Source organism: Granulosicoccus antarcticus IMCC3135, from assembly GCF_002215215.1.
GTDB classification, from domain to species: domain Bacteria; phylum Pseudomonadota; class Gammaproteobacteria; order Granulosicoccales; family Granulosicoccaceae; genus Granulosicoccus; species Granulosicoccus antarcticus.
On sequence record NZ_CP018632.1, the window covers coordinates 1,082,059 to 1,417,500 of the forward strand.

Genomic DNA, 335,442 nt, shown 5'->3' on the forward strand with positions numbered 1-335,442 from the left:
TCGGCCCCCAGACCGGGAACCACGTTCAGTGCGCCAGCTGGTAGTCCCGCCTCACGTGCAATATCGGCAAAGGCCAAGGCTGTCAGGCAGGCCTCTTCGGCAGGCTTGAGCACCGCGGCATTGCCCATGGCCAATGCCGCGCCAACGGAACGACCAATGATCTGCATGGGGTAGTTCCAGGGAATGATATGGCCTGTGACTCCGTGCGGTTCGCGCAAGGTATAGACGGTATAGCCATCCAGGTAGGGAAGGGTTGCCCCATGTACCTTGTCGGCGGCACCGCCGTAGAATTCCATATAACGTGCCAGAGCGACGACATCAGCTCTGGCCTGGCTCAATGGTTTGCCAACATCGAGAGATTCCAGTCGTGCCAGAATGTCCACCATCTCCAGCACTCGTTGACCGATTCGGGAGAGGATACGGCCACGCTCGACGGCGCTCATGCGGCCCCACTCTCCCTGCAGGGCAGTTTGTGCCTGCGTGACGGCAAGGTCGATGTCGGCAGACGTGCCACGGGCGATCTGGCAAATCTGTTTGCCATCAGAGGGGTTGTTCAACGCCAGCTGTCCACCCTCCACAGGTCGTACCCACTCGTTGGCGATGAAGCAAAGCGCCGGGTCGAACCACAGGTCATCAATAGCCATAGGAAATCCTGTCAGGAGTATCTGTTGTTATTAATTTTTGTTGACCACAGAGATATGCGGGTAGGGAATCTCCAGGGATTCTCTCGTACAGGCTTCTATGCAGGCATTTTGTATGAGGCGTTCGATTTTTCTGTATGACTTTGCGGCGCGACTGTCGCAAGTCACAAAAATCCAGTAATCAATCGAGGAGGCGTTCGCCTCTTTGAGTTCGACGCGAGTATCTTTCACGAATTCGTTCAGATCGGTCTGGCTCAGGGATTCGCGTACCGCATCGCGCAGTATCTTTGGGACATGGGTGTGACTGATGTCTTGATGCCGGTAGTCGATTCCGAAGAGGCCGGTTACGCCGAAGGTTGCACCGCGCGACAAGTTGATCATGCTCATGGTGTAGTAGTCGGCCGTTGGTATGCTGACAGTCTGGCCGCCGCGGTATTTCAGTTCGACAGTGTCCGGGTTCTGACCGGTCACTTCAAGCAGTTCGGTGCCATCAAGCAAGATCGTATCGCCACGCGAGCTGGGGAACCAGGGGTTCTTGCCGGAGGGGCGAGATGTCATGCCATGAAACTCGGCCAGCGGAATACGCAGCACGCCATGCAATTCCGGATTGCGTAGAACGGTATACATGTTTATCGATTCGACCCGCCAGGGCAATCCGCGGAATCTGATACGTTCAGATTCTCTCATGGGACCGACATTCAACAGCAGCCGGGCCTCTGAGATGTACTGAGGCAGGAGTTGTCGTATACCCAGTGCCAGGCCAACGATGAGTAGAATCAGCAGACCCAGAAGTAGTACATCGCCACGTTCGTAGAAAACCACAAAAACAGCAATAAGGATCAACAGAAAGGTCAGGGCGTGAACGCTGTATGCGGCCAGCCGGTAACGGGTTCGACTCTCGTGCTCGGTATTGTCGGACAGCGCTGCGCGATACCCGCGTAGCAGAAAACGGATTCCGAAATAGACGGCCGAAGCCACGCTGATGGCAATCAACAGTGTCAGGCCGCGTCCAGTGGCGAACTGTTTGATGGATTCGAAAATTGACTGTGATAGTGTCTTGTCACCCTGAAGCTCAACGATCTGATAGCGCGCAATTTCCATATTGCTTTGCGAGTCGCTCAATCTGTCTTCCCACAGTTTCTTCAGTCCATTGAGAGAATTGGCCAGTTGTTGCTGAGGATTTTGTTGCAGCAACGGTGACAGATTAACCAGTGCGGCGGTGGCAACATCTGCTTCTCTCTGATGCAGGTCAATCTGATCATTGAGTTCCTTGAGCCTGCGCGGTTTTTCAGTCAGCTCTTTCAGGCTTTCCAGGACAGGCTGTGCAATCAGCGCTATATCCTTGCGCCAGTCACCATCATCTGTCGATGTTTCATCAACAAACAGTCCGGTGTCGATGCCGCCGATTGCAAGATTTTCCAACGTGACTCTCAACTGCTGGATGTCCTTGGTCATCTCATCAGCCTGAAGGCTCAGGTCCTTCTTGTCCTGCTCATTTGCGGTTGTGATTTTCTCGCCAAGGGCGCGGCGTTCCTGCAGTTTTTGTGTCAACACGTTCTGGGTGTAGGCCAGACGCTCGAGTTTGGAGGGCGAGCTCGAATTCGATGAGCTTGCAAGCGTCGGGTCAACCGCCTCCGGTGTGACGGATTGCTGTGCCCAGGCTGGCATTAGCAGCATGTAGAGCACGAGTGCGATCAGTGATGAAGATCTGGGCAAGCACTGAGTCATGGGGCAACTCTTGATGTAACGTTCATCGGTATGGCAAAGCGGCTTTTGTGCCGCATTGCCATGCCGGGCCCAGACTGCCGAGTATTACTGGCCTCTGACGTAGATGGGAAAAGCGGTGTTGATGCCGCCCTGGTTCGAGGTGTAACCCTGGATGGTAAAGCCCAGGCCGGAAGGGCCTTCGAAGGGTTGTGCCTTGGGATTGTCACTGTTGGCATAAGCATTGACGATGGCTTGTAAAACCTCGTTGCGTGAAAGAGAGTCGGGAAAAAAGCTGGAAAATTTCCCCTTCCATTGTGCACCGTCCTGAATTTCGATGGAGGCAGTATAGACACCTGCCCGGTTGGGCTTGTCACGGATGGATTTCACACGCGCTGAGGCAGGGTCCTGACCACCAGGCCTGGAATGAAATCCTACAGGTTTACCACTGCGATTGATTTCTCCGGCAAATATATGCCATTGATTGACGTTGGGATCGGTCTGGCTCCACTTGGGATAATCCGGCTCGCTGTGAGCGCTGCTCTGCTTTTGATGACTAGCGGATTGGCCAGAGTTTGAATTCTGCTGAGTCTGGTTCGTGCTGCTACTGATCGAGCCGCCACGAGACAATGAATTCAGATCAATGCCAAACTGATCCAGATTGACACCCAGTGCGAGCAGAATTACTGCAACAATGGGAATGTATCTTTTATATTTGTTCACAATAACTCGTCCAGATCCGATGTCGATAAACTAATCTATTAAGATTAACAAGTTGATGACTTGCTGGCTTGCTTTCATGGAATCTGGTCCAATTGATCACATTCACAGGCGATCACAGAGAAAATATGCATAGGTGCCTGAAAACGTTGTTAATTGCGTTGTTCACACTGACACAGTTTGTGCCAGCTGTGCCGAGCGCGCATGCCCATGATGCCGCGCTGCCGCACCAGCACGACGGCGTTTCCACTATGCAATTGACGCAATTCGTGCCAGAACGTACTGGAACCGGACTGCTCTATGCGCAGGGCGATGATGTGCGAGTCGACGTGGATCCGCCGTTGATTGAGCACGATGTTGTTGATGAGTCCGAGGCAGATATCCGCCAGACGTTTGTCGCAACAGTGGTAGATGATCAGGAACTCGACAGTGTGAATCTCTACTACCGCTTTGTGGGAGAGAGCAGCTATTCACGCTTTATCATGACGCAGGTCTCTTATTCATCAACCTATATAGCGCAGATACCCACTGATCCGAATAGTTATACGGCCATGGAATATTACATCCAGGCGCGTGACGCTAGCGGTAATCGAACCGTACGTGGTTACACGTTCAGCCCTTTGGTGCGCAATATTGTGCCACCTGTTGCGAGTTCGGAAAGTGTGGAAGCCATCGTTGATTCAAGCAGTACGGAGCAGGAGACGACAGGTCGACAGATTCCTAAATCTATCTATGTTGTTGGGGGGCTACTGGTACTGGGCTTGATTGCCAGCGCTGCAAGCTCATCCGGTGGTGGTTCTGGTGGCGGCGACGAGCAATGTGATGCAGGTAGTTGCCGACTGACTGTAACGTTGAACCCTCCCTTTTAAACGAGTGAAACCGGATTCGAATACAGTGCAGATGAACAAGGAAGGCAGCGCGCCAGGGTTGAAAATTGCCATCAGTAACACAACTGCTGTGATGCCGTCGCTGTTCGCGGCGGCGGGCGCAGGTAGAAGAGTTATGCGACTGGCGGCCTGTCTGGCAGTCCCCGTAGTGTTGCTGGGTGCCTGTAATACGGGATCCTCTGATGGGGAAGGTGGACTGAATCTCAATGAGTCCAGTGGTCTGACGCTCAGCAAGCCGGGTTTCCTGATCAGCAGGGCAATAGACGAGTCTCTGGTCGAAGCACGAGTCAGTGTCGATGTTGATGGCATCAATTACCCGGCTACGCAGTTGTCAGCGTCAACCAATGGTTCCGCGTGGAAAGGCGAGTTATTTGTCCCTGAGGGCAGTGATGCCAACCTCATGGTGAATTGGGTTGAGACCGGTGTCGAGGGTCTGCCAGCCGAGCTCAATAGTGAGTTGCTGCTAGCCAGCTACGAAAGGCTGATTCCTGCAGTAAGTGAGAACCAGTCGATCACGCTGGATGCCGATGCCTATGTCGTTGCGTCAACTGAAGAGAACCCACGCCCTGATCTGGACATCGACGCTGATGGATTTGGTAATCTACAGGAGCGACTGGAAGGTACGGACCCCAATGATCTGGCTGAAGGTCCGCCCGAAGTGGTGATCTTCTATACCGACCAAACGCCTGTCATTGATGGCAGCTTTGATCCGCTATGGAATAACGCACAATACTTCGACACGAACTCCAGTGATCTGCTGATCAATAATGTGCTGATAGACAATGACGTCATACAGCCGGGCGAGCCCGACAGGAGTTATCGTTGGGCTGGTATGCACGATGGGCAATTTCTGTATTTAATGGTTTTTTCGGAACTTGACGGCGCACAGACACCGTTCGGTGATTCCTTCGAGCTTTTTAATGATGATGCGATCGATATCTTCCTCGATGGGAATAACAGCAAAGGTGCCAGCTACGATGGCATTGACGACTATCACGCAATCATCAGCCTGCTGTCTACGCTCGGAGAGGATAGCGCCAACAGCTCGGATTCGCCAAACACCCGGTTCGATCTGGGTGGTCAGTCCGCACCTATCGATGTGTCAGCTTTCGAATTTGCCACCTGTATCTGCCAGTCGACGGGTGAGCAACAGATTTATGAAGTCAGTATCGATTTGCAGCGGGCGGGCATTACGGTGGGGGAGTCTTTCGGTCTGGATATACAACTGAATAATGATGTCGACGGTGGTATGCGAGATGCCAAATGGGCTTGGCACAACGACACGGGTGAGGATAATACCTGGCGTTTCCCGATCCGCATGGGGACCGCGCGTCTTGAGCCTGAGCCACTGTAATCGTTCGTAACACCACACCACTGCCTGTCGGACTGCTGGCGGCCTATGGCAGTCTGGCTTTCCCGTTGGCGGCAGCGTTCATTGCGTTGCAGGTTATCGTACCGACCTACTATGCGCAGTCAACGGGGCTGAGTCTCAGCATCATCGGTGCACTAGTGCTATTGGCACGATTGGCCGATACAGTGACCGATCCACTTGTCGGCTACTGGTCAGATCAGGCCTCGAGTCGCTTTGGCCGGCGCAAGATATTTATCGTGCTTGCGGCACCGCTGATTGCCGTGTCAGTGTGGTTTCTGTTCAATCCACCCGCTCAGGTGGGTGGTGGCTACCTGCTGTTCTGGACCATTATCATCTATCTTGGCGGAACCTTGTCCGTGGTGCCAGCCAGTGCCTGGGCGGCAGAGCTTTCAGATGATTACAACCAGCGTAGTGTAGTGACAGGGGTGAGGGTGGCCTTCGGTCTGGCCGGCACCCTGGCAGCCTTGCTGGTGCCAGCTATATTTGGTTCGGATGATGGTCAGGACTTGGCCTCGGTGTTATCGCTCATTACCTGGCTGGTGTTGATCACCTTGTGTATTTCCACGCTTTGGGCTGCATGGAGGGTGCCTGATGTTGCCACGACCCATTTGCCCGAGCACTCGATAAGTGCCGCCTGGCAATTGATGAAAACAGCTAATCCCTTTCGGCAACTATTGGTCAGTTTTCTATTCAATGCCGTGGCCAATGCCATGCCTGCCACCCTGTTTCTGTTGTACGTGACTCATGTACTACAAGTGCCGGCACAGGCGGGAGTCTTTCTGTTTCTGTATTTTGTTGCAGCCGCTGCGGCTGTGCCATTCTGGTTGGCAATGTCCAGGCGCTTCGGTAAGCATCGCACCTGGTCGATCGCCATGATGCTGGCCTGTCTGTTCTTCGTCTGGACACCATTTCTGGGTGAGCAAAGCGTCTTCTGGTTTTATGTGATTGTTGCCGCGACCGGTTTTACCACGGGCGCTGATCTGTCCTTGCCCAGTGCCATCAATGCAGATGTCATTGAATGGGATGCGCTGGAGTCGGGCTATCGTCGTCCCGGTTTGTTCTTTGCCTTGTGGGGTACAGCTTCGAAGCTGTCTTACGCCCTGGCGATCGGTCTTGTATTTCCCTTGCTGGATCTGGCAGGTTTCAGCGCTACGCAGCCCAATGATGATGTGTCACTGTTATGGCTGGCGGTCTTGTATGGCGGCCCCTGCATTCTTTTCAAGCTGATAGCGGTCTGGGTCATGCGCGGTTACCCGATTAGCGCATCCGTACATGCCGACATTCTGGCAAAGCTGGCAGCCTCAGGCAGTCAGGCACATGGTGCGCCTGCTGCCCGATAGCTGGACTTTTTATTGGGCCGGTGGGGCGTCCGGGTCTTCGCTGGGAGCAAACAGATCCATGATGTCATCAGCGGTCAGGTTCTGCATGGCAGCACCTTCAGTCTGGTTGACAGTCTGATCGGCAAGCAGCTTCTTGTGCTGCTGCATAGCCATGATCTTCTCTTCAACCGTATTGCTTGCAACCAGTTTGTAGATGAATACCGGCTTGGTCTGACCAATACGATGCGCTCGGTCACTGGCCTGATTTTCCACGGCAGGATTCCACCACGGATCATAGTGAATCACGGTATCGGCGGCGGTCAGGTTAAGACCGGTACCACCTGCCTTGAGACTGATCAGGAACAGTGGGATATCGCCATGCTGGAACGAGTCGATAACCTCATCACGCTTGCGCGTACGGCCGGTCAGTTTTGCGTAGCGAATGCTGCGTTTTTCAAGTTCTGATTCGATAATGCCCAGCATTTCAGTGAACTGCGAGAACAGCAATATCTTCTTGCCCTCGGCGATCAGCTCTTCGAGCATGGACATCAGTAGTTCGGTTTTGGCCGACTCTTGAATGCCGCGAGCACTGTCCAGTTTTACCAGTGCCGGGTGACAGCAAGTCTGACGCAGTTTCAGCAGTGCATCGAGCATTTCGATATGGCTGCGTGCCAGTCCACGTTCGGCCAATAGTGCTCGAACGCGTTGTTCCATGCTGACGCGAATGCTTTCGTAGAGCCGCGCCTGGCGTGGTTCCAGCGTGACTTCGCGGATGATCTCGGTTTTCGGCGGTAGTTCGGTTGCCACCTGTTCCTTGCGTCGACGCAACAGGAATGGGCGTATCAGAGCTCCCAGTCGTTGCTGTCTTTCCAGGCTGCCGTGATTCTCGATCGGTGTGCGGAAGTAACGGTTGAAGTGCTTGCGTGTGCCCAGAAAGCCTGGCATCAGAAAATCGAATTGCGACCAGAGTTCACCCAGATGGTTTTCCAGTGGCGTACCTGTCAGGCAAATGCGCCGTTCGATGGTCAGGGTCTTCAGTGCTTGTGTGACCTTGGCCGTCGGGTTCTTGATGGCCTGAGCCTCATCCAGTACGATGCAGCCGAATTTCTGATCGGATAGCAGTTCGATATCACGGGTGACTAACGCATAACTGGTGATGACGATATCCACCGGGTTCGCGATCAGATCATCAAGTTTACGGGTGGTGCCGTGCCAGATCAGGGTTTTCAGATTGGGTGTGAACTTGGCAGCTTCACGCTTCCAGTTACCCAGCAGACTGGTGGGAGCTACGATCAGGGTCGGCTGTGTCATACGCCCATGGTCCCGCTCATTTTGCAGGTGGCCGAGTGTCTGTACTGTCTTGCCCAGTCCCATGTCATCGGCCAGAATGCCGTTGAAACCGTATTCACCCAGAAAACCGAGCCAGGCTATGCCTTCGAGCTGGTAGGGGCGTAGTGTGGCATGCACATTGACCGGCTTTTCCTGTTGATGGATACCTTCGAAGTTACGCAGTCGTTCGGCCAGATCAAAGATATGCTCGGCATGGTTCCAGGCGACTGATACGCCTTGCTGCTGCCAATGGCTTTCCAGGGTATCCAGTGTGGCTGCCCTTTGTCGAGGCAGGCGCAGGTGTACCTTGCCAGTCGGGTCGTCGTACAGCTCCATCAGGGTTTCTGCGACGGGGGCAAAGACCTCTGGCGAGACCTCCAGCCATTGACCGTCCTCAGCCTGCAGCAGAATTGAACTGTCGCGCGAGTCGCCTTGTAGCCAGTCGATAACCAGCGGCAGTAGATCGAACTGCTGGTCGCCATGCTTGAGCTTGAGCGCCATGTCAAACCAGTTCGAGGTGGTTTCACTGACGGTAGCTTCAATTTGTGTGACGGATTTGAAGCTCAGATCGAATGGTTCACGAATCTGGATAGTCCAGCCACGATTGGTCAGCTCAGGGCGCTCATCGAGTAGCTCACGCCAGCTGTGGGCAATACGCTGCACTTCCAGCGCACGCGGTTTGCGATCGGCGCGAGAATAGAACTCGTTGTCGCTGGTCTGCGCTGATTCAAATTCGGGAAACTGCTTGCCAAAGTCCACCGAATAGCGAATTTCGGCAGCCAGATCCCGTTTCAGTACCAGTGGCTTGCCATCCTGTGTCTTGCCTTCCAGAGTCGCATCCGCTTCCATGGCGTCAAAAGGCAGCAGGTAGTCGGCGTAACGGAATTTAATGGAGGCGTAGAAGTCGCGAATATCAGGGCTGTCGTCGCGTGACTGCAAAACCAGCACGGGCTGAGGCGCCTCGTCGATACGCACAAAATTGGGAGGACTGGGCAGAGGCAGGCTGCTGTCAGGAAGGCGTGAGGCCAGATAGTTGCTGACGGCCTGGGCATGCGCCTTGGGTAACGGTGGTGCTTCGACAAATTGTGACAACAGGTTCACAGGCGGTGCATTGTCGAGCAGACCCGCTTTCGAATTGCCGATATCGATGTACCAGGGCGGATCGCTGGGCACCAGTATCCACTCGTCAACTTCGGGAATCCGGGTTGTCAATGAGAAACATTCCTTGTCATCCAGCTCCCAGTCAAAGGTGAGCGTACGGGTGGCGTTACGCGCCAGGGCAGTTTCTCGTTCAGGACCCCAGAAGCAGCGTCCGCAATCGATCAGCTTGTTCATCAGCAGATGGCCGATGTCGCCTTCGACGGTTAATTCGCGGTAGGAAAAGTCACTTTGCCGGCCAATGGCCAGTTCCAGTATGGAGCGATCACTATGCAGCACCCAGTCCGGGTGATAGTAATGCCCGTTATAGCGATAGGGTGATTCCTTGCCGTAGCCGCCGCGCTTGAGCAGGCGGCTTTGCAGAATCTGCAAAGTGATGCCATTCTCGTTTTGAGAAAGTGCTGTGCTATCCAGCTGATAGAACAGTAGTGGCTCGCCCGGTTCATGATGTTCGTGCAGCGGTGCTGACTTGCGACCTTGCTCTACCAGCTTCTGCAGCCAGCGATTGACTGCACGCAGGGCCTGGTCATCGGGTGTAGGGGCGGCGGTCTGGCGTTCTATCCAGCTGAGGATAGTGGCAGCCACATGTTTACAGTTGTAGCGTGCTGTACACGAGCACTCACCATCGAAACGATGTGGTGCAATGGTTATGCGAGCGTGATAGGGCTCGGATTGGCTACCCTGAACGGTGCCGGAAAGCACACTGCTCTCGGGTATCCACTCTATCTCCTGTACAGCGCCACTGGCTTTGTACACTTGACCACGGGAAGTCGCCACTGAACCACAAAGTTCAATGACGTCGTCGAAATTTAAAATACGAGGCTGATTGTTCACCGGAGGATTGTACCCGCTACAGGCAATTGGTTTATGCTCAAGCGGCACCTTTTAGAAGACTTCGTGATGAAAAAAATGAATAAGACCCATGCCATGCCATGGCTGACATCGGCAATGAGTCCTGTGAAAAGCGTTGGCAGCACATTAATTGCCACCGTTGTCTATGCAAGCTTCGCAGCAACTCCGGCCTTTGCGGCCGAACCTGATAGCTGCAAGAGCGTTCGATTCTCTGATGTCGGCTGGACCGACATCACGGCCACCACAGCTCTGGCATCCACTGTACTGGAGGCCATCGGCTATGAGCCTGAAGCGCAGGTACTTAGTGTACCCGTAACCTATACATCCTTGAAGAATGGCGATATTGATGTGTTTCTGGGTAACTGGATGCCAACGATGGAAGCTGATATAGCTCCCTACCGTGAAGAAGGTTCGGTAGATGTCGTACGCACCAATCTGGAAGGTGCCAAATACACTCTGGCTGTAAACAGTGCTGCAGCCGAGCTGGGTATCAAGAATTTTGCCGATATTGCCTCCCATGCCGACGCGCTGGATGAGAGCATCTACGGAATTGAACCGGGCAACGATGGTAACCGACTCATTCAGGACATGCTGGATAAAGATGCATTTAATCTGAAAGAATTCAAGGTTGTTGAGTCCAGCGAGCAGGGCATGCTGGCTCAGGTGGCACGTGCTACCAAGCGTGACAACCCGGTTGTCTTCCTGGGTTGGGAGCCACATCCGATGAATGCCAATTTTGATCTTACCTATCTGGAAGGTGGTGATGATTTCTTCGGACCGAATCTGGGCGGTGCAACGGTTGATACCAATGTACGTGGAGGATATGTAGAAGAATGTGCCAACGTGGGTCAGTTGCTGAAGAATCTGTCGTTTACGCTGGCGATGGAAAACGAGGTGATGGCGGCTATTCTTGATGATGGACAGGAGCCTATGGATGCGGCCAAAGCCTGGCTGAGCGCCAATCCGGAGTCACTTGCAGGCTGGCTTGAGGGTGTCAATACGGTTGATGGCGAGCCGGCACTGGACGCAGCACAGGTAGCGCTGGGTCTGTAAGCAAATGCCGATCGCACTCGATAACGTCAGTCAGAAGGTTGCTTGAACATGGAATGGCTGACTGATACCAAAGTTCCGATCGGCAAACTGATAGCCCGATTCGTTGATTTTCTCAATGATCACGCATCGGGTTTCTTCGATGCCATTTCAGAGTCTCTGGAGTGGTTGATCGAAGGTTCGACCGACCTGCTGGTGGCGGTGCCACCACTGGTTCTGATTGCGCTGATCACCGCACTGGCCTGGTGGCTTCACCGGCGCCGCGGTTTGACGATCTTCACCGCGCTGTCCTTATTGCTGGTCATCAACCTGGGTCTGTGGGAAGAGACCGTGCAAACCCTGGTGCTGGTGCTCTACGCCACCATGTTCTGCATGCTGATAGGCGTGCCGCTGGGAATTCATGCGGCACACCACCCGCGCCTGAATGCCATGTTGCGACCTGTTCTGGACTTGATGCAGACAATCCCGACATTTGTATACCTGATTCCCACGCTCATTCTGTTTGGTCTGGGGGTGGTTCCGGGATTGATTTCCACCATCGTATTTGCTCTGGCGGCCCCTGTTCGCCTGACCAGCCTGGGGATTTCTGAAGTGCCCAAGAGTTTGCTGGAAGCGGGTGAGTCGTTTGGCTGTACACGGATGCAGCAGTTGTGGCGCATCGAATTGCCTCATGCCATGCCAACGATACTGGCCGGTCTGACTCAATGCATCATGCTCTCGCTATCCATGGTGGTTATCGCCGCACTGGTCGGCGCTGATGGCCTGGGTAAACCGGTTGTCCGGGCGCTCAATACCGTCAATATCGAAAAAGGCTTCGAAGCCGGTCTCGCTATCGTGATTGTGGCCATTCTGCTTGATCGTCTGTGCCGTCAACGACCGCAGACGCCATGAGTGTCAGCACTTCAACTCAGGCTGCATGGCTTGAAATATCCTTGATCGAGACAATCGCATGCCCATGACATCACAAACAGCAATCAGCATGAAGCAGGTTGATGTGCTGTTTGGGCCTGCCAAACAGCAGCCCCAGGCGTTGCAGTTGCTCGACAATGGCAAAAGTCGTGAGGAAATTCTGGAGCAAACAGGCATTGTGCTGGGTGTGGCAGATGCCTCTCTGGACGTGCCCGCCGGCTCCATCTCGGTTCTGATGGGCTTGTCCGGTTCGGGCAAGTCCTCATTGCTACGTTGTGTCAACGGTCTGAATACGGTGACACGAGGAGTGCTTGAAGTGACTACGCGCGACGGTGTTGTCAATGTTTCAACCTGTAAGGGGCGAGAATTGCGACAGTTGCGCAGGAATAACCTGGCGATGGTGTTTCAGCAATTCGCCTTGCTGCCCTGGGCATCGGTGCGGGAAAACATCGGCTTCGGCTTGTCGGTGCGCGGCGAATCCGATGCAGCCATTCGGCAGCAAGTCGATGCTCAGCTGGAACTGGTCAGTTTGCAGGCCTGGGCTGACAAACCCATTCACACCTTGTCAGGCGGAATGCAGCAACGGGTAGGGCTGGCCCGTGCCTTCGCCACCGATGCTGATATTCTTTTGATGGATGAACCATTCTCGGCACTGGATCCTCTGATACGAGAGCATCTGCAGGATGAGCTACTGGAACTGCAGAGCCGTTTGAAGAAAACCATTCTATTCGTCAGTCATGACCTGGACGAGGCTCTGAAGCTTGGGAATCAGATCAGCATCATGGATGGTGGTCGCATTGTGCAGACAGGTACTGCCAACGATATCGTCTTCAGTTCCAAGACCGATTACGTCAGTCGCTTTGTTGCCAATATCAATCCATTGTCGGTACTCACAGCTGATGCCATCATGCAACCACTGGAGCAGGTGGGCGACCATTTCGAGCATGCCGAGTCGGGCATGATCATTCGACAAGAGGCTGACGGGAAAACCCGCGTCAGCTATCGCGGCGTGGAATGTGAGGTGCGAACCATTGATGAGTTGTCAGAGCAGGAGCAGGCCCCAGAGGAGCTTGCCGAGCAGAGGCCGCAGACGGTTCACGGTGTTCGCCCTGAAATGATGGTCAATTCCTTGTTGAAACTGGCTGCTGGCAGCGAATATCCGATCCTGGTGCAGAATGGCGATGGGATTTCATGTGGACTGATTCGCGATTCTGACATCTTGATGGCTCTGCACAGTCGTTAAATCTGCGTGGTTTCTCACGTTATGTTCAGGTTGTTGTGGCGCGGTTCTCGCTAATGAGCCTGTGGACGTCGTATTACAGGCAAAGCTGAATTTCTGGTAATCCGGAAGGGGCTAACCTGCGCGGTAAATGAGCCGATATCTCTTTCAAGTCATCGTAAGAGATACCCTCCATGAAACAATCCATCGTCCGACTCAGTGCGGTACTCCTCGTCGCCGGCTCCTTGGGCGCCTGCGGCAGTAACGCACCCAAACCTGCATCCGAACTTGCATTGGCAAGCTCTGCTCTCAAAAACGCTGAGACCTCGGGGGCGCGTGAATATGCTCCCATCGAACTGCGCATTGCTCGTGAAAAGCAGGCAGCCGCAGACAAGGCGGTGTCCAAAGAGCGTTATGGCAAGGCCCGGCAACTGAGTTCCGAAGCCCTTGCTGATGCCGAGCTGGCACGCGCCACGGCTGATGCCGAGAAGTCTCGCCTCGCGCTCAAGGAGGCGCAGGACAACATCAAGATGATTCGCGAAGAAGCTGTTCGCACTTCAACCCGCACAGGTAAATGATCATGAAAAAAATACCTTTCCGACCATTGGTAACTGCTGCGCTGGTGTCGATGGCGATGACTGCTTGTAGCAGCGCACCTAAACAGAATGACTCTCTTAATCAGGCTCGTGCGGCCTATGAGAAGGCATCACAGGATGTCACACTGGTACGTCATGCACCGGAAGAACTCGATAAAGCCCGAGATGCTCTGGACGTGGCAGAAAGGCGCTGGAAACAGGATGAGAAGCCGGCAGATGTTGAGCATTTCTCCTACCTGGCCAGTCAGCGGGTGCGTATCGCCGAACAGATCGCCAAGAGTAACGAGATGGATCGCGAGTTGTCGGACATGGCGCTGGAGCGTCGCAGTGTGACACTGGACTTGCGTGAAGCCGAGCTGTCAAAGGTCAAGCTGGAAGCCAAGGCACTACAGGATCAGATGAAGAACCTGAAGGCCGAAAAAACTGAACGCGGCATGGTGCTGACCTTGGGCGATGTGTTGTTCGAGGTGAATGAGGCCACGATGGCCCCGGGTGCCGGTCGTAACATTGCCAAGATCGCCTCATTCATGCGCAGCTATCCGGAACGGGTTGCTGTCATCGAAGGCCACACTGACAGCATGGGCGATGATGAGTACAACCTGAGTCTGTCTCGTGATCGCGCATTCTCCATTCGACGGGCACTGATCAATGAAGGTATTTCACCATCACGAATCACGACGCAAGGATTTGGTGAAGCTCTGCCGGTTGCCAGTAATACTAATTCTGCAGGCCGTCAGAAAAACCGCCGTGTTGAAATCATATTCCCGGATATGCCAACTCAGGTCAGTGAGTTCGAAGAGTAATCTGAAAGGTTCAAGATGACTCGCGTGCGGCAAGATTTATTGCCGCACGTACTCCATCGCGACACCATCAGAGCCGACCATAACGATACGGTTTGCGGAGAGTTCGTAGATATTGGCTTGTCCTGACAGATTCTTCTTCTGACTGAATGCCTTGCCAAGCAGGCTCGCCATCGGGTTCGAGCCATCACTGATCACTTTCATTTCCAGGCCCTCGTGCGTGATCCTGTCTTCCTCCAGTTGCCAGCGACCGCTCATCTCGAAGGTCATGCCTCCCAGTGCTTTGGCCGACTCACCTTCTGGCGTAATCTGGCCTGTCAAGGTGCCGTCAGAGCGATACTCGATTGTTCTGCTCTGAGGTTCGGCTTGCGGGTAGGGGTTCAGATCGGACATTGTCCACAGGCCCACCAGCTGCGATGGATTCGCTGAGCTCACTGTGTCGGCACCGGTGTAGGCAGGGCGTTCAGAAGGCTTTAATGAGGCACAGCTGGCCATTACCATCGTGCTGGCTAATACCGCGACTAATGAACTTTTCCTGATCATGATGGCTTCCAGTGAAAGATGTGTGGGCGTCATATGTGTTGTCAGTAAGTTCTGTGCCAGGCGGCTACAACACAAAGACTGATTATCGGGTTCCTGCCTGTAGGGCACAACTCGACGTAAGTACAGTGGCGATGCTCAGCCACCCAGATCCGGTAATGCCTCGAGAAAGCGATTGATCGAGGCTGCGACGGGTTCGGGCGTGTCCATGTGTAGATGATGATGGCCAGGCAGCTTGGTACTCTGGCGCATCTGTAGACAGTTCAGGCGCTCTTCGGTATCGGCGCGGCTCGCCAGAAAGCCATCGTCTGCAATGATTGTCAATGTCTTGCAGGCAACAGCGCTCAATATGGCTTGCACCTGCGCCTGTGTCTGATATTGCGATGAGGCGTAGCGCCAGCGCGGATCAAAACGCCAGCGATAACCCTCTTCAGTCTGCATCAGCTGTCGGTCAATGATGAGCTTGGCTGAATGGGGGTGCATCTTCGCTGCACTCAAGCGCGCTTTGATGGCGCTCTCCTTGTTGGGAAAAACACGTGAGGTGAATCGTTGCGGCCGACGCCGATCCTGCAGGGCGCGCACCATGCGTACCGGTAACTGGTCTGCCTCTTCGCTCAAGGGGCCGCTGCTATCCACCAGGGTCAGGCTCTGGACGATGTCAGGGTTGGCAACCGATAAAAGAGTTGCAATGGTGCCGCCCAGTGAGTGTCCGACCAGGTGGCAATCAGTCCAGCCCAGGGCTTCGATGACCGCTGTCAGTTGATAGCTCATCTCGTGCAGTGAATAGCCTTGCGGCAAGGCATCGCTGTAGCCATGCCCCGGAAGATCTATCGCTACCAGGTCAAAAGCTGGCAGGTAGGGCATTAAAGGTACGAAGCTGTTGGCATTATCCAGCCAGCCGTGGATGCACAACATTCGTGGTGCCGCTTCGGCAGCAGGGTCGCGTTGACGAATGGCAGCAACAATCGACCCGTCGACCGGCAGAGTGATCGATTCCAGTTGTGGTCTCATGAATGTTCTGTGGGTTCGTCCAGTTGGTATTCGAAGATCACGACTTCGGGTTCGTCCGGATTGCGCTTGCTGGTAAAGCCAAGTGATCTCATGAGCGCCTGCATGGGACTATTCGAACGCAGTACATCACCATGCAGATTCTGCAAGCCCTGGGCTCTTGCATGCTCGATCATGAGCCTCATCAAAGCGGAGGCCAGGCCATAGCCTTTCCAGTCTTCACTAATGGATATGGCAAATTCTCCACCCAGTCGGTCATTGCTGATCATGTATCGACAGGCACCGGCGACTTTGTCTGCACGGTCGGTGGCAACAAAGGCCATTTGCCGGTCGTAATCCAGCTTGGTGAACTGTGCAACCATGCGCGGCGACAACTCGTTGAGAGCATGCATGAAGCGGAAGTAGCGAGATTCTGGCGACATGTCGCGTACCAGTGTCCGAATGGACTCGGCGTCCTCGGGACGGATGGGACGCAGTTGTACCGGAGTATTGTTTTTCAGATTGACGTGGCGTACCCATTGCCATGGGTAGGGGTGAATGGCCAGATGAGAGTAGCGCTTTCGATTCTGGTTTCGTTCAAGCACCACTTGCACATCCATGGCCATGGCGCCATCCTCACTGACGACCAGCGGATTGATATCCACTGAAAATACATCCGGAAGCTCGCAGACCAGCTCGGATAGCTGACGTAATACACGTCCAACGGGACGTTGGTTGACAGCCTCACTGTGCCGGAAGGCCCCCATGTGTACCTGCACTTCGCGGCACTTGAGCAGATCATCGATCAGATAGCGATTCAAGGGCGGCAGCTGCACGGCACGCTGGCTGACAAGGGCGGTCAGATCGCCGCCGACGCCGATCGATATCGCGGGTCCGAAAGTCGGGTCGCGTGTGACGGACAGTGCAAGAAAACGCGAGTTCTTCGGTGCATACATGGGTTCCAGCTGGACCCCTCTGAAGTGGGCCTCGGGCCGTCGTTCCAGCAGCCGTGCCTCGATAGCATGCCAGGCCGTGGCCACTGCTTCAGGGGTCGCAATGTCCAGCTGTGTCTCGATGACCGAAGCCTTGTAGCTGATATTGGGTGAGACCAGTTTCATGGCGACCGGGTAGCCGATCGTGGCCGCCTTCTCGAGCGCCTCGCTTAGCGATTCAGCCCGCAGTGTCTGTAGTACCGGAATGTCCAGATACTCCAGAAGAGTACGAGTCTTGACCGGGCCAAGAACACGTGCACCCGCCTTGAGTTCTGTGTTGATCAGTGCACGAGCGGGTCCCAATGATGAGCGGGTGCTGCGTGAGGCCGGGTTGGGCAGTTGCAGTAATAGCTGCTGGCTGACAAAGTAGCGGTTCAGGAAGTCAAAGCCATCGATTGAGCCTTCCGGTGTACGAAAGCTGGGAATGCCGGCCAGTGCCAGCAAGTCTCGTGATTCATGCACACTGGCATCACCCATCCAACAGGCCAGCAATGGTTTCTTGCTGGGTAATAGTTGTTTGAGACTCTCGGCAATGGCTTTTGGATCATTGCGCCAGTCCGGGACGAAAATCACCAGAATGGCGTCGATGTCGTCAAGGCCCTGTAACGTCTCGATAGTGCGAGTGTAATAGTCGGCAAGCCGGGAAGGCTTGCGAATCACGATGGGATTGGAGCCAGTGAATCGACCTTTCAGCTTCTTGTCCAGGATGCCCCGTGTTTGCTTGTCAAGCAATGGCGTCTGAAACTGCTTCAGGTTCATGCGATCCAGTGCAATCATGGCAGGTGCCGAGGCATTGCTGACAATGGCGAGTCGGTTGCCTTTGACGCGAATGCCGGTTGCCAATGTTCTGGCCGCCGCAAACAGATTGTGGAAAGTGCGAATACGCACCACACCTGCACGGCTCAAGGCTGCCTGAAAAACGCTCTCTGAGGAATACACTTCACCGGTTCGGGTCAGAGCATCACAGTAACGCACCCTTTCCTGAGCCGAACTCATAAGGACGACGGGCTTGAGACGGGCGGTAGCGCTCAGTGCACTCAGCATACTGCGACTGCTTTTGACCCGGTCAACGTAGACGATGACGGCCTTGGTTTGCCAGTCATCTGCCAGCAGGTCCAGCAGGTCAGATAAAGATATGTCGATCTCATCACCGGAAGACAGCAGTGCTGAGAAACCCACGCCACTGGTCTCGGCCCAGTCCAGCATGGCGGCGCCCAACGAGGCAGACTGAGAGACGATCGCTAATGAGCCCTTTTCAATGCGGTTTTGACTGTACGTGGCATTCAGGCCGATATGTGGCCTGATGAGACCCGCACAGCAAGGACCCATCAGGCGAATGCCAAGACGCTTGGCGTAGGTTTGCAGGGCTGCGTTGTCCTGTGCACCTGACATGACCAGAGCGACCTGAATGCCCTTGCGTGCACATTGCCTCAAGGTGTGCTTTACCAGGCGAACCGGTGTGATGATGATCGCCAGATCAGGCACATCGGGCAAGGAGGCGATGGTTCTGTAGCAGCTGGCGTCAAGAATCGTCTTGTAACGCGGATTGACCAGAAACAGTGTGCCTTTGTAACTGCCTTGCAGCAGGTTACGGGTCACTTTGTAGCCGGGCGACTCCTCGCGAGCGCTGGCACCCACAACAACAAGTGAGGCGGGATTGAGAATTTTGTCAAGATGTAATGTCGACATGTATCAGATAGTACCTTGGCCAGGGTGGACAGGCGGGCACAGGTGTCATTGCACATGTGTCATGTAGTAAGCTCCCATGCTAACGATGTTTTGATTCGAACGTCTGAAATTAAAGACACTTGTATCTCATATAGGAGGCCCAATGCCTACAGCTCTGATCTCGCACCCCGTCTCTGTGCTTCATGAAATCAGTCCGGATCATCCCGAGTGCCCGCAGCGCATTGATGTCATTAGTGACCAGCTGAAAAAGCAGGATGTTTATGATTATCTGATTCACTTTGATGCTCCCAAGGCGAGCAGCGAGCAATTGTTACTGGCGCACGGTGAAGCCTATGTTGATCATATTCATGACTCAGCTCCGAGCAGCGGAACGGTTGAACTTGACGGTGATACGGCCATGAACGCCCATACGCTGGATGCCAGTTTGCGCGGGGCCGGCTCTGGGGTGGTAGCAGTAGACAAGGTGATGAGTGGTGCTGTGAACAATGCCTTTTGCCTGATTCGCCCGCCCGGCCATCATGCGGAGCGCAACCGGGCCATGGGGTTCTGCCTGTTCGGCAATATTGCCATTGCTGCCCGGCATGCCATCCGCGAGTACGGTCTGGAGCGTGTGGCTATCGTTGACTTTGACGTGCATCATGGCAACGGTACCGAAGATATCGTTGATGGAGATCCGAACATCCTGTTCTGTTCCTCCTTCCAGCATCCGTTCTATCCGGGCGGCTTTCGCGACAACGTCTCCAATCAGCGTGTCAATACGCCATTGCTGGCGGGCTGTAACAGCGCAGATTTTCGCGGTGCGATCAGCAATAGTTGGCTACCGGCGCTGGAGGCTTTCAAGCCCGATATGCTGTTTATCAGCGCAGGCTTCGATGCCCATCTGGAAGATCCCATGGCTAACGTCTGCCTGCTGGATCCAGATTATGTCTGGATCACGCAGAAGCTGATGGATGTGGCGGATCGGCACTGTAACGGGCGGATCGTATCCATGTTGGAAGGTGGTTATTCCTTGCCGGCGTTAAGCCGATGCGCCACGGCACACATCAGGGGGCTGGCTGGACTTTGATCTTTGGCAAGTCCGCCAGCTTGTAAGCCCTGGCTCAGGCAGCAAACTGTTTTTGCATGGCGTTGGCAAATCGCTCCAGCTCATTGGCTGGCAGTCGATTGATACCAGCGGCCGCTTTGCGACCACCGCCCGTTTCGAACTGACGGCATAGTTCATCAGCACCGGTCCGGTTGTTCAGTGGTGCTCGGACGCTGACCAGGTAGCTACCATCGTCCAGCTCACTGAGTAGTGCATGAGCACGGCTGGGGTTGGCCTGAGCCAGCTCATTGGCATAGACGCCGCTGATTCGACGGGCAAAAGGCTCGTTGGGCAAAATGAAAATGGCGTTATTTGCATCGCTGCGCTCAGGACTGATGGACACAGCGCGGGTGTGATCACTGGCAAATCCTTCAGACAGTGTCGTGAAGGCCGTATCTTCATTGATGAATGTGAACGGGCTTTGGTGTGGTTGCAATCGTTGATACAGCTCAGCGGGTGGAAAGAACAAATCGTCCAGTGTTGAGCCGTAGCCATTGTAGTTGAGCAGCGTACCGAGCGATTTCAGTTGCTCAAGCTCGTTTGCCGTCAATGTCAGTGGGGCTGCCACCTGTTCGGCGGTGCTCAACAGATTGTCGCCGAAAGCGGCGGTAACGGCCCAGGGCAGAAAAGCGCCATTGAGCAATTCATTGACGATCAGACCGGTGCAGGTTTCTGCATCCGTATTGATATGTACCGTCAGATTCTCATGCTCCGGGATATCGCCTGGAAAATGGTGATCGGCATACCGGACAATGGCACCATCATTCAGGACGTTGATCAGGGCGTCCCGATTCTTGTCCAGTGAAATATCCAGAATGGTGACCGCATCACCCGCTTGTGCCTTGACCTGCTTGACCAGATCGATATCGCGTTTGACACCGGTGATCAGAGTGCTTTGGCAAGGTTCGGCCAGCCGGAGTTGGTGCAGCGCGCATAAACCATCTGCATCGCCGTTGAAAACATCGATAGTTGCCATGTTTTGAATAGTCCTAAAGATCAGTTAGTTCGGTTGATACAGTCACGAACCAACGCGGGTCCATGGTAGATGAGTCCGGAATAGAGTTGCACCAGGTCAGCACCCAGCGACAATTTCTCCTGCGCATCATTGCCACAGCTGACGCCACCGACGCCAATCAGAGCAGTTTTACCGGCCAGTCGCTGTGCTACCGCCTGTAGTCGCTCGTTGGCCAGTGGCTTGATCGGTGCTCCACTGAGGCCACCGGCCTCGCGAGCGTAGAGGTGGTGTTCTACCGGTGCCCGGTCACTGGTAGTATTGCCGGCGATGACGCCGTCAAGCTCATGTGCCAGTACGGCCTGACAGAACCCATCCAGCTCGACATCACTCATGTCCGGGGCAATTTTCACCAGCACAGGAACATATTTTCCATGCGCGGTGGCCAGTCGCGATTGCGTCTGCTTCAATTCCTCCAGCAGGCGGGTCAGGCGCTCTCCATGCTGGAGGTCGCGCAGGCCAACCGTATTGGGTGATGAAATGTTCACCGTAATATAGTCGGCATGCGGATAGACGCGTTCCAGACAATAGGTGTAATCATTGTTGGCATCATTGAGCGATGTCACGGCATTCTTGCCGATGTTGATGCCGAGTCGACCGGTGTAGCGACGTTTTTCGACCTGGGCTACCAGATGATCGACGCCCTTGTTGTTGAAGCCGAAGCGATTGATCAGTGCCCCATGCTGGGTCAGTCTGAAGATGCGTGGTTTGGGGTTACCCGGTTGCGGCTTGGGCGTGATAGTGCCGATTTCTATATGCCCGAAGCCGATAGCGCCGAGTGCGTCGATGTAGTCACCATTCTTGTCCAGGCCTGCGGCCAGGCCAATGCGGTTGTCGAATGTCTGGCCCAGACAGTGAACCGCTGAGCTGGCTGTCGCATAGCGAGAGGCCAGACGCGGCTGCACAGCAGCATGGCTCATCATGCGCAGAGCCAGGTCATGGGCCTTTTCGGGGTCCATTTCAAAAAGGATGGCGCGTCCCAGGCTGAATAGCAGGTCGCGCGGGGACTGAGAGTAGGCGTTATTTTCCACGGATAGGGTCGCGGTGAGTGTTGGGGATTTTGGGTATGCTACACGTTCGAAAACACCCCCGCCTGCCATGAAGCTCTACCCCGACAAACTTGAAGCACATTTAAGCAAGACACTGGCACCTGTGTACCTGCTGCACGGCGATGAGCCGTTACAGCTTATGGAGATTGGCGACCGTTTACGGGTGCGGGCAAAAGAGTCCGGATTTGACGAACGCCAGGTCATCGCCATCGCTGATGATTCGGATTGGTCCACGTTTCGAGAGGCCGCTGACAGTTTCTCCTTGTTCGCCGAGCAGCGGCTGATTGAGCTGCGGCTGCCGACCGGCAAGCCCGGGCGTATCGGTGGCGAGGTATTGCAAAAGTACTGCAGCAATCCACCTGCAGATATTCTGTTACTGATCACCAGCAGCAAGCTGGATCGCAATGGCACCAATAGTGCCTGGTTCAAGGCGATCGACAAGGTCGGAGTCTCTTTGGCAGTGTGGCCTGTTCCTGCGGCCCAGCTGGGTGCATGGCTGACGCAGCGACTGGCAGCCAAAGGGTTATATGCGGATGCCGATGCACTGGAACTGATTGCGGACAGGGTTGAAGGTAATCTGCTGGCCGCACGACAGGAGGTTGAACGTCTGGCCCTGTTGTATCCCGCAGGTGAGCTGAGTAGTGATCAGATTCTGGCTGCGGTCAGTGACAGCTCCCGTTATTCCATTGGTGATCTGTCGCTTGCGGCATTGCACGGCGAAAGCGTGCGTGCGCTGCGTATACTGGCAGGGTTACATGATGAGGCTGTCAGCGAAGTGCTGGTACTGTGGTCGCTGGTCAACGAGATTCGAGCCGGAGCGCGCGCGGCTGAGTCAATCGAGGCAGGTGCCAGCGAAGATGCGGCCTTGAAGTCAGCGGGCGTCTGGCAGAGCCGGACGGCCCCACTGAAGAAAGCGCTGACGCGTCATACAGCCAGTTCCTGGTTGTCCATGTTGTCGGCATGTACACATATCGATCGACAGATCAAGGGCCAGGCTTCCGGGTCACACTGGGATTCACTGGCTGCATTAACGACAGAGCTCGCCGGTCATGGCGAGATTCCCCTGAGAAAAAACTCCGGTATTCCAGTATGAACAAGATAGATGTCGTAGAGCTTCTGGCCACCAGCCCGACCGGGCAAACCGTCACAGTGCAAGGCTGGGTTCGCAGCCGTCGCGACTCCAAGGCGGGCTTATCCTTCATTGCCCTGTATGACGGGACCTGCTTTGATACCTTGCAGGTCATAGCGGGCAAGACGCTGGACAACTATCAGAGTGATGTCCAGCGCCTGTCCTCCGGCTTTGCTGTACAGATCACAGGCACGCTGGTGGCATCAGAGGGGCAGGGGCAGTCGGTAGAGGTCCAGGCCACCCAGGTCACCATCGTGGGTGAGGTGGATGATCCGGAGCAATATCCGATAGCCAAGAAGCGTCATACGTTCGAGTATCTTCGTCAGGTGGCGCATCTGCGGCCCAGAACCAACGCTTTTGGTGCCATCAGCCGTGTGCGATCGACACTTGCCAGCTCTATCCATCGTTATTTCAGCGAACGCAGGTTTCAGTGGGTCAATACACCGTTGATTACCACCAGTGACTGTGAGGGGGCCGGTGAGCTGTTCCGCGTCAGCACGCTTGATGCCCTGAACCCGCCTAAAAATGATGCAGGCAAGGTGGATTTTGACAAGGATTTTTTTGCCAGAGAAGCCTATCTCACCGTGTCCGGGCAGCTCAATGCTGAAAGTTATGCGCTCGCCTTGAGCAAGGTCTACACCTTCGGGCCTACCTTTCGGGCAGAGAACTCGAACACCAGTCGACACCTGGCAGAGTTCTGGATGGTGGAGCCGGAAATGGCTTTCGCCGATCTGGATGACAATGCGGCATTGGCCGAAGACTTCCTGACCTACCTGTTCAAGGCGGTACTGGAAGAGCGTGAAGATGACATGGCATTCTTTGCCCAGCGGATCGACAAGGATGCATTGACACGTTTGCAGCATGTGGCCGAATCAAGCTTTGAGCGAATGGACTACAGTGAGGCGATAGTGCTGCTGGAGAAGAGTGGAAAATCTTTTGAATATCCGGTCAGTTGGGGGCTGGACTTGCAGTCCGAGCATGAACGCTGGCTTGCCGAAGAGCATGTCGGACGCCCCATCATCCTGCAGAACTATCCCAAGGAAATCAAGGCGTTCTATATGCGTGAAAACGATGATGGTAAAACGGTTGCCGCAATGGATGTGTTGGCACCGGGTATTGGCGAGATCATCGGCGGTAGTCAGCGTGAAGAACGATTGTCGGTACTGGATGCCAAGTTGGCAGCTCGTGGGCTAACCGAGGAGCTTGACTGGTATCGTGATTTGCGTCGCTATGGCAGCGCGCCTCATTCAGGTTTTGGCATGGGTTTCGAACGGGTGCTGAACTACATCACCGGAATGGAAAATATTCGTGACGCGATCCCGTTTCCACGAGTTCCGCGAAGTGCGCCATTCTGATCCGCGCTAGTATCAAGGGCTCGTGAAGCAATAAGCTGTTCTTTCACCAGCCAGTTAGCGGTGTCCGTCGCCAGGTTCTGGGCAGGCGGGCACTGTATGAATTACGAGTGCTCCGGGTAGCTTGGCTTGTAAGCCCTGACAGGCTTGATTATTCTTTTCAGGCGCCAGGGAGAAGCACACAGTGAACAAGCGACCAATCCGGACTATTCCGATCTTGCCAGGACTTCGACGGGTGCAGGGTTTTACCCTGGTCGAAGTGGCCATCGTTCTGGTTATCATCGGTTTGATCATGGGAGGTGTCTTCAAGGGACAGGCCTTGATCGATAGCGCAAGAGTGCGTTCCATGCACTCTGAGCTGACCGGAATCCAGACGGCCTGGCTGTCATTCCGGGAACGCTACCGTTCAATCCCCGGTGATTTTGCCCGTGCGGATACCCAGATTGACAGTGCCGCAACGCCGGGTAATGGCGATGGCAGGGTCACAGACTCTGCTGAGCGGGCGGGTGTCTGGCAGCAGCTGGCGCTGGCCGGTTTCATAAGCGGTCACTATGATGGTTCGCCGGCATCGGTTGGCACACTCAGCGATACGGTCTGTCTTACTAGTACCTGTCCCAGGAATCCGTTCAACGGTTACTACAAGATCAGTCACAGCGCGTTGGCACTGGATGTCGAGACGCCGGCACACGAACTGTTTACAGGCAGCCAGGTTCCGGTAAGCATTCTGTCGCAGCTCGATGCCAGGCTTGACGATGGCAATCCACAAACCGGACGCTTTCGCGTGCATCGGACCTTTGCGGCAGCCTGCACACGTAATGGCCAATGGGATCTGGCATCGGCGAACGTAAATTGTGCGGCAGTGTTGCGCGATTAGATAAAACGAATCTTCAGTATTTGACGTTCCTGATTAATGCTGTAGCATCGGAGGTGTTAAGCAGTATCATCATCAATAGTGCGGCGTTGTATTTTGACCCATGCACTTGACTGGAGGCGTCCCGCTGTGGCAGACACTGTAACGATTGGTATTGAAGAAGAATATCTGCTGGTGAATCCGCAATCGCGTGAATTGGCGAAGCACCAGGCGGCAGGTTTCATGGATCGCTGCAAGGCTCTGCTGGGCGATCGGGTCATGCACGAGATGTTACAGAGCCAGATAGAAATAGGCACTGGCGTGTGTAGCAACATGGCGCAGGCACGTTCTGAACTGGTGGAATTACGTCAAGGTGTGGCCTCTGTTGCCCGCGACTTCGATCTTTGCATCATTGCCGCATCCACCCATCCCTGGTCGCTGTGGAGTGAGCAGGAACCGGTCGACATGGAACGCTATCGCATCATGGGTGTCGAGCAGGCCAGTATTGCCAGACGCATGGCCATTTGCGGCATGCACGTGCACGCGGGCATTCCCGATAAGGACCTGCGCATTGATCTGATGAATCAGGTCAGCTACTTCATGCCGCATTTACTGGCTTTGAGTGGGTCTTCGCCCTTTTGGGAAGGTATTGATACTGGTCTCAAATCCATGCGACCGACCATTGCCGGGCATTTACCGCGTTCAGGTTTGCCGGAAAAATTTGACAACTGGAACGACTGGCTCGAAATGATCGATGACATGACCGCCTGCGGCATGATCAACGACCCTTCACGCATCTGGTGGGATTTGCGCCCCAGCGTGCGTCATCCGACACTCGAGATACGCATCTGTGATGTGTGTACCTGGGTTGAGGACGCCGTATCGGTGGCTGCAATCTATCAATCACTCTTGACCTTTCTGACGCACCTCAAGTCCAGTAATCAGCGATGGCGTCAGTACCGACGCATTCTGATACTTGAAAACAAGTGGCGTGCCCAGCGCTATGGTGTGGATGCAATGCTGGGTGACTTCGGCAAACGCGAGGCTGTCGCTTTCCCTGAGTTGATCGATGAATTGGTAGAGCTGCTGCGACCCCATGCCGAAACCCTTGATTGCGTCAAAGAGGTGGAGCACGCTCGCGAGATCGCTCGGCGTGGTGCCAGTTCGGATCAGCAATTGCGCGTCTATAATGAGATGCTTGCCAAGGGCTCCTCGGACAGAGAGGCTCAGGTGGCAGTTGTCGACTGGCTGATTGCCGAATCCGTCCCGCCTGTCGATACTCACCGGCCTGTTGCACAAAAAGAGCGACAGGCTGAAATCAGTTAACCAACTTCAATAGAATCCATCGCCTGTGTCCAACTCCTTGTTGCCTGACGGCGAACCCCACCCGGCTGTGAGTGAGCTGCTGGCCCAGCCGCTCACACCGGAACGCCTGCAGCAGTTCACCGTCACGCAAACTTTTCCGTTGGCGGCCCCGGGCTGTGCAACGTTTGTCTGGGTGGGCGATGCCAGTCAGGTGACTCTGTTGCGCTGGATTCATGGCGGCGTCGATCGGGCAGCATTCGAACAGGTCCCGAATACACCATTGTGGTTACTGAACCTGCCGGTCAAGGATGGTGGAAGGTTTGAATACAAGCTGGGAGTCGAGCGCGATGGCAATGAGGAGTGGTTGATCGATCCGCTGAATCAGGCCCGCGCAGGTGACCCTTTTGGTGAGAACTCGGTCTGTCGTACCTACGGTTATTCACAGCCTGAATGGAGCAAGCCTCAAGGCGCAGAGGCCGGTACGATCATACCGTTTCCGGTTGAGAGTACGGTCTTCGAACAAACCCGTAACGAGCAGATTTATCTGCCGGCCCAGCATGATCCTGACACCGCCTATCGCTTGCTGGTCATACACGATGGTGCTGATTTCATTACCTATGCAGATCTTGCCACCTCACTGGACAATCTGATTGCCTCGGGTACCATCCCTCCTGTCATTGTGGCTCTGGTGCAGACACACGACAGGCTGTCCGAGTATGCACGTGGCCATCGCCATGCCCGATATCTGGTCTACGATCTGTTGCCACAACTTGAAAGTAGTTTCCGCTTATCCGAGCGCAGTGAGGATCGTGTGCTGCTCGGTGCCAGTCTCGGTGCAGTTGTTTCTCTGGCGACGATATTTCGTTATCCGGGTGTGTTCGGCGGGGCAGTCTTGCAGTCCGGCTCATTTATTCTTGATGAAAAGAAACTCGAGGGACGTCAACATCCGGTGTTCGAGCGAGTGGCACGTCTGGTCAGAGCGGTCAGACGTTCACCTGGCAAGCCAGAATTGCGAGCCTTTGTATCCACGGGCGAGCTGGAAGGACTGGCTTCTGAAAACGAGGCGCTTGCAAAACTCTTGCAAGAAATCGGCGTAAGTGTTTTATTTAAAAGTGCCTGGGATGGACATCACTGGCACAACTGGCGCGACCAGTTACGAGATGGATTGGTGTGGGTGCTAAAGCACTGACTTACTGACAACACAGGGAGTTGAGATGACAGAACGTACTGTAAAAATCGGATTGTCACTGGGTGCCGATATTTGTTGGCCCATCTGTTATGAGACTCTGTTGAATGATCTGAAGCTGGATATTCGTCATGGTGGTGAGCGGCTGAGCTTCGCCTCGGAACGGGTGACCATCGAACCGTTCAATCTGCAGCAGCCGGTATCCTACGATGTGGTTGTCGATCGTCTGACACACTGGTATTCCACCAGCCGGGAATGGATCAAGAAGGGCATCCTGTTGGATGATCTCTACGTATACAACAATCCCTGGTCGCTTCAGTCAAACGAAAAACATACCTCATACGCAGCCATGATGCGTCTGGGCATGCCAGTACCAGAAACCTGGATGATGCCACCCAAGGCTTACGAAGAGTCAGAGGATCTGCAGGAAACCCTGAGAAAATACGCTCGCATGTTTTCAATGGAAGACATCGGCAACGAACTGGGCTATCCGTTTTTCATGAAGCCCTATCACGGCGGTGGCTGGAAGGGCGTCTCCAAGATAGACAATCTTGATGAGTTCAATCGCGCTTATGATGAAAGCGGTAAGGAGGTCATGAATCTGCAGTCCGCGGTTCTGCCACATGACTGGTTTGTTCGCTGTGTCGGCCTGGGGCCGCAGATGCGAAAAGTCAACTATGACCCATCGGCTGCACTACACGATCGCTATCGTGCGGATATCAATTTTCTGGACGCTGACGATTCTTCTGTACTGGAAGACATGACAGTGACCATCAACAGTTTTTTTGGCTGGGATTTCAACTCCTGTGAAGCCCTGCGTCGCGATGGTATCTGGCACCCGATAGATTTTGCCAATGCCTGCCCGGATAGTCAGGTGACATCCTTGCATTATCACTTTCCCTGGCTGATCAAGGCCAACCTGAGATGGTCTGTTTTTTGTGCAGCAACGGGTCGTTCGATGCGCAAGAATCTTGACTGGGATCCCTACTTTGCCATTGCCGATAAGGATATATCGCAACGAGAGAAGCTTTCCGCTTACGCCAAATTATCCCATGAACGATTCGAAACGGAGCGGTTCCGCGAGTTCTGTCAGACCCATCTGTCCCACCTGGATGAGTTGGCCTATGACTTTTTCGCCTCCGATGTCATGAAGGATGCCATTCACCAGAAAGTCTCAGCGCTGTTCCCGAGTCATGAAATAGAGGAGTTCACTGAGCTGTTCTGGCAGCGTATCCAGGATTGGCGTGCGGCGGAAGGCAGTCAGGGTGATCCCGATGGTTTCTAGGATTTCAGGCTCATGAAAAAAGTCACTCGTTGGTATTCATCCCGTCTCGAAGAGGAAATAACGCTTGCTCGCTGGGGACACTGGGGGCAGCCGGTCGTGCTGTTTCCCACTGCTGGGGGGGATGCGGAAGAGGTGGAGCGCATGCATCTCATCGAAGCCGTTCAGCCGTTGATCGATGCGGGGCGCATCAAGGTGTACTCCTTCGATAGCGTGGCGGGGCGTGCTCTGGCAGAACAGGCAGGCTCGGTTGAGCACCGCTGCTGGCTACTCAAGCAGACAGGCGAGTATCTGGTGCATGAAGTGGTGCCGGCCATCGCCGAAGATTGTGGAGGAAACTGGCAGGAGCTGATCACCGCCGGTGCCTCTATTGGTGCCTTCAACGCGGTCGCCATGTTGTGCCGTTATCCCGCTATCTTTCGTGCAGCGATTGGCATGAGTGGCACCTACGACCTTGAAAAACTGATGGGATTCAAGGGCAATGCAGACTACTACCTGTCAACGCCACTGCAGTTTCTGCCCAACCTTGAGCCCGGGGATATGCTCGAGACCTTGCGCACGCGTCTGGTCTTGCTGCCGTTCGGTCAGGGGCTGTGGGAGAGTGCGGATGAGTCCTGGCAGATGGCCAATACTCTGGGTGCCTGTGGCATACCTAATCGTGCCGATGCGTGGAGCCATGAGCATCATCATGACTGGGCGACATGGCGTGAGATGTTGCCTCTCTATCTGGATGAGCTAGTGGATTGATTTACCTTGGCAGTAATACCTGAATTCAAAAGCAGGGCTTGTACCCAGCCCTGCTTCAACCGGATTGTCCGAACTGGAAGACGTATACACATGAACGTGATATTCATCGAACCTGGCTTTCCCGCTAATCAGCGACAGTTTGTGCGTGCACTGGCACAGATGGGTGCCCATGTCATTGGCATTGGCGAACGGCCCTATGAGTGGATGGACGAGGAGACGCGCTCCTGGTTGGGCTCTTATCAACAGATAGAATCCGTTACCGATGAAGCCGCTCTGGAGTGGGCGGTACGACAGGCGCAGGAAGTCCAGTGGGTGGACCGCCTGGAAGCGGTCGTCGAGGCGCATGTTCTGCCAGCAGCCCATGTGCGCGAACGTTGCGGTATTCCGGGCACCTCGGCGCGCACCGCCTATTTGTGTCGCGACAAAGTCGCCATGAAAGATGTGCTGCGTGAGGCGGGTATCGCCATGGCGGCATCCGCGGGTTTGAACAGCATCCGTGAAGCTATCGAATTTGCCGGTGCTGTTGGTTACCCGATCATCATCAAGCCCAGAGATGCGGCGGGTGCCGCAGGGACTTATCGAGCCAATGATGAAGAGGAATTGCTGCATATAGCGCAGCTGTGCGGACTGGCTGACGGCGCCGCTGTGGCTGTCGAGGAGTTTGTTGAAGGGCATGAAGGTTTCTATGACACGCTGACCGTGAACGGCGAGGTCGGCCACGAGTTCATCAGCCATTACTACCCCAACGTGCTGGAAGCCATGCGGGCACGCTGGATATCGCCACAGATCATTTCCACCAATCGGATTGATGATCCGGGTTACGAAGAGATCAAAGCCATGGGCAGGCGCGTCATTGAGGCCCTTGGACTGCAGACCTCTGCAACCCATATGGAGTGGTTCTACGGGCCGAAGGGCCTGCGCTTCTCGGAAATAGGTTGCCGTCCCCCCGGTGTGGGTCAATGGGAAAGCTATTGCTCGGGTAATGAATTTGATCTGTACCGGGAGTGGGCCATTGCGGTCTGTCACTCGCGTACCGACCAGCAGGCGTCACGACGCTACAGTTGCGGCATCATTGCACTACGACCCGATCGCGACGGCAACATCTTCAGCTATGAGGGGGTTGAAGATATCTTCAAACAATATGGCGAAAATATCGTCGAACAGTATTTTCCTGAGCCTGGCACGCCGACTCAAAGTGTTGAGGCCGGATATATGGCCAATGCCTGGTTACGGGTGCGGCATGAAGACTACGACCAGCTACGCCATATCCTCAATGATATTGGCGAGCGGGTCCAGGTTCGTGCTGGCTGATACAGACAGCCCCATGTTTAAAGTGCTCGATTTGGCTGGTTAATCCGTAGTCGGTTCACCAGCCAGAATTCGGCAGATTAATCGATTTCCAGTTCCTTGATCTTGCGGGTCAGTGTGTTGCGACCCCAGCCAATCAGACGTGCAGCTTCCTGGCGACGATCCTGTGTCTTGTTCAGTGCACATTGAATGAGGATACGCTCGACAGCTGGCTGCGCGATGCCCAGCAGGTCGCTGTGGCCGTCATGCAGTTGTCGATTGGCCCACTGACGCAGGCCGCTTTCCCAATCCACATCACGCTGCGAGGGTGAGTCCTGCACCTGGGCTGGCATATCTTCGGCTGTCAGCTCGGTGGTGCTGGCCATGACTGTCAGCCAGTGAGCGGTATTCTGTAGCTGGCGAACATTACCCGGCCAGCTCAATGAGCTGACATAGGCTTCGAAGGCTGGTGTCATGACTTTCGCCTCTTCCCCCAACTCTTCTGCCGCCTTGGCCAGAAAATGCTTGAGCAGACGCGGAATATCTTCGCGACGATCGCGCAGCGGTGGTGCCTCGATGCGGATAACGTTCAGGCGATGGAACAAATCTTCGCGAAAGCGCTTGTCCTCGACGAGCTGCTCCAGATCCTGATGAGTGGCAGCAATGATTCTGACATCCACGGTAATGGGTGTATGGCCACCGACACGATAGAACTGACCGTCGGCCAGTACTCGCAGCAGTCGGGTTTGCAATGTGGCTGGCATGTCGCCGATCTCATCGAGGAAGAGGGTGCCACCGTCCGATTGTTCGAAACGACCGATGCGTGTGCTCTGAGCTCCGGTAAAAGCGCCTTTCTCATGACCGAACAATTCTGATTCCATCAGATCGTGCGGAATGGCTGCCATGTTCAATGCCACAAAGGGCTGTTCGGAACGAGGGCTGTGGCGGTGCAAAGCGTGTGCAATCAGCTCCTTGCCGGTGCCGCTCTCACCATTGATCAATACGGTTATCTTGGAGCGCGACAGGCGCCCGATCGCCTTGAAGACATCCTGCATGGCAGGTGCATCACCGATCAGCTCCGGTGGCTCATCGGGTTTTTGAACGACTTTGACCTTGGCGGCAGCACCGCTGATCTGGTTGCGGTGTTCTTTCTGGGAGTTGCAGGCACGGCGCACCTGCTCAATGACGTTGTCCACATCAAAGGGCTTGGGTATGTATTCGAAAGCGCCGCGTTCGAAGGCTGCAACCGTACTGTCCAGATCCGAAAATGCGGTCATGATCAGTACCGGTAATTCCGGGTGTGTGCGTTTCATCTGGTCCAGCAGGGACAGACCGTCCGAACCTGGCATGCGGATGTCACTGATGACTGCATCAGGGGCTAGTGCATTACCGCGCATGGCATCCAATGCCTCGTCAGCAGACTCGAAGACATTAACCTGCATGCCAGCCTGCTTAAGGGTTTTTTCCAGTACCCAGCGGATCGATTGGTCATCATCTATGACCCAGACGTATTCGTCGCTCATGCGATCTCCATTGGAATTAGAACAGTGAAAATGGTGTTGCCCGGTTCGCTGGTGCATTCGATCAGGCCGCCGAGCTGGTTCATCGTCGATTGCGCGATGGATAAACCGAGTCCGGTGCCGTGGTCGGTGCCAGTAACCATGGGGAAGAAAATTTGATCAATGAGTGCTTCTGGCACGCCGTGGCCATTGTCGATAATCTGGATGCAGGCAACCAGTGCGTGGCGCGTGCCTCCGATCGTGAAATTACTGATGATGCGTGAACGAAAGACGATCTTGCCGGCGGCATCAATGGCCTGCAGAGCGTTGCCTGCAATATTCAGAATGACTTGCACCAGGCGGTCTCGATCGGTCAGACATTCAGGAATGCTTGGGTCGTAGTCGAAGCGCACCTGGACGCCTTCCGGGGCGCCTGCAATGACAATCTTGCGTACGTGTTCGAGTACCTCATGCAGATTAACGACATCGCGGCGGGGGCGAGTCGTGGGTCCTAGCATGCGATCTATCAGGCCTTGCAGCCGATCTGCCTCACGAATGATGATTTTCGTGTATTCGCTGAGTTCGGGATCGGGTAATTGTCGATCCAGAAGCTGGGCTGCACCACGTAGTCCACCCAGCGGGTTCTTGATTTCGTGAGCCAGGCCGCGCAGCAGAGAACGCGCGTGCTCCTGTTGTGCTTTCATCGCCTCGTCTCGAGCGATGCGCAACGGACGATCAACCGTATTGATTTCAATAATGAGTCCGACCCGCTTCTCATTGAGGCGATACGGGGACAAGGACAGATCAACCACTTGCGGATCGCGCCCATGCGGTTCAACCGAAACCTGTCGGTCAGTAAAAGGCTGGCCGCTGAGCAAGGCATCACGGATGCGTGCAAACAGGGAGTCCGGGATGGTTAGTGCGCGAGTCAGTCGCTGGTTGGTTACGCGTCGCGCACTCACACCCAGCAGTTGCTCTGCGGAACTATTCAGATAGCGAATTCGCATTGCATCGTCTATCGCTATCACAGCACTGGCCAGCGAGTCGAGCAGGTTGATTTCGGTTGCCGTTGAGGGCACAGGATAAATGGTCACGTCTACAATCTGCAATTTACGCACCCCTTGGGAGCGGTTAGAATTGCGTGACCAGATAAATTTTAAGTCAATTTATTCAACAACTTAAAAGGTGGTGGCTTTCATCAAGCAATAATGATCCGCACCATTTCAGTGCTGTTGCATTCAGTATTGCACTAAATTGGTGCTATTTGGTTAATTCACACCACCTGCAACATGCTGCTTGACGAAAATTTCGACAAGTTCAGATTCGGCAATGATCGAGCCGCTCTCATCAACCAGCTGTACCTGAATTTGATGCGCTCCTCGAATCGGGGCATCAATAGGCATGCGATGGCGATTGCCAGTCACCACCAATATCCCGTCAACCCGGATATTTGCCGTGATTCCTGTTGGTAGTGATTTTGCCGGTGAGGTATTGAACTGTACCCAGATCGGATCCTTGGGATCATTGAAGGTTTGCTGGTGCGTCGGCTGATCAATAACCACGTTTTCGATAATCGCTGACGGTTGTACTCCAGATGTCGGCGCGCCAGCCGTGGTCGGTTTTGTTGCCACCGCATCCATCACGTTCAGCGGGGGTGGCTTGATGATGGTGGCATCGGCTGCCGGCTGATCAGTAAAGATCGTAGAGCCATCCTCGGCGATGCTCTTGTAGATCGGACTTTCTTCAGCAAAGCTCAGGCCCGTGAACACTGCCAGCAGGCTCAGCGAAAGGAGTGATACTGCCCTTGCCAAGGGCGCTGTGTGTCTGCGAGTCGTTGTTTTCATGTGCGGAAGTGTGCATTTTCCACACCATCTGCAACGCTTGAGCTCTGGGCAAGTGTTTGCTCTCAGAGGGCGTCTTGCACCCCGATGAATGGTTCATTGACCCTGATCAAGGGCGGGGCATTCGTCCATATAGGCATGGTTTTTTCCTGAGACATCGTTCACGGTATAGCGATTCTCGCCACAGCTGCTCAGATATTGAGGGCCGATGGGGACCTTGCCCGCGCCCCCGGGTAAATCGAGCATGTAGTTGGGTTGGCAGAGTCCGGATAGCGGTCCACGCAGTTCGCGCATCAGGTTCTGGCCCTGTTCGATCGAGGTTCTGAAATGACTGGTGCCCCTGGCAAGATCGCCATGGTGCAGGTAATAAGGCTTGACCCGATTCACCAGCAGTTTTCTGAAGAGCCGGGTCAGAACATCAACATTGTCATTCACGTTTCTGAGCAACACCGATTGGCTCAGCAGGGGGATGCCGGCATCGGCCAGCAGGGCCAGTTTTTCACACACCTGTGGGGTCAGCTCATCAGGGTGATTGATGTGCAGAATCAGATAGGTTGCCGGGTGCAGCTTGAGTGCCTTGAGAAGGTCGTCATTGATCTTGTCAGGCGCCACGGAGGGCACCCGCGTATGAAACCGGATGATACCGATATGCTCCATATCGCTTATCTGGCGAATGATGTCTGCGAGCCTGCGCGGCGACAGGGTCAGTGGGTCCCCGCCACTGAAGATCACTTCCCACAGTTTCTTGTCGGATCTGATGTAATCCAGAGCATTGTCAATCTGCGGCGGCGTCAGACCTGCATTGCCTGAGCCGACATTTTCACGTCTGAAGCAATACCTGCAATAGACCGCGCATGTCTGAACCACGTTCAGCAGCACTCTGTCCTCATACCGATGAATGATGCCGGGTACGGGGGAGTGGGCCTGATCGCCGATTGGGTCGCTTGATTCTCCAGGGGTTTCCAGAAGCTCGGCGACTGAGGGCACGAACTGGTTGAAAACACCTGGGTTGTCGGCGTTGGCAATGGTATCCATGACCTGTGGCGTTATGCCGACCGAGAACTTCTTGATGACCTGGCTGATCTGATCGCTTTGTTCATGTGCTATGACGTTGTGAGCCAGCAAGCCTTTTACGTCACGTACTGATTGTTTTGACACTACCCTTTGAATTCAGTTATCAACTAGCGGTGGAGTCTAACAACTGAGCGGTGTTATTGAGATTTTGAATGTCGTGTATTGGGTGTTATGTCATTATCGACATCGACTATCCGATAAGGCAAACAAGCATGAATTTACCCGTACCTGATGCAGACTTCATTGAGCGCCTGCTCGCCGTTATTGAGGATGACATCCTGCCAATGACTACGGTTGGTGTGGCCAGTGGTAACAAGGTGTTTGGTGCCGCGCTACTGCACAAGGACAGTCATGAGCTGTTGCTGGCAGAAACCAATTACGAGATCGGCAGCCCTCTGCATCACGGCGAAATGCACGCGCTGAAGAAATTCTACGAGCTACCCGAAGCAACCCGACCTTCCACCGACTCGCTGATTTTTCTGACAACCCACGAACCCTGCAGTTTGTGTCTGTCAGCTATTACCTGGTGCGGTTTTGACAACTTCTACTATCTGTTCAGTCATGAGGATTCCCGGGACGCCTTTGCCATTCCGCACGATCTGAAAATTCTCAAAGAAGTGTTCAATGTTGAGCCAGGAGCTTATCAACGCAAGAATGCTTTCTGGGATAGCTTTGCCATTCGTGAATTGATTGATTCCACTGAGGAGCCCGCTCGCGCATCCTTGCTGGCACGAGTCGAGCGAATAGTCCAGCAGTATGCAGATCTGTCTACCGACTATCAGTCGAGTAAACACGACAACCACATACCGCTCAGCTAGGAGCCTGAAGCAGCTCCTGAGTGGAGCTGCCGCTGCCGTAGTAGGATTGCCCACGGGACAGTTTTAATGAAGACAGCCCCGTTGGAGCAACCAACTTGTCCCGCGGGTGTGCAGTTACAGGCCGCAATCTGCAGCCACGAATGGCAAGACACTGTCGATGCTGTCGTCAGCCATGAAACAATCGCCCACACCGATACTGATGGAGTCGGTGATTGGCGCACCGTCGTTGTCATCCACAACAGACATGAGTAGTGGACCGCCCAGCAAGACTTGCGAGATTCCATTGTCTTGCACGGTTAAAGCCGTGCCTGTAGGGGCCTCTGCTGATAGTGAGTTGACAGAGCCTGCCGAGAGGAGAAAATCAAGGTTGTCGTTCAGTGTAATGGTGCCGGTATTTCCCTCGATAGAGAAGCCAAAGGTTCCCATCACTAGCTTTATCAGTTCCTCTGAATCGACAGTCAGGGTCAATGGACCATTACCGATTCCGACATTACTGACAAGCAGGCTATCACCGTCATTGCTGACATCCATGCGGGCCGTCAGTCCTGCAAAGGCCAGTACTGAGGTGCTCAACCCATCTGCGTCATCGTCGGAAGAGAATGCAGCGTTCAATGCACCAATGTCGAATTCTATGCTGGCGCTAGTGGTTGCGGTATCTGAAGAGACGCTGAGCAATGTTGAGGGTTGCAGTGAGATGTTGGTGCCATCATTACCAATGATACTCAGCGCTTCTGTAACACTGATAGAGAACGTGCCGGATTCAGCATTCACGGCGTCGTTGTTTACCGTGGCTGAAAAACGCAGAGCACCTTGCATGCTTGGCATCGAGCCACTTCCACCATCAAGCTGTTCGACATGATTCAACAATGTCTCCACAGCCGGCAGTTTTATTTCGTAATTGGTGCTTACAGGCGAGTAGCCGATAAGCAGGAGTTCTTGCTGAGCAAAGTTAACGGTGATCAGACCACTATCTTCAGTCGCTGCATCTACCTCGACCAGTAGGTTGCTGACCAGCGATTGGCAATCGGCCAGATCATTTGCTGTCGAGGACTCATCCAGTAGTTCTTCTTCACAAAAAGAGGCATCGTCAGGATCAATTGTGATGTGATTACCTGTTCGATCCACTTCAGCTAGCGGCTTGTCGAGTCCAAGCAAGGATTCGATAAAGCTGGCGATGTCATCTTCCACATTGGTGTTCAAGACCTCATCGGTGGAGATAGATTCTTCATCAGGTTTGGAGGACATCAGTGATACCAGTGACTCCAGAGGAGAGGTATCCAGCAAGAGCCCCACTGAGGATGAAGAGTCTCCGACACGTTGCATCCCTGTTACGTTCTTGCCCAGACTGACGCTGGTGCCTGTTGCGGCCTTGCGCAACAACTGAGATGTTTCAATATCGTCGGCAGGTGTACCACTACCACCCTCAACGACCAGAGGGCTGTTGCCGCCAGAAGCATTGTCGCCACTACCGCCTCCACAGCTCGCCAGAAAAAGCGTCGAGACGCAGATAGCAGCGGTGGAGAGATTACATTGACGCAATACTGCAGGGATTCGGGATTTCATGATTTTGTCCTTAAAAAGATGAGTAGCCAACGGGCACGTTATACACCGGAATAGCTTTGAAAGCCATTTACGGTTGAAACAGACAAATGAAAAGCTGTATATTTCAGCCATTGCCGCCCATAGACGGGCAACCCATTGTCAGTGAAAGGAGTCAAATCATGCTTGTTCTATCTCGCCATATCGATGAATCCATCCAGATTGGTGATCAGATTACCGTCACCGTCGTTGATATCAAGGGCAAGCAAGCCCGGATCGGTATCAGCGCTCCTGATGATGTGGAAGTGCATCGGGAGGAGGTCTATGAGCGTATACAGGCCGATCTGGACATATCCGAGGAAGGCGAATCTGACACTCCTTCAGAGTCATAATCAGCTTTCACTCCCTGTCTGTCTATTGTCGATTCTGCCGCTGCTCAGGGTGAAAGCTCACTCGCCCTCAGAATGAGGTGGGAAAATGAGTCTCGGGAGTAAAGTAACAGTGTCGCTCAAGAAGAATTATTTCAATCCGGTTGCGAGAGACAAGTGAAGAGGTACCGTTATTTCCACAGCAGGAGATAACTGTTCAAGTGTCTTGATCAGACGATTAATCAGTGTTTGATCTGCAAGTCAGGCTCGACACAGGCAAGTTCCTGCATGTTCATTCCACAATGATGGAGAGGAATATGAAAGCTACAAAAACACTCGCAGCCGCATTTGTAATCATCAGCATGGGTAGTGCTGTGGCGGGCTCACACGAAGAGCCGGGCGGCTTGTTTCGACAGTCCATGATGGCTGATGATTTGATGGCGTCCAGACTGATTGGCATGCGTGTACATGCTGGCGAGACGGACGTTTCAGCAGATGCTTCAGTGAGCGACAATTCTGAACTGGAGGACGTCGGTGAAATCAACGATCTGATCGTGAAACGTGATGGCACGGTAGAGGCGGTGCTGGTTGATATTGGCGGTTTTCTGGGCATGGGTGAGCGGCAGGTTGCCATTGGCATGTCATCGCTGGAATTCCGCGACGATCAGGAAACAGATGAGGTTGGAGACTTTCTTCTGGTCATTCCTGCCTCGCAGGAAATGCTGGAGTCCGCACCCGAGTATGACGTGAGCAGTATGGATGCAATATCAGTGGCGAATAACGATCTACAGCCACCCGCTGAGGTCATGCAGTCAGTTGATGTGGTGCCAATGGATAGTTCGCCACGTGCAACGGGCGTAACCGAGGCCATTACGATGGGAGAATATGTGCCGATTCCCATTGAGCTTGTAACGGGTGAACAGTTGACCGGAGCGCGCGTTTATACCGGATCGGATGACGATATTGGAGAGGTCTCAGGGCTGCTTCTGGATGGAGATACGGTCAGTCGGGTTGTTATCGATGTAGGCGGGTTTCTCGGCATCGGCGAAAAGCCGGTGGCACTGGACATGGCAGACCTTGAAGTCATGCAATATCCGAATGAGGGAGAAGTGCGGGTCAGAGTGCAGATGGACAAGGAGCAGCTGGAGGCCTTGCCAGAGTACGAGTAAGAGTTGCCATGCGTAGTTTGACGGTTGCTCGAACCAGGCACAGCTTGTCTGGGTGATCGAGTTTGAACGCCAGTAGTAGAGCCATGAGAATAGCGGGCAGGGATGCCTGCTTTTATGGCACTGGGATCGTTTGCTGAGCGCGTGTACAATCGAATTTTGAGTCTGGGCACTTGCGCGCAGCGTAGCTGGCTTGACCTTGGTCCGTGAGGCACTGCTATGAATCTCGAACGGGTAGTTTTCGGTTTTTTCACGATCCTGGCCCTGACTTTCAATCTGATCTTTGTCATGGGTGAGATTGATAATCCGAGCCATCATGATGTCTGGGTGCTGACCATCGCCATCCTTGTCAATCTGATCGCGACGGGACTGAAGCTGGGTGATCGTTCGCAGATTGGAGCATTGTTGCTGGCCGCCAGTCTGGTGGCTGACTTGTTGCTGATAACAGCGCGCATCTTCTGGATTGTCGCCGAGAGCGATTCAGCAACCGGGCCCACTGCTCAGGCAACGGTGAACATCGTATCGCTGGCGGCCGGCGCACTGGCTGCGAATGTCGTCTCAGCAGTCATTCTGGTCGGCGACGCGTTAATGTCGCGGCGCTAGGCGAACTATCGTGACAACGACCTCGGATCTTGATCGGGTCACCATGGTAGTGCTGCGCCACTTGCGCAAGCCCGTATTCGCACTGATTATCGTCTACGCCATCGGTATCACCGGTATGGCACTGATTCCGGGTACCGGAGCAGATGGTGAGCCGGAGAGCATGAGTCTTTTTCACGCCTTCTATTTTTTCACCTACACAGCGACAACGACCGGGTTTGGCGAGATTCCGCACGTTTTTAACGATGTGCAACGATTATGGGCAATTTTCTGTTTGTATATAGGTGCGATCGCCTGGTTGTACGCAATCGGCTCCATTATCGGATTGGTGCAGAATCCGCACTTCACCCGCGCAGTGGACGAGCAACGCTTTGCCCGCAAGGTGCGCCAGATGACAGATCCCTTCGTCATCATCTGCGGGTTCGGCGATACGGGTAGCTTGTTGGCGCGAGGGCTCAGCGATCACCATCTACAAGCAACTGTGCTCGATCGTGACCCCGAACGTATCAAGGCATTTGTGGTGCGAGACTACCGGGTCAAGATGCGTGGCCTGTGCGCGCATCCGGATGTTCCCCGGCATCTGATCGATGCAGGTGTGACGCAGGACAAGTGCAAAGCCGTTGTGGCGCTCACCAACGAGGAGGACACCAACCGGCAAATTACCATTGTGTCGAAGTTGCTGAATCCTGCGGTGAGGGTCATATCGCGCTCGACCTCCGAACGGCACTGCAAACATCTTAATTCGCTGAATGATGTGCAAGTGGTTAACCCGTTTGCGGTGTTCGCCGAGTTGCTTGATATGGCGATCGTGGCCCCGCGGCTACATAACCTGAACAGCTGGCTTGTGGGTGTACCTGGCACGCGTCTGGGTCATCCTCTGAAGGTGCCTTGCGGTATCTGGATACTGTGTGGATATGGCCGCATGGGAAAGGAGTTACATCGGCGGCTCGTGCACCACGGGATTCAGGTAGTCATCATCGATCCTGATGCCAAGGTCTGTGAACCAGCCGGACGCATCGTTCGCGGGTTTGCCGACTTTGACACCCTGCGCGAAGCGGGCGTTGAACAGGCGGCCGGTATCGTCGCTGGCACGGACAACGATTCTGACAATCTGGGCATACTTGTCTGTGTGCGGCATCTGAACTCGCAGGCATTTATGGTGGTTCGTCAGAATCAGCACGAAAATCAGCTCGCTTTTGATGCAGGAAGAGCAGACTTGATTCTGCAGTCCAGTCTCACCACGGCAAGACGAATTCTGAAGTCGCTGATCTCCCCATTGATTCAGGAGATGATCGAGCACCTGTACGACCAGGAGCAGAAGACGGAAGAGGTTGTCAATCGCTTGCAAGCAACGATGGGTGAACAGGCGCCGCACCTCTTTCGAATCGGGATAACGCCCGAAGAGGCATCAGCTGTCATGGAATATATGGAAGAGGGGAAGCCATTACTACTCAGCGACCTGATACGTGATCCCAATAACCTTGAGGGTACTTTGCCCTGCGTTCCGCTGGTCATACGACGCGGTGAAGAGATTCGCATGTTGCCGGACGACAATGAAGCGATTATCCACGGGGACGGAGTTCTATTGTGCGGAACCGAGCGCAGTGAAAGAATATTGCGTGCGACACTGAATAATCCCTACACCTTGCACTACTTGACGACAGGTGTAGAGCTACCGCGCGGATTTGTTTTTCAGTGGATTGAGGGGCGAAGGAAAAGAGGCGGTTAGGAAGTGCAGTGTGAGGCCTTTTGTAACTGAGAACATTGCCATCCGTTTTCGAGACCCTACGTAAAAAAGCCCCGCAATGCGGGGCCTTTCTGTCAGGCAGCGTGGTGAACCTTTCTAGATCCCCGCTGTTCTCACTCCCACTTGCATTGGTACCCCGGTGTTGCCAGAGGCATCAACGCTCGTCACGGTGTACTGATAGCTGGTGTCTGGCTGTAGGCCACTGTCAAAGAAGCTTCGTGCATCACGGGTTTCAATCAGTTCTTCGTTGCGCCAGATCTGGTAGCTGACGGCAGGGGTGCCTGATGCCGGTGGTTCCCAGAATACCTCGATGGCTGAGCTTGAATAGACCAGGCCGGACAGCGAGTTCACCGCACCAGGTCCTGTGTTATTGGCCGAGTCATCGAAGGCGCGACGAGTCATCAGTTCAAGGGATGTCGATCCACTTCGGCGACCATCTTGCTGAATGGCGGTGAGGGTATAGTAGTAACGAGTATCGGCTTGCAACTCGTCATCAAAAAAACTACGACCATCAGTGCTCGCGACCAGTTCACCATCGCGAACTACTTCGAAGCTGACCGGTGCAGGAGATAATTCTGATGCGGACCAGAAGAGCTCCAGCGCACTGGATGAGTAGACTTCACCGGTCAAGGTATCCAGACCCGGGCCGACGCGCGGATCCGTATTGATTTCCTGGCTTTCCGAAACCACCAGAGTACTGCCTGAGTAGGCATCTAAGGTATACCTATAGCTTGTGCCTGCTTGCAGGCTGTCATCAAAATAACTCCCCGCATCTGCTGAGAGTAATAGAACACCGTCGCGATAAACTTCGTAACGATCGAAGCTATCACTGCGATCCCAGAAAAGCTCGGCAGCCGTTTCCGAATACACCTCGCTGCTCAAGCTGAGAGTGTTCTCATCGGCCTCACCGACCAGCATGCGGGCGACAATCGGTTCGTGATCGCTACCGACAGTGGATGTAAACAGATCAGGGAAGTCGACGTTGACGTGTACATAATCCAGGGAGACGGATGTCATCAGCGCAGAACTGACGAATATATGATCCAGGGCCTGGGAGTTGCCTTCGAAAATATAGGAGTAGGGATCGCTACTGCTGGTATCGATCAGGTTGAACAGGATGCGTTCCTCATCATCAAAGAGCAATACTTCGGATAATTCATCGGTGAATTCAAAAGTATTCAAATCACCGAGAATAACCACATTTGCCTGCGGGTCTGCCGCCAGTTTGGCTATCGTCAGTTGTTTCATTGCCAAAGACTGCGCCGCACGATTTTCTTCACCAGCCTGAATGAAGGGTTGTGGGCCGCCAAAGATCGGACTGGAACCAAAGCGCGAAGAAAAATGGTTATTGAAAACCGTGACCTGTTCACCGTTGAACTCGAATACAGCTTCCAAAGGGTCGCGGGAGGTGTCAAAGGCGGTGGGAGTCGAAACACCTCGTTGTGTCAGAACATCGCGATTCAAGCCTTCATGACTGACCAGTGATACGCGTGCCGGATTGTAGAGAAAGGCATTACGGATGTTGCCAAGTGAGGCACCGCCAAAGGTGTCGGGCTCTTCTCGATTGTCATCGGTGGTTTCCAGCAAAGGATCGACCGTCAGCCAGGCATATTCGACACCACTCGCAGTCACGATGTCAGCAACCAGACGCTCGAGGGTGACAGTGGCGTCCAGAACTCCGGCACAATCCGAGCTGTCATCACGGGGGCAGTCGCCACTATCGCCGTTGCTATCCTGCACTTCTTGCAAGCCGATGATATCGGGCAACTGCATATTGTCTGTAATCTGCGCGGCGATTAGCGAGCGTTGCTCATCATCTGCGTCCATACCACTGAGGTTCAGCACGTTGTAGCTGGCAATGCTCAACACGTTTTGCTTGTTATTGGGTGCGATTGTCGTGGGACTGAGGTTGCCCGGTGTTAGTGTGATCGGCCCGACCGCGATCACCTCGAAATTGCCAAAGCTGTAGCTCATGACGCCCGTGACAGTGTCCAAGGTATCGCCGACGGTAATCTCCGGGTAATCCGTGCTGCCAAACAGCGTGCTGTCGAATTGGATCTGGACTCGTTCCGGATTCTGATCGCCCCGGTTGTTCAGGTCCGGTTGCAGACGAATGCCGCCGCGTGATGTTCTGGCATCAGCAGGCGTGGCAGATAAGCCGTTGTCAGTCAGGACGAAGACTTCGGCGCTGAAACTGCCGAATTGCTTGATTCCAGAGATAGCCACAGGGTTGGCGACACTGACGCGCATGCCTTCCAGTGATTCATAAAAATCGATAGCATCGATGTCGGGATTGAAGGGGGTCGCTGCGGCATCGGCGGCGTCCTGCAGATTGATTGCGTCAATGATTTCGCTTTCACTGATCACAACTTCCGCAGGCGGCATGCGTCCCTCAAGGCCAATGAGTACCGGCTCTGGCAAGGTTACATCCGGCATCGATTCTAAAATCTCTGAATCGATCAGGGAGGTGGTGGACAGGTTTCCGGTTGCCGCACCACCGCTGATGAATTCAGAGACAGTGGCAGATAATCGGACCTGTGTACCGACGTCTGGTTTGTCGTCGAACTGGGAGACAAAAATGCCATCGGAGGTTGAATCGTCGCCGTCACCATCGGCATCTTGCAGGTAATAGCCGCTGAAGGCGACGGCGGTTACGACGCCGCAGGTTTCAACAACTTGTCCATCATAGGTAGAGACATGGGAGGCGCCCTGAATGGTATAGAGCGCAGTGGTATCGGTACATTCCAGTTCTGCATGCGCAAGGGATGCCTGTAGGCAGGCTCCCAAGGCAAGAAACGGAATGAAGTAATGGCTACGTTGCATGGCGTTGGCTCCTGGCTGGTAGGTAGAGTCATGTTAACCCGTCCGAAGCCGGTAGCTTAAGAATATGCAATGACACCATGACTAAGAACTGCTCAAGCAAGAACGTTGTCTACCCGCTGTACAAACCAATACGGGCGACCCCGAAGAGCCGCCCGTCCAGGCACCTTGATTGAACGTGTCTAGCCAATCAGACCATTATCGTCACGCTTGACGGCAACGATCGATGAACGTGGCAATGAGCCGCCTTCAGGAAAATTACCACCGGGATGCTGGATGCCGACAAACATGGTACGTCTGTCTGCTGACCAGGTCAGGCCGGTGACTTCACTTCCGTTAGGGCCGGTGAGAAAACGTGCAATCTCGCCAGTCACCGGATCGCCGACCAGCATCTGATTGTTACCCATGCCCGCGTATTCTTCTTCGTTACTGTCATCACCGTCCGTCTGAATCCACAGCAGACCATTGCTGTCAAAAGACATGCCGTCAGGTGAATTGAACAGATTGCCTGCTGTGATGTTCTCTGAGCCGGCATATTCGTTGTTGTAGACACCCGGGTTGCCGGCCATGACGTACAGGTCCCAGTCAAAGCTCTGGCTGGCATGATCGTCATTGTGGGGGCGCCAGCGCACGATCTGACCGTAGTTGTTGGAATCGCGAGGGTTAGGCCCATTGGTGGATGTGTCGTCGCCACCTTCATTGGGTTTGACACCACGATTCTTGTTATTAGTCAGGCAGCAATAAGCTTCGATGGCATTCGGGTTGACCGAGATCCACTCAGGTCGGTCCATGGTGGTTGCACCGACTGCTGAAGAGGCCTGGCGGGCGAAAATCAGCAGTTCGGCCAGTTCCATCCCTGTGCTCTCAGGTGTCAGAGCCAACCATTCGCCGGTCTGATCGTCGTTGAATTTTGCAACGAACAAAGTGCCTTCATCAAGCAAGCCTTCGGTACTGCCACCCGCACTGTAAGTGCCATTGGAAACAAAGCGATAAAGATATTCGCCACGCTCGTCATCACCCATGTAGACAACAACACGGCCATCGGGTGCCAGTACGCATTCGGCGTTCTCGTGTTTGAATCGACCCAAACCGGTGTGTTTTACCGGTACCGCTTCGGGGTTGCTGGGATCCAGCTCCACGACCCAGCCTACACGGTGTGGCTCATTGGGGTTCTTGGAGGTATCAAAACGCTCATCCCACTTGTGGTAATCGTAGCCCCAGCCTTCAGCACCGATGCCATAGCGAGAATAGCCAGCAGCGACTTGCTCGGATTCTGGCGCTTGTTCTGCCACGGTGGAACCGAAGTAGCCATTGAAGTTTTCTTCGCAAGTCAGGTAAGTGCCCCAGGGAGTCTTGCCTGAACCGCAGTTATTCATCGTACCCAGTGACTCAGTACCACTGGCATCTGCTGTGGTCTTCATCAGTTCGTGTCCGGCTGCGGGGCCGGCAATTTTCATCGGTGAATTGTGCGTGATGCGGCGGTTGAAAGGACTGTCCTTGACGATTGCCCAGCCATTATCGCTTTCAGCAATTTCGACAACCGATAGTCCTTGCAGGTTCTGCAGTTTCAGGACATCGTCAGCATTGGCCGGTACGCCTTCCTGTGCGGCTGGCAAGTTGATGTCATTGTTGGTGTATTCGTGATTGATAACCAGCAATTGGTGGCCCCGGTAAACGAAGCTTTCCATGCCATCTGTGTTTTCACCGAATACTCGGTCCGAGTTTTCCAGCGCACCGCCTTCAGCGATCTCGTATCCATCAGCATCGGAGAAAAGAGGGTCTCCCCAGCTGGTCATGACTTTCCATTGATAGCCTTCAGGGACGTGTATTGTGCCGTCAGTCTGGATGTCAATTGCCTTGAAGGGAAAGCGTGAGGTTTTTGCGTGATCATCAGCGCGAGCCAATGACGAGGCCAGCAAGCCCGGTCCCATGACGGCGGCTGCGGAGCCAAAAGCCAGAGCACCGCTGAGAAAACCGCGACGTGTCAATGTAGCTTCAAGTACACGATCAAAATCCGACTCGGAGGGACGTGGGAAGTTGACTTCATCCCAATCATCAGCAGAAAGCCGGCTGGTTTGCGTATCTTTCATAATTCATCTCAAAAATCAGGGAAGGGCGTTAGCACAATCGGCCAGCCGGTATGACTGCTCGAATCAAGCTATAAACTGACGGTGCAGATCTTCCTCCCAAGATATGACAATAATGTGACGCCAGTGCTACAAGCGTCGGGTGATAGCTAGCGACTGGGCTGACTGAACGTTGTCATGGGTACCATGCTTTAGAACAGGTCTCGTCTGCTGAGACAATTTCCGGGATGAGGCACACTCAACGGGGAATAGCAGCAAAAGGCTAGGTCAATCGCATGAAGCAAGTTACTCGCGCGCAAGGGCAAGTTACCTTCCACCTGCCGAACTCGGCGGCAGAGCCTGTAGACCTGACTGTGACGCCCAGAGGCGGCGGGACACGCGCAGCACCCAGCAGTCAGCCTGATGATGCGGAGTTCGCTGCGATTATTGATGCACTGGTCAATCCGGATGCACAGACTCGCTCTGAAGTCTCGCCAGGCAGCGGTACAAGAGGCGGTGGCACGCGATCTCCCGATCCTCGCAATACTCGACCCAATCCTGGTATTACGGTGCTAGATGCGTTTGCCATAGATATTGGCGAAGTGCCATCACGTAGCCGTGGAGCACGCGGCGCTGGAGCGGCTGAGTCCATCGAGATTGATGTGGCACTCCAGGCCGGTGAGGGGGCCGTGGTATTGCTTGAGCAAGATGGCACTTACGAATGGCGTTTTCCTAAGGCATCAGAGCCGACTCCGAGTCCGCGTGGGGATTCTCGTCGTGGTGGTGTGAGAGATCCGATCGATACCCAGCGACATTTGCGTTTTACGATCGACGTTCGTGATGATGCACCGCCGGCACCCGTTTCTCGCGGTGCGAGTAGAGCGCGCGGTAGAATTACTTCGTTCATCAAGGGAAAGATCAAAGGCTTTGTCCTGAAGTTTGTGGTGCGCAAGGTAGTCGGTGCAATCTCGAAACGGCTTGAGTCGGGCGTGCTGGAAGGGCCTGTGGTACTTACCTCAATCGATGCGCAAAACGGCTGGTTACTCAAAGACAGCTTTGCAGGAATACCACTACCGACAGATCGGCCTGCGCGTATTCTGCTATTCGTACACGGTACTTTCAGCAGCACGGTGGGCAGTTTTGCAGCTTTAACGCGTCATCCTGATGGTCTGGAATTTCTGCAATCAGCGTTCGCCGACTATGACGCGGTGCTCGGGTACGATCATTACACGTTGTCAGAGACCCCCGACCAGAATGCCGAAGCCATCAACGGTGCCTTGCGCGAATTACTGGACCACACACCTTCATTGAGTATCGATGCTATCGCCTTCAGTCGCGGTGGACTGGTCTTGCGTTATCTCACTGAACAGGTGGCACCGCTGGATGACCAAGGCATGCAGTTTAATCGTCTGGTGTTTGTCGGGTGTACCAATGCCGGAACCGAACTTGCGAACGAGGAGAACTGGAATGATCTGGTTGATTTCTATACCAATATGGTCGCAGGTTCCACACGTCTGCTTGGTTTTGCGCCTGGCGCTGCATTGCCCACGCGCATTCTGCGTGGTGCCGTGCAGGCGATCGGTAGCATGGTCACCTATATAGCCGAAGATGCCGTGGCCAACAAATCGGTACCGGGTGTCGCCGCTATGGAGCCTGCCGGAGAGTTTGTACAGGCGATCAATCGACCGCCGATCAGTCGACTTACACCTGCAGCGCGTGAGTTCTATGCGATTGGCTCCAGCTTTGAACCGGATCGCGATACTGCCAATGGCGCACTGGGAAAGCGATTGATCGCAAAAGCTGCCGATGGCCTGGTTGACCGATTGATGGGTAAGGACAATGACTTGGTCGTGAATACCGATTCAATGTTTGTGATTGATCCGGTTGCGGATGCGCGCCTGAATGAAAAGCGCATCTTCGATGACAATGGGCAGATCTATCACACGGTGTACTTTGCACAACCCATGGTGGCCAGTGCCTTGAGCAGCTGGCTCGCTAATGCTGACAGTACCGGTCGTGGCAGTCGTGCTATTGCCAGCCGTTCAGCAGCCTTATCAGCGCCTCGGGACTGGTGGGCGAGTGTGGTTGAATCCGATATTGCGATATTGTCGGTGGGTACTGCCGGCAAGCAGGCGATGCAACAACTGAAGCCGCTAGACAGTAAACATGTGGTGTTGCAGCGTGTCCATAAGGGCAAGGTGCTCTCTTATGGCTTGCCACGCCAGACATTGATTGATCGCATCAAGCAGTATCACGATACTTCGCATTCATTGGACGAGATCCTGTACCTGCGAGAGTATCAATCCAGGGGCATTGATGAATCTACTGCCATTGCCACGGGTAATGCGCGTAGTTTGAGAAAGCTTGCCCGGCAAGGCGCCAGCGATGGGTATCTGGCTGTGATTACCGATGGTCGTAAGGTCTTGGGCGTGGTACCTCAGATAATACTCTCAGCACCGGAAGTCATCGTTGCTGTCGCAGAAGTTTCGCGTACATCAGTTGAAAAGCGAAAAAAGGCTAAACGACATAAGCCTCGCGGTAGCCGTGGTGGTCGGGCGGACGCTCCAGTTCCAGTAGCGCCCATTGTCGCGCCTATTACAACGGCCCCGGTTGATGAGGTGCTGTGTCATGTGCATGCCTCGATGGCTGACAAGGCCGCGCTTGAGCAGCCCACCACGGTGGAGGTGTGGCTAAGTCGGGAAGAGATTGAAGAAGCCATGGGGCTGGATAGTAGCGTCAAGGTCAAGAACGATCGACCATTGATTGTTGAAGTGCTTGCACGCAAGCATTGTGAGGTCGATGGCGAATCACGCGCTGATGTGCCGGTGCCTTCGATTGATCAGGCACAGCCAACCCGCTTGTATTTTGATGTGATTCCCAAGGCTGTTGGTATTGGTGAAGTCGATGTACTGGTGCGACAGGGTAATTACGCCATGGTCAGCCTGCGTTTGAAGCCCCAGTTTGTTAAGACATTGAAGAAGCGTGGCAGTGTGGAACGTTCCACGGTGCAGGCAGTTGTGCAAGCGGATGATGGGCGCAAGCAGGCTGTGAATGTGTTGCAGATTTTCGAGACTCAGAACGGCAACAAACCGACGTTGACGTTCTGGCTGACTCTGGGGGCACTGGGCAAACGTATCACCGATCAAAGCGAACCGTTCAAGAACTCCACAGGTAAAGAGAAATACATAAACGATATGTATGTTCGTCTGGAGGAGTTTCAGGCTATCGATGATAATGACTACGATGCTTTCATTGGTCGTTTGCACGCGTGTGGCCTGACCTTGTTCGAAGAGCTTGTGCCTGAAAAGATTCAGTCATTGTTGTGGAAGCATCGCGATGAAATCGATCACATTCAGGTGATGTCCAGTGAGGTGCAGATTCCCTGGGAGTTGGCTGCATTGAAGCAGCCGGGCAAGAAAGCCAAGTCCGACTCCCCCTTTCTGGCCGAGATGGGCCTTGTGCGCTGGTTGGACCACACTTCCGAGAATCGCCTGCCAGCACGACAACTACGATTGCGCGATGGCCGGTTCGGCCATGTGACTCCAAAATACCCACCCCGTTCAGGCTATGCGTTGCCCGGTGCGCAAGATGAGGCAAATTTACTGGTAGAAAAGTTTGGTGCTGTTGCTTGCCTCACCACCAGTATCAAGGTTCAGGAACTACTGCAAAGCCCCGGCGATTACGATGTACTTCACTTTGCCTGCCATGGCCTGGCCGACACTGGTGCCATCTGGAATTCTGGCCTGATGATGAAAGGTTCGATGAGTAATGGACAATATCGGCCAGACTCCCTGCAGTGGGATCAGGTAAAGAACTATGCGGACCTGCGCGAGACTGGCCAGCCCGGGCCTGTGGTGTTTATCAATGCCTGCCAGACCGGCCGGTCCGGCGATACCATCACGAGCACCGGTGGCTTTGCACAAGCATTTCTGGATAGTGGGGCGGACATGTTCATCGCTGCGCAATGGGCGATAGGTGATTATTCAGCCACCACGTTTTCGACCACGCTGTACGATCAATTGCTGAACAAGAACAAGACGGTCGTTCAGGCCGTGGCAGCGGCTCGCAAGGCGGCGAGGAATAAAAAGGAGCTTACCTGGTTGTCCTACGTGGTATATGCGGATCCGTATGCGAAGGTCGTTCGTGAGTAGTTCTTGATGATTGGTGGCAAGGTTGGTACTCAGGTATCCATATCAAGGCGTATCAGTAGTGGCCTTGGAGAAGGCGCCATCGCTTGAGATTTGGCTGTGTACCTTTTACAAGGTACGACATTGCCAACCTTGTAAACCAGTAACAAGCACCCAGAATTGCCGCATATAGCCCCTTATTACATTCATTGGCGGACTTGAACGGGAGCTGCCAAACCGGAGGACGAATTATGAAAGCTGCCATCATCAATGCCTATGAAGCGCCAATCGAGATAGCTGAAGTCGACAAGCCAGCGCTGAAAGATGACTCGGTTCTGATCAAGGTGCATGCCTCGAGCCTCAACCCTATCGACGACATTCTTCGCTCAGGAGTGATGAAGGAGATGATGCCTCTCTCGTTCCCTCACATCATGGGCTACGACGTGTCGGGCGAAGTGATTGAAGTCGGCTCAGGTGTCACCCGGTTCTCTGTCGGCGACGCTGTCTTCGCACGTCCCAATCAGGACGACGCCGGTGCCATTGCACAAATAGCCTGCATCAAAGAGGCTGAGCTAGCGATTAAGCCGTCGAACATCAGCCACGCCGAGGCCGCCTCTGTGCCGCTGGCAGGCCTGACGGCATGGCAGGCTCTGTTCACCAAAGGCAACCTCAAGAAAGGTGACAAGGTGCTGATACATGCAGGCTCCGGCGGCGTTGGAACGTTCGCTATCCAGATCGCAAAGAACGCAGGCGCTTTTGTGGCAACTACCTGCAGTGCACGCAATGCAGACCTTGTCAAAAAGCTGGGCGCTGATGTCGTTATCGATTACAAGACTCAGGCGTTCGAGGATGAGATTTCCGACTATGACCTAGTGTTCGATATGATGGGGGGCGAGACAATGGAACGTTCGTTCAAGGTATTGAAGAAAGGCGGAGCACTGATATCGATCAAGGGCGAGGATACCAACGAGCTTGCCGCTCAACATGACGTTCGCTTCGAATCCTTCTTTATGGAGCCTGACGGTGCAATGCTGGCAGAGCTTGGCGCTCTGATTGAAAACGGTATCGTTTCTCCTGTCATCGGTAATACCTTTCCCATGGAACAGACGGGCGAGGCCTACCAGGCACTGGCAGAAGGCCATGCAGTGGGGAAAATCGTAGTCACCGTTGCCTAGTCGCGGATTGGAAAATATCTCGGCCGGTATAAAAGCTGGCCAAAAAAAAGCCCCGCCAGAGCGGGGCTTTTTTTGTTATGCGTTACGACTGCTGATTAGCAGCTGTAGTACATCTCTTAGTCATCGTGATAATAAACTAAAATATAATCAATGGCTTGCGATGGCATTAAAGTCGTTATTAGTCAAATTATTAGAATTTGATGTGGGTGTGTAGTTTTTTCCTGCCCCCGAATCGTGAAACTGACTGGCATTCGTGAGCTGGTTCGCGGAGATGCAGCGGCGCGGTTCATTGCATTCGCCATCCGTAAGGTGCAGTTCCCGCACGGTCATTTTTCACGTGCCTATCACTGGTGGTGTTTCAGTATTCGGAATTAGCACACAGTTTTTTTAAAATCCTGTTTCTTCTACATTCAAGTGATCGTCAACTTGTTGGCAGCTCCAATGAATACTTTATTGGAGAATAAAATTTATGAATGCGCCAACAAAACTGAAGCTGTTGATGGACCGGGTCTTCGCACCGGGTTGTTTGGTGGCTAAAAGTCACTTTAAAAAGGTATCCCAAAGGGTCGATCAAAACAGCGGTGATCAGATCGTGATGATCGAATTCAGATTTAAGGTAGACGGGGCTTCACCGTCCGTTCAGAAAACCAAGATTCCTGAATCAAGCGCAAGCTACCCGATGCTTGCCAGTCTCACAGCGTCAGGTGAGACTGACTAAGCGAAACGTTAAAATTAACTCTGCCAAGATTGGTCTGGTCATGTGCATGACAATAGCCATCACTTGACCGTAAGTTGACCCCATAGAAAAACCATGGCCCTTCGGAAATACTATTTCAAATTGTAGCTAACCCATACTGTTATCTTGTTCATAGAACTCATACAACCTTACAGACCAACTGGTTTCATACCCGCACAAATTTTTATTTTATGCACTGATTATCTTGACTTATAGACGCGCTTAATTTTACTACGGGAAGCCAAAACCGCACCCTGCCGTTTTTAAGTACAGCAGCAACTTCAAAATTCAATTGTCAACATATGCGTCCTTTACAAAACTCATAGGGCGAATTGGAAACCTCCCATCACCCATGTTTAGTCCGGTCCAAGACTTCAAGATAATCACATCCCACTTGCAAGCAAGCTGTCCATTTCACTGTTGTTGTTCACAACAGACAGTAGGGGGAACCCAACTGCTTCCTCCGTATTCTTGACTAAGCTGGCGTGGAGGATGCCTCTGTTTGCTTCTACCGATACATCAGTGTAGATCGTCCGAGCTACAAACACAGATTTCCGTGTCTGTACTATTTAGTTCGCCAGCAAGTTGCCGTTCGCGTTTTCAGTCCTGACACTCCAATGAGTGAGATTTATTCCTGTCAGCCATAATTTCACGTATTGGTCGAGTGACTGGAAGCGACTGGGATGAGTTATTAGTGAACAATATAAGCATAAAATAACATTATATTTTATATTGATTCTATTTCGTCATTAATGGTGTGGCATCGCTCTATTGTAGGTTTGAAACATTGGCTATCAAGCTGAAAGTGCTAACTGAATGATCAGGGATTTCACTGCATGTGGCAATCGTCACAACAAATCGTTCTAAGCCGTGAACTACCGATCAGTCGTGATTTATTCATGTCCATATCATGTAGAGCATGAAAAGAACAAAGCATCGTGCATCAGACACTGTCCACATCAAAGGTATCTCTCTCCGACCCAAGCCACCGAACGGAATCTACGTCGGACAGTTTACTGTCAACGGTGAGAACTTTACGGTTTCTTGCTCGTCATCAGATTTGCATGAAGCCTTCCTTAACGCTGACAGAAAACGAGAAATCAAACGTGGACAGCTTGCAGGTGTTGGTCGCAAGAAAACGATCACCGTCGATTCCCTATGCGACGAATTCATACATTTTCGTTCTCTGGGAAAGCCTGATACTGTGAAAATGTTCAGGTCAATGTGCAACCGAATTCGCGGATACGTGCAAGACCACCTCACTGGCGAGAAGCAAACTGTTGATAGGAACGGTAACGCTGTTCCTGAACTCGTTGGTGGAGGTGACTATATACATCTGCTTACACAGAGCGAGTTTGATAGCTTTGTCAGAAAGATGCAAACTGTCTTCGCTGTTGGCACTCTCAGAACATTCTTGACACGCGTGAATACCATGTATGCCTATGCGCGTGAAGAGGGCTATGCGGTGCCAGACGTAAATTTCAAGAAACACAACAAAACGTTGGCGGAACCAGACTTGAAATCTCGCCCGTTTACTGATGATGAAGCAGACCAAATTCTTGATTGGCTAAAACATAGCAAGAGAAGCAAGCACAACTACTTCAAGTTATTAATTCTCCTCGAACAAGGTTTCCGTATAGGTGAAGCCTGCAATTTGAAAATTGCTGATTGCGATACGAGTAGCGGTTACTTCACTGTGACAAGGCTGAAGAAGAAAAAAGCAGTGGTTACCAAGCACACCATGACACAACGATGTGCCATGGAGATTCAACAATATGTTCGTTCTTTGCCGAAAGATCGGGTGTATCTTTTCCAGTCCAGAACTGGTGGGCCGGTCAAGCCACAATCAGACTGGTTCAGAGCTGCCGCTATAGCTTGCGATCTTAATCCACAGCATTTGGAAAAGCTGGTCTGTCACTCAGCAAGGTCGAAGTACGTGATGGACCAGCTTGAGAACAACGTGACACTCTTTAAAATTCAGCAAAGTGTTGGACACGAAAGTTCCCGCACGACCGATTTCTACAATCGGTTGGTTGCTCATGATTCAAGTCGTGAAGCTGCTGTGCTGAAAGATAGGCTTTACCAAGAACGATTGCAGCACAAGCAACAAATCCGCATGGACGTTAGGCGACATGTTGAGAAATTGTCGGAAATATAGCTGTCACTCGGTTCAAACCCAAAGGCTCAGACTGTATGCTTTTTGAAGTGTCCGGGCGGAATTTCTTGTATGGGTCAGATTGAGAAATGGCTGGGCTTGCTAAAAAGTCGCAATAAGGTAGAAAATTGCAAGTCGCAAGGTGTCGCGCCTAGGAACTTGCGGAAACCATGCGTAACGCGTTCGAAGTGTCGAAGAATGGACGGAGGAGGCATGTTGCCAACAACTTAAGGCATCATTTTTGCCATTCTGATATCATATCTTGCTAAACCGAACACGACGAGATCAACAAAAGAGCGATAGTTGCAATGTTTGGCAATGCTTGTGCATGGTACTTTTTCCAAGCTAAACTTCAGACACTTAAGCCTAAGAATGAGAAGTGAGTTTTTAAATGGAAATCAATCACTTATTTCGAATTTTGGATCGATTGGGGAAAGCTATTCGAGTGAGGATATTGAGTCTGGGCGTAGTAAATTGCCTACATTAACACCTGTCGGGCGTAAATTAACCAAAGGCTACTAACTTGATGTTCCGCATCAGCAATGCAGAAAAGCTTGCCTCTGACATCCGCGAGATTCTCGTGCTCAGTGATGAACAGTTGAGCTCACTCGCCTTATCACTCAACAATGATGACTCCAAGATACTGTCGAGAGCTGATTTGCGTAAGCATCTTCAAACGCAGTTGACAGGTGAGCACGAGTTATTAGGGCAGGTTTTAGAATCTTTTTTGATTAAAACTGCCAAACTCGTTTCAGATGTTGTATCAAAAGACAGCCAATTCAGTGCATCACTAATTAAAGATGTAATTGAGCGGGAGTTTGAAGCAAGCAAGAACAACGATTTGGTTGAGAGATTCCTTGCTACATGGCCAACGTTGGAAGCAATGATGTGTTCCGATGTGGTTCGACTTGTAGAGAAATCTATTAGACTAACGTTTGATCAATCGGATATCTTGACAGATGCAAGAATAATTACAGATATCAGACCAGTTTACGATGATGACCGAGAAATCATTGAGAGGGCACTAATAGTCCAAACAATGAGAATTGATTACTATAACAGTGGTCGTAAAAAAACTCTCAGTCTGGCGTTAGATAATGCTGATCTAATGCGATTGAAAGAATGTGTGGAGAAAGCCATGTCAAAGGCTGTTAGTGCTAAGGCCTTGATTGAAACGGAAGCTAAAATTTCAGTGTTGTTACCCGGGGAGTCTAATAATGGTGAGTCTGAATGAATGCTGAAATTAACGCCGATGAATTCGACTACAGAAGTAGTAGAAGTAACTTCTATGGCTATGAAACTGTGGGTGAAAATTTCTCGCTCAGGATTGAAGAAAGTAGTTTCATAGAGGAAAAAACTCGTCCGCGTCAGAAAGATAACTCTAAGTCAAAAAAGAAGTCTCTTGAGCGTAGTGAGTTTATTGTGCGGGAGCGACAAAAGATGGTTGCGTTACTGCGTATCTTCAGAGACCTGTCGTCAGTTTTCCGGTTCGGCGGAATCATTGTATTTGCGCTGAGCTTGATTCAGGAAAGCTATATGTTCGCACTGGTCGGTCTCTTTTCGACAATAGGTTTCTCTCTCTTCTACAGTCAGAGTAAGCAATTCATTGTAGGCAATAAATCTTTGTCGACCTGAGCTTACGGCTGTGCGATGAAAGGATCAAATTGTTTTTATCTGATTACGGGCTTGGTACTACTGGTGGTCGTATCATGGTTGCTTGTTCCATGGTTTGGAGCAGAAGCCTTTGCGAGCACATTTTCCTCATTCCCTGCAAAGTACTATCTTGCAATTCAGACCGCGTTGCTAATTGCTTTCGGATTACTGTTCCTATACGTAACCTTCGTACCTCCAGAGGCTTTGTATTTTGCTTATCGCCGTTCTGGGAGTTTCATGGCTTTGGGGGCTGTAGCTCTCATTAACCCAGCTTCTTGCGTTGCAGTCCGACTTGCCGACTCCTCTGGCAATACTCTGAACATTGGTTCACTCGATGATAAATCTAGAATCGGGCTCAGCATCGTGTGCCTTATACTGTCAGGATTTTTTGGTTTCTTGTACTTTATTGAACGTCGATTCGTTGACATGGAAGAAAGGTCAGCTTAAGTGCAATTGCCATCGGATCTCAATGGGGAATTTAGTGCGAACTGCTCAATGTAAAGTCTTCATGTATTAATGTAATGTTGAAGTTTTCTTGCTTCTCGAAGTTCATCATTCATTTCCGAAGTTATCCCGTCAGGCTATGTATGGAATTGCTGGTGTTAGTCGCTGTGATTGCCGATCAATAACTCTAAGGTGATTGGTCCTGCGCACGTTTGAGCCACTGAAAGAGTCTTAACTACGGTCCTGCCCTTCCCACTCCCCCAATCACTCCGTCAGAGGGTCCTAAAGCGTTTGAGGGTCATGAAGCCTCGATACCAACTGGTTCTCGCCCAGCGAATCGCAAGTACGAGAACCAGTTTTCAATTTCCCCGTCAGTTATTAGAAAAGTTATTAGATTATTAGTCGCTATTAGATTGAATCAATGACTTACGAAACAGCACGATTCACAATACTTAATAAAAACAATAACTTATCAGCACGAATAGTACATATCAAACTCAACCGGATGCGTAGACATACGGATGCGAGTCACTTCTTCCATCTTCAGCTTGATGTAAGCATCGATCTGGTCGTCAGTGAATACACCACCGGCAGTCAGGAAGCCACGATCGGCGTCCAGAGCGTCCAGAGCTTCGTCCAGTGAAGAACAAACCTGTGGAATGGCAGCTGCTTCTTCTGGAGGCAGGTCATACAGATCTTTGTCTGCAGCGTCGCCAGGGTGGATCTTGTTCTGGATGCCGTCGAGGCCAGCCATCATCAGAGCTGCGAAGACCAGGTACGGGTTACCAGTTGGATCAGGGTAACGAACTTCAACACGACGACCCTTAGGGTTGTTTACAAACGGGATACGGATGGAAGCAGAGCGGTTACGAGCAGAGTATGCCAGCATGACTGGAGCTTCAAAACCAGGTACCAGACGCTTGTAGCTGTTGGTAGAGGCGTTGGCGAAAGCGTTGATCGCACGAGAGTGCTTGATGATACCGCCGATGTAGAACAGAGCAGTTTCAGACAGGCCACCATAGAGTTCACCAGAGAACAGGTTCTTGCCATCCTTGAACAGAGACTGATGCACGTGCATGCCGCTGCCGTTGTCGCCAACGATAGGCTTAGGCATGAAAGTAGCTGTCTTGCCGTATTGATGAGCAACATTCAGAACAACGTATTTCAGGACCTGAGTCTGGTCAGCACGCTTGACGAGTGTGTCGAATTTAGTACCGATCTCACACTGTCCAGCTGTACCCACTTCGTGGTGGTGTACTTCAGGAGTAACACCCATCTGCTCCATAACCTGACACATGGTAGAACGCAGGTCATGCAGTGAATCGACAGGAGGAACCGGAAAGTAGCCGCCTTTGACGCTTGGACGATGGCCCGTGTTGCCGCCTTCCATTTTCTTGTTGGTGTTCCAGGCTGCTTCATCGGAATCGATGGCGTAGCTCATGCCTTTCATGTCCGTTGACCAGCGAACGTCATCGAATACGAAAAATTCTGGCTCAGGACCGAAGTAAGCTGTATCGGCTATACCGGTGGAGTTCAGGTAGGCTTCTGCGCGTTGAGCAACAGAGCGTGGATCGCGCTCGTAGCCTTCCATGGTGTCAGGCTCAACGATATCGCAACGGATAATCAGTGTTGCGTCTTCCATGAAGGGATCCATCATGGCAGTGGATGCATCGGGCATCAGCAGCATGTCTGAGGCATTGATGCCTTTCCAGCCAGCAATTGAAGAGCCATCAAACGGTTGGCCGTCTTCGAAGAGATCTTCTTCGAACATGGCAACAGGAATAGTCGTGTGATGCTCTTTACCGCGTGGATCGGTGAAGCGAAAATCGACGAACTTTACGTCGTTATCCGTGATGAGTTTGCTGACGTCACTCGCAGACATGTGTAGTTTTCCTTTTAGAAAAAATTATTGTGTTTGGCCACGCGTACGTGGCGCGTGCTCCCGCACTAAGAGTGCAGGGTACGTACCAACAGCGAAGGTAAGATAAATCTTAACAATTTCAACAAGATAAATATTTTCTTGGTACCTGTTACGCATCTATATGGTGCAAGCCTTACAATTATGCACCGTAATGGGGCGTTATTATGGGGCATAGTGCGTAACCAATTCGTTCTGTCGTGCAAAGCCTTTTTCCGACACGGCATTCTACCGTATCGTCGCGCCTCGCTGGATTAAGTACACTGGCACACTTTTTACGACAAGAGCTGAACAGATCATGAGTGAAGCTGCCGTGCAGCCGGATGTAAAGACATTTCAGGGCATGATTGCCGTACTGCAAAACTACTGGGCCGCCCAGGGTTGCCTGGTGCAGCAGTCCTACGACATGGAAATGGGTGCGGGGACGTTTCATCCATCAACATTTCTGCGCGCCATCGGGCCTGAGCCCTGGTATGCCTGTCATACGCAATCGTCAAGACGGCCGACAGACGGTCGCTATGGAGACAACCCGAATCGCTTGCAGCACTACTACCAGTTTCAGGTGGTCATGAAACCCTCTCCTGAGGGCATGCAGGACCTCTACCTGGGTTCGCTCAAGGCTTTGGGCTTTGATGTGCTGGAACACGATATCCGTTTCGTCGAGGACAACTGGGAGTCGCCAACACTGGGCGCCTGGGGCTTGGGCTGGGAAGTCTGGTTGAACGGTATGGAGGTCACTCAGTACACCTATTTCCAGCAGTGCGGTGGTATTGCCTGCAAGCCGGTTCTGGGAGAGTTGGCTTATGGAATCGAGCGTCTTGCCATGTATATCCAGGGAGTTGAGAGTGTTTACGATCTTGTCTGGGGGCACACGCTCGACGGTCCTGTCAGCTATGGCGATGTTTTTCATCAGAATGAGGTGGAGCAATCGGCTTACAACTTCGAACACGCTGATGTTGATGCACTTTTTTTGCAGTTTGATCAATGCGAAAAGGACTGTGCCCGTCTGTGTGAACTCGAGTTGCCATTGCCAGCCTACGAGCAGGTGCTGCGTGCCTCACATTCGTTCAATCTGCTGGATGCGCGACACGCCATTTCCGTTACCGAACGACAGCGTTACATCCTGCGGGTGCGAACTCTTTCCAGGCAGGTGGCCGAAGCATGGCTCAACAAGCGCGAAGCGCTGGACTTTCCGTTATTGAAATCGGCTGATGCAAGTGCAGCACAAGAGGATGCGGACAATGTCTGACCTGATCATCGAACTGGGTTGTGAAGAGCTACCAGCCGCATCAGTCGAACCCATGGCGCAACATCTGGGAGCGGTGCTGAAGGCAGCGCTGCAAGCTAGTGATCTGTGTGCCGGGGAGCCTGAAATTTTCGCAACCCCCAGACGGATCGCTGCACGGTTTACCCAGGTTGGTGAACGCCAGCCGGACACAGAAGTGGAGCGACGTGGACCTGCCAAGGCTGCGGCCTTCAAAGATGACAAGCCGACCAAGGCGCTGGAAGGTTTCATGCGCTCAGCCGGAGTGACTCTTGAGCAGTTGGCTACGATCGAAACGCCCAAGGGCGAATGGGTTGTTGCCAGACAGACTCAGCCCGGAAAATCACTGACTGAAGTCTTGCTCGAGACCCTGCCCGAGGCCATCAAGACCATGCCCATGCCGCGTCGCATGCGTTGGGGAGCGAGTCCACAGGAATTTTTGCGACCCGTTGTCTGGTTGCTGGCAATGCATGGCGAATCTGTGCTGCCACTGGAGGTGCTTGGACTCAAGGCTGGTAATCAGACTCTGGGTCATCGCTTCCATGCGCCCGATGCCATCACGCTGGCATCACCGTCAAACTATGAATCGGCGCTTGAAACGGCCTATGTCATGGCCGATTCGGTGAAGCGGCGTGCACGCATCGTAGAACAGGTAAAAAGTGTGGCTGCCACCATCGGTGGCACACCAGTGATGGATGATGAGCTGGTGGATGAGGTCAATGCACTGGTGGAATGGCCGGTAGCACTGGCTGGACGTTTTGAGGCCAACTTTCTGGAGATTCCCAAGGAAGCGCTGATTCAGACCATGCAGGAAAACCAGCGCTACTTTGCTCTGCTGGATGATCAGGGTGCGCTCATGCCTGCCTTCATTACCATTGCCAACCTGGAGTCCAATGATCCGGAAACTGTTGTGGATGGTAACGAACGGGTTATCCGGCCGCGCTTTGCCGACACCATGTTTTTCTGGTCGCAAGACAAAAAGCAACCGCTTGCGGCGCACCAGCCGCAATTGTCACGACTGATGTTTCAGGAGAAGCTGGGTAGCGTGGCAGACAAAGTTCTGCGTATGGAAAAACTGGGCGGTTGGCTGGCCAGTGAACTCCTGATGGAGGCTGCCGATGTCAAGCTTGCGGTCACCTTGTGCAAGTGCGATCTGAACACAGAGATTGTCAAGGAATTACCTAAAATGCAGGGTATCTGTGGACGCTATTACGCTACGCGTGATGGTCATCCCGCGTCCGTATGCGAAGCGATGGAGCAGCACTACTTCCCCAATAAGGCAGGTGGACCGTTGCCTGAAGGCGTGGTATCGCAGCTCGTGTCTCTGGCCGACAAGACCGATACGCTGGCCGGTATTTTCGGACTGGGCATGAAGCCAACCGGCGCCAAGGACCCCTTCGGTCTGAGACGTGCCTCGTTGGGTATCGTACGTATTCTGGTGGAACAGAAACTCGATCTGGACCTGAATGAAATACTGCAACAAGCGTTGGATAACTATGGGGAGCGACTGCAAGCACCTGATCGCGAGGCCATGCTGGCTTACGTTATCGAACGCATGCGCGGCTATCTGGTGGATAAGGGGTATGCGGCTGATGCCATTGATGCCGTGCTTGCAAAAGGTCTGACGCGTCCACTGGATATCGTGGCTCGCCTGGAAGCCATGCAGCAGTTTCGCTCAAGTGATGCCGCGGCCTCGTTGGCAGCCGCCAGCAAGCGTATTGGCAACATACTCAAGAAAGTGGAAACAGCGGTGCCGGATGAGGTTAACAAGGCCTTGCTGCATGAGCCGGCTGAAGCTGCCTTGTATGCAGAAGTTGACCGAGTCAAGCCTGTCATTACCCAGCATATGCAAGGTCGTGATTATCAAGCTTCGATGCGCGAAACTGCCAGTCTGCGCGAAACGGTTGATGCTTTTTTCGATGGCGTCATGGTGATGGATGAAAACGTCGAGCTTCGTGATAATCGTCTGGCTCTGCTCAGGCAGGTCAACGAGTTGTGCTGCAGTACAGCTGAGTTGAGTCTGCTGCAGCCTGCTGAGGTAGAAACCGCAACAGCTTCATCAGGCCAGTCGTGATGAAGCTCATCGTGCTGGATCGCGACGGGGTTATCAATGAGTACCTGGAAAAGCCCGTCGCGCATCCAGACGAGTGGGTGCCCTTGCCCGGCAGTCTGGAAGCGATTGCCCGCCTTCATCAGGGAGGCTGGCATGTTGCCGTGGCCACCAATCAAAGCGGTATCAGTCGTGGTCTGCTGACGCTGGAGACCTTGCACGCCATTCATCAACGCATGCATGAGAAGGTTAACAAGGCGGGGGGCAAGATCGATGTCATCGCCTTTTGTCCGCATAATGATTCAGAACAGTGTGATTGTCGCAAGCCTGCCCCCGGCATGCTGTACACCATCAGTGAGCGCCTGGATATCGATCTGAGCACCGTGGTCGTTGTCGGGGATTCATTGCGTGATATGCAGGCAGCCATGGCAACGGCGGCCACCCCGATCATGGTGCGAACCGGCAAGGGGCAGAAAACACTGGATAACAATAAAGGTCTGGAGCACATTCCAGCCTACGATGATCTGGCTAGCTACGTGGATGCCTTGTTGGCGCCTAAAGAGGAGGAATAGCGTGTATCGATTCTGGTTGATGGTGCGAAGTGTTGTGTTCTGGATCTGGCAGATTGTTGTGACGCTGGTGCTCGGAGGTCCGGTACTGATTTTTGGTCTGTTCTCTTTTCGCATGGGCAATGCCCTGGCGATCCTGTGGAACAGAAGCAATGTATGGGGACTGCGCGTTATTTGCGGCGTCTCCTGGGAGCTGGATGGTCTGGAGAATATTCCGGATAAACCCTGCGTTGTCATGGCCAAGCATCAATCCACTTGGGAAGCCTATTTTCTGCCTACCTTGTTCTACCCGGGCGTGTACGTTGCCAAACGCTCTCTGTTGTGGATTCCCATCTTTGGCTGGGCCCTGTATGTTCTGAAATTCATCATGATTGATCGTGCCAGTGGGCGTTCGGCGATTCATCAGATGTGTACTCAGGCAAAGGATCGTCTGGCTCGACGCCGCTGGATCATTGTCTTCCCGGAAGGTACTCGTCGCCCCGTGGGTGCAGAGCCCGAATACCGGGTCGGTGGTGCCATGATTGCGAGAAACGTGCCTGCCGATGTGTTGCCGGTGGCTCTCAATGCCGGTGAGTTCTGGCCGCGCATGGGCTTCATCAAGTGGCCCGGCACCATTACCGTCAGCATCGGCCCGGTAATCTCCAGTGAGGGCAAGAAAGCTTCACAGATTCTGGCTGAGACTGAAAAGTGGATCGAAGGCCGGATGGCAGAAATTACGGTTGTGGATCGTTTCCCTTACTAGAGCAAGCCTCCAGGGGCCTGTTGAACCGTGACCGGCAGTGGGCCAGACTATTTCTGGCCTGGTTTCTGGCGATTACCCGCCGTCAGAGGCAGTCGGAACAGGGCAATGGCGTTGTCAGTCGTTGCTGCAGCCAGGGTCTCCGGATCCTCCTGCCGCAGCGCACTGATGGCCTGCCAGATATCCACCAGAAAAGCTGGCTGATTGAGCAGCCCCTGGTGTCTGGCATCGGTCTGGTCCGGGGCGTCTGTTTCCAATAAAAGACAATCCAGTGGTAGTTGAGCCACCAGTTTGCGCAGGCGACTTGCCCGATCATAGGTGACAGCGCCACCGAAGCTCAGCTTGTAACCCAGATCGATCAGTTTGCCAGCCTGTTGTGCCGAGCCGTTATAGCTGTGGATCATGCCGCAGAAATGGCCTGAGGCACGAATCATATTGATGACCTGCTCAACCGCTTTTCTTGCATGGATCACGACAGGTAGATCAAACTCGCGTGCCAGGCTCAGTTGTGCTTCGAACAATTGCTGCTGTTGCACCTTGTCTGCATCGACAATCTGATAGTCGAGGCCACATTCTCCGACCGCCACCGGATGTTCCCGCTCAAGCCAGCGCTTCAACTCGTCGATGTGTAGTGGCTTGTGTTCTTCTGGAAAGCAGGGGTGCAGGCCATAGCAGGGGTAAAGATCGCTATGTGCGTCACATAACGCCTTGACCCGCGGCCACAGCGGTTGCGAGATCCCCGGTACTATCTGCGCGATGATATTGGCAGCGCGTGCAGACTGCATGATAGTGGCCTGATCGGGTTGCAGGCGATCGTCGTCAGTGTGCACATGACTGTCTATGAGCGAGGGGGCCAGTTGACGTTGCATGACGATTCGGGATCAATTTCTGAGGCGAGAAACGTGCAACAATCTAACACGTAGATTTTTACATTGCGCCCATTGTTCAGGGGGTGTACTCAAGATTCAGGAGGCTGGCCATGCGCTGGAGACAAGGTAGACGTAGTACCAACGTAGAAGATCGTCGTGGATCGGGGTCAGGCAAACGTCGCATGCCCGGTGGTGGCGGTATGAAGATCGGTGGTGGTGCCGGCATCATTGTGCTGCTGATCGGCATGTATTTCGGTGTTGATCTGTCTGGACTGGTCGGCACGGGTGGCTCGACGACCGGCTTGTCTCAGACGGCACCACAATCAAGCGGACAGTCTCCTGCCAACGATGAGGCCACGGAATTCGTCAAGACCATGCTGGCCTATAACGAGGATGTCTGGACCCCGCTTTTCAAGCAGTTCGGTAAGACTTATCAGCCGCCCAAACTGGTAATTTTCGACGGCGGCGTCAATTCTGCCTGTGGTTACACATCCTCTGCTGCCGGGCCTTTCTATTGTCCTGGTGACTACCAGGTGTACATCGATCTGAATTTCTTTCGTGAATTGCAGAAAATGGGTGCCGGTGGCGACTTTGCTCAGGCCTATGTTCTCGCTCACGAAGTCGGTCATCACGTGCAGAACCTGTTGGGTGTTTCCATGGCGGTACAAAAGCGTCAGCGTAGCGTGAGCAAGATCGAATCCAACAAGCTGTCCGTACTGACTGAGCTGCAGGCAGACTGCTATGCTGGCGTCTGGGCACATCACGCACACAAGAACAATAGTCAGTTACTGGAGCCGGGTGACCTGGAAGAGGGCATGAATGCGGCAGCAAAGATTGGCGATGATGCCCTGATGAGTGCTGCTGGTGCCAAAGTGCGGCCCGATGCCTTCACGCATGGTTCTTCCAAGCAAAGGCAGGAATGGCTGTATGTCGGTTTGAATACCGGCGATCCCAATCAATGCAACACACTTAGCTGAAGGTTTTTCGTTATGCGTATGGATCGTCAGCAGTTTCTGGACTGGCAACAAAAAAGAGTGACCTTGCTTGGCATGTCAGGTGTGGGCAAGACACGCCTGGCCAATATGCTGCGCAGTGATGACTGGTTTCATTATTCGGTGGACTACCGTATCGGTACGCGCTATCTGGATGAGCCGATTCTGGACAACATCAAGAAGCAGGCGATGCAGGTGCCGTTTCTGCGGGACTTGCTGCGATCTGACTCCATCTACATCAGCAATAACATCACGGTAGACAATCTCAAGCCTCTGTCCACCTTTCTGGGCATGCTGGGCAATCCCGACCTGGGTGGCCTGGCTCTGTCGGATTTCAAGCGACGTCAGGCCTTGCATCTCAAAGCCGAAATTGCGGCCATGGAAGATGTACAGTCTTTTGCCGAGAAGGCGAAGGTCATCTATGGCTATGATCATTTTCTCAATGATGCGAGCGGCAGTTTTTGCGAAATCGATGACAAGCAGGTAATCCAGTCTGTTGCCGACAATACGCTCATGATCTACATCCAGACGAGCCCGGAGGATGAGACCTTTCTGATCGAGCGAGCCGCCAGAAATCCGAAGCCTCTGTATTATCGTGAGGAGTTTCTGGATGAGCAGTTGTCCGAGTTCTATACGGAACACGGTTTGGAGTACGCCACCCAGATAGATCCCTCCGATTTTGTTCGCTGGGTGTTTCCACGGTTGTTCCAGACACGTGTGCCACGTTATGAGGCCATTGCAAAGGAGCACGGTTACGTGATCTCTGCACGCGATGCCTTTGAAGTGCAGAATGCTGAAGAATTCCTGTCGCTTATTGGCGACGCACTGACGGTTTAAAGCCATGCCACTCGTCGCCCATAACGATCTGCCCAGCTTCGAACGATTACGTGAAGAAGGCTATCGCATACTGTCTCCGGAAAGAGCGCGAGAACAGAACATCCGTGCGTTGCACATCGGTCTACTGAACATGATGCCCGATGCCGCACTGGAGGCAACCGAGCGGCAGTTCTTCCGGCTTGTCGGTTCCAGTAACCCGATTTCACAGTTCTGTATACATCCATTCACCCTGGACGAGATTCCACGGGGTGAGGCTGCCAAACAACATATCAGCCGTTATTACGAGCCCTTTGCGAAAATACAGGAACTCGGGCTGGATGCTTTGATCATCAGTGGGGCCAATGTCACCAATGCCGATCTGAGCGAGGAGATATTCTGGAATCCGTTGCTCAAGGTGATCGACTGGGCCGATGCGAACGTCACCTCTACCTTGTGTTCTTGTCTGGCTTCACATGCTGTACTGCTGGCACGCTACAACATTCGCAGACGCAGCCTGCCCAAGAAGTGCTGGGGAGTTTTCGAGCACGATGTTGTCAGAAAGGATCACCCATTGGTACAGGACATCAATACTCGTCTGTTTGTGCCGCATTCTCGCTTTAACGAAATCACGGAGCAGCAACTTACAGAGGCTGGTCTGCATGTACTGATCAGTGGTGAGGAGCCGGGTGTGCAACTGGCTGTCAGCCCGGATGGCTTTCGCAGTCTCTTCATGCAGGGGCATCCAGAGTACGACAGTGTCAGCCTGCTCAAGGAATACAAGCGTGACGTTGGAGGCTTTGTCAGCGGGCAGTTGCCAGCCTATCCTCCCATTCCCCGTCATTATTTCGATCGGTACAACAAGGCCCTGTTCGATGAGTACAAAGAGCGTGTCCATCAGATGATATTGGCCAGGGCGGAGTCTGGAATCACGTCTGAATCCGCTCCCCAACATGCTACTCCGCGGTTTCCTGAAAATCTGGCGCTCGATCGTCTGACCAATACCTGGCACGATAGCGGCGAGGCACTCGTCGGCAACTGGATAGGACTGGTGTATCAGGTGACAAACCGGCTACGTGAATTACCGTTCATGGACGGTGTTGATCCCGATGATCCGCTCGGTTGGCTGGCCGGTGATGTGTCGCGCCTCACGTAATGGAGGGCTAGTCTGTACTAATTCGTGTGCATAGCCGACAAATGACAGGAGAATCCTGAACCAGTTGTCTGCCATGTTAGTGGGTCGTATTGGAAGTACCTGTCGGCGTAGATTGATTACGCGCTCCACACTTATGGCAATCCTGTCGTTGGGCATGGCGTCGGTCGCCGGTTCTGTTGGAGCCGTTGAAGCGCCGGCCCTGGGGTTTTCCTCATCGCTTGCTGCGGCGTTGCCAGCGGCGGTGCTGCCACCTGAACAACTGCCGAAAAGTGGTTTCGCCTTTGCCCCCGTGCCAGACTGGGTTCGACCAGTCTTAGCGTTTGATCCGGAGCTGCCGGCTGACACTGAGGTGGTGCAGGGATATCAGGGGCGGCTGAGGGATTTTCAGTACAACGGCATCAAAGTGGGGCAGAGCAGTTATTTTACGGCGTTGGAATACCGTCTGACCAATCGCTACGGTGTGGAGAATCACTCGAGTATCGAAATATCGTTTGATCCCAGCTATGAGCGTCTGTTTGTGCATGAGCTCTGGATAAAGCGGGGTGATGAACGGGTAGACAAGTTGTCTACAGCACGTTTTGATCTGTTGCGTACGGAGGCGGATCGTGCCGAGCTTATCTACGATGGAACCCGGACGCTTGCCATTGTGCTGGATGATGTTCGCAGTGGCGACACCGTACGCTACTCCTATTCGGTTGCTGGCGAGAATCCAATCTATGAAGGTCATCGCGAATTTCGTGTAAACACTGAGGTGTCGACACCGTTGGCTCGGCAGTCTGTACGAATACTGACAAGCTCTGACCGGCCGTTCAATCGACGTGTACGTGGTGATGATTGGCCCGTGCAGATTACGGAAGAGGCTGGCATTCAGGAACTGTTGCTGGAACAACGTGATGTGCCTGAATTCAGCATTGAGGATGACGTTCCTAACTGGCACTACAATCGTGGCACCATGGTCTTCAGTGATATGCAGGACTGGCGATCGGTGGTGGAATGGGCTGCACCCATGTACAAGCTGGAGGAGCAGGCTAGTGCGCAGATTGCAACCATTGCCAGCGTTATTCGTGCCTCCAGTGATGATCGAGATGAGCAGATTGGGGCCGCCTTGCGTTGGGTGCAAGACGAGATTCGTTATTTTGGTGTCGAGCTGGGAAAGAACTCGCACTGGCCTTCACGGCCAGCTGAGACGCTGGAGCGGCGCTTTGGTGATTGCAAGGATAAGGCACTGCTGCTGATCACCCTGCTCAAGGAATTGGGGGTTGAGGCTCAGGCAGCCTTGGTGAATACCGATCGCGGGCTGGAGTCAGCCAGTTACCCTTATCGTCTGCATGCGTTCAATCATGTCATTGTGCATTTGCTAGTCGACGGGCAAGTACATTTCATTGACCCGACGCTGAGTTATCAGGCTGGAGCACTGGGGCAGTTGCGTGAGCCCGACTATGGGCGGGCACTGGTTCTGGCTGCAGGCACAACGGGTCTGGTCGAGATGTCGACTTCGCAAGTGCGGTACCGCATGTCGATCAACAAGAAAGTCGAGTTGCTGGAATCATCGCCCGACAATGCCGTAGCGAAGCTGTCTGATACTGGCAGTGAAAATGGGGCAGGGAAGGTGCCTGCCAATATGTCAGCGTCTCTGCAAGTGACCACCATGAAGCAAGGTGGCTGGGCTGAGAATGTACGGCATTCTCTGGAGTCTGATGGGGTTCGACAATTGGCCAGAGCCTACGAGTCCTATTACGCGGACTATTTTGATCGCATCAGCGCCACTGATCAACCTGAATTCATCGAAGCTGAAGGCGATGGTGTGGTTATCGAAGAGTCATACCGAATCCCAGACTTCTGGGTCAGTGATGGTGAGGTGGAGCGCTACCGGTGGATCCATGCAGATGAAATCATGAGTTATCTGGATTTGCCGGCTCGAACCAGTGGACGGCAACAGCCCTACGGAATCGTACATCCCATCATTATTGAAGAATCGTGGGATGTGACTCTGCCTTATGGCATGCGCCTGGAGGATCTGAACGATTCGGTGGAAACGCCCTGGATGCGGTTTTCCAAGCAAGCAACAGTCAACGAACAAGGCACTCATGTCAATGTCAAATTCAGGTATCAAACCCTGAGCAATGAGGTGGCAGCCGTTGATCTGGTCGATTACGCCGCCGCTGTCACTCGTATCGATGATCTGGCTTCGTTCTATATCGAAGATGAACCACCTGCCGTGGCTGCCGCTATCAAGGTTGCTGGATACGAGGTAAGCAAGGCCGGCATGTTTTACTGGTGGATGCTGGCGCCAGGACTTGCGATACTGTTACTGAGAATTTTCAGAGCACGAGCCATTGCCTAGTCAACCAGTCATGTCAAGATTCAGAAAAGCTCTGGCCTGGTTTGCGGCAAATGCCATTCTGATCTTTGCCCGATTGGTGACCGCTGTTCATGCCAAATGGCTGGGTAGTGAGCCACGCGATATTCAACGGGTTTATTTTGCCAATCACTGTAGCCACGGCGATTTCGTGTTGCTCTGGACGGTTCTGCCACCCGCCTTGCGACGCAGAACCCGGCCGGTGGCTGGTGCGGACTACTGGCTACGATCCTCATTACGCCGGTTTATCGGTTGTGATGTCTTTCACTCGGTACTCATTGAAAGAAATGTTGCTAATCGGGATAGTAATCCGGTCGCGCAGATGGTTGAGGCTCTGGACAATGGTGATTCACTGATTGTCTTTCCCGAGGGCACTCGCAATACCGGAGAGAGTCGTTTGCTGCCGTTCAAGAGTGGTCTGTTTCACCTGGCGAGTGCACGTGCTGATGTGCAACTGGTTCCTGTGTGGATCAATAATCTGAATCGAGTCCTGCCCAAGGGCGAGATCATTCCTGTTCCCTTGATCTGCAGTGTCTCTTTCGGGCCACCATTGGAGCTTGTTGGCGGTGAAAGTAAAAACGAATTTCTGGCGCGTGCCGAAGGCTCGCTGCTGGCCCTTGCCGCGGCAGAGTCTGGTGTCAATGGAGGTCAGTCATGAGCGATTCCACCTCTGATCTTCTCAAGTTGCTCGTCGGCGTTGCCGCGGTTCTGATTATCGCTACGCTGATCGGGCAATGGCTTGCCATGCGCCAACGCGCTACGCAAAATACGGGGCGTGCTGCTGATGAGGAGTCAGCCATTGCCAAAGTTTCGGTCATCGATAATCTGAATGCGCGCATCAATGCCTGGTGGGCCATGGTTGTCTTGATGGGATTGGCGTTTTTAGGTGGCAAGGCCGGTGTTATCGTACTGTTCGGATTCTGTTCCTTCGCCGCATTGCGCGAATTCATCACATTGACGCAAACCCGGCGTGATGATCACTGGGCCTTGGCGGCGGCTTTCTTTGTCGTATTGCCGGTGCAATATGGACTCATCTGGTATGAATGGTATGGGCTCTATTCGATCTTCATTCCAGTCTATGCCTTCCTGTTGCTACCCATGTTGGCAGCCTTGCGAGGTAGTACCGAACAGTATCTGGTGAGAGTGGCGGAGACGCAGTGGGCACTCATGATTTGTGTGTTCTGTGCTTCCCATGTACCGGCTTTGCTGACACTGGATATACCCGGATTTGAAGGGCGTGGCGTGCTGCTTATTGCCTATCTGGTGGTGGTGGTGCAGATCAGCGATGTCTTGCAATATGTCTGGGGCAAGCTGATGGGTAAAACCCGGATAGCGCCGGCGTTGTCTCCTTCTAAAACGGTTGAAGGCGCCGTGGGTGGCATTCTGAGTGCCACACTTATTGGTGCGCTGCTGTGGTGGATTACACCATTCACACCCTTGCAATCTGCCGCCATGGCTTTTGTCAGCACTCTCATGGGATTCATGGGCGGGCTGGTCTTGTCGGCGATCAAACGTGATCGTGGTGTCAAGGATTGGGGCCACCTGATTGCGGGTCATGGTGGATTTATTGATCGTATGGATTCAGTTTTGTTTGCCGCCCCGGTTTTCTTTCACCTTGTACGTTATGGATGGGATGTCTCTTGAATGAGTTATCGCCTGGAGACAATTCTGTGCAGAATCCGCCCGATGAAAACCCATTGAATGACCGCCGTCCTCTGACGAGTCGCTCTACGGTCTGGGCTGTAAAACTTTCTGCCGCGTTGGCGAAAAGATCAATTACACCGAATCAGATTTCCATGTTGAGTATGGTGTTTGCAGCTGTCGCACTGGGAGCTCTGGTGCTGTCGGTGTCCGTGAATGCACGCGTGCTGGCAGGGCTATGGCTGATCGTGGCAGCCATTGGCTGTCAGTTGCGCCTGCTATGCAACCTGATGGACGGCATGGTGGCTATTGAGGCGGGGAAGAAAACATTGGATGGTGCATTCTGGAATGAGTTTCCGGATCGTGTGGCCGATGTTCTGATTCTGGTGGGCCTGGGTCTGGCGGCAGGCTCAGTCTCGTTAGGCTGGGCGGCGGCGGCATTAGCAGTATTTACCGCCTACGTCCGCGAGCTGGGCAAGGGTATCGATGGTGTTGTCGATTTTCAGGGGCCTATGGCAAAACCGCATCGCATGGCTCTGGTCACCGGAGCTCTGCTGATCGCTGCAGTCTGCAGTTTTGTGTCAGAGTCATTGGCACACTCTGTAGCAACTATTCTGCAAGTGGCTCTCTGGATTCTGTGTGCCGGTACGATACTGACGCTGTATCGACGCAGTAATACGTTGCTCAAGCGCTTGCAGTAGAGCGGGGTGGTCAAACCGCCCTGAGACAGAACGGCAACTACTTTTTCCTGAATGTGCCCAACTCGCAGAGTTGGTAACCCAGGGGATAGCTTGGTCGCCGACGCTGAGTGATCAGTCGTGGACGACGACGTGCAGGCAGTATGCGAAGCAGTCGTGCTCTGAGCCGCAGAGCTGTCAGCAGTAGTCTTTCAAGCCAGGGAGGTGGTTCCGCAAATCCCATGGCAGATCGAAGTGGTGCGTCGCACAGGGCGTGGACCGCCGGGCGGCCCAGAGGCACAAGCTTTTTCGGCAAATACATCGAGAGCAGAAGGTCGCGTGTCAGCGATCCGATTTCTGCATTGGTTTGGGCGTAGCAAAAATTGTCAGCTTCGTAGTCTCGATTGAACGTATCAAATGCCGTAAAGTCTTCAGGGATATCCCTGATTTTCATTTTTTCACCCAAAGCCCGGTAGTAATGGATGCAGGCGGTTATTTCTGTTTGAGTCATGGTGCGCTTTCCGAAACGTTCCAGCCAGCGAACAGGCTCCACTACAAACGTCGACAAGACATACAACATGTCGTTATTCGAGATTCGGAAGCGACCGTGCATGTCGTTGATTCGTGCGATAGCCGCCGCACCGCGCTCACTGTCCTGGCCGTTCTCACTGACCTCTGAAAGCAATAGTTCTGTGTCGTCGTATCGTTTGCGGGTGTGCTTGCGAAACTCGCCTGTCCAGGATAGAAGCCCCGAAATTGAAGGGGCTGCGTAGGTACGAAAAAGCGCAAATTCCAGCGCTTTTTCGATATCCCAGGAAAACTCATAGGCACTGAGAAGGAAGTAGATTCGCTCGTAGTCGAGCGTCGGATCCAGAGTCTCGATTTCATCGGACCATCGCGACATGATCAAAACCTCCGGACGTCGATGTTGTAGCGTGATGCAAGCTGCGACACTATCGTGACTGGCCGCAGCTCATGAAACTGTCAAGACAGATCCCTGCTATGTGCACACTCTCCGCGTATATAAGTCTTGCTGATGGCGCGGTCATCTCCCAGCATGAACAGTGCAAACAGTTTTTCTTCCAGTGACTGAGCTGCATTGATGCGTCGTTTCATCAACGGTGTACTGTCCCAGTCGAGCACGACAAAATCGGCTTCCTTGTTGATTGCAAAGTTGCCGACATGGTCATCAATATACAGAGCTTTGGCACTGCCCAGAGTGGCCAGGTACAAAGCACGATACGGGGACAGTGACTGGCCCGCCATCTGCGACACCTTGTAGGCTTCACTGAGTGTTTGCAACATGCTGAAGCTGGTGCCAGCACCGACATCGGTACCCAGACCCACTCGTGCTCCTACTGACTGGGCCGCTGACAGGTCAAACAAGCCACTGCCCAGAAACAGGTTTGATGTTGGGCAGAAAGCCATCGCGGCACCGCTGGCAGCAAGCCGTTTGCGGTCTTGAGAATCCAGGTGAATACAGTGTGCCAATACAGAACGATCTCGTAACAGACCATAGCGGTCATAGACATCGAGATAGCTACGGCATTGGGGAAACAGTTCGGCAACCCACTCGACTTCCTTGGTGTTCTCGGCAACATGGGTGTGGATGAAGGTGTCTGGATGCTCGGCCGCCAGCTGTCCTGCTCGCTGTAGCTGAAGCTCTGAAGAGGTGGGGGCAAAACGTGGTGTGATCGCATATTGCAAACGATCCTGGCCGTGCCAGCGCTCAATCAAAGCCTTGCTGTCTGTATAGGCCGACTCAGGGGTGTCGCGCAGGTTCTCCGGACAGTTTCTGTCCATCAACACTTTGCCGGCGATAAGGCGCATGTCGTGTCCGCGGGCAGCGTTGAAGATGGCGTCAACGGACTGGGTGTGAACGGTGCCCAGAACCAGGGCACTGGTGGTGCCGTTTCGCAGCAGTTCGTTGACGAAGAATTCAGCGGTATCCGCCGCATAGTGTTCGTCTGCAAATTTGGCTTCGGTGGGGAAGGTGTAAGTGTTCAGCCATTCGAGCAGTTGCGAGCCATAGGAGGCAATCATGTCCGTCTGTGGGTAATGAACGTGCGTATCGATGAAACCGGGCACGATCAGTTTGCCGCGATAGTCGTGTATCGGAACCTCACTGGGCAGTGTGGGTAGCAGGTCCTCGGCACTGCCGATCTTTTCAATGCGACCATTGGCGACCAGCATGATGCCGTCCTCCAGATAATCGACAGCACCGGCATCGTTTTCGCCAGGATCACTGACGCAGTGCAGCAGGGAGGCTCGGAAGGCCTGAACGGGGGTCAATGAATTAGTCATGGAATTAAGCCGATGCAAATGCGGGACGTTTGGCAAACTCAGGTTTGGCCAGAATCCTCGAACAATGTGTAGATTGAGCCGATGTTGTGCTGTCTGATGCTCGCAGGAGCAACAGTTCAGCTGACACGGCAATAGCGATTTCGCCAGGGTGTTTGCCGGACAAGCCTGGCATGCCGATAGGGCAGGTCAGGCGCTCGATGCCAGCTGCCGACATTCCACGTGTTTCAAAGCGGCGGATGAAATTGCGCCGCTTGCTGGCCGATCCGATCAGTCCGCAATAGGCCAGATCGTCTCGTTGCAAGGCACGTTCACAGATCGCCTCATCCAGAGCATGATTGTGCGTCATGATGAGCACATAGCTGCCCGCCGGGATATCGTTCACGTCCATATCTGGCTGATCGCTGACCAGAGGATGAACATTGGCTGGCAAGGTGCCTGGAAACTGATCGTCGCGACTGTCTATCCAGTGGATTTTGCAGGGCAGGCCGCTGAGTACATTGACGATGGCCTGGCCGACATGTCCGGCACCAAACAGATGGATGGTAAAGGCGTCGGGTACCAGGGTCTCTACCAGTAGCGGCATGGGGTGAAAAGCCGGGCTGATATCGGTGTCTGTCTCTGAGTTTTCAGCGTTGGTGCTTATTTGCAATTGACTGACATCGACCCTATCGACCAGGTTGTCGTGACTGGAGACAAGCTGTTGTCTGGCGTACTCGATGGCCGATTGCTGGACGCCGACAAGTTCACCGCTTGTTTCCTGTTCACTGACTACCAGGCGCCGGATGGATGAGATATGACCGGGGTTCTGCGTATCCGGCAGTAACTGTGTCAGCATGACCACCGCTTGCTTTTGCCGTTGCTGGGTCAATACAAAGCTGAGCCACGGTTGCTGGTCTGCCTGCAGACGTTCGAACAACAGATGGACGAGGCCACCGCAACACTGACCCAGGGATGCGCCTAAGGGAAATCGTTCCGTGAATGTTTCTGCCCGGTCGGTATTGGCCAGTTGCTTACGGGCAATGTCGATAGCGCGAAATTCCAGATGTCCACCGCCAATCGTGCCATGACAGTGGTGTTCACTGACGACCATTCGGGTGCCTGCTTCCCGGGGGATCGATCCCCGGGTTGCAACGACCGTTATCAGAACGCAGGCAGTGTCATTATCTGCCAGCGCTGAGACCTGTGTGAGCCAGTCACTCATGACTACGCAGACCCGGTCGGTGACATGCCGTTTTCCCGGGCTTGCACCTGCGTGGCTTCGATGGCGTCAAGTATGGCCTCCGGGGTGGCGGGAGCATTCAGGGGCGGGTTCACGCGGTAGTCAGCCAGGCTTGCAATAGCGTCACGGATAGCGAAGAAAACGGAGAAAGGCAAGAGCAAGGGCGGTTCGCCCACAGCCTTGGAACGCAGGACCGTTTTCTCGACGTTCTTATTATCAAACAGGCGGGTCGTAAAGTGATCTGGACAGTCGTTACTTGCCGGTATCTTGTAGGTTGATGGTGCATGCGTTGTCAGCTTGCCCTTGTCATTCCAGCGCAACTCTTCACTGGTCAGCCAACCCATGCCTTGAATGAAGGCACCTTCTATCTGACCGATGTCGATAGCAGGATTGATGGGATTGCCGACATCGTGCAGCAGGTCGGCACGCAGTAGTTTCCACTCACCGGTCAGGGTATCAACCAGCACCTCGGATACCGATGCCCCGTAGGCGAAATAGTAGAAAGGTCTGCCGGTCATGGTGTCCTTGTCCCAATGCAGGTCGGGTGTGGCATAAAAGCCATCAGACCATAGCTGTACTCGGTTCAGATAGGCTTCGAGCACCAATTGGGTAAAGGGGATCTCGGTGTCGTTTATCCTGACGCAGTCGTTGGCGAAAACCACCTCATCGCTTTGGCCACCATGAACACTGACGATAAAGTCTGCCAGCCGTGTGCGAATCTTGCGGGCAGCATCTTCAGCAGCCTTGCCATTCAGATCGGTGCCGGTGGAGGCCGCCGTTGCAGAGGTGTTCGCCACTTTACTGGTATCCACCGCCGTTGAACGTACATTCGATATGCTGATCCCCAGCTCACCGGCTACCACCTGTGCCACCTTGGTGTTCAGTCCCTGGCCCATCTCTGTACCACCGTGATTGACCAGTACCGAGCCATCGGTGTACACATGAACAAGGGCACCAGCCTGGTTGAAATGAACTACATTGAAGGAGATGCCAAACTTGAGTGGTGTCAGCGCGAGGCCTTTCTTGAGTACCGGGCTTGTTGTATTGAATGCCTGACAAGCCTTGCGCCGTGAGGCGTACTCACTACTGGTTTCCAGCTCGTCGACCAGTTCGTGGATGACATTGTCGACAACTACCTGACCATACGGTGTCGTATTACGATCCTGTGTGCCGTAGAAGTTGGCCTTGCGAACATCCAGTGGCTCCTTGCCCAGATCGCGTGCAATGTTATCGATGATGTATTCGATGGCAATGGCGCCCTGGGGGCCGCCAAAGCCACGAAAGGCGGTGTTGGATTGTGTGTTGGTCTTGCCACAGAATGCCTGAATATCCACTTCATCCAGATAATAGGCATTGTCGAAATGACAGACGGCGCGTGTGGCTACCGGTTGTGACAGGTCGGCGGAGAATCCGGCCTGCGAAATCAGTTCTATGCTGGCAGCCAGAATACGACCGTTGTCGTCATATCCCACGGCATAGTCATAATGAAAGCCGTGGCGTTTGCCGCTGATCATCATGTCATCATCACGATCAAGGCGCAGTTTGACCGGACGCTTCAATTTGCTTGCACCCAGGGCCGCAACGCAGCAGAACAATGCTGACTGAGATTCCTTGCCGCCAAACCCACCGCCCATTCGACGCATTTCCACCACGACCTGATGTGAACGCAGCTTGAGCAGTTTGCATAGCAGTGTCTGCATTTCCGTGGGATGCTGCGTAGAGCAATGCACACGAAAACCGTTGTCCTCGGTTGGCAGGACATACGATATCTGACCTTCCAGATAAAAATGTTCCTGACCACCGACATCCATTTTGCCGCGTAGTGAATGCGGTGCATCGGTGATGGTGGCTTGTGCATTACCACGGGCCAGACGCATTGGGGGGACCACGTAGGATTGCTGCCGGTGCGCCTCTTCAGCTGTCAGGATCGCCGGCAACTCCTCATAGTCGATTGTTGCCTTGCGTGCCGCACGGCGTGCCTGTTCATAGGTTTCTGCGAAGACGGCGAAAACAGGTTGGCCAATGAATTGGACCAGCCCATCAGCCAGTACCGGGTCATCGTGAATGATCGGGCCGCAATCGTTCTCTCCCGGAATATCGGCGGCAGTAAGGACTGCAATGACGCCGGCAGAATCGCGGACAGCTTGCAGATCCATGGACAGGATTCTGGCGTGTGCTCTCTCGCTGGTACCCAGCGCGGCGTGCACGGTTCCGGCAACTTCGGGAATATCGTCAATATAGGTCGCCTCTCCCGATACATGCAGATGGGCGGATTCGTGTGGCGTTGACAGGCCAGCGGCTGACGGGGATTGCGGGCTCATACAGCCTCCTGGGTGCGGGCAAAAACACTGGTCTGATTCTCTGTCAATGGCGCATCGATCCGGGTTTCCAGAAAGAAGCGCTGCAGCAGGTTGACAGAGGTGCGTGAACGATAGGATGCACTGGCGCGCATATCGCTCATGGGGGCAAAATCTGTCAGTAAGGCAGATTGGGCATTTGCCAGTGTTGTCGTGTTCCAGTCATGGCCTGTCAGCGCCGCTTCACAGGCTGTGGCGCGACACGCCGTGGCGGCCATGCCACCAAAGGCGAGCCGTGCCGAAGTAATCTTCGTACCTTCGAGTGTGATGGCGAATGCTGCGCAGACTGCTGAGATATCGGAGTCAAAACGTTTGGAGAGTTTGTAGGTTCTGAACTGTTGATTTGTGGCGGGCAACGGGATGCTGATGGCCTCGATCAGTTCATCGTCTTGCATCGATTTCTTCATATACCCCACATACAGCTCTTCCAGCGGCAGACTGCGCTGTGCGTTCTGACTGACCAGATGCACTTGCGCGCCCAGTGCGATCAGCCAGGGCATGGAGTCACCGATAGGCGAGCCGTTGGCCACATTGCCGCCCAAGGTGCCTGAATTGCGCACCGGCACCGAAGCAAAACGCTTCCACATCTCATGCATCTGTGGGTAATGTCGCGTCACTTCTGCGTAAGCATCAGTCAGGGAGACGCCGGCGCCAATACGAATATCATTCGAACCTGTCTCAAGCTTGTTGAGTTCAGTGACATCGCCAAGATAGATGATATCGCCCAGCGGACGGAACAGCTTGTTGACCCACAGCCCGACATCCGTGCCGCCAGCCAGCAGGGTCGCGGCAGGTTTACTGGCGCGCAGGGTACAGGCTTGTTGAAGTGTGCGAGGGGCATCGTAGCTGTGTTCATCGTGCATCAGGTGAACAGCGTCCGCACTGACATTCTCACGCAAGGTCTCGGTCACACTCTGTCGTGGAAAGTTGACGCGAGGCATCTGGAACATCTTGCTGCCAGCATCGAGGATGGGCTTGTAGCCAGTACAGCGACAAAGATTGCCGGACAGGTGGTCAGCCAGTTCCTGTCGGCCCGGAGCTGTCTCCTGATTCTCGTACTCGTTGTACTTGTCCCACAGTGACATGACAAAACCTGGTGTGCAAAAGCCGCACTGTGAGCCATGACAGTCGACCATGGCCTGCTGGGCCGGGTGTAGATCTCCATTATTCTGTCGAAGATACTCGACGGTAAACAAAGCCTTGCCATGCAGCGTTGGCAGAAACAGAATGCAGGCGTTGACGGTGCGTGTCTGCAGCTGGTTGTCGACAAGTTCGCCGATGACGACGGTACAGGCACCGCAGTCACCTTCTGCGCAGCCTTCCTTGGTGCCAACATTGCCGCTGTCTTCGCGCAGGAAGCTCAGTACAGATCGAGTCGGGTTCGGGTTCTCGACGACTACGGGTTCGCCATTGAGCAGAAACGAAATAGAGTGTTTGTTCATTGCCATATCAGCCTCGGAAACGATAGCGATATTCATGATGATGCCCGGCATCGAGCCGTTCCAACATGAACATTCTGGCGTCGTGCTGTTGCACGGAGCACCGTAGAGTTGTTATTCATCACGCCCATTCATCAGCATAGCTGCCCAGCCGGTCCAGCAACAGTGTTAGCAGAAACTGGAAGACGTCGGATTTGCGATGACTGGTGGATACGCACAGACACAGCTGCTGGTGCAGTGGTTCTGGATTGCACAGAGGGATCATGACCAGCTCTCCTGTCTGCAGCCGTTTTTCGATACCGACCGGGGTCTGAAAGCCGATGCCCATTTGCTGGTTGATCATGGTATGTAGAAATTCAACTGAATTGGAGGTCGTCAGTACGTTGGGTTCGATGCTCAGTTGCTGCAGCATTTCATCCAGAATTCGTCGCAGTGGCCAGGACTGGTCCGGCAGTATCAGGGGATACTCGGCGCATTCCATGATGGACAACTGTTTGCGTTTTGCAAAAGGATGAGCCTGGCTGACGATGGCACCGACCGGCAGTTGCCGACGCATGAGCATGTCTGTACCGGCATTCGGTTCTGCATCGAAAATGATGGCCACATCGGCTGCGTGTTCATGCAGTAGGCGGTTCAGGTCGTGGCCACCGGCGGCCTTGAACGAGGAGCCGGCTTGTGGGTAGCTGGCATGAAGTTGTACCAGAACCGGTGGTAGAAACTCGGCAATGACCGACTCCTGACCCGCAATGGTCAGCGGTGCACGAGTTTGTCCGGCCAGTGTGGCAATTTCATCGAGGCAGCGATCTGCCTCAGAGAGTGTGCGATTTACATGCTCTGCCAGTATCCGACCGGCCGGTGACAAGGTCATGCCACTGGCTGTACGGTGAAACAGGCTGATCCCCAGCTCTTCCTCGACTTTGAGAATCTGCCTGTTAACCGCTGATGAAGATATATGCAGATGCCTGGCTGCCATGCGCACCGATCCGCAATTGGCTACTTCACGGAAGTATTTGAGAAACGGTGCGTGCATGGGTATCGACAGGTTCTAGGAGCCTTGGGTATCGGTAATGTTCGAAGCATTGCTGGCATCCCCAGACTGCAGTCTATCGTCAAGTTCCGTCAACTCTGATTCTTCTCGTTCCAGAGGGTAGCGTGAGGCCAGCCAGAGAACGGCAGCCAGAATCACATAGCCCCAGGCAATCGGGTTGTCCAGTACTGGCCAATGCAGGGCGGAATCGTGAATGATGCCGAAGGATGTCATGACGGCTGCAATGATTGCCACGATCTGCGCCTGGCGGACCTTGCCGTCAACCAGGAATGCCGTAAATGCTCCCCAAAGCATGCCACTGACGATGGCGCCATTGGCCAGAGCCGACTGGCCGACGACATGTGCTCCCTGCGTCATCATGGCACCCACGAAGGATTCATCCAGCAGGTTGGGAACGTTTTCCAGTCCCATGTCGCGTAGCGCATTGGCAACCGAACCCCATTTCACCACGATGATGCTGGAGACATGTGGAATAAAGGCAATGGCGATGGCGATGTGATGCTTCGGTTCACACGATCGAAACGACTCGGCAATGATGGAAATACCCACGAAGACCAGAATAGGTGCGACGGCTGCAGGTGGGATGAGATTACCGAGAAAAGCGACCAGGCCGAACAACGCGCCAACCATGAAGACAATGCCGACACCCAGCGCATAGCCTGAGCGTGCCTTCATGCGTTTGTAGGCAGGGTGGCCGATGTAGACCGTCGTGGGGAAGGGCGAGCCGAACAGGCCGCCCACCATGGTGCCGATACCATCCGTCAATTGGCAGACTCCTACCGGGTACTTGTCGCCGGCAGCTTCTGCCGATTCGACATTGTTCATGGTTTCGATAAAGTTGTAGATCTGTACCGGAATTAGTATGGCGAATAGTTCCGGGTTGGCCAGCAGGTAGTTAACCCCCACCATCAGATCACCGACATAGGGGACGGGGATGTAGATTCCGACGCCATCAAAGCTGAATGTGGATTCTCCGATGGCCAATGCGACAACCGTGGCGGCGATGAGCGCGGCAAGGCCTGATGGCAAGCCGAATGGCAGTTTGAAACGCCCGACCATGCCCCACAGAACCAAGGCTAAGGAGGTGAAGCCAACCAGTGGACTTTCATAGATGCGTGCCATGGCCACGGTGGCTATAAAGACCAGAGAGATGCCGGACAAAGTGCCGAGCATGCCGGCGCGTGGTGTCACGCGTTGCAGCCAGGGGCCGATTGCAGCTCCGGATATCTCTACCAGACCACCGATGACGCCAGCAGCGATACCTACCTGCCAGGCCAGCAAGGGATCATTGGTGCTCCAGTAAATAGGGCCGATGACAGCAAACAGATAGACAAACATCACGGGTGTACTGATGCCGTAGGGCAGGGCCGTGACATCGGTGCGGTTCTCGCGCTTGGCCAGTCGCTGTGCCATCCAGACGTAAACACCGATACCGATCATGATCGAGATGGCAGCTCCGGGGAGGATGCGACCAAAGACAATGTCATTCGGCATGTTGAAGACAAATCGACAGACGCCGGAAATGATCAGCAGATTAGCCAACGTGTCCGCGAATAGCGCCCAGAAGCCATTCAGATCGTTCTTGGAAAAAATCGGATAGTGCATTTTGTCTCAATCCTCTTTTCATGTCGGTACGGTTACCCGCTGGGAAGAACGACAGCAGCAACGCCGTTGGTAGCGATCAATATCCTGCTCAGAACCAGTATCAAGAATTTCAATGGCTCACTTGTGAGTGCCAAGCAATTCTTCTATGCCAATGAGCATTCATGCAGACTAGAGGAAATAACCTGTCAGGTGATAGCAGAATTATTAGACAGGGTGATGCCGTTTCGGCATCGCTATGATTTGTGATGAGCACCCTGAGATGCTTGCTGGTCAGCGTCTGAAGCATTGTCTATCGATGCAGACAATCGACTACATGACCAAATTAAGCATCAGTAGGCTGACAACCAGGAACAGTAAGGTCATGACGCCGCCGGCGCGCATGAAGTCTGCAACCTGGTAGCCGCCGGGTCCCATCAGCAGTGCATTGACTTGATGGGTGGGAATCAGAAATGAGTTGGAGGTCGAGATGGCGACCGTCATGGCGAAAAGGGCCGGATCAGCGTTGACGGCAACGGCGATATTCACAGCCAGAGGCACCAGTAATACCGTGGCGCCAATGTTCGACATGACCAGGGTAAAGAATGTGGCCAGTAACGCGATGACGATTTGCAGAACCCAGTTGGGCACTTCCCCCACCAGAGCGAGAATTTCCTGTGCAATCCAGGCAGCGGTTCCGGACTGATCAACGGCAATACCCATTGGAATGAGGCTGGCAAGTAGAAAAACGGTCTGCCAGCTGACGGCCGCATAGGCCTCGTCCATGGTCAGAACACCTGACAGGACCATACCCATGGCGCCGGTGAGCAAGGAGATGGACAGGCTGTCTGTGATCAGGAACATGAGCAGGCCCAAAGCGAAAAAGAAGGCAGCTTCCTTGACCTTGTTGGTTCTCAGATCCTCATATTTGACGTCTGTTGCCACAACGACATCGCGGTTGCGGGTCAGTGCTTTCAGATCTTTCCAGCTGGCATGGACCACCAGTGTGTCGCCAGCCTGCAGTTGCTGGTTACGAAAGTTGCCGCGAATGATATTTTCCGTGCGATAGATTTGCAGGATGTTGGTACCAAAATTCCGGCGTGGCTTGATGTCACCGATGCGCTGACCGATCAGGCTGGAGCCCGGTGGGATAACGATTTCGGCAATGCCGCCATGCTGAGCATTCAGTACATCGGCAAAACGATCGGGTTCACCCAGTACTTCCCAATGGTTCTCAGCGCAATATTGCTCGATTTTCTGACGATCACCCATCAGTCCCAGGTGGGTATTCAGCCAGATCAGTTCGTCCCTGTCGGGAGGGATCTTCACCACATCACCGCTGTACAGAGCCAGCATCACCGGTGTATTGGCGGTGCTGTCTTCGACCTGGTGAATCGACATGCCAACCTGGGGGCTGTCGTCGGTCACACGAATTTCTACTAATTCGCCCTTGAGGCCATAGAGATTCTCGAAGTAATCTGCGGCCCGCGAGGTTCGGTTAGAGGTGCTTGCGCTGTTGGCGGGCAGTACGAAGCGGCCAGCCAATACGAAATAGACAACGCCAGCAACAACCAGAGCGAGCCCGATTGGTGTGACTGAGAACAGGCCGAAGGTGTCCATTTGCTGGCTTTCAGGCAGCATTTTATTTGACGATATCAGCAGGTCGTTGAGCAGTATCAGGGGGCTGGAGCCAATCATGGTCACGGTGCCGCCCAGAATGGCGCAAAAACCCATGGGCATCAGCAAGCGTGAGATAGGGATCTGGGTGCGGGCACTGATGCGCGACACCACAGGCAGAAAAAGTGCGGCGGCACCGATGTTCTGCATGAAGCTGGAAATCAGGGCGACTGTGCAGGAAATCAGCGGGATGATGCGCTGCTCGGTTTTGCCACCTTTTTGCAAGATCAGATTGGCCAGCTGGCCCATCAGGCCCGTCTTGTCCAGACCTGCTCCAATGATCATGACGGCAATAACCGAGATGACCGCGTTGCTGGAAAACCCCGAAAACAGTTCGTTACTCGAAATCACGGGTTCGATTCCGGGTAGCAAGGTAGTCAGGCCCAGCAGCACCATCATACAGATGGCGGCGACATCGACGCGCAGTAGCTCAAAGGCAAACAGGATGACGGTGAGGGTCAGCAAGCCCATGACCAGCAGCATTTCGATGCTGAGTGAGAGCTCCTGAACCATACTGCTAGTCTGGATTGTGCCAGACAGGGATCTGCGTAGCCGAGAAGTGTCTGCTGTGCAGGTTCCCGGCTGACGCCGATGTCGTGGACATCAGCGGCGTGTATAAAGCAGGTCAGTCACCGAGTGGCCGAGACGATACCCACGGCGTTCAAAACGGGTCACGGGTCGCCATTCTGGACGCTCAGAAGGTTTGCCGGGACCTGTCGAATTGATAAATCGGTCATCTTGTTCCAGCAGATCAATCATCCATTCGCCGTATTCCGCCCAATCTGTGGCGCAATGCAAAGTGCCACCTGTTTTCAAGGTGCGTGCTACCGCATTCAGAAAATCGGTTTGTACGATACGACGTTTGTGATGGCGTTTTTTATGCCAAGGATCAGGGAATAACAACAGCACCTTGTCCAGACTGGCTGGCGGTAGCATGTTCTCCATGATTTCCATGGCATCGTGCTGAACCAGGCGAACATTGGCAAGCTCGTTGGATTCAACCCCTATCAGGGCGTGACCGATACCGGACTCGTGTACTTCGGCGCCGATGACATTCACCTCAGCATGGCTGTTTGCCATATGCAGGAGGGAGTCGCCGTTGCCGAAACCAATTTCCAGCCAGGTAGGTGCCTCTCGCCCGAATGCTGCGACAAGATCAATAGGGTCGTCAGAGTAGGGGAGGCCAAATTTGGGAAGCAGACGCTCAAGGGCGTCTGTTTGTGCAGCTGTGGTACGTCCATTACGTACCACGAAGCTGCGGATGGAGCGGCGTGTCAGCCGCCCCGCAGGCGTAGTTTCCTTGTCAGCCTGCATTGCTGTCTCAGTAACGGGCTTCAGTTACCGACGACCTCCACGCTTGCCGCCCTTACGCGGCTCTTCGAACTGGACCTTGAGAGACTTGTCGCCCATGATCTTGCCGTTCAGACCAGCGATGGCAGCACGTGCCTCGTGACCTTCCATTTCGATGAAGCCGAAGCCTTTACATTTGCCAGTAAATACGTCGGAAGCGAGCTTGATGGAGCGCACCTTTCCGTATTCAGTGAACATTTCGGTAACCGTCTCTTCCGTAGATTCAAGCGGTAGTCCGCCAACAAACATCTTTTTCACGTAAAAACCTCGTAGTTCAAAGTTCGATAACCGCTGGCGGCCAATACATTGCCGTACCAGCCCTCATGAGTGATCATGAGTTAATGGCGACGGAAAGCTTGGAAAACAACGGTTGACGCCGGCACGGCCCTTGCCGTGGCAGCAGATTGCAGGATACCGGGTACCGCTAGGGGGTCCTGGCTGAGCTACCGGCAATCAATAGGTGACCGCCAGTCTACTCCTAAGTTTAAAATTTTGCCATACACTGATGCGGTGACGTGATCAACATCTCCTTGGCCGAGCGGCATAGCTGTTTGATCTGCCATTCCTGGCGACAGGCAGAAGATCTATCTGGTAAACCTTCTTCGTAGACCAGTGCTACCGGGCGTCGCGCCCGTGTGTAGCGAGCGCCACGGGGTGATTTATTGTGCTCCGCAACCCGTCTTGTCAGATCCGTAGTGATGCCGGTATACAGCGAACCGTCATTACACCGTACCATGTAGACATACCATTGCTCCGTGTCCAATGATACTTCCTCAGATGTCATCCAACTCTCCAGATCCAGCGTTTGGCGCCCTGTCCCGCCTCTACGGGCAGCAGGCCTATGAGTATTTGTCACACCTGCGAATCTGTGTGGTCGGCATTGGTGGTGTGGGTTCCTGGGCCGTCGAGGCGCTGGCTCGCACCGGCGTTGGCCATATCACCATGATAGACCACGACGATGTGTCGACCAGCAATATCAACCGCCAGCTACATGCATTGCATACGACAGTGGATCAATCCAAGGTGGAGGTCATGCAAGAGCGGATCCATGCCATCAATCCTCAGTGCGATGTTGCCGCCGAGGATGATTTCCTGGTCGAGAAGAATCTTGAAACCTATCTGACCCGCGACTTTGATGTCGTTATCGACGCCATCGACAATATCCGTTTCAAGGCGGCCATGATTGCTTTTTGCAAGCGGCGCAAGATTCTGATTATTACAACCGGTGGTGCGGGTGGGCGTACAGATCCACTGGCGGTGGGTGTCGCGGATCTGTCGCGCACCTGGAATGATGCTCTGGCCGCCAAAGTACGTTCCAGATTGCGCTCAGATTATGGCTACACAAATAACCCCAAGCGACGCTTTGGCGTGGAGTGTGTTTATTCATCCGAGCAACCTGTCTACCCGGGAGCTGACGGGCAGGTGACACATGCAAAACCAGGTGTGCCGGGGGTGCGTCTGGATTGTGATATGGGATATGGGTCGGTGTCGTTCGTAACAGGAACATTCGGTTTGGTTGCCGCATCACGTGCCGTGAATCGAGCATTGGCGCAACGTTTGCGTACTGATTCCTGACTCCCGTATCTTGCCTTCCATGGATAGAGAACGAACACAAACTGGCTGCCTTCACCAGGACAGCCTTGCCGGTGCAATACCGTCGAGCTCTCCGCGATCCTCACGCCTGCGTGTTGCGGTGAGCGTTGCACTGCTGTGTATGGGTGCTGGACTGGCCGCGTGCTCCAGTTCGAGTTCGGGGCCAGAGCCAGAGCCAGAGCCAATACCAGCTCCGCCTACCGATTCGGGCGGCGAGCAGACTGATCCGGACGAGCCAACGGGTTCTGGCGGGCAAACGGGGGTGTTGGAGGGTCTCTTGCAGCTGGAAGATGATCCGGGCTTGTTGAGCCAGATTCCCGAAGTGGTCTCCATCGACATAAGGGCAGATACAGGCTTGCAGATTGCGTACACCCGCGAAGATCAGGCGCTGGATGTGCCTGGCGCACTGGTGGAGTTGCAATGGGTCTTCATGCAGAGCTGCCTGGAGCAGCAAAGCGTGGCACCTGTGGTCGTCATTCGTGATGGGGCAGTCACGCCGTTTACGGCAACCGATGATGTCATCTACAACATTGAAGGTATTGCGGTGGCAAGTTCCAGTCGTCGTGATGTTCCGGTGATTCAGGTGCAGGAAGCCGACTTTGATGGCTCTTTGGGGGCTCTGGGTTTTAATCTACGCTCCGTCATGGGACGCATGCTGTGGTTGTCCGCCAGTCTGCCCGAACGTGATTATCCGTTCGATTGTGCCAGGCAGACACCTGAATAGATATTTTGCCGTTGAGCCAATAACGGCCTGATCAGCAGGGCTGGTCAGCCGAGTCTGTACGTTGTATGTTGCAGCGTTCATTCTGGATGAAAACACCCAATCCCATGACTACTGAATTGCCGGGCTCCTCCAAGCTCTCTGATACAAGTGGTGATACTCAGGTGCCGACTGCTGCGGTGTTGCTGATCGGCAACGAGCTGCTGAGTGGCAGAACGCAGGATTCCAATCTTGCCTATATTGCCAACGCCTTGGTGGCACGCGGCATTCGCATGTTGGAAGCGCGTGTCATAGCCGATGTGCCTGAAGAGATTGTCAGCGCCGTCAACGCGCTGCGTGCACGCTACACCTATGTGTTTACAACCGGCGGCATAGGACCAACGCACGACGACATTACAGCGGATTGTGTGGCGCAGGCCTTTGGTGTCGACTTGCCTGTCAATGAGCAAGCTAAATCCATTTTGCTGGATTATTTCAAGAGCCGTGATATCGAACCCAATGAGGATCGTCTGCGCATGGCAAGAATCCCCGTGGGTGCCTCGCTTGTCGACAACCCGGTATCGGCAGCCCCTGGTTTTCGGATGGAGAATGTTTTTGTATTCGCCGGTGTGCCGCGCATCATGCAGTCCATGCTGGACTCGGTGTTGCCGCAGCTGGCAAGCGGGCCAATCGTGCACAGTGTCACCGTCGGCTGCAACCTGGGAGAGGGGGCCATCGCCTCAGCACTACGTGCGTTGCAGGAACGTCATCCGGCGATTGATCTGGGTAGTTACCCTGGCAAGTCGGGGGTCCTGAGTCGGGTGTCGCTGGTTGCCAGAGGGACGGATGTGGATGAGCTTGAAACTGTCAGGCTGGCATTACAGAGCATGGTTGCGGAACTGGGCGGAAGCGAGGCCTAGTCCTTGGCTTTTTGCAAAGCTCGGCAAAACCGGATTTTTGTTGCGGCAAGGCCGGCTAGCTGTCAGTGCTTGATCCTTGCAGAGGGCAATAAGGGGCCGGTTGATGCCCCGATAGTCAGTTGTGCCTCAAGCAACTCTGTCAGCGGTGCGCATGAAGGATCGTCAATGATATCCAGCAACATGCGGGCAGCAAGCACACCTGCCTGACGAACGGAGGAGCGAGTTGCTGTGAATTGCGGCTCCGGATCGTTATTCTGAAAATAGGAAAGCTCATCGTCATGGATGATGACCGAAACATCCTTGCCCATGCTCAGGCCGGCATGGGCAATGGCACGCCGCACGCCCAGGGCGACGACGTAGGAGGACACCAGAAATGCACTAGGGGGATCTTCAGAGTTCAGCAATTGGTTGGCTGAGCGATACCCATGTGTTTCGGTGAGTTCATCGCCGATCATGATTGCAGAGTCTAGTGGCAAGCCGGCGGCTTGCATGGCCTGCTCATATCCTTGTTGACGTAGCCAGGCATAGTTCAGCGACACCGGGCCATTGATCAGGGCAATACGCTGGTGACCCAGATCGATCAACAGCCTGGTAGCCTGATTGAAAGCGCGCCGATTGTTTGTATCGATCCAGGAATAGGGCAAGGTTGTGTCGTTGACCCTGCCGTGGATGACGAAGGGCAGGCCGATATCCTGTAACAGCTGTACTCGTGAGTCGTCCTTGCGTGGCGAGTGGATGATGACTCCGTCGACAGCACCTTTGGCGGCCAGGTTGCGATAGGTTTGGTTCTCATCGCTTGTTTGCGTAACGGTCAGCAATAGTTCGTAGCCGTTGGCACTGTAAGTCTGGCTCGCTCCTGCAATGAATTCTCCGAAAACCGGGTTGACGACATCATTTTGCGAGTAAGTCGGAATGATGTGGCCGATGGTCATGGCTTTGCCGGTGGCCAGGCCCATTGCACGTGTATTGGGGCGATAGTTGTATTTTTGTGCCGCCTCGAGTACGCGCTGTCGGGTGGCTTCACGAACTTCGGGATAGCCATTGAGGGCACGGCTGACTGTAGCCTGTGAAAGTTTCAGAAGCTCGGCGAGTTCCTTTAGATTCATGTGGATGGTGAGAGCATCTTGGGTTTGTGATTCCGAGAGGTGCGGGTGATTCAGAGGACAAAATTAAAGCGCTTTTGTCAAATTTTACTGGTTACCTGTTTTTCTGTCAAAAATCGAATGGTTGCATATAAAAAGCGCGATATGTTTCAAAAATACACACAATAAGCAATACTATTCTGATTGCTTGACAGTTCCAGATGCCTAATGAATACTCAACTTTCCAATGCGCTTTAAATCTTGATTGATTGTTGCAGTGCTTCATCAGTCCGAGCTCAGAATGAATACCATCCGGGGAAGTGAATGAAACCAATAATGAAATCCGCATTAGCCGCAGGCATAGCAATTTCCATATTATCGGCAGGCGGTGCGGTCGCTGCTGATCTGAAATTTGCGCCAGGTGAGGGCGACTTCAACTGGGAAAGCTATGAGGCTCTCAAGGAAATGAAACTTGATGGCGAGCAGGTCACCATCTTTGGTCCATGGATAGGGCCGGATCAAGTGCTGGTTGAAAGTGTACTCGCCTATTTTGCAGAAGCCACCGGTGCCGATGTGAGATACACCGGTTCAGATAATTTTGAACAACAAGTCATGATTGATGCAGAGGCCGGTTCGGCCCCTAATATCTCAGTATTCCCACAGCCTGGTCTGGCTGCTGACATGGCGAAGCGAGGCTTTTTAACGCCTTTAGGTGAAGAAAATGCCAATTGGATGAAAGAAAACTTTAGCGCTGGACAGTCTTGGGTGGATCTTGCAACCTTCCCTGATGAGACCGGCACTGAAGCGTTGTTCGGCATGCCATTCAAGACCGAGGTCAAGTCGCTGGTCTGGTATCTACCGGAGAATTTCGAGGATGCCGGCTATGAGGCTCCCGAAAGCATGGAAGAACTCAAGGCGCTGACTGATCAGATCGTGGAAGACGGTGGTACGCCGTGGTGTATTGGTCTGGGCTCCGGTGGTGCAACCGGCTGGCCGGCCACAGACTGGGTGGAAGACATGCTGCTGCGCACTCAGCCTGCGGAAGTCTATGACCAATGGGTCACTAATGAAATCCCGTTTGATGACGATCGGATTGTTGCCGCCATCGAGGAGTTTGGCTACTTTGCGCGTAATAATGCCTATGTCGTCGGCGGTGAGGGTGCCGTGGCCTCAACCGATTTCCGTGATAGCCCCAAGGGTCTGTTTTCATCACCACCACAATGTTATATGCATCGCCAAGCCTCGTTCATTACGGCTTATTTCCCGGAGGGTACGCTCGTCGGTGAAGATGGAGATGCGAATTTTTTCTATCTGCCATCCTACGCTGACAAAGATCTGGGTGAGCCTGTACTGGGTGGTGGCACCATGTTTACGATTACCAAGCAAAGCAAAGGTGCAATGGCTCTGATTGAATTCCTGAAATCACCCATTGCCCATGAAATCTGGATGGCTCAAGAAGGCTTCCTGACGCCACTGAAAAGTGTCAACACCGATCTATACAGTTCAGAAGCACTGCGTGGAATGGGCGAGATTCTTCTCAATGCAACGACATTCCGTTTTGACGGTTCTGACCTGATGCCTGGTGGTGTCGGTGGGGGTTCCTTCTGGACAGGCATGGTGGATTATGCCGGTGGCAAGGATGCGAAAGAGGTGGCGACCGCTATCCAGAATAGTTGGGACGCGTTGAAATAAGTAGCAGTCTGTCCGTTCGCTGGTACTGGGGGGCCGGTACCAGCAATACCATTGAAAATGGCCTGGAAGCCGTGGCTTCCAGGCATTGTTTCTTCCGCTGCCATCCCCCTGTCATTGATTCGCTACTTCCTCTGCTTGCTTCATGGATAGAGGCAGAGAGTCCGGCGGCATTCGGGCCATTCAACATTCCCTGCCTCGTTGATAAGCCTCCCATCATTTCAATAATCTGCGGCAAGCCGGAGGACGTATGCATCCAGCGTTTCAGGCCATCCTCACCATCATTATCGGTGTCGGTGGTTGTGTCGGATATTTCTACTTTTCCAATCAGTTTCTGGATAAGGTCGTGTTCCCGGCTTCCGGTCCCAATGCGGGCAGGAACATAACCCGGGCAAACATGGTTCGTCCCTGGCTATTCTTGTTCCCAGCCTTGCTTGGCCTGACTGTCTATCTTGCCTACCCGGTGGTTGAAACCCTGCGTTTATCACTGACTGAGCGTTTGCCCGGTGGTGGATCCCGGTTTGTCGGACTCGCAAACTATCAGCAAATGCTCAATGAGCCCAAATTCTGGGAAGCCATGCGCAACAACATGCTGTGGCTGTTGGTGGTGCCGGCCATGTCGACTGTATTCGGATTGCTGGCAGCACAATTGTCTGATCGGGTGCGGTGGGGCAATCTGGCAAAATCACTGATCTTCATGCCCATGGCCATATCGTTTGTCGGCGCTGCAGTCATCTGGAAGCTGGTCTATGACACCCGGCCCATCGATCAGGATCAGATCGGTGTGCTCAATGCGGTGTATCTGTTTTTCGGCGGGACCGAACCGCAGAGCTGGTTGACGATGATCGGCCCCAACAGTTTTCTGTTGATGATCGTGCTGGTCTGGATTCAGACAGGCTTTGCGATGGTGATTCTCTCCGCGGCGCTTCGAGGCATACCCGAGGAGACAATCGAGGCTGCCATTGTTGATGGTGCCAATCCTTTTCAGGTGTTCTTCAAGATCAAGGTGCCGCAGATCATGGGCACCATTGTCGTGGTCTGGACCACCATCACGATAGTCGTCTTGAAGGTTTTCGATATCGTCTTTGCCATGACCAATGGGCAGTGGGAAACACAGGTTCTGGCCAACTATATGTACGACAAGCTGTTTCGCGCCAATGACTGGGGTGTCGGTTCGGCCAGTGCCATGATCATCATGCTGTTGGTATCGCCCATTCTTGTCTGGAATGTGTACAACGCCCGCAAGGAGATGCAGTAATGTCGAGCATAGCCGGTACGAAATCCAGTCTCACCTGGGCTGTTCATCTCTCCCTGGCAGCATTGGTATTGTTGTGGCTGTTTCCGACCGTGGGCCTGTTGGTGTCCTCGTTTCGCACCTCTGACCAGATAGCTACGAGTGGCTGGTGGAAAGCGATGGTGCCTTCGGAGCAGAATCAGACGCTGCGCACTAATGGTGCGCAAGATCAGATACAGAAAGATGGCCTGTTCGTGATCGAAGGCAATCTGTTCGAAAACCCCGGGAAGGCAACCATATCAGTCTGGGGTACCAGCTCACAGAACATCGATGCTTATAAAGCCGGGGATACGGCAGAGCTGAAGAAAGAGGCCACTGTGACAGTTCAGTCCAATGGTGACTATGCGATGCAGGGCCCTGAAGAATTCAGTGGCAAACGCGGACAACGAATATTCGTGACAGCGAAGTCGCCTCCCGAGTTCACTCTGAGCAACTACAAGTATGTGCTCTTTGATCCGACTAACCGAGAGGGCATGGCCAAGGCATTTTTCAACACCTTGACGGTCACCATTCCGGCAACCATTATCCCCATACTGGTGGCAGCTTTTGCAGCCTATGCTCTGGCCTGGATGGATTTTCCGGGCCGTGCATTATTGATAGCGGCGGTTGTCGGCCTATTGGTGGTGCCACTGCAGCTTGCGCTCATCCCCTTGTTGAAGCTGCACAATGAGATCGGTATTGGCAAAGGCTATCTGGGGGCCTGGCTTGCACATACGGGGTTCGGTCTACCTCTGGCAATCTACTTGTTGCGCAATTATATGGTGGGTTTGCCGCGCGATATCATCGAAAATGCCAGGGTCGATGGCGCCACTGATTTTCAGATTTTCGTCAAAATAATATTGCCACTGTCCTTTCCGGCTTTGGCCTCGTTTGCCATTTTCCAGTTTCTCTGGACCTGGAACGACTTGCTGATTGCGCTGGTATTTCTGATTGATTCGACCGGCGACACAACAGTGATGACCAAGCAGATCGTCGAGCTGCTGGGTACACGAGGAGGAAACTGGGAAATTCTGGCGACGTCGGCATTCGTCTCCATTGCCGTACCCCTGGGTGTTTTCTTTGCCATGCAGAAGTATCTGGTTCGCGGCTTGTTGGCCGGTTCTGTTAAATAGGAGATCGAGAAAATGACTGAACTCAAACTGACCAACGTCACTAAAACCTACGCAGGCTCTGTCAATGTGCTCAATGACATCAATCTGGACATCAAGACCGGTGAGTTGATCGTCTTTGTCGGCCCTTCTGGTTGTGGCAAATCAACGCTGTTGCGCATGATCGCAGGGCTGGAGACCATTACATCAGGAGAGTTCACGATAGATGGCGAGCGCATGAATGACATGCCACCGGCGCAACGCGGAATCGCGATGGTTTTTCAGTCCTATGCCTTGTATCCGCATATGACGGTTCGCGACAATATGTCATTTGCGTTGAAGCTTGCGAAAAAGTCACCAGCGGAAATCGATGCTGCCATCGAAAAAGTGGCAGCGACTCTACAGCTCACCGAGTATCTGGACCGACTTCCCAAAGCGTTATCAGGTGGTCAGCGACAACGTGTGGCTATTGGTCGCTCGATAGTCCGTGACCCAAAGGTCTATCTTTTTGATGAACCCTTGTCCAATCTGGATGCGGCCCTGCGAGTGGCAACACGTATTGAAATTGCACAGCTGAAGGAAAGCATGCCAAACTCAACCATGGTATATGTTACACATGACCAGGTTGAAGCCATGACTCTGGCAACGCGGATCGTGGTATTGGCCAACAAGGGGATCGCACAAGTGGGCACTCCGCTGGAACTGTATGAACGACCGGAAAACGAGTTCGTGGCCCAGTTCATCGGTTCACCTGCCATGAACCTGCTACCAGGTACCGTGATTGAAACCGGAGAGGTGACACAGTTGAGTGTGAATCACGGCAATGGCACCATCAGTGCGAATATACCGACCAGCCCGGATATGAAAGGCATGTCTGTGAATGTTGGCATACGTCCAGAAGACATGATGCCTACAAGCAGTGATAATTATGCTTTTGAGAATGTCGTGAAAATATCGGAAGCTCTGGGCGAAGTCACGCAGTTGTACTTCGAGCCACAAGCACCAGGGGCGTCTGCCGTGATAGCAAAGCTGCCGGGCATTCATCGGGATGTCCGGTCGCAAACCATGCGCATGACCGCAGAGCCGGCCAAGGTGCATCTGTTTGCCGAAGGGCGCTCACTTCTCTATCGTTAAACCTCAAACCCAATACAAGCGCACAGTATGATTGTATCTTCAATAAGTATCGTCGAACCCGATGTTGTGGTGGATAAGGATTGGTGGCGCGGAGCCGTCATCTATCAGATTTATCCTCGTTCCTATCAGGATTCCAATCACGACGGTATTGGGGACTTGGCGGGTATCAAGGATCGGTTGCCGCATATTGCCGAGTTGGGTGCAGATGCTATCTGGATTTCACCTTTCTTCAAATCACCGATGAAAGACTTCGGGTATGACGTGTCCAACTACAAGGACATTGATCCGATGTTCGGTGATCTGTTTGCCTTTGACGAATTGATCGAACACGCCCATGCACTGGATCTGAAGGTGATGGTGGATCTGGTTCTGTCGCACACATCCGATCAGCACAGCTGGTTCGCACAGTCCAGTTCCAGCCGGGATAATGATCGTCATGACTGGTACGTATGGGCCGATGCCAAGCCGGATGGCGGACCGCCGAACAACTGGCTATCGATTTTTGGCGGACCTGGCTGGTCCTGGCACTCGACACGTTGTCAGTATTATCAGCACAATTTCCTGAGCTCGCAGCCGGATCTGAACTTCCACAACCCGGACGTACAGGATGCACTGCTGGATGTGGCGCACTTCTGGCTGGATCGTGGTGTTGACGGCTTCCGCCTGGATACGATCAATTTCTATTTCTGTGATGCCGAGCTGCGCGACAATCCGGGGCTGCCACCCGAGCTGCGCAACGCCGATATTGCACCGGAAGTGAACCCGTATAACCACCAGGAACATCTGTTTGACAAGAACCGTCCGGAGAACATCAATTTCCTCAAGCGTTTTCGTGCGGTGCTCGACGAGTACCCCGCGGCAACTGCTGTTGGTGAGGTGGGGGATGCTCAACAAGGGATGCAGATTCTCCAGGACTACACCCGTGACGATGACCGGGTTCATATGTGTTACACCTTCGATTTTCTTTCCGCAGAGTTGCCGACAGCCGAACGTGTGGGGGCGGTGCTGCAAAAGTTCGAAGTAGAGGCTGGCGATAGCTGGGTGTGCTGGGCATTCTCGAACCATGATGTTGTCCGCCACGCCACACGCTGGAAGATTCCCAAGAAGCATTACGCTCAGCATCTGAAAATGCTGGCCTCGCTGCTGATGTCCATGCGCGGCTCAGTATGCCTCTATCAGGGTGAAGAGCTGGGACTGCCGGAAGGCGATGTCCCCTTCGAGCGATTGCAGGATCCCTATGGCATTGCTTTCTGGCCCAAGTTCAAGGGGCGTGATGGCTGTAGAACTCCCATGGTCTGGGACCATGAAAGTGAGCATGCCGGTTTTTCGACGGAGGAGCCCTGGTTGCCGGTGTCCGAGGTGCACAAACGACTGTCCGTATCACACCAGTCCGGAGATCAGAACAGCCTGTTGGAGCATTACCGGCGTTTTCTGAGTTTTCGTCGTGACTGTCTGCCTCTGATCAAGGGGACTTTGCACGGCATCGTGGTCATCGGTGATGTATTGAGTTTCCTGCGTACCCATGAAGACCAGACGGTCTATTGTGCTTTCAATATGGGCAATGTACGCGTTCGCTGCGAGATCAATACCGACCAGAAGCTGAGTCTCATGCCGGGACATGGCTTCGATGCAGAACTGGGAGATGGTGTGCTGGAAATACCGCCATACAGTGCTGCCTTTGTACAGATAGGCTGATTGCATTTGCGATTGAGTGGGGACGGGTTGGAAACGGATTTCTAACCTGTTCAACGCAGTCTGTACATCAAGTCATTTAAAGATCAGCCGATTCAGCTCTATACGATCAATAGTCCCGTTACTACCAGAATTTCAAGGGCTGCACAGAGCATCGCTGAATCAAAAACATGACAAACCCGCTAGAGAATTGGTCTATAAGGCGTATAAGTAATCTGGTGCTTGTAACGATTGCACTTGCCGGGATGGTTATTGTCAGTTTCAACCTTGTCGTTCGTTCAGAAGTCCTGGGCTACTCTGATCACTGGCAAGCGTTTCTGGATGGGCCTGATCACAAAGGCAGGTTACTCACCGAATTGAATACGGAGCTGGGCCATGGAAGCGTCGCCCATGAGTTGGAGGATTTTCTTCTTCACCGGGAAGCGGAGCATCTGGAGGAGGTCGGCGAGGGGGCTGAACACGTTGGTGAAGCTCTGGAAGACTACCGGACCTTGCAAATGTCGGCCGCTGAACGAAGCGCTCTCGACGACATCCAGCAGGTAGTTAAAAAATACACGGATATCGCGGAAAAACTGATATCCATGGACAATGCTGGCTCAGATTTCAGTGATGCCGAGCAGCTGATTGTCGTTGATAGTGGGCCTCTTGATCGTGCTCTTGTCAGTCTGGAAGAAGAGATTGCAGCATCGCGTGGTCAGGTGGAAACTTTCATGCACCAGCAGCTCATTCAGGTCAAAATGTATACCTGGTTGAGTTCCGTTAGTGCACTTTTTCTGGCCTTGCTGCTCACGGCTTTGATGATAGGGACACTGCGCAGCATTGCCAGAAAGTTTGGTGGGGAGCCGACTCTTATTCTGGGTATCGTCGGTCGTATTGCAGGAGGGGATCTGAGTGAAAACTTGCCCGAGATCAAGCGTGAATCGGGAATCTATCAGGCTATTCGCAGCATGCAGCTGAACTTGCGTGATATGAAAGATGCGCAATCAACCCTTGCTAAAGAAACACTACGATTGAAGCTGGCTCTGGACAATGCCTCAGCGAATGTCATGGTTGCTGATGTCAACAACGACATCATTTACATGAACAAGGCGGCGGTAAATCTGTTCAACTCAGCGGAGTCCGAGCTGCGTACCGCATTGCCTGACTTCAATGCAGACTCGCTGATCGGTAGTAATGTGGATATCTTTCATGCAGACCCTGCGAGAAACCGTGGGATGATTGCGCGTCTGGATGACTTGCATGAGATTCGCGCCAGTTTCGGCTCATTGTCGATCAAGCTTGTCATTAATCCTGTGTTTGATGAAAGCGGAAGTCGTCTGGGAACCATCGCAGAATGGTTCGACAAGACAGATGAAATCAACAACGAGAGGCAAGTACAGGAACTGGTGGAAGCTGCTGTCAATGGGGACCTGACGCGCCGAATTGACGATCAAGGGCTGGAGGGTTCCTACGGGCGACTGGTCGCTGGCATGAATCAGTTGATGCAGACCAATGAGTTGATCATCGGTGACATGCAACGGGTATTAGGTGCTCTGGCCAAAGGTGATCTGACTGAAACGGTGCAAACCGAATATCTGGGAGCCTACGATCAGTTGAAGCGCGATACCAACAAGACCGTGGCGCAATTGACCGATATCATCAGCAAGACAAAGCAGGGTGCCTCGGTCATATCGGAGTTTTCCGGTCAGCTCAAACGAACCAATGGGGTTTTGACGACCACTGCTGAAGAGGCTGCAAACAACGCACAGTCTGCGACGGATGCTGCACGCAAAGTGATGGTTAACGTTGACAGTGTCGTGGGTGCGACCGATGAGATGCTCAATTCGGTGCAGAAAATTGCGAAAAACGTATCAGAAGCGGGTAGCGTGGCAGAGCAGGCTGTGACACTGGCGCAAAGCACGAACGATCAGGTTCGTAATCTGACGGTCTCCAGTAGTGACATTGGTAATGTCATCAAGGTGATCAATTCGATTGCCGAACAAACCAATCTGCTGGCCCTCAATGCCACGATCGAAGCGGCCAGAGCCGGAGAGTCGGGCAAGGGGTTTGCGGTGGTCGCCAATGAGGTCAAAGAGCTGGCCAAAGAGACCGCAAAGGCTACCGAAGAAATTGCCACTAAAGTCACTGCTATTCAGAGTGACAGTGATAGTGCTGTACGAGCTATTGGCGATATACGCACCATTATTGAAACCATCAGCGACTACCAGAATACGATTGCCAAGGCGGTGCAGGATCAGACGCAAATTACCTCTCGTATCAGCAGTAATGCCACGGATGCTGCCAGTGGCAACCAGGAAATTTCCCGTACATCAGAGTTGGTCATACAAGGTAGTCACAATACCCTTGTAGGCGTGAACCAAGTGCAGACTTCAACCGAGGACTTGTCCAGAATGGCCGTCGAATTGGCCGAACTGGTTGAGCGATTCAATATTGGCGGTTATGTGGCCGAGCGGCAGGCATCCTGAGTACTCGTACAAGTGCCTTGGCCTAACAGGCAGTTATCTCGCACTTTGAGATTGGAAGCTGTTGTTCATACAAGCTCTAACTGGCTACCAATGCTGCCAGGGTGCTCAGGCGCTGACCGCAATCTCCCTGTATTTTCAGGCTTGCCAGTGAATCGGCTCGTGTCAGGCCATTGTTGACGATAACGATCGGCTGGCCACGCTTTTGTGCGTCCAGGCAGAAACGATAACCCGAGTAGACCATCAGGGAAGAGCCGGCGACCAGCAGGGCATCAGCCGATGCCAGTGCGCTCATGGCTTGTTGAACCTTTTCCCGCGGCACGTTCTCGCCAAAAAAGACGACATCAGGTTTCAGTAATCCACCACAGTGTGTACAGGCGGGCACCTGCATTGTGTTCAGATCACTGATTTCCAGGTCTGCGTCACCGTCCGGCGCATGCTGCGCTGTCAATGAGCTGAGCCAAGGGTTGGCAGCCAGTAGCCTGGCTTGAAAATCATCACGACTGAGTGCCTGTGCGCAGTCGATACAGCTGACAGTCGCCAGAACACCGTGCAGATCCACGGTATTCCGGTGCCCCGCTTTCTGATGCAGACTATCGACGTTCTGTGTCACCAGACTGACAAGCCTGCCTTGTAATTGCAGTTCCATGAGTGCGTGGTGGGCAAGTCCCGGTAGTGCCTGGCTGAACGAAGGCCAGCCGACCGAACTTCGTGCCCAGTAGCGTTTGCGAGCAGCCTCGTCGCCGATGAAGATTTGCCCTGTGATGGGTTGTCGCCGTTTCCACTGGCCATTTTTGTCTCGGTAGTCACCCAGGCCGGACGCTGTACTGCAGCCGGCGCCGGTCAGTACAAATAATTTTGGGTGCTGCCTGATGAACTCAGCCAGTTCCAGATCGTCCGCGTCTGGTGTGGACCTGACAGCATCGTTTTGCAGGCAGCTATTCATCGTTGAACCGGGTTTTCGACCGCGCCATCAACGTTGAAGGGAATGCGTAAAGGCCAGTTGGATAATTTGACGAAACCTTTTACGTCATACGCCAGATCCTTGCGGCTTTTGCTGGTAGCCAGTAATAATTGTCCCAGCAATTTGTTCATGCGGGTACTGACCTGTATGTCGAGTCTGGCCTTGTTATTGGCGGGAATAAGGACTCGTTCAGTACTCATGCCCTGAGCCATTTCCACACCGTCGACCGCGGCAATGAAGCTGAGTGCCTGGACCGGTAGATCGTAGTCATTCGGATTACTCACCATGAGCTGGAACATCAGATCCTGCTTGATCAGACCGATTTTCTCAGCCTTGACCGAGGTGACTTCAACGGTGGGAGCAATGGGGCGGCTGGTCAGCATGGTGTTGCACGCTGAGAGTAGCAGGCAGGACACTGCCAGCAGGCAGGCAGCTGCGGATCGGTATTGCATCAGCAGTTCCCGTGTTCTGAGGTTTGTGCGCTGAGATTGTGCAGCGTATAGAGAAAGGGTGCTATTCACTGGTCCAGATCTCCCAGAATGGCTTGCGTCAGCGCAATGCAGGCAGGTCCAGCCGTCTCGGTACGCAAGATGCGTGGGCCAATAGTGGCAGCGTGTGCGCCTGATTCGACTGCCTTTGCGATTTCGTCGGCATCCAGGCCGCTCTCCGGGCCTATGATAAGTCCGATAGACACGGGATGCGAGGTATCGTTGTCCGCTGCTGCGGCTTGTGTGAGGTGCATGGCTCGCAGCTGAGCGGTTAGTGAGCTCTGGGCAGTGGGGTCCAGTACGTAGAGTGAAGGTGCCGAAGAGGCACGGCTGGCAAGTGTTTCAAGCGCCTCTTGCAATGAGATGGCAGGTGCCAGTGTCGGTAGACAAGCGCGCCCACTCTGTTCACTGGCACTGATCAGAATGCTTTGCCAGTGCTCCATCTTCTTTGCCGTACGTTTTTCATCCAGTGGCTTGGCCGAATGGCGCGAGTACACAGGTTGTACGTGGTTGACACCCAGTTCGACTGATTGTCGCAGGGTTGTGTCCATGCGATCACCGCGGGATATGGCCTGAATCAATGTGATCAAGACGGGCGATTCATTCTGGGCTGCACAGGCTTGGTGTACCTGCAGCTGCGCACGCTTTCCCGGCGTTCGTTGGCCGGTTTCAAGTACCGTTGCCCGATAGTTGAAACCATCGCCATTGAACAACTCGATGACATCCCCCTGGCGGGTTCGCAGCACCGTGATCAGGTGATGGCTAGCCGTTTTGGGCAGTGTCAGTTCGGCGTTACCTTGCAGCTCGCCCTCATGGTAGAAGCGGGCGACACGTGCAGTTCTTTCGGTCTTCATCATTAGCGACGTTTGATTGCCAGCAGTCCTGTTCTGGCAGACAGTGCAACCTGGTCGGTCAGTGTCTGCCGGCTACGTTCGCGCAGGCGTGCGATATTGTGAGCGAATTCGTTGCGTGCGATTTCTTCTTCGATTTCCCTACCGTCCGGGTAGTAGGATTTCGTGGCGAGTTTTACCAGGTGCTCGTAACGATTGGTGTCGCGAAACCGCTCCAGCAGTCTGGCCGTACTGATAGTCGGTTCACTATCGCAGTAGGCGATGAGTTTCAGCAGGATATCGGCACCGGGAAACTGCGGGCTTATTTCGTAATCATCCGGTGGCACGGCCAATACGACGGATGGATTCTGCAGACACAGCAATATAGCCCGGCTCATGGGCGTCAGGCCGGCTTCCTGGTTGGAACTTGCGGATCGCGCTCTGGCAGGAGCAGGCGCAGGAGCTGCGGCCCGTTCGCTGCCTAGTGATATGCCAATGAGTGATTCCAGGCGTCGCAGGGCCAGCTGCTTGTAGACGCCCTTGGGGATGGATGCGAGCAGCGGTTTGGCTTTTTCCGCCAGTGTTGCCTTGCCGCCAATACCGGTCATGTCCAGTTCACTGGCCAGATGCTCGTACAGATAGTCAATGATCGGTGTACGGGTGCTCATCAAATCCTGGAAGGCTGCGGCACCGCCGGCCTTGACGATCGAATCCGGGTCTTCACCATCGGGCAGGAACAGGAAATGGGCTTCATGACCATCCTGCAGGCAAGGTAGAGTGGCTGTCAGGGCGCGCCACGCAGCCGCTCGACCGGCGCGATCTCCATCAAAACAGAAGACAATACCGGGAACCGTTCGAAACAGGGTTTCTGAGTGCTGTTGATTAGCGGCGGTACCCAGCGTTGCCACCGCGTTGTCAACGCCGTGCTCGGCCAGCGCCACCACATCCATATAGCCTTCCACCACGATAGCCACGGCGGCATCTTGCGCCGATTTACGAGCTTCATAGAGGCCGTAAAGCTCATTGCCTTTATGAAACAGTGGCGTTTCCGGGGAGTTCAGATACTTGGGTTCCTGGTTGTCCAGTACGCGCCCCCCGAAACCGATGACCCGTCCACGTCGATCGCGAATAGGGAACATGATGCGGTTACGAAATCGCTGATAGGGACGTTTGCCGCCATCACCCTTGATCAGCATGCCCGTTTTGATCATGGCAGCTTCCTCTTTCGGGAAATGTGTCAGCAAACCGTCCCAGCCATCAGGCACGTAGCCAATACCAAAACGTTTGGCAGTCTCACCACTCAGGCCACGGGCTTTGAGATAGGCGATGGCTTCTGGCGACTTGCGCAGCTCTGACTGATACCAGGAGGCAATGGATTCCATCAGGGTGTACAGCGGTTTGCTGTCATCGCGAACTTGCGCAGCCTGAGCGTTTCGCGGGACTTCCATGCCGACGCTTTCAGCCAGAGCTTCAATGGCATCGACAAAGTGCATACCCTCATATTCCATGAGGAAGCTGATGGCATTGCCGTTTACGCTACAACCAAAACAGTGATAGAACTGCTTGGTCTGGCTGACGGTGAAGGAGGGGGTTTTCTCGTTGTGAAAAGGGCAGCAAGCACTGTAGTTGCTTCCGCTTTTCTTCAGACTGACGCGTTGGTCAATCACATCGATAATATCTACTTTAGCAAGTAGATCGTCAATGAAATGTTGTGGTATTTGGCCAGCCATGCACTGAACTATACGCTCCTTGCGCGGCAGTGGATGTGGCTCTGTGTACGAACGTCTGTGCTCATCTCCACAGAGTGCCGAAGAAGTTCAGCGGCTCAGGATTCGATCCTGATATTGGTCGTGTAACCGGCTCGGAACGGGTTACAGAACCCGTTCCGAGCTCGATTGATGGCCATGACCCGAGCCTGTTTCAGGCCCGGGCTCTTGGTCCCGGTCCCGGACCCGGACCCGGAGTCTGTCCTGGTTACGCTGCGTGCCCCAGAGTGGCGAGCAGTTCATTCAGCTCGGCCGCCTTCGGCTTGACCATCCAGAAGCGTGAAGCCAGCGAATAGAAGTCATCGATCATATGCATGCCCAGACTACTGTTGGTTTCGGCAACATGATCTTCGATAAGAGTCTGCAGGTAGTTACGGTAACGTTCCATGGACTCTGCGTGCAGGCGATGAATGTCGATCAGTTCGTGGTTGTAACGATCGACGAACACATTGTGCTGATCGAAGACAAAGGCCAAACCTCCCGTCATACCGGCACCAAAGTTCACGCCGGTCTCTCCCAGAACAACGACACAACCACCTGTCATGTATTCGCAACCATGATCGCCAATACCTTCGATAACCGAAATGGCGCCGCTGTTGCGAACCGCAAAGCGTTCTCCACCCATGCCGGCCGCATAGAGCTTGCCGCCGGTGGCCCCATAAAGGCAGGTGTTACCGACAATGGTTGAATCACGACCGGTGAAACGAGCATCGGTTGGTGGACGGATGACGATCTTGCCGCCTGCCATGCCTTTGCCGACATAATCGTTTGCATCACCATCCAGATACAGATTCAGGCCGCCGGCATTCCAGACGCCGAATGACTGTCCAGCGGTGCCCGTGAATCGGATATCGATGGGGCTGTCACTCATGCCATGGTCACCGTGCGCCTTGGCGATTTCACCCGACAGCCGAGCACCAATGGAGCGATTGATGTTCTTGATCGGATAGCGGAATTCGCCCCCTGATTTCTTGCGAATGGCTGTGCGGCAATCGGAAACCATCTGCTCGGCCAGCAGGCCCTTGTCATGTGGCAAGTTGCGCTCTGACGTGCAGAAACGTGGTGCATCCTCGGGTATGCCGCCAGTGGCCAGCAGTGGCGTCAGATCGATACGTTGCTGACGTGGTGTTCGGCCTGCAGCCGGTTCCAGGTATTGCGGGCGACCAATGATATCAGACAGGTTGCGTACGCCCAGATAGGCCAGATGACGGCGCACATCTTCTGCTACAAAACGCATGTAGTGCATGACCTTTTCCACATTGCCGTGGAAGTGGCGCATACGCAGCACCTTGTGTTGAGTTGCTACACCGGTTGCGCAGTTATTCAGATGACAGATACGCAGATACTTGCAGCCCATGGCAATCATGGGGCCGGTGCCAAAACCGAAGCTCTCAGCTCCCATGATGGCCGCCTTGATGACATCCAGACCGGTTTTCAGACCACCATCGGTCTGTACCCGAACCTTGTCACGCAGGTTGTTGGCGCGCAGGACCTGATGAGTCTCGGACATGCCCAGCTCCCATGGAGAGCCTGCATATTTCACGCTGGTCAGAGGTGAGGCGCCTGTGCCTCCATCGTACCCAGAAATGGTGATCAGATCGGCATAGGCCTTGGCCACACCGGCCGCAATCGTGCCCACACCGGCTTCAGCAACCAGTTTCACGGAGACCAGTGCTTCCGGATTGACCTGTTTCAGATCGAAGATCAGCTGTGCCAGATCTTCAATTGAATAGATATCGTGATGTGGTGGTGGAGAGATCAGGGCAACACCCGGACTGCTGTGACGCAGCTTTGCAATCATCGCATTGACCTTGTCTCCTGGCAGCTGACCCCCTTCACCGGGTTTTGCTCCCTGCGCGATCTTGATCTGCAGCACTTCAGCATTAACCAGATAGTGTGGCGTGACGCCAAACCGGCCGGATGCGATCTGTTTGATCTTTGACATCTTCAGTGTGCCGTAGCGGGCTTTATCCTCGCCACCTTCACCGGAGTTGGAACGACCGCCCAATCGATTCATGGCCTCTGCCAGAGTCTCGTGAGCTTCCGGGGACAAAGCGCCCAGCGACATGCCAGCCGAATCGAATCGACTGAGGATCGATTCGACAGATTCCACGGCCTCGATGGGAATGGAGACACCTGGTTTCAGATCGAGCAGGTCACGCAACATGGCCGGACGTCGCTCATCGACCGTTTTCTGGTAAATGGTGTAGTCAGCGTAATCACCGCTGGTGACTGCCGCTTGCAGTTGCGTGACAACATCCGGATTGTAGGCATGGTATTCACCGCCGTTGATGTACTTCAGCAAACCGCCTTGAATGACGCCAACCTGAGGGTTGAACGCGGTCTTGGCGAGCAGGCGTGCATCGGTTTCCAGATCGCTGAAATCCATACCCTGGATGCGGCTGGTTGTGCCGGTGAAGCATAGGTCGACAACTTCGGAGTGCAGGCCAACGATTTCGTACAGTTGTGCTCCGCGGTAGCTTGAAATGGTGGAAATCCCCATTTTGGAGAGGATTTTCATCAAGCCCTTGTTGATGCCCTTGCGGTAGTTCTGTTCCAGTTGCGGTACATCGCTGGCAGACAGTTCACCGCGGCGTGCCATGCCGTTAATAGATTCGTAGGCCAGGTAGGGGAATACACAGGTTGCCCCGTTACCCACCAATACCGCGACCTGGTGAGAGTCGCGTGCCGTACCGGTTTCGATGACCAGGTTGGCATCGCAACGACAATCGGCGGCAATCATGGCCTTGTGGGCAGCACCCGTTGCCAACAGAGCATGGACGGGCAGCATGCCGCTGGCCAGCTCTCTGTCGCTGAGGATGATGATGACTTTCTGGTGTTCATTGACAGCGGTAACGCACTCTGTGCAGATCCGTTCCAAAGCTTCGCGCAGCGATTCCTCTTCAGGGTCGTACTGCAGACTGATGCGTTCGTGCGAATAGTTCGCTTCATCATCCATGACCAGCAGGGTTTCGAATTTTTCGCTGGATAGCACCGGCGATCGAACCAGCAGCCGGTTGGCATGATGGTGAGTTTCCCGAAACAGGTTCTTCTCACGACCAAGGCAGGTCTCTAAAGACATGACAATCGTCTCGCGCAGCGGATCGATTGGCGGGTTCGTGACTTGCGCGAACTGCTGACGGAAGCTGTCGTAGACATGCCGGACGTGCTCGGACATGACAGGGAACGGGGTGTCATCTCCCATGGATCCGATGGCTTCCTGAGCGCCTTCGGCCAGTACGCGTAGCACCTGATCGCGTTCTTCGAAGCTGACATTGAACATTTTTTCGTACACAGCCAGCTGTTCATCTTCCATGACCGGCGTGGCGTGTGCGGCATCACGCAGACGTGAACGCAAATGGCGTGAGTTCTTCTGCAGCCATTTTGCGTAGGGTTGACGATGCTTCAGCAAATCGCTGACATCCTGAGGCAGCAGCAGGCGTCCGGATTGGGTATCTACAGCCAGCATCTCGCCTGGCTTCAGGCGGCCTTTCTTGATGATGTCACTGGGCAGGTAGTCATGTACGCCAACTTCCGAGGCGAGCGTGATATGTCGATCCTTACTGATGACATAGCGGGCCGGTCGCAGGCCGTTGCGATCCAGCGCACAGCTGGCATAACGGCCGTCGGTCAGTACGACACCGGCAGGACCATCCCAGGGTTCCATGTGCATGGAGTTGTATTCGAGGAAGGCTCGCAGGTCGGAGTCCAGTTCCCAGGTGTTCTGCCAGGCAGGTGGCATCAGCATGCGCATGGCGCGGAACACGTCGATGCCACCTGCCATCAACAATTCCAGCATGTTGTCCAGGGACATGGAATCAGAACCGTGCTGGCTGACCAGAGGCAGCAATTCGTTGAGTTCCGGAAGTACAGGGGAGCGCAATTTGGACGCGCGAGCATTGGCCCAGCTGCGATTGCCGCGGATCGTGTTGATCTCGCCATTGTGTGCCAGGTAGCGAAATGGCTGAGCCAGACGCCATTGGGGCAGGGTGTTGGTGGAGAATCGCTGGTGGAAAACTGCGATGGATGATTGCAGCGACTCGTCCTCCAGATCTCGATAGAAAGTGGCGAGGTATTCGGGCATGACCAGACCCTTGTACAGAATCACATCGCAGGATAATGAACAGACGTAGAAGTCTGCATCTTTACCTGTCAGCTCGATCTCTGTACGACGTCTGGCAACGAACAGATGGCGATTGAATTCCGCGGTGTCCATTTCTTCAGTAACGGAGACAAAAATCTGCTCGATACGTGGCACGCTACGCTTTGCTTCTTCACCGCAGGCAGACAGATCGGTCGGCACCACGCGCCAGCCGTTGACCTTCAATCCGCGCTCCTCGCACTGCTTGCTCAGAATCGCTTTAGCCAGTTCGGCCTTGTCAGGATCACGGCTCAGAAAAATGATGCCGGTGCCAAATTCGCTTTCCAGCTCGAAGCCAGCTTTGCTGGCAGCCTGACGCAGAAATGCCTCGGGTTTTCGCAGTAACAGACCGCAACCGTCACCGGTTTTGCCGTCAGCACCGATGGCACCACGGTGGGTCATGCGTCCCAGGGAGGTAATGGCGGTTTCTACCAGCCAGTGGCTGGCTCGACCATCCATTTGCGCAATGAGGCCGAAGCCGCAGTTGTCGCGTTCGAAGTCAGGGTGATACAGGCCGTGCTCGGCCAGATTGTCCAGATACGTCATAAATTTCGACCGGAGTAAGCCAGAACGATAGCGCGGGCGATTTGCCGCACAGCCTGACATTATAACGATTCATGACGCACTTGATTTCCTGTCGGTTCTGGACTGACAAAGAAAATTGGTGATTTGACCACTGAGCACAAGCGAAAAGACTATTCCGGTGCAAAAACCTGCCTTTTACGCTCCATATTGGTGCGCTTTTGGTCTATTGGCCCTTTAGCACTGTTTGGATGCGTCCTACATTGCGAATCCATGGCTGGTCGGTCAGAGCGGAGGCCGGCATTTGCTGAACGGCGGTCTGAGCCTCTTCGAAGCCGGTATACAGCCCATGCAGTAATGCGTACCAGGTTTCACCATTACGCACGAAAGAATAGATCGAGTTCGGTGGTGAGAGAGTATTCCGGTTTCGCTGCAGGAAGCTTTCGATCGATTTCTGGTCTCGAGATGCGCTCATTTGCACGGTAATCAAGTCAGAATTCTGGACCAGTATCCAGGTGGGAGACTCAAGGATGTCAGCCACTTCCGGATTGACGTCGGGCAAGCTGCTGCTAGTCGGAGACTGTTCGGCGATAACGACTTCGGGCGTTGTCTCCGGCGCAGCTTCTGGTTGATTGTTACCTGCATCCGTTTCAACTGTTTCAATTGGCAGTGAGTCTGACGAATCAGCCGTCTCGGTCAAAGGCTGAGCCGTGTCTGTGCTTTGTTCGGTGTCAGTAGTCGGTTGTTCCGGAACAATAATGACAGGGCGATTGGCAACGTCTTGACTGGCGGGCTCGTTAACGGAAACGTCTGCGACATCCTGATTGTTAACGGTGATGTCAGCAAGCGTCTCGTCAGAGTCGTTTGCCTGTTCGGCGGTGTCTGAATCGGCGATTACATTATCGAGCTGAGAATTTACAGTGTCAGCAGAGCCATTGATGGTGATTTCAGCAGCATCCACTGGTGCAGTCGGCAGGGAGGTTGTCGTCGTCGGCTCGGGCAATTCAGCGGGAATGGGTGGCAGCGGGACGAGCTTGCGTTCTTCGACAACACGCACTGGCGGCGAATCACTGCTTGAATTGTTCTGCGTCGTGCCGTAACGCACTTCATCGTTGTCTGCGGCCGGCATGAACATGGCGAGTCCGCCCAGAATGAGTGCTGTTGCCAGCAGGCCCAGGCCCAGCTTGCCTTTGCGAGATTGCAAAAATGGCTCGCTTTCTTGTATGAACAGATCGTCGTCTGCCATGTGACCCGCAGCCAAGGGGTCGTATTGTTGATTGAGAAATTGTGCCGCTGCGGCTTGCAGGCTGGCAGGGAAGCCTCCGGACTGGTTGACCATCTCGTCAATGTCGGCATCGGAAAACGGCGCTTCACCCGCATAGCCGGCATCTTGCAGGCGAAAGGCAAGGTAGTCAGCTGCTCGGGCTTCGCTCATGCCGTCGATTGTCAGACTGGAGTAGGGCAGATCGGCGCCTTCGGGCAGCAGATCGGGTATGCGATCTTCGAATTCAGGGGGCGTTGCCAGTGCGACACGCATCAGGGTTTCGTCCTGACTGTTGATATACAACATGCCGCTGAGCAATTGAGTCAGCTCGGTTTCGCTGATGAGATTGGCATCATCCAGGACAATGGCGCTCAGGGTATTGCGTGCCACCATGGTTTGTAGTGACGGGACGAGCTGGTCAAGAATGTCCTTGAGCTTTTCAGGTGGCTTGACCTTGAATGCTTCGAGCATGCCGGCAAACAGGTTGAGAGTGCTGAAGCGTGGGCTGCCCTTGACGGCAAAGCACTGAATGCGTAGGCCGCTATTGGTTCCAAGCTGATTCAGCAGTGCGCTCTTGCCGGCACCTTGCTCGCCGAGTATCAATAACAGGTCATCACCGGTGATGAGTGCTTGTTTGACATCGGCCAGTTGTTCAAGGCCGGTTTCATCAACAAAGGTCAGTGCGTCAGGCGCAAGTGCGCCGAACGGCTGCCGATGCAATTGCAGCGCTGAAAGAGTGACATCAGACAGAAGATCTGTCCGGTGGATGTCCGATGCGTCTTTTGACGACATGGCGTGCTACGAAACCTGTGGATGAGTGATCTTACTACATACCTGTCATCAGTCGCAGGGTGTCACGTCGTAATTGAGTTTTAATTAACGAGGTGATGCGAGTCAATAACAGGAGGCGAGTACTTGTATGTATTAAAAAGAGCTTGGCAGATCGTCTGAAAATAATAGGCTGATCTATTGCAGATCTTATCCTCGAGCGCTCTCCTGGCCAGAAAAATGTTCGAGTGTTGCGTGCAGTGCTGAGTGATCGAAATCTGCACTCACATGCGAACGGCCAATTCCATCGAGCAATATCAGTCGCACAGCACCTGCGCTGACTTTCTTGTCTCGCGCCATATATTTCAGGAATACCTCTGGCGTCATCTGCGATGGTGCCCGTATGGGTAGACCCGCGCGCTCCAGCAGACGTAGTCCACGCGTGCGGATGGCCTCATCAATCAAGCCCAGTCGCACGGATGTGTCCAGCGCCATGGCGATACCAGCGCTGACAGCTTCGCCATGCAACCAGGTGCCGTAGCCCATGGCCGCCTCGATGGCATGACCGAAAGTATGGCCCAGGTTCAACAAGGCACGCATACCGTGTTCGCGTTCATCGGCTTCTACGACTCGAGCCTTGATTTCGCAGGAGCGACGCACGGCCTCACCTGTCGCAGCGGGGTCTCGTGACAACAGGGCGTCCATGTTGTCTTCGAGCCAGCTGAAAAAGTCACTGTCGATGATGAAGCCATATTTGATTACTTCAGCAAGTCCGGCTCGCAGTTCGCGTTCGTCCAGTGTCGCCAGCGTATCCATGTCGGCAATGACGGCAACCGGCTGATGAAAAGCGCCAATCATGTTCTTGCCCAGAGCGTGATTGACACCGGTCTTGCCGCCCACTGAGGAGTCAACCTGCGAGAGCAGGGTGGTCGGTAGCTGAATGAAATCGACGCCACGTTGGTAGCTGGCTGCCGCATAGCCCGTCATATCACCGATTACACCGCCGCCCAGGGCAATCAGCGTGCAGCTGCGATCAAAATTCTCATTGAGCAGAGCGCTGAATATATGGTTGAGCTCATCCAGGTTCTTGAAAGATTCTCCATCCTTCAGAATCACGCTGGAGGAGGGCACATTGCCCAAAGCTGCCAGTGTCTTGTCAAGATAGAGTGGTGCGATGGTCTCGTTGGTGACCACCATGGCTCGGTCACGTACATGGCTGGCCAGCAGGCCTTGCTGGTCAATCAGGCCGCTACCGATATGAATCGGGTAGCTGCGATTGCCGAGGTCGATGTTGACGGTTTGCATGAGGGCGAGCGCGAAATCGTAAATGAGGCAGTAGGATAACGCACGCTGAAGGCAGGCGTGGTAATGACATGGATAGTCTGTGCAACCTTGACTATTTGGCTTTGGTGTATCTCAACGGTTCCGAGACTGATGCAGGGCGCTCTATGGGTTCTTCATTGACGCTTGAGGCAGCCAGATTGATGTCATATTTCTTGAGGTGTCTGAGAATGCGTGACACCACGTGGTACATGCGACGCGAATCAGTGGATATCTCTGCATCGGCCACAGATTTGTAGATAGGTTCACGTTCTTCCATTAGTGAACGTAATCGGGCTTCCGGGTCTGCTGTCTGTAGCAAGGGGCGATTGGCATCAAAGCCGACGCGTCGCAACTGCTCCTTGATATCAACCTGCAAAAGGATGACATAGCCACGGGACATCAGGTGCTGGCGGTTCTCCTCTCTGAGTACCGCACCGCCTCCGGTCGCCAGTACCAGTCCGGGCAGCATCGTCAGTTCATTGATGATGCGCGCTTCTCGGTCGCGAAAGCCGGCTTCACCTTCGTAGTCGAAAATGGTGGGGATGTCGACACCGCATCGCGCTTCGATTTCTCGGTCGCTGTCTATGAAGCGATAGCCGATCTTGCGGGCCAGGGCTCGACCAACGGTACTCTTGCCTGAGCCCATGGGGCCGACTAGAAAAATGCTGGTCATGTTGATCGTGGTGGCGTGGACTCGTGCATTCTACCCAACAATGGCCGCTTTCTGCACGCGACTCGAAACTCGATTGACATTTGTTTGGCGGTTATCGTTGTTGTTCCGGATTCAGGAGACTCGGATTGCCCATAAAAAAAGCCCGCATCCGAAGAGGCGGGCATTTCTGGAATTGCAGGGCGTGAACCCTGCAGGGCCGCCGTATCAGTAGCTCAGAGAAACATTTTCCTTGATGATTTTCGGCGTTACGAAGATCAGCAATTCTGATTTGTCATCCTGATTGGTGGTGTGCTGGAACAACCGGCCGATCAGAGGCAGATTGCCGAAGAATGGCACCATGTCGACCTTGTTGATGACGGTCTGCTCGTAGACGCCACCCAGTACCACGGTTTCACCATTGTCCACCAATACCTGAGTACTGACTTCGCGAGTATCGATGCTGGGTACCTGTAGAGTGCCGGCGCCAAAGATCTCACCGACCGTGTCCTTGTTTACTTTCAGGTCCATGACGATGCGATCGTCTGGCGTGATCTGCGGGGTAACGGTCAGGCCCAGTACGGCTTTTCGGAATGACACTGACGTCGCACCGCTGGATGATGCCTCAAGGTAGGGGATTTCCACACCTTGTTCGATATAGGCTTCATGTTGATTAGCTGTGATGACGCGAGGGCTTGAGATAACTTCACCATTACCTTCTGCCTGCATGGCTGAGAGTTCCAGTTCCAGCAGCGTGCCGAAGGGTAGTTTGGCCAGAGCCACTCCCAGCGAGCCGGCGGCGTTGCTGCCTGGCAGGTTCACATTGAACCGGTTGTCGTCGAGGCCGTCGCCATTGATCAGATCCTGCACTCCATTGGCGTTGCCCGATAGTGCAAAGCCTGTGTCGTTTGCAGAGGTGGTATTCCGGTTAAGTCCCCAACGCACACCAATGTCCTTGTTGAAGTCATCTGATGCGATAACGATCCGTGATTCGATCAGCACCTGCCGGATGGGGACATCCAGACGATGCACCAGCGCCCGGATGCTCTCTAACTGGTCGACGGTGTCGTTGATCAGAAGTGTGTTGGTACGATCATCGACTGAGACACTGCCACGCTCGGTCATCATGCCGCCATCCTTGGATTGCAGCAGGGTGGCCAGTTCAGAGGCCTTGGCATAGTTGGCCTGAAAGAACTCAGTGCGTAATGGTGCAAGTTCTGTTTTCTGTTTCAAGCCTTCCAGTTCGATACGTTCACGAGTAGCTATTTCTTCGGCTGGCGCAATCATGATGACGTTGCCCGCCTGACGCTTGCCCAGAGCCTTGGTCTGCAGAATGATGTCCAGCGCCTGGTCCCAGGGGACGTTTTTGAGACGCAAGGTCAACTTGCCCTGAACCGAATCACTGACCACAATATTGAGATCTGTAAAGTCTGCAAGCAGTTGCAGTACTGAGCGCACCTCGATGTCCTGGAAATTGAGAGACAACTGCTCACCAATGTAGCCAAACTTGGCTTTGCGATTCTCTTCGATTTCATCTCTGCTCATCGGCTTCAGCTCAACCGTGAACATATCATCTGTCTGATAAGCCAGTTGTTCGAATTCCTGGGTAGCAGGCTGAATGATGACCTTGGTGCCACGCTTGTTGGAAATGGCGTCGATGAACTGCACCGGCGTACCAAAATCCATGACATCCAGTCGTTTCTGAAGTTTGTCAGCCAGCTGTGTGTCAGGAAATTCAACTACCAGTCGACCGCCTTCCTGGCGCATGTCAGTGACTATGCCTGCTGAGGAAAGGTTGAAGATGACTCGACCTTCGCCCATCGGGCCGCGCCTGAAATCCAGAGCATCGATTGTATTCACACGTGCCTTGATCGGGCCGCTGGCCTGAATCAGTGCGGGCTCTTCGACACCGTTGGCTGCGGCCAGTTCGAGCTCTGTAGCTCCCGCCGGGCTGCCGCTGGAGTCCAGTGTCACAAGTAGCTGATTGCCTTTGACCGATGTCGTGTAGGGCGACAACGCTGTCAGGTTGATGACTACGCGAGTGCGTCCGCCGGCTTCTACTGTTGTGACGTTCTGCAACATGCCGGAACTGATTGCGATGCGACGATCATCCAGTTCATTGCTGGTGTCGGCCAGGTCCAGAGCAATGCGCGCCGGGTTGTCAATGGTGAATGCTTTGGGCACCTGTGCCGGACCACTGAGTGTCAGCGCCAGTTGCTGTTTGTTGCCAGGCAAGGTCACATGACTGATATCGATCAGTGAGTTGCCTGCTGCATGCAGATGCTGACTTGCGAAAGCCGCTCCCGCCAACAGTGCAAGTGCTGCTGCGCGGGCTATCCCGCGAGCACACAGACAGGTTCTGCCAAGGCTGGGTCGGTGCGTGTTTTCACGGACTTGAGTTTTCAACGTATTCTCCGTTTTCATCTTAGTCTTCGGTCATCGCGAGTTGCGCGTCACGATTTACCCAGCCACTGAGACCATCTGGTACCAGCTCGACTATTTCAATCTTGGTTTCTGAAACTTGTACGATCTTGCCGTGATTCTGCCCGGCGTAATTGCCTGGTTGTACACGATGGATCGTTCCGTCGGGGTCTCTGACCAGCCCCCAGGTTTGTGTCTTTTGCTGTAACAGGCCAACCATCTTCAAGGCATCTACAGGGTAGTTCTCCAGCGGTTCGCGACGACGTGTTGCTTCTGGTCGCGGGCCGTTGTATTCCGACTCTTCAATAATCGGTGAAGATGAAAGGTCGGTTTGTGCGCGAAAGGGGTCACGTACATCCTGAACAGTGTAGGAAAAAGTCTGGTATGGCGGGAATTCAGGCAAGGGGTCAACCTTGCCTTGATGAGCCTGTTTGGTCTCAGCAATGAATTGTTCGAGGTCAGACATGTCGCCACCGCAAGCGGTAAGCATGGTCATGAAACCGAACAGCGGTATGATTTTCAACCGTTGCATGGTTTATTCGTCCTCCTCGATATAGCGGTACGTCGTGGCCATCAGATCCATTTTCAATCTTCTGGCTTCGTTGGTATTTTTGTTTGAGTTGCGGGGGTCTCTCAGTTCAGCAATATCAATATTGCTGAGAGTTACGATGCGGGGCAGGGCAGCCAGTCCACTAATGAACTTGCCGAACTGATGGTACTGCCCGGTAACACTTATTTTTATCGGATATTCTGCGTAGAATTCTCGAGGTATTTCGGTGTCAGGCTTGAAGTATTCAACTTCAAGTCCACTTGCAACACTGGTTTGCGAAAGATCGACCAGCAGACTTTCAATGTCGGTCTTGTTCGGCAACTGGCGTAGCATGATGTTGAATGTCTTCTTCATCTCTTCAAGTTGTTCGACGTAGGCTGTTCGGTTAGCAGCCTTGGCCTGTTCGCTATCGAACTTCTGTCTTAGTTGCAGTTCCTGGGCCTCAACAACCTTGAGTTTGTCGAACTGGGGTTTGATCATCAGATGCGCCATGCCGCCGATAACTGCGGCACAGGCCAGCATGACCAGAATGGTGCGTAGCACGACCGGTGCAGTACCGATGCGCTTGAAGTCCTCGCCATCGATATTCTGCAACTCGGCGAAGGTGTCGCTAAATGCCATTGTCAGACTCCTGCTCGGTTTTTGGCTTGTCTTGAACGACACTGAGTTTGAATGTGGAGATGCCGTCCTCCTTGTCAGATTCGATAACGTCCAGGCGCGGCTTGGTGAAGTAGTCGCTACGATCCATGCGACGCATCAGTGCTGAAACTCGTGCGTTGGACTCTGCACGGCCTTGCAGTACCAGTTGCTCACCACCTTGCTGCTTCATGGCTGTCAGGAATATTCCGTCTGGCAGTCTTGTCGCAATTTCATGGAAGGTGTGCACTATCTGAGGACGCTGTCCTTGCAGTTGCTGGATGATTTCCATGCGTGCCAGCAGGTTGTTCTTGGTCTCTTCAAGCTCCTTGATCTCCTTGAGTTCTTCCTGGAGAAGTGCGATCTCGTTATTCAGCCGATCGTTGCGTTTAGTTTGGAAGTTGACCTTGTCCTCGGCGAACTTGAAGCCTGCAAAACCGACTCCTGCTGCCAGCGCCATGCAGAATCCGAGGACAACATAAAACTCCTTGTTCTTTTCGACGCGATGGGTCTCGCGCCAGGGAAGAAGGTTTATACGTGTCATTTCTCTGCTCCTCGCATTGCCAATCCACAGGCAATCATCATGGCTGGGCCATCGCCCTTGAGTTTATGTGGGGGGATGTCCGTGGCCACTGACATCGTGCTGAAAGGGTCCGCAATAACGGTGGGTGTACCTATGCGCTGTTCGATCAGCTCGTCAACACCGGGAATTCCGGTGCAGCCACCAGCCAGTACAATCTGATCGACATAGTCGTTCTTGTCGGCAGAGAAAAAGAATTGCAGGAAGCGATTGGCCTGCTGAACCATCAGATCTCGAAATGGGGTGAGAACTTCCGAGTCGTAAGTGTCGGGCAGTCCGCCGACACGTTTTACACGCCCGGCATCCTCATAGGACAAGCCGTAGCGGCGCATGATCTCTTCAGTCAGCTGCTTGCCACCGAAAGGTTGCTCACGGGTGTAGATCAGCTTCTGGTCACGCAGGACGCACAGGCTGGTCATACTGGCACCTACGTCCAGAATGGCTACGGTCTGATCGGCGCCTTCGTCAGGTAGCTGGTGTTTGATCAGCTGGAAGGCGGCTTCGGTGGTGTAAGGTTCGACATCCACGATCTTGACATCGAGTCCACCAATTTCAGCAGCCGCGGTGCGATCCTCGACATTCTCGCTACGCGAGGCGGCAAGTAATACATCCACCATGCCTTTGGCCTCTTCTGAAGGCCCCATGACACAAAAGTCGAGATTGACCTCTTCAAGCGCGTAAGGGATGTATTGATCAGCCTCGAGCTGGATCTGGGCATCCATTTCGTGATCCTTCAGATCGTCGGGCATCTGAATGACCTTGGTAATTACCATGGCGCTCGGTACCGCGATGGCGCAAGCTTTGGTGCGGGAGCCGGAGCGCTTTACCGCCCTGCGAATTGCTTCGCCGACCGCTTCCACGTCCTGCAGGTTCTTTTCATTTACCGCGTTAGCCGGCAAGGGCTCAACGGTGTAGCTCATGACCTTGAACCCCTTTTTAGTGGGTTTCAGTTCAAGAAGCTTGACCGAGGTTGCGGTAATGTCCAGGCCAATCAGGCCTGCATTTCTGGATGATATTTTGAGTGCCATGTCAGGTTTAGCGCCCAAACCGGGATATTCCTTTAGCGCTGGTCGAGGTTTTCCCGTCCAACTTCGCGGTCTGGTTCACAATTCTCCGTAAGTAGCTGTTATCCAGCGGTGAGCGATCTGGCTTGTCGAAATCCGGCTGCGGGCAAGTCAGTGGCAGAATCCCGACACATAACGCAAATATCAGAATCTATCGATCTGAAAGTTGCAAAAGTGCCGGACAACTTTTACTTTCACGTGCTGGCCAGTTGATATAATTCGGGAACTCTGAAACTGAAAACAGCCAGTCAATGCCCTTATCCTCTGGTTCAAGACGTCGTCACCGCCGCACGAGTCGCAAAAGTTCGCGACGCCGTAGCGGGGGGTGGCTGAGCAAGATATTCAAGGGGCTTGCCATTGCTGGTATTTCGCTGGGAATACTTGCCGCAATGGGAATTGGTTATCTTTATTACACGATAGCCCCGACCCTGCCCGATGTTCAGCAGCTGCGAGAAGTGCAGTTGCAGATGCCTTTGCGCATCTTCACCGCTGAAGGCGATCTGATTGCCGAATACGGCGAGAAACGGCGTGAGCCGGTGATGATTTCCGAAGTTCCGGATAGTCTCAAGAACTCGATCATCGCCGCCGAAGATCAGACCTTCTATACCCACCCTGGTGTGGCTTGGCAAGGATTGGCCAGAGCCGCCTTCTACCTGGTCAAGACCGGCCGTAAGGGCCCTGGTGGCAGTACCATCACCATGCAGGTGGCTCGTAACTTCTTTCTGTCCAACGAGCGCACCTACGATCGAAAAATCCGGGAAATATTTCTCTCCTTCAAGATCGAAAGCGAGCTTGCCAAGGACGAAATCCTGGAGCTGTACATCAACAAGATCTACCTGGGAACCCGTTCCTACGGCTTCGCAGCGGCCTCAAGGGTCTATTACGGTAAGTCGATTACTGAACTGGATCTGGCCGAGTCGGCCATGCTGGCTGGATTGCCAAAAGCCCCTTCGCGTTACAACCCGATTGTCAATCCTGAACGAGCCTTGCTGCGTCGGGATTACGTGCTGGGCAGATTGCTGGCTCTGGGCATGATTGATCAGCAAAGTCATGACAGCGCCAAGGCGGAAGTGGTTACTGCCGAATTACATACGGCCAAGCCGGATGTGGAAGCTGATTATGTCGGCGAGATGGTACGGGCGCGTGTTGAGCAGCTTTTTGGTAAGAACTGGGCCAATGCTGGCTACAAGGTATACACCTCCATCCGGTCCCAGCAGCAGACGTCCGCCAATACCGCTTTGCGTGATGCCTTGTATGACTATGAGCGCCGACACGGCTATACCGGTCCTCTTGCGCAGTTGGATGCCGAGACCATGGCCGATCCACTGCTGCTGTCGGAAGCTCTGGAAGCATTGCCCAATCCTGGTGACTTGTTGCCGGCAGCGGTCATATCTGTACAGGATGACAACACTGCTACGGTTATGACGGAAACCGGTGAACAACATGTCCTGCCATTCGAGGACGTGGAATGGGCCCGCGAGCGTATCTCCATTGACAAGCAGGGAGATGAGATTACAAACGTGAATGAAGTCATGGCTGTAGGCGACGTTATTGCCTTGCAGCGGCGCAAGGATGGCTCTGCTCGATTTGTACAAGAGCCTGCAATCGAGGGAGCATTTATTGCCATGGAACCTGATACCGGTGAAATCACGGCGCTGGTTGGTGGCTACGACTACTACCGCAGTAAATTCAACCGGGCGACTCAGGCTCGACGTCAGCCTGGCTCGACCTTCAAGCCTTTTATCTACTCGGCAGCTCTGAATGCCGGCGATACAGCGGCTACCATCTATAACGATGCGCCCGTGGTTTTCCACGATAGTGCACTGGAAGGTGAATGGCGTCCGTCCAATTACAGCGGACGGTTCTTTGGACCTACCCGTTTGCGCGAAGCATTGGTGAAGTCTCGCAACCTGGTATCGGTGCGAGTATTGCGGGAAATCGGTATACCTTACGCCGTCGAATATGCACAGCGTTTCGGCTTCGAGCCGGGTCGTCTGCCACCTGATTTGTCATTGGCGTTGGGTAATGCATCGGTTACGCCCATGGAGATGAGTGGGGCCTTTGCCGTCTTTGCCAACGGCGGCTACAAAGTGCCGGCGCATTTCATTGACCGTGTGGAAGATCCACGAGGCAACGTTATCTACAGCACGCCCAAGGTGGTGTTCTGTGACGATTGTGATCCGAATTTCGTCAACCCGCTGGATGCGGAGTTGGAGTCTGAAGGCTCGGCATCTAATGGTGAGCCGGCTACCGGTGCGGCGGTGACTAACGATGAAGTCCTGGAGGTCCTGAATAATGAGGATGCCACGGCGGAAGAGAGTGCTGCAGCGAGTCTGGAATTGAAAAAAGTGTTGTTGGATACAGTCGATGCACCACGCGTCATCGATGAACGAAATGCTTATCTCATGACCAGCATGATGCGCGAAGTGGTGCAAAGGGGTACTGCCCGTCGTGCCGGTGAGGCCTTGAAGCGCGGTGATCTGGCTGGCAAGACGGGAACTACCAATAACCAGCTCGACGCCTGGTTCGTCGGTTTTAACCCAAAGGTCGTTGCTGCCGCGTGGATCGGTTCTGATGGTCTTGATCCATTGGGACGGGGCGAGGCAGGTGGTGTTGCAGCCTTGCCTATGTGGACCAGTTTCATTGCCGAAACCCTTGCTGGCACTCCGGAAGTCGACTTTCCACCGCCACCGGGACTCAAGACTATTCGTATCGATCGCAAGACCGGTGAACCGGCGGCAGGCGATAACACCATGCTTGAACTGTTCCTGGAGGACAACATGCCCGATGCTGAAGCGCTGAAGCGTGCCGAGGCAGCTGAGCAGTCCAGCGAAGGTGATCCGGTGGTTGATTACGACAAAAGCCGAAGTGAGAAAGTCGAGGAAGTCGAGCAGCTGTTCTAGGCAGCTGTTCCGGGCTTCTGCTCCTGCGCAGCGATTTGCACCCTGTAGGCTCTCGGGGTGCAATCGAATCGATTGCGGAAGCAGGTGGAAAAATGCTGCAGATTCTGTGTCCCGTGCTTGATCGCGATTTCACTGATAGACAGCTGGGCAAAGCGCGGATCGCGCAGCTCAAGAGCAATGGCGTCGAGGCGCGTCTGACGAATATAGCTGCTCAGGGATACGTCCTCCTTGGCAAAGATGGCATTGAGTCTTCGCACTGACAATCCGGTATGGGTTGCCACCTTTGTGCGATCAAGCTCATGATCATGCAAATTATCTCGAATGAACGATTTTGCACGCAACAACACGTGTTGCTCGGGCGAGGACAGCTCTATGGTGCGAAATTCCTGTGAAGAGGCCAGGCCCGTTGCTACCAGATCGATCAGCGTGTTCTGGATCAGAGTTTGCAATGAGGGGGTGGATTCATTGGCATAGTCCGAAAAGGCAATGATATTTTCGCGTACCAGTTTGCCGATACCTGACTGTCCATCGATAAGGCGAGCCGCCATCAACTCCGCCGTCGGCAGCCGGTCTAACAGGCATTTTTTGGGTAGCTGAATAACTATCTGATGAAAGTTGTCCGATAGGCTCAACTCGTAGGGGGCCGTACTGCTGTAGAGGGCCATGTCGCCTGGTCTGAGTATGGTTTGCTGATCAAACTGGGATAGAACGGCGGTGTGAGTCAATTGCAGGCTGATCAGAAAACATGAATCCGTCTCCTGACGAATGTCGGTGTTCCTGCGGTTCACCGTGTGGGCCGAGCCCTGGACATTGGATATCGACAGCATCGAATACCTGTCAATGTCGATACAGCCATGAAAATTGCGTCGATCGGCACCCGTCGTACAGTCCAGCCTGACATAGCTGTCGCAGACCGCTTCGTGCCAGAACCCAAACCGCTCTTTTTTCGGAATATTGACGGTGTTGTAGTGCGTCTGTGGGTCCATGGAATTGTCCTCTGGGGCAAAACTATGTTGCAAACGTGTCAAAAACGCAAGTTTTGCAGCCCAAATGCGAAAGCAGGCGTGCTTGAGTCTGGCTACTTTGATAGCTCATCAATGAGGATTCTGTCATGAGCGATATTGTCAAAGTTGCAGCGGTCCAGGCTGCTCCCTCTTTTCTGGATATTGACGAAGGCGTTGCCCGGGCCATCCGCTATATCGAGGAGGCGGCGAGCCAGGGTTGTCAGTTGGTGGTGTTCCCTGAAACCTGGTTGCCAGGCTATCCGAATCACATCTGGCTTGGTGCGGTGGCCTGGTCAATGCAGTTTTCTGTGCCGTATTTCCATAATTCTATCGAGGCGGGCGACAAGTATGACTGTGCACTGGCTGAGGCCGCACGTCGCAACAGCATCCAGGTTTCCATGGGGCTGTCGGAGCGTGATGGTGGAAGCCTTTATATTGCACAGTGGCACTATGGCGAACACGGTGAAATCATCAAGCGCCGCCGCAAGCTCAAACCTACGCATGTAGAGCGAACGGTATTCGGTGAAGGTGATGGCAGCGATCTGATGGTTAGTGCCACCTCCATCGGCAGAGTCGGGCAGCTATCCTGTTGGGAGCATCTACAGCCGTTGTCAAAGTACGCCATGTACAGCCAGAATGAGCAGATACATTGTGCGGCCTGGCCTAATCTGGCCTTGTATGAAGGTGGAGCCTATGCGCTCAGCCACCAGGTCAATAATGCTGCGAGCATGATCTACGCGGTCGAAGGCGGTTGTTATGTCGTGGCGGCGTGCGCTCTGGTATCGAAGGCCCAGCAGGATACCTTGTGTCAGGGCGATGCCCTGCGCGAACAGTTGTGTCCTGTCGGGGGCGGTTATTCGAAAATCTATGCACCGGATGGACAGTCCATCGGAACGGCATTGGCACATACCGAAGAGGGGCTGATTACCGCCGATATTGACCTGGCCTTGATTGCCGCAGCCAAAACAGTTGCTGACCCTGCCGGTCATTACTCTCGGCCAGATGTGACTCGTCTGATGTTCAACAACAAATCACAGCGGCCGGTGGTCAGTTTCGATGAGGCTCGTGGTGTGGTTGCAGGCTTGAGTAACGATACACCCGATGATGTGGAGGTAGCGGATGCCATCGACAGCTAATCCCGCTGCCCCCGAACGGCAATACCCGCTGCGTATGCCCAGTGGCTGGGTTGCTCCGGTGCCGGCCTGGAAGTCTACGTTTGCTGACTCGGTCAGCAGTGTCTCGATGTGCGTGATCGGTTTTCAGCACACACCTGAAATCAGAGTCATGGGGTATCTGCGGGAGTTGTCGGCCGTTCTTGTCAACGCGGCTGTCTGCGATTTTGCCAGTAGTGATGCGGGTCAGGGAATGCAGGAGACGGTTTGTATCGCTTACTGGTTAGACGCTACAAAGGCGCAAGCTGATTTGAGCTGCTCAGTTTTCAAGACGATGTGGAGTAAGCATATGGCGGCAGAGTTCGGCTACGGTGTCTTTTGCGAATCGATCAACGTGCCATTCGATCGCTCGGAAACCTTGTTTTCCGGACCCGTTCACGCTCATGGCATGAGCCAGTCAAGGCTTGGCGTCGAAGGGCCTATCCCGCATCATCAGTACTGGGGAGGTATGCGTGATCGCATTCCACTGGCGGCACGGGATTCGCTGTCGCAGAGCGATTCACTGCGTATCGTCGAGCAGTCTGATACTCGTGTGCTGGTCACGGCCCACGAAAATCTGTGCATCATTCGTTCGGGACAAGACTGGTCTCAATGTGATGTGCAGCAATTAGGGGAATATCGGGACACTATCGAGCCTATTTTAAAGGCTGGCATGAGCTTCTTGCGTGACCACGGCGAGCAGGTCAATTGTTATAGCTGTCGTTATATGAGGGATCTGAACAGCGACGGGACTGACGTGCCGAGAAGTTTCGGACTGGCCTGTTTTCGCACCATGAAAGATCTGGAGGATTGGGCGGAGCACCATCCTACGCACCTTGCGATATTCAATACCTTTCTGGGTATTGCTCAGCAGCACGGGCCTGATTTGCAACTCAGGCTGTGGCACGAAGTATCTGTACTGCCTGCTGATGGGCAGTGGGCCGAATATGTAAATTGCCGGCCCGGTACCGGATGGCTGGGCGGGATCTGACAGGAGTCTGGCCGGGGAAGGAGCTTCCCCGGCCAAGCCATGAAGTGCAGAACTAGCGCTGACTCAATTCACGAACCGCTTCGACCATGACACCCAGATGTTCCGGGTTGACGAATTGGTGAATGCCGTGGCCCAGGTTGAATACATGACCTGTTCCGGGGCCATAGCTGTCCAGTACCTTTTTCACTTCTACCCGGATGCTCTCTGGCGAGCCGTAGAGAGCAGAAGGATCGAGGTTGCCCTGTAGAGCAACACGGTCAGCGGTCTTGGCGCGGGCATCAGCCAGGTTCATGGTCCAGTCAACGCCCAGTCCGTCACAGCCGGTGTCGGCCATGATGTCCAGCCATTGGCCACCGTTTTTGGTAAAGAGGACGACTGGTACCTTGCGGCCATCGGCCTCACGGGTCAGACCATCGACTATCTGCTGCATATAACGTAGCGAGAACTCTCGATAGTTGGCTGGAGAAAGCACGCCGCCCCAGGTATCGAAAATCATTAGCGATTGAGCACCGGCTGCCACCTGGGCATTGAGATAGCTGATAACCGATTTGGCAGTTTTATCAAGCAGTTCGTGCAGCAGGGCAGGGTCTGAGAACAACATACCCTTGACCTTGGAAAAGTCCTTGCTACCGCCACCCTCAACCATATAAGTGGCCAATGTCCAGGGGCTGCCTGAAAAACCGATCAGTGGTACACGGCCATTCAGCTCGCGACGAATGGTGCTGACAGCATCCATAACGTAACGCAACTTGTCGTCAGGGTCGGGGATGGGGAGTTTTTCAACATCAGCCCGGTTACGTACTGGATTGGAGAATTTAGGACCTTCGCCGGTTTCGAAGTGCAGACCGAGTCCCATGGCATCCGGAATGGTCAGGATGTCGGAAAACAGGATGGCTGCATCCAGATTGAAACGATCAAGAGGCTGCAGAGTGACTTCGCACGCCAGATCTGGCGTGCTACACAGTGTCATGAAGTCACCTGCTTGCTTGCGTACCTTCAGGTACTCAGGCAGATAACGACCCGCCTGGCGCATGACCCATACAGGCGTTCGGGAAGTTTCTTCGCGGTTCAGGGCACGAAGGTACAGGTCATTCTGCAAGGCAGCGGTCATGTTGATACGTCAGGATTGCAGACCGTCAGGCGGTGGCGGTCTTGGATGAGCTTTGCACAGCTTCTTCTTCGCTGGCCAGATATTGCAGGATGCCTTCTGCAGCATTGCGGCCTTCGAATACAGCCGTAACAACCAGGTCAGAGCCACGAACCATATCACCACCGGCAAAAACCTGTGGATTGCTGGTCTGGTGCATGAAAGTAGCGGTGCTCGGGGCGACAACACGACCACCATCATCTGTGTTGATGCTGAAGTCGGTAAACCAGGGTGCCGGGCTGGGTCGGAAGCCGAAGGCGATGAGAACGGCATCCGCCGGTATCACCTCTTCTGTGCCGGGAATGATTTCTGGCATGCGGCGGCCACGTCCATCGGCTGCGGAAAGTCGAGTAGTGACAACCTTGACGCCTGTTACATCACCAGCTTCGTTGCCAACGAGTTCTACCGGTTGGCGGTTCCAGAGAAAGTGTACGCCTTCTTCTTTAGCGTTCTTTACTTCACGGCGTGAGCCGGGCATGTTTTTTTCGTCACGTCGATAGGCACAGGTTACCGAGTCTGCACCCTGGCGAATGGAGGTTCGATTGCAATCCATGGCGGTATCGCCACCACCGAGTACCACGACCTTCTTGCCGCTGAGGTTGACAAAATTCTCCTTGTTTTCGTCCCATTCGTACTGATGGTTAACGTTGGAGATCAAAAACGGCAACGCTTCGTGCACATTATTCAGGTCTTCACCTTCAAAACCGCCGCGCATATACGTGTAGGTACCCATGCCGAGAAAAACGGCATCGTATTCATCCAGTAATTCCTGAAATTGTATGTCTTTGCCGATTTCGGTATTCAGAATGAATTCGACGCCCATCTCTTCCAGAATTTCCTGGCGAGTGAAAACGACTTCCTTCTCCAGCTTGAAAGGCGGGATACCAAATGTCAGCAGGCCGCCAATCTGGGAGTACTTGTCATAAACCACTGCCTTGACACCATTTCGCGTCAGAATATCTGCACAGCCCAGTCCTGCTGGGCCGGCGCCGATAATGGCTACTTTCTGCCCTGTTGGCGTAACGCCTGACATGTCAGGTCGCCAGCCTTGCTTGAGGGCTTCGTCGGTGATGTATTTTTCGATGGAGCCGATAGTGACGGCACCGAAGCCGTCATTAAGTGTGCAGGCACCTTCACACAGGCGATCCTGCGGGCAAACACGACCACACATCTCGGGCAGAGAGTTGGTCTTGTGTGATAGCTCCGCAGCTTCAAACAGATTGCCTTCGGCAATCAGTTGCAGCCAATTGGGAATGTAGTTGTGTACAGGACACTTCCACTCACAATAGGGATTTCCACAAGACAGGCATCGAGCGGACTGATCCGCTGCCTTTTCGGCAGAGAATTGTCCGTAGATTTCCTTGAAATGCTTGATGCGGACTTCTGCCTTTATCTTTTTGGGGTCTTTCCTGGGCAGGTCGAGAAACTGGAATGTTTTGTCACTCATGAAGTGTTCTCTAAAAAAGCATCAAGCGGAAGGCCGTATCAGGCGGGTGTCAATCGATCCTTGATTGATTTGCTGACAATGCTCATGTCAGCCCGACCTTGTAATTGTGGTTTGACCAAGGCCATGACCTTGCCCATATCCTTGACTGAATCAGCGCCGGTTTCAACAATGGCACTATCAATCAGTGCGTGAACTTCGGCTTCGCTCAGAGCTTCAGGCATATATGTCTGAATCAGCTCGATTTCGATCTGTTCCTGAGCAACTAAATCGTCACGGCCAGCGGCGGAATATTGCGAAATGGATTCGCGACGCTGCTTTAACAGCTTGTCCAGCAGGGCGATGACCGTAGGTTCATCAAGATCGATGCGTTCATCGATTTCCTTCTGCTTGAAGGCGGCTGAAATCAGACGCAATATGGCAAGGCGAGGTTTTTCGCCTGCTTTCATTGCAGTCTTGATGTCATCCAGAACGCGTTGACGGGTTTCGCTCATCAAGTGAATCCGATAGACAGCTAAAGAGGACGCGCACAGACAAACAGTTGAAGCAATTCAACTGTAAAAAGTGCCGATGCACAATATAATAACGAACTTTACCTGACGTAATGTGACGTGGCCGCACTACAGGCAGGACGGATGTGCACAACCGGGTCGTACTGCCCGGTTGCCAACAGCCTGTCTACTTGTTTTAGTAGAGACGAACGCGACGTGAAGATTCTTTGGACACCTTTTTCTGGTGACGCTTGACTGCCGCTGCTGCCTTGCGCTTACGCTCGGTAGTGGGCTTTTCATAGAATTCACGGCGGCGAGTTTCGGTGAGGACACCCGCTTTCTCACATGATCGCTTAAAGCGACGCAGGGCCATTTCGAAGGGTTCGTTCTCTTTGACGCGTACTGAAGGCATTAATGAATTACTCGGTGAATCGCGGAAAGTTCTCTAGTATAACGGTATTCGCGTCAACAACTCAATGTATCGAGAGATTTCGTCGGCGTGAATTCGTGCGCAAGAGCAAGTTCATGGTGCCTATGTGCGCTGAATCCAATGTTACACTCGCCAGATTTGCTCGGAAAACGCATGATAACGCTAGGAATCGAGAGTTCCTGTGACGAAACCGGGTTGGCTCTCTATTGTTCAGAGCGCGGCTTGCTGGCAAACGCACTTTTCAGTCAGGTGGATCTGCACGCACTCTATGGTGGTGTTGTTCCAGAGCTGGCCTCACGAGATCATGTCAGACGTCTGGTGCCGCTGACCAGGCAAGTGTGCCAAGAGGCCGGCATACCGATAACGGCCATAGATGGCGTGGCCTACACCGCAGGACCCGGACTTGCCGGAGCGTTGCTAACCGGCGCCATGATGGCGCGTGGCCTGGCCTGGGCGTTACAGCGTCCGGCTCTGGGAGTACACCATCTGGAAGGTCATGTGCTGGCCCCCATGCTGGAGCCAGATGCGCCAGAGTTTCCTTTTGTCTGTCTGCTGGTATCCGGTGGGCATACGCAACTGATTCACGTGGCAGCGCCCGGGCAATACGAATTGTTGGGAGAGTCGGTTGACGACGCTGCTGGCGAGGCGTTTGACAAGACAGCGAAAATGCTCGGTCTGTCCTATCCGGGTGGTCCGGCTTTGTCGCGATTGGCCGAATCCGGCGATGCATCTCAAGTCAAGTTGCCGCGACCCATGCTCGACCGACCGGATCTGGACTTCAGTTTCAGTGGTTTGAAGACGGCAGCTATTACTCGTTACAAAGCGTTCATGGCAACGGAGCCCGCCTCAACAGTTGCTATCGACGCATTTCGCGCGAACCTGGCAGCCAGCTTTGAACAAGCCGTGGTCGACGTGCTGATAGGCAAGAGTCGACGCGCATTGGCGAAGACGGGTCTGTCCCGTCTGGTTATCTCGGGTGGTGTGAGTGCCAACAGCCAGCTGCGAAAGGCTGCTGATGAGCTGACCGCTGAAGGTTACAGAGTGTTTTACCCGCGCCTGGAATTCTGCACGGACAACGGGGCCATGATTGCGCTGGCAGGCGCCCAACGCCTGCAGCGTGGTGAGAGCACAGATCTGGCGGTCAGCGTCAAACCTCGCTGGCCGCTTGATAGTCTGATGGCCTGATGTTGTCAGTGCGGTTCGGGCGACGCTGGTTCAGCGCTTGCCGATGACAGGCTCTGTGCCTGCGATCAGGCGTTGAATATTGCCACGATGCGTATAGTAGAGAAAAGCCCCGATCATGGTGAATCCGACAGCGAAGGTCTGATGGCCCTCGAACGATAAATATACCGGTACCAGAGCAAAGGTCACGAGGGCGGCCAGCGACGAGCGTTTGAAGGTCAGGCTGATGGCCAGCCAGGTCAGTAGAGCCAGCGCTCCGACGGTAAGATCGATTCCCAGCAGGGCGCCCAGAGCCGTGGCAACGCCCTTGCCACCTTCGAAGTTGAAGAATATCGGGTAAAGATGGCCAATGAATGCCGCCAGGGCTGTCAGTGCGATGGTCGCAGGATGGTCGATCAGGCTGGCTGTGATGAAAACGGGCAGAAAACCTTTCAAGGCGTCTCCCAGCAAAGTCAGGATGGCAGGTAGTTTGCCACCGACACGAAGTACATTGGTTGCTCCCGGATTGCCGGAGCCTGCGGTTCGCGGGTCTTGCAGGCCCATGGCGCGGCAGACGAGGATGGCGGCAGAAACTGAGCCTGCAAGGTAGGCAAGGACGGCAACAAGCAGGGCGGGTATGGCAAGATCGGCGCTGAACACAAGTGATGGGCATCGATGGAAGGATGGCGACACTATATAAGAATCGAGGTGGTGGAATAAATGGCTGTTGATGAAAAATACGGGAGAGCAGGGCCATGGCAAGGTGTCAGCGGTCTGGTTGAGATGGGTGGTCAGGTATGAATTCATTAATTCAACCCGCTTCCATTGCTCTTGTGCGTCGCCATTTTTCACAGGCAAATCAAGAGTTTGATGCCTATGCTGCGGTATTCGAAACCATAGGAGATCGGCTGCAGGAACGTTTGTCGCTGTTGGCAATAAAGCCTGCGCGCGTGCTGGACCTGGGGTGTCGCAGTGGTTACCAGCTGGCGGCGTTGCAGCAACGTTACCCGGATGCGCAGATCATCGGAGCCGATCCAGCTCCAGGAATGGTCCCGCAATTACCCGGTTCCTGGCCTCGATGGTTACGTCGCCGCTCGCGAGCCCCTCACAGGGTGGCTTGCGATCCGCATGAGTTGCCGTTCGCCGATGGTAGCTTTGATCTGGTGGTCTCGAATATGTTGTTACCTTGGTGTCATGCCCCGCATCGGGTGTTCGAGGAGGCCGCACGCATCTTGTCGCCGGGCGGGGCATTCATGTTTACCAGTGCCGGACCCGATACATTGATGGAGTACCGGTCTGCTTGGGCTGCCATCGACAGTTATCTGCATGGTTTCGGTCTGATCGATATGCACGATCTTGGTGATACTTTGATGGCGTCAGGCTTTGCAGCCCCGGTTCTGGATAGAGATAACCTGCAGATCGATTACCCGAGTATCGACGCTTTGCAAAATGAATTGCAACAACTGGGGGCTGCCAATGTGGCGAGCGGAAGACGATTCGGATTGATGTCTCCCAGCGTGCGCAAGGCGCTCAGCTCGGTGGCAGCAGGTCAGCGTTTTCCCGTTACGCTGGAGCTGGTGCAAGGGCACGGATGGAAGGGTGAGTTGGCCAAGACTGGAAGGCAGCCGGAAGACGAGTATCGAGTGTCGGTGGATAGTCTTCGAGGCTCGTGGCAACGTTCTACTTCTGATCGTCAGACCTAGTCTGGATGATTCATGAATAGTCAGGCCTGGTTCGGCATGACATTGGCTAGGGTTGCGGTTAAAGTGATTTTGACTGAGAGTACATGGGGTATCAACCGGTTGGGCTGTTCGGCCGTATAGAGTAAGACACTGAGCCTGTGCGGCTCATCAACTGCCAAAGATACCTTCATTGCATGATTGAGGTACAAGACGAAAAAGGTGTAACGGTTCGACTCATTGTTACGCCTAACAGGTCAATGAGTTGGCGCGCAAATCTCTACCTGGCCGCCAGCCTTGGCTTTATCTGTATGGGCATGGCGCTGGTATTGGCCAGTTTCGGGCTGTGGATGGTGGTGCCATTTGCAGGAGCTGAAGTCCTGCTTATCATCACTTGCTTGTACTTGACATTGAAAAGGTTGTCCAGAAAAGAGGTAATTACCGTAGACAATGAGGCGATTCGTCTCGAGTGGGGCTACAATCATCCCGAAGTCATTGTAAACTTGCCCCGCCGTTGGACTCGACTGTCATACAATTGTCCGGAGAGTCTATTTGAAGTTGGACATTTGAGCGTTGCTGCCCATGGCAAGCATTACACGTTGGGGCGCTGTCTCAATAAAGTAGAAAAAAAAGCACTCTTTACAGAATTGAAGATCGCCCTGAACCGCTAGTTAGAGGTTTGGAGCGTTATGGGTACGATCAAGGCGGTGTGCTGGCTGGTCGATTATGTCAATGAATGGCAGTAGATTCTTTGACCTTCGACAAAAGTACCCTTGCATTGGTAGTTTTTTTCGGTTGATAATTTCAGAAATATTTTTGGAGAATGGTTATGACGTCTAACGTTAGTCGTTGGGCGCTTCTGTCATTGGTCTTGCTCATGTTGCCGTTGGGTGCATGGGCTGACTGGGGAGCGCTGAACATGCCGAAAGGCGTTACGGAAATCAGCAACGAGGTTTATACCTTGCACATGCGGATCTTCTACCTGTGCATCGCTATTGGTGTAGCAGTGTTCGCTGTGATGATCGTATCCATGTTCCTGCATCGCAAGTCTCGCGGCGCGAAGGCTGCGGACTTTCATGAAAGCACGGCTGTAGAGATTGTCTGGACAGTCGTACCTCTCGTCATTCTCATTGGTATGGCCATTCCTGCCGCCCGTGTACTCATCAAAATGGAAGACTTCAGCGATTCTGAAATGTCCATCAAGGTGACTGGCTATCAGTGGCGCTGGCGTTATGAGTACATGGATAGTGGCGTTTCTTTCTATAGTCAACTGAAGCCAGAACATAATCTTGCTCGGCAACAGGGCTCCGACGTCGACCTGGCTACCGCCTTTCCGGGTACCTCGTTCAACGGTGAGGAAGAGGTTTACCTGCGTGAAGTCGACAACGAACTGGTTGTGCCTGTAGGCAAGAAGATTCGCTTCCTGCATACCGCAGCGGATGTTATCCACTCATGGTGGGTTCAGGATCTTTCTATCAAGAAGGATGCTATTCCAGGCTTTATCAACGAGAACTGGGCTTTGATCGAAGAACCCGGTATCTATCGCGGCAAGTGTGCTGAGCTGTGTGGACGTGACCACGGCTTCATGCCTATTGTGGTTCGTGCCGTTTCTCAAGAAGACTTTGATGTATGGGTTGCCGACCAGAAACTGGCCATGGCTTCCAGTGCAGACGAGGCCGAAAGGCAATGGGCTCACCAGGAGCTGGTTACAGCTGGCAAGCAAGTCTATGAAGCCAACTGCATGAGCTGTCACCAGGCCGAAGGTCAGGGCATTCCGGGCATGTTCCCTGCCATTGCAGGTAGTGAAGTTGCAACGGGCAGCATCGACCATCATGTCAATACCGTGATGAACGGCGTTGAAGGCACAATGATGTCCAAGTTCAGTGACGTTCTTACCGACACTGATATCGCCGCTGTTATTACCTATCAGCGTAATGCCTTCGGTAACGGTACCGGCGACACATTACAACCCTCACAGATCCAGTCACTGCGCACAGGCATGAGCGCGGACAAGGGGGCAGAATTGTCTGACAAGGTTGCTTCCGCCTCTGAGCTGAACACCAACAATGGAGTCAACTGATGAGTTATTCAGACGTCACTCACCACGAGGCAGGTGATCACAGTGATCATGATGACCACGATCATCACGGTCCCGCAAAAGGACTGATGCGTTGGGTTACGACAACCAACCATAAAGATATCGGTACTCTGTATCTGTGGTTCTCTCTGATCATGTTCTTCATCGGTGGCGCTATGGCACTGATTATCCGGGCGGAGCTCTTCCAGCCTGGTATTCAGATCGTTGATCCGATGTTCTTCAACTCCATGACCACCATGCATGCGATTGTCATGATCTTTGGTGTGGTCATGCCGGCATTCGTTGGTCTTGCCAACTGGATGATTCCGATGATGATCGGAGCTCCGGATATGGCGCTGCCAAGGCTGAACAACTGGTCTTTCTGGATCATGCCTTTTGCCTTCACCATCATGCTGTCAACTCTGTTCATGGACAGTGGTGGCCCTGCAGGTGGCTGGACGCTGTACCCACCTTTGGTTCTGCAGATGGGTGACAGTTTTGCCTTCGTAATATTTGCAATCCATTTTCTGGGTATTTCTTCAGTCATGGGTTCGATCAATATCGTGGCTACCATCTTCAACATGCGTGCTCCTGGCATGACATTCATGCAGATGCCCATGTTCGTATGGACTTGGCTCATTACGGCCTATCTGCTTATTGCCACTATTCCGGTATTCGCTGGCGCTGTGACGATGCTTCTGACTGACCGCTTCTTTGGCACCAGTTTCTTCAGTGCTGCAGGTGGCGGTGATCCGGTCATGTTCCAGCACATCTTCTGGTTCTTTGGTCATCCAGAGGTATACATCCTGATACTTCCGGCTTTCGGAATTGTTTCCTCCATCATTCCTACCTTCGCTCGCAAGCCACTGTTCGGCTATGACTCAATGGTGTATGCGACAGCGTCTATCGCATTCCTGTCGTTCATCGTCTGGGCTCACCATATGTTCACCACCGGCATGCCGCTGGCAGGCGAACTGTTCTTCATGTTCTCGACCATGATGATCTCGGTTCCAACAGGTGTGAAAGTGTTCAACTGGGTTGCCACAATGTGGCGTGGCTCCATGACTTTTGAAACTCCGATGCTGTTTGCAATCGGCTTTGTCATCATGTTCACCATCGGTGGTCTGTCCGGTCTGATGCTCGCCATCACACCTGCCGATATCCAGTATCACGATACCTACTTCGTGGTAGCTCATTTCCACTACGTTCTGGTGCCGGGTGCAATCTACTCACTGATGGCTGCCACGTACTACTGGCTGCCCAAGTGGACTGGCAACATGTATGACGAGAAGCTGGGCAAGATGCATTTCTGGATCTCTACCATTTTTGTCAACGTGTTGTTCTTCCCGATGCATTTTGTCGGTCTGGCGGGCATGCCACGTCGTATTCCTGACTACAGTCTGCAGTTCGCCGACTGGAACATGATTGCGACCATTGGTGCGTTCGGTTTTGGTTTCAGCCAGCTGATGTTTGTCTATATCATTGTCAAATGTGTACGTGGCGGCGAGAAGGCGACATCCGAAGTTTGGGAAGGTGCCAGAGGTCTGGAGTGGACGGTTGCGTCACCAGCGCCTTACCACACCTTCGAAACGGCTCCAGAAATTCTGCCAAGCACCGTTACCCGATAGATTGATGAGGACAAGCCAGGAATATGCGAGCAAGTGGAATCATGAGTGACAAACAGTTACCTGAAGGCTCAGGCCTGAAGACTGAACGTACTCCCGGTTTTTTCCGGAAATATCGCATGCCGTTGTTCCTGGCTTTATTGGCCCTGTGCCTCTACGCCAGCAGTATTCTCTATATTCTGCTGGTCAGAGGACAGGTGGCATGAGTCAGTCTCAGGCCGCAGGCGATAAATCGCATGCCAAAGTAGCCGGCAAGATGGTATTGCTGGCTGCAGGGATGTTCGGTTTCGGTTATTTGATGGTGCCGTTGTACGACATCATCTGTGATGTGACAGGCCTTAACGGCAAGACGGGCAGGGTGAGTGCCAGTGCCGTTGTAGACGCTCCGGCAGTCAACGATCGGGAGATCATTGTCGAATTCACGGCTAGCGTCAATCAGAGTGGTGCCTGGATTTTTCGTCCTGACATGAAAACCATGATGGTCAAGCCGGGCACTCTGTATCACGCTAGTTACTACGCTGAGAATCTGGCGAGTAGCCCAGTCGTCGCGCAGGCGACTCCCAGTGTGACGCCTTTTACTGCTGCAAAATATTTCAACAAAACAGAGTGTTTCTGTTTTACCAGACAAGCTTTTGAGGCTGGTGGCTCGATGCATATGCCGCTGACCTTTATTATCGACCCGGACATTCCGACCAATATTGATCGAGTTACCCTGTCGTACACGTTTTTTCGTTCGCCAGATCAAAGCTGATTTTCCGTATTCAATGACTATCCGGGCACTAACACGCTCGCAAAGGATCAAGACATGAGTAGTGCCACTGGCTATTACGTCCCCCACTCAGCCCGCTGGCCGATCGTTGGATCGATCGGGCTGTCAATTTTCTTCTATGGCTTCGCCACGTGGTTGAACCACGGACCATTCGGCAAGGAAATGTTCCTGCTGGGTACTGGCATCGTCGTATTCATGATGTTCGGCTGGTTTGGCCAAGTGGCCAAAGAAAGCGAGACTGGTACCTACAGTAAAGAGGTTGATACCTCTTTCCGATTGGCGATGATGTGGTTCATCTTCTCCGAAGTCATGTTTTTCGCAGCATTTTTTGGCGCATTGTTTTATGCCAGAAACTTTGCTGGCCCTTGGTTGGGTGGTACAGGCGGTGGTGGTGCTGAAATGACCAATGCTGTTCTGCATCAAGGATTCGACTTTGTCTGGCCGAGTAATGGTCCTGGCAACGTGGGTGGAAAATTCGAGGAGATGGGCTGGTTCGGTCTGCCTCTGATCAACACATTGCTGCTACTGACCAGTGGTCTGACGTGTACCTTTGCGCATCACGCTATTCGCGCAGGTCATCGCAAGCCTTTCATCTGGTGGCTGGCGGCAACTGTTGCTCTTGGTTTTATCTTTGTGGCTCTGCAAGCGCTGGAATACTCGCATGCCTACCATGAAATGAATCTGAAAATGACTAGCGGCATGTACGGCTCGACCTTCTTCATGCTGACAGGCTTTCATGGCTTTCACGTGAGCATGGGTGCAATCATTCTGCTGGTTGTCATGATCCGTGCAATTCGTGGTCACTTCAGTGCTGACAATCACTTTGCCTTCGAAGCGGCAGCCTGGTACTGGCACTTCGTTGACGTAGTCTGGTTGGGACTGTTTATCTTTGTGTACTTGTTCTGAGTTAGTCAGGCAACAAGTACAAAGGTAAAAAGAGATCCTGGAGATTTCTGGAAGTCAGCAAAGCAGGGCATAAGGCAGTAGGCGTTTGACCTTGCAAAGGGGGTGAGAGAAATCTCACCCCCTTTTACGTTTAATGGGTTTGAAAATATTTCATTCTTCGATTCGCCTCCGACCACTGGAGCGTTGTTCGGGTTCAAGTTCGCCCGGTATCTGATCGTTGCCAGCGGCATTCGGATCGACAATTGGCGGGGCCGGGCGTATCGATAGTGGTCTTGGGTTGATCTCGATGACACCCGTCGCACCGGCAATGATGACGATTACAATGGCCAGAAGCGACAGGCCTATTCGAACTGAAAGCGCATTGACGGTTCTATTGGTTTGCCCCTTGTCCTTGACCAGAAAATACAGACCTGTAAACAGGCTGACAATGACGAAACCGAGCAGTAGAAGTAATATGAATTTTACGAATAGCATGGCCGTAGATTACCACCATGCGTTTGGGTAGTCGGCAGTTTTCACCGCGCCTATGGGCCGTGTTGCTGTACCTGGGCATGGTCACCTGCATGCTGTGGCTGGGCTTCTGGCAATTGGATAGAGCCGCACTCAAAGTGTCTCTACAGCAGGCTGCTGATGAATCCAGCAAGGCGCAGGCATCAGTCTTCTCACAGGTTGAAGATCCTGTAGCAGCTTCGCAGTTTTATCAGCGTGTACTATTACAGGGCCGATATGACGGCGAAAGACAATTCCTGTGGGACAATAGAATCTACCAGGGACAAGCGGGCTTTGAAGTGATCGTGCCCTTCCAGCTTGAAGATGGCCGATGGTTGTTGGTCAATCGAGGCTGGATAGCTCCTGGTCCATCGCGTTCAGAGTTGCCAGAGGTCTCTTTATCAAATTCTGCCTCTGAGCTGAGTGTCACTATCGAAGGGTTTCTTTCCAGCCCCTCTAAAGGCTTTGCCAGTGGTGAGGCCGTCCCTGGGCAAGGAAGCTGGCCGAGGTTGTTGCAATATTTTGATTACGATGCTATTTCCAGAGCGTTGGATGCTCCGGTTATCGCTACAGTGGTACAGGCCCAGATATTGTCGACAGACGGTCTGGATGTCAGAGTGCCAACACCGCGACCAGAATGGCTCATTGCCAATTGGCAACCGGCGGCATCCGGCCCGGCAAAGCACTATAGTTACGCGTTTCAATGGTTTGCGATGGCAATCGCGCTGACCATTTTATTCATCTTCGTTAATACCCGCAAAATTCCGGCAGTTGATCCGGAAAAGAGTGAACACCCATGAGTAACAACACCTCCAGCAAAACGGAAGCCGACCTTGCTGCTATTGACCCGGCAGTGCGTAGAGCTTCGCGCATGAAGCTGCTGCTGATTATTGCAATCTTTGCCGTGCCTCTGATTCTGGCTACGGTCTATCTTCAGATGGTGAAAAGCAGTGGCGGCACCGTGGGGGATACCTCTCGTGGTCAGTTGATTCAGCCTGCAGTGCCGCTTACCGAGTTCGCTCTGAGCGAGCAGGATGGCGATTTCACTCTCGATGAGATGCGTGGTCACTGGACTCTGCTTTACATGCCGCAAGGAGAGTGTCTGGAAAAGTGTGAATTGCAGCTGTATTACATGCGTCAAGTACGCCTGGCACTGAACCAGCGAATGGACAGAGTCAAACGCGTCGTATTGACCGAGTCACCTGAGCAGCTGAAAACCGAATTATTGGCAGAGCATGTGGGCCTGGTGGTTGCCGCCGGTACGCCCGAAGAGCAGGCTGGCTTGCGTGATCAGGTCCGTGCAGCCGAGGCTGCTATGGAAGAATTGAGCGATGCAATTTACATGATCGACCCCATGGGCAACGTCATGTTGCGATTCCCACCTGATTTGCCGCCGAAATCCATGCTCAAGGATATCGTGCACCTGTTAAAAGTATCTCGCATCGGTTAACCTCTGCCCTCTGAGATCTCGCCTGACTGGTGGGATCAGCGGTGCAAAACACCATGAAAACCTTTATCAATATTAAAGCTACGGACGGAATGTGGACTCATGCCGTTGCGCATTGGCGTGACTATCTCGAAATCACCAAGCCCAAGGTCGTTCTACTGCTGGTATTTACCGCGCTGGTAGGTATGGCGCTGGCCGTTCCTACCTGGTTGCCATTGCAGGAAACTGTCTTCGGTCTATTGGGTATCGGTCTGGCTTCATCGTCAGCCGCTGCCATCAATCATGTTATCGATCAGCGTACCGATGCCATCATGAAGCGCACCGAGAACCGGCCGTTGCCTCAAGGTGCATTAAATACACGTCAGTGCCTGACATTTGCACTGCTACTGTGTGGTATCGCCATGGCGATGCTCGTACTGTTGGTGAACACCTTGACGGCTGTACTGACGTTTTGCTCGCTGATTGGCTATGCCATTGTGTATACGGTCTATCTCAAGAGAGCAACACCTCAGAATATCGTCATCGGTGGCGCGGCTGGTGCCATGCCCCCGGTACTGGGATGGGCGGCGGTCACGGGCGAAGTCAATGCCTACGCGCTGCTGCTGTTCCTGATTGTATTCATCTGGACGCCACCGCATTTCTGGGCATTGGCTATTCATCGCCGGGATGATTACGCCAAGGTGGATATTCCGATGTTACCGGTGACGCATGGCATTCCGTTCACGCGGATACAGATCTTTCTGTACACCATCCTGCTGGTCATCATCACCATCTTCCCTTATCTGGTCAGAATGAGTGGCCCCTTGTACCTGGCTGGTGCACTGATACTGGGTGCGATGTTTCTGTACCACGCTTGGAAGCTCTTTGACGACACGGCTACGAAGCAGCCCATGCGAACCTTTGTATTTTCCATCAACTATCTGATGTGGCTGTTTGGCATCATGCTGGTGGATCATTATGTACCGCAAGTCCTCAGGCTTTTCAACTGAGCTCGGGCTCCCGCTTTGGGAGCCTGTTCGTTGTAGCCGGATTACGCCGCGATTCCAACCAGGCGGTGGCTTACAAATCGGTTTCTCGATTTGCAACCTTCTGCTGATCAAATAGTCCGACTGTTTTGGGAGTTTGCAGGTTCGATCATGCGCCATCTGAACTACAACCATCTACTGTACTTTCACAGCGTAGCGCGTGAAGGCAGCGTCGCCAAGGCGGCAAAAGTGCTGCACCTGACGCCGCAGACGGTCAGTGGTCAGATAAAGCTGCTTGAAGAAGCCATTGGCGAGCCATTGTTCTTGCGCGTGGGGCGTGGCCTGACCTTGTCGGACACCGGGCGTGTCGTGCAAACCTATGCCGACGAAATATTCTCGGTTGGCACAGCCTTGGCGCAGCGTCTGCAGAATGCGGGCAAGGAGAGCCTCAGAGCGCTCAGGGTAGGTATTGTTGACTCGTTCCCCAAGCTGGTGGCCTGTCGCTTGCTGGGTGTCACACTGAGCGACGAGGAGCCTGCACGCCTATCCTGCGCTGAGGGTAAGCTGGAATCCCTGTTAGCTGATCTGTCGGTGCACAAGCTGGATCTGATCCTGTCGGATCGGCCAGTGCCGACTCGTCTGAACGTGCGCGCCTACAACCATGTACTGGGCTCCAGCAGCATGGCGTTTTTCGCACCCAATGACTGGGCTGAACGACTGTCTGCCAATTTTCCGCATTGCCTGGCAGATGTACCGATACTCTTGCCAGATGCCTCCAGTGCTTTGCGGCGTAGCCTTGATCACTGGTTTGATGAAATGCACATCGTGCCCAGGGTCGTTGCAGAGTTTGACGATGACGCTTTGATGGAGACGTTCGGTGGAGCTGGCCAGGGAGTCTTTCCAGCACCGAGTGTGATTGCCTCGGATTTGTCTCGCAGCTTGCAGGCAAGCCCGATCGGGTTTATTTCCGATGTAACAGAGACTTTTATTGCCATTTCACCGCAGCGCAGGTTGCGGCACCCTTCGGTATTACGTATTGCTGATCATGCGCGACAGGTGCTTCCGCCGCTGGCTGAGGCGACTGCTCTGGGTGGCCATACGAAAAAGTAAGCTCTCTGCAAGGGGGCGGACAGGTTGATCCCCGATAGTAACGGTCAATAGCCGTGGCATAGCGCAGAACGTTCTGCCTGGCGTTTTCGAGCAATCGAATTGACTGGACGTTTACCATGCAGATATCACGCTTTTCATATGCCTTGCCAATCGTCATTCTGATGTCGTTGATGGCAAGCTTGCCTGCTCGAGCCAATATTGATCCGTTCGCCGGGCAGTTCTTCACGCCACAGGAAAGCGCAAGAGCAAGCTCTGCGCTCACTGGAGCCGTTGCCCGGGTTGCGAACGAGTTATTGCAGGCAGCAATCAACTGGCCGATATCAACTGAGCACGACTCTGTTCAGGCGAGCTCGGAGGTGGTCCATTTTATTTCAGTCTCACGACAATAACGTGAGGTATGGAATATCATGGATACTGTAAAAAGCGCCGGTGATGAACATCCGTTCGATAAGCGGGGTCAGAACGAATACCTGTATGGAGAACTGATGCACATATTATTGGTGGAGGACGATAGTCACACGGCAGACTATGCCGCTCGAGGCTTCAAAGAGGCAGGGCATGTCGTGGACGTACTGGATAATGGTCGAGAAGCCATGATTCAGTGTCTGCAGACTGACTACGATGTGCTGGTTGTCGATCGCATGTTGCCTGGTATGGATGGCTTGTCCCTGGTCAAGAGTCTGCGTGCCTCTGGTAACAAATCGCCCGTCATCTTCCTGACCGCTGTGTCTGGTGTGGATGATCGTGTCGCCGGTCTGGAGGCAGGGGCTGACGACTATCTGACCAAGCCCTTCGCATTTTCCGAATTGCTGGCGCGGGTCAACGCCCTGGCCAGACGTCCAGCGACATCGGTAGAGACCACGCAGTTGCAAGTGGCTGATCTGATGCTGGATTTGCTGGCACGTACGGCGCGACGTGGCGGACAGGATATCGACCTGCAGCCTCGAGAATTCACCTTGCTGGAAGTGCTAATGCGCAACGAAGGACGGGTGGTCAGCCGCACCATGTTATTGGAACAGGTGTGGGATTTTCATTTCGATCCCAAGACCAGCGTGGTTGAAACACATATAAGCAGGCTTCGCAGCAAGATTGACAAGCCCTTTGACGAGCCGTTGCTGCATACGGTGCGTAACTTTGGTTACAGTCTGCATGCGCCGCGCTAGAGCTTGTTCGGGCGTTCGCAAGGCGATGACGTCGTAAATTATCTACCGGGACCCATCTGATGGCCATAAATCCTGACAATGTCGGCTTTCTGAGCGGCAACAACTGCTTGAAAGGCTCCTGTGTCGGTCGAGGTATCACTAGCCCGGAAGAGGTTCAGACGGCCGCTGTGGCGGCTCCAGAGAGCTTGAATCAAAAGATTCGCAAGCGATTGTTCGATCGTTTTCACGCGTTGCGTAACTCGGCATTTCGCATTGCCGTGTTGTTCTGGTTGTTGTTCACCGTCTGCTTTGGTCTGGGCTCCTACTTTGTTTACCAGACGTTGCAGGATCGAGTGCTGGATCGTATCGATCAAACCATCGAGGAGCGTTTTTCCGAGACCCGGGATATCTATGAGTCGGAGGGAATCGAGGCCATCATCAGAATTGCTGAACATCGCAACGAACAGTCGCCGATGTCTTCATTGATGGGGTTCCATCTCTCAACAGCCGAGGGCGTGCGCATTGCAGGCAATATACCTTTGTGCCTGGCTAACCAGGGTTGGGATAATCTGACAGGGGCCGATCTGGGGCTGGAAAACGATAACAGTACCTATCGCTTCTTCACCGGAGAGATTGGAGGTAACGTATTGTCTCTGGGGCGAAATCTTGATGACTTGGTGGATTTGCGCCAGATTGCATTGTCCTGTTTGTTGTGGACGACCGTTATTTCCATGTTACTGGCCTTTCTGGTCGCCTGTTATTTCGCCGGTCGTGCGAACAAGCGCTACACAGGCATTTCCCGAGCGCTGGATGTGGTCGGTCAAGGGGATCTGAGTGCGCGCCTGCCAGTGGGCTGTGCCAAAGATGATGTTGACTGTCTGTCAGTGAAGGTCAATACATCGCTTGAGCGCCTGGAGCATACGGTCAATGGCATGCGTCAGGTCAGCACCGATATAGCGCACGACCTGAAGACGCCGCTTAATCGTTTGTATATCACGATCGAGGATGCTGCCACCAAGAGTCGACTGGGTCAGTGCGTTGGAGATGATCTGGAAGGCGCTCTGGAAGAGGCTCAGGCTATCAACGGAACCTTTGAAGCGTTGTTGCGCATCGCGCAGATCGAAGCAGGCGCTCGTCGGTCGCAGTTCAAGCACTTTGATTTGTCGACAGTGCTGGAGACGGCCGCCGAGGTCTATGGTCCAGTGGTGGACGAGCAGGGGCAGCAGCTGGTTGTGGATCTGCGGCCGGGGCAATCTTTACCCATGCTGGGCGATCGTCACCTGGGTTTGCAACTGGTGGTTAATCTGATTGAAAACGCGGTTAATCACTGTGCAGAAAATACGGTCATCACGCTCAGTGCTGGTGAAGATGATGGCATTGTGTGGTTTCGGGTGGCGGATTCTGGCTTGGGTATTCCCGATAGTGAGCGTGAAAAAGTATTTCAACGGCTGTATCGACTGGAGCGCAGCCGGACGACTACGGGCACCGGTCTGGGATTGAGTCTGGTCAAGGCTATTGCCGATCTGCACTGTGGCACCGTATCACTGGCCGATAACAAGCCCGGTCTGGCCGTGACAGTGCGATTCGATCGTAACTGCCCATTGGATGCCGCCGTCTAAGCTCGTCTTTAACTGGAGCGGTATGTCATCAGCTATTGCTGATGGTGTAGCTGGCCTTGATGCTGACAGGGAAGTTCAGCGAGCGTGCGATGAAACAATACTGGTGTATTTGTCCGTGTATGGCGTCGGCTCGCGACTGATCAGTGCCTTGAGCGAGGGTAATGTCGGGGTGTAATGTCACCGACAGAAACTTTCCGGCGCCATTGCTGAAAACTTCACCGACACCTATCGGATTGTCCGTGTAGTTGAGCACGACCACACCCGCAGTGCTGGCCAGGTGCAGATACCACAGCATATGGCAGGAGGAGACCGATGCGAGTAACAGGTCCTCCGGGTTGTGCAAGCCTGCATCACCGCCCAGTAAGGGATCGTTGGAGCCGTGAACAATCGGCTTGCCGGGAGTGGTGATATCCCATGTACGCTCATAAGCACGATAACTACGAGTGCCCTGGCCCGTGTTACCTGTCCAGCTCACTTGCGCGGTGTAGTCGTGTTGAGAGGGCATTGCCGTTGGGTCTACGTCAGTCATTGAGCCAGTCCTTCCTACATGTTATTGCCGCATTCACTTTGAATATACGGTAAGCAGAAGCTCTGGCGTTCTATTTTCAGGTTAAAAAAAAGCCGCTCCAGACGTGGTGTCCGGAACGGCTTTTTATAATACCGATGCAGTTTTACCTGCACCGGCTGATCACTGTCGGTCAGTTGATCTGATCAGGCCGCCATCAGGTGGGACTTGATCTTCTTCATGGCCGCTTTCTCGATCTGGCGGATACGCTCGGCAGATACGCCGTATTCATCAGCCAGCTCGTGCAGCGTTGATTTCTCATCTTCCAACCAACGACGTTGAAGGATGGTACGGCTACGATCGTCCAGAATTTCAAAACCAGCGGCCAGACCGTCATGCGAATTGCTTCGACCGTCTTCGCGTTCCAGAATCATGGATGGATCATCCTGGTCCTGAAACAGAGATTCCGATGGAGACAGGCTGACACGGTCTTCGCTGGCGCCAGGAGGCGCATCGAAAGCACTGTCATGCCCGTGCATTCGCGATTCCATTTCAACAACAACCTTGGCATCAACACCCAGGTCAGCCGCAACAGCTTCGACTTCTTCCTGGCTGAACCAGTTGAGCTGCTTCTTGGCGCTTCGCAGCTTGAAGAACAGTTTGCGCTGTGACTTGGTAGTCGCAACCTTGACGATGCGCCAGTTACGGATCACGTATTCATGAATTTCAGCACGAATCCAGTGAACAGCAAAAGAAATCAGGCGCACACCGACATCGGGGTCAAATCGCTTGACCGCTTTCATGAGACCTATATTACCTTCCTGAACCAGGTCAGCCATCGGCAGGCCATAGCCCTTGTAGGTTCGTGCAATATGCACCACAAACCGTAGTTGGGACATGACTAGCTGTCGGGCAGCATCCAAATCCTCGTCGTTGCGCAGACGACGAGCAAGAATCTGCTCCTCTTCAACGGTCAGAAGATCGATATTGGCAATCTTGGCCAGATAGCTATTCAGATCATCAGTGATGACCGGAATCGGCATGGTGTTTTTTTCAGCAGTCAGGGCGTTACTCATTCGGGTTTTTCTCCAACAACCGTCGGGACGGCGTTATTTTAGCACTCACTAACTGAGAGTGCTAAATAGCGGCAAAGTTCCGGTCAAATTTACTCAATTTGACTAATTTTTCGTACTTTACCGAAAGTTAATAATACTTGTTAAAACAGAAGCTTGTCGACCTAGTGACGACTTGAACCACGTTGTGTTAAATGCAGGGAAGGACGATACAGGCTTGACAACGCACCCAGTAGACCCAATGTAATAGATACAGCGAGAACGATGCCTATTTGCGACAATGTGGGCATATTTAATCTAAATGTACTCTCATACAAGGAAGAGAGGTCATCGGCCGGTTGTTGTATCGCGTTAAATGCGAATACGGCAATAATGCAGGCAACAACACCTCCCAGTAGTCCATATAGTGCGCCAATATACAAAATGGGTCGGTTCATGAAGTAACTACTGGCTCCCAGCAGGCTGGCAACCTCCATTTCACTGCGGCGTCGCAGAAGCTCCAGACGAATGGTATTGCCAATGACCAGCAGTGCTGTCAAGGTCAGGAATCCGGCCAGGAGTCCTCCCACCAGCTGGATCAAAGAAACCACCGCTTGTAACCGTTTCACCCAGCGCAGGTCGAATTGCACACGTTCTACACCGTCGGTGCCACGTAACCCTTTGGCGATGGCATCAATGGCTCCGGCGTTCAATGCTTCGTTATCAGGGAAGACCATGATGGCTCCGGGCAGAGGGTTACTTCCCAAGGCATCAATAGCTGCGCCGATATCGCTATTTTGCTGAAACAGAAGCAGGGCTTCATCACGGCTGATATAGCGGGTATCCCGGATGCCACCCTGGGCGGCCCACTTTTCTGCCAAAGCCACGCCATCCAGGTCGCTGACACTGTCCGTCAGGTAGGCAGTCAGGCTCTCGCCCTCCAGGCTACGTGAACTCAGCTGCTGTAGCGCGCTACTGGCAAACAGCAGCATGACGGGCAGGGCAAGCGTGATACCCAGCACCAGCAGAGTCGTCAGGCTGGCGAATTTGTGCTGCCTTAGTTGTCGCAAACTCTGGGCTAGGGCATAACCGCGTTTACCATAGGTCCAGCGTGGTCCAGCGGCGAAAGCAGGCTCTTCAGGTGTCATGTTCAACGAACTGGCTCTTGGTCTGTCATTGTCGGACTGGCGCTAGCGAGCGGTGGCACGACCGGACGGGTGGCCGGTCTGAGGGGTAGATTCCATCGATGCGCCTGTCAGGCGACCTTGGTTCAGCTGTAATCTGGGGTAGCCGAAAGTATTGAGCAGGCTTTGGTCATGGGTGGCGAACAGCACTGTGACACCCGATGCATTGAATTGCATGAAAAGCTGCATGATTTCAGCACTGATGTCGGGATCCAGATTACCAGTTGGTTCATCGGCCAGTAGCAGCTTGGGACGCGCAACCACGGCGCGGGCAATGCCGATGCGTTGCTGCTCGCCACCGGAGAGCACCTGAGGGTTCTCGAAAGCCTTGTCGGCTAGTCCCACCCTTTTGAGCGCAGCACTGACGCGTGTCTTGATATCGGCGTAGCGGTAGCCGCCGATGATCAGGGGAAACGCCACATTGTCGAATACGCTGCGATCCGTCAGCAGCTGATTGTCCTGAAATACGATCCCCATCTGTTGGCGCAATGCGGGTTCCTGGCGGGGTTTTAGCTGGTTGTAGTGGATATTTCCTATCTGGATGTCGCCACTGCTGGGACGTTCCAGGCGAGCTACCAGGCGCAGCAGAGAGCTCTTGCCGGCACCGGAGTGTCCTGTTAGAAAAGTGAAGGAGCCTGCATTGAGCGTAAAGCTGACATCCTCCAGTGCGTAACGACCCGGCAAGTACTCCAGACTAACCTGATCGAAGGCAATCACGAGCCACTGACCAATGCGTTGACATAGCGCTCGGCTTCGAAGACTTCCAGGTCCTCAACTTTCTCGCCCACGCCGATGAAGCGGATTGGCAATCCCAGATGTTCTGCAATGGCAAAAATAACCCCACCCTTGGCAGTTCCATCCAGTTTGGTCACCACCATGCCGGTCAGCTGCATGGTCTCGTGAAATTGTCGGGCCTGATTCAAGGCGTTCTGCCCCGTGCCTCCATCCAGCACAATCAGGGTCTCATGAGGCGCTGTCGGGTCAAGCTTGCCAATAACGCGCTTGACCTTCTGCAGCTCCTCCATAAGGTTATTCTGAGTGTGCAAGCGGCCAGCCGTGTCAGCAATCAGTACATCGATGCCGCGTGCCTTGGCCGATTGCACCGCATCGAAGATGACGGAGGCCGAGTCGGCACCTGATCCCTGGGAGATCACCGGTACATTGTTGCGTTCGCCCCAAGTCTGCAACTGTTCCACCGCGGCGGCGCGAAATGTATCCCCGGCTGCCAGCATGACGCTTTTACCGCCATCCTGCAGCTGCTTGGCCAGTTTGCCGATAGTGGTTGTCTTGCCCGAGCCGTTGACGCCAACCACCAGAATCACGAACGGGCTATCGCTGTCCGGGATTTCCAGTGGCTGCTCAACCGCTGTGAGCAATTTGACCAGTTCCAGTTGCAGCGCCTGGCGCAACGCGGTCGAATCGCCGACCTCCGAGCGGCTGACTTGCCGGTTGAGCACTGACATGACCCTGGCGGTGGCCTCAATGCCCACGTCCGCCATGATCAGCTGGCTTTCCAGCTCCTCCAGCAGGTCCGCATTGATCGGCTTGTTGCCGAGCATGAAGTCCAGTAGATTGTCACGAAATTTAGAACGAGTACGTGAAAGCTTGGCTTCCAGAGGTGCGCTGACTTCTGGTTCCTGCTCACGCTGCGTTTTTTGCCGTTTAAGAAAGCTGAATATGCCCATCGATGGTCTGCTGACGTTCCTGAAGTGTGGGGTGAAGCTGCGTACGAATGTCCCGAGACGCCTGCTGCGTCGGTATCATAGCCAGTCTATGCCTAGCGCAACATCCTACCACCGTGTCCCCAACATCAAACCGTAGTAGAAATCGCCAGCAGGGCAAGCCTGAATTCAAAGGCAACCGTAATTCGGCAGGCCAAGTCCGTATCATTGCCGGTCAGTGGCGCGGCCGCAAGCTAGCGGTGGCAAATGTTGCCGGATTGCGACCAACTGGCGACCGGGTGAGGGAAACCTTGTTCAACTGGTTACAGGCTGATATCGCCGGCAGCCATTGTCTGGACCTGTTTGCAGGCTCTGGTGCGCTCGGATTCGAGGCTGTCTCGCGATTTGCCGCCTCCAGTACTTTTGTTGAACCCGATTCACAAGCCTTTCGTATTCTGCAAAGCAGTGTCTCGGAGTTGGGCCTCGTGGGTGACGAGCGGGTGCAACTGGTCCAGTCTACGGCTCAGCGGTTCCTGCTTGATAACCGCAAGGCCTTTGATATTGTGTTCATAGACCCGCCTTTCGGGGAATTTTTGCAATGGGACACCGTTACAGCCCTGATAACTGATCATCTGGCGCCATCGGCACTTATTTATGTCGAGTCACCGAGCGATCAACCTGCACCGGAACAGTGGCCTGAGGGCTTGCATCTACATAAAGAAAAGCAATTTGGTGACGTTCATGCCCGATTGCTTGCCAAAATCGGGCAGAATTGATCGCTGCGTAGTGCAATAGGGTTTGCGCCACAGGATATTTTGCCGCACACTCTTTCGTCTTATCCGTAGGGGCACCTTTGATGCGAGTTACTGCCGTTTATCCTGGCACTTTTGACCCAATGACCGTTGGCCATATAGACGTTGCCCGTCGTGCAAGTGGCATGTTTGATGACCTGGTCGTCGCTGTTGCTGCCAGCACCACCAAAAGTCCCTTTTTCTCATTGGAAGAGCGGGTCGACATGGCAACGGAGATACTGGCTGACCTGGAAAATGTCACCGTTCAGTCATTTGGAGGCCTGTTGGTCGACTATGCAGGCGAATTGGGCAGCAAGGTCATTGTCCGGGGCTTGCGTGCCATTTCCGATTTCGAATATGAAGTGCAGATCGCTGGTGTCAATCGCCATCTGTCCCCCGAAATTGAGACCGTGTTCATCGCCGCCTCGCAGGAATACACTTTTTTATCATCCAGCATCGTTCGAGAGATTGCCCGTATGCAGGGGGATGTGAGCGAGTTTGTACATCCGATTGTTATCGATTCTTTTGCGAGACGTCATCGACTTGCTTTGCATGAGGGTAATAACTGATGGCTTTACTGATCACCGATGAATGTATCAACTGCGATGTGTGTGAGCCAGAGTGCCCTAACGACGCTATCTACCAAGGTGAGGAAATCTACGAGATCCACTTTCACCTGTGTACCGAATGCGTCGGACATCACGACGAGTCTCAGTGCGTTGTTGTCTGCCCGGTCGAATGCATCGTTGTGGATACCAGCAAGCTGGAATCTCAGGCTGATCTTCAGTTGAAGTATGAAGGGTTGATGTCAGCGGCTGCTAATTCGGACTGAAGGTTGGGGTGGGGTTGGAGAGACTACCCAAGCATCCGCCATCGCTAATTGGTATTTGTTTGCAACAGAGCTGATAAGGCTGGTCAGTGATCAAGTAGGCGATACAGAATGTGCGGGCAAGTGCGGGCAGAGGGATCCCGTGTCATTTCTGGCAATGACTGCAATAAAACGTTGAGCGCTGCCCGATCACACTTTGTTTTATGGGTTTTCGGCATTTGCGACAAGGTTCGTCAGTGCGTCCATACACTTGTAGTGACTGCGCAAAGTAGCCCGGATTGCCATCGCTGTTCGTAAAATCTCGCAAGGTGGTTCCTCCCTGAGTGATCGAGCGTTGCAATACCAGTTTGATGGCCTCGACTAATGCTTCGGCCTGTTTGCGTGTCAGGGTCTTGGCTGCCCGGGCAGGTCGAATACCTGCCATGAAGAGGGATTCGCTGGCGTAGATGTTTCCTACGCCAACAACAATCTGGCTGTTCATGATGAAATTCTTGATCGGGACTTGTCGCTTGCGACTTGCCTGAAACAGATACTCGGCATTGAATTCATTGGCCAGAGGTTCGGGCCCCAGACTGGCCAGCAGTTTGTGTGGTGGCTCGCCGGCGGCTGCCCACAGAAAGCAGCCAAAGCGGCGTGGGTCATGGAAGCGCAGAATGTCTCCGGATTCGAGCAGTAGCTCGATATGGTCATGTTTACGTCGAGGCTCATCGGCGGGACTGATACGCAAGCTGCCTGACATGCCCAAGTGAACAATGGCAGTCCCGGCGGGAACGTCCACCAGTAAATATTTGCCGCGTCGGGTGACCGAGGCCACGATGGCGCCTTGCAGCGCCTTGATGGTGGTGGGCACCGGCCAGCGTAAATTCGGATTGTGAACCGTCACCTGCTGAATAGTCTTGCCGACCAGGTGTGGCTTGATACCGCGACGGGTAGTTTCAACTTCTGGCAATTCAGGCATTAGAGCTGGGCTGTATCAGGTAGTGAGTCAGTCGATATCAGAAAGGCGCAGTGGGCATTCTCATAGCGTACCGCTGCGTATCGAGGGTAGAGGTGTAGCGACATGCTCAGTTGCTGGTCGCCGATTTTTGCACGCAGTGAGCGCGACGCTGTTGCCGGTTCTGAGTCCTGTAAAGGCCAGGTGACAATCTGTTGTGCACTAAGAGCTTGCCATTGGGCAAGCTCGTCGACTGATATTACTTCAGGGGCCAGTTCGGTTGGCTGCTCTGGCAGAAGTACAAGCTCATCAAGTGGCTGCGGGAAAACATCCAGAGACGCCAGGGCCGATAAACCGCCATTGACGAGGGAGAGTATCCATTCGGGCACGAACTCGATGCGTTCGCCTCGCTGCAGATAGCGGCGCTCACCTGACAGATCGGTGATGCCCAGCGCCAGTGCCTGCTCGTTCATCACGATGACAGCTTCCGGGTCCAGCAGTCCTGCCGCCTCCAGGTCGACATCGGCGGCTGCAAAGCTTTGTGCTGCGGGCTGCAAGGCATCCAGTAGTGGTTGCATGCGTTGCGGGTTGACAGGCAGGGAGCAAGGTTCGGTGATGCTCCAGAGCCCGGCAGCATCAAGCTGCATGACGATGTCGGCAAAAGCCTTGCGTTGAATGCGGATGCTGTGTGCATCTGCCTGGGCCTGTTGGAACTGTGGCTTGGAGCGCTGGAAGTCATTCCAGAGTACCGCGCCCACGCCTGCCAGCAGAACAAGCAGTAATGCACTGGCAGCAACGACCAGCCGGCGAGTCTTCTGCGTGTGTGTCAACGGAGGCCCTTTCATCAATTACGTCGACGCCAGCGTACCAGCCCGGCGCCGATCAGCAATAGCGCCGGAATGCCAGCCAGGTAGACAGCCGTGAGCATGATGATGGCCCTGTTGTCGAGCTGCAGTTCGCTGTCAATGGCTTTCTGGGTAACGAAATCCAGTGCTTCGGATTCACCTGTCAGCCATAGAATCAGAGATTCGGTAAAGGCTTTATTGGAGCCGTTATCCAGAAACTGCGATGCGGCAAAGTCAGCATCTCCGATGACAGCAAAGCGTTGCATGCCGGTTACCAGGGGGCGCTCGATGGTAATTCCCAGCAGTAAGGGGCCGGCTACTTCAGATGTTCCCTCATCAAATTGGATGGCGCCGCTCAAAGCGCCGGTTTCAGTCCAGCTGGCGTCGGGGGTCTGTAGTAGTGGCAGTATTTGCTGACCGGCCAGCGGTGTCACTGCCAGAGCAGATGCCTGTGGCAGCAAGACGGGGCTGGTCAGCCTTGCCACGATAGGGTGTGCCGGAAATCGATCCAGCAGTACAAAATCGGGCGACTCAGCCTGCAACGCTTGGCTGGCGGCATCGATAACCGTGCCCTCGAGCGTATCCACTCCCAGGTTGTCTGCCAATAATTGCAGGCCTGGCCCTGCGACCTTGTCGCGGGCAATCTCGCTCAGCCATAACAGGTTGCCACCGCGACGCACATAGTCATCGAGGCTGGCGATTTCGCCTGGAAAGTAGGGGCGTCGTGGTGCAGCGATCACCACCAGGTCAATGCTGTCTTCCAGATAAGGAGCGCTGACCAGGCTGACTTCGCGACTGACAAGGCCCACACCGGCAAGCTCAATCGCAATGCGGCTCCAGTCATCATTGCTAGTGCGAACCGGGCTTCTTTCGTCGTGACCGGTAATGAATACGATGTCACGATCACCTTCCCGGGTTAGCAGTCTGAGGCTATTGACCAGTGATCTTTCAGACAGATTCTGTAGTCGTTGTTCCCGTCCGGCGGCCTTGAGAATGACTTCACCACCGGGAGCGGCATCCAGGGCACGGGCGGCGGCAGGGTCAGTTTCAGGGTTGAGGAATCGTAATTGCAGATCGGGTTTGACCTGCTGGAAGAGGGCGACCAGTGCCTCGACGCCTTCGCGCTGTTGTGGGTTGGAACTCAGCACGGCGATCATCTCCACCGGTGCATCCATCTGCTCAAGCACCTGAATGGTTGTTGGCGACAGGCTATGCCTGTCATTGGCGGTAATGTCATGGGAGAAGCTGAATCGCTGTGTCAGCCAGCCTGTTGCCAGCACGATGCACAGCAGCAGAACTGCCAAGAGCGTATGCAGCGTTGTTGTGCGCTTTTTCATCGGCTCGCTTGTCTGAGTGAGTCGAGCCGGATAATCGTCAGACCAAGAAACAGAGCCGTCATCAGGACAAAAAAGGCGATATCTTGCGTCTGTAGCAAGCCTTGAAAAAATCCGTGCAAATGGGTGGCAATGGACAGGCTGCCCAGTAGCTGCAGTGGCAGAACTCCGGCAGTGGCACTACCTAGCATCCACGAGATGAACAGCAGAGCAAGGCTGGCGATAATGGCCACCAGAGCATGCTGCGTCAGTGAGGAAAAATACAGACCGACAGCCGTACAGGCGGCGGTACACAGTGAGAGCCCCAGTAATGAGGAGAGTATTAGTGGCCAGTCCATGGGGATGAGCCATTGCATTACCATCACCATGCTCAGGGCCAGAAGCACCAATGCCAGCAATATCACGAAGACACCTAGAAACTTGCCCACGGCCAGAGCGGTGGTGCTGACCGGTGAAGACTGCCACAGAGCGTAGGTGTGGTGTCTGAATTCGTCACTGAAGCTGCGCATGGCAAACAGGGGGGCAACAAAGGTGAAGGCCAGTGCCAGGGGTTCCAGGTAACGAACACTCATGAAGCCGCTGAGCCCGACGGGATGATCCTGTGCGGCCAATTGTGATTGCAGGGCGATGAAGACTTCGAGTTGCTTGAGAAACTGAAATCCGAACAGAGCCGCCAGCAGGGCGGCAATGATCCAGGTCTGCATGCTGCGCAGCAAACTGGCGCCCTCGTGCCGGGCGATGATGCCAATCACGAGATGGCTCCCTGGAATATCTGTTGCAGATCATCTCCGTTGGCGGGGCGATCGGCGACCAGCTTGCCCTCATGAATGATGGCAACGCGGTTGCAGATAGCCGTCGCCTCTGATAGCAGGTGTGTCGAAAAGAGGATCGCCTGCTGCTGCCCGATGTCACTAATCAGTTTGCGCATGCCATCCATTTGTTGCGGATCCAGCCCATTGGCGGGTTCGTCCAGCAGAACAACGGCCGGTTCGTGAATCAGCGCCTGAGCAAGGCCAACCCTCTGACGAAAGCCTTTGGATAAGGTGCCGATGATCTTGCGTTGCACATCACCCAGGGCGCATTGCTCAATGAGCTGCAACTGACGAGTCTTCAAGCGCTTGCCCTTCAAGCCGCGAATACGCCCGGTCAGCGTCAGGTATTCACAGACGCGCATGTCATCGTACAAAGGCGGCTGATCGGGCAGGAACCCTACCTGAGCGCGAGCTTGTAGCGGATTGTCGCTCATGGACTGACCGTTGATAACCACCGAGCCTTGGTCGGGCACCAGAACGCCACACAGAATTCGAAGCGTGGTTGATTTGCCGGCACCATTGAGCCCCAGCAAGCCAACGATGTCGCCGCGGTACAGGCTCAGGGAAATATCGCTGATGCCGGTCGCGTCGCTATGTCGAAGTGTCAGCCCTTGAGCCTCGAGAAGGGGCGTGGTATTGCGGGCACCCGAGGTGTCGGCTGCGTCGGCAAGGGATTTTGTGTGCAGAGCCATGTCCTGAAAACGTCTAGAGCGAGAGTATAGAGCAGTGCTGAAGCAGTCTGGTTCCACTGCAGCAGTTATGCCGTGCTGGTAATTTTCATGGCATTGCGAAGAATCTTTGCAGGTGCGGGGGTGTGGGGAGGTGTTTTGCTTCGTGCAGGAATAACGCCCACAAAAAAGCCCGGTAAAAACCGGGCTTTTCCAAGGACTACCGTAAAGGCAGTCTTACTTGATTTTCGCTTCTTTATACATGACGTGTTGGCGAATAACCGGATCGAATTTCTTCATTTCCAGCTTGCCAGTCATGGTGCGCTTGTTCTTGGACGTTGTGTAAAAATGTCCGGTGCCGGCAGAGGACACCATCTTGATTTTGTCTCGCATGATTCAGATTTCGTTAGGGCTCGCTCTTGCTACTGGAGCAAGGCCGGGCGGTTAATTAAACTTTTTCGCCGCGGGCACGCAGTTCGCTGAGAACTGTGTCGATACCGCGCTTGTCAATGACTCGCATGCCGCTGGATGATACCCGCAGTGATACGAATCGCTTTTCGGCGGCAACCCAAAAACGGTGGGAATGCAAATTAGGCAGGAAACGACGCTTGCGCCGATTCTTGGCGTGCGAAACATTGTTACCGGACATGGGGCTCTTGCCGGTGACCTGGCAGACTCTGGACATGCGAAACTACTCCAAATAGGGACGTGTACTGCGCTTAGCCTGCGGAGTGTAGCGAATTCCTGGCCAAGCCTCAAGTGTATAGAGGCCTATTTTATACAATCAACCGTTAGGAATGTAAAATGGATCGCATATTCATCACGAACCTGCAGGTAGAAACCATTATTGGGATCTACGATTGGGAGCGTACAACCCGCCAACGCGTGGTGTTGGACCTGGAAATGTCAGCGGATATAGCAAAAGCGGCTCAAACCGAGAATGTGGAAAGTACACTCAATTACAAGGTGTTATCCGACCAGCTCATCAATTTTATTGAAAATAGTGAGTTTCAGCTGGTAGAAACCCTCGCAGAGCGCGTCACAGAGATCATCAGAAATGATTTTTGTGTCCAGTGGGTCAAGCTGACCCTCCACAAACCTGATGCCCTGGCCGGTAATACCGATGTCGGAGTCATCATTGAGCGAGGTGAGCGTCCGCATGCTTGAACTGCCTGCACCCGATGCCAATGCCGCCGCGCACAGTGAGCGCTTGCGTCAGTTGCTGAGCGAGCGTATTCGCAGCCATGGCCCGCTGAGCTTTGCACAATATATGGAACAGGTGCTCTATGAGCCAGGCCTGGGCTATTACATGGCAGGTGCTGCCAAGTTCGGTGCTGAGGGTGATTTTGTGACGGCTCCCGAGATATCACCGTTATTCGGTGCTGCACTGGCGAACGAAGTGAGAGGCGTTTTGGCTCGACACGGAGGCGGCGTGCTGGAGCTGGGAGCCGGTAGTGGCAGGCTGGCGCTGAGTATTCTGCAGACGCTGGCAGGCGAAGGTGGGCTGGATTACACCATTCTGGAACCCAGTGCCGATCTGGTGCAACGCCAGCAACAGTTACTGCGTGAGCATCTTGATGAAACGGCATTCAGCCGTGTTGCCTGGATTGCAACACTGCCAGATTCATTCAGCGGCGTGATCATTGCCAATGAGGTCATGGATGCCTTGCCGGTTGAACGTTTCGTCAAATCTGTCAGCTCGGCAGGGCAAATCGAGCAAGTCTGTGTCACTGCTGAGCTGACGGCATTCAATCGACCAGCCCCCGCGGTGCTCCAGCTGGCCGTCGCTGCCATCGAGAACGATCTGGGAGAGCCATTGCCTGCAGGCTACTGTTCAGAGGCCTGTCTTTATCTCAAACCCTGGATCGCCGCTCTGGCGCAAACCTTGGCCAGCGGCGTGATATTGCTGGTGGATTATGGTTATCCGCGGCGCGAATATTATTTGCCCGAAAGAGTGCAGGGCACAATGACGTGTTACTACCGGCACAGGTCTCATGACGACCCGTTCTATTGGCCCGGCCTGCAGGACCTCACCGCACATGTCGATTTCACCGCTGTTGCTGAAGCCGCGGTCAGTCAGGAGCTGGATCTACTTGGCTACGCGTCCCAGTCTGCCTACCTTCTGGACAATCAGCTGCTGACTCTGGCTGAGCAGCAGACGGCTCTTGCTGATAGTGAAGTGCATCGCATTCAGATCGCACAGGCGGTCAAAACGCTGACCTTGCCGAGCGAAATGGGGGAGCGGTTTCAGGTTATGGCGCTTGGCAAGGGCTATGATCACGACCTCTCGGGGTTCCACTCCCAGGATCTTGCTTACCGTTTGTAGTTTTCCTTCATCTATTACAGTCCATGAGGCTCCTTCGAAGTCCATGGCATTTCGGCTCAAACTCGTATGGAACTAACTCATATCATCTGGCTGGCCCTGGTTCAGGGTTTAACCGAATTTCTTCCTGTATCCAGCTCCGCCCATCTCATTCTTGTGCCGCGTTTGCTCGGCTGGCCCGATCAGGGGCTGGATTTTGATGTCGCTGTGCATCTTGGAACACTGATAGCGGTAGTGGCCTATTTCCGGCACGATATCGTCAAGTTGTTCCTGGCCTGGATCGCATCCATGAAGCAACGCACCATGACACCGGAAGCCCGGCTCGCCTGGGGCGTCATTCTGGGAACCATTCCGGCGGGCCTGGTCGGTCTGGCTTTCAAGGATTACATCGAAGTCTACTTGCGTTCGCCCATGGTGATCGCCGTGACAACCATCATCTTCGGTCTGCTGTTATGGCTGGCTGATCGCCGCGGCAAGCTGGAAAGGTCAGAGTACAGTCTGAACTGGCAGGATTTTCTTGTCATCGGGGGCGCGCAGGCAATAGCACTGATACCAGGAACATCGCGATCCGGCATCACGATAACGGCCGGGCTGTTGCTGGGACTGACTCGTGAGGCTGCTGCGCGTTATTCGTTTCTTCTGTCCATCCCCATCATTGTGCTGTCAGGCTTGAGCGTTACCAAGGATCTGGTTTCAGCCGCCGTACCGGTAGACTGGACAGCCTTGACGACAGGCACCGCTATTGCTGCCGTGAGTGCCTTTGTCTGCATCCATTATTTTCTGGCCGTCATCAACCGTATGGGTATGACACCTTTCGTGATCTACCGATTGTTGCTGGGTATATTCCTGGTGATCATGGTCGCAGGTTAAATCGACAGGGCGGCAGGGCTATTGGCTGGGAACGGCCAGTTCGAAAATCTTGCCGCCCAGACCGTGTACCGAGTCGTGGGCCTGTAACTTGACGACACTCATGCCCTCAGGCAGGGCCAGGGTCAGCGAACGAGTAAAGGGTTGTTCGTTTTCATGAGGATGCGCCAGTTCACGACTGCCCAGGATCCGGCCGTCGACGGCCAGTACATCCCATCTGTCAGCGTAATGATCCCAGCCCGAGTCTTCGTGCAGTACCGTGGCATCGATACGAAACTTTCCATCACCCAGAGCGGTTATGCTGCCTCCGACAACGTCTGCCTCGCCGGCAGCAGCATTGGTTGCAGCGATCATCAGCAATGTGGCCAGTAGTGGCGTCCTTATCGTTTTGTCCATTATTTTTCCCTGGAATTTTCTGGCGTCAATGATGTCATGAGATAACGATACAACTGATGTGCCGCCCATGGTTCAAGCAATTATTGTAGAGTCTGGGGATTATGCGCAGAGTCGGTCTTTTTCTTACGTCAATGTGGGTCTCATGAGTAGAAATTTTCTGGGAAGTTCCCCGGTCGCTGGTCCGATTCTGCAGTTCTCGCTACTGATTGTGCCATTGGTGATGAACTGCTTCTATATGGTCTACTCATTGACAGGGTGGATTCTGGATGGACGAGACAGGCGTAACTGGTCAATCGAGGCGCCGTCAGTGGGTATCTGGGTGCTGGTGTTCATCCTGTTGTTCAGTGGCCTGGTTATCGCATATACACGGTGGCGTGGCGGCAGTTGGTGGCATCCATTGTCGATATCCAGTATCGGTCACGTGGGGTTGGCAATATTGCTGACGATCTCCGTGCTCATCACTGTCAAGTTGTAGACAGATCAACCTTCCACATCACTTTTTCTGCATGAGATTCGATTTCACACCCAAAGGCCTGATGACAATCAGGCATCTGCGCTTTCGACGCCTGTGGATCAGCGTGGGGGTGCTAATGCTTCTGGTGGTAGCCGTCAGCTCCATTATTGCTTTGCCTGCACCGGTCAAGGCCGTCATGCTGCATGACAAAGTGGTCCACACGCTGGCCTATGCAGGTCTCATGGGGTGGTTTTCACAAATCTACCGGCATGATCTGACGCGACTGGTTCTGGCTCTGGGCCTGGTTTGCATGGGGGTGGCCATCGAGTTCATTCAGGGTATGACGCCCACGCGCCAGTTCGATGTACTGGATATGGTTGCCAATACCTCGGGAGTTCTGCTCTCCTGGGCACTGGCATACACCTGGGTCGGGGGCACACTGGCCTGGCTGGAGACTCAGTTCTGCCGGACTGTCCTGCGCACTTAAGTAGTCCTGCAATCTGATCAGCAGGCTCAATACAAGCGCACTCAATCGGACGGGTAGCTGTCAAGCCATTGCTTGATAGTATTCACCCTGGCTTCGGTAATGCGGGCCGCGATGGTGGATTTATCATCAGTGGCACGCGCTATGGCGGCGGTGTCGACCTGAAGAAACACCTTGGCTACCTGTCTGAGAAAATCAGCTTGCGGATACGCGCTCTGCTCCTGTCCCAGTCGGCCACGAGCATCTGCCTTGCAGACTTGCAGATAATATTCAAAGCGTTCCGGCTTGCGAACCACATCCATCGATTGCAGTAGTTTGACCAGTTTGCTCGCTTTGGAGTCTATGGATCGATGGCAGTGGGTGTGCCAGCGAGCCGTCAGGACGGCGATGTCGCGTGTCTTTTTGGGAACCCGAAGCCGCTCGCACAGCGTCTCTGTCAGACGGGCGCCGCGTTCCTCATGTCCGTGGTGCGAGGGCAGGATGTCTGTCGGTGTCGTCGCCTTGCCCAGGTCATGGCACAGTGCCGCGAAGCGGACATCCAGTTCCGTACTTTGCAGTGCGGCCTGTTCAAGCACCATCAGTGTGTGAATGCCACTGTCGATTTCAGGGTGCCACTTGGCTGGCTGAGGCACGCCGAACAAGGCGTCTACCTCGGGCAGAATCACTGCCAGCGCGCCGCATGCGCGCAAGGCCTGGAAGAAGGCTCCCGGGGTTCTGGCCAGTAGCGCACCCTGCATCTCTTGCCAGATGCGTTCAGGCACCAGGTTGTCGACTTCGCCTGCATCGACCATATGGCGCATCAATTCCAGCGTCTCATCCGCTATCGTGAATCCCAGATGGCTGAAGCGTGCCATGAACTTTGCAATGCGTAGAATGCGCACCGGATCTTCGACGAAGGCCTTTGATACATGGCGCAGAACGCGGTTTTCGATATCGGCCTTGCCATTGAACGGGTCAACCAGTTCACCGTTCTTGCGTTGCGCGATCGCATTGATGGTCAGGTCTCGACGGCTCAGATCCTCTTCCAGCGTCACGCTGGCATCAGTTGAAAATTCAAAGCCGTGGTAGCCAGGTCCTGTCTTGCGTTCTACTCTTGCCAGTGCGTATTCTTCATGGCTGTCCGGGTGCAAAAAAACCGGGAAGTCTTTGCCCACTGATTTGAATCCGGCTTTGAGCATGTCGTCGGGCGTGCTGCCAACCACTACCCAGTCGTGATCGATGACCGGTATGCCGAGTAATTGATCACGAACGGCGCCACCTACCAGATAGTGCTTCATAAGGCTTTTTGTCTGATTTGGCGCATATCCTGAATGTTACACTGACAATGATAAAAGAACGCCGATCAACATGCGCTTTACCCTGGAAACCGTTCGTACGTATCTGTGTACTGGGTGCTGTGTTGGTATCGCTCAGCGGTTGTGGAACCATCGGATACTACTCGCAGGCGGTGGGTGGGCATTTCAAGCTGATGCGTGCACGGCAGCCGATCGACAAGCTGCTGAGCGATCCTGAAACCAACCCTGAGCTGCGTCAGAAGCTGCAAACGCTGATGGATGCCCGACAATTTGCCAGTGAGTACTTGCTGCTGCCTGACAATGATAGCTACAACACGTATGTGGAAACCGGGCGCGACGCGGTGACGTGGAACGTGGTGGCAGCGGAAGAGTTCTCCCTGAAAGCCAGAACCTGGTGTTTTCCGGTCGCAGGCTGTGTCAGTTATCGTGGCTATTTTGATCGTGCCGATGCTGATGAGTATGCCGCCGAACTGGCGCTGGAAACCTATGATGTTTCAGTCGGTGGTGCTTCGGCCTATTCGACGCTTGGCTGGTTCGATGATCCAGTGCTGGATACGATGCTGCGTGGTAGCGATGTGCGCTATGTGGGCACCTTGTTCCATGAGCTGGCTCATCAGGTGCTCTATATCAAGGATGACAGTAACTTCAATGAAGCCTTTGCAACGTTCGTGGAGCAGCTGGGAGTGCGTGCCTGGCTTGAGCAACGCGGCGAGGTTGATCGTATCGCCACCTACGATAGCTCTCAAACCCGTGTTGAAGACTTTCTGGTTTTGCTCAAGCAGACGCGTGATGAGTTGCTGACTTTGTACGCTCGGGAGCTGCCTGAGCAATCCATGCGCGAGGCTAAAAAGGCCGTGTTCGATGATATGCGGGTGAGCTATGAGTCCTTGAAACAATCCTGGGATGGGTATGCGGGTTACGACAACTGGTTCAAGCGGGAGCTCAACAACGCCCGGCTGGTGGCGGTGTCTACCTATCGGCGTAATGTGCCAGCTTTCAATGCTATGTATGACGAGGCGGGTCAGGATCTAACCGTTTTTTATGCACTGGCAAAGAGCATGGAAGATCTGGATCATGCAGAGCGGCAGAAGCGAATTGAAACCTATCTGGAGCTTGATCAGGCTCAATAGAGGAGGGGGTTAGTTGGCGCTTGACACTGGCCAGCTCAATTCCAATAATGTGACTGAGGGTTTCTTTGTGTTACGCCCTTGAATCGTGATGGTTCTTGAGTCGCTTCGGCGGCTCGGGATGAAAAGGGAACATGGTGCGATCGTTGTCAGAATCGATTCCGTTCAAACCCATGACTGCCCCCGCAACTGTAAACGGTAAGCTGTTTCGAACAATCCCACTGGGTAATATCTCGGGAAAGGCGAAGTAGCGGTGAACCGTGAGTCAGGAGACCTGCCATCACAAGCAAACTCAATCCGGGCGGGGTGACCCCGGGCAGGAGCACTGTAATGAAAGTATGTGTCCAACGACTTATCCGGTTTTGCCTGGTGCAAGAACCACCTTCTCTACGGAGTGCATCATGAGTCTGGACAATATCCTGCTAAGACTGACAGAGCCGCTGGAGTCACGAGAGGATGCCCTTGTGCTTGGACGCATGGGATTTCTTGAGTGGCTGGTTTCGGTGCCGGATGAAGGCGATTTCACTCAGCAGGCGGAGCTGGCGCATGAACGGGCAGCACCACTGAAGTTGTCAGTACCGGCCATCAGTGTTTTTTGCGATCTTTTGCTGGAAGCTGCACTCAATACGACTGGTTCGGAGGAGCGATCGGGGCGAAAGAATTCCCGTATTAACCGACGTACAGGCGCTCCACGACGACGAACATTGCATTAATCATTGCGCGCCCCCCCCAGGGAGGGGGCGTCGTTCAGCAATAGACTGAACTCTGGTGCTGCAGAAGTTTGAACTTGCCCCGTGCCAGAACACAGCCCGGGGCCGTTGAGTCTCAGCGTCGAGCGGCGGCGCGGCGCTTTTGCAGTAGCCCGGTCCAGTCTTTGGTACCTATATAGCGCGGTACCACAGCATCGAGTGAAGTTGGCTGGCGAGGGCAGTTGTCACCACAGACGCTAGGCGTTTGCAGGCTCTGGTAATTGTCACGGCTGAACGGTTTGCCAGGAACATATTCCATGACTCTGGCTTGCATTCTGGATGCCCAGTCAGGCAGGCCGATGATGGTGCGGGACAGGCCGGCCGTATCCGCAGTGTATTGCACCAGTTCGCGCAAGGTGTAGTCTTTCGGGCCACACAGTTTGATGGTAGAGCTGATAGCCGCAGGGTCATCAATGGAATCGATCATCACCTGGCAGACGTCGCCGACGAAGACAGGGGCCATCTTTGCATCCGGGACTGCCAGCGGAAAGATGGGTAGGGCTCGTAGCAAGCCTGCGAATCTGTTGAAGAAGGCATCGTGCTCACCAAAGATGATGGAAGGCTGAAAGATAGTCCAATCAACACTACTCTGGCTGTTGCGTACCAGCTCTTCGGCCTGTCCTTTGGTCCGCAGGTATTCGCTGCTGCCGTTTTCCGCATCGGCGTTCAGGGCGCCCATGTGCAGATAGCGCTGTACGCCAGCTGCTGCGCAGGCTGCGAGTACTTTTTCTGTCAAACCTGAGTGTGCACTTGCAAAACTGTTTTTTGATTTGTTGCCGCCTTCATTGAGAATGCCAATCAGATTGATAACGGCGGTGGAGCCTGCAATTGCCTCATTCAGCGCGGCTGCATCGTGAACATTAACCTCTCGAACATGCACATTTGACAGCGTGCGAAGTGATCTGACATGTTGTGCACGGCGCGTCAATACCACCACTTCATCATAGGTCTGCGCCAGGCGATAGGTCAGCTGAGAGCCGACAAAGCCTGATCCACCCAACAAGGTAATGCGACGATTGCTCATGTGAATTAGGAACTCCTGATTTGACAATTCTAGGGTGAAGGCAACTCGTATATTTTGCCTTAAAAGATAAGGTAGCGGCAGCTTTACCGCCGGCATGCGATTACAGCACTGTGGTGACGGTATAATTTATGGACCCGCAAGATTTTTCTGGGTGGCGTCTGTGTCGAGTTCTCGCCATAGTAGACGCCATCAGTGCATCCCTGCTAAAGCTCATTGCCTATGTCAGTACTTCCGGAATTCGAAAACCACGCCGAGCAGACAGTCAAGATGACTACCTGCTATATGTGCGCGTGCCGGTGTGGTATCAAGGTGACCATGGAGGGCGAAGAGATTCGTTTTATCCAGGGTAATCCCAAACACCCGGTCAACAAGGGTGTGCTGTGTGCCAAAGGTAATGCCGGCATCATGAAGCAGAAGTCGCCTGCCAAGCTGACGCAGCCGCTGGTCAGAAAGGCTGGCACCGAGCGCGGGGATGGCGAGTTTGAGCCGATTTCCTGGGACAAGGCTTTGACATTGTTGACGGAACGGCTGCGCAAGATCCGTGCACATGACCCCAAGCGTCTGGCGTTCTTCACCGGGCGTGACCAGATGCAGGCCTTGACCGGATTCTGGGCATCGCAGTTCGGCACCATCAACTGGGCGGCTCACGGGGGCTTTTGCTCGGTGAACATGGCGGCTGGTGGTCTGTACATGACAGGCCAGTCCTTCTGGGAATTCGGTGATCCGGATTGGGATCATGCAAAATATTTTATGTTGTGGGGCGTTGCAGAAGATCACGCCTCCAATCCCATCAAGATCGGCCTGGAAAAGCTCAAGCGCCGCGGGGCCAAGTTTGTTGCCATCAATCCGGTACGCACCGGTTATCAGGCGATTGCTGATGAGTGGATTGGCATTCGTCCCGGTACGGATGGCTTGCTGGCACTGTCGTTCGCGCATGTATTGCTCAAGAACGATCAGTTCGATTGGGAATTTCTCAGCCGCTATACCAATGCCACACAACTGGTCATTGATGCACCGGGCACATCGCAGAACGGCTTATTGCTGCGTGATGAGTCCGAAGCATTGCAGGTCTGGGACCAGACTACGGACAGCGTGGCGTCCTGGCTTGAATCCAGTCACGATAACGATGTCGAAGCAGCTCTGTTCGGGGAATACACCACGGCTAAGGGAGTGCGCGTCAAAACGGTCATGACGCTGCTGGCGGAAAAGTATCTGAGCGAGGAATATGCGCCGGAGAATGTGGCAGCCACCGTGGGTGTTGATGCTGCAACTATCGAACGTCTGGCACTGGAAATGGCGCATGTGGCTTTCAAGGAGAGCATCACGATAGAGACTCCATGGACTGACTGGACCGGGCGCCGGCACGAGAGGTTCATCGGAAGACCCGTCGCCATGCATGCCATGCGCGGTATATCAGCACATTCGAATGGTTTCCAGACTTGCCGTTCCATTCATCTGCTGCAAGTGTTGCTGGGTGCGGTGGACAGCCCCGGTTCGCATCTGGCCAAACCGCCTTTCCCCAAGCATATTGCCCCGCCGATCAAGCCGGCGAAGTCCATGGCACCGGATACGCCCTTGTCGTCGCCGCCGCTGGGGTTTCCCATGGGGCCTGAGGATCTGGTCATTGATGCCAATGGCGAACCACTACGAATTGACAAGGCCTACTCCTGGGAGGCGCCCATTGCCAACCATGGCATGATGCATATGGTCATCAACAATGCGGTCAAGGGTGATCCGTATCCAATTGATACGCTGATTCTCTTCATGGCGAACATGTCGTGGAATTCGAGCATGAATACCGCAGAAGTACAGGACATGCTGCGGGAGAAGGATGAATACGGCGATTACAAATTGCCCTTCATCGTGACCAGTGATGCTTTCCATTCCGAGATGGTGAACTACTCGGATCTGGTGCTGCCGGACACCACCTACCTGGAGCGCTTCGATACGATCTCCATGCTGGACCGGCCGATCTCGGAGGCTCACTCAGCCTGTGATGCTATTCGTCAGCCCATTGTGGCGCTGGATCGGGACGTCAGGCCCTGGCAGGAAGTGCTGGTGGATATCGGCACACGGTTGGGTTTTCCTGCTTTGACAAACCCTGATGGCGGGGCGAAGTTCAAGGACTACAAGGATTTCATCACCAACTGGGAAAAAGCACCGGGGATTGGCTTTCTGGCTGGCTGGCGTGGCGAGAATGGTGATGAGCATATGGTTGGTGCCCCCAATCCGGATCAATGGCAGGCTTATCAGGACAACGACTGTTTCTTTGAGCATCATCTGCCACCAGAGCAACGCTACTACCGCTTTGCCAACAAGGATTATCTGGAGTGGGCTAAAAGCGTTGGCTTCAATGGCCATAGTGGTCCTATCGTCATGGAGCTGTATTCAGAGGTCGTGCAGAAATTTCGATTGGCAGGGCAGGGCTTATATGACGGACCTTTGCCAAAGCATGAAGTCGACAAGCAAAGGCTGGTGCAGTACTTCGATCCCTTGCCGTGCTGGTATGTGCCTTTGGAAGAGCAGCGCGTAGATAATCAGAAGTATCCCTTCCATGCCGTCAATCAGCGACCCATGTTCATGTATCACTCCTGGGATTCGCAGAATGCCTGGCTGCGACAGATCATGGCGCAGAACTATCTGTACATGAACCGTGAACGTGGCGAGGCCTTGGGTATTCATGATCTGGCGTGGGTATGGGTGGAAAGCCATCACGGCAAGATCCGCTGTCAGATCAAGCTGATGGAAGGTTGTAATCCTGATACGGTATGGACCTGGAATGCCATCGGCAAGCAAAGTGGTGCCTGGGGTTTGTCCGACGATGCTCCCGAATCACAAAAGGCCTTCCTCATGAATCACCTGATCTCCGAACTACTGCCCTCTAAAGAGGGTGAGCGTGGCCTGACCAATTCGGACCCGGTTACCGGGCAGGCGGCCTGGTATGACCTGAAAGTGAATGTCACTCTGGCAGCCCCCGGGGAGACTGGGAGTTACCCGACATTTGCATCAATAAAACGTCTGCCGGACATGGCAACACCAGCTACTGAGCTGCGTTATCACACACACGTACCGGTCAACCTCGAACGCTCCATGGAAGATGCCTTGACCCGGGGACCACTGACTCGCGGAGACAAGCCATGAAACTCGGTCTGGTTATCGATCTGGACACGTGTGTGGGCTGTCATGCCTGCGCCGTTGCCTGCAAACAATGGAACACGTCCGGCACAACCGGTCCACTGTCAGACTACGATCCCTATGGCAAGGAACCCAGTGGTGTCTGGTTCAATCGTGTAAGGCACTATGAGGTCGATGACTTTCCCAACAACAAGACCATCAATGCGCCCATGTCCTGCATGCATTGTGAGGATGCTGCCTGCGTAACCGTCTGCCCGACGGGGGCCTCCTACAAGCGTGAAGAGGATGGCATCGTATTAGTGGATCAATCAAAGTGCATGGGTTGTAATTTGTGTGCCTGGGCCTGTCCTTATGGCGCCCGAGAGCTGGACGAAAACGAAGGTGTCATGAAGAAATGCACCTTGTGTGTCGATCGCATCCACGACCAGAAACTGCCGGAGGAAGAGCGACAGCCTGCCTGCGTTCTGACCTGTCCCACTCATGCCAGATTTTTCGGCGACTTCGATGACCCCGATTCGCAAGTCAGCACTCTGGTCAGGGAGCGCGGCGGTTATGCGATGATGCCAGAGCTGGGTTATGAGCCCACCAACAAGTACCTGCCGCCCCGACAAAGACCTGCTGCGCCCACGGTCGAAAAGCAAGCTGAGGCTTCGGGAGAGTCGCTCATTGGCAAGTGGATGAAACGTCAGAAAGAGGCGTTCAACAGCCTTGGTAAAGGAGCACGCTGATGCATCCGGCACTGTCTGTTATCTTCTTCACGGTCACCGCTGGCACCGGCTATGGCGTGCTATTCCTGTTGGGTCTTATCCGCATTCTGGGTATGGTTCCCGAGATGAGCCCGGATCAGATCGTCACCATGGGCCTGGTGGGTCTGGTACTGATCACGGTCGGACTCCTGTCATCCACCTTGCACCTGTCCAACCCGAAAAATGCCTGGCGATCGTTCACGCGTTTCAAAACATCCTGGTTGTCACGCGAGGCAGTCTTTGCAGTGACCTTCTATCCGATCTGCCTGCTATGGATGGCATGCGAATGGTTTACTGGTCACACGGCGGCCTCCATTGTATTTGGTGTGCTTACCGCAGGTCTTGCCATTACTGTGCTGGTTTGCACGAGTATGATCTACGCATCGTTGAAAACGATACGTCAGTGGCATACCCCTATGACCCCTGTTAATTTTGTACTACTGGGAATATTGCTGGGGTCCTTGTTTCTGAGTCTGATGCTGGCACAGCAGTCTCTATTGACCTCCCATCTGCTGTCCTTGTCATTGGTGCTGTTAGTGTTGTCAGCTCTGGCGAAAATTGTCTATTTCTACTGGATTGGCCAGCCGGCTGGGCCAACCATCAATACGGCGCTGGGCTTCACCCGTGCAACGGTTCGCTTGCTGGACGTTGGCCATAGCAGTGATACCTTTCATAATAAGGAATTTGCTTACCAGGTCGATCGCGTCAAGCTGATCTGGCTTCGACATATCAGTATCGGACTTGCATTCTTGCTGCCCTTGGCTCTGATTCGCGGGCCATTGGATAGTGTCGGGTTTTTTAATCTGACACTGGCTTTTATCAGTGCCTATGCCGGCGTATTCGTGGAGCGCTGGTTGTTTTTCGCAGAGGCGCGACATGTCGTGAATCTGTATCACGGTATGCAGCGCACCTGAGTTGGCCCGAAAGGCATGAAAGAGCTGCAAATAGAGCAGCGTGGCAGTGTCTGGGTCGGTGTGTTCCGGGCTATGGCCAGTCCCTGTGAAATTCATATTGAGCTGCGCTCGCGAAAGCGCGCAGCGCAGCTTATGGCACTGGCGCAGAAGGAGGCGCTGCGCATCGAGCGTCTGTTCAGTCGCTACCGTGATGACAACGTGATTCACCGTATCAACACGGCGGCCGGCAGGAGTGTGACGGTGGATTCTGAAACCGCTCGCATGCTGGATTTTGCCGATCAGTGTTTCACTCTTTCCGAAGGGCTCTTTGATGTGACTTCCGGTCTGTTGCGCAAGGCCTGGAATTTCGATGGATCGGACCGTGTGCCGACGATGGCTGCAGTGGATGCGCTATTGCCCCAGGTGGGTTGGCAGCAGGTAAGCTGGTCAGAGCCGCATTTCACACTGCCTGATGGAATGCAGATAGATCTGGGTGGGATCGGCAAGGAGTATGCCGTTGATCGTACCGTCTCATTGCTCAATGAGCACTGTCAGGCCCCGTTTCTGGTCAACTTTGGTGGTGACCTGCATGCCTTGCGTTCGCCTGTTACCGCCCAGGGCTGGCGCGTAGGTATCGAGGCAAGCCGAGGTGGTAGTAGCGATGCCTTGCACAGCATTTTGCTGGAACGGGGCGCCTTGACCACCAGCGGAGATGCCCGTCGATACCTGCTCAAGGACGGTGTACGTTACGGACATGTTCTGAACCCGAAGACAGGATGGCCGGTGGAAGGTGCTCCAGCGTCGGTTACCGTGGCTGGTAATACCTGCACCGAGGCCGGTATTCTCTCAACGCTAGCCATTTTGCATGGCAACGAGGCTGAGTCGTTTCTGGAGGATCAGGGCGTGCGGTACTGGGTACAGCGCTAGCGTTAATTGTTGAACGAAGCCTGAGGCTCAATGGTTTTTTGACTGGCGTGCATTCTGCTAGGTAAGGGCTCTACCGCGACTTGCCGATGAGGCAGGGTATTGTCATGCCAAGGCCCCAGTGTGAATCTCCGTTTTTCTCAGAACTGCTCCGGAAAGCCTTTCGTCATTTTTTAATAGCGGCTGTGATGCTACCGCTGGCGTCGTGTTCTGTTGTTGGTGACATCGTTAACGTCGATGAGGTCAAGCCCTGGCAGCGAGGTGTTCTGGCGCGTGACGATATGCAGTTGATCAATGATGCGCTGGAACAAAGTGTTGATGATCACATCTATTTCTCGCGGGAGGCCTCCACCGGAGGAGTGAGTATTCAAGGTGGCGGCTGCGGCTGTAACTGATGGGGGCTTTGCAACGCCAACTCTCGGTAGCTGCCTGCACCCTGATTACTGCGGGCAGTGTGCCGGGTGCCAATGCGGCAGAAAATCCCTGGGAAGCTGATCTATCCTATCTGTCCTATCAGGAAGCTGACGACAGGGTCTCGGTGTCCAAGACACTGCTCAATCTGCAGCGCGAGACAGACACGGGAAGTCTGACATTGAATCTGGTGCATGACAGCATGTCAGGGGCCTCGCCGACGGGCGCTCTGAGAGGGGCTGAATCAGCAGACACGGTCACGCGGGTTTCCGGAGAAAGCGGGCAGGGTTATTCGAGAAGCGCGTTCACGGATACGCGTATACAGGCAGGGTTGCAACTCGAACGCCTGATTACCTCGTCGATTACGCTGAGTGCGGGTGGTGCGATATCAGATGAATCCGATTATGAATCGCAGAGTATCGATCTTGGCATTGCCAAAGAATCGACTGACAAGCTGACTACATTCAGCGCGGCGCTGGCATGGACAAACGATACGATTTATCGCAGCGACACCGGTGTCACCCCCGAACCACTGGGGAATGTGCAGCAGACACGTTTGTATAGCGAAGGTGAACGTGAGACGGTGGATGCCTTACTGGGTATCAGTCGCGTAGTGAATCGCCAAACCGTCGCACAGCTGAACCTGGCAATCAGCGCTTCGGATGGATATCACTCGGACCCCTATAAAATCATCAGCGCAGCCGAAGAGAATGGTCGCATCATGGCCAATTTCCATGATAGCCGTCCCAATTCCCGGTTGCGCACCAGTCTGTTCGGCAAACTGGTCCACCAGCTGGCTGATACAGAAAACTCCATTCATCTGAGTTATCGTTTTTACCGGGATGACTGGGGAGTTCAATCAAATACCGTCGATGTGCGCTATCGGCACCAGCTGACGGATCGGCAGTACCTTGAACCCCATTTTCGCTGGTACCGACAGAATGAAGCTGATTTCTATCAAACCTATCTACCTGTTGACAGCGGTTCAAATCCGCAATTGCCAGAGAATGGACTTGCCAGTGCTGACTACCGACTGGATGCGATGCAAAGCACCACCGTCGGCATGAAATACGGCATTTATCTGACTCCCAGGGTCGAGCTGAAGATTCGTGGCGAGTACCTTGACCAAAGCTTCAGTACTGCAGGTTATGGGGGTAATTCAGCTGTCATTGTTCAGACCAGTATCAACGTAGACTTTTGACAAGTCAGGCATAAGCACGCTGAAGTGCTGATCACTTCGCTTATACTGATCTGACGATTTCCGCTGTCACTGCTGAGTCTCAGAACTTCATGGCTACCCAACTCTCTGTCAATCTCAACGCCATTGCCCAGTTGCGCAACCGGCGTGACCTGCCTTGGCCCAGTGTCACCGGCTTTGGTCGGATCGCCCTGCAGAATGGCGCACATGGGCTGACCGTGCATCCTCGTCCTGATGAACGGCATACCCGTTTCAGTGATGTAGGCGATCTGCGAGCGCTGATCGATACTGAGTTTCCTGGCTGCGAATTCAATATCGAGGGTAATCCCACCGAGGATTTTCTTGCACTGGTGGAGCAGGTCCGTCCGGAGCAGGTCACACTGGTGCCCGATGATCCGGCTCAGGCGACCTCAGATCATGGCTGGGATTTTCGCAGTCAGCACAATATGCTGGCACCGATAGTCGCTCGCCTGCAAAGTGGTGGCATGCGGGTATCGTTGTTTGCGGATGCCGAAGTGGATCAGGTTCAGTGGGCGAAAGACACGGGATGTGATCGAATCGAGCTGTACACCGGCCCCTACGGTGGTACCTATGCCAATGAGGCGGCAATGCGCGCCGAAATTGAACGCCTGGGTAACACCGCTGATGCCGCAATAGCATTGGGCATGGAAGTCAATGCGGGCCACGATCTGACGGTCGCCAATTTGCCTGCTCTGATTGAGCGTATTCCGACACTGGCCGAGGTTTCCATCGGTCACGGGCTTACTGCTGATGCTCTGGAATACGGGATGGCAGCCACCGTTTCACGATTTCTGAAAGTCTGCGGTGCCTGAACAGCTCTGCTTCCCGATAGCTTTTCCTATCAAGCTTATTATTTTACGAGCCCTGAATCTGGGTTATTCATGAAATGTCCAGGTTAATAACCAGCGGAAAATATCATGTTCAAGTCACTTGCTCTTGTCATCGTTCTAGCTCTGACAACATCGTCTGCACTGGCGGCACCACAACGCTACTCGCTGGACTCTGAACATACGACGGTGGCCTTCCTGGTTGAGCATGCTGGCTTTGCAAAGACGCTGGGTCAATTCACCGAGGTGTCTGGTGCCTTTACCTATGACGAGGAAACCAGGCAGGTATCGGATGTTTCTATCAGTGTAAAAACCGGTAGTCTGCAGACAGAAAACAAGGCTCGTGACAAGCATGTTCGTAGCAAGGACTTCCTGAATACTTCGAAATATCCCGATATGATCTTCACCGCTGATGGGGCGTTCGTTGCGGCACAAGGAACGACAGAGCTGTCGGGGAGTCTGCAACTATTGGCAGAAAAGCGTCCCCTGACTTTGTCTCTCGTGCTCAACAAGTCGGAAAAATACCCGTTCGGACACAAGAAATTCACGCTGGGAATCTCTGCCCGAGGCGCACTGCAGCGTAAGGATTACGGTATGGACTATGGTGTTGCCAACGGCTTGGTGGGAGATACGGTTGAGCTGATCATCGAGACCGAAGCCAATATCGACTAATGTTCAAACAAGGTAGACAGTGTCTGGCGTAGGCTGGACATGCGCTGGCTGGGAGAGTCTGCATCAGGCAGCATGCCATTCACCCACTCGTTCGCAGGTAATCGTTCCAGCAGGAACTTGTCTTTCGAGATGATGTGGATGGGGACGTCCGCGCTATTGCCCCAGCCATTGATGATGGGGGGAGGCTGATGATCACCTACAACAATCATTAGTGCATCGTCAGCATACCGGGCTGCATATTCAGCCAGAATATCCAACGTATAGTCGAACGATTTTTCGTACATGTCCTGAACCTGCTCGCGATACTCCCAGCTGATGGGATCGCCGAACCGGTGTGAACCATCGTAGATAGATCCGTCTCCCACCAGCTCCCAGTCAATTTTCTGTGGCAATGGTGTCCATGGGGCATGAGTTGACAACAGGGCAAGGGTTGCCATCATCGGTTTGGCACTAGGCTGGCGAATATGGTTTTCGAAGTGGGACAGGGTGTATTGATCAGGCATGGTCACGTAACCGAATCGTTCACCGGAAAACCCCAGTTCCGAGTTGGTGTAGAGGCCTTCATAGCCATACCAGACACCTTCAGGCCAGGCCAGCTGTATGGCCGGCATGATGCCTGTCGTATACCAGCCTGCTTGAGCGAACAAGCCGCTCAGAGAAAGCCTGTCAGAGGTGACCAGTCTGTCAAAGCGGGCCTGGTTATCTATTTCAAGGCCCGATTGTAGTGTTGCTTGTGCCAGCCAGCTACGTCCACCACGAACCGGAGATGTCAGCCAGCTGCTCTTGACGCTGAGTCCGGACTCGCTCAGTGTGGATTCGCTCTTCGCAAGACGGCTGTGTGCTGTCGCGGAAAAGCGTTCTGCATCCAGATAACCACGGCCATAGGATTCGACGAATACCAGAATGACATCACGACCGGCAAGTGCGCCGAAAGTCGGTGTAGCGACATTCATGACATTGTCCAGACCCAACTCTCCGGTGAAGGTGCGTTGGTCAGCAATCGAGCGTTGCAGGCTTGTGATCCGCAGTGCAATTTCAGGTATGACGTTTGCCTCTACCGGTCCATCCCTGTGTGTGCGATGTTCGTATGCCAGCGCAGTACCGCCGATCAACAATGCAACTCCCACGAACCCGAGGCTGACGGTTCGGGTTTTCCCTTTGACTTGTGAGATAGTACACAGGCATCGATAGAGCAAAAAACCCAGTGCCAGCAATAGAATGAAGACTACCGCTACAATAATGCCTGCTTCGAATCGACCGACTGCCGTCGAGGCCAGGTTCCAGCCATCGGCCACCAGGTGTATTTCCAGTAGTGGGCTAAAGCGACGATTGAATGCCAGGTAGGAGCCCAGGTCGGCCAGTCGAAGCAATAACAGCAAACCGATGGCCAGTGTCAGCAGCAGGCTGAGCCAACGTCCGATTTTCTGGTTGGCAGCAAGCAACAGCAGGATCAGTACCGGCAGCTCCAGAGGGAATTGTGCCCAGTTACTCCAGCCAAATTTCCCGGGATGAGAAGGAAACAGCAATGCCAGATATACGAGTGCGACGGATAATGACAGCACGATGACAGAGCGCCACAAGGAGGGCGATGAGACTGAGTCACCGCCAATCACTACGGTACTGCCGGTAGATTCAGGCAAGCGGTTCTGGTCTTTGTTTCGTCTCAAAGGTCGGTTCATGCGCATGCTGCTGACTGTCCTGTTGCTATTACTCATTGCCCGTCTGATAGAGCTGGAAACGGCCATTGCTCTCATCCGGAATGCCGATTGGCGATGGATGATTGCCTGCTTTGTCGTTGTTCAGCTCCAAGTGCTCTTGTCAGCGATACGCTGGCAGGTGACAGCCGTTCGACTCGGACAAGTGCTGAGTGTTCCACACGCTGTTCGCGAATACTACCTTGCCACCCTGGGCAACCTGAGTCTGCCCGGTGGAATCACCGGTGATGCTGCTCGGGTTTATCGCAATCGGGATGCCGCGGGTGTGGGCAAATCTGCTCAAAGCGTATTGATTGAAAGATTGGCCGGGCAACTTGCCTTGCTGGTAGTGACGCTCGGTGGTTGGGTGTTGTGGCCTTTGCTGATGGACAGCGCCGCGCCGGAGTTGGGTGAAAAGATGATACTGACGGCATTGCTGCTGCTGGTGGCATTGGTACTGGTATTCAGGCTGGTCGTAAGGTTTGCGCCACCTTCGGTTGCGAACTTCATGGCCGAGTTGGGACCGTCCTTGTATTGTGCCTGGTGGGCTGACAGACAGTGGCTGGTTCAAGGAGCACTGAGCCTGGGCGTGGTTGCCACCTATCTGGCTGTTTTTGCTATCTGTGCGCTGGCGTTGCAACATCCCTTGCCTTTTGTCGGTGTGGTGACGATCGTACCGTTGGTGTTGTTGAGTATGGTTATACCGATATCAATCGGTGGCTGGGGTGTGCGTGAGGCGGTTGCGGCCTCATTGTGGCCAGTGCTGGGTATGTCCGCAGAAGCCGGTGTGGCAAGTAGTGTGCTCTATGGTGTTATTTCATTGCTTGCGACGATACCGGGTGCGTTGTGGGCTGCACTGCGCCCATCAGATGATCGATGCCTGTAGAGCCACAAGACATCACGTATGAAGGAGGCGGCCAGGCAGAGCAAGGCCAGCAAGCCAGCCATATCTGAAAGTGGCGGAGCAAGCAGTGGGGACAAGATGGCGCATAGCACGACTAGCTGAATGACACACACCAGTTTGCGTCGAAATGAGGGGTACAGATTTCCGCGTAGCGCTTTGGACCAGAGGCTGGCCAGAACGAACAGGTAGCGCATGAGCCCCAGCGAAATAATCCAGATACCGGTTTCGCCGCTGTACCAGACAAAAACACTGACAACCAGAATCAGCAGCGCATCTGTTTCCATGTCAAAGCGTGCGCCAAACTCGGATGCCAATCCGGATCGTCGGGCCAGGTAGCCATCGACACCATCCAGAGACAGCAATAAAACAACCAGGCCGGTGATCAGCCAGGGCCACTGCATTTGCAGCTCACTGGCGACAGGGACCAGACCTGCAATGAGCACGGTGCCTGCGGCTCTGTAGAGCGTCACCGCATTGGCTTTACCGAATATCGAGTACGGGTGCCAACCAAGGCCACGCCAGTTCAAAGCCAGTATCAGAGACCAGAGAATCGTCCAGGTCAAGCCTATGCTGATACTGGGCAGGTGCACCAGTAAACTGTTCAATTGGAAAAGGGTGGCTATGCCAGATAGGGCAAAAACCAGACTGGCAATCAAAAAGTGCCATGCAGCCTGCTTGTGCAGGCTTGCCTCTGGTCTCACACCGCAGACTCGATGTTGCACAGATGGCCAGCGCGATCGCGTTTAGTTTGCAGATAGCGTGCATTGTGTTCGTTGACCGTCGCATGAGAGGGCAATCGGTCGATAACATCAATGCCTTCGCGACGCAGTGATTCTATCTTGAGAGGGTTGTTGGTGATCAGTCGTATGCGTGAGACGCCCAGTTCGTTCAGTATGGTGGTTGCTGCCTGATAGCGGCGTTCATCATCTCCGAATCCCAGATTCTGATTGGCTTCAATGGTATCCAGTCCTTCGTCCTGCAATTGATAGGCGCGTAGCTTGCTGGCCAGTCCAATTCCACGACCTTCCTGAGACAGGTATAAAATGAGCCCACCACCAGTGCGAGCCATACTACTGATGGCCCCATTGAGCTGTTCTCCGCAGTCACAACGCAAGCTGCCCAGGATATCGCCGGTAAAGCATGAAGAGTGGATGCGAACGTCGACCGGTTTGCCCAGGTCCGGCTCTCCGACGGTGATGGCCACATGTTCAGCAGAGCCGTGGCGCTCCTTGAAAACGGCAAGCTCGACACTGGCCGCATCAGATAATGGAATTCGGGTTTTGCTCATGGCCATCAGATCGCCTGTGTCCGGACGTGCGGATAAGGCATCCGTGACAGTGCAGCTCAATATCGAGCCGGGGCCAACCGGATGTGGGTAGAGCAGCAGAGCTGGCAGTGCATGAGACTGCTGAGCCAGGCGTAGTCCGGCAATGGCAGCTTCGTGCTCATCAGATTGCCACTGTGCGGCATCCGGAAAATTGCGTTCCAGAGTGTGCAGTCCAGCCAGTTTGAGAATGCTCTGCAGTGAGGTATGCGGGAGCAGCTGAAGGACGGCCGCCTCGTCGTCTGTCTCTCGACCCAGCGCTCTGGCTCTGTTAGCAGAGACGATCAGTTGGCAACTGCCCGCAGCGTTGATAGCTTGCAGCAACGAAGGGGTCACTGTTTCTACCAGTGTTACAACGCATGAGCCGGATGTATGGCTTAGTACCGCCTCTCGGCCACGTTGTAATTCAACGATACATCGTTCGACTGCGAGCGGATCATTCATCGGCGGCATATGGTTTCTTGATATGGTCATCCGTGGCACGGCTATGTATTCTTGTGTAATGTCTATACGATGACATTGTTGATTTGGGTTAACACAGGCTTTGCGCCTTTTACAGACTCAATTTTGCGACAGAGCTATCGATAGTTGTCCAGCACCCCCGGAATTACAAAGAGCATCCCAGACTGATCGTGAGTAGCGAAAACCCACAAACACAGGCATGGGCACTTCTGCAGGCTGCTCGAATCCTGGCGGATCAGCATGCGTTCGCAAGGAATGATTGCCTGAGTGAATCGACAACTAATGGGGACAATGGTTCCTGTAGCTTTGTATTCAATCTGCAAAGCGGTGCCGTTGATACACTGGCGGGGCAGATTCATGATGCGGATCTCATTCATAGCCCTCTTGAGGGGTGGCAATATAGCAACGCACTGCCGCAGGCCGCCAGGGACATGCTGGATTTGTATCTTCCGGTGCTGGGAACTGCGACTCAGACCCGTGTGGTGATCGGGCATCTGGGGCAGAGTATCGATGCGCGTATTGCGACTCTGGATGGCGATGCCTTCTTTGTCACTGGCGAGGAAAATCGCAGGCATCTGCACCGGCTTCGTTCACTGTGTCACGCCGTGGTGGTGGGAGCCGCAACGGTAAGCGCGGACGATCCACAGCTAACGACGCGAGCTGTCTCCGGGGCCAGCCCGGTCAGGGTCATCATTGATCCGCAAGCGCGAGTCTCACAAGATTCCAGAGTGCTGCACGATGGCGAGGCGCCGACCTGGTTATTGCACGCTGACACGGTAGCACTGGACTCTCTACCGCAATCCGACGGGTATCGCCGGCTAGCCGTGCGCTCGATGGATGGTCGTCTGCAGCCACAGGATATTCTGGATGTTCTGGCGCAAAATGGTTTGCGACGAATTTTCGTTGAAGGTGGTGGTGTCACCGTTTCACGGTTTTTCAATGCACGCTGCCTGACTCGATTGCAGATCGCCACTGCACCCTTACTGGTTGGCGAGGGTATAGCCTCCTTGCAGATTCCGGGGGCTGCCAGCATGAAACTGGCTTTGCGCCCGGATTTTCGCCTGTACCGAATGGGACAGGATGTCATGTGGGACTTTGAGCTCAGTGATGAACACTGGGATTCAGTGTCACCTCAAGAGCCGTCGAACTCGACAGAGCTGCAACGTTTGCTGTGATCAGTGAGCTTTTTGCGCAGGAGAGCGAGCCTTCAAGGCAAGGCCAGTAAATCCACATGACCGACAGTCAGCTGTGACATTGATGTCGAGTTGAATGAATTGCGGGCCGTCTGCCATTGATCGATAACCGCCCTTTCGCCAGAGTGTTGTTCAATGGCAGCAGCTGCCCAGCCTTCAATCAGTGCCGCTTGTAATTCCCTGTGTGTCGGGCTCAGGCCCCAGTCACTAGCTGTCAGAGTCACCGCTTGTCGGGCTTCCAGCAAACTGGCCAGGTATTGGCCGGCTTGCGGTCCCAGGGCTGGACCAAATCCCTTGTCACTGAGCTGATGGGCATTGAGCAGCTGGCGCATCAGCGAGTCAGTTTCAGTGACCGGTTGCCAGTCGATGTGGCCGTTATAGTTGAGCACGAAGAATGAGGCACAGCGGTGACTGATGCACAACCTGGCCAGTTGGTCCAGCCAGCGGCGAGAGGTCAGGTCCAGCAGGGCCGAGCCGGTGACAAGATCAGTTGTCTCGAAGGGCAGTTCCGCCAAATAATTAGCAAGATCGCTCTGCTGCCAATGCACCGAGGCACTGAAAGTCTCATTCGACAGAACCAGTGCATCGTTTGCGTGTTGCACTGTGATGTCGTTTGAGGTGGCCCACAGCGATAGGATATCGGGCAGCTGTGTCAGCAGTTGTGCATCGTTGTCCACCAGTGTCCAGTGCTGGTCATGGCCGAGCAGAGGGCATAGATAGCGCAGGTTTGAGCCCGTGCCAGTGCCAAAATCCATGATATGCAGAGGCGTTTGCAGCTTCGCCCAGCCTTGCAGTGATTCGCTCAGCACACTATCTCGTGCGGTATGGTCGGCCGGTTCGCGCAGGCTCAGCCATTGCTGGCTGAAGCCACTGGGGGCCTGCGAGGGTTCATCGTTTACCATGTCAGAGCTGCCTCGAATTCACGGGTGGACTGCTCCCAGCTTTGCAGGGAGGTTCTGGCAGTTTTTGCAGCATTCTGTAGAGATTGTCGCAAGACATCATCCTGCATGAACTGTCGCAGTGCCTCGGCCAGTGCGGTGGCGTTACCCGGTGACACCAGAATTCCGGCACCGGTGGGGATGGTTGACGGTATGGCACCAGCATCGCTTGCAACAATGGGCAGGCCACGGGCAATAGCCTCGACCAATACCATGCCGTAGCCTTCATGATATGAGGCGAGTACGAACAGGTCAGCTTGCTGATACAGCGCATTGAGTGTTGCCTCATCGGCTTCACCGGTAAAGCTGACCCGTTCCCCCAGATCCAGCTCATGGCATTGCCTGAGCAACGCCTGGGCGGTGTCGGCATCACGCTCGAGGCTGCCGGCGCAGGTCAGATGCCACGGCAGCTCCTTCAGCTGCGCCATCGCTTCAAGCAACACATCATGTGCTTTGCGCTGGGTCAGTGTGGCGACACATAGCAGATTGAAGGAATCTGGCGATGCACCCCTGGCCAGTGGTGCTATGTCGGTTCCCGGGCAGACGGCAACCATCGCCGAGTCGGGCACCTGATAATCACGCAGCGAATCGGCGGTGCTCTGACTGGTGGTGATCACACGTTGTGCATAACGCAAAGCCGCCTTTTCACTTTGCATCAGCTGCTCAGATGTTGCGCGGCTGTTGCCGGTTTCCAGTGCCAGAGGATGGTGAATGAGTGCAACCAGCCGTAAGCGGTTCTGGTGCCGGGCAAGTTGTTCAGGCATGACGCTGTAGGCTAAGCCGTCAATGACCGTCAGCGCCTGATCGGGCAGGGCAGCCAATTGTGCACCTGCCTGCTCCAGCTCTGCCGCATTGGGAAAGGGGTAGGCACCCTCGAGTGAGATTAGCTCGACGTGCCGGCCCATCGCCCGCAAGCCTTGCATGATGCGCTTGTCGTAGCGGTAACCGCCAGTACGGGTATTGATATCACCGGGTACCAGCAGATACACGGTGTCAGAAGACTCGTTCAAGCTTGAAGCTCACCTTCGAAGGCGGCCCAGGCAATATGGGACTCGTGCAAGGTCACTTTCATGGCGCTCAAGCCCTTGGCAGCAGCACCCAGATCACCGGTCTTGATACGATCAGCGATGCGCTGGAAAATCACGGCGGCCAGAAACTCCGTCGTGGTGTTCTTGCCGGCAAACTCGGGTACTTCATCCAGATTTTTGTAGTTGAGCTCTGCGAGTACAGCGGCGAGTTGCTGGCTGGCCAGACCAATATCAACAACCAGACCATCGTCATCGAGTTGTGGACGACGCATTTCCAGATCAACCACATAGGTGGCCCCGTGCATGCCCTGTGCAGGGCCAAAAATTTCGCCCTTGAAGCTATGGGCGATCATGAAGTGTTCTCTGACGTTCAGGCTATACACGTGATACTCCGTTAATTTTCAGGTTTGATGGTATCGGATACGATGGCAAAGGACGTTCTCGCCCTTGCTGACTAACTGACCTAATGTCTCTGGCAGAGTTCGAAAGTCGCTCTCACCACTGATCAGGCAATCCAGCGTTGCATCCTCGAGTAGTCGCATGGCCAGCGCCAGGCGTCGTTGATAATCCCAGCGAGAGCGTTGCGCAGGGGCAATCTGTCCTACCTGTGATGAGCGAATCTGTAGTCGTTGCGAGTGAAAAGCCTGACCAAGCGGTATTGATACGGCTTTATCGCCATACCAGCTCAGTTCCAGAATGGTTGCCTCGAAACCGGCCAGTTCAAGAGCTGTTTGCAAGCCTTGCTCGCTGGCAGAGGCATGGATAACCAGGTCACGCTCATGGCTTGCCTGTGCTGGCAACTTGAAGTCGACCCCCAGCTCTTGTGCTATGGGTTCGCGGTGTCTGTTGATGTCCACCAGTTCGACTTCGCAGCCTGGTATGGCCGCAGCCAGCCAGGCCACCAGACAACCAACGACGCCAGCACCGACTACGGTTATACGATCACCTATATTCGGTTGAGCATCCCAGAGTGCGTTGATGGCCGTCTCCAGGTTCGCGCACAAAACCGCCCGTGCTGCAGGTATGTTTGAGGGGATTGGCGTGACCGCGTCGGCAGCGACAATGTAACGACTCTGGTGGGGATACAGGCAGAAGACCTCTTTGCCCAGCAGGTGTTCAGGTCCGGCCTCCACGAGGCCCACATTGATATAGCCGTATTTGACCGGAAAGGGAAAATCACCTTCCTGAAAGGGGGCTCGCATGCGCTGATATTCACTTGGCGGTACCGTACCGTTGAACACCAGTGACTCGGTCCCACGACTGATGGCCGAGTACAGACTTCGCACGGTAACCTGTGTCGGAGTGGCGGGCGGCAGCGTGAGATTGCGTATCTCGGCCTGCCGTACCCCGGTAATCCAGAAAGCTTCGGCGTTCATGATGTTATTGATACGAGAAAATCGGGCAGTATAGCCTGTGCTACTGCCGTGCATTAATCGAGTCATGGGAGTACCGGTTTGCCGTTGGTTCGCCTATAGTGATCGGCCACGCACACCAGTTGTTGACGATTGTGAATCCGGTTCGAGGCATTATCCTCAAAGTATTGTCAGTCTTTGTATTCGTGACAATGTTCGCTTGTGTCAAGGCGGTTGCCGATGAGGTACCGGCAGGTGAGGCGATGTTCTTTCGCTCATTTTTTGCCATTCCCGTACTGCTGGCATGGCTGGTTTATCGTGGCGAGTTCCCGCACAAGCTGGTAGCTGTCGATCCGATGGGGCATGTCTGGCGGGGAATGATGGGAAGTTTTGCGATGGGCCTGGGGTTTCTGGCTGTGGGTTTATTGCCTTTGCCAGAAGCCGTTGCTATCGGCTACACCGCACCTTTCATGGTCACTATTCTGGCCGCCATGTTCCTTGGCGAGCGAATTCGTCTGGTGCGCTTCGCCTCGTTGTTGCTGGGACTGTTCGGCGTTTTTCTGGTGGTTTTTCCCACGTTCTCCAATACTGAATTGACAGCGGCGACAAGACTTCAGACCATTGGTGTTTTCGCAGCGTTGATGGCGGCAATGTTTTCAGCACTGGCGCAGGTATTTGCACGCAAGCTGGTGGCGACAGAAAGCACCGGGGCAATCGTTTTCTATTTTTCGTGCATGTCATCGCTACTGTCGTTGATGACGCTGCCGTTTGGTTGGGTGGTGCCCAGCTTGCCAGCCCTGGCTCTGCTTCTGACAGGCGGGCTTCTGGGCGGTATTGGTCAGATTCTGCTCACCGAGAGTTATCGTCATGCTGAAGTTGCCGTCATTGCCCCTTTCGAGTACAGCTCCATTCTGCTGGCTATGCTGATTGGCTATTTCGTATTCAGTGAAGTGCCGACGCCGCTGATGCTGCTCGGTGTTGCTCTGATCGTCACTGCTGGCGTCATTATCATTCTGCGTGAAAGGCGTCTGGGTATTGCACGCATTCCGAAGGCGAAAGGCGCAGTACCGAATCAGAGTTGAACACAGAGTGTCAGCCTCCTTCAATTGGGGGACGGCTTGAGTGCAGAGAGGGTCCGGATGACAGCGGTATGACAGAATTGGGATGAATTCGTGTATAAAACTGTTTGCGTGTGAGAGCTTAACGCGCTACGTTCAGGAGCGTATTATCGACCTTGTAGTGCGGAAAGACTATACGGCCGCTCATCTGAGCGAGATTCTCGTGAACTGAACTGGAAGAATGGACACATGCAAGTGAAATCCTTACTACCCATACTTACTGCATCTGTGGCACTGGCTTTGTCAGGTACCGCTAATGCAGAGACGCTGCGACTGCTGACCTGGGGATCCTACGCTCCGGATAACATCATTGAGATGTTTGAAGCCAAATATCCCGATATCGATGTTGAAGTTACGTATTCCAACAACGAAGAGATGATCGCCAAGCTGCGAGCCACCGGTGGGGCAGGGTTTGATCTGGCACAACCCAGTCATGATCGCATCTACGCTGCGCAGCAAGAGTTCGATATCTACAAACCGTTGGATCTGACACAGATCGATATGGACAACATGACGCCCAAGTTGCTGGATGGTGTCAAGGAAAACGCCACTATTGACGGTGAGGTCTATGCTGTTCCACATCAATGGGGCACAACGGGCCTGATAGTCAACAAAGCCGAAGCTCCGGATGTCAATAAATGGGGCGACCTGTGTGACCCGGCCTACAAGGGCAAGACGTCCATGCGTCTGAAACGGACCATTTTGCTGGCAACGGCCTATTCTCTGGGCGAAGATCCGTTTGCAGCCTATGCCGATCTGGACAAGTACCAGGGTATTCTTGACAAGGTCACAGACACGCTCATCAGCTGTAAGGAAAACATCAAGACCTACTGGCAAGGTGCAGATGATCTTTCAGCCATGATGCTGTCCGGTGAAGTGATTGCCTCCGAGTCATGGGACTCCACAGCCTACAAGCTGTTTGGCGAAAACCCCGACATCATGTTTGTGCCACCTGAGTCTGGTGCTCTGGCCTGGATCGATACGTTCGTATTGCCACGCAAGGGCAAGGCAGACGATGCGGCTTACAAGTGGATCAACTTCGTGCTGCAACCTGAAGTGGTTAAACTGATGTCAGCCAGCACCGGCGCCATCGCAGCCATAAATGGCGCAGCAGATTTACTGCCAGAAGACAAAAAAGCGGCTGTTAATGCAGCGTTCACAGAAGCTGACATCAACAACCTCAAGTTCTTTGCCAATATTCCAGCCGGTGTGGAAGATATGGAAGGCAAGGCTCTGGAAAAAATCAAAGCTGCCACTGGCGGTTGATTCTGACGTCTGACATTAAAAATACCAGCAGGGACTCATGACTGATCACGCGTACGATCTCGAATGTATCGATATTTCAAGAAAATTCGGGAGCGTACGCGCGGTCGATGATGTTTCCCTGAGTATTCCTCGTGGGAGTTTCTTTTCCATTCTGGGGCCGTCAGGTTGCGGCAAGACGACCCTGATGAGAATGATCGCAGGCTTTGAAAAGCCGGATCATGGCGATATTCGCATCAAGGGATCCTCGGTGCTCAATGCAGCTCCTAACAAGCGCAATGTGAAGATGGTCTTTCAGCATCTTGCCTTGTTCCCCATGATGAATGTCTATGACAACATCGCCTACGGCCTTCGTTGTTCAGGTACATCCAAAGCAGATATCCAAAAGAAGGTGCATGACGTTCTCGAGCGTGTCGCCTTACCTGATGTTGCCAAGCGTGACATCGGACAATTGTCAGGTGGTCAGAAGCAGCGAATTGCCATTGCGCGCTGTATGGTTCTGGATCCGGATGTACTGCTGCTTGATGAGCCTCTGGGGGCTCTGGATCTGAAGCTGCGGGAAGCCATGAAGATCGAGCTGAAGTTGTTGCAGCATCAGTTCAACACCACTTTTGTCTATATCACGCACGATCAGTCTGAAGCTCTCGTCATGTCCGATCAGGTTGCGGTCATGAACAACGGGCGGTTTGAGCAGGTGGGCACACCTCAGATGCTGTACCAGCAACCGGCCACTGCCTTTGTTGCAGGTTTTGTCGGTGATTCAAATATCTGGAAGGCTAAGGTAACAGCCGTGAGCGCCACGGGCGTTACCGTGTGTACTGGAGCAGGCACACAATTACAGGCCCGCCTGTCCGCAGAACAACCCTGCCGGGCAGGTGATAATGTTGTCATCTATGTACGGCCCGAGTTCATGCAGGTACAAGCACTCGGAGCTATCGAAGGCCAGGCAGTTAGCGAACTCAACACTTTGCAAGGTCACGTTGATAGCGTTCTGTTCAACGGTGCGAATAGCCGCTTGCTGGTGCGTACGCCAGAGCAGGCTCTGGTCGAGGCCGATGTGACCCTCACGGGAGGCAGCGACGATATCAGGCCCGGGGCTGCCATCGCGCTGCAATGGTCCAGCCAGCAGACACTGTGTTTTCCTGAATCCTCTGTAGCGGCGCGCTGAGTATCGTGACTTCAGATATTCGCAAGTTATCCCTGTTGCTGCTGTTTTTACCGTTCAGTCTCTGGATCCTGTTACTCATTATCCTGCCTCATATTGGCATGGTCTATCTGTCGCTACAGGAAAAGGTGGCGCCGCGAGTCTATGAGTTCGGCTTTGCCAATTACATCGACTTCTTCATGGAGCCCATTTACTGGAATACTCTGATAAGAACGGGTTTGATGTCACTACTGGTGACATTTCTGGCTCTGCTTATCGGTTTTCCGGTTGCATACTATATTGCCAAGCTCGCTGGCAATCGCACCAAAGGGACCTTGTTCATGTTGTGCCTCATTCCCTTGTGGGTGAGTGATCTTATTCGAGCTTTCGGCTGGATTCTACTGCTGCGCGAATCGGGTATTGTATCCAGTGCGCTGGTTGGGGCAGGGCTTATCGATACCCCTATCGAATTTCTGTACACCGATGCAACCGTTATCATGGGACTGGTTTATACCGTCATCCTGTTCATGATTGTGCCTCTGGTCTCCACCCTGGATGGCATGGATAACGCCATGATAGAAGCAGGGTACAACCTGGGTGGCAATGGATTCACTGTGCTGCGCCGAATCATCATCCCTTATGCCATGCCCGGTATCGTCTCGGGTTGTATCGTGGTGTTCATGATGACGGCGGGCAGCTACCTGACGCCTATTCTGATGGGAGGCAAGAATTCCAGCTGGTTCACCGAACAGATCTACGATCAGTTCATCAGCCGGTATAACTGGGAGTCGGGTGCTGCATTCGGTTTTCTATTACTCGCCTTTACCTCAATTGTTGTCTGGGTAGGACTGAAATTGTCAGGGCAAACTCTGACCAGTACGGTTGCGAAAAGCTGATGAAAGTGTTCAATAGCAGGCTCAGCTCATGTTGATTCGTGGCGTTGGAAACGGGACGGGATCAGTTTTCTTCAAGCTGTATGTTCTGGCATTTTTCATTTTTCTGGCAGCGCCCTTGCTGGCGGCCGGTATGTTTGCGTTTAATGATTCGCAGTTCCCTTCATTGCCATGGCGCGGGTTCACGCTGGACTGGTTTTTCAATGACAGCGAACCCATGCTGGGCATGTTTCATGACCGTCGGCTCTTGCGTGGTCTGAACGTCTCGTTCATTGTGGCCAGTGCGGTTGCACTGTTATCGGTATTCGTTGGCACCTGCAATGCGTTTCTCTTTGTACGGCATAACTTTCCTGCAAAGAATTTCTTCTACATACTGATGGTTTTGCCTCTGGTTATTCCCGGCGTCATTCTGGGTATTTCCATACTTGCATTAGCCAGTAATGTCGCCAATGGTATTGAGGATTCACTGAATATCGAGCTTGAATTTCTACGCCCTGGCTTGTTACTGGTTATCCTTGGGCAGTTCTCATTCATTACCACCATCACCTCGCTGGTGATTACGGCACGGCTAAAGAAGTTTGATATATCTCTGGAAGAGGCTGCCTTTAACCTGGGTGGTAGTCGCTGGCATGTGCTGCGTACCATCACTTTGCCGTTTCTGCGACCTGCGATGATTGCTGCGGGTATTGTGGCGTTTCTGGTGTCCTTTGAAAACTTCAATACCACACTGTTTCTGGTGGGCTCAGATGCGCCATTGACTATCACCATGTACGATCGCATGGTCAAGGTGGGTTCTACGCCTGTGCTCAACGCGGTCTCTGTTTTTCTGATGCTGGGTTCTGGTGTGCTGGCGCTTGTATCGCTACTGATTCAGCGAGATAAATCCAATTAGGCGGGCATCAGGTTCAGTCGGAAATCATCATGCTTTACAGGTGATACTGATTTTTATATGTTGACAGAGTAAAGATTTTTATGCAGTGTCCCTTGGACCGCTTGCGACCCAGCAAGCGCGTCACGAGGAGAATATCGATGTCTAGAAAGACCGTGTTCACGGCTACCGTCGTATTACTGGGACTCTCGGCTTCACCAGCCATAGCAGAAACCACCAGCAAGCTCAGAATCCAGAATCATCAATCGCAGGAGTCGACCTCAGGTCGACTGATTGCAGAATTCGTGGATCAGGTTCACCTGATGTCCGGAGGTGAAATTGAAATCGAAATGTTCTATTCCTCTGCAGTCGTCAAATCAGCAGAGACTTTCGATGCGGCAGCCACTGGCATACTTGATTGCGATATGACCAACGGCAGCTATCAGACGGGCAAAAATCCGGCCTATCAGTTTGTGGCCGACACCATGGGGGGCTATGACACTCCGATTCAGTTTCAAACCTGGGTGAACTTTGGTGGGGGGCGAGAGCAGATCAACGAACTTTACGGCGAGCAAGGGATGACATTCATCGGTGCTCATGTGGGTGGTCAGGAAGCGCTGAATGCAAGTAAACCCATTCGCGGCGTGGACGACCTCAAGAATTTCAAGTTCCGCTCCCCACCGGGAATGGAGTCGGAAATTTTTGCCTCATTGGGTGCAAAACCTGTCGTGATGGACTTTACTGAAGTTTTCACGGCTCTGGAAAGCGGAATTGTTGATGGCGCAGACGCGTCCGGGCTTGCCGTCAATTTAGGCATGGGGCTCTACGATATTGTAAAACACACCACTTATCCCGGTTTTCATTCGATGTCTTCAGATCATCTTGCCTGTCGGTCAGATATCTGGAATGCGATGCCGGAGAAGCATAGAGCCATCATTGAGGTTGCTCATAAATCCCTGGCAATGGACTTGATCATGCAGACTCTGGTTGACGAGGGGGAAGCCTTGGGAGAGCTGGAGGGTATGGGCGTGACAACCTATGACTGGTCGGCTGAAGAGCGCGGAAAATTTCGTGATGCCGCCCGATCAGCCTGGGCTGAATGGAGCAAGAAAACCCCTGAAGCCAAGGCAATGGTTGAAAGCCATGAAGCATTCATCCAGAGCCTGGGCCTTTAGCCTGGACTAGCTGGACATTTCGTCTTCCAGGTAGACCTGGATGATTTCGTCGAATGAGGATTCTGCTTCGAAGCCCAGTGAGATTGCTCGCTGGGCATCGAAGTTTTCGGGCCAGTTGGCGACGATAGCTCGGATGGTTTCATCCGGCTCGCGTTTGATCAGCTTGACAGCATCGGCACCGACTACACGCTCTAGCGCCTCGATTTGTTGAGCGACAGTGGCGCAGAGTCCAGGTAGGTTGATGTTGCAACGTGGCCCCAGCTCTTCGGCGTTGATGGAGGCGGCCTTGACGAGAAAACGAATGGCTGTCCGGGGACTGGCGAACCAATGGCGCACCGTATCCTCGACTGGTAGCACCGCGGTTTTACCATTGATGGGCTCTCGCAGGATATTGGAGAAGAAACCTGAGGCCGCCAGGTTGGGCTTGCCCGGGCGAATGCAGATGGTAGGCAGGCGCAAGCCGATGCCCTGAACGATGCCGCGCCGATTACAGTCAGCTAACAGCAGTTCGCAAATGGCTTTTTGTGTCCCGTAACTGGTCATCGGAGTCAGATGAAATTCATCATCGATGCTCTCTGGGAAAGGGGCACCATAGACAGCGATTGAGGAGGTAAATACAAACTTGGGTGTATAGCCGTTGTTATCGTGCCTGGCGCGAATGGCGTCCAGCAGATAGCGGGTACCATCAAGATTGATTCTATAGCCCTTGTCAAAATCTGCCTCTGCCTCACCAGAAACAATAGCGGCAAGATGATAGATAAGATCTGGCTCATCGGCAACCAGCGCTTCGGCGATGCCTGCTTGAGTCATATCAACGGCACGAGTCTGTATTTCAATAGCGGACGTTTGAGCGGCGTCAGATATTGAGGGCTCAACGATATCGGCCAGCAATAGCTGAGTAATCGATTGATCGTCGATTTTTCCAGCTGCAATCAGATGAGCGGTCAGTTTGGAGCCAACCATGCCGGCAGCGCCAATGATGAGAATTTTCATGAGCCTTTTACAAACAAGCTAAGTGGGCTGACAGGGTACTATGCGACTGGCTTGTCTGACGAGCAGAACTGAGTTTGCCGCTGGATCTATCTACCTTCCAGGTAGTGAATGACCTCATGCAGATCATTCAGAATCTTGTGGCCCAGTGCGATAGTCTCGGCATCCGGTTGTACGAGTGAGGGTATCTGGATGACTTGCATGCCGGCGGCCAGAGCAGCTGTTACCCCTATGGGAGAGTCCTCCAGTGCCAGACATCTGGCTGGGTCTACCTGCAGTCGTTGAGCGGCCTTGAGGTAGATGTCAGGTGCAGGCTTGCCATTGTCAACCTGATCACCACAGGTCACATGCGTGAAGCGGTGCAGTATGCCGGAGTTGCTTAGCTTGGAGTGTGCCAGCTCAGTACGAGTAGAGGTCGCTACAGACTTGGGAATACCGCTAGCTTCAAGATAGTCCAGCAGTTCCAGAACACCGTTCATCAGAGGTACAGCCGTCAGAGTTTGTTCCTCGTAGAGCGACATCCAGTCCTGCATGAATGCCTCAACAGATATCGCTGCAGGCAGGTGATTACTCAATATGATCAGCGTGGTGGCATCGTTGGTCCCCAGCAATTGCTGATAAAGGGAGAACTGATCGCCGAGCTGATGCTGATCGCAAATCATCTGGAAGGTACGTAAAGCGATTGTCTCACTGTCGATGAGCAGTCCATCCATGTCGAAGATTGCTGCAATAGGCTTCATGGTGTTGGTGGCTATCGGGTTGTTGGTGGTCTGATGTTCTCAATGGTAACGTGATGCCTGCAACATTAGAAGCCGGAGCAGCAGGTACTCATGATCGATCACGTTTCCTACCAGGTATCGACAAACGTCACGGAGGCCGTCAATACGCGCCGTTCTCTGCGAGCATTTTTGCCAGACTCAGTGCCGCAAGAAACAATCAAGACGTTGTTGGAAAAGGCTGCGCGGGCGCCCAGTGGTACAAACATGCAACCGTGGAAAACCTATGTTCTCACCGGCGCCAGGCAACAGCAATTATGTCGTGAGGTATGTGCGGCATTTGATGAACGATCAAAGGACAAATATACGGGGGAGGTGCCGTACTACCCGAAACGATGGTTTGAGCCTTACCAGTCGCGCAGGCGTCAGGTTGGTTGGGAATTGTATGGTTTGTTGGGACTCGGGAAAGGCGATAGAGCAGGTATGCATACTCAGCACAGACGCAACTTCCAGTTCTTCGATGCACCAGTGGGCATGATGTTTACCATTCACCGTGATCTGGCCACCGGTAGCTGGCTGGACTACGGTATGTATCTGCAGAACATCATGTTGTTGGCAAGAGAGCAGGGCCTGCATAGTTGTCCACAGGCAGCGTGGTCTGGGTATCACACTGTGATCAGAGACGTGTTGTCACTGGATGCTGACGAAATTGTGGTGTGCGGCATGGCCTTGGGTTATGCCGATCCTGACGCTGTTGAGAATACACTGGTAACCGAACGAGCATCCTTCGAGCAGACTGTCAGTTTTCTGGAGTAATTTGTTCATGATCAAGTTCAGCAAGGAAGAAATCGAGCGGTTGACTCGCAAGATTCAACTGTATTTCAATGATGAGCTAGATCAGGAAATCGGACAATTTCCAGCACAGTTTCTACTGGAATTCTTCAGCGAAGAGATTGGTCCTTATTATTATAATCGAGGCTTGATGGATGCTCAGGAAGTGCTGGAGTCCAGATTGAATGAAGCCCTCTATGAGTTGGAAAAACCTATCAAGGATTGATGCCAGGTTGATGGCTGGCTATATTGTTTTTGACAATCAAAGGCTGATTTTGCTATGTGGAGTACTGAGATTTTACGGGTGTTGAATCTCAAGTTTCACTATAATAATACAACTGTGTGATCAAGGTTGTTTTCTTTGATGCTGGTGATAATACACAGAAGCAGGAAGAGCTTGCTGAGACATTGATTAGATCGTACACGTCTTTATATTGGCTACTGCGTCTCATTCGAGGTCTCGAGTTTTAGTTCGGTACTTGTATTATTATGCTTGTCCTGAACTGTAAATGCCTCGTTAAATCAAGTTGTTATATGATCATTACCAATCGCTAATAAATAGAGGTTTGCGGTCTTTCAGAGCATGACGTTAATATATTGACGCCATATTCCTGCGGCTGCGTTCTGGTTTCTGCGTGCAGTCCTTAAACTCTCTTCCCAAGGACTGACTCAATGATCTCTGTCAATACGCTGATTTTTCGCGTAGTTGTATTGTGCTTTTTTTTCGTACCGTCGGCTTTCGCAAACACCTATCTTGAGTCAGATGGAATCCTGATGCTGGAGGCCGAATCTCAGGGGGCACCCGGTGATTGGGATATTGAGCGTTCAATTAGTGGCTACTCTGGCACTGGCTACCTGCGATGGAATGGGTCAGACTCATTTTCAGAGAGTACTGCGGGTCGAGGAACCGTCATCTACAAGTTTCGTATTCAGCGTGCGGGTAATTACCAATTGCGCTGGCGCTCGCGCATCACGCGTGGCAACAGTGGCAGCGAGCACAACGATAGCTGGGTGCGCTTCCCCTCCGGCAAGAATATCTCTGGTGAGCAATCACTGAGTGGTTGGAGCAAGGTGTACATGAACACACTGAACAAATGGGCATGGCAGTCTTCGACTGTCGATAACGTGGGTCGTTCTGTGCGGCAATATTTCTCAGCCGGTGATCACACTATTCAGATTTCCGGGCGCTCGAGTGGTCATGCGATCGATCGCATTGCCTTGTATCGCTATTCCGATGTCGACTTCTCAGACTCGAAATTCAATACGCTGCCTGGTTCAGCGACCGTTGATGACAGTACATCTGACGATCTGCCGACACCGACACCGACACCGACACCGACACCGACACCGACACCGACACCGACACCGACACCGACACCGACACCAACACCAACACCAACACCAACACCAACACCAACACCAACACCAGAGCCAACATCAGAAAATGTGGCAGTTCCATCTGTTTCAGTTGAGGGCGATGATATTACCTGGCCCGCCATTGATGCCACTGTGATCAATGTGCACCGCGGAACAGGTGAATGGCTTGAGTCATTGCCAACGTCGCAAACGCGCTGGCAGGCACCTGCCGCCGGCACCTATTATCTGGTGGCTACCGGAGATGGAAGTTGGGAGACATGGGGTCGCTCAGAGACGGTAACGGTTGCATCCACCGAGTTGGATAGTGATCAGTCGCTTCAGCTGTCCGTGCAGGTTTATTCAGATTCTGCATTGGAAGTGTTCTGGAACAGCCCTGAAACTCCGGATACATTTTTTGAAATACAACGCAACGACGAACGACTGACTTCCGGGACTCAGCGCAGCTTTTTCGATGATGGTTTGCAACCTGGAACTCGATACGACTATTCGATTCTGGTCGTCAATGTGGCGGGTGATGTCTTGCTGAGAGAGCAGATTAGTGCCACGACCCTGGGAGGTGGCATTGATGAAAGTGCGGGCGATTCCGGCCTCGCTCTATCAGGGGAGGTGTATTCCCAGAGCGCTGTTGAACTGTTCTGGAATGTCGCTGGATTGGATGCCTCTCGTTCGCACACCTACCAGGTTTATGCTGGTGGAGAGTTGGTTGGAGAGAGTGAAGGCAGAAGTTTGTTCATCGAGAACCTGACAGCAGGAACAGCGTACGAGTACTCGGTCGCTGCCGTGGATGAGCAAGGTAACAGAACCGTGTCAAATGCCATTATTCTGAATACATACGAGGTGGATACTCCCTGATTTATTTGTAAATAATAGTTGCCATACAGTTATGCATCCTAGTGTTGTCAAAGAGGAGCAAGTAACATGTTTCTTGTAATGCAGAGTTGCCAGATTCATGGACAGAAGGAGTTTTTATGACGAGCAGAATAAATCTCACGTACGGCCGGTTTTCGCTTTCATGGGACATCATGAACATACTGACCAGAGCTGTTTTATTGACGCTGGCGGTAGTTGCCCAAGTTCATGCGCAGTCGAACGATGTTGAGGCGCCTGTATTGACCCTGCAAGCTCCATCTGCAGATAATGCGACGCTACAGAATGAGTTCATATTCTCTGGAACTGTCACCGACACGGGTGGATCGGGTTTGCGTGAGGTCAGATACTTGCTCAAGGATCTGGACAGCTCAGAATTTGTCAGTCCTGGCGGCGTGGTGGAGTCACCGCGACTACTTCGTACAGCCGATCTGGCACTGAGTAATGCCGATAACGGCACCTGGTCGATACCTGTCATTTTACCGGAGGGGCGTTACCGGCTTTATGTCCGTGTGCGCGACCAGGCCGGTAATTCGGTAGTCTGGGCTGTGCGTACAACATTCAGCATCGAGGATGGAAGTGCGATTGTCGATGAAACAGCGCCTGTGTTGGCGCTAGTTCAACCGTCTTCCGCTATCGACACATTAACCGTCGGCGCGCAGAACTTTATCGGCACGGCAAATGACGGCGATGGTTCTGGAGTTGCCCGAGTGTTCTACATACTCAAGAATCTGGCTGATTCCAATTATATTGATGATGCAGGGAATGTCGACTCGCCAAGAGTGCTGCGTGATGCGACGCTCAGCCTTGCTGCTGATGGTAGTGCTGATTGGTCACTTAGCTTGAATCTTCCGGCTGGACGTTACCGCCTCTATGCCTCTGTTGCTGATCAGCAGAACAACACGAATTGGTGGGCTGTGCGTCGGGACTTTACGGTCGAGGAATCTACACCTCCACCAGGCGGCTCAGTGTTCATTCCCGCTGCAAGCGATATCGTTGATCCACTTGCGTTTTATCAGCAAGATGGTTACGACACGGTTGACGTGATACGAATGGACTTGGCAACCCGCACGAGCGCTGGAACCTGTACTTCGGAAGATGAAAGCGGCTGCACTCTGGATGATGTCCTGGCAGATGTGGATGGAGACGACGATTTTACTGTGGATATCCCGGTGAAGTTCATTGCTGATGATTTTCCTGATGATGGTCTTGAGAGCAATGCCGGTCTTCGACAGCGAGGTGCCTCCACCCGCAAGGCACCGCAAAAATCTTTTCGTGTCCGCCTCACGGGGGACACTTCATTGTGGCGTCACGAAGAACGAATTCAGCTGAATAAACACCCCTATGATCAGAGCCGCATACTCAATAAGTTGAGTTTTGATCTGATGGCACCGATTCCACATTTGCCCAGTTTGCGAACCCAGTTTGTCAATCTCTGGATTGATGATGGGGACGGACCGGTTGATCAGGGCTTGTTCACGCATGTTGAGGCAGCCAAAAAGGAATATCTGATTAATCGTGAACGAGACCGCGATGACAATATCTATAAGGCTGAATTCTTCCTGTTTTCGTCGTCGGATCTTGCCGAAATGGCTATCGATGCGAGTGGTGAACCGGTGGATGAGGCGCGCTTCAATAGTCGCCTGGAAATCGAACGAGGTGACGATCACAGTAAATTGATCGAAATGCTGGCAGCGCTGAACGATCCGAATCAGTCGTTCGAATCGGTGCTTGATCGGTATTTCAATCGGAACAATGTGTTGACGTGGCTGACTGTCAATATGTTGATGGGGCAGCAAGATGCGGTTTCGCATAACTACTTTTTGTACAACCCGCTAGGCACTGAAAAATTCTACTTTCTGCCTTGGGACTACGACGGTACCTTCCGGACTGAAGCGTCACTGTCTACCAGTTTTGATGCTGCTGCATCACGCAATCGTCTCAATTGGGGATATGCACGATTCTGGGAAAATAACTTTATCTCCCAATACCTGCAGTTGCCTGGTATGCACCAGGCCTTGATAGAGGCTGCTGAAGAGTTGCGCGCAAATTATCTGACGAGCGCTATCATCAGCTCATTGACCGATTCCTATACCCCGCTGGTCAGGCCGATTATTTCCAGCGAGCCGGATATCAGTCAGATTGGAGGTATCCGCAGCCCAGAAAACATGGGAGTCTGGGATGCCAGAATTGCATCGTTGCCAGGCACCGTTGCCAGTAATCTGCAACAGCTCAAACGTTCCCCCAATATGCCATTGCCACCGTATCTGAAAGCACCGATAACAAGTAGTGGTGATGTCACGTTCTGGTGGACACCTGCATTTGAGGTCACGGGAAAACCTGTCAGTTACGATTTGCAGGTGTCATCTTCACCGGAATTTTCAGTGGGAACGATTGTGTTGGAAGCCACGGGGATAGCTGATCGAGCAGAAAGGGTAGAGCTGACTATCGATCAAGCAGAACTGCCGGCGGGCAGTTGGTATTACCGGGTACTGGCGCGCACCTCAGATCCCGTGCTCTATCAGATCGCCAGTAATGCTCTGTCTGAAGGTGGGCAGTCCTACCTGGGAGTACGCCGTTTCACACTGCCTTGAAACTAGCTTAAAGATACTGCCGCCGCTACGAGAGCTCCTACAGAGATAATGTAGGACTGGTAGCGGCGAACCTTGCTTATCTGCGCGGTGGTCAGATATTCATCATGCGTCGTCGATATGATCCTGCTGGAAGGACTCAACCTGGTTGGCCACCTCGTCGATATCCCCTCTGAAGCGTGCCAGGTGCAGTATTGCATCACCCTCATGCACAAGCGGTAATTCTTGCAGACCGATAATCACGCCGGCATTTCTGGAGTGAATAGGGTGGCGAACACCGGTTGATGGCTCTGCAATATAACCGACAATATCGTCTTTTCCCACCTGAGCGCCCAGCTTGACGGTGGACCTGAACATGCCACTTTCCGGAGCACGCAACCAGCTGCTACTGCGAGCCACGAAAGGTTCATTGGTTTTGCGGGAACTGCCGCGATTGTCCGGCAGCATTCCCAGTGCTCGCATGACATTAAGTATTCCTTGCACACCGGCGCGGATTGCCATGTCGTTGTAGCGCAGAGCTTCTCCCGCTTCATATAATAAAATAGGCACGCCCAACTCACTGGCGGAACCGCGTAACGATCCGTCGCGGACCGATGCATTCAGCATAACCGGCACACCGAACTCTCTGGCAAGGCGTTCGGTTTCCGGATCATCCAGGTCCGCACGAATCTGAGGCAGATTAGTCCTGTGGCCAGAGCCGGTGTGCAAGTCGATGCCGTGTGTGGAGACCGAGACGATTTCCTGCATGAACACGTAGGCTATACGTCCCGCCAGAGAGCCGGTCTCGGAGCCCGGGAAAACACGGTTCAAATCACGACGATCGGGCAGGTAGCGACTGGCTTGAATAAGGCCGTAGGCATTGACCACCGGTACAGCAATCAGGGTACCTTTGAGCCGAGAAACTGCTTTGGTTGCCAGAACCTGTCTGATGATCTCGATGCCGTTGAGTTCGTCCCCATGTATGGCGGAGCTGAGGAACAGTACAGGTCCACTCTGTTTGCCATGTACGACGTGTACCGTCATGCTCGTGTTGGTCTGAGCGCTTAGATTGGGCATGGGCACATTGATCATCTGCCGTGTGCCACTGGTTACTTCTGTTCCAGCGAGAGTGAATGGTTTACGCATGGTTTAACCTTCTTCCCGCATTGTTGATTCTGAACGATTCACAGCAGTTTCCACCTCGTGTTCGCACGCTTTGGCGACTAATACTAGTCGGCGGGTTGAATACAACCTTGAGTGGTTGGAGCGAATCGCGATTTTCATGGGCTAGGGTGAGCTTTAGGGAGACGATCTATAAGAAGCAAAGCTGAGGTAAATTGGCAGCGTTAAGCGGCGTATGCAACGCGCAACACCGGCGTGCGAATAATAGACTGCAATGGGTGAGAAAAGCCTGTATTTGCCAGACTTTGAGCGTGTTCAGCAGGGTTTTTCGATATAAATAACGCCAAACGACCTGCTTTCGAGCAATTTGTCGAAAAAAGATGTGTTTGCATACTTCCCTTTCTTCTTGAAACGTTATGTTGATGACTTGCCCGAGGGCTCGGGCAAGCGAAGAAGATCCCTTAATGGCTGGTCTTGGCTTGAGGATTAAAGTCCGGCAGTTTCCATTGCAGTTTTCAAATTTTCCAGAAAATCATCAAATGTACGAGAGTAAGCAAGAGCCCAGTTTGCATTGCTGGCGACCTGACCGCGATTCAGACCATTTCCATCAACTGCCAGTACTGTGTTCTCTCCAATACCGGTGAATGTGAGTGTTGATTCAATGATGCCGCTAAAACTGACAGACCAGAACCCAGGTGAAAACCAGGCCCAGAACTGATTGATATCCACATCGAGTTGTAGTGGTGCGGAACTCTCTTCGGTGACAATATAGCCGTTGCTCTGCAAGCTGCTTGTCAATGCATCACGCATCTTCTGTTGCACGGTTTCTCCCTCGGGAAGCTTGACTGAACCTAATGCCTTGCCATAACCGCTACGTTGCCGACCAATATAGGTTGCCAGGCTTTCGGGAGTCTCGGCGCTCAGTGTGCCGTCGACAGAGGGGGTTGAGGGGCTGGCAGGTTTCTGTTCAAACTGGCGATTGTCTTCAATGTTGGCAATGTAAATGGTGCCTTTGCTCGACGATCGGTTCTCAAGAGTTGTTGATGAAGGCCCTATGTCAATACTTCTTGTACCAGTCACGCAGCCGCTTAGAAGTAAAAGAGCAATGGGTACCAAGAGTAGTCGCGTTTTCATTTTTATTAAATTTTCCATTTTAATGTCGTGATATCGCAGTGTATGACATGCATTAATCTCCCTGCAATGCCTTGATAGGTTCTTGTCAATCGGGATTGTCAGGCTCGCAAGAGTTACCACAAGGAGCAAGTTCGAACCGGTGGTTGTTACCGGGAACCGGGATGCCCAGATGCCAATGACGACGGTGGTCATTCAAATGGGGACAATATGGGGCGGCTGCTATGAGCGGGGCGGGGCTTAGGTAACAGCCCGGGAGTCACAAAAGTCAGCATCTGAAACAGAACGGTTCATGAGAACGGTGCTGTCAATATCGATATCTGGTTGAGCGCTACTCAGTGCAGCGTGTATTCACCGGACTACCTCTAAGGTAACCCGGTGAATGATTCGAAGGCATGCCTTTCAGGCAGGCTATCTCATGTATTACAGTTTTTTAGAGACGAGCTAGCAGTTCCTGCTTTTTAGTACCGAATTCTTCGTCGCTCAATACTCCGGCATCATGCAGCTGTGCCAGTTTTTCAAGCAAGGCTATGATCTCGTTGCTCTGCACACCGTTTTTTGATTGTGCAGTACTGGTACCAGTGCCTGAGAAGTCAGATGAGTTATTGGAAGCGCTGTTGTTCTGGCTTGTTTCGTTTTCCGTTTGGTTGTTCTGGAACGGAGCATTTGTTTCAACCGGAGCCTGCGTAGATGCAAAATTGGCGTTTGGTTGTGAGCTGGTGTTTGCACCAGAAACAATGGGCAGGCTGCTGACCGAAATGGTGCCGTACTGACTGCTGAAGGTTAACGAGTTGTCACCTCCTTGCTGCTGACTGACGCCACCGACCTGATGATCGAGTGTGTCGTATACGGTTACATTGCCATTAACGTCGACCGCTAAGCGGTTATTAAACACGGCATATCGAGAATTGTTCTGGCTGCCACTGCTGTTGGGCGAGCCCAGACCATCCGGCCACCATTGTCCGTTACTGCTACTACTCGATGTTTCGGGGAACACCTGTGTAGTGGCCAACAGGTTGCTCAATTCGTTGCAAAGGTTGTCAACAGTTGCCTTCAAACCGTTGTTGAACATGTCGCCGACCATGGTCATGCCGCCGCGCATCCATTGACCGGAGCCGCCTAGCTCGGGGCAGTTGAACTGTGCCATGCTTCCAGAACCGTTGTTGACCGCAATCAGCATGTGTTCAACGGCACCAGTGCTGATGTTGTACCGACGGGCAATGTCGGTAACGGCATTACGCCCTTGGGAACTCAAGTTTTGCACAGCTGGCCTCACAGATCGGTATGGATAGGGTACTTCTTGCGCGAGTCTATCACTGTAGTGTAAGGGCTCCGCTATTCACAGAACTTAATACACCTCAGCTTTAGGGCGAGTTTGTTTCAGGTAACCGTTGATGTAGGAGAAGTTTTCATCTCCAAGTCAGTAAGTGTCATCGCTCCTGTGCCGGGGAAGCTGGCAATCGATATTGAGGAAATCGTAACTGGAGAGGCGCCAGGCTGATGAAGCACTACCATGGTGCGTTAGTAGATAGCTCTCATTAACAACGCGAGTTGTTGCTGGTCACAGTCGGTAGGACGTTTCCTGACTTGTCTAATCAGTGTCATCGGTATATTTTCAATCACATATCCAGGCGATGATCGCCGTCCGGAAACAAGAGGAAGCTGTTGAATCGACGATGAAAATTACAAAAGCTGAAGTATTTGTTGGCGGACCTGGAAAGAATTACGTCACGCTCAAGATAATGACGGATGAGGGCATCTATGGTCTTGGGGATGCCACGCTCAACAATCGGGAAACGTTACCGGCTGCTTATCTGGTTGATTATCTGATTCCTTGCCTGATCGGAAAGGATCCCTGCAACAGCGAGGACCTCTGGCAGTATTTTTATCGAGGAGCCTATTTTCGTCGAGGCCCTATCGCCATGGCAGCCTTTGGCGCCATCGATATGGCGCTGTGGGATATCAAGGCCAAGATGGCGGGTATGCCGTTGTATCAACTCTTCGGTGGCAAGAGCCGTGATGGGGCCATGGTCTATGCGCACGCTACAGGTGCAGATATTGATGATCTGATTGATTCGGTCGCCAACTACGTGGACAAGGGCTACAAGGCGGTTCGGGTGCAGTGTGGAATTCCGGGGATGCCCTCGTCCAGTTATGGAGTTAGTGAAACCAGGGGAACCGTTGATAATTACATAACGGATTTCTCGGGCTCGGTGCCAAATGAGGAAATCTGGGATAGCGAAAAATACATGCGCTATATGCCTGAAGCGATGGATAAGCTTCGGGATACATTCGGTTTCGAGCTCAAACTGCTGCACGATGTTCACCATCGGTTACTGCCGCGAGAGGCAGCGCAGTTTGCCAGGGAAATGGAACAATACCGTCTATTCTGGTTGGAAGATCCGACTCCTGCTGAAAACCAGGATGCCCTGAGGCTGCTCAGGCAGCATTCGACCATACCGATAGCCATCGGTGAGGTGTTCAACTCTGTCTGGGATTGCAACAAACTGATTGAAGATGAGTTGATCGACTTTATTCGCGTAGCGGTTACCTATGCCGGTGGAATAACCCCGGTAAAACGCCTCGTTGATCTGGCCGGTATGCATAACGTTCGTACAGGTTTTCATGGTGCGCCGAGTCATTCACCAATTTCCATGGCGGCTCAGGGGCATCTCAATGCCTGGGCTCCGAATTTTGGTATTCAGGAATACCTGGTGCTGGGGACGCCAGAATGCGATGCGCTATTCCCGTCAAGTCACACAATGACCGATGGCTTGTTTCATGTCAGCGATGAGCCAGGTCTCGGCGTGGACTTTGACGAGAACGAAGCAAAGCGCTACAGCTATGTACAGGGTTTCCATCCGGTTGCTCGCCTGGAAGATGGAACGCTTTGGAATTATTGAGTTTCCTGCGACATAGACCAACACCTGACAGTGTCACAAGAATCAACAACAAGGGGTCTTTGAAAGCGCTCTGATTTGTCTGTGCACCGGTGATGTATGCCGGGGCGATACTGCAACCGCTGCTACTTCTGGACTCCTGGTTTGAGGGCTCCGGTGTTAGTTCTGGATACAGCTGATAATCCAGTGCCAGTTCGGAGATCTCAGCGTTGCCACTGAAGTAGCGATCGGTGCGGGTCCATACCCGTTCGGCAACCTTGATGCCCATAAGGCGTCCGGGGACGTCATCCACCGGCGGATGAATTCCTCCCCAGATGCGTGACAGACTGGTCTGGTCGGAGGCATCTCGGTAGGTGGCCCATTGCAGCGTGATATCAACACTGGGCCCTTGTTCGAATACCAGGAATTCATCTTTCTTTGCCTTGAATTCAGCCATGCCGCCGGGGAAGAATTCATCGCCTGTCAGATTCGTCAGGATCTCGGCTGCTGCTCGTGAAAAGGTTGAATGCCCGGATACGTAGCCGGCAAAGGGTGGTGTCACAAAAGTCGGTCGCTGATAGGGCCACCAGTTCTCGAGCAGAATCCAGCCGACCCCGGCTGTGTCACTGGCAGGGTCGCGGATGAAGGCTGGGCCGCGCCAGGCTCGAACCTTGATCTTGCCGATGTCGCGGCCGCCATTGCCAGCCAGTGGATCACCCGCTGCGACGCTTTCGATGAGTCCGGTCGTCAAGGGAATGCCTTGAGCATGGTAGTTTGCAGCGTCGATGTCTGTACTCTGACCGAGCGAGGCCATGTAGCGAATGGCAGAAATGGGGCGAATGTAGTCATAAGCGCCCTTGTTACTCCAGGCCGCAATGGCACTGTCGTGCATGGCTGCGCCGAGCAGGAAATAGGTTTTCACATCGAACGAGAGGGCATCCACTTCATCGCCCTGGCCGCTGAAGCGTCGTTTGAAATCCGGATGGTCGCTGACCGCCTGGTTGTAGATGCGAAACCAGTGACCGGGTGGTGTTTCGCTGTCTGGGCCATCGGCCCAGAATTCGGCCAACACACGTGTGTAGTCGCCTCGAGGTACAAGTTGCTCGGCATAGGGATTACCTGTGGCCGGATTGATTGCATGGCCCAAATCTGCAGAACCGCCCTCCAGAGGATCGTAAAAGGCTTGTAGTGCGGCTGAATCGTCCGGTAATGCGAGTGAGTTACCCAGGCTGCCTGGCGAGATATCCCACATGACCCCGTCGGCTGGGGACAATTGAGCTGACCAGAGTGCAACGAGGGCATGATTCCACTGATAGTCCTGATTGCTTGAGGGGTCATCACCCAGTTGGGCTGGCAAGCCGGGGTCCAGGTAGACGGGGAAGTCCTGACCATCACGAGAGATCTGGCTGAGATCGGCAGCTGTGAGAGAAAAAGTGGCAACCTGTGCCCATTCGGCACCCAGAAAACTGGGTGTGGTGGTGACATTGCCTGATTGATCAATGAACGTATCCAACTGCAATGGCTGCCAGCGGTTCGGATCTGACAGCCCGGGATTACCAGCCTGGGTCGGGTCCAGTGGTGTATTGATAGGCAGGTATTCCAGATTGCTATAACCCTCTTGTTCATTGGAGCCGTCTGCGTTGCCATAATCGATCAGGCACTGGGCTATCGCATTGCCTAACACCTCCGGTCGATTACTGATGGTGAGATCAGATGCGATATCGTCCGCATTGAGCCCCAGTGTGGCAAACAGCTCGTCCAGATGCTGCAGGGTGTCATCGGCACCGGGTGAAAAGCCGAAACGATGGTGCAGCAGACGATAGGCTGCAAAGCTCATGGCCGTTTCTCGTGCCTTGGGCTTGTCGGTTTCAGAAATCGCCTGTAAGGCTGTACGAGTAGCGGGAGAGAGAGCGCAGTTGAAACCGTTTCTCTGTGCTCGTCCCAGCAGGTAGGGGGACGCAGTGTCGTCATAAGCTGCCCAGGCATCGTAGAAGGCGATCGAGGTATGGAAAAGGTTTCGGGCATGGACCGTAGGGCGAGCAAGGTCACGCCGAATGGCATAGAGCAGAGCCTCATTCCAGTTACGGGCAATGGACAAGGTTGGATCGTAAGCTGGCGCGACCACCTCGGGGGGCTCTATCACTTGCGCATGAGCCACCAGGCTTGTATTGGTGCAGACAAACACCAGAACGCCTGCCGGTACAAATTTCCAGCAGCGATGAGACGATGGTTTGGTAGTGCCGAAGAGTTGTCGCATACGGATCCCCATCATTGAGTTTGCATATCTTGCCGTTGGTAAATGTTTCACGGACGAAGTTCTGTTGAAATAGTCTCTCCGAAATTCATGGCAATACCCGGGTTATCCATAAAGGCTGAATCTCAGTGTTCATCGCGTGCACGGAACCTGCTAATCCAAAAAGGGAGCAGTCTGCTTCGATCAATCCGGAAAGAATTCTGAATATCAAGACTAGTGCCTGTCAAAAGCGGTCAAATTGCCGTGTATTCGACGTTCAACATGGATATTCTGCAATAAAACTGCCATTAGGTTCTGGGGAATATGACCATGCGCAATAAATTATTAATGACTAGTCTCTGCCTCCTGTTAGGCGGTTGTGGTGGCGGTTCGGGCGGATCAGTTTCTTCGGGCGAAGGCAACCCGACTTTCGAAGATGGCTCAAATGGCGGCTTGGACGAGGGCGGGGAAAAAGAGTTGGTTGCGCTTGGCGTCGACTCGGTCCGCTATCGGATAACTATCGAAAATGACTGGGGCGTAGAGGATTTTCCACAAGGATTTCCCGATGACGCTCATCTGTCCTTGATAGGGGGTGCCACGCATAACATGGCTGTGTCGTTCTGGGAGATCGGGGAGCCGGCAACTCGCGGTATTGAAGACATGGCCGAGACCGGAATGATCGATATATTTCTTGGCGATGAGGTCGTTCCCGCCATCGAAAACGGTACCGCAGACTCACAATTTTCAGTGCGTAATTACACGGACCCAAAAATAGATGGAGTGCCGGGCACGACAGTTTTCGAGTTGCAGGTGAACCGTGCTTATCCGCTGGTCAGTTTGGTGACGATGCTTGGACCCAGCCCCGATTGGTTCGTCGGCGTCAGTGGTGAGCGTTTATATGATGACACCCTGGGTTGGTTGCCGGAACTGAAGATCAATTTGCCATTGATGGATGGCGGAACCAAAACGGACGTTACGCCCGTGATGGGTGGCCCCGATATCATTCCCGGCGTAGCAATCGGCTACGTTGTCTACGATACGCCTACCGGTACTTACCAGCCTAGCGATGTACCTCAGATGGTGGCACGGTTACGATTTGAGCGAATTGAGTAATAGCCGGTGAAACGTGAGAGTTTCAAGGTGAGCTATGCAAGGTCGAGATGTCAGTGGTTGCTGACTCAATTTCAGCCAAAGGTGTCGTGATCGGGGGCGTTGTTTCGAATGCGGTACCCAACAGGCCTCTGATCGATTCCATCGGTAATGCTTCCGAGTCAGATGCGGGCATCATGCCGTCACTGAAGCTGTTACCAGGCAGCCTGTCCAGCAGCGCCGAATCGGATGAGAAAATGTGGATGGGGACATGCGAGGTGGGTGCCCAGCCAGCAATGATGCTGGCTGGTTGGTGGTCGCCGAGCACGATGAACAAGGCATCATCCGCATATCTGGCCAGGTATTCGCCAACCAGTTTCAGGTTCTGATCAACGGATGTGCCGTAGGCTTCTCGCACAGGCTCGGCTTTAGCCCAACTATGGCGTTCCCCATAACGTTGGGTGCCATCAAAGATACTGCCGTCTCCGATATCGTCCCAGGACTGATGGTTTGGCAAAGGCCCCCAGGGCGCGTGAGAGTCCAGTAAGCCGATATGCGCCATCAAGGGACCATCGGCTGTTGCACGAACCTGTCGCTCGAAGGCGGTGAGTGTGTATTGGTCCGGCATGGTAACGAAGCCAAAATCCTGGCCTTTGTAGTTCAATGCATCATGGTCGAAGAATCGATCTACCTGATACCAGGCACCTTCTACCCAGTCGGACTTTACAACGGGCAGCACGACAGAGGTGGTCCAGCCAGCTTGCTTGAACAAGCTTGCCAATGACTTGCGCTCTGATGAGATCAGACGGTCGAAACGGGCGTGATTGGTCAGGCGTAGCCCGGAGGCGACAGTGGCATGAGCCAGCCAGCTTCGGCCACCTCGAGTAGGTGAATCTATCCAGGCACTTTTAACATGCAAGCCAGCATTGCCGGTCTCGTTCTGGACTGATAGCAATCGCTGGGCCGCCGCATTGCTGAATTGCGGGCTGTCAACGAATGACCGTCCATAGGATTCGACATAGATGATGATGACGTCTCGTCCACTCAGAGCTGCAAATGAGGGCTGGTTAGCGAGCAGATCATCCTCTTGTAATAATGATGTGAACTGTGCTTGATCCTGAATTGCCCATTGAGTGTATTGAATGCGCTCAACCAGTTCGTCGGCGATAGCCCATTTGGCAGGTGGCAGAGAGTCGTGCTTGAGTGGCGTCATGCTGTTTACCATCGCTGTTAGCAGTGGCACACAGCAGATGACAATGTAGGTGTTTCGCCAAGGGCGACTGAGTCGATTCAGGTAACCCAGGCTGCGATACAGCAATACGGCTATCAGAAGCAGAACCAGGACGCCTGAACTACCCAGCGCGATAGCTTCAGATCTACCAAGCGTATCTGCTGTCAGGGTCCAGCCTTGCTGGATCAAATGCCATTCTGCCAATGGATTGAAGGCGCGGCCCAGTGCAGCTCGAGAAACAAGGTCAGCAAGACGAAGCAGTGACAAGCAGAGAACAGATGCCGTCACCAGTAGTCGGGTAACCGTAAACAGCGGTCTGTTCAGCAGTATCAACAGCAGGACGATGACCGGCACATCCAGTGGCAAGCTTGGCCATTGCGATAATGTGAGCTGATCCGGATGACCGGGCACTATCAGCAGTGCTACCAGCAGTGCGACGGCCAGAAGTGAATAGAGAGCTGCACGTCGATGAGACGTTGTCGACTTGGCAGTATTGGTTTGAGGCATGAATACGCTTTGGCGGAGTGAGGCTGTGAACAAATCGGATCATCACTAGGACCACAAACGGCTTGAATAGTTTGGCCGGCTTTGTGACTCTATTTGTTCACTGTGGGACGTGCATCACTTGGCATCAGCAGTGGTATGGATCATGACCGCGCGAAGCCTGTCGATTGGTTCACCGCTGACGATTAACGGGTTACCTGAGTGCAGACAATTGACAGGCTATAGCCGTTCACTGAATAGTTGCGGTAGTGTTGTCAAAAAAGGATAGCCCACTGTGATTCTGCACCTCACGACCATACTGATCTTTCAACTGATAGGCGAAACCCTGACTCGCAGTCTGGGCCTGATTGTCCCTGGGCCGGTTCTGGGTATGGCTCTGTTGCTCGGGTTCTTTATGGCTTTCCCCAAGGCAGCTGCGGCTATACAGCCAACAGCGCAGGGGCTTTTGTCCCATCTGTCGCTGTTGTTCGTACCGGCAGGAGTTGGCATCGTTGGCCATCTTGATCGCATGGGCACCGATGGCCCGGCCATTTTTCTGGCATTGGCTGTCAGCACCGCTTTGTCCATTACCGTCGGGGCTCTGGTGTTTGCAAGTCTTGCCAAGCGAATGGGGGCGGAGGAATGAATGAGCTGACGCAAGTCTGGACCTATCTGGCTGAAGAGCCGCTGCTCTGGTTGACCGCCACGCTCATTGCCTACAGCATCGGTGATGCTGCCTTCAGGGCATCGGGCAAACGGGCTTATGTCAATCCGGTTCTGATTGCGGTGACGCTGCTGGCGATTGTGCTGTGGAAGACAGCGACACCGTACCAGACCTATTTCGAAGGCGCCCAATTTGTCCATTTCATGCTCGGCCCGGCGACTGTGGCGCTTGCCGCTCCACTGTATGGCAATCTGACGAGGATCCGAAAGTCGGCTATACCGCTTATCTGTGCACTGGTGGCAGGCTCCGTTACTGCAATCTTCAGTGCTCTGGGGGTGGCATATGCTCTGGGTATTCGTGGAGAAACCCTGGTGTCCATCGCACCCAAGTCTGTTACCGCGCCGGTGGCCCTTGGTATTTCAGAGTCGATGGGTGGCTCGCCAACGCTGACTGCCGTGCTCGTTATTATCACAGGTGTCATGGGGGCGGTGATGGCAACACCGCTGTTGAATCTACTGGGCGTCACCGACTGGCGTGCCCGAGGATTCTCCGTGGGTGTCGCATCACACGGTATCGGTACTGCAAGGGCCTTCCAGGTGAACGAGACCGCAGGCGCCTTTGCGGGTATCGGAATGGGCTTGAATGCGTTGTTGACGACATTGCTTGCGCCATTGATTGTCACGCTGTTCACCTGAATTTTCATTCAATACAGGAAGTCATCATGCAAACCTATCTCATCACTGGTGCTAATCGTGGCATTGGCCTTGAAATGACCCGACAGGCTCTTGAGCTCGGACTTCGTGTCATCGCAACCTGTCGTGATCCGTCTAGCGCTGCAGAGCTCGCTGCGCTAGAGGGACTGCTGGATATACAGGCGCTGGATGTCACCGATCAGTCATCGGTGGATGCGCTGGCTGCAACGCTTACAGGTGTAGCGCTGGATGTCCTGATCAACAACGCAGGCGTCATGGCGACGCATCAATCGATTGATGACATGGACTATGAGGAATGGATGACATCATTTGCCATTAACGCAATAGCTCCCTGGCGGGTGTCGGTCGCATTCGAGCAGCATTTGAAATCATCGTCCCGGCCACGAGTGGCTACCTTGACAAGCCAGATGGCCTCTTTGAAGCGGGCAGGCAGCGATCGGGTGGCCTACCGGAGTTCCAAAGCCGCTGCCAACATGGCCATGCGTACCTTGGCACTGGAATGGCAGGCCAAGGGCATTACTGTCTGCAGCCTGCACCCGGGCTGGGTTCAGACCGATATGGGCGGCAGCAATGCAGCACTGGGTGTCGTGGAAAGTGCAAGCGGGCTGTTGGAGGTTATCGATGGCTTGAGCCTGAAGGACACCGGGCGATTTCTGGATTACGAGGGTGAGCGACTGCCGTGGTAATAATTTTCTGAAGCTGCCAGTGCGCCTGTCGAGTAACCTGCCAGCGTAAGCGTTCACGGCGTTGGAATAGCGTTTTCTGACTATGTAGGCTATTCTGAAGAAAAGGCCCTGCGAGTTTATTAGCCATCATCGTGCCCGATCCTCATCTATTAAATCCACCCCAAACGCTTGATGAGGCTCGCACTCAGATCGAGCAATTGTGGGGTGTGGTCGGTCAGTTAGAATCGATAGTCTCAGAACTTAAAGCGCAAAATGAGGAGCTTGTTGAACAGGTTCGAGAGCTGAACGAACGCATGGGCAAAAGCTCGCGTAACTCCTCCCGTCCACCCTCTTCAGACTCCACCTCGCAACGAGCCAACCGAAAAAAGAAACCCAGATCTACAAAACGAAAGGGTGCGCAGCCGGGTCATGAAAAGCACGAACGCCCGCTGGTACCCGAAAGTGATGTCGATCAGATTCAGCGCTATTTTCCGACCGCGGCCTGTGGCTGTGGTGGCTCTATTTTTGTCGATCCCGAGCCACGCTGTCGTCACCAGGTGTTTGATATCCCGGTGGTGCGTTTTTCAGTGATTGAGCATCAGCTGTTCGGTGGGCAATGCAACGGGTGTGGCAAACATCATTGCGCCCAGACTCCCGATAGCGTGCCTTCGGGGCAGATGGGCCCCAATCTGGTGGCACTTATCGCTCATCTGTCCGGGCGTTATCATTTGTCGATTCGTAATATTCAGGATTATCTGGTTGAGCACTGGCAGTTGCATTTCAGTCTCGGTGCCCTCTCTCAGGCTCAGGCAAAAGCGACGAGCGCATTAGGCGACCCGTACCGACAGATTGGCGATTTTGTTCGCCAACAACCCGTGGCGCATGCCGATGAAACACGGCATTTTCGCGGCAATGAGTGCCGTTGGCTGTGGTCGTTAGTGTGTGTGCAAGCTTGCTATTTCCTGACACAGGCCTCGCGCGGCAAAGAGGCTGCCGATAGGCTGTTAGGCGAATTCACAGGGTATTTGGTCACTGATGACTACGTGGGTTATAACCGTGTACCGGAAAGTCGTCGTCAACTGTGTTGGCCGCACCTGATTCGAAAATTCATCGATATTGCTGGACGGGTAAGCAATGGCGGCAAGATCGGACGCCGACTTTTATTACTTGCCCACGCGGTTATCCGCACCCGGCATCGATGGCAAGATCAACTCATCAACGAGGCTGTTTATTACCGGCGAATGCAGCGACTACGCCGCAGCTTTCACCAGACGCTGGAGCGAGGTGCCCGGCTACGAATCGATGGACGAACCAAACGTCAATGCCAACATCTTCTCAAGCGAGAATCGATGTGTTGGACCTTTCTCAAAGATCACAGGATCCCGCTAGACAACAATAGCGCTGAGCGTGCGCTTCGGCCCTATGTGATCTGGCGCAAGTTGAGCTTTGCCACCCAATCTTATCAAGGCGATCAGTTTCGTCCCTTGATACTGAGCATCGTGGGCACTGCACAACGGATAGGGATCTCAAGCTATCAGTTTATCCGCATCGCGTGTCACCAGTCGATGATTGAGGGCGAGGTGAAAGTGCGCTTTCCGTTTGATACGCCTCGGTTAGCGACTAGCTGAAAGAATCAGCTGCGGTTCCTACACCCCGCATGCGGGGCCGTGAACGGTTACCCTGCCAGCGTGGTCGTCAGTGTGCGGTAGAAATGCTAGGCCTGTGAAGGTTCTCGTCAAACTTCGGAAAAAATGATGGAACTATTCGATGTGATGACTGTTTAACTCTCTGTCATTCACATACCCCATTTCAGGAAAAACCGAAAATGTCATCATCGACCCAGAAAAGTCTGGCTGTTTTACGTATTGGATTGTTTTTGTTCATGATGGTCTGGGCTATGGAGAAGTTCGTACGTCCTGAAAGCTTTCAGGCCATCTTTGGAAAGTTTTACGGCTTCGACGCAGGGATGGTCATCATCTATCTCATCGGTGCAATTCAGGTGGGTATTCTGCTTTTGTTTGTGACTGGCAAGTTCAAGACCGTCAGCTACGGACTGGTGATGATCATGAACGTACTGACACTGCTGGTCTCGTATCGCCAGGTTCTGAATCCTTATGAAGGTTCAGTCAACCACTTGTTTGTTGCCTCCATTGTCATTGCGGCTGCCAGTATTGCCATGTTCATGGCAAGAGCAGACGATCACTTTCTTACGCTGAAAGCGGGTGAGCCATCTGACGAGTCCAATCAACTGGAAGTTGAAGCCTCGAACGCTTGAAGTAGCTGGACAGACCCGGCGAAGCCATCTGTTTTTGGCTTCGCCTTTCGCTCGTATCGTTTGCCAGTCAGTATTTTGCAAACCTTGTTCTGATGTTCTGATTCCAGGACAGATGACTAATCTGGAATATCGCTCGAACTGCTCTTTGCCAAATCGATAAATGCACGCAGGCGCGCGGGCATATGTCGTTTGGTAAGATAGTTGATGGTGTAGCGCGGCAGCTGCGGTACCTGTTTATCGAAAAGCGTTACCAGTTCCTTGCGGGCGATATATGGCTCGGCAGGTTTCCGGTAGACATAGGCTAAGCCAAGTCCCGCACTGGAGAATTTGATCATCGATACAATATCGTTAACCACCATGCGAGCGCGGGGCGTAACGTCATAAGGGGACTTTCGTCCTTGCTTGAAAGTCCAGGGCGCTAACCGGTCAGCGCGACCAAATCCGAAACGAATGCCGTCATGATCCGTTAGTTCTGATGGTTTCTCAGGAGTGCCATGGCGTTCCAGATAGTCGGGGGAGGCGACGAGCACCATGTCAAGAGCCGGGCCTATTTCTACCGCGTGGGTTTCTTGTTCAATCAGTGTCTGGGAACGAATGGCCGCGTCAACGCCAGAGGTCACCAAGTCGACGCGGGTGTCGTCATACATGACTTCCACAAGCACTGATGGATACAACCGCGCATAGTGGGCAATAACGTCGTCTAGAAAAAACGGAGAGCTGCTCCTGGGTGCAGACAATCTCAATGTGCCAGTAACCGCGTCTTGACTATCGCCCAGTTCATTGAGTGCATTTTTCAGGCTTGTTAATGAAGGTAGAGTCCTCTGGTAGAGCATCTCGCCTGCGCTGGTCAATGACATTTTTCGGGTTGTTCGCTCAATCAGACGCACCCCCAGTTGACTTTCCAATCTCTGGATAGCCTCACTGACCGACCCAGCTCCCAGGTTCAGATTATCTGCCGCTGCACGAAAGCCTTTAGCCTGCGCTACCTGGACGAACACGGCCACATCGTTAAGATTTGTGTTTTTCATTGTTCGATATATCGATCAAAGTGATACTGATATACCTATTTTATCAGACAATAATCATGTTCATACTGTGTTGCATGGAGCGGTGATAACGGCCGCTCTGCAATCAACAGGAGAATCCAGTAATGGCGGAAATTACCGAAATATTCGTTCTAAAAATGAAGGATCCAGCGCGAGCTGATGCAATTCGCGAACGCGCTCGCGAAGACTTTACTCAGTTGGAGGGGGTCACATCCTGGAAAACCTATGTCACGACCAACCCAGACAGGCCCACACTGTTCGCCGAGATCTACACATTCCCGAATCACGAGACTGCAAAGAAAGTCACGCCTCAGTTTGGCGAACGTGAACTGACGAAAGCCTTTGTCGATGAGATTGAAGAATTTGTAGTGGGTCAGTATTTCACTGAATATGTGTCCACAGAGAGGCGTTGAGATGAGTGATATCGAAGCACTGAAGTCAGCTCTGGCTGCGTGGATAGATGCTCTGGATGGCGGCGACATCGACAGGCTGGTTGCAACTTGCGACCCCGGGGTCATTGTTTGTAATGAGAATCAGCCGACCTCTATAGGAGTCGAATTACTGCGTGAAAAATACGCATCACGGATGGACAGCTTTGCTTTCAAGTCTGCTGTTGAAATCGAGGAAATTCGTCTCTTCGGGGATTTTGCCATCATGATTACTCACTTCGATGTACAGATGACCAACAAGGATACTGGTCAGCTGGGTGGCGGCAGGGGGAGGCTGATCATTGGTTATCGTAAGAATGAACATGGTGAGTGGAAGATGGCACTTGATGTCGACAATAACGACTGAACGCCGCTAGCAATGAGAATCTGGTGTTGATCGGGTACACTGAATTAACACCAGTTTCTAAACGGACTATTGATTGTGCATGTCTATAACCCTGCAGCCAGGATAAGACCTCACTGGTTTGCAATATTGTTTTGTTCTTTTCTGCTGAGCTTAACCTCGCCATCTTCAGCGACGGCTGCTGGTTTTACAAGATTGGCACCTGGCAGCGAGCAGGCGATGGATATCGGGATCTGGTATCCCAGTGAAGGTGCGGTACCAGCGAGCCCTAATACGCCCTTCGGGCAGGCGTTGGCAATCGGTGCTGAACCTGCAGGTAGTGCATTGCCGGTTGTCATTCTATCTCATGGCAACGGAGGCTGGATGGGCAGTCATGCCGATACGGCATTAGCACTGGCAGATGCCGGGTACGTGGCCATAGGGTTGACCCATAGCGACGATAATTCAAAGAATGAGAATGTTGCACCTTCGGTCTGGATGTTTTCTCGTCCCCGAGAGTTGATAGCCAGTATTGATGAGGTTCAACAGCATTGGCCAGATGCCAGGCACATGTCAGAGGATCAGATAGGTGTGTTCGGCTTTTCAGCCGGTGGCTATACGGCACTGGTGGCGGCGGGCGCTGTGCCAGATATTGATCTGGCGGTTCAACATTGCAAGGTGCAGCCGCTTGAGTATCTGTGCGTAATCGGAGTGGTGGATGAACTGGCCGACAACCTTCAGTCGGGTGCTTTGACTGAATTTGCCGGCGACTCTCGTATCAAGGCTGTCAGTGTGGCCGCACCTGCATTCGGATTTACCTTTAATGCCAAATCGCTGCAAGCAGTAACGGTTCCGGTGCAGATCTGGTCAGGCGCGTTGGATGAACGTGTACCACATGACAGCAATGGTGGTGTGATCTCTTCAGCATTACCGGGTCTGAACGAAGTTGAGATAGTGGCGGGGGCAGGTCACTTTTCGTACCTGACGCCCTGTGATCCGGCTATGCAGGCTGCCAATGCTGGCCTCTGGGAGAGAATCTGTGTCGATGCAACAGGTTTTGACAGGCTTGCCTTTCACGATACGTTCAATGCTCGCGTTGTGGAATTCTTTGATAAGGCAATGGTGCCGTGAACGACCGGCTACATTGAGGTCAGCTTTGCGGCCAGCCGTCATTCAGTTCGCAGAAAATCCGCTGAAAGGGAAGCATGAATGGTCCTGCAGGATGATTGTGCTAACATCGCGCGGGCAACAAAGGCGTGCGTATTCGGTGATCAGCGCGAATTGATTCCGGAGGTACAAATTATTCGGAATAGCATCCGGAATAGCTAGCAAGGGTGAAATAAATGAAAAGTCAGGTAGAAATAGTTGCCGATGCGATTGATCTTGTACGTCCTTCCATTGATCTGCTTTTCGAACGTACAAACCGACAAGAGCTCCATATCGTTGTCATGAATCCAAGAGTAAAACCTTGGGAAGCAACGTTTGAAGAGTCGATTTTGTATGAAACTTCATTAGGCCAACCGGAGAAGTGGACGATTAAATTCGACCAGTTGGCAAGGCAAAAAGCCAGGCAAGCGTGGCGAAACCAGTGTGCCAATATAAACAGTCAACTCGTTCATCCTGCTTCATTACAAGAAGATGATTTGCTCTTTTTCGGCTCTTTCGTTTATGGCGATATTGTCGTTGCCTGCAGTGGCGTTGAACAATGGTACGACATGCTGATCAGTGGCTGGATCGCAGTGGCCATCGAGCAATTGATGATGCATGAATATCAGACCATCAAGTCAAAAGCTCCTGGTCAGCAAACATTCAAGGACGGCCAATAAGGCATTCTTGACAGGGGCAGTGTAGAAACAGCCTTTACTCAGCTTTGCCAATCTCTCGAAACATGTTTATTCCTGTCGCTCTGTAACCACTTGATTCGTAAACATGCAGTGCAATTCTGTTTTCGATAGCGACTCGCAATCGTATCTGCCTGACACCTGAATTTGACAGGTGGGTGTCCAGCTCCGCCAGTGCCAATTTTCCGAGTCCCTGGTTTTGGTAGGTCGGTAGAATATAAAAATCACAGACGAAAATTTGATCAGCATCGTGTTCTCGGCTATACCAGATATAGCCAATGTGATTGTTTGTCAGTTCTACTGTATTGACTATGCAGTACAGGAATTGACCCTTTGTACCTGGGCCGGAAGGTAAGTCACGGGCCACTTCGCGCTTCGCTATTTCAGTGGCTGCCTCGAGTGATAATTTGTAGCTCGAGGCTATTTCCGCCGAATAGTCGCAAATGAAATATGACAGGTAGTCATCATATTCCTCATCAAGCATCGCTCTGTAGCTAATCATCGGGTTACTGAATTCATCGGCGCAATTTCACTAACATAGCTTATTGCAGATGAATACTCCAATTGACGCTTGATATTCTTACCGCTTGTTTCAAGCAAAAATCAGTCACCTGATTCACAGATCAACAGGGATGCGTGATCATTTTCCGCCGCCGCCGCCGCCGCCGCCACCACCGTTGCTGCCACTGCCACTACCACTGTTGCCGCCGCTGCCATTTCCCTCATTGGCACTGCCGCCACTACGCGATGAAGATTCTCCCGATCGGTCATCCTCCTTGGTGTCGTGCTCTTCCGAGCGCTTGCCAGTTGTATCGGAGCTCAGATCTCGCGACTCATTGTTTTTCTGGCTCTGACTATCAGAGGCACGGTCCTGTTTGTATTGTTCCTGCAGCAGGAGACGTTGTTCTTCGGGCAGGGCAAGATAGTCTTCGTATAACCGTCGTAGTCGTGCTTTATGGGTTTCATCCAGAGATTGCCAGGTCTGGTACTGCCGCTGAAGAGTTGCACGCTCTTCTTCACTCATCAGTTGCCAGCGTTCCTGGAGGGTGCCGGTCTGGGCTCGTTCAGTCTGTTCCACTTGCAGCCAGCGATCGGCATCAAGCAGCTTCAACTGGCGGTCTTGAACATCCAGTTCATCCCATGAACTGGCGAAATTGTTCAATAACTGTTGTTGCTGAGGTTCCAGCTCCTGCCACAGTGGAGCGGCCAGCGCCAAGGTTGGAAGGCACAGTGACAAAGCTGCCAATAACGGTTTCATGACCTTGAAAGGCATTCTGGCTTTCATCCCTGTTGAGAGTCTAGCCAGAGTAGAAAGTCGACAGATCCGACAAGATCAAGGCTTTCTTCAGAGGACATGATGGGTAATAAATCTACTGAATCAGTTTCCAATGATGCAGCCTTCACCAATGAGATGTTCGTATCGGCAGAAATCGGATTTGCTGCCAGTTCGGACTGGGGTGTCATCTTGATCATGCTCTCTGTCGGACTACTTAGCATCTGAGCGCTGTTGATAACCAGTATGGCAGCAAGTGAGGCGACGCAGCAGGTTGCCAGGGATGCGCTCACGGGACGATTTTGCCAGAGAGTGTTGACGTGCCGCTGCAAACGATCAATCGTATTCTCAGGGTCGTTTTGGTGTATCAAAGTACCTTGATTGCTTCGAGCGACGGCTATCGCGTCGGCTTTGTCAGGGATCTGCTGGCTGACTGAGCGCATGACAGCCCGGCGTCGTGCTGCTGCAAGCCTGTCGACAATGTCAGGTGACAGGGCATCGGTCTCGGCATCCAGTGCAAGCAGCAAGCTTTCCATCGAAGCGTTCTCCGGCGTCCGGCGTGAAGATGGCGATTTGTCGGAACTGTTCATGTCCCTTTCTCCTGCAGCTGCCCCTGCAAGGCAGATACGGCTCGCGAAAGATGAGTCTTGACACTGCCTTCGCTGATATCCATGGCCTCGGCGGTCTCTCTGACACTCAGACCTTGCCAACGACGCAGAAGAAAGACTTCCCGTTGTTGCGCTGGTAGTGCTGAGAGAGCGTGGTTGATTCGTGATGACTGCTGGGTGCTGACCAGTTCATCTTGAGGGCCAGGCTGCTCGCTAGGCAGATAATCCATGGTATCAGCTGTTGAATCGCCTTGTTCCGCGTCGTTTGCTGAAGCAATTGCTCGACCAACCCAGCGCTTCAGTCGATTCATGCCTCGAGGTCTGACTCTGTCTGTGATGCCGTTTTGCAGAATCCGGTAGAACAACGGTCCCCACTCATCGCCGGGGCGATCGGCGTAACTCTCACAGAGTTTCAGCATGGCATCCTGAACGGCGTCCAGTGCATCATCTTCGTTTTTCAGCGCATAGCGTGCCATGACAAATGCTCGGCGCTCTATAGATTGCAGAAAAGCATCAATCGACAGAGGCGTGCCAGCATCAGCTTGCAGCCTCTCCGGTTGTGCAGAGTTACAGTCCGATGTCGTGCCGGTATCGGATGCATCACACTGTTTGCGCAACGCGTCGAACCCTGGAGAGTCGGCTTCCGGGTCGGTTCGTTGCGGGTCATGTTCTGATTGCGTAGATTGAATGTCCATCGCCTCGATATTTTGGCAAGGCGGCAACGTTGTTCTGGGTGTTGCCAAGGTCTTACGTCCCGAAGCGAGGGTTTTGTAGCTATCCAGCTCATCAGCTTCCAAAGCCCCAGCTACATCTGATGAACTGCAAGGGGGCGAGAAGCAACTCAGGGCTTATGGCCATGGTTGAGCGTATGAGGGTCGGAACTGTCTTCACGGCTATCTCCTGCTTGTCGTCAGCACCATATTTTTCATGGTGGTAATGACTACAACGCATTAGTTCGTGATTGGTTGACAGAGATTATGGAATGGCGGCAGATTGGATCCGTACTGCCGCCATTCAACGATCATCACAACGATAGGGTCTGAGAGACTGTCCGAAAATAGACCGATCTACTGCGATCGCTATCTCGGACAGATTCCTACTGCTTCAGGAGCTCAGGGGTTATTTTGCGCTACGACCATGCCCTTGCTTGAGCTCCAGAACACCGTCATCGTCACGATCCATACGCTCAACGATCGGGCTTATTTTTTCGTCCAGCTCGGCTGGGCTGACAATGCCGTCGCCGTCTTCATCAAAGCTCTGGAAGATATCAACCATACGACTACGTGTCAGGGCACGGTAGATGGTGTCGAACTCTTCGATGTTCAGCGCACCGTCCGTATCGACGTCGGCGCTGCTGAGCTGTGCATTCTTGTAAGTTTCGATCTCTTCCTGGGTCACCTTGCCGTCAGCGTTGGCATCAGCATTTTTGAACAGTGTGAGCATGATGTTTGAACCTTGCCTTCCTGAGCGACCATGGCGTTTGCCGTGTGCTTTCTTGTGACCTTCTTTGCCGCTCTTGTCATGGCGCTGCGGTTGTTCAGCCTTGTCGCCGGGACCTTCGGGCATCAACTGCTCGTTGATTGTCTCGTTTTCGCCGTCCTGAGCCATCGCGACGACTCCGGTTGTACCCAATATCAGGGCTGTGGCAAGAATCAGTGGAATTGAAGTGTTGGGTTTCATGTGGAATCCTATGTGGTGAAATTTGAATTTGCGATCAGTCAGTGACCGTTGGATTACACAATAGGGACAGATGGACGGCGATATGTGTCAGCGGCAGGTGAGTTTTGTCGCGTATCGTCGCAGTTGTCCTGTTTGATACACATTGCGACAAACTAATGTGTCAGGAGATGATGGAGGCGCTGCATAACAGGGATGTGAGCGTCACAATACGAGCTGTCTGTAAGCAGAATCAAAGTCTGGAGCAATGTATGTCGGATATCTCTGAAGCGCAGGTGCTGATCGTCGATGATGAGCGAGACATCCGCGAACCACTGGGCCAGTATTTGCGTAGCAAGGGGTTTCGGGTGCAGCTGGCAGCTAATGCGACTGAGGCACGCAAGGCGGTGGCCGAGTCGCTCATCAGCATTGTGATCCTGGATGTCATGATGCCAGGAGAAGATGGTTTGAGCCTGTGCCGCTGGCTGGTAGCCAATGACGGGCCGCCGGTCATTCTGTTGACGGCCATGGCAGATGATACCGATCGTATTGTCGGTCTGGAGATTGGAGCCGATGACTACCTGCCCAAGCCATTCAACCCCAGAGAACTGCAGGCTCGTATTCATGCGGTACTTCGCCGGGTTCCTCCACCTGCCAATCGGATTTCCAACAACCTTCGTCGCTTTGCCGGTTGGGTCCATGAGTCAGGCGCACGCCAGTTGCGACATGATGATGGCCGCCAGGTTGAACTGACAACCACTGAAAACAGGTTGCTGGAGGTCTTGTTGGAGCATCCTCGCAAGGTTCTCAGTCGTTCCAGTCTGCTTGATCTGACTGCCGGACGAGAGGCCAAGGCCTACGATCGTGCCATCGATAATCAGATCAGTCGTCTGCGGCGCAAGATTGAAGCTGATCCGCAACACCCCGCTTTGCTGGTAACCGACTGGGGCGGCGGCTACGCTCTGGCTGCTGATGTGGAAAACGTGGATGCAGCGGAGCAATGAGGTCAACGTTGACACGATGGCTGCCCGATGGGCTGGCTGCACGCTTTACCCTGTTGCTGGCCTGTGCGCTGATTATGGCTAATGTACTGGCCTTGCTGGTACTGTCAGGCGAGCGTGCTCGATGGGGACGTGAGTCGCGCGATAGTCGCGAGCTTGAGCGCATCATCGCATTGGTGCCGGTGCTCGAATCCATTGAACCTGGACGGCGAGCGGTCATTGCCGCAAGCGCCTCGACACGAGTGGCTCGTGTTGAAATGAGTGACCGACCACTGATCGTTGAAACAGCGGACACTAAGCGGTCGCGTTCATTGCAGGAACAATTGAACCAGTCATTGGCACCACGAGATGTTTTCGTGATGGTGGGCAACCGGCAACAACCTGGCTCCAGACAAGGTGGTGAGCGTAGAGATCGGGATCATCGTCCGCAGAAGAAGCCAGGGCCAGAGATCATCGGGGTATCAATCCGGCTTGCCAGTGTTAATGGTTCTGCTCGCAGAGCAACACCGAATACGGCCATAAGGCCTGAATCTGCTCATGCCAGCTGGTTGAACATCACGGCAAAAGGTGAGCCAGCTCTGCCCGGGGCTGCATCGCAGTTGCTGGAGGATGGGGTTTTCTTTCTGATTCTGGGCCTGTCTCTGGTGTCTGTGCTGGCCGTCGGGCTTTGGTTCGTGCGTCGACTGACTCAACCGTTGGCTTTACTGGCAGAAGCGGCTCAAGCGGCCGGGCGTGGTGACCGGACAGCCAGAGTACCGGAGCAGGGAGCACGAGAGGTGCGTGCTGCAGCGTCAGCATTCAACTCCATGCAGGCACAGATTGCCCGGTTTGATGCCGAACGCACCCGAACCCTTGGGGCTGTTGGTCATGACCTGCGCACACCTATAACCAGTCTGCGCATTCGGGCGGAAATGCTCGACGATGAATTCCGGGAACCGATGGTGCGGACTCTGGAGGAGATGACGGTGATGGCCAATGATCTGGTGGCTTTCGCCCGTGGTAATGACGATGGCGAGAAGTTGCAGAGTTTTGACCTGAATGAAACTCTGGTCCATTTATGTAAAGAGCGAGGGGCAAACTATCTGGCAGGGGGGGCCATTCAGTTCAAAGGGCGGCCGGTTGCCTTGATTCGTGCTGTGGGCAACCTCATAGACAATGCGATTCGCTATGGTCTGGCTGCGCGAGTCTCGCTCGCTCACTCTGATGGCTACGCCATCATTCGTATTGAGGATGATGGGCCGGGAATACCAGCAGAGCGAATGATGACGGTGTTCGAGCCGTTCGTACGAGGCGATGAGAGTCGCAATAGCGAGACTGGTGGGGCTGGTCTTGGCTTGTCTATCGCACGATCCATCGTTCGTGCTCACGGTGGTACCATTGAACTGCACAACAGGAAGCCGTCAGGTCTGTTGGCTTGTGTTTATTTGCCGATGACAGAATAGTCATGTTCATGTGAAGAATGGCTGCCGGCAGGGGAAGATCCAACCCTGTTTTCTTGCCGGTTGAGAAATTCGTGAAATTCTTGTCAACCGAATTCTATCTGCTGCGTTAACCATCTCAAGGCAAGTGTTCCAACGCTTGCTACGGTAATCAACAGATGGGTTTTCACATGACACTCAGCAGATCCTCAGTTCAATCAGCCGCGTTGTCGGCTGTATCCTATTACTCAAGTAATACCGCAGACAGCTTTCTGCCCGCAGACGGTGCATCCGAAAACTCGAGCATGATCAGCAGTTGCCAGGCACCGGCGACTTGTGGAGAGTTGATGCAGGGCGCCATCGATGAAGCAGATTTTCTGGTCAATTGCCCGATTGCGCTATATGCCCGCGCCACGGTTTTTTCTGCCGATAATGATGGGCTGACAGTGCGCGATGCAGAGCAGTACAGCAAGGTCGCTGACGCCATCGCACTGCTTGAGGTCTATGAGCAGAATCGCCCGGGCTCTGAAGTAAAGTCGCATTGCGAAAACAGACGGGGTAGTGAGCTGGTTGTTACCAGCAATATTCCTCGCGGCAAAGGCATGGCGTCCAGTTCTGCAGATCTTGCTGCGGCATTGAGTGCTGCGTGCAAATATCAAGGCCTGAGCATCTCCCCGGTGGAGCTGTCACGTCTGATCGCCATCATTGAACCTTCTGACAGTGTGCATCTGCCGGGAATCGCCCATGTCAATCAGTTGAATGGAGCCGTTCATGCCTGTCTGCCAGCTCCACACGATATGAGCGTGATCGTCGTGGACTGTGGTGGTGAGATCTATACGCTGGAATTCGATCGTGACAGAGCGCATGGTGTCTATCGGACGATGCGTAACAAAATGGTCGCCACACTTGCGTTGATGACTAACAGCCTGCGACTGGGTGATGCTGAAGGTATTGCCCTGGCGGCAACCTTGAGTGCCAGAATCAGTCAGGAGATACTGCCGAAAGCCCCATTTGAAGAGTTACTGGAGAGCTGTGTCAGTGAAGGTGCTCTGGGTGTTAATTGCGCTCATAGCGGCACAGTGCTGGGGGTCTTGCATCGTACCAGCGATGGCATTGGAGCAACCTTGATGCAATCGATAAGACGTCGATTTGGCAGTGACGTCAGCATCATCGGCGATCATCGTATCGTTGCTGGAGGTTGTCATGCACAGTAACTCTACGCAGTCATTGTTCGCCACAGAGGCACATAATCCGGCGTTTTTTGCCGTTCGAAAGGCAATGCCAACAAAACAGGACCCCATCGATTTCTGTGTGCCTGTCAATCGACATTTTCCTCCTGCCTCGCTTCTGGAAGACATCCGTGAAGCCTTGCCCGATATTGTCAAATACTACCCCGACTACGCAGAGGTTCATCAGCAAGCACTCTCTATTCTGACCAGAATTCCTGCCTCACAGATCATTGTCGCCAATGGTTCCACCGAACTGATTACGCTTATTTGTCAGAGAGCCGAGGGGCCGATGGCGACCTGTACCCCGACCTTCGGTCAGTGGACCGATCTGCCACAGATGCAGGGTGTTCCTATTCACTTCATCCAAAGGCAGGCAGGCAATGATCACGTTTTGTCTGTGGCAGACATCGTGGCTTTTGTCAGAAAGTATCATATCCGGACGCTGGTTCTGTCCAATCCGAATAATCCGACTGGTGCTGTTATGGCTTCGCAGCATGTGCAGCAACTACTTGAACAGCTTGCCGATCTGTCCGCGATTATTCTGGATGAATCGTTTATCGACTATTCGGATGTCGTCAGTGCTGCAAACCTGGTAGAGGTAGCCAGAAACCTCATCGTCGTGAAAAGTCTGGGCAAATCCCTGGGCTGGCATGGTTTGCGGCTCGGCTATGCCGTGACGCACGAACAGCGTGCTATTGAGCTTCGCAAACAATTGCCTTGCTGGAATATCAATGGACTGGCTGCGTTCGTATTGCAGCGAGTCGCCGATATGCGCTCAGAGCTGAATGCCAGTTTTGAGAAGACGCGTCGTGACAGGCAGGCATTTGTTGAAAGCCTGGCCACGATTGATCGACTACGGGTTTTTCCCTCGCAAACCAACTTCGTATTCGCAGAGCTGGACCCCGGCGTCTCAGGGCGTGCCTTGCGTGATGCATTGCTTGAACAGCACGGGTGTTTTATCCGTGAATGCAGTAACAAGCGCGGTTCAAGTCAGCGTTATCTGCGACTTGCAGTCAATCTGCCTGCCGAGAATGAAATTCTGGTCAATGCGTTGCAGATGCTGCTTGCCAAATGGCCCACCTGATTGATCGATGAGTTTTTACAGAACAACAAATAATCATTTTCACGAACCATTCAAAAAAACTGCTTTATGATTGTTAAAAAAATACAGTTGAAAAACCAGTTAAACATATTTTCCATCTCATACCGAAATGGTGTCTTGCCTCTGACATCGAGGGCGTTGATGCTCTGCCTCTTTACTGTCGCCCCGGGTTCCAACGCCGCTGAGCGTAAGCCTGTCACCAGAGAAGAATTCGAGGGCGAAGTGCAATCACTCGATGGTAGTGATAACAACTCCAGAAATCCGCTCTATGGCGTTGCCAATACTGCCTATCGACGAATTGCTCCGTCAAACTATTCTGATGGACTATCAGCCCCTGCTGGTGGCCCAGAATCTCGTTACATCAGTAACCGTATTTTTGAGGATCAGGCTCAGAATCTGTTTTCGGAAAACGGGGTTACTCAGTGGGCCTACAACTGGGGGCAATTCATAGACCATACGATAGCGCTGCGTGCGACCAGTGAAGAGTTATTGGAGTTTACTTACGATGAGTCTGATCCGCTAGAGTATTTTGCTCATGGCGATGGTGTCTTCCGAACGAGTCGTAGTGCTGCTGTCGAGGGGACAGGTGTTGATACGGTCAGAGAGCAGCTGAACACCATCAGCAGCTTTGTTGACGCCTGGGCTGTCTATGGCGGAAGTGAGGAGCGCCTCGAATGGCTGCGGGAAGGAGCTGTGGATGGTGATCTGTCGAATAACGGCGCAAGATTGCTGATGAGCGAGGATCAGTATCTGCCTCGTGCCACTGAACGTGGCGATGCGGCCTCTGCACCGGTGATGGAACGGCTCGGGAATCTTCTGTTTGCACCGGATGCCGATGAGCAGGCCATTGTTGCCGGTGATATTCGTGCCAATGAAAATATAGCGCTAACGGGTATACAGACGCTCTTTGCAAGAGAGCACAACCGCATCGTTGACCAACTTCCCGAGGACTGGTCCGAACAAACCAAGTTCGATACGGCCCGTCAGTTCGTGATAGCGACGCAGCAATACATCACTTATGAGGAATTTCTGCCAGCACTGGGTATCGATCTGAAACGGGCGCGCCGTTATCGTGCGGATGTGGATACCAGTGTCAGTAATGAATTTGCCACGGTCGGCTATCGGGCCCATAGCATGATTCATGGTGAGATAGAAATGGCGAACCTGGCCAGTAGTTACGATGTTCAGACACTGGAGATGTTCGAAGAGATCGGTATCGAGATTGAAGCAGAAGGAGACCATATTGAACTGGCTGTACCTCTCAACGTCGCCTTCCATCGACCTCAGTTGGTTAATCAACTCGGCCTGGGGCCATTACTGGCAGGGTTGGGAGGAGAGCCGCAATACCGCAATGATGAGCAGATCGATAATCAGTTGCGAAGTGTGATGTTTCAGATTCCCGTGGAGCATGTTGCCGATTCGCAGGAATGCCTTGATGGACCCACCTTGAACGAATGCTTCGTATTGGTGAACGATATCGGTGTGCTTGACATCATGCGTGGTCGTGAGCACGGCATGGCTGCTTATAACGATATGCGTGAGGCCTATGGACTTGATCGAATCACCAGCTTCACGGCTCTGACCGGGGAGGCCACTGAGTCGTTTCCTGTTGATGATCCATTGGTCGATCTGGAAGATCCCATCAATGACCCCGATATACTCACCTACACTGAACTGCGCGATGCTGATGGACAGCTTTTGGAGTTGGGTTCAGATGCGGCCGATAGCGAAGCGGTTACCGGTGTGCGGCGCACCAGTCTGGCAGCCAGGTTAAAGGCGGTCTATGGTGATGTGGACAGCCTGGATGCCTTTGTCGGCATGGTGTCTGAACCACATCTGCCTGGCAGTGAGTTCGGAGAACTGCAAGAGGCTATCTGGAAGAAGCAGTTCGAGGCCTTGCGTGATGGAGATCGCTTTTTCTATGAGTGGAACCGGGGTTTGCAATCATTGACCAGGTTGCCTGAGTTGCAGGGCATAACCTTCGAGCAGACTCTGAGCGATGTGATTGTCAATAATACAGAGCTGGAATACGGTGACATTCAGTCGAATATGTTTCTTGTCAAAGCTGAATGAAGAAGTGATGGATTCTGGCAGGCCCGCCGGGTTTGTCTGAGCGTCTTGCCAGTCTGGCGTGGCTTTCCGCAAGTTCGCCTGTGCGAGTATCCGGATGGTTTGGCCACGCCAATAACGGTGTTGTACGCGCTATGTCGCTGGTTTTATTTCACTGGCTTCCAGCGCGGCAGCACCAATGGCAGATTTTTGTGATTCCGACAACTGCTTCTCTGTGGGGGCCGAACTATCCAGTTTTACGCGCACCTCTTTACGAGCAAACTGAATGCCGTTCTTTTCAAATTCACTTTGTACCCGTTGAAAGATCTCTTTGCGTATCTGAAATTGTTTACCCGGCTTTACCATGAATTTTCCACGTATCACGATGCCGATGTCATCAACTTGAATGACGCCCTGGGATTTGAAGGGTTGAATGAAGTCCCCTGCAAACTCTGGCATCTCCATGAGTTCGTTGCCAATGGTCTTGAATATTTTCTTGACCTTGATCAGGTCGGTTTCAAACGGAACGGTGAACGTCAGTTTCATGATCGCCCAGTCACGCGAATAGTTGGTGATTTTTGGAATCTCACCATAGGGGATAGTATGAATAGGCCCACGGTGGTGACGCAATTGCATGGCGCGTAGCGAAATTTTTTCAACAGTGCCCATGGTTCCCTCCACGTTGACGTACTCGCCAGCACGAAATGCATCGTCAATGAGGAAGAACAAGCCTGACACAATATCTGTCACCAGTTTTTGTGCACCAAAACCAATGGCAAGACCCACGATTCCGGCACCTGCCAGTAAGGGGGTGGTGTCTATGCCGACACTGCCAAGACCAATGAGTAAGGTCATGATCAGGATGGTTGTTTGTAGGAACCAGGTTATCAAGGGCAGTACCGTTGATAGCCTGGAACCACCGGCACCACCTTCATCACCACCAGGGAGCGCAGACTCACCATCACCACCTGCGACGGTTTTTTCTGCAGCGAGTTTCCGGTTCAACCACAGTGTTGTCACTTCCCATAAAAAATAGCCGACTGCAAATATCCCGATAAATTCGACAAATTTTCGTGTCGTTGTCGTACCGATATCCGAGGCGTCAAGATTGGCAATATCAATTCCCCATATTCGGGTTAACCAGGTGATGACAAACAACATGACAAGCAGCCTGCCAATGCGTATATAACTGCGTTTTGACGACTCGTAGGCTTGTTGAGCCAGGCTACCTTCGCCAACAATGGCAGGTGTGAGGTGTTTGACCAGACCTCTGATAGCTGTGTCAAGAACCGGGGCCAGCAGCAAAATGAACATGGTTGAGTATTGAACACCTTGTGTAACGAGATGGAGCAGATTCTGTGCAACCAGTACCTCTACCAGGGTCCAGCTACTGACAATCACCAACATCGCATAATAGGGATATAGCTTGGCTACCGTCTTTTCCATCGATGTCGCATCATCGTCCTTACCGTTGATGATATCGATCAGGGTAAATCGAGATTGCCATGCAATGAAGGCAAAATACAGATGAATGATCAGGTTGAACCAGAATCCGATTCGGGTTCCTGTTTCTAAAATACCGGTATGTACTCGCAAATCCATGACCGACAGGGTGAAGCCGATCAGCAGAGCCACGCAGACCAGGTGTTTGTGTAAAAACTGTGCAGCCTCATCACTGGTGTGAATCAATCGTAAATCGGAGCGTTTGGGGGCAAGTGCGAATTTCAATACGACTGAGAATAGCCTTGGAATCAGCACCAGGTTCCATAGGAAATGGTGCATGAAGAAACCGGCCTTAGGATCTATTACTTGCCTTAGTACTATCTGAGTAACAACAATAAATGCCAGTAGACCGGACAGATCCAGAACAAAACGCAGACTGAGCAGCGCGAGAATATCTTTCAGTGAAGGATTGATGGATGAGGAACTATCAATTTTCGAGCGCCATTTTCGGGTGAGTTTTCTGACTAGAAATTCAACGATCAGCCCGATCGCTATTGCAAGGAGAATACCGCCTAACAACTTCAACACGCCATTGGGGCCAAGGCTATCGACAAAAGTACTGAAGATTGCTGCCTGACCGGAAATCATGGTTGGGAATGCGCTGACAGCTGCTTGAATGGAAATAGGGATATTGGTCGTTATGAGGGTGAAAAAATCTGTTTTCTCAGTGATCTCTTCGGCAGCCTGTTTACTTGCAACCGCATCCAGTTGCTGCAACAGCAGGTCTCTTACTTCATTGTCAGATAGTCGGGAGACAAGCGCTCTTACCGCTTCAGGGTTGTCTATAAGATTCAGCTCATAGCCCGCTTGCTCAGTATCTGATGAGGATAGCGATATCTGTTGAGCGAACGTATGGGAGCTTGTCCCGAACAGCAGGACAATACTCAGCAGGAAGACGATGCGCTTGAATGCTTGCATGGCTTGTATCGTCTCAATTGTTTTCGGTGAGATTGGAGATGTCCAGCGCAATGCCACCGGATGAGGATTGCTCGATGGCCTCTATCAGACGATGTGAGTCAAGTGCTTCACGACCAGTGACCATCGGCGCACGACCTTGTTGAACGGCCTCAATGAAATCCTCGATCACGGCCTGATGCCACTCATACTTGACAATAACCGGGCCATCCTCTCCTGCATGCTCTGTGCCGGGCGTAGCTTGTTCGCATCGTCCGTCACGCCAGGAAATATCCAGCGTATCAGCACCCAGACGTAACGTGCCGTGCTCGCAGTTCAGGGTAATCGTCTCGCGGCCATGTGGGAAAGTTGCGGTGCTTGCCACCAGTGAGCCCACCGCACCGGAGCTAAAGTGCAATCCTGCGACAGCAAAATCCTCGGCTTCCATCTGGTGTAGCGGGGTGGTTGCACTCATCGCTTGCACGCGTGAAACGGGGCCCGTGAGGCTAAGTGCAAGATCGATGGTGTGGATGGCTTGCGTAATCAATACACCGCCTCCATCACGGGCATAGGTGCCGCGCTCCAGTTCATCGTAGTAGGATTGCTCACGCCAAAGTGGTACGGCAATCTCTATAAGTCCCTGTTTGCCAAGTGCACCGCTGGCCAACAGTTTTGCTGCAGCCTTTGAAGAAGCACGCATCCGGTGTTGGAAAAGCACGCCGAGTGTCACTCCCTCGCGTTCACAGATCTGGACAACTTGTCTGGCCTCATCGACGGTGCGTGCGACTGGTTTTTCCAGCAGAATGTGTTTTCCCGCCTTCGCCAGAGTCTCGATCAATTCGATACGAACACTGGGCGGAGTGGCCACAATCACAATCTGCACATCTGGGTTTTGTGTGACGGCTGACAGTTCACTGGTGAACAAGGGCGGTGGGCCAGCATAAAGCTCTGCCAGATAATGTGCACGTTCGGGACGCCGGGACACGATTGTCTCAAGCCGGACTCGTGTCCGGGCTGCCGAGAGGGCGGCCACATGGGTGGGGGCTATCATGCCCGCGCCAATGAGTGCAACGCCGACTCTGGGTGTCTCCGTTAACTGTGTCATAAAAAATTATTCTCCCGTTTCCAAGTGCTGGCAGCAGATCAAATACCCGTGCGATCATCATAATCGTAAATTGGCTTCTCACTCGCGTCAGCCCCGGCGCAAGTGGTATCTTATTACTTTCACCCTGTAGCGGATTTAACCCAATGAGCGGACTACTAGACAACGTTGATCCAGACGGCCTTCTGGAATACTCGGTGGTTTATACCGATCGCGCGGTCAACCATATGTCAGTGCAGTTCCAGCAGACCATGCGGGACATTCACAAAACCTTGACGGATGTGTACTCGGCGCATCGTGCCGTGATCGTGCCCGGCAGTGGTAGTTCGGGTATGGAGGCTGTTGCGCGCCAATTGTGCCGTGACAAGAGTTGTCTGGTTATCCGTAACGGCTGGTTCAGTTTTCGCTGGTCGCAGATCTTTGATGCCGGCAATATACCGTCAAGTCATGATGTGCTGCGAGCGCAACTGATCGGTGATGCTCCTCAATCGGCATTTGCGCCGGTTCCTGTCGAAGAGGTGGTGGCCACTATTGCTCGTGACAAGCCCGATGTTGTCTGCGCACCGCATGTAGAAACGGCAGCGGGTATGATTTTGCCGGATGATTACATCAAGGCGGTGGCCGAAGCGGTTCATGCTTATGGTGGAATCTTCGTGTTGGACTGCATTGCGTCAGGCACCATCTGGGTTGATATGCAGGCATTGGGTGTCGATGTGCTGGTATCAGCTCCGCAGAAGGGCTGGAGTGGCTCGCCTTGCGCTGGGCTGGTCATGCTCAGCGAGCACGCTTATAACTTGATGCAGGAAACCACCAGTGACAGCTTTACGCTGGATCTGAAGAAATGGTCGCAGATCATGGAAGCCTACCTTGACGGCAAGCATGCCTATCACGCCACCATGCCGACAGACAGTCTTATCGTGTTCCGTGATGTCATGAACGAGACAGCCAGCATGGGCTTTACGAAGGTCAAACAGAGTCAGGTTGAGCTGGGGCAGCGTGTTCGTGCCTTGCTGGAAGAGGCAGGCTTTGTCAGTGTGGCGGCAAATGGTTTTCAGGCGCCGGGTGTCGCGGTGTATTACACCGATAACGACGAACTGCATAGTGGCAAGGCGTTTGCGGCCACAGGTATGCAGATTGCTGCGGGTGTTCCGTTACAGATTGATGAACCGGCAGGGTTCAAGACCTTCCGAATCGGATTGTTCGGGCTGGACAAACTGGCTGATGTTGATGCGGCTGTTGAACGTTTTGCCAAGGCACTGGAGCAGGTACGAGCCAGTACAGAATCAACTACCGTCTGAGACTAAGGACCATCAAGCTGCGCGCAGCGTCCACGCTGATCGTCTGTCTGACGCTTTTTTCAATTGCTCTGGCCTGGTTGCCTGGCACTGACAGCGTCGGGCAGTCGCATGTGGATGCTGCTTTCAAACGGGCTCTGGTTGGTTATGCGCTTGCCCGAAGTCTTAATGGTGTCATTTCGGTTGCACAGGGCACCGAGGTGGCTATCCAGCCTGCCGGGATTGGTGTGAATTTCACGCCTGGTCAGATTCTGGATCCGGTTAATGATCTGGTGGAGCGTTTTTCCTGGATCATGATGTTGGCCAGCAGTTCACTGGGAATTCAGAAAGTACTCTTGTCCATGAGCGCATGGCAGGGGTTGTTCATTGCAGTGACTGTGCTCGGACTTGTCTTTTGTGTTTGTGTCATTTCACCTCGGCTGCGTCCAGGGCGGCGAGTGGTGCAACGATTGTTTCTGTTTGTGCTGTTGTTGCGATTCATGATGCCAGCTATCAGCGTGGCCAACGACTGGGTATATCGCACTTTCCTGGAAGCGGATTACGTGTCCGCATCGGCCACGCTGACACAGGCTCAGCAGGCCATTGGGCAGATCAATGAGGCGGTAACGACTGAGCGTCAGGAGACGCCCGACAGTTTCATGGACCGCGCCCGCAGCTTGTACAATCTGGCGCTTGCACAGATCGATATCGATCGACGTCTGGATGAGTATTCACAGGCAGCCGAATCAATCAGCGAAAGCACCATCCGGCTGGTGGTGGTCTTTGTGATGCAGACGCTGGTATTTCCGCTGATCTTCCTGTTTGTCATGTTGGGACTGATCCGGCGATTGGCCAGTCCCTGGAGCCGCTGAGGCGAGTTTTAAACCAGTACGTCCAGCTGTTCCATGTTTTCACCGCCGAATATGGATCGATAGCGGGCAATTTCTGCTGCAGGTCCGGTTGCCTTGTCAAAATTGTCCGACAGTTTGACGGTAGGTTTGCCGTTGGCGTGGGTGACCTTGCACACGAGCGATATTGCTTTCAACTGCGAGTTGTATTCGGTGGCACAGTCGCTGAAGTCGTTGGTCAGATGTGTGCCCCAACCAAAACTGAGTCGTACCCGTCCGTTGAACTGATGATAAACCTGCTCAATGGTATCCACGGTCAGTCCGTCGGAGAAAATCAACAGTTTCTCTCGTGGGTCCTTGCCGCGCTCACTCCACCACTTGATCAGTTCCTCACCGCCTGCAAGGGGTTCTTTCGAATCGATGCGAAAGCCACTCCAATCGGCAACCCAGTCAGGCGCATTTTCCAGAAATCGAGTGGTCCCATACGTATCAGGCAGAACTATCAGCAGGTTGCCGTCGTAGGTGCGGCTCCAGTGCTTGAGAACGCGATAGGGTGATTTCATCAGGGCCTCATCACCATCTGCCAGTGCGGCTTCCACCATCGGCAGCTCATGAGCGTTGGTGCCAATGGCATCCAGATCCAGGTCCATGGCCATTAATACGTTACTGGTGCCAGTAAACTTGCTGCCAAGGCCTTCTTTCATAGCGGCGATGCACCAGCGTTGCCACAGAAAACTGTGGCGTCTGCGTGTACCGAAATCGGCAATTTTCAAATCAGGCAACTGGTCTAGTCGCAGTACTTTTTCCCACAGTTTGGCTTTGGCTCGGGCGTACAGAACATCGAGTTCGAACCGACCAACGCCGTGCATGGATGCCCGTGAGCGCAATTCGCTGATGATGGATAACACCGGTATTTCCCACAAGGTTGTCTCGGCCCAATCACCTTCGAAGTCGATCAGATACTGCCCATCCTCAACCCGCAGACGGTATTCAGGTAGGCGATAATGACGCAACCATTCGATGAATTCCTTGGTAAACAGGCGCTCACGTCCGTAGAAGGTGTTACCCGTCAGCCAGATGAGCTCTTTCTTGGTAAACCCGATAGAGCGTGCATGATCCAGCTGTGCCCGTAAATCCTTCTCGTCGATCTCATCGGCAAGCCTGACGCTTTTTGAGCGGTTGATCAGTGAAAAGGTGACCGGTACGTCTGGTCGTTCTTTCCAGATGGTCTGCAACATCAGCAACTTGTAGACATCGGTATCCAGCAAGCTGCGTACGATCGGGTCGAGCTTGAAATTATGATCGTAGACTCGTGTGGCGATGTCCGGCATGGGGCTTTGAACCATGAAATACTATCCCTGAAATTCAGTTGCTGAGACTGCGTCAATTGAGCAGTCTGACGAGGGTTTGTCTACTGCAGGAACTTCCTGATGCGCTCGATAGCGCTTTCGATATTCTCCAGCGAATTGGCATACGACAAGCGTATATAGCCTTCGCCGTGGATGCCGAAGTCAGGGCCTCCCACCGTAGCTACGCCTGCCTCTTCAAGCAATGCGTTGGCCAGCGGTTTGGACTGCCAGCCTGTCTGCTTGATATTGGGAAAAGCATAGAAAGCCCCTTTTGGTGTCACACAGCTTACACCGTCAAGCGAATTGAGCTGTTCCACCACGACTCGACGCCGCTCGTCAAAGGCTTTCATCATGCTCGCTACCGCATCCTGCGGGCCGGTCAGTGCTTCCATGGCGGCGTACTGGGCTGGTGCATTCACGCAGCTCCAGCAATTAACTGCCAATTTTCTGACTGAATTGAACAGTGAATCGGGCCAGACAGAATAGCCCAACCGCCAGCCGGTCATGGCGTAGGTTTTTGACCAGCCGTTGAGAAGAATGAGGCGATCACGGATTTCCGGATAACTCAGCAAGGAGACGTGCTCTGCGTCGTCATAGGTCATCTGGTCATAGATTTCATCGGACATGATGGCCACCTGAGGATGTTCCAGCAGTCCGGCAACCAGTTTGTCGATTTCTTCTCGCGGAGTGACGCCACCACAAGGGTTAGCCGGAGAGTTGATGATCAACAGTCGGGTTTTTGGTGTGATCAGAGCCAGCGTCTCTTTTGCTGAAAAGGCAAATTGATTGCTCTCGCGAATAGGAATGGCGACCGGCGTGGCACCCGTGAATTCAATCATTGAACGATAGATCGGGAAGCCGGGATCGGGGTAGAGAATCTCGGCACCGGGTTCACCAAACATGAGAATGGCTGCGAACATCGTAATCTTGCCGCCCGGCACAATGATCACATTGGCTGGGCTGACTTCGGTTCCATGCCGTCTCAGCAGGTCTGCAGCGACGGCCTCGCGTAAGGGTTCGATGCCGACTGCGGGTGTATAACCGTGATGACCGTCATACAGCGCCTTGACCGCAGCCTCAACAATGTTGGGCGGTGTTGGAAAGTCAGGCTGACCGATGCCCAGGTTGATAATGTCTCGTCCGCTGGCCGCCAAAGCTCCGGCTCTGGCCAGCACCGCAAAGGCGTTTTCCTCGCCAATGCGATTGAAAGCGGCTACCGGTGATAAGGCTGCGTTGGCGTGCTGTGGGGGTGATGAGCTCATGAGTCAGGCTGGGGGTTTGCTGCAGGTAGGGAGGGCGTCAGAGTTACTACTGTCGTTCTGGCGTTTCTATCGTGTGACCAGCCAGTTCAGGCTTGATGATCAGCTGGCAGCTCAGACGGGAATTCTCCCGCCGCTCGGCTGCTACGCCCTCGAGCATCTCCAGCTCCATGTCGTCTGGCTCTGCAAACAAGGCGGCAGTTGACTCGTCCAGGTAGACATGGCAGGTGGCGCAGATGAGGCTGCCGCCACATTCGGCTACAACTTCATCCACATCGTTTTGAACGGCTGTGTCCATGACGCTGTCACCGACCCGTGCATCGACGGTTCTGATGGTGCCATCGGCGGACTTGTAATGGAGAATGATTTCCTGACTCATGAGGCGATCTGGTTAAGTTGCTGTTTATACCCGTGATGGTATCCAAGTAAGCGCTCGGCGTCACATCCGTTTTTTTTGTGATCTGATTCACAGCTTTCGATTGTATCCTTGCCACAGAATCCAACCGGGTCCCCAATTCATTCTGACTATGCTGAAGCTTCGCTACTCTGCTGTGTCCGTAGTGGCATACTGAGGCGGGGCAGAGGTATGGAAACCTGCAGTGACTGAACTTGAACGCAAGATTTATCACGAACAAATTCGACTGATTTACAACCAGGGACCGGTGCTGGTCGCTGGTGCCACATTTACGGCTGTTTTCATAACACTGTTTTTGTGGCGCCATCTGCCGCAGTCAACGCTATTGCTCTGGTTGGCGGCCGTCGGGTTATCGACTTTACTCAGAATCTGGGTTATCTGTGCCTACCTCAAGGCCGACGAAAAAACCCGAGAACAGGCTATCTGGGGGCCGTTCTTCTGGTTGGGGACGCTGACAGCCGGAATGATCTGGTGCATCTGGCCGATGATGTTTTATCAGCTATACAGCACAGAATACCTGCTACTCATATCAACGATTTTTGCTGGAATGGTTGCCGTCAGTGCCGCCTCGGGCAGTATCTATCTGCCATCCTTTCTGTCTTTTTCCATACCGCTGGTGCTGCCGCTGGCCGTCGCACACATCTTGTCCGGTAACGAGTCTCTGGTTCTGACAGGCTTTTTGCTCATCATGTTTCTGGCCGTGAACTTCTTTCTGGCAGTCCGAGGTCATCGTCAGTATCGCAAGCTGATCCGCTCGCAGTTCGAGAACGTGGAGTTGATGGAGCGCCTGGCTGGAGAAAAGCGGATCGCCGAGCGAGCAGTCATTGCCAAGAGCCGTTTTCTGGCAGCCGCCAGTCATGATCTGCGCCAGCCATTACATGCCATGGGTTTGTTTCTGAGTGCGTTGCGACATCGCGAGACAGACCCGACGAAGCTGGAAATCCTCAACGACATGAACAAGTCGGCGCAGGCGCTCAATGGTCTTTTCAACAGCCTTCTGGATGTCTCGCGACTGGATGCCGAGATCATCGAGTTCAATCCGAAGCACCTTGTTGCCAGCGAAATGTTTGATGGCTTGCGTGCCCAATTCATGCAGCAGACCGATGAAAAGGGTGTCAGCCTGAACGTTGATGCTGGCCAGCATGTATTCTTTTCCGATGCTATTTTGCTGGAGCGCGTGTTACGTAATCTGCTGTCCAATGCGGTCCAATACACTAGCAGCGGTGGCATATACCTGCGTTGTGACGAGTATACGGATGGGGCCAAGCTGGTTACGCTTTGCGATACGGGTATCGGTATTCCGGAAGAGGCGGCAGAAGATGTTTTCTCCGAGTACTACCAGCTCAACAACCCGGCGCGTGATCGCAGCAAGGGCCTGGGTCTGGGGCTGGCGATCGTTCGTCGCCTGTGCGACCTGATGGACATGCCGCTTGAAATGGAATCGGTTGAAGGGCAGGGAACATTGTTCCGGATTGTGGTGCCCGGTGGCGATCCGGCCCAGGTTCTTGACGTAAGCCGCGGTACGCCGACCATGCAGGCAACAGGTCGTAGGGTGCTGGTTATCGATGATGAGGTGCAGGTTCTGCAAAGTATGCGTCACATGCTGGAGAGCTGGGGCTGTGAGGTCATGCTGGCAGAGTCAGCACGCAATGCGTTGAAATTGATTGCACTGACAGATGCCATGCCGGAGGTGATCGTGTCGGACTACCGTTTGCGGGACAACCTCAATGGGGTTGATGCGGTTGCAGCGATACGTGAGTCGCTGGAGTCCGAGGTGCCAGCCATTATCATTACCGGCGATACCTCACCCGAGAGGCTGAAGGACGTCTCGGGTGCAGGTATGCTTGTCATGCACAAGCCGGTCAATCCTGATGAGCTTCATAGTGTCATCTATGAGCTGTTTGCCTCGTTGGATGAGGATGATCCGGCTGCAGGCTCCGAGGTTTCAGTCGGCGACGGGTTCCTCGGCAGTTGCCCTGACCAGCTTGCCGATAGTCAAACCCTGTACCAGAATTGAAAACAGCACGATGACATAGGTCACCGCGACAATGATGTCGCGTTCCGGACTAGAGGGGATAGATAGTGCCAGGGCGACTGAAATACCGCCTCGCAGACCACCCCAGGTGAGCAGCTTCACGGCATGAGGATTGAAATCGCGGCCCAGCTTGCGCAGAATGGTGACCGGAATTCCCACTGAAATCATTCTGGCTAGCAGAACCATGGCTGCCATGACCAGACCAGCTATCCAGGTATTCAGATCGAGCGAGAGAACCATGACCTCCAGGCCGATGATCAGAAACAGGACAGCGTTGAGAATCTCGTCAATCAGTTCCCAGAAGGTATCCAGATGCTGCACGGTCGTGTTGCTCATGGCGTCTCGACGGCCATGATTGCCGATCATCAGGCCTGCCATGACAACCGCAATAGGGGCTGACAAGTGCATCCCGGCCGCCGCTGTGCTGCCGCCGGCAACCAGCGCCAGAGTCAGCAGGATCTCGACCTGGTAGCTATCTACCCGTTTGAGCATCTTCAGAACCAGCCAGCCACAAGCGATGCCGAAAAGGGCGCCACCAAAGGCTTCCTGAATGAAGAGTACGCCGATGTGTGAGGCGCTGAATACTTCTCCGTTGATGGCGATACCGAAAATGGCAAGAAACAGCACGATGGCGACACCGTCGTTGAACAGTGATTCACCGGCAATTTTTATTTCCAGAGACTTGCTGGCGCCAGCTGTCTTGAGTATGCCCATGACAGCGATAGGATCAGTAGGGGATATGAGTGAGCCGAACAGCAGGCAAAAGATGAAAGGCACCTGGAAGCCGAACCACTGGAAGATGTAATAGGCACCACCTGCCACCAGAAACATGCTGCAGATGACCCCGGCAGAGGCCATCATGCCAATACTCCACTTGCGTTTCAGCAGTTCGTCCAGGTTGATGTGCATGGCGCCGGCAAAGAGCAGAAAGCCGAGCATGCCGTTGAGCAGGGTGTCATCAAAATCGATCTGACTGACGATGCCAGAGGCCAGTTGCACGCCGTCGGTATAACCCAGGTTGCCCAGTAGTACCAGTACTAGCGAGAACACGAGTGAAATCACCATGATGCCAATGGTATTAGGCAGTTTCAGTGTTTGGTAGTTCACGTAGGAGAACAGGGCAGCGATCGTGATCAGGATGCTGGTGATGGTCAGTAATGACATATTCTTGGGAAGAAAACCTTGGTTGGACAATGAGCTGTAGCGTAGCGCATCAGGGCATGAATCGCGCCTAAGCGCGGCGTGAAACAATTATTCCTTATCCGGTACACTTTCATTGTGGCTCAACAAATTCGCGATCAATCTGCAGAACTCGATTACGAGCTCCTTGTCTCCTCTCGTGCGCGGCGTGTCAGTTTGAAGATTGAGCCGGGACGCGGCCTGATGGTCACCATTCCCAAGCGTTTTGCCAGACGCGATGTGCCAGCCGTTGTCGAGAGTCATCGAGCCTGGATCGAGAAGACGCTCGATTCCATGCAGCTGTCGGTGCCCGAGCGATTCAGACAGTGGCCGCCTGAGTCGCTGGTCTTGCCAGCCATCGGACAAGTGCTGGAGTTGTCTTTCCATGCCTCTGGCGAGCATTCGAGGCTCGCCGAGCGCAGTGTATCCGGAAATATTGGCAAGCAGATTTTCGTGCCTCTTGTCGCCGCTTCGAGCGATCAGAAAAAAGTGCTAGCCGAGCTGGCGGTGGTGCTGAAGGGGCTTGCTCGCCACTATCTGCCGGTGCGTCTGGCCATGCTTGCTGAGGAGCATGGACTCGTTTTTCAACGCACGCAGATTCGTGGGCAACGCACGCGCTGGGGAAGCTGCTCGACTACCGGGACGATCAGCCTGAACTACAAATTGCTGTTTCTGTCACCTGAGCTTGTCGACTATGTGCTGTTGCACGAACTGGCGCATACGCTGCACATGAATCATTCGCCGGACTTTTGGCGTCAATTGCAGTCCATGCATCCGGATGCCAGACAACTCGACGCCCGCCTGAAGCAGGCGGGTCAGGAAGTTCCTCCTTGGCTTATTTAGCTGTATAGCACTCTTTTCATTGCATTTTGTGAGTTGATGGACTACTGCTGGAAAGGCTGAAATCCGACTTTAACCTTTTGAGTATTCTGCTATTCTTTTTCTATCATTCACTTGGGCAGCACAGTTTCAGACAGCTGACAGACCCTTCCTTATCCGGCATTTACTCTTATCGTGTCACTGACGACTTCAGAAGAATTATTCGTGCGCAAACAACAGAGCGTAGAAGTCTGGCAAGTCATCCCGCTGATTTTAGCGGCGGCCTTGCTGACAATTGGATTGGCGATGTTTCTCAGTGGTACTGAGAAACTGATCGATGTTGTGCAGCCTGTCATCGTCGTATTCGGTGGCGCTTTAGCGGGGCTGTTGGTCACGTTTTCGACCAATCACATTGGCCAGGCCCTGCAACTGGCTTTGGTCAGAGGTGTTCGTGGCGGCACAGCTCCCGAGCAGATGGTTCGCGCATTGTTGAAGATTTGCGAGGTCAGTCGACGCGATGGCCTGCTGGGAGTCGCGGATATTCGTTCCAATTCGGATCAAGTTGAGGAAATCTGCTTTCTCATCGGCCAGGCATCTGATGAAACCGCCATCCGCTTTGCACTGGAGCGACGTCTGGCCAGTGAGCGGCTTTATCATCAGATGACGGCGGATGTCTTTCTTTTTACTGGAATTTATGCAGTTTTGATTGGTATCCTGGGTACCTTGCTGCTCTACGTATCACAAGCGGAACCCGGTGTTGTCGGTGCTACTTTTCTGCCATTTGTCTGTGGCGTCAGTCTTGCAATATTGATGTGTGTTCTGTTGGGGCGTTTACGTGCTGCAAACATGCGTGAATTGATAATTGCCGAAGTAGCCTATCGGGGTGGTGCAATGATCCTTGAAGACAACAACGTGCAAAGACTCTGGAACCAGCTTAATCTACTGGTTCCGCCAGGTATGCGGCGTTAATCGTTAGTGAATCAATAAGGTAGGCGTAAAATGAACGATATTACGGTCAAGGCCGTAGCCACTGGGCGTATGGCTTATCAGGTAGTACCAGATCCAGATGATCCGGTTATTCTCCAGATAGACAGCAAACTGAGTCGTGTACTGGATATCAGTGCAACAGGCTTCAACATGCCCGGAGGCATCATTTCGGCGGGTAGGCGTTATCCCTTCAATCTGGATTTGCCGACCGCCAAGAGACCGGTGGCAGGTTATGTTGATGTGTTGCCGGGGCAGGCTGGCGAACAGGTGCAGTGCGTATTCGTTAACCTGTCTGCTGAAGAAGCTGAAACCATCCATCAATATGTTCTGATTCGTCAAAAGGATGCTATTCGCTCCATCCGTACTGGCGGTTCATCCAACAACGGATTTTAGTTGTATCGTGTCCTTATCGTTTGAAAAGTACGAGGCGGAAGTCCAGGCGGGAATACTGTCGCCGGACGCCGAACAATGCGCTGTCATGTCGCGTCTGGGCAGCATCGAGGATGAGCTGGTGCGGCGCAAGTCCTGGAAAGAGCCATCCCGTTCACTCTTTGCCCGCTGGACAAAACCGAGCAATAACGAGGTGCGTGGAGTCTGCGGGCTCTACTTGTGGGGCGGGGTAGGGCGTGGCAAGACTCATCTGTGCGATCTGTTTTTCGAGTCTCTGCCGATTGAACAGAAGACTCGGTTGCATTTTCATCGTTTCATGCAGCGAATTCATGACGATCTGCGCAAACTGGAAGGTGTGGAGAATCCCATGGAGCAAGTCGCCGATGACTGGGCGGCACGTTCACGCTTGTTGTTGCTGGATGAAATTCATGTCAACGACATCACGGATGCCATGTTGCTCGGCGGGCTGTTGACAGCCTTGTTCAAGCGCGGTGTAACGCTGATTACCACATCCAATGTGGCGCCGGATGGCTTGTATCGGGATGGGCTGCAAAGGGCGCGTTTCCTGCCAGCTATCGCCCAGATCTGCAATCACACGGGTGTGTTGGAAATGGTGGGTGTCACGGACTACCGTCTGCGTCTTATGCAGACAAAACCAATTTATTGTGTGAGCCGGTTTGTGAATGGCAAAGCGGACAACAAGACGCAAAAGATCATGCAGTCCTATTTTGATCAATTGCGAACTGAGCATGCACCGCCCGAGAATACGGCAATTATCAATGGCCGCAAGCTTCCCGTCCTGGGAAGGTCGGCGGATCTTGTCTGGTTCAGCTTCGATACGTTGTGTAACACGCCGCGTTCCACTTCGGACTATATCGAGATCGGTAGTTATTTCCAGACAGTGATAATCAGTGATATTCCGGTGATGGGCAGTGGTTCGGACGATGCGGCCAGACGCTTTGTCAATCTGATTGATGAGTTCTATGACCGGCACGTGAAGCTGATTGTCTCTGCTGAGGCCTCGGCTGAGAAGTTATATACCGGAGAGCACCTGGCATTTGAGTTCGAACGAGCGGCAAGTCGCCTGTTTGAAATGCAGGGAACGGCATATCTGGAGAGCGAAAAGACGCGCTGAGCCTGCTCTGGGCTATGAATGTAACCTGCCGGCGGTCCATGTAACGTATCGCTGATACCGGTAGAAAAGGAATTGCGGACATGAAAAAGCCCGATGCACGCCAGACTGTCTGGTGTGCACCGGGCTTTTTATTTCAAGACCGTATTAGCTTAGCTATCGGCTTTGGGGGAGCGTGAGAAACGCTTGCGATCGTTTTCTGTCAGGTGCTTTTTACGCACCCGGATCGATTCAGGCGTTACTTCAACCAGCTCGTCATCATCGATGAATTCCAGCGCTTGCTCCAGGCTCATGTTGATAAACGGTGTGAGCTGGATGTTTTCATCGGTACCAGAGGCACGAACGTTGGTCAGCTGCTTGCCCTTCAGGCAGTTGACGGTCAGATCGTTGTCACGTGAGTGAATGCCGATAACCTGTCCTTCGTAAACCTGGACGTTGGCATCAACAATCAGCTTGCCACGTTCCTGCAAGTTCCACAGTGCAAAACCTGATGCCTTGCCTGTGCCGTTGGAGATCAGTACACCGTTGCGTCGTGCACCGATGTTCAGATTCAACTTGGGACCGTAATGATCAAATACTGAGTAGATCAGGCCAGTTCCAGAGGTTGTTGTCAGGAATTCGGTTCGGAAACCGATCATGCCGCGGGCTGGAGCGACGTAGTCCAGACGGACACGACCTTTACCATCGGGAACCATATTCTTCAATTCGGCGCGGCGCTCGCCCATTTTTTCCATGATGGCACCCTGATGCTGTTCTTCCACATCGATGGTGATCTGCTCGTAGGGCTCTTCGGTCTTGCCATCTGCGCCAACACGAGTGATAACCACTGGACGGCCAACGCCAATCTCGTAACCTTCACGGCGCATGTTTTCGATGAGTACAGACAGGTGCAACTCACCGCGTCCGGAAACTTTGAAGGTCTCACCCTGTTCGGTACGCTCAACGCGCAGGGCGACGTTGTGCAGCAATTCAGTTTGCAGACGATCCCAGATATTACGGCTGGTGACGTATTTGCCTTCCTTACCTGCGAACGGAGAGCTGTTGGGCTGGAACATCATGCTGATGGTCGGCTCATCAACGGTCAGCGGTGTCATGGGGTCGATATGAGCCGGATCACACAGTGTGTCGGAAATGTTCAGCTTGTCGATGCCTGTGATGCAGACGATATCGCCGGCTTCTGCCATGTCGGTGGGGACACGTTCCAGGCCGTGAAAGCCAAGCACCTGCAGGACTTTGGCAGAGCGTTGAGTCTGGTCGGCGCTGACAACGCGCACTTGCTGATTGGGACGCAGTTTGCCGCGCTGAATACGGGCAATACCGATAACGCCGACATAGCTGTTGTAATCCAGCGAGCTGATACGCATCTGCAGAGGGCCATCGGCGTCTACGTCAGGAGCCGGTACTTCGTCAATGATGGTTTCGAACAGAGGTGTCATGTCACCACCGGAGACGGTGGGCTCAAGGCCTGCATAGCCGTTGACGGCTGAGGCGTAGACAACGGGGAAATCGAGCTGCTCGTCGGTGCCGCCCAGGTTGTCAAACAATTCGAAAGTCTGGTCCAGCGCCCAGTCAGGGCGAGCGCCTTCGCGGTCAATCTTGTTGATGACGACGATAGGGCGAAAACCCATGGCAAAGGCTTTTTGTGTAACAAAACGCGTCTGTGGCATCGGGCCTTCAGCCGCATCAACCAGCAGAAGTACGGAGTCAACCATACTCAGAACGCGTTCTACCTCACCACCGAAGTCGGCGTGACCGGGGGTGTCAACGATGTTGATGCGGTAGTCGTTCCAGCGAATAGCGGTGTTCTTGGACAGAATCGTGATGCCGCGCTCTTTTTCGATCGCGTTGGAATCCATCAGGCGCTCGGTTTGTTCCTTGCGCATGTCCAATGTACCGGACTGCTGCAGGAGCTTGTCTACCAAGGTGGTCTTACCATGATCGACGTGAGCGATGATGGCTATATTACGGAGTTTCTGAATCACTATAAGGTCCTTCAGTGCACGGCTGGCGCGACTGTCAAGCACCCGGCGTTCGGGTGTTACTAAACGATAGTAGGGATGCGCAGTGACCGTCAGGGTGCGCAGACTGTAGATAACGCACAAGTATAACGGACCTGCAACTGCTTCGGGTGCCACCTGGTCATCACTACGGTGCTGTATTCCCCGTACTATTTTGCAAAAAATGATCTGAACTGGCTTATTGGCTGAGATTTTGGCGGCAAATGCGAGGCAGAACTTGAGCCTTTTGCCACAGATGGCAGGCCGGCTCGATGTTCATGACCCGGTTAGCTCGGTAAATACTCCCGGCTCCAGCTTTCACTGATTGCGCCATTTTTGAGCATCTCCTGGATACTTTCTTCATCGTAGTCAAGCTCTTGCAGGATAGCGCGGGTAGAGGCGCCGTATTTTTCTGCAGATTCCAACGCCAGAATCCTGCCGCGCAAAGGTCGTACCGCGTAGGGATCCAGTTGGGTTACGGTGTGCCCACTCGGGTGGTCCTCGTATACCGAGAATGAATAGCTACCCTGAGCGATGCCCGGTGCTCCATCTGCGGGACGGCTGTTATAGGTGCGGATAGTATCGATATTTTCGCAAATTGCCGCGGCGATATCGGCTTCCTGCAATCGCTCGACCCAGTCCGAGGCCCTTGCAGTCATGAATGCCTGAGACAAAAAGGCGGCTCGCTCCTCGCTGGCTACCTGTGAAAAGCCTTGCAGGCCGTCCACATTCTCGAATCGCTCGGTGTCGCTTTCATAAGCGCTGAGCAGCAAGAAAGCATCAGAAGAGGTGTAATAGAAACGGGAAAGATCGTCATAGCCCACCACTTCACGTCCGGCTGGCTCGTTGAACAATTCCCGTTTGCCATAATCGAAGCAGAAAGGCATCTGTGCCAAGCCACTTAGTGCCGACAGGGAGGTGCGGGGCCGTCCCGTTCGTCCAGTCTTGAGCTTCTGATACAAAGCTGCGGCCACACCGAGTGCTCCTCCGAATCCGCACATGACGTCGATAGTGCCAACATGGGCATGTTCTTCGGGCGTTTCCATGGAACCGCCGAATCGCGTCATGATGCCGGTGGTCGCTTGTACCAGATCGTCATAGCCCAGATAACCTGAGCGGGGGCCCGGTCTGGGTCCGCTGAAGCAGTCCAGCTTGCAGAAAATTGCATCAGGATTCAGTTTCTCAAGATTCTCCAGATCCAGTCCCATATCTTTGACTTGCCGGTCCGGAGCATTCCAGACGATGACATCCACTGATTTCACCAGTTTTTCGAAAATAACCCTTCCCTCGGGGCTGGAGATATCTGCAAGCAGCGAGCGTTTACCACGCATATGCGAGATTCCGAAAATAACCGTGTTCCAGCAATCGTAACTCGGTGTTGCCGGGTCCAGTTTGATGACTTCTGCGCCGAATCGGGCCAGATAGCTGGCTGAGTGCGGACCGGCTATCACGTTGCACAGGTCCAGTACCCGGACACCGTCCAGCCAGCCATCTCGTGCATTCTTTTCACGTACCCGGGGTAGCTTGGTTTCAATGGCCGCAAGAGCACGTAGAGCTTGATCAAAGGTGACGTAGCGCCGTGGCGCTGGTTCAAGCATTCGCTCGCTGCTCTCTTCCAGCCAGACAACTGGTCCTGGCTGGGTCATCGTGCCGAACTCGGGATCCTCGACTTCCAGCATCAGGCCTGCGGTTTCGGCGTGATCGTCATTGATCCATTCCTGCAGCCAGCGATGCGGGGCCCCGGGAAATTTGCCGCGTCCGAAAATGCGTTCCCATTCCTTGGAGGTACGCGTCATGAATACCTCCTTCATGCGTTCAGCGATCAGATCAGCCCATTTTTGAGGCAGTGGGTAAACACCGAGCGAGACATCGGATGTCCATTCACTGACTGGCAGGTAGGTGTCATCCTCTTCAGTCAAGCCCAGCTCTATCAATTCGTCATAGAGTCCTAAAGTTTGCAGGCAGCGTTTGGCATGCTGTTTATGGCTGGGGCAAACAACATAGAACATCCTGCCATCCTTGCAACGGTAGCTTCGGTAGAAGGGATCAAGCAAGTCCTGCAAGTCATCATAGGACAGGTTCATTGGCAGACCTTCGGTGCGCCGTCGCTCGATCTCCTTCTCACGCTGTGTCTTGTAGCGTTCAGGATAGTTCTCGATCTTGATCGAGTTGTAGCAAAGCCCTTCCATGACGGCCGCTGCGAGCGGGACTTCAATCTGATCGCCCAATCCGGTACGTTCACGCGCTTGCAGCGCCAGCACCGTTGCCGAGGCGGCCAGCATGGTGCCATAAGCGGATGACAGAGGCAGAGGTGAGAAGGATGGGTTGATACCCATGAGCACACGGTTCAGCCCCATGTCCGTAAAGACGCCCGAGTTGGCCGCGATGACACTCTCATAGGCACGCCATTCACGTCGCAATGTGTCATTGGAGGCAAAGCCCGGGATGGAGAGTGTGATCAGTTCGGGTCGAGCAGCGCGTAGCTCGATGAAATCCACACCCAGCCGTGACATGACTCCAGGTCGAAAACTTTCGAGCACGATGTCTGTTTCCTCAATCAGCGCTAATGCCTGTTCCAGGCCTTCTGCTGTCTTGAGATCGATGGTGATGCTCAGTTTGTTGCGATTCAACGTGGCGTTGGCTGGTGTTACCCACAGAGGCCCGCCAGGCGGGTCTATGTGGACAACGGTTGCGCCCAGATCCGCCAGAATCATCGCCACAGCAGGTCCTGCCATGTACTGACCGAAGTCAACGATCTTGACGCCGGCAAGTGGCAGCGGGGAGTTTGTAGTAGTAGCCATTGTGGTGGTCCTGACTCAGTCTGTAATATCAGTCAATGGAGGGCGCTTTGGCAGCATCGCCAGCGGTTTCGCTGTCAGGGCTCCTGATCAGCATGTGTGCAGTTCGGCTCTGTTCGCCAAAATCTTCCTTTAGCCAGCGAAGCAGGGAGATTGTCAGAATGACCAGTACCGGAATCAGTGGCAGTGCCACCACGATGGTCGATGTCTGTACCGGTTTGAGGCCACCCAGCTGGATTAGTACAATGCCGACCACCGCAAGAATAAGTGCCCACATGATGCGAATCCAGCGTTTGGGTTCCTGATAGCCGGAAAGCTTGTGTGAGGTAACCGAGGCCAGAACGTAGGCGGCCGAATCCAGTGTGGTAGCCAGAAAAATGAAACACAGTACGATGAACACGACGGTCACCAGCTGGGGCATCGGCATGGTATTCAAAATGGCCAGAACCGTTGCGGGAATACCTTCTGTGGATAGAATGGCTGAGACATCCAGCGCGCCGCTGATTTGCAGATCCAGCGCATAACCACCCCAGACGGCGAAGAATACCCAGCAGCCCAGCGAACCCCAGACAAGCTCTGCCACGATAAGCTCACGGATGGTTCGTCCTCTGGAGATTCGAGCAACGAACAGTCCCATCATCGGGGCATAGGCAATCCACCAGGCCCAGTAGAAGATGGTCCAGTCCTGAGTGAAGGTTGATTGTGCCAGAGGGTCTGTTCGCGTACTCATGGTGACAAAGTTGCTGAGCATCTGTCCAAAGCCTTGCACCCAGCCATTGAGCATGAACAGCGTGGGGCCGATGACAGCCGTGAAAACAAGTAGCAGGATGGCCAGTATCACGTTGGTATCGGACAAGATTCTGATGCCTTTGGAAAGACCAAACCAGACGCTGGCACCGAAAATGACGGTCCAGATTGCCAGTATCGAGAGATCAAGCCCCAGCGAGGGGCTGATGCCCAGCAGGGAGCCGGCCAGTTTCGAGACTAGTGGAATAGCCAGGCCCAATGAGGTGCCGACGCCACCGATTACACCAAATACGACAATCGAGTCCAGCAGTATGCCGGGCCATTTGTCTGTATACCGACCCAACACCCCTCGTGCAGCTTCGGACAATCGAACACCAGGCTGACGGCGGACATACATGGAGTAGGCGATGGGAATCGCTGGTAGGCAATAGATTGCCCAGGGGGTAAGGCCCCAGTGAAACTGGCCATAGGTCAGGGCCCACTCGGCAGCTTCGGGACTTTTGGGTTCGACGCCGAACGGTGGGCCAGTAAAATAGTAGATGGGTTCGACCCATGCCCAGTTGACAATGGCGATGCCAATGCCGCCACAGAAAATCATGGCGATCCAGCTGAAGTATGAAAATTCGGGTGCATCATCCGGGCCGCCGAGACGGACGTTGCCGTATTTGCTGAAGGCAAGACCGATAAGAAAAACGACGGCGCCAAAGCCTGCGAGCATATACAGCCAGCCGAACTGGCCTGTTGCAAAGCTGAATGCAGCATTGACCATTGCCGGGCCAGATTCGGGAAACAGGATTAATGGTGCGATGACGGCGACAAGCACTGTCATTGCAGGAATAAAGACGCGCAGGTCAAGGCTGTCGCCTGGTTTGCTGTAGCGGGACATTTTTGTAATTCTCCTCTGTGAATCACTGTTTTCAGGTGACATTTGCTGCTGATGGCAAATGTCCCTGAAGACTGATTATTGGTGTAGTGGTTTTCTTGGGTGGTGGTGGCGACGATGGTGGTACTACTTCTTTTTATTACTACAAGTGTGGGAGCTTCTCTTGATCTGTTCAGGCTGATTCACGGATCCAGCGCGCAGCTTTTTCGGCGATCATCAGGGTGGGCGAATTGGTATTGCCGCTCACGATCGTCGGCATGATGCTCGCATCGACCACGCGCAAGCCATCGACCCCCCGAACTTGCAGACGTTCATTGACAACAGCCAATGGGTCGTTGTCTGCTCCCATCTTTGCGGTACCCACCGGGTGAAAGATGGTGTTGGCAATATCGCCAGCAAGTTTGGCAAGCTCTTCGTCGCTTTGGAACTGGATGCCCGGTTTCCACTCTACCGGCTCGTATTTTGCCAGTGCTGGCTGGGCAACGATCTGTCTTACCTGGCGCAAACTGTCGGCTGCAATACGACGATCTTCATCGGTACTGAGATAATTGGGCGATATTGCGGGTGCGTCATCGAAACGATTGGAGCGTATCTGTACCTGGCCTCGGCTGGTCGGATTAAGGTTGCATACGCTGGCCGTGAATGCGGGAAATGCATGCAGATCATCACCGAAGGCGTCAAGGCTCAGTGGTTGGACATGATATTCCAGGTTGGCATGAGGCTGGCTCGGATCGGAGCGGGTGAAAGCGCCAAGCTGGCTGGGTGACATGCTCATGGGGCCGGTTCGCTTCAATGCGTATTCAAGACCGATTCTGGCTTTTCCGACCAGGCTGTTGGCCAGGGTATTGAGGGTGCTGGCACCTTTGACCTTGAATACGGCCCGGATTTGCAGGTGATCCTGCAGGTTCTCTCCCACGCCGGGCAAATCAACCAGTACCTCTATTCCATGCGCTTTCAAATGTGCAGCCGGACCGATGCCGGAATGCTGCAGAATCTGGGGAGATCCGATCGCACCCGCGGAAAGAATCACCTCTCTTGATGCGAGTACTGACACACTTTCGCCGCGACGTCTGACGATCGCTCCTGTGCAGCGTGGCTGACCATTTTCGCCAGTTTCGAACAAGAGGCGCTCGGTCTGAGCTTCGGTCCAGATGATCAGGTTGGGGCGATTGCGGGCAGGGCGCAAGAACGCTTTGGAGGTGTTCCAGCGCCAACCGGATTTCTGGTTGACCTCGAAGTACCCAACACCGGCATTGTCACCCGTGTTGAAATCATCGGTACGTTCGAAACCGGTTTCTTCCGCGGCCTCGGCAAATGCTTCAAGAATTTCCCAGCGCAGACGCTGTTTTTCGATGCGCCACTCACCGCCATTGCCATGCAGTTCGGAAAACTTTTCGCCCTTGCCGCTGGCAGGATCCGCGGCGTTGTCGAGTCGGTAGTGATCCTCATGTGCCTTGAAATCCTCCAGCGAATGCTCCCAGTTCCATTCAGGATCATTCATCAGTTCGGCCCAGTGATCGTAGTCCCGCTTTTGTCCGCGCATGTAAATCATGCCGTTGATGGAGGAGCAGCCGCCGAGCGTCTTGCCACGAGGGTAGCGCAGTGTCCGGCCATTCAAACCCTGGCAGGCTTCAGTCTGATAAAGCCAGTCGGTGCGTGGATTGCCGATGCAGTAGAGATATCCCACCGGAATGTGGATCCACGGGTAATTGTCTTTTGTCCCGGCCTCAAGCAATAAAACACGCTTGGAGGGATCACTGCTCAGGCGATTGGCCAGCAAACAACCAGCGGTACCGGCACCAACAATGATGTAGTCGAATGGATCGGGTGACATGTTTATTCTCTACTGGACTGAATTCAAGGGTTGCACGTTACGAGTTGTCAGCAAGGAAATCCAATCACGAAGACACGAAAGCATTATAATTTTGACTTATGAAGCATCTGCCTGAGCTCCGAACTGTCCAGTGTTTTGCAGCCGTCGTTCGCGAAGGCAATGTGACCCGTGCGGCCGAAAAACTGCATCTGAGCCAACCTGCCGTGACTCAGCAACTCAAGAACCTGTCAGAGAGAAGTGGCCTGACATTGTTCACCCGTACCTCAAAGGGGCTGCAGCTTACGCCCGATGGCGCCATTCTGGCGCACAAAGCCGAGCAATTGCTGGCAATGCTCGATGAGTTTCGGCAAACTGCCCGGGACTTGGCTGGACAGGTTCGAGGCAGTTTGCGGATCGGTACGATACTCGACCCGGATTTCATACGGTTAGGTGCATTTTTCAACACTCTGGTGCGCAGAACACCGTCAATACGAGCTGAACTCACCCATGGCATGAGCGGTGATGTGCCGGCCAGAATCCTGCGTGATGAACTGGATGCCGGCTTCTATCTGGGTGATGTCAATGCTGCTACACATAGCCCAAGCGTTGGGCGCGATGACGATGAAGCGCTGTTTCATCGAGTAGAGCTGGCATCGTTTCCTTACTGGGTGATTGCACCACCAGGATGGGAACATCGGATAGCAGGCCGCAATTGGGATGAACTAGCAGCCTTGCCCTGGATCGGTACGCCGCCAGCATCGGTGCATGCTCGTCTGCTTGAGCCGGTTTTCCGGCAGTTCGGAGTCACTCAAAACATTATTACTGTCGTTGATCAGGAGCCTTCGATGCTGGCCATGGTGCGATCCGGAGTCGGGCTGAGCCTGTGTCGTGATTCCATTGCACTGAACGAAAGGCAGACTCGAGGCATGGTAATCTCGGATACGGTCGAGATATGGACAACACTGGATTTCATTTGTCTCACTGCTCGCCGACAGGATCCGGTAATCAGAACTGCTTGCGATATTCTGCTTCAGGTCTGGGAGTAGTCAGTCTCATCGACGTGGTTTGATGGCTGAATTGCCAATGTAACTGTCAGTTGCGTACCTTGTTGGCAGGCTGAAAACCACAATGCCGCTGCACAAGCAAAATAATGGAAAACATATCGTGAATACTATTGCTGATTGGAGTGACTGCGCGGCCACGCTGGTAGATGTTGCTACCGGGCGCAAGCCTGCTGATACTGTCGTGCGTAACGGCCGTTGGGTTAATGTGCATTCTGGGGAAATCATTCCGAACACGGACATTGCCATCAGTTGTGGCCGCTTTGCCTATGTCGGTCCGGATGCCAGCCATGCCATTGGTGAGGATACCGTTGTCATCGAGGCTAATGACCGGTATCTGGTGCCAGGACTGTGTGACGCTCATATGCATGTAGAGAGCGGCATGGTTACCGTGACGGAATTTGCACGTGCCGTCATTCCGCACGGCACAACATCGATGTTCATCGATCCACACGAAATCGGTAATGTGCTGGGGCTGGAAGGTGTGCGATTAATGCACGATGAGGCCATGACACAGCCAGTCAATGTCTTTGTGCAGATGCCTAGCTGTGTACCTTCGGCACCAGGACTGGAGCATGCCGGCGCTGAGCTGGGGATCGATGAGGTTGCTGCTGCGATGCAGTGGCCGAATATCGTCGGTCTGGGGGAGGTCATGAACTTTCCCGGCGTCTCCAATAATGATCCTAAAATGCTCGGCGTGATTGCTGCCACCATGAAGGCCGGCAAGACGATCGGTGGTCATTACGCCTCATCAGACCTTGGTTTGCCCTTTCACGGGTATGTGGCCGGCGGGCCGGCTGATGATCATGAAGGAACACAGCTTGAGGATGCGATTGCCCGCGTCCGGCAGGGCATGCGTTCCATGTTGCGCCTGGGCTCGGCCTGGTATGACGTGGCGCCGCAAATCAAGGCGGTGACAGAACATGGTCTGGATCCGCGTTATTTCATTCTGTGTACCGATGATTGTCACTCTGGCACTCTGATCAACGATGGACATATGAACCGGGTTGTCCGACATGCCATTGCGCAGGGACTCAAACCGATCACGGCCATTCAGATGGCAACACTCAATACGGCCGAACATTTTGGAATGGAGCGCGAGCTGGGTTCCATTACGCCGGGCCGCCGCGCTGACCTGATTATCTCTTCTGATTTGGTGCAGCTGCCCATTGAGCTGGTTGTTGCCCGGGGTGAGGTGCTGGCTGAGAACGGTGAGTTGACATGTGACATTCCAGCTGCCAGTTATCCGGATTCTGCCAAAAATACCGTCAAACTTGGCAAGACTCTGGAAGCCGATGATTTCATGATTTCAGCACCCGAGGGGGCCGGCAAGACGGTTGAAGCACGCGTCATTGGCGTCATCGAGAATCAGGCACCAACGCGTGCCTTACAGAAAACCTTAGCCGTCAGTGAGGGGCAGGTGCAGATGGATCTGACCAATGATGTGTGTCAGATCGCTCTGGTTGAGCGGCATCGGGCAACCGGTGAGGTGGTCAACGGTTTTGTATCCGGTTTTGGTTACAACACACCGTGTGCCATGGCCTCCACAGTTGCACATGATTCCCACCATATGATTGTGGTCGGTACCAACCAGGCAGACATGGCCCTGGCAGCCAATCGTCTGGGAGAAGTCGGTGGCGGTGTGACTCTTTTTGCAGACGGCAAGGAGCTGGCCATGGTGGAACTGAGTATCGCGGGCCTCATGTCCGAGGAGCGTGCCGAGATCGTTGCTGCCAAGGCACAGCAATTGGTGCAGGCGATGCTGGCGTGCGGCTGTAGTCTCAACAACGCTTATATGCAGCACTCTCTGTTGGCCCTGGTGGTCATACCTGAGCTGCGTATATCTGATGTAGGGCTGATTGATGTGACCACATTTTCACCCGTATCACTTTTTGTAGAAGATACTCACTGAATTGACCTGCCGGGAGCCTTTTCAACAATACAAGTAACTGTATAGTGACAGCATCAAAAATGGAGATGTTGCAATGTCAATACTGGAAGGTTTCTTCGGGCTGATCGGAGATCTGACCTGGGGGTGGGCGCTCGTCCCCCTGCTGGTCATATTCGGTTTGTTCATCACGGTGCTGACCGGATTCGCTCAGATCCGGTTCTTCAAGCGCATGTTCAGAGTGCTTTCCAATAGCAACCAGTCTGGCGATCCTAACGCTATATCGGCTCGCGAGGCGCTGCTGGTTTCTGTCGGTGGCAGAGTCGGCGGTGGCAATATTGCAGGGGTGGCAGTTGCCATCACACTGGGTGGGCCGGGAGCTGTATTCTGGATGTGGGCTATTGCCCTGGTCGGCATGGCAACCAGTCTGGTGGAATGTTCGCTGGCACAGTTGTACAAGACTCGCCAGGCCGATGGCAGCTTTCGTGGTGGACCGGCGCGCTCCATTCTGCACGGTTTGGGCCAGGAGTTCCGCTGGTTGGCTATCGTCTATGCGGTGTGCCTGTTGTTGGCTTTTGGTTTGGGTTTCAATGCCTTCCAGGGCAATACCGTCGCTGGTGCCATGCAAGACAGCTTCGGTCTGGACCGACTCTATACGGGTAGTTTTCTTGCGGTAGTGACAGGTCTGATTGTTTTTGGTGGTATGCGTCGTATCGCCAAGGTATCCGATGTCATCGTACCGGTAATGGCCATCAGCTACATCACGATGGCACTGGTTGTCATTATTCTGAACATCACCTCCTTGCCTGCTGTCATCGCATCGATCTTTTCCAACGCCTTCGGTTTCGAAGAAGCTGTCGGTGGCGGCATGGGCGCCGCTATTGCACAAGGCCTGCGTCGCGGTCTGTTTTCCAATGAAGCCGGTCTCGGTTCAGCACCGAACGTTGCAGCCACTGCCGATGTGCGACATCCCGTGAGTCAGGGCATCACACAATCGTTCTCTGTTTTCATCGACACTATCTTCATCTGTAGCTGTACAGCATTCATTATCCTGCTGGGTGATGTCTATGTGCCTGGTGCCGAAGGGGTCGATGGGATTGTGCTGACACAGCAATCACTGGTCGCTCATCTAGGGTCCTGGACGCAGTACTTTCTGTCGATCATGGTGTTGTTGTTTGCCTTCAGTTCCATCATCTACAACTACTATCTGGGTGAGAATGCCATGACGGTCATCACCAAGAACCCGATGGCTATCAATGTTCTGCGACTGGTCATCATCGGTATCGTTTTTCTGGGTGCGACAGCACCAGATGCGACCGCTGTATTCTTCTTCGCTGATCCGTTGATGGGTCTACTGGCGGTGGTGAATCTGATCGTTCTGATGATGCTGCTACCGACTTGTCTGCGTATCCTCAAGGATTTTCGCAAGCAACTGGATGCGGGTGTGGCACGACCCGTTCTGAATCCGGATGACTTCAGCGATCTTGATATTGATCGCACTGCATGGACTGGAAAGGTTCCAGACTAGAGTCCGGCAGCTAGTCATCAGTGAGAGGGATATCAGTTCAGATGAGCTGATATTCCCCTTGTCATTGAGACCTGTGCCGTGCTCCTGACGCACGGCACAGTCGTTCACTCACAATAATCACGATCTGGTCCGGATTCAGTTATTATTCTGCTCTCACCCCGCTCAAGGGTGCCGATATGAAGGCGGAAACGTAACGTGAACGATGACGAGCACCATTACCTTGTCATAGGCGGTGGCCAGATGGCAGATCACTGGTTTGCCTACCTCGGTATGCAGAATTTTTCCTGTTCCAGATGGGCACGCTCAACTCATGATGTGGCAACTCTTGTCTCGTTGCTGGATACAGCAGATCATGTTTTTCTGGCCATCTCCGATGATAGCCTCGAATCCTTTCATGACGAACACCTGAAGGATTATCACAACCCTGTCTACCATTTCAGCGGTTGTCATGTGTCCGGCAAAATGTACAGCTGCCATCCACTAATGACGTTCGGCAAAGCACTGTACGAGCCTGACATTTATCGAGGCATGACCCTGGTGCTTGAATCCGAGCACCTGCAGAGTGCAGGCTTGTTCAATCGATTTCCCAATACCATCGTCAGTATTCCCGCCGCCAGCAAGCCGCTGTATCACGCCTTGTGTGTGATGTCCTGCAACTTCCCCCAGATTATCTGGTCTCAAACGCTTGCACAGTTTGAAGAACTTGGCATTGCTGCGGACTCTGTGCAACCCTTGTTGCTGACAACTTTGCGAAATTCTATAAAGAACCCGCGTGGCAGTATTACTGGGCCGCTGGCCCGTAACGATAAATCGACCATGAAAAAGAACATCCAGTCGCTGAAGAGCGATTCGGAAAAAGAGCTGTACCGAAGTTTCATGAAGTTGATGGATTGTCAGGGAACGTAAAACAAACTCATTGAGATCGGTACCGGAACCGGACGGGTTTCGAACAATCATCATGTCCATTAACGTGAGCACCGAATTTGAAAATCACAGACTTCATCGAATACAAGCAGACAGGCAGAAAAATATCGATGCTGACCTGCTACGATTTCTGGACCGCAAAAATCGTGGACAATTCCTCGGTGGACTGTCTGCTGGTGGGGGACAGTCTGAGTATGGTCATGCATGGGCATGACAGTACTGTTACTGCAACCATGGAGATGATGGAGCTGCATACACAAGCGGTGTCACGAGGAGCTTCGTCAAAGTTCATTGTCGGCGATATGCCTTTTCTGAGTAATCGTGGCTCGCTGGACAAGAGTCTGGATAATGTTCTGAGATTGATGCGAGCGGGTGCCCATGCGATCAAGCTTGAAGGCGTCAAAGGCAATGAGGCTCTGATACAACATCTGGTGGAATCAGGAGTGCCGGTCATGGGGCATCTGGGCCTTATGCCACAGAGTGTCAACACCCTGGGTGGATACAAGGTTCAGGGCAAAAACCAGCAACAGGCAGATCAGATTACCGAACAGGCCTTGCTGGCTCAGGAGCTGGGGTGTTTTTCCATAGTGCTTGAATGTGTGCCGGAAACGTTGGGAAAATCGCTGAGCCAGGCCTTGCAGATTCCTGTCATAGGTATCGGGGCTGGTGTTGAAACCGATGGCCAGGTACTGGTCATGCAAGACATGCTGGGAACCTCTGAGCACAAGGCCAGATTTGTCAGAACGTACTGTAATTTGCAGGAAACTCTCACACAGGCGTTTGACCAGTTTGATAACGACGTCAAGGCGCAGCAATACCCGAACGCCGATGAAAGTTATCCATCATGAATATCCATGAGAGTGTGGCGCAATGGATGGCGGCAGCGGATGCCAGTGATCCCCGGACGCGTGGACTGGTTCCGACCATGGGTGCCCTGCACGAGGGGCATGGGGCGCTAATTGCTCAATGCGTGGAGGAGAGTCGACAAAGTGTCGTGACCATCTACGTCAATCCTACCCAGTTTGAAAATCCTGACGATCTGAGCAATTACCCGGATAGCCTGCAGGACGATATCCGCTATCTGGAAAGCCTGGGTGTTACGGATCTGGTCTTGCCGCAATACAAGGAACTGTACCCTTTTGATTTCACGATTTTTGTGGACGAGTCGCAGGATTCGATGGTGCTGTGTGGCAAGAACAGAACGGGACATTTCAAGGGCGTACTGTCTGTCGTCATGAAGCTTATCAACCTGACGCAGGCCAGGCGCGTGTATTTTGGCAAGAAGGATTTTCAGCAGTATCGTCTGGTCAGTAAAATGGTCGAAGCCTATTTCATGCCGACAATCATTATCGGGCATGAAACCGTTCGGGACGAATATGGCCTCGCCCTGAGTTCTCGCAACCGGCGTCTGAGTCCCTCTGAGCTCACTGTTGCCAGGCAGTTGAATGTGCTTTTGCAAGACAGAGCGCTGTCGAGCTCCGAGGTCTCAATACAACTCGACAAACTGGGTTTTCGCGTGGATTACTGTGAAGAACGCTGGGGCCGACGATTCGTTGCAGCCCATCTCGGAGCAGTCCGCCTGATCGATAATGTGGCGATGGCAGAGAGCACTCTCTAGCTTATCGTTGAACGCGTGAGGAGATCAATTACGCGACAGTAAAGCGAGTAGATCATCGCGCCACTGAATCCATGCCGCGGATTCGCTCGGCCATGTCGGACTCTGATCACCGTGGGCGACCGCCTCGCCGAGCGCCCTGGGTATCAGAGTTTTGATCAACGCATCGGCTTCTTCAGGATGACGTTGCCGGGCAAGATGGTAGAGCTCCGCATCTTGCAAGCCGCGATGCCAGGCTTTGAGTCGCATGGACGGGATAGGTCCCGGGGCTGCCGGGAATCCAATGCGCGGCAATTGATTGCCGGGATAGACCATGACACCGTTACCGACTCGATCATCGTCAGGTTTGTAGCTGGGTTGGGCGAAGGGCAGCTCATCATTGCCCAGATTGACCGCCCACATCAATTGACCCTGCAGGCCATATCGGGCACCGATCACACCCCAGCTACGCATGTCGGTACCTGGCAGGTTGATACTGTGTCCGCCCACGGCAGGATGACCACTGTGATAAAACCAGGCTTGTTCACCCAATGCCATACGCTGGGCCAGGAACTGAGTATTGGCAGCATGTGCATTGGGTGCCCAGAGGCGCACTCGATCTACCAGGGTGGTTTGCGGATCTTTCAGCCAGACAGTCGGATCGGAGTGACTGGTCCACATCAGATCGATTGCCGGTTGTTCGCGGCCATTGGCAGTTGTCCCCTTGTCAATGGCTTGCTGGATATGCTGCATGTCGCCATGGACTCGGGCAATGTATTGATGTCGCTCAGGTGCTGATTCTGCAAGTTTTGTCGGACCATCAACTTCATCGAAGGCATAGGCAAAGTATCGAGTGTCCTGCCAGCCATTGGTGTTGACCAGATCCGCCCAGACGTCAGCTCGCAGTGTATAGGCAGCGAGTTCCGCCTCGCTCATTGATTCTTCGACCGTGACATCATGTTCCTGTGTCCACGGTGTTCGCCAGATGCTGATGGGGGTGTTGGTCCCTGTGCCGACATAACCTTGCGCTTTGCTGAAGAGCTCGCCGCTGAGCGCTGGTTGATAGGCGGCCAGATAATCCTGCCAATCCTGAGGGCTTACCGGCTCATCTGGCGTTCGTTCGATAAAGACCATACGATGCTGATGGGCGAGTGTCTGGTAGCACTGTGCCATCTGTTGCCAGTTCTGCTGGCTGCGATCATCACCGACGCCTTCAAGCCGATAGGAGCGATAGATTTCGCCAATTGCATCGATACTTGTACGATGCGGTATCGTTGCATCAATCACTGACAGCAGTACGGGTAACTCAATGCTGACTGGCGAGTCCGACTCGGATGCCGGCGCATCGTCGAGCATATCTGTTACCTTGATTTTTATGAGGTGCTCGCCGGTGAGCGCATCATCGGGTATGTACATCTCAACCCAGACACTCTGATTCAGGCCTTTTGCAGGAAGACGAATGGCGTCGAAGAGTTCGGTATTATCGGTTCCGCATTGTTGTTGCCGGGGAATGAGTGCATCCGGATAATCTGCCGGATAGGGTAGTACCCGGGTTGCAGGTCCCCATCGATAGCCCGCATTCTTCACTCGCAGATAATGAGCCTGATACAGCGAAGCAGGAATGTCGCTGTCTGCGATGTCCACTGAAACCCGGTTCGTCGAGCCAAGGTCTTCACTGCGCAGTATCAGCTGAAACCCGATGGTTTCATTACGAGCCACTGTCCAGTGAAGGCGCTGGGGGCTGGAGCTGGCCAGATCGAAGCGCGGATGTTCCAACTGGCTGATGCCATCGCGGGTAATTCGTGCCATGTCGCTGGCAGCGCAGACAACCAGACCAGCAGGGCTGCTCAGACAACTATCGTCATAGACGGGGGCTGGTTTGTGTATCAGTCCCCAAGTGCACAATGCCAGGACCGGCAATGCCAATAAAAATTGCCGTGCTCGGCGGCCTGTCGTCGATACGATAAGTGGCATGCAGTTTTCAGTCGATTCTGGGTTATTGAGTAGCAGGTACCGTGCTTTATGGCCCGTGAGGGGGCGGGCGTTTCATCTCAAGATTATAGCGGCTCGGCCGTTAGTTCAATTTAAGTGAAATGTTGACAATTGCTATCGATGAACAACATTCCGCTGGTTGCGAAGCTGGCTGTTATTCCTGTCGTCCTGATTCTGGCACTGGCTGCAACCTGCCTTGCTGTGATTGATAATATCAATGCCTCGCGTGAGGATGGGTTGTTGATCGATATCGCCGGCCGGCAGCGCATGCTCAATCAGCGCTATATTAAAGAAGTGCTGGTTGCCGCCCGGGCAGAAGAGCCGGCACGGCAGCTTGCTATTGAAAAAAGCGAGCAGTCGATCGGATTGTTCCAAACGACTCTGAGCCTTATGACTGATGGCGGGGAGTTAGCTGTCAGCTCCACCGATGGCGTGACGATCATCCATACCCTGAGGCCACCAGTTTCGCAGAAACTGCAGTCTATCCTGGTTGCTAACCAACAGCTCATGCCATTGCTTTCTGACGAAGCCAGGAATCTACTGGATGCGCCTGCGGACAGCGTTGCCGCCAGCCATGAGTCCTTGCTGGATATCTCGGCACGCTTGCACATACAAGCCAGCCTGGTTGTGGACACTCTTGTAGCCTTGTCCAGAGATAAAGCCGATGACCTGATTCGAGTCTGCCTGTGGATCAGCGCCGTGGCGGCACTGGTCAGTCTGCTGATCAGTTGGCTGACCGGACTCAGCATAGCCGTGCCGGTCAATAGAATGCAGAAGGCTCTCAAGAGAATGGCATCAGGCGATTTGTCTCGTCCTTTGAATATGACGAGGAAGGATGAATTTGGCAGAATTTCAGCAGACCTTGATGCACTGTTAGAGGGGATCAGTGTCGCGTTAGGTAGTCGGCAGGTTCGGTGGGATGAAGTGGGTACCTTCTTTCGCGATCTGAGAACAGACTTGCAGCAAGTGCGCGCCATCATTACGCAGTCCCCCTCACCAATGATGCTGGTAAATAGTGCCGGGGAAATAACTTATGCCAACCCTGCTGCCGCCAGAGAGGCGGACCAATTACATGTGGCAGGCCATTTGCCGAAAGTTCTGGACCCTGCGAACTTTCTGTCGCAGGGCGGGCTTGCACTGGCGGAGTTGTTAGCCTGTTGCAAGGAACAAAGTCGGTTACCGTGCTCTCTGCGGGTAGACCTGGGTTCTGAGAAGTTCAATGTGAATCTGGAGCCGATTCATGACACCGACGCAGATTCAACAGAGGCCTTGCTTACGTGGCAGAACATTACCCACGATCTGGCTCGGGGAAAAGAGCTGACTCAAAGCAATGCGGCTGCGGTGCTGAGCGCGCAGAATCTGAGTGCTCTGGTAGATCAGATACGCCAGGTTGTGCAATCGGCGGCTAATGGCGATCTAAGCCAGAAAATCGATGCCATGGCGGATGAGTCACTCAATGCCATTGCCGCCACCATCAACGAATTTCTGGCATCGTTGAACAAGGATTTTGCAGCAATCAATGCCCATACCATTGAGTTGCTTGCCTGCTCTGTACAGTTGAAGAGAAGTGCTGTGCAGATTGAACGTAGCGCAGCCGATTCCAACGGGCACTGTGTCTCCGTGGCGCGGAGCACGGATGGTGTGAACAAACTGATGCGCAGTGCCGCAACAACGACTGAAGAGATGAATTCATCGATCAACGATATCTCTGGCAGTATGCTGGGTGCTGATAAAGTGGTGTTTGATGCAGTGACACTTGCACGAAGCACCAGCGATACCATGCAGAAACTCTATGCATCAAGCACGGATATCGGCAGCGTGTTGAAGACAATTACCACCATCGCCGAACAGACAAACCTACTGGCTCTGAATGCGACCATCGAAGCGGCGCGAGCCGGAGATGCAGGAAAGGGGTTTGCCGTCGTAGCCAATGAGGTCAAGGAGCTGGCCAAGCAGACGGCGCTGGCCACCGATGAAATCGGTAGTCGTATCATCAGTATTCAAACGGACAGTACCAGCGCTGTACAGGCGATAGCCAGCATCAATGAAATCGTTCATGAAATCAGTGAACACCAGACCTCGGTTGCTGCTGCCTTGTCGCAGCAGAATTCGGCCTCCATGGAAATGAGTCAGACGGTGCAACGCACCTCAGATACAAGCGACAGCATTCATCGTGACCTGCAGGAGCTTGTGGAAAAGTCAGATGAGTCGTACAAGGCTGCCAGTGATAGCCTGGCAGCAAGCGAAGCGGTCGACTCGCGCGCCAGGGCTCTGGGTGAGCTGTTGAGTCGCTATCAACTACGCACTAGTCTGAGCGCAGACAGATAGGGAGATCAGTTGTTTAAGCATGTTTATTGTGCTGTCCGCGTCGCTGACAGCACCGTGACGGTTAACGCAGAATCGAGAAGCTGATTTCTGGCCGCTTGCCCACGCGTGGGGACAGGTTGAGTATGCTGAAGGAGTTGAGGTTGACTTGACGATTGGCTTCCAGATCATCAAGTATCGAACGGGCGAATTGGTCAGCCCACTCAGGTAACTCACCGAACATGATGAATTGTGAGAACAGAATGGTCAGATCTTCGTCATCAGCGCGATCACCAAACCAGGCAAGGTATGCTTCGCTGAATAATTTGAATTCACTGATGTTGAGAATATGCGCTGCTTTCGAAATCGTGTGCATGAGGCGTGTCTCTCTGGCGATTGTTATCAGTCAAGCTCCAATGGTTGCCAGGGCAACCAAATATAAAAGACACAAGCAGACAGGCAGATATTCAATGGCACGCTACCTGTTACTCGTGACGGCAAAGCGAATAAGTCCTTTCAGACGACTACGGGCACAAATCGTTCGATATAAGAGGCTAACGGCAGCGTTGTGATAGCTCTTGTCTTAAAAGTAGCAGTTATGCAACGAATTGTGTATTCAGAGAGTAGCCAAGTTGGTCGAAAAACATTAAAAACTGTAAACGAACACAGTTTTCCGGTTGCTTGTGACGGTAGAAGACAACATCTTGTCCGTGACAGGCTTAAAAGTGCCTCAGGAACAGTGAACAGATGATCAGATCAAAAACCACCGTCGCCGTGCTAGTTCTTGGAAGCTGGTTGGCCAGTGCCTGTGCAATCAGCAACCCGGCTCCGCCGGCTGAAGGCGGCAGCGTCACCGATATCACGGTCGCACAGGCACGCGATGATGAGGGGTTGGCATTATCGGTTGATGCAGCCAGCAGTCCCTCTGTTGAGGCTGCTTCGATAGTACGGTGGGGCGGCACCATCACACGGGTGCTCAACCGGGCAGATAACACGACGCTGGTCGAAATCGTCTCACGTCCTCTCTACAGCGGCGGACGCCCTATTCATGACGATCGTTCGGATGGTCGATTTCTGGCCGAAATTGACGAATTCCTGGATCCGCAGATCGTTGAGGCAGGTCGTGACATGACCGTGTTGGGAGGGCTGTCCGAGCGGCGTGTCGGGAAAATAGGCGAGGCTGAGTATCTCTTTCCTGTCGTTGCTGTCCAGAGTTACAAATACTGGAAGGAAATGGTTGTCGTACCTGCCAGCCATTTTCCTCACTGGAATCGTTACCCATCCTACGGTCGTAATGACCCACTCTGGCGCGATTGGCCGTTCAACCCGGATAGTCATCCAAGTCGTCGCTAGCAGCGATAAGTTATGCTGAAGCTTGAAGCATGGATGCCCCAGTGATACCTGGCCCACATTGCTGTTATGGCGAGTGTTGATGAGTGTCAACCACTCAGGGTTCTCGTCGATACCAGAAAGAAGCTGGATTGCTTTGATCGATGGAGTCTATAAATGTTGAGTGCCCTGAAGAGAACAGGAGCATTAGCTGGTTTCATGGCGGGTCTGGCCCTCACCATTCCGGTCGCCTTGGCGGAGCGGGGGAGTGACTATCTTGTTGATGGTCTTACTCAGAATCGCATTTGGGATGGGGCGCAGTCAGTTAACGTCCTGACTCGTAGGTCTTTGAGTTGCTCGCAACCTGACGCCAGTGCTCTGCAGGCAATCGTACCCGTATCGACCGATAACGGTAGCCATGCTTCGGGTGTGGTCTACGACATCAACCGGGTGTTGACCGCCGCGCATGCGGTTCAGGGTGACGGCCGGTTCTTTGTACGTATCGGCGATGCGTTCAGCGTTGCAGAGTTGCTGATGGTTGATCATGTGAACGATCTGGCTGTCCTGGCAGTAGACACAGCATCGATCGTACCCTTGCATATTTCAGGGTTTGATGCTGCCAAATCCCAGCCGGTATGGGCTGTAGGCTATCCGCGAGCACAGGCCATGATGACCTCAAGTGGCGTTGTTCAGGATAACCATGAAGGTGCTCTGTATGCCAGCGCCTCCATTGACCTGGGACAGTCCGGAGGTGGTTTGCTCAGTTGCCAGAATGGTGCCTGGGAAATACTGGGTATGCTACGTGGCTATGGCACCTACCTGCAGGGCGATCAATACGTCAAGCTGACAAACCACTCAGTCTCGGTGGCGGCTGCGACCATTAACGAATTCCTGCGCGGTTATCGTTAGAACTCTTGAACTTTGTGGCTGCAGCTTCAGCCTGAGAGACAGCTTGCTCTCATCAGAGCCAGATCGTGTCGTTCCGACTCGCTAGCAAGCCGTTTACAGATCATCTTTCTCTCAGGCAAATGCGTAAAGTGTGCCATCGCCTGTTGGATCAAGAGAACTCATTCTGTATGGCTATTAGCGTTTTCGACCTGTTCAAGAGTGGTATCGGCCCTTCCAGTTCGCATACGGTGGGACCCATGATTGCGGCCCGTCGGTTTGTCATGGCACTGGCAGAAGATGATCTGACCTCACAGGTTGCTCGCTGCAAGGTGGAGCTGTACGGTTCTCTGGGGGCAACAGGCAAGGGGCATGGCAGTGACACTGCTGTATTGCTGGGACTGGAAGGTGAGCACCCGACCAGTATTGTTGTTGAGACAATAGCCGGACGCCTCGAAGGCATTCGTCAGGCACGACAACTAACGTTGCCGGGAGCTCATGTCATCGTATTTGATGAGAAGCGGGATCTGGTCATGCATAAAAGGCGTGCCTTGCCTTTTCATCCCAATGCCATGCAGTTTATAGCGACGGATTCGGCAGGCTCGGTCCTCTCGCAGCGCATCTATTATTCGGTGGGAGGTGGTTTCGTACTGGATGACACGGCCGCTGAAGGCGAGCCTGTGGTGAAGGCTGACGAGACGCCAGTACGGTATCCGTTCACAACCGGTGATCGACTACTGGAGTTGTGTGCAGAGCACGATATGAGCATCTGTGAAATCATGATGCAAAATGAGCTCAGCTGGCGCACCGAGGCAGAGGTACGCGAAGAGTTGCTTGCCCTGTGGGAGGTAATGCAGGATTGTGTAAAAAGAGGATGTCAGGTGCACGGCATATTGCCTGGCGGCTTGAAGGTGAAGCGACGGGCAGCCGAGCTTTACGAAAAACTCAGCCTGCATCCGGAAGCGGCAATGCGTGATCCGCTCACGGTCATGGACTGGGTCAATCTGTATGCCCTGGCCGTGAATGAAGAAAATGCGGCCGGTGGCCGAGTGGTTACCGCGCCCACCAATGGTGCCGCGGGAATCATTCCGGCGGTATTACATTATTACCATCGTTTTGTGTCCGGTGCTTCTGAAAAGGGCATTGTGGATTTTTTGCTGACAGCGGGCGCCATCGGCATCCTGTACAAGGAAAATGCCTCCATATCCGGAGCCGAGGTTGGTTGCCAGGGTGAGGTGGGTTCAGCCTGTTCGATGGCGGCTGGTGCACTGGCTGCCGTTCAGGGCGGTACGCCGGAACAGGTGGAGAATGCCGCCGAGATCGGCATGGAGCATAATCTGGGTCTGACCTGTGATCCGGTGGGAGGTCTGGTTCAGGTGCCCTGCATCGAACGAAATGCAATGGGGTCAATCAAGGCTATCAATGCGGCGAGAATTGCTTTGCGAGGTGATGGCAAGCATTTTGTTTCGCTGGACAAGGTAATCAAGACCATGCGCGAAACCGGTGCTGACATGAAAACAAAATACAAGGAAACTGCACGCGGTGGACTTGCCATAAATGTGATAGAAGTGCCCGTTAGTTTTCCTGATTGCTGAGTATTTTTCAAACGATGAATTCACTAGCCATTGCACTACACGGCCTGGCCGCCGCTATATGGGTGGGCGGAATGTTTTTCGCCTATGTTGTTTTACGTCCAAGCGTTGCGCTGATGGAGCCTCATCGTCGCCTGACCTTATGGGCCGGTGCGTTTAAACGCTTCTTCCCCTGGGTCTGGATGTCTGTGGTGATTCTGCCTGTCACCGGATACGGACTGGTATTCGGCGTTTTCGGCGGTTTTGCCACCAGCCCGGTCTATGTGCATATCATGCACTTACTCGGACTGCTCATGATCGCGCTGTTTGTCTATATGTACTACCGGCCCTATGCGCTCTTCAAGCAAACCGTTGAGGCTGAAGACTGGCAGGCTGCAGGAGCCGCGTTGAATCGGGTTCGGCACGTTGTTCTTGTCAACCTGGTCATGGGACTGATCTTGCTGGCGCTGGTCTATGCCGGACGTTACGGATTGTTCTGAATCCGATTCAATAGGTGGCCGGTGCCCGGGCTGAATGCCCGGTACCGGCCGTCTAGTTCAATCTCGTAATAACTCAGAATTCAGAGCCTTCAAGCGCTTTTGAGTTGTGCCTGATTGATCCAGGCCAGCACTGTGTCGGCATCGGATGTTTCAAACGGATCATTACCGGCATTGTCACCAAACTCAGGTTCGATGAACATCTCCTCGATCTGGCCGTCGTTGACAACCATGGCATAGCGCCATGAGCGAGGACCGAATCCCAGGTTCTCCTTTTTGACCAGCATTCCCATCTTGCGTGTGAATTCGGCATTGCCATCGGGCAGCATGCGGACTTTTTCGATGCCCTGAGCCTTGCCCCACTGGTACATGACGAATGCATCATTGACTGAGAGGCAGATGATCTCATCGACACCCGCGCTCATGAACTCACCGTACAGCTCTTCATAACGTGGCAAATGGGTGGAAGAGCAGGTCGGTGTAAATGCGCCTGGAAGAGCAAAGAGTACGATTCGCTTGCCACTGAACAGCTCGTTTGTGGTGACGTCCTGCCACTTGAACGGGTTATCTCCCTCCAGCGCCTCATCACGTACTCGAGTCTTGAAAGTGACGTTGGGGACTTGACGTAGGAAACTCATGATTGGCTTTCTCTCTCTTAATACTGACAGTAAATGTATTTGATCCCTGGTTGAACGATACGGTGTCATCGGTAGCTGGTCTGCCACCTCATGGAAAATCAGTTGTGACTGTTCGCAGTCGAGCAGTTTGGATGACGCAGAGCGTCGGTGGACAGCTCCACCAAGGGGGCGTAGCACTGATCTGCGGGTGAGAGCCTTTAAATCTTGTTTGCTGCGGATCGGGGCAGACTAGAGTGTTACTTTGGAGCCTGAGCTTGCCGTTGGCACTCGCTTTCCTCTGGGAGTGACCTACACTTTGTTCGCCTGGAACTCGAAAGAGGTCCAGCAGATACGCTTGGTTCATCGACATTTCACCAGCCGACAGGCCGCTCTTGACTAAATCGGAGCTGCTGGAGGAGTTGCTGGCGCTGTATAACTGTTAAATGTGATGAATATCGTGCTTGAGCGGCAGTATTTCAGTTTCGTTTAAGCATCGTTAGGTAATGTTCGATCTGACCGTAGCTGTTCAGGGCTGCGGCCTTTCTGTGCTTGTGCTGATGGCATGAGCCCAAAGGAGTCGAACAGGTGTCTGCATTGGCAAGAAAATTCATTCTGCCCACTGCATCCGCGGCCTTGCCAGGTCGGGCGGAGGCCGTTACGGTTGCGCCTGTCAATGTCGTGACCGGCAACCCGATGAGCGCTCCTTATCCTGCCAACATGCAGCAATGCAGTTTCGGCATGGGTTGTTTCTGGGGCGTAGAGCCACTGTTCTTCAACTTGCCGGGTGTTTACACAACGGCGGCTGGTTTTACCGGTGGCCTGACACCCAACCCCAGATACGAAGAGGTTTGTTCCGGCGGAACAGGTCACAGTGAGGTCGTATTTGTAGTCTACGATCCAGCCAGAATCAGCTTCGGACAATTACTTGATCTCTTCTGGGAATCGCACAATCCGAGGCAGGGAATGAGGCAGGGGGCCGATCTGGGCACTCAATTTCGTTCTGGTATCTACGCCTCCACTGATGCGCAGTTGCGGCAGGCACAAGCCAGCCAGATGGCGCATCAGCGATCCATTTCCTCACGCGGTCTGGGTCCCATTACGACTGAAATCATGATCGCTCCAACATTCTATTTTGCTGAAAATCATCATCAGCAATATTTGCACAAGAATCCGGATGGCTATTGCAGTCAGCAGGGCACAGACACGAGCTGTATCTGGACTGTACCGACACACAAGAGTCAGCCCGAGGCACGCGTTTAGGTCATGAAATTCGACTCACCTTATATCGTACCGTCCGATGGCCATTATTCCATCGCCGACGCCTCAACCAAGCCGCTCGAGAAAGCTTCCGACAAGAAGGCTCTCGAGGAGGAGCTAGCCCAGTGCGTCGCCGGTATCAGCGAGCTGCAGCGCAAGCTGTACGCTGATGATCGCTTCTCGTTGCTGTTGGTCTTCCAGGCTATGGATGCCGCGGGCAAAGACGGCACAATCCGCGCCGTCATGAGTGGCGTGAATCCAGCGGGTTGTCAGGTCTCCTCGTTCAAGAGTCCTTCAGATGAAGAGCTTGAGCATGACTGGTTGTGGCGTACCGCTAAAAGGCTTCCCGAACGTGGCCGTATTGGCATTTTCAACCGCAGCTATTACGAAGAAGTGCTCGCAGTGAAGGTACACCCTGAGTTTCTTGCCAGTCAGCGGTTACCCCGTCATGAGCACAAGAAATTCTGGGATGAACGCTACGAATCCATCCGTGACCATGAAAAGCATTTGACTCGAAATGGCACGGTTGTATTGAAGTTTTGGCTGAATGTGTCGAAGGATGAACAGAAGAAACGATTTCTGAAACGTCTGACGACCCCCGAGAAGTACTGGAAATTTTCAAAAAGTGATCTGACGTCCCGTGAGCGTTGGGATGAGTACATGCAGGCTTATGAAAAGCTGTTGAATGAAACCTCAACCAAAGATGCACCCTGGTTTGCCATACCGGCAGATAACAAGCGGTACATGCGACTGCAGGTGGCTCGGATCATTGAACAGACGCTGGAATCACTGCCACTGCGTTATCCGCAGAAAAGCGCTGATGAAATCGCCTTGTTTGAAGAGCACATCGCCCGTTTGAACGGTGAGACGGACTAGAGCTGGCATGTTGATAAAATATGATGCCAGGGTGGTCGAAGTCTTGCGTAGTAACGTTTATCACGCGAAAGCGTGGTGTGAGAGCAAAGGGACTGACTAATGAAACAGTTGATTTCACTAAAGATCGAGACGCTTAAGCCGTTGCCCGAATCCATAACGGTGTGTGCCACGATTGACGAATCGGGTGCAGAGCACGAGATAACCGATCTGATGATCCGGCGTGCCTGTGAGAAGATGGATGCAGATCAGCTCTGGCCATACGCCAGTCATGCCTTCTGCTCACGTTCCAAGGCACTACCCGCGGGAGGGGCCAAGATAATCCCCTTCAAGCCGCGGTGTACATTGAATTGATCGACTTAGTTGGTCAACCTTAGTTGACCAACTGGTTCATTTCGAAGATGGGCAGCAGTATGCCCAGTACGATAGTCAATACGACCCCGCCCATGATCAGGATGACCACGGGCTCGAACAGACCCAGAAAGATAGCCATAAGCGAATTCAGTTCGCGTTCCTGATGTGTCGCAGCCTTCTCCAGCATACTGTCCAGTTGGCCAGATGATTCTCCACTGGCGATAAGGTGCAGCAGCATGGGAGGGAAGTAGCCGGTGCGCTCCAGAGCACTACTCAGAGTAGAGCCTTCACGAACCTGAGCCGCTGCCGCGTTTACGGCCTTGCGCATAGGGCGGTTGGTTATGACCTGTGAGCCAATATCCAGAGCTTCCAGAACAGGCACGCCACTGGCGGCCAGAATGCTCAGTGTTCGTGCAAACTGTGCGGTGTTGAAGCCACGAATGAGTCGCTTGAACAGAGGTAATTTGAGTAACAAGCTATGTACGCGAGTCTTGAAGGCCTCGCCACGCATGGCTCGCTGGAAAGCGATTACGCTGACAAAGCCCAGTCCGACGACCAAAAATCCCCACTGTCTGACAAAGGCACTGGCTGTCAGCATGGCCTGGGTCAGGGCGGGTAGTTCCTGGTCCATCCCTTCGAATACCTGGACCACCTGCGGAACCACATAGGCCAGCAGAAAGCCGACAATCAGAATGGAGGCAACCACCAGTACGCTGGGGTAGATCAATGCTTTCTTGACGGTGGCATTGGCAGCCTGACGCTCTTCGGTGTAGTCGGCAAGGCGTTCCAGAACGGCGTCCAAATGCCCGGACTGTTCACCAGCCGAGACCGTGGACTGGTAGATTTCGGGAAAGACTTTGGGATAATCAGCCAATGCCGCAGCAAAGCTATGACCTTCGAGCACTTTCGCGCGCACTGACAACAGCAGGGACTTGATGCGTGGTTTTTCGGTCTGACGACTAACCGCTGAGAGTGATTCTTCCAGTGGCGTACCAGCAGCACTCAATGTGGCAATCTGCCGAGTCAGCAGAGCGAGGTCATTGGTTTTAATGCCGCCACGGAACGTTGGAACGGATGCGTTGCTTCCCTTGCCTTTTTTGCCGTCTTTGGTACCTCGTTTGTTACGCTCACGACCGGAGGTTTCAAAAATCTCCAGTGGCGTAAGGTCCTGCTGGCGAAGCTGCTGGCGTGCAAGCCTTGCTGTGTCTGCCTCGAGTACGCCTTTTTTCTCGCGTCCACGCGCATCCAGCGCCAGATATTCGTAGGCGGCCATTAGCTCTCTCGTGTCACACGCAGTACTTCTTCCAGAGAAGTTTTGCCTTCGAGAACAAGCCGCATGCCATCTTCAGTGATACCCGGGCTCAAAGTGCGAGCGTGTCGTTCGATTTCGTGTTCAGAGCCGCCATCATGGATCATGTTACGCATGGTGGTGTCCACCTCAACGACTTCGTAAATACCCTGGCGACCGGAATAGCCGGTATGTCCGCAGACTTCACAGCCGTGTGGTTCGTACATATTGTTGACTTCTTCGGCCGTTTTCTTCAGTGAATCCAATTCTGCAGGAGTAGGAACATGAGGCCGCTTGCATTCGACACAAAGCAGTCGGACCAGTCGTTGGGCCACAAGGCCTACCAGACTTGATGACAGCAGAAACGGTTCGACGCCCATGTCCCGTAGACGAGTCACTGCACCGACTGCCGTATTGGTATGCAGGGTAGAGAGCACCAGGTGACCTGTGAGTGAGGCTTGAACGGCAATTTCGGCAGTTTCTCTGTCTCGTATTTCACCGATCATGACGATGTCCGGATCCTGTCGCAAAATAGCGCGCAGACCACGGGCAAAGTCCAGATTCACCTTGTTATTGACCTGAGTCTGACCGATGCCATCGATGTAGTACTCGATAGGATCTTCAACAGTCAGAATCGAATAGCGTGTGGTATTGAGTTTGGCGAGGGCTGCATACAGCGTCGTGGTCTTGCCCGAACCAGTAGGGCCGGTTACCAGAATGATGCCGTGAGACAGGCCCAGCCCTTTCTGCAGAGACTTCAACGCCACCGGAGGCATACCTAGCTGCTCCAGATCCAATCGACCGGCCTGTTTGTCCAGCAAACGCAGAACCACACGCTCGCCATGACCAGAAGGCAGTGTTGATACTCGAATGTCGACAGGGCGTCCGGCTACTCGCAGGCTGATACGTCCATCCTGAGGCAGGCGTCGCTCAGCGATATCGAGCTTGGCCATGACTTTCAGCCGCGAGATAATCATTGGCGCAATGGCGCGAGGCGGATCCAGTAACTTCTGCATCACACCATCGACCCGGTACCGTACGGCCAGGCGTTTTTCAAACGGCTCAATATGAATATCTGATGCTTGCTTGCGTACAGCTTCGGTCAGCATGGCATTGATCAGGCGAATGACGGGGGCATCATCCGTGGATTCGAGCAAGTCTTCGGGTTCAGGCAGGGATTCGGCCAGTTGGGCCAGATCCATGTCGTCACCGAAGTCGTCCATGATGTCCATTGCCTGGCCGGTTTCGCCTTCATAATGGCGCGTCAGGCGTGCATCGAAATCATCCGCTGATACCGGATCCAGCTTTAACGGTTGACCGGCCTTGCGCCTGGCTTCGGACAATGCGCTCAGCTGGATGCCAGGGCGGTGTACCAGCAATAGTTCACCGGCCTTGTTCTGCTCCAGAATAACGCCGTGGCGCTTGGCAAACGTGTAGGGCAGGTCGGTGAAGGTGAGTGTTCCACCGGTCGGAAGCGGCTGGCTAGAGAGGCTGCGAGTGCCTTCCGGCCCAGGGTCCTCTCCAGTTACAGGCTCTTCCGAAGGGTCGCCAACGTCAATAAAATTCACTGAAGAAGCCACCATGTTTATCGTACGAGAGTAGCGGTTCGAGGGGTCAGCGCGGTATCTGCCTTGCTGGTGTCCAGAACCTCGTCAAGTGCAGGTTGGGTTGTATCGGGCTGAGGCGCAAGTAGGTCACTAGCGTCAGAGGTCGGTAAAATAGTACCTAGCTCGGCACCTTGACGACTGACGCGCTTGCCATCGAAATACAGGTGTAATTCGGGCAGATCAGGGCGGTCGTCATCATTGAAATTCTTGTCCTGATCAAATAGTCCAAGCTGCGCGCCGCGTAGATCGTCGTATTTGCTGCGACTGTAGAAATCGGCAGTCTCTGGATCACGCAGAATGGTCGGATGCAGGAAGACCATCAGATTACGCTTCGACTTGCTGCTGGTACGATAGCGGAACAGCGAGCCGAGCAAGGGAATATCACCCAGGAAGGGGACCTTGCTGCGGGTGTCTTCGATCTGGTCATCGATCAGGCCACCTAGCACCAATGTCTGACCATCTTCTACCAGAACCGTTGTCTTGATGGATCGTTTGTTGGTCGTGATGTCCGTTGCGCCCGTGACGGCGGTGGCGCTCACATCAGACACTTCCTGTTCGATTTCCATCTTGATGTTGTCACCCTCATTGATCTGAGGTTTGACCTTGAGACTGATACCGATATCCTGACGCTCGATGGTCTGGAATGGGTTGTCATTGGAGGAGGACAGCTGCTGGCCGGTGACAAAAGGTACATTCTGGCCGACAACGATCTCTGCTTCCTGATTGTCCATGGTGACAAGTGTTGGCGTAGACAGTATGTTGTTGTCGGTATCCGAGGCAATGGCTGAGAGCAGAAAGCCAAAATCAATGCCATTGGAGCCGGCTCGGCCCAGTAGCAGAGATAGCCCCGAACTCAATGATGTACCTTCGCTGGCAATGGTGCCAATCAGGGCCTGAGTTGCGCCTCCCAGATTGGTATAGGCCGCAGGTCTGTCGCTGTCAGTGCCATTGACGGCGAAGTTGACGCCAAGCTGTGAACTGTTATCGGTTGAAAGCTCGGCAATGATGGCTTCCACCAGAACTTGCGCGCGACGAATGTCCAGCTGTTCGACGACGGCAAGGATGCTGCGCATTTCATCAGGTGCTGCGGTGATGATCAGAGCATTGGTATCTTCGTCTGCCTGGATATCGACACTGGGTCCGTCATCCTGCGTGGCACGACGAATCAGAGAAGCTGTCGGCACTTGGGCGGCTGCGCCATCGGGTGCCGCGGCAGGCGTGGCTGCGCCGCCTTCCAGATCACCGCTGGTACCGATCTGGGCCTGACCGGCAGAAACACCGGTAAGGATGGCCAGCAGGTCGGCGGCATTGGCAAAGCGCAGGTAGACAACCCGTGTATTACCGCCAGATTCCACCGGCGTGTCGAGATTGAGAATGGTTCCACGCATGCGCGTACGCGCTGCAGGATCACCACTTAGAAGAATGCTGTTGGTACGTTCGTCAGCGGCGAAGCGTACAGAGCCGGGCGTACCATCAACCTGGCCACTTCGACTTTGCAAGGACTGAACGATACGAATGACCTCGCTGGCAGAAGCATGACTGAGGCGTACCACTTCGACTTCATCGTTGTCCGGTCGGTCAATACCATTGATAATGTCGATCAGTCGATGGATGTTGGAAGCGCGGTCAGTGACGATCAGTGTATTGGTCGAGGCGTAGGCAGCCAGATGGCCTTGCTGAGGCACTAGTGGGCGCAGGATTGGCACCAGCTGTGCGGCGGGAACGTTCTCAACCTTGATAACCTGGGTAACAAGCTGATCAGAGTTGTTGTTTTCATCAGAATAGGCTGGAACCGGGCCTTGCTTGGCATTGACATCCGGTACGATCTTTATCAGATCACCGCTGGGCACTGCCGCATAACCATGGACCTGGAGTACGGAAAGAAAGGTCTCGTACAGCTCATCGGAATTGAGTGGTGCGGATGAGATGACCGTGACACGAGCCTTGACGCGTGGATCCACGACGAAGTTTCGTCCGGATTGCCGCGATACGGTCTGTATCAGTGAGTGAATATCGGCATTCTTCAGATTGAGTGTGAAGGTGCCTTCCTGCGCCTGTACGGGTGTCACAACACCTGTCAGAGCGACGGTTCCAGTGATCACTGCCGTGAGTGCAACAAAGGATGCACGTAAAGCCAGTGCCGGGATCACGCGAGGGTAGTGCCTATTAAACATTGTCATTGAGGACCGGAAGCTGTTCGCTGAGTGTAGCCGTTAATAAGAAACGGGGGCGGTTGGACATGACTTCTGTATCCTACTGAGCCAGCGAGATTGAAATGGGAACTTCGATACCGTCGCGTAAGATAACGACGTCGAGAGACTCTGCCTTGACTGCGTTACGCAAGGCGCGAATTCCCTGTTTTTGACTATTCAACTGGATATTGTTGACACTGGTAATGATATCTCCAGCCACAATACCCTGAGATTCGAGTATTTCAGGATTCTGCTTGGGGGTAATTCGGTAGCCCACCAGTTTGCCGTTTTCCTGATAGGGCTCGGCGGCAACCACGCGTCCCAGCATGGAGGGGTTGCGGGCCAGCGTATCGCGCAATTCGCGAGGGTTACTTGGTAATTCGACCGGTTGGCTGAAATCCTGTTCCTGACTCGCCTGGCTGCTGGCTCTTTCAACCGGGCGAGCTGCGGTCGGTTGAACATTCTCAGGCAGGGAAAGCTTTTCCAGCTTGCCGCGGTTGCGCAGTACGACATGATCGGTGTAGACCGCTTCCAGAGACGTCTCGCCACTGATTTTGTCACCAATGCCATAGGCATTCTGCTCGGCTGAGCCGGCGCTGATGATGGCAATAGCCTGATCTTGAGGCTCGTAGGCGAAGACCCCGGCCAGCTGCAGATTGAGACCCGTATCCTTGAGCGGCTCTTCAATCTTGACCTTTTCAACGGCCACCGGCTTTTTGCTGGCATCGCCAAACAGATGCAAGGAGGAAATTATGCCAGCCAGTTCAGTAGGGCCGGGAGAGTTGTTGGACACGGCGTTAACCGCTGTCACCGGAAGCAATGGGGCAGGGTCGGAGGCCGGTAGCAGTTTGAGCGTGATGACGGCCAGAGCCACCCCGATACCGGCCACGAGCACTGTATTGGCCAGGCGTGGAAGCCGGACATTGTTGTCGGAGGTCGCAAGCGATGATGCAGTCGCGCTCATTGATGTTGGTCCTGGTAGGAGCCTGAATAGGGCAAGGTGCCCATTGTATTGTAGTTGTGCCCGATGAGACTCTGTTTCGAGCCCAAGGTTCGTTGCCAGTATGGCACCTGGCAGTTTGATGCCTTCCAGTTACCAATATCGGTCGAACTTACGCGAATTACTAACAATATTGACGCCAACGCGGGGATCTGTGTTGTCAAATTCATGACGATACGGGAAGGCCTAAAGGAAATTGCCAACCTTTTACCGGGTTTTCGGAGAACTCACGAGTGACGTTTGTGCCGAACTATCGGCAATCAGTGTGGCTGACAGGCGTCATCACTAATCGACCCGGACCAAATGCAGTCCGGGTCTGGGGAGTAGCCGGGTAACCGGTTACACCATGTCTTTCAGGTTTTTCAGAGGAGTTACTTTGACTACTTTGCGAGCTGGCTTTGCCTTGAACGTGGCTTCTTGACCCGTGAAAGGGTTGATGCCTTTGCGAGCTTTGGTAGCTGGCTTCTTGTTGACGCGGATTTTCATCAGGCCAGGAACGCTGAAGCTGCCTGGGCCACGTGGCTTGAGGTTGTCCTGAATCAGAGCATTCAATGCGTCGAATACTGAAATAACCTGCTTGCGGCTCAGTTCAGTAGATTCGGCAATGGAAGTCAGGATTTCTGATTTTGTAGGTGGCTTCTTCACACCAGCCGCATTGACTGAAGGTGTGGCTTTTTTCTTGGCAACTGCTTTTGCAGCAGGGGCCTTTTTGGCGATTGCTTTTTTAGCTGTTGCTTTTGAAGCGGTAGCTTTTGAAGCAGTTGCTTTTGAAGCAGTGGCTCGTACGGCGGTTGCTTTCTTGGCAGTTGCCTTTTTGGCGACTGCTTTTTTAGCGGTCGCTTTTTTGCTTGCTACTGGTACTTTCTTGGCTACTGCTTTTTTCTTTGCCGCCATGGTTTATTCCTCTGCTGGATTCGGTTGATTGATAGTCATGCTGTAAATAAGGCTCGTATGGATAATGCTGTGTAGACGCACACCCATCGGCCGAGGCGCGCGAAAAATACCATACATACCGAGTTACAGTCAGCAGTTATAGAATATAAATGTAAAAAAACACTACTATTGTAGGAAAAACCATCACGAGAAACGATTTTGGCCGGTTTTTTCAGGGAATTTACTTCAGCTGTCGTTATATCAACTGAGTTGAATAAACCTGGTCTCGAAGTTTTCGGGACCAGATTCGTGTTGTCAAACAAGGCGTTCTACGCAGGCAGATCGCTTGCGATCAAAGGCCAAAAATCTGTTGCAACATTCCCAGCAAAAATATGCGAATTGCGTAGAGACCTATGATGCTGAAGAACACGGTCAGGTCCAGACCGCCCATTGGCGGCAGACGTTTGCGTAAGGGCTGCAGTATGGGAGCACTGATTGATGTGGCCAGTGAATGAACCGGATTTCCGGTAGCACCTGGTAGCCAGCTCAGGATGGCCTGAATGATCAGGGCGAATATGAAAACATTGAATAACTGGTGAATCAGATCAAGCAAGGCAAGAATCACGATCTGAGCAATTCCGATTCCACCCACCATCAGAGATTGACCCAGAGCAGGTACATAGCCGAGGCTCAGAAGCTTGAATAACAGCAGTTTCAACAGCAGCACGGAAAAGCACAGTACCAGCGATGATGTGTCGTAGCGTTTGAAGCTGGGAATGATCCGACGTAACGGAAGCAGCAAGGGGTCGGTAATTTGCACGATACTCTGTGCGACAGGGTTGTAATAGTCAGCACGAACAATCTGCATGACGAAGCGCACGGCCACGACAGTTGCATAAAGGTTGAATAAAATACCGAGAATGAAGCCGAGTGCATTGAGCGCGGGGTTGGCCATGGTGGGAGGGTCTCCGAAATACGTCAGTTATGTTGGGGCGCAGAACGAGCCCGAAATCATGGGTGCGAACAGGGTGTTCGACTCACTGGCCCACGCTGTCGTGCACAGGTGGGCGCAGTTGAATCCGATCATGCAAGAACGGGTAGAGCCAGTGCTGCAGGTTTAGTCGGGTGCCAGTTGATCACCAAATTCCACAGCACGATCATGTGCAGCCTGCATCGCTTTGTGGATAATCGCCGGCGTACCCTCTTGGTCAAACACCTGAAGTGCAGCAGCAGTTGTGCCACCCTTGGATGTCACATTTTCACGTAACCTTGAAGGTGGCAGTTCACGAGTCCTGGCCATACTAGCTGCACCGAAAGCAGTTTCTATGGCCAGCTTTTCAGCTGTTTCAGCATCCAGACCTAGTGCCGTGCCTGCGGCACACATATGCTCTATCAGGTAGAAAAAATAGGCAGGTCCGCTGCCGGATACCGCCGTGACGGCATCCAGTTTCGCTTCTGCGTCTACCCACAGTGCCACGCCGGCAGAATCCATGAGTGACTGAGCCTGCTCCCGGTGTTTGTCAGAGGTGGCAGCATTTGCATATAGACCGGTTGCACCCAGGCCCAGCAAGGAGGGAGTGTTTGGCATGCAGCGCACAATCGCTGAGCCTTCGGGCAACCATGTTTCCATGCTACTTGCCCGCACGCCTGCAGCCACTGAAATGATCAGTGGCGACATGAGTTGCTGAGTCGAGGAGTCAAAATCGGCAAATACCGAGGCATACTCTACGCAGACCGCTTCCACGATATGCGGCTTGACAGCAATAACCAACCCCAAAGGTGCGGTTGAAAATTGCTTCAACATGTCGCCCAGCGAGCTTGCTGAACGAATGCCGAAGCGTTCACTGGCACGTTCGCAGGAGGCCTGGTCAGGGTCTACAACAGCAATGCCGGAAGGTTCGGCGCCGCTGTTGATCAAGCCGCCAATAAGGCTGCTCGCCATATTGCCGGCACCGATGAATACCCACTGCATCAACTGGCTACCGTTTGGCGCTTTTCGGCCATAACTGCCAGTAGGCGATCAAATGCTTCAACAAAAGAACTGATACCGCCGCGCTCCAGCTCATCAGTGATATCGCTGAGTGAGATCCCAAGATCAGCCAGTGCCGAGATGTCGGTGTGTGCCTTGGCCAGATTGCGAAGCAATCTTGACTCGGCAACTCCGTGATCCTTGAAAGCATCCATGGTGGCAGGTGGCAAGGTGTTGACTGTGTCAGGGCCAATGAGTTCTTCTACATACATGACGTCTGAGTACTCGGGGTTCTTCACGCCGGTACTGGCCCAGAGCAAACGTTGTGGTCGGGCGCCTTCGGCTTTGAGTTTGCCGAATTGCTCGCTGCCGAACAGGTTGACGAAATGCCCGTAGGCAACCTTGGCATTGGCGATGGCGATTTTGCCCAGCAATGCTTTTGCTGCATCACTGCCATTGGCATCCAGAGCCTTGTCTACGCTTACATCAACACGGCTGACGAAAAAGCTGGCGACTGAGGCAATACGATCGATTTTATGACCGTCATTGAGTCGTCGCTCCAGGCCACGGATATAAGCCTGAGCTATTTCGCGGTAACGGGAAATGCTGAACAGCAGGGTGACGTTGACATTGATTCCGAGGGCTGTCAGTGCTTCAAATGCCTTCACACCTTCGGTAGTGCCAGGTACCTTGATCATCAGATTGGGGCGGTTGACTCGCTTGTGAAGCTCTACACCCATAGCAATAGTGCCAGCGGCATCATGGGCCAGATCGGGAGTGACCTCAAGGCTAACCATGCCATCGACACCGTTTGTTTGCTCGTAGACCTCGGCAAAGGCATCTGCAGCAGCCTGAATGTCTGGAATGGCCAGCTGGTTGAATAATTCAAGTTGAGTGATATCAGGAGACTGCTTGACGATGTCGATGATGACATTGTCGTACTCATTGGTTTTTGCAATGGCTTGTTCGAAGATGGCCGGGTTGGACGTCAGGCCCATAAGCTTGTCGTCGCGAATCATGGCTTGCAGATCGCCATCCATCAGACTCTTCTGGATGTAATCGAGCCACATGCTCTGACCGATCTCGTTGGCAGCTGCCAGAGGGTTTACTGAAGAGTTGGGATTGCTCATAACTACGGTGTCCTGGTGAGTGTGATTAGTTTAACAAGATTGGCTGTGAAACTGATGCTGTGCCCATCATTGCCAGGTGGGGTCTTGGCTGGCATGAATAGCGAAAGCTGTCATCAATCAGCACGTGCTCCGAAAATGGCAGTACCGACTCTGACAATGGTGGCGCCCTCGGCGATGGCAGCTTCAAGATCTCCACTCATGCCCATCGACAAAGTGTCCATGCCCGGGTGTTCTGATTGCAGTGAATTCAGACATTCGCGAAGACGGGCGAATGCCTGTCGTTGCTCGCTCAGTTCGGTACGAGGTGCCGGAATAGCCATGAGGCCTCGCAGCACAATACCTGGCAGAACAGCACAATCAGCAGCCAGTTGCCGGATATCGGCAAAGCTTGCACCGGCCTTGCCTGTTTCGTTATCGATATTGACTTGCAGGCATATGTTCAAAGGGGCAGAGCTTGCAGGTCGTTGATCGGACAGCCGTTGCGCCACCTTTAGTCTGTCAACACCATGCGCCCAGTGAAAATGCTCGGCAATGCTGGCTGTTTTTCTGGATTGAATCGCGCCGATGAAATGCCATTGCAGCTCAGCATCGTCGATGCTCAGAATCTTCTCCACAGCCTCATCCAGATAATTCTCACCAAAGGCGCGCTGGCCTGCATCGATGGCTTCGCGAATTGCACTGACCGGTTTGCGCTTGCTCACGGCCAGCAACTGGATGCTCTGGGCAGTGCGGCCGTAGTGCTGCGCATGCGTTGAAATGTCCTGCCGTACGGTTTCAAGGGCCGAAGCCACCGCAAGTACGCTGTTGTTGTCAGTCATGCTGGGTGTGTCTTGGTTCACGTTATACGATCTCTTCTGCAAGTTGTGTCCGATCATGAGCTGAGACAAGGGTATTGCTGGCTAACAAAACCCTGACTCTGGCCGACACATGTGAGAGTGAGGCGAGTAAGACCTGAGTGGTCATCTTGTCCAATATTCACTGGTGCGTGCAATGCGGGCACCTCGAAAAAACAAGGGTCAAGTTTCATGGATATCGCTCAACTTCTGACATTCAGTGTCAAGAACGGTGCCTCGGATATGCATCTGTCAGCCGGCTTGCCGCCAATGATACGCGTGGATGGTGACATGCGGCGAGTCAACGTCCCTGCGCTAGACCACGCAGCTGTGCAGGCCATGGTGTATGACATCATGAATGACAAGCAGCGAAAAGACTTTGAAGAGAAGATGGAGACGGATTTCTCGTTTGAAATCCCCGATACCGCGCGTTTTCGTGTCAACGCTTTCAATCAGAACCGAGGCTGCGGTGCGGTATTCCGGACGATCCCCTCCGAGGTGCTGACACTGGAACAACTGGGTGCTCCGAAGATCTTCCAGGAAATATCATCTTTGCCACGAGGTATTGTGCTGGTTACCGGTCCGACAGGCTCAGGCAAGTCGACCACTCTGGCGGCGATGATGGATTACAAGAATGATTCAGAATTGGGGCATATCCTGACCATTGAGGATCCGATTGAATTTGTTCATCAAAGCAAAAAGTGCCTGATTAATCAGCGCGAAGTACATCGAGATACCTTTGGCTTTTCCGAAGCTCTGCGCTCTGCACTTCGTGAAGATCCTGACGTTATTCTGGTTGGAGAAATGCGTGATATGGAAACCATCTCTCTGGCATTGACGGCGGCTGAAACCGGTCACCTGGTATTCGGTACCCTGCACACCAGTTCTGCAGCGAAGACCGTGGATCGAATCGTGGATGTGTTCCCGGCTGGTGAAAAACCGATGGTGCGCTCGATGTTGTCCGAATCGTTGAAGGCTGTCATATCGCAGACACTGTTGAAAAAGACCGGCGGCGGACGAATCGCTGCACATGAAATCATGATTGGTACGCCGGCGATTCGTAACCTGATTCGTGAAGACAAGGTGGCCCAGATGTATTCGGCTATCCAGACCGGCCAGTCACATGGTATGCAAACACTGGATCAGAACCTTAAAGAGCTGGTAAAGCGCGGGCAGGTGGATCTTGCCGAGGCTCGTAAAAAAGCTCAAAACCCCGACAGCTTGCAGTAGTCGGCCTGTCTGGATTCTAGTTCGACAACTAGCTTGTATAAGGGGGAATAGGGTATGGATTTGAAGGTCGCCAAGCGATTCATGGATGAGCTGTTAGTCAGTCTGCACAAGAAAGGCGGGTCTGATCTGTTCATCATCGCCGGAGCTCCGCCTTCGATGCGTATCCACGGCAAGGTAACTCCTGTCATGGAGAAGAAGCTGACCGCTGAACATACTCTGGCGCTGACGCAATGCCTCATGACCGACGCCGAGCGTGCGGATTTCAAGAAAACCAAGGAGTGCAATTTCGCCATTGCTCTGCCCAAGATTTCTCGATTTCGTGTCAACGCTCTGGTGCAGCGGGGCAGTGCGGGTCTGGTTGTGCGAATCATTCCTAACGAGATACCCAGCTTCGCCGACCTGCATATGCCCGATATTCTCACTCAGGTAGCCATGAGCAAGCGTGGTCTGGTCATTTTTGTGGGTGGTACCGGTTCGGGCAAGTCCACCAGTCTTGCGGCAATGATCGACTACCGGAATGAAAATTCCAACGGTCACATCATCACCATTGAGGATCCGGTGGAATTTGTGCATCACCACAAGGGTTGTATTGTCACCCAGCGTGAGGTCGGCACGGATACCGAGTCGTTTGAAATTGCTCTGAAGAACACATTGCGACAGGCACCCGATGTCATTCTCATCGGAGAAATACGCGATCAGAAGACGATGGAGCACGCCATTGCATTTGCCGAGACCGGGCATCTGTGTCTGGCCACCTTGCACGCGAACAATACCAATCAGGCGCTGGACAGAATCATCAACTTTTTCCCAGAAACCAGGCACAAGCAGTTATTGCTTGACCTGTCTTTGAATGTCAAGGCTTTCATTTCACAGCGCTTGTTGCCTACGCCCAGTGGTAAAGGGCGTCGAGCCGCGGTGGAAGTGCTACTCAATACGCCGTTGATGTCGGACATGATCATGAAAGGTGAAGTTCACGAGATCAAGGGCCTGATGAAGAAGAGTAAGGATCAGGGAATGCAGACCTTTGATCAGGCGCTGTTCGACCTGCTCGGTAAAAACGCCATCACTATCGAAGAGGCCATGCGTAATGCGGATTCGGTGAACGATCTGCGTCTGCGTATCAAGCTTGCTGGCGGCGGTTCATCAGAGGTGGATGACATGATCAGCAATTCGATGAGCCTGGAGGATGACGGTATGGATGATGCCTCCGGTGGCGGTGCGCGAAAAACCGGATAGCAATGTCGGCCGTTGCCAGGCAGCCTTTTTGTGCGGGGCTGCCTGTGTTCGCGATGACTGTCTGCCAAAGCACTACACTCAAGACGCGTTAGAATGCCAGCTCCTGAATTGGTCCGCCTGTGCTTTCTGATATGTCTCATCGCTCTTTATCCGCTCCTTCTATCGATACATTGACTGTCGAGGCCCTTGCACAGGCAAGGCAGCTCACAGGCATTGAAGGCGATGCACGCATTGTCGTGTCTCCCTACCGGTTCAATCCTCTGGGAGCACATATCGATCATCAGGGTGGGGCGGTGCTTGCCCGTTGCCTGAATCAATACACCATTCTGGTGTTCTGGCCGAGCGCTGACAGAAGCAGTACTGTGCATGCCTGTCTACAGCAAGGAGTCTGGCAAGACAGTCAGTTTGAACCCGAAGAGCTGGTGGAGGATCATGGTTGGGATGCCATGGCCAGAGCATCCGTTACGGCATTTGCCAATCATTCGCCCATGAGCCATGGCATCACAGCGGTGGTCACCGGGACCCTTGTCAGTGGTGGCTTGAGCTCATCTGCATCGGTTATTCTGGCCTATCTGAGTGCATTGGCCGAAGCCAATGACGTCTGCCTGAGTCCGGTCGAACTGGTGGAGCTGGCTCGCCAGGTGGAAAATGACTACCGGGGCCTTAATAACGGAATTCAGGATCAGATGTCGATCGCTTTCGGTGAGCGGGATCATCTGTCCATATTGAATGTTGAAGAGGTCAGTGCCGAGCTTGTCGCCGACCCTGATTCGATTTCCCAGGTCTGTTTTCTGATGTGCTATTCAGGTATTTCCCGAGACCTGGCAGGCTCTCCCTTCAACACGCGTGTTGCGCAATGTCTGGAGGCGGCGCGGTTGCTCAGCTCCGATGCCGCTTCTCTGGGAGAGGTTCCGCTTGCATTGCGTACCAAGGATGCGATCGAACAATTACCGTCGATACAGGCTCGTCGTGCCCGGCATGTCTATTCGGAGATGCAACGGGTGCGTGATGGTGCGCTTGCCTGGAAATCGGGTGACTGGCAAGCCTTCGGACAGATGATGAATATGTCTTGTCAGAGTTCAATCAATGATTATGAAAGCGGCAGCGAATGGCTGATTGCTCTGCATGAGATTGCTTCGCAGTTGGAGGGGGTTTACGGAAACCGCTTCAGTGGCGGAGGGTATGGAGGTTGTTTGTTCATGCTGGTAGATGTGGAGGCTGTCGAGCAGATCGCCGATACTCTGCTGGAGCGTTATCTGGCGCGATATCCTGAATTGCAGGGCGAAGCTCGCATCATGATTGCCGAGTCCGAGAGTACCGTCAGAATCGTCAGCCCGGATTCCCTAAATTCAACATCAGTTTCCCATGGACAATAACAACATGAGTCATGAAGTCGTGAAAAGGGCTGTGCTTCTGGCTGCGGGCCGGGGCAAACGTCTTCAGCCTCACACTGATATCACACCCAAACCACTGCTGATACATAAAGGCAAGCCGACACTGGACTACCTGCTGGACTCATTACTGCTTGCAGGTATTGAGGAGGTGGTGCTGGTTACTCACCATCTGCACGAGCAAGTAGAACACTACGCAGCGTTGCGTTCTGCCAATCACAAGCAGCAAGTACGGTGCGTTTACCAATCACATCTGTTCGGTACCGCACATGCATTGCAGGCGGTCATTGAATCAGCACCGGATATTGTGGCTGCACCCTTTGTGCTTAGTGCAACAGATTATCTGGTTCCACGCGAGTTCTTTGGTGATCTGCTGCAGTTTCATGGTTCGCACGCAGGCGAATGCAGCGTCAGTATGAAGGAGCTGGATGCTGCGGAGCTTGCCAGTCGTTCCAGTATCAGATTCAACGACGATCAATCGATTGCGGAAATAGTCGAAAAACCTGCAGCAGGTACAGCTCCCAGTTCTACAGGTGCGAATCTGACGTTTATATTACCGCCGGATATCATCCCTGATGTTCAAAATGTTCCGGTGTCGGAGCGTGGTGAACAGGAAGTTCAACACGCTATCAATGCCTGGATCAGTCGTGGCGGCCTGGCGTTTGGTCTGGTACAGGCAATTCCACCCGAATGGCAGCCATCATGACGTGCCATCACCAGGCGGCATCACTACTAGTGATGGCCTCGTAAACGCTGAGCCGCAGTTCGGGTGAACAGCTCTCCGCTGGCAAGCCACTTGTTCAAATGCCTGCCTGGGCGGCGGTGGCGATGTCCATGGTCTGATTGAAGCAGGGATTCCAGTGAATCACCGACCGTGCTGAATAGCTTGTCAGGTGCGTAGCTGGCCAGCCAGGCCTGGCGGGCTTCTTCACCACGATCGTGAGCCTCGTTGGCCAGAGAGCTCAGCAGACCGGGAATAGAGCTGACGCGGCGCTCCTCTACCTGAATGGCAAAGCTCCAGTCAGTCTCTGATGGCGGTGTCCATAGATCCGAGATGATCACCGGCACGCGACCGGCCTCCAGTGTTTCGTACAGTCGAATAGATGAGGTGCCGATGCCTCGCGGGCACAGAACAAACTGGCTGGATGAAATCGTACGGGCGTACTCCCGGCCACGAATCTTCATTTCAGTTTCGTCGCTATTCCAGACATTGAAGTCAGAGGTATCACGGACTAGCCCGTCCGGGTGCTTGAGCCGCATAATGGGGCGTCTGCAAGCATGGCTCATAGAGCCCATGAATGAGTACAGATAAGGTGTTTCACGATCCTCGGAGTAGACGTCGCTCACATAGGGGTTCGGTGAATACAAGTACGCACAGGCACGATGACGTGCGGTGTCGATATGTCGCTTGGACAGGCAGCAATACAGCCCTGGCAATATATCCCAGGGACGATCCATTTCGTTGTACATGAACACCTTGCCCGGGTAGCGTTCTACATGGGGGTGGTGCATCAGCTGACTGAAGAACAGATCATCGAACTGCGTGTTTTCAACGAACAGGATTGCGTCCGCTTCCTCAGCGTCAGCGCAGATCTGGTGTTTTCCTACGGTGTCCATGGGCGCATAGGCGCATAGTGCATCAAGACCGGTGTGCCTGTCGTAGGCGGAAGTTAGAAGGATTTTCATGTCAGGTCCAGGTGTAGTTCTGCTGCCTCATATGAAATTTATATCCATATTTGGCTAAGCTGTATATCGACGATACGCCCGTAAAATTCACTTAACAGGCATCTATTTGTCAAAATGACTGTGAGCAGCATCACTACTACTCGATAGTGTGAAGCCATCGAATTTTTTGCAGCTGACAATTTTCAGTATTAATTCATTGCTTGTGAGGTTCATCCCAAATGTGAATGGCAGGTGAATCAAAGCACTCTGCCAGAGCCTATTTCAATCCTGCCCGCGACATAATCAGAACACCTGAAACCTTTAGATTATCTTGCGAGTCGCGTATGCATCGTTGTCACTATTTGTTGTTTTGCTTGTCTTTGGCTCTGGGCACAGTGTCTTCCCAGGCGTTCGCCGCAACAATCAATGGTGAGCTGTTCAAGTGGCATCCTGTGGAAATCGATTTCACCGGGCCGCTTGCCAGCGAGGCAGATACATCACCCAATCCCTTTCTGGATTATCGTCTGACAGTTGAATTGACGAGCCCGTCAGGCAAGGTAACGAGGGTTCCGGGATATTTTGCCGGTGATGGACAGGGGCATGGTCGCGGGAATATCTGGCGTGCACGCTTTTCTGCGGATGAAGTTGGGCAGTGGCATTATCACGCGCTCATACATAGCGGTTCTGAAATCGCTCTCAGTCTATCGCTCGATGAGGGTCTGGAGATCGAGCTGACGGGCAGTAGCGGTGATATGCAGATTGCTCCGGCACCCTACGATGCGCCTGAATTCTTGCGACATGGCAGGCTGGAATACGTGGGCGAGCATTATCTGAAGTTTCGCGACGGACCCTATTGGATCAAAGGTGGCACGGACAGCCCGGAGAATCTCCTGGGTTTTAGCGGTATTGATGGCACGTTTGATCAAGGCGGTATAGATGAGCTGTTTTTGCACGACTACGCTGAACATCGCGGAGATTTTGTTGAAGGTGATCCTTTGTTCACACATTCGCAAACGGGCGCAGATAGCCGTGGTCTGATTGGTGCGCTCAATTATCTGGGAGCTCAAGGAGTCAATTCTGTCTTTTTTCTACCGATGAACCTGGGTGGCGATGGGCAGGATACCTATCCCTTTGTCGGGGCAAGCAAAGAGCGTTTTGATAAAACGCACTATGACATCAGTAAACTTCATCAGTGGAATCAAGTTCTGGCGCATGCCCAACGTCAGGGGATTGCGCTGAACATTGTGCTGAGCGAGACAGAAACTGCCAATGAGCAGTGGCTGGATGATGGGGCACTGGGCGTCGAACGCAAACTGTTCTTTCGAGAGCTGGTTGCTCGTTTCGGTTATCTGCTGGCTGCGAAGTGGAATCTGGGCGAGGAGAATGATTTTCCGCGGGTAGAGCTCGACAAGCATGCTGATTATCTGCAGGCATTGGATTGGAGTGGCAAACCGATTGCCGTACATACGCATATCAACCAGTTTTATCGCTACGGTGAGATCGTGGGCGACTCGCGCTATGGTGCCAGTTCGATTCAGTACGATGAGCAGTTTGCGGGGCAGTTTGTTGAGCAGTGGCGAACCAACTCGGCCAATGCTGGCCATCCCTGGGTGCTGGACATGGATGAAAATACCAATGGTCTGACACCCGAAAGCAATGCCGATCGACGTAAGCAGATTCTCTATGATGTACTTTTCAGTGGCGGCAATATCGAATGGTATTTTGGTTACCATCCACAGCCGATAGGCGGAGATATTGATGCGGGCGACTTTCGTCAAAGAGAGTCCATGTGGCAACAGATGAGATTTGCCCGGGAGATGATGCAGAACGAGCTGCCATTTTGGGAAATGGAGCCTGCTGACTGGCGTGTATCCGGAGACAGCGATGCCTATGGCGGTGCCGAGGTGTTCGCTTTGATGGGTGAAGCCTATGCCATTTATCTGCCTCAATCCACGGGTGCCGAAGTGCTCAACACGGGGAGCGTCAGTGGTCGGTTCGGGCTGCGTTGGTTTGATCCGAGAACCGGGGCGATGAGCAACGGTTCACAACAGTTGAGTGCCAGTGACAATCTTGCTCTGGGGTCTCCTCCTTACTCCATGGGCGAAGATTGGGTCGTGTTGATAAACCGCCTGGATCAGGCCATCGAGCAGGATGCGGTCTCGCAGAGCAGTAACGAGGCGCCAGTATTCAATGCATTGCCCGAACGCACAGTGTCCGTGGGTGAGTCTGTGTTGATTAAACTGACAGCCACCGATAGTGACGGTACTTTTCCTAGTGTAACCGTCGGTGCTTTGCCTGCTGGGATGAAGATAAACGGTCCGGGTAATGGCCTGCTGGAACTGATCTGGACAGTTCCGGGCGATGCTGCTGCCGAGTCTGTGGTTGAACTGATTGCCATTGATGCTCTGGATAGTTCACTGAGAAGCACGCAGCAACTGATCATTAATGTGCGTGGGGGTGAAGCGGGCCTTGCTGAGACAGGCAATCCACTTATAGAGAGTTCGCCGGATGCGACCCTTCGTGATCTTGCACCAGTCTTTGAAACAATACCCTTGCAACAACTGGAAGCAGGCCGTGTTCTGGCATTGCGAGTGATCGCCAAAGGCGCTGACGGTGCCCCTCCCGCACTAATGCTTATTGACGGCCCGGAAGGGGCAGCCTTTGTCGACAATGGTGATGGTACCCGAACCTTTACCTGGCAGACCCGAGCCAGTGATACAGGCAACCGCACAATTACGTTCATGGCTCGGGATCATGAATTGGCAAATCTGGTTTCAACACTGCAAGTTGAGGTGCAGATCACGCCTTGATTGAGCGGGCTGAAGCTGGCTTGAATCATGACGCGAACCCTAAGGCTGGTTGGGAAGATTGCCGATAGTTGAACATGAAACCCATATTGTATTTATTGACCAGCCTGATGCTGCTGGCTTCTGCACCTGTCAGTGCCGAGCAGTCTCAGGTTGAGGAATGGCAGTTGCTGCAAAGCACTGACGGTTCAAATCTGACTGCTCGTCATGAGGCGGCGGCCGTGGTGCTCGGCGATGATATCTACCTGATGGGAGGACGGGGCAATCGGCCTGTTGAGCGCTATTCCCTGATCACCGGGCAGTGGGAAAACCTGGGTCTTGCGCCTCTTGAGTTGCATCATGCACAGCCGGTTGTCATTGGTGATGACATCTATATTGCTGGTGCGTTTACCTGCTGTTATCCGCGTGAAACCAGCGTGGCAGAAATACATGTTCTGGACACTCTGACAAACACCTGGGATGTCGTCGGTAGCTTGCCGCCTGAGCGTGTGCGTGGCAGTACAGCTGCTGTCGTCTACTCAGGCAAACTGTATTTGCTGGGCGGTAATACACAGGGGCATGATGGTGGTGCCGTGGCGTGGTTCGACGAATATGATCCGGTTTCCGGTCAGTGGCGAATTCTGCCGGATGCACCCAACGCCCGCGATCATTTTTCTGCGGTAATGGCAGGCACCGAACTGGTCGCAGCATCCGGAAGGCAGACAACGCAACCCAATCCTGCAGCCAATCCTGTCTCGGTCGTGGACATCTATGATTTCCAGACGGGACAATGGCGCAGCGGTGCACCGATACCTACCGTTAGAGGTGGGGCTGTGGTGGCCGCTTATGGGGTGGATGTCATCGTGGCAGGTGGTGAAATCAATACCTCCGATCTGGCATTGAATGTTGTCGAGGCTTACGATCTGAGCAAGGACGCCTGGCGCAGCTTGCCGACCATGATCAGCGGTCGGCACGGTAGCGGCGGGGGCATCTCCGGCCAACAGATGTATATGCTGTCGGGAGCTAACCTTATTGGCGGTTCGACCGAAAGCGACGATTCTGAAACGCTGCAGCTGCATGAAATGATCGTAATTGAAGAACCCGTTGAACCCGTTGAACCCGTTGAACCCGTTGAACCCGTAGATCCCGTAGATCCCGTAGATCCGGATGTCGATGAAATTGAGCCCGAAGAGCAGGGTGAAGATTCAGACGGTGAGCCGGTTTCAAGCTCCGGCGGTGGAGGGGCTTTTGAGCTGTCTATGTTGCTGTCCTTGTCAGGACTCCTGCTTTTACGCAGGCAACGTCGAAAAGGCTCTTGCTTTGCCTGATCGGTCAGTTTAGGGTTGGCCCCTGATTCGGGCTAATGGAAATTCTTGACTGCTGTGTTGAAGACAATCAATCCGCTACTGAATGCCGATATTCTGTATGCCTTGGCCTCCATGGGGCATGGCGATTCAATTGTTCTGTGCGATGCCAACTTTCCAGGTGAGAGTGTCGCGCGCAAGACCTCTCTGGGACGCTTGTTACGTGTCGACGGTGCCAGCGTTGTTGAAGTCGCTGAGGCTGTACTCTCGCTGATGCCTCTGGATAATTTTATTGATGATGCTGCGCAGTGCATGGAGGTTGTCGGTGCTCCCGATGAATCACCGCAGGTGCAACGTGAGGTTCAGGCGGTCATTGATGCTAACGAGAATGAGTCGTTCAAGCTCATGCCGGTCGAGCGGTTCGCCTTCTATGCCAAGGCCAGTTCAGCTTATGCCGTTATCGCCAGTGGTGAGAGGCGCTTTTATGGCTGCTTCATACTGACTAAAGGCGTCCTGGCGCCAGAGGCCTGAGAACTCAGTGGCACAACTCTATTTCTATTATTCGGCCATGAATGCCGGTAAATCGACAGCGCTCCTGCAGTCTGCTCATAACTACCGTGAGCAGGGCATGCAGGTGGCTTTGTATACCGCCGCAATCGATGACCGCTATGGTCAGGGTGTTATTCGCTCCCGCATCGGTTTGCAGGAAAATGCTCTGCAGTTCGGCGATGACACCGCATTTTTCGAGCCTATCGAGCTGCAGCATCTTGATACACCGCTGGCGTGTGTCTTGGTGGACGAGGCACAGTTTCTATCTCGCCAACAAGTGGATGAGCTTGCCAAGGTGGTGGATAAACTGGATATACCCGTGTTGTGCTTCGGCATACGCACAGATTTTCAGAGTGAGATGTTTCCCGGCTCGTCCCGATTGTTAGCTATCGCAGACAAGATTCAGGAGCTCAAGACCGTTTGCACTTGCGGTCGCAAGGCGACCATGATCGTGCGCCTGGATGAATCCGGACAGATCGTCGCTGCGGGTGATCAGGTACAGATTGGCGGTAATGATCGCTACGTTTCAAAATGCAGGCGGCATTACCGGGAGCTGATGGATGGCGCCAGTTAGGGGTCGTGAAATGATAGTTAATTATTTCACGATCCCTTAGCTTCCTGATCAGTCCTGGCCGAGAGTCTCGCGCAGGCTTCGAGTGAAGGCCGACATGCTGGATCGCTGCATGAAGACGATGGGCTTGTCCTGTCTGGCACAGAGCGTTCGTGCTTTCTGCATGGCGCTGTGACTGATGCAGTTGGTCGGGCACATCACGACATCGGCCTGGCTGACCAGCTCGGAAATGCGGTGAGGGCAGGTTTCCCGGCCGCCATCATGATGGAGGAATCGTCCGTCACATGACTCCACCAATGCTTGGAAATGTCTGCGTTGCTGCGCCTTGCCGCCCAGGTAGAGTACGCACTGACCGCATAGCTTCAAATCCCCTGCGGTATTGGCAGAGGCGGTTTTCGGCATAGGCAGAGGGGGGGCAGATTGTTCTGCAACCAGAGTTTGCTGGAAAGCTTCCAGATGGGAAATGGTCTGAGTCTGCTGTTTGACGGTCTCTTTTTCAGCACTCAAGCTATTCTGTAGTTCGCTGAGACGATGGAGCAACTGCTCCATGCGAGGATCGTTGGCTGCCCGAGCCGATGAATCGTTTGTGATTGTTTTCTGTTCGAGTCGCTGAGCTTCCAGCATCTGCGCCTGAAGGCGTTGGCCTTTGAGTTTTTCCTGTTCTGTCAATCGTGTCTGTTCGCGCAGGGCATCGCTGGTGCTCTGATAGCGCTGTCTCAGCGTCTGTACTTCTCGAGTCAGGGAGTCAATCTGGCGATCTTGTTTCGAGAGTCTGCCACGATCAACACAGGTACTGGCCCCGGATAAATGCGACATCATTTGACATCCTCCTCTCCCTGAAGAAAGAGGATTCCCACTAAGGAGCGCAATGTCCTGCGCCGAGACGGAGAATATTTCGAGCCGCGTTAACGTCACGATCATGCTGAACACCACATTCAACACATTGCCAGTCTCTTACCGAAAGAGCTCTTATTCCCTGCGGTCCGCACAGGCTTCCGCATTCGGAGCACGCTCGCGTGGTATAGGCTTCATTGATTTCTCGGTAGACAATACCGGCCTGCTGGCTCTTGTAGTCGAGCATTGTCTTGAAGCTGGCCCAGCTTGCGTCAAGCGCAGACTTGGCCATCGTGGTTTTTGTCAGCTTCGAGCTACTGACATCTCCCACGTAGATCTCGCCGCATCGATTGACCAGATTGCGGCTGTCTTGCCCCTTGGGACACGTGCGATCAACCGAGACACAGATGCAAAAATACCATCGACCGCGAGCATCCTCAGTGAAACAACCTGCCCTGAACCTGTATTGGCAAGACCGAAGCTGTCCCATACCTTGAAGTGAGAACCTGCAAAGAAGACCTGCCCGTGCTTCCAGTGAGCTGCCCGAGCCTTGAAGGGCACCCATCCCAACGAGCGTTTATCGCCAAAACTCTTGCGCCACCTCAGCTTGCGACGCTTTGCCGAATAGCGTTTGCTGGCGTAGTGTTCGGCCGTTTCCTGAATCGTACTGCTGCCAATGTGCTCGAACTGCTTCGAGGCACCCACCGTGTAAGCAGAGAAGTCAAATCCGGACATCCACCGACCACGCTCCCGAATCATACGATCAGACAGGTCGTTGCAGTAGTTCCATACCTGATTGACTTCTGTCGCCATGCTGCGCAAAAGCGGCGCATGGCGATCTTTTACCCTGACTTTGAGAACCTTGATGCATGTTGATTTCACAGCTCGATTGTATAACCGTTCCGCCCCCATTCACCCAGAAGAGTCAACAATAACTGACTATATATACAGCATTCCAATTCCTCCCCGCCCTGAACGACGGGGTATCCTTGGAATTGAAGGGATGAACCTGTCCGAAGACAGTGATGATGATGATGCTGCGCGTGGCCTGGGGGTGTGTGATGAGGGCCCACAGGCTGCCAGCAACATTGCCAGCCTTCCAGCCACTGTTCCAGAGTTCGCTGAGGGCTTCGGCGTCCTTGGCAGCACGAAACTGTTTGACCGTCAGCGCAAACTTTTGCTCCAACTGTTTTTGTAATCTGATTGTCAACGGGTGCTTGTTGTTCGCCGCACTCTCAACGGCCAGTTGATGAATGTCATAGTCGCTTTTGCCGGCAACCGGCAAACCCGCCTTGGAACCCAGTTGACGTACCTCGCTCAAGCTCAGACAGGTGCCGACGATCATGCAGTGCCAGCAATCCTGCAGTTCCCACAGCTTATAGCGGGCACGGCGAGGCTCAAGCTGATTGAGCTGTGGTTGATAAGTCAGTGGGCTCACTGACAGATCGGCCGCAAGCGGTGTCCCGTTCAACGGGTATTTTAGTGGGTTATCCAATTAGCGATGCTCTGCTGAAGAAACGGGCGAGCCTAGTGGATCATCGGGGTCTCTTTCACATGCCCGCACTGCCAATCCAGTTCATCACGGGCTTGCAGTTGTCGCATGTCCCACTGTCTTGTTGGCAGTGGTGTACCGATCTGACGCAAGATGCTCTGGAAGCCTTCTTTCTTTGACAGCAGCTTATTGACTGATTCTAACGGTAGCCAGGCGCTGAGCTGGCGTGCGCATCGCTGGGTGTCGCCGCCTGCGAATTCGGCCAGAGAGCCCAGGAACACAGCTTCATCAGCCGAGATGGCGGGGCAGCACAGGCAGCGGATGTCAGGTACGTGGGCACTGTGTCGAAGCGCTTCCACCATGTGGGCATCAACAACCGTCTGTAGTTCGGGTAGTGCCACATGCTGGCAGAGTAGAGGAACGACTCTGGCACCCAGACCGGAATAGGAGAGGGTACGCTTGCGCAGTCTGATGGTATTGAGAAGCAGGGACTCTCCCAGTGACAGTTCTTTGGTCAGTGTGACTGAGCGGTGTTCCGTCGGACCGTTGTGACTGGGCATGCCTCTCCAGCTGGGTGTAAAGACATGACTGCCACCACGCTTGAAGCACTCGGCACCGCATAGCGCGGTGGCTGCCTGACTGAAGGCTTCAAGGGTGTGCCCTTCGAGACAATGCCTGGCAATCAATGCGGCCTGTTCTGCTTGCCCGGCATTGATCTTACAAAGCATGCACAGGACGTGATTCTCAACAGTGGACAACCATTCGGGATTGGCAGGTGCACGATCGTCGTCAAAATTCTGATTCAACAAGACATCGGCGAGCATGTTGACCGCCTCGATGGTGTGTTTGCGATCAGGACCGCCGTCAATGATTCTGCCCAATGTGTCGAGAACATATCGCTCGGCAATCGGTGCTGTTGCCGAACGACCACGGGCGCGTGGTACGGCCAGTAACAAACGGGCTGGCAAAGGGAGATCGCTGAATCGTGTCTGTCTGGCGGCTGATGTGCTCATCAGGCCAGGCTGGGTCAATGCGCGAGGAGCGTTGCGCAAGGCTTCCGTGGAAATAATGACAGGATTCATGAAAGGGTCCTTTAGGCAATGTTACTAATAATCATTCTCATTCAAATTCTAGAATAATTTTCATTTCCTGTCAGCAAACAGCGGCAATGAGTTCGCAATGATGTCTCATGAGTAGCATGTCAGGGCGTATTACTCAGCTGCTTTTCTGCACAGAAGCGTAGTCTGTGTTGCACGATGGATGAGTAATGGGATGTACGGCTATGGGGTTAGTTTTTAAAGCCGCGCCGCGTTACAAGCCTGCAAGTCCTCAAATTCAGTCACTACGAGTCGAGCATGTCCCAGAAAATGAATGAATACGGTCAGCCCATTGGTGAGACGGTGAGCGAGTGGGGGCCAGCACAGCTTCCTCCAAGGGTGCTCATGCAAGGGCGATTCTGTCGACTGGAACCACTGGATATTCTGACCCATGTCGATGAGTTGTTCGAGGCTTTTTCGAGCGGGGAGGCAGGGGGGTTGTGGACCTATATGCCTATGGGGCCGTTTGCTGAGGTGGCCGAGCTGAAGAGCTGGATGGACGCTGCCTGTGCCGGTGAAGACCCTGTGTTCTATGCGGTTATCAATGAGCTGACTGGCAAGGCTGTGGGATTCGCCAGTTATTTGCGAATCAATCCCGCTGTAGGTCTGATTGAGGTTGGTTTTATAGTGTTTTCGCCGCAGTTACAAAAAACTGCCATGGCAACCGAGGCCATGTACCTGATGATGCGTTGTGTCTTTGACGAACTGGGTTATCGACGTTATGAATGGAAGTGCGATGCCCTGAATGCGCCATCACGCAAGGCGGCGCTCAGGTTCGGATTCAGCTTTGACGGCATTTTCGAACAGGCAACCATTTATAAAGGTCGCAATCGTGACACGGCCTGGTATTCAATTCTGGATAGAGACTGGCCGACAATGAAAACAGCGTTTACACAGTGGCTGGCTGAGGATAACTTTGACGAGCAAGGTCAACAGAAGCAGGTTTTGTCACAGCCTCTGGCAAAAGCACAGTCGAATCAAGTGTGACCCGACCGTGCTGCAAACTGGTTTAAAAGGCGCGTAAAGCTTGGCCGATTAAATCAGATCATTGGTCAAATCAAGAAGCTTTGTGCCATTCAAACGGCTGGAACGCCTTGTCAACGGGCGTGTTGGCCAGATGATTGGTGTAGTTGGACATGATCTTCTGAGACAGACCAAGAACCACTTCAAGTACATGGCGTTTGGTGAAGCCTGCATCCAGAAAAGTCTGTACAGCCGCATCATCAACGTTGCCACGCTCACGCACGACAATAAGCGTGAAATCTCGCAGTGCTTCCAGATGAGCATTAGGCAGTGGCGTGACGTTGCGTAGAGCTTCGGTAATGGCATCGTCGACGCCCATCATTTTGGCAATACCCGTGTGAGCCGGAACGCAGTAATGACACGCATTTTCGACATTGATTGTCTGCCAGACAACCGTCATCTCATCCTTGTCGAAGCTGGAGTTGAGGAACAGTTCATGTGCCTCTTGGTAAGCCTTGAGTAAGCCGGGTGATTCAGCCATGACAGCATGCAGGCCTGGAATCATGCCAAAGGCTTTCAGTGAGCCTTCCAGCAGTGGTTTGCTGTCTTCAGGAGCGCTTTCTATGGTATGTAGTGTGAAATCGGTCATGGGTAGTTCCTCGATAGTCAGCCCGTTGATTGGGCTAGAGTTGGAAATGATGTTGTTTAAACCTATCGGTACAAACTACTCTAATCTGAAACTTTTGGTGTATACGGATTTGTAAAGTCGCGGCTGTTTTGAATGGATCAACGCCGTGATGCTCAGGGGGACGGGCGCATCGACAGCCGGGTCGGTAATACGGTGGAGGCCTCCTTGCCTCCGGGGTCATGATGAAACATGGACCTGATGACGACACCGACACTTAATGTGCAGTGCCGGTGCGCTGGTTTCAGTCCTTAACAGCACCGATGTCGTCGCGGCGCATGCGTCGACGGATAATTCCGCCCAGCAAGATGGGCAGTACGAAGCCGGTGATTGAGACGATCCAGAGACCAATGGCCAGCGGCGAACTGAGCAGAGCGCTCCAGTCACCATCGGATATGGTCATGGCACGACGCAGATTGTCTTCCATGTTGTTGCCCAGCAGAATGCCCAGAATGACGGGTACCAGTGGAACATCGAGTTTGCGCAGTACCCAACCCAGGAGACCGAAGACGATCATGACCATCAGATCGAAAGTGGAACCTGAGATGCCATAAATACCGACAAAGGAGATCATGGCAACAATCGGCATCAGAATGCGAGGTGGAATCAGCAGCACTCTGACAAACATGCCGACCATGGGGATGTTCATGGCCAGCAACATGAAGTTGCCCAGAAACAGCGCTGCGATCAGGCCCCAGACCACATCAGGATTGGAGATGAACAGCAGTGGTCCTGGCGTGATGTTCAGTGCCAGCAACATGGCCAGAAGTACCGCTGTAGTACCCGAACCCGGTACGCCCAGTGCCAGCATGGGAACCAGAGCGCCACCCGCGGCTGCATTGTTACCCGCTTCGGGTGCCGCAACACCTCGCGGATCACCTGTGCCGAAAGTGCCATCCTTGTCGACCATTTTCTTTTCCAGTGAATAGGAAATGAAAGATCCCAGGGATGCTCCGGCACCTGGCAGTACACCAGCGATGAAGCCGATGAATGAGGAGCGCAACATGGTTGGCGTACAGCTCTTGAGCAGTGCCCAGGAAGGGGTTATGCGCCCAATGCTGACTTTTGCAGACTTGCCTTCGCCGGTACCATCACCGCGATGTTCCAGAAACAGGAAAACCTCGGACAGGGCAAACAATCCGACAATGGCCACCAGAAAGTCGATGCCGTCATACAGATGAACTTCACCGAAAGTGAATCGTGGCACACCGGTCTGTCCGTCAACGCCGACCATGGCGATCACGATACCCAGGGCCGCAGCAAATGCAGCCTTGGCCTGATTTTTCGAAGTGATGCCACCCAGAGTGGCAAAAGCCAGGGCAAACAGAGCAAAGTATTCAGCCGGTCCAAACAACAGGGCAACCTTGACCAGTTGTGGGGCAAGAAATACCAACCCCCAGGTGGCAAAGAAGGCCCCGACAAATGAGGCCACCCCTGATAGAGACAGGGCTTCTCCGGCGCGTCCCTGCTGCGCCATCGGATAGCCATCCAGTGTGGTCATCAACGCCGGTTCGTCCCCCGGAATGTTGAGCAAGATCGAAGAGATACGCCCACCGTACATCGCTCCGTAATAAACGGAGGTCAGTAGAATCATGGCGGCCGTAGGTTCCAGTCCCAGCGTGAAGGCCAGGGGTATGAGTATGGCGACACCGTTGGATGGGCCAAGTCCGGGAAGGGCGCCGATGATGGTGCCCAGAAAGCAGCCTACAAAGGCCAGAAATATATGCTGCCACGTCAATGCAACGGCAAAGCCGTTGAGCAGGGAGTTTAGTGATTCCATCAGGATAGGTGCTCGCTAGAATCCAAACGGGCCGCGCGCTAGCGACAGTCCGAGAATCAGGTGAAAGACGGTGTAGATACCAATTGAGGTCAGTGTTCCGGAGACAATCGACCATAACGGCGTCGTGCCTAGTCGCCAGGTCAGGAAGGCGGCGGCAACAGCGGTTGCAATCAGAAATCCGGCAATAGGCAGAGCCAGGGCGTAAGCCACCATGACACCGGCAGCAGCGAGTATTTCCATCATCCGGCCAAGACGTGGCCACTCTGGCTCCACATCGGGTTTGAAGATGATAAACACGCTGGATATGGCCATGACGATGGCAATGATGATTGGAAAGGTTCTCGGACCGACCGGATCCGATATAAAACTCAGTTCAATGTGGAAGGCCGCCCAGATGAAAAGCGACGCGAACAAAAGTCCGACGCCACCAAAGATGCGATCACTCATGATGAAAAACTCTGGAGTAGGGTGTTTTAAGGGGGAGCAGAGGGGCGACAGAGGGCGGTGCGTTACACCTGAGCCTCGTTCACGTCGCCCGTCTGCCAAGAGCCTGAAAACAGGCTCCTGGTTACAACTACTTGATCAGGCCAATCTGCTTGGAAAGCTCAGTGATCGAGGCTACTGAGTCAGCCACAAAGGCTTGAAAATCATCACCTTGCAAGTCAAGTGGCGCCAGGCCGCTGTCTGCCATTTCCTGCTTCCATTCGTCAGAAGCGTAGACCTTGCCGACTGTTTCTACCCAATAGTCATAAGCTTCATCACTCATGCCGCCCGGGGCATAGAAGCCGCGCCAGTTTGCACCGATCACATCAACACCCTGTTCTCTGGCTGTCGGGAAAGCGGCGAAATCACCGGCGAGACGCTCAGGTGCCAGTACGGCGATGACACGGATGTCACCAGAATCTACAAAACCCTTGGCTTCGGAGGCGTCGCCCGTGAAGGCCTGTACAGAACCACCGAGTACTTGCGTGATGGCCTCGCCACCGCCGTCAAAAGCTACGTATTTGACAGTACGGACATCTTCGATACCGGCTTTGTTAGCTGCCAACAGTACTTTCAGGTGATCCCATCCACCCACCGCTGAACCACCGGCGATTGCCACTGATCGTGGATCGGTCTTGATCTGGTCAAGCAGTTCGGGCAAGGTTTTGATGGGGCTGTCCTGAGCGACGGCGATGATGCCATAGTCGGCGCCAACGGAGCCAATCCAGCGAACCTGACTCATATCGTTGCCAGGATACGCACCCTGGGCCAGTCGAGTCGCGGTCGCAGAAGAGGCTGCTACAATCAGATCGTTGTCACTGTTACGCTTGTTGACTACGGCTGCAAACGCAACGCCACCGCCGCCGCCAGACATGTTAGTGACCTGAAGTGTGCCGGGAATGGCTTCCAGATCCTGCATGGTCTTGCCAACTTGACGACAAGTGAAATCCCAACCGCCGCCCGGATCAGCCGGTGCAATGCATTCGGTGTTTTCAGGTTCGTAGGCCTGCAGGCTGGTGCTTGCGAGCAGGGCGAGAGACGCCAGAAGCAGTCTGTTCTTGTTCCGAGTGATAATCATTTATTATTCCTGTGGTGAGTCAGTTCCGCCATTTCAGCAATTCATCTGTGACGGCACGTCGTATGTTTTATACTTTGAACCTGTCATGAGCCTGTCAGTGAGATGAATCCATCGATCAATCGACTGACGAAAAGCCTGTCTTTACAGCCTTGCTGCTGTCCGGAGATCTGATCAAATGCGCCTGTTGCTGGTAGAGGACACGCCAGATGTTGCCGAAGCCATCGCTGTGAGTTTTGCGCGTGCGGGAGACACACTGGATTGTGCCGCTGATCTGAAACAGGCGCGCGCCAGTCTCCACGTGCAGCAATACGATGTCCTGATCCTTGATATCAATCTGCCCGATGGCAGCGGTCGAGATCTGTTGGCCGAACTGCGTCGCGAGCGCAACGCCGTTCCGGTGCTGATGCTCACCGCCAGGCTGGGTATCGAGGAGCGTGTCGCCTCCCTTGATGGTGGTGCCGATGACTACCTGACCAAACCCTTTGATCTGCGCGAGTTGCAGGCGCGGGTTCGAGCCCTGCATCGGCGTTCGCCGGCGGTGCGCGAACCGACCATTGAGTTCGGTTCGCTGGTGATTGATGTTGCCGGCAAGACACTGACGTGCAACGGTGATGCTCTCGTTCTGACTCGACGTGAATTCAGTCTGCTCGAAGCACTACTTGATCGTCGTGGCAGGGTGGCTTCGAAGGAGCATATTCTGAGTCGCATGTTCTCGTTCGATGAGGCAGAAGTGGGAACCAATGCCATTGAGCTTTATGTGTCGCGCTTGCGGCGTAAACTGGCAGGCAGTCAGGTTGCCATTCGTACGTTGCGTGGTCTTGGGTACCAGCTTGTTGATGAAGCCTGAATCCGGCACCTCGCTGACTCGGCGTCTGGCCTTGTCGATTTCAATGTTGCTGATTGCAGGTGGCGCGCTGGTCAGTCTGGCGGCGCTGGCCTACGGACGCCAGGCGGCACAGACAGCCTTTGATCGTTTGCTACTGGGATCCGCCCGTCAGATAGAGGCGAGCACCAGTGTACTGGATGGTCAGGTGATGGCCGATATTCCAGTCTCGGCATTTGAACTGTTGGCACTGGCACCTGAGGACCGGGTCGTCTATCGTATCGTTGGTCATGATGGCAAGACGTTGACCGGTTATGACTCTCTGGTCATTCCAAAAGAGAACATGGCTGAAGTGGCTTACTACGATCTGGAGTTCGGCGGAGAGCCGATTCGGGTCGTTGCCTTGTCACACCGATTTGCCGAACGAGCATTCAGCGGCACCATTCAAGTGCTGGTAGGCCATACCTTGCGGGCACGCAAAGCGCTGGCTCAGGAATTGGTGGGCAGTGCCATACTTGTAGTGGCGCTGGTGGGCGTGAGCATGGCAGGCCTTGCCATTTTTGCAGTTTATTCGGCGTTACGCCCATTGCACCGTATTGAACGCAGTTTCAGCTCTCGCGATCCACGCGATCTGACCCCCCTTGACGTTGCGGTGCCCAGTGAGCTGACCCCGGTGGTGAATGCCATCAATCGGTTCATGTCACGTCTGGGTCGACAGATGGAGACGACAAATAATCTCATTGCAGACTCGGCTCACCAACTGCGTACCCCCGTGGCGGCCCTGCGAGCGCAGACCGAACTAGCCACCGAAGAGTCTGACCCTGCGGCTCTGGCCAAGGCACTGGCCAGGATTCATGCACGCAGTCGCAGCCTGAGTCGGCTCACTGATCAATTGCTGAATCGTGCGCTGGTCATTCATCGTAATGATTCGGCTGTTCGAACCCTGGTTGATGTCCGCACTGTCGCTATTGAAACTGTCGATGAGTTCGATATCGACAGTCAGGGTCGATCCCGGGAGCTCAGACTTCAGCTTCCTGAGCATGCTGTGTGGGTGCGTGGCGATGTGCTATCGCTGCGCGAAGCCTGCAAGAATCTTGTCAATAATGCCTTTGCGCATGGTCAGCCGCCGGTAACGCTGAGCGTCTTTGCGGAGCAGGGCAAGGTCATACTGGCGGTGGAAGATCGGGGCAAAGGCATGGATCCGCAGACGACATCGAGGGCAGGAGAGCGCTTTTTACAGTCAGAAGAGACTGGGCGATCCGGTAGTGGCATTGGTCTGGCCATTGTTCATGAGGTGACCCGGGCACACGAGGGAAGCTTGCGATATTCGGTAGATGAGGTGCAGGGTTTCAAGGTATCCATGGTGCTACCTGGAGAGAATAATGCCAGCAAAGACTGATCGAAGTTCTGTCCGCCGCTGGTGCCTCATCTTGTGTCTGCTGGTACTATCCGCAAGCGCCTGTGCTCTGGAAGATGTACGCGAGTTTGGTGTCGAGAATGCCTCTCGCACACTGTTGGTCAGAGGCACTACTGATATCGAAGCGTTTGCACCCGTGATGCTGGCGTTTCTTGAAACCAGTGTCGACACGCGCATTCGCTACGAGCAATGGGGCTCGAATGCGCTATTCGAGAAAACCGACAATCAATGCCGTCAATCAGAGGCGGGTGCCGATGTGGTGATCAGCTCGGCCATCGACCAGCAAGTCAAGCTGGTCAATGATGGTTGCGCCCAGGCTCATCGTTCTGTCTACACACGACGCCTGCCTGAACATGCCATCTGGCGTGATGAGCTTTTCGGCATAACGCTGGAACCTGCGGTGCTGGTTTATAACCGGGAGCAGTTGTCGGAAGATGAGGTGCCGCTCAGTCGGTTCGATCTTATTGACCGACTGCGTCCCAACGACAGTCGCTTTGCGGGACGCGTGGCCACCTACGATATCGAGAAATCTGGTCTGGGGTATTTATTCGCCTTTGCAGACGCGCAGCAAGCCAGTACTTTTGGAGCCCTGCTCGAAGCTTTCGGCCGCACCGGTGCTGTTGCTACCTGCTGTTCTGCCGAGCTTATCGATGCCGTTGCCGAGGGACGTTTTCTGGTCGCATACAACGTTCTGGGTTCGTATGCACTGGCGCGAGCCGCCACAGATTCTCGTATTGGCATTGTCGCGCCACAGGACTACACCTTGACCTTGTCTCGGGGAGCGATGATTCCCAAGGGGACCAGACAAATCGAGATAGCGCGTGCATTCCTGGATTTTCTGCTATCCGACAACGGGCGGGCAGTGCTCAGCCAGTCGCATTTGATTGCAACTTTCGATGACAGTGATACGGCAGATTTTCCATCGCTAGAAGGTGCCATTCCTGTATTGAGACCCATACCGCTGTCGCCGACGCTACTGGTCGGGCTGGATCAGATGAAGCGTGAGCTTTTCATTCGTCAGTGGCGTGAAAAGATGGTGTTGCTGCCAGACGAAAATGAGTAAGAGTATTTGTCATCCGGGCTGTAAAAGTTACCGATTGCCATGACGTCATGCCAACTAACTCATCCTCTGGCGGTGCTGATTGTAGAATAAGAGAACATCACCAATGGTCGAATGCCACTCTTGAAGCCTTTTGGACGTTTATTCCTCACAATCTTTCTGCCCGTTTTTCTGTTCTTCAATACGGGGTTCGCTGTGGCTGCATCCAAAGTCGAGATCCTGCACTGGGGTGATGACTGGTCCATTGAAGTGGACGGTCAGCCCTTCGAGCTAAAAGGCGCGGGTATGGGGTACTCCGATGAAGCCGGTATTGCCATTCTGGCTAAAGCCGGTGGCAACGCTTTTCGTACCTGGGGCACCGAGCATCTGGATGTGCAACTGGCGGCAGCCGAACGTCATGGACTCAAGGTGTTGGTAGGTCTCGACATGCAAAAGCAGCTACAAGGTTTTGATTACAACGACAGCGCTGCCGTGGCTGCCCAGCTGGCCATGCTGAAAGCCAGTATTGATCGCTACAAGTCGCATCCGAGCTTGTTGGGCTGGATCATTGCCAACGAGCCGAACCTCATGATTGGTGCCGATGGTGGTGCGGTGCAGCCAAACCCGAAGGTCTACGCGGCGATGGGGGATGTTCTGGATTACATTCATGAGCACGACCCTGATCATCCGGCAACCGTGGCATTCGCCTTCACCGGGACACTGGCAGACGACGTCAATCTGGCTTTAAAATCCATGCCGACACTCGATTTTCTGTCATTTCAAGCTTACGGTGCTCTACCGGCCATTGCGCCCTTGGTTGAAGAACTCGCTGTCGAACTGCCGTATATGGTCACTGAGTTCGGACCGTTGGGACACTGGGAAATGCCAGCGACGCAATGGGGGCGTGAAATTGAAGAGGCTAGTGGCGCCAAGGCTGCTGGTCTGGTTGATCGGATGTATCAGGCCGGACTGAACAATCCAGAAGGACAGCTACTGGGCGGCTTTGCCTTTCTTTGGGGGCACAAGCAGGAACGCACACCAACCTGGTATGGCCTGTTTACCGAAGATGGCGGTCGCACCGCTGCGGTGGATGAGCTTACCCGTCTGTGGACAGGTCAATATTCTGAGCAACGGGCCCCTTCGGCATGGGGCCTGAGGCTGAATGAACTGCAGGCGACAGAAAATATTGTGCTGGCGCCCGGTGAGTCGGTACATGCCAGGCTGCAGGCGAGTGATCCTGAAGGCGACTCCCTGAGTATTCGCTGGCAACTCATGCATGAGGTGCAGGCGCGCAGTCATGGTGGTCATTTTGAGGCGGAACCTGATGCGGTGAGGCTTGATGCTGGAAAAACCACCAGCGTCGGTGATGTCCATGAAATGATGCTGCGGGCACCGCTGCAGCCGGGAGAGTATCGGCTCTACGCCTGGGCGCAAGATGGCTCTGGGGGAGTGGCCACGGCAAACTTTCCATTTCTGGTGGCCGCTCCCTGAGGGAGTAATCAGTGACGCTCAGACAAGAGACCTGTCACTTGGTCTCCTGTTTTCAAGCTTCGTCCCAGACGACCCTGAAGCTCTGATGTGTTGTGGTGCTATCCGGAGTTGAACCTGTTCGAGCCGCTATCCGGTAACGATAACAATAACTCTTGTGGCACAAGAAGGACCCACCCTTGGCCAGTTTGTAGTCTTTCATCGAGCGTATGCGTGAGCGGGCCTTCGGGTTGCGGGATTTGTTGCTGTAGTTATCCGCTGTCCACTCCCAGACATTACCGCACAGGTTGTACAGTTCATAACCGTTGGGTTCGAAAGAGCGAGCTGGTGCGGTGCTCAGGTAGCCATCGGCTCCGGAGTTGGTATCGGGAAAAGTCCCCTGCCAGATATTACAAGGCAGGGTGTCGGTGTCGTCCGGCTCTGTATCTCCCCAGGGAAATTTGACATCGCCCAGCCCGCCGCGGGCCGCATGTTCCCACTCCGCTTCGCTGGGCAGTCGACCGCCGGCCCACCGGGCATAGATCGTCGCATCATTCCACGACACATGTACCACCGGATGATCAGGATGCCAGCCCCTAGCCTGGGTTCCCGGGCCATTCACATCTCGCCAGTTAGCTCCGTTGACCCGCCGCCACCATTCGATGCCCGGTATTCCTTGCGTACGCTCAATGTCTTCGGGTACCTGTTGCCAGAACACATACGACCAGCCAAAACGTTCTGCTTCAGTGACATACCGGGTCTGTTCGATGAATTGAAGAAACTGGGTATTGCTTATCGCGGTCTGGCTGATACGGAACGGTTTCATACGAACGCGACGCAGTGGCGTTTCGCCATCATCGCGAACCCCCGGATCTGAGGTGCCTACCAAGGCGCTACCACCGGGAATCGATCGGGCTGCTGGTCTGAGTGATACTTCACAGCGCAGCGTGCTGAATGCGGCCGAAACGCCAGGGCTTGTCGCTTGCTCGCCGCGCACAGGCGCGCAGCAGGCATGTTCGGAACCGGTGTCGAACTGGCTGACAGCCGGAGCGGGCCTGGTCGGGGAGCAGCAACTGTCGCTGTGCGTGGCAACTGCCTGCAAGCGACGATCACTGGAGGCGTTGTTGCACTTCGCAGGGATCATTCGTATTCCCATTTGTGCAACCATGGATCGTCGGTCAACGACTGGTAATGCCGGATTCTTGCGCAGAAATGCTCGACCAGCTCGGCTCTGTCGGGCAAGGCTGCCAGGTTGACAAGTTCGTCCGGATCCTCTTCCAGGTCGTATAGTTCAAATTTCGGTCGGTTCAGATAATGTTCCATTTCCCGATGACCGATCGTTGTACCTGCACGGCGAGCACTTTGCCAGGATGCGGAAGACCACAAGTCGGCTGCCGTAGGAAAGGTAATCTGCCAGGCGATGTTGTAGATGAATTTATATTGCTGTGTCCTGATCACGCGCATCGGGTAGTAGTTGGTGATCTGGTGAAACGAGTGCGCTGCAAACAGCTCCTCGCGCCAGTGATAAGCGTCAGAATCATTCAGGGTCGGAATGATGCTGCTGCCCAGCATGCGCGGATCCTCTGGAAGTGTTGCTCCGGCGAAGTCCAGAATGGTCGGAACGATATCGGCCCAGTTCACCAGTGCCTTGTTTCTGGTTCCGGCGGCGGCCGTGTGCAATGGGCTGTAGAGAATGAAAGGCAGTCGCATGCCTGGCTCGTAAAGAGTGGTCTTGGCGACCGGAAAAGCACCACCGTTATCGGAGATATAGAGTATGACGGTGTTGTCCATCTGCCCGCATGCTTCCAGATGATGAATCAGACGTCCCACACCTCGGTCCAGGCGATGGATGGATTGGTAGTACTCGGCAATCTCTGCTCGTGTGCCGGCGGTGTCTTCCAGGTACTCGGGAACCACGATGGTGTCAGGGTCGAAAAATACTTCCTCGTCGTCGGGAAAGTTTTCTGGCGGATTGCCAAAGTCATCCGGTTTTAGAGGATGGTCCAGTCGTAGCTTTTCGCGATGCGGATTGTAGGAGGCGTAATAAAGGAAGAAGGGCTCTTCGGTATCGGCGCTTACAAATGGCTGGCAGCGATCAGCCTTCCAGATATCGTCCCGTAAACGTCTGAACTCCTCGTCATCGTCATGTGTATGCTCGGACGCATCGTCATAGGAGGCAACGCTTTTGGTTGACTCGTTCGGATCCCAGTCGAATGGAAACTGTTCCACGGGACGATAGTGTTGCTTGCCGATTCTGCCGGTTCGATAGCCGGCCTGCTTGAGATAGACAGGCAGGGTAGTAATGCCTGCAGCCAGTGAGAAGTTGTGGGGGGAGTGAGTATGGCCGAACGTACGGTTCGTATGATTGTGCAGTCCGGTCAGGATGACAGATCGTGAGGAGGCGCAGGAGGCCGTGGTACAAAAGGCGGTGTCGAATACGACCCCCTTGTTTGCCAGTGCGTCCAGGTTCGGTGTTTGCACCACGGCGTTGCCATAACAGCCCAGTGCCTCTCGGCCATGGTCGTCACTGACAATCAGGATGATATTGGGGCGTTTTCGATCAGGTTTTTGCATGGAAGTCATGTCACGTGTTTGTACATCTGGAAAATGATCTGATGGAGTCGCGTTAGCGAGTAGTCTGCGAGCAGGCTAGCGTTTCCTTTTTCGTAGCGAGGAGACAAGAGGCAATAGTAATGCGATGGCCGTTAGCCCAATGAAGAAGGTAAAGATAGGCTTTTGGAAAAAAAGCCAGACATTGCCGTCACTGAGCAACAAGCCTCTGCGCAAGCTCTCCTCGAAGGGTTTTCCCAACACAAAGCCAATGACAACAGGGGCGAGCTGATAGCCGCCATAACGCATCAGCAAACCGATGCCGCCAGCAATGATGGCGATAAAGATATCCATGACGCTGGATCGTACCGTGTAGGCACCCACCAGTGACAGCATTACCACCATGGGCATCAGAATCGAGGCCGGTATTCTCAGGACGCGGGTGAATAACTGTGCGCTGAGTGCTCCCACCAGCAGAATAAGCAGATTGGCGAACAGCAGTGCCATGAACATCATGTTGACCAGTACGGGCTCGTCGACATACAGCCGAACGCCAGGGGTAACACCATGTATTATCAGCGCACCTATCAGGACGGCTGTGCCGCCGTCACCCGGAATACCCAAAGCCAGAGTCGGTACCAGCGCACCTCCTGTGACAGCGTTGTTGGAGGCCTCGGATGCAATAAGGCCATCCGGTTCTCCCTTGCCAAAGTTCTCCCGGTTGGGTGATGAGCGCTTGCCATCGGCGTAGCTGACAAAGGCCGCTGTGACGGCACCGACGCCGGGCAATATGCCGATGAACGAGCCTATGGCGCTGGCTCGAATCAGTGGCATCTTTCTGCTTTTCCATTCCTGCCAGCTCGGAAAACTGAAACCGATCTTGCTGGGCACCAGTGACGCTGTCTTGTCTCCGGTACAGGTCTGATGCAGCACTTCGGAAAGCGCGAAAACGCCGATCAGAATAGGTACGACATGGAATCCGGCTGTCAGCTCGAAGTAATCAAAGTCGAAACGCGAGCTTCCGGTGAAGGCATCCTGGCCGACGGTTGAAAGAAACAAGCCGAGCAAGGCGGCAATAAGGCCCTTGACCGTGTTGCCTTGCGAGACCCATGCAATCGTTGTCATCGAGAAGATGATGAGAGCCAGTATTTCGATCGATCCGAACTTGATGGCAACCTGGGACAGGGGCGGGGCGGCAACCATCAGGATAATCACCGAGAAGATACCGCCGAAAACAGATGCCCCCGTGGCCCAGCCCAGAGCTCTGTCTGCCTTGCCCTGTTGTGCCATGGGGTAGCCATCAAGAACCGTTGCGGCCGATTGCGGAGTGCCGGGTACATTGATGAGTATGGCGCTGATAGAGCCGCCGTAAACCGATGATACATACACAGATAGCAACAGGACGATAGCCGGGCCACTGTCGAGGGCGAAAGTCAGTGGCAGCATCATCGCCAGAGCCACGACGGTACCAAGACCAGGCATGGCGCCGACAAAGGTACCGATGACGACACCACTGACTAGTGCCGTTATTCCCTGTACGTTGAATATGAGTGCCAGTGCTAGATAGAGATCTTGCATGTCTGGGTGTCAACCTTGTAAAAGTATGCCTGCAGGCAGGCTGAGTTCAGCCAGCTGCACGATGATGTACCAGGTGGCTAAGGGGGCCAGCAGGCCGACAATCAGTAGTGCCAGCTTGTTGCGACAGCCCATGGTCCACCCGGTAGTGAGTATGCCAAGGGCCATGGTTGCGTAAAATCCGAGCGTATCCTGAATACTGGCCATCACCAGCAAGATGAAAAATACCGTCATGACCCGAATGATGGCCCTCTTGCGCTCCTGCTTGTCGACAGCTTGGGCACCATCGGCTCGCGTGCCAGCTGGCATTCTCAAGGCACGCACAAGCAACAAGGTTGCCAGCGTGAACAGCAGTATCAACAGAATTCGAGGTACGAAGACGGTGGATATCTCGTCGGGGTCCGAAAAGGCTGTGTAGCGATCGCTGAAAGTGTGTAACAGCAATAAGCCTGAGATCAGCAGAAAAGTAATCGCCGAACAGATGTTGTTGCGGCGACTCACTGCATATCCGGTATGTTCAGTCATGTGCTGATAATTTTCCGGAGTAGTTACTTGCCAAGACCCAGGCTATTCAGAAGCTCACCATTGGTCTGGTATTGTTTCTGAAAGAAAGCCGCAAAATCAGGTTTGTTCAGGTACTTGATGTTCCAGCCAACCTTCGCGATACCGTCGACGAACTCGGGTGAGCTCGCTGTGGCCTCACAGGCTTCGGCCAGAGAATCGACAACCTCGGCAGGCGTGTCCTTGGGGGCAAACAAGCCAAACCAGGTGCCCAGATCCAGCTCAGAGCCGTTTACTTCTTTGATGGAGCGTGTATCGGGCAGCTCGGCTACTCTCTCCGGGGCCAGTATCATCAGTGGAGTCAAGCCCAGTTGCTTGCCCGAGCCGAACGTTTCGACAGTGAAGTCGACTTCCTTGCCCAGTACCGCCTTGCTGGCGCTGGCTCCGCCTTCAAAGGGAATGAAGGAGAATTCGACACCGAACTCCTTGGCCAGTGCCGCCTGGGCCATGTGGGGCACGGATCCCTTGGGCGGACCAGCTACCGTTATTTTGCCCGCTCGGGCAGCATCCATCAGTGCTTCGATGCTCTGGTATTGGCTCTCGGGATGTACCAGTACTGCCAGCGGGCTCTTGACCAGAAGGCAGACCTCCTCCCAGCTATCATCGCCATAGGGCAGGTTCTTGCGATGAGGTTGCGTGGTGGCAGTGCCGATGGGCAGTACCCCAATGGTGTATCCATCAGGTTTGGATCTGGCCAGCTGGGAGGTGCCAATGGTGCCGCCGGCGCCACTGATGTTCTTGACGACAAAGTTGGCATCGTAGTGTTTTTCGAAACCGGCAGCCATGAGTCGTCCGGTTGCATCTACACCACCGCCCGGATCGAAGGGAATGATGACGTCGACGCGCTTGGATGGATAATCATCCTGGGCATGGACGGTGACAGCGGTGAGGCACAATGCAGTGGCTACGCTCAAGGCAAGTAACTTCATGGATACGTTCTCCGGTAGGGAAAATGGGCCAAAGTGTGGGTGGGGGTGAACATTAGCCGGGAAGGGCCAGGCCCAGTCGGGTGTACGCCTCTGGCGGCGCTTCGTTGATGACCATCTGGCGAATCAACTCTGTTTCGAATCTGGCTTCGAGTTCAGGATCGTCCAGAGGATGAAGTTGTGAAGGATCTTCCTGCAGGTCGTAGAGTTGATTGAACATGTCCGAGGGCGGACCTCCCTGACCGGGCGGGCGTTTTGCATCCTTGCGAGCTGGAAGCTTCATTAACGGATAGCCCTTGGTAAATCTGAAATCCCTCACCAGTTCTGCACCGTCGAACTCATTGGCTTGGAAGTAGCTTTTAGTGTGAAGTGGCAGGAGAGTGTATTCGTACAGTTCCTGATCGAAGAAATCCGTCGGGTAGCGGAAGTAGGAATACTTGCCATCCGTGATGTTCGTTGCGGCACCGAATAAACCAAAGAGCACGCTATCATGATGTTTGGCATCCTCCTCCAGAAGTGGCAGGACTGATCTGGCTGTCACAGAGTCCGGCAATTGTGTAACCCCATGCATCTCCAGTAGTGTCGGCATCAGGTCCTGGGTTTGAGTCAGACCCTTTCTTCGCTGGCCGCCTTTTGAAGCATGATCCGGGTGATAGATCATCAAAGGGATATGGCTGATTTCCTGGTAGAAGGGCTGTCTGTTTTTTGCCCACCAGTCGTGCTCTCCCAGCATGATGCCGTGGTCGGTGGTCATTACGATCGCGGTATCTTTCCACAGATCGTGTTCGTCGAAGTAGTCAAGCAACCTGCCGAAGTACTCGTCTACCATGGTCAGCAGGGCAGCATAGTTGGCGCGGATTTCACGAACTTCTTCCGGGGATTCGGTGACTTCTCTATAGCGTGGCCAGTCCAGAATAGGCCCTTCGTAGTCGCTGGCGTACATGTCCTTGAAACGTTGTGGTACCTGAAACGGTTCGTGCGGATCGAAGCACTCCAGCTGAAACAACCAGTCATCGGTATCCTTGTTGGTATCAAGAAAGTCGAACATGCGGGAGAAGCAGCGTGCCAGTGGATAGTCTTCTTCTGATTTGATGTTTTCTCGGTTGAGCATGTTCTGCAGGCGACCACTGAAGGCGCGTACATCCTCGTATTGGTTGGCATGGTAGCGCTGCTTGTAATCCTGCAATGGCGGATTGACGACCGCATTGTAGGTGTCCCATTCCTGACCGCGCAGAAATTCCCAAGTGGTATAACGACTGTGGAAGGTGGAACCACCATCTTCGAAATAGTGATAATGGTCAGTCAGTAGATGCGTATAGACTCCATGGGCTCTGAGGATTTCCGAATAGGACTCATCGTAAGGTTCCAGAGGTCCCCAGCTTCGATGCAGAAAATTGACACGCCCCGTATGTATATCGCGACGGGCAGGCATGCACGGCATGCTGCCGACATAATGGTTGTCGAAGCTGATGGCCTTTTTGGAGAATCGTTTCATGTTCGGGGTGATGACGTCACCTCCGTAGCATTCAAGGGCGTGACGGTTCAGTGAATCGAACAGAATGAACAGTGTTCGCATCGGGCCTCCCGGTTGTTGCTGCCAAGGAAAAGGCAAGGGTTTTAAAAACTGTATAAAATATACCACCAAGTAGAGATAAAGTGATATGAAAATTCATCACTTGAGTCTTATTTTTTTGTAAATCGTTAATTAAACAGCAAAAACAATAAGATAAAGTTCTATATTGCACGCATTTATTTGTATAAAATATACATTAAAATGTAAAATCAGATTCTTTATTATTGAAAAACGCGAAAACAATGATGTCAATGAGCTAAAAAATGGGAGCCATGACAATCAATCGAGACAAGTCGAGGCCGGTAGGTCAGGCTGTCGACCACAATCCGTTGATGGCAGGAAAAGGACGTGCAATCAGACAAGTCAGGCCCAGTGAATGTAAGGCAGCTAGCAGCGCTGGTTCATTCCCGTTATGAGAAGCTGAGTGAGGCAGAGAGGCGTATTGCCGATGTTGTGTCGGATCCAACACATGACATAACAGGTATGGGTGTGGTTGAGTTGGCTTGTCTTGTGGCAGTCAGCCAGCCAACGGTCAACCGTTTCTGTCGCAAGCTCGGTTTCAACGGATTTTCAGATTTCAAACTGGCCTATGCGCAGGATGCCGTCGTGCATTCCCAGGCCATGCATCAGGACATCTCTGCCGGCGACTCGACGCCGGAGGTCATTCAGAAGATCGCCCAGTCTGCGATGGCAGCTTTGTCCGTGCTTAGCGCAAATCTTGATCCGGCCCAGATTGATGCTGCTGCTCGATTGTTGGTGAAAAGCCGTCGTATCGAGTGCTATGCGCCAGGAGGTGCACGGGTGGTGGCTGTGGAGGCTCAGAACAAGTTCTATCGCCTGGGTATACCCTGTGTGCAATCGGATGATGCATTTACTCAGCTCATTTCAGCTGGCATGCTTCAGGAAAATGATGCCTTGTTTCTGATCTCGTTCAACGGACGGGCCAGGCAATTGGTGGAAGTAGCAAACATTGCCCGTGAAGCTGGTGTCTCCATTGTCGCATTGACGGCCTCAGGGTCGCCACTGTCCGAGTTGGCAACCGTCACTATTGCAGTCAGCGTGACCGAGGATTTTGTCTCATACGCACCCATGTCGACTTGTGTCGCATTCATGACGGCTGTGGATATTCTGGCTATGTGTACATCGATGCTGCAACCTGCCGAGGTTCAGGAGCGACATGCACGGGGCAAGCTGGCGGCGCAGCAATTGGCTTTGCCCGGCGCAGGGCAGGGTGAGTGATTTTTCCCACGTTCATCAGCTCCTCGATCCAGGCCAGGTGCGGTATGGTGTGCCGGATTCATAGCCTGGTTTTTTTCGTTCGTTTGCGATATTGATTGTCGAATAATCTAGAATTAAAAGACAGGGCAAAGGGGTGGACAAATGGATGACGAACGGTATGTGCTGAAGGCCTTGGAAATAGCAGAATTCGAGGGCACGGCGAAAACACATTTCCTGAACCCTGAGGCGCAGAGAAGCAACAAATCACTGGGTGATCTGACCGGTCTGAGTGGTATCGGCTTCCATCTGATTGAAGTGCAACCCGGTCAACAGTCCACCGAATATCATGTGCATCATCACGAAGATGAATGCACCTATATCTTGTCTGGCAGTGCACTGGTGACGGTGGGTGAGGAAACTCATGAAGTCGGGGCTGGAGACTTCATCGGTTATCGAGCGGGTGGCCTGGCCCACACCATGCTGGCCACAGGCGATGAACCACTAGTCTGTATCGTGGTGGGGTCTCGCCTGAAGCACGATGTTGGCGATTACCCTCGATTGGGAAAGCGAATCTATCGTCAAGCAGGCTTACCGTGGAATCTGGTCGATCACGATGCCATCGTGACACCCGATGCAGGAGCCAAGTAGAGCGGCTCCCGCCCAGAGTTTCGTATGGTTTCAGGCCTGAATATTCATCGAACGATCATGACTGACAGATCGGTATGGGTAGCAAGATTTGAAGCATGCGATCTGAACAGGTAATCGCGAAAGCCGGGTACATGAGAGGCCATCACCACAAGATCAGCGCCGATTTCATGTACGGCTTCGTTGAGTTTTTTCTCCAGATCGATAGCAATGTCATGGCTTACCGACGAATGTGTTTCGAAAGTGACACCCGTTCTGGCCGATTGAGTTTTTGCGTATTCAACGAGCTTATCTGCAAATTCTTTGGGGTTGTGCGCTGACGAACCAGGCATGTTGCTCGTGACGCCGACGAGTGTCAGAGAAGCGCCATAGAGCTTGGCAAGATCGGCGGCAGTATCGATGGCTCTGATCTGTTTATCCGCATGTGCCAGGTCGAAAGGTACTGCAATAGTCTTGAACATATCTTGTTGCCTGCCTTGGAATTCTCTACCACTATGAGCACGAGTGATAAGTGGGTCAAGCTGGCGCGTTAGATTCAGAAGGCTTAATGACATAGATCAACTCGCACAGAGAAAGAGTGGTGGTTTGACTCTACAACTCTACGACTCTACCGCTCTGGCATCCCGTAATAGCTCATCCACATCCAGTGCCGCTTCCAGTCCATCAGCCAGATTATCCAGCTCTCGTTCGACGGTTGACTCATAGTTCAGTGAACCTGCAGAGCCTGCCTTCAGATTATTCAACCACCAGGCCCGGAAGTCATCATTGCCGAAAACACCGTGCAGGTAGGTGCCTTCAATTTGCCCATCCGGGCTGGTTGCACCATCGGGCTTGCCATTCAGGATCGTCATGGGGGAGCGGGTTGCTTCACCTTCGGTGGCACCCACATGAATCTCGTAGCCAGATAGTACGGATTGACTGCGAGGGCAGTGCCCATTGACCTGGCGGGTCTGCTTTTGTGGGTACATGGTTGTGACGATATCCAGCAAGCCTAGTGCTGGCGCGGAACCCGGCGCACCGTCCACACCATCAGGATCGTGAATGTATTTGCCCAACAACTGATAGCCACCACAAACACCGGTGACTTTGCCACCCGTTCGGGCGAAGGCAATGATGTCGTGATCCCAACCTTGTGCCTGCAAAAAAGCCAGATCTCCCATCGCAGACTTGGTGCCCGGGATGATGATGGCGTCGATATCTCGCGGAATGGGCTTGCCGGGTGGGACAAAGCCCAGTTCTACATTGGGCTCCAGACGTAAGGGGTCCATGTCGTCGAAATTGGCGATGCGTGAGAGCATGGGCACGGCGATGCGGATCATGGCATCGGATCCGGATCTTTGGCTGCGCTGCGTGCCTTGTTCCAGAATGACCGCATCTTCCTGCGGCAGTTTCAGTGCGGGAGGCAACCACGGAATCACGCCGCGGCATGGCCATTGTGTCAGCTCCTCGATAACCTTGACTCCGTCCACGAACAGGGCGGGATCACCTCGAAAGCGATTGATGATGAAGCTGCATATCCGGTCGGCATCGCTGCTGCTGATAACCGCCTTGGTGCCGACTATGGAGGCAATTACACCACCTCGATCAATATCACCAATCAGACAGACGGGCACCTGCATACGCTGTGCAAAACCCATATTGGCTATGTCGCGTTCGCGCAAATTGACTTCCGCAGCACTGCCAGCGCCTTCCACCAGAATCAGATCGTATTGCTGCGTCAATCGGGTGAAACTATCAGTCACAGCCTGCATCAGGTGCTGTCGCCGATCGTTCATGTAATGGCTGGCCGAGCAGGTGTCCAGGACCTTTCCATGGACAACAACCTGAGCGGTGCTGTCGCTTTGCGGCTTCAGCAGGACGGGGTTGAAATCCACCTCGGGCTGGAGGCCGCAAGCTCTGGCCTGCAGAGCCTGCGCACGGCCAATTTCACCACCGTCACTACAGGCTGCAGCATTATTTGACATGTTCTGAGGCTTGAACGGCGCAACCCGAATACCGCGTCGCCTGGCCAATCTGCATAGCCCGGCAACGACGGTGGACTTACCGACATCGGAGCCGGTGCCCTGAAACATCAATGCACGAGCGCTCACGACGAATTACGAGGTCTGAATGTCGATGATCGCACCGCGATGTTGTACGACCTGACTGGCGCAGTCATGTCCGGCACGTGCAGCCTCCATCGGACTGGCACCTGCAAGTAATTGCGCAAGGTAACCGCCGTTGAAACTGTCGCCGGCTGCGGTGCTGTCGACAACGTTGCTCACTTGTGTAAACGAGGGAGTGTTGTCTGGATCACCCAGGTCCAGAGGACCCTTGGCACCACGCTTCAATGCACCTTTGTGCAGTCCATATTGCTGCAGTCGGGCCAGAGCAGCCTCTTCGGAGGCGTCATTGAAAAGCTCCATTTCATCATCGACTGAGGGCAGGGCGATGTCACACTGACGCCAGGCATCTGCAATGTATTTTTGTGCTTCTGCCTGTGATGCCCAGAGTCTTGGGCGATAGTTGGAATCGAATGCCACCTGCTTGCCCGGCATGGCGCGGAAACGCTCCAGGTGCGACAGAAAACGCATCCTGGCCGGCACCGGCAATATGGCTAGTGTGATGGCGGAATAGTACAACACGTCAAATTCAGCCAGAACGTCGAATGAAGGGCCCACAGATTCGTCGAACATCAGCCGCGCTGCAGCCTGGTCACGCCAGTAGGTAAAACTGCGTTCACCATGAGCATCGGTATTGATGGCATAGAGTCCCGGTACACGCCCGGATGTGCGAGGAATGTGATTGACATCCAGGTTTTCACTGGCGATGCGTTCGGCAATCTGTTCTGAAAAACTATCGGTACCCAGAACCGTCAGATAGGCCACATCGTGACTGCTGACGGTGCGTTTCAGGTAGACCGCCGTATTGAAGGTGTCGCCGGCGACGCCCAGGCGGGCATCCTGGCTGCCACCTTGCAGTGACAGTTCGATCATGACTTCCCCGATGCAGGCTATTTTCATGATCGTGCACTCGGGTAGCGTTGCTGGGTCGTCTTTTTCAGAGAAATTGAAGAATGTTCCTGATATGCAAGGAACGGATTGCTGGAGTTTGCACAGTCAATATTTGCCATGGTCTGCCGTTGCTGAGAGCGAGTGGAGAGGGGCGGGTTTGCATCTGATCGTGCCCCTGCATGATAGGAACGTCACTCATTATAAAGCGAGTCAGCTCTGTGTATGGCAGTTGTTTGTTCTTGTCTACTTGAGTCCTACATGAAAAAAGAACCGATTCGCCCGGAATTGGAATATTTCAGGGCAAATCGGCCAGATTAATTCAAGTCGTATCGACTTATTCGCCTGTCCAGATTTTCAGATAGGCGGCTTTGTAACCATTGTCCGGATCAAAGCGATTTTCTGGTCCGCCATCAAACTCGATGTTCTCGGTGGTGACCACATGCAGCGGTGATACATAGCCCGACCAAGGCTCGCCGGCCAGTGCCCGGTTCATCTCGTCGACCAGCTGCCAGCCCTGCAGGGTCAAGGGTTCAGCGACCGTGACCTGCTGGTACTGTTTGCTGCGAATGCGCTGATAGGAGGACTCAGATCCGTCTCCGGCAGAAACATTGACCGGTGCGCCGTCACCCTTGAGGCCTGCCGCCGCTAGAGAAGGGCCCATGAAATCGAAATACAGATCGTTGATGGCCAGTGAGTGTGTCCACTTTGCGCCATATCGTTGCAACAAGGAGGTGGTCAGCTGAGGCATGCGCTGTGAAGTCTCTGCAATGGGCGTATCGACATATTCCAGAACGGTACCGCCCAGCTCTTCGATCACAGCCTTCATCTTGTCGGCCTTGTCGATAGCAATCTGATAGGTGGAATCGGTGAAAATGATGACGCCCGGTTTGCCATCTGCGTCGGCGAAGGCCCATTTGGCCGCAGCTTCAGATACTTGCATAGGATCAGTGGTGACGTTGGCGAAGATGCCGACATCATCCATGGGGCCGATAGCGGCACCTGCGTGCCATGAAACCAGGGGGATGCCCGCTTCGGCTGCGGCCTGCATGCCTTGCGCTTGTTCCTTGGAGTCAAAGCCATTGAGGATGATGCCGTCAGGCTTCAGTGCCAGAGCTTGTCCCATGGCCGAGGTGCGACCGGATATGGTACCTGCGCCATCCAGTACACGAACGGTCCAGCCAATATGCTCGGCCGCCTCCTCCATGCCTGTGGTTGCTCCCAGAATGCCACCATTTTTCAAATCACCTGCCAGAACCACGATGGTCTTGTCCGGCAGTGCTGCGGGGCCGCTGGTTGGGCCATCCCAGGTATCGACCTTGACCGCGTACTTGTTGACGAATTCCATGGCCTCACTCATCGAGTCGGCCTGTACGGAGCCAGACAGAGCGGTGCATATCAGTGCGCTACTCAGGGCGGTGGTTTTCAGTAGGGAATACTTCATGGTTTTTGTTCTCCTTCCGTTTTTGTGTGGTGGGTCGTGCGTGGTGAATTTAGTTGGTGGTGGGGTTTTGTGTCACGTCGTCAGCCTCTGTCGGGCTTGTATTACGAGGTGTTTTGACAATGCCGCCGCGCTTGCGTTGTGCATAGCCTGCGATGCCAATGGCAACCAGCAAGGTGACGCCATTGAACATGGGCTCGACCCAGAAAGACCCACCAAACTGCTGGATGCCGGATATACCGACAGCTAGAATGATGACGCCGATCAAGGTGCCCCAGACGTTGACACGTCCTGGTTTGATGGTCGTGGAACCGAGAAAGGCGCCTACCAAAGCCGGTAGCAAATACTCAAGACCGACGCTGGCTTGCCCGATGCGAAGTTTGCTGGCCAGTAGAATGCCTGCCAGAGCCGTCAGAGTGCCGGAGGCGATGAAAGCACCCATGACGTAGCGAGGCACTGGAATACCATTCAATGAGGCGGCGGTGGGGTTGGCGCCGATGGCGTACATATAACGACCAATAGGCAGGTATTCGAGTACCAGCCAGAGCACGATGGCAATAACCAGCACGTAATAGCCGGTGATTGGCAGACCCATGAAAAACGTTGAATTCAGTGCATAGAAACCATCGGGTAGCATTGCCACCATCTGACGTCCGCCGGTGTGCCACAAAGCCAGTGCGTACAGAACCGTGCCCGTGCCCAGAGTTGCAATAAAGCTGTCAATACGCGCAACTTCTACCAGCAGCCCGTTGAGCAATCCAGAGAATGCACCCAGAGCCAGCACGATCACACAGGCTACCGGCCATGGCAGTCCCAGTGTTTGCAGGCTGATGGCAAGAATATGCCACAACACGATGCCGTAACCGACGGTCAGATCGATCTTGCCCGTCACCATGGGGATGGTGGCGGCCAGGGACAGAATGGCGATGATGGCTTTGTCCGATACGATGGAACGCAGGTTCAGTAGTGTCGGAAAGGTGTCTGGCAGCAGCACGGTAAACAGCAGAATCAGCAATACGGTCAATATCACCAATCCGTACACCGGAGCCAGGCGTGCCAGTCGAGCGAACAACGACATACCCTTCAATTCATCGCGAGTGGGTTCTAGTGCGCTTGCCTTTATGGAGTTCATGCTTGTGCCTGATAGTTGCTGGCCGAAGCAAACTGCACGAGTGCTTCAGTGGTCAATTGGATGCCTTGCAGTTCCTTTATACAAAGGCCGCGATTGAAGACGATGGCGCGATTGCAGATGGTGGCCACCTCTTCGAAGTCGGTTGAGATGACGATAACGGGTACTCCACTGACCACCATTTCGTTCAACAAGGTGTAGATCTCGGCCTTGGCACCCACATCGACGCCTGCCGTCGGGTCCTCCGCAATGAGAACGCGGTTGTTCGTTGTTAACCAGCGTCCGACAATGACTTTCTGTTGATTGCCGCCCGAAAGTGCATCGATCGGCAATTCCGGATCGTTAGGTCGTAAACCGACATCGACCCCGGCTTCCAGAGCATGTTTGTGTTCACGGCGGCGGGACATGAACGAAAACAGACCGCGACCCAGAGCACCAGGATTCAGGTACAGGTTCTCGCGAATACTCATGGCTGTTGCAACCGATTCAACCACACGGTCCCGCGGGATCAGACCGATGCCTTGTCGCATGGCCTCTTGCGGGGAGGTGGGTTTGAAAGTCTGGTTGTCGAGTATGATTTCACCCTCAAACTCGACGGTGCCGAACAGGCAGCGACCGATATCTTCCTGACCGGCACCACGCAAACCAACAAGCCCCAGAACCTCGCCGTTGTTGACATCCAGTGAGATGGGCCCGGTATTCTCGGTACACAGATTGCGGATTGAGAGCAGAGGGGTTCGATCAGTCGGTGCGAGTTTGTCAAAGGTTTTAGGTTTGCTGCCAACGATCAGGTCAACCAGTTCTTCCGGGGAAGTATGAGCAACCGCCCGTACACCGACGGTTTCTCCATCACGCAATACAACGACCCGGTCAGACAGCTGAAACACTTCATCCAGGCGATGTGAGACGTAAATCATGCCGACGCCGTCATCACGAAGTCGTCGCAATACCTCAAAAAGGGTCTCGACATCGGCAGCCGGCAGGCTGGCCGTCGGTTCATCGAGCACCAGAAAGTCGCAGTCCACCGCCAGTGCACGTGCGATGGCAACCAGTGATTTTTCGGCTCTTGTCAGCCGGCTGACGCGCATGCTGGGGGCGAAATTACAGCCGACTCGCATGAGCGCTTCTCTGGTTTTTTGCTCACAGGCTTTCCAGTCGATCAGACCAGCCCTGCGTTGATAGCCTTGTGCCATTGCCATGTTCTCGGCAATGCTCATCCATTCGATCAAACCAAGATCCTGATGGATGAAGGCGACGGCCTGGCGCACCTGAGTACTGCCAGGGGTGTGCCGGTAGGGGATTCTGTCGATGGCCACGGTACCACTATCTGGTGTGTGGATACCGCCGAGAATTTTGATGAGCGTGGACTTGCCCGCACCGTTTTCCCCCAGCAAAGCGACTATCTCACCGCGGTCCACGTTCATCGTGACCTCGTTCAGAGCTTGCGTACCGCCAAAGCTCTTGGTGATCTTGTGGAAAAACAGCCCGTTTGGCAAAACCGGGGCCTGAGGATTTACATCCATGTCGCCGCTGCCTGTGTGAGTATTGAGAGAATTATTTTCAACGCACGAAATTCCAGTTGCGTTATCGGTAACGTTACGCGCAGAATAAGACTTCAAGGTAAACCGTGTCAATGACAGAAAGCGGCTCTGGATCGAAAAAAAAAGTAGTATCACTGACTGAAATTGCGCAGGAGGCCAACGTGTCCCGCATGACGGCTTCGCGTGTCTTGCGTGGTGCCGATGGGTACTCTGAAGCCACCAAAGACAAAGTGCTCGCTGTTGCCAAGCGTCTGGGTTATGTACCCAATCGCATCGCTGCGGCCCTGGGCTCCGACCGGGCTACCAGCCTGGTTGCCATTGCCTTGCCGACACTGAGTCGTGAGTTGTATAGCCAGATTCTGGAAGGACTGGAAGGCAAGCTGACCTCAATGGGGTATCAGCCGATCGTCGGTGTTGTTGGCTATGACGATGAGGCGGAGTACCACTGGCTGAATTCGGCTCTGGCCTGGCGTCCTTGTGGTTTGGTGATTGCTGGACGGGTACGCAGCAATGCCAATCGTACGCTATTGAAAAGCCTGAGCATTCCGGTCATGGAGATCTGGAATCTGTCGACACAGTCAAAGAAACCACTACGCTCTGACCCCATGCGTGTGGGACTGGATCACCATGCTGCTGGCTTGCAGATGGGGCAATACCTGAGCAATCGTTATCGAGGTCAGGCAGGCTATATCGGAGTCAAGGTCAATGACTGGGCATTGGGGGTCGACCGGATGCAAGGATTCGAAGAAGGCTATGGGCAGCCATTACAGAGTTTGCTTTTGAATGACAGCTCATCATTCTATGCTGGCTACTACGGTACCGAACAGCTGCTATCGGCTAATCCATCGGTGCGCGTTTTATATTACCTGGATGACAATATGGCGGTTGGCGGTTTGATGTTCTGTCAACAGAAAGGCATCAAGATACCGGGAGAAATTGCCGTTGCCGGTTTTGGCGGTCTGGATGTCGGTTCGATACTACCGGCGCGTCTGACCACCACTAGCGTCCGTCGCTTGAAAGTGGGCAAGCTGGCGGCAGAAAACCTCATCAAGAGGGTCAACAATGAACCTGTATCTCTGGTAGATGACGTTGGTTTTGAATTGTTGAAGGGCGAAACAGCCTGATTTGAAAATCCTTCAGACCGCACCAGCGACAACGATTGGGAGTCTGGAGCGGGCACGTGCCGTCAGCAGATGTGCCATCAGGCCCAGAGTGTAGAGACCAATGACCGTTATGAGCATGCCTTTCACACCGGCAAGGCTCAATACGCTCAATAACAAGGGCGTGCCGATGAGGTTACCGGAATTTCCAGCCTGCGCTATGCCTCCGTTGGCAAGGGCTTGATTGCTCGGGTCCGAGTTCAACTGTGGAACGGCTGCAAAACTTGCCCCTTGTACGAGCCCCATGGACCCCATGAGTGCGATGGCCATCCAGGGCTGCGTTGGCAAGAAGAGAAAAAAGCTGGCCATGACGATAGCGATACCAAAACCCAGAGAGATAACCTTTACCGCCGGTATGAAGCGTAGCAAGGTGACACCCAGCGTCATGGACACGACGATGGCTGCCATTGGCATGCTGCCAGCGACCACCGATCGATGTTCGGCAGGTAGCAGAGTTGGCAGAATGCTCATCAGCGCTACAAAGGTTGCTCCGTAGAACAGCCAGCCTAATGCCGGTGCGGCGATGAACGGCGAGGTATAGACGTCACGATGACGTCGGGCAATGTCAGTGATATTCGGCAAGCGTCGGCTGCCTGCTTGCCGAGTGGATTTCACTGATTCTGCCGGTAGCAGCACGGCTAGTGCAATTCCCACCAGCGCCATGAATATTCCATGTGCCATGAACAGAGCGCCGGTACCGTAGGTACTGACCAAAGGTATGCCTAGCCAGGCTGTCAGAGCAAAGGCGACGCTAAAGAAGGTTCCCCACAGGGACATACTCAGGCCTCGGAAACGAGGCAGACTCAGTGTTCCGATCAGCGTTGGAGCTGCGACAACAATGATCAGATGCGATACACCTTCCAGGATTCTTGATGCCATGATTACCGTGAAAGAAGGCATGATCGACTGGAACACAGATACGCAGGAACCGAGCAGCAGAGCTGCAATCAGCATCCGCTGAGCACCGATGCTATTCAGTGCAGTAGCCGCAATCAGACCGAACAGAATTCCCACCAGGCTGATGATTGATAGCAGAAAGCCGATAGCGGCCCCATGGCCAGGGTAGATAACCGATAGCTCAGGTAGAAAGACAGCGATTTTGGAGAACTGTCCGCCCGCCCCCAGACCAGCCATCCACAGTAGTATTACTAGAACGGGTAGCTTGGTGGGTACTTGAGTCATGAAAATCCAGGAAAAGGTTGAGCTTGCCAGCGCGCTATTGGCTGGCAGTCGGGGTATTCATCGCAGACAGGACAGTCTGGTGGGCAGGGCAGGCTGCTGCCCAGCCGTTAGCTAGTGGGTCGCGTGCGTTGAATGCACACGGTTGCGAGTCAAGACATGTGTAACCTTACCCTGTAGCTGCGCCAGGCCAAGACTGTCAGCGGAATGTGTATTAAGGGGGTGGTTCATGCCAGCCAGGGTGCTTTTATCAAAATTTTGTTCGATTGGAAGCTCTGGTGAAAGCAGAAAGAAATCAGCTTGCTCACCTGTGCTCAGGCCCGACGATGTACTACCATCGAGAATGCGGCGTGGAGCGTCTCCCAGCTTGTCAAAAACCTGTTTCAAGGGGAGCTGCAATATTTCAGGTAGTTGCATGATCAATGGAATGGCCCACTGATACGCTGCCAGGCCTGCTTCTGTTGAAGGAAATGGAGCCAGGCTTGCATCCAGATCGTGCGGAGCGTGATCGGTGCAAATCGCGTCGATAACACCATTGCAGACACCCTGACGCAATGCCTCTCGGTCATTCTGGCTTCGAAAGGGGACGGCGCTATGAAATGATGAGTCGTAACCGGCCAGGTGTTCATCGATGAAAAATAAATGATGCAGGCCAACATCGCAGGTCACTGGCAGAGCTTGTTGCTTGGCGGTTGCAATCATTTCCACCGCACGTGCCGAGCTGATGCGTGAAATATGCAGACGACAGCCGGTTTCTCTGCACAGCTCCAGCATCTGAGCCAGTGCAACGGTTTCGGCAGCTACCGGTATGCCCGGTAATCCCAGACGGGTGGCGATGGCGCCGGTATGGGCGCAACCACCTGCGCCAAGCAAAGCGTCGCGGGCACACAGAAATAACGGCATATTGAACGATGCGGCATATTCCATGGCACTGAACAGAACCGTGGGGCTGCCAATCGGGTGATCGGCCTGACCTGCAACAGGGCAGCCTGCTGCCTGCAAGGTTGCCAGCTCGCTGAGCTGCTCACCCTGCAAGCCCATGGTCAAAGCTGCCATGGGGAGAACTTGCGCACCGTGACCTGCTTCGGCCCGATGGCGCACTAGCTCGACGGTTGCCACGTTATCAATGGCCGGATTTGTATCCGGTGCACACAGCACACGGGTGAAGCCTGCGCTCAGTGCTGCTTTGGTCTCATGGGCAATGGAGCCTTTGCGGGTGAAGCCGGGTTCGCGCAGTCGAGCGTATAGATCCGTCATACCCGAGACGGCAAGCTGGCCGGCGGCATCAATGATCATGGCAGCCGAGTCGGCCTCTGATTCCAGTGGAGCGCCCGATGCGGGGACCACGGACTCGATAATACCGTCCTGCACTATCAGCGTGGAGAGGTGTTTTTCTCCGACAAGTTGCGCGTCACGAATGATGACTCTATTGCTTGATACGCTCATGTCACGGCCTCCGAGTGGCGCAGGCTTTCGGCGTTACCCGTCACTATCGACATGACGGCCATGCGCACGGCAATGCCGTAGGTGACTTGTTCCAGGATGACCGATTGCGAGCCATCGGCAACGCTGCCGGCGATTTCCACGCCTCGATTGGTTGGGCCTGGGTGCATGACAAGTGCGTCCGGTTTGGCCAGAGCCAGGCGCTCTGGCGATAAACCATAGGTTCGATAGAACTCACTGCTGCTGGGAACAGTGGCGTTGAGCATGCGTTCTTTTTGCAGGCGTAGTCCCATGACCACGTCAGCTCCCACCAGGGCCTTTTCCAGAGATGAATAAACTGTCACGCCGAGTGACTCTACCTCGGCCGGAATCAGTGTGCGAGGTCCAACGACGCGAATTTCGCCGGCACCGAGCTTCACCAGCGCCGATATATCCGAACGAGCCACACGAGAGTGGCGAATGTCGCCAATGATCACGATGCATAAATTGGCAAAATCACCCTTGTGGCGCCGGATGGTGAACATATCGAGCATGCCCTGGGTCGGATGGGAATGCTGGCCATCGCCACCGTTGATGATATTGATATTGGGGGATACATGTCGGGCAATGAAATGAGCTGCTCCCGAATCCCCGTGGCGCACTACGAACATATCGCACTGCAATGCCTCGAGTACATGCAGGGTGTCCAGCAGTGATTCGCCTTTGGTGGTCGAGGAGGTCACCAGATCGACATTCAGAATGTCGGCACTCAGTCGCTTGGCAGCCAGTTCGAAAGCGGTCCGGGTGCGTGTGCTGTTCTCGAAGAAGAGGTTGGCGACGGTCTTGCCGCGTAACAAGGGGACCTTTTTTACACTCCGGTCGCCGACGCCGGCAAAGCCTTCTGCTGTATCCAGAATTTGCGTGAGTAGCGCTTTGTCCAGACCGTCGATATCGATGAAATGATGCAATTGGCCCAGTGCGTTGAACTGAGGATCCGGCAGGCTCATGCTTTGCGACCTATGTTGACTTGCATTTTGCCGGCATCCAGGTCTATGTACTGATCAGCCTCTATGTCCACGCTATGTCCGACCACATCTGCGCGAACAGGTAGCTCATGACCCGTGCGCTGCACCAGCACTGCCAGTGAAATTCTCGCCGGTCGACCGTAATCGAAGATTTCGTTCATGGCGGCTCTGACTGTTCGTCCGGTGCCCAGGACATCATCGATCAAAATGATATGCCGGTTGTCGATATCGAAAGGAACCTGAGAAGGGCCGACTACTGGATGCAGGCCCATGGAGCTGAAGTCATCGCGATAAAAGGCAATGTTGAGCTCACCGAGAGTTTGATTGATGGGTACGCCAGCCAGACTGAGCTTTTCGTGCAGGTAGCGACCGACATCAACTCCACCGCGTCTGATACCGATCAAGGCCGCAGAATCATCATTGCCGATGAGCTCGGCTAGTGGCTGCACCATGCTGTCCAGCCAGTTTGTGACTGTTGCAGTGTCATACAGTGTATCGGGCGATGCTGTCACGGACTTACTCTCTCAAGCTGAACCAGGACTCGAGTATAAGGGCGGCAGCTACCATATCGATATCTTCGTGGTCTGATTTGCGCTTTCTCTGACCACTTTGGCGTTGTTCTCTGATCACATCCTGTGCAGCATTCGAGCTGAATCGCTCATCAGTCTTGTGAACCGGTATCGAATAGCGTTTTTTCAGATTCTTGATGAAGCCACCGACATGAGGGGTGATGGCCTGTTCGAGGCCCTCTTCTGTCAATGGCCAACCGACAATCAGGTCGGTCGGCTGCCATTCCTGAAGCAGTTCATTGATGGCGTTCCAGTCTGGCGTGCCGTTGATATTTTGCACAACCTCCAGAGGGCGAGCCCGTTGCAGCTGAGTCTCACCGACAGCCACTCCGATTCGTTTGCTTCCGTAGTCGAATGCCAGGCAAGTGCCTGATGTTGTCGGTGCGTCAGGCACGCCCTGAGTGTCCCACTATTTGTCCAATGTCGATCCCCAGCAAGTGACCCACAGCTTTGCGACGATCAGCCAGCGGGGTGTGGAAAATGGTCTGGATATCGGCAGGGGAGGTTAGCCAGGAATTTTCCGCAATTTCCATTTCAAGCTGTCCGGGAACCCAGCCTGCGTGCCCCAGCAGTGTCAGATGCGTTTCTGGCGGCTCGCTGTTGGCCAGTGCCTCAAGCACATCGCGAGAGCTTGACAGAGCAACGCCCCCGGGAAACTCGCGAGTGATGTCAAAGCGAGGGCCAGGCATGTGCAGAACCATGCCGTGGCCTTCATCGACAGGACCTCCACGCAGAACACTCTGCTCATTGATCATGGGGTCTTCGCAGGGGATCGACATTTGCGAGAATACGCCGCCCAGATTCATCCCCAGTTCCTGATTGATGATGACGCCATAGGCGCCATTATCACCATGTTCGAGAATGTAAACGACTGAATCCCGGAAATCCGTATCCTGCATTTGAGGCATGGACAGCAGGAAGTGATGCGTCAGGTTCATTAGCTGGGTGAAGCCTCGGTTGAAGAAATCAGTAGCTGCGAACAGAGCTGCTTTCGAATTCCCAGGTTCTTATGATGTAAAGAATATCGGTTTCTTCGGCCAGCTTACCTGTCATGGGCTCGAAGGGGGCCGCCAGTTCCACGGTACGTACTGCTGCATCGTCCAGCAGTTTATGACCGGAAGATTCATCAACCTTGACGCTTTCAATTTCACCGTTCTTGTAGATTCCTACAATCAGGATCAAGGCCCCGGTCAGTTTATCGCGGCGCGCGGCATCGGGGTAGTTCAGGTTGCCAACACGCTCTACTTGCTTGACCCATTTGTGCATATAACTGGCGGCCGCCGATTCCGTGGTACGAGCATTGATGGTTTTTATCTTCGGACGTTTGGCAAATTCCTGCTGCTGTTTTTCTATCTCAGCTGCCAGTCGTGCGATATCCATGTTCTGCTCGACAACCACAGAATTCTCCTCGGCATCGACTTTTTCGTTGCTGTCGGTGGTCTGTTCAGTCTCGGTGCTGGTCTCTGAAAATACGGCTGTAACCACATCCTCGGCGCTCTCTTCGCTGGGCTTGGGAGCACTTTTCAACACCGGTGTTGCAGCCAAACCGTCAGAGTCGACGTCAAGCTGGCTGGCGAACGGTGACGATGGACGAGTGTCGCTCTCGGTGTCGCCACCGCCATCTTGAGAAAACTGAGCAAGGTAGGATGCCTCGTCAGGTTTATCACTGTTTGACTGTTCTACCAGGATGACTTCCAGAGCCGGCGGGGTACGCATTTCCTCCATGAATGGATGAAAACTGATACCCAGCAGTACGATGGCATGCACAGCTGCTGCCACGAACAAGGCAATGGTCAGGACATCAGGTTGATGCCTGGTAACAGGAACTGCATATTCGCTCATGAATGATTCATTGCCGCCTCCACGGCGTCAAGGTAGGTATCAGCTATTCCCGGAACATAGCCATTCGTGCTGGCTACATCAATAGAAGCTTCCTTATGCATGAATGCGTCCAGTTCTCGCACACAGGTAGGACTGGTTACGTTGACTTCCGTCAGATAGCTGCCAATGACATCCAGACCGACAAAAAGCAAACCCCGTTCCAACAGGTAAGGCGCTACGGCGTCAACAATCCGACGTTCCTTGTCACCAATGGCAACGGGAACACCTCGGCCGCCGGCGGCAAGGTTACCGCGTGTTTCACCTTGGGCTGGAATACGAGCCAGTGCGTAGGGAACCGCCTTGCCATTGACCACCAGCACACGCTTGTCCCCATCCTTGATTTCCGGCACATAGCGCTGTGCCATGATCTGGCGCGTGTCGTTCAGGGTGGAGTGCTCAAGGATGATATTGATGTTCGGATCATCTGGTCGCAGGCGAAAGATGCCGGCGCCGCCCATGCCGTCCAGTGGTTTGATGATGGCATCGCCATGGTGAGTGATGAAGGCCTTCAATCGCTCGGAGCTGGTAGTAACCAGTGTCGGTGGGCAAAACTCGCTGAACCAGGAGGTGTAGAGTTTTTCGTTGACATCACGCAGTGAGTTGGGCCGGTTACTGACATAAACGCCTTCAACAGCGGCTCTTTCCAGGATATAGGTGGTGTAAATGAAATCCATGTCGAAGGGGGGATCCTTGCGCATCAGGATGATGTCATGCTCGGACATGGGGGCATCGACCGGATCTTCGGCATCGAACCAGTGCTGATTGTCATCGTAGACCGTTACCTTGCGACGTCGTGAAAAAGCACGTCCCTGGTCAAGGTACATATCCTTCTGATCGATGCTGTGAACAGTCCAGCCTCTGGCTTGCGCCGCCAGCATCATGGCTAACGTCGTGTCCTTGTAAGGCGTAATCGATTCGATCGGGTCCATGACGACCCCAAGGGTAAGGCTCATATGCAGATTTCAACTCTGGATTCTGGATAGGTGAAGTATCGCATGGGGAATGGGTGTGCGGGTTTATCGTCTGTACGTGTGACGCTACGGTGCTGAATCGGATACTCTTGAATAGTACACAGCAGCGCCTGCGAGAGCGTCACCATGAAACATCCGGACGATGGGCACAGCGCCGTTACGACGGCTGACAACAATGCGAACGTTACCGTGCTTCTGGTCGATGACAGCAAGACTATTCGTCGCTCGGCCCGTAGTTTCCTCGAATCCGAGGGTTATATGGTCTTCACAGCGGTGGATGGATTTGAAGCACTGGCCAAGGTGGTCGAGCATCGGCCTTCAGTGGTTTTTGTCGACATCATGATGCCTCGACTTGACGGTTATCAGACTTGTGCGCTTATCAAGAATAATGCAGATTTTCGAAACATTCCGGTCATCATGCTCTCCAGCAAGGATGGTCTGTTTGACAAGGCGCGCGCCAGAGTGGTCGGTAGTGACGCTCATTTGTCCAAACCGTTCACCTCTCGCAGCCTGACTGATGCAGTGCGCTGGTACGCTTCAGGCTCCATATCCTCCAGCAAGGGGGCCAATCCTGCGCCAGAGAATACGGTGCAGCCTTCTGAAACGAGCGACGTCTGATTCAACGTGGCATCTCAACACCTGTTATTTGAAGCCAGCGGATTGACACTGGCAGCCCCGGGCGATCTGATCAAGGCGATTCACGAATCCCTGCAAGTGCGGACCGTGGCTGGAACCCAAAGCTGGTTTCGAGGCCTGGCGGTCGCCCATGGCAAACTGTTGCCTGTCACCGACTTGGGAGCATTTGCAGGACGCAGATCCTCGACTGGCCGGACGCTGGAATTATCCGATGCGACGGGAATAGCCGCGTTACAGATTGATACGGTCTACGGGCTTAGCAATGTCCCGGTCTCTGATGTACCGTTGAACGATAGTGAGTTATCAGGTGTCAATGGCAGCAACCTGGCACTTACTGATCGTGCCATCGTCTTCGAAAATAGAATCCACCGATTGCTGGATGTGGCTGCACTGGTGCAATCTCCGGCCTTTCTGAACATTGCGGAAACTACTCACTGATGTCTGCTGTTACTTACTCTTCTCGCGAAAGGAAACTATCAGTCCCTTTTGTTTTGTTGATGCTAACTGTGCTGGCGCTTCTGGTTTCATTGATGGGACTGGCACGTACATCCGCGCTTGCCAGCGAGCGTATGGACCAGTTGCAAGTGGCGTGGGCGGCCGTGCAGGATGGTTCCGTGGAAGGGACCGAACTGGTGGTTACTGATCGACTGATGCGTCGACTGCGCTTGCCGGTGCCAGCCATGCGCAATGCCGCCTACTGGAGTCTGGGACTGACCTTGCTGAGTATGGTTCTTTTCGCCTGGTTCATTGCTTCGCGGCGTAGTGCCGATGACATGATGATAGCGGCAGAAGAGGGGCGAGAGCAGTCAGAGAAAGCGGCCATCCTGAAATTACTGGACGAGATTGCCCCATTGGCCAGCGGCGATCTAAGGGTCCGAGCGACGGTGGGAGATACGCTCACCGGCTCGGTGGCTGATAGTTTCAATTTTGCGCTCAGCGAATTGCGATGGCTGGTGGGCACCATGGATCATTCGGTATTGCAGATTAACGATGCGATAGAACGCTCTCTGAATACCGCTGAATCGGTCACTCGTGCCTGCAGCGAGCAATCCGGCGAAATACATCGCTCGTCCAATCAACTGGTTTCGATGAATGGGGCTCTGGCCGAAGTCACTGCCGATGCGACAGCTGCCTGTTCCAGCGCGCAGGCATCCGTTGAACAAGTGGAGCGAGGCCTGCATGCGCTGTCAATCAGCTTCAATCGCATGGCTATCATTCGGAATGAAGCGGAATCGACGACCCGGCTCATGAGTCGTATGACTGACAATGTATCCGCTATCGAAGAGCGAGTCTCTGTTGTTCAGGAGGTTGCCAAGCGTACCGATCTGCTGGCCTTGAATGCCACTATCAAAGCCTCTGCCAGTACGAATACCCAATCTGCTTCCGATGCCACTGCTGATCTGGGGCGTTTGTCCGCCGAAGTTGCGCAACTGGCAGAAGTGCTGGGTCAAGCCACTCGCGACATCTCTACATTGGCAGGTACCATTTCGCGGGATGCAACGGACACAGTCAAGTCAATGCATCGTTCCTCCGTCGAGCTGGATGAAGGGGGGACTCAGATCCAGAAAGCCGGGGAGGTTTTGAATATCATTCGTCAGAATTCCGACTCCTTGCGACAGCGTGTCGTTGCCATGGCAGACAAGAGCGCAGCGCAGACCGGTATCGTACGACAATTGTCTGAGAACATGGATGTCATCAATCACATCACTCGGCAGACTAGCGATGCCGTAACCGGCAATGCCGATTCTCTGGGTGAGCTTGCGGACTTGTCAGCTGAGCTTAAGCAGAGTCTGTCGGATTTCAATCTGCCACCTCGACCGTCACGTGAAGGCAGTCGAGACATGACGGCCGATGCATCCAGCCAGGCGCGCAAGGCTGCGGACCGGGCTGCGATTCATGGATGATTCCGGTGATAACGACTGCGTTGAAAACGTAGCCTCTGTACCGGATTTTACGCACGAAGCACTAGCTCATCTGCAAGTGCAGAGTGATGACTTTGCGCGGCATGTAGAGAGCTTTCTGGAAGCTCCGGAAGAGGCCGGCCGGCAGGTGCTGTGTGAGGACCTGCTGCGTTTTCGAAATACACTGGTTTTGCTTGAAAAGAATGCCGCTGTTTTTGTTGCCGAAGAACTGCTGACGTTATTACAGGCAGATCAGCAGGGCGAGCTGAACAGTCAGGCGGAGTTGGCGCGAGTGCTGCTGTTAGCCACTGATCAACTAAGTGAGCATGTTGCTCTGTTACAACAAGACCCGACGGTTGACAGTGCCTTGCCACTGTTGCCGTTGGTCAACGACAGCCGCGCCTGTCGAGGTGAAACCCTGCTGTCCGATATGCTTGTGTTGGCAGCTGGTATCGAATTGCCGGAGGCCCGTATTGCCTCCCTCGGTGAAAATTCCATCGATAGCGAAGCTGACCGGGAATGGGCAAAGCAGCGACAGAGCTGGAACGATCGCGCTAGTCTGGCGCATCCCAGATTGGCGCAACGATTGCTGAATTGGTGGTCAGGAGATAACCAGGATGCGCAGCGGTTACTGAAGCTTAAAGCCGTTGCCGCAGAACTTGATTCACTCGCAGGCTTCTGTCGCTCGAACAATTATCTGGATACTCTTCTGCCCCTGTTCCAGGCAAGCTCACTGGTAGCCCGAGCAATCGGGGTAGGCGAACTGATTGATGGGCCGGCCTTGCGTAGCCTGTATGCACAGCTGGAACGATGCGTTCGTCGAAGTCTGCGAGCCGCGGCACCGGATGATCTACTGCCGGGTGATCTATTGCGTAACTACCTTTACTATCTGGCGCAGATTGAATCCGATGATGCAGTGGCACTTGGTCTGCGACGACGCTTTCGTCTCGACAGAATCCGACAGGCAGCACGTGCCAATGAATTGTGTAACACGCCGACGATCGGTGTTGGCTACCATCTGTCTCGCGCCATTCGTAACAGCATTTCGGCAGAGACTGAAACTTTGCGTGTCTGGCTGGAAAATTCGATAGGCGAATCATCGAAAAACCAGCCACGATTGATTCGACTGCGTGTGCGCCTGAGGCAGCTCGAACCCGTACTGACTCTGATGGGGGCTCCCGAGGCATTGGCCTGTATACAAGGCATCAATGCTGATCTGTGCAAGCTGGACGGGAATCGTTCGGGAAGCTCAGGTGCTCAACTGACCAGTACCTCTGCCGGTTCTTGCACGTCGGATGATCAGGATCTTCAGGATTCTGATTCTTTCGAACAGATACGTCAGCGCTTGGCCGAGTCTTTGTTATTACTGGATGTACTGCTTGATAAAAATGCCAGGCGCAGCGTTCTGCGCAGTGCGACACCAGCGCTGCCGGTAACTGTTCAGGGTGAGGCAGTGTTCGTCGATATGGCGATTGATGCATGCTTGCGAGAGGCCAGAGCGGTATTGCAGGAGGTGTCTGAAACATTAGAAATACATCTGCCGGCGGGGGCGTTTTCGACCGGTCGATGTCATGCCCTCACTCAGAAAATCATCTCTGTTGACCAGGCTCTGCAGATTCTGCCCTTGCCGGAAGTCACGCCATTGTTACGTGGGCTTGGTGACCTGCTGACTCATTTGCAATTGCAGGACAGACAGAAGTCTTCGCAGTCGAGCGCTGACAATCGGATGGTGATGCCGATCCATGAAGAGATTGCAACTCTGCTGGTATCGCTCGATTATTATCTGGGATGCGTGCTGCAACCCCAGGCCTCAGCGAGCCAGTTGCTCATCGATGCTGAGGATGCATTGATGAATGCCCGCAATCTGCTTGACGGCAAATCGGCGAATGATGAGACCCGTGTGTCTGAAGGGCAGACTGAGGATGTGGTGGCACGGCTGTTGCCGTTATGGGATGCCATCGGTGCGGCATTGTCCCGCTATAAAGGAAGTGCCAATGCCGCCTCGCTGGTCGCTATTGGTCAATCTCTGAAATCGTTCAACGATGCTGCCGTTCATGGGGCATCTCCGGCGATCGAGTTACTGGCTGCCTCGGCCACTCGATGGTTTCAGTATTTGCAAGGTATTACAGATGAATTGAACGCAGAGCAGCTGACGCTGCTGGATGAGGTGCATGGTGTGATCCCGCAATTGATTGATCAGTGGTTGAGTCATACAGAAGATGTGCGAGGGCTTGATGAACTGCTGGACAAACTCGAGGATCTTGAGACAACCCTTGGCTTGCATGAAACCGGTGGGTTGACACTCACTATCGATGATGACCTGCTGCCAGACCCGTTGGATGACTCGGTTCGGCTGGCATTGGACAACACGCTCCAGCATGTTTTTCATTACGAGTGTCTGGGACATCTGGAAGAGCTGGAATCCTCCATCCGATCGGCCTTGCAGCCTAGTGCCGGCATCACACAGCGATTGCCCACCGAGCAAATGTTGCGCTCATTACATACTCTGGCTGGCAGTGCACAGGCTGTAGATGCACCCTATATCGCGGCCATCGTTCAACCTTTGCAGCGTGCCGCCCTGGCACGCCAACGCGAAGGGTCTTCGTTCGACGCTCCAGAAGCCCGTTACATAGGCGAACTGCTCGCAGCCTTGCGAGCTCGTCTGAACAGTCTGGCTACCGGGGAATCCGTGGAGCCGGAAGTGGAAGCCGTCGAGGCGCGCCTTTCCGCTTTTGTGGCTCGTATCATTCCAGGAAGCGATGCTGCCGACAGCGGGTTGGGGTTAGCGTCAAATGTTCGATCACTGGATGATGTCTTCGGCGAGGAAGCTGGTGACCTGCTGGACCGATTGCGGCTGATTGTACATAGCGAGGTACACGGGCCCGGTGAAATTCGATCAGCACTGGCTCTGCTGCATACCCTCAAGGGCAGTGCTCGCATGGCTGGACGCGTCACTATTGCAGAGCATGCGCATGTTCTGGAAAGCGAGCTGAAGAAGTTGCATGAAGCCCCGGCGCTGACGGCTGCGCTGAAAGCAGGGTACGCAACGCTGCGTGGTCTGACTACGCAGGCATCCGCGCAGCTCAGCGTGACTGGTTCTGGTGGCGAAGCTGCTGTTGCGGGCAACTATCAATCGGATTCCTTGCTTGTCAGTGATTCTGCTTTCGAGGGATTGTTGGATCTGGCGACCGATGTCACCGTTAATCAGGCTCGATTGAGCGATGCTCTGGAACGCATGCGTGAGGTCTATCATGATATGGAAACGACTTCTCATCGCTGGCGTGCTCTACCAGAGTCCGAACACCAGGAGCATTCACCTGCGGTGGCTGAGATGTTCGCGGATCTGCAGGCCGCTTGTCTGGTCATGCGTGACGCACTCAACCAGGCGGAACGCGAGCAACCGCAAGCGTCACGTGCCGCTGCCAGCTTGCAACAGACGCTGATTCGTACGCGGCTGGTTCGAGTCGACGAGGCTCGAGAGCGATTGTCGCAGGCGGTTCAGGATGCGCTTGAAATGACTCATTGCCAGGCGCAGGTCATTATTGAAGGCGGTGAAGTGACGCTTGATCGAGGCCTCTTCAGGAAATTGCTGGCATCCCTGGAGCATCTGGCGCGCAATGCTATCGTGCATGGAATCGAGACGGAGAGCGAAAGAGGCAGAGCGGGCAAGTCTCTGACGGGCACAATCAGGCTGTCAGCAAGTATCGATGGTACCGATTTGGTGCTGGATTTCAGTGATGATGGGCGCGGTATCAACCGACAAGAGCTGAACAAGCTGCTCGCGGCAAGTGCAGAGCCTCTGGTTGAAACCCATGAAGATCTGCAGGCAACCTTGTTCCGATCCGGGTTTAGCAGCATCAAATTTCCAACGGCGCTAGCGGGCCATGGTTTAGGGTTATCTGCCGTACAGGCCGTTGTGGAGCAATTAGGAGGGCAAGTGCAGCTGGCGTCGCGGCTGGGTGAGGGCACACGAATAAGTCTGCGTATTCCGCAGCGCATGGTCGTCAATCAAGTGGTCGTGGTGGAGTGCGAGGGGGCGTTGTTTGCCATTCCCGTTAGCCAGGTGGAAGCCGTACGTATGGCCGGGGCTACCGTAGAAACACCGCCGAAACATCGCCTTGTGGCTCTAGCGCAACTATTGAGCCGCCAGGTGTTAAGTGATGCGTCGCTGAAATCTCCTTCAAAAGCCGCTGTACTGGTGAGTGTCAGCGGCCAGGAACTGGCGCTTGAAATAGACAGAGTCATCGGTTATCGCGAACTGGTCACACAGGCTCTCGGGCCGCAGCTGGCCACATTGCATCAGTACTCGGGAGGCAGCATCCTGTCAGATGGGCGTCAAGTGCTCATTCTTGATCTGAACAGTGTCGTGGAGGCGCTGGGGCGTGATCAGAGGCTGACGGTGAAGCCTGCTCGCGAGTCGCTGCGCCCGGTTGCGCTGGTAGTCGACGATTCACTGACCATGCGCACCGCGGCGGCAAGGGTTCTGCAGCGCTGCGGCATCGCAGTCAGGCAAAGCCGCAATGGTGTAGAGGCAATGGAGAGCATGGCGACGGCCATTCCGAATCTCATCATTCTGGACATGGAGATGCCACAGCTGGATGGATATGGCTTTCTCAAGAGAATCCTTGAAGAATATGCCCAGGCTTGCCCACCGGTCATAGTGATAAGTAGTCGTGATAAACGTGCGGATCAGTTGCGGATGGAAAAACTCGGCATCGTGCGATTTTTGTCCAAACCCTATAGCGAATCGCAACTGCAAGCGGCTGTCGAGGCTGCAGGATTACGTCTGGCGGATCTCACTATCGCCTGAAAGCTCTTGGTTTGAAACATCAAAGCTCAACTTGAGCTTGCATTTGGTCGTTACAAGAGTAGGATTGGGAAATAAATCCCAACTTCCACTTGAGAGAATTGCCATGAACGTTCGAATCTCCCTGGTCGCAAGTCTGATCAGTGCGGTCCTGCTGGCTGCCTGCAGCTCTGATGAGGACCTCGGTCCCGGCCCCGATAACGCCAATACCAGTCGCAAGCTCAAAACACTGGAAAACAGTGATACGTTTCTGGATGCCCTGCGTGCGGGGCTTATAGCGCAGGTATCGGATGCGAACAGCTATCCGGAGCCCGTAGTCGATTCTGATAGCAGCCCAGTATCAGCGGAAGGGGCGTCTGATTCCGATGCCTCTGACGGAGGCGGTTCTACCGCGAGTCCGGATGATTCAGGCAACGAAGTGACGTCTACCAATGTGCAGGAGCTGGGTGTTGATGAGCAGGATTGGGTCAAGCTCAGTGGCAATGGCGAGCGACTTTATGTTCTGGAAAGTGCTTATTCTGGCTATGGCTTCCCGAGCATAGAGTTTGATGAAATACCACCACCTGACAGCATTGGTATGACAAGCGATGAGGATCCTGGCGATAGTCCCATTGAAGCCCCCGAGGGCTACCAGACGACGTTGCGTATTCTTCAGCTCGATGCGGATGCTCCAGATGCTGTCAGTCTCCGAGACTTTCCTGTGCCGCTCGAAGGTGGATATGCGGAAGGCTTCTATTTGTACGAGACTGAGGATAAAGCGCAGGCGGTACTAACCTCAAACAGTAATAATTACTGGGCTTACTGGTCGGAGTCATACTCATTCGGTGATCAGAGCAGCGTGATTACTCGAGTCGATGTCACTGACCCTGATAATGCATCTATCACCGGCAGTCTGACGGTTGACGGTCAGATTGTGAGCAGTCGTCGAATCGGTAAATATCTGTTTTTCGCCTCACGCTTCTATCCGACGATTCCGGGTGTGCAGCCCTATGATCAGACGCCTGAAGCCTGGCAAGCGGCAGTCAACAATGCCGATGTAACCGACCTTTTGCCTCAATACCAGTTGGACGGATCAGACGTCCAGACTGCATTGATTGATCCTGCCGAATGTTTTGTGTCCGAAGCCGCCAGTAACAATGATTATTACTCTCCTGACATCATCACTCTGGCAGTGCTGGATCTGGACACGCTGCAGTTCAGTGATAGTGAATGTTACCTGGGTGCCAGCGAAACACTGTACGCATCTCCGAATGCTGTTTTTCTTGCCACGACTCAATACGACTATTCAGTGGGTCCCATCGCCGAAGACGGAAGTGTGGTTGATGTTGAGCAGGATGTGTTTCCGATTGATTTCATCTGGTCTGATCCGCGAGTGGATACAGATATTCATCAGTTCGATATTGATGGAGGGCAATTGGTCTACACCGGTTCTGGCACCGTGCCGGGACATCTGGGCTGGAATGAATTACGCAAGCCCTTCAGAATGAGTGAAAAGGATGGGTATCTGCGTGTGGCGACAATGAACGATCGCCAAGGGCTGGAGGAAAGCCCTATCCTGATGACAGTTTTGAAAGCGGACGGCAATGGCGAGCTGAAAACAGTATCGACTCTACCCAACTCGTCGCAACCAGCCTTCATTGGCAAGCCGGGCGAGCAGTTGTTTGCCTCACGTTTTCTCGGAGACCGGTCTTATCTGGTGACATTCAGGCAGACAGACCCCTTGTATGTTCTTGACCTGGCAGACCCGGAGAATCCGTTACTGGCGGGTGAGTTGCAGATCAACGGTTATAGCGACTATCTGCATCCAATTGACGAGAATTACCTACTAGGAATTGGTCGTGACGCGGACCCTGCATCGGGTGCTGAGTTGGGAATCAAGTTATCCCTGTTTGATGTGAGCAATCCGGCGTCTCCAAGCGAAATTCAGTCGGTGTTGGTAGGGCAGACCGGAACTCACTCAAGTGCCTTGTACGATCATCGTGCCATCACCGTACAGTCGGCGACCGAGCAACACCCTACCAGAGTCAGTTTTGGTATTAATGTCAATGGTCAGGCGCTGCCCAGTAGCTCTGCCACAGGAAATGATGTCTTCAGCTATTACGACTGGACTTACACAGGCCTGCACGGCTTCGATATCTCCACCGGTACTGATGCGGGTATTACCTTCAGAGGTGCGATGGTTGTGGAATCTGCAGCTAATGATGATGGTTATTTCTACCCGAGCTATGTCAATGATCGCTCAGTCATGGTCAATGATTCATTGTTCTATATTCACGGAACCCGGGTCTATGCCGCGCCATGGAACGATCTGGCTAATCCGACGCCTGCTAGATAAGGTGTTCTGAATAAAGTGAGGTAACTGGCCCGAATCACGCTTGAACAGATTCGGGTCAGTGGGACTGTGTAATAATCCACTATCACAGAGGCGTCTTTGACCCTCAGTTCGTTATTCATACGTGGAAAGTTGCCAGGCATATGCGAATCGGTATCATTGGTGGTTCAGGTTACACAGGGGTGGAGCTACTGCGGTTGCTGTCCGTCCGTGATGATATCGAGATTGTTTTCATCAGCTCGCGTGCGCAGGCCGGCACGCGAGTTGACGCATTGTTCCCCAGTCTGCGTGGTCATGTCGATTTACTGTTTTCAGATCCTGATGATGTTACGGACGCATCCTGTGATCTGGTGTTCTATGCAACACCCAACGGTACGGCGATGAATCAAGCCCCCGCCTTGCTGGACAAGGGAACACGAGTGGTTGATCTGTCGGCAGACTTCCGACTCAAGGATATTGCCGTGTGGGAACGCTGGTACGGCATGACGCATACCTGCCCGGAGTGGGTGGAGAAGGCCGTTTACGGATTGCCTGAAATGTATCGCGAAGAGATTGCCTCTGCGCAGCTGGTAGCCAATCCGGGGTGTTATCCGACAGCTGTACAGCTGGGTTTTCTGCCTTTGGTGGAAGCAGGGCTGGTTGATACCGGGTCACTGATTGCCGATGTCAAATCAGGCATTACCGGTGCGGGGCGTGGCGCTTCTGTTCCGAATCTGCTGGCGGAAGCAAGCGATAGCTTCAAGGCCTATGGCGTGTCAGGGCACAGACATCTGCCCGAAATCGAACAAGGCCTGGCGAACATGACCGCTGAGAATGTCAGCCTGACATTCACGCCGCATCTGCTGCCCATCATCCGCGGTATTCATGCCACGCTCTATGCTCGACTGAATCAGGATGTCGATTTGCAGAAATTGTTCGAAGCTCGTTTTGCGGATGAACCCTTCGTCGATGTCATGCCGGCGGGCGCACATCCGGAAACTCGCTCGGTAAGAGGCACGAACATGTGCCGCCTGGCGGTTCATCAACCTCAGGGGCGAGGTACGGCTGTGGTATTGGCGGTAGAAGACAATCTGGTGAAGGGCGCAGCCGGGCAAGCTATTCAGAATATGAACCTGATGTTGGGGCTGCCGGAGACCAAAGGTCTGTTGCAACCTGCATTGATGCCCTGAGTTCAGGTGCGCAGGCGCTTCGAATGTTCGCTTTAGTGCCCAGGCCCGTTTTGTGGGCAGGCGTGGCCATGGTGTGTGTGGTCGCAGCGTGGTACGCGGGTAACTTTCAGGGGCATGAGTATGCGGATGAACGAGTTGCTGAATTACAGGCTCGTGCCGATGCCGAGTCATTGCAACAACAGGCTTTGACGTCCAGGCTGCAACTGGAGCTGCAACAGCAGACTCTTGCAAGGGATATCGCCGATACGCGCGCAGCAGAGTTGCAGGCAGATCTTGATGGCAGTTTGAAATTGTCGGGTGACGATGCGGCAGAACTGGCTTTGTACCGACGGATTGCCGGAACAGCAGGGGCCAGAGGGGTCTGGGTCGACGAGGTGTCTATTGTTGAGGGGCAGTCGGATCTACTGGCAATTACTCTGGTTCAATCCAAAGGTCGTAATCGAGCCGTTGGCCGCATTGGCGTTAGTTTGACAGGTGGTGCGGGCGGGGCCGATCGAAAGTGGGTCGTGACTGATAGCCAATCTGGGGTTGTCATTGAAAAACGAGACCAGAAGCCTCATATCATTACAGCCGAATCCGCTTCGAAACAGTCCAGTGACGACGCGTTCACAATAGAGTCGTTTGACCTGCGTTTTTTTCAGACAGTATTGGTTAAGGTGGAGAACATCACTACCATTGACCCTGAATATATCGAAATCTTTGTTCAACCGGAGGGAAAGCGCCTGAAACCCAGTGTGCAGCGTTTCCGATGGGCTGAAATTCGATCCTAGTCGACCAACAATAGTTGACTAAAACGGTAGGTCAAGTACACTGCCAAGTAATGAGAATGAGAGGAATTACCAATGAGTGCTGAAGTCAGTATTGACGACTTCGAGATGCCTGATCCGCTGGTGTTCACAGAAGCGGCGGCACTTAAAGTCAAAGAATTGATCGTGGAGGAGGGTAATCCCGACCTCATGTTGCGAGTGTTTGTTTCGGGTGGTGGCTGCAGCGGATTTCAGTACGGCTTCACATTTGACGAAGTTGTCAATGAAGGTGATACCGAAGTGAAGAAGGAAGGCGTCAAGCTGCTGATCGATCCGATGAGTTTTCAGTACCTGACCGGTGCAGAAATCGATTACACCGAAGGCCTTGAAGGGTCACAGTTCGTCATCAGGAACCCTAACGCCACAACGACTTGTGGTTGCGGTTCTTCGTTCTCAGTCTAACGAGCGACTAGGGAACGTCTGTCAGAGGCAAGCTTCTTTGCCTTTGCTGACGGCAAAAAGCCCGGGTAGTAATGGAATAGAGTCCATTATCACCCGGGCTTTTTTTATTCTGACGTAGGGGTCAAGTCAGATGAGATCACATTGGTTACAGAGGCAACCTGCTGGTCGATATCGGACAGTACGCTGCGCATCTGAGCTGTCATTTCATCGGAAACAGCCTTGAGTTCGGGCAGGTACTTCGCATCGATAGGTTGAGCTGCCGGCAATTCAACCTTCAACGGGTCGATCTGCTTGCCATTAACGCGGAACTCATAGTGCAGGTGGGTGCCAGTTACTCGTCCGGTTTTGCCGACATAGCCAATGACATCACCTTGCTTGACTCTTTTGCCTGCAATGGACTTATCGGCGATTTTTGACATATGAGCGTATAGAGTGCTGAATTTCTGGCCGTGCTGCAGAATGACGGTGTTGCCATAAGCACCGTTCTTGCCCGCTAGAGAGATTTTGCCGTCTGCTGTTGCATAGATCGGAGAGCCGTAAGGTGAGCCGTAGTCCACGCCGCGGTGCGCTCGAATCTGATGCAATATTGGATGCAGACGGTTGGGGTTGAATTTTGAGGTAATTCTGACGACATCAACGGGGTGACGCATGAAAGTGCGGCGTTTGGACTGACCGTCAGCCGAGTAATAGCCAGTTACGCCATCATCTGTCGTGAAGCGGATTGCACGATGAGTCTTGCCGCCTCTAATGAACTCGGCTGCCAGAATGTCACCATCACCGATATAGCTGCCGTCGCGGTACAGCCGGTCATACACCAGGCTGAACTGATCGCCTTTGCGAATATCCTTCGCAAAGTCGAGCTCCCACTGGAAAATATCAGCCAGTTCCATGATGGTGGACTGCTTCAGGTTGGCTTTTGCAGCGGCAAGATAAAGTGATTGCTCGATCGTCCCAGAAGTGACGACCCGTTCCTTTTCCACCGGTAGGTCAATGGATGCAACCGCGAATCCATCGTCTGAGCGACGGATGGTAATGCGTTTGTCGTCGCCGACTCGAGTGCGTAAATCGTGAAATTCGCCATCAGCCGTTTGCGTTATTTCCAGCTCCTGACCAATAGCCAGGCTCGACAGGTTTTCTTTGACTAGCTCATCCGTCAGCAATTTAGGCATCTGGTCAATGGCCACGCCATGGACATTCAGAATGCCGGAAAGCGTATTGCCTGGTGCTACGGCCACGACTGTACGCAACGAGCCTTCAGGTGCATCGGCGTTATTACGCACAGCGGCTAGAGAAGGGTGATCAACCAGAGGTGATACGGTGACTGTGGTGGTTGAATCTGGCTCTTCCACCAAGGGATCCAGGTCTTCAATGGTCAAACCCGGCAGGTCCAAGCCCTGCGGGGTGCCCGATGTGAATGCAGAGTCACTTTGTAGAGGTGTGGTAGTTTCATCACTGGATGCCGCACTCAGAGTGTCAGGCTTTGTAGCATTTGCCGTATCTTTTGTGAAGTGGGCAGCGAGAGCGTCTACAGCGTCATCAAAGAAAAATGTGGTGACGGGCATGCTCGCAAGAACAACCTTGGGTGCAGGTCCGGTAGGTTGAGCGTCGGTATTGAGTGTTGTCCATGCAATGCCGCCGAGTACGAATGCCATGGCTGTTGAAAGCTTGGCAGTGTGGCTCAAACGAAAACGGGGAGGTGGGGCTTTGACAGAATTGATGCGCACAGCGCCGGTCCTGCT

296 protein-coding genes and 1 riboswitch (1 of these 297 only partly in view) are annotated in these 335,442 nt (G+C 53.6%); of the genes, 158 read left to right on the forward strand and 138 right to left on the reverse strand.

Annotation, left to right across the window (positions count from 1 at the left end):
- The 3 genes from IMCC3135_RS04590 to IMCC3135_RS04600 all read right to left on the reverse strand — a co-directional run.
- Positions 1-644, reverse strand: the 5' portion of a protein-coding gene (locus tag IMCC3135_RS04590; protein ID WP_088916527.1) for an aldehyde dehydrogenase family protein. Its footprint begins 811 nt before the window's first position; 644 of the gene's 1,455 nt are visible here — the first part of the coding sequence; the start codon lies at positions 642-644; the stop codon falls past the left edge of the window.
- A gap of 30 nt (positions 645-674) precedes the next feature.
- Positions 675-2,369 (reverse strand): mechanosensitive ion channel family protein, encoded by a 1,695-nt coding sequence (locus IMCC3135_RS04595; RefSeq protein ID WP_088916528.1) that lies wholly within the window; start codon positions 2,367-2,369, stop codon positions 675-677.
- 84 nt (positions 2,370-2,453) lie between these two features.
- Positions 2,454-3,068, reverse strand: a complete 615-nt coding sequence (locus tag IMCC3135_RS04600; protein WP_157735763.1) for an EndoU domain-containing protein — start codon at positions 3,066-3,068, stop codon at positions 2,454-2,456.
- A gap of 248 nt (positions 3,069-3,316) precedes the next feature.
- Between IMCC3135_RS04600 and IMCC3135_RS04605 the strand changes: the two genes are divergently transcribed.
- The 3 genes from IMCC3135_RS04605 to IMCC3135_RS04615 are packed head-to-tail and all read left to right on the forward strand — an operon-like array spanning position 3,317 to position 6,664.
- Entirely contained in the window at positions 3,317-3,934 is a 618-nt protein-coding gene (locus IMCC3135_RS04605; RefSeq protein WP_157735764.1) for a hypothetical protein, read from the forward strand.
- 31 nt (positions 3,935-3,965) lie between these two features.
- Positions 3,966-5,306, forward strand: a complete 1,341-nt coding sequence (locus IMCC3135_RS04610; RefSeq protein WP_236994806.1) for a CBM9 family sugar-binding protein — start codon at positions 3,966-3,968, stop codon at positions 5,304-5,306.
- A 53-nt stretch (positions 5,307-5,359) separates the two neighbouring features.
- Positions 5,360-6,664, forward strand: a complete 1,305-nt coding sequence (locus IMCC3135_RS04615; protein WP_257790418.1) for an MFS transporter — start codon at positions 5,360-5,362, stop codon at positions 6,662-6,664.
- Positions 6,665-6,673: 9 nt separating this feature from the next.
- Here IMCC3135_RS04615 and IMCC3135_RS04620 read toward each other — a convergent pair whose 3' ends face one another.
- Positions 6,674-9,964 (reverse strand): DEAD/DEAH box helicase, encoded by a 3,291-nt coding sequence (locus tag IMCC3135_RS04620; RefSeq protein WP_157735766.1) that lies wholly within the window; start codon positions 9,962-9,964, stop codon positions 6,674-6,676.
- Positions 9,965-10,039: 75 nt separating this feature from the next.
- On the opposite strand from IMCC3135_RS04620, the gene IMCC3135_RS04625 reads away from it, so the two are divergent.
- The 5 genes from IMCC3135_RS04625 (at position 10,040) to IMCC3135_RS04645 (ending at position 14,559) form a co-directional block, all read left to right on the forward strand.
- Positions 10,040-11,035, forward strand: a complete 996-nt coding sequence (locus IMCC3135_RS04625) for a choline ABC transporter substrate-binding protein (protein WP_205737908.1) — start codon at positions 10,040-10,042, stop codon at positions 11,033-11,035.
- Positions 11,036-11,083: 48 nt separating this feature from the next.
- A complete protein-coding gene (gene choW, locus IMCC3135_RS04630) occupies positions 11,084-11,923 on the forward strand; it encodes a choline ABC transporter permease subunit (protein WP_088916534.1) in 840 nt (279 codons plus the stop codon).
- Positions 11,924-11,981: 58 nt separating this feature from the next.
- Complete coding sequence (gene choV / locus IMCC3135_RS04635) at positions 11,982-13,184, forward strand: choline ABC transporter ATP-binding protein (RefSeq protein ID WP_205737909.1); 1,203 nt, start codon at positions 11,982-11,984, stop codon at positions 13,182-13,184.
- A gap of 170 nt (positions 13,185-13,354) precedes the next feature.
- Positions 13,355-13,738 carry a DUF4398 domain-containing protein gene (locus IMCC3135_RS04640; RefSeq protein WP_088916535.1) on the forward strand — a complete coding sequence of 128 codons (384 nt, stop codon included), beginning with the start codon at positions 13,355-13,357 and terminating at the stop codon, positions 13,736-13,738.
- Positions 13,739-13,740: 2 nt separating this feature from the next.
- Positions 13,741-14,559: an OmpA family protein gene (locus IMCC3135_RS04645; RefSeq protein ID WP_169727408.1), complete on the forward strand. Its 819-nt coding sequence runs from the start codon at positions 13,741-13,743 to the stop codon at positions 14,557-14,559.
- A 36-nt stretch (positions 14,560-14,595) separates the two neighbouring features.
- Here IMCC3135_RS04645 and IMCC3135_RS04650 read toward each other — a convergent pair whose 3' ends face one another.
- The 3 genes from IMCC3135_RS04650 to IMCC3135_RS04660 all read right to left on the reverse strand — a co-directional run bounded on the left by IMCC3135_RS04650 (position 14,596) and on the right by IMCC3135_RS04660 (position 18,764).
- A complete protein-coding gene (locus IMCC3135_RS04650; RefSeq protein WP_088916537.1) occupies positions 14,596-15,132 on the reverse strand; it encodes a hypothetical protein in 537 nt (178 codons plus the stop codon).
- Between the two features lie 102 nt (positions 15,133-15,234).
- A complete protein-coding gene (locus IMCC3135_RS04655) occupies positions 15,235-16,107 on the reverse strand; it encodes an alpha/beta fold hydrolase (RefSeq protein ID WP_088916538.1) in 873 nt (290 codons plus the stop codon).
- Positions 16,104-18,764, reverse strand: coding sequence for a bifunctional acetate--CoA ligase family protein/GNAT family N-acetyltransferase (locus IMCC3135_RS04660; protein ID WP_088916539.1), 2,661 nt, complete (start codon positions 18,762-18,764; stop codon positions 16,104-16,106). The genes IMCC3135_RS04655 and IMCC3135_RS04660 overlap by 4 nt, the downstream gene beginning before the upstream one ends.
- Positions 18,765-18,906: 142 nt before the next feature.
- Between IMCC3135_RS04660 and IMCC3135_RS04665 the strand changes: the two genes are divergently transcribed.
- Positions 18,907-19,830, forward strand: a complete 924-nt coding sequence (locus IMCC3135_RS04665) for a histone deacetylase family protein (RefSeq protein WP_088916540.1) — start codon at positions 18,907-18,909, stop codon at positions 19,828-19,830.
- A gap of 34 nt (positions 19,831-19,864) precedes the next feature.
- Here IMCC3135_RS04665 and IMCC3135_RS04670 read toward each other — a convergent pair whose 3' ends face one another.
- Together IMCC3135_RS04670 and IMCC3135_RS04675 are read right to left on the reverse strand one after the other, a co-directional pair.
- Positions 19,865-20,824, reverse strand: coding sequence for an acetyltransferase (locus tag IMCC3135_RS04670; protein WP_088916541.1), 960 nt, complete (start codon positions 20,822-20,824; stop codon positions 19,865-19,867).
- 20 nt (positions 20,825-20,844) lie between these two features.
- On the reverse strand, positions 20,845-21,891 hold the full coding sequence (locus IMCC3135_RS04675; RefSeq protein WP_236994745.1) for a quinone-dependent dihydroorotate dehydrogenase: 1,047 nt from the start codon (positions 21,889-21,891) through the stop codon (positions 20,845-20,847).
- A 67-nt stretch (positions 21,892-21,958) separates the two neighbouring features.
- On the opposite strand from IMCC3135_RS04675, the gene holA reads away from it, so the two are divergent.
- The 8 genes from holA to IMCC3135_RS04715 all read left to right on the forward strand — a co-directional run bounded on the left by holA (position 21,959) and on the right by IMCC3135_RS04715 (position 31,071).
- Positions 21,959-23,002 (forward strand): DNA polymerase III subunit delta, encoded by a 1,044-nt coding sequence (gene holA / locus IMCC3135_RS04680; protein ID WP_088916543.1) that lies wholly within the window; start codon positions 21,959-21,961, stop codon positions 23,000-23,002.
- Positions 22,999-24,393 carry an asparagine--tRNA ligase gene (asnS, locus tag IMCC3135_RS04685; RefSeq protein ID WP_088916544.1) on the forward strand — a complete coding sequence of 465 codons (1,395 nt, stop codon included), beginning with the start codon at positions 22,999-23,001 and terminating at the stop codon, positions 24,391-24,393. Before holA ends, asnS begins: the two co-directional genes overlap by 4 nt.
- Before the next feature lie 181 nt (positions 24,394-24,574).
- A complete protein-coding gene (locus IMCC3135_RS04690; RefSeq protein ID WP_088916545.1) occupies positions 24,575-25,264 on the forward strand; it encodes a type II secretion system protein in 690 nt (229 codons plus the stop codon).
- A gap of 126 nt (positions 25,265-25,390) precedes the next feature.
- The gene (locus IMCC3135_RS04695; RefSeq protein WP_088916546.1) at positions 25,391-26,566 is read left to right on the forward strand and encodes a carboxylate-amine ligase; all 1,176 of its coding nucleotides are present in this window, start codon (positions 25,391-25,393) and stop codon (positions 26,564-26,566) included.
- A gap of 25 nt (positions 26,567-26,591) precedes the next feature.
- Positions 26,592-27,734 (forward strand): alpha/beta hydrolase, encoded by a 1,143-nt coding sequence (locus IMCC3135_RS04700; protein WP_088916547.1) that lies wholly within the window; start codon positions 26,592-26,594, stop codon positions 27,732-27,734.
- 25 nt (positions 27,735-27,759) lie between these two features.
- Positions 27,760-29,016 (forward strand): ATP-grasp domain-containing protein, encoded by a 1,257-nt coding sequence (locus IMCC3135_RS04705; RefSeq protein ID WP_088916548.1) that lies wholly within the window; start codon positions 27,760-27,762, stop codon positions 29,014-29,016.
- Positions 29,017-29,028: 12 nt separating this feature from the next.
- Positions 29,029-29,760 carry an esterase family protein gene (locus IMCC3135_RS04710; protein ID WP_088916549.1) on the forward strand — a complete coding sequence of 244 codons (732 nt, stop codon included), beginning with the start codon at positions 29,029-29,031 and terminating at the stop codon, positions 29,758-29,760.
- A 90-nt stretch (positions 29,761-29,850) separates the two neighbouring features.
- On the forward strand, positions 29,851-31,071 hold the full coding sequence (locus IMCC3135_RS04715; protein ID WP_088916550.1) for an ATP-grasp domain-containing protein: 1,221 nt from the start codon (positions 29,851-29,853) through the stop codon (positions 31,069-31,071).
- 77 nt (positions 31,072-31,148) lie between these two features.
- On the opposite strand, the gene glnG is transcribed toward IMCC3135_RS04715, so the two are convergent.
- From glnG to IMCC3135_RS04735, 4 genes are all read right to left on the reverse strand, one after another.
- A complete protein-coding gene (gene glnG, locus IMCC3135_RS04720; RefSeq protein ID WP_088916551.1) occupies positions 31,149-32,570 on the reverse strand; it encodes a nitrogen regulation protein NR(I) in 1,422 nt (473 codons plus the stop codon).
- Positions 32,567-33,640 carry a nitrogen regulation protein NR(II) gene (gene glnL, locus IMCC3135_RS04725; protein WP_236994746.1) on the reverse strand — a complete coding sequence of 358 codons (1,074 nt, stop codon included), beginning with the start codon at positions 33,638-33,640 and terminating at the stop codon, positions 32,567-32,569. The genes glnG and glnL overlap by 4 nt, the downstream gene beginning before the upstream one ends.
- A 174-nt stretch (positions 33,641-33,814) precedes the next feature.
- A complete protein-coding gene (locus tag IMCC3135_RS04730) occupies positions 33,815-34,390 on the reverse strand; it encodes a hypothetical protein (protein ID WP_088916553.1) in 576 nt (191 codons plus the stop codon).
- Positions 34,391-34,483: 93 nt separating this feature from the next.
- Positions 34,484-35,545: a lysine-2,3-aminomutase-like protein gene (locus IMCC3135_RS04735; protein ID WP_088916554.1), complete on the reverse strand. Its 1,062-nt coding sequence runs from the start codon at positions 35,543-35,545 to the stop codon at positions 34,484-34,486.
- Between the two features lie 128 nt (positions 35,546-35,673).
- On the opposite strand from IMCC3135_RS04735, the gene IMCC3135_RS04740 reads away from it, so the two are divergent.
- The gene (locus IMCC3135_RS04740) at positions 35,674-36,279 is read left to right on the forward strand and encodes a nucleoside deaminase (protein WP_088921678.1); all 606 of its coding nucleotides are present in this window, start codon (positions 35,674-35,676) and stop codon (positions 36,277-36,279) included.
- 114 nt (positions 36,280-36,393) lie between these two features.
- Here IMCC3135_RS04740 and IMCC3135_RS04745 read toward each other — a convergent pair whose 3' ends face one another.
- Positions 36,394-37,842 (reverse strand): hypothetical protein, encoded by a 1,449-nt coding sequence (locus IMCC3135_RS04745; protein WP_088916555.1) that lies wholly within the window; start codon positions 37,840-37,842, stop codon positions 36,394-36,396.
- 158 nt (positions 37,843-38,000) lie between these two features.
- On the opposite strand from IMCC3135_RS04745, the gene csrA reads away from it, so the two are divergent.
- From csrA to IMCC3135_RS04765, 4 genes are all read left to right on the forward strand, one after another.
- Positions 38,001-38,210 carry a carbon storage regulator CsrA gene (csrA, locus tag IMCC3135_RS04750; protein ID WP_088921679.1) on the forward strand — a complete coding sequence of 70 codons (210 nt, stop codon included), beginning with the start codon at positions 38,001-38,003 and terminating at the stop codon, positions 38,208-38,210.
- A gap of 293 nt (positions 38,211-38,503) precedes the next feature.
- Entirely contained in the window at positions 38,504-39,355 is an 852-nt protein-coding gene (locus IMCC3135_RS04755; protein ID WP_169727409.1) for a PRC-barrel domain-containing protein, read from the forward strand.
- A 216-nt stretch (positions 39,356-39,571) separates the two neighbouring features.
- Positions 39,572-39,955: a DUF6394 family protein gene (locus tag IMCC3135_RS04760; RefSeq protein WP_088916557.1), complete on the forward strand. Its 384-nt coding sequence runs from the start codon at positions 39,572-39,574 to the stop codon at positions 39,953-39,955.
- Positions 39,956-39,965: 10 nt separating this feature from the next.
- Entirely contained in the window at positions 39,966-41,681 is a 1,716-nt protein-coding gene (locus IMCC3135_RS04765) for a potassium channel family protein (protein WP_157735767.1), read from the forward strand.
- A 114-nt stretch (positions 41,682-41,795) separates the two neighbouring features.
- Here the strand turns inward: IMCC3135_RS04765 and IMCC3135_RS04770 are convergent, their stop codons facing one another.
- Both IMCC3135_RS04770 and IMCC3135_RS04775 read right to left on the reverse strand, forming a co-directional pair.
- Positions 41,796-44,522 carry an endonuclease/exonuclease/phosphatase family protein gene (locus IMCC3135_RS04770; protein ID WP_088916559.1) on the reverse strand — a complete coding sequence of 909 codons (2,727 nt, stop codon included), beginning with the start codon at positions 44,520-44,522 and terminating at the stop codon, positions 41,796-41,798.
- Between the two features lie 179 nt (positions 44,523-44,701).
- Positions 44,702-46,609: a PhoX family protein gene (locus IMCC3135_RS04775; protein WP_088916560.1), complete on the reverse strand. Its 1,908-nt coding sequence runs from the start codon at positions 46,607-46,609 to the stop codon at positions 44,702-44,704.
- Positions 46,610-46,881: 272 nt separating this feature from the next.
- Here IMCC3135_RS04775 and IMCC3135_RS04780 point away from each other — a divergent pair, with 272 nt between their 5' ends.
- The 7 genes from IMCC3135_RS04780 to IMCC3135_RS04810 all read left to right on the forward strand — a co-directional run bounded on the left by IMCC3135_RS04780 (position 46,882) and on the right by IMCC3135_RS04810 (position 56,878).
- Positions 46,882-50,736 (forward strand): DUF7379 domain-containing protein, encoded by a 3,855-nt coding sequence (locus tag IMCC3135_RS04780; protein WP_088916561.1) that lies wholly within the window; start codon positions 46,882-46,884, stop codon positions 50,734-50,736.
- 227 nt (positions 50,737-50,963) lie between these two features.
- On the forward strand, positions 50,964-51,887 hold the full coding sequence (locus tag IMCC3135_RS04785; RefSeq protein ID WP_088916562.1) for an NADP-dependent oxidoreductase: 924 nt from the start codon (positions 50,964-50,966) through the stop codon (positions 51,885-51,887).
- Between the two features lie 234 nt (positions 51,888-52,121).
- On the forward strand, positions 52,122-52,262 hold the full coding sequence (locus IMCC3135_RS33915) for a hypothetical protein (RefSeq protein WP_157735768.1): 141 nt from the start codon (positions 52,122-52,124) through the stop codon (positions 52,260-52,262).
- A 1,280-nt stretch (positions 52,263-53,542) separates the two neighbouring features.
- Positions 53,543-54,781 carry a tyrosine-type recombinase/integrase gene (locus tag IMCC3135_RS04795; RefSeq protein WP_088916564.1) on the forward strand — a complete coding sequence of 413 codons (1,239 nt, stop codon included), beginning with the start codon at positions 53,543-53,545 and terminating at the stop codon, positions 54,779-54,781.
- Between the two features lie 520 nt (positions 54,782-55,301).
- Entirely contained in the window at positions 55,302-56,012 is a 711-nt protein-coding gene (locus IMCC3135_RS04800) for a hypothetical protein (RefSeq protein ID WP_157735769.1), read from the forward strand.
- The gene (locus tag IMCC3135_RS04805) at positions 56,009-56,413 is read left to right on the forward strand and encodes a hypothetical protein (protein ID WP_088916566.1); all 405 of its coding nucleotides are present in this window, start codon (positions 56,009-56,011) and stop codon (positions 56,411-56,413) included. Before IMCC3135_RS04800 ends, IMCC3135_RS04805 begins: the two co-directional genes overlap by 4 nt.
- A 15-nt stretch (positions 56,414-56,428) precedes the next feature.
- Positions 56,429-56,878 carry a hypothetical protein gene (locus tag IMCC3135_RS04810; protein WP_088916567.1) on the forward strand — a complete coding sequence of 150 codons (450 nt, stop codon included), beginning with the start codon at positions 56,429-56,431 and terminating at the stop codon, positions 56,876-56,878.
- Between the two features lie 469 nt (positions 56,879-57,347).
- Here the strand turns inward: IMCC3135_RS04810 and glnA are convergent, their stop codons facing one another.
- Positions 57,348-58,757: a glutamate--ammonia ligase gene (gene glnA, locus IMCC3135_RS04815; protein WP_088916568.1), complete on the reverse strand. Its 1,410-nt coding sequence runs from the start codon at positions 58,755-58,757 to the stop codon at positions 57,348-57,350.
- A gap of 334 nt (positions 58,758-59,091) precedes the next feature.
- Between glnA and glyQ the strand changes: the two genes are divergently transcribed.
- The 4 genes from glyQ to IMCC3135_RS04835 are packed head-to-tail and all read left to right on the forward strand — an operon-like array spanning position 59,092 to position 63,418.
- On the forward strand, positions 59,092-60,042 hold the full coding sequence (gene glyQ / locus IMCC3135_RS04820; RefSeq protein ID WP_088916569.1) for a glycine--tRNA ligase subunit alpha: 951 nt from the start codon (positions 59,092-59,094) through the stop codon (positions 60,040-60,042).
- Positions 60,035-62,131, forward strand: a complete 2,097-nt coding sequence (glyS, locus tag IMCC3135_RS04825; RefSeq protein ID WP_157735770.1) for a glycine--tRNA ligase subunit beta — start codon at positions 60,035-60,037, stop codon at positions 62,129-62,131. Before glyQ ends, glyS begins: the two co-directional genes overlap by 8 nt.
- Positions 62,131-62,679, forward strand: coding sequence for a D-glycero-beta-D-manno-heptose 1,7-bisphosphate 7-phosphatase (gene gmhB / locus IMCC3135_RS04830; protein ID WP_088916571.1), 549 nt, complete (start codon positions 62,131-62,133; stop codon positions 62,677-62,679). The genes glyS and gmhB overlap by 1 nt, the downstream gene beginning before the upstream one ends.
- A gap of 1 nt (position 62,680) precedes the next feature.
- Entirely contained in the window at positions 62,681-63,418 is a 738-nt protein-coding gene (locus tag IMCC3135_RS04835; protein WP_157735771.1) for a lysophospholipid acyltransferase family protein, read from the forward strand.
- 47 nt (positions 63,419-63,465) lie between these two features.
- Here IMCC3135_RS04835 and IMCC3135_RS04840 read toward each other — a convergent pair whose 3' ends face one another.
- Positions 63,466-64,284 carry a TatD family hydrolase gene (locus IMCC3135_RS04840; RefSeq protein ID WP_088916573.1) on the reverse strand — a complete coding sequence of 273 codons (819 nt, stop codon included), beginning with the start codon at positions 64,282-64,284 and terminating at the stop codon, positions 63,466-63,468.
- 110 nt (positions 64,285-64,394) lie between these two features.
- Here IMCC3135_RS04840 and ypfJ point away from each other — a divergent pair, with 110 nt between their 5' ends.
- The 7 genes from ypfJ to IMCC3135_RS04875 all read left to right on the forward strand — a co-directional run bounded on the left by ypfJ (position 64,395) and on the right by IMCC3135_RS04875 (position 71,946).
- A complete protein-coding gene (gene ypfJ, locus IMCC3135_RS04845; RefSeq protein ID WP_088916574.1) occupies positions 64,395-65,261 on the forward strand; it encodes a KPN_02809 family neutral zinc metallopeptidase in 867 nt (288 codons plus the stop codon).
- Positions 65,262-65,273: 12 nt separating this feature from the next.
- Positions 65,274-66,113 carry an ATPase gene (locus tag IMCC3135_RS04850; RefSeq protein WP_088916575.1) on the forward strand — a complete coding sequence of 280 codons (840 nt, stop codon included), beginning with the start codon at positions 65,274-65,276 and terminating at the stop codon, positions 66,111-66,113.
- Between the two features lie 4 nt (positions 66,114-66,117).
- A complete protein-coding gene (metA, locus tag IMCC3135_RS04855; RefSeq protein ID WP_088916576.1) occupies positions 66,118-67,245 on the forward strand; it encodes a homoserine O-succinyltransferase MetA in 1,128 nt (375 codons plus the stop codon).
- Between the two features lie 133 nt (positions 67,246-67,378).
- Positions 67,379-69,589, forward strand: a complete 2,211-nt coding sequence (locus IMCC3135_RS04860) for a DUF3857 domain-containing protein (RefSeq protein ID WP_169727410.1) — start codon at positions 67,379-67,381, stop codon at positions 69,587-69,589.
- 10 nt (positions 69,590-69,599) lie between these two features.
- Positions 69,600-70,262, forward strand: coding sequence for a lysophospholipid acyltransferase family protein (locus tag IMCC3135_RS04865; protein WP_088916578.1), 663 nt, complete (start codon positions 69,600-69,602; stop codon positions 70,260-70,262).
- A complete protein-coding gene (locus IMCC3135_RS04870; protein ID WP_088916579.1) occupies positions 70,259-71,248 on the forward strand; it encodes a phosphatidate cytidylyltransferase in 990 nt (329 codons plus the stop codon). The genes IMCC3135_RS04865 and IMCC3135_RS04870 overlap by 4 nt, the downstream gene beginning before the upstream one ends.
- Before the next feature lie 26 nt (positions 71,249-71,274).
- A complete protein-coding gene (locus IMCC3135_RS04875) occupies positions 71,275-71,946 on the forward strand; it encodes a CDP-alcohol phosphatidyltransferase family protein (protein WP_205737910.1) in 672 nt (223 codons plus the stop codon).
- A 37-nt stretch (positions 71,947-71,983) separates the two neighbouring features.
- Here IMCC3135_RS04875 and IMCC3135_RS04880 read toward each other — a convergent pair whose 3' ends face one another.
- The 11 genes from IMCC3135_RS04880 to IMCC3135_RS04935 all read right to left on the reverse strand — a co-directional run bounded on the left by IMCC3135_RS04880 (position 71,984) and on the right by IMCC3135_RS04935 (position 85,681).
- Entirely contained in the window at positions 71,984-72,826 is an 843-nt protein-coding gene (locus IMCC3135_RS04880) for an oxygenase MpaB family protein (RefSeq protein WP_088916580.1), read from the reverse strand.
- An 80-nt stretch (positions 72,827-72,906) separates the two neighbouring features.
- Positions 72,907-74,226 (reverse strand): guanine deaminase, encoded by a 1,320-nt coding sequence (gene guaD / locus IMCC3135_RS04885; RefSeq protein ID WP_088916581.1) that lies wholly within the window; start codon positions 74,224-74,226, stop codon positions 72,907-72,909.
- A 4-nt stretch (positions 74,227-74,230) separates the two neighbouring features.
- Positions 74,231-75,427, reverse strand: coding sequence for a xanthine dehydrogenase accessory protein XdhC (gene xdhC / locus IMCC3135_RS04890; protein ID WP_088916582.1), 1,197 nt, complete (start codon positions 75,425-75,427; stop codon positions 74,231-74,233).
- A gap of 2 nt (positions 75,428-75,429) precedes the next feature.
- Positions 75,430-77,766, reverse strand: a complete 2,337-nt coding sequence (xdhB, locus tag IMCC3135_RS04895) for a xanthine dehydrogenase molybdopterin binding subunit (protein WP_088916583.1) — start codon at positions 77,764-77,766, stop codon at positions 75,430-75,432.
- Entirely contained in the window at positions 77,763-79,280 is a 1,518-nt protein-coding gene (gene xdhA / locus IMCC3135_RS04900) for a xanthine dehydrogenase small subunit (protein WP_205737911.1), read from the reverse strand. The genes xdhB and xdhA overlap by 4 nt, the downstream gene beginning before the upstream one ends.
- Positions 79,281-79,362: 82 nt before the next feature.
- The gene (locus tag IMCC3135_RS04905) at positions 79,363-80,271 is read right to left on the reverse strand and encodes a LysR family transcriptional regulator (RefSeq protein WP_088916584.1); all 909 of its coding nucleotides are present in this window, start codon (positions 80,269-80,271) and stop codon (positions 79,363-79,365) included.
- A gap of 15 nt (positions 80,272-80,286) precedes the next feature.
- Complete coding sequence (locus IMCC3135_RS04910) at positions 80,287-81,894, reverse strand: permease family protein (protein WP_205737912.1); 1,608 nt, start codon at positions 81,892-81,894, stop codon at positions 80,287-80,289.
- Positions 81,895-82,203: 309 nt separating this feature from the next.
- Positions 82,204-84,060, reverse strand: coding sequence for an SLC13 family permease (locus IMCC3135_RS04920; RefSeq protein WP_088916586.1), 1,857 nt, complete (start codon positions 84,058-84,060; stop codon positions 82,204-82,206).
- Between the two features lie 90 nt (positions 84,061-84,150).
- Entirely contained in the window at positions 84,151-84,861 is a 711-nt protein-coding gene (trmB, locus tag IMCC3135_RS04925; RefSeq protein WP_088916587.1) for a tRNA (guanosine(46)-N7)-methyltransferase TrmB, read from the reverse strand.
- A gap of 24 nt (positions 84,862-84,885) precedes the next feature.
- Complete coding sequence (locus IMCC3135_RS04930; protein ID WP_236994807.1) at positions 84,886-85,146, reverse strand: RNA recognition motif domain-containing protein; 261 nt, start codon at positions 85,144-85,146, stop codon at positions 84,886-84,888.
- A gap of 235 nt (positions 85,147-85,381) precedes the next feature.
- Entirely contained in the window at positions 85,382-85,681 is a 300-nt protein-coding gene (locus IMCC3135_RS04935; RefSeq protein WP_088921682.1) for a GIY-YIG nuclease family protein, read from the reverse strand.
- On the opposite strand from IMCC3135_RS04935, the gene tcdA reads away from it, so the two are divergent.
- From tcdA to IMCC3135_RS04950, 3 genes are all read left to right on the forward strand, one after another.
- Positions 85,675-86,472 (forward strand): tRNA cyclic N6-threonylcarbamoyladenosine(37) synthase TcdA, encoded by a 798-nt coding sequence (tcdA, locus tag IMCC3135_RS04940; protein ID WP_088916589.1) that lies wholly within the window; start codon positions 85,675-85,677, stop codon positions 86,470-86,472. The two genes, IMCC3135_RS04935 and tcdA, sit on opposite strands and share 7 nt — an antisense overlap.
- A 19-nt stretch (positions 86,473-86,491) precedes the next feature.
- On the forward strand, positions 86,492-87,214 hold the full coding sequence (locus IMCC3135_RS04945) for a hypothetical protein (protein WP_088916590.1): 723 nt from the start codon (positions 86,492-86,494) through the stop codon (positions 87,212-87,214).
- A gap of 104 nt (positions 87,215-87,318) precedes the next feature.
- Complete coding sequence (locus IMCC3135_RS04950) at positions 87,319-88,110, forward strand: competence/damage-inducible protein A (protein WP_088921683.1); 792 nt, start codon at positions 87,319-87,321, stop codon at positions 88,108-88,110.
- 62 nt (positions 88,111-88,172) lie between these two features.
- Here the strand turns inward: IMCC3135_RS04950 and IMCC3135_RS04955 are convergent, their stop codons facing one another.
- The gene (locus IMCC3135_RS04955; RefSeq protein ID WP_088916591.1) at positions 88,173-89,216 is read right to left on the reverse strand and encodes a substrate-binding domain-containing protein; all 1,044 of its coding nucleotides are present in this window, start codon (positions 89,214-89,216) and stop codon (positions 88,173-88,175) included.
- Positions 89,217-89,528: 312 nt separating this feature from the next.
- On the opposite strand from IMCC3135_RS04955, the gene IMCC3135_RS04960 reads away from it, so the two are divergent.
- From IMCC3135_RS04960 to IMCC3135_RS04985, 6 genes are all read left to right on the forward strand, one after another.
- Positions 89,529-90,884: an ABC transporter substrate-binding protein gene (locus IMCC3135_RS04960; RefSeq protein ID WP_088916592.1), complete on the forward strand. Its 1,356-nt coding sequence runs from the start codon at positions 89,529-89,531 to the stop codon at positions 90,882-90,884.
- 247 nt (positions 90,885-91,131) lie between these two features.
- Positions 91,132-92,139, forward strand: coding sequence for a carbohydrate ABC transporter permease (locus IMCC3135_RS04965; RefSeq protein ID WP_088916593.1), 1,008 nt, complete (start codon positions 91,132-91,134; stop codon positions 92,137-92,139).
- Complete coding sequence (locus tag IMCC3135_RS04970; protein ID WP_088916594.1) at positions 92,139-93,287, forward strand: carbohydrate ABC transporter permease; 1,149 nt, start codon at positions 92,139-92,141, stop codon at positions 93,285-93,287. Before IMCC3135_RS04965 ends, IMCC3135_RS04970 begins: the two co-directional genes overlap by 1 nt.
- A gap of 12 nt (positions 93,288-93,299) precedes the next feature.
- Complete coding sequence (locus tag IMCC3135_RS04975; RefSeq protein ID WP_088916595.1) at positions 93,300-94,397, forward strand: ABC transporter ATP-binding protein; 1,098 nt, start codon at positions 93,300-93,302, stop codon at positions 94,395-94,397.
- A gap of 27 nt (positions 94,398-94,424) precedes the next feature.
- Complete coding sequence (locus IMCC3135_RS04980) at positions 94,425-96,092, forward strand: alpha-glucosidase (RefSeq protein WP_088916596.1); 1,668 nt, start codon at positions 94,425-94,427, stop codon at positions 96,090-96,092.
- A gap of 167 nt (positions 96,093-96,259) precedes the next feature.
- On the forward strand, positions 96,260-98,554 hold the full coding sequence (locus tag IMCC3135_RS04985; protein ID WP_088916597.1) for a methyl-accepting chemotaxis protein: 2,295 nt from the start codon (positions 96,260-96,262) through the stop codon (positions 98,552-98,554).
- A gap of 76 nt (positions 98,555-98,630) precedes the next feature.
- Here IMCC3135_RS04985 and IMCC3135_RS04990 read toward each other — a convergent pair whose 3' ends face one another.
- The 13 genes from IMCC3135_RS04990 to IMCC3135_RS05055 form a co-directional block, all read right to left on the reverse strand.
- Complete coding sequence (locus IMCC3135_RS04990; protein ID WP_088916598.1) at positions 98,631-99,497, reverse strand: NAD-dependent protein deacetylase; 867 nt, start codon at positions 99,495-99,497, stop codon at positions 98,631-98,633.
- A complete protein-coding gene (locus IMCC3135_RS04995; protein ID WP_088916599.1) occupies positions 99,494-99,967 on the reverse strand; it encodes an LEA/WHy family protein in 474 nt (157 codons plus the stop codon). Before IMCC3135_RS04995 ends, IMCC3135_RS04990 begins: the two co-directional genes overlap by 4 nt.
- A 65-nt stretch (positions 99,968-100,032) precedes the next feature.
- The gene (locus IMCC3135_RS05000; protein ID WP_088916600.1) at positions 100,033-100,860 is read right to left on the reverse strand and encodes a 16S rRNA (uracil(1498)-N(3))-methyltransferase; all 828 of its coding nucleotides are present in this window, start codon (positions 100,858-100,860) and stop codon (positions 100,033-100,035) included.
- Positions 100,860-102,563 carry a DNA primase gene (gene dnaG, locus IMCC3135_RS05005; RefSeq protein ID WP_088916601.1) on the reverse strand — a complete coding sequence of 568 codons (1,704 nt, stop codon included), beginning with the start codon at positions 102,561-102,563 and terminating at the stop codon, positions 100,860-100,862. The genes IMCC3135_RS05000 and dnaG overlap by 1 nt, the downstream gene beginning before the upstream one ends.
- Before the next feature lie 244 nt (positions 102,564-102,807).
- Positions 102,808-107,286, reverse strand: coding sequence for a glutamate synthase large subunit (gltB, locus tag IMCC3135_RS05010; RefSeq protein WP_088921684.1), 4,479 nt, complete (start codon positions 107,284-107,286; stop codon positions 102,808-102,810).
- 202 nt (positions 107,287-107,488) lie between these two features.
- Positions 107,489-109,318 (reverse strand): SPOR domain-containing protein, encoded by a 1,830-nt coding sequence (locus tag IMCC3135_RS05015; RefSeq protein ID WP_088916602.1) that lies wholly within the window; start codon positions 109,316-109,318, stop codon positions 107,489-107,491.
- Positions 109,319-109,504: 186 nt separating this feature from the next.
- Positions 109,505-110,599: a 3-dehydroquinate synthase gene (aroB, locus tag IMCC3135_RS05020; RefSeq protein WP_088916603.1), complete on the reverse strand. Its 1,095-nt coding sequence runs from the start codon at positions 110,597-110,599 to the stop codon at positions 109,505-109,507.
- 91 nt (positions 110,600-110,690) lie between these two features.
- Positions 110,691-111,290 (reverse strand): shikimate kinase, encoded by a 600-nt coding sequence (locus IMCC3135_RS05025; protein ID WP_088916604.1) that lies wholly within the window; start codon positions 111,288-111,290, stop codon positions 110,691-110,693.
- Positions 111,291-111,494: 204 nt separating this feature from the next.
- On the reverse strand, positions 111,495-113,672 hold the full coding sequence (gene pilQ, locus IMCC3135_RS05035; protein ID WP_236994747.1) for a type IV pilus secretin PilQ: 2,178 nt from the start codon (positions 113,670-113,672) through the stop codon (positions 111,495-111,497).
- Between the two features lie 19 nt (positions 113,673-113,691).
- Positions 113,692-114,219, reverse strand: coding sequence for a pilus assembly protein PilP (locus IMCC3135_RS05040; protein WP_088916607.1), 528 nt, complete (start codon positions 114,217-114,219; stop codon positions 113,692-113,694).
- Positions 114,220-114,222: 3 nt separating this feature from the next.
- Entirely contained in the window at positions 114,223-114,858 is a 636-nt protein-coding gene (locus IMCC3135_RS05045) for a type IV pilus inner membrane component PilO (protein WP_088916608.1), read from the reverse strand.
- A complete protein-coding gene (locus IMCC3135_RS05050; protein ID WP_088916609.1) occupies positions 114,848-115,417 on the reverse strand; it encodes a PilN domain-containing protein in 570 nt (189 codons plus the stop codon). Before IMCC3135_RS05050 ends, IMCC3135_RS05045 begins: the two co-directional genes overlap by 11 nt.
- Complete coding sequence (locus IMCC3135_RS05055; RefSeq protein ID WP_088916610.1) at positions 115,414-116,481, reverse strand: pilus assembly protein PilM; 1,068 nt, start codon at positions 116,479-116,481, stop codon at positions 115,414-115,416. Before IMCC3135_RS05055 ends, IMCC3135_RS05050 begins: the two co-directional genes overlap by 4 nt.
- Positions 116,482-116,768: 287 nt before the next feature.
- On the opposite strand from IMCC3135_RS05055, the gene IMCC3135_RS05060 reads away from it, so the two are divergent.
- On the forward strand, positions 116,769-119,420 hold the full coding sequence (locus tag IMCC3135_RS05060; protein ID WP_088916611.1) for a penicillin-binding protein 1A: 2,652 nt from the start codon (positions 116,769-116,771) through the stop codon (positions 119,418-119,420).
- Here IMCC3135_RS05060 and IMCC3135_RS05065 read toward each other — a convergent pair.
- Entirely contained in the window at positions 119,417-120,406 is a 990-nt protein-coding gene (locus tag IMCC3135_RS05065; RefSeq protein WP_088916612.1) for an AraC-like ligand-binding domain-containing protein, read from the reverse strand. The genes IMCC3135_RS05060 and IMCC3135_RS05065 overlap by 4 nt on opposite strands.
- 125 nt (positions 120,407-120,531) lie before the next feature.
- Between IMCC3135_RS05065 and IMCC3135_RS05070 the strand changes: the two genes are divergently transcribed.
- The gene (locus IMCC3135_RS05070) at positions 120,532-121,560 is read left to right on the forward strand and encodes a carbon-nitrogen hydrolase family protein (protein ID WP_088916613.1); all 1,029 of its coding nucleotides are present in this window, start codon (positions 120,532-120,534) and stop codon (positions 121,558-121,560) included.
- Positions 121,544-122,566, forward strand: a complete 1,023-nt coding sequence (locus IMCC3135_RS05075) for a phenylacetaldoxime dehydratase family protein (RefSeq protein WP_088916614.1) — start codon at positions 121,544-121,546, stop codon at positions 122,564-122,566. Before IMCC3135_RS05070 ends, IMCC3135_RS05075 begins: the two co-directional genes overlap by 17 nt.
- A 52-nt stretch (positions 122,567-122,618) precedes the next feature.
- Here IMCC3135_RS05075 and hemE read toward each other — a convergent pair whose 3' ends face one another.
- The 4 genes from hemE to rpsU all read right to left on the reverse strand — a co-directional run bounded on the left by hemE (position 122,619) and on the right by rpsU (position 126,060).
- Positions 122,619-123,677, reverse strand: coding sequence for a uroporphyrinogen decarboxylase (hemE, locus tag IMCC3135_RS05080; protein WP_088916615.1), 1,059 nt, complete (start codon positions 123,675-123,677; stop codon positions 122,619-122,621).
- 25 nt (positions 123,678-123,702) lie between these two features.
- Entirely contained in the window at positions 123,703-125,160 is a 1,458-nt protein-coding gene (locus IMCC3135_RS05085; protein ID WP_088916616.1) for an FAD-dependent oxidoreductase, read from the reverse strand.
- A gap of 38 nt (positions 125,161-125,198) precedes the next feature.
- Complete coding sequence (locus tag IMCC3135_RS05090) at positions 125,199-125,651, reverse strand: GatB/YqeY domain-containing protein (protein ID WP_088916617.1); 453 nt, start codon at positions 125,649-125,651, stop codon at positions 125,199-125,201.
- A 193-nt stretch (positions 125,652-125,844) separates the two neighbouring features.
- On the reverse strand, positions 125,845-126,060 hold the full coding sequence (gene rpsU, locus IMCC3135_RS05095; RefSeq protein ID WP_088916618.1) for a 30S ribosomal protein S21: 216 nt from the start codon (positions 126,058-126,060) through the stop codon (positions 125,845-125,847).
- 171 nt (positions 126,061-126,231) lie between these two features.
- Between rpsU and tsaD the strand changes: the two genes are divergently transcribed.
- Positions 126,232-127,263 carry a tRNA (adenosine(37)-N6)-threonylcarbamoyltransferase complex transferase subunit TsaD gene (tsaD, locus tag IMCC3135_RS05100; protein WP_088921685.1) on the forward strand — a complete coding sequence of 344 codons (1,032 nt, stop codon included), beginning with the start codon at positions 126,232-126,234 and terminating at the stop codon, positions 127,261-127,263.
- Positions 127,264-127,293: 30 nt separating this feature from the next.
- On the opposite strand, the gene plsY is transcribed toward tsaD, so the two are convergent.
- Positions 127,294-128,046 carry a glycerol-3-phosphate 1-O-acyltransferase PlsY gene (gene plsY / locus IMCC3135_RS05105; RefSeq protein ID WP_088916619.1) on the reverse strand — a complete coding sequence of 251 codons (753 nt, stop codon included), beginning with the start codon at positions 128,044-128,046 and terminating at the stop codon, positions 127,294-127,296.
- On the opposite strand from plsY, the gene IMCC3135_RS05110 reads away from it, so the two are divergent.
- From IMCC3135_RS05110 to IMCC3135_RS05140, 7 genes are all read left to right on the forward strand, one after another.
- Positions 128,037-128,942: a methyltransferase domain-containing protein gene (locus IMCC3135_RS05110; protein WP_088921686.1), complete on the forward strand. Its 906-nt coding sequence runs from the start codon at positions 128,037-128,039 to the stop codon at positions 128,940-128,942. The two genes, plsY and IMCC3135_RS05110, sit on opposite strands and share 10 nt — an antisense overlap.
- 173 nt (positions 128,943-129,115) lie before the next feature.
- Positions 129,116-129,589 (forward strand): DUF2244 domain-containing protein, encoded by a 474-nt coding sequence (locus tag IMCC3135_RS05115; RefSeq protein ID WP_088916620.1) that lies wholly within the window; start codon positions 129,116-129,118, stop codon positions 129,587-129,589.
- A 158-nt stretch (positions 129,590-129,747) separates the two neighbouring features.
- Positions 129,748-130,998 (forward strand): cytochrome c oxidase subunit II, encoded by a 1,251-nt coding sequence (gene coxB / locus IMCC3135_RS05120; RefSeq protein ID WP_088916621.1) that lies wholly within the window; start codon positions 129,748-129,750, stop codon positions 130,996-130,998.
- The gene (ctaD, locus tag IMCC3135_RS05125; RefSeq protein ID WP_088916622.1) at positions 130,998-132,623 is read left to right on the forward strand and encodes a cytochrome c oxidase subunit I; all 1,626 of its coding nucleotides are present in this window, start codon (positions 130,998-131,000) and stop codon (positions 132,621-132,623) included. Before coxB ends, ctaD begins: the two co-directional genes overlap by 1 nt.
- Positions 132,624-132,664: 41 nt before the next feature.
- Positions 132,665-132,826, forward strand: a complete 162-nt coding sequence (locus IMCC3135_RS05130) for a hypothetical protein (RefSeq protein ID WP_157735773.1) — start codon at positions 132,665-132,667, stop codon at positions 132,824-132,826.
- Entirely contained in the window at positions 132,823-133,371 is a 549-nt protein-coding gene (locus IMCC3135_RS05135) for a cytochrome c oxidase assembly protein (protein WP_088916624.1), read from the forward strand. The genes IMCC3135_RS05130 and IMCC3135_RS05135 overlap by 4 nt, the downstream gene beginning before the upstream one ends.
- Positions 133,372-133,425: 54 nt before the next feature.
- Positions 133,426-134,295: a cytochrome c oxidase subunit 3 gene (locus IMCC3135_RS05140; protein WP_088916625.1), complete on the forward strand. Its 870-nt coding sequence runs from the start codon at positions 133,426-133,428 to the stop codon at positions 134,293-134,295.
- A 150-nt stretch (positions 134,296-134,445) separates the two neighbouring features.
- Here the strand turns inward: IMCC3135_RS05140 and IMCC3135_RS05145 are convergent, their stop codons facing one another.
- On the reverse strand, positions 134,446-134,769 hold the full coding sequence (locus tag IMCC3135_RS05145) for a twin transmembrane helix small protein (RefSeq protein WP_088916626.1): 324 nt from the start codon (positions 134,767-134,769) through the stop codon (positions 134,446-134,448).
- A gap of 17 nt (positions 134,770-134,786) precedes the next feature.
- On the opposite strand from IMCC3135_RS05145, the gene IMCC3135_RS05150 reads away from it, so the two are divergent.
- From IMCC3135_RS05150 to IMCC3135_RS05180, 7 genes are all read left to right on the forward strand, one after another.
- Positions 134,787-135,584: an SURF1 family protein gene (locus tag IMCC3135_RS05150; RefSeq protein WP_088916627.1), complete on the forward strand. Its 798-nt coding sequence runs from the start codon at positions 134,787-134,789 to the stop codon at positions 135,582-135,584.
- On the forward strand, positions 135,581-136,234 hold the full coding sequence (locus IMCC3135_RS05155; protein WP_088916628.1) for an SCO family protein: 654 nt from the start codon (positions 135,581-135,583) through the stop codon (positions 136,232-136,234). The genes IMCC3135_RS05150 and IMCC3135_RS05155 overlap by 4 nt, the downstream gene beginning before the upstream one ends.
- Before the next feature lie 89 nt (positions 136,235-136,323).
- Entirely contained in the window at positions 136,324-137,220 is an 897-nt protein-coding gene (gene cyoE / locus IMCC3135_RS05160) for a heme o synthase (protein WP_088916629.1), read from the forward strand.
- Between the two features lie 147 nt (positions 137,221-137,367).
- A complete protein-coding gene (nhaR, locus tag IMCC3135_RS05165; protein ID WP_088916630.1) occupies positions 137,368-138,306 on the forward strand; it encodes a transcriptional activator NhaR in 939 nt (312 codons plus the stop codon).
- Between the two features lie 116 nt (positions 138,307-138,422).
- On the forward strand, positions 138,423-138,695 hold the full coding sequence (locus IMCC3135_RS05170; RefSeq protein ID WP_088916631.1) for a hypothetical protein: 273 nt from the start codon (positions 138,423-138,425) through the stop codon (positions 138,693-138,695).
- Between the two features lie 18 nt (positions 138,696-138,713).
- Positions 138,714-139,469 carry a response regulator gene (locus IMCC3135_RS05175; protein WP_472343366.1) on the forward strand — a complete coding sequence of 252 codons (756 nt, stop codon included), beginning with the start codon at positions 138,714-138,716 and terminating at the stop codon, positions 139,467-139,469.
- Positions 139,470-139,528: 59 nt separating this feature from the next.
- On the forward strand, positions 139,529-141,067 hold the full coding sequence (locus tag IMCC3135_RS05180; RefSeq protein ID WP_088916632.1) for a sensor histidine kinase: 1,539 nt from the start codon (positions 139,529-139,531) through the stop codon (positions 141,065-141,067).
- A 28-nt stretch (positions 141,068-141,095) separates the two neighbouring features.
- Here the strand turns inward: IMCC3135_RS05180 and IMCC3135_RS05185 are convergent, their stop codons facing one another.
- The 5 genes from IMCC3135_RS05185 to ftsY form a co-directional block, all read right to left on the reverse strand.
- On the reverse strand, positions 141,096-141,596 hold the full coding sequence (locus IMCC3135_RS05185) for an OsmC family protein (RefSeq protein WP_205737915.1): 501 nt from the start codon (positions 141,594-141,596) through the stop codon (positions 141,096-141,098).
- A gap of 182 nt (positions 141,597-141,778) precedes the next feature.
- A complete protein-coding gene (gene rpoH, locus IMCC3135_RS05190) occupies positions 141,779-142,648 on the reverse strand; it encodes an RNA polymerase sigma factor RpoH (RefSeq protein ID WP_088916634.1) in 870 nt (289 codons plus the stop codon).
- A 161-nt stretch (positions 142,649-142,809) separates the two neighbouring features.
- Positions 142,810-143,772: a permease-like cell division protein FtsX gene (gene ftsX, locus IMCC3135_RS05195; protein ID WP_088916635.1), complete on the reverse strand. Its 963-nt coding sequence runs from the start codon at positions 143,770-143,772 to the stop codon at positions 142,810-142,812.
- Positions 143,773-143,814: 42 nt separating this feature from the next.
- Positions 143,815-144,525 carry a cell division ATP-binding protein FtsE gene (gene ftsE / locus IMCC3135_RS05200; RefSeq protein WP_088916636.1) on the reverse strand — a complete coding sequence of 237 codons (711 nt, stop codon included), beginning with the start codon at positions 144,523-144,525 and terminating at the stop codon, positions 143,815-143,817.
- Positions 144,522-145,493, reverse strand: a complete 972-nt coding sequence (ftsY, locus tag IMCC3135_RS05205) for a signal recognition particle-docking protein FtsY (RefSeq protein WP_088916637.1) — start codon at positions 145,491-145,493, stop codon at positions 144,522-144,524. The genes ftsE and ftsY overlap by 4 nt, the downstream gene beginning before the upstream one ends.
- Positions 145,494-145,606: 113 nt before the next feature.
- Between ftsY and rsmD the strand changes: the two genes are divergently transcribed.
- The 3 genes from rsmD (at position 145,607) to IMCC3135_RS05220 (ending at position 147,092) form a co-directional block, all read left to right on the forward strand.
- Complete coding sequence (gene rsmD, locus IMCC3135_RS05210; RefSeq protein ID WP_205737916.1) at positions 145,607-146,245, forward strand: 16S rRNA (guanine(966)-N(2))-methyltransferase RsmD; 639 nt, start codon at positions 145,607-145,609, stop codon at positions 146,243-146,245.
- An 80-nt stretch (positions 146,246-146,325) separates the two neighbouring features.
- The gene (gene coaD / locus IMCC3135_RS05215) at positions 146,326-146,829 is read left to right on the forward strand and encodes a pantetheine-phosphate adenylyltransferase (RefSeq protein ID WP_088916639.1); all 504 of its coding nucleotides are present in this window, start codon (positions 146,326-146,328) and stop codon (positions 146,827-146,829) included.
- The gene (locus tag IMCC3135_RS05220; RefSeq protein WP_088916640.1) at positions 146,829-147,092 is read left to right on the forward strand and encodes a YfhL family 4Fe-4S dicluster ferredoxin; all 264 of its coding nucleotides are present in this window, start codon (positions 146,829-146,831) and stop codon (positions 147,090-147,092) included. Before coaD ends, IMCC3135_RS05220 begins: the two co-directional genes overlap by 1 nt.
- 142 nt (positions 147,093-147,234) lie before the next feature.
- Here IMCC3135_RS05220 and mutM read toward each other — a convergent pair whose 3' ends face one another.
- The 7 genes from mutM to rpmB all read right to left on the reverse strand — a co-directional run bounded on the left by mutM (position 147,235) and on the right by rpmB (position 152,367).
- Positions 147,235-148,047 carry a bifunctional DNA-formamidopyrimidine glycosylase/DNA-(apurinic or apyrimidinic site) lyase gene (gene mutM / locus IMCC3135_RS05225; protein WP_088916641.1) on the reverse strand — a complete coding sequence of 271 codons (813 nt, stop codon included), beginning with the start codon at positions 148,045-148,047 and terminating at the stop codon, positions 147,235-147,237.
- On the reverse strand, positions 148,047-148,853 hold the full coding sequence (locus IMCC3135_RS05230; RefSeq protein WP_157735775.1) for a hypothetical protein: 807 nt from the start codon (positions 148,851-148,853) through the stop codon (positions 148,047-148,049). Before IMCC3135_RS05230 ends, mutM begins: the two co-directional genes overlap by 1 nt.
- A gap of 14 nt (positions 148,854-148,867) precedes the next feature.
- Positions 148,868-150,205 (reverse strand): GldG family protein, encoded by a 1,338-nt coding sequence (locus IMCC3135_RS05235; protein ID WP_088916643.1) that lies wholly within the window; start codon positions 150,203-150,205, stop codon positions 148,868-148,870.
- Positions 150,202-150,954, reverse strand: coding sequence for an ABC transporter permease (locus IMCC3135_RS05240; protein WP_088916644.1), 753 nt, complete (start codon positions 150,952-150,954; stop codon positions 150,202-150,204). The genes IMCC3135_RS05235 and IMCC3135_RS05240 overlap by 4 nt, the downstream gene beginning before the upstream one ends.
- Positions 150,951-151,706, reverse strand: coding sequence for an ABC transporter ATP-binding protein (locus tag IMCC3135_RS05245; protein ID WP_088916645.1), 756 nt, complete (start codon positions 151,704-151,706; stop codon positions 150,951-150,953). The genes IMCC3135_RS05240 and IMCC3135_RS05245 overlap by 4 nt, the downstream gene beginning before the upstream one ends.
- 213 nt (positions 151,707-151,919) lie before the next feature.
- Complete coding sequence (gene rpmG, locus IMCC3135_RS05250; protein ID WP_088916646.1) at positions 151,920-152,075, reverse strand: 50S ribosomal protein L33; 156 nt, start codon at positions 152,073-152,075, stop codon at positions 151,920-151,922.
- A 55-nt stretch (positions 152,076-152,130) separates the two neighbouring features.
- Entirely contained in the window at positions 152,131-152,367 is a 237-nt protein-coding gene (gene rpmB / locus IMCC3135_RS05255; RefSeq protein ID WP_088916647.1) for a 50S ribosomal protein L28, read from the reverse strand.
- Positions 152,368-152,486: 119 nt separating this feature from the next.
- Here rpmB and folB point away from each other — a divergent pair, with 119 nt between their 5' ends.
- From folB to IMCC3135_RS05270, 3 genes are all read left to right on the forward strand, one after another.
- Complete coding sequence (gene folB / locus IMCC3135_RS05260) at positions 152,487-152,849, forward strand: dihydroneopterin aldolase (protein WP_088916648.1); 363 nt, start codon at positions 152,487-152,489, stop codon at positions 152,847-152,849.
- Positions 152,842-154,008, forward strand: coding sequence for a class I SAM-dependent methyltransferase (locus tag IMCC3135_RS05265; protein WP_088916649.1), 1,167 nt, complete (start codon positions 152,842-152,844; stop codon positions 154,006-154,008). Before folB ends, IMCC3135_RS05265 begins: the two co-directional genes overlap by 8 nt.
- A 66-nt stretch (positions 154,009-154,074) precedes the next feature.
- Positions 154,075-154,875 carry an undecaprenyl-diphosphate phosphatase gene (locus IMCC3135_RS05270; RefSeq protein ID WP_088916650.1) on the forward strand — a complete coding sequence of 267 codons (801 nt, stop codon included), beginning with the start codon at positions 154,075-154,077 and terminating at the stop codon, positions 154,873-154,875.
- A gap of 18 nt (positions 154,876-154,893) precedes the next feature.
- On the opposite strand, the gene IMCC3135_RS05275 is transcribed toward IMCC3135_RS05270, so the two are convergent.
- The gene (locus IMCC3135_RS05275) at positions 154,894-155,268 is read right to left on the reverse strand and encodes a hypothetical protein (protein ID WP_205737917.1); all 375 of its coding nucleotides are present in this window, start codon (positions 155,266-155,268) and stop codon (positions 154,894-154,896) included.
- A 142-nt stretch (positions 155,269-155,410) separates the two neighbouring features.
- Here IMCC3135_RS05275 and IMCC3135_RS05280 point away from each other — a divergent pair, with 142 nt between their 5' ends.
- Positions 155,411-155,743, forward strand: a complete 333-nt coding sequence (locus IMCC3135_RS05280; protein ID WP_157735776.1) for a hypothetical protein — start codon at positions 155,411-155,413, stop codon at positions 155,741-155,743.
- A 31-nt stretch (positions 155,744-155,774) separates the two neighbouring features.
- Complete coding sequence (locus IMCC3135_RS05285) at positions 155,775-156,209, forward strand: VanZ family protein (protein ID WP_088916652.1); 435 nt, start codon at positions 155,775-155,777, stop codon at positions 156,207-156,209.
- A gap of 41 nt (positions 156,210-156,250) precedes the next feature.
- Here IMCC3135_RS05285 and IMCC3135_RS05290 read toward each other — a convergent pair whose 3' ends face one another.
- On the reverse strand, positions 156,251-157,483 hold the full coding sequence (locus IMCC3135_RS05290) for a multifunctional CCA addition/repair protein (RefSeq protein ID WP_088916653.1): 1,233 nt from the start codon (positions 157,481-157,483) through the stop codon (positions 156,251-156,253).
- A 47-nt stretch (positions 157,484-157,530) separates the two neighbouring features.
- Between IMCC3135_RS05290 and IMCC3135_RS05295 the strand changes: the two genes are divergently transcribed.
- Positions 157,531-158,631: an aminopeptidase gene (locus IMCC3135_RS05295; RefSeq protein ID WP_157735777.1), complete on the forward strand. Its 1,101-nt coding sequence runs from the start codon at positions 157,531-157,533 to the stop codon at positions 158,629-158,631.
- A 72-nt stretch (positions 158,632-158,703) separates the two neighbouring features.
- A riboswitch (cobalamin riboswitch) is annotated at positions 158,704-158,924 on the forward strand.
- A 105-nt stretch (positions 158,925-159,029) separates the two neighbouring features.
- Positions 159,030-159,341: a hypothetical protein gene (locus IMCC3135_RS05300; protein WP_088916655.1), complete on the forward strand. Its 312-nt coding sequence runs from the start codon at positions 159,030-159,032 to the stop codon at positions 159,339-159,341.
- A gap of 112 nt (positions 159,342-159,453) precedes the next feature.
- On the opposite strand, the gene IMCC3135_RS05305 is transcribed toward IMCC3135_RS05300, so the two are convergent.
- The gene (locus tag IMCC3135_RS05305) at positions 159,454-160,401 is read right to left on the reverse strand and encodes a complex I NDUFA9 subunit family protein (protein ID WP_088916656.1); all 948 of its coding nucleotides are present in this window, start codon (positions 160,399-160,401) and stop codon (positions 159,454-159,456) included.
- Positions 160,402-160,620: 219 nt separating this feature from the next.
- Here IMCC3135_RS05305 and IMCC3135_RS05310 point away from each other — a divergent pair, with 219 nt between their 5' ends.
- The 8 genes from IMCC3135_RS05310 (at position 160,621) to IMCC3135_RS05345 (ending at position 169,228) form a co-directional block, all read left to right on the forward strand.
- Entirely contained in the window at positions 160,621-163,542 is a 2,922-nt protein-coding gene (locus IMCC3135_RS05310; protein ID WP_088916657.1) for a molybdopterin oxidoreductase family protein, read from the forward strand.
- Complete coding sequence (locus IMCC3135_RS35700; protein ID WP_088916658.1) at positions 163,539-164,264, forward strand: 4Fe-4S dicluster domain-containing protein; 726 nt, start codon at positions 163,539-163,541, stop codon at positions 164,262-164,264. The genes IMCC3135_RS05310 and IMCC3135_RS35700 overlap by 4 nt, the downstream gene beginning before the upstream one ends.
- Positions 164,264-165,196 (forward strand): dimethyl sulfoxide reductase anchor subunit family protein, encoded by a 933-nt coding sequence (locus tag IMCC3135_RS05320; RefSeq protein WP_088916659.1) that lies wholly within the window; start codon positions 164,264-164,266, stop codon positions 165,194-165,196. The genes IMCC3135_RS35700 and IMCC3135_RS05320 overlap by 1 nt, the downstream gene beginning before the upstream one ends.
- 15 nt (positions 165,197-165,211) lie before the next feature.
- Positions 165,212-166,102: an FAD:protein FMN transferase gene (locus IMCC3135_RS05325; protein ID WP_088916660.1), complete on the forward strand. Its 891-nt coding sequence runs from the start codon at positions 165,212-165,214 to the stop codon at positions 166,100-166,102.
- A gap of 185 nt (positions 166,103-166,287) precedes the next feature.
- Positions 166,288-166,494 (forward strand): DUF4266 domain-containing protein, encoded by a 207-nt coding sequence (locus IMCC3135_RS05330; protein WP_088916661.1) that lies wholly within the window; start codon positions 166,288-166,290, stop codon positions 166,492-166,494.
- Positions 166,494-167,711 carry a DUF3570 domain-containing protein gene (locus IMCC3135_RS05335; protein WP_088916662.1) on the forward strand — a complete coding sequence of 406 codons (1,218 nt, stop codon included), beginning with the start codon at positions 166,494-166,496 and terminating at the stop codon, positions 167,709-167,711. Before IMCC3135_RS05330 ends, IMCC3135_RS05335 begins: the two co-directional genes overlap by 1 nt.
- 89 nt (positions 167,712-167,800) lie before the next feature.
- Complete coding sequence (locus tag IMCC3135_RS05340; protein ID WP_088916663.1) at positions 167,801-168,541, forward strand: pyridoxine 5'-phosphate synthase; 741 nt, start codon at positions 167,801-167,803, stop codon at positions 168,539-168,541.
- A gap of 105 nt (positions 168,542-168,646) precedes the next feature.
- Positions 168,647-169,228, forward strand: coding sequence for a YceI family protein (locus IMCC3135_RS05345; RefSeq protein WP_088916664.1), 582 nt, complete (start codon positions 168,647-168,649; stop codon positions 169,226-169,228).
- On the opposite strand, the gene IMCC3135_RS05350 is transcribed toward IMCC3135_RS05345, so the two are convergent.
- Positions 169,225-170,790 carry an alkaline phosphatase family protein gene (locus IMCC3135_RS05350; protein WP_088916665.1) on the reverse strand — a complete coding sequence of 522 codons (1,566 nt, stop codon included), beginning with the start codon at positions 170,788-170,790 and terminating at the stop codon, positions 169,225-169,227. The two genes, IMCC3135_RS05345 and IMCC3135_RS05350, sit on opposite strands and share 4 nt — an antisense overlap.
- A 1-nt stretch (position 170,791) precedes the next feature.
- Between IMCC3135_RS05350 and IMCC3135_RS05355 the strand changes: the two genes are divergently transcribed.
- The gene (locus IMCC3135_RS05355; protein ID WP_088916666.1) at positions 170,792-171,808 is read left to right on the forward strand and encodes a lysylphosphatidylglycerol synthase transmembrane domain-containing protein; all 1,017 of its coding nucleotides are present in this window, start codon (positions 170,792-170,794) and stop codon (positions 171,806-171,808) included.
- Here IMCC3135_RS05355 and IMCC3135_RS05360 read toward each other — a convergent pair.
- Positions 171,727-172,527, reverse strand: a complete 801-nt coding sequence (locus IMCC3135_RS05360; RefSeq protein WP_157735778.1) for a CDP-alcohol phosphatidyltransferase family protein — start codon at positions 172,525-172,527, stop codon at positions 171,727-171,729. The two genes, IMCC3135_RS05355 and IMCC3135_RS05360, sit on opposite strands and share 82 nt — an antisense overlap.
- A complete protein-coding gene (ribA, locus tag IMCC3135_RS05365) occupies positions 172,524-173,594 on the reverse strand; it encodes a GTP cyclohydrolase II (protein ID WP_157735779.1) in 1,071 nt (356 codons plus the stop codon). Before ribA ends, IMCC3135_RS05360 begins: the two co-directional genes overlap by 4 nt.
- Positions 173,595-173,782: 188 nt before the next feature.
- Here ribA and IMCC3135_RS05370 point away from each other — a divergent pair, with 188 nt between their 5' ends.
- Entirely contained in the window at positions 173,783-174,787 is a 1,005-nt protein-coding gene (locus IMCC3135_RS05370) for a RibD family protein (RefSeq protein ID WP_088916669.1), read from the forward strand.
- A gap of 32 nt (positions 174,788-174,819) precedes the next feature.
- Here IMCC3135_RS05370 and IMCC3135_RS05375 read toward each other — a convergent pair whose 3' ends face one another.
- Genes IMCC3135_RS05375 through IMCC3135_RS05390 form a run of 4 tightly spaced genes read right to left on the reverse strand, consistent with a single transcriptional unit; the run spans position 174,820 to position 178,147 of the window.
- On the reverse strand, positions 174,820-175,707 hold the full coding sequence (locus tag IMCC3135_RS05375) for a class I SAM-dependent methyltransferase (protein ID WP_088916670.1): 888 nt from the start codon (positions 175,705-175,707) through the stop codon (positions 174,820-174,822).
- Complete coding sequence (locus tag IMCC3135_RS05380) at positions 175,701-176,753, reverse strand: glycosyltransferase family 4 protein (RefSeq protein ID WP_205737919.1); 1,053 nt, start codon at positions 176,751-176,753, stop codon at positions 175,701-175,703. Before IMCC3135_RS05380 ends, IMCC3135_RS05375 begins: the two co-directional genes overlap by 7 nt.
- On the reverse strand, positions 176,750-177,154 hold the full coding sequence (locus tag IMCC3135_RS05385; RefSeq protein WP_088916671.1) for a 6-pyruvoyl trahydropterin synthase family protein: 405 nt from the start codon (positions 177,152-177,154) through the stop codon (positions 176,750-176,752). The genes IMCC3135_RS05380 and IMCC3135_RS05385 overlap by 4 nt, the downstream gene beginning before the upstream one ends.
- 18 nt (positions 177,155-177,172) lie before the next feature.
- Positions 177,173-178,147, reverse strand: a complete 975-nt coding sequence (locus IMCC3135_RS05390; protein ID WP_088921690.1) for a zinc-dependent alcohol dehydrogenase — start codon at positions 178,145-178,147, stop codon at positions 177,173-177,175.
- Positions 178,148-178,245: 98 nt separating this feature from the next.
- Between IMCC3135_RS05390 and IMCC3135_RS05395 the strand changes: the two genes are divergently transcribed.
- From IMCC3135_RS05395 to IMCC3135_RS05420, 6 genes are all read left to right on the forward strand, one after another.
- On the forward strand, positions 178,246-179,205 hold the full coding sequence (locus tag IMCC3135_RS05395; RefSeq protein WP_205737920.1) for a DMT family transporter: 960 nt from the start codon (positions 178,246-178,248) through the stop codon (positions 179,203-179,205).
- Between the two features lie 225 nt (positions 179,206-179,430).
- Entirely contained in the window at positions 179,431-180,507 is a 1,077-nt protein-coding gene (locus IMCC3135_RS05400; protein ID WP_088916672.1) for an extracellular solute-binding protein, read from the forward strand.
- A 37-nt stretch (positions 180,508-180,544) separates the two neighbouring features.
- A complete protein-coding gene (locus IMCC3135_RS05405) occupies positions 180,545-181,672 on the forward strand; it encodes an ABC transporter ATP-binding protein (RefSeq protein WP_088916673.1) in 1,128 nt (375 codons plus the stop codon).
- A 5-nt stretch (positions 181,673-181,677) separates the two neighbouring features.
- Positions 181,678-182,544 (forward strand): ABC transporter permease, encoded by an 867-nt coding sequence (locus IMCC3135_RS05410; RefSeq protein WP_205737921.1) that lies wholly within the window; start codon positions 181,678-181,680, stop codon positions 182,542-182,544.
- Positions 182,545-182,572: 28 nt separating this feature from the next.
- Positions 182,573-183,433 (forward strand): ABC transporter permease, encoded by an 861-nt coding sequence (locus IMCC3135_RS05415; protein WP_088916674.1) that lies wholly within the window; start codon positions 182,573-182,575, stop codon positions 183,431-183,433.
- Positions 183,434-183,570: 137 nt separating this feature from the next.
- Positions 183,571-184,584 (forward strand): TRAP transporter substrate-binding protein, encoded by a 1,014-nt coding sequence (locus IMCC3135_RS05420; protein WP_088916675.1) that lies wholly within the window; start codon positions 183,571-183,573, stop codon positions 184,582-184,584.
- A 6-nt stretch (positions 184,585-184,590) separates the two neighbouring features.
- Here the strand turns inward: IMCC3135_RS05420 and denD are convergent, their stop codons facing one another.
- Together denD and IMCC3135_RS05430 are read right to left on the reverse strand one after the other, a co-directional pair.
- The gene (gene denD, locus IMCC3135_RS05425; protein ID WP_088916676.1) at positions 184,591-185,577 is read right to left on the reverse strand and encodes a D-erythronate dehydrogenase; all 987 of its coding nucleotides are present in this window, start codon (positions 185,575-185,577) and stop codon (positions 184,591-184,593) included.
- Positions 185,578-185,663: 86 nt separating this feature from the next.
- The gene (locus IMCC3135_RS05430) at positions 185,664-186,314 is read right to left on the reverse strand and encodes an HAD family hydrolase (RefSeq protein ID WP_088916677.1); all 651 of its coding nucleotides are present in this window, start codon (positions 186,312-186,314) and stop codon (positions 185,664-185,666) included.
- Positions 186,315-186,404: 90 nt separating this feature from the next.
- On the opposite strand from IMCC3135_RS05430, the gene IMCC3135_RS05435 reads away from it, so the two are divergent.
- From IMCC3135_RS05435 to IMCC3135_RS05450, 4 genes are all read left to right on the forward strand, one after another.
- Complete coding sequence (locus tag IMCC3135_RS05435) at positions 186,405-187,106, forward strand: nitroreductase (protein WP_088916678.1); 702 nt, start codon at positions 186,405-186,407, stop codon at positions 187,104-187,106.
- Positions 187,107-187,113: 7 nt separating this feature from the next.
- The gene (locus IMCC3135_RS05440) at positions 187,114-187,347 is read left to right on the forward strand and encodes a DUF2164 domain-containing protein (protein ID WP_205737922.1); all 234 of its coding nucleotides are present in this window, start codon (positions 187,114-187,116) and stop codon (positions 187,345-187,347) included.
- Between the two features lie 446 nt (positions 187,348-187,793).
- A complete protein-coding gene (locus IMCC3135_RS34495; protein WP_088916680.1) occupies positions 187,794-189,350 on the forward strand; it encodes a fibronectin type III domain-containing protein in 1,557 nt (518 codons plus the stop codon).
- Positions 189,351-189,520: 170 nt separating this feature from the next.
- Positions 189,521-191,959 (forward strand): CotH kinase family protein, encoded by a 2,439-nt coding sequence (locus tag IMCC3135_RS05450; RefSeq protein ID WP_157735781.1) that lies wholly within the window; start codon positions 189,521-189,523, stop codon positions 191,957-191,959.
- A gap of 102 nt (positions 191,960-192,061) precedes the next feature.
- On the opposite strand, the gene IMCC3135_RS05455 is transcribed toward IMCC3135_RS05450, so the two are convergent.
- The 3 genes from IMCC3135_RS05455 to IMCC3135_RS05465 all read right to left on the reverse strand — a co-directional run bounded on the left by IMCC3135_RS05455 (position 192,062) and on the right by IMCC3135_RS05465 (position 195,452).
- On the reverse strand, positions 192,062-193,081 hold the full coding sequence (locus tag IMCC3135_RS05455) for a succinylglutamate desuccinylase/aspartoacylase family protein (RefSeq protein ID WP_088916682.1): 1,020 nt from the start codon (positions 193,079-193,081) through the stop codon (positions 192,062-192,064).
- 462 nt (positions 193,082-193,543) lie between these two features.
- A complete protein-coding gene (locus IMCC3135_RS05460) occupies positions 193,544-194,191 on the reverse strand; it encodes a YajG family lipoprotein (protein ID WP_088916683.1) in 648 nt (215 codons plus the stop codon).
- A gap of 430 nt (positions 194,192-194,621) precedes the next feature.
- Entirely contained in the window at positions 194,622-195,452 is an 831-nt protein-coding gene (locus IMCC3135_RS05465; RefSeq protein WP_088916684.1) for an SHOCT domain-containing protein, read from the reverse strand.
- Between the two features lie 412 nt (positions 195,453-195,864).
- Between IMCC3135_RS05465 and manD the strand changes: the two genes are divergently transcribed.
- The gene (gene manD / locus IMCC3135_RS05470) at positions 195,865-197,091 is read left to right on the forward strand and encodes a D-mannonate dehydratase ManD (protein ID WP_088921693.1); all 1,227 of its coding nucleotides are present in this window, start codon (positions 195,865-195,867) and stop codon (positions 197,089-197,091) included.
- Here the strand turns inward: manD and IMCC3135_RS33930 are convergent.
- Entirely contained in the window at positions 196,973-199,324 is a 2,352-nt protein-coding gene (locus IMCC3135_RS33930) for a vanadium-dependent haloperoxidase (RefSeq protein ID WP_157735782.1), read from the reverse strand. The two genes, manD and IMCC3135_RS33930, sit on opposite strands and share 119 nt — an antisense overlap.
- A 324-nt stretch (positions 199,325-199,648) precedes the next feature.
- On the opposite strand from IMCC3135_RS33930, the gene IMCC3135_RS05475 reads away from it, so the two are divergent.
- The gene (locus IMCC3135_RS05475; protein ID WP_157735783.1) at positions 199,649-200,413 is read left to right on the forward strand and encodes a spondin domain-containing protein; all 765 of its coding nucleotides are present in this window, start codon (positions 199,649-199,651) and stop codon (positions 200,411-200,413) included.
- A gap of 22 nt (positions 200,414-200,435) precedes the next feature.
- Here the strand turns inward: IMCC3135_RS05475 and IMCC3135_RS05480 are convergent, their stop codons facing one another.
- A complete protein-coding gene (locus IMCC3135_RS05480) occupies positions 200,436-202,127 on the reverse strand; it encodes a sulfatase-like hydrolase/transferase (RefSeq protein ID WP_157735784.1) in 1,692 nt (563 codons plus the stop codon).
- Between the two features lie 271 nt (positions 202,128-202,398).
- Between IMCC3135_RS05480 and IMCC3135_RS05485 the strand changes: the two genes are divergently transcribed.
- The 5 genes from IMCC3135_RS05485 (at position 202,399) to IMCC3135_RS05505 (ending at position 206,420) form a co-directional block, all read left to right on the forward strand.
- Positions 202,399-202,749 (forward strand): CidA/LrgA family protein, encoded by a 351-nt coding sequence (locus IMCC3135_RS05485; RefSeq protein WP_088916687.1) that lies wholly within the window; start codon positions 202,399-202,401, stop codon positions 202,747-202,749.
- A complete protein-coding gene (locus tag IMCC3135_RS05490; protein ID WP_088916688.1) occupies positions 202,746-203,462 on the forward strand; it encodes an LrgB family protein in 717 nt (238 codons plus the stop codon). The genes IMCC3135_RS05485 and IMCC3135_RS05490 overlap by 4 nt, the downstream gene beginning before the upstream one ends.
- Before the next feature lie 26 nt (positions 203,463-203,488).
- Positions 203,489-204,166, forward strand: coding sequence for an SDR family oxidoreductase (locus IMCC3135_RS05495; RefSeq protein WP_088916689.1), 678 nt, complete (start codon positions 203,489-203,491; stop codon positions 204,164-204,166).
- A gap of 131 nt (positions 204,167-204,297) precedes the next feature.
- Positions 204,298-205,773: an IS66 family transposase gene (tnpC, locus tag IMCC3135_RS05500; RefSeq protein ID WP_088916690.1), complete on the forward strand. Its 1,476-nt coding sequence runs from the start codon at positions 204,298-204,300 to the stop codon at positions 205,771-205,773.
- A 197-nt stretch (positions 205,774-205,970) separates the two neighbouring features.
- Positions 205,971-206,420 carry a DoxX protein gene (locus IMCC3135_RS05505; RefSeq protein WP_088916691.1) on the forward strand — a complete coding sequence of 150 codons (450 nt, stop codon included), beginning with the start codon at positions 205,971-205,973 and terminating at the stop codon, positions 206,418-206,420.
- 116 nt (positions 206,421-206,536) lie between these two features.
- On the opposite strand, the gene IMCC3135_RS05510 is transcribed toward IMCC3135_RS05505, so the two are convergent.
- Positions 206,537-207,448 carry a LysR family transcriptional regulator gene (locus IMCC3135_RS05510; RefSeq protein ID WP_088916692.1) on the reverse strand — a complete coding sequence of 304 codons (912 nt, stop codon included), beginning with the start codon at positions 207,446-207,448 and terminating at the stop codon, positions 206,537-206,539.
- 122 nt (positions 207,449-207,570) lie between these two features.
- On the opposite strand from IMCC3135_RS05510, the gene IMCC3135_RS05515 reads away from it, so the two are divergent.
- The 4 genes from IMCC3135_RS05515 to IMCC3135_RS05530 all read left to right on the forward strand — a co-directional run bounded on the left by IMCC3135_RS05515 (position 207,571) and on the right by IMCC3135_RS05530 (position 210,063).
- Positions 207,571-207,879, forward strand: a complete 309-nt coding sequence (locus IMCC3135_RS05515; RefSeq protein WP_088916693.1) for a hypothetical protein — start codon at positions 207,571-207,573, stop codon at positions 207,877-207,879.
- Position 207,880: 1 nt separating this feature from the next.
- Complete coding sequence (locus tag IMCC3135_RS05520) at positions 207,881-208,261, forward strand: YybH family protein (RefSeq protein WP_157735785.1); 381 nt, start codon at positions 207,881-207,883, stop codon at positions 208,259-208,261.
- A 192-nt stretch (positions 208,262-208,453) separates the two neighbouring features.
- Entirely contained in the window at positions 208,454-209,368 is a 915-nt protein-coding gene (locus IMCC3135_RS05525; protein ID WP_088916695.1) for an alpha/beta hydrolase family protein, read from the forward strand.
- 212 nt (positions 209,369-209,580) lie between these two features.
- Entirely contained in the window at positions 209,581-210,063 is a 483-nt protein-coding gene (locus IMCC3135_RS05530; RefSeq protein WP_088916696.1) for a hypothetical protein, read from the forward strand.
- A 34-nt stretch (positions 210,064-210,097) separates the two neighbouring features.
- Here the strand turns inward: IMCC3135_RS05530 and IMCC3135_RS05535 are convergent, their stop codons facing one another.
- The 5 genes from IMCC3135_RS05535 to IMCC3135_RS05555 all read right to left on the reverse strand — a co-directional run bounded on the left by IMCC3135_RS05535 (position 210,098) and on the right by IMCC3135_RS05555 (position 213,639).
- Positions 210,098-210,580, reverse strand: coding sequence for a GNAT family N-acetyltransferase (locus IMCC3135_RS05535; RefSeq protein ID WP_088916697.1), 483 nt, complete (start codon positions 210,578-210,580; stop codon positions 210,098-210,100).
- Positions 210,581-210,718: 138 nt separating this feature from the next.
- Entirely contained in the window at positions 210,719-211,363 is a 645-nt protein-coding gene (locus IMCC3135_RS05540; protein WP_088916698.1) for a DUF3106 domain-containing protein, read from the reverse strand.
- A complete protein-coding gene (locus IMCC3135_RS05545; protein ID WP_088916699.1) occupies positions 211,360-211,941 on the reverse strand; it encodes a DUF3619 family protein in 582 nt (193 codons plus the stop codon). The genes IMCC3135_RS05540 and IMCC3135_RS05545 overlap by 4 nt, the downstream gene beginning before the upstream one ends.
- Positions 211,938-212,654, reverse strand: a complete 717-nt coding sequence (locus IMCC3135_RS05550; RefSeq protein ID WP_088921694.1) for an RNA polymerase sigma factor — start codon at positions 212,652-212,654, stop codon at positions 211,938-211,940. Before IMCC3135_RS05550 ends, IMCC3135_RS05545 begins: the two co-directional genes overlap by 4 nt.
- 424 nt (positions 212,655-213,078) lie before the next feature.
- The gene (locus IMCC3135_RS05555) at positions 213,079-213,639 is read right to left on the reverse strand and encodes an EF-hand domain-containing protein (protein WP_088916700.1); all 561 of its coding nucleotides are present in this window, start codon (positions 213,637-213,639) and stop codon (positions 213,079-213,081) included.
- A gap of 248 nt (positions 213,640-213,887) precedes the next feature.
- Here IMCC3135_RS05555 and IMCC3135_RS05560 point away from each other — a divergent pair, with 248 nt between their 5' ends.
- From IMCC3135_RS05560 to IMCC3135_RS05580, 5 genes are all read left to right on the forward strand, one after another.
- On the forward strand, positions 213,888-214,619 hold the full coding sequence (locus IMCC3135_RS05560) for a response regulator (RefSeq protein WP_088921695.1): 732 nt from the start codon (positions 213,888-213,890) through the stop codon (positions 214,617-214,619).
- An 8-nt stretch (positions 214,620-214,627) separates the two neighbouring features.
- Positions 214,628-216,058, forward strand: a complete 1,431-nt coding sequence (locus IMCC3135_RS05565; RefSeq protein ID WP_169727411.1) for an ATP-binding protein — start codon at positions 214,628-214,630, stop codon at positions 216,056-216,058.
- A 167-nt stretch (positions 216,059-216,225) separates the two neighbouring features.
- A complete protein-coding gene (locus tag IMCC3135_RS05570) occupies positions 216,226-217,248 on the forward strand; it encodes a GHMP family kinase ATP-binding protein (RefSeq protein ID WP_157735786.1) in 1,023 nt (340 codons plus the stop codon).
- Complete coding sequence (locus IMCC3135_RS05575) at positions 217,238-218,347, forward strand: pyridoxal phosphate-dependent aminotransferase (protein WP_088916703.1); 1,110 nt, start codon at positions 217,238-217,240, stop codon at positions 218,345-218,347. The genes IMCC3135_RS05570 and IMCC3135_RS05575 overlap by 11 nt, the downstream gene beginning before the upstream one ends.
- A gap of 159 nt (positions 218,348-218,506) precedes the next feature.
- Complete coding sequence (locus tag IMCC3135_RS05580) at positions 218,507-220,438, forward strand: peroxidase family protein (RefSeq protein WP_157735787.1); 1,932 nt, start codon at positions 218,507-218,509, stop codon at positions 220,436-220,438.
- Positions 220,439-220,567: 129 nt separating this feature from the next.
- Here IMCC3135_RS05580 and IMCC3135_RS05585 read toward each other — a convergent pair whose 3' ends face one another.
- On the reverse strand, positions 220,568-222,835 hold the full coding sequence (locus IMCC3135_RS05585) for a mechanosensitive ion channel family protein (protein ID WP_088916705.1): 2,268 nt from the start codon (positions 222,833-222,835) through the stop codon (positions 220,568-220,570).
- A gap of 13 nt (positions 222,836-222,848) precedes the next feature.
- Positions 222,849-223,916 (reverse strand): Gfo/Idh/MocA family protein, encoded by a 1,068-nt coding sequence (locus IMCC3135_RS05590; protein WP_088916706.1) that lies wholly within the window; start codon positions 223,914-223,916, stop codon positions 222,849-222,851.
- Positions 223,917-224,059: 143 nt separating this feature from the next.
- Here IMCC3135_RS05590 and IMCC3135_RS05595 point away from each other — a divergent pair, with 143 nt between their 5' ends.
- Together IMCC3135_RS05595 and IMCC3135_RS05600 are read left to right on the forward strand one after the other, a co-directional pair.
- Positions 224,060-225,211, forward strand: a complete 1,152-nt coding sequence (locus IMCC3135_RS05595) for an aminotransferase class V-fold PLP-dependent enzyme (protein WP_088916707.1) — start codon at positions 224,060-224,062, stop codon at positions 225,209-225,211.
- 77 nt (positions 225,212-225,288) lie between these two features.
- Positions 225,289-226,059, forward strand: a complete 771-nt coding sequence (locus tag IMCC3135_RS05600) for a hypothetical protein (protein ID WP_088916708.1) — start codon at positions 225,289-225,291, stop codon at positions 226,057-226,059.
- Between the two features lie 8 nt (positions 226,060-226,067).
- Here IMCC3135_RS05600 and pncB read toward each other — a convergent pair whose 3' ends face one another.
- The 3 genes from pncB to IMCC3135_RS05615 all read right to left on the reverse strand — a co-directional run bounded on the left by pncB (position 226,068) and on the right by IMCC3135_RS05615 (position 229,022).
- A complete protein-coding gene (pncB, locus tag IMCC3135_RS05605) occupies positions 226,068-227,381 on the reverse strand; it encodes a nicotinate phosphoribosyltransferase (RefSeq protein WP_205737923.1) in 1,314 nt (437 codons plus the stop codon).
- Positions 227,382-227,446: 65 nt separating this feature from the next.
- Entirely contained in the window at positions 227,447-228,646 is a 1,200-nt protein-coding gene (locus tag IMCC3135_RS05610) for a pyridoxal phosphate-dependent aminotransferase (RefSeq protein WP_088916709.1), read from the reverse strand.
- Positions 228,647-228,692: 46 nt separating this feature from the next.
- On the reverse strand, positions 228,693-229,022 hold the full coding sequence (locus tag IMCC3135_RS05615; protein ID WP_088916710.1) for a 2Fe-2S iron-sulfur cluster-binding protein: 330 nt from the start codon (positions 229,020-229,022) through the stop codon (positions 228,693-228,695).
- A 220-nt stretch (positions 229,023-229,242) separates the two neighbouring features.
- On the opposite strand from IMCC3135_RS05615, the gene IMCC3135_RS05620 reads away from it, so the two are divergent.
- Positions 229,243-231,075, forward strand: coding sequence for an ATP-binding protein (locus IMCC3135_RS05620; protein ID WP_088916711.1), 1,833 nt, complete (start codon positions 229,243-229,245; stop codon positions 231,073-231,075).
- On the opposite strand, the gene IMCC3135_RS05625 is transcribed toward IMCC3135_RS05620, so the two are convergent.
- Positions 231,004-232,287 carry a cation:proton antiporter gene (locus tag IMCC3135_RS05625; protein ID WP_236994748.1) on the reverse strand — a complete coding sequence of 428 codons (1,284 nt, stop codon included), beginning with the start codon at positions 232,285-232,287 and terminating at the stop codon, positions 231,004-231,006. The genes IMCC3135_RS05620 and IMCC3135_RS05625 overlap by 72 nt on opposite strands.
- Positions 232,288-232,371: 84 nt before the next feature.
- Here IMCC3135_RS05625 and IMCC3135_RS05630 point away from each other — a divergent pair, with 84 nt between their 5' ends.
- The 4 genes from IMCC3135_RS05630 (at position 232,372) to zapE (ending at position 235,603) form a co-directional block, all read left to right on the forward strand.
- Positions 232,372-233,115 carry a M48 family metallopeptidase gene (locus tag IMCC3135_RS05630; protein ID WP_088916712.1) on the forward strand — a complete coding sequence of 248 codons (744 nt, stop codon included), beginning with the start codon at positions 232,372-232,374 and terminating at the stop codon, positions 233,113-233,115.
- Positions 233,116-233,316: 201 nt separating this feature from the next.
- Positions 233,317-234,060: a hypothetical protein gene (locus IMCC3135_RS05635; RefSeq protein WP_088916713.1), complete on the forward strand. Its 744-nt coding sequence runs from the start codon at positions 233,317-233,319 to the stop codon at positions 234,058-234,060.
- Between the two features lie 30 nt (positions 234,061-234,090).
- A complete protein-coding gene (locus IMCC3135_RS05640; protein ID WP_088916714.1) occupies positions 234,091-234,471 on the forward strand; it encodes a PilZ domain-containing protein in 381 nt (126 codons plus the stop codon).
- A 7-nt stretch (positions 234,472-234,478) separates the two neighbouring features.
- The gene (gene zapE, locus IMCC3135_RS05645; protein WP_157735788.1) at positions 234,479-235,603 is read left to right on the forward strand and encodes a cell division protein ZapE; all 1,125 of its coding nucleotides are present in this window, start codon (positions 234,479-234,481) and stop codon (positions 235,601-235,603) included.
- Between the two features lie 149 nt (positions 235,604-235,752).
- Here zapE and typA read toward each other — a convergent pair whose 3' ends face one another.
- The 4 genes from typA to IMCC3135_RS05665 form a co-directional block, all read right to left on the reverse strand.
- Positions 235,753-237,582, reverse strand: a complete 1,830-nt coding sequence (typA, locus tag IMCC3135_RS05650) for a translational GTPase TypA (protein ID WP_088921698.1) — start codon at positions 237,580-237,582, stop codon at positions 235,753-235,755.
- Between the two features lie 302 nt (positions 237,583-237,884).
- Positions 237,885-240,398: a CoA transferase gene (locus IMCC3135_RS05655; RefSeq protein ID WP_088916716.1), complete on the reverse strand. Its 2,514-nt coding sequence runs from the start codon at positions 240,396-240,398 to the stop codon at positions 237,885-237,887.
- A gap of 28 nt (positions 240,399-240,426) precedes the next feature.
- A complete protein-coding gene (locus tag IMCC3135_RS05660; protein ID WP_088916717.1) occupies positions 240,427-242,028 on the reverse strand; it encodes a BCCT family transporter in 1,602 nt (533 codons plus the stop codon).
- A gap of 169 nt (positions 242,029-242,197) precedes the next feature.
- Entirely contained in the window at positions 242,198-243,859 is a 1,662-nt protein-coding gene (locus tag IMCC3135_RS05665) for a GMC family oxidoreductase (RefSeq protein ID WP_088916718.1), read from the reverse strand.
- Positions 243,860-243,957: 98 nt separating this feature from the next.
- On the opposite strand from IMCC3135_RS05665, the gene IMCC3135_RS05670 reads away from it, so the two are divergent.
- The 6 genes from IMCC3135_RS05670 (at position 243,958) to IMCC3135_RS05695 (ending at position 250,857) form a co-directional block, all read left to right on the forward strand.
- Positions 243,958-244,884 (forward strand): LysR family transcriptional regulator, encoded by a 927-nt coding sequence (locus tag IMCC3135_RS05670; protein ID WP_088916719.1) that lies wholly within the window; start codon positions 243,958-243,960, stop codon positions 244,882-244,884.
- A gap of 118 nt (positions 244,885-245,002) precedes the next feature.
- Complete coding sequence (gene ade, locus IMCC3135_RS05675; RefSeq protein ID WP_205737924.1) at positions 245,003-246,811, forward strand: adenine deaminase; 1,809 nt, start codon at positions 245,003-245,005, stop codon at positions 246,809-246,811.
- Positions 246,812-246,884: 73 nt separating this feature from the next.
- The gene (locus tag IMCC3135_RS05680; RefSeq protein ID WP_088916721.1) at positions 246,885-248,315 is read left to right on the forward strand and encodes an alanine/glycine:cation symporter family protein; all 1,431 of its coding nucleotides are present in this window, start codon (positions 246,885-246,887) and stop codon (positions 248,313-248,315) included.
- 195 nt (positions 248,316-248,510) lie between these two features.
- A complete protein-coding gene (locus IMCC3135_RS05685; RefSeq protein ID WP_088916722.1) occupies positions 248,511-249,221 on the forward strand; it encodes a Rossmann-like and DUF2520 domain-containing protein in 711 nt (236 codons plus the stop codon).
- Positions 249,222-249,298: 77 nt separating this feature from the next.
- The gene (panB, locus tag IMCC3135_RS05690; RefSeq protein ID WP_088916723.1) at positions 249,299-250,087 is read left to right on the forward strand and encodes a 3-methyl-2-oxobutanoate hydroxymethyltransferase; all 789 of its coding nucleotides are present in this window, start codon (positions 249,299-249,301) and stop codon (positions 250,085-250,087) included.
- Positions 250,084-250,857 (forward strand): 4-phosphopantoate--beta-alanine ligase, encoded by a 774-nt coding sequence (locus IMCC3135_RS05695; protein WP_088916724.1) that lies wholly within the window; start codon positions 250,084-250,086, stop codon positions 250,855-250,857. Before panB ends, IMCC3135_RS05695 begins: the two co-directional genes overlap by 4 nt.
- A 24-nt stretch (positions 250,858-250,881) precedes the next feature.
- Here IMCC3135_RS05695 and IMCC3135_RS05700 read toward each other — a convergent pair whose 3' ends face one another.
- Complete coding sequence (locus tag IMCC3135_RS05700; protein WP_418251417.1) at positions 250,882-252,642, reverse strand: DUF4091 domain-containing protein; 1,761 nt, start codon at positions 252,640-252,642, stop codon at positions 250,882-250,884.
- A 303-nt stretch (positions 252,643-252,945) separates the two neighbouring features.
- On the opposite strand from IMCC3135_RS05700, the gene IMCC3135_RS05705 reads away from it, so the two are divergent.
- The gene (locus IMCC3135_RS05705; protein ID WP_088916726.1) at positions 252,946-255,153 is read left to right on the forward strand and encodes a methyl-accepting chemotaxis protein; all 2,208 of its coding nucleotides are present in this window, start codon (positions 252,946-252,948) and stop codon (positions 255,151-255,153) included.
- 61 nt (positions 255,154-255,214) lie between these two features.
- Here IMCC3135_RS05705 and IMCC3135_RS05710 read toward each other — a convergent pair whose 3' ends face one another.
- Positions 255,215-255,505 carry a hypothetical protein gene (locus IMCC3135_RS05710; protein WP_088916727.1) on the reverse strand — a complete coding sequence of 97 codons (291 nt, stop codon included), beginning with the start codon at positions 255,503-255,505 and terminating at the stop codon, positions 255,215-255,217.
- A 371-nt stretch (positions 255,506-255,876) separates the two neighbouring features.
- Between IMCC3135_RS05710 and IMCC3135_RS05715 the strand changes: the two genes are divergently transcribed.
- From IMCC3135_RS05715 to IMCC3135_RS05730, 4 genes are all read left to right on the forward strand, one after another.
- The gene (locus IMCC3135_RS05715) at positions 255,877-256,482 is read left to right on the forward strand and encodes a Slp family lipoprotein (RefSeq protein WP_088916728.1); all 606 of its coding nucleotides are present in this window, start codon (positions 255,877-255,879) and stop codon (positions 256,480-256,482) included.
- Between the two features lie 153 nt (positions 256,483-256,635).
- Positions 256,636-257,367: a S1 family peptidase gene (locus tag IMCC3135_RS05720; RefSeq protein WP_088916729.1), complete on the forward strand. Its 732-nt coding sequence runs from the start codon at positions 256,636-256,638 to the stop codon at positions 257,365-257,367.
- A 167-nt stretch (positions 257,368-257,534) separates the two neighbouring features.
- Entirely contained in the window at positions 257,535-258,938 is a 1,404-nt protein-coding gene (locus IMCC3135_RS05725) for an L-serine ammonia-lyase (RefSeq protein ID WP_088921699.1), read from the forward strand.
- Positions 258,939-258,952: 14 nt separating this feature from the next.
- Positions 258,953-259,414, forward strand: coding sequence for a CopD family protein (locus IMCC3135_RS05730; protein WP_088916730.1), 462 nt, complete (start codon positions 258,953-258,955; stop codon positions 259,412-259,414).
- Between the two features lie 89 nt (positions 259,415-259,503).
- On the opposite strand, the gene IMCC3135_RS05735 is transcribed toward IMCC3135_RS05730, so the two are convergent.
- Positions 259,504-260,049 carry a peroxiredoxin gene (locus IMCC3135_RS05735; RefSeq protein ID WP_088916731.1) on the reverse strand — a complete coding sequence of 182 codons (546 nt, stop codon included), beginning with the start codon at positions 260,047-260,049 and terminating at the stop codon, positions 259,504-259,506.
- A 564-nt stretch (positions 260,050-260,613) separates the two neighbouring features.
- Here IMCC3135_RS05735 and msrA point away from each other — a divergent pair.
- The 3 genes from msrA to IMCC3135_RS05750 all read left to right on the forward strand — a co-directional run bounded on the left by msrA (position 260,614) and on the right by IMCC3135_RS05750 (position 262,512).
- Positions 260,614-261,288 (forward strand): peptide-methionine (S)-S-oxide reductase MsrA, encoded by a 675-nt coding sequence (gene msrA / locus IMCC3135_RS05740; protein ID WP_088916732.1) that lies wholly within the window; start codon positions 260,614-260,616, stop codon positions 261,286-261,288.
- 3 nt (positions 261,289-261,291) lie between these two features.
- The gene (locus IMCC3135_RS05745) at positions 261,292-262,161 is read left to right on the forward strand and encodes a PPK2 family polyphosphate kinase (protein WP_088916733.1); all 870 of its coding nucleotides are present in this window, start codon (positions 261,292-261,294) and stop codon (positions 262,159-262,161) included.
- 99 nt (positions 262,162-262,260) lie between these two features.
- Complete coding sequence (locus tag IMCC3135_RS05750; protein WP_088916734.1) at positions 262,261-262,512, forward strand: hypothetical protein; 252 nt, start codon at positions 262,261-262,263, stop codon at positions 262,510-262,512.
- A 19-nt stretch (positions 262,513-262,531) separates the two neighbouring features.
- On the opposite strand, the gene gspF is transcribed toward IMCC3135_RS05750, so the two are convergent.
- The 9 genes from gspF to IMCC3135_RS05795 form a co-directional block, all read right to left on the reverse strand.
- Entirely contained in the window at positions 262,532-263,785 is a 1,254-nt protein-coding gene (gene gspF / locus IMCC3135_RS05755) for a type II secretion system inner membrane protein GspF (protein ID WP_088916735.1), read from the reverse strand.
- Positions 263,785-265,368, reverse strand: coding sequence for a type II secretion system ATPase GspE (gspE, locus tag IMCC3135_RS05760; RefSeq protein WP_418251418.1), 1,584 nt, complete (start codon positions 265,366-265,368; stop codon positions 263,785-263,787). The genes gspF and gspE overlap by 1 nt, the downstream gene beginning before the upstream one ends.
- A 17-nt stretch (positions 265,369-265,385) precedes the next feature.
- Positions 265,386-267,587: a type II secretion system secretin GspD gene (gene gspD / locus IMCC3135_RS05765; RefSeq protein WP_088916737.1), complete on the reverse strand. Its 2,202-nt coding sequence runs from the start codon at positions 267,585-267,587 to the stop codon at positions 265,386-265,388.
- A 73-nt stretch (positions 267,588-267,660) separates the two neighbouring features.
- The gene (gspC, locus tag IMCC3135_RS05770; RefSeq protein ID WP_088916738.1) at positions 267,661-268,563 is read right to left on the reverse strand and encodes a type II secretion system protein GspC; all 903 of its coding nucleotides are present in this window, start codon (positions 268,561-268,563) and stop codon (positions 267,661-267,663) included.
- Between the two features lie 375 nt (positions 268,564-268,938).
- Entirely contained in the window at positions 268,939-269,493 is a 555-nt protein-coding gene (locus tag IMCC3135_RS05775) for an HU family DNA-binding protein (RefSeq protein WP_088916739.1), read from the reverse strand.
- A 331-nt stretch (positions 269,494-269,824) separates the two neighbouring features.
- The gene (locus IMCC3135_RS05780) at positions 269,825-270,427 is read right to left on the reverse strand and encodes a YggT family protein (protein ID WP_088916740.1); all 603 of its coding nucleotides are present in this window, start codon (positions 270,425-270,427) and stop codon (positions 269,825-269,827) included.
- 162 nt (positions 270,428-270,589) lie between these two features.
- Positions 270,590-271,444 carry a pyrroline-5-carboxylate reductase gene (gene proC, locus IMCC3135_RS05785; RefSeq protein ID WP_088916741.1) on the reverse strand — a complete coding sequence of 285 codons (855 nt, stop codon included), beginning with the start codon at positions 271,442-271,444 and terminating at the stop codon, positions 270,590-270,592.
- Entirely contained in the window at positions 271,444-272,571 is a 1,128-nt protein-coding gene (gene tal / locus IMCC3135_RS05790) for a transaldolase (protein ID WP_088916742.1), read from the reverse strand. Before tal ends, proC begins: the two co-directional genes overlap by 1 nt.
- A 113-nt stretch (positions 272,572-272,684) precedes the next feature.
- Positions 272,685-273,389 (reverse strand): YggS family pyridoxal phosphate-dependent enzyme, encoded by a 705-nt coding sequence (locus tag IMCC3135_RS05795; protein ID WP_088921700.1) that lies wholly within the window; start codon positions 273,387-273,389, stop codon positions 272,685-272,687.
- Positions 273,390-273,596: 207 nt separating this feature from the next.
- On the opposite strand from IMCC3135_RS05795, the gene IMCC3135_RS05800 reads away from it, so the two are divergent.
- The 4 genes from IMCC3135_RS05800 to IMCC3135_RS05815 all read left to right on the forward strand — a co-directional run bounded on the left by IMCC3135_RS05800 (position 273,597) and on the right by IMCC3135_RS05815 (position 277,967).
- Entirely contained in the window at positions 273,597-274,634 is a 1,038-nt protein-coding gene (locus IMCC3135_RS05800; protein ID WP_088916743.1) for a type IV pilus twitching motility protein PilT, read from the forward strand.
- Between the two features lie 54 nt (positions 274,635-274,688).
- Positions 274,689-275,870 (forward strand): PilT/PilU family type 4a pilus ATPase, encoded by a 1,182-nt coding sequence (locus IMCC3135_RS05805; RefSeq protein WP_088916744.1) that lies wholly within the window; start codon positions 274,689-274,691, stop codon positions 275,868-275,870.
- Positions 275,871-276,001: 131 nt separating this feature from the next.
- Complete coding sequence (locus IMCC3135_RS05810; protein ID WP_088916745.1) at positions 276,002-277,246, forward strand: galactokinase; 1,245 nt, start codon at positions 276,002-276,004, stop codon at positions 277,244-277,246.
- Positions 277,236-277,967, forward strand: a complete 732-nt coding sequence (locus IMCC3135_RS05815; RefSeq protein WP_088916746.1) for a sugar phosphate nucleotidyltransferase — start codon at positions 277,236-277,238, stop codon at positions 277,965-277,967. The genes IMCC3135_RS05810 and IMCC3135_RS05815 overlap by 11 nt, the downstream gene beginning before the upstream one ends.
- A 26-nt stretch (positions 277,968-277,993) precedes the next feature.
- Here IMCC3135_RS05815 and IMCC3135_RS05820 read toward each other — a convergent pair whose 3' ends face one another.
- On the reverse strand, positions 277,994-278,947 hold the full coding sequence (locus IMCC3135_RS05820; RefSeq protein WP_088916747.1) for an exostosin domain-containing protein: 954 nt from the start codon (positions 278,945-278,947) through the stop codon (positions 277,994-277,996).
- 374 nt (positions 278,948-279,321) lie between these two features.
- Here IMCC3135_RS05820 and IMCC3135_RS05825 point away from each other — a divergent pair, with 374 nt between their 5' ends.
- The 4 genes from IMCC3135_RS05825 (at position 279,322) to IMCC3135_RS05840 (ending at position 284,139) form a co-directional block, all read left to right on the forward strand.
- The gene (locus IMCC3135_RS05825; RefSeq protein ID WP_169727412.1) at positions 279,322-281,736 is read left to right on the forward strand and encodes a DUF5060 domain-containing protein; all 2,415 of its coding nucleotides are present in this window, start codon (positions 279,322-279,324) and stop codon (positions 281,734-281,736) included.
- A 74-nt stretch (positions 281,737-281,810) separates the two neighbouring features.
- On the forward strand, positions 281,811-283,040 hold the full coding sequence (locus IMCC3135_RS05830) for a Kelch repeat-containing protein (RefSeq protein ID WP_088916749.1): 1,230 nt from the start codon (positions 281,811-281,813) through the stop codon (positions 283,038-283,040).
- Between the two features lie 54 nt (positions 283,041-283,094).
- Positions 283,095-283,547, forward strand: a complete 453-nt coding sequence (locus IMCC3135_RS05835) for an RbsD/FucU family protein (protein ID WP_088916750.1) — start codon at positions 283,095-283,097, stop codon at positions 283,545-283,547.
- A gap of 7 nt (positions 283,548-283,554) precedes the next feature.
- A complete protein-coding gene (locus IMCC3135_RS05840) occupies positions 283,555-284,139 on the forward strand; it encodes a thymidine kinase (protein WP_088916751.1) in 585 nt (194 codons plus the stop codon).
- Positions 284,140-284,187: 48 nt separating this feature from the next.
- Here IMCC3135_RS05840 and IMCC3135_RS05845 read toward each other — a convergent pair whose 3' ends face one another.
- From IMCC3135_RS05845 to IMCC3135_RS05860, 5 genes are read right to left on the reverse strand one after another with little or no spacing between them, the layout of a single operon-like run.
- Positions 284,188-284,955 (reverse strand): DUF2325 domain-containing protein, encoded by a 768-nt coding sequence (locus IMCC3135_RS05845; RefSeq protein WP_157735790.1) that lies wholly within the window; start codon positions 284,953-284,955, stop codon positions 284,188-284,190.
- A 37-nt stretch (positions 284,956-284,992) separates the two neighbouring features.
- The gene (locus tag IMCC3135_RS34935; protein WP_236994749.1) at positions 284,993-285,301 is read right to left on the reverse strand and encodes a transposase; all 309 of its coding nucleotides are present in this window, start codon (positions 285,299-285,301) and stop codon (positions 284,993-284,995) included.
- Positions 285,274-285,852, reverse strand: coding sequence for a hypothetical protein (locus IMCC3135_RS34940; RefSeq protein ID WP_236994750.1), 579 nt, complete (start codon positions 285,850-285,852; stop codon positions 285,274-285,276). The genes IMCC3135_RS34935 and IMCC3135_RS34940 overlap by 28 nt, the downstream gene beginning before the upstream one ends.
- 43 nt (positions 285,853-285,895) lie before the next feature.
- The gene (locus IMCC3135_RS05855; protein ID WP_157735791.1) at positions 285,896-286,465 is read right to left on the reverse strand and encodes a hypothetical protein; all 570 of its coding nucleotides are present in this window, start codon (positions 286,463-286,465) and stop codon (positions 285,896-285,898) included.
- Between the two features lie 32 nt (positions 286,466-286,497).
- The gene (locus IMCC3135_RS05860) at positions 286,498-287,544 is read right to left on the reverse strand and encodes a hypothetical protein (protein WP_088916754.1); all 1,047 of its coding nucleotides are present in this window, start codon (positions 287,542-287,544) and stop codon (positions 286,498-286,500) included.
- 273 nt (positions 287,545-287,817) lie between these two features.
- Between IMCC3135_RS05860 and IMCC3135_RS05865 the strand changes: the two genes are divergently transcribed.
- Positions 287,818-288,546, forward strand: a complete 729-nt coding sequence (locus IMCC3135_RS05865) for a GNAT family N-acetyltransferase (RefSeq protein ID WP_088916755.1) — start codon at positions 287,818-287,820, stop codon at positions 288,544-288,546.
- A 70-nt stretch (positions 288,547-288,616) separates the two neighbouring features.
- Here IMCC3135_RS05865 and IMCC3135_RS05870 read toward each other — a convergent pair whose 3' ends face one another.
- The 4 genes from IMCC3135_RS05870 to IMCC3135_RS05885 all read right to left on the reverse strand — a co-directional run bounded on the left by IMCC3135_RS05870 (position 288,617) and on the right by IMCC3135_RS05885 (position 292,548).
- A complete protein-coding gene (locus IMCC3135_RS05870; protein ID WP_088916756.1) occupies positions 288,617-289,171 on the reverse strand; it encodes a carboxymuconolactone decarboxylase family protein in 555 nt (184 codons plus the stop codon).
- Positions 289,172-289,451: 280 nt separating this feature from the next.
- Entirely contained in the window at positions 289,452-290,987 is a 1,536-nt protein-coding gene (locus IMCC3135_RS05875; protein ID WP_088916757.1) for a tripartite tricarboxylate transporter permease, read from the reverse strand.
- A gap of 15 nt (positions 290,988-291,002) precedes the next feature.
- Positions 291,003-291,434 (reverse strand): tripartite tricarboxylate transporter TctB family protein, encoded by a 432-nt coding sequence (locus IMCC3135_RS05880; RefSeq protein WP_088916758.1) that lies wholly within the window; start codon positions 291,432-291,434, stop codon positions 291,003-291,005.
- A gap of 127 nt (positions 291,435-291,561) precedes the next feature.
- Positions 291,562-292,548: a Bug family tripartite tricarboxylate transporter substrate binding protein gene (locus IMCC3135_RS05885; protein WP_088916759.1), complete on the reverse strand. Its 987-nt coding sequence runs from the start codon at positions 292,546-292,548 to the stop codon at positions 291,562-291,564.
- 175 nt (positions 292,549-292,723) lie between these two features.
- Between IMCC3135_RS05885 and IMCC3135_RS05890 the strand changes: the two genes are divergently transcribed.
- The 4 genes from IMCC3135_RS05890 to IMCC3135_RS05905 all read left to right on the forward strand — a co-directional run bounded on the left by IMCC3135_RS05890 (position 292,724) and on the right by IMCC3135_RS05905 (position 297,318).
- On the forward strand, positions 292,724-293,395 hold the full coding sequence (locus tag IMCC3135_RS05890; RefSeq protein ID WP_088916760.1) for a response regulator transcription factor: 672 nt from the start codon (positions 292,724-292,726) through the stop codon (positions 293,393-293,395).
- Positions 293,385-294,770: a sensor histidine kinase gene (locus IMCC3135_RS05895; protein ID WP_205737925.1), complete on the forward strand. Its 1,386-nt coding sequence runs from the start codon at positions 293,385-293,387 to the stop codon at positions 294,768-294,770. Before IMCC3135_RS05890 ends, IMCC3135_RS05895 begins: the two co-directional genes overlap by 11 nt.
- Entirely contained in the window at positions 294,754-295,851 is a 1,098-nt protein-coding gene (locus IMCC3135_RS05900) for an ABC transporter substrate-binding protein (protein ID WP_088916761.1), read from the forward strand. The genes IMCC3135_RS05895 and IMCC3135_RS05900 overlap by 17 nt, the downstream gene beginning before the upstream one ends.
- Positions 295,852-295,971: 120 nt before the next feature.
- Positions 295,972-297,318, forward strand: a complete 1,347-nt coding sequence (locus IMCC3135_RS05905) for a glycoside hydrolase 5 family protein (protein WP_169727413.1) — start codon at positions 295,972-295,974, stop codon at positions 297,316-297,318.
- Between the two features lie 52 nt (positions 297,319-297,370).
- Here IMCC3135_RS05905 and IMCC3135_RS05910 read toward each other — a convergent pair whose 3' ends face one another.
- The 6 genes from IMCC3135_RS05910 to IMCC3135_RS05935 form a co-directional block, all read right to left on the reverse strand.
- Positions 297,371-298,438, reverse strand: a complete 1,068-nt coding sequence (locus IMCC3135_RS05910) for a formylglycine-generating enzyme family protein (protein WP_088916763.1) — start codon at positions 298,436-298,438, stop codon at positions 297,371-297,373.
- The gene (locus tag IMCC3135_RS05915) at positions 298,435-299,877 is read right to left on the reverse strand and encodes a sulfatase family protein (protein WP_088916764.1); all 1,443 of its coding nucleotides are present in this window, start codon (positions 299,875-299,877) and stop codon (positions 298,435-298,437) included. The genes IMCC3135_RS05910 and IMCC3135_RS05915 overlap by 4 nt, the downstream gene beginning before the upstream one ends.
- A 66-nt stretch (positions 299,878-299,943) precedes the next feature.
- Positions 299,944-301,422, reverse strand: coding sequence for a tripartite tricarboxylate transporter permease (locus IMCC3135_RS05920; RefSeq protein WP_088916765.1), 1,479 nt, complete (start codon positions 301,420-301,422; stop codon positions 299,944-299,946).
- 9 nt (positions 301,423-301,431) lie between these two features.
- On the reverse strand, positions 301,432-301,944 hold the full coding sequence (locus IMCC3135_RS05925; RefSeq protein WP_088916766.1) for a tripartite tricarboxylate transporter TctB family protein: 513 nt from the start codon (positions 301,942-301,944) through the stop codon (positions 301,432-301,434).
- A gap of 23 nt (positions 301,945-301,967) precedes the next feature.
- Positions 301,968-302,909, reverse strand: a complete 942-nt coding sequence (locus IMCC3135_RS05930) for a Bug family tripartite tricarboxylate transporter substrate binding protein (protein WP_088916767.1) — start codon at positions 302,907-302,909, stop codon at positions 301,968-301,970.
- Between the two features lie 52 nt (positions 302,910-302,961).
- Positions 302,962-304,482 carry a sulfatase-like hydrolase/transferase gene (locus tag IMCC3135_RS05935; protein ID WP_088916768.1) on the reverse strand — a complete coding sequence of 507 codons (1,521 nt, stop codon included), beginning with the start codon at positions 304,480-304,482 and terminating at the stop codon, positions 302,962-302,964.
- A gap of 345 nt (positions 304,483-304,827) precedes the next feature.
- Between IMCC3135_RS05935 and IMCC3135_RS05940 the strand changes: the two genes are divergently transcribed.
- Complete coding sequence (locus IMCC3135_RS05940; RefSeq protein WP_088916769.1) at positions 304,828-305,718, forward strand: MurR/RpiR family transcriptional regulator; 891 nt, start codon at positions 304,828-304,830, stop codon at positions 305,716-305,718.
- A 141-nt stretch (positions 305,719-305,859) separates the two neighbouring features.
- Positions 305,860-306,345 (forward strand): cupin domain-containing protein, encoded by a 486-nt coding sequence (locus IMCC3135_RS05945; RefSeq protein WP_088916770.1) that lies wholly within the window; start codon positions 305,860-305,862, stop codon positions 306,343-306,345.
- A 44-nt stretch (positions 306,346-306,389) separates the two neighbouring features.
- Here IMCC3135_RS05945 and IMCC3135_RS05950 read toward each other — a convergent pair whose 3' ends face one another.
- From IMCC3135_RS05950 to IMCC3135_RS05975, 6 genes are all read right to left on the reverse strand, one after another.
- A complete protein-coding gene (locus IMCC3135_RS05950) occupies positions 306,390-306,803 on the reverse strand; it encodes a universal stress protein (RefSeq protein WP_088916771.1) in 414 nt (137 codons plus the stop codon).
- A 138-nt stretch (positions 306,804-306,941) separates the two neighbouring features.
- Positions 306,942-308,432, reverse strand: coding sequence for a cobyric acid synthase (locus tag IMCC3135_RS05955; RefSeq protein ID WP_236994751.1), 1,491 nt, complete (start codon positions 308,430-308,432; stop codon positions 306,942-306,944).
- Between the two features lie 6 nt (positions 308,433-308,438).
- Positions 308,439-309,344, reverse strand: a complete 906-nt coding sequence (locus IMCC3135_RS05960; RefSeq protein WP_205737927.1) for a sugar kinase — start codon at positions 309,342-309,344, stop codon at positions 308,439-308,441.
- Positions 309,345-309,669: 325 nt separating this feature from the next.
- Entirely contained in the window at positions 309,670-310,776 is a 1,107-nt protein-coding gene (locus IMCC3135_RS05965; protein ID WP_088916774.1) for an ABC transporter substrate-binding protein, read from the reverse strand.
- Between the two features lie 49 nt (positions 310,777-310,825).
- Positions 310,826-311,905 (reverse strand): ABC transporter permease, encoded by a 1,080-nt coding sequence (locus IMCC3135_RS05970; protein WP_088916775.1) that lies wholly within the window; start codon positions 311,903-311,905, stop codon positions 310,826-310,828.
- Complete coding sequence (locus IMCC3135_RS05975; protein WP_088916776.1) at positions 311,902-313,425, reverse strand: sugar ABC transporter ATP-binding protein; 1,524 nt, start codon at positions 313,423-313,425, stop codon at positions 311,902-311,904. Before IMCC3135_RS05975 ends, IMCC3135_RS05970 begins: the two co-directional genes overlap by 4 nt.
- 110 nt (positions 313,426-313,535) lie before the next feature.
- Between IMCC3135_RS05975 and IMCC3135_RS05980 the strand changes: the two genes are divergently transcribed.
- On the forward strand, positions 313,536-314,567 hold the full coding sequence (locus IMCC3135_RS05980; protein WP_088916777.1) for a LacI family DNA-binding transcriptional regulator: 1,032 nt from the start codon (positions 313,536-313,538) through the stop codon (positions 314,565-314,567).
- A 12-nt stretch (positions 314,568-314,579) separates the two neighbouring features.
- On the opposite strand, the gene IMCC3135_RS05985 is transcribed toward IMCC3135_RS05980, so the two are convergent.
- From IMCC3135_RS05985 to gshB, 8 genes are all read right to left on the reverse strand, one after another.
- Complete coding sequence (locus IMCC3135_RS05985) at positions 314,580-315,785, reverse strand: MFS transporter (RefSeq protein WP_088916778.1); 1,206 nt, start codon at positions 315,783-315,785, stop codon at positions 314,580-314,582.
- 111 nt (positions 315,786-315,896) lie between these two features.
- Positions 315,897-317,228 (reverse strand): dihydroorotase, encoded by a 1,332-nt coding sequence (locus IMCC3135_RS05990; RefSeq protein ID WP_088916779.1) that lies wholly within the window; start codon positions 317,226-317,228, stop codon positions 315,897-315,899.
- Positions 317,225-318,211, reverse strand: a complete 987-nt coding sequence (locus tag IMCC3135_RS05995; protein WP_088916780.1) for an aspartate carbamoyltransferase catalytic subunit — start codon at positions 318,209-318,211, stop codon at positions 317,225-317,227. The genes IMCC3135_RS05990 and IMCC3135_RS05995 overlap by 4 nt, the downstream gene beginning before the upstream one ends.
- Entirely contained in the window at positions 318,208-318,681 is a 474-nt protein-coding gene (gene pyrR / locus IMCC3135_RS06000; protein WP_088921702.1) for a bifunctional pyr operon transcriptional regulator/uracil phosphoribosyltransferase PyrR, read from the reverse strand. Before pyrR ends, IMCC3135_RS05995 begins: the two co-directional genes overlap by 4 nt.
- Positions 318,682-318,745: 64 nt before the next feature.
- The gene (gene ruvX, locus IMCC3135_RS06005) at positions 318,746-319,192 is read right to left on the reverse strand and encodes a Holliday junction resolvase RuvX (protein WP_088916781.1); all 447 of its coding nucleotides are present in this window, start codon (positions 319,190-319,192) and stop codon (positions 318,746-318,748) included.
- On the reverse strand, positions 319,185-319,736 hold the full coding sequence (locus IMCC3135_RS06010) for a YqgE/AlgH family protein (RefSeq protein ID WP_088916782.1): 552 nt from the start codon (positions 319,734-319,736) through the stop codon (positions 319,185-319,187). The genes ruvX and IMCC3135_RS06010 overlap by 8 nt, the downstream gene beginning before the upstream one ends.
- Before the next feature lie 28 nt (positions 319,737-319,764).
- Positions 319,765-320,640: an energy transducer TonB gene (locus IMCC3135_RS06015; protein ID WP_088916783.1), complete on the reverse strand. Its 876-nt coding sequence runs from the start codon at positions 320,638-320,640 to the stop codon at positions 319,765-319,767.
- Positions 320,637-321,632, reverse strand: coding sequence for a glutathione synthase (gshB, locus tag IMCC3135_RS06020; RefSeq protein ID WP_088916784.1), 996 nt, complete (start codon positions 321,630-321,632; stop codon positions 320,637-320,639). The genes IMCC3135_RS06015 and gshB overlap by 4 nt, the downstream gene beginning before the upstream one ends.
- Positions 321,633-321,776: 144 nt before the next feature.
- On the opposite strand from gshB, the gene IMCC3135_RS06025 reads away from it, so the two are divergent.
- From IMCC3135_RS06025 to erpA, 8 genes are all read left to right on the forward strand, one after another.
- Positions 321,777-322,268, forward strand: a complete 492-nt coding sequence (locus IMCC3135_RS06025) for a response regulator (protein ID WP_088916785.1) — start codon at positions 321,777-321,779, stop codon at positions 322,266-322,268.
- A 6-nt stretch (positions 322,269-322,274) separates the two neighbouring features.
- The gene (locus IMCC3135_RS06030; RefSeq protein WP_088916786.1) at positions 322,275-322,724 is read left to right on the forward strand and encodes a chemotaxis protein CheW; all 450 of its coding nucleotides are present in this window, start codon (positions 322,275-322,277) and stop codon (positions 322,722-322,724) included.
- Positions 322,725-322,783: 59 nt separating this feature from the next.
- On the forward strand, positions 322,784-324,190 hold the full coding sequence (locus IMCC3135_RS06035) for a methyl-accepting chemotaxis protein (RefSeq protein WP_236994810.1): 1,407 nt from the start codon (positions 322,784-322,786) through the stop codon (positions 324,188-324,190).
- Entirely contained in the window at positions 324,183-328,997 is a 4,815-nt protein-coding gene (locus IMCC3135_RS06040; RefSeq protein ID WP_169727415.1) for an ATP-binding response regulator, read from the forward strand. Before IMCC3135_RS06035 ends, IMCC3135_RS06040 begins: the two co-directional genes overlap by 8 nt.
- Positions 328,998-329,100: 103 nt before the next feature.
- The gene (locus IMCC3135_RS06045) at positions 329,101-331,329 is read left to right on the forward strand and encodes a beta-propeller domain-containing protein (protein ID WP_088916789.1); all 2,229 of its coding nucleotides are present in this window, start codon (positions 329,101-329,103) and stop codon (positions 331,327-331,329) included.
- 140 nt (positions 331,330-331,469) lie between these two features.
- A complete protein-coding gene (gene argC / locus IMCC3135_RS06050; protein WP_088916790.1) occupies positions 331,470-332,495 on the forward strand; it encodes an N-acetyl-gamma-glutamyl-phosphate reductase in 1,026 nt (341 codons plus the stop codon).
- A gap of 23 nt (positions 332,496-332,518) precedes the next feature.
- Entirely contained in the window at positions 332,519-333,265 is a 747-nt protein-coding gene (locus IMCC3135_RS06055) for a hypothetical protein (RefSeq protein ID WP_088916791.1), read from the forward strand.
- Between the two features lie 72 nt (positions 333,266-333,337).
- Positions 333,338-333,703 (forward strand): iron-sulfur cluster insertion protein ErpA, encoded by a 366-nt coding sequence (gene erpA / locus IMCC3135_RS06060; protein ID WP_088916792.1) that lies wholly within the window; start codon positions 333,338-333,340, stop codon positions 333,701-333,703.
- A 104-nt stretch (positions 333,704-333,807) separates the two neighbouring features.
- Here erpA and IMCC3135_RS06065 read toward each other — a convergent pair whose 3' ends face one another.
- Positions 333,808-335,355: a peptidoglycan DD-metalloendopeptidase family protein gene (locus tag IMCC3135_RS06065; RefSeq protein ID WP_088916793.1), complete on the reverse strand. Its 1,548-nt coding sequence runs from the start codon at positions 335,353-335,355 to the stop codon at positions 333,808-333,810.
- Positions 335,356-335,442 lie beyond the last annotated feature (87 nt).

Bases quoted from the DNA above. Each gene is read 5' to 3' on its own strand.
- IMCC3135_RS04595 (WP_088916528.1), bottom strand. From the start codon at position 2,369: ATGACTCAGTGCTTGCCCAGATCTTCATCACTGATCGCACTCGTGCTC.
- IMCC3135_RS04605 (WP_157735764.1), top strand. From the start codon at position 3,317: ATGCAATTGACGCAATTCGTGCCAGAACGTACTGGAACCGGACTGCTC.
- IMCC3135_RS04610 (WP_236994806.1), top strand. From the start codon at position 3,966: ATGAACAAGGAAGGCAGCGCGCCAGGGTTGAAAATTGCCATCAGTAAC.
- IMCC3135_RS04625 (WP_205737908.1), top strand. From the start codon at position 10,040: ATGAATAAGACCCATGCCATGCCATGGCTGACATCGGCAATGAGTCCT.
- choW (WP_088916534.1), top strand. From the start codon at position 11,084: ATGGAATGGCTGACTGATACCAAAGTTCCGATCGGCAAACTGATAGCC.
- choV (WP_205737909.1), top strand. From the start codon at position 11,982: ATGCCCATGACATCACAAACAGCAATCAGCATGAAGCAGGTTGATGTG.
- IMCC3135_RS04640 (WP_088916535.1), top strand. From the start codon at position 13,355: ATGAAACAATCCATCGTCCGACTCAGTGCGGTACTCCTCGTCGCCGGC.
- IMCC3135_RS04645 (WP_169727408.1), top strand. From the start codon at position 13,741: ATGAAAAAAATACCTTTCCGACCATTGGTAACTGCTGCGCTGGTGTCG.
- IMCC3135_RS04650 (WP_088916537.1), bottom strand. From the start codon at position 15,132: ATGACGCCCACACATCTTTCACTGGAAGCCATCATGATCAGGAAAAGT.
- IMCC3135_RS04655 (WP_088916538.1), bottom strand. From the start codon at position 16,107: ATGAGACCACAACTGGAATCGATCACTCTGCCGGTCGACGGGTCGATT.
- IMCC3135_RS04660 (WP_088916539.1), bottom strand. From the start codon at position 18,764: ATGTCGACATTACATCTTGACAAAATTCTCAATCCCGCCTCACTTGTT.
- IMCC3135_RS04665 (WP_088916540.1), top strand. From the start codon at position 18,907: ATGCCTACAGCTCTGATCTCGCACCCCGTCTCTGTGCTTCATGAAATC.
- IMCC3135_RS04670 (WP_088916541.1), bottom strand. From the start codon at position 20,824: ATGGCAACTATCGATGTTTTCAACGGCGATGCAGATGGTTTATGCGCG.
- holA (WP_088916543.1), top strand. From the start codon at position 21,959: ATGAAGCTCTACCCCGACAAACTTGAAGCACATTTAAGCAAGACACTG.
- asnS (WP_088916544.1), top strand. From the start codon at position 22,999: ATGAACAAGATAGATGTCGTAGAGCTTCTGGCCACCAGCCCGACCGGG.
- IMCC3135_RS04705 (WP_088916548.1), top strand. From the start codon at position 27,760: ATGACAGAACGTACTGTAAAAATCGGATTGTCACTGGGTGCCGATATT.
- IMCC3135_RS04710 (WP_088916549.1), top strand. From the start codon at position 29,029: ATGAAAAAAGTCACTCGTTGGTATTCATCCCGTCTCGAAGAGGAAATA.
- IMCC3135_RS04715 (WP_088916550.1), top strand. From the start codon at position 29,851: ATGAACGTGATATTCATCGAACCTGGCTTTCCCGCTAATCAGCGACAG.
- glnG (WP_088916551.1), bottom strand. From the start codon at position 32,570: ATGAGCGACGAATACGTCTGGGTCATAGATGATGACCAATCGATCCGC.
- IMCC3135_RS04730 (WP_088916553.1), bottom strand. From the start codon at position 34,390: ATGAAAACAACGACTCGCAGACACACAGCGCCCTTGGCAAGGGCAGTA.
- IMCC3135_RS04740 (WP_088921678.1), top strand. From the start codon at position 35,674: ATGAATTTACCCGTACCTGATGCAGACTTCATTGAGCGCCTGCTCGCC.
- IMCC3135_RS04745 (WP_088916555.1), bottom strand. From the start codon at position 37,842: ATGAAATCCCGAATCCCTGCAGTATTGCGTCAATGTAATCTCTCCACC.
- csrA (WP_088921679.1), top strand. From the start codon at position 38,001: ATGCTTGTTCTATCTCGCCATATCGATGAATCCATCCAGATTGGTGAT.
- IMCC3135_RS04755 (WP_169727409.1), top strand. From the start codon at position 38,504: ATGAAAGCTACAAAAACACTCGCAGCCGCATTTGTAATCATCAGCATG.
- IMCC3135_RS04760 (WP_088916557.1), top strand. From the start codon at position 39,572: ATGAATCTCGAACGGGTAGTTTTCGGTTTTTTCACGATCCTGGCCCTG.
- IMCC3135_RS04770 (WP_088916559.1), bottom strand. From the start codon at position 44,522: ATGCAACGTAGCCATTACTTCATTCCGTTTCTTGCCTTGGGAGCCTGC.
- IMCC3135_RS04775 (WP_088916560.1), bottom strand. From the start codon at position 46,609: ATGAAAGATACGCAAACCAGCCGGCTTTCTGCTGATGATTGGGATGAA.
- IMCC3135_RS04780 (WP_088916561.1), top strand. From the start codon at position 46,882: ATGAAGCAAGTTACTCGCGCGCAAGGGCAAGTTACCTTCCACCTGCCG.
- IMCC3135_RS04785 (WP_088916562.1), top strand. From the start codon at position 50,964: ATGAAAGCTGCCATCATCAATGCCTATGAAGCGCCAATCGAGATAGCT.
- IMCC3135_RS04795 (WP_088916564.1), top strand. From the start codon at position 53,543: ATGAAAAGAACAAAGCATCGTGCATCAGACACTGTCCACATCAAAGGT.
- IMCC3135_RS04805 (WP_088916566.1), top strand. From the start codon at position 56,009: ATGAATGCTGAAATTAACGCCGATGAATTCGACTACAGAAGTAGTAGA.
- IMCC3135_RS04810 (WP_088916567.1), top strand. From the start codon at position 56,429: ATGAAAGGATCAAATTGTTTTTATCTGATTACGGGCTTGGTACTACTG.
- glnA (WP_088916568.1), bottom strand. From the start codon at position 58,757: ATGTCTGCGAGTGACGTCAGCAAACTCATCACGGATAACGACGTAAAG.
- glyQ (WP_088916569.1), top strand. From the start codon at position 59,092: ATGAGTGAAGCTGCCGTGCAGCCGGATGTAAAGACATTTCAGGGCATG.
- glyS (WP_157735770.1), top strand. From the start codon at position 60,035: ATGTCTGACCTGATCATCGAACTGGGTTGTGAAGAGCTACCAGCCGCA.
- gmhB (WP_088916571.1), top strand. From the start codon at position 62,131: ATGAAGCTCATCGTGCTGGATCGCGACGGGGTTATCAATGAGTACCTG.
- IMCC3135_RS04840 (WP_088916573.1), bottom strand. From the start codon at position 64,284: ATGCAACGTCAACTGGCCCCCTCGCTCATAGACAGTCATGTGCACACT.
- ypfJ (WP_088916574.1), top strand. From the start codon at position 64,395: ATGCGCTGGAGACAAGGTAGACGTAGTACCAACGTAGAAGATCGTCGT.
- IMCC3135_RS04850 (WP_088916575.1), top strand. From the start codon at position 65,274: ATGCGTATGGATCGTCAGCAGTTTCTGGACTGGCAACAAAAAAGAGTG.
- metA (WP_088916576.1), top strand. From the start codon at position 66,118: ATGCCACTCGTCGCCCATAACGATCTGCCCAGCTTCGAACGATTACGT.
- IMCC3135_RS04860 (WP_169727410.1), top strand. From the start codon at position 67,379: ATGGCAATCCTGTCGTTGGGCATGGCGTCGGTCGCCGGTTCTGTTGGA.
- IMCC3135_RS04865 (WP_088916578.1), top strand. From the start codon at position 69,600: ATGTCAAGATTCAGAAAAGCTCTGGCCTGGTTTGCGGCAAATGCCATT.
- IMCC3135_RS04870 (WP_088916579.1), top strand. From the start codon at position 70,259: ATGAGCGATTCCACCTCTGATCTTCTCAAGTTGCTCGTCGGCGTTGCC.
- IMCC3135_RS04880 (WP_088916580.1), bottom strand. From the start codon at position 72,826: ATGTCGCGATGGTCCGATGAAATCGAGACTCTGGATCCGACGCTCGAC.
- guaD (WP_088916581.1), bottom strand. From the start codon at position 74,226: ATGACTAATTCATTGACCCCCGTTCAGGCCTTCCGAGCCTCCCTGCTG.
- xdhC (WP_088916582.1), bottom strand. From the start codon at position 75,427: ATGAGTGACTGGCTCACACAGGTCTCAGCGCTGGCAGATAATGACACT.
- xdhB (WP_088916583.1), bottom strand. From the start codon at position 77,766: ATGAGCCCGCAATCCCCGTCAGCCGCTGGCCTGTCAACGCCACACGAA.
- xdhA (WP_205737911.1), bottom strand. From the start codon at position 79,280: ATGAATATCGCTATCGTTTCCGAGGCTGATATGGCAATGAACAAACAC.
- IMCC3135_RS04905 (WP_088916584.1), bottom strand. From the start codon at position 80,271: ATGCACGCACCGTTTCTCAAATACTTCCGTGAAGTAGCCAATTGCGGA.
- IMCC3135_RS04910 (WP_205737912.1), bottom strand. From the start codon at position 81,894: ATGCACTATCCGATTTTTTCCAAGAACGATCTGAATGGCTTCTGGGCG.
- IMCC3135_RS04920 (WP_088916586.1), bottom strand. From the start codon at position 84,060: ATGGTTCAGGAGCTCTCACTCAGCATCGAAATGCTGCTGGTCATGGGC.
- trmB (WP_088916587.1), bottom strand. From the start codon at position 84,861: ATGCAGGCTGACAAGGAAACTACGCCTGCGGGGCGGCTGACACGCCGC.
- IMCC3135_RS04930 (WP_236994807.1), bottom strand. From the start codon at position 85,146: ATGTTTGTTGGCGGACTACCGCTTGAATCTACGGAAGAGACGGTTACC.
- tcdA (WP_088916589.1), top strand. From the start codon at position 85,675: ATGTCATCCAACTCTCCAGATCCAGCGTTTGGCGCCCTGTCCCGCCTC.
- IMCC3135_RS04935 (WP_088921682.1), bottom strand. From the start codon at position 85,681: ATGACATCTGAGGAAGTATCATTGGACACGGAGCAATGGTATGTCTAC.
- IMCC3135_RS04945 (WP_088916590.1), top strand. From the start codon at position 86,492: ATGGATAGAGAACGAACACAAACTGGCTGCCTTCACCAGGACAGCCTT.
- IMCC3135_RS04950 (WP_088921683.1), top strand. From the start codon at position 87,319: ATGACTACTGAATTGCCGGGCTCCTCCAAGCTCTCTGATACAAGTGGT.
- IMCC3135_RS04955 (WP_088916591.1), bottom strand. From the start codon at position 89,216: ATGAATCTAAAGGAACTCGCCGAGCTTCTGAAACTTTCACAGGCTACA.
- IMCC3135_RS04960 (WP_088916592.1), top strand. From the start codon at position 89,529: ATGAAATCCGCATTAGCCGCAGGCATAGCAATTTCCATATTATCGGCA.
- IMCC3135_RS04965 (WP_088916593.1), top strand. From the start codon at position 91,132: ATGCATCCAGCGTTTCAGGCCATCCTCACCATCATTATCGGTGTCGGT.
- IMCC3135_RS04970 (WP_088916594.1), top strand. From the start codon at position 92,139: ATGTCGAGCATAGCCGGTACGAAATCCAGTCTCACCTGGGCTGTTCAT.
- IMCC3135_RS04975 (WP_088916595.1), top strand. From the start codon at position 93,300: ATGACTGAACTCAAACTGACCAACGTCACTAAAACCTACGCAGGCTCT.
- IMCC3135_RS04980 (WP_088916596.1), top strand. From the start codon at position 94,425: ATGATTGTATCTTCAATAAGTATCGTCGAACCCGATGTTGTGGTGGAT.
- IMCC3135_RS04985 (WP_088916597.1), top strand. From the start codon at position 96,260: ATGACAAACCCGCTAGAGAATTGGTCTATAAGGCGTATAAGTAATCTG.
- IMCC3135_RS04990 (WP_088916598.1), bottom strand. From the start codon at position 99,497: ATGAATAGCTGCCTGCAAAACGATGCTGTCAGGTCCACACCAGACGCG.
- IMCC3135_RS04995 (WP_088916599.1), bottom strand. From the start codon at position 99,967: ATGCAATACCGATCCGCAGCTGCCTGCCTGCTGGCAGTGTCCTGCCTG.
- IMCC3135_RS05000 (WP_088916600.1), bottom strand. From the start codon at position 100,860: ATGATGAAGACCGAAAGAACTGCACGTGTCGCCCGCTTCTACCATGAG.
- dnaG (WP_088916601.1), bottom strand. From the start codon at position 102,563: ATGGCTGGCCAAATACCACAACATTTCATTGACGATCTACTTGCTAAA.
- gltB (WP_088921684.1), bottom strand. From the start codon at position 107,286: ATGACGTATCTGGACAATCTGGCCGAGCACGGCCTGTATCACCCTGAC.
- IMCC3135_RS05015 (WP_088916602.1), bottom strand. From the start codon at position 109,318: ATGTCGTCAAAAGACGCATCGGACATCCACCGGACAGATCTTCTGTCT.
- aroB (WP_088916603.1), bottom strand. From the start codon at position 110,599: ATGCAAACCGTCAACATCGACCTCGGCAATCGCAGCTACCCGATTCAT.
- IMCC3135_RS05025 (WP_088916604.1), bottom strand. From the start codon at position 111,290: ATGACCAGCATTTTTCTAGTCGGCCCCATGGGCTCAGGCAAGAGTACC.
- IMCC3135_RS05040 (WP_088916607.1), bottom strand. From the start codon at position 114,219: ATGCAACGGTTGAAAATCATACCGCTGTTCGGTTTCATGACCATGCTT.
- IMCC3135_RS05045 (WP_088916608.1), bottom strand. From the start codon at position 114,858: ATGGCATTTAGCGACACCTTCGCCGAGTTGCAGAATATCGATGGCGAG.
- IMCC3135_RS05050 (WP_088916609.1), bottom strand. From the start codon at position 115,417: ATGACACGTATAAACCTTCTTCCCTGGCGCGAGACCCATCGCGTCGAA.
- IMCC3135_RS05055 (WP_088916610.1), bottom strand. From the start codon at position 116,481: ATGGCACTCAAAATATCATCCAGAAATGCAGGCCTGATTGGCCTGGAC.
- IMCC3135_RS05060 (WP_088916611.1), top strand. From the start codon at position 116,769: ATGCCCTTATCCTCTGGTTCAAGACGTCGTCACCGCCGCACGAGTCGC.
- IMCC3135_RS05065 (WP_088916612.1), bottom strand. From the start codon at position 120,406: ATGGACCCACAGACGCACTACAACACCGTCAATATTCCGAAAAAAGAG.
- IMCC3135_RS05070 (WP_088916613.1), top strand. From the start codon at position 120,532: ATGAGCGATATTGTCAAAGTTGCAGCGGTCCAGGCTGCTCCCTCTTTT.
- IMCC3135_RS05075 (WP_088916614.1), top strand. From the start codon at position 121,544: ATGCCATCGACAGCTAATCCCGCTGCCCCCGAACGGCAATACCCGCTG.
- hemE (WP_088916615.1), bottom strand. From the start codon at position 123,677: ATGACCGCTGCCTTGCAGAATGACCTGTACCTTCGTGCCCTGAACCGC.
- IMCC3135_RS05085 (WP_088916616.1), bottom strand. From the start codon at position 125,160: ATGAGTGACAAAACATTCCAGTTTCTCGACCTGCCCAGGAAAGACCCC.
- IMCC3135_RS05090 (WP_088916617.1), bottom strand. From the start codon at position 125,651: ATGAGCGAAACCCGTCAACGCGTTCTGGATGACATCAAGACTGCAATG.
- rpsU (WP_088916618.1), bottom strand. From the start codon at position 126,060: ATGCCTTCAGTACGCGTCAAAGAGAACGAACCCTTCGAAATGGCCCTG.
- tsaD (WP_088921685.1), top strand. From the start codon at position 126,232: ATGATAACGCTAGGAATCGAGAGTTCCTGTGACGAAACCGGGTTGGCT.
- IMCC3135_RS05110 (WP_088921686.1), top strand. From the start codon at position 128,037: ATGAATTCATTAATTCAACCCGCTTCCATTGCTCTTGTGCGTCGCCAT.
- plsY (WP_088916619.1), bottom strand. From the start codon at position 128,046: ATGAATTCATACCTGACCACCCATCTCAACCAGACCGCTGACACCTTG.
- IMCC3135_RS05115 (WP_088916620.1), top strand. From the start codon at position 129,116: ATGATTGAGGTACAAGACGAAAAAGGTGTAACGGTTCGACTCATTGTT.
- coxB (WP_088916621.1), top strand. From the start codon at position 129,748: ATGACGTCTAACGTTAGTCGTTGGGCGCTTCTGTCATTGGTCTTGCTC.
- ctaD (WP_088916622.1), top strand. From the start codon at position 130,998: ATGAGTTATTCAGACGTCACTCACCACGAGGCAGGTGATCACAGTGAT.
- IMCC3135_RS05130 (WP_157735773.1), top strand. From the start codon at position 132,665: ATGAGTGACAAACAGTTACCTGAAGGCTCAGGCCTGAAGACTGAACGT.
- IMCC3135_RS05135 (WP_088916624.1), top strand. From the start codon at position 132,823: ATGAGTCAGTCTCAGGCCGCAGGCGATAAATCGCATGCCAAAGTAGCC.
- IMCC3135_RS05140 (WP_088916625.1), top strand. From the start codon at position 133,426: ATGAGTAGTGCCACTGGCTATTACGTCCCCCACTCAGCCCGCTGGCCG.
- IMCC3135_RS05145 (WP_088916626.1), bottom strand. From the start codon at position 134,769: ATGCTATTCGTAAAATTCATATTACTTCTACTGCTCGGTTTCGTCATT.
- IMCC3135_RS05150 (WP_088916627.1), top strand. From the start codon at position 134,787: ATGCGTTTGGGTAGTCGGCAGTTTTCACCGCGCCTATGGGCCGTGTTG.
- IMCC3135_RS05155 (WP_088916628.1), top strand. From the start codon at position 135,581: ATGAGTAACAACACCTCCAGCAAAACGGAAGCCGACCTTGCTGCTATT.
- cyoE (WP_088916629.1), top strand. From the start codon at position 136,324: ATGTGGACTCATGCCGTTGCGCATTGGCGTGACTATCTCGAAATCACC.
- nhaR (WP_088916630.1), top strand. From the start codon at position 137,368: ATGCGCCATCTGAACTACAACCATCTACTGTACTTTCACAGCGTAGCG.
- IMCC3135_RS05170 (WP_088916631.1), top strand. From the start codon at position 138,423: ATGCAGATATCACGCTTTTCATATGCCTTGCCAATCGTCATTCTGATG.
- IMCC3135_RS05175 (WP_472343366.1), top strand. From the start codon at position 138,714: ATGGATACTGTAAAAAGCGCCGGTGATGAACATCCGTTCGATAAGCGG.
- IMCC3135_RS05180 (WP_088916632.1), top strand. From the start codon at position 139,529: ATGGCCATAAATCCTGACAATGTCGGCTTTCTGAGCGGCAACAACTGC.
- IMCC3135_RS05185 (WP_205737915.1), bottom strand. From the start codon at position 141,596: ATGACTGACGTAGACCCAACGGCAATGCCCTCTCAACACGACTACACC.
- rpoH (WP_088916634.1), bottom strand. From the start codon at position 142,648: ATGAGTAACGCCCTGACTGCTGAAAAAAACACCATGCCGATTCCGGTC.
- ftsX (WP_088916635.1), bottom strand. From the start codon at position 143,772: ATGACACCTGAAGAGCCTGCTTTCGCCGCTGGACCACGCTGGACCTAT.
- ftsY (WP_088916637.1), bottom strand. From the start codon at position 145,493: ATGGGCATATTCAGCTTTCTTAAACGGCAAAAAACGCAGCGTGAGCAG.
- coaD (WP_088916639.1), top strand. From the start codon at position 146,326: ATGCGAGTTACTGCCGTTTATCCTGGCACTTTTGACCCAATGACCGTT.
- IMCC3135_RS05220 (WP_088916640.1), top strand. From the start codon at position 146,829: ATGGCTTTACTGATCACCGATGAATGTATCAACTGCGATGTGTGTGAG.
- mutM (WP_088916641.1), bottom strand. From the start codon at position 148,047: ATGCCTGAATTGCCAGAAGTTGAAACTACCCGTCGCGGTATCAAGCCA.
- IMCC3135_RS05235 (WP_088916643.1), bottom strand. From the start codon at position 150,205: ATGAAAAAGCGCACAACAACGCTGCATACGCTCTTGGCAGTTCTGCTG.
- IMCC3135_RS05245 (WP_088916645.1), bottom strand. From the start codon at position 151,706: ATGGCTCTGCACACAAAATCCCTTGCCGACGCAGCCGACACCTCGGGT.
- rpmG (WP_088916646.1), bottom strand. From the start codon at position 152,075: ATGCGAGACAAAATCAAGATGGTGTCCTCTGCCGGCACCGGACATTTT.
- rpmB (WP_088916647.1), bottom strand. From the start codon at position 152,367: ATGTCCAGAGTCTGCCAGGTCACCGGCAAGAGCCCCATGTCCGGTAAC.
- folB (WP_088916648.1), top strand. From the start codon at position 152,487: ATGGATCGCATATTCATCACGAACCTGCAGGTAGAAACCATTATTGGG.
- IMCC3135_RS05265 (WP_088916649.1), top strand. From the start codon at position 152,842: ATGCTTGAACTGCCTGCACCCGATGCCAATGCCGCCGCGCACAGTGAG.
- IMCC3135_RS05270 (WP_088916650.1), top strand. From the start codon at position 154,075: ATGGAACTAACTCATATCATCTGGCTGGCCCTGGTTCAGGGTTTAACC.
- IMCC3135_RS05275 (WP_205737917.1), bottom strand. From the start codon at position 155,268: ATGGACAAAACGATAAGGACGCCACTACTGGCCACATTGCTGATGATC.
- IMCC3135_RS05280 (WP_157735776.1), top strand. From the start codon at position 155,411: ATGAGTAGAAATTTTCTGGGAAGTTCCCCGGTCGCTGGTCCGATTCTG.
- IMCC3135_RS05285 (WP_088916652.1), top strand. From the start codon at position 155,775: ATGAGATTCGATTTCACACCCAAAGGCCTGATGACAATCAGGCATCTG.
- IMCC3135_RS05290 (WP_088916653.1), bottom strand. From the start codon at position 157,483: ATGAAGCACTATCTGGTAGGTGGCGCCGTTCGTGATCAATTACTCGGC.
- IMCC3135_RS05295 (WP_157735777.1), top strand. From the start codon at position 157,531: ATGATAAAAGAACGCCGATCAACATGCGCTTTACCCTGGAAACCGTTC.
- IMCC3135_RS05300 (WP_088916655.1), top strand. From the start codon at position 159,030: ATGAGTCTGGACAATATCCTGCTAAGACTGACAGAGCCGCTGGAGTCA.
- IMCC3135_RS05305 (WP_088916656.1), bottom strand. From the start codon at position 160,401: ATGAGCAATCGTCGCATTACCTTGTTGGGTGGATCAGGCTTTGTCGGC.
- IMCC3135_RS05310 (WP_088916657.1), top strand. From the start codon at position 160,621: ATGTCAGTACTTCCGGAATTCGAAAACCACGCCGAGCAGACAGTCAAG.
- IMCC3135_RS35700 (WP_088916658.1), top strand. From the start codon at position 163,539: ATGAAACTCGGTCTGGTTATCGATCTGGACACGTGTGTGGGCTGTCAT.
- IMCC3135_RS05320 (WP_088916659.1), top strand. From the start codon at position 164,264: ATGCATCCGGCACTGTCTGTTATCTTCTTCACGGTCACCGCTGGCACC.
- IMCC3135_RS05325 (WP_088916660.1), top strand. From the start codon at position 165,212: ATGAAAGAGCTGCAAATAGAGCAGCGTGGCAGTGTCTGGGTCGGTGTG.
- IMCC3135_RS05330 (WP_088916661.1), top strand. From the start codon at position 166,288: ATGCTACCGCTGGCGTCGTGTTCTGTTGTTGGTGACATCGTTAACGTC.
- IMCC3135_RS05335 (WP_088916662.1), top strand. From the start codon at position 166,494: ATGGGGGCTTTGCAACGCCAACTCTCGGTAGCTGCCTGCACCCTGATT.
- IMCC3135_RS05340 (WP_088916663.1), top strand. From the start codon at position 167,801: ATGGCTACCCAACTCTCTGTCAATCTCAACGCCATTGCCCAGTTGCGC.
- IMCC3135_RS05345 (WP_088916664.1), top strand. From the start codon at position 168,647: ATGTTCAAGTCACTTGCTCTTGTCATCGTTCTAGCTCTGACAACATCG.
- IMCC3135_RS05355 (WP_088916666.1), top strand. From the start codon at position 170,792: ATGACAGAGCGCCACAAGGAGGGCGATGAGACTGAGTCACCGCCAATC.
- ribA (WP_157735779.1), bottom strand. From the start codon at position 173,594: ATGAATGATCCGCTCGCAGTCGAACGATGTATCGTTGAATTACAACGT.
- IMCC3135_RS05375 (WP_088916670.1), bottom strand. From the start codon at position 175,707: ATGGTAAACGATGAACCCTCGCAGGCCCCCAGTGGCTTCAGCCAGCAA.
- IMCC3135_RS05390 (WP_088921690.1), bottom strand. From the start codon at position 178,147: ATGAACGCCGAAGCTTTCTGGATTACCGGGGTACGGCAGGCCGAGATA.
- IMCC3135_RS05400 (WP_088916672.1), top strand. From the start codon at position 179,431: ATGCAAGTGAAATCCTTACTACCCATACTTACTGCATCTGTGGCACTG.
- IMCC3135_RS05405 (WP_088916673.1), top strand. From the start codon at position 180,545: ATGACTGATCACGCGTACGATCTCGAATGTATCGATATTTCAAGAAAA.
- IMCC3135_RS05415 (WP_088916674.1), top strand. From the start codon at position 182,573: ATGTTGATTCGTGGCGTTGGAAACGGGACGGGATCAGTTTTCTTCAAG.
- IMCC3135_RS05420 (WP_088916675.1), top strand. From the start codon at position 183,571: ATGTCTAGAAAGACCGTGTTCACGGCTACCGTCGTATTACTGGGACTC.
- denD (WP_088916676.1), bottom strand. From the start codon at position 185,577: ATGAAAATTCTCATCATTGGCGCTGCCGGCATGGTTGGCTCCAAACTG.
- IMCC3135_RS05430 (WP_088916677.1), bottom strand. From the start codon at position 186,314: ATGAAGCCTATTGCAGCAATCTTCGACATGGATGGACTGCTCATCGAC.
- IMCC3135_RS05435 (WP_088916678.1), top strand. From the start codon at position 186,405: ATGATCGATCACGTTTCCTACCAGGTATCGACAAACGTCACGGAGGCC.
- IMCC3135_RS05440 (WP_205737922.1), top strand. From the start codon at position 187,114: ATGATCAAGTTCAGCAAGGAAGAAATCGAGCGGTTGACTCGCAAGATT.
- IMCC3135_RS34495 (WP_088916680.1), top strand. From the start codon at position 187,794: ATGATCTCTGTCAATACGCTGATTTTTCGCGTAGTTGTATTGTGCTTT.
- IMCC3135_RS05450 (WP_157735781.1), top strand. From the start codon at position 189,521: ATGAACATACTGACCAGAGCTGTTTTATTGACGCTGGCGGTAGTTGCC.
- IMCC3135_RS05455 (WP_088916682.1), bottom strand. From the start codon at position 193,081: ATGCGTAAACCATTCACTCTCGCTGGAACAGAAGTAACCAGTGGCACA.
- IMCC3135_RS05460 (WP_088916683.1), bottom strand. From the start codon at position 194,191: ATGAAAACGCGACTACTCTTGGTACCCATTGCTCTTTTACTTCTAAGC.
- manD (WP_088921693.1), top strand. From the start codon at position 195,865: ATGAAAATTACAAAAGCTGAAGTATTTGTTGGCGGACCTGGAAAGAAT.
- IMCC3135_RS33930 (WP_157735782.1), bottom strand. From the start codon at position 199,324: ATGCGACAACTCTTCGGCACTACCAAACCATCGTCTCATCGCTGCTGG.
- IMCC3135_RS05475 (WP_157735783.1), top strand. From the start codon at position 199,649: ATGACTAGTCTCTGCCTCCTGTTAGGCGGTTGTGGTGGCGGTTCGGGC.
- IMCC3135_RS05480 (WP_157735784.1), bottom strand. From the start codon at position 202,127: ATGCCTCAAACCAATACTGCCAAGTCGACAACGTCTCATCGACGTGCA.
- IMCC3135_RS05490 (WP_088916688.1), top strand. From the start codon at position 202,746: ATGAATGAGCTGACGCAAGTCTGGACCTATCTGGCTGAAGAGCCGCTG.
- IMCC3135_RS05495 (WP_088916689.1), top strand. From the start codon at position 203,489: ATGCAAACCTATCTCATCACTGGTGCTAATCGTGGCATTGGCCTTGAA.
- IMCC3135_RS05505 (WP_088916691.1), top strand. From the start codon at position 205,971: ATGTCATCATCGACCCAGAAAAGTCTGGCTGTTTTACGTATTGGATTG.
- IMCC3135_RS05510 (WP_088916692.1), bottom strand. From the start codon at position 207,448: ATGAAAAACACAAATCTTAACGATGTGGCCGTGTTCGTCCAGGTAGCG.
- IMCC3135_RS05515 (WP_088916693.1), top strand. From the start codon at position 207,571: ATGGCGGAAATTACCGAAATATTCGTTCTAAAAATGAAGGATCCAGCG.
- IMCC3135_RS05520 (WP_157735785.1), top strand. From the start codon at position 207,881: ATGAGTGATATCGAAGCACTGAAGTCAGCTCTGGCTGCGTGGATAGAT.
- IMCC3135_RS05530 (WP_088916696.1), top strand. From the start codon at position 209,581: ATGAAAAGTCAGGTAGAAATAGTTGCCGATGCGATTGATCTTGTACGT.
- IMCC3135_RS05535 (WP_088916697.1), bottom strand. From the start codon at position 210,580: ATGATTAGCTACAGAGCGATGCTTGATGAGGAATATGATGACTACCTG.
- IMCC3135_RS05540 (WP_088916698.1), bottom strand. From the start codon at position 211,363: ATGAAAGCCAGAATGCCTTTCAAGGTCATGAAACCGTTATTGGCAGCT.
- IMCC3135_RS05545 (WP_088916699.1), bottom strand. From the start codon at position 211,941: ATGAACAGTTCCGACAAATCGCCATCTTCACGCCGGACGCCGGAGAAC.
- IMCC3135_RS05550 (WP_088921694.1), bottom strand. From the start codon at position 212,654: ATGGACATTCAATCTACGCAATCAGAACATGACCCGCAACGAACCGAC.
- IMCC3135_RS05555 (WP_088916700.1), bottom strand. From the start codon at position 213,639: ATGAAACCCAACACTTCAATTCCACTGATTCTTGCCACAGCCCTGATA.
- IMCC3135_RS05560 (WP_088921695.1), top strand. From the start codon at position 213,888: ATGTCGGATATCTCTGAAGCGCAGGTGCTGATCGTCGATGATGAGCGA.
- IMCC3135_RS05570 (WP_157735786.1), top strand. From the start codon at position 216,226: ATGACACTCAGCAGATCCTCAGTTCAATCAGCCGCGTTGTCGGCTGTA.
- IMCC3135_RS05575 (WP_088916703.1), top strand. From the start codon at position 217,238: ATGCACAGTAACTCTACGCAGTCATTGTTCGCCACAGAGGCACATAAT.
- IMCC3135_RS05580 (WP_157735787.1), top strand. From the start codon at position 218,507: ATGCTCTGCCTCTTTACTGTCGCCCCGGGTTCCAACGCCGCTGAGCGT.
- IMCC3135_RS05585 (WP_088916705.1), bottom strand. From the start codon at position 222,835: ATGCAAGCATTCAAGCGCATCGTCTTCCTGCTGAGTATTGTCCTGCTG.
- IMCC3135_RS05590 (WP_088916706.1), bottom strand. From the start codon at position 223,916: ATGACACAGTTAACGGAGACACCCAGAGTCGGCGTTGCACTCATTGGC.
- IMCC3135_RS05595 (WP_088916707.1), top strand. From the start codon at position 224,060: ATGAGCGGACTACTAGACAACGTTGATCCAGACGGCCTTCTGGAATAC.
- pncB (WP_205737923.1), bottom strand. From the start codon at position 227,381: ATGGTTCAAAGCCCCATGCCGGACATCGCCACACGAGTCTACGATCAT.
- IMCC3135_RS05610 (WP_088916709.1), bottom strand. From the start codon at position 228,646: ATGAGCTCATCACCCCCACAGCACGCCAACGCAGCCTTATCACCGGTA.
- IMCC3135_RS05615 (WP_088916710.1), bottom strand. From the start codon at position 229,022: ATGAGTCAGGAAATCATTCTCCATTACAAGTCCGCCGATGGCACCATC.
- IMCC3135_RS05640 (WP_088916714.1), top strand. From the start codon at position 234,091: ATGAACGATATTACGGTCAAGGCCGTAGCCACTGGGCGTATGGCTTAT.
- IMCC3135_RS05655 (WP_088916716.1), bottom strand. From the start codon at position 240,398: ATGGCTACTACTACAAACTCCCCGCTGCCACTTGCCGGCGTCAAGATC.
- IMCC3135_RS05660 (WP_088916717.1), bottom strand. From the start codon at position 242,028: ATGTCCCGCTACAGCAAACCAGGCGACAGCCTTGACCTGCGCGTCTTT.
- IMCC3135_RS05665 (WP_088916718.1), bottom strand. From the start codon at position 243,859: ATGTCACCCGATCCATTCGACTACATCATTGTTGGTGCCGGTACCGCT.
- IMCC3135_RS05670 (WP_088916719.1), top strand. From the start codon at position 243,958: ATGAAGCATCTGCCTGAGCTCCGAACTGTCCAGTGTTTTGCAGCCGTC.
- IMCC3135_RS05680 (WP_088916721.1), top strand. From the start codon at position 246,885: ATGTCAATACTGGAAGGTTTCTTCGGGCTGATCGGAGATCTGACCTGG.
- IMCC3135_RS05695 (WP_088916724.1), top strand. From the start codon at position 250,084: ATGAATATCCATGAGAGTGTGGCGCAATGGATGGCGGCAGCGGATGCC.
- IMCC3135_RS05700 (WP_418251417.1), bottom strand. From the start codon at position 252,642: ATGGCACGAATTACCCGCGATGGCATCAGCCAGTTGGAACATCCGCGC.
- IMCC3135_RS05705 (WP_088916726.1), top strand. From the start codon at position 252,946: ATGAACAACATTCCGCTGGTTGCGAAGCTGGCTGTTATTCCTGTCGTC.
- IMCC3135_RS05710 (WP_088916727.1), bottom strand. From the start codon at position 255,505: ATGCACACGATTTCGAAAGCAGCGCATATTCTCAACATCAGTGAATTC.
- IMCC3135_RS05715 (WP_088916728.1), top strand. From the start codon at position 255,877: ATGATCAGATCAAAAACCACCGTCGCCGTGCTAGTTCTTGGAAGCTGG.
- IMCC3135_RS05720 (WP_088916729.1), top strand. From the start codon at position 256,636: ATGTTGAGTGCCCTGAAGAGAACAGGAGCATTAGCTGGTTTCATGGCG.
- IMCC3135_RS05725 (WP_088921699.1), top strand. From the start codon at position 257,535: ATGGCTATTAGCGTTTTCGACCTGTTCAAGAGTGGTATCGGCCCTTCC.
- IMCC3135_RS05730 (WP_088916730.1), top strand. From the start codon at position 258,953: ATGAATTCACTAGCCATTGCACTACACGGCCTGGCCGCCGCTATATGG.
- IMCC3135_RS05735 (WP_088916731.1), bottom strand. From the start codon at position 260,049: ATGAGTTTCCTACGTCAAGTCCCCAACGTCACTTTCAAGACTCGAGTA.
- IMCC3135_RS05745 (WP_088916733.1), top strand. From the start codon at position 261,292: ATGAAATTCGACTCACCTTATATCGTACCGTCCGATGGCCATTATTCC.
- IMCC3135_RS05750 (WP_088916734.1), top strand. From the start codon at position 262,261: ATGAAACAGTTGATTTCACTAAAGATCGAGACGCTTAAGCCGTTGCCC.
- gspF (WP_088916735.1), bottom strand. From the start codon at position 263,785: ATGGCCGCCTACGAATATCTGGCGCTGGATGCGCGTGGACGCGAGAAA.
- gspD (WP_088916737.1), bottom strand. From the start codon at position 267,587: ATGACAATGTTTAATAGGCACTACCCTCGCGTGATCCCGGCACTGGCT.
- gspC (WP_088916738.1), bottom strand. From the start codon at position 268,563: ATGAGCGCGACTGCATCATCGCTTGCGACCTCCGACAACAATGTCCGG.
- IMCC3135_RS05775 (WP_088916739.1), bottom strand. From the start codon at position 269,493: ATGGCGGCAAAGAAAAAAGCAGTAGCCAAGAAAGTACCAGTAGCAAGC.
- IMCC3135_RS05780 (WP_088916740.1), bottom strand. From the start codon at position 270,427: ATGGCCAACCCCGCGCTCAATGCACTCGGCTTCATTCTCGGTATTTTA.
- proC (WP_088916741.1), bottom strand. From the start codon at position 271,444: ATGCAGTGGGTATTCATCGGTGCCGGCAATATGGCGAGCAGCCTTATT.
- tal (WP_088916742.1), bottom strand. From the start codon at position 272,571: ATGAGCAATCCCAACTCTTCAGTAAACCCTCTGGCAGCTGCCAACGAG.
- IMCC3135_RS05795 (WP_088921700.1), bottom strand. From the start codon at position 273,389: ATGACTGACAACAACAGCGTACTTGCGGTGGCTTCGGCCCTTGAAACC.
- IMCC3135_RS05800 (WP_088916743.1), top strand. From the start codon at position 273,597: ATGGATATCGCTCAACTTCTGACATTCAGTGTCAAGAACGGTGCCTCG.
- IMCC3135_RS05805 (WP_088916744.1), top strand. From the start codon at position 274,689: ATGGATTTGAAGGTCGCCAAGCGATTCATGGATGAGCTGTTAGTCAGT.
- IMCC3135_RS05810 (WP_088916745.1), top strand. From the start codon at position 276,002: ATGTCTCATCGCTCTTTATCCGCTCCTTCTATCGATACATTGACTGTC.
- IMCC3135_RS05815 (WP_088916746.1), top strand. From the start codon at position 277,236: ATGGACAATAACAACATGAGTCATGAAGTCGTGAAAAGGGCTGTGCTT.
- IMCC3135_RS05820 (WP_088916747.1), bottom strand. From the start codon at position 278,947: ATGAAAATCCTTCTAACTTCCGCCTACGACAGGCACACCGGTCTTGAT.
- IMCC3135_RS05830 (WP_088916749.1), top strand. From the start codon at position 281,811: ATGAAACCCATATTGTATTTATTGACCAGCCTGATGCTGCTGGCTTCT.
- IMCC3135_RS05845 (WP_157735790.1), bottom strand. From the start codon at position 284,955: ATGATGTCGCATTTATCCGGGGCCAGTACCTGTGTTGATCGTGGCAGA.
- IMCC3135_RS05860 (WP_088916754.1), bottom strand. From the start codon at position 287,544: ATGAATCCTGTCATTATTTCCACGGAAGCCTTGCGCAACGCTCCTCGC.
- IMCC3135_RS05865 (WP_088916755.1), top strand. From the start codon at position 287,818: ATGTCCCAGAAAATGAATGAATACGGTCAGCCCATTGGTGAGACGGTG.
- IMCC3135_RS05870 (WP_088916756.1), bottom strand. From the start codon at position 289,171: ATGACCGATTTCACACTACATACCATAGAAAGCGCTCCTGAAGACAGC.
- IMCC3135_RS05875 (WP_088916757.1), bottom strand. From the start codon at position 290,987: ATGGAATCACTAAACTCCCTGCTCAACGGCTTTGCCGTTGCATTGACG.
- IMCC3135_RS05880 (WP_088916758.1), bottom strand. From the start codon at position 291,434: ATGAGTGATCGCATCTTTGGTGGCGTCGGACTTTTGTTCGCGTCGCTT.
- IMCC3135_RS05885 (WP_088916759.1), bottom strand. From the start codon at position 292,548: ATGATTATCACTCGGAACAAGAACAGACTGCTTCTGGCGTCTCTCGCC.
- IMCC3135_RS05890 (WP_088916760.1), top strand. From the start codon at position 292,724: ATGCGCCTGTTGCTGGTAGAGGACACGCCAGATGTTGCCGAAGCCATC.
- IMCC3135_RS05895 (WP_205737925.1), top strand. From the start codon at position 293,385: ATGAAGCCTGAATCCGGCACCTCGCTGACTCGGCGTCTGGCCTTGTCG.
- IMCC3135_RS05900 (WP_088916761.1), top strand. From the start codon at position 294,754: ATGCCAGCAAAGACTGATCGAAGTTCTGTCCGCCGCTGGTGCCTCATC.
- IMCC3135_RS05910 (WP_088916763.1), bottom strand. From the start codon at position 298,438: ATGATCCCTGCGAAGTGCAACAACGCCTCCAGTGATCGTCGCTTGCAG.
- IMCC3135_RS05915 (WP_088916764.1), bottom strand. From the start codon at position 299,877: ATGACTTCCATGCAAAAACCTGATCGAAAACGCCCCAATATCATCCTG.
- IMCC3135_RS05920 (WP_088916765.1), bottom strand. From the start codon at position 301,422: ATGCAAGATCTCTATCTAGCACTGGCACTCATATTCAACGTACAGGGA.
- IMCC3135_RS05925 (WP_088916766.1), bottom strand. From the start codon at position 301,944: ATGACTGAACATACCGGATATGCAGTGAGTCGCCGCAACAACATCTGT.
- IMCC3135_RS05930 (WP_088916767.1), bottom strand. From the start codon at position 302,909: ATGAAGTTACTTGCCTTGAGCGTAGCCACTGCATTGTGCCTCACCGCT.
- IMCC3135_RS05935 (WP_088916768.1), bottom strand. From the start codon at position 304,482: ATGCGAACACTGTTCATTCTGTTCGATTCACTGAACCGTCACGCCCTT.
- IMCC3135_RS05945 (WP_088916770.1), top strand. From the start codon at position 305,860: ATGGATGACGAACGGTATGTGCTGAAGGCCTTGGAAATAGCAGAATTC.
- IMCC3135_RS05950 (WP_088916771.1), bottom strand. From the start codon at position 306,803: ATGTTCAAGACTATTGCAGTACCTTTCGACCTGGCACATGCGGATAAA.
- IMCC3135_RS05960 (WP_205737927.1), bottom strand. From the start codon at position 309,344: ATGAAAATAGCCTGCATCGGGGAAGTCATGATCGAACTGTCACTGCAA.
- IMCC3135_RS05965 (WP_088916774.1), bottom strand. From the start codon at position 310,776: ATGAAGTATTCCCTACTGAAAACCACCGCCCTGAGTAGCGCACTGATA.
- IMCC3135_RS05970 (WP_088916775.1), bottom strand. From the start codon at position 311,905: ATGAACTCCATAAAGGCAAGCGCACTAGAACCCACTCGCGATGAATTG.
- IMCC3135_RS05975 (WP_088916776.1), bottom strand. From the start codon at position 313,425: ATGGATGTAAATCCTCAGGCCCCGGTTTTGCCAAACGGGCTGTTTTTC.
- IMCC3135_RS05980 (WP_088916777.1), top strand. From the start codon at position 313,536: ATGACAGAAAGCGGCTCTGGATCGAAAAAAAAAGTAGTATCACTGACT.
- IMCC3135_RS05985 (WP_088916778.1), bottom strand. From the start codon at position 315,785: ATGACTCAAGTACCCACCAAGCTACCCGTTCTAGTAATACTACTGTGG.
- IMCC3135_RS05990 (WP_088916779.1), bottom strand. From the start codon at position 317,228: ATGAGCGTATCAAGCAATAGAGTCATCATTCGTGACGCGCAACTTGTC.
- IMCC3135_RS05995 (WP_088916780.1), bottom strand. From the start codon at position 318,211: ATGAGCCTGCCGGATCCTCAGTTCAACGCACTGGGCCAATTGCATCAT.
- pyrR (WP_088921702.1), bottom strand. From the start codon at position 318,681: ATGGTGCAGCCACTAGCCGAGCTCATCGGCAATGATGATTCTGCGGCC.
- IMCC3135_RS06010 (WP_088916782.1), bottom strand. From the start codon at position 319,736: ATGAACCTGACGCATCACTTCCTGCTGTCCATGCCTCAAATGCAGGAT.
- IMCC3135_RS06015 (WP_088916783.1), bottom strand. From the start codon at position 320,640: ATGAGCGAATATGCAGTTCCTGTTACCAGGCATCAACCTGATGTCCTG.
- gshB (WP_088916784.1), bottom strand. From the start codon at position 321,632: ATGAGCCTTACCCTTGGGGTCGTCATGGACCCGATCGAATCGATTACG.
- IMCC3135_RS06025 (WP_088916785.1), top strand. From the start codon at position 321,777: ATGAAACATCCGGACGATGGGCACAGCGCCGTTACGACGGCTGACAAC.
- IMCC3135_RS06035 (WP_236994810.1), top strand. From the start codon at position 322,784: ATGCTAACTGTGCTGGCGCTTCTGGTTTCATTGATGGGACTGGCACGT.
- IMCC3135_RS06040 (WP_169727415.1), top strand. From the start codon at position 324,183: ATGGATGATTCCGGTGATAACGACTGCGTTGAAAACGTAGCCTCTGTA.
- IMCC3135_RS06045 (WP_088916789.1), top strand. From the start codon at position 329,101: ATGAACGTTCGAATCTCCCTGGTCGCAAGTCTGATCAGTGCGGTCCTG.
- argC (WP_088916790.1), top strand. From the start codon at position 331,470: ATGCGAATCGGTATCATTGGTGGTTCAGGTTACACAGGGGTGGAGCTA.
- IMCC3135_RS06055 (WP_088916791.1), top strand. From the start codon at position 332,519: ATGTTCGCTTTAGTGCCCAGGCCCGTTTTGTGGGCAGGCGTGGCCATG.
- erpA (WP_088916792.1), top strand. From the start codon at position 333,338: ATGAGTGCTGAAGTCAGTATTGACGACTTCGAGATGCCTGATCCGCTG.
- IMCC3135_RS06065 (WP_088916793.1), bottom strand. From the start codon at position 335,355: ATGGCATTCGTACTCGGCGGCATTGCATGGACAACACTCAATACCGAC.